The 458,570-nt window shown below is 56.1% G+C and carries 409 protein-coding genes, 13 tRNA genes, 3 other RNA genes and 4 pseudogenes (2 of these 429 cut by a window edge); 252 read left to right on the top strand and 177 right to left on the bottom strand.

The features are described 5' to 3' along the window. On the top strand, nt 1–153 hold the 3' portion of the coding sequence (gene upp, locus EBA31_RS19230; RefSeq protein ID WP_122079990.1) for a uracil phosphoribosyltransferase. The gene continues 474 nt to the left of window position 1, outside the view; only the last 153 of its 627 coding nucleotides appear in the window; the start codon falls outside the window, past its left edge; its stop codon occupies nt 151–153. 209 nt (nt 154–362) lie between these two features. Further along, the gene (uraA, locus tag EBA31_RS19225) at nt 363–1,652 is read left to right on the top strand and encodes a uracil permease (RefSeq protein WP_122079989.1); all 1,290 of its coding nucleotides are present in this window, start codon (nt 363–365) and stop codon (nt 1,650–1,652) included. 51 nt (nt 1,653–1,703) lie between these two features. Here uraA and EBA31_RS19220 read toward each other — a convergent pair whose 3' ends face one another. The 3 genes from EBA31_RS19220 to EBA31_RS26850 form a co-directional block, all read right to left on the bottom strand. Then, entirely contained in the window at nt 1,704–1,952 is a 249-nt protein-coding gene (locus tag EBA31_RS19220; protein WP_002487967.1) for a GlsB/YeaQ/YmgE family stress response membrane protein, read from the bottom strand. Between the two features lie 28 nt (nt 1,953–1,980). Beyond that, nucleotides 1,981–2,496: an E3 ubiquitin--protein ligase gene (locus EBA31_RS19215; RefSeq protein ID WP_122079988.1), complete on the bottom strand. Its 516-nt coding sequence runs from the start codon at nt 2,494–2,496 to the stop codon at nt 1,981–1,983. A gap of 109 nt (nt 2,497–2,605) precedes the next feature. Then, nucleotides 2,606–2,755 carry a hypothetical protein gene (locus EBA31_RS26850; protein ID WP_153263174.1) on the bottom strand — a complete coding sequence of 50 codons (150 nt, stop codon included), beginning with the start codon at nt 2,753–2,755 and terminating at the stop codon, nt 2,606–2,608. Between EBA31_RS26850 and hda the strand changes: the two genes are divergently transcribed. After that, nucleotides 2,725–3,426 (top strand): DnaA inactivator Hda, encoded by a 702-nt coding sequence (gene hda / locus EBA31_RS19210; protein ID WP_044554653.1) that lies wholly within the window; start codon nt 2,725–2,727, stop codon nt 3,424–3,426. The two genes, EBA31_RS26850 and hda, sit on opposite strands and share 31 nt — an antisense overlap. A 42-nt stretch (nt 3,427–3,468) precedes the next feature. Here hda and arsC read toward each other — a convergent pair whose 3' ends face one another. Both arsC and EBA31_RS19200 read right to left on the bottom strand, forming a co-directional pair. After that, nucleotides 3,469–3,822, bottom strand: coding sequence for an arsenate reductase (glutaredoxin) (gene arsC / locus EBA31_RS19205; RefSeq protein WP_116690000.1), 354 nt, complete (start codon nt 3,820–3,822; stop codon nt 3,469–3,471). A 22-nt stretch (nt 3,823–3,844) separates the two neighbouring features. Continuing rightward, nucleotides 3,845–5,314 (bottom strand): M48 family metallopeptidase, encoded by a 1,470-nt coding sequence (locus EBA31_RS19200; protein ID WP_020828065.1) that lies wholly within the window; start codon nt 5,312–5,314, stop codon nt 3,845–3,847. 384 nt (nt 5,315–5,698) lie between these two features. Between EBA31_RS19200 and EBA31_RS19190 the strand changes: the two genes are divergently transcribed. Beyond that, on the top strand, nt 5,699–6,241 hold the full coding sequence (locus EBA31_RS19190) for an Rrf2 family transcriptional regulator (RefSeq protein ID WP_041415582.1): 543 nt from the start codon (nt 5,699–5,701) through the stop codon (nt 6,239–6,241). Nucleotides 6,242–6,387: 146 nt separating this feature from the next. Next, a complete protein-coding gene (locus tag EBA31_RS19185) occupies nt 6,388–7,596 on the top strand; it encodes an NAD(P)/FAD-dependent oxidoreductase (protein WP_122079987.1) in 1,209 nt (402 codons plus the stop codon). Nucleotides 7,597–7,702: 106 nt separating this feature from the next. Here EBA31_RS19185 and EBA31_RS19180 read toward each other — a convergent pair whose 3' ends face one another. Then, the gene (locus EBA31_RS19180) at nt 7,703–7,909 is read right to left on the bottom strand and encodes a DUF2767 family protein (RefSeq protein WP_020828062.1); all 207 of its coding nucleotides are present in this window, start codon (nt 7,907–7,909) and stop codon (nt 7,703–7,705) included. 29 nt (nt 7,910–7,938) lie between these two features. Then, nucleotides 7,939–8,394, bottom strand: a complete 456-nt coding sequence (locus tag EBA31_RS19175; RefSeq protein WP_020828061.1) for an Lrp/AsnC family transcriptional regulator — start codon at nt 8,392–8,394, stop codon at nt 7,939–7,941. A gap of 200 nt (nt 8,395–8,594) precedes the next feature. Between EBA31_RS19175 and EBA31_RS19170 the strand changes: the two genes are divergently transcribed. After that, entirely contained in the window at nt 8,595–9,212 is a 618-nt protein-coding gene (locus EBA31_RS19170; protein ID WP_122080662.1) for a LysE family translocator, read from the top strand. A 60-nt stretch (nt 9,213–9,272) separates the two neighbouring features. Here the strand turns inward: EBA31_RS19170 and EBA31_RS19165 are convergent, their stop codons facing one another. Next, a complete protein-coding gene (locus tag EBA31_RS19165) occupies nt 9,273–9,701 on the bottom strand; it encodes a molybdopterin-binding protein (protein ID WP_122079986.1) in 429 nt (142 codons plus the stop codon). Between the two features lie 352 nt (nt 9,702–10,053). Here EBA31_RS19165 and EBA31_RS19160 point away from each other — a divergent pair, with 352 nt between their 5' ends. The 3 genes from EBA31_RS19160 to EBA31_RS19150 all read left to right on the top strand — a co-directional run bounded on the left by EBA31_RS19160 (nt 10,054) and on the right by EBA31_RS19150 (nt 14,725). Then, the gene (locus tag EBA31_RS19160; protein ID WP_122079985.1) at nt 10,054–11,139 is read left to right on the top strand and encodes a YncE family protein; all 1,086 of its coding nucleotides are present in this window, start codon (nt 10,054–10,056) and stop codon (nt 11,137–11,139) included. A 59-nt stretch (nt 11,140–11,198) separates the two neighbouring features. Beyond that, nucleotides 11,199–13,397 carry a TonB-dependent siderophore receptor gene (locus EBA31_RS19155; RefSeq protein ID WP_115058303.1) on the top strand — a complete coding sequence of 733 codons (2,199 nt, stop codon included), beginning with the start codon at nt 11,199–11,201 and terminating at the stop codon, nt 13,395–13,397. Nucleotides 13,398–13,654: 257 nt separating this feature from the next. Next, nucleotides 13,655–14,725 (top strand): AI-2E family transporter, encoded by a 1,071-nt coding sequence (locus EBA31_RS19150; protein ID WP_020828056.1) that lies wholly within the window; start codon nt 13,655–13,657, stop codon nt 14,723–14,725. 43 nt (nt 14,726–14,768) lie between these two features. On the opposite strand, the gene bcp is transcribed toward EBA31_RS19150, so the two are convergent. After that, complete coding sequence (bcp, locus tag EBA31_RS19145; protein ID WP_020828055.1) at nt 14,769–15,233, bottom strand: thioredoxin-dependent thiol peroxidase; 465 nt, start codon at nt 15,231–15,233, stop codon at nt 14,769–14,771. A 2-nt stretch (nt 15,234–15,235) separates the two neighbouring features. After that, nucleotides 15,236–15,841 (bottom strand): glycine cleavage system transcriptional repressor, encoded by a 606-nt coding sequence (locus tag EBA31_RS19140; RefSeq protein WP_197022814.1) that lies wholly within the window; start codon nt 15,839–15,841, stop codon nt 15,236–15,238. 110 nt (nt 15,842–15,951) lie between these two features. On the opposite strand from EBA31_RS19140, the gene dapA reads away from it, so the two are divergent. The 6 genes from dapA to ypfH all read left to right on the top strand — a co-directional run bounded on the left by dapA (nt 15,952) and on the right by ypfH (nt 23,041). Then, nucleotides 15,952–16,833 (top strand): 4-hydroxy-tetrahydrodipicolinate synthase, encoded by an 882-nt coding sequence (gene dapA / locus EBA31_RS19135; RefSeq protein ID WP_020828053.1) that lies wholly within the window; start codon nt 15,952–15,954, stop codon nt 16,831–16,833. A gap of 16 nt (nt 16,834–16,849) precedes the next feature. Next, nucleotides 16,850–17,902, top strand: a complete 1,053-nt coding sequence (gene bamC / locus EBA31_RS19130) for an outer membrane protein assembly factor BamC (RefSeq protein ID WP_020828052.1) — start codon at nt 16,850–16,852, stop codon at nt 17,900–17,902. Between the two features lie 249 nt (nt 17,903–18,151). Continuing rightward, on the top strand, nt 18,152–18,865 hold the full coding sequence (gene purC / locus EBA31_RS19125; protein ID WP_122079984.1) for a phosphoribosylaminoimidazolesuccinocarboxamide synthase: 714 nt from the start codon (nt 18,152–18,154) through the stop codon (nt 18,863–18,865). A gap of 435 nt (nt 18,866–19,300) precedes the next feature. Next, a complete protein-coding gene (locus EBA31_RS19120; RefSeq protein ID WP_115058306.1) occupies nt 19,301–20,167 on the top strand; it encodes a neutral zinc metallopeptidase in 867 nt (288 codons plus the stop codon). 54 nt (nt 20,168–20,221) lie between these two features. Beyond that, nucleotides 20,222–22,234, top strand: a complete 2,013-nt coding sequence (locus tag EBA31_RS19115) for a tRNA(Met) cytidine acetyltransferase TmcA (protein WP_122079983.1) — start codon at nt 20,222–20,224, stop codon at nt 22,232–22,234. 117 nt (nt 22,235–22,351) lie between these two features. Continuing rightward, a complete protein-coding gene (gene ypfH, locus EBA31_RS19110; protein ID WP_020828049.1) occupies nt 22,352–23,041 on the top strand; it encodes an esterase in 690 nt (229 codons plus the stop codon). Nucleotides 23,042–23,069: 28 nt separating this feature from the next. Here the strand turns inward: ypfH and EBA31_RS19105 are convergent, their stop codons facing one another. From EBA31_RS19105 to EBA31_RS19090, 4 genes are read right to left on the bottom strand one after another with little or no spacing between them, the layout of a single operon-like run. Further along, nucleotides 23,070–23,255, bottom strand: a complete 186-nt coding sequence (locus EBA31_RS19105; protein WP_020828048.1) for a YpfN family protein — start codon at nt 23,253–23,255, stop codon at nt 23,070–23,072. Between the two features lie 2 nt (nt 23,256–23,257). Further along, a complete protein-coding gene (locus EBA31_RS19100) occupies nt 23,258–23,932 on the bottom strand; it encodes a M15 family metallopeptidase (RefSeq protein WP_122079982.1) in 675 nt (224 codons plus the stop codon). Further along, the gene (gene dapE / locus EBA31_RS19095; protein WP_122079981.1) at nt 23,929–25,056 is read right to left on the bottom strand and encodes a succinyl-diaminopimelate desuccinylase; all 1,128 of its coding nucleotides are present in this window, start codon (nt 25,054–25,056) and stop codon (nt 23,929–23,931) included. The genes EBA31_RS19100 and dapE overlap by 4 nt, the downstream gene beginning before the upstream one ends. Then, a complete protein-coding gene (locus EBA31_RS19090) occupies nt 25,053–25,418 on the bottom strand; it encodes an ArsC family reductase (protein ID WP_046374994.1) in 366 nt (121 codons plus the stop codon). Before EBA31_RS19090 ends, dapE begins: the two co-directional genes overlap by 4 nt. Before the next feature lie 231 nt (nt 25,419–25,649). Here EBA31_RS19090 and EBA31_RS19085 point away from each other — a divergent pair, with 231 nt between their 5' ends. Further along, a complete protein-coding gene (locus EBA31_RS19085) occupies nt 25,650–26,075 on the top strand; it encodes a GNAT family N-acetyltransferase (protein ID WP_122080661.1) in 426 nt (141 codons plus the stop codon). 91 nt (nt 26,076–26,166) lie between these two features. On the opposite strand, the gene EBA31_RS19080 is transcribed toward EBA31_RS19085, so the two are convergent. The 5 genes from EBA31_RS19080 to EBA31_RS19060 all read right to left on the bottom strand — a co-directional run bounded on the left by EBA31_RS19080 (nt 26,167) and on the right by EBA31_RS19060 (nt 30,810). Next, nucleotides 26,167–26,484, bottom strand: coding sequence for a chorismate mutase (locus EBA31_RS19080; protein WP_122079980.1), 318 nt, complete (start codon nt 26,482–26,484; stop codon nt 26,167–26,169). 11 nt (nt 26,485–26,495) lie between these two features. Next, the gene (locus tag EBA31_RS19075) at nt 26,496–26,936 is read right to left on the bottom strand and encodes a GNAT family N-acetyltransferase (protein ID WP_122079979.1); all 441 of its coding nucleotides are present in this window, start codon (nt 26,934–26,936) and stop codon (nt 26,496–26,498) included. Nucleotides 26,937–26,945: 9 nt separating this feature from the next. Then, entirely contained in the window at nt 26,946–27,425 is a 480-nt protein-coding gene (locus EBA31_RS19070; protein WP_020828041.1) for a tetratricopeptide repeat protein, read from the bottom strand. Nucleotides 27,426–27,558: 133 nt separating this feature from the next. Further along, complete coding sequence (locus EBA31_RS19065; RefSeq protein ID WP_122079978.1) at nt 27,559–29,730, bottom strand: TonB-dependent siderophore receptor; 2,172 nt, start codon at nt 29,728–29,730, stop codon at nt 27,559–27,561. Nucleotides 29,731–29,739: 9 nt separating this feature from the next. Beyond that, nucleotides 29,740–30,810, bottom strand: a complete 1,071-nt coding sequence (locus EBA31_RS19060) for a YncE family protein (RefSeq protein ID WP_122079977.1) — start codon at nt 30,808–30,810, stop codon at nt 29,740–29,742. 393 nt (nt 30,811–31,203) lie between these two features. On the opposite strand from EBA31_RS19060, the gene EBA31_RS19055 reads away from it, so the two are divergent. Both EBA31_RS19055 and ypfM read left to right on the top strand, forming a co-directional pair. Then, complete coding sequence (locus EBA31_RS19055) at nt 31,204–33,243, top strand: TonB-dependent receptor domain-containing protein (protein ID WP_122079976.1); 2,040 nt, start codon at nt 31,204–31,206, stop codon at nt 33,241–33,243. A 238-nt stretch (nt 33,244–33,481) separates the two neighbouring features. After that, the gene (gene ypfM / locus EBA31_RS27210; RefSeq protein WP_100396732.1) at nt 33,482–33,541 is read left to right on the top strand and encodes a protein YpfM; all 60 of its coding nucleotides are present in this window, start codon (nt 33,482–33,484) and stop codon (nt 33,539–33,541) included. Between the two features lie 269 nt (nt 33,542–33,810). Here ypfM and acrD read toward each other — a convergent pair whose 3' ends face one another. Continuing rightward, nucleotides 33,811–36,924 carry a multidrug efflux RND transporter permease AcrD gene (gene acrD, locus EBA31_RS19040; protein WP_020828037.1) on the bottom strand — a complete coding sequence of 1,038 codons (3,114 nt, stop codon included), beginning with the start codon at nt 36,922–36,924 and terminating at the stop codon, nt 33,811–33,813. Nucleotides 36,925–37,204: 280 nt separating this feature from the next. Between acrD and EBA31_RS19035 the strand changes: the two genes are divergently transcribed. Further along, nucleotides 37,205–37,483, top strand: a complete 279-nt coding sequence (locus EBA31_RS19035; RefSeq protein ID WP_020828036.1) for a helix-turn-helix domain-containing protein — start codon at nt 37,205–37,207, stop codon at nt 37,481–37,483. A 26-nt stretch (nt 37,484–37,509) separates the two neighbouring features. On the opposite strand, the gene narL is transcribed toward EBA31_RS19035, so the two are convergent. Both narL and narQ read right to left on the bottom strand, forming a co-directional pair. Further along, entirely contained in the window at nt 37,510–38,142 is a 633-nt protein-coding gene (gene narL, locus EBA31_RS19030) for a two-component system response regulator NarL (RefSeq protein ID WP_020828035.1), read from the bottom strand. A 161-nt stretch (nt 38,143–38,303) separates the two neighbouring features. Then, nucleotides 38,304–39,986: a nitrate/nitrite two-component system sensor histidine kinase NarQ gene (narQ, locus tag EBA31_RS19025; RefSeq protein ID WP_122079975.1), complete on the bottom strand. Its 1,683-nt coding sequence runs from the start codon at nt 39,984–39,986 to the stop codon at nt 38,304–38,306. 401 nt (nt 39,987–40,387) lie between these two features. Here narQ and napF point away from each other — a divergent pair, with 401 nt between their 5' ends. From napF to nudK, 6 genes are all read left to right on the top strand, one after another. Next, nucleotides 40,388–40,888, top strand: a complete 501-nt coding sequence (napF, locus tag EBA31_RS19020; protein ID WP_020828033.1) for a ferredoxin-type protein NapF — start codon at nt 40,388–40,390, stop codon at nt 40,886–40,888. Beyond that, complete coding sequence (gene napD / locus EBA31_RS19015) at nt 40,878–41,144, top strand: chaperone NapD (protein WP_020828032.1); 267 nt, start codon at nt 40,878–40,880, stop codon at nt 41,142–41,144. Before napF ends, napD begins: the two co-directional genes overlap by 11 nt. Continuing rightward, nucleotides 41,141–43,627 carry a nitrate reductase catalytic subunit NapA gene (gene napA, locus EBA31_RS19010; RefSeq protein WP_122079974.1) on the top strand — a complete coding sequence of 829 codons (2,487 nt, stop codon included), beginning with the start codon at nt 41,141–41,143 and terminating at the stop codon, nt 43,625–43,627. Before napD ends, napA begins: the two co-directional genes overlap by 4 nt. A gap of 54 nt (nt 43,628–43,681) precedes the next feature. Further along, nucleotides 43,682–44,131, top strand: a complete 450-nt coding sequence (napB, locus tag EBA31_RS19005; protein WP_041414810.1) for a nitrate reductase cytochrome c-type subunit — start codon at nt 43,682–43,684, stop codon at nt 44,129–44,131. Nucleotides 44,132–44,142: 11 nt separating this feature from the next. Continuing rightward, on the top strand, nt 44,143–44,760 hold the full coding sequence (gene napC, locus EBA31_RS19000) for a cytochrome c-type protein NapC (protein ID WP_020828029.1): 618 nt from the start codon (nt 44,143–44,145) through the stop codon (nt 44,758–44,760). Nucleotides 44,761–44,891: 131 nt separating this feature from the next. Continuing rightward, nucleotides 44,892–45,467, top strand: a complete 576-nt coding sequence (nudK, locus tag EBA31_RS18995; RefSeq protein WP_046372968.1) for a GDP-mannose pyrophosphatase NudK — start codon at nt 44,892–44,894, stop codon at nt 45,465–45,467. 48 nt (nt 45,468–45,515) lie between these two features. Here the strand turns inward: nudK and EBA31_RS18990 are convergent, their stop codons facing one another. From EBA31_RS18990 to EBA31_RS18970, 5 genes are all read right to left on the bottom strand, one after another. Then, entirely contained in the window at nt 45,516–45,938 is a 423-nt protein-coding gene (locus tag EBA31_RS18990) for a helix-turn-helix domain-containing protein (RefSeq protein ID WP_122079973.1), read from the bottom strand. 114 nt (nt 45,939–46,052) lie between these two features. Continuing rightward, nucleotides 46,053–46,601: an urease accessory protein UreE gene (gene ureE, locus EBA31_RS18985; protein ID WP_122079972.1), complete on the bottom strand. Its 549-nt coding sequence runs from the start codon at nt 46,599–46,601 to the stop codon at nt 46,053–46,055. 775 nt (nt 46,602–47,376) lie between these two features. Beyond that, entirely contained in the window at nt 47,377–49,371 is a 1,995-nt protein-coding gene (gene tkt, locus EBA31_RS18980; protein ID WP_122079971.1) for a transketolase, read from the bottom strand. A 17-nt stretch (nt 49,372–49,388) separates the two neighbouring features. Next, complete coding sequence (gene tal / locus EBA31_RS18975) at nt 49,389–50,339, bottom strand: transaldolase (protein WP_046372969.1); 951 nt, start codon at nt 50,337–50,339, stop codon at nt 49,389–49,391. 295 nt (nt 50,340–50,634) lie between these two features. Continuing rightward, nucleotides 50,635–51,228: a lytic polysaccharide monooxygenase gene (locus EBA31_RS18970; RefSeq protein WP_020828023.1), complete on the bottom strand. Its 594-nt coding sequence runs from the start codon at nt 51,226–51,228 to the stop codon at nt 50,635–50,637. A 405-nt stretch (nt 51,229–51,633) separates the two neighbouring features. Between EBA31_RS18970 and EBA31_RS18965 the strand changes: the two genes are divergently transcribed. Further along, nucleotides 51,634–52,575 carry a LysR family transcriptional regulator gene (locus tag EBA31_RS18965; protein WP_020828022.1) on the top strand — a complete coding sequence of 314 codons (942 nt, stop codon included), beginning with the start codon at nt 51,634–51,636 and terminating at the stop codon, nt 52,573–52,575. 96 nt (nt 52,576–52,671) lie between these two features. Here the strand turns inward: EBA31_RS18965 and EBA31_RS18960 are convergent, their stop codons facing one another. Next, the gene (locus EBA31_RS18960; RefSeq protein WP_115058347.1) at nt 52,672–54,171 is read right to left on the bottom strand and encodes a glycosyl hydrolase family 18 protein; all 1,500 of its coding nucleotides are present in this window, start codon (nt 54,169–54,171) and stop codon (nt 52,672–52,674) included. 296 nt (nt 54,172–54,467) lie between these two features. Between EBA31_RS18960 and EBA31_RS18955 the strand changes: the two genes are divergently transcribed. The 5 genes from EBA31_RS18955 (at nt 54,468) to maeB (ending at nt 58,330) form a co-directional block, all read left to right on the top strand. Next, a complete protein-coding gene (locus EBA31_RS18955) occupies nt 54,468–54,794 on the top strand; it encodes a phage holin, lambda family (protein ID WP_020828020.1) in 327 nt (108 codons plus the stop codon). Beyond that, nucleotides 54,784–55,185 (top strand): M15 family metallopeptidase, encoded by a 402-nt coding sequence (locus EBA31_RS18950; RefSeq protein WP_122079970.1) that lies wholly within the window; start codon nt 54,784–54,786, stop codon nt 55,183–55,185. The genes EBA31_RS18955 and EBA31_RS18950 overlap by 11 nt, the downstream gene beginning before the upstream one ends. Further along, a complete protein-coding gene (locus tag EBA31_RS18945; protein ID WP_122079969.1) occupies nt 55,182–55,565 on the top strand; it encodes a DUF2570 family protein in 384 nt (127 codons plus the stop codon). The genes EBA31_RS18950 and EBA31_RS18945 overlap by 4 nt, the downstream gene beginning before the upstream one ends. Further along, a complete protein-coding gene (locus EBA31_RS26845; protein ID WP_162302858.1) occupies nt 55,555–55,719 on the top strand; it encodes a hypothetical protein in 165 nt (54 codons plus the stop codon). Before EBA31_RS18945 ends, EBA31_RS26845 begins: the two co-directional genes overlap by 11 nt. Before the next feature lie 331 nt (nt 55,720–56,050). Beyond that, nucleotides 56,051–58,330: an NADP-dependent oxaloacetate-decarboxylating malate dehydrogenase gene (gene maeB / locus EBA31_RS18940; RefSeq protein ID WP_020828015.1), complete on the top strand. Its 2,280-nt coding sequence runs from the start codon at nt 56,051–56,053 to the stop codon at nt 58,328–58,330. Nucleotides 58,331–58,378: 48 nt separating this feature from the next. On the opposite strand, the gene mmuM is transcribed toward maeB, so the two are convergent. Both mmuM and mmuP read right to left on the bottom strand, forming a co-directional pair. After that, nucleotides 58,379–59,317: a homocysteine S-methyltransferase gene (mmuM, locus tag EBA31_RS18935; protein WP_122079968.1), complete on the bottom strand. Its 939-nt coding sequence runs from the start codon at nt 59,315–59,317 to the stop codon at nt 58,379–58,381. Then, nucleotides 59,307–60,716, bottom strand: coding sequence for an S-methylmethionine permease (gene mmuP, locus EBA31_RS18930; protein WP_122079967.1), 1,410 nt, complete (start codon nt 60,714–60,716; stop codon nt 59,307–59,309). Before mmuP ends, mmuM begins: the two co-directional genes overlap by 11 nt. A gap of 194 nt (nt 60,717–60,910) precedes the next feature. Between mmuP and EBA31_RS18925 the strand changes: the two genes are divergently transcribed. The 4 genes from EBA31_RS18925 to EBA31_RS18910 all read left to right on the top strand — a co-directional run bounded on the left by EBA31_RS18925 (nt 60,911) and on the right by EBA31_RS18910 (nt 67,235). Further along, nucleotides 60,911–61,750 (top strand): ChaN family lipoprotein, encoded by an 840-nt coding sequence (locus EBA31_RS18925; protein ID WP_122079966.1) that lies wholly within the window; start codon nt 60,911–60,913, stop codon nt 61,748–61,750. A 102-nt stretch (nt 61,751–61,852) separates the two neighbouring features. Next, nucleotides 61,853–62,653 carry an energy transducer TonB gene (locus tag EBA31_RS18920; RefSeq protein ID WP_048760984.1) on the top strand — a complete coding sequence of 267 codons (801 nt, stop codon included), beginning with the start codon at nt 61,853–61,855 and terminating at the stop codon, nt 62,651–62,653. A 77-nt stretch (nt 62,654–62,730) separates the two neighbouring features. Further along, nucleotides 62,731–64,863 (top strand): S9 family peptidase, encoded by a 2,133-nt coding sequence (locus tag EBA31_RS18915; RefSeq protein WP_122079965.1) that lies wholly within the window; start codon nt 62,731–62,733, stop codon nt 64,861–64,863. Between the two features lie 131 nt (nt 64,864–64,994). Continuing rightward, nucleotides 64,995–67,235: a TonB-dependent receptor domain-containing protein gene (locus tag EBA31_RS18910; RefSeq protein WP_122079964.1), complete on the top strand. Its 2,241-nt coding sequence runs from the start codon at nt 64,995–64,997 to the stop codon at nt 67,233–67,235. Nucleotides 67,236–67,252: 17 nt separating this feature from the next. Here EBA31_RS18910 and EBA31_RS18905 read toward each other — a convergent pair whose 3' ends face one another. From EBA31_RS18905 to amiA, 3 genes are all read right to left on the bottom strand, one after another. Next, nucleotides 67,253–67,708 (bottom strand): YaiI/YqxD family protein, encoded by a 456-nt coding sequence (locus tag EBA31_RS18905; RefSeq protein ID WP_020828008.1) that lies wholly within the window; start codon nt 67,706–67,708, stop codon nt 67,253–67,255. Further along, nucleotides 67,708–68,628 carry an oxygen-dependent coproporphyrinogen oxidase gene (hemF, locus tag EBA31_RS18900; RefSeq protein WP_122079963.1) on the bottom strand — a complete coding sequence of 307 codons (921 nt, stop codon included), beginning with the start codon at nt 68,626–68,628 and terminating at the stop codon, nt 67,708–67,710. The genes EBA31_RS18905 and hemF overlap by 1 nt, the downstream gene beginning before the upstream one ends. A gap of 69 nt (nt 68,629–68,697) precedes the next feature. Then, nucleotides 68,698–69,585 (bottom strand): N-acetylmuramoyl-L-alanine amidase AmiA, encoded by an 888-nt coding sequence (amiA, locus tag EBA31_RS18895; RefSeq protein ID WP_020828006.1) that lies wholly within the window; start codon nt 69,583–69,585, stop codon nt 68,698–68,700. Nucleotides 69,586–69,790: 205 nt separating this feature from the next. Here amiA and EBA31_RS18890 point away from each other — a divergent pair, with 205 nt between their 5' ends. Then, nucleotides 69,791–70,216: a GNAT family acetyltransferase gene (locus EBA31_RS18890; RefSeq protein WP_020828005.1), complete on the top strand. Its 426-nt coding sequence runs from the start codon at nt 69,791–69,793 to the stop codon at nt 70,214–70,216. A 42-nt stretch (nt 70,217–70,258) separates the two neighbouring features. On the opposite strand, the gene EBA31_RS18885 is transcribed toward EBA31_RS18890, so the two are convergent. Continuing rightward, nucleotides 70,259–70,657 carry a YgiW/YdeI family stress tolerance OB fold protein gene (locus EBA31_RS18885; RefSeq protein ID WP_020828004.1) on the bottom strand — a complete coding sequence of 133 codons (399 nt, stop codon included), beginning with the start codon at nt 70,655–70,657 and terminating at the stop codon, nt 70,259–70,261. Nucleotides 70,658–70,828: 171 nt separating this feature from the next. Between EBA31_RS18885 and EBA31_RS18880 the strand changes: the two genes are divergently transcribed. From EBA31_RS18880 to cysM, 8 genes are all read left to right on the top strand, one after another. Next, nucleotides 70,829–71,293, top strand: coding sequence for a DUF2919 domain-containing protein (locus EBA31_RS18880; protein ID WP_122080660.1), 465 nt, complete (start codon nt 70,829–70,831; stop codon nt 71,291–71,293). Between the two features lie 156 nt (nt 71,294–71,449). After that, complete coding sequence (locus tag EBA31_RS18875) at nt 71,450–72,034, top strand: RpoE-regulated lipoprotein (RefSeq protein WP_122079962.1); 585 nt, start codon at nt 71,450–71,452, stop codon at nt 72,032–72,034. Nucleotides 72,035–72,271: 237 nt separating this feature from the next. Continuing rightward, nucleotides 72,272–73,171 carry a Dyp-type peroxidase gene (locus EBA31_RS18870; protein ID WP_115058356.1) on the top strand — a complete coding sequence of 300 codons (900 nt, stop codon included), beginning with the start codon at nt 72,272–72,274 and terminating at the stop codon, nt 73,169–73,171. Between the two features lie 200 nt (nt 73,172–73,371). Next, the gene (locus EBA31_RS18865) at nt 73,372–74,394 is read left to right on the top strand and encodes a sulfate ABC transporter substrate-binding protein (RefSeq protein ID WP_020828000.1); all 1,023 of its coding nucleotides are present in this window, start codon (nt 73,372–73,374) and stop codon (nt 74,392–74,394) included. Next, on the top strand, nt 74,394–75,224 hold the full coding sequence (cysT, locus tag EBA31_RS18860) for a sulfate/thiosulfate ABC transporter permease CysT (protein WP_020827999.1): 831 nt from the start codon (nt 74,394–74,396) through the stop codon (nt 75,222–75,224). Before EBA31_RS18865 ends, cysT begins: the two co-directional genes overlap by 1 nt. Beyond that, the gene (gene cysW / locus EBA31_RS18855; protein ID WP_044552778.1) at nt 75,224–76,099 is read left to right on the top strand and encodes a sulfate/thiosulfate ABC transporter permease CysW; all 876 of its coding nucleotides are present in this window, start codon (nt 75,224–75,226) and stop codon (nt 76,097–76,099) included. The genes cysT and cysW overlap by 1 nt, the downstream gene beginning before the upstream one ends. Further along, entirely contained in the window at nt 76,089–77,177 is a 1,089-nt protein-coding gene (cysA, locus tag EBA31_RS18850; protein WP_122079961.1) for a sulfate/thiosulfate ABC transporter ATP-binding protein CysA, read from the top strand. The genes cysW and cysA overlap by 11 nt, the downstream gene beginning before the upstream one ends. 84 nt (nt 77,178–77,261) lie before the next feature. Further along, on the top strand, nt 77,262–78,143 hold the full coding sequence (cysM, locus tag EBA31_RS18845; protein WP_020827996.1) for a cysteine synthase CysM: 882 nt from the start codon (nt 77,262–77,264) through the stop codon (nt 78,141–78,143). A gap of 3 nt (nt 78,144–78,146) precedes the next feature. On the opposite strand, the gene EBA31_RS18840 is transcribed toward cysM, so the two are convergent. Continuing rightward, a complete protein-coding gene (locus tag EBA31_RS18840; RefSeq protein ID WP_122080659.1) occupies nt 78,147–80,099 on the bottom strand; it encodes a MacB family efflux pump subunit in 1,953 nt (650 codons plus the stop codon). 2 nt (nt 80,100–80,101) lie between these two features. Next, entirely contained in the window at nt 80,102–81,295 is a 1,194-nt protein-coding gene (locus EBA31_RS18835) for an efflux RND transporter periplasmic adaptor subunit (RefSeq protein ID WP_122079960.1), read from the bottom strand. Nucleotides 81,296–81,469: 174 nt separating this feature from the next. On the opposite strand from EBA31_RS18835, the gene EBA31_RS18830 reads away from it, so the two are divergent. Both EBA31_RS18830 and EBA31_RS18825 read left to right on the top strand, forming a co-directional pair. Further along, the gene (locus EBA31_RS18830) at nt 81,470–82,150 is read left to right on the top strand and encodes a response regulator transcription factor (RefSeq protein ID WP_020827993.1); all 681 of its coding nucleotides are present in this window, start codon (nt 81,470–81,472) and stop codon (nt 82,148–82,150) included. 5 nt (nt 82,151–82,155) lie between these two features. Next, the gene (locus EBA31_RS18825; RefSeq protein WP_041415561.1) at nt 82,156–83,472 is read left to right on the top strand and encodes an ATP-binding protein; all 1,317 of its coding nucleotides are present in this window, start codon (nt 82,156–82,158) and stop codon (nt 83,470–83,472) included. Nucleotides 83,473–83,736: 264 nt separating this feature from the next. Here the strand turns inward: EBA31_RS18825 and crr are convergent, their stop codons facing one another. Genes crr through ptsH form a run of 3 tightly spaced genes read right to left on the bottom strand, consistent with a single transcriptional unit; the run spans nt 83,737 to nt 86,327 of the window. Further along, nucleotides 83,737–84,246 (bottom strand): PTS glucose transporter subunit IIA, encoded by a 510-nt coding sequence (crr, locus tag EBA31_RS18820; protein ID WP_012146162.1) that lies wholly within the window; start codon nt 84,244–84,246, stop codon nt 83,737–83,739. 49 nt (nt 84,247–84,295) lie between these two features. Further along, on the bottom strand, nt 84,296–86,023 hold the full coding sequence (ptsI, locus tag EBA31_RS18815) for a phosphoenolpyruvate-protein phosphotransferase PtsI (RefSeq protein WP_020827991.1): 1,728 nt from the start codon (nt 86,021–86,023) through the stop codon (nt 84,296–84,298). Between the two features lie 46 nt (nt 86,024–86,069). Continuing rightward, nucleotides 86,070–86,327, bottom strand: a complete 258-nt coding sequence (gene ptsH / locus EBA31_RS18810) for a phosphocarrier protein Hpr (protein WP_004936458.1) — start codon at nt 86,325–86,327, stop codon at nt 86,070–86,072. A 107-nt stretch (nt 86,328–86,434) separates the two neighbouring features. On the opposite strand from ptsH, the gene EBA31_RS26840 reads away from it, so the two are divergent. Then, nucleotides 86,435–86,584, top strand: a complete 150-nt coding sequence (locus EBA31_RS26840; protein ID WP_020827990.1) for a hypothetical protein — start codon at nt 86,435–86,437, stop codon at nt 86,582–86,584. Between the two features lie 138 nt (nt 86,585–86,722). On the opposite strand, the gene cysK is transcribed toward EBA31_RS26840, so the two are convergent. Then, the gene (gene cysK / locus EBA31_RS18805; protein WP_044552772.1) at nt 86,723–87,691 is read right to left on the bottom strand and encodes a cysteine synthase A; all 969 of its coding nucleotides are present in this window, start codon (nt 87,689–87,691) and stop codon (nt 86,723–86,725) included. A gap of 184 nt (nt 87,692–87,875) precedes the next feature. Continuing rightward, the gene (cysZ, locus tag EBA31_RS18800) at nt 87,876–88,637 is read right to left on the bottom strand and encodes a sulfate transporter CysZ (protein WP_020827988.1); all 762 of its coding nucleotides are present in this window, start codon (nt 88,635–88,637) and stop codon (nt 87,876–87,878) included. 221 nt (nt 88,638–88,858) lie between these two features. On the opposite strand from cysZ, the gene zipA reads away from it, so the two are divergent. The 3 genes from zipA (at nt 88,859) to EBA31_RS18785 (ending at nt 92,172) form a co-directional block, all read left to right on the top strand. Continuing rightward, complete coding sequence (gene zipA, locus EBA31_RS18795) at nt 88,859–89,857, top strand: cell division protein ZipA (protein ID WP_020827987.1); 999 nt, start codon at nt 88,859–88,861, stop codon at nt 89,855–89,857. Between the two features lie 78 nt (nt 89,858–89,935). Then, complete coding sequence (gene ligA, locus EBA31_RS18790) at nt 89,936–91,957, top strand: NAD-dependent DNA ligase LigA (protein ID WP_122079959.1); 2,022 nt, start codon at nt 89,936–89,938, stop codon at nt 91,955–91,957. Further along, entirely contained in the window at nt 91,957–92,172 is a 216-nt protein-coding gene (locus EBA31_RS18785) for a DUF3820 family protein (RefSeq protein WP_020827985.1), read from the top strand. The genes ligA and EBA31_RS18785 overlap by 1 nt, the downstream gene beginning before the upstream one ends. A 34-nt stretch (nt 92,173–92,206) precedes the next feature. Here EBA31_RS18785 and EBA31_RS18780 read toward each other — a convergent pair whose 3' ends face one another. Further along, on the bottom strand, nt 92,207–93,199 hold the full coding sequence (locus EBA31_RS18780; protein WP_122079958.1) for a bile acid:sodium symporter family protein: 993 nt from the start codon (nt 93,197–93,199) through the stop codon (nt 92,207–92,209). A 96-nt stretch (nt 93,200–93,295) separates the two neighbouring features. On the opposite strand from EBA31_RS18780, the gene EBA31_RS18775 reads away from it, so the two are divergent. Continuing rightward, nucleotides 93,296–94,216: a LysR family transcriptional regulator gene (locus tag EBA31_RS18775; protein ID WP_122079957.1), complete on the top strand. Its 921-nt coding sequence runs from the start codon at nt 93,296–93,298 to the stop codon at nt 94,214–94,216. Between the two features lies 1 nt (nt 94,217). On the opposite strand, the gene EBA31_RS18770 is transcribed toward EBA31_RS18775, so the two are convergent. Continuing rightward, nucleotides 94,218–94,694: a FlxA-like family protein gene (locus tag EBA31_RS18770; protein ID WP_020827982.1), complete on the bottom strand. Its 477-nt coding sequence runs from the start codon at nt 94,692–94,694 to the stop codon at nt 94,218–94,220. A 59-nt stretch (nt 94,695–94,753) separates the two neighbouring features. Then, nucleotides 94,754–95,302 (bottom strand): nucleotidyltransferase family protein, encoded by a 549-nt coding sequence (locus EBA31_RS18765; RefSeq protein WP_122079956.1) that lies wholly within the window; start codon nt 95,300–95,302, stop codon nt 94,754–94,756. 212 nt (nt 95,303–95,514) lie between these two features. On the opposite strand from EBA31_RS18765, the gene EBA31_RS18760 reads away from it, so the two are divergent. Together EBA31_RS18760 and eutC are read left to right on the top strand one after the other, a co-directional pair. Next, nucleotides 95,515–96,900, top strand: coding sequence for an ethanolamine ammonia-lyase subunit EutB (locus EBA31_RS18760; RefSeq protein WP_122079955.1), 1,386 nt, complete (start codon nt 95,515–95,517; stop codon nt 96,898–96,900). Further along, nucleotides 96,897–97,688 carry an ethanolamine ammonia-lyase subunit EutC gene (gene eutC / locus EBA31_RS18755; protein WP_020827979.1) on the top strand — a complete coding sequence of 264 codons (792 nt, stop codon included), beginning with the start codon at nt 96,897–96,899 and terminating at the stop codon, nt 97,686–97,688. Before EBA31_RS18760 ends, eutC begins: the two co-directional genes overlap by 4 nt. On the opposite strand, the gene EBA31_RS18750 is transcribed toward eutC, so the two are convergent. Then, a complete protein-coding gene (locus EBA31_RS18750; RefSeq protein ID WP_020827978.1) occupies nt 97,667–98,569 on the bottom strand; it encodes a LysR family transcriptional regulator in 903 nt (300 codons plus the stop codon). The two genes, eutC and EBA31_RS18750, sit on opposite strands and share 22 nt — an antisense overlap. Before the next feature lie 437 nt (nt 98,570–99,006). Between EBA31_RS18750 and budA the strand changes: the two genes are divergently transcribed. The 3 genes from budA (at nt 99,007) to EBA31_RS18735 (ending at nt 103,246) form a co-directional block, all read left to right on the top strand. Next, nucleotides 99,007–99,786: an acetolactate decarboxylase gene (gene budA / locus EBA31_RS18745; protein WP_122079954.1), complete on the top strand. Its 780-nt coding sequence runs from the start codon at nt 99,007–99,009 to the stop codon at nt 99,784–99,786. 39 nt (nt 99,787–99,825) lie between these two features. After that, nucleotides 99,826–101,511 (top strand): acetolactate synthase AlsS, encoded by a 1,686-nt coding sequence (gene alsS / locus EBA31_RS18740; protein WP_020827976.1) that lies wholly within the window; start codon nt 99,826–99,828, stop codon nt 101,509–101,511. A gap of 139 nt (nt 101,512–101,650) precedes the next feature. Beyond that, a complete protein-coding gene (locus EBA31_RS18735) occupies nt 101,651–103,246 on the top strand; it encodes an ABC transporter substrate-binding protein (RefSeq protein ID WP_046372995.1) in 1,596 nt (531 codons plus the stop codon). Between the two features lie 181 nt (nt 103,247–103,427). Here EBA31_RS18735 and EBA31_RS18730 read toward each other — a convergent pair whose 3' ends face one another. Next, nucleotides 103,428–105,707, bottom strand: coding sequence for a TonB-dependent siderophore receptor (locus tag EBA31_RS18730; RefSeq protein WP_122079953.1), 2,280 nt, complete (start codon nt 105,705–105,707; stop codon nt 103,428–103,430). A 319-nt stretch (nt 105,708–106,026) separates the two neighbouring features. Between EBA31_RS18730 and fes the strand changes: the two genes are divergently transcribed. The 3 genes from fes to EBA31_RS18715 are packed head-to-tail and all read left to right on the top strand — an operon-like array spanning nt 106,027 to nt 111,555. Further along, nucleotides 106,027–107,397, top strand: a complete 1,371-nt coding sequence (gene fes / locus EBA31_RS18725) for an enterochelin esterase (protein ID WP_122079952.1) — start codon at nt 106,027–106,029, stop codon at nt 107,395–107,397. Next, nucleotides 107,372–107,578 (top strand): MbtH family NRPS accessory protein, encoded by a 207-nt coding sequence (locus EBA31_RS18720; protein WP_020827972.1) that lies wholly within the window; start codon nt 107,372–107,374, stop codon nt 107,576–107,578. The genes fes and EBA31_RS18720 overlap by 26 nt, the downstream gene beginning before the upstream one ends. A gap of 32 nt (nt 107,579–107,610) precedes the next feature. After that, nucleotides 107,611–111,555, top strand: a complete 3,945-nt coding sequence (locus tag EBA31_RS18715; RefSeq protein ID WP_122079951.1) for an enterobactin synthase subunit F — start codon at nt 107,611–107,613, stop codon at nt 111,553–111,555. Nucleotides 111,556–111,632: 77 nt separating this feature from the next. Here the strand turns inward: EBA31_RS18715 and EBA31_RS18710 are convergent, their stop codons facing one another. The 3 genes from EBA31_RS18710 to fepD are packed head-to-tail and all read right to left on the bottom strand — an operon-like array spanning nt 111,633 to nt 114,528. Further along, the gene (locus EBA31_RS18710; RefSeq protein ID WP_020827970.1) at nt 111,633–112,433 is read right to left on the bottom strand and encodes an ATP-binding cassette domain-containing protein; all 801 of its coding nucleotides are present in this window, start codon (nt 112,431–112,433) and stop codon (nt 111,633–111,635) included. Beyond that, a complete protein-coding gene (gene fepG, locus EBA31_RS18705) occupies nt 112,430–113,455 on the bottom strand; it encodes an iron-enterobactin ABC transporter permease (protein ID WP_020827969.1) in 1,026 nt (341 codons plus the stop codon). Before fepG ends, EBA31_RS18710 begins: the two co-directional genes overlap by 4 nt. Then, nucleotides 113,455–114,528, bottom strand: coding sequence for a Fe(3+)-siderophore ABC transporter permease (gene fepD, locus EBA31_RS18700; protein WP_122079950.1), 1,074 nt, complete (start codon nt 114,526–114,528; stop codon nt 113,455–113,457). Before fepD ends, fepG begins: the two co-directional genes overlap by 1 nt. A gap of 134 nt (nt 114,529–114,662) precedes the next feature. Between fepD and entS the strand changes: the two genes are divergently transcribed. Then, nucleotides 114,663–115,931, top strand: a complete 1,269-nt coding sequence (entS, locus tag EBA31_RS18695) for an enterobactin transporter EntS (protein WP_020827967.1) — start codon at nt 114,663–114,665, stop codon at nt 115,929–115,931. On the opposite strand, the gene fepB is transcribed toward entS, so the two are convergent. Continuing rightward, nucleotides 115,918–116,877 carry a Fe2+-enterobactin ABC transporter substrate-binding protein gene (gene fepB / locus EBA31_RS18690; protein ID WP_020827966.1) on the bottom strand — a complete coding sequence of 320 codons (960 nt, stop codon included), beginning with the start codon at nt 116,875–116,877 and terminating at the stop codon, nt 115,918–115,920. The two genes, entS and fepB, sit on opposite strands and share 14 nt — an antisense overlap. Nucleotides 116,878–117,075: 198 nt before the next feature. Between fepB and EBA31_RS18685 the strand changes: the two genes are divergently transcribed. The 4 genes from EBA31_RS18685 to dhbA are packed head-to-tail and all read left to right on the top strand — an operon-like array spanning nt 117,076 to nt 121,537. Beyond that, nucleotides 117,076–118,284, top strand: coding sequence for an isochorismate synthase (locus EBA31_RS18685; protein ID WP_122079949.1), 1,209 nt, complete (start codon nt 117,076–117,078; stop codon nt 118,282–118,284). A gap of 8 nt (nt 118,285–118,292) precedes the next feature. Next, nucleotides 118,293–119,921, top strand: coding sequence for a (2,3-dihydroxybenzoyl)adenylate synthase (locus EBA31_RS18680; protein ID WP_122079948.1), 1,629 nt, complete (start codon nt 118,293–118,295; stop codon nt 119,919–119,921). 3 nt (nt 119,922–119,924) lie between these two features. Then, nucleotides 119,925–120,779, top strand: coding sequence for an isochorismatase (locus tag EBA31_RS18675; protein WP_020827963.1), 855 nt, complete (start codon nt 119,925–119,927; stop codon nt 120,777–120,779). Continuing rightward, a complete protein-coding gene (dhbA, locus tag EBA31_RS18670) occupies nt 120,779–121,537 on the top strand; it encodes a 2,3-dihydro-2,3-dihydroxybenzoate dehydrogenase (RefSeq protein ID WP_020827962.1) in 759 nt (252 codons plus the stop codon). Before EBA31_RS18675 ends, dhbA begins: the two co-directional genes overlap by 1 nt. Before the next feature lie 169 nt (nt 121,538–121,706). Here dhbA and EBA31_RS18665 read toward each other — a convergent pair. From EBA31_RS18665 to EBA31_RS18635, 7 genes are all read right to left on the bottom strand, one after another. Beyond that, nucleotides 121,707–121,832, bottom strand: a non-coding RNA gene (locus tag EBA31_RS18665) — RtT sRNA. A 74-nt stretch (nt 121,833–121,906) separates the two neighbouring features. After that, a non-coding RNA gene (locus tag EBA31_RS18660) (RtT sRNA) lies at nt 121,907–122,032 on the bottom strand. Nucleotides 122,033–122,105: 73 nt separating this feature from the next. Then, nucleotides 122,106–122,231: non-coding RNA, RtT sRNA (locus EBA31_RS18655), on the bottom strand. A gap of 74 nt (nt 122,232–122,305) precedes the next feature. Then, nucleotides 122,306–122,381 (bottom strand) — tRNA-Lys (locus EBA31_RS18650). A gap of 7 nt (nt 122,382–122,388) precedes the next feature. Further along, nucleotides 122,389–122,464 (bottom strand) — tRNA-Val (locus EBA31_RS18645). 39 nt (nt 122,465–122,503) lie between these two features. Beyond that, a tRNA-Val gene (locus EBA31_RS18640) sits at nt 122,504–122,579 on the bottom strand. Nucleotides 122,580–122,619: 40 nt separating this feature from the next. Continuing rightward, nucleotides 122,620–122,695: transfer RNA gene (locus EBA31_RS18635), tRNA-Val, on the bottom strand. 292 nt (nt 122,696–122,987) lie between these two features. Between EBA31_RS18635 and gltX the strand changes: the two genes are divergently transcribed. Continuing rightward, complete coding sequence (gene gltX / locus EBA31_RS18630; RefSeq protein ID WP_020827961.1) at nt 122,988–124,403, top strand: glutamate--tRNA ligase; 1,416 nt, start codon at nt 122,988–122,990, stop codon at nt 124,401–124,403. A gap of 66 nt (nt 124,404–124,469) precedes the next feature. Here the strand turns inward: gltX and EBA31_RS18625 are convergent, their stop codons facing one another. Beyond that, complete coding sequence (locus EBA31_RS18625) at nt 124,470–125,255, bottom strand: formate/nitrite transporter family protein (protein WP_020827960.1); 786 nt, start codon at nt 125,253–125,255, stop codon at nt 124,470–124,472. Between the two features lie 307 nt (nt 125,256–125,562). On the opposite strand from EBA31_RS18625, the gene EBA31_RS18620 reads away from it, so the two are divergent. Together EBA31_RS18620 and EBA31_RS18615 are read left to right on the top strand one after the other, a co-directional pair. Then, nucleotides 125,563–125,638: transfer RNA gene (locus tag EBA31_RS18620), tRNA-Ala, on the top strand. 60 nt (nt 125,639–125,698) lie between these two features. Continuing rightward, a tRNA-Ala gene (locus tag EBA31_RS18615) sits at nt 125,699–125,774 on the top strand. 155 nt (nt 125,775–125,929) lie between these two features. On the opposite strand, the gene EBA31_RS18610 is transcribed toward EBA31_RS18615, so the two are convergent. After that, entirely contained in the window at nt 125,930–127,117 is a 1,188-nt protein-coding gene (locus EBA31_RS18610; RefSeq protein WP_020827959.1) for a NupC/NupG family nucleoside CNT transporter, read from the bottom strand. Nucleotides 127,118–127,494: 377 nt separating this feature from the next. Here EBA31_RS18610 and EBA31_RS18605 point away from each other — a divergent pair, with 377 nt between their 5' ends. After that, on the top strand, nt 127,495–128,727 hold the full coding sequence (locus EBA31_RS18605) for an Nramp family divalent metal transporter (RefSeq protein WP_122079947.1): 1,233 nt from the start codon (nt 127,495–127,497) through the stop codon (nt 128,725–128,727). Between the two features lie 135 nt (nt 128,728–128,862). On the opposite strand, the gene EBA31_RS18600 is transcribed toward EBA31_RS18605, so the two are convergent. Then, nucleotides 128,863–129,264, bottom strand: a complete 402-nt coding sequence (locus EBA31_RS18600; protein ID WP_122079946.1) for a DUF2502 domain-containing protein — start codon at nt 129,262–129,264, stop codon at nt 128,863–128,865. A 230-nt stretch (nt 129,265–129,494) separates the two neighbouring features. Then, nucleotides 129,495–130,484 carry an L-glyceraldehyde 3-phosphate reductase gene (mgrA, locus tag EBA31_RS18595; RefSeq protein WP_046373005.1) on the bottom strand — a complete coding sequence of 330 codons (990 nt, stop codon included), beginning with the start codon at nt 130,482–130,484 and terminating at the stop codon, nt 129,495–129,497. Nucleotides 130,485–130,729: 245 nt separating this feature from the next. Between mgrA and EBA31_RS18590 the strand changes: the two genes are divergently transcribed. Continuing rightward, nucleotides 130,730–132,391 carry an alpha-keto acid decarboxylase family protein gene (locus EBA31_RS18590; RefSeq protein ID WP_122079945.1) on the top strand — a complete coding sequence of 554 codons (1,662 nt, stop codon included), beginning with the start codon at nt 130,730–130,732 and terminating at the stop codon, nt 132,389–132,391. Between the two features lie 5 nt (nt 132,392–132,396). Here EBA31_RS18590 and EBA31_RS18585 read toward each other — a convergent pair whose 3' ends face one another. Further along, a complete protein-coding gene (locus EBA31_RS18585; protein WP_020827954.1) occupies nt 132,397–133,257 on the bottom strand; it encodes a LysR family transcriptional regulator in 861 nt (286 codons plus the stop codon). 157 nt (nt 133,258–133,414) lie between these two features. Here EBA31_RS18585 and EBA31_RS18580 point away from each other — a divergent pair, with 157 nt between their 5' ends. Both EBA31_RS18580 and EBA31_RS18575 read left to right on the top strand, forming a co-directional pair. Next, nucleotides 133,415–133,867 (top strand): multidrug/biocide efflux PACE transporter, encoded by a 453-nt coding sequence (locus EBA31_RS18580; RefSeq protein ID WP_122079944.1) that lies wholly within the window; start codon nt 133,415–133,417, stop codon nt 133,865–133,867. Between the two features lie 67 nt (nt 133,868–133,934). Further along, nucleotides 133,935–134,627 (top strand): aspartate/glutamate racemase family protein, encoded by a 693-nt coding sequence (locus tag EBA31_RS18575; RefSeq protein WP_122079943.1) that lies wholly within the window; start codon nt 133,935–133,937, stop codon nt 134,625–134,627. Here the strand turns inward: EBA31_RS18575 and EBA31_RS18570 are convergent. Then, nucleotides 134,624–135,877 (bottom strand): ion channel protein, encoded by a 1,254-nt coding sequence (locus EBA31_RS18570; protein ID WP_122079942.1) that lies wholly within the window; start codon nt 135,875–135,877, stop codon nt 134,624–134,626. The two genes, EBA31_RS18575 and EBA31_RS18570, sit on opposite strands and share 4 nt — an antisense overlap. 342 nt (nt 135,878–136,219) lie before the next feature. Between EBA31_RS18570 and glk the strand changes: the two genes are divergently transcribed. Continuing rightward, nucleotides 136,220–137,185, top strand: a complete 966-nt coding sequence (gene glk, locus EBA31_RS18565) for a glucokinase (protein WP_122080658.1) — start codon at nt 136,220–136,222, stop codon at nt 137,183–137,185. A 66-nt stretch (nt 137,186–137,251) separates the two neighbouring features. Here glk and EBA31_RS18560 read toward each other — a convergent pair whose 3' ends face one another. Then, entirely contained in the window at nt 137,252–138,478 is a 1,227-nt protein-coding gene (locus EBA31_RS18560) for an OFA family MFS transporter (RefSeq protein WP_122079941.1), read from the bottom strand. 397 nt (nt 138,479–138,875) lie between these two features. Between EBA31_RS18560 and EBA31_RS18555 the strand changes: the two genes are divergently transcribed. Continuing rightward, a complete protein-coding gene (locus tag EBA31_RS18555) occupies nt 138,876–139,208 on the top strand; it encodes a DUF2502 domain-containing protein (RefSeq protein WP_122079940.1) in 333 nt (110 codons plus the stop codon). Between the two features lie 10 nt (nt 139,209–139,218). Here EBA31_RS18555 and EBA31_RS18550 read toward each other — a convergent pair whose 3' ends face one another. The 3 genes from EBA31_RS18550 to EBA31_RS18540 form a co-directional block, all read right to left on the bottom strand. Continuing rightward, complete coding sequence (locus EBA31_RS18550) at nt 139,219–139,953, bottom strand: LytTR family DNA-binding domain-containing protein (RefSeq protein ID WP_020827947.1); 735 nt, start codon at nt 139,951–139,953, stop codon at nt 139,219–139,221. Continuing rightward, entirely contained in the window at nt 139,950–141,641 is a 1,692-nt protein-coding gene (locus tag EBA31_RS18545; protein WP_041415550.1) for a sensor histidine kinase, read from the bottom strand. Before EBA31_RS18545 ends, EBA31_RS18550 begins: the two co-directional genes overlap by 4 nt. A 108-nt stretch (nt 141,642–141,749) precedes the next feature. Further along, nucleotides 141,750–142,994 (bottom strand): DUF1479 domain-containing protein, encoded by a 1,245-nt coding sequence (locus EBA31_RS18540; protein WP_122079939.1) that lies wholly within the window; start codon nt 142,992–142,994, stop codon nt 141,750–141,752. Nucleotides 142,995–143,163: 169 nt separating this feature from the next. Between EBA31_RS18540 and EBA31_RS18535 the strand changes: the two genes are divergently transcribed. The 3 genes from EBA31_RS18535 to EBA31_RS18525 all read left to right on the top strand — a co-directional run bounded on the left by EBA31_RS18535 (nt 143,164) and on the right by EBA31_RS18525 (nt 145,698). Beyond that, complete coding sequence (locus tag EBA31_RS18535) at nt 143,164–143,703, top strand: GNAT family N-acetyltransferase (RefSeq protein ID WP_046373010.1); 540 nt, start codon at nt 143,164–143,166, stop codon at nt 143,701–143,703. Nucleotides 143,704–143,824: 121 nt separating this feature from the next. Then, complete coding sequence (alaC, locus tag EBA31_RS18530; protein ID WP_020827943.1) at nt 143,825–145,063, top strand: alanine transaminase; 1,239 nt, start codon at nt 143,825–143,827, stop codon at nt 145,061–145,063. Between the two features lie 110 nt (nt 145,064–145,173). After that, a complete protein-coding gene (locus tag EBA31_RS18525) occupies nt 145,174–145,698 on the top strand; it encodes a cytochrome b (RefSeq protein WP_020827942.1) in 525 nt (174 codons plus the stop codon). A 67-nt stretch (nt 145,699–145,765) separates the two neighbouring features. Here the strand turns inward: EBA31_RS18525 and ypdK are convergent, their stop codons facing one another. After that, the gene (gene ypdK, locus EBA31_RS18520; RefSeq protein WP_104410986.1) at nt 145,766–145,840 is read right to left on the bottom strand and encodes a membrane protein YpdK; all 75 of its coding nucleotides are present in this window, start codon (nt 145,838–145,840) and stop codon (nt 145,766–145,768) included. Nucleotides 145,841–146,206: 366 nt separating this feature from the next. On the opposite strand from ypdK, the gene EBA31_RS18515 reads away from it, so the two are divergent. Continuing rightward, nucleotides 146,207–146,971 (top strand): CDP-diacylglycerol diphosphatase, encoded by a 765-nt coding sequence (locus EBA31_RS18515; RefSeq protein ID WP_122079938.1) that lies wholly within the window; start codon nt 146,207–146,209, stop codon nt 146,969–146,971. Between the two features lie 347 nt (nt 146,972–147,318). On the opposite strand, the gene EBA31_RS18510 is transcribed toward EBA31_RS18515, so the two are convergent. Further along, complete coding sequence (locus EBA31_RS18510; RefSeq protein WP_048762964.1) at nt 147,319–147,759, bottom strand: antitoxin HicB; 441 nt, start codon at nt 147,757–147,759, stop codon at nt 147,319–147,321. A gap of 74 nt (nt 147,760–147,833) precedes the next feature. Further along, nucleotides 147,834–148,274, bottom strand: a complete 441-nt coding sequence (locus EBA31_RS18505; protein ID WP_048762965.1) for a hypothetical protein — start codon at nt 148,272–148,274, stop codon at nt 147,834–147,836. Nucleotides 148,275–148,567: 293 nt separating this feature from the next. Here EBA31_RS18505 and mltB point away from each other — a divergent pair, with 293 nt between their 5' ends. Then, nucleotides 148,568–149,653, top strand: a complete 1,086-nt coding sequence (mltB, locus tag EBA31_RS18500) for a lytic murein transglycosylase B (RefSeq protein WP_115058383.1) — start codon at nt 148,568–148,570, stop codon at nt 149,651–149,653. Nucleotides 149,654–149,856: 203 nt separating this feature from the next. Here mltB and EBA31_RS18495 read toward each other — a convergent pair whose 3' ends face one another. Then, the gene (locus tag EBA31_RS18495; RefSeq protein ID WP_122079937.1) at nt 149,857–151,008 is read right to left on the bottom strand and encodes a porin; all 1,152 of its coding nucleotides are present in this window, start codon (nt 151,006–151,008) and stop codon (nt 149,857–149,859) included. Nucleotides 151,009–151,429: 421 nt separating this feature from the next. Between EBA31_RS18495 and EBA31_RS18490 the strand changes: the two genes are divergently transcribed. The 3 genes from EBA31_RS18490 (at nt 151,430) to EBA31_RS18480 (ending at nt 153,040) form a co-directional block, all read left to right on the top strand. After that, on the top strand, nt 151,430–151,720 hold the full coding sequence (locus EBA31_RS18490) for a hypothetical protein (protein WP_122079936.1): 291 nt from the start codon (nt 151,430–151,432) through the stop codon (nt 151,718–151,720). Nucleotides 151,721–151,813: 93 nt separating this feature from the next. Next, nucleotides 151,814–152,737: a DMT family transporter gene (locus EBA31_RS18485; RefSeq protein ID WP_122079935.1), complete on the top strand. Its 924-nt coding sequence runs from the start codon at nt 151,814–151,816 to the stop codon at nt 152,735–152,737. A gap of 3 nt (nt 152,738–152,740) precedes the next feature. Beyond that, nucleotides 152,741–153,040 carry a hypothetical protein gene (locus EBA31_RS18480; RefSeq protein ID WP_020827934.1) on the top strand — a complete coding sequence of 100 codons (300 nt, stop codon included), beginning with the start codon at nt 152,741–152,743 and terminating at the stop codon, nt 153,038–153,040. Nucleotides 153,041–153,068: 28 nt separating this feature from the next. On the opposite strand, the gene dsdC is transcribed toward EBA31_RS18480, so the two are convergent. From dsdC to EBA31_RS18460, 4 genes are all read right to left on the bottom strand, one after another. Further along, nucleotides 153,069–153,998 (bottom strand): DNA-binding transcriptional regulator DsdC, encoded by a 930-nt coding sequence (dsdC, locus tag EBA31_RS18475; RefSeq protein WP_048762970.1) that lies wholly within the window; start codon nt 153,996–153,998, stop codon nt 153,069–153,071. A 246-nt stretch (nt 153,999–154,244) separates the two neighbouring features. Next, on the bottom strand, nt 154,245–154,784 hold the full coding sequence (locus tag EBA31_RS18470; RefSeq protein ID WP_020827932.1) for a DUF2058 domain-containing protein: 540 nt from the start codon (nt 154,782–154,784) through the stop codon (nt 154,245–154,247). Nucleotides 154,785–154,985: 201 nt separating this feature from the next. Next, nucleotides 154,986–155,060, bottom strand: a tRNA-Arg gene (locus EBA31_RS18465). Between the two features lie 129 nt (nt 155,061–155,189). Continuing rightward, a complete protein-coding gene (locus tag EBA31_RS18460) occupies nt 155,190–156,119 on the bottom strand; it encodes a formate/nitrite transporter family protein (protein WP_020827927.1) in 930 nt (309 codons plus the stop codon). Between the two features lie 251 nt (nt 156,120–156,370). Between EBA31_RS18460 and ccmA the strand changes: the two genes are divergently transcribed. From ccmA to mlaA, 10 genes are all read left to right on the top strand, one after another. Next, entirely contained in the window at nt 156,371–157,003 is a 633-nt protein-coding gene (ccmA, locus tag EBA31_RS18455) for a cytochrome c biogenesis heme-transporting ATPase CcmA (protein WP_122079934.1), read from the top strand. After that, entirely contained in the window at nt 157,003–157,662 is a 660-nt protein-coding gene (ccmB, locus tag EBA31_RS18450; protein WP_122079933.1) for a heme exporter protein CcmB, read from the top strand. The genes ccmA and ccmB overlap by 1 nt, the downstream gene beginning before the upstream one ends. A 118-nt stretch (nt 157,663–157,780) precedes the next feature. Then, nucleotides 157,781–158,518, top strand: a complete 738-nt coding sequence (locus EBA31_RS18445) for a heme ABC transporter permease (RefSeq protein WP_020827924.1) — start codon at nt 157,781–157,783, stop codon at nt 158,516–158,518. Further along, nucleotides 158,515–158,751, top strand: a complete 237-nt coding sequence (ccmD, locus tag EBA31_RS18440; RefSeq protein ID WP_020827923.1) for a heme exporter protein CcmD — start codon at nt 158,515–158,517, stop codon at nt 158,749–158,751. The genes EBA31_RS18445 and ccmD overlap by 4 nt, the downstream gene beginning before the upstream one ends. Further along, the gene (ccmE, locus tag EBA31_RS18435) at nt 158,748–159,242 is read left to right on the top strand and encodes a cytochrome c maturation protein CcmE (RefSeq protein WP_122079932.1); all 495 of its coding nucleotides are present in this window, start codon (nt 158,748–158,750) and stop codon (nt 159,240–159,242) included. The genes ccmD and ccmE overlap by 4 nt, the downstream gene beginning before the upstream one ends. After that, entirely contained in the window at nt 159,239–161,209 is a 1,971-nt protein-coding gene (locus EBA31_RS18430; protein ID WP_020827922.1) for a heme lyase CcmF/NrfE family subunit, read from the top strand. The genes ccmE and EBA31_RS18430 overlap by 4 nt, the downstream gene beginning before the upstream one ends. After that, nucleotides 161,206–161,757, top strand: coding sequence for a DsbE family thiol:disulfide interchange protein (locus EBA31_RS18425; protein ID WP_020827921.1), 552 nt, complete (start codon nt 161,206–161,208; stop codon nt 161,755–161,757). Before EBA31_RS18430 ends, EBA31_RS18425 begins: the two co-directional genes overlap by 4 nt. Then, complete coding sequence (locus EBA31_RS18420; RefSeq protein ID WP_020827920.1) at nt 161,754–162,227, top strand: cytochrome c-type biogenesis protein; 474 nt, start codon at nt 161,754–161,756, stop codon at nt 162,225–162,227. The genes EBA31_RS18425 and EBA31_RS18420 overlap by 4 nt, the downstream gene beginning before the upstream one ends. Then, a complete protein-coding gene (ccmI, locus tag EBA31_RS18415; protein WP_048762972.1) occupies nt 162,227–163,438 on the top strand; it encodes a c-type cytochrome biogenesis protein CcmI in 1,212 nt (403 codons plus the stop codon). The genes EBA31_RS18420 and ccmI overlap by 1 nt, the downstream gene beginning before the upstream one ends. A 35-nt stretch (nt 163,439–163,473) precedes the next feature. Continuing rightward, nucleotides 163,474–164,232 carry a phospholipid-binding lipoprotein MlaA gene (gene mlaA / locus EBA31_RS18410; RefSeq protein WP_020827918.1) on the top strand — a complete coding sequence of 253 codons (759 nt, stop codon included), beginning with the start codon at nt 163,474–163,476 and terminating at the stop codon, nt 164,230–164,232. Nucleotides 164,233–164,349: 117 nt separating this feature from the next. Here the strand turns inward: mlaA and fadL are convergent, their stop codons facing one another. Next, on the bottom strand, nt 164,350–165,672 hold the full coding sequence (fadL, locus tag EBA31_RS18405) for a long-chain fatty acid transporter FadL (protein ID WP_122079931.1): 1,323 nt from the start codon (nt 165,670–165,672) through the stop codon (nt 164,350–164,352). Between the two features lie 405 nt (nt 165,673–166,077). Here fadL and EBA31_RS18400 point away from each other — a divergent pair, with 405 nt between their 5' ends. The 4 genes from EBA31_RS18400 to sixA all read left to right on the top strand — a co-directional run bounded on the left by EBA31_RS18400 (nt 166,078) and on the right by sixA (nt 170,931). Next, nucleotides 166,078–166,374: a YfcZ/YiiS family protein gene (locus tag EBA31_RS18400; RefSeq protein WP_020827916.1), complete on the top strand. Its 297-nt coding sequence runs from the start codon at nt 166,078–166,080 to the stop codon at nt 166,372–166,374. Nucleotides 166,375–166,567: 193 nt separating this feature from the next. Beyond that, nucleotides 166,568–167,878, top strand: a complete 1,311-nt coding sequence (gene fadI, locus EBA31_RS18395) for an acetyl-CoA C-acyltransferase FadI (protein ID WP_122079930.1) — start codon at nt 166,568–166,570, stop codon at nt 167,876–167,878. Then, nucleotides 167,878–170,043, top strand: coding sequence for a fatty acid oxidation complex subunit alpha FadJ (gene fadJ, locus EBA31_RS18390; protein ID WP_048762974.1), 2,166 nt, complete (start codon nt 167,878–167,880; stop codon nt 170,041–170,043). The genes fadI and fadJ overlap by 1 nt, the downstream gene beginning before the upstream one ends. A 405-nt stretch (nt 170,044–170,448) precedes the next feature. After that, on the top strand, nt 170,449–170,931 hold the full coding sequence (gene sixA, locus EBA31_RS18385) for a phosphohistidine phosphatase SixA (RefSeq protein ID WP_041414795.1): 483 nt from the start codon (nt 170,449–170,451) through the stop codon (nt 170,929–170,931). 66 nt (nt 170,932–170,997) lie between these two features. On the opposite strand, the gene smrB is transcribed toward sixA, so the two are convergent. Further along, nucleotides 170,998–171,528 (bottom strand): endonuclease SmrB, encoded by a 531-nt coding sequence (gene smrB, locus EBA31_RS18380; RefSeq protein WP_122080657.1) that lies wholly within the window; start codon nt 171,526–171,528, stop codon nt 170,998–171,000. 170 nt (nt 171,529–171,698) lie between these two features. Between smrB and prmB the strand changes: the two genes are divergently transcribed. The 6 genes from prmB (at nt 171,699) to EBA31_RS18350 (ending at nt 176,732) form a co-directional block, all read left to right on the top strand. Beyond that, nucleotides 171,699–172,631, top strand: a complete 933-nt coding sequence (prmB, locus tag EBA31_RS18375) for a 50S ribosomal protein L3 N(5)-glutamine methyltransferase (RefSeq protein ID WP_041415542.1) — start codon at nt 171,699–171,701, stop codon at nt 172,629–172,631. A gap of 62 nt (nt 172,632–172,693) precedes the next feature. Further along, complete coding sequence (gene aroC / locus EBA31_RS18370) at nt 172,694–173,779, top strand: chorismate synthase (RefSeq protein WP_020827910.1); 1,086 nt, start codon at nt 172,694–172,696, stop codon at nt 173,777–173,779. A 5-nt stretch (nt 173,780–173,784) separates the two neighbouring features. Then, a complete protein-coding gene (gene mepA, locus EBA31_RS18365; protein WP_044552709.1) occupies nt 173,785–174,612 on the top strand; it encodes a penicillin-insensitive murein endopeptidase in 828 nt (275 codons plus the stop codon). A 128-nt stretch (nt 174,613–174,740) separates the two neighbouring features. Then, on the top strand, nt 174,741–175,541 hold the full coding sequence (locus tag EBA31_RS18360; RefSeq protein ID WP_046373022.1) for a sulfite exporter TauE/SafE family protein: 801 nt from the start codon (nt 174,741–174,743) through the stop codon (nt 175,539–175,541). 66 nt (nt 175,542–175,607) lie between these two features. Next, on the top strand, nt 175,608–176,165 hold the full coding sequence (locus tag EBA31_RS18355; RefSeq protein ID WP_122079929.1) for an elongation factor P hydroxylase: 558 nt from the start codon (nt 175,608–175,610) through the stop codon (nt 176,163–176,165). 285 nt (nt 176,166–176,450) lie between these two features. After that, nucleotides 176,451–176,732: a YfcL family protein gene (locus tag EBA31_RS18350; protein ID WP_020827906.1), complete on the top strand. Its 282-nt coding sequence runs from the start codon at nt 176,451–176,453 to the stop codon at nt 176,730–176,732. Between the two features lie 46 nt (nt 176,733–176,778). Here EBA31_RS18350 and mnmC read toward each other — a convergent pair whose 3' ends face one another. Then, nucleotides 176,779–178,803, bottom strand: coding sequence for a bifunctional tRNA (5-methylaminomethyl-2-thiouridine)(34)-methyltransferase MnmD/FAD-dependent 5-carboxymethylaminomethyl-2-thiouridine(34) oxidoreductase MnmC (mnmC, locus tag EBA31_RS18345; protein WP_122079928.1), 2,025 nt, complete (start codon nt 178,801–178,803; stop codon nt 176,779–176,781). A 170-nt stretch (nt 178,804–178,973) separates the two neighbouring features. On the opposite strand from mnmC, the gene fabB reads away from it, so the two are divergent. The 7 genes and pseudogenes from fabB to EBA31_RS18310 all read left to right on the top strand — a co-directional run bounded on the left by fabB (nt 178,974) and on the right by EBA31_RS18310 (nt 187,474). Beyond that, the gene (gene fabB, locus EBA31_RS18340; protein WP_020827904.1) at nt 178,974–180,188 is read left to right on the top strand and encodes a beta-ketoacyl-ACP synthase I; all 1,215 of its coding nucleotides are present in this window, start codon (nt 178,974–178,976) and stop codon (nt 180,186–180,188) included. Between the two features lie 210 nt (nt 180,189–180,398). Beyond that, entirely contained in the window at nt 180,399–180,620 is a 222-nt protein-coding gene (locus tag EBA31_RS18335; RefSeq protein WP_020827903.1) for a membrane protein, read from the top strand. Between the two features lie 204 nt (nt 180,621–180,824). Continuing rightward, nucleotides 180,825–181,248: pseudogene (locus EBA31_RS27265) on the top strand (hypothetical protein). A gap of 68 nt (nt 181,249–181,316) precedes the next feature. Further along, nucleotides 181,317–181,640 (top strand): copper-binding protein, encoded by a 324-nt coding sequence (locus tag EBA31_RS18325; RefSeq protein ID WP_020827901.1) that lies wholly within the window; start codon nt 181,317–181,319, stop codon nt 181,638–181,640. A gap of 10 nt (nt 181,641–181,650) precedes the next feature. Continuing rightward, entirely contained in the window at nt 181,651–182,910 is a 1,260-nt protein-coding gene (locus EBA31_RS18320) for a TolC family protein (RefSeq protein WP_122079927.1), read from the top strand. Beyond that, nucleotides 182,907–184,358 carry an efflux RND transporter periplasmic adaptor subunit gene (locus EBA31_RS18315; protein ID WP_122079926.1) on the top strand — a complete coding sequence of 484 codons (1,452 nt, stop codon included), beginning with the start codon at nt 182,907–182,909 and terminating at the stop codon, nt 184,356–184,358. Before EBA31_RS18320 ends, EBA31_RS18315 begins: the two co-directional genes overlap by 4 nt. Further along, nucleotides 184,355–187,474, top strand: a complete 3,120-nt coding sequence (locus tag EBA31_RS18310; protein ID WP_122079925.1) for an efflux RND transporter permease subunit — start codon at nt 184,355–184,357, stop codon at nt 187,472–187,474. The genes EBA31_RS18315 and EBA31_RS18310 overlap by 4 nt, the downstream gene beginning before the upstream one ends. Before the next feature lie 46 nt (nt 187,475–187,520). Here EBA31_RS18310 and apbE read toward each other — a convergent pair whose 3' ends face one another. After that, complete coding sequence (gene apbE, locus EBA31_RS18305; protein WP_122079924.1) at nt 187,521–188,552, bottom strand: FAD:protein FMN transferase ApbE; 1,032 nt, start codon at nt 188,550–188,552, stop codon at nt 187,521–187,523. A gap of 157 nt (nt 188,553–188,709) precedes the next feature. On the opposite strand from apbE, the gene EBA31_RS18300 reads away from it, so the two are divergent. Further along, nucleotides 188,710–189,822, top strand: a complete 1,113-nt coding sequence (locus tag EBA31_RS18300; protein WP_046373030.1) for an SLC13 family permease — start codon at nt 188,710–188,712, stop codon at nt 189,820–189,822. A gap of 43 nt (nt 189,823–189,865) precedes the next feature. Here EBA31_RS18300 and pepT read toward each other — a convergent pair whose 3' ends face one another. After that, nucleotides 189,866–191,098, bottom strand: a complete 1,233-nt coding sequence (gene pepT / locus EBA31_RS18295) for a peptidase T (RefSeq protein ID WP_122079923.1) — start codon at nt 191,096–191,098, stop codon at nt 189,866–189,868. A 214-nt stretch (nt 191,099–191,312) separates the two neighbouring features. On the opposite strand from pepT, the gene EBA31_RS18290 reads away from it, so the two are divergent. Next, the gene (locus EBA31_RS18290; RefSeq protein WP_020827894.1) at nt 191,313–192,209 is read left to right on the top strand and encodes an endonuclease/exonuclease/phosphatase family protein; all 897 of its coding nucleotides are present in this window, start codon (nt 191,313–191,315) and stop codon (nt 192,207–192,209) included. Nucleotides 192,210–192,242: 33 nt separating this feature from the next. On the opposite strand, the gene EBA31_RS18285 is transcribed toward EBA31_RS18290, so the two are convergent. Further along, nucleotides 192,243–193,676, bottom strand: a complete 1,434-nt coding sequence (locus EBA31_RS18285) for a PLP-dependent aminotransferase family protein (RefSeq protein WP_369982343.1) — start codon at nt 193,674–193,676, stop codon at nt 192,243–192,245. Between the two features lie 93 nt (nt 193,677–193,769). Between EBA31_RS18285 and EBA31_RS18280 the strand changes: the two genes are divergently transcribed. After that, a complete protein-coding gene (locus EBA31_RS18280; RefSeq protein WP_122079921.1) occupies nt 193,770–194,225 on the top strand; it encodes a rhodanese-like domain-containing protein in 456 nt (151 codons plus the stop codon). Nucleotides 194,226–194,320: 95 nt separating this feature from the next. Here EBA31_RS18280 and flk read toward each other — a convergent pair whose 3' ends face one another. Then, nucleotides 194,321–195,349, bottom strand: a complete 1,029-nt coding sequence (gene flk / locus EBA31_RS18275) for a flagella biosynthesis regulator Flk (RefSeq protein WP_046373034.1) — start codon at nt 195,347–195,349, stop codon at nt 194,321–194,323. 305 nt (nt 195,350–195,654) lie between these two features. Here flk and EBA31_RS18270 point away from each other — a divergent pair, with 305 nt between their 5' ends. The 4 genes from EBA31_RS18270 to EBA31_RS18255 are packed head-to-tail and all read left to right on the top strand — an operon-like array spanning nt 195,655 to nt 199,312. Next, a complete protein-coding gene (locus EBA31_RS18270; protein WP_046373035.1) occupies nt 195,655–196,020 on the top strand; it encodes a hypothetical protein in 366 nt (121 codons plus the stop codon). A 49-nt stretch (nt 196,021–196,069) separates the two neighbouring features. After that, nucleotides 196,070–198,106, top strand: coding sequence for a protein-disulfide reductase DsbD (locus tag EBA31_RS18265; RefSeq protein WP_122079920.1), 2,037 nt, complete (start codon nt 196,070–196,072; stop codon nt 198,104–198,106). Further along, the gene (locus EBA31_RS18260) at nt 198,103–198,819 is read left to right on the top strand and encodes a DsbA family protein (protein ID WP_116690054.1); all 717 of its coding nucleotides are present in this window, start codon (nt 198,103–198,105) and stop codon (nt 198,817–198,819) included. Before EBA31_RS18265 ends, EBA31_RS18260 begins: the two co-directional genes overlap by 4 nt. Then, entirely contained in the window at nt 198,812–199,312 is a 501-nt protein-coding gene (locus EBA31_RS18255; protein WP_020827888.1) for a protein disulfide oxidoreductase, read from the top strand. The genes EBA31_RS18260 and EBA31_RS18255 overlap by 8 nt, the downstream gene beginning before the upstream one ends. A gap of 8 nt (nt 199,313–199,320) precedes the next feature. On the opposite strand, the gene EBA31_RS18250 is transcribed toward EBA31_RS18255, so the two are convergent. Then, nucleotides 199,321–200,778, bottom strand: coding sequence for a PLP-dependent aminotransferase family protein (locus EBA31_RS18250; RefSeq protein ID WP_122080656.1), 1,458 nt, complete (start codon nt 200,776–200,778; stop codon nt 199,321–199,323). 169 nt (nt 200,779–200,947) lie between these two features. Between EBA31_RS18250 and EBA31_RS18245 the strand changes: the two genes are divergently transcribed. Together EBA31_RS18245 and EBA31_RS18240 are read left to right on the top strand one after the other, a co-directional pair. After that, complete coding sequence (locus EBA31_RS18245; protein WP_122079919.1) at nt 200,948–201,943, top strand: DMT family transporter; 996 nt, start codon at nt 200,948–200,950, stop codon at nt 201,941–201,943. Between the two features lie 155 nt (nt 201,944–202,098). Further along, the gene (locus EBA31_RS18240; protein WP_122079918.1) at nt 202,099–202,728 is read left to right on the top strand and encodes a CatB-related O-acetyltransferase; all 630 of its coding nucleotides are present in this window, start codon (nt 202,099–202,101) and stop codon (nt 202,726–202,728) included. Between the two features lie 35 nt (nt 202,729–202,763). On the opposite strand, the gene EBA31_RS18235 is transcribed toward EBA31_RS18240, so the two are convergent. From EBA31_RS18235 to EBA31_RS18225, 3 genes are read right to left on the bottom strand one after another with little or no spacing between them, the layout of a single operon-like run. After that, nucleotides 202,764–204,281, bottom strand: a complete 1,518-nt coding sequence (locus tag EBA31_RS18235) for a tripartite tricarboxylate transporter permease (protein WP_020827884.1) — start codon at nt 204,279–204,281, stop codon at nt 202,764–202,766. An 11-nt stretch (nt 204,282–204,292) separates the two neighbouring features. Further along, the gene (locus EBA31_RS18230) at nt 204,293–204,724 is read right to left on the bottom strand and encodes a tripartite tricarboxylate transporter TctB family protein (RefSeq protein WP_122079917.1); all 432 of its coding nucleotides are present in this window, start codon (nt 204,722–204,724) and stop codon (nt 204,293–204,295) included. Between the two features lie 13 nt (nt 204,725–204,737). Beyond that, nucleotides 204,738–205,718, bottom strand: coding sequence for a tripartite tricarboxylate transporter substrate binding protein (locus EBA31_RS18225; protein ID WP_020827882.1), 981 nt, complete (start codon nt 205,716–205,718; stop codon nt 204,738–204,740). 299 nt (nt 205,719–206,017) lie between these two features. Between EBA31_RS18225 and EBA31_RS18220 the strand changes: the two genes are divergently transcribed. The 3 genes from EBA31_RS18220 to EBA31_RS18210 all read left to right on the top strand — a co-directional run bounded on the left by EBA31_RS18220 (nt 206,018) and on the right by EBA31_RS18210 (nt 208,643). Then, nucleotides 206,018–206,344 carry a hypothetical protein gene (locus tag EBA31_RS18220; protein WP_122079916.1) on the top strand — a complete coding sequence of 109 codons (327 nt, stop codon included), beginning with the start codon at nt 206,018–206,020 and terminating at the stop codon, nt 206,342–206,344. 219 nt (nt 206,345–206,563) lie between these two features. Further along, nucleotides 206,564–207,238: a transcriptional regulator TctD gene (gene tctD / locus EBA31_RS18215; RefSeq protein ID WP_122079915.1), complete on the top strand. Its 675-nt coding sequence runs from the start codon at nt 206,564–206,566 to the stop codon at nt 207,236–207,238. Next, nucleotides 207,225–208,643 carry a sensor histidine kinase gene (locus EBA31_RS18210; RefSeq protein WP_122079914.1) on the top strand — a complete coding sequence of 473 codons (1,419 nt, stop codon included), beginning with the start codon at nt 207,225–207,227 and terminating at the stop codon, nt 208,641–208,643. Before tctD ends, EBA31_RS18210 begins: the two co-directional genes overlap by 14 nt. On the opposite strand, the gene EBA31_RS18205 is transcribed toward EBA31_RS18210, so the two are convergent. After that, nucleotides 208,640–209,542 carry a DMT family transporter gene (locus tag EBA31_RS18205; RefSeq protein ID WP_122079913.1) on the bottom strand — a complete coding sequence of 301 codons (903 nt, stop codon included), beginning with the start codon at nt 209,540–209,542 and terminating at the stop codon, nt 208,640–208,642. The genes EBA31_RS18210 and EBA31_RS18205 overlap by 4 nt on opposite strands. Before the next feature lie 116 nt (nt 209,543–209,658). Here EBA31_RS18205 and EBA31_RS18200 point away from each other — a divergent pair, with 116 nt between their 5' ends. The 15 genes from EBA31_RS18200 to hisP all read left to right on the top strand — a co-directional run bounded on the left by EBA31_RS18200 (nt 209,659) and on the right by hisP (nt 224,095). Further along, entirely contained in the window at nt 209,659–210,432 is a 774-nt protein-coding gene (locus EBA31_RS18200; protein WP_122079912.1) for a helix-turn-helix transcriptional regulator, read from the top strand. A gap of 177 nt (nt 210,433–210,609) precedes the next feature. After that, complete coding sequence (gene pdxB / locus EBA31_RS18195; protein ID WP_046373046.1) at nt 210,610–211,731, top strand: 4-phosphoerythronate dehydrogenase PdxB; 1,122 nt, start codon at nt 210,610–210,612, stop codon at nt 211,729–211,731. An 89-nt stretch (nt 211,732–211,820) separates the two neighbouring features. Then, on the top strand, nt 211,821–212,831 hold the full coding sequence (locus EBA31_RS18190; protein WP_122079911.1) for an aspartate-semialdehyde dehydrogenase: 1,011 nt from the start codon (nt 211,821–211,823) through the stop codon (nt 212,829–212,831). After that, nucleotides 212,831–213,652, top strand: a complete 822-nt coding sequence (truA, locus tag EBA31_RS18185) for a tRNA pseudouridine(38-40) synthase TruA (protein ID WP_020827874.1) — start codon at nt 212,831–212,833, stop codon at nt 213,650–213,652. Before EBA31_RS18190 ends, truA begins: the two co-directional genes overlap by 1 nt. 75 nt (nt 213,653–213,727) lie before the next feature. Beyond that, nucleotides 213,728–214,390 (top strand): DedA family protein, encoded by a 663-nt coding sequence (locus EBA31_RS18180; RefSeq protein WP_020827873.1) that lies wholly within the window; start codon nt 213,728–213,730, stop codon nt 214,388–214,390. A 233-nt stretch (nt 214,391–214,623) separates the two neighbouring features. Next, nucleotides 214,624–215,532 (top strand): acetyl-CoA carboxylase, carboxyltransferase subunit beta, encoded by a 909-nt coding sequence (gene accD / locus EBA31_RS18175; protein ID WP_020827872.1) that lies wholly within the window; start codon nt 214,624–214,626, stop codon nt 215,530–215,532. Nucleotides 215,533–215,739: 207 nt separating this feature from the next. Then, nucleotides 215,740–217,005, top strand: a complete 1,266-nt coding sequence (gene folC, locus EBA31_RS18170) for a bifunctional tetrahydrofolate synthase/dihydrofolate synthase (RefSeq protein WP_020827871.1) — start codon at nt 215,740–215,742, stop codon at nt 217,003–217,005. Next, a complete protein-coding gene (gene dedD, locus EBA31_RS18165) occupies nt 217,006–217,770 on the top strand; it encodes a cell division protein DedD (protein ID WP_122079910.1) in 765 nt (254 codons plus the stop codon). 231 nt (nt 217,771–218,001) lie between these two features. Next, nucleotides 218,002–218,502 carry a colicin V production protein gene (gene cvpA, locus EBA31_RS18160; RefSeq protein ID WP_020827869.1) on the top strand — a complete coding sequence of 167 codons (501 nt, stop codon included), beginning with the start codon at nt 218,002–218,004 and terminating at the stop codon, nt 218,500–218,502. A 21-nt stretch (nt 218,503–218,523) separates the two neighbouring features. Then, nucleotides 218,524–220,041: an amidophosphoribosyltransferase gene (purF, locus tag EBA31_RS18155; protein ID WP_020827868.1), complete on the top strand. Its 1,518-nt coding sequence runs from the start codon at nt 218,524–218,526 to the stop codon at nt 220,039–220,041. 131 nt (nt 220,042–220,172) lie between these two features. Continuing rightward, nucleotides 220,173–220,745, top strand: coding sequence for a UbiX family flavin prenyltransferase (locus EBA31_RS18150; protein WP_020827867.1), 573 nt, complete (start codon nt 220,173–220,175; stop codon nt 220,743–220,745). Nucleotides 220,746–221,047: 302 nt separating this feature from the next. Then, nucleotides 221,048–221,830, top strand: a complete 783-nt coding sequence (gene hisJ, locus EBA31_RS18145; RefSeq protein WP_020827866.1) for a histidine ABC transporter substrate-binding protein HisJ — start codon at nt 221,048–221,050, stop codon at nt 221,828–221,830. A gap of 85 nt (nt 221,831–221,915) precedes the next feature. Beyond that, nucleotides 221,916–222,602: a histidine ABC transporter permease HisQ gene (locus EBA31_RS18140; protein WP_020827865.1), complete on the top strand. Its 687-nt coding sequence runs from the start codon at nt 221,916–221,918 to the stop codon at nt 222,600–222,602. Further along, nucleotides 222,599–223,303 carry an ABC transporter permease gene (locus EBA31_RS18135; RefSeq protein WP_020827864.1) on the top strand — a complete coding sequence of 235 codons (705 nt, stop codon included), beginning with the start codon at nt 222,599–222,601 and terminating at the stop codon, nt 223,301–223,303. Before EBA31_RS18140 ends, EBA31_RS18135 begins: the two co-directional genes overlap by 4 nt. A gap of 18 nt (nt 223,304–223,321) precedes the next feature. Next, nucleotides 223,322–224,095: a histidine ABC transporter ATP-binding protein HisP gene (gene hisP / locus EBA31_RS18130; RefSeq protein ID WP_020827863.1), complete on the top strand. Its 774-nt coding sequence runs from the start codon at nt 223,322–223,324 to the stop codon at nt 224,093–224,095. 41 nt (nt 224,096–224,136) lie between these two features. Here the strand turns inward: hisP and EBA31_RS18125 are convergent, their stop codons facing one another. From EBA31_RS18125 to yfcG, 3 genes are all read right to left on the bottom strand, one after another. Continuing rightward, a complete protein-coding gene (locus EBA31_RS18125; protein ID WP_122079909.1) occupies nt 224,137–225,051 on the bottom strand; it encodes a TIGR01777 family oxidoreductase in 915 nt (304 codons plus the stop codon). A 28-nt stretch (nt 225,052–225,079) separates the two neighbouring features. Then, on the bottom strand, nt 225,080–225,451 hold the full coding sequence (folX, locus tag EBA31_RS18120; RefSeq protein ID WP_012146035.1) for a dihydroneopterin triphosphate 2'-epimerase: 372 nt from the start codon (nt 225,449–225,451) through the stop codon (nt 225,080–225,082). Nucleotides 225,452–225,555: 104 nt separating this feature from the next. Then, nucleotides 225,556–226,185 (bottom strand): GSH-dependent disulfide bond oxidoreductase, encoded by a 630-nt coding sequence (yfcG, locus tag EBA31_RS18115; protein WP_020827861.1) that lies wholly within the window; start codon nt 226,183–226,185, stop codon nt 225,556–225,558. 259 nt (nt 226,186–226,444) lie between these two features. Between yfcG and yfcE the strand changes: the two genes are divergently transcribed. Further along, on the top strand, nt 226,445–226,996 hold the full coding sequence (gene yfcE, locus EBA31_RS18110; RefSeq protein ID WP_020827860.1) for a phosphodiesterase: 552 nt from the start codon (nt 226,445–226,447) through the stop codon (nt 226,994–226,996). A 90-nt stretch (nt 226,997–227,086) separates the two neighbouring features. Further along, nucleotides 227,087–227,644: an NUDIX hydrolase YfcD gene (yfcD, locus tag EBA31_RS18105; RefSeq protein ID WP_020827859.1), complete on the top strand. Its 558-nt coding sequence runs from the start codon at nt 227,087–227,089 to the stop codon at nt 227,642–227,644. A gap of 66 nt (nt 227,645–227,710) precedes the next feature. Here the strand turns inward: yfcD and pta are convergent, their stop codons facing one another. Further along, nucleotides 227,711–229,873: a phosphate acetyltransferase gene (gene pta, locus EBA31_RS18100; RefSeq protein WP_122080655.1), complete on the bottom strand. Its 2,163-nt coding sequence runs from the start codon at nt 229,871–229,873 to the stop codon at nt 227,711–227,713. Nucleotides 229,874–229,947: 74 nt separating this feature from the next. After that, nucleotides 229,948–231,150: an acetate kinase gene (ackA, locus tag EBA31_RS18095; protein ID WP_020827857.1), complete on the bottom strand. Its 1,203-nt coding sequence runs from the start codon at nt 231,148–231,150 to the stop codon at nt 229,948–229,950. 354 nt (nt 231,151–231,504) lie between these two features. Between ackA and yfbV the strand changes: the two genes are divergently transcribed. From yfbV to EBA31_RS18075, 4 genes are all read left to right on the top strand, one after another. Then, a complete protein-coding gene (gene yfbV / locus EBA31_RS18090) occupies nt 231,505–231,960 on the top strand; it encodes a terminus macrodomain insulation protein YfbV (RefSeq protein ID WP_020827856.1) in 456 nt (151 codons plus the stop codon). A gap of 146 nt (nt 231,961–232,106) precedes the next feature. Next, the gene (locus tag EBA31_RS18085) at nt 232,107–232,601 is read left to right on the top strand and encodes a YfbU family protein (RefSeq protein WP_020827855.1); all 495 of its coding nucleotides are present in this window, start codon (nt 232,107–232,109) and stop codon (nt 232,599–232,601) included. 16 nt (nt 232,602–232,617) lie between these two features. Continuing rightward, nucleotides 232,618–233,274, top strand: a complete 657-nt coding sequence (locus EBA31_RS18080) for a sugar phosphatase (protein ID WP_046373051.1) — start codon at nt 232,618–232,620, stop codon at nt 233,272–233,274. A 97-nt stretch (nt 233,275–233,371) separates the two neighbouring features. Next, a complete protein-coding gene (locus EBA31_RS18075; protein WP_232807826.1) occupies nt 233,372–235,204 on the top strand; it encodes an SLC13 family permease in 1,833 nt (610 codons plus the stop codon). 26 nt (nt 235,205–235,230) lie between these two features. Here EBA31_RS18075 and yfbR read toward each other — a convergent pair whose 3' ends face one another. Both yfbR and EBA31_RS18065 read right to left on the bottom strand, forming a co-directional pair. Then, nucleotides 235,231–235,830 carry a 5'-deoxynucleotidase gene (gene yfbR / locus EBA31_RS18070; protein WP_115058411.1) on the bottom strand — a complete coding sequence of 200 codons (600 nt, stop codon included), beginning with the start codon at nt 235,828–235,830 and terminating at the stop codon, nt 235,231–235,233. A gap of 117 nt (nt 235,831–235,947) precedes the next feature. Then, a complete protein-coding gene (locus tag EBA31_RS18065) occupies nt 235,948–237,162 on the bottom strand; it encodes a pyridoxal phosphate-dependent aminotransferase (protein WP_020827851.1) in 1,215 nt (404 codons plus the stop codon). Between the two features lie 858 nt (nt 237,163–238,020). On the opposite strand from EBA31_RS18065, the gene lrhA reads away from it, so the two are divergent. The 14 genes from lrhA (at nt 238,021) to nuoN (ending at nt 254,759) form a co-directional block, all read left to right on the top strand. Further along, nucleotides 238,021–238,956, top strand: coding sequence for a transcriptional regulator LrhA (gene lrhA / locus EBA31_RS18060; RefSeq protein WP_122079907.1), 936 nt, complete (start codon nt 238,021–238,023; stop codon nt 238,954–238,956). A gap of 711 nt (nt 238,957–239,667) precedes the next feature. Further along, complete coding sequence (locus EBA31_RS18055; protein WP_020827849.1) at nt 239,668–240,105, top strand: NADH-quinone oxidoreductase subunit A; 438 nt, start codon at nt 239,668–239,670, stop codon at nt 240,103–240,105. Between the two features lie 23 nt (nt 240,106–240,128). Further along, entirely contained in the window at nt 240,129–240,803 is a 675-nt protein-coding gene (locus EBA31_RS18050) for an NADH-quinone oxidoreductase subunit B family protein (protein ID WP_012146021.1), read from the top strand. A 96-nt stretch (nt 240,804–240,899) separates the two neighbouring features. Then, nucleotides 240,900–242,696: an NADH-quinone oxidoreductase subunit C/D gene (gene nuoC / locus EBA31_RS18045; protein ID WP_020827848.1), complete on the top strand. Its 1,797-nt coding sequence runs from the start codon at nt 240,900–240,902 to the stop codon at nt 242,694–242,696. Between the two features lie 2 nt (nt 242,697–242,698). After that, the gene (gene nuoE, locus EBA31_RS18040) at nt 242,699–243,250 is read left to right on the top strand and encodes an NADH-quinone oxidoreductase subunit NuoE (protein WP_104410952.1); all 552 of its coding nucleotides are present in this window, start codon (nt 242,699–242,701) and stop codon (nt 243,248–243,250) included. Next, nucleotides 243,247–244,599 (top strand): NADH-quinone oxidoreductase subunit NuoF, encoded by a 1,353-nt coding sequence (gene nuoF, locus EBA31_RS18035; protein ID WP_020827846.1) that lies wholly within the window; start codon nt 243,247–243,249, stop codon nt 244,597–244,599. Before nuoE ends, nuoF begins: the two co-directional genes overlap by 4 nt. A 79-nt stretch (nt 244,600–244,678) precedes the next feature. Continuing rightward, nucleotides 244,679–247,417, top strand: coding sequence for an NADH-quinone oxidoreductase subunit NuoG (nuoG, locus tag EBA31_RS18030; protein WP_041415534.1), 2,739 nt, complete (start codon nt 244,679–244,681; stop codon nt 247,415–247,417). Further along, nucleotides 247,414–248,391 carry an NADH-quinone oxidoreductase subunit NuoH gene (nuoH, locus tag EBA31_RS18025; RefSeq protein WP_020827844.1) on the top strand — a complete coding sequence of 326 codons (978 nt, stop codon included), beginning with the start codon at nt 247,414–247,416 and terminating at the stop codon, nt 248,389–248,391. Before nuoG ends, nuoH begins: the two co-directional genes overlap by 4 nt. Nucleotides 248,392–248,405: 14 nt before the next feature. Next, nucleotides 248,406–248,948 (top strand): NADH-quinone oxidoreductase subunit NuoI, encoded by a 543-nt coding sequence (gene nuoI / locus EBA31_RS18020; RefSeq protein ID WP_004947256.1) that lies wholly within the window; start codon nt 248,406–248,408, stop codon nt 248,946–248,948. 13 nt (nt 248,949–248,961) lie between these two features. After that, entirely contained in the window at nt 248,962–249,522 is a 561-nt protein-coding gene (gene nuoJ, locus EBA31_RS18015; protein WP_020827843.1) for an NADH-quinone oxidoreductase subunit J, read from the top strand. Next, complete coding sequence (nuoK, locus tag EBA31_RS18010) at nt 249,519–249,821, top strand: NADH-quinone oxidoreductase subunit NuoK (protein WP_012146014.1); 303 nt, start codon at nt 249,519–249,521, stop codon at nt 249,819–249,821. Before nuoJ ends, nuoK begins: the two co-directional genes overlap by 4 nt. Beyond that, the gene (nuoL, locus tag EBA31_RS18005) at nt 249,818–251,665 is read left to right on the top strand and encodes an NADH-quinone oxidoreductase subunit L (RefSeq protein ID WP_020827842.1); all 1,848 of its coding nucleotides are present in this window, start codon (nt 249,818–249,820) and stop codon (nt 251,663–251,665) included. The genes nuoK and nuoL overlap by 4 nt, the downstream gene beginning before the upstream one ends. A gap of 100 nt (nt 251,666–251,765) precedes the next feature. Next, a complete protein-coding gene (gene nuoM, locus EBA31_RS18000) occupies nt 251,766–253,295 on the top strand; it encodes an NADH-quinone oxidoreductase subunit M (RefSeq protein WP_122079906.1) in 1,530 nt (509 codons plus the stop codon). 6 nt (nt 253,296–253,301) lie between these two features. Then, nucleotides 253,302–254,759 carry an NADH-quinone oxidoreductase subunit NuoN gene (nuoN, locus tag EBA31_RS17995; RefSeq protein ID WP_044552632.1) on the top strand — a complete coding sequence of 486 codons (1,458 nt, stop codon included), beginning with the start codon at nt 253,302–253,304 and terminating at the stop codon, nt 254,757–254,759. Nucleotides 254,760–254,821: 62 nt separating this feature from the next. On the opposite strand, the gene EBA31_RS17990 is transcribed toward nuoN, so the two are convergent. The 3 genes from EBA31_RS17990 to EBA31_RS17980 all read right to left on the bottom strand — a co-directional run bounded on the left by EBA31_RS17990 (nt 254,822) and on the right by EBA31_RS17980 (nt 256,491). Continuing rightward, a complete protein-coding gene (locus EBA31_RS17990) occupies nt 254,822–255,187 on the bottom strand; it encodes a helix-turn-helix domain-containing protein (RefSeq protein WP_122079905.1) in 366 nt (121 codons plus the stop codon). 39 nt (nt 255,188–255,226) lie between these two features. Then, nucleotides 255,227–255,487, bottom strand: a complete 261-nt coding sequence (locus EBA31_RS17985; protein WP_041415532.1) for a type II toxin-antitoxin system RelE/ParE family toxin — start codon at nt 255,485–255,487, stop codon at nt 255,227–255,229. 128 nt (nt 255,488–255,615) lie between these two features. Then, nucleotides 255,616–256,491, bottom strand: coding sequence for a LysR family transcriptional regulator (locus EBA31_RS17980; RefSeq protein ID WP_020827837.1), 876 nt, complete (start codon nt 256,489–256,491; stop codon nt 255,616–255,618). A gap of 338 nt (nt 256,492–256,829) precedes the next feature. On the opposite strand from EBA31_RS17980, the gene EBA31_RS17975 reads away from it, so the two are divergent. The 5 genes from EBA31_RS17975 (at nt 256,830) to EBA31_RS17955 (ending at nt 262,327) form a co-directional block, all read left to right on the top strand. Continuing rightward, the gene (locus EBA31_RS17975; protein WP_122079904.1) at nt 256,830–258,659 is read left to right on the top strand and encodes a thiamine pyrophosphate-binding protein; all 1,830 of its coding nucleotides are present in this window, start codon (nt 256,830–256,832) and stop codon (nt 258,657–258,659) included. Between the two features lie 90 nt (nt 258,660–258,749). Beyond that, complete coding sequence (locus EBA31_RS17970; protein WP_046373055.1) at nt 258,750–259,175, top strand: cupin domain-containing protein; 426 nt, start codon at nt 258,750–258,752, stop codon at nt 259,173–259,175. Between the two features lie 112 nt (nt 259,176–259,287). Next, nucleotides 259,288–260,151 (top strand): DMT family transporter, encoded by an 864-nt coding sequence (locus tag EBA31_RS17965; RefSeq protein ID WP_046373056.1) that lies wholly within the window; start codon nt 259,288–259,290, stop codon nt 260,149–260,151. A 170-nt stretch (nt 260,152–260,321) separates the two neighbouring features. Continuing rightward, nucleotides 260,322–261,566, top strand: coding sequence for an MFS transporter (locus EBA31_RS17960; RefSeq protein ID WP_020827832.1), 1,245 nt, complete (start codon nt 260,322–260,324; stop codon nt 261,564–261,566). Nucleotides 261,567–261,832: 266 nt separating this feature from the next. Continuing rightward, nucleotides 261,833–262,327, top strand: a complete 495-nt coding sequence (locus EBA31_RS17955) for a DUF1097 domain-containing protein (RefSeq protein ID WP_020827831.1) — start codon at nt 261,833–261,835, stop codon at nt 262,325–262,327. Between the two features lies 1 nt (nt 262,328). On the opposite strand, the gene EBA31_RS17950 is transcribed toward EBA31_RS17955, so the two are convergent. Beyond that, complete coding sequence (locus EBA31_RS17950) at nt 262,329–263,312, bottom strand: LacI family DNA-binding transcriptional regulator (protein ID WP_020827830.1); 984 nt, start codon at nt 263,310–263,312, stop codon at nt 262,329–262,331. 269 nt (nt 263,313–263,581) lie between these two features. On the opposite strand from EBA31_RS17950, the gene idnO reads away from it, so the two are divergent. The 3 genes from idnO (at nt 263,582) to elaB (ending at nt 265,800) form a co-directional block, all read left to right on the top strand. Next, nucleotides 263,582–264,346, top strand: coding sequence for a gluconate 5-dehydrogenase (gene idnO / locus EBA31_RS17945; RefSeq protein ID WP_122079903.1), 765 nt, complete (start codon nt 263,582–263,584; stop codon nt 264,344–264,346). A gap of 24 nt (nt 264,347–264,370) precedes the next feature. Then, nucleotides 264,371–265,402: an L-idonate 5-dehydrogenase gene (gene idnD, locus EBA31_RS17940; RefSeq protein WP_048763018.1), complete on the top strand. Its 1,032-nt coding sequence runs from the start codon at nt 264,371–264,373 to the stop codon at nt 265,400–265,402. Nucleotides 265,403–265,488: 86 nt separating this feature from the next. Next, on the top strand, nt 265,489–265,800 hold the full coding sequence (elaB, locus tag EBA31_RS17935; RefSeq protein WP_020827827.1) for a stress response protein ElaB: 312 nt from the start codon (nt 265,489–265,491) through the stop codon (nt 265,798–265,800). Nucleotides 265,801–265,843: 43 nt separating this feature from the next. Here elaB and EBA31_RS17930 read toward each other — a convergent pair whose 3' ends face one another. Continuing rightward, nucleotides 265,844–274,486 (bottom strand): GH36-type glycosyl hydrolase domain-containing protein, encoded by an 8,643-nt coding sequence (locus tag EBA31_RS17930; RefSeq protein ID WP_122079902.1) that lies wholly within the window; start codon nt 274,484–274,486, stop codon nt 265,844–265,846. Between the two features lie 287 nt (nt 274,487–274,773). Here EBA31_RS17930 and menF point away from each other — a divergent pair, with 287 nt between their 5' ends. From menF to menE, 6 genes are all read left to right on the top strand, one after another. Further along, a complete protein-coding gene (gene menF / locus EBA31_RS17925) occupies nt 274,774–276,066 on the top strand; it encodes an isochorismate synthase MenF (protein WP_122079901.1) in 1,293 nt (430 codons plus the stop codon). Nucleotides 276,067–276,317: 251 nt separating this feature from the next. Continuing rightward, nucleotides 276,318–277,991 carry a 2-succinyl-5-enolpyruvyl-6-hydroxy-3-cyclohexene-1-carboxylic-acid synthase gene (gene menD / locus EBA31_RS17920; RefSeq protein ID WP_122079900.1) on the top strand — a complete coding sequence of 558 codons (1,674 nt, stop codon included), beginning with the start codon at nt 276,318–276,320 and terminating at the stop codon, nt 277,989–277,991. Next, nucleotides 277,991–278,758: a 2-succinyl-6-hydroxy-2,4-cyclohexadiene-1-carboxylate synthase gene (gene menH / locus EBA31_RS17915; protein ID WP_122079899.1), complete on the top strand. Its 768-nt coding sequence runs from the start codon at nt 277,991–277,993 to the stop codon at nt 278,756–278,758. Before menD ends, menH begins: the two co-directional genes overlap by 1 nt. Nucleotides 278,759–278,769: 11 nt before the next feature. Further along, complete coding sequence (gene menB, locus EBA31_RS17910) at nt 278,770–279,627, top strand: 1,4-dihydroxy-2-naphthoyl-CoA synthase (protein ID WP_020827822.1); 858 nt, start codon at nt 278,770–278,772, stop codon at nt 279,625–279,627. Between the two features lie 11 nt (nt 279,628–279,638). After that, on the top strand, nt 279,639–280,610 hold the full coding sequence (menC, locus tag EBA31_RS17905) for an o-succinylbenzoate synthase (protein WP_122080654.1): 972 nt from the start codon (nt 279,639–279,641) through the stop codon (nt 280,608–280,610). Next, nucleotides 280,598–281,983, top strand: coding sequence for an o-succinylbenzoate--CoA ligase (gene menE / locus EBA31_RS17900; RefSeq protein WP_122079898.1), 1,386 nt, complete (start codon nt 280,598–280,600; stop codon nt 281,981–281,983). The genes menC and menE overlap by 13 nt, the downstream gene beginning before the upstream one ends. A 180-nt stretch (nt 281,984–282,163) precedes the next feature. Here menE and katA read toward each other — a convergent pair whose 3' ends face one another. Beyond that, entirely contained in the window at nt 282,164–283,600 is a 1,437-nt protein-coding gene (gene katA, locus EBA31_RS17895) for a catalase KatA (protein ID WP_122079897.1), read from the bottom strand. A 334-nt stretch (nt 283,601–283,934) separates the two neighbouring features. On the opposite strand from katA, the gene EBA31_RS17890 reads away from it, so the two are divergent. After that, complete coding sequence (locus EBA31_RS17890) at nt 283,935–284,477, top strand: YfaZ family outer membrane protein (protein ID WP_044552602.1); 543 nt, start codon at nt 283,935–283,937, stop codon at nt 284,475–284,477. 50 nt (nt 284,478–284,527) lie between these two features. Here the strand turns inward: EBA31_RS17890 and tyrP are convergent, their stop codons facing one another. Beyond that, complete coding sequence (gene tyrP, locus EBA31_RS17885; protein ID WP_041414776.1) at nt 284,528–285,736, bottom strand: tyrosine transporter TyrP; 1,209 nt, start codon at nt 285,734–285,736, stop codon at nt 284,528–284,530. Nucleotides 285,737–285,980: 244 nt separating this feature from the next. On the opposite strand from tyrP, the gene EBA31_RS17880 reads away from it, so the two are divergent. After that, nucleotides 285,981–287,177 carry a nicotinamide mononucleotide deamidase-related protein YfaY gene (locus tag EBA31_RS17880; RefSeq protein ID WP_122079896.1) on the top strand — a complete coding sequence of 399 codons (1,197 nt, stop codon included), beginning with the start codon at nt 285,981–285,983 and terminating at the stop codon, nt 287,175–287,177. A 228-nt stretch (nt 287,178–287,405) separates the two neighbouring features. Next, nucleotides 287,406–287,558, top strand: a complete 153-nt coding sequence (locus EBA31_RS27205; protein ID WP_122079895.1) for a Hok/Gef family protein — start codon at nt 287,406–287,408, stop codon at nt 287,556–287,558. Between the two features lie 62 nt (nt 287,559–287,620). Here EBA31_RS27205 and yfaE read toward each other — a convergent pair whose 3' ends face one another. From yfaE to EBA31_RS17830, 9 genes are all read right to left on the bottom strand, one after another. After that, nucleotides 287,621–287,881, bottom strand: a complete 261-nt coding sequence (yfaE, locus tag EBA31_RS17870) for a class I ribonucleotide reductase maintenance protein YfaE (RefSeq protein WP_048759285.1) — start codon at nt 287,879–287,881, stop codon at nt 287,621–287,623. Between the two features lie 3 nt (nt 287,882–287,884). Further along, entirely contained in the window at nt 287,885–289,015 is a 1,131-nt protein-coding gene (nrdB, locus tag EBA31_RS17865) for a class Ia ribonucleoside-diphosphate reductase subunit beta (RefSeq protein WP_020827814.1), read from the bottom strand. 68 nt (nt 289,016–289,083) lie between these two features. After that, nucleotides 289,084–291,372 (bottom strand): class 1a ribonucleoside-diphosphate reductase subunit alpha, encoded by a 2,289-nt coding sequence (nrdA, locus tag EBA31_RS17860; protein ID WP_020827813.1) that lies wholly within the window; start codon nt 291,370–291,372, stop codon nt 289,084–289,086. Nucleotides 291,373–291,979: 607 nt separating this feature from the next. Next, the gene (locus tag EBA31_RS17855) at nt 291,980–293,209 is read right to left on the bottom strand and encodes a UxaA family hydrolase (RefSeq protein ID WP_122079894.1); all 1,230 of its coding nucleotides are present in this window, start codon (nt 293,207–293,209) and stop codon (nt 291,980–291,982) included. Continuing rightward, nucleotides 293,202–293,528, bottom strand: a complete 327-nt coding sequence (locus EBA31_RS17850; protein ID WP_020827811.1) for a UxaA family hydrolase — start codon at nt 293,526–293,528, stop codon at nt 293,202–293,204. Before EBA31_RS17850 ends, EBA31_RS17855 begins: the two co-directional genes overlap by 8 nt. 73 nt (nt 293,529–293,601) lie before the next feature. Further along, the gene (locus tag EBA31_RS17845) at nt 293,602–294,363 is read right to left on the bottom strand and encodes an SDR family NAD(P)-dependent oxidoreductase (RefSeq protein ID WP_020827810.1); all 762 of its coding nucleotides are present in this window, start codon (nt 294,361–294,363) and stop codon (nt 293,602–293,604) included. A gap of 25 nt (nt 294,364–294,388) precedes the next feature. Continuing rightward, nucleotides 294,389–295,402, bottom strand: coding sequence for a zinc-binding alcohol dehydrogenase family protein (locus EBA31_RS17840; protein ID WP_122079892.1), 1,014 nt, complete (start codon nt 295,400–295,402; stop codon nt 294,389–294,391). A 2-nt stretch (nt 295,403–295,404) separates the two neighbouring features. Next, nucleotides 295,405–296,709, bottom strand: coding sequence for an MFS transporter (locus EBA31_RS17835; protein WP_122079891.1), 1,305 nt, complete (start codon nt 296,707–296,709; stop codon nt 295,405–295,407). 70 nt (nt 296,710–296,779) lie between these two features. Beyond that, entirely contained in the window at nt 296,780–297,466 is a 687-nt protein-coding gene (locus EBA31_RS17830) for an RraA family protein (RefSeq protein ID WP_046373070.1), read from the bottom strand. 288 nt (nt 297,467–297,754) lie between these two features. On the opposite strand from EBA31_RS17830, the gene EBA31_RS17825 reads away from it, so the two are divergent. Beyond that, entirely contained in the window at nt 297,755–298,483 is a 729-nt protein-coding gene (locus EBA31_RS17825; protein ID WP_122079890.1) for a FadR/GntR family transcriptional regulator, read from the top strand. Between the two features lie 60 nt (nt 298,484–298,543). Here EBA31_RS17825 and ubiG read toward each other — a convergent pair whose 3' ends face one another. Further along, nucleotides 298,544–299,269 (bottom strand): bifunctional 2-polyprenyl-6-hydroxyphenol methylase/3-demethylubiquinol 3-O-methyltransferase UbiG, encoded by a 726-nt coding sequence (gene ubiG, locus EBA31_RS17820; protein WP_115058429.1) that lies wholly within the window; start codon nt 299,267–299,269, stop codon nt 298,544–298,546. 212 nt (nt 299,270–299,481) lie between these two features. Between ubiG and gyrA the strand changes: the two genes are divergently transcribed. After that, entirely contained in the window at nt 299,482–302,133 is a 2,652-nt protein-coding gene (gene gyrA / locus EBA31_RS17815) for a DNA topoisomerase (ATP-hydrolyzing) subunit A (RefSeq protein WP_122079889.1), read from the top strand. A gap of 164 nt (nt 302,134–302,297) precedes the next feature. Then, complete coding sequence (gene rcsC, locus EBA31_RS17810; protein ID WP_122079888.1) at nt 302,298–305,168, top strand: two-component system sensor histidine kinase RcsC; 2,871 nt, start codon at nt 302,298–302,300, stop codon at nt 305,166–305,168. A gap of 50 nt (nt 305,169–305,218) precedes the next feature. On the opposite strand, the gene rcsB is transcribed toward rcsC, so the two are convergent. The 4 genes from rcsB to EBA31_RS17790 are packed head-to-tail and all read right to left on the bottom strand — an operon-like array spanning nt 305,219 to nt 310,199. Beyond that, complete coding sequence (gene rcsB, locus EBA31_RS17805; protein ID WP_004947156.1) at nt 305,219–305,869, bottom strand: response regulator transcription factor RcsB; 651 nt, start codon at nt 305,867–305,869, stop codon at nt 305,219–305,221. Continuing rightward, a complete protein-coding gene (gene rcsD, locus EBA31_RS17800; RefSeq protein ID WP_122079887.1) occupies nt 305,862–308,564 on the bottom strand; it encodes a phosphotransferase RcsD in 2,703 nt (900 codons plus the stop codon). Before rcsD ends, rcsB begins: the two co-directional genes overlap by 8 nt. A 21-nt stretch (nt 308,565–308,585) precedes the next feature. After that, nucleotides 308,586–309,740, bottom strand: a complete 1,155-nt coding sequence (locus tag EBA31_RS17795) for an MFS transporter (protein ID WP_122079886.1) — start codon at nt 309,738–309,740, stop codon at nt 308,586–308,588. Nucleotides 309,741–309,794: 54 nt separating this feature from the next. Continuing rightward, nucleotides 309,795–310,199, bottom strand: a complete 405-nt coding sequence (locus EBA31_RS17790) for a DUF4186 domain-containing protein (protein ID WP_122079885.1) — start codon at nt 310,197–310,199, stop codon at nt 309,795–309,797. A 721-nt stretch (nt 310,200–310,920) separates the two neighbouring features. On the opposite strand from EBA31_RS17790, the gene ompC reads away from it, so the two are divergent. Further along, nucleotides 310,921–312,051, top strand: a complete 1,131-nt coding sequence (gene ompC, locus EBA31_RS17785) for a porin OmpC (RefSeq protein ID WP_122079884.1) — start codon at nt 310,921–310,923, stop codon at nt 312,049–312,051. 153 nt (nt 312,052–312,204) lie between these two features. Beyond that, nucleotides 312,205–312,620: pseudogene (locus EBA31_RS27260) on the top strand (VOC family protein). On the opposite strand, the gene EBA31_RS17775 reads toward EBA31_RS27260, so the two are convergent. Then, nucleotides 312,614–313,192 (bottom strand): TetR/AcrR family transcriptional regulator, encoded by a 579-nt coding sequence (locus EBA31_RS17775; protein ID WP_122079883.1) that lies wholly within the window; start codon nt 313,190–313,192, stop codon nt 312,614–312,616. The pseudogene EBA31_RS27260 and the gene EBA31_RS17775 overlap by 7 nt on opposite strands. A gap of 129 nt (nt 313,193–313,321) precedes the next feature. On the opposite strand from EBA31_RS17775, the gene EBA31_RS17770 reads away from it, so the two are divergent. Then, the gene (locus EBA31_RS17770; RefSeq protein WP_122079882.1) at nt 313,322–313,771 is read left to right on the top strand and encodes a nuclear transport factor 2 family protein; all 450 of its coding nucleotides are present in this window, start codon (nt 313,322–313,324) and stop codon (nt 313,769–313,771) included. 6 nt (nt 313,772–313,777) lie between these two features. Here EBA31_RS17770 and EBA31_RS17765 read toward each other — a convergent pair whose 3' ends face one another. Next, nucleotides 313,778–314,680, bottom strand: coding sequence for a LysR family transcriptional regulator (locus EBA31_RS17765; RefSeq protein WP_122079881.1), 903 nt, complete (start codon nt 314,678–314,680; stop codon nt 313,778–313,780). 79 nt (nt 314,681–314,759) lie between these two features. On the opposite strand from EBA31_RS17765, the gene blaSPR reads away from it, so the two are divergent. Beyond that, nucleotides 314,760–315,656, top strand: a complete 897-nt coding sequence (gene blaSPR / locus EBA31_RS17760; protein WP_122079880.1) for an SPR family subclass B3 metallo-beta-lactamase — start codon at nt 314,760–314,762, stop codon at nt 315,654–315,656. Between the two features lie 60 nt (nt 315,657–315,716). On the opposite strand, the gene EBA31_RS17755 is transcribed toward blaSPR, so the two are convergent. After that, complete coding sequence (locus tag EBA31_RS17755; RefSeq protein WP_170868533.1) at nt 315,717–316,157, bottom strand: DUF2946 domain-containing protein; 441 nt, start codon at nt 316,155–316,157, stop codon at nt 315,717–315,719. Between the two features lie 168 nt (nt 316,158–316,325). Between EBA31_RS17755 and EBA31_RS17750 the strand changes: the two genes are divergently transcribed. The 4 genes from EBA31_RS17750 (at nt 316,326) to EBA31_RS17735 (ending at nt 318,455) form a co-directional block, all read left to right on the top strand. Next, on the top strand, nt 316,326–317,732 hold the full coding sequence (locus tag EBA31_RS17750) for a PepSY domain-containing protein (RefSeq protein WP_122079879.1): 1,407 nt from the start codon (nt 316,326–316,328) through the stop codon (nt 317,730–317,732). Between the two features lie 67 nt (nt 317,733–317,799). After that, entirely contained in the window at nt 317,800–318,129 is a 330-nt protein-coding gene (gene osmE / locus EBA31_RS17745) for an osmotically-inducible lipoprotein OsmE (protein ID WP_041414766.1), read from the top strand. A gap of 156 nt (nt 318,130–318,285) precedes the next feature. Next, nucleotides 318,286–318,373, top strand: a tRNA-Ser gene (locus tag EBA31_RS17740). A 6-nt stretch (nt 318,374–318,379) separates the two neighbouring features. Further along, nucleotides 318,380–318,455: transfer RNA gene (locus EBA31_RS17735), tRNA-Thr, on the top strand. Nucleotides 318,456–318,638: 183 nt separating this feature from the next. Here EBA31_RS17735 and EBA31_RS17730 read toward each other — a convergent pair. The 4 genes from EBA31_RS17730 to EBA31_RS17715 all read right to left on the bottom strand — a co-directional run bounded on the left by EBA31_RS17730 (nt 318,639) and on the right by EBA31_RS17715 (nt 322,191). Continuing rightward, a complete protein-coding gene (locus tag EBA31_RS17730) occupies nt 318,639–319,796 on the bottom strand; it encodes an acyltransferase (protein WP_122079878.1) in 1,158 nt (385 codons plus the stop codon). Nucleotides 319,797–320,017: 221 nt separating this feature from the next. Continuing rightward, nucleotides 320,018–320,094 (bottom strand) — tRNA-Pro (locus EBA31_RS17725). A gap of 78 nt (nt 320,095–320,172) precedes the next feature. Further along, a complete protein-coding gene (yejM, locus tag EBA31_RS17720) occupies nt 320,173–321,954 on the bottom strand; it encodes an LPS biosynthesis-modulating metalloenzyme YejM (protein WP_122079877.1) in 1,782 nt (593 codons plus the stop codon). Nucleotides 321,955–321,963: 9 nt separating this feature from the next. Then, a complete protein-coding gene (locus EBA31_RS17715) occupies nt 321,964–322,191 on the bottom strand; it encodes a YejL family protein (RefSeq protein ID WP_020827787.1) in 228 nt (75 codons plus the stop codon). A 304-nt stretch (nt 322,192–322,495) separates the two neighbouring features. Between EBA31_RS17715 and yejK the strand changes: the two genes are divergently transcribed. Next, nucleotides 322,496–323,506 carry a nucleoid-associated protein YejK gene (gene yejK / locus EBA31_RS17710; protein ID WP_044552555.1) on the top strand — a complete coding sequence of 337 codons (1,011 nt, stop codon included), beginning with the start codon at nt 322,496–322,498 and terminating at the stop codon, nt 323,504–323,506. An 84-nt stretch (nt 323,507–323,590) separates the two neighbouring features. On the opposite strand, the gene rplY is transcribed toward yejK, so the two are convergent. Together rplY and EBA31_RS17700 are read right to left on the bottom strand one after the other, a co-directional pair. Continuing rightward, nucleotides 323,591–323,875, bottom strand: coding sequence for a 50S ribosomal protein L25 (rplY, locus tag EBA31_RS17705; protein ID WP_020827785.1), 285 nt, complete (start codon nt 323,873–323,875; stop codon nt 323,591–323,593). Nucleotides 323,876–324,037: 162 nt separating this feature from the next. After that, nucleotides 324,038–325,795, bottom strand: coding sequence for a DEAD/DEAH box helicase (locus EBA31_RS17700; RefSeq protein WP_122079876.1), 1,758 nt, complete (start codon nt 325,793–325,795; stop codon nt 324,038–324,040). A 309-nt stretch (nt 325,796–326,104) separates the two neighbouring features. On the opposite strand from EBA31_RS17700, the gene rsuA reads away from it, so the two are divergent. The 3 genes from rsuA to EBA31_RS17685 all read left to right on the top strand — a co-directional run bounded on the left by rsuA (nt 326,105) and on the right by EBA31_RS17685 (nt 329,014). Further along, complete coding sequence (rsuA, locus tag EBA31_RS17695) at nt 326,105–326,818, top strand: 16S rRNA pseudouridine(516) synthase RsuA (protein ID WP_020827783.1); 714 nt, start codon at nt 326,105–326,107, stop codon at nt 326,816–326,818. Between the two features lie 39 nt (nt 326,819–326,857). Next, complete coding sequence (locus EBA31_RS17690; RefSeq protein WP_115060986.1) at nt 326,858–328,066, top strand: Bcr/CflA family multidrug efflux MFS transporter; 1,209 nt, start codon at nt 326,858–326,860, stop codon at nt 328,064–328,066. Between the two features lie 603 nt (nt 328,067–328,669). After that, entirely contained in the window at nt 328,670–329,014 is a 345-nt protein-coding gene (locus EBA31_RS17685) for a YejG family protein (RefSeq protein WP_048759243.1), read from the top strand. Between the two features lie 9 nt (nt 329,015–329,023). Here EBA31_RS17685 and yejF read toward each other — a convergent pair whose 3' ends face one another. The 8 genes from yejF to EBA31_RS17645 form a co-directional block, all read right to left on the bottom strand. Beyond that, complete coding sequence (gene yejF, locus EBA31_RS17680; protein WP_122079875.1) at nt 329,024–330,616, bottom strand: microcin C ABC transporter ATP-binding protein YejF; 1,593 nt, start codon at nt 330,614–330,616, stop codon at nt 329,024–329,026. Nucleotide 330,617: 1 nt separating this feature from the next. Further along, nucleotides 330,618–331,643, bottom strand: a complete 1,026-nt coding sequence (locus EBA31_RS17675; protein ID WP_020827779.1) for an ABC transporter permease — start codon at nt 331,641–331,643, stop codon at nt 330,618–330,620. Further along, the gene (locus EBA31_RS17670; protein ID WP_122079874.1) at nt 331,640–332,734 is read right to left on the bottom strand and encodes a microcin C ABC transporter permease YejB; all 1,095 of its coding nucleotides are present in this window, start codon (nt 332,732–332,734) and stop codon (nt 331,640–331,642) included. The genes EBA31_RS17675 and EBA31_RS17670 overlap by 4 nt, the downstream gene beginning before the upstream one ends. 10 nt (nt 332,735–332,744) lie before the next feature. Continuing rightward, nucleotides 332,745–334,553 carry an extracellular solute-binding protein gene (locus EBA31_RS17665; protein ID WP_122079873.1) on the bottom strand — a complete coding sequence of 603 codons (1,809 nt, stop codon included), beginning with the start codon at nt 334,551–334,553 and terminating at the stop codon, nt 332,745–332,747. Nucleotides 334,554–334,642: 89 nt separating this feature from the next. Continuing rightward, nucleotides 334,643–336,229 carry a cyclic di-GMP phosphodiesterase gene (locus EBA31_RS17660; RefSeq protein WP_122079872.1) on the bottom strand — a complete coding sequence of 529 codons (1,587 nt, stop codon included), beginning with the start codon at nt 336,227–336,229 and terminating at the stop codon, nt 334,643–334,645. 344 nt (nt 336,230–336,573) lie between these two features. After that, nucleotides 336,574–337,149: a bifunctional murein DD-endopeptidase/murein LD-carboxypeptidase gene (gene mepS, locus EBA31_RS17655; RefSeq protein ID WP_041414762.1), complete on the bottom strand. Its 576-nt coding sequence runs from the start codon at nt 337,147–337,149 to the stop codon at nt 336,574–336,576. A 415-nt stretch (nt 337,150–337,564) separates the two neighbouring features. Continuing rightward, the gene (locus tag EBA31_RS17650) at nt 337,565–338,269 is read right to left on the bottom strand and encodes a phosphatase PAP2 family protein (RefSeq protein WP_122079871.1); all 705 of its coding nucleotides are present in this window, start codon (nt 338,267–338,269) and stop codon (nt 337,565–337,567) included. A 52-nt stretch (nt 338,270–338,321) separates the two neighbouring features. Then, the gene (locus EBA31_RS17645; RefSeq protein ID WP_020827773.1) at nt 338,322–339,296 is read right to left on the bottom strand and encodes a GTP-binding protein; all 975 of its coding nucleotides are present in this window, start codon (nt 339,294–339,296) and stop codon (nt 338,322–338,324) included. 317 nt (nt 339,297–339,613) lie between these two features. On the opposite strand from EBA31_RS17645, the gene EBA31_RS17640 reads away from it, so the two are divergent. Next, nucleotides 339,614–339,922 (top strand): type 1 fimbrial protein, encoded by a 309-nt coding sequence (locus EBA31_RS17640; protein WP_041414761.1) that lies wholly within the window; start codon nt 339,614–339,616, stop codon nt 339,920–339,922. Nucleotides 339,923–339,988: 66 nt separating this feature from the next. Here the strand turns inward: EBA31_RS17640 and EBA31_RS17635 are convergent. Then, nucleotides 339,989–341,469: pseudogene (locus EBA31_RS17635) on the bottom strand (mannitol dehydrogenase family protein). Nucleotides 341,470–341,803: 334 nt separating this feature from the next. Between EBA31_RS17635 and uxuA the strand changes: the two are divergent. Further along, nucleotides 341,804–342,994, top strand: coding sequence for a mannonate dehydratase (gene uxuA / locus EBA31_RS17630; protein ID WP_020827770.1), 1,191 nt, complete (start codon nt 341,804–341,806; stop codon nt 342,992–342,994). Between the two features lie 38 nt (nt 342,995–343,032). Here the strand turns inward: uxuA and yeiP are convergent, their stop codons facing one another. After that, a complete protein-coding gene (gene yeiP / locus EBA31_RS17625) occupies nt 343,033–343,605 on the bottom strand; it encodes an elongation factor P-like protein YeiP (RefSeq protein ID WP_020827769.1) in 573 nt (190 codons plus the stop codon). 282 nt (nt 343,606–343,887) lie between these two features. After that, nucleotides 343,888–345,132 (bottom strand): tryptophan permease, encoded by a 1,245-nt coding sequence (mtr, locus tag EBA31_RS17620; RefSeq protein ID WP_020827768.1) that lies wholly within the window; start codon nt 345,130–345,132, stop codon nt 343,888–343,890. 284 nt (nt 345,133–345,416) lie between these two features. Between mtr and EBA31_RS17615 the strand changes: the two genes are divergently transcribed. Then, complete coding sequence (locus EBA31_RS17615; RefSeq protein ID WP_044552526.1) at nt 345,417–345,671, top strand: YkgJ family cysteine cluster protein; 255 nt, start codon at nt 345,417–345,419, stop codon at nt 345,669–345,671. Here EBA31_RS17615 and EBA31_RS17610 read toward each other — a convergent pair. The 4 genes from EBA31_RS17610 to EBA31_RS17595 all read right to left on the bottom strand — a co-directional run bounded on the left by EBA31_RS17610 (nt 345,668) and on the right by EBA31_RS17595 (nt 351,346). Beyond that, nucleotides 345,668–346,846 carry a sugar efflux transporter gene (locus EBA31_RS17610; RefSeq protein WP_115060988.1) on the bottom strand — a complete coding sequence of 393 codons (1,179 nt, stop codon included), beginning with the start codon at nt 346,844–346,846 and terminating at the stop codon, nt 345,668–345,670. The two genes, EBA31_RS17615 and EBA31_RS17610, sit on opposite strands and share 4 nt — an antisense overlap. Before the next feature lie 164 nt (nt 346,847–347,010). Then, on the bottom strand, nt 347,011–349,491 hold the full coding sequence (gene torA / locus EBA31_RS17605; protein ID WP_020827765.1) for a trimethylamine-N-oxide reductase TorA: 2,481 nt from the start codon (nt 349,489–349,491) through the stop codon (nt 347,011–347,013). 12 nt (nt 349,492–349,503) lie between these two features. Beyond that, nucleotides 349,504–350,664 (bottom strand): NapC/NirT family cytochrome c, encoded by a 1,161-nt coding sequence (locus EBA31_RS17600; protein ID WP_020827764.1) that lies wholly within the window; start codon nt 350,662–350,664, stop codon nt 349,504–349,506. A gap of 259 nt (nt 350,665–350,923) precedes the next feature. Next, the gene (locus EBA31_RS17595) at nt 350,924–351,346 is read right to left on the bottom strand and encodes an NUDIX hydrolase (protein ID WP_122079870.1); all 423 of its coding nucleotides are present in this window, start codon (nt 351,344–351,346) and stop codon (nt 350,924–350,926) included. A gap of 247 nt (nt 351,347–351,593) precedes the next feature. On the opposite strand from EBA31_RS17595, the gene fruB reads away from it, so the two are divergent. The 3 genes from fruB to fruA are packed head-to-tail and all read left to right on the top strand — an operon-like array spanning nt 351,594 to nt 355,368. Then, complete coding sequence (gene fruB, locus EBA31_RS17590; protein WP_122079869.1) at nt 351,594–352,727, top strand: fused PTS fructose transporter subunit IIA/HPr protein; 1,134 nt, start codon at nt 351,594–351,596, stop codon at nt 352,725–352,727. Further along, a complete protein-coding gene (gene fruK / locus EBA31_RS17585) occupies nt 352,724–353,665 on the top strand; it encodes a 1-phosphofructokinase (RefSeq protein ID WP_012145945.1) in 942 nt (313 codons plus the stop codon). Before fruB ends, fruK begins: the two co-directional genes overlap by 4 nt. 11 nt (nt 353,666–353,676) lie before the next feature. Beyond that, nucleotides 353,677–355,368 carry a PTS fructose transporter subunit IIBC gene (gene fruA, locus EBA31_RS17580; RefSeq protein WP_122079868.1) on the top strand — a complete coding sequence of 564 codons (1,692 nt, stop codon included), beginning with the start codon at nt 353,677–353,679 and terminating at the stop codon, nt 355,366–355,368. 55 nt (nt 355,369–355,423) lie between these two features. Here the strand turns inward: fruA and nfo are convergent, their stop codons facing one another. Together nfo and EBA31_RS17570 are read right to left on the bottom strand one after the other, a co-directional pair. Next, on the bottom strand, nt 355,424–356,263 hold the full coding sequence (nfo, locus tag EBA31_RS17575) for a deoxyribonuclease IV (RefSeq protein WP_020827759.1): 840 nt from the start codon (nt 356,261–356,263) through the stop codon (nt 355,424–355,426). A 103-nt stretch (nt 356,264–356,366) separates the two neighbouring features. Next, nucleotides 356,367–357,455, bottom strand: coding sequence for a YeiH family protein (locus EBA31_RS17570; protein ID WP_020827758.1), 1,089 nt, complete (start codon nt 357,453–357,455; stop codon nt 356,367–356,369). Between the two features lie 261 nt (nt 357,456–357,716). On the opposite strand from EBA31_RS17570, the gene yieE reads away from it, so the two are divergent. Both yieE and EBA31_RS17560 read left to right on the top strand, forming a co-directional pair. Beyond that, entirely contained in the window at nt 357,717–358,589 is an 873-nt protein-coding gene (gene yieE / locus EBA31_RS17565; protein ID WP_041415520.1) for a DNA-binding transcriptional regulator YeiE, read from the top strand. 200 nt (nt 358,590–358,789) lie between these two features. After that, the gene (locus EBA31_RS17560; RefSeq protein WP_041414759.1) at nt 358,790–360,268 is read left to right on the top strand and encodes an amino acid permease; all 1,479 of its coding nucleotides are present in this window, start codon (nt 358,790–358,792) and stop codon (nt 360,266–360,268) included. Nucleotides 360,269–360,323: 55 nt separating this feature from the next. Here EBA31_RS17560 and EBA31_RS17555 read toward each other — a convergent pair whose 3' ends face one another. Then, nucleotides 360,324–361,421, bottom strand: coding sequence for a diguanylate cyclase domain-containing protein (locus EBA31_RS17555; RefSeq protein WP_122079867.1), 1,098 nt, complete (start codon nt 361,419–361,421; stop codon nt 360,324–360,326). Nucleotides 361,422–361,773: 352 nt separating this feature from the next. On the opposite strand from EBA31_RS17555, the gene EBA31_RS17550 reads away from it, so the two are divergent. Both EBA31_RS17550 and EBA31_RS17545 read left to right on the top strand, forming a co-directional pair. After that, the gene (locus EBA31_RS17550; RefSeq protein ID WP_020827754.1) at nt 361,774–362,856 is read left to right on the top strand and encodes an iron ABC transporter permease; all 1,083 of its coding nucleotides are present in this window, start codon (nt 361,774–361,776) and stop codon (nt 362,854–362,856) included. Then, complete coding sequence (locus EBA31_RS17545) at nt 362,853–363,641, top strand: ABC transporter ATP-binding protein (protein ID WP_020827753.1); 789 nt, start codon at nt 362,853–362,855, stop codon at nt 363,639–363,641. Before EBA31_RS17550 ends, EBA31_RS17545 begins: the two co-directional genes overlap by 4 nt. 50 nt (nt 363,642–363,691) lie before the next feature. Here EBA31_RS17545 and EBA31_RS17540 read toward each other — a convergent pair whose 3' ends face one another. From EBA31_RS17540 to puuR, 6 genes are all read right to left on the bottom strand, one after another. Continuing rightward, complete coding sequence (locus EBA31_RS17540) at nt 363,692–364,639, bottom strand: siderophore ABC transporter substrate-binding protein (protein WP_122079866.1); 948 nt, start codon at nt 364,637–364,639, stop codon at nt 363,692–363,694. Nucleotides 364,640–364,697: 58 nt separating this feature from the next. Next, nucleotides 364,698–366,692 (bottom strand): ligand-gated channel protein, encoded by a 1,995-nt coding sequence (locus tag EBA31_RS17535; protein WP_020827751.1) that lies wholly within the window; start codon nt 366,690–366,692, stop codon nt 364,698–364,700. Between the two features lie 245 nt (nt 366,693–366,937). Continuing rightward, nucleotides 366,938–367,933: an ABC transporter permease gene (locus EBA31_RS17530; protein WP_020827750.1), complete on the bottom strand. Its 996-nt coding sequence runs from the start codon at nt 367,931–367,933 to the stop codon at nt 366,938–366,940. Further along, complete coding sequence (locus EBA31_RS17525) at nt 367,930–369,441, bottom strand: sugar ABC transporter ATP-binding protein (protein WP_122079865.1); 1,512 nt, start codon at nt 369,439–369,441, stop codon at nt 367,930–367,932. The genes EBA31_RS17530 and EBA31_RS17525 overlap by 4 nt, the downstream gene beginning before the upstream one ends. A 121-nt stretch (nt 369,442–369,562) precedes the next feature. Continuing rightward, nucleotides 369,563–370,843 (bottom strand): FAD-binding oxidoreductase, encoded by a 1,281-nt coding sequence (locus EBA31_RS17520; protein WP_122079864.1) that lies wholly within the window; start codon nt 370,841–370,843, stop codon nt 369,563–369,565. Between the two features lie 20 nt (nt 370,844–370,863). Next, nucleotides 370,864–371,421 (bottom strand): HTH-type transcriptional regulator PuuR, encoded by a 558-nt coding sequence (gene puuR / locus EBA31_RS17515; protein WP_020827747.1) that lies wholly within the window; start codon nt 371,419–371,421, stop codon nt 370,864–370,866. 394 nt (nt 371,422–371,815) lie between these two features. Between puuR and EBA31_RS17510 the strand changes: the two genes are divergently transcribed. Beyond that, on the top strand, nt 371,816–373,234 hold the full coding sequence (locus EBA31_RS17510) for a glutamine synthetase family protein (RefSeq protein WP_020827746.1): 1,419 nt from the start codon (nt 371,816–371,818) through the stop codon (nt 373,232–373,234). Nucleotides 373,235–373,767: 533 nt separating this feature from the next. After that, nucleotides 373,768–375,135 (top strand): APC family permease, encoded by a 1,368-nt coding sequence (locus tag EBA31_RS17500; RefSeq protein ID WP_020827745.1) that lies wholly within the window; start codon nt 373,768–373,770, stop codon nt 375,133–375,135. Nucleotides 375,136–375,188: 53 nt separating this feature from the next. Here the strand turns inward: EBA31_RS17500 and sbcB are convergent, their stop codons facing one another. The 3 genes from sbcB to EBA31_RS17485 form a co-directional block, all read right to left on the bottom strand. Continuing rightward, the gene (sbcB, locus tag EBA31_RS17495) at nt 375,189–376,616 is read right to left on the bottom strand and encodes an exodeoxyribonuclease I (protein ID WP_122079863.1); all 1,428 of its coding nucleotides are present in this window, start codon (nt 376,614–376,616) and stop codon (nt 375,189–375,191) included. A 100-nt stretch (nt 376,617–376,716) separates the two neighbouring features. Continuing rightward, nucleotides 376,717–376,911: a DNA polymerase III subunit theta gene (locus EBA31_RS17490; RefSeq protein ID WP_046373098.1), complete on the bottom strand. Its 195-nt coding sequence runs from the start codon at nt 376,909–376,911 to the stop codon at nt 376,717–376,719. A gap of 76 nt (nt 376,912–376,987) precedes the next feature. Then, on the bottom strand, nt 376,988–377,197 hold the full coding sequence (locus tag EBA31_RS17485) for a hypothetical protein (protein WP_122079862.1): 210 nt from the start codon (nt 377,195–377,197) through the stop codon (nt 376,988–376,990). Nucleotides 377,198–377,455: 258 nt separating this feature from the next. Here EBA31_RS17485 and EBA31_RS17480 point away from each other — a divergent pair, with 258 nt between their 5' ends. Next, the gene (locus EBA31_RS17480) at nt 377,456–378,565 is read left to right on the top strand and encodes an SDR family oxidoreductase (RefSeq protein ID WP_122080653.1); all 1,110 of its coding nucleotides are present in this window, start codon (nt 377,456–377,458) and stop codon (nt 378,563–378,565) included. Nucleotides 378,566–378,605: 40 nt separating this feature from the next. Here EBA31_RS17480 and EBA31_RS17475 read toward each other — a convergent pair whose 3' ends face one another. Continuing rightward, a complete protein-coding gene (locus EBA31_RS17475) occupies nt 378,606–379,352 on the bottom strand; it encodes an XRE family transcriptional regulator (protein WP_122079861.1) in 747 nt (248 codons plus the stop codon). Between the two features lie 214 nt (nt 379,353–379,566). Here EBA31_RS17475 and EBA31_RS17470 point away from each other — a divergent pair, with 214 nt between their 5' ends. The 3 genes from EBA31_RS17470 (at nt 379,567) to tmaR (ending at nt 381,980) form a co-directional block, all read left to right on the top strand. Next, nucleotides 379,567–380,334, top strand: a complete 768-nt coding sequence (locus EBA31_RS17470) for an N-acetylmuramoyl-L-alanine amidase (protein ID WP_122079860.1) — start codon at nt 379,567–379,569, stop codon at nt 380,332–380,334. Nucleotides 380,335–380,433: 99 nt separating this feature from the next. Further along, nucleotides 380,434–381,501 (top strand): FUSC family protein, encoded by a 1,068-nt coding sequence (locus tag EBA31_RS17465; RefSeq protein ID WP_020827738.1) that lies wholly within the window; start codon nt 380,434–380,436, stop codon nt 381,499–381,501. 161 nt (nt 381,502–381,662) lie between these two features. After that, the gene (gene tmaR, locus EBA31_RS17460; RefSeq protein ID WP_020827737.1) at nt 381,663–381,980 is read left to right on the top strand and encodes a PTS system regulator TmaR; all 318 of its coding nucleotides are present in this window, start codon (nt 381,663–381,665) and stop codon (nt 381,978–381,980) included. A gap of 69 nt (nt 381,981–382,049) precedes the next feature. Here tmaR and EBA31_RS17455 read toward each other — a convergent pair whose 3' ends face one another. Both EBA31_RS17455 and EBA31_RS17450 read right to left on the bottom strand, forming a co-directional pair. Continuing rightward, entirely contained in the window at nt 382,050–382,838 is a 789-nt protein-coding gene (locus EBA31_RS17455; protein ID WP_122079859.1) for an ABC transporter substrate-binding protein, read from the bottom strand. Between the two features lie 35 nt (nt 382,839–382,873). After that, a complete protein-coding gene (locus EBA31_RS17450) occupies nt 382,874–384,043 on the bottom strand; it encodes a M20 aminoacylase family protein (protein WP_122079858.1) in 1,170 nt (389 codons plus the stop codon). A gap of 139 nt (nt 384,044–384,182) precedes the next feature. Here EBA31_RS17450 and EBA31_RS17445 point away from each other — a divergent pair, with 139 nt between their 5' ends. The 11 genes and pseudogenes from EBA31_RS17445 to EBA31_RS27255 form a co-directional block, all read left to right on the top strand. After that, nucleotides 384,183–385,136 (top strand): LysR family transcriptional regulator, encoded by a 954-nt coding sequence (locus tag EBA31_RS17445; protein WP_122079857.1) that lies wholly within the window; start codon nt 384,183–384,185, stop codon nt 385,134–385,136. 215 nt (nt 385,137–385,351) lie between these two features. Next, on the top strand, nt 385,352–386,143 hold the full coding sequence (locus EBA31_RS17440; protein WP_122079856.1) for a PhzF family phenazine biosynthesis protein: 792 nt from the start codon (nt 385,352–385,354) through the stop codon (nt 386,141–386,143). A 609-nt stretch (nt 386,144–386,752) separates the two neighbouring features. Continuing rightward, on the top strand, nt 386,753–387,610 hold the full coding sequence (locus tag EBA31_RS17435; RefSeq protein WP_046373103.1) for a DeoR/GlpR family DNA-binding transcription regulator: 858 nt from the start codon (nt 386,753–386,755) through the stop codon (nt 387,608–387,610). A gap of 18 nt (nt 387,611–387,628) precedes the next feature. Further along, nucleotides 387,629–388,615 (top strand): substrate-binding domain-containing protein, encoded by a 987-nt coding sequence (locus EBA31_RS17430; RefSeq protein WP_244995323.1) that lies wholly within the window; start codon nt 387,629–387,631, stop codon nt 388,613–388,615. 2 nt (nt 388,616–388,617) lie between these two features. After that, nucleotides 388,618–390,150: a sugar ABC transporter ATP-binding protein gene (locus EBA31_RS17425; protein WP_122079855.1), complete on the top strand. Its 1,533-nt coding sequence runs from the start codon at nt 388,618–388,620 to the stop codon at nt 390,148–390,150. Next, entirely contained in the window at nt 390,143–391,132 is a 990-nt protein-coding gene (locus tag EBA31_RS17420; protein ID WP_122079854.1) for an ABC transporter permease, read from the top strand. The genes EBA31_RS17425 and EBA31_RS17420 overlap by 8 nt, the downstream gene beginning before the upstream one ends. An 11-nt stretch (nt 391,133–391,143) precedes the next feature. After that, nucleotides 391,144–392,214, top strand: a complete 1,071-nt coding sequence (locus EBA31_RS17415) for an ABC transporter permease (RefSeq protein ID WP_115058460.1) — start codon at nt 391,144–391,146, stop codon at nt 392,212–392,214. A 32-nt stretch (nt 392,215–392,246) separates the two neighbouring features. Next, nucleotides 392,247–392,927 (top strand): D-allulose 6-phosphate 3-epimerase, encoded by a 681-nt coding sequence (alsE, locus tag EBA31_RS17410; protein ID WP_046373107.1) that lies wholly within the window; start codon nt 392,247–392,249, stop codon nt 392,925–392,927. 15 nt (nt 392,928–392,942) lie between these two features. Then, nucleotides 392,943–393,887: an allose kinase gene (alsK, locus tag EBA31_RS17405; protein WP_122079853.1), complete on the top strand. Its 945-nt coding sequence runs from the start codon at nt 392,943–392,945 to the stop codon at nt 393,885–393,887. After that, entirely contained in the window at nt 393,884–394,810 is a 927-nt protein-coding gene (gene rbsK, locus EBA31_RS17400) for a ribokinase (protein WP_122079852.1), read from the top strand. The genes alsK and rbsK overlap by 4 nt, the downstream gene beginning before the upstream one ends. A gap of 133 nt (nt 394,811–394,943) precedes the next feature. Then, nucleotides 394,944–395,032 (top strand): annotated as a pseudogene (locus EBA31_RS27255) (type II toxin-antitoxin system PemK/MazF family toxin); the annotation flags it as partial. Between the two features lie 154 nt (nt 395,033–395,186). Here EBA31_RS27255 and EBA31_RS17395 read toward each other — a convergent pair. Continuing rightward, nucleotides 395,187–395,262 (bottom strand) — tRNA-Asn (locus tag EBA31_RS17395). Between the two features lie 490 nt (nt 395,263–395,752). Between EBA31_RS17395 and EBA31_RS17390 the strand changes: the two genes are divergently transcribed. The 5 genes from EBA31_RS17390 (at nt 395,753) to EBA31_RS17370 (ending at nt 400,899) form a co-directional block, all read left to right on the top strand. Beyond that, nucleotides 395,753–396,871 carry a branched-chain amino acid ABC transporter substrate-binding protein gene (locus tag EBA31_RS17390; protein WP_020827729.1) on the top strand — a complete coding sequence of 373 codons (1,119 nt, stop codon included), beginning with the start codon at nt 395,753–395,755 and terminating at the stop codon, nt 396,869–396,871. A gap of 230 nt (nt 396,872–397,101) precedes the next feature. After that, nucleotides 397,102–398,016 carry a branched-chain amino acid ABC transporter permease gene (locus EBA31_RS17385; protein ID WP_020827728.1) on the top strand — a complete coding sequence of 305 codons (915 nt, stop codon included), beginning with the start codon at nt 397,102–397,104 and terminating at the stop codon, nt 398,014–398,016. Between the two features lie 11 nt (nt 398,017–398,027). Then, complete coding sequence (gene livM / locus EBA31_RS17380; protein ID WP_020827727.1) at nt 398,028–399,314, top strand: high-affinity branched-chain amino acid ABC transporter permease LivM; 1,287 nt, start codon at nt 398,028–398,030, stop codon at nt 399,312–399,314. Beyond that, nucleotides 399,311–400,186: an ABC transporter ATP-binding protein gene (locus EBA31_RS17375; RefSeq protein ID WP_044552471.1), complete on the top strand. Its 876-nt coding sequence runs from the start codon at nt 399,311–399,313 to the stop codon at nt 400,184–400,186. Before livM ends, EBA31_RS17375 begins: the two co-directional genes overlap by 4 nt. Continuing rightward, on the top strand, nt 400,183–400,899 hold the full coding sequence (locus EBA31_RS17370; protein WP_020827725.1) for an ABC transporter ATP-binding protein: 717 nt from the start codon (nt 400,183–400,185) through the stop codon (nt 400,897–400,899). Before EBA31_RS17375 ends, EBA31_RS17370 begins: the two co-directional genes overlap by 4 nt. On the opposite strand, the gene EBA31_RS17365 is transcribed toward EBA31_RS17370, so the two are convergent. Both EBA31_RS17365 and EBA31_RS17360 read right to left on the bottom strand, forming a co-directional pair. Then, on the bottom strand, nt 400,896–401,582 hold the full coding sequence (locus EBA31_RS17365; protein ID WP_020827724.1) for an aspartyl/asparaginyl beta-hydroxylase domain-containing protein: 687 nt from the start codon (nt 401,580–401,582) through the stop codon (nt 400,896–400,898). The genes EBA31_RS17370 and EBA31_RS17365 overlap by 4 nt on opposite strands. Before the next feature lie 37 nt (nt 401,583–401,619). Then, nucleotides 401,620–402,654 carry a LacI family DNA-binding transcriptional regulator gene (locus tag EBA31_RS17360; protein ID WP_122079851.1) on the bottom strand — a complete coding sequence of 345 codons (1,035 nt, stop codon included), beginning with the start codon at nt 402,652–402,654 and terminating at the stop codon, nt 401,620–401,622. A gap of 321 nt (nt 402,655–402,975) precedes the next feature. Between EBA31_RS17360 and EBA31_RS17355 the strand changes: the two genes are divergently transcribed. From EBA31_RS17355 to EBA31_RS17340, 4 genes are all read left to right on the top strand, one after another. Then, nucleotides 402,976–404,154, top strand: a complete 1,179-nt coding sequence (locus EBA31_RS17355) for a Gfo/Idh/MocA family protein (RefSeq protein WP_122079850.1) — start codon at nt 402,976–402,978, stop codon at nt 404,152–404,154. Nucleotides 404,155–404,177: 23 nt separating this feature from the next. Beyond that, on the top strand, nt 404,178–405,119 hold the full coding sequence (locus EBA31_RS17350; protein WP_122079849.1) for a sugar phosphate isomerase/epimerase: 942 nt from the start codon (nt 404,178–404,180) through the stop codon (nt 405,117–405,119). A 161-nt stretch (nt 405,120–405,280) separates the two neighbouring features. Beyond that, nucleotides 405,281–406,471: a sugar transporter gene (locus EBA31_RS17345; protein WP_122079848.1), complete on the top strand. Its 1,191-nt coding sequence runs from the start codon at nt 405,281–405,283 to the stop codon at nt 406,469–406,471. A 191-nt stretch (nt 406,472–406,662) separates the two neighbouring features. After that, nucleotides 406,663–408,084, top strand: a complete 1,422-nt coding sequence (locus EBA31_RS17340) for an MFS transporter (RefSeq protein WP_238387476.1) — start codon at nt 406,663–406,665, stop codon at nt 408,082–408,084. A gap of 130 nt (nt 408,085–408,214) precedes the next feature. Here the strand turns inward: EBA31_RS17340 and katG are convergent, their stop codons facing one another. The 7 genes from katG to dpiA form a co-directional block, all read right to left on the bottom strand. Then, entirely contained in the window at nt 408,215–410,413 is a 2,199-nt protein-coding gene (gene katG, locus EBA31_RS17335; protein ID WP_122079847.1) for a catalase/peroxidase HPI, read from the bottom strand. 909 nt (nt 410,414–411,322) lie between these two features. Then, nucleotides 411,323–411,973, bottom strand: a complete 651-nt coding sequence (locus tag EBA31_RS17330) for a hypothetical protein (protein WP_162302905.1) — start codon at nt 411,971–411,973, stop codon at nt 411,323–411,325. 28 nt (nt 411,974–412,001) lie between these two features. Next, nucleotides 412,002–413,405 carry an AAA family ATPase gene (locus EBA31_RS17325; RefSeq protein WP_122079845.1) on the bottom strand — a complete coding sequence of 468 codons (1,404 nt, stop codon included), beginning with the start codon at nt 413,403–413,405 and terminating at the stop codon, nt 412,002–412,004. A 384-nt stretch (nt 413,406–413,789) separates the two neighbouring features. After that, the gene (locus EBA31_RS17320; protein ID WP_122079844.1) at nt 413,790–415,103 is read right to left on the bottom strand and encodes a hypothetical protein; all 1,314 of its coding nucleotides are present in this window, start codon (nt 415,101–415,103) and stop codon (nt 413,790–413,792) included. 373 nt (nt 415,104–415,476) lie between these two features. Then, nucleotides 415,477–415,552, bottom strand: a tRNA-Asn gene (locus tag EBA31_RS17315). Nucleotides 415,553–415,665: 113 nt separating this feature from the next. Beyond that, complete coding sequence (locus tag EBA31_RS17310) at nt 415,666–418,755, bottom strand: beta-galactosidase (RefSeq protein WP_122079843.1); 3,090 nt, start codon at nt 418,753–418,755, stop codon at nt 415,666–415,668. A gap of 113 nt (nt 418,756–418,868) precedes the next feature. Continuing rightward, a complete protein-coding gene (dpiA, locus tag EBA31_RS17305; RefSeq protein WP_122079842.1) occupies nt 418,869–419,555 on the bottom strand; it encodes a two-component response regulator DpiA in 687 nt (228 codons plus the stop codon). 331 nt (nt 419,556–419,886) lie between these two features. Here dpiA and citC point away from each other — a divergent pair, with 331 nt between their 5' ends. The 9 genes from citC (at nt 419,887) to EBA31_RS17260 (ending at nt 428,814) form a co-directional block, all read left to right on the top strand. Next, nucleotides 419,887–420,960, top strand: a complete 1,074-nt coding sequence (gene citC, locus EBA31_RS17300; RefSeq protein ID WP_122079841.1) for a [citrate (pro-3S)-lyase] ligase — start codon at nt 419,887–419,889, stop codon at nt 420,958–420,960. Beyond that, entirely contained in the window at nt 420,957–421,265 is a 309-nt protein-coding gene (citD, locus tag EBA31_RS17295; RefSeq protein ID WP_044552444.1) for a citrate lyase acyl carrier protein, read from the top strand. The genes citC and citD overlap by 4 nt, the downstream gene beginning before the upstream one ends. Beyond that, complete coding sequence (gene citE, locus EBA31_RS17290) at nt 421,249–422,169, top strand: citrate (pro-3S)-lyase subunit beta (RefSeq protein WP_020827712.1); 921 nt, start codon at nt 421,249–421,251, stop codon at nt 422,167–422,169. The genes citD and citE overlap by 17 nt, the downstream gene beginning before the upstream one ends. Further along, entirely contained in the window at nt 422,169–423,674 is a 1,506-nt protein-coding gene (citF, locus tag EBA31_RS17285) for a citrate lyase subunit alpha (protein ID WP_044552441.1), read from the top strand. Before citE ends, citF begins: the two co-directional genes overlap by 1 nt. 4 nt (nt 423,675–423,678) lie before the next feature. Then, entirely contained in the window at nt 423,679–424,227 is a 549-nt protein-coding gene (gene citX, locus EBA31_RS17280) for a citrate lyase holo-[acyl-carrier protein] synthase (RefSeq protein WP_020827710.1), read from the top strand. Continuing rightward, nucleotides 424,208–425,131: a triphosphoribosyl-dephospho-CoA synthase CitG gene (gene citG / locus EBA31_RS17275; protein ID WP_122080651.1), complete on the top strand. Its 924-nt coding sequence runs from the start codon at nt 424,208–424,210 to the stop codon at nt 425,129–425,131. Before citX ends, citG begins: the two co-directional genes overlap by 20 nt. A 39-nt stretch (nt 425,132–425,170) precedes the next feature. Next, entirely contained in the window at nt 425,171–426,634 is a 1,464-nt protein-coding gene (locus EBA31_RS17270; protein ID WP_020827708.1) for an anion permease, read from the top strand. A 150-nt stretch (nt 426,635–426,784) separates the two neighbouring features. After that, nucleotides 426,785–428,014 (top strand): bifunctional glucose-1-phosphatase/inositol phosphatase, encoded by a 1,230-nt coding sequence (gene agp / locus EBA31_RS17265; RefSeq protein ID WP_122079840.1) that lies wholly within the window; start codon nt 426,785–426,787, stop codon nt 428,012–428,014. Nucleotides 428,015–428,118: 104 nt separating this feature from the next. Beyond that, nucleotides 428,119–428,814: a 4'-phosphopantetheinyl transferase gene (locus EBA31_RS17260; RefSeq protein ID WP_122079839.1), complete on the top strand. Its 696-nt coding sequence runs from the start codon at nt 428,119–428,121 to the stop codon at nt 428,812–428,814. Nucleotides 428,815–428,851: 37 nt separating this feature from the next. Here EBA31_RS17260 and rarD read toward each other — a convergent pair whose 3' ends face one another. Further along, nucleotides 428,852–429,745, bottom strand: a complete 894-nt coding sequence (gene rarD, locus EBA31_RS17255) for an EamA family transporter RarD (protein WP_122079838.1) — start codon at nt 429,743–429,745, stop codon at nt 428,852–428,854. Between the two features lie 139 nt (nt 429,746–429,884). Between rarD and alkB the strand changes: the two genes are divergently transcribed. Then, a complete protein-coding gene (alkB, locus tag EBA31_RS17250; RefSeq protein ID WP_020827704.1) occupies nt 429,885–430,532 on the top strand; it encodes a DNA oxidative demethylase AlkB in 648 nt (215 codons plus the stop codon). Here alkB and EBA31_RS17245 read toward each other — a convergent pair. Continuing rightward, nucleotides 430,515–431,450, bottom strand: a complete 936-nt coding sequence (locus tag EBA31_RS17245; protein WP_201896224.1) for a LysR family transcriptional regulator — start codon at nt 431,448–431,450, stop codon at nt 430,515–430,517. The genes alkB and EBA31_RS17245 overlap by 18 nt on opposite strands. 84 nt (nt 431,451–431,534) lie before the next feature. On the opposite strand from EBA31_RS17245, the gene EBA31_RS17240 reads away from it, so the two are divergent. Further along, nucleotides 431,535–432,164, top strand: coding sequence for a serine-tRNA(Ala) deacylase AlaX (locus EBA31_RS17240; RefSeq protein ID WP_020827702.1), 630 nt, complete (start codon nt 431,535–431,537; stop codon nt 432,162–432,164). A gap of 16 nt (nt 432,165–432,180) precedes the next feature. Here the strand turns inward: EBA31_RS17240 and EBA31_RS17235 are convergent, their stop codons facing one another. Then, nucleotides 432,181–432,429 (bottom strand): hypothetical protein, encoded by a 249-nt coding sequence (locus tag EBA31_RS17235; protein WP_122079836.1) that lies wholly within the window; start codon nt 432,427–432,429, stop codon nt 432,181–432,183. A gap of 175 nt (nt 432,430–432,604) precedes the next feature. On the opposite strand from EBA31_RS17235, the gene EBA31_RS17230 reads away from it, so the two are divergent. The 8 genes from EBA31_RS17230 to EBA31_RS17195 all read left to right on the top strand — a co-directional run bounded on the left by EBA31_RS17230 (nt 432,605) and on the right by EBA31_RS17195 (nt 442,216). Beyond that, a complete protein-coding gene (locus EBA31_RS17230) occupies nt 432,605–434,230 on the top strand; it encodes a TIGR04028 family ABC transporter substrate-binding protein (protein ID WP_041414747.1) in 1,626 nt (541 codons plus the stop codon). A 10-nt stretch (nt 434,231–434,240) separates the two neighbouring features. Beyond that, nucleotides 434,241–435,185: an ABC transporter permease gene (locus tag EBA31_RS17225; RefSeq protein ID WP_122079835.1), complete on the top strand. Its 945-nt coding sequence runs from the start codon at nt 434,241–434,243 to the stop codon at nt 435,183–435,185. After that, entirely contained in the window at nt 435,182–436,072 is an 891-nt protein-coding gene (locus EBA31_RS17220; protein ID WP_115058480.1) for an ABC transporter permease, read from the top strand. The genes EBA31_RS17225 and EBA31_RS17220 overlap by 4 nt, the downstream gene beginning before the upstream one ends. Then, entirely contained in the window at nt 436,069–437,745 is a 1,677-nt protein-coding gene (locus EBA31_RS17215; protein ID WP_122079834.1) for an ABC transporter ATP-binding protein, read from the top strand. The genes EBA31_RS17220 and EBA31_RS17215 overlap by 4 nt, the downstream gene beginning before the upstream one ends. Continuing rightward, nucleotides 437,735–438,781, top strand: coding sequence for a putative FMN-dependent luciferase-like monooxygenase (locus EBA31_RS17210; RefSeq protein WP_122079833.1), 1,047 nt, complete (start codon nt 437,735–437,737; stop codon nt 438,779–438,781). Before EBA31_RS17215 ends, EBA31_RS17210 begins: the two co-directional genes overlap by 11 nt. Then, the gene (locus EBA31_RS17205; RefSeq protein ID WP_122079832.1) at nt 438,778–439,896 is read left to right on the top strand and encodes an alkylhydroperoxidase domain protein; all 1,119 of its coding nucleotides are present in this window, start codon (nt 438,778–438,780) and stop codon (nt 439,894–439,896) included. Before EBA31_RS17210 ends, EBA31_RS17205 begins: the two co-directional genes overlap by 4 nt. A 258-nt stretch (nt 439,897–440,154) precedes the next feature. Then, on the top strand, nt 440,155–441,063 hold the full coding sequence (locus EBA31_RS17200) for a sugar glycosyltransferase (RefSeq protein ID WP_122079831.1): 909 nt from the start codon (nt 440,155–440,157) through the stop codon (nt 441,061–441,063). Then, the gene (locus EBA31_RS17195; protein WP_122079830.1) at nt 441,041–442,216 is read left to right on the top strand and encodes an O-antigen ligase; all 1,176 of its coding nucleotides are present in this window, start codon (nt 441,041–441,043) and stop codon (nt 442,214–442,216) included. The genes EBA31_RS17200 and EBA31_RS17195 overlap by 23 nt, the downstream gene beginning before the upstream one ends. On the opposite strand, the gene EBA31_RS17190 is transcribed toward EBA31_RS17195, so the two are convergent. Both EBA31_RS17190 and EBA31_RS17185 read right to left on the bottom strand, forming a co-directional pair. Continuing rightward, nucleotides 442,197–443,303, bottom strand: coding sequence for a glycosyltransferase family 9 protein (locus EBA31_RS17190; protein WP_122079829.1), 1,107 nt, complete (start codon nt 443,301–443,303; stop codon nt 442,197–442,199). The two genes, EBA31_RS17195 and EBA31_RS17190, sit on opposite strands and share 20 nt — an antisense overlap. A gap of 146 nt (nt 443,304–443,449) precedes the next feature. Continuing rightward, entirely contained in the window at nt 443,450–444,085 is a 636-nt protein-coding gene (locus EBA31_RS17185) for a flavodoxin family protein (protein ID WP_122079828.1), read from the bottom strand. Between the two features lie 121 nt (nt 444,086–444,206). On the opposite strand from EBA31_RS17185, the gene EBA31_RS17180 reads away from it, so the two are divergent. From EBA31_RS17180 to EBA31_RS17170, 3 genes are all read left to right on the top strand, one after another. Next, nucleotides 444,207–445,088, top strand: a complete 882-nt coding sequence (locus EBA31_RS17180) for a LysR substrate-binding domain-containing protein (RefSeq protein ID WP_122079827.1) — start codon at nt 444,207–444,209, stop codon at nt 445,086–445,088. An 87-nt stretch (nt 445,089–445,175) separates the two neighbouring features. Next, nucleotides 445,176–445,763 (top strand): nitroreductase family protein, encoded by a 588-nt coding sequence (locus EBA31_RS17175; protein WP_122079826.1) that lies wholly within the window; start codon nt 445,176–445,178, stop codon nt 445,761–445,763. A gap of 156 nt (nt 445,764–445,919) precedes the next feature. Then, nucleotides 445,920–446,207 (top strand): DUF2623 family protein, encoded by a 288-nt coding sequence (locus tag EBA31_RS17170; RefSeq protein ID WP_122079825.1) that lies wholly within the window; start codon nt 445,920–445,922, stop codon nt 446,205–446,207. 33 nt (nt 446,208–446,240) lie between these two features. Here the strand turns inward: EBA31_RS17170 and EBA31_RS17165 are convergent, their stop codons facing one another. Further along, entirely contained in the window at nt 446,241–446,810 is a 570-nt protein-coding gene (locus EBA31_RS17165) for an XRE family transcriptional regulator (RefSeq protein WP_116690177.1), read from the bottom strand. 39 nt (nt 446,811–446,849) lie between these two features. Here EBA31_RS17165 and EBA31_RS17160 point away from each other — a divergent pair, with 39 nt between their 5' ends. Both EBA31_RS17160 and EBA31_RS17155 read left to right on the top strand, forming a co-directional pair. Next, nucleotides 446,850–447,368 carry a GNAT family N-acetyltransferase gene (locus EBA31_RS17160; RefSeq protein ID WP_122079824.1) on the top strand — a complete coding sequence of 173 codons (519 nt, stop codon included), beginning with the start codon at nt 446,850–446,852 and terminating at the stop codon, nt 447,366–447,368. A gap of 25 nt (nt 447,369–447,393) precedes the next feature. Continuing rightward, the gene (locus EBA31_RS17155) at nt 447,394–447,837 is read left to right on the top strand and encodes a DMT family transporter (protein ID WP_048762557.1); all 444 of its coding nucleotides are present in this window, start codon (nt 447,394–447,396) and stop codon (nt 447,835–447,837) included. 53 nt (nt 447,838–447,890) lie between these two features. On the opposite strand, the gene EBA31_RS17150 is transcribed toward EBA31_RS17155, so the two are convergent. Both EBA31_RS17150 and EBA31_RS17145 read right to left on the bottom strand, forming a co-directional pair. After that, complete coding sequence (locus tag EBA31_RS17150; protein ID WP_238387513.1) at nt 447,891–450,020, bottom strand: TonB-dependent siderophore receptor; 2,130 nt, start codon at nt 450,018–450,020, stop codon at nt 447,891–447,893. A gap of 337 nt (nt 450,021–450,357) precedes the next feature. Continuing rightward, nucleotides 450,358–451,245, bottom strand: coding sequence for an SDR family oxidoreductase (locus EBA31_RS17145; protein ID WP_122079822.1), 888 nt, complete (start codon nt 451,243–451,245; stop codon nt 450,358–450,360). 144 nt (nt 451,246–451,389) lie between these two features. Between EBA31_RS17145 and EBA31_RS17140 the strand changes: the two genes are divergently transcribed. Then, on the top strand, nt 451,390–452,322 hold the full coding sequence (locus tag EBA31_RS17140; protein WP_122079821.1) for a LysR family transcriptional regulator: 933 nt from the start codon (nt 451,390–451,392) through the stop codon (nt 452,320–452,322). A 33-nt stretch (nt 452,323–452,355) separates the two neighbouring features. Here the strand turns inward: EBA31_RS17140 and EBA31_RS17135 are convergent, their stop codons facing one another. From EBA31_RS17135 to EBA31_RS17120, 3 genes are all read right to left on the bottom strand, one after another. Beyond that, nucleotides 452,356–452,955 carry a hypothetical protein gene (locus EBA31_RS17135; RefSeq protein WP_046373148.1) on the bottom strand — a complete coding sequence of 200 codons (600 nt, stop codon included), beginning with the start codon at nt 452,953–452,955 and terminating at the stop codon, nt 452,356–452,358. Between the two features lie 592 nt (nt 452,956–453,547). Continuing rightward, nucleotides 453,548–454,579, bottom strand: coding sequence for a methionine synthase (locus tag EBA31_RS17125; protein ID WP_122079819.1), 1,032 nt, complete (start codon nt 454,577–454,579; stop codon nt 453,548–453,550). A gap of 27 nt (nt 454,580–454,606) precedes the next feature. Next, the gene (locus EBA31_RS17120; protein WP_122080650.1) at nt 454,607–455,584 is read right to left on the bottom strand and encodes a DUF1852 domain-containing protein; all 978 of its coding nucleotides are present in this window, start codon (nt 455,582–455,584) and stop codon (nt 454,607–454,609) included. Between the two features lie 167 nt (nt 455,585–455,751). On the opposite strand from EBA31_RS17120, the gene EBA31_RS17115 reads away from it, so the two are divergent. The 3 genes from EBA31_RS17115 to EBA31_RS17100 all read left to right on the top strand — a co-directional run bounded on the left by EBA31_RS17115 (nt 455,752) and on the right by EBA31_RS17100 (nt 456,742). Then, nucleotides 455,752–455,955 (top strand): hypothetical protein, encoded by a 204-nt coding sequence (locus EBA31_RS17115; RefSeq protein WP_122079818.1) that lies wholly within the window; start codon nt 455,752–455,754, stop codon nt 455,953–455,955. A gap of 196 nt (nt 455,956–456,151) precedes the next feature. After that, nucleotides 456,152–456,409: an antitoxin gene (locus tag EBA31_RS17105; protein ID WP_122079817.1), complete on the top strand. Its 258-nt coding sequence runs from the start codon at nt 456,152–456,154 to the stop codon at nt 456,407–456,409. Then, nucleotides 456,410–456,742 (top strand): type II toxin-antitoxin system PemK/MazF family toxin, encoded by a 333-nt coding sequence (locus EBA31_RS17100; RefSeq protein ID WP_122079816.1) that lies wholly within the window; start codon nt 456,410–456,412, stop codon nt 456,740–456,742. 69 nt (nt 456,743–456,811) lie between these two features. Here EBA31_RS17100 and EBA31_RS17095 read toward each other — a convergent pair. Next, a tRNA-Asn gene (locus EBA31_RS17095) sits at nt 456,812–456,887 on the bottom strand. A gap of 347 nt (nt 456,888–457,234) precedes the next feature. Between EBA31_RS17095 and nac the strand changes: the two genes are divergently transcribed. Further along, complete coding sequence (gene nac / locus EBA31_RS17090) at nt 457,235–458,158, top strand: nitrogen assimilation transcriptional regulator NAC (RefSeq protein WP_122079815.1); 924 nt, start codon at nt 457,235–457,237, stop codon at nt 458,156–458,158. A gap of 1 nt (nt 458,159) precedes the next feature. Here nac and EBA31_RS17085 read toward each other — a convergent pair whose 3' ends face one another. Continuing rightward, nucleotides 458,160–458,570: the final stretch of a heavy metal sensor histidine kinase gene (locus EBA31_RS17085; RefSeq protein ID WP_122079814.1), read on the bottom strand. The gene runs 1,047 nt beyond the window's last position; 411 of the gene's 1,458 nt are visible here — the last part of the coding sequence; its start codon lies off the right edge, out of view — the gene reads right to left on this strand; the stop codon is at nt 458,160–458,162.

Here is a 458,570-nt window from a genome sequence, read left to right as displayed (position 1 = left end):
CTGGTTGCCGCGCCGGAAGGGATCGCCGCGCTGGAGAAAGCGCACCCGGACGTCGAGCTGTATTCGGCCTCCATCGATCAATGCCTGAACGAGAAGGGCTACATCGTACCGGGCCTGGGTGATGCGGGCGACAAGATATTTGGTACCAAATAAACAAAAATAAAGCCGACTGATGAGTCGGCTTTTTAATGCTCGTCGTCTTTCAAGCTACAGCGTTGTTGTCTGCGGGCGCTAACCCCAGTCACTTATTATAAATAAGCTCCTGGGGATTAATGCCCTTGCCGCCTAGCTGTAATTTGAAATCCATTGAGCATATATCATTAGACTTACACAACTGATAACGACCCAGAGGAAAAACATCCATGACCCGTCGCGTGATAGGCGTAAGCGAACGCCCGCCGCTACTCCAGACTATTCCGCTCAGCTTCCAACACCTGTTCGCCATGTTTGGCGCGACCGTGCTGGTGCCTATTTTGTTCAAGATTAACCCGGCGACGGTGTTGCTGTTTAACGGCGTCGGAACCTTGCTGTACTTGTTTATCTGCAAGGGCAAGATCCCGGCCTATCTCGGCTCCAGCTTTGCGTTCATTTCCCCGGTGCTGCTGCTGTTGCCGTTGGGTTATGAAGTGGCGTTGGGCGGTTTTATCATGTGCGGGGTGCTGTTTTGCCTGGTCGCGTTGCTGGTTAAAAAAGCCGGTACCGGCTGGCTGGACGTCATTTTCCCTCCGGCGGCGATGGGGGCGATTGTGGCGGTCATCGGCCTGGAATTGGCCGGTGTGGCGGCGAACATGGCGGGCTTGTTGCCGGCTGACGGCGTCAGCGCAGACACCACTACCATCACTATCTCGCTGGTGACGCTGGGTGTGACCATCCTGGGTTCCGTGCTGTTCCGCGGTTTTCTGGCGATTATCCCGATCCTGATCGGTGTGCTGGTAGGGTATGCGCTGTCGTTCTTTATGGGCGTGGTGGATCTGACCCCGATCCGCGAGGCGCACTGGTTCGCGCTGCCGACGTTCTACACCCCGCGTTTTGAATGGTTCGCCATCTTCACCATCCTGCCGGCGGCGCTGGTGGTGATCGCCGAGCACGTCGGCCACTTGGTGGTGACTGCGAATATCGTCAAAAAAGACCTGCTCCGTGACCCTGGCCTGCACCGTTCAATGTTCGCTAATGGCATATCGACGGTGATTTCAGGCTTCTTCGGCTCCACGCCAAACACCACCTACGGTGAGAATATCGGCGTGATGGCTATCACCAAGGTATACAGCACCTGGGTGATCGGCGGCGCGGCGGTTCTGGCCATTCTGCTGTCCTGCGTCGGTAAACTGGCGGCGGCTATCCAGGCGGTACCGGTGCCGGTGATGGGCGGGGTCTCTTTGCTGCTGTATGGGGTGATCGGCGCGTCAGGTATTCGTGTGCTGATTGAATCCAAAGTGGATTACAACAAGGCGCAAAACCTGATCCTGACCTCGGTGATCCTGATTATCGGCGTCAGCGGGGCCAAGGTGCACATCGGTGCTGCCGAATTGAAAGGCATGGCGCTGGCGACCATCGTCGGCATCGGCCTCAGCCTGCTGTTTAAGGTCATCAGCCTGTACCGCAAGGAAGAGGAAGTGACTGAAGCGCCGGACGAGTCGGCCGAACAGAAGTAGTAAGGAAAACGGGCAGCCAATGGGCTGCCCGTTTTGTTGATGCGCAATAAATTAACTGCGGATTTTACGGTATACAAACAGCACCACGATGGCACCAATCACCGCCACCACGAAGCTGCCGAAGTTGAAACCGTCAACTCTGCCGTAGCCAAAGAAGGTGCTGATATAGCCCCCAACCACGGCACCGACGATACCCAGGACAACAGTCAGAATAAAACCGCCGCCGTCTTTGCCTGGCATAATCCACTTGGCTAAAATACCGGCGATCAGACCGAAGATAATCCAGGAAATAATCCCCATTTACTGCTCCTTTCTTTATTGCTAAGTATTATTGCTGTGCGGCCGGCGGGGTATTTTCTTTCCCTGCTGCGTCGGCATCACTTTTTAATTCTTCCGCTTTATTTTCTGCGCTGTTTTTAATCGCTTCGGTTTTCGCTTTGGCTTGCTCGGTCAAATCATTGGCACCATTAATGGCATCGTTCTTAATGGTTTTAGCCTGATCGACCAACTGCTGGCTTTGCTTGCTGGCATCCTCTTTGATGGCGTCAGCCTTGGCTTTCGCATCATTGGTGATGACATCAGCCTGCTTGGCGGCATCGTCTTTGATTGCCGAAGCCTTGTCTTTCAATTGGTCGGCCTGAGTGGTGGCCTCTTTCTTGATGTCCTTGGCCACTGCGGCGGCTTTATCGGTCAGATCGTCCGCTTTTTTCTGTGCGGCATCTTTCATCTGCTCAGCGCTGTCTTTGGCTTTTTCAAGATTGGCGTCGACTTTGGATGAGTCATCACAGCCGGCAAGCAATAGCCCAATGATTGAGGCCAAAAGCACTTTATTCCATACTTTCATTGTCTATATCCTTGTAGAAACCTTGTTTAAGGAGATTGCGTTTCGCCCCTCTATACTAGGATAACTCTTGGATAAAATACAAATTTCACCGGTGAAAGTCGTTGGCAATTTAATCTTGCTGCTGAGCGTTGTTCACTATTACGCCATAAAATCCTGCCGGTTCAACAGAGCCCGTTTTCTGTGGTAGACTTACCGCGTTTTCCTGCCAGTTTTGGTTGAGGTGCTTTTCTGAATACGCCGGCACAGCTTTCACTGCCACTTTATCTTCCCGATGATGAGACTTTCGCCAGTTTTTATCCGGGGGAGAACCCATCCCTATTGAGCGCGATCCAGTCCGCCGTTCGTCAGGAACATGGCAGCTATATCTATTTCTGGTCACGCGAGGGCGGTGGGCGCAGTCATCTGTTGCATGCGGCCTGTGCGGAGCTTTCGCAGCGCGGTGAAGCCGTGGGCTATGTGCCGCTGGATAAGCGAGCCTATTTCGTGCCGGAAGTCTTGGACGGGATGGAGCAGCTGGCGCTGGTGTGCATCGACAATATCGAATGCATTGCCGGTGACGAAGAGTGGGAAATGGCGATCTTTAATCTCTACAACCGCATTCTGGAAACCGGCCGCACGCGCCTGTTCATTACCGGCGATCGCCCACCACGCCAATTGAATCTGAACCTGCCGGACCTGGCTTCGCGCCTGGACTGGGGGCAAATCTACAAGTTACAGCCGCTGTCGGATGAAGAAAAACTGCTGGCCCTGCAACTGCGCGGCAAATTGCGCGGCTTTGAGCTGCCGGAAGACGTCGGTCGTTTCCTGCTGAAGCGGCTGGATCGCGAAATGCGCACCTTATTTATGACCCTGGATCAACTCGACCACGCCTCGATCACCGCCCAACGCAAGCTGACCATCCCGTTTGTGAAAGAGATCCTCGGGCTGTAGCAGAGCCATTTCGGGCACTCTAAACGAGCGCCCTGGCTAAACTCACAAAATCTCCAGCACCTGTTCCGGTGGCCGACCGATGCGTGCCTGGGTGCCTTTGACCACGATGGGACGCTCAATCAGCTTTGGATTGTCTACCATCGCCTGCAACAGTTGGGCTTCGCTCAGGCTTTCATCCGCCAGCTTCAATGCCTTGTACAGATCTTCTTTTTTGCGCATTAACTCGCGTGCGGAATTGAAACCCAGTTCTTTCAGCAGTTTCTTCAGTTGGTCTACCGACGGCGGCGTTTCCAGATACAGCACCACGTCGGGCGTCACGCCATGCTGTTCCAACAGCGCCAGGGTTTCACGGCTCTTGGAGCAGCGTGGGTTGTGGTAAATAGTGACGTTTTTCATTTAACTTCATCCTTTATGAAAATCAGCTGCGCTGGTACTGGCGGAAACGCTGTTGCAACTGGCGCAGTTGGTCGATGCGCGCATCATAACGCGCCTGTTTCAGGCTGCCGAGTTTTTGCAGTGAACTGGCATTGCTGAGCAAGCCAATAGCCTGATCGAGACGGCCGGTCAGGGCCAGACTTTCGGCACGGGCGGAAAGCTCTTCATCGCGCAGCCCCTGTGCGGCGCTGGCCTGTGCCAGCAGATCCCAGGCGTTGGGATCGTCCGGATGGGCGAAGGTATAACGGTTGAGAATTTTTGACGCCTGCGCCGGTTGGTTACCTTCCACGTAGGCGTTGGCCAGGTTGAGCTGCAGCACCGGGTTGTTGCTTTGAGCGGCATTGGCGGCCTGCAGACGGGCAATCGCCTGCGGCGCACGTTTCTGACCGAGGTCGATATCGGTCATCAGATCGATCAGCCAGACGTTTTTCGGATCTTGCGTCAGCAGTGGCTGAATGATGTTACGGGCATCGTCATACTTTTTGGCCTCGTAGAACAAAATGGCGCGGCCATATTTGGCTGCCGTCTGCTCGCGTACGTTACCTTTGCTGTAAGTATCGAGCAGCTCTTCACGCAGGCCGTACCCCTCTGAGCTGTACATACCAAGCGAACGCACCTTGGCCATCAGATAATCCTGCGTCGATTGCACCAGGTGCTTGGGCATCTGGTTGGCGCGGTTGCGCGCATCGGACAGGCGGCTGTCGGGCAGGGGGTGGGTCAACAGCATTTCCGGCGGTTTGGAGGCGTAGCGTGACTGATCGGACAGCTTTTGCAAAAAGTCGGGCATGGCTTCAGGATCGAACCCGGCGCGTTGCAGCACTTGAATGCCAATACGATCGGCTTCCTGTTCGTTCGATTGGGTAAAGCTGATCATGCCTTGCTGGGTGCCGGCCAGAGTGCCGCTCAACGCCGCCATCCCCATGGTCGGGTTGGCCATCGCCAGCAGGATGGAGCCAAGGGCGCCTACCCAGGTCAGCGGGGCGTTGCGTTGCTGGTCTTCCATCGCTCGCGCCAGGTGGCGTTGAGTCACGTGCGAGATTTCGTGTGCCAGTACCGAGGCGAGTTGGCTTTCGTTGTCGGTTTCGCGGAACAGGGCTGAGTGCAACACCACGTTACCGCCAAAGAAGGCGAAGGCGTTGATCTCGTCGTTGCGCACCAGATAAAAATGAAACGGCGTGCGTACCGAATAGGCGCTCGCCACCAATCGGTTACCCAATTGGTTAATATATTGTGTGAGTAGGGGATCGTTGATCAGGGGCGCGCTGGCGCGAAGCTGACGCACGTAAAAATCACCCATCGCCATTTCCTGGCCAATACTCAGGGTGCCACCCGCAGAGGTGCCCATATCCGGCAGTTGATCCTGGGTTTCCGCCTGCACCGGCGCCAGCGCCGTGGCGTTGAGTGTGCCGAGCAACAGTACTGCAATCGCTGTTTTGGTCAACCGGGTGGTCATAGTCAGGCCTTTCCCTTAAATAGTCATCTCTAAGACGTCAGCATCACACAAGAGTTCTTCTTCCTTGCCGGACTCGCCAAAACAATCAGTGCGAAAGCGTGTTGGCTCACAAAAATGCACGCATTGCGGCGCCCTGTCGGCAGATAACATCATAGTCAGCCGGCAGCGACAAGGAAACTTCTGTTCGGCAATAATCAGACAGAATTGTTTGATTTTTCATTTCTGAATCTTCCCTTGATGATCAACGTCCTTGGGCCTCGTCGATGCCGCTTTTTCGCCACTCATAAAAACAAAGACAATGTTTGTCCGTGTTTTAATTGACAGAATAAACGTGGACTAATATAGTCTGCGTTATTGAATTCAAGAGTGCGGCGCAAACCCAATATGGCTTACATCACTACCAGCGTTGAATACGGCATCCACTGCTTGCTTTGGTTGGTCGGCGAGGATCAACGCGCGTTAAGCAGTCGCGATCTCGCGGAACTGCAGGGAATTTCACCCAGTTTCCTGGCCAAGATTTTCCCCAAGCTGGAGAAGGCGGGGATCGTCGCCGCCAGCGAAGGCGTGCGCGGTGGGTATCGGTTGGCCCGTCCGGCAGAGGAGATCACTTTCCTGGAGATTATCGATGCCATTGAAGGACACAAGCCGTTGTTCGATTGTCAGGAAGTCCGCGGTCGCTGCGCGGTATTCGATGATAACCCGCCTGACTGGGCCATATCAGGCAAGTGTGCGATCCATGCGGTGATGCTGCAGGCCGAAAAGGCCATGCGCGATGCGCTGGCGCTACAAACACTGGGCACTGTCGCTTCTCGTTTTGGGCGCAAGGCGCCGGAAGGGTTCTTTGGCGAGGTCAATATCTGGCTTGATGAACGCCTGAGCGAGCGTACGACTCGCAGCGGCAAGCCCCCTCGCGCCAAACCGCAATAACGCCCCCGTCATTTTTCTGATGCTTTTTACCCGCCTGTGTGCCACAGGCGGTCACCCTTCTGCACCCTTTTTCAGGGGGGCAGCGGTAAAACTCGCCTGAAAAATACGTCAGGCGCTCGACAACAGGTATTTGAAGGAGTCATTCCATGACGCAGAAAATAGTGATCGCCGGTTCTGGTTTTGCCGGGTTTTGGGCCGCTGTCTCCGCCATGCGAGCCGTAGCGCTTGCCGGTAAGGAACAGAGCGTTGAAGTGACGATGGTTTCGCCGACCCCGAACGTCACCATCCGGCCTAGATTGTACGAAGCCGTACTGGAAAATATGAGCCCGGACATTTCGGCACAGCTCGCTGCGATTGGCGTTCGTCATTTGGCCGGTCTGGTTGAGCAGATAGACGGCGAAAACAAGACGCTGGTGGTGGAGAGCGCCGAAGGGAAAAAACTTCAGTTGGCGTATGACCGGCTGGTACTGGCAACCGGCAGCAAACTGTTCGTGCCTGCGGTCGCCGGTTTTGCCGAGCATGGTTTTAATGTCGATACGCTGCAAAGCGCGCAACGGCTGGATGCCCATTTAAAAGCGTTGGCGACTCAACCTGAGACCCCGGCACGCAATACCGTGGTGGTGGTCGGTGGTGGGCTTACCGGGCTGGAAAGTGCTGCTGAAATGCCGATGCGCTTACGTGCCATTTTGGGCAACCAAGCCGATATTCGCGTGGTGATTGTCGATACGGCGGCCGAAGTTGGCGCCGGCATGGGGGCTGAACCTGCCGTGGTGATCCGCCAGGCACTGGAAGAATGTGGCGTTGAGTCTCGAGCCGGGGTTCGCGTTACGGCTATTGAAGCAGGCAGTGTGACTTTGTCGAGCGGTGAGCGCATCGCCACCGATACGGTGATTCTGGCCGCCGGGGTACGGGCGCATCCATTAGTTGAGCAAATCCCGGGTGAGCGCGACAGTGCCGGACGTATTGTCGGTGATGCCTTCCTGCACGCGCCTGCGGCGGACGGCGTGTTTGTTAGCGGGGACACGGTCAAGGCAGCGACCGACGAGCTGGGCAATCACAACCTGATGACATGCCAGCATGCGATGAGTCTGGGCCGTGTAGCGGGCCATAATGCCGCAGCGGAACTGGTAGGTTTGCCGCTGCACCCTTACAGCCAGCCAAAGTATGTGACCTGCCTTGATCTTGGAGCCTGGGGGGCGCTCTACACCGAAGGTTGGGATCGTCAGGTGCGCTTTACGCGTGAAGAGGGCAAAAAGATCAAACAGGAAATCAATACGCAGTGGATTTATCCACCGGCAGCGGATCGGCAGGCGTTGTTCGCCGTTGCCAATCCCGACTACGTGATTGTGCCCTGAATACCCTATGGGAGCGGAGACGCTCCCATTTTTTTCACCAGAACGGCAGCCCAGAGCGCGGTAATGACCCTGGTAACGCCCGTAAAAGCAAGGTAACCGGCGCTACTTATCGCTCCAGCCACTCAATCGCCAATTCGCGCGCTTCATCCAAATTGACATCACGACCTTCGCGGGTGATCGCCGTTTTAAGCTCATTGATCACGTCCGCTTTTTGCGTTTCATGCTCTTCATTGGCCAACGCCAGAAAGGCATCGCCTACCACCGTGCATATGCCGATGTACAAGGCCTTTGAGTCCTCGAAACCACTGTTCATAACTGTATCCTTCTGGATTTGATTGTGATCTACAACGGCAGAAAGGGCCGATCCTGCACCACGCTTTTCATCACCAGCGTGGAGGTCAGGCGTTGAACGCCGGGCAGGGCGGAAAGCTGTTCGTCGTAAAGCCGCTGAAAAGCCGGTAAATCGCGGGCGATGACATGCAACAGGTAGTCGGGATCGCCGAACAATCGCTGCGCCTGGATAACCTGGGGAATATCCACCATGGCGTTTTCGAAGGCTTCAACAGCCTGGCGATCCCCTTCCCGCATGGTGACGAAAACCAGCGCGGAAAAGTTAAAGCCCAGACTGCCGGGATCGAGGTGAGCACGATAGCCTCTGATCACGCCAGATTGTTCCAACGCTCGCACCCTGCGGTGGCAGGGGGAAACGCTCAGCCCAATTCGGTCAGCCAGGTCGGTAACAGAAAGACGCCCATCAAACTGAAGTTCAGCAAGGATTTTGCGGTCAATCTTGTCCATTTGGAAAAATTTCCCTCAATTTGCGATTTATAAGCAAATAATTGAAACCACATTCTAACAACTTGGGGATATTCTTTTCAATAATTGAACAACTTTGGACATAAATGGCTTTTGGCCTGTTAACGCTGTCCAGCGGAGGAACGCGAAGTGATGAAATGGATAAGCCAGACTGCCGGGTGTCGGTGGCGGGGACGATATTTATGACGCTCGCCATTTTTGCGGCTTTCTGGGCCGTTTCGATTCTGTTCGTTATCACGCCGGGGTTGGACTGGGCGTACATCATCTCGGCCGGCATCCGCGGGCGGGTGGTGGTGCCTGCGGTAGTAGGGTTGCTGTGTGGGCACCTTATCGCTATAGCGATCGTGGCGGCAGGCGTGGGCGCTTTGGTGACAGGCAGTCCTATGGCCCTCACGGCGCTCACCCTGCTGGGGGCCGGCTACCTGTTGTGGATTGGCATTAACATGCTGCGCCATCCCCCGACGCCGAGCGCCGGCGATGCGCAGGCGTCCGACTCCTGGCTGCGTTGGGCCTGCAAGGGCATTTGCGTCAGCGGCCTGAACCCCAAGGTATTCCTGCTATTTTTGGCTTTACTGCCTCAGTTCACCGATGCGGGTGCCAGTTGGTCGATCCCCAACCAAATTCTCGCGCTTGGCTTGTTGCATCTGATCAGCTGTGGGGTGGTTTATTTGATCGTGGGGTATGGCTCGCAGTCGGTACTGCAGACGCGCCCGCAGGCTGCACGGGTTGTCAGCCGTTTTTCCGGCGCGGCCATGGTGTTGATCGCCGTCGGGCTGCTTGTCGAGCAGGGGATAAAGTAATGTCTCAGGCAGTTGCCTCACTAAAAAGCCCGCCGATGCGGGCTTGAAAGGGTTTGGAAACTACGCCCTGACGGCAAGCAGCACGGAGGAGGCTTTGACCAGAGCGATGACACGGGCCCCGTTCTTCAGCGCCATCTCCTGCAGGCTTTCATTGGTGATCACCGAGGTCAGTTTGAAACCGGCATCCGTTTTAATGTGCACGGTGCTGTTCACAGCCCCTTGCTCCACTGCACTGACTTCCCCGGCGAATTGATTGCGGGCGGAGAAACGCAGTCCGCAGTCTTCCGAAGCCAAAATAACCCAGGGGGCCTTAATCAGCGCCACCGCTTCCTTACCGGCGACCAGGCCAAGCGACTGCTGGCTTTGTACCGTCACAATAGCGACTAACTTCTCGCCGCCCGGCAAAGTGATTTCCACCTCGTCATTTACGGCGCCTTTAGCGACGGCAGACACGGTGCCGGATAACTGGTTACGGGCTGAAACTGACATAAATTCTCCTTGGTCAGACATGAGGATGAGATGGCCTTACAGCATGACCACTTCCCGCCGCGTTTGCCAATGTCGCGAGATAATTCTGTGAGCGGCGGAGGGCATTCGCAGCACGACGTTTTCCCACGTTCAAGATGACCAATTACATTTGCTCGCCAAAAAAGTAATGAGTATGATTATTATTCTCTTTGTTATTCGCAGCCAAGGCGGTCCAGCCGCCTGCGATAAAGTGAACCCCCATTCACAAGGAAACATTGAGACGTACGGTGGGGCTCATTTCTCCTGTTGAGAAAGCCAAAAATAATCCGCAAGAGCCTCCACTCAATCAGTTTATATGGTCAAGGATTTCCTGATGAAGATGAAAGTTTCTGCGCTCGCCGTGGTGATGACCCTGGCGCTGAGCGGTTGCGTCGCCCCTAAGCAACACGCGGCTTCTCCAATTGCCCAACCTGTCGCTGCGGCGGCTCAATCTGCCGACAACGTGGTTAGACGCGATCTGGCGGATGGCCTGTATGAGATGGCGCTGACGCCGGCGGGCGATGCCTTGTACGTGGCCAGTTCCGAAGGCTTTAAAGATGTGCAGGGCGGGGTGGTTTATAAGCTGGATGCGAAAACGCTGAAAACGCTCGGCGCTACCCACACCGATCTGAAAAACTTCGCCATGCAGATCTCCCCGGATGGCAAAACCCTTTATGTCACTAACTCCCTGGACGGCGGCATCAGCGCGATCACTACCGCCGACGGCAAAGTGAAAGGCCGCTTGCTGTTTAGCGAACGCAACGAGAAAGGGCTGCCGTATGGCGCGCGTCAAATTCTGCTGCACAAAGATACGCTGTACGTAGGTGCTGTGGCTGACCCGGCGTTGATTTGGGTGGTGGACGCCAACACGCTGAAATTAAAAGCGCGGATCAAAAACACCGGCAAATGGATGACCGGCCTGCATTACTCGGAACAAACCCAGCGTTTGTACGCCGCGAACGGCAGCGGTGAAATTCTGGTCATCAACCCGAAAAACAACCGAATCGAAAAACGCTGGAAGCCACTGGGCGAGAAGTCGGCGCTGCTGCTTAACCTGGCGGAAGACAGCGAAACCGGGCGCCTGTTTGTGACCGACAATTCCAAAGCCAAAACCACGCTGGTGCTGGATATTCATAGTGGAAAACTGCTCAAGCAGCTGGATGTCGGCGACTCTCTGGCAGTGCTGTTCAATGCCAAACGCAATGAAATCTACCTCTCGCAGCGTGAGTCAGGCAAGGTGCTGAGCCTCAATGCCACAACCTATGCCGTGAAACAGAGCTGGGCGGTAACGCCAAATCCAAACAGCCTGCAGCTTTCGGCCGACGGCCAGGTGCTGTTTGTCACCGTCAAGCAACCCTTTAATAAGGATCACTCTACTCAGGGGCCGGACAGCGTCGTTCGCATTGATTTAAATAAATAAGCTCTATCGGCCCGGTAACGGGCCATTTTGTTCCACTTCTCCTCATACATGAGTGAATTATGCACAACACCAGTTCAACATCATTTCCGCAACGCCTGACGTTATTGGCGCTGGCCATCGGTGCGGTAAGCCAGGGCGCGCTGGCCGCTCCGGCAGAAAGCAGCAAAAAAAATCAGGAAGAAACCCTGGTGGTTCAGGCCACCAAAGAGAGCGATTTTAAAGCCGGCGGCGAAGATCTGGTTCCCGCTTATCTCGACGGACAAATCGCGCATGGCGGACGTCTGGGGATGCTGGGCGAACAAAAAGCCATGGACGTACCTTTTAACGTGGTCGGCTACACCGCAAAGCTGGTGCAGGATCAACAGGCGAAAACCATTGCCGATGTCATCAGCAATGACGCAGGCGTTCAGGCGGTGCAGGGCTACGGCAACTTCGCCGAAACCTACCGCATTCGCGGCTTCCAGTTGGATGGTGAGGACATGACCATGGGCGGCCTGTCGGGCGTGGTGCCGCGTCAGGTGATGGATACCCAAATGCTGGAGCGCGTGGAGGTGTTCAAAGGCGCTAACGCCTTGCTGAACGGCGTAGCCACCAGTGGGGTGGGCGGTATGATTAACCTCGAACCCAAACGTGCGGAAGAGACGCCTACCACGCAGGTGGGCATCGATTACACCTCTGACTCTCAGGTCGGCGGCAAGCTGGATGTAGGCCGTCGCTTCGGTGACGACAACCAGTTTGGCGCGCGGGTGAACCTGGTACACCGCGAAGGTGAAGCTGCCGTCAACGACGACAAACGCCGTACCACGCTGGCCTCGGTGGGACTGGATTACCGTGGCGATCGCTTCCGCACTTCGCTGGATTTCGGCTACCAGAAGAAGACCTTCCACGGTGGAACTATGGGGGTCAACATCAGCGGCGTCGACTTTATTCCAGCCGTGCCGGATCCGACCAAAAACTACAGCCAGAAATGGGGCTACAGCGATATCGAAAACGAATTCGGTATGGTGAAGGCGGAATACGACCTCACTCAACGCTGGAAAATTTATACCGGGTTGGGCGCGCAGCATGCTCATGAAACCGGGCTCTACAGCGCACCCAAGCTGATCAATGCCAATGGCGACGCCACGGTAGGGCGTCTGGACACCAACCGCATTATCGATGCGTTCAGCGGCATGGCCGGGGTCAGCGGCGAATTCAATACCTGGGATGTCTCGCACAAGGTGAACCTGGGTTATTCTGCGCAAATCAAACGCGACAAAACCGCCTGGCGCATGTCGGCCAACAACCCGACCACCAATATTTATGACAATCACGATGTGGCGGTGCCGGATAACGCTTACTTTGGCGGCAACTATTCCGATCCGTTAACCACCGCCCGTAATCGCACCCAGGGCTGGCTGTTCAGCGATACTTTGGGGTTCTTTAGCGATCGGGTGCTGTTTACCGCAGCGGCGCGCCATCAGAAAGTGGTGGTGCGCAACTACAGCAACGCGACCGGCCTGGAGGATACTTCATCCCGTTATACCCAAAGCCGCTGGATGCCGACCTTTGGTCTGGTCTACAAGCCGTGGGAAGAAGTGTCGCTCTACGCCAACCACACCGAAGCTCTGCAGCCGGGGAGCAACGCGCCGAAGGAAGCCACGAACTTTGGCCAGAGCACTGGTATTGCCCGTTCCAAACAAAATGAAGTGGGGGTGAAGGTCGATTTCGAGCGCGTGGGCGGTTCGTTGGCGCTGTTTGAAATCAAGAAGCCTTCAGCCATGCTCAACAGCGAGAATTATTATGCGCTGGATGGCGAGCAACGTAACCGCGGCGTGGAACTGAACGTGTTCGGTGAGCCGATGCTCGGGCTGCGCCTTAACGGCAGCACCACCTGGCTGTCGCCTGAGCTGACCAAAACCAAAAATGGCACCAACGACGGCAAGGATGCTATCGGCGTTTCGAATTTCTATATGGTGATGGGCGCCGAGTATGACATCCAACCGGTTGAAGGCCTGACTGCGACCGCCAGGGTTCGCCATACCGGCTCGCAGTTTGCCGATGCGGCGAACACCAAGAAACTCGACAGTTACACCACGCTGGATCTCGGTGTGCGTTACCGGATGCGCATGAACGCGGATCAAAACACCCTGGTTTGGCGCGTTGGCGTGGATAACGTCACCAACGAGAAGTATTGGTCCAGCGTGGAGAGCAACGGCACCTATATCTTCCAGGGGCAATCGCGCACCCTTAAAGCCTCGCTGACTTACGACTTCTGATCTTCTCAGGCCTGATGGCATAGCGGCGGTTTGACTCACCGTTAAACCGCCGCGACTTTCCCCGCGGTAAATCTATCGTTTTCTTTCCCCCGGTCTGTGCCGACAATCGCTGGATGGCAAAGGGGCGGCATGGTACAACCATACGCTGAATGCCCGGCCTTCAGCCTTTCCTCTTTTTGGCTGGCCAGCGTAGGGTCAATAATACTTATTACAGGAACAGCAATGCCTGCCAGTCAAACCTCTAGGAGCCCTCTCTGATGCTGGAGATGTTATTACAGTGGTACCGCCGCCGCTTCACCGATCCGCAGGCCATCGCGCTGTTGGTGATCCTGCTCGCCGGGTTCCTCATTCTCTATTTTCTGCATGGTATTCTGACCCCGCTGCTGGTGGCCATCGTGCTGGCGTATCTGCTGGAGTGGCCAACCGCGCGGTTGCAGCGCATCGGCTGTTCGCGAAACTGGGCGGCAAGCATGGTGATGATCCTGTTTGCCGGTATCGCGATGCTGCTGGTCTTCGTGGTGGCGCCGACCGCCTGGCAACAGGGCATCAACCTGATGACCGATCTGCCGGGCATGCTCAACCAGTTCTATAACTTCGCCGCGACGCTGCCGAAGCGTTACCCGGCGCTGGTAGATGCCGGCATCATCGACATGATGGCGGAGAATCTGCGCGGACGCCTGTCGGGCATGGGTGAGTCGGTGGTGAAATTCTCGCTGGCGTCGCTGGTGGGCCTGCTGACGCTGGCGATTTATCTGATCCTGGTCCCGATGATGATGTTCTTCCTGTTGAAGGACAAGGAACAGATGCTCAATGCCGTGCGCCGGGTACTGCCACGCAACCGTGGGCTGGCCGGGCAGGTGTGGATCGAAATGAACCAGCAGATCACCAACTATATTCGCGGCAAGGTGCTGGAGATGGTGATCGTCGGGGTGGCGACCTATCTGGTGTTCGCGGTTCTCGATATGCGCTATTCGCTGCTGCTGGCGGTGCTGGTCGGTTTTTCGGTGCTGATCCCCTATATCGGTGCGGTTCTGGTGACCATTCCGGTGGTGGTGGTGGCGATGTTCCAATGGGGTGTCGGCGCCGATTTCTGGACGCTGATCGTCGCCTATCTGGTGGTGCAGGGGCTGGATGGCAACCTGCTGGTGCCGATTCTGTTCTCTGAGGCGGTCAACCTGCATCCGCTGGTGATCATTCTGTCGGTGATTATCTTTGGCGGGCTGTGGGGTTTCTGGGGCGTGTTCTTCGCTATCCCGCTGGCAACCTTGGTGAAGGCGGTGATCCATGCCTGGCCGGACGAACTGCGGGTAGAAACGGAACAGGAATAAGCGTGGATAACGAAGCGCAGCAGGTCGCTGCGCTTCGTGAGGATTATTGTTTCAGGTAATCCAGAACGATGTCGTGATGATTGGTGGTCTTGAAATCATCAAACACTTTTTCAACCTTGCCTTTGGCGTCGATCAGGAAGCTGATGCGGTGGATGCCGTCATAGGTTTTCCCCATGAAGGTTTTCTCACCCCAAACGCCGAACTGCTGTGCCACCTGATGATCCTCATCAGACAACAACGTGAAGTTTAACAACTCTTTCTCGGCAAAACGCGACAGTTTCTCTGGTTTATCCGTGCTGATGCCCAGAACTTCGACACCCGCTTTTTTCAAGTCATCCATGTTATCCCGCAAACCGCAGGCCTGTACGGTACAGCCCGGCGTCATCGCCTTGGGATAAAAATAAACAAGCACTCGCTGTCCCTGGAAGTCGGCCAAATTAATTTCCTCACCGTCCTGGTCAGGCAAACTAAACTTCGGCGCTGTGTCACCGGCTTTCAATGGGCTCATCACTACTCTCCATCTTTCTCATCATGCTGTGGATAGTTCACAACGCTAATACTGCCTTGTGCTTTCAATTCTGTACATAGGCGATGAAAGGCTTGTTCAATATTTGAGGCATCCTGATTGCCGGGGCTGTGCGCGGTGATCTGGATATACAGCTGCGGCGGCAGGTCGCCTTCCGCAGGCTGGGTGCGCGATACCAGCTCGGCAATGTTCATCTGGCTGGAGTCGAACAAATCGGTAAAGCGTTCGATGATGTGCGGCGAGTCTTTCACCTCCACCTGCACCCACACCGTGGCCGGCATCGGTGGCCTTTCGTGCGAGTTGGTGCGCTTCATCACAATCAGCAGCTCCAGCTCCGCGCCTTTTTGCGGCAGGGTAGATTCGATCAGGGTAATGGCGTTCCAACTGCCGGAAAGCAGCATGATGAAAGTGAACTCTTCACCCAGCATGGCCAGACGGCTATCTTCGATATTGCACCCGCAGCTGCTGACGTGGCGGGTGATGGCATTGACGATTCCGGGGCGATCGGCGCCGAGCGCGGTAATCACGAGATAGTGTTCATCTGGCTTAGGCAAAATGGAGCTTCCTGTCGTGCTCAATGGGGTTACCATGGTAAACATAAAAAAAACCGCCTGCCAAGCGCTTACAACGCCGTTGTTTGCTTGCTTTTGGATAGGCAGCAAAAGTACCATGAGTGACTTGTTTGTGGAGGGGACGGCCAATGTTTACGGGAAGTATTGTTGCACTGGTTACGCCGATGGACGACACAGGTGCTGTCGATCGCGCGAGCCTAAAAAAATTGATTGATTATCATGTAGCCAGTGGAACTGCGGCCATCGTTTCCGTAGGGACTACCGGCGAGTCCGCAACGCTTGCCCATGACGAGCACGTTGACGTGGTATTGCAGACGCTGGAACTGGCCGCAGGCCGTATTCCGGTGATCGCCGGTACCGGCGCCAACGCCACCGCCGAAGCCATTTCGCTGACCCAGCGCTTTGAAAATACCGGCGTAGTGGGTTGCCTGACGGTCACGCCTTACTACAACAAACCGACTCAGGAAGGGCTGTACCAGCACTTCAAGGCGATTGCCGAAAGCACCGCACTGCCGCAGATCCTCTATAACGTGCCTTCGCGCACCGGGTGTGACATGCTGCCGCCGGTGATTGCGCGTTTGGCAAAAATTAAGAATATTGTTGCTGTTAAAGAGGCAACAGGGAACTTAAGTCGTGTAAGTCAGATCCAAGTGCTGGTTGATGATGAAGATTTCATTTTGCTGAGCGGCGATGACGCCAGCGGTCTGGACTTCATGCAACTGGGCGGCAAAGGGGTGATTTCCGTGACGGCCAACGTGGCGGCGCGTGAAATGGCGCAGCTTTGCGCGCTGGCAGCACAGGGCGACTTTGCTGAAGCACGCCGCTTAAATCAGCGCTTGATGCCGTTGCATCAGGATTTGTTTGTAGAAGCAAACCCAATTCCGGTGAAATGGGCCTGTAAGGCATTGGGATTGATGGCAACCGATACGATGCGTCTGCCTATGACGCCGTTGACCGACGCTGCCCGTCCGGTAGTGGAACGCGCGTTGAAAAGCGCCGGTTTGCTGTAACTCTAAGGGAAATTTGATGGTTTATTCATTGCAAAAGTCGACGGTAGCAAAAGTCGTGGGTATTTCGCTGGTTATGATGCTGGCCGCCTGCACCACCGATCAGCGTTACAAACGCCAGGTGAGCGGCGATGAGTCTTACCTCGATGCGTCGGTGCTCAAGCCACTGAACGCACCAGCCGGTATGATCCTGCCGGTGCAAAGCGGTAATTATGATGTTCCGGCCACCACGCTGAAAGGCGGCGTCGGCAAGCAACTGGATATTCGTCCGCCGGTGCAGCCACTGGCATTGCTGAGCGGTTCACGCGCGCAATATGCCGGCGACAGCGGTACGCTGCTGTTGGAAAACAACCCGCAGAACCAGAACCTGTGGTCGCGCGTTGTCAGCATGCTGCAGACGAAAAATATCGCAATCGCCTCACGTCAGGACGCCGGTCAGACGCTGACCACCGACTGGGTGAAGTGGAACCGTCTGGATGAAGACAACCAGTACGAAGGCCGCTACCAGATCAGCGTACAGCAGCAGGGTTACCAGCAGGCGCTGACGGTAAAAACCGTGGGCCTGCAGCAGCAGGGTAAAACCGAACAGATTACCGACCCGTCAGAAGTGCAGCGCTACAACGGCATGATGATGAACACCATCGTTGAAGGCCTGGACAAGCAGGACAACCTGGCAAGCAGCCAGACGGCCAACCGCTTCGGCGCGCTGGACGTGCAGAGCAGCGCCGATGACACCGGCCTGCCGATGCTGGTAGTGCGCGGCCCTTACACCGTGGTGTGGGATCGCCTGCCTGCGGCGTTGGAGAAACTGGGGATGAAAGTGGGTGACCGCAGCCGTCCGCAGGGCACCGTCGCCGTCACCTACAAATCCCTGAGCGGTAGCGATTGGGATGCGTTGGGCGCCAAGGATCCTGAACTGAAAGAGGGCGATTACAAACTGCAGGTCGGGGATTTGAACAACCGCACCAGCCTGCAATTTATCGATCCTAAAGGGAAGCCATTGACCCAGTCGCAAAACGACGGCTTGGTGGCGGCCTTCCAGGCAGCATTCAGTAAAACCAGCGTTAACTGATTGAAAAGGGGCTACGGCCCCTTTTTCTTTGAACAATACGGTATCGTTTGCGTCGCAGTTTTGGCACAATATACCCATCATTTTTGAAGCTACAACCGTGTTGGCTACGTGCACTCGCCCTGTCACTTACTTGAGTAAGCTCGCGGGGAGTTCCGCACCTGCCGCCTTGCTGTAACTCCAATTATTTTGGGTATATCACGCCTGTGTGTTAAAGCATTTTTAAAACAATTCTTTATTGGAGTATGTAAGATGCAAAAGCTAGCTGAGTTGTATCGCGGAAAGGCAAAAACCGTCTACACCACCGAAAACCCTGATTTGCTGGTGTTGGAGTTCCGCAACGATACGTCAGCACTGGATGGTCAGCGCATTGAGCAGTTCGATCGCAAAGGCATGGTGAACAACAAGTTTAACCATTTCATTATGAGCAAACTGGAAGAGGCCGGCATCCCGACACAAATGGAACGCCTGCTGTCAGACAACGAAGTGCTGGTGAAGAAGCTGGACATGGTGCCGGTCGAATGCGTGATCCGCAACCGCGCTGCCGGTTCACTGGTGAAGCGTCTGGGCATCGAAGAAGGCCTGGTACTGAACCCGCCGCTGTTCGACCTGTTCCTGAAAAACGATGCCATGCACGATCCGATGGTCAACGAATCCTACTGTGAAACCTTCGGCTGGGTGAACAAAGAGCACCTGGCGCGTATGCGCGAGCTGAGCTACAAGGCAAACGACGTGCTGAGCAAGCTGTTTGACGACGCGGGCCTGATCCTGGTCGACTTCAAGCTGGAGTTCGGCCTGTTCAACGGTGAAGTGGTGCTGGGCGATGAGTTCTCGCCGGACGGCAGCCGCCTGTGGGATAAAAACACCCTGGAGAAGATGGATAAAGACCGCTTCCGCCAGAGCCTGGGTGGCCTGATCGAAGCCTACGAAGAAGTGGCCCGCCGCATCGGCGTCAAGCTCGACTAAGCGTTGTCGCGCTCTACGGGGTCATCCGGCCCCGTCAGATTTTGACAAAGGGGGATAAAGCGTGGTTTTTCCCCCTTTGTGTTATCAGCCGAAAATCAATAAATTGATTTTCCAGATTTATTTTCAAAACCTTTAGCGCCTGCCGCCAAACATTCTCTGTTTGTCAGCAGTCTCACGGAGCCATTCGGCCCGTTAACTTCCCGCAATATTTCTCTCTGACTGCATTTCCGGAAAAATTCTACATTTCCTCCGCTGCTCAGCACTTATAATGATAATACCCGGCATACTTGAAGCTGCATCTGTGTTGGCTGCACTCGTTCACCCGAATCACTTACTTAAGTAAGTTCATCGGGATTCACTCATTTGCCGCCTTGATGCAACTCCAATTATTTTGGGTATTGCGTACAATGACAAAAACCTATCTGGAGTTTATTTATGCGTTGGCAAGGGCGTCGGGAAAGTGACAATGTTGAGGATCGTCGCGGGCAGTCTTCAGGTCTGGGTGGCGGCGGTGGCGGTTTTCGTGTTCCTCGCGGCAAAGGCGGTATCGCCATTCTGGTGGTGGTGTTGGTGGCCGGCTATTACGGCATCGATCTCTCGCCGCTGTTGAACGGTGGGGACGTGAGCCCGCAAACTCAGCAACAAAGCGCCAACATCAGTCCAAAAGACGATGAACTGGCTAAATTTACCTCGGTGGTGCTGGCGTCTACCGAAGATAACTGGAAAGAAGTTTTCCAGCGTATGGGCAAAACCTATCAGCCGCCCAAACTGGTGATGTATCGTGGCGTAACGCGCACCAGTTGCGGTACCGGCCAGGCGGCGATGGGGCCGTTCTATTGCCCGGGTGACAAAACGGTGTATATCGACCTGTCGTTCTATCAGGATATGAAAACCAAGCTGGGTGCCGGCGGTGACTTTGCCCAGGCCTACGTAGTGGCGCACGAAGTCGGCCACCATGTGCAGAACCTGCTGGGTATCGAGCCGAAAGTGCGCCAAATGCAGCAGGGTGCCAGCCAGGCGGAAGTGAACCGCCTGTCGGTGAAAATGGAACTGCAGGCAGACTGCTTTGCCGGCGTATGGGGCAAATACGCCGAGAAACAGCAGATGTTGGAAGAGGGCGACTTGCAGGCGGCATTGAACGCCGCGCAGGCGATCGGCGACGACCGTTTGCAGCAGCAAGGGCAGGGACGGGTGGTGCCGGACAGCTTCACCCACGGTACTTCGCAGCAGCGCTACACCTGGTTTAAACAGGGCTTCGACAGCGGCGATCCGAACACCTGCAATACCTTCGCATCCCGTTAACATGCCATGCCGGAGCCTGACTCCGGCATTTTTTTCAGGTCTGGATCCACGGTTATGTTACTGGCAATGCAACAACTTATGCAGCAGCAGGGCATCAGGCGCCTGCTGGTGATCAGTGGCGAGCCGCAATGGTGTCGCCAGCAGGCGCTACAACTGGCGAGTACCCTGCCGGGTGACTGGCCGTGGGTAGGGGAAAATCCGCCGCCGGGCCTGCAGGCATTGGCGAGCGGTGCGGTGCGGACGCTGCTGGGGCAAGAGCGCCTGCACGCGGTGTTTGATGCGACGAAAGGGCTGGACGTTGAAGCTCTGGCCGCGCTGTCGGGTACGCTGCGGGCCGGCAGTTGGCTGCTGTTGCTGACGCCGCCGTGGCAGCATTGGCCTCAGCAACCGGATGACGACAGCCTGCGCTGGAGCGATTGCCCACAACCGATCACCACCCCAAATTTTATTCATCATCTGCAGCGGCATCTGACGGCGGACAGCGAAGTCACCGTCTGGCGGCAGGGTGAGGCGCTGACGCTGGCGCCATTGCCGCTGCGTCCGCAGTGGCAGGCACCAGACGGCCAACCCACCGCCGAGCAGCAGCGGCTGCTGGCGCAATTACTGAGCGCGGCGTCGGGCATTTGGGTTTTGACCGCCGCACGCGGTCGCGGCAAGTCAACGGTAGCGGGGATGCTGGTGGCGAACACCTCGCAGACCTGCTGGTTGGTTGGACCGAGCCGCGCCGCCACCGAAGTCGCCGCCGAATGGGCGCAGGGACGTGCGCAATTCTGGGCACCGGATGCGCTGTTGGCCCATTGCCGCGAACAGGACGTCAGCGACGTTGGGTGGTTGCTGGTGGACGAAGCGGCGGCGATACCTGGCCCGCTGTTGCAGCAGTTGGTGAGCTATTTCCCGCGCGTTTTGCTGACCACTACGGTGCAGGGTTATGAAGGCACCGGCCGGGGTTTTTTACTGAAATTCTGCGCCGGACTGCCTGCGTTCCAGCCATTGGGGTTAGATCAACCGATGCGTTGGGCGCAGGGCGATGCGCTGGAGCGCATTATAGATAACGCGCTGCTGTTTAACGAGCAACCCTGCTGGCAGGTAACGGATAAGCCGGTGAGCATCAGCGGGGCTGAGCAAACCAAGCTGTGCGCCGATCCACAAAGGTTAGCGCGTTTTTACGCTTTGTTGAGCAGTGCTCATTACCGTACTTCACCACTGGATTTACGGCGGTTGATGGATGCGCCGGGCATGCACTTTGGTTTGGCTCAGGTAGACGATGAGGTTGTCGGCGCCCTGTGGCTGGTGGAAGAAGGCGGGCTGAGCGCCGAACTGGCACACGAAGTCTGGGCCGGTCGACGGCGTCCCCGTGGCAACCTGGTGGCACAATCGCTGGCGGCGCACGGGGGCCAGTGGTGGGCACCTACGCTACGTTCGCGGCGCATCACCCGCATTGCGGTGTTACCCGCACTGCGTCAACAGGGCATTGCCCGCGATCTCATTGCTCAGCAGCGCCAGCAAGCACAGGGGCTGGATTATCTCTCGGTCAGCTTTGGCTATACCGAGCCGCTGTGGCGTTTCTGGCAATCTTGCGGTTTTGAACTGGCTCGCATCGGCAGCAAGACAGAGGCCAGCAGTGGTTGTTACACCGCGATGGCGATCCTGCCGCTGAGCGAACAGGGCGAGGCGTTGCGCCATGCCGCCCATAAACACCTGGCACGTGACTGGCGCTGGTTGCAGCCGCGCATTGATCTGCAAATAGAGATCCCCGGAGACGACGGCGATACGCAGCTCGGGGAGGACGACTGGCGTGAGCTGGCAGGATTTGCCTTCGCGCATCGGCCGCTGGAGGCCAGCCTCGGGGCACTGCAACGCTTACTGTTGGCCAGTACGCTATCATTGCCCGCACTGCGGATGCATCTGCAGCAGTCGCTGGCGCCGGCAGTCTGCGTGGAACGGCTAGGGTTTAGCGGGCAGAAAGCCTTGCTGCGCCGCTGGCGACACGAGGCAGGACTGGCGCTCGAACAGCTGGATGCGCAGCACGGTCTGCGCTGGAAAGCGTGGGCCCAGTCGTTGCAATAAATTGAAGATGTTGCTCAATAAAACCCGATTTTCCTGATTTCTCAGCGGCGTATAGTAGCTGGCAGAAACCGGGGCATCTGGCGCCGGACAGGATCTTAATCACACGAGGAGTCACCGATGAAACATGAGCATTTCGTTGTCCAGAGCCCGGCAACACCGGCTGCGCAGCTGATCCTGCTGTTTCACGGTGTCGGCGATACCCCGGTGGCAATGGGGGAAATTGGCCGTTATTTCGCTAAAGAATTCCCGCAGGCGCTGGTGGTCAGCGTGGGTGGCCCCTCTGCTTTTGGTAACGGCAGCGGCCGCCAGTGGTTTTCAGTGCAGGACGTCACCGAAGAAAATCGCGTTGAGCGCATTGCCGAAGTGATGCCACTGTTTATTGAAACCGTGCGTTACTGGCAGCAACACAGCGGCGTGAATGACGCCGGCACGGCGTTGGTGGGCTTCTCTCAGGGGTCTATCATGGCGCTGGAAGCCCTGAAGGCGGAGCCTAAATTGGCCGGCCGCGTGGTGGCTTTCAGCGGGCGCTTTGCCAGTCTGCCCGACCAGGCGTTCGGTGACAGCGTGGTGCATTTGATCCACGGTGAGCAGGATGCGGTGATTTCGGTGCAACATGCCCAGGCGGCGGCGGAAAGGCTGCAGGCCAACGGCGTCGATTTTACGCTGGACGTGGAAGAGGGCGTGGGGCATGCCATCAATCAAGACATGATGGACAGCGCGCTTGAACGGCTGCATTACTACGTGCCGCAGCGCTACTGGGAAGAGGCAATGTTCGGCAAGCGCGGCGACTTGATCGCCTTTAAATAAGCTTCAGGGCGCATAATGCGCCCTGATGTCATTTTTTCTTCGGCCAGTCGTCTTCGTCATCCCACTCGGCGTTGTTATCGCGGTGCGGCGGCAGCTTCGGCTTATCGGCCAGATAGCCTTTCACGTCGACGCGGCGTAGTTCTTTGATCCCGCTGATGATCATCCCTACTAGAATCAGCAGGATAATCCACCAGTAGTCAGCTAACCATTCCATATTCACTCCTTTCCTTCAGCGCGTATAAAACGCGAAAATATCGCTGGCAGATGGGCTTCAAGCCATTGAGCACCGGCAATATCCTTATCTTTCCAGGCCGCCAACAGCAGCGCAGGCGTCAGCAGATGTTCGGCTTCCTGCGCCAGCGGGCGGTAGCTCAGGTGCCAGGGCTCCACCGCCACGCCGTCGCCGCCTTTGGTGAACGGACGATAAAAGCCAAATTCGGCCATGTGTTCCGTCATCCACTGATTGAGCGGGTAAAAGTAACCGCCTTGTTCGTATTCCCACGGTTCCAGCTGCAGCTTTTGCCCTTCGGGCAACAGTGTGGGGTCATAGACATCCAGGTCGCTGCCCCAGTGGTGGCGGCTGGCGCCCGGCAAGGCCGACCAACGCAGGATCGCTTCGCAGCGCTCGGCAGCAGACAGCGGCGTGATGTCGATCGGTCGGCTGTCCTTATCTAATACTGGTCGCTCGCCGCAGAATTTTCCATTCCAGATCGCCTGTTGCCGTTCAAAATCGCGAAATGTGCTGGCGGGTTGCAGATTGAACCCGGCGGCGTGCGCCGCTTGCTGCATGGCGAGAAACGCGGCCACTGCGGCAGGCTGCATGCGGTGGTTACCGCTTAGCGGCGCCAGATGGTCGGTCGAGCGCCCAGTCAGCATTTCTGGCGTGATCATGCGATCAATTGCTCCATGATGCGCTGATACATGCGGCTCAGCAGTTGCAGATCGGCCGCGTGGACGCATTCGTTAACCTTATGGATGGTGGCGTTTACCGGGCCCAACTCAACCACTTGCGCCCCCATCTGGGCGATGAAGCGACCGTCTGAAGTCCCGCCGGTGGTCAGCAACTGCGGCGTCAGCTCAGAATAATGTTCGACGGCATTAACCACCGCATCCACCAATGCGCCGCGCGCAGTGAGGAACGGCTGACCAGACAGACGCCATTCGATGCTGTAGTTCAGTTGATGACGCTCGAGCAGCTCTTCCACGCGTTGTTTGATCGTCGCATCGGTCGATTCGGTACTGAAACGGAAGTTGAACTGGACGAACATCTCACCGGGGATCACGTTGTTGCTGCCGGTACCGGCCTGCACGTTGGCGATCTGCATGCTGGTCGGCGGGAAGAATTCATTGCCGCGATCCCATTCTATCGCCACCAGCTCATTAAGCGCCGGCATGGCGCGATGTACCGGGTTATCCGCCAGGTGCGGGTAGGCGACGTGGCCCTGAATGCCGTGGATGTGCAGGTTTGCGGTGATAGAGCCACGACGGCCGTTTTTCACCACGTCACCAACGCGTTCGGTACTGGACGGCTCGCCGACCAGGCAGTAATCCAGACGCTCGTTGCGTGCCATCAGGGCTTCGACCACTTTCACCGTGCCGTGGGTTGCGCTGGCCTCTTCATCGGAGGTGATCAGGAATGCCAGGCGCCCCTGATGGTGCGGATTGGCGGCCACAAAGCGCTCGGCCGCCACTACCATGGCTGCCAACGAACCTTTCATGTCCGCCGCGCCACGGCCATACAGCATGCCGTCGCGGATGGTCGGTTCAAACGGCGGGTTGTCCCAGCGTTTTTCATCGCCGGTCGGCACCACGTCGGTGTGGCCGGCAAATGCCAGGGTTTGCCCCTCGCCACGCCAGGCCCAAAAATTCAGGGTATCACCGAAAGGCATAGGCTCAGCGGTAAAGCCGATGGCCTCAAGACGTTCAATCATCAACGCCTGACAGCCTTCGTCGTGCGGGCTGAGGGAAGGACGTTTGATCAGCTGTTGGGCCAGTTCGATTACCGGGCAAGTCATGCTGCCACCTCGGAAATAAATTGCTGATAGCTGTCGGCGTTGAAACCGAGCAGAGCATGCCCCTTGCCGTCGCTCAGCAGCGGGCGCTTGATGATGGCCGGCTGGGCCAGCATCAGTTCGATGGCCGCATCGGCATTATCGCAGGCGTTGCGCTGTGCTTCGTCCAGTTTGCGCCAGGTGGTGCCACGGGTATTCAGCAGCGGTTCCCAGCCCAAAAGTTCGACAAAACCACGCAGCTGCTGTTCGTCCAGCCCGTCGGCGCGGTAGTCGTGAAAGTGATAAGCCACGCCCTGTTCTTCCAGCCAGCGGCGTGCTTTTTTGATGGTGTCACAATTTTTGATGCCGTACATGGTTAACGTCATGGAGTAAGAACCTTCTCTGCAACCCACACCGGCGCGTGTGGCCGGTGGTAAACCGCCGGGGGCGGTGAAATGAAAACCAGCGACCAGCATGCCGAAAAATGGCGGGGAGTTCCACCGTCCAATGGCCTGAAAGCCGGGGAAAAGCTGAAAAAAAACGGCGCGCATTTATTGCGGCGGATTTTGCTAATCTTAGTGCGCTATTCAGTCACCCTACATAAGAAGAAGATGAGCATGGAAAAATACCTGATTGAAGTTGCCGAAAATGCGACGGAAGAAATAGAAGCCCTGATCGAAGCCGGGCTGAATCAATATAACGACGAGATAACCGGCACCAACGATCGTCGCCCGTTGGCGGTGGTGGTGCGAGATCCGGCCAGCGGTGAAGTGTTGGGCGGCATCAGCGGACGTTCATCGTTGGGCATGCTGTTTGTGGATCTGTTTCATTTGCCAAAATCGCTGCGCGGATCGGGGTTGGGCAGCGAACTGCTGCGCCGTTTCGAGCTGGAAGGGCGGCGCAGAGGCTGTGTTTCCGCCGTGCTGTACACCATCAGCTTTCAGGCGCCGAAGTTTTATGAATTGAACGGCTGGACGCGCTTTGGCGAGGTACCCTGTCTGCCGGCGGGCACCAGCCGCGTTTTCATGATGAAGACGCTGTAGCTTAGCGGACCGTTACTCGTCTCTGACCTGTCGCAACTTATAACCCAGGTTCTTTTTCACCATCGGCCATTCGTGGTCGATGATGGAGATTCTATTCACTTTGGGTCTTGGACCAATGCTTCATCTCTTCGCTGATAAAGTAATTGACCAAATCGCGATACATTTTTTCTATAACTTCCGGGCTCAAACCTTGCTCTTCGGCCCAGGCCCGTCTTTGCAATAACATGGTTTCAAAACGTGCTTTGGCCCGCACCGCATCTGGGCTGGTTTTGAATTTTGCCGCCGCCCTTACATAGGCGAAACGTTGTGCGATCAGCGTGATAATATTTTCATCCAGCAGGTCTATTTCTGCGCGGATCTCATCCATGTCTGCACAATCTTGTGCGGCTCGCTTGTTTTCTATGATCAAAGGGACATTCCTTAAAGAGGGGTGCGCAGGTAACCATTCTGCTCCAGGCGTTCCAAAGCCGCGCTGTCCGCATAGACCATGCCGGTGGTCAGCTCGCGGAAGCGGTATTTTTTGTAGAATGCCAGCTTGTCGGGAACCGAGTAGATAAACACTTTGCCGAGCGGCGCCAAATCCTGCATCACCCGATCCATCAGCTGTCGCCCCAGTCCCAGCCCCTGAAAGTCCGGATGGATTGCCACGTCGGCCAGATAGGCTACTGAGGTCATGTCGCTGATGGCGTGGGCGGTGGCCATCAATCGGCCATCGCGATAGCCCCAGTAGCAAAATTGGCTGTGTTGGTAAACGCGCTGCAGCACCTGCGGGTCACGCTGGCCCAGCCCTGCAGTTTCCAACAGCGCGGCCAATTGCGACCAGTCGACGCCATAGCGATTTGGATCGGTGACAATTTCCATGTTTTCCTCCTAGCCGATACGGTCCAGATCGGCAGCGTATTGGCGAATGGCGCGCTGATAACTGCTGATGTCGCTGTGTGAGGAGGTTTCCGCTAACAGCACCAACAAATCGGCCACCGCCTGTTTGGTTTCACCCAGGTTGTACAGCGTCATGGCGCGAAACAGGGTGATCTCTTTGGCCTCGGGAAATTCGGCCAACCCCTGGTCGAAGGTGGCCAGCGATTGCTGATACAGGCCAAGCGCCCGATAGGTGCTGCCCAGGCCAAGCCAGGCTTCCTGTCGCTGCGGAGCCGGTAAATTGCGTGCCAGCGCAGCCTGGTAGCAGGGAATTGCCTGTTGCTCGAATCCTTGCACGTCGTACAGACAGGCTAATTGGTAGTGCAGCACCGCGTCTTCCGGTTGTTGCAGCAACTGCTGCTGCGCCAGTTCGGTGGCGTCTTGATAACGGCCCAGCTCTTTCAGTTGTTCGATGGTCAGCGTAGGGGACATGACATGGCCTCAGAGAAATGGGGGTTTTTTATACCTTTGGCACGCTACTACGGAAGAATTCATCATACAAGGGATATAGCGGTTAGAAATAAATCGGCCCCGTTATCCGGGGCCGTTTAATACTGTAGGGCGATCAGAACTCGTGCTTCAGCGTCACCATAACGTTACGTGGCTCGCCATAGTTGCGGGTGCTGTAGAAATTCACCTGCGAGTAGTATTTCTCGTCGAATACGTTGTTCAGGTTCAACTGCACCGAGGTTTGCGGCGTCAGCTTGTAACGCGCCATCGCATCGACCAGCACGTAGGACCCTTGCTCGGCTTTGCGCTCGATAAATTCACCGTTGCTGGCGCCCTGGACGTTGGCATAAACATTACTCTGCCAGCGTGCGCCACCGCCCAGCGTCAGATCGCGCAGCGCACCCGTCAACTGATAGGTGGTGAACAGAGTGATGCGGGTGCGGGGCTGCTCGGTGTTGAGATCAACCTTATCCTTGTCCTTCAAGGAGAAATGGGTGATGCCCAACTGGGCATTCCAGCCCTGCGCCAGTTCACCGCTCAGCTCGAACTCCACCCCTTTGCTGGTTGCGCCCTGACTCTCATGATAGGTCTGTTGCAGCGCGTTGATGTTTTCCGGATTTTCATCCAGTACGCCCAGATTATCCTGAGTAATGCGGAACGCCGACAGCGAAACGTTGAGACGCTCATCCAGCAGCGCGGCCTTGATGCCCACCTCTTTGTTGACCCCTTCGATCGGCGCCAGATAGTGGCCGCTGCTGTCGAGATAGTTCTGGTCCTTGAAGATGTCGGTGTAGCTGGCATAGGCAGAGACCTGATCGGTCAGCTTATACACCGCCCCCAGGAACGGAGTCACTTTGTTCGCCGTGGTGGTGGTGGTGTTTTTAAAGCTGTTGAAGCGGGCACCGAGCACCAGATCCAGTTGATCCGTCACCGAGAAGTCGGCGCTGCTGTAAATCCCGATTTGCCGCGTACGGAAATCCTGCTGCGGCATTTTGTCTGACCACGCAGGTTCACCCAGGCCGCCGTTCCAGTCCTTCAGGCTGCCGCTAAACAGCTGTGTGGTACTGGCACTGCGATAGGTGCTGTAGCTGTGTTGCCAGGCGGAGGAACTGCCCACCACAAACTTGTGGGTGCGGCCCAGCAGTGGAAAGTCCCCGTTCAGCTTCAGGTCTACCGCGTGCTGATCCCGATAGCCTTCATAGCGCCCGGCGTAAGGGGTTGAAGGCTTCACCGCCCAGGTGTCCGGGTCGATCAGGCCGCCGAGGCTCATCGCCATTTTGGCATCGAAGGCCTGACGGTTGTGGGTGTAGTTGGCTACGCCTTTCCAGTCGTTAGCGAACTGGTGTTCCAGCGTGGCGAACTGGGTGCTGAGGGTGGTGTCCCAGCTTGACCAGTCAGAAGCCCCGCTGTAGTGGCGATCCCAGTTGATCTCGCTGCCGTCGCTGAACCAGCCGGTCGGCAGCGCGCCGCCCCAGGTGGAAGCTTTTGGCCGGTTTTGCTGATAGTCAGCCCCCAGACGCAGCAGGGTGGCGCTGGTCAGGTCAGCTTCCAACGTCCCGTAGACCGTCCCTTTGCGTTCTTGATGGCGATCCATGAAAGAGTGGCTGCGTTCACCGGAGGCAGCGACGCGCACCCTGACGGTACCTTCATCATTGAGCGGGGTACCGGCATCGATCGTGGTGCGATAGTGATCCCAGGAACCGGCCGAAAGCTCGGTACGGGCAAAAGGAGAAAGGCTGGAGGCTTTTTTCCTGACCAGATTGATCGCAGCGCCCGGGTTTCCGACGCCGTTCAACAATCCTGCCGCACCCCTGACGATCTCCACGTGATCGAGCGTGATCGAGTCAATTTCGGATTCCCCGCCGGAATAGCCCGAGTCAAAGAAAGTAGGGATACCATCGTATTGATAGCTGTCCACGCTGAAACCACGGTAGTTGAACGAAGAACGTTCACTATCGTAATTGCTTTCACTGACGCCGGTAGACCAGCGAAGAATTTCCTTCAGCGAGTTGGCGTTGAGATCGTCAATCAATTGGCGCGAGATCACCGAAACCGACTGTGGCGTATCCTTAATGCTCAACGGCAACCCGGTTGCCGTGGTCATCTGTTTGGTGGTGTAGGAGCCGGTATTCTCGGTGCTGCCGTCATCGCTGAAGGGGGACGCGACCACCTCCAGGGTTTCTTCTTTTTGGCTGTGGGCGGTCTGCTCGGTGCCTGCCGCCTGCGCCATCATCACCGGGACGCACAACAGTGCGCTGCCGGAGAGGCGAATCATAAAACTAGCCATGGAGATGCCTCACAATCCGCCAAGATCAATCTTGATCAGGTAATCCTGTTTTTTCTCCATCTCTTCCTTGGACTGCTTGATGCTGGCGAACAGCTGCTGGCCGTCGGAAGAAAGCGCCAGGCTGTTAGGCAATGCATGGGTAGTGATGCTGTTTTTCACCTGATAGCTGTTGCTGTCGACGATGCTGATGCGTTTGGCTTCACGGTGAGTGATATAGATCTCGCTGCGCAGCGGGTTAAATAGCACCGCCAGAGAATTGATTACGTCAATCTGGTGCAGGATTTTCCCGCTGTTGACGTCCACGACCAGTACGTTTGGCAGATCCGGATCGGTGATAAACGCACGACCGGTTTTGCTGTCCAGAGCGATATTGAGGAAGAAGTGTTTCTTGGTCGGTTCGACCACCACGCGTTTGAGGATCTTATGGCTGGTGGCGTCCAGCGTAATCAGTTCGCCACGGCCGTTAACGCAATAGATATGGCCGCGTTCGCTGTCCAGCGCAATGCCGGTCGGGTATTCACCCATGATGCCCAGCGTGGCAATTTTTTCCCGCTTGGCGGTATCAATGACCCACAGCACGCCTTTTTGCGCCGTGCCGGAAACATAAAGGCGCTGATTTTTCTTATCGAGCAGCAGTTCGCGCGTCGGGACAAACTGATCGTCTTTCACGCTTTCATTGAGTTGAATAGTCGCGAGTTCTTTACCTGTCTGGGTATCGATCACCGTGACTGAGCCGTCGACGGTGTTGCCGATGTACAACAGATGGCGCTGCTCATCCAATGCGGTGGCGAAGGCCCGTCGCTTAGTGACGATATTGGCGTCGGTGGCCAGCGTGGCGGGATTGACTCTAAAGACGATACCGCCGTTTTTTTCTTTGGCGAAGGAAGGCGTAGAGGCGGCAAACAGGGTGTTGCTGGTGCCATCAAAAGCCAGTTCATACAGGCCGTGCCCGACCGGTTTGGTTTGAAATTGACTCTCGGGAAGGTCAGCGGCCAGCGTTGAACAAGACAACAGCAGCACGGCAGACGCCAGGGCGCTGAGGGAGAAACCTTTGCCTGAAGTGGACAGGTGCATCTTCATATACATTCCTTTACATCAGTTTACGATTCGCCGATGCTAATGATATTGATTATTAATATCAATATCATTTAATTAATCATATGAGGATATGGTTGTTTAGCATTGAAATATAATGAGTTATTAAATATCCCTTATAAAATCATGTTATTGAATGGCGATGTTTCCGGTATGTTTAAACTATGTAATGATTTTCATTTCGTTTTAATGTCTGAAAATATCCGCTATATTCGCCCGGCGACTGTTAAGAAGTGTAAATAAAAAATCATAACGACAGATCGTTATGGCGACGCTGGTGGTGGCATTGATGCGTACTGCGTTTTATTGCGTCAGCCGTTTTGGGAAGGCTTTGTGGGCGACAACACCCACCGGAAACAGGCTTTATTAGGAAAGGAAATGATCAATCAACCCTCCATGGGAAAGGGCTCCCGCATCGCCACGGCCATAGCGCTGGCTTTGATGTGCGCACCCCAGGTTTACGCACAGGAAGGCGGGACAGAAAAAGACAAGGATGCCTTGCAAGAGGATCAGGTCGTGGTGACCGCCTCCGGGTTCAAGCAGAACAAAAAATATGCTCCCGCCAGTATCTCCGTCATCGATAAAAAGACCTTCGAAAAGCAGAACAGCCGGGATGTCGCCGAAGCGGTGCAGGATGTCTCCGGGGTGTTCGTCAGCAACGGGGCCGGGAGCGAAGTGACCGGCGATGTGATGATCCGCGGCATGGACTCGAGTTACACCTCGTTCATGGTCAACAGCATCAAACAAAATACCGGCGAGTCGCGCCCGTATGGTCAGAATATCGGTACCGAAGCCGGTTTTTTACCGCCGCTGGCGGCCATCGACCGCATTGAAGTGATCCGTGGCCCTATGTCATCGTTATACGGTTCCGACTCCATTGGCGGCGTGGTCAACGTGATCACCAAAAAGCCGTTTGGCGTACGGGAGTGGATTGGCTCGATTGCCGGCAACAGCTTCCTGCAACAGCATCAGGACTTCGGTAACACCCAACAAGCCAATCTGTTTTTGATGGGGCCCTTGGTTCCCGATGTACTGGGCCTCAGCCTGTCGGCGGACTACCTCGATCGCCGTGAAGATGAAAAACCTAACGCCTTCAGCAAAAACAACAAGAAGTCGCTCGACATGACGCTCGGCTTTGCCGCCAATGAAACTAACCTGTTCGATCTGAACCTGGCCAAAGGAGAGAAAAAACGCAGCCGTTCTGCCAAAGGCGGCGGTACGCCGTGGGGCTGGGACTTCGACCGCGATGCTCTGAGCCTGACTCATTCAGGTTGGTACGCGGATGACAGTGTCGCCACCACCAGTTATTTCCAGTACGAGAAAGGCGAATCGGTATATCGCTCCGTCAGCCTGGCCCCGCAGCATATCCAGACTGAAAATTATGTGCTGAATAGCCAGGCTAAACTGAGTTTGGGGGAACATAACCTGACCGTCGGTGCCAATTACAGCCGCGAAACGCTCAATGACGATTTCTACGCCGACAGTAAAAAAGCGCCGGGGATCGATCCGGTAACCAAAATTTCGCGTGATGGGTGGGCACTGTTTGCCGAAGGGCAGTGGAATATCGATGACTTTTCGCTGACAACCTCGGCGCGTATGGACAGGGACAACTACTTCGGCACCCACATCAGCCCGAAACTCTACGGCAACTGGATTTTAGACGAAGCCTGGGCGCTGAAGGGCGGTATCTCTTCCGGCTATAAAAAACCTTCGCTGCGGGAAAACTCGGATCAATTCATTACGCCGCGTGGCAGCAACCCGCCTTATCCCTATCTGTCGGTGGGCAACAGCGAGCTGAAGCCGGAAACCAGCGTGAATACCGAGCTGGGCCTGTACTGGAACAACAACCGTGATTTATCCCTCGACGCCACGGTGTTTTATACCGACTTCAAGGACAAAATCGCAGAAGTTAACATCTGCGAGGCGAGTGAGAATCACCCTTGCGTGGTTAACGGCTATAACGCCGATTCCATTGATAAATATTTCAATATCGGCAAGGCCAATGTCTACGGTGTGGAGCTCAATGCCGATTGGCAGGCGACCGACAGTTTGAACCTCAGCGCAAACTATACGTTTAACAAGAGTGAACAGAAAAACGGCATCAACAAGGGTTATGCGCTGAATGACTTCCCGAAACACATGGCCAACTTATCCGCCAAGTGGGCCGCAGCTTCGGTATTGGACGTTTGGTCCAAGGTCAATTATCGCAGCCGCAACGAGGATACCGGTAATCATACCCGCTATAGCGCTTATGCCTTGTTGGATGCCGGCGTGATTTATCGCCTGGATAAGCACACTCAGGTGATGGCCGGCGTGTATAACATCTTGGATACGGCCCCTAAACGCACCACCAATTGGGGCGCTTATCCGCAGCTTGAAGGCCGTCACTACAACCTTGGCCTGCGCGTTGATTTCTAAATCTCGCTGAGTTAAAGCTCCGGCCGCCAGCCAATGGCGGTCGGTTTAGATCTTTTATCTATCTCATTTGCTGGATTGATATCGGAAGGGAATAGCCGCAGTTCTTGCTCGATAAGATAAGTACGAAAATGTGCACTGTCCCCTGTTTTCGCGGGTGGCATCGTTCCCGAGGTGCTTCACTTGCTCAAAAAACAAGCGTAGAATTCGCTTCGTCTATTAATTGAGGTTGTGAATTATTATGGTTGATCGTGAGTTGGGAAACTGGAAAGACTTCATCGATGAGATGTTAGGTAACTGACACTGCGGTAAAGTTGATAGCAAGGTTGGTTTATTGGTTGGTCATTGAAACACCTTGGGATCGAGCCTCGGGTTCGAAATAAAGCAGCATCGGTTACCCGACGCTGCTTTTTTATGTCCGTTATTCCCCTGCGTCTTCCGTTGTAGTGGCTAAATACCCGTCATACTTAAAGCTGCATCTTTGTTGGCTTTCCTCACTCACCCCAGTCACTTACTAGTGTAAGCTCCTGGGGATTCGCTGCGTTGCCGCCTCGATGCAACTCCAATTATTTAGGGTATAGGTTGCTTGCCTGGGAAACGGCGGCGTACCAGCACGAAGAATAATGGCACGAAGAAAATCGCCAGCAGGGTAGCGGAAATCATGCCGCCCATCACCCCGGTGCCCACCGCATGTTGGCTGCCGGAGCCGGCGCCGCTGCTGATGGTCATCGGCAGTACGCCGAAGATAAAGGCCAGCGAGGTCATCAAAATCGGCCGCAGGCGCATGCGCGAGGCTTCCAGCGTGGCTGACATCAGATCCTGCCCTTTTTGATTCAGCTCGTTGGCGAATTCGACGATCAGAATGGCGTTTTTCGCCGACAGCCCGATAATGGTCAGCATCCCCACCTGGAAGTAAACGTCATTTTCCAACCCACGCAGCCAGGTGGCGGCAACGGCACCAATCAGGCCGAGCGGCACCACCAGCATCACCGAGAACGGAATCGACCAGCTTTCATAAAGCGCTGCCAGGCACAGGAACACCACCAGCAGTGAAATGGCGTACAGCGCCGGCGCTTGCGAACCGGAAAGGCGTTCCTGGTAGGACATGGCGGTCCATTCCAGACCGAAGCCGGTCGGTAACTGGCTGACGATTTTCTCCATTTCCGCCATCGCGGTACCGCTACTGACGCCCTCAGCCGCTTCGCCGACAATCTCCAACGCCGAGTTGCCGTTATAGCGTTCCAGACGCGGCGAGCCGTATTCCCAATGCGAGGTGGCGAAGGCGGTGAACGGCACCATGCCGCCTGCGCTGTTACGCACGTACCATTTGTCGATATCGCCGGGCAGCATGCGGAACGGTGCGGCAGCCTGCACATACACCTTCTTCACCCGGCCGCGATCGACAAAGTCGTTGACGTAGGTGGAACCCCAGGCGGTCGACAGCGTGTTGTTGATGTCATCGATGGAGACGCCCAGCGCCTGCGCCTTGCGTTGGTCGATATCGATTTGCAACTGCGGGCTGTCATCCAGGCCATTGTGACGCACTCGTGAAAGCAGGGGATTGGCCGCAGCCAGTTGCAGCAGCTGATCGCGTGCCGCCATCAGTTTGTCGTGCCCCAGGCCTGCGTGATCTTCCAGTTCCATATCGAAACCGGATGAGTTGCCCAGGCCGGTGATGGCCGGCGGGCTGCTGGCTATCACCCGAGCCTCGTTAATCTTATTAAACTCATGAGTCGCGCGATCGATGATATCGAAAGAGCTGTTGGCACCTGAGGTGCGCAACTCCCAGTCTTTCAAACGAATAAACATACGCGCCACGTTCTGTCCGTTACCGCCCGGCCCGGCACCGATGGTGGAGAACACCGACAGCACATCTTCTTTTTCTTTGGTCAGGAAGTAGTTTTCCACCTTTTCCACGACCTTGGTGGTTTGCTGCAGGGTCGATCCTGGCGGCAGCTGCACCTGAACGGTGAATACGCCACGGTCCTCCTGAGGCAGGAAGGAGGTCGGCAGCTTGATGAACAGCAGCGCCATCCCGCCGAGCAGCAACACGTAAATCAGCATATAACGCAGGCTGGAATGGAGCACCCGTGCCACACCACGCTCGTAGCGGTCGGCGTTGCGGTTGAACATGCGGTTGAACCAGCCGAAGAAGCCGCGCTTGCCGTGATGGTGGCCTTTGGCAATGGGTTTGAGCAGGGTGGCGCACAGGGCAGGGGTCAGGATCATCGCCACCAGCACCGACAGCACCATGGCGGAAACGATGGTGATGGAGAACTGGCGGTAAATGGCGCCGGTAGTGCCGCCGAAGAACGCCATCGGGATAAATACCGCCGACAGCACCATGGCGATACCGACCAACGCACTCTGGATTTGCCCCATGGATTTGCGCGTAGCTTCCCGTGGCGGCAAGCCTTCTTCGCTCATCACGCGTTCGACGTTTTCCACCACCACGATGGCGTCATCCACCAGCAGCCCGATGGCCAGCACCATGGCGAACATGGTCAGGGTGTTGATACTGAATCCGCAGGCGGAAAGGATGGCAAAGGTGCCCATCAGCACCACCGGCACGGCGATGGTGGGGATCAGCGTGGCGCGGAAATTCTGCAGGAACAGGTACATCACCAGGAACACCAATACAATGGCTTCCAGCAGGGTTTTCACCACGTCTTTGATTGAGGCCTTAACGAACGGGGTGGTTTCATAGGCGACTTTCGCCTCCAGCCCGTGCGGGAAATACTGCGACAGTTCGGCAATCTTGTCTTTCACCAACTGATCGGTTTGCAGCTCGTTGGCCCCGGACGCCAGCTTGATGTTCATGCCGGCGGCCTGCATACCGTTATAGCGGCTGAGGTAATCGTAGTTTTCGCCACCCAGTTCGATGGTGGAAACATCGCCCAGCGTCACCAGTGAGCCGTCCTGATTGACCCGCAGGGTGATTTGCTTGAATTGTTCTGGCGTTTGCAACTGCGATTGCGCGTTAATGGTGGCGTTGAGCGCCTGCTTGTCGACCGACGGCGTACCGCCAAGCTGTCCGACCGCCACCTGCGCATTCTGCGATTGGATCGCGCTGACCACGTCCTGGGTGGTGAGCTGGTAGCTGTTGAGCTTGTTGGGATCGAGCCAGATGCGCATGGCGTATTGCGAGCCGTAGACGTCCATGCTGCCCACGCCGTTGATACGGCTGAGCGGATCCTGCAGGTTGGAAACGATGTAATCGGCAATGTCCTGCTTGTCCATGCTGCCGTCGGTGGAGACGAAGGCCACCATCATCAGCGTGGTATCGCCGGATTTCGACACCGTCACGCCCTGGGTCTGCACCGCCTGCGGCAGCCGTTTGATAGCCGCCTGCAGCTGGTTTTGCACCTGCTGCATCGCCTCGTTAGGATCGGTGCCGGCCTCAAAGGTCAGCGTGACCGTAGCCCGGCCTGTATTGGTGCTCTGTGACGACATATACATCATGTTGTCCAGGCCGGTCATGTTCTGTTCGATAATTTGGGTGACGGTGTTTTCCAGCGTTTGCGCCGAGGCGCCAGGGTAGTTGGCGCTGATGCGAACGTTTGGCGGCGCGAGGTTAGGGTACTGTTCCACCGGTAATGAAAAAATCGCCAAGGCGCCGGTCAGGCAAAGAATAATTGCCAGAACCCAGGCGAAAATCGGGCGATCAATAAAAAAATTGGCCATGCAGCGCGAACCTCGTTGTGACTTGTTCTATCTTTAAGACGCATCAGAATTGCGTTTATCAGCGGCTGGGAAGGATTCCGGCGCTTATGCACTTTACTCGGGAAGTGGGAGTAAAGCGTGGAGAAAAAAAGGAGATAATGTAAATAACGGTAGGATAAACGCGCAATATTGCCATCATTGCCGTTAAAAACGTCATTAAGACAATTTTATTGCAATCAAGGACCTGACCGCTGGGGTTCCCGCGACGTCATCAGGACTCACCTTAAAGCAGGAGCAAGGCATGGAAATTAACCCGGTATTTGCCCGTCGTCTTTATCTGTGCTGGTTAATCAGCCACAGCGAACGGCCAAACGTCCCGCGGCTGATGGAATTGACCGGCTGGCCGCGTCGCACCCTGCAAGACGTGTTGAAAGCCTTGCCGGGCTTGGGAGTGGCATTGCAGTTTGTTCAGCAGGGCGTGCGCAATAACGACGGTTTTTACCAGTTGGAAAGCTGGGGGCCGATCAACAAGAGCTGGGTTCACCAGCATCATCAGGCGCTGCTTGCCGCCATCGAATAAACCCTCCCCGGCGCGCCGGGGAAGCCTTATTGACTCCGGTGTTCCAGATACATCACCGTCGCGGCCACGCGTGAACGCACGTCCAGTTTGCGCAGCATGTTACGGATATGCACCTTCACCGTCTCTTCAGAAATATGCAGTTGCGCCGCCACCTGTTTATTGGACAGGCCACGCGCCACTTCCTGCAAGACGTCCAGCTCGCGTTCGGTCAGCTCGGCAAAGGGATTATGTTGTTCACTGCGGGATAACAGGTAGTCCGCCACCGCGTCGCTGATCACGTTTTGTCCTTCCGCCGCTGAGCGAATATGCTCCAGCAGCTGTTCAGGTTCGCTGTCTTTCAGCAGGTAGCCGTCGGCTCCCGCGTCAATCAGCGCATAAACGTCGTTGCGCGAGTCTGATACCGTCAGCACGATGATCCGCGCATCGACGCCTTCATTGCGCAGCGCTTTCAGCGTGTCCAGGCCGGATAGACCTTTCATATTCAGATCGAGCAGGATCACGTCCGGAGCCTGCTGCAGCGCGAAAGTAATGGCTTCGTTGCCGTTGCTGGCTTCGGCGACCACGTTGAACAGCGGATCCAGCCCCAACAGCTGCTTGATGCCTCGGCGCATCAGCGGGTGGTCGTCGACGATCATCACTCGGTAATTCTTCATCACCATGAAATATGCTCCCTGTAGCGAGTAAAGCCACTCAAACGCGCTGTCCAGCACGCTTCACAGTGGGACTGACTCTTATAAAATAGTGGCAATTGGCGCCACAAACATCCTGAAATGACCGTCGGACATCGTTAAACCGTAACGAAGGGTGAACGGCCGTGGTTTTATGGCGGAAATGTCAGGCGGACTTCCGTGCCGTCTGGCTCACCCCGCTGGATGCGCAGCGTTCCCCCCAGCCGCGCGGCGCGTTCGCTCATGATGGTCAGCCCGTAGTGACCTTCAGGTTCATTCAGGCTGGCAATACCGCAGCCATCGTCAGCGATGCTGATCCTGTTGTCACCCTCGGCCGTGACCTCACAGCGAATCACGATCTCCCGTGCATCGGCATGTTTGATGGCGTTGAGCACCGCTTCACGCACAATTTGCAGCGCATGTACCTGCTGCTGAGCGTTAAGCGCCTGGGAAGAAAGCCGACAGTGTAACTGAATCCGCGCTGTGGTAAGAACCTTTAATGGCGCCAACAATTGGTTCAATGCGGTGTTCAAGTCGGCTTCCTGAATGTTCAGGCGGAAGGTGGTCAATAGCTCGCGCAGCTGGCGATAAGCATCGGCCAGAGCCCGATCAAAATCGGCGATAATCTCTTGTGCGTCGGGGGTGCTGTCCGCCAACGTGCGCTTGAGCAAAGTGAGCTGAATACGTAAAAACGACAGGGCCTGCGCCAGAGAGTCGTGCAGTTCCCGGGCGATAGTGGCGCGCTCTTCCATCAACAGGAATTGCATGTGCTGTTTCTGCGCACGGTTAAAATAAACCCCGCGGCTGAGCATGTTGGCCACGCTCTGCATCAGGTGCGGATGCGGCGGGTGTTCCTGATATTGCCAGCTCAGTTCCCCCAGAGGTTTGTCGCCCTGGATGATGGTCAGCGATTGCCAGTCCAGCGTCGACGAAGGGAGACCGCTGTGCAACTGCCATTCGCTGAGGCTGTCCGCCACTTTTAAGCGGATGCAGTGCAAATCTTCACTTTGACGCACGATATGCAGGATTTTCTCAAAAGCCTGCTGATCTATCTGCCGCACGCTCAGCGCCTGCGAGCAGTTGTACAGCACCTCCAGCGTCTTGTTCGCCTGCTGCAGGCGCTGGGTTTTCACCTGCACTTTCTGTTCCAGCGACTGGTAAAGTTTGGCCAGATCGCCGGACATGGCGGTAAAGGCCTGCGACAGCACGCCCAGCTCGTTCGGCAGTGCGGTATCCAGCGGGAGATGGTTAAAGTCGCGCTGTTGCACACGCTGGCTGGCGTCTACCAGATGCTTGAGCGGCGCCACTACCTGACGGCGCATAAAGCGGATGCAAAACAGCACCAGACCGATGATGGCGATATAGCCCACGACGCTAATGGTGGCCACGATGGTCAGTTTCAACTCGGAATAACGCTGCAGCGCTAACACGAAATGGTCAATCTGGTTCACATAGCCGGCGATATTGGTCTGATAATCGGCCGACTGACCGGCCTGGATTTGCTGTGCCAGTGGTTGCCAGGCGTGCTGCAGCGACAGGTATTTTTCCCGCACGTCTGCAGGCACGTAAAAACGATCGAGCTTTTGCAATGCCGGGGCCTGCAGAGACTGCTGATACTGCAGCAGGTGTTGTTCCAGCTCCGGGGCGGAGCGGGTGAGATCATAGGCCAGCCGGTAGCTCTGCATGCGCAGTGAACCGGCGATGTTGACCGCTTCGGCATCGCGCAGGCTGTCCGCGACGGTGGTCAGCGCCAACCCGGTAGAGAGCACGGACAGAATCACAATGCAAAACAGCGCCTTGGCCAGGCTGCTGGTCACTGAACGTTTAACAAGCAATCCTTCATCCTTCTCTTGCAGGCAATGGGCATTGCCGGGTTTCATTCGAAAGCAAAATTATAACTTTTGCAACTAAAATGCGCGGCATTGTGCGCCAGGTCGTTCGTCGCAGCGGTAAGCACCTACGTTATATAATCAACTAGATAGCGTTTGACGGCAGATCGGGGACGAAAACCCCGCGACCCCCATTAATAGATTGATCTGGCGCAAGCTACCCCCGTATTTACCCCTTTAGGGGGATTATATACCCCCCGCGCTCCTCTTATCTTACCCCCGTCTTTCTCAGGGGTTTATGCCTGTCAGCATGATGAAACCCACTGGGCACAGCAGCAATAATAACAATACAAAAACAGGTTCTATTTACACGCGATGCCGTGTTTGCAATGTCAAGGATAACCAGCATGACCATATTGTCGCGACGCAAACTGCTCGGAGGACAATGGCGTCAGCCAACCGCTGCGATCCGTCCCCCGTGGTCGCGGCAAGGATCCCTTTTTATTACCGATTGCACCCGCTGTCAGGCCTGCGTTCGCGCCTGTGAAACCGGGGTGCTCATCAGCGGCAGCGGCGGTTTTCCCGAAATTGATTTCCAACGCGCGGAATGCACGTTTTGCGGGCGTTGTGCGCAGGCCTGCGCGGAACCCGTGTTTCGTCCACTGACGGAAACCCCCTGGCGACAACACGCGGTATTCGGTACTGCCTGCCTGGCACAGCGGGGCGTGGAGTGCCGCAGCTGCCAGGACAGCTGCGAGCCCCAGGCGATCCGCTTTCGGCCCCGCTTGGGCGAAATGGCGCAGCCGGTATTGGATGCGGCAGCCTGCAACGGCTGCGGCGCCTGTGTCGCCGGTTGCCCGACCGGCGCCGTCACCTTAACCCAGAGCGAAAATAATAATGATGAATAGCGAATGGCATGTCAGCGGTCTGGTCGTGCAGGCGAGACCGGAAAGCTTTCCCCAACTCGTCACGGCCTTGCTGGCGATCGCTGACACGGAAATTCCGGCGCAGGATCAGCAGAACGGCAAGCTGGTGGTAGTGATGCAAGCGGCATGCTCTCAAGGGCTGCTGGAAAAAATTGAGTCGGTGCGCAATCTGGATGGCGTGCTGGCGGTATCGCTGGTTTATCACCAGCAGGACACTCAAGGTGAGGTAACGCCATGAAACTCAGTCGTCGAGACTTCATGAAAGCTAATGCCGCGGTAGCCGCTGCGGCCGCCGCCGGGCTGACTATTCCCACGGTGGCACAGGCGGTGGCGGGCAGTGCTGACGCTATCAAATGGGACAAAGCGCCATGCCGTTTCTGCGGCACCGGCTGCGGGGTGCTGGTCGGCACTCAGAATGGCCGTATTGTTGCCTCGCAGGGCGATCCGGACGCGGCGGTCAACCGTGGGTTGAGCTGCATCAAAGGCTATTTCCTGCCAAAAATCATGTACGGCAAAGACCGTCTGACTCAGCCGCTGCTGCGCATGAAAGACGGCCAGTACCATAAAGAAGGCGAATTTACCCCGGTCAGCTGGCAGCAGGCTTTCGACGTCATGGCCGACAAGTTCAAGCAGGCTTTGAAAGAGAAAGGCCCAGAGGCGGTCGGTATGTTCGGCTCCGGCCAGTGGACGGTGTGGGAAGGCTACGCTGCCGCCAAGTTGCTCAAGGCCGGGCTGCGTTCCAATAACCTGGATCCTAACGCACGTCACTGCATGGCGTCGGCGGTGGTGGGCTTTATGCGTACCTTCGGCATGGACGAACCTATGGGCTGCTATGACGATATCGAGCAGGCCGACGCCTTTGTGCTGTGGGGCTCCAACATGGCGGAGATGCACCCGATCCTGTGGTCGCGCATTACCGACCGTCGCCTGAGCAACCAGCACGTCAATGTCTCGGTGTTGTCCACCTTTGAGCACCGCAGTTTCGAACTGGCGGACAACGGCATGGTGTTCACGCCGCAGACCGATTTGGCGATCATGAACTATATCGCCAACTACATCATTCAAAACAACGCGGTGGATCAGGACTTCCTGAATCGGCACGTCAACTTCCGCCGCGGTGCGACGGATATCGGCTACGGCTTGCGCCCGACGCATCCGCTGGAGAAAAAAGCGAAAAACCCGGGTTCAGATGCCTCCGAGCCGATGAGTTTCGAAGAGTACAAAGCCTTCGTGGCGGAATACACGCTGGAAAAAACGGCCCAAATGAGCGGCGTGCCGGAAGACCAGTTGGAAGCGCTGGCGAAGCTGTATGCCGACCCGAACATCAAGGTGGTGTCGTACTGGACCATGGGCTTCAACCAGCATACGCGCGGCGTGTGGGCCAATAACCTGTGCTACAACCTGCATTTGCTGACCGGCAAGATCTCCAAGCCCGGCTGCGGGCCGTTCTCCCTGACCGGCCAGCCTTCTGCGTGCGGAACCGCACGTGAGGTCGGGACTTTCTCTCACCGTCTGCCGGCTGACATGGTGGTCACCAATGAGAAACACCGCCAAATCGCCGAACAGAAATGGCTACTGCCGGCCGGCACCATCCCGGCGAAAGTCGGTTTGCATGCGGTGGCGCAAGACCGTGCGCTGAAAGACGGCAAGCTGAACGCCTACTGGGTGATGTGTAACAACAACATGCAGGCCGGGCCGAACATCAATGAAGAAAGGATGCCGGGCTGGCGCGATCCGCGCAACTTCGTGGTGGTGTCCGATCCCTATCCGACCGTCAGCGCATTAGCCGCCGATCTGATCCTGCCGACTGCCATGTGGGTGGAGAAAGAGGGCGCCTATGGCAATGCGGAGCGTCGTACTCAGTTCTGGCGTCAGCAGGTGAAAGCGCCGGGCGAGGCAAAATCCGATCTGTGGCAACTGGTGGAGTTCTCCAAACGCTTCAAGGTTGAGGAAGTGTGGCCGGCCGATCTGCTGGCGCAAAAGCCGGAATATCGCGGCAAAACGTTGTACGACGTGCTGTTCGCCAACGGCCAGGTCAATAAGTACCCGCTGTCGGAAATCCCGGCGGACCAGCTCAACGATGAAGCGCGGGAAGTCGGCTTCTATCTGCAGAAAGGGTTGTTTGAGGAGTATGCCGGTTTCGGGCGTGGCCACGGTCACGATTTGGCGCCGTTCGACAGTTACCACCAGGCACGCGGTCTGCGTTGGCCGGTGGTGGACGGCAAAGAAACGCTGTGGCGCTACCGCGAAGGAACGGATCCGTATGTGAAGGCGGGCGAAGCGGTGCGTTTCTACGGTAAACCCGACGGCAAGGCGGTGATCTTTGCGCTGCCGTTTGAACCGGCGGCGGAAAGCCCGGACGGCGAATACGATCTTTGGCTTTCCACCGGTCGGGTGCTGGAGCATTGGCACACCGGCACCATGACCCGACGGGTACCGGAGCTGCATCGCGCCTTCCCGCAGGCGGTGTTGTTTATCCATCCGCTGGATGCCAAAAGCCGTGGCCTGCGTCGTGGTGACAAGGTCAAGATGCTGTCGCGCCGCGGTGAGGTGATCAGTTCTGTCGAAACTCGTGGCCGTAACCGCCCGCCAAGAGGGCTGGTGTACATGCCGTTCTTCGATGCGGCGCAGTTGGTGAACAACCTGACGCTGGACGCCACCGATCCGCTTTCTAAAGAAGTCGACTTCAAGAAATGCGCCGTGAAGTTGCAGAAGGTGTGAGGCTGACGAATTGCGAATGAAGACCCCATTTTATTACCCGGGAGCCAAATAAAAATGAAAAGCCCTGTTATGAAAAAGACGCTTGCCCTGTGGGTGACCTTATTGTCGCTGGCGTTCGCCGGCCTGGCGTTTGCCGCGGGTGATGTTGATCTCAGCAAGTCTCCCGAAGTGTCCGCCTCGGTCGGCGGGCCGATTTCGATGCCGAAACAGCAGGAACGGATGGCGCTGAACTATGTCAATCAGCCGCCGATGATCCCGCACAGCGTTGACGGTTACCAGATCAGCAAGAACACCAACCGTTGCCTGCAGTGCCACGGGGTGGAGCATTACCGCACCACCGGCGCACCGCGCATCAGCCCGACGCACTTTATGGACCGGGACGGCAAGGTGCTGAGCGATGTCGCGCCACGTCGCTACTTCTGCCTGCAGTGCCACGTACCGCAAACCGACGCGGCGCCGATTGTCGGCAATGATTTCCAGCCCATGCCGGGCTTTGGGCGCTAAGCGGGGGAGCTATGAGCGAACGCAAACACACCACGACTGAGAAAAAGCCCGGCCTGCTGTTACGTTTATGGCGCTGGTGGCGCAGGCCAAGCCGCCTGGCGTTGGGCACGCTGTTGCTGCTGGGCTTTGGCGCCGGGATCATCTTCTGGGGCGGCTTCAATACCGGCATGGAGGCGGCGAATACCGAGCAGTTCTGTATCGGCTGCCATGAAATGCGTGAAAACGTCTACGAGGAGTACATGGGCACGGTTCATTACAACAACCGCAGCGGCGTGCGTGCGACCTGCCCGGATTGCCATGTGCCTCATGAATGGGCGCCGAAAATGCTGCGCAAGATAAAGGCCAGCAAGGAGCTGTACGCCAAGGCGTTCGGCCTGATCGACACGCCGCAGAAGTTTGACCAGCATCGGCTGGCGATGGCGAGCAACGAATGGGCGCGAATGAAGGCCAACGATTCTCAGGAGTGCCGTAACTGCCACAACTTCGAGTATATGGACTTCACCGCACAGAAAACCGTGGCGGCGAAGATGCACGACAAGGCGGTAACGGAAGGCAAGACCTGCATCGATTGCCACAAGGGGATTGCGCACAAGCTGCCGGACATGCGCGACGTTCCTAACGGGTTCTAAATCTTTTGCGGTCAAATGCCCCGTAGCGCTCCATGAGCCGCGGGGCTTTTTTGTTGCAAATCCATTGCCCCTTCGGCGCTTAATCGCGGTATCATTTTTGCGTTTCAGCTAACGGGAAAGAAGAAGGGTTCATGTCGGCGAAAATTGAGAATGTGAAGAAAGAGCTGCTTTCTGATAACTGGTATGTGCTGCACAAATATACTTTTGATCTCAAGCGTAAGGATGGCGGCTCCGTTCAGCAGATGCGCGAAGTCTACGATCGTGGCAATGGCGCCACCATTTTGTTGTACAACCGTGCCAAAGGGACCGTGGTGCTGACCAATCAGTTCCGCATGCCGACCTATGTGAACGGCAACGACAGCGGCATGCTGTTAGAGGCCTGTGCCGGCTTGTTGGATGCCGATTCTCCAGAGCAATGCGCCCGTCGCGAAGCGGTAGAAGAAACCGGTTTTCAGGTCGGTGACGTGCAGAAGATTTTCGAAGCCTATATGTCGCCAGGCGGCGTAACCGAAATCGTCCATTTCTTTATTGCCGAGTACCATGACGACGAGCGCAATGCGGCCGGCGGCGGTATCGAAGACGAAGATATTGAGGTAGTAGAAATGCCCTTTACCGAAGCGGTGGCGATGATTGCCGACGGCCGTATTAAAGACGGCAAAACCATCATGCTGCTGCAGTACCTGCAAATTCATCGGATCATGGGCTGAGACCTGCTGGTCATCTCGCCGGTGAACGGCGAGATGACCCCACGTTCGCTAACTATGCTTGTGGGCGTTAGGTGGGCCCGTCGGTATTTTTTGTGGCATCGTCGGCATGTATAAGGAATGGCAGAGCCGCTTATTGTTCAATTGCTTGCTTCTCCTCAGCTCGCCTGGCGTGGTCTTTAGCTGTTTTTTGAATATTCGGGTAAAAACCTGCTGAGAGTCAAAGCCATAGTCTAGTGCGATATCCATGATTTTTCTGTCGGTGAACCTCAGGGCGATCGCCGCCTCGGTGACTCGTCGCATTCTGATATATTGGGCAATGGTCAGTCCGGCATGCAATTTGAAAAGCCGCTGAATATGGAATCTGCTGTAGCCGGATTTCTTGGCAATGGTCTCTATATCCAGCTCTGCGCCCAAATTGCTTTCTATCCATTTAAGCATGTCATTAATAAAAATCTGCATATTAATTGCCATGGAAAACTCCTTTTATCGCATCGGCTTTTTGGGGTGTTCATACTCTGTTGCTTGGGTGAATGGCCTCTGATTTATAAAAAGAATGCTGACAGCGAGCGGGGTAGGTTACTGGTGTCATGCATGGCTAGAGGGAAAGATACCGTCGAACAGCAGATCGATTTCATTGGGGGTTAACAAGGATGAAATATCGGCGCCGTTGACATACCAATAGGACAGCGAGTGGAAACTGTTTTCTTTGAACAGGGCGTCCAACGTGCTGGTCGCGATGGTGATCGGGACGTAAACCAGGTTGTTCTTTATCATGGCGTGCAGCTTATGCTGCCCCAAAATCAAACCCAGTTTGAACGTATAGTGAATAATGGCGTCTGCATTGATGCAGAGCAGGCGCTGCAGGTTAATTACCATAATGTCATGCGAGATAACCTTCACGATAACGGCGTTTTTCGTCTCTTCATCCCAGATTAAAATGTCGCCATCCGCCAGTGAGCTGTTGGGCGGCATAAACACGGCCAGCCTCAGCCCATCATGGGTGGATTGTTGATGACATTCCTTTTCCAACTGCGCAGCGTCCAAAATAAGGTAGTCTGGTGAGGTTCCGCTGATCTTGTCTTGCCACTCTTTGTGCTGATTTATGTTTCCAAGTGTTTCGCTGATAATAATCATGGAGTCTCCCTCATGTTGGATGTAAATATCCCTATTTCATTTGTTGGCTGATTCTAAATGCGGAAGGAAACATTTTTTGTCTTATGATTTTTTATTTTATTCCTTTGTGGTTTTAAAATAGGAATGAAAATTACACGCTATAATCGTATCGTTCAATCTATTAATTTTTATTTTTTGATCGGTCAAATCTATCGGTGCTATCGATCGAAAAATAACTATCAATAGTTACAACCTATTGAATTATGATGTGTTTATTTTTAAGTTATTGATTTTTTTCTGCATTTTAACTTTATTGTTTGAGTGTGTGCGAATTATCCTAAGGAATACAGACTCATTGGTTATATGAGATGTTTACCAATATTCCGTTTTGCAATAAAAATAATGGCACTAAAAATCAATAAATATCTCAGAAATTGATTTCTTAATAAAACTATCGCGGGAGTTATTTTGTTTTAATTATGCCATTGTGATGGGGTGGGCGCCGTTTAAAATAAAGTAAGGGTATAAGCTACCCGATTATGATTAACTCAATCGAGGGTGGGGAATATAGAATTTAAAGCGCGTATCTGCCCAAATGAAAAAGCCCGGCAAGATGCCGGGCTCAGATTGATGACAAAGTCCTTTGCAGTTAAAAATTCCGATCTGGGGACGAATAAAAACAAAGAATTATGTCTTCAGATTTACCCCAAACAGCCGAAAACCACGTTTTTTGGCTGTTTGTCATTAGACTAGCCCGGCAAGGTGCCGGGCCTGGGGTAATGCGACGCGAGATGCCTTATTTCAGCAGTGCCTGCGCCTTGGCCACCACGTTATCCACGGTGAAGCCGAACTCTTTGAACAGTTGCTCTGCCGGTGCCGACTCACCAAAGGTGGTCATGCCCACGATAGCGCCGTTCAGGCCCACGTACTTGTACCAGTAGTCCGCGATACCCGCTTCCACCGCCACGCGGGCAGCGACCGCCGCCGGCAGCACGGATTCACGGTAAGCCGCATCCTGCTTGTCGAAGGCGTCGGTAGACGGCATCGAGACCACGCGCACCTTGGTGCCCGCCGCGCTCAGCTTGTCTGCCGCTTCCACGGTGATGCCCACTTCCGAACCGGTGGCAATCAGGATGACGTCCGGCGTACCGGCACAGTCCTTCAGCACGTAGCCGCCGCGGTAAACGTTGGCCAGCTGCTCCGCGGTACGCGGCTGCTGGGTCAGGTTCTGACGCGAGAAAATCAGCGTGGTCGGGCCGTCATTGCGCTCGATGCCGTACTGCCAGGCAATCGCCGATTCCACCTGGTCACACGGACGCCAGGTGCTCATGTTCGGGGTCACGCGCAGGCTGGCAATCTGCTCAACCGGCTGGTGCGTCGGGCCGTCTTCGCCCAGACCGATGGAGTCGTGGGTATAAACGAACACGTTGCGGATTTTCATCAGCGCCGCCATGCGCACCGCGTTACGGGCGTATTCCACGAACATCAGGAAGGTCGCGGAGTACGGCAGGAAGCCGCCGTGCAGCGCGATGCCGTTGGTGATGGCGGTCATGCCGAACTCGCGCACGCCGTAGTGGATGTAGTTACCCGCCGGGTCAACGTTCAGCGCTTTCGAGCCGGACCACATGGTCAGGTTGCTTGGCGCCAGGTCAGCGGAGCCGCCGAGGAACTCAGGCAGCACCTTGCCGAAGGCTTCCAGCGCGTTCTGCGAGGCCTTGCGGCTGGCGATGTTGGCCGGGTTGGCCTGCAGCTGCTCGACGAAGGCTTTGGCGTCGGCTTTCCAGTTGGCCGGCAGTTCGCCGTTCATGCGGCGTTTGAACTCGGCAGCCAGTTCCGGGAAGGCCTTGGCGTAGGCGGCGAACTTGTCGTTCCAGGCCGCTTCTTTCGCCTTGCCGGCTTCTTTGGCATCCCACTGGGCATAGATGTCCTGCGGGATTTCGAAGGCGGCGTATTTCCAGCCCAGGGCTTCGCGGGTGGCGGCCACTTCGGCGGCGCCCAGCGCAGCACCGTGCACGTCGTGGGTCCCGGCCTTGTTCGGGGAGCCGAAGCCAATCACGGTTTTGCACATCAGCAGGGACGGCTTGTCGGTGACCTTGCGGGCTTCTTCAATCGCGGCCTTGATGGCATCCGGGTTGTGGCCGTCCACGTGACGCACCACGTGCCAGCCGTAGGCTTCAAAGCGCTCGGCGGTGTTGTCGGTGAACCAGCCTTCCACGTGACCGTCGATGGAGATGCCGTTGTCATCGTAGAACGCAGTCAGTTTGCCGAGCTTGAGGGTACCGGCCAGGGAACAGACTTCGTGAGAGATGCCTTCCATCATGCAGCCGTCGCCCATAAAGGCGTAGGTGTGGTGGTCGACCACGTCATGGCCCGGGCGGTTGAACTGCGCGGCCAGGGTGCGTTCGGCAATGGCGAAGCCGACGGCGTTGGCGATGCCCTGGCCCAGTGGGCCGGTGGTGGTTTCCACGCCTGGGGTGTAGCCGTATTCCGGGTGGCCCGGGGTTTTGGAGTGCAGCTGGCGGAAGTTTTCCAGCTCGCTCATCGGCAGGTCGTAGCCGGTGAGGTGCAGCAGGCTGTAAATCAGCATGGAGCCATGGCCGTTGGAGAGGACGAAGCGGTCACGGTCAGCCCAGTGCGGGTTGGTCGGGTTGTGGTTCAGGTAGTCACGCCACAGGACTTCGGCGATGTCCGCCATGCCCATAGGTGCACCCGGGTGGCCGGAATTTGCTTTTTGTACGGCGTCCATGCTGAGTGCGCGGATGGCGTTGGCAAGCTCTTTACGAGAGGACATGTTTTACTCCAGAGTGATTACAGTTCAGCGGACAGCATGTCTTCCAGCTTTTGCTGGTCAACGGCGAACAGACGAATACCTTCGGCCAGTTTTTCAACGGCCATGGCGTCCTGATTATGCAGCCAGCGGAATTCGGCTTCGGCCAGCGGGGCGGGTTGGTGGAAGGCTTCGGTGGATGGCGTCAGTTTGCGTTCTACCGGTTGCTCGCTTTGTTTGAGCTGCTCCAGCAGGTTCGGCGCAATAGTCAGACGATCGCAACCGGCCAAAGCCAGGATCTGCTCAACCTTGCGGAAGCTGGCACCCATAATCACGGTCTGATAGCGGTGCTGTTTGTAGTATTCATAAATGTTGCGCACCGATTTGACGCCCGGATCCTGCTCGGCGTCATAGTCTGCAGCAGGCTGTTTGGCCTGATACCAGTCATAGATACGCCCCACGAACGGGGAAATCAGGAACACGCCGGCTTCGGCACAGGCTCGGGCCTGGGCAAAAGAGAACAGCAGCGTCAGGTTGGTGTTGATGCCTTCTTTTTCCAGTTCTTCGGCGGCTTTGATGCCTTCCCAGGTGGAGGCCAGCTTGATCAGAATACGCGACTTATCAATACCCTGTTCCTGATACATGCCGATCAGCTTACGCGCCTTGGCCACGCACATGCCGCGATCGAAGGACAGGCGTGCGTCCACTTCGGTGGAAATGCGGCCCGGCACGCTTTTGAGAATTTCGACGCCGATGTTCACCGCCAGTTTGTCGCTGGCGTTGATCAGTTGGGTTTCTTTATTGCCACCTTGCTGGCGGGCATAGTTCAGAGCTTCGATGATCAGTGGCTTATATTGAGGCAGCGCAGCGGCTTTCAGAATCAATGAAGGGTTAGTGGTGGCATCCTGCGGTTCGAACTGGCGGATGGATTCGATATCGCCGCTGTCGGCTACCACCGTGGTGAGCTGCTTGAGTGCGTCTAATTGGTTCATTAATAAGCTCCTTGACCAAACGTCAATGTAGGGAAATGAGAACGTTTTTCATCGTAGGCTGAACACACTGCATCAGAAGCCCGATGATTAAAATGCGCTTTTTCTGATTGTTGCGATGGATAAGAACAATGGATCCCGAAACGAGCCAGGTAGGGCGCGGTTTTGCAGCCGCTTACCGCACCTGCGAAGGCGGTATCAGTATGGGCTGACCGAGGGGAAAAAGATGTGGCATAGCGCACTCGTAATAAAAAAGGGTTCAGCACCTGGCTGAACCCTGTGGTATTTCCCTTCCTTATTATTTGGTCAAGTTAACGTCAATCGCCTGATAGAAGGCATTGGTCGTATCTGCTACATCCCACACGGCGAGGATGACGTGCGAACCGCTACGGTCTGCAGGTATGTTGCACTGGTGGGTGACCTGCGCGGCTGGAATCGCACCGCCGTCGTTCTGTTGACAGAACGGCGTCAGGTCAAAGGACGCACGGGTCAGTGGCTGCGACGCATCCCAGTTCGGCTTGGTAATGAAATAACGCCAGCTGGTGGTGCTGTGGCGAGCGGTCAGTCTCCAGGTGAAGGAGTTGGCGCCGGTGTGCAGATTGATCTTGTTCCAACGGGTTGGCGTTTGCTGATCCAGTTCGAAGAAGGTGGATTTGTCGGCGCTGGCGATATGCCCGTCAGCCGGACCCGCCTGTGGGAAGCCTTTCAAGCCTTCAACGCTCTGTGGTTCATATTGCACACTGCCGCATTGGGTATTGAGCTGCAATTTGCACTGATAGGAGCGGCTGGCCGGCGTTTCGACGTAACCGTGGGCGGCGGCCTGTTGTGATACGCCGAACAACGCGGCGCTCAGCAGGCCAAGGGACATAAGGGTACGGGAAGTATTGTTCATAAGTCACTCCTGACGGAAGTTGTATTGTAAGTTGGGTTTATTTTCACCGACAAAAAGAGAGGTTATTAAAAAATTAAAAACATCATTCTTGGCGGCTTGTTTTATTTTTACCCTTAGACTCAGCTGTCAGGGTGGAATGTTTTATAGGCTATTAACTAAAATTATTATGATGATTGTCTTTTATTTCTTGATTGAATTTATTTAAACGCTGCTGTCTAAAAAAACGGCGTCATGATGAATTTTATTTAAAGTGTTGATGAATAGTCTTTCAGATGACGTGCTGCAATATAGAGTATATTGCTTGTGGTTTTGCTTACTCTTGTGTGACTTGAACGACTTTTACGCGCCAACCACTTGGGAATTTAGTGTCATTTTTTTCTTATTTTATGTCAAAGAGGAATTTGTATGACTAGATTATCCCTGGATGCGATTAAAATAATCAGCACCATCAAAAGTACCGGCTCTTTCTCAATGGCGGCGGAGGCGTTGCATAAAACCCCTTCGGCAATATCTTACCGGGTTTCCAATATAGAAAGTAAACTCTGCGTGAAACTTTTTCATCGTAATGGCCCGATGATTACCCTGACGGATGAAGGGGAATTCCTGCTGCAGGAAGGTGGCTGGATTTTAAATGCGGTACAGGATCTGGAAAGTAGGGTAAGAAACATCCCAAAGTTCGATAATAATATCCGCATCGTGGTTGATAATTTCTTTCCGCTGGAAACGCTCACCCAGGATATCCGCGACTATATCCAGCACAGCCCAAACGCCAACATATCCGTGCAGCGTGAAGCGTTGAATGGCACCTGGGATGCGTTGAAGAACAACCGGGCGGATTTGATTATTGCCATCGGCCAGATCCCGGACAGCGTGCAGGCCAAGACGCTGATGCTCGGCAAGCTGAATTTTGTGCTGTGCGTTTCTCCTTCTCATCCCTTTGCGGCGCAGAAAAAGCCGGTGGATAAAAACCAGCGGCTGAACGATATCGTGGTGGGCATTGCCGACAGCAGCCACGAGCTGCCCAAGCGTAACCATGGCGCCATGCCGTTGCAGCGCCAACTGATGGTATGCGACGTCGAGAGCAAATTGGCGCTGTTGAAGCGGGGTATTGGGCACGGCTTCTTGCCGCCGGCGCTGATAGAAAAAGAGCTGGCCAGCGGCGAGTTGGTGACGGTACCGGTCGATATGCAAAAAGGCGATGAAATGATTTGGCTGGCCTGGCATCCGGCCAGCAAAGGGGCCGGTTTTAGCTGGTGGCATGAGCGGCTGACGCGCAAAAGCGACGTCTTCAGTCTGCTGGGGCGGGAAGTAATACGTGATGGGGGTTATCCTTGGTGTAACAACTGAGGGAGTGACCACGAAGGGATGCGAAAATTAAACGTTTAAAGCAGTAAAAACCCCGTCGCCATCAGCCCCGGGGTTTTTTTATGTCGTCGCTGACCGTTACGCCACGCGCCCCACTTTCAGCCAGGCGGTATCGGAACCCGGCACGGCAGTGATATAGCCCCACTTGGCCTGCCAGACATAGCCCTGATACGACACCAATGCTCCCTGGTTATAGGTGGTACCGGCAACGTAGGCCGGGGCGCTCATGATTGGCAGATTACCTGGGCCAACGCCGGTATAGCGCAAGCCGGTGCCCATATCCAACTGGCTGTCGTCATAGTCCGGTGCGTTGAAGTAACGGTCGAGTGAGGCCAACAGATCGCCATTGCGGTTGTCCTGGCCCAGGTGCCAGAACATCACGCCGCCCAGTTGCTGCTGTTTGATGTACTTCGCCTTGTACTTGAAGCTTTCGGCATCGTCATAGGTGACGAACAGGCCATTGGCCGCGTGGTACAGATACGGCGTTTTGGTTTTATCGTTCCACAGGCGCTGATAGCCGTAGTTGCCCAACAGCATTTGCTCCAGCTGGCGGTAAGAGGCGATGCGCGGATCCTTGTCGCGGACGCACTCTTCACAGCCGACTAACCAGTAATCGGTGCCAGGGAAGGGATCTTCCCCCGGCGTGCTGTGGCTGCTGTACTGGCCGCCGTTAGTGGCGCTGACGCCTTTGAACGCCCGGCCGTAGAACGGCACGCCCATGACGATTTTGCTGCTCGGCACGCCTTCCAGCATCAGATGTTGCTGTACGGCGGCGTCTACCGTCAGGCTGAACGGGCTGGGGAAGGCGCGAGTCAGCTCTTCCCAGCTCCAGCCGAGATTGGCTTCACGCAGCGCGTTATAGAAGGTTGGCCCGGCGCTGTCGCCAAACAAGCCTGCCTGATGGTTGGTGATTTTTTCCCATGGACCGGCCAGATCGTAGGTCATCAGGTTGATGTAATCGAGTGAGGCGACGATCTGCGGCAGCTTGCTGTAGTAGCGCGACAGGAAGAACGCGCCACCTGCACCGGCGATGGTCAGTTGGTAAGGCAGCGCCTGACGGCCGTCGGCCTGGGTTTGCTGATTGAGCAGGGTGCGGATTTCCTGCAGCGCGGCGACAAAACCGTCGACCTCGCTGCTCTGCGGGTATTCCCAGTCAATGTCTACGCCGTCAAAGCCATAGTCTTTCATGATGCGGACGCAGGATTGCGCAAATTTGGTGCGTGCCGCCGGGGTTTTGACCGCGTTGACATAGTTGGCATGGGACACCCCCAGATCGTTGGAGTAATACCAGCCGCCGATGGAGAACATGATGCGCAGATTCGGGTTATGCGCCTTCAGCGCAGTCAAACGGCTAACCACATCACGCGCCTTGGCGTCATTGGTTTCCGGATCCCAGGCACACTCCAGATTGCTGTTAATGTCGAGGAACGAGAAATTAATGTGGGTCAGTTGCCTGGCCTTGGCCGGTGTAATATTGGACACCGGGAAAGGTACGATTGAAGTATCGGACTCGGTATAGTGATTAATTTGGTTAGTAGGAATGAAATAATAACCAATAACGGCTTTACGTTCTGACATGGTATTTCTCCAGAGTTAAGGTTTTTGTCATTGAGAGTGAATCTCCCGCCGCTATTAATGTTTATTTATCGGATAAAGAGAAGTCGAAATAAATCACAATAAAGATGAATTTTTTATCGGCTTGCCAAGTTATTTGGCAGGGCGGTGTTGTGCCATGGGTGAGCATGAATGAATTTGACTTTAGAGGCTGTATTTATTCATTTGCTTTGTTATAGCATCCTTAACTAGATTCTGATGGTACCGATATTCCACCGGCCGTGATTGGCGTTTAATTAAAATAAAATAGGAGTGTAGCTATGTCCAGCTTAGAGCCAGACGCTGTTGGCTTAATTATCCAGCGAGCATGTGAATATCTTCAGCCGGTGATGAATGCCATTTTGGCAGGGCTCATGGCGCTATTGCACGGGGCTTATCGCAATGTCGGTATGCGGCGCCGTTTATTAAATGCAGGCATGTGCGCGTTATTGGCCTGGACGGTGCGCGACGCTTTGGCGCTGACCGGGCTGGAATTAAAGTGGGCGAACCTTGCCAGCGTGCTGATTGGTTTTCTTGGGGCTGATTATATCAGCGCATTAATTAAAAGATTTATTGGCAAAAAAACGGGGTTTAAAGATGATAAATGAAATTGAAGACATTCGTTTTACCGCACGCAGCGAGACCAATTTAATGGACGTGCATCCGGATCTGGTGCGGGTGATGCGGCTGGCGCTGCATTATTCTCTGGTGCCTTTTTCCATCACCGAAGGGCGCCGCAGCATGGCGCGTCAGCGTGACCTGGTGCGGGGTGGGCAAAGCCAGACGCTGAAAAGCCGCCATTTGACCGGCCACGCGGTGGACGTGGTGGCTATGCCGGCAGGCGTGGTGTCCTGGGAGTGGGACTATTATGCGCAAATCGCGGTGGCGGTCCGTCGTGCCGCGCGAGAGTGTGCGGTTGCCGTTGAGTGGGGCGGGGAATGGAAGACGCTGAAGGACGGGCCGCACTTCCAGCTTTCCTTTAAGGATTACCCGGCATGAGCGGTTGGCTGAGCTGGCTGGCGCAGGGCGGATTGCTGCTGTTGTTGTTGGTAGCCATCTGCCTTGGCGGCTACAGCTCGCTGTTGTCGCACCGGCTGGAGCTGGCGCGGCAGCAGGCGTTAGAGCAGCAAAAGACCCTGGCGCAGCAGGCGGGGTTGATTGCCACGCTGCAAACTCAGGATGCACAGAATCGTGCGCTGATGGCGGCTCAGCAGCAACAGGAGCAGCAGTTGCGGCAGCAAAGCGATGTTTATCAGAGGAAATACCGTGAAGCGATTAAAAATGACGCCTGCGCTGGGCAGCCTATGCCTGGCGCTGTTATTGAGCTCCTGCGCCCAACAGCCGCAGCCGGCAGTGCCGGTGGTACTGTTGCCCCCTGAAACGGTGTTTATTCCGTGCGAGCAGCCGCAACTGCTGGGCAATACCTGGGGCGATGCGTTGAGTTATACCCTGGCGCTACAAACCTCGTTACAAATCTGCGCAGGCCGGGTGGCCACGCTGAATGCCTGGCGCGCCCAACTGCCAGCGCACTGATGGCAGTGTTTTTCTTCTTCGTCCTGTGGTACTTCTTTTTTTACTTTTATAAAACTATTTCGATCAAGGTTTTGGCCCGCTTCAAAGTTTGTGACGTTTCTCTCACTATACTACAAGGCTGCGTCCTGCCATTGTAGGTGAGCGCCAGCCCTTCGGGCCGCGCCCCAAAAAACCGTACTTAGCGTTGTCGGGTTTGAACATAGGCACGTTATGTCCAGCATCCTCCGCCTTGATTACGGGCTTTTGGGTCTGCGACGCTGGCACGAACAATGGCAGGACACAGCTTAATAGCCTTACCTCAACATAAAAGCAAAAAGCATAGGAACCTACAATGGACGAACAGCTCAAACAGAGTGCGCTTGATTTCCACCAATATCCGGTCCCAGGGAAGATCCAGGTATCCCCCACCAAGCCGCTGGCAACGCAACGCGATCTGGCGCTGGCCTATTCGCCGGGCGTCGCGGCACCTTGTCTGGAAATTGCTGCCGATCCGCTGGCGGCCTACAAATATACCGCGCGCGGCAACCTGGTGGCGGTCATTTCCAACGGCACGGCCGTGCTGGGCCTGGGCAATATCGGTGCGCTGGCCGGTAAACCAGTGATGGAAGGGAAGGGCGTCCTGTTCAAGAAATTTTCCGGTATCGACGTGTTTGATATCGAAGTCGATGAGCTAAACCCTGACAAGCTGATCGACATCATTGCCGCGCTGGAGCCGACCTTCGGCGGCATTAACCTGGAAGACATCAAAGCGCCGGAGTGTTTCTACATCGAGCAGAAACTGCGCGAGCGTATGAAGATCCCGGTGTTCCACGACGATCAGCACGGTACCGCGATCATCACGACCGCCGCAGTGTTGAACGGCCTGCGGGTAGTGAAAAAGAATATTTCCGACGTGCGGCTGGTGGTTTCCGGAGCCGGCGCCGCGTCGATCGCCTGCCTGAACCTGCTGGTGGCCCTGGGGCTGCGCCAGCAGAACATTACCGTCTGCGACTCCAAAGGGGTTATCTACAAAGGTCGTGACGCCAATATGGAGCAGACCAAGGCGGCTTATGCGATTGAAGATAACGGCCAGCGTACGCTGGGTGACGCTATCCCTAACGCCGACATCTTCCTCGGTTGTTCCGGCCCGGGTGTCTTGACTCAGGATATGGTGAAAACCATGGCCAGGGATCCGTTGATCATGGCGCTGGCCAATCCGGAACCGGAAATCCTGCCGCCGCTGGCGAAAGCCGTGCGCCCGGACGCCATTATCTGTACCGGCCGCTCCGATTACCCGAACCAGGTAAACAACGTGCTGTGCTTCCCATTCATCTTCCGCGGTGCGCTGGACGTGGGGGCGACCACCATTAACGAAGAGATGAAGCTGGCCTGCGTGCATGCGATTGCCGATCTGGCGCTGGCAGAGCAAAGCGACGTGGTGGCGTCGGCCTATGGTGATCAGGATCTGTCATTTGGCCCTGAATACATCATTCCCAAACCTTTCGATCCGCGCCTGATTGTTAAAATCGCTCCGGCAGTGGCCAAGGCGGCGATGGAGTCTGGCGTGGCGACGCGGCCGATCGAAGACTTTGATGCCTATGTCGAAAAGCTGTCTGAATTCGTTTACAAAACCAACCTGTTCATGAAACCGATCTTTGCCCAGGCGAAGAAGGAAATGAAGCGGGTGGTGATGGCGGAAGGCGAAGAAGAAAGGGTACTGCACGCTACTCAGGAGTTGGTGTCGCAAGGCTTGGCCTATCCGATTCTGGTGGGGCGCCCGAGCGTGATCGAAATGCGGCTGAAAAAACTCGGTCTGCAGCTGACGCCGGGTAAAGACTTTGAAGTGGTGAACAACGAGTCCGATCCGCGTTTCAATGAATACTGGGGCGAGTACTACCAGATCATGAAACGCCGCGGCGTTTCGCAGGAGCAGGCGCGCCGTGCGGTGATCGGCAACCCGACGCTGATTGCCGCCATCATGCTGCATCGTGGCGAGGCGGATGCGATGATCTGCGGCACCATCGGCAGCTATCACGAGCATTACGACGTGGTTGAAAAAGTATTTGGCTTCCGTGAGGGCGCCCATGTCGCCGGGGCGATGAATGCGCTGCTGCTGCCAAGCGGCAACACCTTTATCGCCGACACCTATGTCAATGACGATCCGACGCCGGAGCAACTGGCGGAAATCACCCTGATGGCGGCGGAAACCGTGCGTCGTTTCGGCATTGAGCCGAAGGTCGCGTTGCTGTCCCATTCCAGCTTTGGTTCTTCCGATAACCCGGCAGCCTGCAAGATGCGTAAAACGCTCGAGTTGGTGAATCAGATGGCGCCGGAGCTGGAAATCGACGGCGAGATGCACGGCGATGCCGCGTTGGTTGAGAGCATTCGTAATGATCTGATGCCGGACAGCCCGCTGAAAGGCTCGGCCAATGTGCTGATTATGCCGAACATGGAAGCGGCGCGTATCAGCTACAACCTGCTGCGTGTGTCGTCTTCGGAAGGGGTTACCGTGGGGCCGGTGCTGATGGGAGTAGCGAAACCGGTACACATCCTGACGCCAATCGCCTCGGTGCGCCGCATCGTCAACATGGTGGCGCTGGCGGTTGTGGAAGCGCAGACCGAACCGTTATAAGCCTTCGGCATTAAACCGCCCCCTGACGCCTTGGCGCAGGGGGCTTTTTTATGCCTTGCAGAGTGCCGCGATCTGGCGAATATCCTTTGGCGTAGTCCGGCAGCAGCCGCCGATCAGCCGTGCGCCGATGCGTTGCCATTCTCCTACCTGATCAATCAGGCTGCCGTGCTCGCCGCCGCAGGCGTGCCAGGTTTTGCTCACCGCGTCGTAATGTTCGCCGGAGTTAGGATAGACCAACAGCGGTTTATCGGTCAGCACGGCAAATTGGCGCAGCGCCGGAGCTACATTTTCCAGCGCAATGCAGTTGATGCCAATCGCCAACGCCTGCGGATTGCCGTGCAGCGCTGCCAGCACCTGCGTCAGCGGCGTGCCGTCGCTGAGGTGTTGGCTGTCGCGCAGGGTGAAGGCGAACCAGGCGCCGAGCGTCGGGAATTCTTGCAACAGCGTGAGCAACGCCTGCAGCTCGGTGAACGAGGGCAGGGTTTCACAGGCCAACAGATCTACGCCGGCTTCGGCCAACGAACGGATGCGTGGGCGGTGGAAGGCGATCATTTCCTCCTGCGGTAATGCGTAATCGCCGCGATATTCAGAGCCGTCGGCCAGATAAGCGCCATAGGGGCCGACCGAGCCGGCGATCGGCAAGGGGGTTGCCTGCGGGTGCTGAGCCAGAAAGTCGCTGCGCGCCTGTTGCGCCAGGTGCACGCTTTTGGCGATCAGCGCCAGTGACTGCTCGTAATCCAGCCCCCGGCGCAAAAAGCCCTGTGGCGTGGCCTGATAGCTGGCGGTGATGGCGCACTGCGCCCCCGCGTTGAAATAGTCGAGATGAACCTGATAAATCAGCTCGGGGTTTTCGATCAGCACCTTGGCCGACCACAGGGGATCACTGAGGTCACAGCCGCGAGCCTCCAGTTCGGTCGCCAGTGCGCCGTCAAGGATCAGCGTGTTGTGGGTAGCCAACAGCGTGGCGACGGGGTTGTTAACCGACATGATTTTCTCCCAAAGATGTTTTTTGCCCGTTGCGGCGGGTCAGATAATAGGCGGCGTAGCACAGTGCGACGAACGGCAGCCCGCAGTAAAGCGCGATGCGCTGCTCCGGATCGAACGCCAGTCCGACACAGGCCAGCAGGCACAGGGAAAAACCGACGATCGGCGTTAACGGATAGCCCGGCGCGCGGTATTTCAGGCCGGCGATCGGCTGGCCGCTGCGCAGATAGTGGCGGCGGAAAGCGTAGTGGGAGGCGCAGATGCTCAACCAAACTGCCACCACGGCAAAGCCGGAAATGGCCGACAGGGCAACAAACACCGTGTCCGGCGCAATCACGCTGGTTAACAGCGCCAGTACGCCGCCAAGCATGCTGAAGGTCAGCGCATTGATCGGAATGCCGCGTTTATTGACGCGAGAAAAATAGGCCGGCAGGGTGCGCTGGTTGGCCAGCGACCACAGCATGCGGCCCGAAGCGTACAGGCCTGAGTTGGCGGCCGACAGGATGGCGGTCAGGATGACGAAATTAAAGATATCGGCGGCATAGGGCACGCCGATGCGTTCAAACACCAACACAAACGGGCTTTTGACAATCCCGGCCTGATCCATCGGGATCAGCGCAGCCAGAATAAACACCGTGCCGACAAAGAACAGCATCAGGCGGATCACCGTGGTGCGTATCGCCCAGGGCACCACCTTTTCCGGATTTTCGGTTTCGCCTGCGGCAATGCCGATAAGCTCCGTGCCGGAGAAAGCGAAGTTGACCGCCACCATCGTCATCAGGATCGGCAGGGTGCCGTTGGGCAGCCAGCCGGAGGCGGTCAGGTTATGCAGAAAGGGAGCCGGGGTGCCGTCTTTCATCGGCAGCAGGCCAAACATGGCTGCTCCGCCGAGGATGATAAACGCCAAAATAGTGATCACCTTGATCAACGAGAACCAGAATTCGCTCTCCGCGAAGAAGCGAGTGGTGACTACGTTGAGCAGGAAAATGGCCGCGCAGAAAATTAAACACCACAGCCAAACCGGTGACTGTGGGAACCAATACTGCATGCAGAAACCGGCGGCGGTCAGGCTGGAACCGAGTGCGACGGTCCAGGTGAGCCAATAGAGCCAGGCCACGGTATAACCGGTCGCCGGACCAAGATAGCGGGAGGCATAAACATGGAAGGCGCCGGTTTCCGGCATCGCCACCGAAAGCTCGCCCAGGCACAGCATGACCAGATAGACCACCAGTGCGCCAATCAGATAGGCCAGCAGGGTACCCAGGGCGCCGGTGGTGGAAATGATATAGCCGGTGTTGAAAAACAGCCCGGTACCGATCACGCCACCCAGCGACAGCATCACCAGGTGCCGGGCCTTCATGGTGCGTTTGAATTGCCCTTCGGCGGGGACAGGTGAGTGCATGGTGTTTTACCCGTATAGACGTCTAAGCTGCTAAATGGCTATTGGTTATACCTGCAATACTTCATGAAATCAATGCGTGGTCAGAGATCCTAAAGTAAAAAAATAGTTATCGATGTCGCAGGAAAGGGGGTTGTCTATATGCAAATGATAATTATTATCTATAATGTCGCCACTTTTTATGACAGGGCAGCATCATGAGACTTTTGATTTTATTGGCCGCGCTGGCGCTCGCCGCCTGTAGCCAAACCCCGGTTTCCTCGCCAAAAACTACCCTTGATAGTTTGGGCAAAATTACGGATTTGCGCAGTGGAGAAAGCCTGTCACCTGACCAGCTTCTGGCCCGTTTGGCCGCTCAACCGCGGGTCATTGTCGGCGAAAAACACGATAACCCCTATCACCATCAGATTGAGCTGTGGCTAGTGCAAAACCTACCGCAGCAGCGTCCCCAGGGTAGCGTGCTGATGGAAATGATTAACCCGAATCAGCAAGACAAGGTTAACCAGGTGAAACAGTGGCTGCAGGGGGACCCCAGCGTTCGCGACGGACGCGTAGCGGAGTTGATCGGCTGGCAGTCGGGGTGGAAATGGTCGCTGTACGGCGATGTGGTAATGGCGGCGATGCGTGCACCCTATCCGCTGTGGTCGGCTAATCTGGATCGCGATGAAATCATGGCTTTTTATCAGCAGCCAAGTTTCCCGCAGGGCCAACTGTCGGTCCGTCCGGTGGTGCAGAAAGCGCTGGAGGAAACTATCCGCACTTCGCACGGCGGCAAGATTGAACCTCAACAATTGCATGCGATGCTGGCGATCCAACAGCAGCGTGACCGCCGCATGGCCGAACGCCTGCTGGCCGCGCCCACTCCCGCGCTGTTGATTGCCGGTGGCTACCATGCCGCCAAATCCGTAGGAGTGCCACTGCACGTGCAGGATTTGCAACCGGCTGCGTTGCCAACGGTACTGATGCTGGCGGAACCCGGGGTACAGGTCGACAAACAGTTGGCCGATTACCTGTGGATCACCCCGGCCGTAAAATGAATCTGTTAAGGCAGTGAAAAGGACTGTTAATAATAATTACAAATGATTATCATTAGCAAATGTGATCTGCAATCATTCGCAATTAAGTAATCTAATGTCCCTATGCTAAGTCAGTCTTTCTCTTTTTCGGCCCCTGCGATGCCGCAACCGCGCTGGGCGCGCGGTTTTGTGTGCGCTATCGCGGCACATGTGGCGCTGGTACTGTTGTTTTACTGGCCGCCACGCTCGCTGCCGCCGATGCAATTGCCGCCTCCGGCGGTAATGATGAGCTGGGCCGCGCAGATTGAAGCGCCGGAAAGTCCCAAACCCTTACCGCTAGGCGTACAGCAGGCGCAGTCGTCTGCTGCACAACCGGCTGAACAGCAAGAACAACCCGACTTACCAAAGCTGGCAAGGGCTGAAAAAACCAAGATTGCCGTGGCCGAAAAGAAGCGAACTGAACAGCGGCCGCCGCAGAAAACTCAGCCGAAGCCCGAGGAGCAGGCAAAAGAGACCAAACACGCTGCGGCCTCCAGCGCCGCGGCACCGAAAGCGTTGAATGTTGCCCGGCAGGCGGCGGCACCGCTGAACAGTGATTCCGCCAGTCAACTGCAGGCCAAGCTGTCGTGGGAAAGTCAGGTTAAGGGGCTGCTGAACCGCATCAAACGCTATCCGTCGGATGCACAGCGCCGCCGCCGTACAGGCATGCCGCAGGTGGTCTTTACGGTGGATGCGCAGGGCCGGGTGTCTGATTTGAGATTGCAGGCGTCGTCAGGTACTGCCTCGCTGGATCGGGAGGCACTGGCGGTGGTGACTCGGGCGCAGCCTTTGCCGCAGCCGCCGGTGGAGATGCTTCAGCAGGACAAGGTTCGGGTGACGATGCCCATCGATTTTAATCTGGCGGCGTTGCACGCCGTCCAATAGTTTATGCCGACGGCAGCGGCCTTTTGTTTGCTGAAACAAAAGCAGGCGTTGCCGATGTCAAACCATCGTGAGGGACTATGAAATATCCACTTTTGCCGGGCCGTTGTTGGCGTGCGGCAACCTCTGTCGTGATCTCATTAAGCTTAATGGGCCAGGCCGTTCAGGCGGCACCGCAGGCTCCCAGCGCGGAAATCATCCCAAAAAAGTTGACCGCCCAGGGTGAAACCCGGGTAGATGATTACTATTGGTTGCGCGACGACAGCCGCCAGAATAAAAAGATGCTGGATTATTTGACGGCGGAAAACCGTTATACCGAACAGATGATGCAGCCGTACAAAAAACTGCGCGATACGCTGTACCAGGAAATGCTCGGCCGCATGAGCCCGGAAGATCGCTCGGTACCTTATCAACTGAACGGCTACCGCTATCAGGAAAGCTATGCGGCGGGCAAGGATTTTGCCCTGTACCAGCGTCAGGCCCTTACCGCCGATGCGCCATGGCAAACCTTGCTGGATGCCAACCAGCGCGCGACAGGGCAGGCTTATTACCGTGTTGGCGGTCTGGAGATAAGCCAGGACAATCAGCGGATGGCGATCGCCGAAGATTATCAGGGGCGCAGGCAGTACCGTATTTCGTTGCGTAATGTCGACAGCGAGAAATGGGCCGCGGAAGTGATTGAAAACACCTCTGGCGACATGGTGTGGGCCAACGATGGCAAGACGCTGTTTTATATTCGCAACCATCCGCAAACGCTGTTGCCGTACCAGGTTTATCGCCATCAGTTCGGTACGCCGGTCGCGGACGATAAACTGGTGTATCAGGAAGATGACGCGGCGTTTTATCTGAGCCTGGCCCATTCCTCCTCCCGCGACTACCTCATTATTACCATCAGCGGCAACACTACCTCTGAGGCGCGGCTGATCGATGCCAACCAACCGCTGAAAGCGCCGGTGCTGTTTGCCGCCCGTCGGAACGGCCATGAATATTACCTCGACCATTATCGCGGCGAGTTCTATTTACGCTCCAATCACCAAAGCCCGCATTTTGGTCTCTATCACACCGCGGCGCTCGATAAACCGTGGCAGACGCTGATTGCACCGCAGGAAAAGCGCGAGGTCGAAGGTTTCACCTTATTCCGCGACTGGCTGGTGGTGAAAGAGCGTGGCGATGGCCTGGTACAGCTACGGCAAATCAGTTGGGACGGCAAAACCCAGCGCAGCATTCCGTTCGATGACGCCAGCTACATGGCCTGGCTGGGCTATAACCCCGATCCGGACAATCAGCACCTGCGCTACGGCTATTCGGCGATGACCACGCCGACCAGCACCTACGAATGGGATCTTGATAAAGGCACTCGTACCCTGTTGAAACAGCAGGAAGTGAAAGGGGTTGATCCCAGCCAGTACCACAGCGAACGAGTGTGGATCAGCGCGCGTGACGGTGTGAAGGTACCCGTCTCGCTGGTCTACAACCGTGCGATGTTCAAACCGGGGCACAGCCCGCTGCTGGTGTACGGCTATGGCGCCTATGGCATGAGTATGGATCCGGCCTTCAGCGCCAACCGCATCAGTTTACTGGATCGCGGTTTTGTTTATGCGCTGATCCACGTGCGTGGCGGCGGTGAATTGGGGCAGAACTGGTATCAGCAGGGCAAACTGAGCCATAAACCCAACACCTTCAGCGACTTTATCGATGCAACCCAGGCGTTAATCAAACAGGGTTACGGCCAGCCGGGGCGTATCTATGCCATGGGGGGCAGCGCCGGCGGCTTGCTGATGGGCGCGGTGATCAATCAGGCGCCGCAGCTGTATAACGCGGTGGTGGCGCAGGTGCCTTTCGTGGATGTTTTGACCACCATGCTCGACGACAGCATTCCACTGACCGTCGGCGAATATGAAGAGTGGGGTAACCCAAATCAACCAGAAGCCTATGCGCTGATGAAGTCTTATAGCCCCTACGACAACGTACGCAAGCAGGCGTACCCGAACCTGTTGGTGACCAGCGGCCTGTATGATTCGCAGGTGCAATATTGGGAACCGGCAAAATGGGTGGCCAAACTGCGTCGCTTTAAACAGGGCGATTCGCTGCTGCTGCTGGCCACCGATATGACGGCCGGACACGGCGGCAAATCGGGCCGACTGACGCGGCTGGAAAATAGCGCCTTGGAATACAGCTTTATTTTGGCGGTGGATCAGAAAACGCGGAAATAACCCTTCTGGCCGCCAGGAAATAACCTGGCGGCTTATTAAAACGATAAAGCGTTAATTTTACCGTCGATTTCGGCGGGCTTTGTGCTGGGCATTGTCGGCCATAACATCTTTTTGGTCATTTCTGGGGATCTATGAAAATTAAATTACTGGTAAGCCTGATCGGTGCGGGAATAGCGCTGAGCGGGACGGCGACGGCTGCGCAAGACGGGGCAGACAATGGCAAGGGCAACGTGGTGTTTAGCCCGTTGAACGTTTCGGCTGCGACAGAAAGCGACCGTAGCGAAAAGGAGGCGTTAGAAAAACCGGGTGCCTTCAGCTCACGAGGAGAAAATAAGAATCTCGAATCGGTAGACAGCATTTTGCGCAGCATGCCGGGCACCTATACCCAAATCGATCCGGGCCAGGGATCGGTTAGCGTCAATATCCGCGGCATGAGCGGCTTTGGCCGCGTTAATACCATGGTGGACGGTATTACCCAGAACTACTACGGCAGTTCGCCGAGCGATGCAGCCCATGGCGGGTTACCCACCAGCCAGTTCGGTGCGCTGATCGACCCCAATTTTATCGTCGGCGTTGATGTAGCGCGCGGCAATGCGACGGGCTCCGCCGGAGTGAATGCGTTGGCAGGCAGCGCCAACTTCCGCACCCTGGGTGTGGATGACGTGGTGTTTTCCGATAATCCCTTTGGCGTGCGCACCAAATTTTCCGTGGGCAATAACGGCATTGGCCGCAGCGGCATGATTGCCGTGGGCGGGAAAACCGGCGCCTTTGGTGAAGGCGGCAGCCTGGGCGCGATGGCAGCCATCAGCGGCAGTTCCATCACGTCTAATTACAAAAACGGCTCCGGTTTTGACAGTGAAGAGTTTAACGTTGATAAAACTTATCGACAGAACCCTAAATCCCAGTTATTCAAAGTCGATATTAAGCCAGACGCTTTTAATAGTATCGAACTGTCGGCCAGGACCTACCAGAATAAAATAACCCGCCGTCATATCGACAGTAATGACTTCTATATTAAATATCACTATGCGCCTTTCTCCGAGCTGATTGATTTTAATCTGACAGCCAGTACCAGCCGCGGTGAGCAGAAATTCATGTCTGACAATATGGCAGGGTTTAGCGACAGCAAGGCGAAAAATATCTCGGACGCGCTGGACGTCAATAACACCAGCCGTTTCAGCCTGCAGGAGGTCGATTTTGCCTTCAGCTATGGTGGCAAGCTGATCCGTAACGAATACAAGAAGCACGCATCCGGGCTGGTAACCGACGATAACCAGGCGGAAAGTTCGCCGGTGGGGATCGCGGGTAAACAAAATATCGCCAGCCTTTACAGCGGGCTGCAGCTTAACTACGGCATCTGGCAGAGCAACTTTGATCTGAACTACAGTTCCTATGATATTTCCGGTTATAAACCTGCCTGTGATGAGCGCGTGGCCTGCTTCCCGCAGGGGGCCAGCAATATCAATTTGAAAGAGCACGGTTTTAATCCGTCGGTGCTGTTATCGGCGCAGGTGACGCCATGGTTGCAGCCGTTTGTCAGCTACAGCAAGTCGATGCGCGGGCCGAATATTCAGGAGGTGTTCTTCGCCAACAGCGGCGGGCAGTCGATGAACCCGTTCCTGAAGGGCGAAACCGCTGAAACCTACCAGGCCGGCTTCAACGCCAATGCTCATGACCTGTTGTTCAAGCAGGACAGCTTCCAGCTGAAGGCGGTGTATTTTGAATCAAAGATCAAAAATTACATTTCCAGCCAAAACTACATGGTGTGCAGCAATCGTCGCAAGTGCAACCGAGCTCAGTCGACGCAGGAAGAGTGGGATAACGCCAATGAGAATGTCTTGATGACCATGTACAGCAATGCTTATGAGCCGGTCAGAATGCGTGGGGTGGAAGTAGAGGCAATGTATGATGCCGGTTTCGCCTACACCAAACTTTCCCTGAGCAAAGAGCACACCAGCCAACCGACCAATCAGGCCAGCAACGAATTCGGTGCCGGTGACATCAGCGAACTGCCGGAATTTTATTTCACGTTAGATTCTGGGGTTCGTTTGCTGGACGAGAAACTGACGCTGGGCGGATTGGTCAAATACACGGGTAAAGCGGTTCGCCTGTCGCCAAATTCGGATCGGGACGAAAATGAGCAATTGCTGAAAGAGCCTGCGCCGCACATCCCGACGATTATCGATCTGTACAGCACCTATCAGTTCAACCGTAACCTGCTGTTGAAATTCAGCGTGCAGAACCTGATGGACAGAGACTATTCCGATGCGTTGAACAAGATGAACTCGATGCCGTCCCAGGGACAGGACTTCACACCGACCAACACCGCCCGCGGCCGAACCTATATCTTCGGCGGGGAGGTGCGATTCTAAGCGGAGTACGGGCGCAATCACTGCGCCCGTTTTGCCTGCTGCAACCACTTGTCCAGCTCGTTGGCGAACTGCTGACGGTCGCGCTGGTTCAGCGTATTCGGGCCACCGGTCTGGATACCGCTGGAGCGCAGGGTGTCCATAAAGTCGCGCATGTTCAGGCGCTCACGAATGGTGTCTGGCGTATAGCGTTCCCCGCGCGGATTCAGCGCCACCGCGCCTTTTTCGATCACCTCGGCAGCCAGCGGGATATCGGCGGTGATCACCAGATCGCCTTTCTCGCAGCGGCGCACGATTTCGTTATCCGCCACGTCAAAACCGGCCGCCACCTGCAGAGTGTGGATATGCCTGGAAGGCGGCGTTCTCAGCGGTTGGTTGGCGACCAGCGTTACCGACATGGCGGTACGATCCGCCGCGCGAAACAGCACTTCTTTGATCACGTTGGGACAGGCGTCCGCATCGACCCAAATCTGCATTATTCCGGCTCCTTCAACCAATCGCGCACCGGCAGGAAATCACGGTAAAGGGCCGCTTCCGGGCTGTCTTCCGCCGGTTGATAGTTGTATTCCCAGCGTACCAGCGGCGGCATCGACATCAGGATGGATTCGGTACGTCCGCCGGTTTGCAAGCCAAACAGCGTGCCGCGATCCCAGACTAAATTGAACTCGACGTAGCGGCCACGGCGATACAGCTGGAACTGACGTTGGTTATCGCCCCAACTCAGCGCCTTGCGTTTTTCCACGATCGGCAAATAGGCATCGAGGAAGCCTTCGCCCACCGCTTGGGTAAACGCGAAACAGGTAGCGAAGTCGGGCGTGTTGAGATCGTCAAAGAACAGGCCGCCGATGCCGCGCGCTTCGTTGCGGTGCTTGATAAAGAAATAGTCATCGCACCACTTTTTGTATTTGGGATACACCTGCTCGCCGAAGGGGGCGCACAGCTGTTCGGCGGTGCGGTGCCAATGAATGGCATCTTCTTCAAAGCCGTAGAAGGGGGTCAGATCAAAGCCGCCGCCAAACCACCACACCGGTTCTTCGCCCGGCTTTTCCGCAATGAAAAACCGCACGTTGGCGTGGCTGGTCGGGATATAAGGGCTGCGCGGGTGGATCACCAACGACACGCCCATCGCCTGGAAGCTGCGGCCGGCCAACTCGGGGCGGTGCGCGGTAGCGGAGGTGGGCAGGGTGGCACCTGAGACGTGTGAGAAGTTGACGCCCGCTTGTTCGAACACCGCGCCGTCGGTCAATACCCGGCTGCGGCCACCGCCGCCTTCTTCCCGCGTCCAGCGGTCCTCGTTGAAAACGGCGCCGCCGTCGGCCTGAGCCAGCTGCGTGCAGATGCGGTCCTGCAGTGCCAGCAGGAAGGATTTTACTTCTGCGATGGTCGATAAACTCATACGGATTAATTCACAGCGTCTGACTGAACAAGCCGCAGAGTATACCTTTATTCACCGTGGCTGGCAGTATCAGCCGGGTTTTCGTTGGTGTGAATCGTAATAGCTGAAGAAACTGATCACGCCGTCGGCGATGGCGCGGGCGATTTTCTCGCGGAATGCGGTGGTGCCAAGCAGGCGTTCTTCCGCCGGATTGGTGATAAACGAGGTTTCGACCAGTACCGACGGAATCGACGGGGATTTCAGCACCGCGAACGCCGCTTGTTCGGTGCTGTTGCTGTGCAGATGATGCACCGGGCGGATCTGGCCGAGCACGTGGCGGCCGAGCGTCAGGCTGTTGTTGATGGTATCGGTTTGCACCAGGTCGAACAGCACCTGCTGCAGATAGTTGTCCTGATTTTTGTATTTGCCACCGGCCACGTCATCGGCAGCATTTTCGCGGTTGGACAGATAACGCGCCATGGCGCTGCTGGCACCGCGATTGGATAGGGCAAACACCGAGGCGCCGGAGGCTTCCGGGCTGGTAAAACCGTCGGCATGGATAGAGATAAACAGATCGGCCTGATGCTGGTGGGCAATCTCCACCCGCTGAAACAGGGGGATAAACTCGTCTTCTTCCCGCGTCAGGCGCACTTCAACGTGTTCCTGTTCGTGCAGAATGCGACGCACATGGTTGGCAATCTCCAGCACCACGTGTTTTTCCTGCGAACCTTCTCTGCCGACGGCGCCCGAATCGATGCCGCCGTGACCGGGGTCGATCATCACCAGCCTTTTGCTGCCGCTGGGTTTGGGCGCAGTTTTAGCGTGTTGCTTGCGCAGCATGCCGCCGGTTTCGGCTTGGGCCGTTTGGCTCTTGCTGCCGAGCAGCACCAGCGCCAGACCAGAAAGCAGTAATTGACGTCGCGTGGGAGAAACGGGGAGCGGTTTAAAATTGAGGAAGGGTTTAACCTGCTTTTTCATAACGCTACGCTCCATCGACAAATTCTATTTTGCGACGTTATATCGTATTGATAATCATTAATCGACCGGATAACTATGTCCATTTATTACGCGAGTTACCGGGGATTTCTGCATTATTGCCCGGGGAAATCGCAGTTTGATATTGCGTAAGTGAATAATCCCGCGATAATCAGATAAACATCTTAATTAACAGCGGCGAACATCGATGGAAATTCGCGTATTTCGACAAGACGACTTTGAAGAAGTCATTACCCTGTGGGAGCGCTGCGATCTGCTGCGGCCGTGGAACGATCCTGAGATGGATATTGAGCGCAAACTGAATCACGATCCGGATCTGTTTCTGGTCGCGGAAGTGGGCGGGGAAGTCGTGGGGTCGGTGATGGGGGGATACGACGGTCATCGTGGCTCGGCGTATTATCTCGGGGTGCATCCGGATTATCGCGGACGCGGTATCGCCAATGCGTTGATCAGCCGGTTAGAAAAAAAATTGATCGCGCGCGGTTGCCCGAAGATCCAACTGATGGTGCGGGAAGATAACGACACGGTGATCGAGATGTACGAGAAACTCGGTTACGAGATCCAGAGCATTACCAGCCTGGGCAAGCGGCTGATCGAAGATCAGGAATATTGAGCGATATTTTGGGCGGTGAGGCTTCACCGCCCAAACTGCGCGTTAGGGCAGTTTTTTGATGGTTTTCACGTCGACTTCCACGTTGCTCCAGTCTTTATCCACTTTCCCTTCCAACTGCACTTTATCTTTCGGGGTGATGGTCTGACCGTTCCAGCGTTTTTTGTCGATCTCGACCGTCAGCGTGCCGCTGGCGTCGCGGAAGGTATAGGTCTCGTCGCCGACGCGTTGCTCAATGTTGCCTTGCAGCATCACCCAGGTGTCATCACTCATTGATTTGACCTTGTCGACGGTGGTCAACGCGGCGCTAGGGCCGGAAAATCCGCCTTGCTGCGTGTTTTGGGTGTGCGTTTGCGGTGCTGCAGGATCGAGGAACCCGCCTTGCTGAGCCAGAACCGGTGCGCTACACAGAGCAATTAATGCTGCCAGGGTATATTTTTTCATCTTAAGCTTCCTTATCTCAATCTAGAATCAAAGCCCTGCCAATCAGGACTGCTGGTTTGATGGGGTTAAGTAAAGCATGAAAATCTTAAGGGGTTCTTAAGCGCGCGCATTGAAAACAATAAACACGGCACCCATTTGAAAAATCATCATGATATTGGCAAGGAATCGATGTTGAAGCCACTCCCACCCCGTTTTTCCCCCGACGATTACGATCAGCACGGTGCGTTGCGTTTGCCGCTGTGGTTTTGGGGCGTACTGATTTTACAGGCCCGCACCTGGATCCTGTTTGTGATGGCCGGGGTTTCGCGCCAGCAGGGGGAAGGCCTGCTATCGCTGTTTTACCCGGACACCCAATGGTTCTGGTATGGCATCGTGCTGGGGCTGCCGGCGGCGTTGGCATTTTTGATTGCTCCGCGTCGTCACCAGTGGCCACGGCTATGGCGTGCCTGGCGCTGGGTATTGATTGCTTCGCTGCTGGCAGCGCTGGGCGGTTCCCTGTTTAGCCTGTGGCAGCAAGACGACAATCCTTCGGCGTTGGACATCGTGCTGGCGTTGCTCGATGCGTTGGCGCTGGCTTACTTGCTGCTGAGTACGCGTCTTAAAGCCTGTTTCGTGGTACAGGATGAGGCGGGTTAATTGCCGCACAGTGCGGCACTTTTCTCATTTTCCGCACTCCAAGCTCGCAACCGATGGCGATGCGTGGACAGTTGTGAGAGGCTGACACGCAACAAAACGCCAAGTGCGGCAGGGCAGAGCAGGCTGTGCCCCGTCATTGATGTTAAGGAGCTAAAAATGAATGTTCGCCCACTGTTGTTAGGGCTTCCGCTGTTACTGACCGGCTGTTCGACGATGTCCAATTTCTCTTGGTCCAGCCTGTCGCCATTTAACTGGTTTGGCAGCAGCCTCGAAGTCAGCGCCAAGGGCGTTGGCGACCTCAACGCCGGTACCCCGATGTCGGAAAGCGCCATTAACGATGGGTTGAACGGCGATTACCGCCTGCGCGGTGGCATGGCCACCAGCCAGGGCAAGATAGTTTCCTACTATCAGGCGATGGACGGCAACGACGTGAAGCTGGTGATCACCGGGGAACCCAAGGGCCACGTGCAGCGCGTGGACGTGATGGACGGCAAAGTCGCGACCGAGTGGGGCAGCAAGCTCGGCACGCCGTTCAGTGACCTGTACAGCAAGGCGTTCGGTGCCTGTAAACCGGCCGACGGCGACGATGCCGGCAAGGTCGAGTGCGTCGCACAGCAGAGCAAGTACGTCACCTATATCTTCGACGGCAAGTGGGCCGGCCCGCAAGATATCATCCCACCGGATGACACGCTGAAAAGCTGGACGGTCAGCAAGATCATCTGGCACGCCAAACCGCAATAAAGCTTCCCCCCTGGGCGCCCGATCCGCGGCGCCCCTGATTTATCTGGTTTCCATCCCCGCTGAACGTTAAATCACCGCTACCTTTGGGCAAGATTGCCCGGTTATGGGTAACCCTAATTTCTTTGCGCTGATGCAAGGCAATCCCATTTTCATCGGGTATGATACTGCGCATTCGTAACAGGAAACCCATGGACAAACAGCTGCCTGTTACTCGATTTCGATTTGAGGATAACGATAATGACCCAGGTTCAGAGCGGTATTTTACTGGAACACTGCCGCTTCGCCATTTTTATGGAAGCCACCGTGCAGGGCGAATTCGCCGATTTACGTCAGGGCTGCAAGCAGTTTTGCCAGACGTTGACCGAGCTGCAACAGCAGTTTCCCGATGCGCATTTGGGCGCGGTGATCGCCTTTGGCTATGACGTCTGGCACGACCTTTCCAGCGGTCAGGGCGCAAAAGAGCTGAAGCCATTCACCCCGTTGGGCAAAGGGTTGGCCCCGGCCACCCAGCGCGATCTGTTGATCCACATCCAATCCCTGCGTCATGACGTTAACTTTACGCTGGCGCAGGCGGCGCTGGCAGCGTTCGGCAACGCCATCAAGATTGAAGAAGAAACCCACGGATTCCGCTGGGTGGAAGAGCGCGATCTGAGCGGCTTTATCGACGGCACTGAAAACCCGCAGGGCGATAAACGTCCTGAAGTGGCGGTCATCGCCGAAGGTGAAGAAGACGCAGGTGGCAGCTATGTGCTGGTGCAGCGTTATGAACACAACCTGCGTCAGTGGCAGCGCTTTACCACCGAGCAGCAGGAGCAGATTATCGGCCGCACCAAGCACGACAGCGAAGAATTGCCGCCGGAGCAGCGTCCTGACACCTCGCATGTCAGCCGTGTCGATCTGAAAGAAGACGGTAAAGGCCTGAAGATTTTGCGTCAGAGTCTGCCTTACGGTACTGCCAGCGGTAAACACGGGCTATATTTCATCGCCTATTGCGCCCGCCTGCATAACATCGAAAAACAACTGCTGAGCATGTTTGGCGATTTGGACGGCAAACGTGATGCGATGCTGCGTTTTAGCCGTGCGGTGACCGGCAGCTATTACTTTGCGCCTTCGTTGACGCGCCTGCTGTCGCTTTAACCTTTCCTCCGGGGTCGGCCATGCCGGCTCCGGATTAACTTCCTCCTCTGCCACGCCGCTCTGCCCCTGCCTTATAGCGTTTGATGCTTGAAAATCACTAAACGGTATATAAAAGCGTTACAGCTCCGCACCTAGTTATAAATACACTGGTCAACATCAGGGCGAAAGCCCGGCGGATTGATTCAGCTATAAGGTGCACAATGAAACAAACACGGGTTAAAAATTTCATGCTGAAAGGATGGTTGGCGGCGGCGCTGTTAGCCAGCGGTACCGTTTCGGCCGCTGAGCTGCTGAACAGCTCCTATGACGTTTCCCGTGAATTGTTTACCGCGCTGAACCCGGGTTTTGAACAGCAGTGGAACCAGCAGCATCCGGGCGACAAGCTGACCATCAAACAATCTCACGCAGGCTCTTCCAAGCAGGCGCTGGCCATATTGCAGGGGTTACGTGCCGACGTCGTGACCTACAACCAGGTGACCGACGTGCAGATCCTGCACGATCGCGGCCAACTTATTCCGGCTGACTGGCAGGCTCGCTTACCGAACAACAGCTCACCTTTCTATTCCACCATGGCTTTCCTGGTGCGCAAGGACAACCCAAAAGGCATCCATAGCTGGAACGATTTGGTGCGCGACGATGTGAAGCTGGTGTTTCCGAACCCGAAAACCTCCGGCAACGGCCGTTATACCTATCTGGCTGCCTGGGGAGCCGCCAGCCAGGCTGACGGCAACGATCAGGCCAAAACCCGTGCCTTTATGACCCGTTTCCTGAAAAACGTGCTGGTGTTTGATACCGGCGGTCGCGGTGCGACCACTACCTTTGTGGAACGCGGCCTGGGTGATGTGCTGATCAGTTTTGAGTCGGAAGTGAACAATATCCGCAAGCAGTATGGCGAAGACAAGTATCAGGTGATCGTGCCGCCGGTCGATATTCTGGCGGAGTTCCCGGTCGCCTGGGTCGACAAAAACGTGGAAAGAAACGGTACTGAACAGGCCGCCAAAGATTATTTGAATTACCTCTACAGCCCGGCTGCGCAGCAGGTGATCACCAGCTTCTACTATCGCGTGTATGACAAGCAGGCGATGGCGGCCGCGAAGGGCCAGTTCCCGCAGACCAAACTGTTCCGTGTAGAAGATCAGTTTGGTGGCTGGCCACAGGTGATGAAGACGCACTTTTCTACCGGTGGCGAGTTGGATCAACTGTTAGCGGCAGGGCATAAGTAATGTTGTTGTCCAGCAAACGGGTTCTGCCTGGGTTTGGTCTCAGTCTGGGAAGCAGCCTGTTTTACACTTGCCTGATCCTGCTGCTGCCGCTCAGCGCACTGGTGATGCAGCTGGCGCAGATGAGCCTGGCGCAATATTGGGAAGTGGTTTCCAACCCGCAGGTGGTTGCCGCCTATAAGGTCACGTTGCTGGCGGCGGGCGTCGCCAGCTTGTTCAACGCGGTGTTCGGCATGCTGATGGCCTGGATCCTGACTCGCTATCGTTTCCCCGGGCGCACGCTGCTGGACGGCCTGATCGACCTGCCGTTTGCGCTGCCGACGGCGGTGGCCGGTTTGACGCTGGCGGGGCTGTTTTCCACCACCGGGTGGTATGGCCAATGGTTGGCGCATTTTGACATCAAGGTGACGTTCACCTGGCTCGGCATCGCGGTGGCGATGGCATTCACCAGTTTGCCCTTCGTGGTGCGTACCGTTCAGCCGGTGCTGGAAGAGCTGGGGCCCGAATACGAAGAGGCCGCAGAGACCCTGGGTGCGACCCGCTGGCAGAGCTTTCGCCGCGTGGTAATGCCGGAGCTGGCCCCGGCGCTGCTGGCCGGCACGGCCATTTCCTTTACCCGCAGCCTGGGTGAATTCGGCGCGGTGATTTTCATCGCCGGCAACATCGCCTGGAAGACGGAAGTGACCTCGCTGATGATTTTCGTTCGCCTGCAGGAGTTCGATTATCCGGCGGCCAGTGCGATTGCCTCGGTGATCCTGGCGGCTTCGCTGCTGTTGCTGTTCAGCATTAACGTTCTGCAAAGCCGCTTTGGCCGACGCATCGGGGGGCACTGATGGCGGATATCTCTGAGTTCAACGGCGTCGAACGCCCGCGCGTCAATTGGGGCAAGTGGACGCTGATCGGTATCGGCGTGCTGTTTTCGGTATTGCTGTTGGTGGTGCCGATCATTTCGATTTTCGCCGAAGCCTTTTCCAAGGGCGCCGGCGCGATGTGGAGCAATCTGGTCGATCGCGACATGTTGCACGCTATCTGGCTGACGGTGCTGATTGCCCTGATTACCGTGCCGTTCAACCTGGTGTTCGGCACCTTGCTGGCCTGGTTGGTGACGCGGTTCACTTTCCCGGGCCGCCAGCTGCTGCTGACGCTGATCGACATTCCGTTTGCCGTGTCACCGGTGGTGGCGGGGCTGATTTACCTGCTGTTTTACGGCAGCAATGGCCTGCTGGGCGGTTGGCTGGATGCGCACAATATCCAGATCATGTTCTCTTGGCCGGGCATGGTGTTGGTGACCATTTTCGTGACCTGTCCGTTCGTGGTGCGTGAGCTGGTGCCGATGATGCTCAGCCAAGGCAGCCAGGAAGACGAGGCCGCCATTTTACTGGGCGCTTCCGGCTGGCAGATGTTCCGCCGGGTGACGTTGCCGAACATTCGCTGGGCGCTGTTGTACGGCGTGGTGCTGACCAATGCGCGCGCCATTGGCGAATTCGGCGCGGTCTCGGTGGTGTCCGGTTCTATTCGCGGCGAGACCTTTAGCCTGCCGCTGCAGGTCGAGTTATTGCAACAGGATTACAACACTGTTGGCTCCTTTACCGCCGCCGGGTTACTGACCCTGATGGCGATAGTGACCCTATTTTTGAAGAGTGGCCTGCAATGGCGTCTGGAACGTCAGAATGCACGTCTCGAGCGGGAGGAAAATCATGAGCATTGAGATTAACGGTATCAACAAGTTTTTCGGTCGTACCAAGGTATTGAACGATATCTCGCTCGATATTGCCTCCGGTGAGATGGTGGCGTTGTTGGGGCCGTCGGGTTCCGGCAAAACCACGCTGCTGCGCATTATCGCCGGGCTGGAAAGCCAGAGCGGCGGCAAGCTGGGCTTCCACGGCACCGACGTCAGCCATGTGCATGCCCGCGATCGCCGGGTGGGTTTCGTGTTCCAGCATTATGCGCTGTTCCGCCATATGACCGTGTTCGACAATATTGCCTTTGGCCTGAGCGTGCTGCCGCGTCGTGAACGTCCGAATGCCGCGGCAATCAAACAAAAAGTGACCCAGCTGCTGGAGATGGTGCAGCTTGGCCATTTGGCCAACCGCTATCCCTCACAGCTTTCCGGCGGCCAGAAGCAACGCGTAGCTTTGGCTCGTGCACTGGCGGTAGAGCCGCAGATTCTGCTGCTGGACGAACCTTTTGGTGCGCTGGATGCCCAGGTGCGTAAAGAACTGCGCCGTTGGTTGCGTCAGTTGCATGAAGAGCTGAAGTTTACCAGCGTGTTCGTCACCCACGATCAGGAAGAGGCGATGGAAGTGGCCGACCGCATCGTGGTGATGAGCCAGGGCAATATTGAGCAGGTAGGTTCGCCGGAAGAAATTGTCCGCGAACCGGCCAGCCGCTTTGTGCTGGAGTTCATGGGCGAAGTGAACCGCCTGAGCGGCGAAATCCGCGGCTCGCAACTGTTCGTCGGCGCGCACCAGTGGCCGCTGTCGTTCCAGCCGATGCATCAGGGCAGCGTGGATCTGTTCCTGCGGCCTTGGGAGATGGAAGTGGGCACCGAGAGCAGCGAACGCTGCCCGTTGCCGGTGCAGGTGCTGGAGGTTAGCCCGCGTGGCCACTTCTGGCAGATGACCGTTCAGCCGATCGGTTGGCACCAGGAACCTATCAGCGTGGTGTTGCCTGACGGCAACGAGCCGCCGGTTCGCGGTGGCCGTTATTACGTCGGCAGCCTGAATGCGCGCCTGTACGCTGGCGATCGGCTGCTACAACCTGTTGCGTTAGCTAAAAGCGCCTGATAGTTTTTACCTCCCAACATCATTTTAAAGGCAACCCTGGGGTTGCCTTTTTACATTACGCACTTCAACACACAGGCAAAGCACGTGACAACGCTCGAACAATGCATCGGCAATACCCCGCTGGTAAAATTACAACGTCTGGCCGCAGGACTGGGCAGCGAGGTTTGGGTCAAGCTGGAAGGCAATAATCCGGCGGGCTCGGTGAAGGACCGCGCCGCGCTGGCGATGATCCAGCAGGCGGAATTGCGCGGTGAGATAAAACCCGGTGACCGGCTGATTGAGGCCACCAGCGGCAATACCGGCATTGCGCTGGCGATGATCGCGGCGTTGAAAGGCTACGCTTTGACGCTGCTGATGCCGGAAAACATGAGTCTGGAACGCCAGGCGGCGATGCGCGCCTACGGGGCCGAGCTGATCCTGGTCAGCCGGGAAGTGGGCATGGAAGGGGCGCGTGACCTGGCGTTGGACATGCAGAATCAGGGGCAGGGCAAGGTGCTGGATCAGTTCAACAATCTGGACAATCCCTACGCCCACTTCACCACCACCGGCCCGGAAATCTGGCAGCAGAGCCAGCAGCGGGTCACCCATTTCGTCTCCAGCATGGGCACCACCGGCACCATTACCGGCGTGGGCGGCTACCTGAAGAGCCAAAATCCGCAGGTGCAGATCATTGGCCTGCAACCGGCGGAAGGCAGCAATATTCCCGGTATTCGCCGCTGGGCACCGGCCTATCTGCCGGGCATTTTCCGCCCGGACCTGGTGGATCAGGTGTTGGATATCGAGCAAACCGACGCCGAGCAGACCATGCGTCAGTTGGCGCAGCGCGAAGGCATTTTCTGCGGTGTCAGCTCCGGCGGTGCGGTGGCCGGTGCGTTGCGGATCGCAGCGGCGAACCCGGGCAGCGTGATTGTGGCGATCATTTGCGATCGCGGCGATCGCTACCTCTCCACCGGCGTTTTCGGTTGAGGGTTACTCCCTTTCCAACGCATGTATCGGATCCATCCCGGCAGCGCGTCTTGCCGGGAAGAAGCCAAAAATCACCCCGATCAGCGTCGAACAGATAAACGCGGCGACAATGGACTCGGTGGAATACACCATCGTGAAATTGTCGCTGAATTGACTGAACACCACGCCAATCCCCAGCGACAGCAGAACCCCCAATGTGCCGCCCAGCAGGCACACCAGTACCGCCTCAATTAAAAATTGTTGCATGATGTCGCTGGCGCGGGCACCGACCGCCATACGCACGCCGATTTCTCGGGTGCGTTCGGTCACCGACACCAGCATGATATTCATTACCCCAATGCCACCCACCACCAGAGAAATCAATGCGATCATCGACACCAGCAGCGTCAGGGTGGCGGTGGTTTTCTCAATGGTTTGGCGAATGCTGTCGGTATTCATCACAAAGAAGTCCTTGCCGCCATGGCGCTGGCTCAGCAGACGGGTGACGCCGTCTTCGGCGCTGGTGAGATCGATATCGTCGTTCACCCGCACGGTGATGCTTTTCAGGTAGCTCTGGCCCAGCATGCGTTTCATGGCGGTGGTGTAGGGGATCCAGACGTTCAGATTCTCGTCGCTGCCGAAACCGCTCTGTTTTTTGGCGGCGACGCCGATAATGCGACACGGCAGCGAGCCGAGCAGGATCACTTCGCCAAGCGGGTTGACGCCGTGAGGAAACAGTTTGTTGCGGGTGTTTTCGTCAATCACCGCTTCCTGCATCAACTGATCGACGCTATGGCGGTTAAACGCCATGCCGCTGTCGATGCTGTAACCGCGCACCAGAAAATACTGCTCACCGACGCCATTGACCGTGCCGCTGACCGACTGATTGCCATAGCGGAAGGTGGTGCTGCTTGAAACGGTCGGCGTGACGCTGTGCACGTAGCCCTGCTGCGCCAGCGCATCTGCGTCGGTGGCCCGCAGCGTCTGTACTGCAGCAGAACGCATATCGCCGAAATCTTTGCCCGGATAGACCTCCAGCGTGCTGGTGCCCATGGCGTTGATGTTGGCCAGCACCTGCTGCTGAGAGCCTTTGCCCAGCGCCACCACCGATACCACCGAGGCGATGCCGATGATAATGCCGAGCATGGTCAGTAGGGTGCGCAGGCGTTGGGAGGCCATCGCCAGCAGTGCCATTTTGAATGCTTCGTACAGGCGATCGCGTTGCGATTGCCAGCGGCTGACGGCGTTATCCAGCGCTATCGGTAGGCGTGCCACGGTGTGGGCCGTTGTTTTCCGTCGGTCGGCGACAATCTCGCCGTCACTAAGCTCAATGATGCGCTGAGCATGTTCGGCAACTTGCATATCGTGAGTGACAATCACCACCGTATGGCCGCGAGCGTGCAAGTCTTTCAGGATGCTCATCACTTCTTGCCCGCTGTGGCTGTCCAGCGCGCCGGTGGGTTCGTCTGCCAAGATTACCTCGCCACCGTTCATCAATGCGCGAGCGATACTGACGCGTTGCTGCTGGCCACCGGAGAGCTGGCTGGGACGATAATTCAACCGTTGCGCCAGGCCGAGCCTTTGCAGCAGATCGGCGGCGCGTTGTTGGCGTGCGCTGCGGGCATGGCCGGCATACACCGCAGGGACTTCCACGTTGCCTTGGGCGCTAAGATCCCCCAGTAAATGATAGCGTTGGAAGATAAAGCCGAAATGTTCGCGGCGCAGTTCGGCCAGGCTGTCGCGATCCAGCTGTGCGGTACTGCGGCCGGCCACCTGATAATCCCCGTCGCTTGGGCGATCGAGGCAGCCGAGAATGTTCATCAAGGTTGATTTACCCGAGCCGGAGGCGCCCACGATCGCCACCATCTCGCCTTGGGCAATGCTGAGATTGATCTCCTTGAGCACGGTGACGTTTTGGTCACCGGCCTGAAAACGGCGGCTGATACCGTGCAGTTGCAGTAGGGGTTGTGAGGCCATCATCACATCCCCATCGGTGGCGGGCCCATACGACGGGCGGGGCTTTGGCTCGTGGCATTGGCCTGGCTGACGATCACTTTCTCACCGGCCAACACGCCGCTGATAATCTGTGCGTCGACGTTGTTATTGATACCGACCTTGACCGGACGGCGGGCGATATTGCCCTGCTTATCCACCACCTGTACCCAGTCGCCTTCCAGCGCGGTAGCCGGGATCACCACCGCATTTTCCGCTTTGGCCAACACGATATACACCTGCGCAGTCATTGAAATGCGCAGCGCGCCGTCCGGGTTTGCCACATCAAACAGGCCGTTGTAGTAAATCGCGGTGCTGGAGCTGGACGTGCTGCTGGACGTGCTGGTGCTGGTCGAAGTAGTTTCGTCGTTGATCGAGTCTGGTGCCGGCTCTATGGCCCGCAGCTGGGTGCTATAACGCTTGCCCGGTTCGCCGAGGATGGTGAAATAGACCGGCATGCCGGTTTTCACCTTGACCACATCGGCTTCGGAAATTTGCGCTTCGACAGTCATGGTCGCCAACTGAGCGACTTTGACGATGGTGGGGGCGCTTTGGACTGCGTTCACCGTTTGGCCTTCTTCTACCGGTAACGCGACGATGGTGCCGTCGATCGGCGAGGTGATTTTGGTGTAACCGAGGTTAACCTGCGCGGTGTTGACCGCGATTTGCGCCTGAATGATCTGCGCATCCAGCGCGTTGATATCGGCGCGGGTGGCAATCAACGTGGCCTGAGCGCTGTCCAAATCTGCGCGGACCCCGACGCCACGCGCCACTATGGCCTGCTGACGCTGATAAACCAGCTGATTGTTGTGCAGCGCCGCCATTTTGGACGCGCGCTGTGCCTGAACGTTCTTCAATGCCGCTTCCGCGTCCCTCAGGGCGTTCTGCTGGGTTAAGTCATCAATCTCAGCCACTCGCTGGCCTTTATGCACTTTGTCGCCCAGCGCCACGTACAGGGCCTTAATCTGGCCCGATACCTGAGCGCCGACGCTAACCTGTTTTTGCGCTTCTATCGTACCGTCGGCCAGCACCGTTTGTTCCAGGTCACGGGTTTGTGCTACCGCAGTGATATACCGGGGCGTTTCTGTAGCGTCGTGGGATCGGAAGTAGAGAAATAGGGCGATAGCGGCCACAATAACAGTGGGCGGCAGATAGCGTTTTAAGCGTTGAAACGATGGCATGAGGAGAAGCTTCCCTGGCATAAAGCGTGGCGAAAATCTGTTGGCACTAATTTAACGCGCCGTCGGCCGGGCTGCGGTTAAGTGGCATTCAGGAATATGTAAGGATTGAGTAAAACCGGCTGCGAAGCAGGCAAATAGGCGTGAAAATGACGAAAATCCGCGAAGGAGTAAGGCATGAAAATTTTATTGGTCGATGATGACCTCGAACTCGGCACCATGCTGAGTGAATATCTGACTGGCGAAGGTTTCAATGCCACGCTGGTGCTGACCGGCAAAGCAGGCGTGGAAGGCGCGCTGTCTGGCGATTACACCGCAATGATCCTCGACATCATGCTGCCGGACATGAGCGGCATCGACGTGCTGCGCGACGTGCGTAAAAAGAGCCGCATGCCAATCATTATGCTGACGGCCAAAGGCGACAATATCGACCGGGTCATCGGGTTGGAGATGGGGGCCGACGACTACATGCCCAAGCCATGCTATCCCCGTGAGCTGGTGGCACGCCTGCGTGCGGTGCTGCGTCGTTTCGACGAGCGCCCGGAAGAAGTGGACGACGAAATTGCCATTAACTTCGGTGAGCTGACCCTCAACCCATCGACCCGCAGCAGCGAATGGCGCGGTAAACCTTTCGATCTGACCGCTTCCGAATTCAACTTGCTGGAGCTGTTGCTGCGCGCGCCTGAACGCGTGGTATCAAAAGACGAGCTATCGGAAAAAGGGTTGGGGCGCCCGCGCGAAGCCTATGACCGCAGCGTTGACGTTCACATCAGCAATATTCGCCAGAAGTTGGGGGCGTTGACGGATAACGCGCTCAGCATTGAAACGGTGCGCAGCATCGGCTACCGCATTCGGTAATGGCCATGCGCGGAAGACTATTCTGGAAAATCCTGCTCGGCTTCTGGCTGACCTTTATCATCATGACCCAGGCGCTGTGGGTCGCTTTTTCTTTGTATGGCGATCGCTATGAGCCGCCGGAAAACGCGATGGCCCGGCGTGCGGTTACGCTGCAACTGACTTCGGCCGCCACCCAATTGCGCGAGGGCGGACTGCCGGCATTGAATGCCATGCTGAAAGACTGGTCGGATGATGACCGGCGCTTGCTGTCCGTAACGCCGATGGCGCAGCCACCTGCAGCGGAGGAACCGGTATTTGAGGGACGCCGCAGGTTAAAAGAGGTGACTGCATGGGTGAAAGATTCGGGTGGCACGGGCTATCTGTTGAGTTACGACATGCGGGCCCTGCGGGAAGAATATAGCCCGAACCGGCGTCCGCACGTGTTCAATATCCCTATGCCGATGCTTTGGGTGGGGGGGCTGGCGGGGCTGCTGTTCAGTACGGTGCTGGCCTGGAACCTGACCCGGCCGATGCGTAAGCTGCGCGATGGTTTTGACCGCGTAGCTCAGGGCGACTTATCGGTGCGTTTGTTCCCGGCGATGCGCCGGCGGCATGATGAACTGTCCGAGGTAGCGCGCGATTTTGACAGCATGGCCGAACGGCTGGAGCTGTTGGTCAGCGCTCGCGAACAGTTGTTGCACGACGTTTCGCACGAGCTTCGTTCACCGTTGGCCCGGTTGCAGTTGGCCATTGGCCTGGCGCGGCAAAATGCAGGCAACGTCGAGAACTCGCTGCAACGTATTGAGCATGAAGCGGGGCGGCTGGATAAAATGATTGGCGAACTATTGGCGCTGTCACGTGCCGAGAGCAACAGTCTGCCGGACGAAGAGTATTTCGATCTGTACGGGCTGGTGGATGCGGTAGTGAGCGACGCGCGTTACGAAGCGCAAATCCCTGGCGTCGAGATTGTGCTGCAGGCCAGTTCGGACGTGGAGTACACCGTTAAGGGCAATGCCGAGCTGATGCGGCGCGCGGTGGATAATATCGTGCGCAACGCGTTACGTTTCTCCAGCCATGGTCAGCGGGTGACGGTGGTGTTGACGCGAATCGACCAACTGTTCCAAATAGAGGTCAGCGATCAGGGGCCTGGGGTAGAAGAGTCGAAGCTTTCCAGCATCTTTGATCCGTTCGTCAGGGTAAAATCGTCGATGTCGGGCAAGGGTTACGGACTGGGACTGGCGATCACCCGCAAGGTGGTGCTGGCACATGGCGGACAGGTTGAGGCGCGCAACGGCGAACAGGAAGGGTTGGTGATTACTCTGCGCATTCCGCGTTGGCAGTAATAACACCCTTCGCCTTTCGGACCGCCGCGTTGTTGGTTGGCTGCTCGTGCGCACACCAGTCACTTACTTGAGTAAGCTCCTGGGGCTTCACCCGCTTGCCGCCTGGCTGCAATTCGAAATTCGTTGGGTATTCTCAGTTGTACAATAGGCGTTATCGGTGCAGGCAGCTTGAAAATGCCTCGGAGTGTACGTGCAGTACATACTGATTCAGCCTGGTGACATAAAAAAACGGCGCCAAGGGCGCCGTTCTTATTTCATTCGCAATTACTTCTTGATGCGGATGATTGGGGTCTCACCAACGGTTACGTTACCGGTCAGTTTGATCAGCTCTTTGATCTCGTCCATGTTGGAGATAACCACCGGCGTCAGGATAGACTTGGCTTTCTCTTCCAGCAGGGCCAGGTTGAACTCGATAACGACGTCACCTTTCTTGACGCGCTGGCCTTCTTCAGCGATGCGTTTGAAGCCTTCGCCTTTCAGTTCAACGGTGTCGATACCGAAGTGGACAAACAGCTCGATGCCGCTGTCGGATTCGATAGAGAAAGCATGGTTGGTTTCGAAAATTTTACCGATAGTACCGTCAACCGGGGCAACCATTTTGTTGCCGGTAGGTTTGATGGCAATACCGTCGCCAACGATTTTTTCAGCAAATACTACGTCAGGCACATCTTCGATATTAACGATTTCGCCAGAAAGTGGAGCTACGATCTCGATAGTGCCCGTGTCTTTCTTGTCATCAGAAACCAGAGATTTCAGTTTATCGAACAAACCCATGATCTTCTCCTAAGCATTAAATTGGGCGGCGTTCCAGTGTCGTGGAAGTTTAGCAGAGCGTCTTTTCTTCGATGAATTTATTCACGCAATTCATCAGATCTTGCGCCGTTGGCTGTGCCAAGGCTTGCGCTGCCAACGCCTTCACATCTTCGAAATTAGTATTACGAATAATTTTCTTGATGCGCGGGATTGAAATCGCACTCATGCTGAACTCATCCAGCCCCATGCCCAATAACAACAGTGTAGCACGCTCATCGCCAGCCAGTTCACCGCACATACCGGTCCACTTGCCTTCTGCATGAGATGCATCAATAACCTGTTTGATCAGGCCAAGCACTGATGGGGACATCGGGTTATAGAGATGAGAAATCAGCTCATTGCCGCGATCTACCGCCAGAGTATACTGGGTTAGATCGTTTGTCCCAATACTAAAGAAGTCGACTTCTTTCGCCAGGTGATGAGCAATCACTGCCGCGGCCGGTGTTTCCACCATTACGCCCACTTCAATGGTCTCGTCAAAGGCCTTGGATTCTTCACGCAGCTGCGCCTTCAGCGTCTCGATTTCACCTTTCAGATCGCGGACTTCCTCCACGGAAATGATCATCGGGAACATGATGCGCAGTTTGCCGAACGCGGAAGCGCGCAGGATGGCGCGCAGTTGCGCGTGCAGGATTTCTCTGCGGTCCATGGCGATACGAATCGCGCGCCAGCCGAGGAACGGGTTCTCTTCTTTCGGCAGGTTCATGTACGGCAGGTCTTTGTCGCCGCCGATGTCCATGGTACGGACGATCACGGCCTGTGAGCCCATGGCTTCCGCAACGGCTTTGTAAGCCTGGAACTGCTCGTCTTCAGTCGGCAGTGAATCGCGGTCCATGAACAGGAATTCGGTACGATACAGGCCAACACCTTCTGCGCCGTTGCGCTCTGCACCGGCGACGTCGCGCACGGTACCGATGTTGGCACAGACTTCAACCTGATGACCGTCCAGCGTAATCGCCGGCAGATCTTTCAGCTTGGCCAGATCGTTTTTCTCGGTGACGTACTGGTTCTGTTCGGCTTTCAGCTGATCGATAACGTCAGCGGTCGGGTTAACGTAAATTTTGTTGTTAACCGCATCCAGAATCAGATAGTCGTCGTTCTTCACCTGCTTGGTCACGTCGCTGGTGCCTACGATTGCCGGCAATTCCAGGGAGCGAGCCATGATGGAGGTGTGGGAAGTCCGGCCGCCGAGATCGGTAATGAAGCCCAGCACTTTGTCCAGGTTCAACTGTGCGGTCTCAGACGGGGTCAAATCGGTAGCGACCAGGATAACTTCGTCCTGGATGGCGCTCAGATCGACGATAGCCAGGCCCAGAATATTCTGCAGCAGGCGTTTACCGATGTCGCGTACGTCGGCCGCACGCTCTTTCAGGTATTCATCGTCAAGTTCTTCCAGTGCTTTCGCCTGGCCTTCGATGATGGTGTAGGCCGCAGCGTCTGCAGAAGCCAACTCATCTTTGATTAGGGCTATGATTTCCTGCTCAAGCTCTTCGTCTTCCAACAGCATGATGTGGCCTTCGAAGATAGCTTCTTTCTCTTCGCCGAAGGTTTCGCCAGCTTTGGTCTTGATCGCTTCCAACTGCTCGGACGCTTTGGCGCGGCCGGCAAGAAAACGTGAGACTTCCTGCTCTACATCATCTGCAGAGATTTTCTTCCGGTTGATGACAATTTCATCTTCTTTCAGTAGGAGAGCCTTACCAAAAGCGATACCCGGTGATACTAAAATGCCTGAAATCATAACCCTACCTTACTCTTGACTGGTGTTAACTAAGAAGACGGGCCGATTACTCAAGCTCTGCCATCAGTTTTACCAAGTGCTCAACGGCTTTCTGCTCGTCTTCACCTTCAGCGGAGATGGTCACTACGGTCCCTTGAGTCAGCCCCAGAGTTTGCAGTTTGAACAGGCTTTTGGCGCTGGCGCTTTTCCCGTTAGAGGTCACGGTGATGTCAGAAGTGAAGCCTTTGGCTTCTTTAACGAACTGAGCGGCAGGGCGAGTGTGCAGACCATTCGGAGCGGTAATAGTAACTTCTTGCTGGAACATTGATGTTTCCCCAACTTATTGGTGTGTCGTGGAGCTAAAGTTTAGCCCAAGGGTATGACTTTAGCTTGTCTGGTTAGCGCCTGACTATGGTACAGGGGCGAGCATTGATGCAACAGAAAACGACGAGTTTGGCACTTCAGATCAAAAAATTTGGCTTCCGCCGTCGTTTCAATCCGCGCTTCATTATGCCGTGTTTAACGCATCAGCGACAAATGAGTAAATCGATTCAGCCTAAACAAGAAATGAAGGGCGATTAATTTTGCGCATCGAAATAATGCACCGTTAAATACTAAAGCTGACGGGTAAAATCAATCTTTGACTGCTATAAACTTTGATCCAGCCCACAAAAAAGCACCCCGAAAGGTGCTTTTTTAGCGATTTATGCGCGGCTGGCACTACTGTTGCAATTCTTGCTCGGTGAACAAATCGGCGAACAGGGCGGTGCTCAAATAACGTTCGCCGGAAGACGGCAAAATCACCACGATGGTTTTGTCGGCGAACGCCGGTTCTTCGGCCAATTTCACCGCTGCGGCTACCGCGGCACCGGAGGAAATGCCCGCCAGGATGCCTTCTTCGTCCATCAGGCGGCGCGCCATGCTGATGGCCTCGTCGTTGGTGATTTGTTCCACGCGGTCCACCAGATCGAGATCCAGGTTACCGGGGATAAAGCCTGCGCCGATGCCCTGAATTTTGTGCGGGCCCGGTTTGATTTCTTCACCCGCCAGCGCCTGGGTGATGACCGGTGAATCGGTTGGCTCCACCGCCACGGTGGTGATCGCCTTGCCCTTGGTGTTTTTGATGTAGCGGCTGACACCGGTCAGCGTGCCGCCGGTACCGACGCCGGAGATGAATACGTCAACTTCGCCATCGGTGTCGTCCCAGATTTCCGGGCCGGTAGTTTGTTCGTGGATCGCCGGGTTAGCCGGGTTGCTGAACTGCTGCAGGATGATGTAGCGGTTCGGATCGGTGGCGACGATTTCTTCCGCCTTGGCGATCGCGCCCTTCATGCCTTTTGCGCCTTCGGTCAGCACCAGGTTGGCGCCCAGCGCTTTAAGCAGCTTGCGGCGTTCGATGCTCATGGTTTCCGGCATGGTCAGCGTCAGCTTGTAGCCACGCGCCGCGGCGACGAACGCCAGCGCGATGCCGGTGTTGCCGCTGGTCGGCTCCACCAGTTCTTTACCGGCGACCAAAATGCCACGTTTTTCTGCGTCCCAAATCATATTGGCACCGATGCGGCATTTAACGCTAAAGCTGGGGTTGCGTGATTCAACCTTGGCCAGAATGCGTCCGTTGCCGATACGGTTCAGACGAACCAGCGGCGTATGGCCGATTGTTAATGAGTTGTCTTCATATATCTTGCTCATAGCCCGTCCTTTAACTCTATGAAAAATGTGGGGAACGTCGAAAGCATACGCTAACAGTACCGGCAGGGAAGTAAAGAATTGGTATATCTATATGTTATTAGGAAATAAGTTTTAAGCACAAGGATAAGGGCGCAAATTGCGCGCCCTGTCGAAGAATTAATCGTAATGCGGCCAATAAAACGGCTCAGGAACGGACGAATTGTGGGCGATAACGATCGACCCACATGGCGGTGGCACCGCACACCGCGACCGGCAGGATCACCAGGTTAAGGATGGGGATCATGGTGAACAGGCTGACCATGGCGCCAAACTGCAGGTTGTCGGTTTTATGCTGGCGCAGCGCGCGACGCATATCGGCAAAGCTTACCTTATGGTTATCGAACGGGTAGTCGCAATACTGGATGGCCAACATCCAGGCGCTGAACAGGAACCACAGCACCGGCGCCACCGTTTGGCCGATGCCCGGGATGAAATAGAGTATCAACAGCACCAGCGCGCGCGGCAGGTAGTAGGCCAGCTTGCGCCATTCGCGCGCCATAATGCGCGGCAGATCTTTCACAATGCCAAAAATGCCGGTATCCGGCAGCGGTTTGCCGGTCAGGCTGCCTTCCAACTGTTCGGCCAGCAAGCCACAGAACGGGGCGGCAATCAGGTTGGTAATGGTGCTGAACAGATAGCTGAACACCAACAGGACGGAGATCACCGCCAGCGGCCACAAAACGTAGCTTAGCCACTGCAGCCAGGTCGGCACATGGCTCATCATGCTGGGGATCCAGTCACCAAGCTGACTGAACAGCCACCAGAAGGCGGATCCCATCAACAGCACGTTGACCAGTAACGGCAAGACGACATAGCGTTTAATCCCCGGGCGCGAAATCAGGCGCCAGCCTTCGGCAAAATAATGAAGGCCGCTGGTGGAGTGAGAAGGTGACTGCGAATAGGACATATCTTAAGTTATCTCTTTGTCTGAACAGGCATCGCTATCATATCGGGATGATTTTCTACTGGCTAGGGTGACATTGGCTGAAAAAACAGCAAAAAAAGGCAGAATAATCATCTTTATTGGCATAAAGTTCAGCACGGACTTGCACTTGTGTGCTTGGGCAAATAGAGTTAAAGAGTGAATGTTTGCCGCGGTGGCAATGTATTGGAACAACAGAGATAGCAATGATGCAGGATTTGCGTCTGATATTAATCGTTGTTGGCGCGATCGCCATAATAGCGTTGTTATTGCACGGTCTTTGGACCAGTCGTAAGGAACGCTCATCGCTTTTTCGCGATCGCCCAGCCAAACGTTCCAAAAAGGAACGTGAACAATCCCCGATCGACGATCTCGATGAAGGCGTGGGAGAGGTGCGTGTACGCTCCGCTCACCCGCAAGATGAGCCGTCCTTTGGTCATTTTGATGCCGCTCGCGAAGAACCCGTGGTTGCGCCCAAGCCCGCTCCGGCGGCTGAGCCAGCACCGCGTGCCGTTCAACCGGCTGCTCATCAGTCTCCGCCACCGCTGTCTCAGCGACCGGATTATGATGACATCCTGCTGGACAACTACGCGCAGGATGAAGACGACGAGCCGCAGCAGCCTGCGCCGCGCCGTGAACCGCGCGTTGACGATCTGCCGCCAGTGGCGCATGCAGCGGAGCCGGCGTTCCACGCCGAACCTGCTCATCAGCCACAGCCGGAAGAGAAGCCAGCGGTGGTGCACGAGCCTCAGCCTGCACCTGCTGCCGTCAAACCGGCAAAACTGAAAGAAACCGTACTGGTGCTGCACGTTACCGCACATCAGGGTGGCGTGATCGGCGGCGAAGTTCTGCTGCAGAGCGTGCTGCAGGCGGGCTTCCAGTTTGGCGAAATGGGCATCTTCCATCGCCATATCAGCCCTGCGGGCAGCGGTCCTGTGCTGTTTAGCCTGGCGAATATGGTTAAACCAGGGTCCTTTGATCCTGAGATGATGTCCGATTTCTCGACGCCGGGCGTATCGATGTTCATGATGGTGCCGTCGTATGGCGACGCTAATCAGAACTTCAAGCTGATGCTGCAGTCGGCACAGCGGATCGCCGACGACGTGGGTGGTGTGGTGCTGGACGACGAGCGCCGCATGATGACCCCGCAGAAGCTGGAAACCTACAAAGCGCGCATTCGTGAAGTGTTGGATAACAACGACTAAACGGCTGCTACGCGCACTGAACATCCGTAACAACAAAGCCCCCGCGTGCCGGGGGTTTTTTATCTTTGATGGTGAGCCATGGAATCGATAATCCAACAAATCAATCAACTACGAGCCTCACTGCGCCATCACGAATATCAATATCATGTGCTGGACGCGCCGGAAGTGCCGGATGCGGAATACGATCGCCTGATGCGTGAACTGCGCGAGCTGGAAAGCGCACATCCTGAGTTGATCACCGCCGACTCGCCCAGCCAGCGCGTGGGCGCGGCCCCTTTGGCGGCGTTCGATCAGGTACGCCATGAAGTGCCGATGCTGTCATTGGACAACGTTTTTGACGAAGAGAGCTTCCTGGCGTTCTACAAGCGGGTGCAGGATCGCCTGAAGAGCAGCGAGCCGCTGACCTTCTGCTGTGAACTGAAACTGGACGGCCTGGCGGTCAGTTTGCTGTACGAAGACGGCGAACTGGTGCGCGCTGCCACGCGCGGCGACGGCACCACCGGTGAAAACATTACCTCCAACGTGCGTACCATCCGCGCCATTCCGCTGCGTCTGACCGGTGACAACATCCCGCGTCGGGTGGAAGTGCGTGGCGAAGTCTTTATGACGCAGGCCGGTTTCGAGCAGATGAACGAAGAGGCGCGTCGAAAAGACGGCAAAATCTTTGCCAATCCGCGTAACGCCGCCGCCGGGTCGATCCGTCAGCTTGATCCGCGCATCACCGCCAAGCGTCCACTGACCTTCTTCTGCTATGGCGTTGGCCTGCTGGAAGGGGGCGAGTTGCCGCGCAGCCACTGGCAGCGGCTGATGCAGTTCAAAGCGTGGGGCTTGCCGGTTAGCGATCGCGCCAAATGTTGTACCGGCAGTGACGAGGTATTGGCATTCTATCGTCAGGTTGAGCAAGACCGTGCGCAGCTCGGCTTTGATATCGACGGCGTGGTGGTGAAGATCGACGATATCGATCTGCAAGAAACGCTCGGCTTTGTGGCGCGTGCGCCACGTTGGGCAACGGCGTTCAAATTCCCGGCGCAGGAACAGATTACCCTGGTGCGCGAGGTGGAATTCCAGGTTGGTCGTACCGGGGCTATTACCCCCGTGGCGCGCCTGGAGCCGGTGCTGGTTGCCGGGGTGATTGTCAGCAACGCCACGCTGCACAACGCCGACGAAATTGAGCGTTTGGGCCTGCGCATTGGCGACACGGTGATCGTGCGCCGCGCGGGTGACGTGATCCCGCAGGTGGTTGGGGTGATGACCGATCGCCGCCCTGCAGACGCGCGTGAAGTTGTATTCCCGCAACACTGCCCGGTATGCGGTTCCGATGTCGAAAGAGTCGAAGGCGAAGCGGTGGCACGCTGCACCGGCGGGCTGATTTGCGCCGCGCAGCGTAAAGAAGCACTGAAGCATTTCGTTTCCCGCAGAGCGTTGGACGTCGACGGCATGGGCGACAAAATCATCGAACAGCTGGTGGAAAAAGAGTACGTCAAGAATCCGGCCGATCTGTTCCGCCTGTCCGCCGGCATTCTCACCGGGTTGGATCGCATGGGGCCGAAATCAGCGCAGAATCTGGTCAACGCGCTGGAGAAGTCCAAGCAAACCACCTTCGCCCGCTTCCTGTACGCGTTGGGCATCCGTGAGGTCGGTGAAGCCACGGCCGCCAATCTGGCCGCGCATTTTGGCACGCTGGAGAAGCTGTTTGCGGCTGATATCGAGGCTTTGAAAGAAGTGCCTGACGTCGGTGAAGTGGTAGCGAAACACACGCGGCATTTCCTGGACGAGGAGCTTAACCAGAAGGTTATCAATGAACTGATCAGCGACGAAATAGGCATCAACTGGCCGGCGCCGGTGGTGATAGTGGCGGACGAAATCGACAGCCCGTTTGCCGGTAAAACCGTGGTGCTGACGGGCTCATTGAGCCAGCTTTCACGCGATGAGGCCAAAGATCGCCTGACGGCGTTGGGCGCCAAGGTCAGCGGCAGCGTCTCGAAGAAAACCGATTTGGTGATTGCCGGGGAAGCCGCCGGTTCCAAGCTGGTGAAGGCGCAAGAACTGGGCATTGCGGTGATCGACGAGGCGGAAATGATCCGCCTGTTGGGTGCCTGATGGAAAAAGAAAACCTGCTGGAAATCGCCAACACCGTGATGCCGTTCGGCAAATACCAGGGGCGGGTGCTGATTGACCTGCCTGAGGAGTATCTGCTGTGGTTTGCTCGCAAGGGGGAGTTCCCGAACGGCAAACTCGGCATGCTGATGGAAATGACGCTGGCGATTAAAATCGAAGGGCTCGACCATCTGGTCAAGCCGCTGAAGAAAAGTTGAGTAGTCGGGCGCGGCAACCGTCGCGCCCGTTTGATTATCCCCGCGCCGTTTCGGCGTTTGGCACCGCCTGTTTTTTCTGCTGTTTCTTTTGATAGCGCCGCGCCAGCACGGCGCAGGTCATCAGCTGTACCTGGTGGAACACCATCAGCGGCAGCACCATAATCCCCACGGTAGCGGCCGGGAACAGGATATTGGCCATCGGGATACCGTTCGCCAGGCTTTTCTTCGAGCCGCAGAACACGATGGTGATCTCATCGGCTTTACTAAAGCCCAGCCAGCGCGCCATGTAAGTGTTCACCACCAGCACGATCGTCAGCAGCACCAGGCTGCCGACGATGATAAACACCAGCGAACCAAACCCGACCTGATGCCAGATACCGTGGGTGACGGCTTCGCTGAAGGCCGCGTAAACCACCAACAGGATCGAAGTCTGATCGGTCTTGCCGATCAGCTTGCGGTTGCGTTCAATCCATTTACCAATCAGCGGGCGCGACAGGTGACCGGCCACAAAGGGCACTAACAGCTGCAGGACGATGGAACCCACCTGCTGCAGGCTGCCGGTTTCACCGTGAACGTTCATCAGCAGCCCCACCAGCAGCGGCGAAACGAAAATCCCCAGCAGGCTTGACGCTGAAGCGCTGCATACCGCCGCCGCCACGTTGCCGCCTGCCAGCGAAGTAAAGGCGATGGCCGATTGCACAGTGGCGGGCAGAATGCACAGATAAATAAAGCCGGAATACAGCTCCGGGCTGACGTTGACCGGCGACCACCATTTAAACAGCACGCCCAGCGCCGGGAAAATAATGAAGGTGCTGAACATCACCCACAGATGCAGCCGCCAGTTGTTGCTGCCAGCCAGAATGGCTTCGCGCGACAGCTTGGCGCCGTGCATAAAGAACAGCAGGGCGATGGCGGCGATGGTCAGTGCATTCAGCCAGCCGACGAACTCGCCGCGCGCAGGCAGGAACGAAGCCAGCAGCACGGTGGCGATCAACGTCAGGGTAAAGCGATCGGGCAAGAATCTCATGGCGGCGTACTCGGATGAAAAATCAATGCGCCCATTGTCGCGCGGAGGGATATAATAATTAAATTGATTTATTTAATTCATTTATGAATAAAAAACATGAATTACTCGATTAAGCAGCTCAAGGTGTTTGTCGCCATTGCCCGCCACCGCAGTTTCAGCCGGGCCGGTGAGGCCATTGGTCTGACGCAGTCGGCGGTCAGCCACAGCGTGAAAGAGCTGGAAGCGGAGGTCGGCGTTCGCCTGCTCGATCGCACCACTCGCGAAGTGGTGCTGACCGACGCCGGACAGCGGTTGGCCAACCGCGTTGAGCGCTTGCTGGATGAGCTGCAGTCGTCATTGCTGGATGCGCGCAGCTTCGGCGTGCAGCGCAGCGGTACGGTACGGGTGGCGTCCAGCCAAACCATCTCCGCACACCTGATGCCGCAGTGCATTGCGGCAGGGGAAAAGCAGTATCCGGATATTCGCATTATGCTGCGCGATCAGGCACAGCAACAGGTCCTGCACAGCATTCGCAACGCCGAAGTGGATTTTGGCATCGTGGTGGATCCGGTCCAGGCGGTGGATCTGGACTGCGAACCCATCCTGCACGAGCCCTTCCTGCTGCTGTGCCGTAACGATCACCCCTTCGCCGGGCTGGCCGAGGTGCACTGGTCGGCGCTGAACGGCAGTCGTCTGGTATTGCAGGACTATGCGTCCGGTAGCCGGCCGCTGATTGACAGCGCGTTGCGCCAGCAAGGCGTGGAAGCGCAGGTGGTACAAGAGATAGGCCACCCGGCAACGTTGTTCCCGATGGTGGCGGCAGGTATCGGTATCAGTATTTTTCCTGCGCTGGCGTTACCGCTGCCGGAAGGGGGGCAATTAAAGGTGCGTCGGCTGATGCCGGAAATCAACCGCGCGCTGATGCTGGTGCGGCGTAAAAACCGTTCGCTGACACCCGCGGCGGAAGCCATCTGGCAAGTGGTTGGCCAACAGGCGGCATTGTTGCAGCAGCAACGCCGACAACAGGCGGACTACTGAGTCAGATATACACGTCCACGGCGTTGGCCGCCGTCGGGCGGTTGATGCCATCGCCCTTGGCAGGGACAATGCTCTCATTGGCCTTGGCCATCTGCTCGGCCTGCTGTTTTTCCATCTCTTCTTTTTGAATCCGCGCGATCTCGGCCTGCAACATCTTGATCTGCGCCTGGATCAGCTGTTTCTGTTTTTCGATCTCTTTGGGATCGCTGTCCGAATCTTTCAGATCCACCAGTTTTTGTTGCAGAGCCTGAATCTGTTTGTTCAGCACTTTGATGCGCGCTGAAGCGCTGCTGTCGGAAACGCTAACCCGGTCGCTCCCGCCCGCCGCTTTGGTTTCATTAGACTTGTCGCCTTCAGGTTGCTGATGTACCGGCTTGGCCATCAGCACCTGGCCTGTATTACCGGGGGCGCTAAAAACGTTGCTGACGCCGGGTACGGTATTTTTCACCGGAACAATCATGGTGATGCTGGTCGACATAATGCTCTCCCTGAGTCTTGATATGGCTACTCAGGGTATCGGCAGCCTGGGGAAAAACTTTACCCGCGAATTTGCCGCAGGCGCGGCCAGCGTTGTAACCAGCCCTTGCCGGCAACCCGCTGTTCATAGGCATCGAGGTCGCCGTTTTTGGCATTGAAGGTAATAGTGTCGGCAAACAGCCCCTCGAGACCGAACGGCGCGACCAGCGTAATGCTGTCATCTGCATTCAGGCGTGCACCCACGGCTGTTTCCACCTCGGTCCAAAAGCTGATGGCGTCTTCGCTATTGCGATAAGGGGCTCGACCGCTACGCAAATGCATACGCGCCTGGTTTTTCACCGACCAGGGCTGTGGCAGCCACTCTTGCAGCCGCGTTTCCAGCATGTGGTCACGTTCCGCTTCCGGGCGCTGTGGGTCGAAATGGATCACGTCGATATCGTTGAGCGGCGTTGGCGTAGCGTAACCGTGGCGCTGATCCCACACCAGATTGCGCACAAAACCGGCCCCCAGGCACCAGTCATTCAGCCCGAGTCGTCGCGCGGTGCGCAATGCCATCATTCTTTCGTTATCTTGCTGTAACCATTGGATAATTTTCTGCTGCAGACTCATTACCGCTCCTTAGTTGCGGCTACTGTAACCCGAAGCGACCGCAGGCGGAATGCCGTGCATGATTTTAGTGCACGCCACTGCAGCGTGGATAGCCCGAGATATGGGGACAATAGGCTGATTTCCGGCAAAAAATAATTTCACACGCCCACTGACTACACTTGGTACAGGGTTTGCAACTTCCACCGACCATTCAGGGCAGAACAGGGGGCGCTATGTATCAGGCCACGCTTAGCCGGCGCAGCTACCGCTTCAACGATTTACGCCAGTTGCTGGCCAAGGCATCACCGGCACGTTCCGGCGATTATCTGGCTGAGGTGGCGGCGGACAGCGCAGAAGAACGCATGGCGGCGCGCATCGCGTTGGCGGATGTGCCGCTGAAAACCTTTCTTCAGCAACTGCTGGTGCCTTATGAACATGACGAGGTCACACGGCTGATTGTCGATAGCCACGATGCGTTGGCCTTTGTGCCGATATCGCACCTGACGGTGGGGGATTTCCGCGATTGGCTCTTGAGCGAGCAGGCGGACAGCGCGATGTTGGCACGGGTAGCTGCAGGCATTACGCCGGAAATGGCGGCGGCAGTGAGTAAATTGATGCGCAATCAGGATCTGATCCTGGTGGCGAAGAAGTGCCGGGTCATCACGCGTTTTCGCAATACCCTCGGCCTGCCGGGGCGACTCAGCGTGCGGTTGCAACCGAATCATCCTACCGACAGTCTGCAGGGCATCGCCGCCAGCATGCTCGACGGCCTGTTGTATGGTTGCGGGGATGCGGTCGTCGGCATCAATCCGGCCAGCGACAGCCTGCCGCTGCTGGAAAAGCTCAACTACATGCTGGACGACGTGATCCAGCGCTTCGCCATTCCGACGCAATCCTGCGTGCTGACCCATGTGACCAATACGCTGCGGTTGATGGAGCGTGGCGTCCCTGTGGATTTGGTGTTCCAGTCGATCGCGGGTACCGAAGCGGCCAATCAGGGGTTCGGCATCAATCTGGCGCTGCTGGCGGAAGCGCAGCAGGCGGCACTGAGCCTTAACCGCGGCACCTTGGGCAATAACGTGATGTATTTCGAAACCGGGCAGGGCAGCTGTTTGTCGTCCAACGCACATCATGGCGTCGATCAGCAAACCTGCGAAGCGCGTGCCTATGCGGTGGCGCGTCATTTCTCCCCGTTGTTGATCAACACCGTGGTCGGCTTTATCGGCCCGGAATATCTGTACGATGGTAAACAAATTATCCGCGCCGGCTTGGAGGATCATTTTTGCGGCAAGCTACTTGGTCTGCCGCTAGGGTGCGACGTGTGCTACACCAATCATGCGGAGGCGGATCAGGACGACATGGACACGCTGCTGACGCTGTTGGCCACCGCCGGGCTGACTTTCCTGATTGGCGTGCCGGGTGCCGACGACATCATGCTCAATTATCAAAGCACCTCATTCCACGACGCGCTCTATATCCGCGAGCTGCTGGGGTTGAAACACGCACCGGAGTTTGCCGACTGGCTGACTAAAATGCAGATTACCGACGAACGGGGTCAACTGCGCGATACCGCCGCCAATCACCCTTTGCTACTGGCCTTGCAGGGAGAGAGACGATGAGCAAACCGGTGCACGTTAACCGTTGGGACGCGCTGCGCGCCTTTACCGATGCGCGCATTGCATTGGGGCGTACCGGTTCCAGCCTGCCTACGGCGGAGTTGCTTAAATTCGGTCTGGCGCATGCGCAGGCGCGTGATGCGGTACATCAGCCGTTTGATAGCGATACGCTGGCCGGGACATTGCAGGAGCAAGGTTGGCAAACCCTGACGGTGCACAGTCAGGCCGCCGATCGCACCGCCTATCTCCGTCGGCCGGACCTCGGGCGGCGTTTGGCTCCTGACAGCCGCAGCCTGCTGCTGGGCCTGCCGGAAAAACCGGCCGATCTGCTGCTGGTGGTGGCGGACGGTTTATCCTCCAAGGCGGTGCACCGTCAGGCGCTACCGTTGTTGCAGGCGCTGCGACCTTATCTCGATGGACTGGGGCTTTCGGTTGCCCCTGTGGTATTGGCACACCAATCGCGGGTCGCGCTGGGGGATGATATCGGCGAGTGTTTGCAGGCCAGAGCGGTGGCGATGTTGATCGGCGAGCGGCCGGGCTTATCGTCGCCGGACAGCCTCGGTATTTACCTTACCTGGGGGCCGAACACCCGGCGGCGCGAGTCGGAGCGCAACTGCATCTCCAACGTGCGTCCGGAAGGGCTGGATTATCCGCAGGCGGCGTTCAAACTGGCCTGGCTGCTGGAGCAGGCTTTCCAGCGTCGGCTGACCGGGGTGGAGCTGAAAGATGAAAGCGACAACCCGGCGCTGCAGGGACAGGTTTCCCCGCGTTACTCCCAGCTCGGTGGCTGACCGATGCTTTGTTTTAGCAGGGTAATAAACAGGTTCAGCCGCGCGGATACCTTCGCCACCGGCCGTAACAGGTAAATGCCCTGTTGCTCCTGGCGCGGGTCTTCCAACACCTGCAGCAAGCGGCCGGCCTGAATATCCGGCCCGACCACCCAGTTGGGCAAAAAGGTGAGCCCCAACCCCAGCAGCGCCGCCTGGCGTTGAGCGGTAAAGTCGTCACAGCGCAGCACCATGCTGCAGCGGCTCATCAGAGGAACGCTGAGGATTTGCGCCCAACAGGCCGGTTGTTGCTTATGGTAGCGGGCAATCAGTCGATGCTGCGGCAATGCATTGAGGTCGGCCGGCTGTCCGTAACGGGCGATATAATCAGGGCTGGCGCACATCACCCAGCGCTGGGTCGCGATGCGGCTGGCGTACAGCCCGCTGTCTTTTTGCTCGCCGATACGAATGGCGGCATCCAACAGTTCCTGGGTCGGATCGGTTTGGCGTTCGGTCAAATCCAGGTCGACAAACAGTTGCGGATAGCGCTCGGCCAGCGTCGGCAACAGCGGCAGGATATAGGTTTTGCCGAAGGTGGGCAGACAGCTGATACGCAGCGTGCCTTGCGGCATATCGTTCCACGAAGCCAGTTCGGCACGGATGTCGGTGATATCCGTCAGCAGCGTGCTTGCTCGCGCCTGCAGCCTTTCGCCCGCATCCGTCAGCATCAAACCCCGCGTAGAGCGGATAAACAGCGTGGCGTCCAGCGCGTTTTCCAGCGCATCAATGTGGCGTACCAGCGAAGAAGGCACCATTCCCAGCTTGCGAGCGGCGGCGGAGAAGCTGCCCAACAGGGCCACCTCGAGAAATATCGGCAGATGTTCAACATAGCGGGCGTCATTCATCTTTGCATTATATGCAAAAGCGTTTCTTATGAATACCAGGTTCTCCGTCCGTCGCAATGCGGCTACTCTTTTTTCGGGCTTACGGAAAACGAAGGCGTGTCGTGAACCCCACCGCACAGAGAGAAAATGCATAAAACTCGCGGTTTTTAGAACTTTAAATACAGAATTTCCCCCAGGTTCCAGCGTGTGCCTGCGGTATTGATGATGACTTCAACACCAGATTAACCGTTCAAATTGATGACCTGTTTACCAACAATGATTAGTGAATCTAAACCGTTGTTGACATTGGGCATCGCCGGCCTGCCGTGCCGGTTTTTTTGTCGCCGTTGGCTGAATCGTTCCAACTGAACGCGTTGCCGGCGACATCTTTGTTCACCTACGGGTGGGCATTTTTGAACGCGCGGAGCATTTCACTCCGCGCTGGTGGAGGAGTAGTTATGAACGAAGAGCATGGGTGTTCCTGCGCGCAGCATTTGGCGCAAGGGTTTGCCAGGCAGTCGCTGAGCGTTGGGGAGGGCGAGATCTATCAAATCTCGCTGATGAGCGCACTGATCAGCGGCGTTTACGAAGGGGAGGTCACCATTGCCGAATTGCTCAAGCACGGCAACTTTGGCCTGGGAACGTTCAATCACCTCGACGGCGAACTGATCGCCTTCGACCAGGAAATTCACCAGTTGCGCGCCGACGGCAGCGCACGACCGGCCAGTTTGCAGCAGAAAACCCCGTTTGCTGTTGTCACCTTTTTCCAACCTAGCGTCACCCAACACTTCGACAGTCCGATCACCAAGGCGCAGTTGCACCAGTGTATCGATGAGCAGGTGGCTTCGCCTAACCTGTTCTGCGCGCTGCGCGTCGACGGTGAATTCAGCCATGTGGAAACCCGCACCGTGCCGCGTCAGGAGCGGCCTTATCGTCCGATGCTGGAGGCGATAGAAGAGCAGCCGACCTTTGCCTTCCATCGACGTCAGGGCACCCTGGTTGGCTTCCGTTCGCCTGATTATATGCAGGGCGTTGGCGTGGCCGGTTATCACGAGCACTTTGTCACCGACGATCGCAACGGTGGCGGTCACGTGCTGGATTACCAACTTGACCACGGCCGCCTGCAATTTGGCGTGATCACCCGTCTCAATCTTCAATTGCCGCATGATGCGGATTTTCTGCGCGCCGACCTCTGTCCCGAGGATTTGGATAGCGCAATTCGTTCTGCCGAGGGTTAATTCCGCGACAGTCCTGGGTGTATTTTCAGGAGGTATTCCATGAACAAGGCAAAAACAGACAATAACTGGGCATGTGGCGCAGATTTGGTGGTGAAAAATCTGGAGGCGCAGGGGGTTAAACACGTATTCGGTATTCCGGGCGCCAAGATTGACCGGGTATTCGATTCGCTGGAAGACGCGCCGTCGATAGAAACGGTGGTGGTGCGCCACGAGGCCAACGCGGCGTTTATGGCGGCGGCGGTGGGGCGTTTGACCGGCAAGGCCGGGGTGGCGTTGGTGACCTCCGGGCCGGGCAGTTCCAATTTGATCACCGGGCTGGCGACCGCCACCTCGGAAGGGGATGCGGTCGTGGCGTTCGGCGGGGCGGTGAAGCGTGCCGACAACCTCAAACAGACCCACCAGAGCATGGATACCGTCAGTATGTTTCGGCCAGTGACCAAGTATTGTGCCGAAGTGCATGCCGGTTCGGCGATTTCTGAAGTGATTGCCAACGCTTTCCGCCACGCCGAATTCGGCCGTCCTGGGGCGTCTTTTGTCAGCCTGCCGATGGACATCGTCAATGAGCCGGTCAGCGCCCCGGTGCTGGCGGGATGTCGGTTGCCGCGAATGGGGGCCGCCGCTGCCGAGGATATTCGCGCCGCGGTTAAGCTGATCCAACAGGCGAAGTGCCCGGTGTTGTTGCTGGGGCTGCAGGCCAGCCGCCCGGAAAATAGCGAGGCGGTGCGCCAACTGCTGCATCGCACCCATATGCCGGTAGTGGGGACCTACCAGGCGGCAGGGGTGATCGACGTTAATCACTTTGCACGCTTTGCCGGCCGCGTCGGTTTGTTCAACAACCAACCGGCCGACCAGCTGCTGCAGAAAGCCGATTTGGTGGTCAGCGTCGGCTATGGCCCGATCGAATACGATCCCTGCATGTGGAACAGCCAGGGGCGATTGAAACTGGTGCATATCGACGTGCTGCCAGCGGACATCGATACCTGCTATCGTCCGGACGTCGAGCTGGTGGGCAATATCAGCGCCACGCTCGACATGATGACCGAAGCCTTTAACAGCGTGGTGAGCGTGCCGGCCGAAGTGGAATCGATCCTCAGCGATCTTGGTCGCCAGCGTACCGAACTGGCGGAACGTGCCGCACGGCGCGGCGGTATGCCAATCCACCCGCTGCGTATCGTCAAAGAGCTGCAGGATATTGTCAGCGACGACGTGACGTTGTGTGTGGACATGGGCAGTTTCCACATTTGGATTGCGCGTTACCTTTACAGCTTCCGTGCGCGCCAACTGCTGATTTCCAACGGCCAGCAGACCATGGGGGTGGCGCTGCCGTGGGCCATCGGCGCGGCGCTGGTGCGGCCGGGCGACAAAGTGGTGTCGATTTCCGGCGACGGCGGTTTTATGCAGTCGAGCATGGAACTGGAAACCGCCGTGCGGCTGAAAAATAACATCGTGCACGTAATTTGGGTGGATAACGCCTACAACATGGTGGAAATGCAGGAGGTGAACAAATACCGTCGCAAATCCGGGGTGGAATTCGGCCCTATCGATTTTAAAGCCTATGCCGAGGCGTGCGGGGCGGTCGGGTTTGCGGTGCAGTCGGTGGATGACCTGCGGCCCATGTTACGCAAGGCGATGGAAATCCAGGGGCCGGTCGTGGTGGCCATTCCGGTCGATTACGCCGACAACTACAAATTGATGGCGCAGATGAACTTCAGCCAGATGATTTAATTTCATCAGGCGTAAAAACCACGGGGAATGCCGTACGCGGCGCTCCCCGTTTTTTATGCCTAAAATTTGTTCTTTACATCCCTAACTTCATGATTTATTGGTATCCATCGAGTCTATTTTCTATACCGGGGATGGCAGGATGAAAACAAAAACACTCACAATGACGCTGGGATTATTGGCTTTGGCAGTGATGGGCGGTGCGCGCGCCAGTACGCTGGTTTATTGTTCCGAAAGCTCACCGGAAGGGTTTAACCCGCAGCTGTTTACCTCGGGCCCGACGGTGGACGCCAGTTCGGCGACGATCTACAACCGATTGGTGGACTTCAAAACCGGCACCGTTGAGCTGCAGCCCAGCCTGGCCGAAAGCTGGCAGGTGAGCGAAGACGGCAAAAATTACACTTTTCACCTGCGCAAGGGGGTGAAATTCCAGAGCAATAAATACTTTACCCCCACCCGCGATTTCAACGCCGACGACGTCATCTTCTCCTTCATGCGGCAAAAAGACGCCAATAACCCTTATCACAAGGTTTCCAACGGCGCTTACACCAACTTTGAGTCGATGGAGTTCGGCACGTTGATCAACAACATTGTCAAAGTGGACGATAACACCGTGCGCTTTGAACTTTCACGTGCCGAAGCGCCATTCGTGGCCGATCTCGGCATGTATTTCGCCACCATTCTCTCCGCCGAATATGCCGATGCGATGCTAAAGGCCGGTACCCCGCAGCGGGTGGACAACGACCCGATCGGCACCGGTCCCTTCCAGTTGGTGCAGTACCAGAAGGATGCGAAGATCCTCTATAAGGCGTTCGACCACTATTGGGAAGGCAAACCCAAGGTTGACCGTCTGGTGTTCTCAATTACCCCGGATGCGGCGGTGCGTTATGCCAAGCTGCAAAAAAATGAGTGCCAGGTCATGCCGTTTCCTAACCCGGCGGATCTGACACGCATGCGTCAGGATCCCAATATCCAGGTCATGGAGAAGTCCGGTCTGAATATCGGTTTCCTGGCGTTCAATACCCAGAAAAAACCGCTGGATAACGTCAAGGTGCGGCAGGCGCTGGCGCTGGCGGTGAACAAACCAGCGATCCTCGAAGCGGTGTTCCACGGCGCGGGCCAGCCGGCGAAGAACCTGTTGCCGCCGACCCAGTGGGGCAGCAATGACAAGATTGAGGATTACCCGTATTCCCCGGAGAAAGCCAAAAAGTTACTGCAAGAGGCAGGGCTGGGGCAGGGCTTTGCGATAGATCTGTGGGCGATGCCGGTACAGCGGCCCTACAACCCGAATGCCAAGCGCATGGCGGAGATGATCCAGTCCGACTGGGCGAAGATTGGCGTGAAGGCCAAAATTGTCACCTTCGAGTGGGGCGAATATCTGCAGCGGATAAAAAATGGCGAGCATCAAACGGCATTGATGGGCTGGACTACGGCCAATGGCGATCCGGATAACTTCTTTGGCCCGTTGTTTACCTGCGTATCGGCCAACGGCGGTTCGAACTCAGCCAAGTGGTGCTATCCGCCGTTCGACAAGTTGATTTCGCAAGCGCGTGAGGAAAACGATCACGCCAAGCGGGTGGCAATGTATGAACAGGCACAGGTGATGATGCATGATCAGATGCCGGCGTTGATGATTGCCCATTCGACCATTTTTGAACCGGTGCGCAAAGAGGTGAAAGGCTACGAGATCGATCCCTTCGGCAAACACATCTTCAAACAGGTTTCGCTGGAGAAATAATAAAAAAGGGGCTGCATGGCAGCCCCTTAGGTCGTTGGCAATCGGCTCTGCTTTTTTATGGTAGGGGCGCTGCATGCAGCGCCCAGTTGCATAAACACTGCATTTAATCGGGTCGAACATGTTCGACCCCTACCGGTTTAGCCCCTTAGTGGGGGTTAGCAGTCTTGATTAAGCCGGCCGTTTAGAAATGGGTATTCACGCTCATATAGTAAGTACGGCCCGGTTCGTTGTAGGTGGCGGCACCTGCACCGGCAATGTTAATGGCACCGGTGGTTGGGTCACCCACGTTCTGCGAGTTACCTTCGCGGAACTGACGTTTGTCGAACAGGTTGTCGATACCCGCCGTCAGGCTGATGTTTTTGGTCACATCATAGGTCGCGCTGGCACCTACCACGGCGTAAGGGCTGACTTCCTTGGTTTCGGTACCGCTGACCGGTTTACCCTGGTAGTTGTACTTCTTCGGTTTCTGACGGCCGTACCAGGTCAGGGTCGATTGCATCGACAGATCCTGGGTCGCCTGCCAGCTCAGCGTCGAGTTGATGGTGAACTTGGGGATCACCGACAGGTAGTCGCCGGTGCTCTTGTTCTTGTTCTCGATCATATAGGTGGCGTTGTTGCTCCAGGAGACGGTTTCGCTGACCGGCACGTTCAACGTGCCTTCCAGGCCCTGGACTACCGCTTTCGGCACGTTTTCCCATTGGTACACGGCTGTGCCGGTGCTGCTGGTGCCGATACGGCTATTACCCGCTTCGATTTTATTGTGGTAATCGTTGCGGAAATAAGTCACGCCGGCCAGCCAGCCTTCATTGTGGAATTCCAACCCGACTTCTTTATTGACGCTGGTTTCTGCCTTCAGGTCGTCGTTACCCAGCAGGTAGCAGCCATTTTTGACATCGCTGGACGAACACCCCTGACCTTTGCTGTACAGCAAATAGTTCTGGTTGGTCTGGTACAGGTTAGGTGCTTTGTAGGCGCGGGCGATGCCCATTTTCAGGGTGAAGTTGTCGCCCAGTTCCTGTGACAGGTTCAGCGACGGGCTCCAGTTGTTACCGGCTTCGGAGTGCAGATCGTAACGCAGGCCCGGCGTCAGCATGGTGCTGTCGGTCAGCTCCATGTTGTCTTCGGCAAACAGCGAGAAGATATGGGCGGATGCGTAAGGGCTACGAGTACCGCTACCTTGACCGGGAATGGTGCCCCCCATCATCGTTTGGCTGGTGGATGAACCGTCCTTCATGCGTTGCTGGTTCCATTCGGTACCCAGGGTGGCGGTTTGCGTCACGCCCAGTTCAAATGGCACGCTGACTTCGCTGTGCGCCAGGAAATCGTCCAGCTTGGTGGTGCCGAAGCCTTCGTTTTTAGCGTCGAAGATACCTTCGGTACCGCCGGCCAACCCTTCGTTCAGGCGGGTATTGCGAGTGCGCTCGAACTGAACGTAGTTGTTGGTGCTGACGCCATTGTCCCAGGCACCGCGGTGGTTAAGGCCGAAGGTCTCGCGATAGATACGGTTGGTTTCTTTGCCGTAGTTGCTCTGTACCAGCGCATTGGTGTTGGTGTTCTGAGTGTCACCGGCGTACAGGTTGCCCTGACGGCCATAGGAATATTCAAACTCCAGCGACTGCAGGTGCGCGAAGTCCCAGTGCAGCAAGGCGTCGATATTTTTATCTACCACCCCTTCACGGCCGGAAGGAATGCTGCTGGCGTAGGCACCCACTCGCTCGGATTTATGCGATTCGTTAATGTCCCAGGCATCGGCCTGAGTTTTGCTGTAACCCCCGAACAGGCGGAAGCTCAACTGGTCGGTCAGCGGGCCGGACAGGCTGAAGTCGGTACGCTTGGTGGAGCCTTCCTGCTTGTGCTCCGGCACGTCGAAATAGGTGTTCAGCGAGCCGTGCAGCTCTTTGGTGTTCTTCTTGGTGATGATGTTGACCACGCCGCCGGCGGCGCCGTTACCGTAACGGGCTGCCGCGGGGCCGCGCAGCACTTCGATACGTTCAATCATTTCTGGCGGGACCCAGGCGGTATCGCCGCGGGTATCACGCTCACCGCGCCAGCCCTGACGCACCGAGTTGCGGCTGCTGGCCGGTTTGCCGTCAATCAGGATCAGGGTATTTTCCGGGCCCATGCCGCGGATATCGATCTGGCGGTTGTTGCCGCGCTGGCCGCTGGTGGAGTTACCGGTCAGGTTAACGCCGGGCATGGTGCGGATCAGCTCGCTGATATCACGGGCAGGTGGGCGCTTTTTGATTTCGTCGGCGGTAATGGTAGAAACCCCAGGTGCCTGCAGGTTTTGCTTGGCGGCAGTGACAACAATAGTGTCCTCGGCGGCTTCTTTTTTACTTTTGGCGACCTTGTCTGTTTCTGGGCTGGTGTCGGTTTGCTGTGCGGCGTGTGCAAAAGCGGACGCGCCTAACCCTAACCCGATGAGTGTGGCTAAGGAATAACGTGATAATTTGCTGTTCATCTGAGAGTTCCTACCTTGCTGCCTTTCTCCGGGCACCGAAGCAGTAGCTCTCCGGCTATGAGAAGGGCGGTTGTAGTTTTTTGTTTTCGGAAAGAGAAACCCAATCGGCCAAGACGCAGCGGCCACGACATTGGATTCAGCGCTTAAATTCGGCATCCGTCCCTGTTGAAGAATACCTGCCCTGTTTACGAGCCTACACACACTATTGCAAACGCAAATAATTATCAATAGTATTCGACTTACCGTTTTCTTGGGCAGCGCCTCGCGCCGCGAAATTACCGGCTTTCCTGAAGCTGCCAGCTAAATAGTGAATAGGCGTTTGAAAACAAAATCCGAGTCAGAAAGCAGCAGATTATTATCAAGCAAGCACGCCGGGCGCCATGGATGGTGGCTGAATATCGCCAAACGCGGCACGCCGCTGGTGGAGCTGCAAGGGGATGGACGCGGGAAGGTCACCTTTTTATGGCGTGACCCCCAGGGATGTGAACTCACTTCCGCCTATCGACGCGTCTGGATCCACATCAATTGTCTGACCGACCATCATCAGTCGTCGCCGCCGCAGAGCCTGCAACGGCTGGAAGGGACCGACGTTTGGTACTGGCAGACCGAGCTCAGCGCCGACTGGCGCGGCAGCTACTGCTTTATCCCCTGTATGGACGACCGACCACTGGCCCCCAGTGATGAGGATGCGCACGTTAATATGCATTCGGTCCGCCATTGGTGGCATCAGGTGTTTGCCGGTGCGACCCAAGACCTGCTGAATCCCCATCGTTCCTGGGCCGGTGTCGGCGGCCATGTATTGTCAGGTCTGCATATGCCGGAAGCGCTGCCGCAACCGGCCTGGCAGGATTTCGATCGCTATGCGGTCGCCAGCGGGCGTTGTACTCCAGCACCCCCGGCGAAACTGCAGCGCCACAGCTGGCACAGCGAGCGTCTGGGCAATACCCGTAACGTCTGGGTTTACACCACCGGCGAAGGCGATCCAACACAACGTCCGCTGGCGATATTGCTGGACGGTCAATTCTGGGCGAGCAACATGCCGGTCTGGGATCCGTTGATGCAGTTGACCCGCGAGGGCAAGCTGCCGGAAGCGGTTTATCTGTTGATTGACATTATCGATCTTAAACACCGCTCCCAGGAGCTGGCCTGCAATGCAGATTTCTGGCTGGCGGTACAAGAAGAATTGCTGCCGCAGGTCGCCGAATGGGCGCCGTACCAGCGCGATCCTGCCCGTACTCTGGTGTGCGGCCAAAGTTTTGGCGGCTTGTCATCGCTGTATGCCGGGCTGCACTGGCCGCAGAGCTTCGGCGGGGTGATTTGCCAGTCCAGCTCTTTCTGGTGGCCACGTCGCGACATGTATCAGCTTGCGGAAATCCCGGCCGATGCCGGTTGGTTACTGCATCAGGTTGAGCAGGGCGTTGGCAAAGGCAAGCTGAAGGTGTTTATGGAAGCCGGCGTGCATGAAAAAGTGGCGCGCCGGGTCAACGATCGGATGGCGGACTTGCTGCGTGATGCCGGTCACCGGGTGCAATACCGGGTGGTAGCCGGGGGACACGATCATTTGTGCTGGCGTGGCGGCCTGATAGACGGTCTGCAGGCACTGTGGGCGGACCAATCTTCTGTCCCCTCGATCACGCTAACCTTCACTGCCCAAGGAGTCCGCGATGGAAACTCTGAACCCGTTCGATGACGAGCAACAAAGCTGCCTGATTGTGCAGAATGATGAATTGCAATACAGCCTGTGGCCAGACTTTAGCGCAGTGCCGGCGGGGTGGACGCCGGTGTTTGGCCCGGCGGCGCGTCCGCTGTGCGTGATTTGGCTGGAACAGCATTGGCAGGATATGCGGCCCGCCTCGCTGCGTAAGGCGTGATGGCGCCAATACCGATAACAGGAGTCAGTACCTTGTCAGACCTGAATTTATTACCGACCGAATGGCCGTTCGCCACTGAACTGCCGTTGGTCGCCGCGCAACCCGGGATCTGGGTTGCCGATCAGATTTCACCGCATGCCAACGCCTATGCGGTTTCCCACTATATTGAGCTGAATGGCCCGTTGGATCAGGCGTGCCTGTTGCGTGCGATTGAGCAGGGGCTGTCGGAAGTAGATACCCTGCAGTTCCGCTTTGAAGAGCGTGACGGGGTGCCGATGCAGTGGCATGACCCCGAGCTGGCGATCCTGCCGGTAGAATACATCGATCTCAGCGAATCTCCCGATGCCGCTGCAGCGGCGCGTGCCCTCATGCAGTTGGATATGTCCGGTGATTTGCGCATCGGTAGCGGCAATGCGTTATATCGTCATATGCTGATCCGCCTGTCGGAACAGCGCTGGTTTTGGTATCAGCGTTATCATCATATTCTGGTAGATGGCTTCAGTTTTACCGCCATTGCCCGCAGAATCGCCCATATTTATACCCGGACGTTGCACAATGAACGGCCGGATCCGACGCCCTTCAGCGCATTCAGCGAAGTGGTCGAGGAATATCAGCGTTATGCGCAATCATCCACCTCTCAGCGCGACGCTGCCTTCTGGTTGAACAAGGCGCAGCAATTGCCGACGCCTGCCACCCTTTGCCCGCAACCGTTGGCCGGGCAGACGCCAACCACCCGTATTCACCGCTTGTCACAGCTGTGCGATCGACAAGATTTCACGCAGTTGGTGAACGCCGGTCAGCAGCAGTTCAGCGTGGCAGATATGGCACTGGCGCTGGTTGCGTTGTGGGTTTCACGCCTGAGCGGACATGCCAGCTTCAGCGCCGGTTTTATCTTTATGCGCCGTACCGGTTCGGCCGCGCTCTGTGCCAACGGACCGGTGATTAACGTCTTGCCGATCGAAATGCATCTCGACCCTCAGGCTACGCTGAGCGAGGTCGCCGGTAATATTGGTCGTGAGTTAAAAACCGTTCGCCGCCATCAGCGCTACGAGGCGGAGCAGGTGCAGCGCGATCTGGGGCGAATTGGCGATACCCAACCGCTGTACGGCACGGTATTCAACTTTAAGATGTTCGATTTCCAGTTGGACTTCGGCGGTATCGAAGGCATCACCCATGAGCTGGCTTCCGGGCCGGTCCGTGATCTGGAGATCGCGTTGTACCTCGACGAGGCCGGTACGCTGAAGGTCGATCTGTTGGCTAATGCCGAACGTTATCAGCGTGATGAGCTGGCGGCGCATCTGCAACGCCTGCCTCTGTTGTTGTGTCAGTTTGCCGCACAGCCCCAGATGCCGATTGGCGATGCCGATTTGCTCACCGAGCAAGACCGCCAACTGTTGGCCCGGGTTAATGACACGGCACATCCGGTGAAGGCGCAAACCCTCAGCGGGCTGCTGGCGGAGCAGGCGCAGAAAACCCCTGACGCCCCGGCGCTGGCCGATGCGCAGTACCAATTTACCTATCGCGAAACTCGTGAACAGGTTGTCGCGCTGGCGCGTCAGTTGACGGAGCAGGGCGTACAACCGGGTGATATCGTCGCCGTTGCCTTACCGCGCTCGGTCTTTTTGTCTCTGGCGTTAATGGCCATCGTCGAAGCCGGGGCGGCCTATTTGCCGCTGGATACCGGTTATCCTGACGAGCGTCTTGGCATGATGCTGGAGGACGCTGCGCCGCGCCTGATTATCACCGAACCGACCCAGCAGGCACGTTTTGCCGGCAAGGGTGAGATCTTGCTGTATGACGCGCCGTTGCCGATAGACAGCGCAGCCAATGTCACGCTGAATGGACCGACGCCGCATCACCCGGCCTACATTATCTTTACCTCCGGCTCGACCGGGCGACCGAAAGGCGTGTTGGTGGGGCATCAGGCGATCGTCAACCGGTTGCTGTGGATGCAACATCAGTATCCTATGGCGGCAGGCGATGTGGTGCTGCAGAAAACGCCTTGCAGTTTTGACGTTTCGGTATGGGAATTCTTCTGGCCGCTGATAGTGGGGGCCCAGTTAGTGATGGCCCCGCCTGAAGCGCATCGCGATCCGGAACAGTTGCTCCAGCTGATTGATCAACATCGTGTCACCACCATGCACTTTGTCCCTTCGATGCTGGCGGCCTTCGTCAGCGCGTTGGATAGCCCGCAGGCGGTGGCGTGTTGTGCGCCGTTACGCCAGGTATTTTGCAGTGGTGAAGCCTTGCCAGCGGAACTGTGCCGCCTGTGGCAAAGCCGCACTGCGGTGCCGTTGCATAACCTGTACGGGCCGACCGAAGCGGCGGTGGACGTCAGCTGGCATCCGGCCTGGGGCGAAGCCTTGGCTGCCGTCACTGGCGCCAATGTGCCGATTGGTTTACCGGTTTGGAACACCGGTTTACGCATCCTCGATACGCGCCTGCGGCCAGTGCCGCCGGGCGTCGCCGGTGATTTGTATCTTACCGGTGTGCAACTGGCGCACGGCTATCTGGGGCGACCGGAACTGACCGCCAGCCGCTTTGTAGCCGATCCTGACGGCGATGGCGGGCGGATGTATCGCACGGGTGACGTCGCCCGTTGGCTGCCGGGAGGCGAGGTGGAATACCTTGGCCGCAGTGACGATCAGTTAAAAATACGTGGGCAACGCATTGAATTGAGTGAAATCGATCATGCTTTGCTGTCGCTGCCGGGGATTAAACAGGCGGTGACTCACGCGCTGGTGCTGGAAAATACGCCAACCGATCCTGGCGGCGGCGATGCCCGTCAACTGGTGGGCTATCTGGTGGCGCAGCCCGGCGTGCGCCTTGATCTGGACGCGCTCCGCGCAGCGTTGGCCGATCGCCTGCCGCCGCATATGGTGCCGGTGGCGCTGGTCGAGATGGATACTCTGCCGCTGAGCGCCAATGGCAAGCTGGATCGTAAAGCGTTGCCGCAACCGCAGGGCGCAGCCCGCGCGGCAGGGCGTGAGCCGCAAGCGGGGCTGGAGACTGCGATCGCTGCGGTGTTCGCCCGCCTGCTGCAACGCGAAACCGTGTTTGCCGACGATGACTTCTTTGCCCTCGGCGGGCACTCGCTGTTGGCGATGCGTTTGGCGGCGGAGCTGCGGCGTGAGCTGGGCAAAGCGGTATCGGTAGGGCAGGTGATGGTGGCTTCCCGCGTGGAACAACTGGCGCAGCTGTTGGCCGAGGAACGCACCCAGGAAGAAGCTGACAAAACCGGTTTTGACCGCGTTCTGCCACTGCGCACCACCGAAGGACCAACGCTGTTCTGCTTGCATCCGGCGTCCGGCTTCTCATGGCAGTTCAGCGTATTGCCGCGCTATATCGATCAGCACTGGTCGCTGGTGGGCATTCAGTCACCACGGCCGGATGGCCCGTTGGCGCTGAGCGAAAATATGGACCAGGTATGCGACGCGCATCTGGAGACGGTGTTGCAAGTGCAACCGCACGGCCCGTATCACTTTATCGGTTACTCGCTGGGGGGCACTCTGGCACAAGGTATTGCCGCGCGCTTACAGGCAAGGGGCGAAGAAGTGGCTTTCCTTGGGCTGCTGGATACCTATCCGCCGGAAACGCAAAACTGGGACGTGATGTTGGATGACAACGTGTTGAAAGAAGTTCAGCGCGAACGTCAGCAGTTCCTGGCGGTGTCTGAAGATGCGCTGGATCCGGCATTAGGCGAAACCCGCGTAGCCATGTTCGATAATATCGAAGCCAACTATGCCGATTCGGTTCGTCTGCTTTCAGCCACCCATACGGCGAACTTCAAAGGACAAGCGACGCTGTTTGTCGCGCGCCAGACGTTGCAGGAAGGGATGGATGTTCAACAGACCTGGTCGCAATATGTGGACGCGCTACAGGTTCATGAACTGGATTGTGCGCACGTGGATATCGTTTCACCAACGTCGTTCAAGGTATTAGGACCGTTGTTGAACCGCATACTTCGCGCTTTATAATACCCAGTGATGGTAGGGGACGAATATATTCGTCCCGATTAACGCGGGCCCAGCATGCTGGGCCCCTACAATCTCGATTACTTACCCAGCGGTACCACCAACGGCGTGTGCGAGACGGGATCGTCAATGATCATGCAGCGCAGACCGTAGACCTTTTCGATCAATTCCGGCGTCACAATATCCTTCGGTGCACCCTCGGCGACCACTTTACCGTCGCGCATGGCAATCAGATGCGTGGCGTAACGGCAGGCATGGTTGAGATCGTGCAGCACCACCACCAGCGTATGGCCATTTTCACGGTTTAACTGGCGCATCAGTTCCAGCAAGTCGATCTGATGGCTGATATCCAGCCAGGTGGTCGGCTCATCCAACAGCAGCAACGGCGTTTGCTGCGCCAATACCATGGCAATCCAGACCCGCTGACGTTGTCCGCCGGAAAGCGTATCAACCGGCTGTTCAGCCAGTTCAAACACGCCGGTGGAGCGCATGGCCTGTTCGACCGCCTGCTGGTCTTCTTCACGCCAGCGGCTGAACAGGCGCTGATGCGGATAGCGACCGCGTGCCACCAGATCAAACACGGTAATGTCACCCGGTGCGGTCGAGCTTTGTGGCAACAGCCCCAACTGGCGAGCCACCTCTTTGGTGGCATAGTCGCTAATGTGTTTGCCGTTGAGCCAGATGGCACCGGCCTGCGGCTGCATCAGGCGGCTAAGAGTGCGCAGCAAGGTCGATTTACCGCAGGCATTCGGCCCGATAATGACCGTCAGTTCACCGTGCGGAATAGAAACGGAAAGGTCGCGCGCGACGATTTTTTTGTCATAGCCGAGCGTCAGGTTTTCGGCGCGTAACGGCGCGGGCTGTAAGAGTTCAGCATTCATTTTTTTCGTGACTCACGGATTAATAGCCAAATCAGATAAATGCCGCCCAGGCTGACGGTCAATACCCCGACCGGCAACTGATAAGGCATAAACAGGCGTTGCGCCGCGACATCGGCGAGCAGCAGCAACAGGGCCCCCGTCAGGGCTGTCAGCAAAAGGACGCTGCGGTTGGCGCACAGGCGTCGCGCAATCTGGGGGGCCACCAGCGCAATAAAGGAGATCGGCCCGGCGACGGCGGTGGCGGCGGCAGTCAGGGTAACGCCGACCAATAACAGCAGCACGCGTGAGCGCTCCACCGGCACACCGAGTGCGCAGGCGGTGTCATCGCCCATCTCCAGCAGCCGCATGCGGCGGGCCAGCATCAACAGCAGCAGGCAGCACAGCGCAATCACCGCCAGCACCGGCAAACTTTTCGCCCAGGTCACGCCGTTGAGCGAACCGGCGCTCCACAGTCCGGCGGTCATGGCGGACTCCAGCGAAGCGCTGATGATCAGCCAGGTATTGCCAGCCACCAGCAGGGCGCGAACGGCAATACCGACGATAATCAAACGGAATGACTCGACGCCGTTGCGCCATGCCAGCAGATAAATCAGCGCGGCGGTTAGCAAGCCACCGGCCAGTGCCCCGGAGGTGATGCCGAGAATGCCGCCGTTAAACAGCACTATCGCCACCAGTACGCCGCTGTAAGCGCCGGTATTAAAACCGATGACGTCCGGGCTGCCGAGCGGGTTACGCAGCAGCGATTGGAAGATGGCGCCGCTGATACCGAGCGCGGCACCCAACAACAGCGCCATTATCACGCGAGGCAAACGCCACTGGGTAACGATCACCGCCAGGTTGGCTGGGCCTTCACCGCGTAAGGCGTCGATCACCTGCAGAGCGCTGAGCGACAAAGCGCCGGAACCCAGGGCATAAATCGCCAGTGCCAGAGCGGCAAGCAATAGCAGCAGTGCGGTTAGCGCCGGGCGCGACAAGGCGCGCATTTTGTGGTTGGCCATCAGACGGGCTGCGGACATCGACATTAGCGCTGCCTCCTGAACATATGGCGTTGACGCACCAGCATGATCAGCAGCGGTGCGCCAATAAGCGCGGTGACGATGGAAACGCGCAGTTCACCGGCGACCAGGAAGCGGCCGATCAGATCGGCGCTCAGCAGCAGGATAGGGGTCAATACCAAGGTCCACGGCAGCATCCAGTGCAACTCGGAGCCGGCCAGTCGCCGGGCAATGTGCGGCATCATCAGTCCGACAAAGGCTATCGGACCAACGGCGGCGGTGGCGCCACCGCACAGCAATGTGATCGCCAGCAACCCCAGCAACTGGGTGCGGACGATGCCGGTGCCCAGCGCGGTGGCTAACTCATTGCCCATACTCAGGCTGTTCAGCGATTTGCTCATCCACAGCGTGATTGCTGTGCCCAGCAGGATCGGCAGGGCAACGGTGCGCACCACCTGCATATTTTGAATATCCAGCGAACCGGCCTGCCAAAAACGCAGCTGATCGAAGACCAGCGGGTTCAACAGGGAAATGCCGGATGTCATGCCTTCCAGCACCGCCGCCAGCGCGACGCCGGCCAGCGTCAGGCGAACCGGGTTCAGGCTGCTGCCACCCAATGCGCCGATCAGCGCCACCAGCAGGGCGGCAAACATTGCGCCGGCAAAGGCGAACCACAGATATTCGCCGACGTGAGCGGCACCAAAGAAAGTGATGCCCAATACCACGGCAAACCCCGCGCCGGCGTTAACGCCGAGAATGCCGGGGTCGGCCAGCGGATTGCGGGTGAGGGTTTGCATCAGCACGCCGGACAGGCCAAGGGCGATACCCGCCAGCACGCCGATCAGCGTGCGCGGCAGCCTGGCGTTGGTAATGATGGTGCAGTCGGCGCCGCTACATTGGCCGTTGAGCGCCTGGATAACCGTGTCGAAGGGGATAGATTTGGCACCGAGCGACAGGCTGAGCAGCATGACGACCAACAGGGCGCAAACGGCAATCAGCAAGCCAAGCAGCTTGCGACGAAATGAGCGGGGAGTGCCACCCGCAAGACGGTCCCTGGACAGCGGAATGGACGGTGTGCAATTGCGTGTAATCCGTAACATAACAATCCATTATTTGATTGAATATGAATGATATTTATTATCATTATTGATTGTTTTCATCTATGGTACCATGAGTCCCTTCGCTATTGCAGCACAGACGCTGCCCCTTTTCTTTAGTTGTGGTGAGAAAGCTAATGAGTAAGCCCTCTATTTTGCTTGATTTTGGCCTGCTTAAGACCAATAGCGCCTTTCGCGCTGTGTTCTGCGCGCGTTTTATTTCCATTCTGGCGCTCGGGCTGATGGCCATTGCCATCCCGGTGCAGATCCAGGCCCTGACCGGGTCGACGCTGCTGGTCGGGTTGTCCGTGACGCTGGCCGGCAGCGGCATGTTTGCCGGTTTGCTGATGGGGGGCGTACTGGCTGACCGCTACGAGCGCCGCCGTCTGATCCTCTTTGCCCGTTCCACCTGCGGTATTGGGTTTATCGGTCTTTGTTTAAATGCCGCTTTACCTGCGCCGTCATTAACGCTGATTTATCTGCTGGCGGTTTGGGACGGGTTCTTCGGGGCGGTAGGCGTGACGGCGTTGCTGGCGGCGACACCTGCGCTGGTTGGGCGTGAAAATATCGTTCAGGCCGGTGCCATCAGCATGCTGACGGTGCGTTTTGGCTCCATTCTTTCCCCGGCGATCGGCGGGTTGGTGATTGCCAACGCCGGCGTGACCTGGAACTACGCTTTGGCGGCCTTCGGCACCTTGCTGACGTTGATCCCTTTATTGCAGCTGCCGCAGCTGTTGCCGCCACCTCAGCCACGCGAGCATCCGTTGCGCGCACTGGCCGGGGGTTTTGGCTTCCTGTTTCGTAACCGGGTGATTGGCATGGTGGCGCTGATCGGCGCGTTGCTGACCATGGCCAGCGCGGTGCGAGTGCTGTACCCGGCGATGTCCGGCATGTGGCAGGTCAGTGCGGCGCAGCTGGGCTTTATGTATTCCGCCGTGCCGCTGGGCGCGGCAATTGGCGCCTTTACCAGTGGCCGGGTGGCGCACGTGGCGCGGCCGGGCTGGATGATGCTGATGACGGCGATTGGCGCGTTTGTCGCTATCGGCCTGTTCGGCCTGATGCCCTGGTACGGTCTGGCACTGTTCTTCCTGGTGGTGTTTGGCTACCTGAGCGCACTGAACTCATTACTGCAGTACGGGCTGATTCAGAACCTGACGCCGGATGCTTTCCTGGGGCGCATTAATGGCCTGTGGACGGCGCAAAACGTGGTGGGGGACGCATTGGGTGCCCTGCTGCTGGGGGCGATGGGGGCGTTTATGTTGCCGGCCATGACTTCAACCAGCTTCGGTTTTGGCGTGGCGGTACTGGGTGTAGTGCTGGCGTTCGCGATGAAAGGTCTGCGTCAGGTGAGCCTTGGCGGGCAGGAAAGCGATCTCCAGCCCGCCGCGGGATCTACTGAGAAATAAACTGTTTTTCCAACAGCGTCAGCAGGTTGCTGGCGCTGTAGTAGTCCAGTCGGAAGGTGTCATTGCCCAGCGCATAAACCCGCTTATGCTGCACCGCCGGCAGGTGAGCGAGAAAAGGATTGGCCATCAGCCGCTGCGCATCGCTTTCGTTGTTGGCAAACAGCATCAGCGTCTGGCCGTTCAGTCCTTCCGCCAGGTTTTCCCCGGCGAGCTGAATGATGTCCTTACGCATACCCATGCTGCGGCTGTTGTTCAGCTTGTCAGACGGAACCGCCAGGGTGAAACCCAGCTGCTTGAGCATTTGCCCCTGGGAAGATTCGGCGGTCCACAGGTTGGCTGACTTGCCGTCGGCGCTGAAGACCAGAGCGGAGGTCGGTTGTTCCGGCAGCGTCATACGTTGTTTGAGTGACTTTTCCCGGCTATCGAAATCATCAACGATTTTTTGCGCCTTGGCTTCGTGCCCGGTGGCCTGGCCCAGCTCTATCGCCAGCGCCTGCCAGCTTTTGTCGTCGTAATTGACCACCAGCACCGGGGCAATGGCGGACAGCTGATCGTACAGGCGTACGGCGGAGTCGGCGCCGGTAGCGGAGATGATGATCAGGTCGGGCGCTTCACCGGCAATGGCTTCTGCGTTGGGTTCGCCAATGTACAGGCGCTTTACGCCGCGCTGCGTTGCGATAGCGCTCCATTGGTGGAAGAAACCTTGTGAGTCCGCCAGACGGCTGCCGGGCGTGGTGGCGCCGCTGGCGATCACTGGCGCATCAATCGCCAGCAGGGTGCCGGTGACGGTTACGCTGGTGGAAACGATGCGGGTAGGGGGCTGCTGCAGGGTGACTACGCCGTGTGAAGTTTCGATTTTACGCGGCCAACCGGCCTCTGTGGCATGGGCTGCACCCATGGCTAACATGCCAAACAGTGCGAAGCCGAAGAACAGGTTCTTCTTCATAAAGCATTCCTTAGAATTTAAATAGTAATACTTATCATTTATATAATTAAAACTGCTGGTTTTATAGCACGATAATGAATAGAAGAACTGTTTACATTTATTGACATAGCATATTCACGAGGGTAATTTAACGCGATTCAATACAAATGATAATCATTATTATACAGGTTATTGTTCATGATACGAAAGGGAGAACCGATGAGCGTGACAGTACAGGGTACCGGGCAGAAGAAGCCGCACAGCAAGGAGAGCGAGTCGTCCGTAGCAGGCGTGTCGCCGACCTCCGGCTTTTTCTTTACCTCTCCTTTCCGTAGCCTGAGCACCCAGGGCTGCTTCGCCAAAATCACGCTGCCGGCCCAGGGCGGGGATCGGCTTAACGGCGAGTTCCAGCAGGCGGTACGGCATGCTTTTGCCGAAGCCAAACTGGCGGGGGTGAAAAACCCGGTCCTGTGCGGCGCGATCCCGTTCGATACTCATCAACCCTCTGCGCTTTTTATTCCCCAGCACACCCAGTGGTTTGAGCGCGATGCCTTTTTGGCTGGCGTAACCTCACCACAGGAAGCCCTGCCGGAAATTATCAGCCAAAATGAAGTGCCGGCACAACAGCCTTTCATGCAGATGGTGGCAGATGCGGTGGAAGCAACCCGTGGTGACCAACTGGATAAAGTGGTGCTGTCACGCCTGCTGGAGATTGAAACACGCGAACCGGTAGACAGTCAGGCATTGATGGCGCGTATCATCGCGCAAAACCCGCATGGCTTCCATTTCCATGTGCCGTTGGAACAGGGAGCATTGCTTGGCGCCAGCCCTGAACTGCTGCTGCGTAAATCCGGCGCACAATTTTATTCCAACCCGCTGGCAGGCTCCGCCCGTCGTGACGCCGACCCGCAGCGGGATCGTGAAGTCAGCCAACAGCTGTTGGTTTCCGAGAAAGATCTCTACGAGCACCAGTTTGTTACCGAAGGTATGCGGCAGGTGCTGGCCGATCGCTGCAGTTATTTGAATATCCCCACCTCGCCTGAATTATTGAGCACCACCACGCTGTGGCACTTGTCTACACCAATCGACGGCGAGGCCGCCAGCCGGGCGGAAAACGCGTTGTCGTTGGCCTGCCTGCTGCATCCGACACCGGCGCTGTGCGGTACGCCAACGGCGCTGGCGCATCAGGTGATCAAGCAACTGGAGCCTTTTGATCGCGGCCTGTTTGGCGGCATCGTCGGCTGGTGTGATGCCGAAGGCAACGGGGAGTGGGTAGTGACCATCCGCTGTGGCACGGTGCAGGGCAACCAGGTGCGACTCTTTGCCGGAGCCGGCATTGTGCAAGACTCTTCGCCGGAATCTGAATGGCACGAAACCGGCACCAAACTCAGTACCATTTCGCGGGCGTTTGGCCTGAACCAAGGATAGACATTTCCATGAGCATTGCTTTTACTCCCTGGCCTGAGGCATTAGCCCGTCGCTATCGCGAACGGGGATATTGGACCGACCGGCCATTGACCGACATCATCACCCGCCAGGCTAAAAATGACGCCATCGCGCTGATCGACCCGCAACGCAGCCTGAGCTATCGCCAGCTTAATCAACTCTCCGATCGGCTGGCTGCGGCCTTGCTGCGTCGGGGCATACACAGCGGCGATACCGCGCTGGTGCAGTTGGGTAACGTGGTCGAGTTCTACGTGACTTTCTTTGCGCTGTTGAAAATTGGCGTGGTGCCGGTGAATGCGCTGTTTAGCCACCAACGCAATGAGCTGAACGCCTATGCGGCGCAGATCAAACCGGCGTTGCTGATTGCCGATCGTCAGCATGGCCTGTTCGGTAACGACGAATTCCTGACGACGTTTCGCGCTGAACATCCTTCATTGCGCCTGGTCGCTTTGCGCAGTGAGGAACAGGGTGAGCAGTCGCTGGCGAGCTGGCTGGAAGAGGATTGCGGCGATTTCGTGGCTGCGCCAACCGCGGCCGATCAGGTAGCGTTCTTCCAACTTTCCGGTGGCAGTACCGGCACGCCGAAGCTGATCCCACGTACCCACAACGACTACTACTACAGCATTCGCCGCAGCGTGGAGATTTGTCATTTTGATGACGAAACCCGTTATCTGTGCGCACTGCCGGTAGCACACAACTATCCGATGAGCTCGCCTGGCGTGTTGGGCGTGTTTTACGGTGGTGGGCTGGTGGTGTTCGCCAGCGATCCGGATGCCGGGCAATGCTTCCGTTTGATCGACCAGCATCAGATTAACGTGACGGCGCTGGTGCCGCCGGCGGTAACGCTGTGGCTGCAGGCCATTGAGGAATGGGGCGGTTGCCAGCAGTTGACCAGCCTGAAGCTGCTGCAGGTGGGCGGAGCCAAGCTGGGGGAAACCCTGGCCGCGCGCATTCCGGCCGAAATCGGCTGTCAGCTGCAGCAGGTGTTCGGCATGGCGGAAGGCCTGGTGAACTACACCCGGCTGGACGATGACGAGCAGCATATTTTGACTACTCAGGGCTGCCCGATGTCGCCGGATGACGAACTTTGGGTGGCCGATGACGACGGTAATCCGCTGCCTGTCGGCGAGACCGGGCGTCTGATGACCCGTGGCCCCTACACCTTCCGCGGTTATTACCAAAGCCCGGAACATAATGCCTCCGCCTTCGATAAAGACGGTTTCTACTGCTCCGGCGACTTGATTAGCCTGACTGAAGACGGCTACGTGAAGGTTGAAGGGCGGCAGAAAGACCAAATCAACCGCGGTGGGGAGAAGATTGCCGCCGAGGAGATCGAAAACCTGTTGCTGCGTCACCCGGAAGTGATCAATGCGGCGTTGGTTTCGATGCCGGACGAGTTGATGGGCGAAAAAAGCTGCGCCTATATTATCGCCACCAGCCCATTGAAACCGGTCGTTTTGCGTCGCCATTTACGCGCCGAGGGCGTGGCCGAATTCAAATTACCCGACCGCTTTATACAGGTTGAGACGCTGCCGCTCACCCCGGTTGGCAAAGTGGATAAAAAACTGTTGCGCCAACGCCTGGAGGCGCAACAACTGACTCAGGTCCAGGGAGAATAAGTCATGGCCATTCCAAAACTTAATGATTACGCGTTGCCGACTCAGGCTGAACTGCCGACCAACAAAGTGAGCTGGACGGTGGAACCGCAGCGCGCTGCACTGTTGATCCACGACATGCAGCAGTATTTTCTGAATTTCTGGGGTGAAGACAGCCCGTTGATCAAACAGGTAGTGGAGAACATCGCCAACCTGCGCCGCTACTGCAAATCTCAGGGCATCCCGGTGTTTTACACCGCGCAGCCTAATCAGCAGAGCGATGAAGATCGGGCGTTGCTCAATGATATGTGGGGGCCTGGATTGAACAAGCACCCGGAGCAACAGGCGGTGGTCGCCGCGCTGGCGCCGGAAGAAGACGACACTGTGCTGGTGAAATGGCGTTACAGCGCCTTCCACCGTTCACCGCTGCAGGAAATTCTGCAGGAGTCAGGCCGCGATCAGCTGATCATCTGTGGTGTTTACGCCCATATCGGCTGCATGACCACGGCGATCGATGCCTTTATGCGTAACATTCAGCCGTTTATGGTTGCTGATGGTCTGGCCGACTTCTCCCGCGAAGAGCACCTGATGGCGCTGCGTTACACGGCCGGCCGCTGTGGCCGCGTGGTTACCACCGCTGAACTGCTGCCAGGGATCACCAGCAAAGCGGCGTTGCGTCAGCAAATCATGCCTTTCCTCGACGAAGACAGCGAAGACATGGGTGACGACGAGAACCTGATCGACTACGGTCTGGATTCAGTGCGGATCATGGAGCTGGCGGCGCGCTGGCGTAAGATCCGCGGCGATATCGATTTTATCGCCCTGGCCAAGAACCCGACCATTGATGGTTGGTGGGCGCTGTTGTCAGAGGGGAAAGCCTGATGAGTCAACAGGGCGATTTTGCCGGCAAACGGGTCTGGGTTACCGGCGCGGGCGCCGGGATTGGCCTGGAGACCGCATTGGCGTTTGTGCGGGCCGGTGCCGAGGTAATTGGTTTCGATAAGCATTTTGGCGAACCGGAATACGCGTTTCGCACCGAAGTGCTGGATATCGCCGACAGCGATGCGGTAGATGCCCTGTGCGGGCGTTTGCTGGCTGAGCAGGGTGAGTTGGACGTGTTGGTCAACGGCGCCGGTATTCTGCGCATGGGGCTGGCGGACGAAACCAGCACCGCAGACTGGCTGGCCTGCCTGGCGGTTAATGCCGGGGGTGCATTCAATATGTTCCGCCATGCCCTGCCGGTATTCCGTCGCCAGAGACGCGGCGCTATTGTCAGCGTGGCATCCAATGCGGCGCATGTGCCGCGTGTTGGCATGGCGGCCTATTGCGCTTCCAAAGCGGCGTTGCGTAGCCTGTGCCAAACCGTGGGGTTGGAAATGGCGCCTTATGGCGTACGTTGCAACCTGGTTTCGCCCGGCTCGACCAATACCCCGATGCAGCGCGGCATGTGGCAGGACGAAACGGGAGAACAGAACACCATCAACGGTTTCCCGGAACAGTTCAAGCTGGGTATTCCGCTGGGTAAAATTGCCCAGCCGCAGGAAATCGCCGATGCCATTTTGTTCCTGGCTTCCGATCGCGCCAGCCATATCACCATGCAGGATATCGTGATTGACGGCGGGGCGACGCTGGCGGCCTGATAATCCGCTCGACAACGCCAGGATAGCCCAAGGGCGCTGCTTGCAGCGCCTTTTCTATTGGCGGCGCAGGGGCATGATTATTTTCAGGGGCAGGGCGGACGTGGTGAGGCTTATAGAGATTATCAGGGCGCAGATGCGAAAAAAGCGCCTAAAGGCGCTTTTTCTGTATTGGTGGGTCGTGCAGGATTGACTCGGCCTTGGGCCTCGCCCTGCGGGCAACGCTGTGCGTTGTCGTCTCGCTTCGCTCGGCTCGAACCTGAACGCAGGTTCTCATCCAGCACGACACGGAAAAATATGTGATCAAGAAGTTTGCGGGAATTAAGGTGGTACAGATGCGAAAAAAGCGCCAAAAGGCGCTTTTTTCTGTATTGGTGGGTCGTGCAGGATTGACTCGGCCTTGGGCCTCGCCCTGCGGGCAACGCTGTGCGTTGTCGTCTCGCTTCGCTCGGCTCGAACCTGAACGCAGGTTCTCATCCAGCACGACACGGAAAAATATGTGATCAAGAAGTTTGCGGGAATAAGGTGGCGCAGATGCGAAAAAAGCGCCAAAAGGCGCTTTTTTCTGTATTGGTGGGTCGTGCAGGATTGACTCGGCCTCTGGCCTCGCCCTGCGGGCAACGCTGTGCGTTGTCGTCTCGCTTCGCTCGGCTCGAACCTGCACGCAGGTTCTCATCCAGCACGACACGGCGGAGTATGTGATCAAGGAGTTTGCGGGAATAAGGTGGCGCAGATGCGAAAAAAAGCGCCTAAAGGCGCTTTTTTCTGTATTGGTGGGTCGTGCAGGATTCGAACCTGCGACCAATTGATTAAAAGTCAACTGCTCTACCAACTGAGCTAACGACCCGCAGAAGTGGTGGGTGATGACGGGCTCGAACCGCCGACCCCCTCCGTGTAAAGGAGATGCTCTACCAACTGAGCTAATCACCCACTTCAGGACTTCCAGGTACTGCTAAACAAGAGAATGAGTGGTGGGTGATGACGGGCTCGAACCGCCGACCCCCTCCGTGTAAAGGAGATGCTCTACCAACTGAGCTAATCACCCTCATTCTTCTCATTTCTTACTGCTTTACTGCTCAACAAGATGGTGGGCGATGACGGGCTCGAACCGCCGACCCCCTCCGTGTAAAGGAGATGCTCTACCAACTGAGCTAATCGCCCCGTCTTGTTGGAGTCGCATTATAGGGATAGTTGAAAGTGAGTCAACGGTTTTTAAAATGATTTCAATCGTTCGCCGCAAATTTAAACAGGATGCGATATTTATCGCCAGCAATGCTGATTCTTTGCACATTGTTATGCGAAAAGCGCCGCAGAGATGATGAAAGCTGATGCAGCAATATCGTGTCAGCGTTGAGGAATTAGCGCGTGGTGATACAATGTCGGCCACTTTTTTAAATTCCGAGCAATCGTCGGCAACCGCTGACATGCGTTGCGTAATAAGGCAGTGAACCCAATGAAAATCAAAACCCGTTTTGCACCGAGCCCAACCGGCTATCTTCACGTCGGTGGCGCCCGTACTGCGCTTTACTCCTGGCTATTCACTCGCCATGCGGGCGGTGAGTTCGTTCTGCGTATCGAAGATACCGATTTGGAACGCTCGACCCAGGATGCGATCGACGCAATTATGGATGGCATGAACTGGTTAAACCTGGATTGGGACGAAGGCCCGTACTTCCAGACCAAGCGTTTTGACCGTTATAACGCGGTGATTGACGACATGCTGGTGCAGGGAACTGCTTATAAATGCTATTGCTCGAAGGAACGTCTGGAAGCGCTGCGCGAAAAGCAGATGGAAAACGGTGAAAAACCGCGTTACGACGGCCACTGCCGCGACAGCCAATGCAGCCATACTGACGACGAGCCGCACGTGGTGCGTTTCCGTAACCCACAGGAAGGCTCGGTAATCTTCGATGACAAGATCCGTGGTCCGATCGAATTCAGCAACCAGGAACTGGATGATCTGATCATTCGTCGTACCGACGGTGCGCCGACCTATAACTTCTGCGTGGTGATCGACGACTGGGATATGGAGATCACCCACGTGATCCGCGGTGAAGACCACATCAACAACACCCCGCGCCAGATCAACATCCTGAAAGCGCTGGGCGCACCGGTACCGGAATACGCCCACGTTTCGATGATCCTCGGTGACGACGGTAAAAAGCTGTCTAAACGTCACGGTGCCGTGGGCGTGATGCAGTATCGCGATGACGGTTATCTGCCGCAGGCGTTGCTGAACTATTTGGTGCGTCTGGGTTGGTCACATGGCGATCAGGAAATCTTCTCTATTGATGAGATGAAAGAGTTCTTCACGCTGGAAGCGATCAACAAATCCGCCAGCGCCTTCAATACCGAAAAGCTGCAGTGGTTGAACCATCATTACATTAACCATATGCCGGCCGAAGAAGTTGCCGTGTATCTGGCGTGGCACGTGGAGCAACTGGGCATTGAAACCCGCAACGGTCCAGAGCTGAAAGATATCGTTAAGCTGCTGGGCGAGCGCTGCAAAACGTTGAAGGAAATGGCAGAGTCTTGCCGTTACTTCTACGAAGACTTCAGCGAGTTCGACGCTGATGCTGCGAAAAAACACCTGCGCCCGGTTGCTCGCCAGCCGCTGGAAGCGGTACGCGCCAAATTGGCGGCCATTACCGCCTGGACGCCGGAAAACGTGCATGATGCCATTCAGGGCACGGCTGATGAGCTGGGCGTCGGTATGGGCAAGGTAGGTATGCCGCTGCGCGTAGCGGTCACCGGTGCCGGTCAGTCACCAGGCATGGATGTGACCGTGCATGCCATCGGTCAGGCGCGTTCTTTACAGCGTATCGATCTGGCATTGGCTTATATCGCCGGGCGTGAAGCTCAGGCCTGATAGTTTCTGAGCCTATAATGAAAAAGCCCCGTGGAGCAATCCCGGGGCTTTTTTTGTCGCTGTCGATCAGGCCTGTTCAGCGGCCGGCACGGTGGGGCGGTAGGCGAGGAAGTACATCAGGCCGACGAAACCGGCGCCGCCCAGCGCGTTACCGAGAAACACGGCCGTGAAATTGGGCAGGTATTGGCTCCAACTTAAACCACCGGCAAAAATGGCCGCCGGGATAATAAACATGTTCGCCACCACGTGCTGGAAGCCGATGGCGACAAACGCCATCACCGGGAACCACATGCCAATCACTTTGCCCGGCACATCCTTGCTGGCAAAGGCCAGCCACACCGCCAGGCACACCAACCAATTGCAGCCTACGCCGGATATAAAGGCGTGCAGGAAGTCGGCATCTACCTTGGCTTGTGCAATGGACAGGGTTTTGTGCAGGAAGGCGCCTTCGGTCAGGCCAAGCAGGTGGCCAAAGAAATAGGCGACGGCCAGGCTACCGGCGAAGTTGGCCAGGGTGACCCAGAACCAGTTACGCACGACAGCAAGCAGCGAAATTTGGCGAGCAAACCAGGCTATCGGCAGGGTCATCATATTACCGGTCAGCAGCTCGCCGCCGGCCAGAATCGTCAGGATAAGCCCTATCGGGAAGACGGCAGCGCCCAGCAATGCGCCGAAGGAGCCCCATTCGGCCGGCAGGGTGCCGATCACGTGGATATCCAACAGGAAGCCGGTCGCGATAAAGGCACCGGCGAGAAAGCCCAGAATGAGCAGGTTGGCGAGCGACGCCCGGCTTTTGTTTACGCCGGCCTGAATGGCTAACGCAGCGATTTCTTTTGGTGAATGCAACGACATAACTGACTCGGTTTATTGTTGTGGGATTTAAGACGCGGGGAAGTCTATGCCTGTGGGCGAGATGACTCAAGGGTATTTCGCTAACATTCCGTTAATTAAAAATCAACACAATGGATAAGGTTTTTTGTTTTTTGTGAAGTCAGGCGACGATGGCTGATTTTTGTCCGTCATGGCGATTTTTTAGCGTGAAACGCGCTGATTTGGCGGCTTTTTCAGCGCTTGATCGACTAATTCAATTTAGCCGTTGACAGTTTTTCAGGGGTTTCATATTATGCGCCCCGTTCACAGGATTTCGTGATTGTGGATTGGGGCTATAGCTCAGCTGGGAGAGCGCTTGCATGGCATGCAAGAGGTCGACGGTTCGATCCCGTCTAGCTCCACCAACCTTTATCTCAGAAGGGTTGGGGAATACCGTAACGCCGGTTAAAGCGTACCACTTTTGTGGGGCTATAGCTCAGCTGGGAGAGCGCTTGCATGGCATGCAAGAGGTCGACGGTTCGATCCCGTCTAGCTCCACCACCATTTAAAAAGCCGACCTTAGGGTCGGCTTTTTGCTTTCTGTCTTTTCCCATACTGAATCGCCGTAACGCCTCCTGTTTTGCCTGCAGTTACAGAAGAATTACAGGCAATAAAAAAGGCCGCCGAAGCGACCTTTGCATGACTGTCTTTTAAGCTTAGCCCAGAACCAGGCCTGCGATCGACGCAGACAGGATGCTGACCAGCGTAGAACCGTAAACCAGCTTCAGACCAAAGCGGGAAACCACGTTGCCCTGGTGCTCGTTCAGCCCTTTAATCGCACCGGCTACGATGCCGATGGAAGAGAAGTTGGCGAAGGAAACCAGGAACACCGACAGGATACCCAGGCTGCGCGGAGAGAGTTCAGCAGAAACCTTCTGCAGCTCCATCATCGCCACGAATTCGTTGGAAACCAGCTTGGTCGCCATGATGCTGCCAACCTGCAACGCTTCGTGTTTAGGAATACCCATAATCCAAGCGAATGGATAGAAGAAGTAGCCCAGGATTTCCTGGAAGCTCAGGCCGAAGATGGCGCTGAACAGGCCGTTGAGCGCGGCGATCAGGGCAATAAAGCCGATCAGCATCGCAGCAACGATAATCGCGACTTTGAAACCCGCCAGGATGTATTCGCCCAGCATTTCGAAGAAGCTCTGGCCTTCGTGCAGGTTGCCCAGATGCAGCTCTTCTTCTTTACTGGTGTCATAAGGGTTGACCAATGACAGCACGATAAAGGTGCTGAACATGTTCAGTACCAGCGCCGCCACCACAAACTTGGCGTCCAGCATGGTCATGTAAGCGCCAACGATGGACATGGAAACCGTGGACATCGCGGTTGCCGCCATGGTGTACATGCGCTTTTCTGACATCTTGCCCAGAATATCTTTATAGGCGATGAAGTTTTCAGACTGGCCCAGGATCAGCGAGCTGACGGCGTTGAAGGACTCCAGCTTGCCCATACCGTTTACTTTTGACAGCACGGTACCAATAATGCGGATGATAAACGGCAGTACTTTAATGTATTGCAGAATACCGATCAGCGCAGAGATAAAGACGATTGGGCACAGTACCTTCAGGAAGAAGAAGGCCAGACCTTTGTCGCCCATACCGCCGAATACAAAATCAGTCCCTTGCCCAGCAAACCCGAGCAGCTTGTCAAACAGCGCGGCAAATCCTTTTACAAAGCCTAAACCCGCTTCCGAATGCAGGAAAAAATAGGCCAGCAGTACTTCAATAACCAACAGTTGAATAACATAGCGAATGCGGATGCTTTTACGATCGCGACACACTAAAAGTGCCAGGATCGCGACGACCACTAACGCCAACGCAAAGTGCGCAATATGGGACATGTTTGCTCCAAACTTGAGGCAGGCTGAATTTCGGATGTCATTTTATGTAACGCCACGTTTAAAAACGAGAGCTCTATTGCAAATATGGAAAATCATAGGGGGAAACATCTTAAACTTGTACGGTAAAGCATAAAAAATCAAGAGGTTAATCAATCCATATGAAATTCATATTCTTGCGCTAAATGGATCATCCAAAGGATTTTTCCCAGATAGAACTTCGTTCAGTGCGGTAAATGTTCACTTACCCGCCAAATCCTTCGTTAAACCCGTGGTTATTTTCTATCGCAGAGATAAGCATTACCGCTCTAAATGCACTTGATAATTATTATCATTTACATAAGATAACCACAGGCTTAATAGAAGTAAGGGTTCAGAACATGCTGAACAGTGATGTGGTTGAAACCACCAGTCGTCCTGCCAGGAAGATCAAACTTTCCTTGATGGGCCCCGCATTCATAGCGGCTATCGGCTATATCGATCCCGGTAATTTTGCCACCAACATCCAGGCAGGCGCTTCCTTTGGCTACACCCTGTTGTGGGTGGTGGTGTGGGCCAACGTCATGGCGATGTTGATCCAGCTGTTGTCCGCAAAACTCGGTATTGCCACCGGTAAAAATCTGGCAGAGCACATTCGCGATCGTTTCCCGCGTCCGGCGGTTTGGGCCTATTGGGTTCAGGCGGAAATCATTGCCATGGCCACAGATTTGGCCGAGTTTATTGGTGCAGCGATTGGCTTCAAACTGCTGCTGGGCGTCACGCTGCTGCAAGGGGCGATCCTGACCGGTATCGCCACGTTCCTTATCCTGATGCTGCAAAAACGCGGGCAGAAACCGCTGGAAATGGTGATCGGCGGTTTGCTGCTGTTTGTTGCCGCAGCTTATATGGTGGAATTGGTATTTTCACAACCGCAGTTGGAGCCTTTGTTGAAAGGCATGGCGATACCGGACCTGCCGAACGGCGACGCGGTATTTTTGGCTGCCGGGGTGCTCGGCGCCACCATCATGCCGCACGTGATTTATCTGCATTCGTCATTAACCCAGACCGGCGGTGAGCATTCAAAAGCCGATCGCTACGCGGCCACCAAGTTTGACGTCGCCATTGCCATGACCATAGCCGGTTTTGTTAACCTGGCGATGATGGCTACCGCCGCTGCGGCCTTCCATTTTAACGGCCACAGCGGCATTGCCGATCTCGATCAGGCTTATCTGACGCTGCAGCCGCTATTGGGTCAGGCGGCAGCGACCATCTTCGGACTGAGTCTGGTCGCTGCCGGATTATCTTCCACCGTGGTGGGGACGCTGGCAGGGCAGGTTGTGATGCAGGGATTTGTACACTTTTATATTCCGCTGTGGGTGCGCCGGGTGGTCACCATGCTGCCGTCGTTTATCGTCATTATGATGGGCATGGACGCTACGCGTATTCTGGTACTGAGCCAGGTGCTGCTGAGTTTCGGTATTGCGCTGGCGCTGGTGCCGCTGTTGTCGTTCACCGGCAACCGCGAGCTGATGGGGGAGATGGTCAACAGCCGCAGCATACAGGCGATAGGGAAAGTGATCGTGCTGGTGGTGGTTGGGCTGAACGGCTACCTGCTGGTCAGCAGCCTTCTCTGAGCGGATACCAAACGAAGGGCCGACATTGAGTCTAATGTGGTTCACTAAAGCTCAATATCAGCGGAAACCCGGGTCGCCCCGGGTTTCTCGCTCTGTTAAATGAGGGGTATTAGGCGGGCTGACGGCCTTTGGCCGTCAATCATCGTGGTCATGGTGGCGATGATCGCGATCTTCATGACGTCGGCCTTTCCCGTGATGCTTCTCATGGTGCTTATAATAGTGCTTATCGTATTTACGATAGCGCCCTTCATGATAGTAATAATTCTTGCGCCAGTAATTGTTGTCGCGCCAGCGATAACCATCCCAGTTGTAGCCCCGACGATTGCGTTCACCCAGGTACCGACCCTGATGGCCCTGCCACCAGTCGCGGTCGCGCCAGTCATAACCGTCCCAGTAACGGCCGCGATTGTCTTGCTCACCGATACGTAATGAGACGCCCGGCATCAGATCGATACTCAGCCCTTCCGCCTGCGCTGGCTGGATGGCAGGCAGCGTTGACACCACCAACAGAGCGGCCAATAACAGAGGTTTAAACATGAATGCTCCTTTCCGCCGTAGCGGCTTGGCCGGTTTTACAATTAATGAAGCGCGTTCATCAGTTTATAAAACAGCCTTATAGTTTTACCTGCAATATCGGCATATTAGCCTTTGTGGATAGGGTTGAATCTTAGCGGCATTCTTAAAAACGGGGCAGGGAGAGTGATTTAAGATTTGTCTGGCGCGGCAGGCGTTATCGCCGGCGATAAACCGGCGATAATTGTAAGCGATTACATTAATATTTGCTCGATCTGCTTAATTTCATCATCGCTAAAGGTGCGGTTAGCCAACATGCCTACGGCGTCTTCAATTTGGCTGGTCTTGCTGGCGCCAATCAGTGCCGAAGTGACGCGATCGCCACGCAATACCCAGGCCAGCGCCATTTGCGACAGCTTCTGTCCGCGCTGCTGCGCCAGTGCATTAAGTCGACGAATTTTTCCCAGTTTATCCTCGGTGAGCTGATCGGGTTGCAGGAACTGGCTGCCGCTGGCAGCGCGTGAATCCTGGGGAATGCCCTGCAGATAACGATCGGTCAACAGGCCGCCGGCCAGCGGTGAGAAGGCGATAGAACCCACACCGTGTTCTTCCAGCGTATCCAACAATTCTGGCTCCACCCAACGTTCGAACATGGAGTATTTCGGCTGATGGATCACGCAGGGCGTGCCGAGCTGCTGCAGAATGCTGAACGCCTGGCGCGCACGGTCGGCAGGGTAGTTGGACAACCCGACGTAAAGCGCCTTGCCCTGTCGTACCAGCAAATCCAGGGCGGCCATGGTTTCTTCCAGCGGCGTATCCGGATCCGGTCGATGGTGATAGAAGATATCCACGTATTCCAGCCCCATACGCTGCAGGCTTTGATTCAGGCTGGCGACCAGGTACTTTTTCGATCCCCAATCCCCATAAGGCCCGGGCCACATGGTGTAACCGGCCTTTGACGAGATGATCAGTTCATCGCGCCAGGACTTCAAATCCGCCTTGAGAATGCGACCGAAGTTTTCCTCGGCGGAGCCGGGCGGCGGGCCATAATTGTTGGCCAGATCGAAATGGGTAATGCCGAGATCAAACGCGCAGTGGATCAGCTTGCGAGCATTGTCATACAGCGTGACGTCACCAAAGTTATGCCATAAGCCAAGTGAAATGGCTGGGAGCTTTAGCCCGCTGCGGCCGCAGCGACGGTATTCCATACTTTGATAACGTGAAGAATCAGCCTGGTAGAGCATACGAACCCTTTTCAGCGGAGGTGAAATGAATTTTAGTGTATGCGCTTTCACCGCATTTGTCAGAGGCTGCGATCACGCTAAACAGCCTGTATATCAACATGGCTTATCAGAGCGGCCCAATGCCAGCCAATGGGGCAGGGATGTAACGCAGGGTTTCCAGTTACCTTTCAGACATAAAGTTCGAAATTTATACAACATCTTCGATACTTAATACTGAAAATCCTAACCCTTGGCAGGTGATGATCATGAATAAGAACTATACGGTGGCTGATTACCTACTCGATCGTTTAGCTCAGATCGGCATCCGGCACTTCTTTGGCGTGCCTGGTGACTATAACCTGCAGTTTCTTGATCACGTGATCGATCACCCGCAAATCACCTGGGTAGGGTGCGCCAATGAACTTAATGCCGCCTATGCTGCTGACGGTTACGCGCGTTGTAAACCAGCCGCCGCCTTGTTGACGACTTTTGGCGTAGGTGAACTGAGCGCAGTCAACGGTATTGCCGGCAGCTATGCCGAATACCTGCCGGTGATCCACGTGGTGGGCGCACCGGCTCTGCGTGCGCAACGGGCTGGTGAATTGTTGCATCACTCCCTGGGCGACGGGGATTTTGGTCACTTCGCCCGCATGGCGAAAGAGGTGACCGTGGCTCAGGCCAGCCTCACCGCCGATAACGCCGAAGGGGAAATAGATCGCCTGCTGACTACCGCGCTGTTCGAGCGTCGTCCGGTCTATCTGCTGCTGCCGAGCGACGTGGCTGAAGCGCCGCTGGTGTCAAAGCCTGCCCCGTTAATGCTACGACAGGCCAATCTTTCACCGGCATCACTGCAGGCCTTTATCGCCGCCGCACGGGAATTGCTGTTACCGGCCCGGCGGGTTTCCCTGTTGGCCGATTTCCTGGCCGAACGCTTCGGTGCTGAAAAGGTGCTGGAGCAGTGGATGAATGAGGTGGATATGCCGCATTCAACCTTGCTGCTTGGCAAGAGCGTATTGGACGAAACTCATGCCTGTTTCACCGGGACCTACGTCGGTGCGGCTAGCGAGCCACAGGTAAAACAGCTGATTGAGAACGCCGACGTGATCATTAATGTTGGCGTACGTTTTACCGATACCATTACCGCCGGATTCAGTCAGCACCTTCCTGCCGAGAAATGTATTGATCTTCAGCCCTTTGAAGCGCGTGTGGGGCAGCAGGTATTCAGTCAAATCCCGATGCGTGACGCGGTTATCGCGTTACACCAGTTAACGTTGTCGCTGGCCAACCAATGGCAACGGTCTGAGATTAAACGTTCAGCGTTGCCGGATCCGAACGGCAGTGGTCTGGATCAGCACGGTTTCTGGCAACAGATACAGGGCTTTTTGCGGCCGGGCGATATCCTGCTCGCCGAGCAGGGGTCTGCCTGTTTTGGCGCGGCATCGCTAAGCTTGCCACAAGGCTGCCGTTTCATCGTCCAGTCGCTGTGGGGATCTATCGGTTACACGCTGCCGGCGGCGTTCGGTGCACAGACGGCGGAGCCGGAGCGGCGAGTGGTGCTGCTGATTGGCGACGGTTCAGCACAGCTGACGGTGCAGGAATTGGGATCGATGTTGCGCGATGGGCTAAAGCCGGTGATCTTCCTGCTGAATAATGACGGATACACCATTGAACGGGCAATCCACGGCCCGAACCAGCGTTATAACGACATCGCTCATTGGAACTGGACCCAACTGCCGCAGGCGTTAGGTGCTGAACGTCAAGTGAAAGCGTTACGCGTTAGCGAACCGGAACAGCTGCGCCAGGCGCTGAGCGAAGTGGCCGACAGCCCACAGCTGGCCTTTGTCGAAGTGGTGCTGCCGAAGATGGACATTCCCGAACTGCTGCAAACGATCTCAAGTGCCCTTCAGTCACGTAACGCGGCGGCCTGAACCTGTTAGCTTTCCAAAAGCCGCTCCAGCATCCAGTACCCCGCCGGTCCCGGCGGGGTCAGCTTAGACCAAACCGCATCCACCGATATCAGCTTGGGCCAGCCGCGCGGACGCAGTTCGGTGAGCCTGTTGTGACCGTATTGCTGCACCAGCCAGCGGGGCAGTACCGCCCAGCCAAACCCTTGTTCCGCCATTTCCAGCAACAGCAGATAGCTGGGGGCTGACCATACCAGCCCGCCAGAGCGGGCGGTTTCGGCACCGGTATAGGTGTTCAGGATAAGTTGCCGCGTGCTGGACAGTTGTTCAGGCGTGGGCGAGGCAGTTTGCGCCATCGGGTGCGAATGTGCGACGAACAGCCCCATTTCGGTTTGCTCCGGCAGCCGGGCAAAGGCGATGTCTGGCGGATACTGTTTTTGCACCTCAACCATGCCCAGGTGCGCGCGACCGATTTGCAGCAGGTCAATCACGTCACCTTCTTCAGCGATCATCCACTCCAGTTCGATATCCTGATAACGCTGCTCGAACTGCTGCATCAGCCGGTCATGGTGTTTCGGCTGATAGGTATCGGAAAACACTACGCTTAAGCGCGGCTCTATATTGTCCGCCAGCCGAATGCTCAGAGCATCCAACCGTTCGCTGGCCGCAAGAATTTCCTGTACATGGCCCAGCACTTTCCGCCCAGCGGCTGTCAGTACCGGCTGGCGTGCCTGGCGATCGAACAGGATCAAACCCAGATCGGCCTCAAGGTTGGCGATGGCGGTACTGATGGTTGACTGGCTTTTACGCAGCTTACGGGCCGCGGCGGAAAAAGAGCCCAGGGCGGCGGCTTCAACGAAGGCCAGCAAAGCTTCGGGGGAGTAACGCATGATGTATCTACTTTATAGATGGAACCCATCTTTAATCTACTCAAAAACTCGATGATAATCACCTGGTTTTCATAGGAGGCGAATAAATTCGCTCCTGGTAACACGGGCGCGGCTTGCAGCGCCCCTACAAATTTATAAGGTAAAAAACAGGTGATGTATGCAACTGCAAAACAAGTCTTTCATTGAACGTATCGTCCACGCCGTCGGTTTTGAGGCTATCGCAGTGATGATTTGCGCCCCGCTGGGCGCCTGGCTGCTCAACCGTTCGATGGTGCAGATCGGTGCGTTGGCGGTGATGTTATCCACCGTCGCCATGGTTTGGAACATGGTTTATAACACGGTATTTGACCGCCTGTGGCCGGTGAGCCGTGTGGCACGTAATCTTAAAGTGCGGGTGTTTCACGCGCTGGGCTTTGAGGCCGGTTTTGTGCTGATCGGCGTGCCGATTGCCGCCTGGATGCTGAGCATTTCTTTCGTTCAGGCCTTTATGCTGGAGATCGGTTTCTTCCTGTTCTTCCGGCCGTACACCATGCTCTATAACTGGGTGTACGACACGCTGCGTCAGCGCTGGTTCGAGGCGCGCCAGCCGGTGAATTCCGGCGCGAAATAAGCCGTCGTATCCGCCGTGATTCTGAGGTAATGTCGAAGAATTACGGCGATGAAAACGAGGAGCAATGATGAAAGTGCTGGGACTGCTGGGCGGTATGAGCTGGGAATCGACCATTCCTTATTACCGCACGATCAATGAACAGGTTAAGCAACGGCTGGGCGGTCTGCATTCCGCTAAAATCGTGCTCTACAGCGTCGACTTTCACGAGGTGGAACGCCTGCAGCATCAGGGCGACTGGGACGGTGCCGGGCGCTTGTTGGCTGATGCGGCGACCTCATTACGCGCCGCCGGTGCGCAGGCCATCGTCATTTGCACCAACACCATGCACAAGGTGGCGGATGCGGTCGAGCAGGCCAGCGGTTTACCGCTGATCCACATCGCCGACGCCACCGCGCTGCAGGTGCGCCAACAGGATATTCGTCGCGTTGGGCTGCTCGGTACGCGCTTTACCATGGAGCAGGAGTTCTACCGTGGGCGACTGCAGGAAAAGCACGGTATCGAGGTGATCACTCCCGTAGCCGCCGATCGTGACATTGTGCACCGCATTATTTATGAAGAACTGTGCCTGGGTAAAATCCGCGATGCGTCGCGCGACGAGTATCGCCGCATTATCGGTGATCTGGAGCAGCAGGGGGCTCAGGGCATTATTTTCGGCTGTACCGAAATTGGCCTGCTGGTCAGCGCGCAAGATGCGTCAGTGCCGGTATTCGACACCACCGAAATCCATGCGCGCGCCGCAGCGGAATTCGCGCTGGCTTAATCTTCGCGCGGGGGAAGCTGTTTGCCCTTGCCCACCAGCATCAGCGGTTTGCCCGCCAGCACCAGCCAGGCGGGCAGCATCACGATGCACAGCACCGGCAGCAGATGCAGCTCCGGCACCACCGCAACGGCCATAAACAGGCTGAGCCAGCCGTCACGCGTGACCACCAGTACCAACCCCATAATGGCGCAGGAAACGGTAATGGCTGCCGGCACGGCTGGCACGTGCTGATGCAGCATCAGCCCCAAGGCTACGCCGACAAACACCGCCGGGAAGATGCGCCCGCCGCGAAAGCCACTGGCAGCGGCAATCACCAGCGCCGCCAGTTTAGTCAGCGTAATCAGCATCAGTTCCGTGACGGAGAAATTCTCACCGATGGCTAACTGCTTCATTTCGTCCAGCCCTTTGAACAGCGTGATTTCACCGCCGATCAGCGCCAGCAGGCCGAGCACAAAGCCGCCTAACCCCAGCATCAGCACCGGATTCTTAATCGAATGAAATAGGCGATGAATGTGCGGAAAACTCCACACGGCTACCATACCCAGCGCGATAGCGATCAGGGCGACAACCGAGCCGCTGAAAATATCTGCCAGCCGGGTCGCGGCATAGGCATCAATTTGCAGTGAGAAATTCGGGGTGAAAAATAGCTGGGTGGTGACCGCTCCCGCCGCTGCCGCCATCAGCGGGGCAAATAGCCTGTCCCACAAGGGAACGTCATTATTGCCCGCCAGGGTTTGCGAAAAGATCAGCGCCGCGGCGACCGGGGTGCCAAACAGCGCGCCGATGGTGCCGGCCGCCGCGAGAATAATCCAGTCCATACGCGGCACTTTCGGCAGCAAACGCGAACCTGCCGCCGCCACCAGCGCAATATTGATGGCGGTGATCGGATTTTCTGGCCCCAAACTGACGCCGCCCGCCAGGCCAATAATCAACGCCAGCCCCAGCCCAGGCACCGCAGAAAGCGGCAACGGCATACCGATCAAAGACTCGGTCGCCGGATCCGGCCCTGCATGGCCGGGGAGAAAACGGATAATCAGCCCGACGGCGACGCCGGTGAGCGTTAACATGCCCACCAGCCACCAGGGGGAGTGAGTGTCGATATTCAACGCTGCGGGAACATTGACCCAGAGCAGCCGTTGCAGAGCCTCGGCGAACTTCATCACCAGAATGAGCACCAAACTTGAGGCAGAACCGATAATGAGAGCAGGCAGAGCGAAGGCCAACATGGCATTGGCGCGCGGGTGCAACATGCGGGGATCCCTTGTCAATGGCCCTCTGGCTGGCAGGGCGAACGGGTGATTGGGTTATAGCGCTAGCTTGCCAGACAATCGACACGCTGGCACGCAAAGAAATTTCCGGCTGGGCCAGGTCCACAGCGGAGTAATAGTGCCTACGAGTTATGACGGTTAACAGCCACTGCGCGACGTTTTTTGCCGCAATTTGTTTCAAATCGCCTTGAAGCCGCCAGGCTGAAACGTTTTTTGTGATCTGGATCGCTAATGGACGGCAGCGCGGAGGATGGTGATTGTTGTTTTTGCGGCGGGATTTTACAGTGTGGGCAGCTTTCTATTATTCATTTTGCGGAGAAGATACTGATGACCTATGCCCTCGTAGGTGATGTAGGCGGCACCAATGCCCGCCTGGCGTTGTGCACTGTGGCGACGGGTGAAATTACCCAGGCGAAAACCTATTCCGGCCTGGAGTTTGACAGTCTGGAGGCGGTGATCCGCCAATATTTGCAAGAGCATGATATTCAGGTGCAGGACGCCTGTATCGCGATTGCCTGCCCGGTCACCGAAGACTGGGTTGCCATGACCAATCACACCTGGGCGTTTTCGATTAAAGAGATGAAGGCCAACCTGGGGCTGAGCCATCTGGAAGTGATTAATGACTTCACCGCCGTGTCGATGGCGATCCCGATGCTGTCAGAAGACGACGTGTTGCAGTTCGGCGGCGGCAACGCGCAAAAAGACAAACCTATTGCGGTATACGGTGCCGGGACTGGCCTGGGGGTGGCGCATCTGGTGCACGTTAACCGCCGCTGGGTGAGCCTGCCGGGCGAGGGCGGTCACGTGGACTTTGCGCCGAACAGCGAAGAAGAGGACATCATTCTGGAGGTGTTGCGCGCCGAAGTGGGTCATGTCTCCGCCGAACGCGTCCTGTCCGGTCCCGGCCTGGTCAATCTTTACCGCGCTATCGTCAAGTCGGATAACCGGCTGCCGGAAAAGCTGGAGCCGAAGGACATTACCGAGCGCGCATTGGCCGACAGCTGCATCGATTGCCGCCGTGCCCTGTCGCTGTTTTGCGTAATTTTGGGCCGTTTCGGCGGCAATCTGGCGTTGAACCTGGGGACCTTTGGCGGCGTTTACATCGCCGGGGGCATTGTGCCGCGCTTTATGGAATTCTTTAAAGCTTCCGGTTTCCGTGCGGCGTTCGAGGATAAAGGACGTTTCAAAGATTATGTACGTGAGATCCCGGTATTCATGATCACCCATGGCCAACCGGGCTTGCTGGGTGCCGGTGCCCACCTGCGCCAGACGCTGGGGATGCATCTGTAACCTGACGCAGCGATAAAAAAAGGGGCGCAACCCAGTGGGTTGCGCCCCTTTTTGCCGTCTAAGCTATCAGGCTTTAGCCAGATGTGCCGGCTCGAATGCTTCTTCTTCCTGCGCTACCGCTTTCGGTGCCTTGATGAACAAGGTGATAATCAGGGAAGCGATGGACAGCACGCCAATCACCATAAAGGTCGCGTGGAAGCCGCCGAAGTATTTGGCGACAAATGACCCCGCCAGCGCGCCCAAACCGAAGCCTTGATAGATGATGCCGTAGTTTTTGCTGTGGTTTTTCAGGCCGAAGAAGTCACCGACAATCGCTGGGAACACGGTGATGTTGCCCCCGAAGCAGAAGGCGACTGCGCCGACGCAGATAAAGAACAGTGTGTGATTCAGGGTGAGGAAGCTCAGCGCCACAATCGCCAGCACGGTAACCAGCATGGTGAAGCTGATGACGCGCATGCGGCCCACTTTGTCAGACAGCGTGCCCAGAATGATGCGGCCTGCGGTGTTAAAGATAGCGACGGCGGACACGGTGTTGGCGGCGGTCGCCAGGTCCATTCCGGCCAGTTGCACGCCCATGTCTTTGACGATACCGATCAGGTAGAGACCACTCATGCAGGCAGCGAAGAAAATCATGAACAGCAGGTAGGCTTCTTTGGTCGCCAGCATCTGGCGTACGCTGAAGTCGTTGCCCAGGTTACCCGCGCTCTGCTGTGCGGATTTGCTTGCCAGTACGGGTTCTTTCAGCAGCAGGGAGCCCAGAACAATCAGCGCCATAACAATGGCACCCCAGTAGAAGAAGGCACTGGAGACGCCCACGTCGGCAATCAGCGCGGCGTTGACGTATTTGAACAACAGGCTGCCGCTACCAAAAGCCCCCACAGAGATACCCGAGATCAAGCCTTTGTTGGCCGGGAACCATTTGATCAGGTTGGACAGGGTAGAGATATAGGCGATACCTACCGCGAAACCGACTACCACGCCGGCCAGCAGGTAAATCATGTCCAGCGAGCTGACGTAAGCGCTGGCAATCAGCCCCAGACCTACCAGGATACCGGAGAACAGCGTCAGGTTACGGATGCCGAAGCGTTCCTGCAGTTTGCCGGCAAACAGGGTGGCGAAGGCCAGGAAGAAGCTGGTGATGGAGAAGGTGGTGGCGACGTCACCGAGGCCCCAGTGGAACTTGTCGACCAGCGGCTGGTTGAACAGGCTCCAGGTATAGATAGTGCCGAGACCCATCTGGCAGATGATGGTGCCCAGAACGATTAAGCTGCGATTTACCGGTTTAGTGTTCATGGCCGGTCTCCTTCCTGTGTGTGTATTGCCGGGCGGTCAGCCGTTGGCGAGAATTTGCGGTAGCGTCTGTAGCCCCGCGGTATGGGCATATTATATGGCTGGTAGTACCACTCGGCGGCGGATCGGGAATGAGTTGCACAAGGGAAGGAATGAAATGCATCTGGCAGCGCATGAGTTGCCGTTTTAGGGGGTAAAAGGGGATGAAATGCAGCTGATGCCACGTGATCTACATCAAGAATATCAGCGATTTATTGTAAATCATCGGTGCAAGATTGTGGGTAAATTGTGAAGGATGTGTGCGAAAGGCGTAAATGGGCACTGTTCCTATAGAGCGGCGGCGGGCACAGGCCTATGTTAGCGGTGAACGGACGGGTTCCGCTTTGCAGGAGTCGTTAAGATGAAAAAAACAGTGTTGTTACTGGCCGCACTGCTATCGCTGCCGTTAGTGAGCCATGCGGACGTGTCCATCGGTGTGAATGTGCCGGGGCTTTCGTTGCATATCGGCGATCGCGATAATCGCGGTCACTATTGGGACGGCGGTCGCTGGCGCGATCCACGCTGGTGGGCTGAACATCGTGGCTATGAACGTCCGCGTGGCTATTACTATGGCCCACCACCGCGGGTGATCTATTACGGTCCGCCACGGCGCGAATGGCGCGAACGCCCACATTACCGCATGCCGCCTCCGCCACCGCCAGGTTATTACTACGGGCCGGGGCCACGCTGGTAGCCGCTGGCGATTACAGGCGCATCAGCTTGCGAAACTCTTTGACCTTGCTGCGGCTGACCGGCACTTCAAAATCGAGGTCGCTCAACCGCAGAATATAGGTGTTATTGAACCAAGGGACGATCTCGCGAATTTTTGACAGATTGACGCAGTAGGAACGGTGGCAGCGGAAGAAATGCTCCTCGGGCAGGCGGCCGTAAAATTCGGTGATGTTCATCGGCATCACAAACTCTTCGCGCCGGGTGTAAACCCGCGTCACTTTCTCATCGGCGGCGGCATAGTAAATGTCGTTGATGTCGGTAACGATAATCCGCTCGTCTTTGATCAGGTTAATGCTGTGGCTGCTGCGGTTCGGTGCGCTGGCCTGTTCCGGCAGGTTGGCCGGGCGGTTATGCAGCGCCTCCAGCTTTTGCAGCATGGTGACGATGCGTGCCTCGTGATAGGGCTTGAGGATGTAGTCAAACGCTTCGATTTCGAACGCTTCCACCGCATGTTCTTTATAGGCGGTGATAAACACTATCGAAGGCCGGTGCGCAAATTTGCTGATGTTTTGCGCCAGCAGTACGCCGTCCAATGACGGAATATTGATGTCGAGGAAAATGGCGTCGACCTGGTGGTTTTGCAGGTATTTCAGCACGTCCAGCCCGTCATCGAAGGTGGCTTCGATGACGATATTGCTGTGTTTCTTGATCAGATAACTGAGCTCCTCCTGAGCGAGAAACTCGTCTTCGACAATGATGGCTTTCATGATGGCTCTCCGGCTGGCAGCGCGCTGTTATCCACCGGCAGTTTGCCGCCGTTTTTGCTGATGTAAAAGGCAATCTCGGTGCCGGGTTCCAGACGGCGAATTCGCAACCCTTCGCCGTACAGCAGGGAGACGCGATGATGCACGTTCAGCAGGCCGATATTGTGCCCAGGCATCTCATTGCGGGCGACGCGTTCGATGACCTGCGGGTCGATACCGTGACCGGTATCTTTGACCGAAATCCTGACTCGATCGCCCTGATCTTTCACCGCAATCACCACTACCCCTTTGCCCTTGCACGGTTGAATGCCGTGCACAATGGCGTTCTCGACCAGCGGCTGGATCAGCAGGCTGGGAATACGCACCGAGATGTCGTCATCGATATCATAGATCACCGTCAGCTTGGCGCCGAAACGCGCCTGTTCGATGGCGATGTAATCCTGAATTTGATGCAGTTCCTTGCGGATGTCGATCAACTCGTCGTTCAGCTCCAAATTATAACGCAGGTAGCGCGACAGGTTGATAATCAGCTGACGAGCGGTGTCCGGATTGATGCGGATCGAGGACGAAATGGCATTCAGGGCGTTGAACAGGAAATGAGGATTAATCTTGCTCTGCAGGGCGCGCATTTCCGCCTTGTCCGCCATTTGACGCAGATGCTCAATACGCGAGACCTCCATTTGGGTGGAGATGATCTGCGACAGACCGACCGCCATCACCTTCAGCGTATTGGTGATCTGGTGGGCGTGGCAGTAGTAAATTTTCAGCGCGCCGGTCACTTCTCCCTTTTCCCACAGTGGGATCACCAACTGCGAGTGGATCTGCGGCGTGGCCGGGTTTTCCAGGTTATTTTTGATGATGATCTTGCCGTGCCGGATGCTTTCGCGGGTGACGCGACTCAGCCCTTCACGCCCAATGGGGTATGCCTCTTCGCCCACGCCGACGTAGGCCAGCACCTGGTGGGTATCCGTGATGGCCACCGCATCGGCCTGAATGTCATGGCGAATGATGTCGCAAATGGTGGCCAGCGTTTCGCTGTTGATATTACGGAAATAGGGCAGCGTTTTGCGGGCAATATCCAGCGCCAGCTTGGCTTGCCGCGCGGCAATCACTTCTTTTTCGTCTTCCACGCTCTGCACCAGCAGCACGATCAGGCCGATGCACACCGTGCCGAGGATCATCGGCAGGGCGATTTTGGAGACAATATCCAGCCCCAGCTCGGTCGGCTTGGCCCACAGCACAATCAACAGCATGGTCAGGCATTCGCACAGCATGCCGCCGACTATCCCGGCGCGCCAACGCTGCTCTTTCTTCACCTTCAGGTTGATATAGCCGGCGCTGATACCGGCAATGATGCTGGTGATCAGACAGGGAACCGAGGTGATACCGTCGATATCAATCAGGTAGCGGTGCACCCCGGCGATAATCCCCGTGACTATCCCTACCCAGGGGCCGAACAGGATGCCGCCGGCCATGATGGCGATCACCCGCACGTTGACCAGCGAGCCTTCCACGTTGACGCCTGAATAGGTGCTGAACAGCGCAAACAGCGAGAAAATGGCGGTGACCATGCCCAGTTCAAGCGGCGTATGGTCCTCTTTTTGCAGCAACTGGCGGAACAACCGGGTGCGGGTGAGGAAAAACAGGCAGATCAGCATCAGCGCTGCGCGATCGAATACCGCTAACAGCATTTCAAAAAAAGGGTGCACGACGGGCTCTCGCTGCGGCGGAAAGATAGGGCGGAGTATATCACAGCGGATTGGCCCCGTGGCGGCCGGCGGCGCACCACGGGGACGCGGTTATTTGATGCCTAACTGTTCTTTGCCGAGTGGGGTCAGCAGGTCGACCGTGGCGCGCCCGTCGAAATCCACCTCGAAATCATCGGGGGCGAAGTCCGGCGGTGTTTTGCCGCTCATAAAACTGGGCAGTTGGCGTTGCAGGTAAGCGTCGTTCTTCTCGCAGCCCGGTGCGGCGGCGATGTACATCACGTTGCTGTCGAACTCGCCGTTATGCTCGTTTTCCACCGCATGGATCACGTCGCAGTGCCAGAACACCGTGTCGCCCGGTTCCAAATCGGGAATAGGGGAAACCCCACTTAATAAAAGGGGATGCCATTTTTCGGAGATCGACAGCGCTCGGCCTGGTGCGGCATCGCACAGATCGTCATCCGCGACGTCATCCTGCAGCGCACGCAGCAACACGTAGGCCATGGCGTTGGCAATCGGCACCAGGTTCAGCGTGCCGGCGTGGGTGCGCTGCGGCGTTAATGCTGTCCAGCCCTGGAAGGTGCGGAACATCGAACATACCGCCGGTGACGCGATTTCACGTACTTCGGTGCGACCATCGGCGGCAAAGGGATCGTAAGCCTGCCAGTTGCCAGAGAACACGTGACGATAGACGTAACGGAAATTCTCATCCAGCCAGCGTTCGATGGTGCCGCTGTCGACGTGCGGCGACAGGCCGAGCGAAGAGGAGTTTGGCGGACGGCGGCGGGTGCGATCGGCATAGGTGGTAACGCGCGTCGGGTCAAAGTGCTGTTTGCCGTTACTCTCGGTTTCCCACAGGCTGTTGAGGAACACCTGCACAGCGTGCATGCGCGCGTCCTGACGCGCTTCCACCTGCGGTTTTGACCAGTAAATACCGTAGATTTGCGGTTTGCTGGCGGCCAGTTTACCGAAGTAGTTATCTTCGGCAGCGCCTTTCAGGCGTTCAACGAAGTTGTTGCGCTCAAGGTAGTTGCCAACTTCCCGGTTCCAGGCTTCGGCTTTATCGCGAGGAAACACGCCGCGGATGGCGCAGGCACCACGCTGTTTGATCAAGGCTTTTTGCTGCTCGCTGACGCGTTGCTGCAGAATATCTTCGGCATCAATTTGCGGCACCGGGTTCTGACCGGCGGCCAGTTCCTGGCGAATTTGTTCAACCTGCTGGCGGATGTTGTCTTCCAGCGCCAGAAAGGTTTCGCGATAATTTGGCAAAGCCTGTCGCAATTGCCTTTTAACGGCGGTAATGGCGCTGGGAATATCGTCAATCAGTAAGGAAGCCATGGTGTTCTCCTCGCGCTGCCGCTGGGCAACGACGGACGGTTGTAGGGGACCGGGTAAGGCGTTATGGTTTTGTTGTTTTGACGTTAATGATTATCTGAATTTAATAGAGGAAAATAAAGGGATATCTTTCATTCGTAACTTCCTCATTTTCGTTTTTCGGAGATTTTAGATGAAACTGGTCACTGAACGTTTGACCCTGCAGTCGATAACGGCCAACGATTGGCCGCTGTTTCTGCGCTTGTATCAGGATCCCGAGGTGATTCGTTATATCGCCGATCCGCTCAGTGAAGCAGAAATTCGCACGCGCTTTGAAGCCAGACTCCCCGTCTGGGACAAATATGGGGAGCAGTGGTTGTGCCTGGTAATGCGAGAAAAGGCCAGTGGAGAAGTGGTAGGGATGACCGGTTTTCGTCCGCAGTGGTTACCTTACCAGCAGGCGGAAGTGGGCTATGGCAGTTTGCCGTCCGGGCAGGGCAAGGGCTACGGCAAGGAGTCGCTGCGGGCGGTGCTGGATTTCGGTTTCAACGCCTGCGATTTTCATAAGCTGACGGCCACCGTGACCGAAGGTAATATCGCCTCGCGCCGACTGCTGGAGTCATGCGGTTTCTTGCTGGAGGGGACGTTGCGCGATAACTACCGGCTGGCGGGGCAATGGCGCGATGACTGGCAGTTCGGGCTGTTGGCGAGCGAGTTCAGGGCCGGTAAATAAAAATATTGCGCGAGGTATCGACAAGCCTGCCGGGGCTGAGATATGTTCAATATCCGGTCAATCGACAGATTGGCCAGCGTCGCTCGGATGGTCCGGGCGCTAACGTCACTTTGAGGTCCCTATGGCTGATAATAGTCCGCAACGCCGTTTCACGCGTATTGAACGTCTCCCCCCTTACGTATTCAACATCACCGCCGAACTCAAGATGGCTGCACGCCGTCGCGGCGAGGATATTATCGATTTCAGCATGGGCAACCCCGACGGGCCGACGCCGCCGCACATTGTGGAAAAACTCTGCACCGTTGCGCAGCGTGACGACACCCACGGCTATTCTACCTCGCGCGGTATCCCGCGTTTGCGCCGTGCGATTTCACGCTGGTATGCCGACCGCTACCAGGTGGAGATCGATCCCGAAACTGAAGCCATTGTCACCATTGGTTCGAAAGAAGGCCTGGCGCACCTGATGCTGGCGACGCTCGATCATGGCGATACCGTGCTGGTGCCGAACCCGAGTTACCCGATCCATATTTACGGTGCGGTAATCGCCGGCGCGCAGGTGCGTTCTGTGCCGCTGGTGGACGGCGTGGATTTCTTTGGTGAGCTGGAGCGCGCCATTCGTGAAACCATTCCGCGTCCGAAAATGATGATCCTCGGCTTCCCGTCGAACCCTACCGCCCAGTGCGTTGAGCTGGACTTCTTCGAACGCGTGGTGGCGCTGGCCAAGCAATACGACGTGCTGGTGATCCACGATCTGGCTTACGCCGACATCGTTTATGACGGCTGGAAAGCGCCGTCGATCATGCAGGTGCCGGGTGCCAAAGATATCGCGGTAGAATTTTTCACCCTGTCGAAAAGCTACAACATGGCGGGTTGGCGCATCGGCTTTATGGTCGGCAACCCGGAGCTGGTCAACGCACTGTCACGCATCAAGAGCTATCACGACTACGGGACGTTCACCCCGCTGCAGGTCGCCGCGATTGCTGCGCTGGAAGGCGACCAGCAATGCGTGCTGGATATTGCAGAACAGTATCGCCAGCGCCGTAACGTGCTGGTCAAAGGGCTGCATGAGGCGGGCTGGATGGTGGAAAATCCGAAAGCTTCGATGTACGTTTGGGCCAAAATCCCCGAGCCTTATGCGCATCTCGGTTCGCTGGAGTTTGCCAAACGCCTGTTGGCGGAGGCCAAGGTCTGCGTATCGCCAGGCATCGGCTTTGGCGATTATGGCGACACCCACGTGCGTTTTGCATTGATTGAAAATCAGGATCGTATCCGCCAGGCGGTTCGCGGTATCAAAGCGATGTTCCGTGCTGACGGGCTGATCAAGCCGGCCAAGAGCAGCACCCCGGCTGCGACCAAGTAATGCCTTCAGGCCGGTGCATTCGCGCCGGCTTTTTTCTTCCCGCTAAGGTTTTCTTCATTATTTACCCACTATGATCCAATAAGATTTTCTTTATTTATTTGGAAGCCTGTATGGGTAATCGTTACGCAAAATCGCAAATTGTATTGCACTGGCTGACGCTGCTGATGGTGATCCTCACCTACGCGGCGATGCTGCTGAAGAACTCGGTACCGGATGATCTGGCGTCGCTGGTAAAAAATCTGCATTTTAACTTTGGCCTGGCGGTCTTTTTGCTGATGTTCATCCGGCTGGGATTACGTCGGCGTTATGCTACGCCGGCAACCACACCGCCGCTGGAAGAGTGGCAGGAATGGGGTGCCAAAATCTTTCATGCGTTGCTCTATCTGCTGTTTCTAACGTTGCCGGTGTTGGGCGTACTGACGCTGGCTTACGGGGGAAAGGAGTGGGTTTTGCTGGGCTGGCAGGTCCCGCAGTTTGTTACGCCAGATCCGTGGTTGCGCCGGATAATCAAAAGTACGCATGAGACCCTGGCCAATACCGGTTACTTTATTATTGGCGCGCATGCGTTGGCGGCGCTGTACCATCACTATCTGCGTAAGGACGATACCTTGCGCCGCATGATGCCGGGGAAATAGCCGGGGAGCAGAAACAACAAAGGGGCGCTGGTGCGCCCCTTTATCTAAATTCCCGGTCATGCCTTGGTTATGCAACCATCAGCATAAAGGTGCCAATCCATGTCACCAACATGAATGAAACGCCCATAACAAAATATTTCACTGAACAACTCCCGTTTGGAGTCCCTCGCAAGCCAATGATCCCGATTGTTGTGCTGAGTGTTTTGTGGGTAGTCCAGGGCTAATAGGCGGATCCTTCAAAAGGAAGAACAACGTCCTCGGCCACGGATTACCCGGTCGTCGTGCTTCATAGTCCTTGAGGTAAAACATGAACCACGACAGGATCGGCGCTAATGTACTCCCATTGCCAGCCTGATTACAATACTGTGTTTTTGATCACATTTTTTGGCGATTTCTTAACCAGCGCTAACTGTTTTTAAACGATTTTTGTTTCTAACCATGGGATGTATTTTTACGGAGGCAAAATGATATCCTGAGGCATGCGGTTTTTAAAAAGAGATGATTTAACATGTTGATATTAAAAAAAATATATTATCTTTGTCCATTGTTCTTGCTGTTCACACCCTTACCTTCGTTTGCCAGTAATGCACTATGGCGGGTGGTTAACAATCTTTGTGTTTTTAATTATCAGCAGCTTGGCTCAGTTTTCCCCTGCGAGAAAGTTTATTTAGATGAAGGGCGGGCGAAAGGCTATGCGATAGTTCGCGATCTTGAAACCCGTTATCATTATTTACTGGTTCCAACATTAAAATTAAAAGGCGTCGAAAGCCCAGAATTGCTATTGCCCGCCACACCAAACTATTTTTCTCTTGCTTGGCAAAATCGTCACGTGCTGGATCATGTTTATGGTAAGCCGCTACCGCGTAATGCTTATGCCTTGACTATAAACTCTCAGAAAGGTCGCACACAGGGGCAGTTGCATATTCATATTGCGTGCCTTAAACCGCATATTCGACGTAGTATCGACAGACAACTTCCAAGCATAGGGGATGATTGGACGGAGCTTTCTGATAATCTGGTTGGGCAACATTATCAGGGGAAACGTATCAGGCAAGAAGACTTGGTGGGGATTTATCCTTTTATGCAAATTGGTAATCAGTTGGCCAAAAACAGTGGTGAAATGAGAAAATTTGGTGTTGCCGTTATACCCGTGACGTTCGAAAATAAGCAACAAGGCTTTGTTTTATTGGCGGACGAAGCCGGGCGAGTAAAAAACAATACCGGACATACTGAGAACCTCCTTGATTTTACTTGTAGAGGTTTTGCCAGGTAGATGCGCGCTCAAGCCGTGTCAGCCGGGCCGGATGTGACGATAAAACAAAAAATCTTTTTATCTCACCGGTTCATGAATTTCTTCTTTTGCGGTTAATCAGAGGATTAGCCCGCTGACGCGGGCCTTATAATTATGCTTGCTGTGATGTTATGAAAAGGGATCAGGCGACGGCGTTGGCGCCGGTCAGCAGGATGACCCAGAAGACAAGGCACGACAGCAGAATAACGGTCCAGATATTGCGGCGACTCCACTCCATTTTTAGCCTTCACTTTTTGCTTTTGGTGATTCGGTAACGAACACATCGGCGAAAAGTGAAGAATATTTAGCCCCCGACAAAAATATTTGTCTTAACCCCGACGAACTTCTGCTACCGAGGTCTGGACTTCATAGCCCAACAGGTAAAGCGCCTGTTCCAGCGCTTCCACCTTTGAGGCATAGGCCACATCCAGCAGGCGATCCATCTGGCCGGCGTTAAAGCCCATTTTGCGCGCCAGATCGGCTTTGGAGGTGGCACCGGCCAGCATAATGTTATGCAGTTCGAGTTTTAGCTTCACCAACACCGGCAGGTGGATAGCCAATTCATCCGGCAGAGCAGGGGAAGGGGCAGGCACCGTACGGCCTTCTTCCATTTCCATGGCGATGGCAAGCAGCAGGCTTTCCTGCGCTTCCAGCTCGATATCTTCACGTTTATAGCAGGCGGCCTGCTGTTCAGGAAAATCGCGAAAGTGAATCTGCCAGGCGTCGCTTTCGTTATCGAAGGCGTAATGGGCGGGGTAGTGGCAAGACATGGCATTTCCTGTTTGGGCCGGGAGAGATGTGGCATTGTGACCGCTTGCCCCGCAGATAGCCAGCGGCGACGCGCCTAACCGGCCTTACGTGCCAGGAACCCTGAGGGCAGCAGCAGTGCGCACAGCAGCCCTAACAGGCTTATCAGGATCAGCCAGCGTTCGACAGGGCCGGGATGGTAGTTATTCACCACGCTAAGTCCATACAGTATCAGGGCAAGCGGCCAACCGAGCGTGCCGATGTCGTTGAACCGAAAGGCGGTTCGGGCGACAAACCACAGGGTTAACCCTATCCAGCCCAGCGACCACAGCATTATGCACAGCAGGTAGACGAACACCGCAAAAAACTCGCCGATGTCGCTGTGTGCGTAGACACGAAACCGATTTTCATCCAGATAGGGCGACAGATAGGACAACAAGATCAGGCCAGCGGCGAAAATAAGCATGGAGAAAAGGTAGGTGCGGCGAGTAATACATTTTTTAAAGGTGTTTTTAGCGATCTGTCCGAGAGAATCCAAAATTACACTCCGTTGTATCATTCATTGCCGACGGGAAGAGCCGCTAAAAAAGCAGCGTAGGGAGGCTTTGCGTCGAGTCAAAATGAGAGTTTATCTCATTTAATCAAGGTTTAGGTTTTTGTCTGTATCGCGGACCTACCCTAAGTGGTGCTTTGTTTCTGTGCTTTGCATCACATTTCGAAAATACTTCGACTTGTTGCTCTGTGATGAGCGACATAATCCAGTTTGTTCGCACCCGACAATGGATTAACATAACCCACACTTATCACTGGCCTGGCTTATATGGATATCCGATGCGTCATTTAGTTGTTCTTCTCCCTCTGCTTACCTTACTCACTGCCTGTAGCAGCGGGCCGAAGTCGACCCCGGCCGTGCCTCAGGACAACGCCGTAAAAGGAGGATTCCTGTTGACGCCGGCGCATTCCGGTCAGCCGTTGGGCGGCGATTTCGCCAATAACCCGAACACCGCCCGCTTTATCGATAAAATGGTGCGGGAGCACGGTTTCGATCGCCAGCAACTGCATGACGTATTGGCGCAGGCCCGTAGGCTGGATTCCGTGCTGCGGCTGATGGATCGTCAGGCGCCGACGCCAAGCACCCAGGGACCGACCGGGCCAAACGGCTCCTGGTTGCGTTATCGTAATAAATTCATCACCCCGGACAACGTGCAAAACGGCGTGCAGTTCTGGAATCAGTACCAGGACGCGTTGCAGCGTGCCTATCAGGTTTACGGCGTGCCGCCGGAGATCATTGTCGGCATTATCGGCGTTGAAACCCGTTGGGGCCGCGTGATGGGTAAAACCCGCATTATCGATGCGCTGGCGACGCTGGCCTTCGACTATCCGCGTCGCGCCGACTACTTTGCCGGCGAGCTGGAAACCTTCTTGCTGATGTCGCGCACCGAAGGGGATGACCCGCTGGAGCTGCGAGGTTCATTCGCCGGGGCAATGGGTTACGGTCAGTTTATGCCGTCTTCATTCAAGAGCTATGCGGTTGACTTCAACGGTGACGGCCACATCAACCTGTGGGATCCGGTGGATGCCATCGGCAGCGTTGCCAACTACTTTAAAGCACACGGTTGGGCCAAGGGCGAACCCGTGGCAGTACAGGCAAATGGCCAGGCGCCAGGGTTGGAAAATGGGTTTAAAACCCGCTATTCCGTCGCCAGTCTGGCGGAGGCCGGGTTGAGCCCGCAGGGATCGCTGGGCGACAATCAGGAAGCCAGCCTGCTGCGTCTGGATGTTGGCACCGGTTATCAGTATTGGTACGGCCTGCCAAACTTCTACACCATCACTCGCTACAACCACAGCACCCATTATGCGATGGCGGTTTGGCAGTTGGGTGAAGCGGTGGGCCGGTCGGCACGCGGCGGATTCTGATGCCGGATCAGCAATGAAAAAGGCCGCATAAGCGGCCTTAGTTAGATGACAAACACCCGAAAAGCGTGGTTTTCGGGTGTTTGGGGAAACCCTGAAGACCGAATCCTTTGTTTCTATGAGCGCACAAAACATAACGTTTAAGTGCAGAGGATTTTGTCAGCAGTCAGAGGCCGCATAAGCGGCCTTTTTTATGTCGGTGACAATCAGAAATCGTAGCGCAAACGCACCAGCGTCATATCGCCGAGGTTGTCGGTGCTGGACGTCAGCACATGTTCCACGTCGACGCGGAAGCCGTAATCAAACTGCACCGTCACGCCAAGACCGTTATCGATACGCTGATAGTTGCGGCCGGTTACGTACTCAAGACGGTCGCCCATAAAGTACGGCATCACGGATTTCACCGCATATTGGCCTACCGGTACGGTATAACCCGCCAGATATTCAATCCCCCAGGCGTCGCCGGCGAAGTAGTCGTTAACGTTGGCTTTTTTGGTGGTCAGGAAGTTGTTGTACCAACCGCCGCCAAAGGTCAGGGTCCAGTTATCCGGCTTCCAGCTGATCGCCGTACCGACGATGTTCTGATCGTAATCTTTCGAGCCGCTGGTGGAAGGATTACGCATCTCGGCGCGGGTATAGTTCCACGCAGTACCCCAGGTCAGGTCCGGTGTCAGGTGGTAGTCCACGCCCAGTGAGCCGCCGCCCTGACGCTTGTAGCGCAGACCGTTGCCCGGCAAATATTCGCCATCGCTGAACAGGTAAGAGGCATACACATCGGCATCGCCGAAGCTGTTTTTGTACTTCAGCATCTTGCGCGAACGGTAAGAGCCGTCGTAGTCGCCGTTGATGCCGTTGCCGGGTGCCTGGGCCAGCATGTCGTAGTCCCAGATATCGGTTTTGGCACCGACCACGTCGTAGTAAATGCTGTTTTGCTGGCCGAAGGTCAGTTGCCCCCAGGTTTTGCTTTTCAGACCGGTGTACAGCATACGGCGGCTGGTGTCGTTGGCGCCGTCGGCGTAGTGGTTATCCCAGTTGAACAGCGCGGGAATATTGACCCCCAGCTCGTAATAGCTGATCCAGCTAATGTCATCGAACAGGTAGTAATCGGCGGCAAAGCGGAAGCGGGTGCCGCCGTCGAAACCGTTACGTTTGTAAGATCCTTTATCGCCATCACCGGTCATGTTGTTGAACTGTGGGCGGATGCTGCCGCCAACGGTAAAGTTAAGACGGCTCAACGGATCGCCGGCCTGCGGATCCTGCTTCAACAAAGTGATTTCAGCCTGGGCAGCGAAAGAAGCACTGCCAACGACCAGTCCCAGAGCAACAGCCTGAGTTAATGCGCGCAATTTGTGTGTCATTTTTTATCCCTGTTTGTGGATTGCCAATCTCACCGAAACCCTTTGGCATCAGCGAATTGCTCAGGATGATTTCTGAGCGTTTTCATTGTTTTTTGGCGTGAGTAAAGCGGAACGCATATGTAACACAATGTGCGTCACAAAAAGTTACTTTTCTTGCTAATTATTTGGTTTGTTTTTAATCGACTCGTTGCGACAGGAGTGGCGGATCGTGCGAAAAGTGCTCACTTGAGAGGGGGAGGGCGACGTCAACCTTCGGATGAATTCATCTAACACAAAGCTCTATATTTATCACTTGTCAGAGAATGGCATATGCCGTGTAATTTCATCGTAACGAAATATATTTAAATGAATTTTCCGCCTTGTTATTTAACACGGGAAATTTACAAGTCAGATGAAATTGATAAGGGTTGTGGAGGTTATTATGAAAGGATATTTCATGCTGTTAATCGGGCTTTTCTCAATGCCGTTAATGGCGGCTGAATCGCATGTTTGTCAGTCAAAATCTTATGATTATGCCAGTATCGGTGAGATGCGGTTGAGTGATGATACCTTGTTTAACTGTCGCGGCGTCGGCCGTATGACTATTCCGGATTTAGCTAAGCGAGGGTGGAAGGTCATTCATGTTGCGCAACAAACTGAATATACCGGGGATACTGACAGCGACAGTGAAGTGATTAAAATGTACCAGGAAATATTGATTTATAAAGAATAGTTTTTTCTCTTCCCCTCGATATTATTTTTATCACCTGATTATTCGTGGTGAGGGAGACGTGCATTTATAACTCAGCGGTTTGCGGGAGGCTAGATGAGTGCCAGAAATAATATAGACGGCAAAGCCGGCGCCGCCATGGTGATGATATGCGCCATATGGGGGCTGCAGCAGGTGGCGATCAAGGCAGCCGAGCCGGATATTTCCGCCGTGCTGCAAATTGCCATCCGATCAGGGATTGCCGCTTTGGCAGTCTATCTCTTGGCGCGTTTTAAAGGCGAAAAGTTTTTATTCGATCCCCGCACGCTGTTAGCCGGTTTCGGCGTTGGGCTGTCGTTCGCGCTGGAGTTCTTTTTCGTTTCTGAAGGTTTGCGCTATACCAGCGCCTCGCACATGGCGGTCTTTCTGTACACTGCCCCTCTTTTTTCTGCCATCGGACTGCATTTTCTCATCAGGCACGAGCGTTTGTCGGCTGTACAGTGGGCCGGTATTGCCATCGCTTTCGGCGGTGTGGTGCTTGCGATTTCCGCTATGGGCGAGAGCTCTGGGGGCGTGAATCAGCTGCGTGGGGATATTTATGGCTTATTAGCGGGGTTATCCTGGGGCGGCTCTACAATCCTTATTCGAACAACCGGTTTGGCGAATTGCTCGTCAAAACAGACGCTGCTGTTCCAACTGACGGGCGCCTGCATTGTGCTATCCCTGCTGGCGATGACGATGCAGGACGTACATTTCACGCTGAGTTCCGTGGCCTGGAGCAGTTTGGTATTTCAAACGGTTATCGTCTCATTTATCAGTTATTTAATTTGGTTCTCCCTGCTGCGTCATTACCAGGCTTCTTCGCTGGGTATCCTGACGTTTATGACGCCTATTTTTGGCATTCTTGCCGGCGTGGTGATCTTGGGAGAACCGCTGCAGATCGAGTTCGTCTTGGGTTCAGTGCTGATCGTTTTGGGGCTTATTGTCGTGAGCTGCTCATATTTGTTTTATTTTACCAGAAGGATTGCACCAAAAATATAAACTATGGACGTTGATATTCATACCTATCAGATAAACTGTGAAAGCCAATTCATTATTACCGTACAAGTGTCAAAATATGCCTGGGGTTATCCTTTGATCACCTTAAGCGATAATGGTGATTTCTTTGTGGTGAAAAATACGAAACGGGGGAAATTATCAAACCAAACTCCGGTTGAAATAATAAACTTTGCTAATAACTATGCTGTGGTGTGGGATAACAGCCGCAAGCATATTTATTATTCAAAGGCCGGACGATTGTACAGCTGTGCGCTTGAGTTTTCGTATACTCCGAAAAAATGGTGATCATTTCGATCTTTTCGCCTTTGGCCCCTCAGACCAGAGGGGTTATTTTCATCATCCATTCTTTGAATGCGATAATCTTAGGCCACTGACGCCCAGAGAGCGTCGACATAAAATAGCTGTGTTCGCAGGGCAAGATCATGTCGGTAAACGGGATAATCAGTTCGCCGCTTTTGATCCAGTCCTGCACCAGATTGAGTCGCCCCATCGCCACGCCAAGATGCTGAGTTGCCGCCAACACCGCCAGGTCCGAACGGTCGAACTCCATGCTTTTGGCGTCGGTATCCAGGCCCAAATCAAAATGCTGTGACCAGATCTGCCACTCGTCTTCACCGGAGTTGTATCGGTCATGCAATAGAGTGCAGTCTGCCAGGTTCTCAGGCGCATTATAAAGGTTATGCGTTTTGGCGTATTTCTCCGTGCAGATTGGAACCATGGACTCCCGCATAAAGATTTCGTCCAGCTGTTTATCCGATGGTGGACGGCCAAAATACATGGCTAAATCCACGCCCCGATTGGCCAAATTGATATTTTCCTGCCCGGTGAGAATGTTTAAATGAATGGTCGGATGCAGAGCAATAAAATCGCCGATGCGGGGTATCAGCAAACACTGGACCAGAGAGGGGTGAGAATAAATGGTCAGGCTGCCCGTCAGCTCGCGGTTTTTGATATCCAGGATTTCCTGTGTCAGGGCATCGAAGGAATGATTTAACGCCCATTGCATTCTCTCGCCATCCGGCGTTAACGTAATTCTGCGGTGGAATCGTTGAAATAAAAGAAACCCCAGCTCTTTTTCCAGCAGGTTAATTCTGTGGCTTACGGCGCTGGGAGTAATAGACAGTTCTTCTGCCGCCAGTGAAAAAGATAAATGACGGGCGACGCATTCAAAAGTATGCAGACGAGAAAATTGATAGCTGGTCAGCGGGTTTGCTCGTCGTGAATATTTTTTGTTGGGAAACATGCTATTACTCCATCCGGATCATTTGCCAATATTAACATTTTAACGGAGGGAACTAAAATACGATTTTAAGTTTTTTAATGCTGTAGGTGTGACCGTTTAATTTGTCAGTTTAAGCGTGATGAAAATATTTTTTAGCCTGTGGATACTAATCACTGATTTGCAGTAAGTGATCTTTTCGTGGTGCGGCAGGAATACGGATTTTTGATGTTAGGGCAAGAGGGAGAGTCCGTTGCCCTAAAGTTCTGATTACCACATCAAATCATCAGGGACGACAAAATCGGCATAAGGATCTTCTTCGTCTTTAGCTTCCTGGCTGAGTTCAGCGCTCAGTACAATATAGCTTGCGTCGCGCTGTGCAATTTTATTAGCCACGACCGCAGGGATAATAGCATATTCACCCTCAGGGTTATTATCACTAACCAGCCGTGCAATGGCGAGACGCCCATTAATTAACTGAGATTGAGTCAGTTTATCCACGCGTACATTTTTAATTAAATTGTTGTCTGTGAAGTTATAACTAATGTCACCATTTGAAATGACGATCCTGTTCATTTCAATCAGCTGCTTTACCTGAGCTTTATATTCTTTAGATAAAGCGGCCTGCTTTTGCTGTTCACTCAGCTGTTTATCGCGCTCTATTTGCGCCTTTTTATTGATTTCAACGGCTTCTCTTGCCTCGCGAGCCTGAACGCGTGATTTTTTCGTGGTTCTTTGTACTTTCTCCAGCTTTTTACTGCTTACTAATCCCGCTTTGAGCATCTGCTCTTGTAATGTCAGCTTTGTCATGTTCGTTTCTAAAATCGATCAAATAGTATCTGAGATTATACCTTTAATATTCGACGTTGTGCCAGATTGTGGGCGAGAGGATGCATCATGCTGATAAAACGGGGTTCATTGACCAAATTTGAAGTTCGATAAATCACTCAGGATTGGAGGGGGCGTACGTCGTGGGTTAGTGGGTGCGGTAGAGGTGAGTATATAAATTTATGGTGTCCCCGACTGGAATCGAACCAGTAACTAGCCCTTAGGAGGGGCTTGTTATATCCGTTTAACTACGGGGACGCTGCGGGCCGGCAACCTAGGCTGCCGGGGCAGTATACCTTTTTTTACCCGCAGAATAAGCGCTTAGCGGTGCGTTTGCTCATTCCCTCGCCAATATGCGGTGATTTTCGCGCGCTGCGCTGATCGCGATCACGGTTTTCTCGCCTTGCCGGTTTGTTTTTCCGCCGCCAGCCGCTCTGCCTTGTTTTTGTCGCTCATGTCGTTGCGGATCTGCGCATGGCTGATTAAGGCAAAGATAAAGGTGCCGCCAATAATGTTGCCGGCCAGCGTTGGAATAGCGAACGGGTAGATAAAATCATGCCAGGGAATGACGCCGCTAAACACCAGATAAAGGATCTCTACCGATCCCACCACGATGTGGGTCAGATCGCAGATCGCCACCAGGTAGGTCATCAATACAATCACCCAAATCTTGGCGGCCCCGGCGGAAGGGAACATCCACACCATGGTGGCGATGATCCAGCCCGCCAGAATGCCGTTGGCAAACATTTCGGACGGCGAGTTTTTCATCACTTCTTCCGACAGGCTAACGAAGGCGCTGCGGGTGTTCTCGTCGAAAATCGGCATGTGGATAAACGCCAGTGACGCCAGCCCGGTCCCCACAAGGTTCCCCAGCAGCACTACGCCCCACAGGCGAAACAGGAGCAGGAGGTTTCTCGGCGTCGGTTTTTGCATGATCGGCAGTACCGCGGTGACGGTATTTTCGGTAAACAGCTGTTGGCGGGCCATGATCACGATGATAAAGCCAAAGGTGTAGCCGATATTTTCGATAAAGAAGCGGCTGGGATCGTCCGGCAGGCGGGCGTGGAAGATGCCTTTCGCCATCAGGGAAGCCCCCATCGACAGCCCGGCGGCCACCGCTGACCACAGTAGCGCCAGCCAGTCGCGCTCCAGCTCTTTTTCGCCTTCCATGCGGATCAGCTCATGCACCGCCGCTGCGCGCGAGGGCAGGTTCTCTTCCTTTACCTCAATTTCGCTCTTGCCCTGTTCATGCTCTTTGCTTTCTACCTGCAGGCTATTTTCCTGCTCTGCATCCGGGCGCTGCTGCTGATTGGTCATTATCCGTTATCTCCATCAAAGACTGTCAGGGTCATGATTAAGCGTAGTTGGCTCAGGGACGCTGTGAAAGCGATGTGGCAAATTGCAGAAAAAAGTAACAAGAGTTTAACGTTGCCGGGTTTTTCTACGCATTTTTGATCTGGGGCGCAATATTACCCCTATTGGAGTAGTTGAGTGACCGGCTGCGGGCTACGAGCCACAGATGGCTTATGCTATGATCGCTATCCCAAAGAAAAATATGAGTTCTCCCGATGCTGGAAGCTAAAAATCTGAGTTGCGTCCGTGATGAACGCACCCTGTTTAGCGCGTTAAGCTTTACGGTAAAACCGGGCGACATTATTCAGGTAGAAGGGCCGAACGGCGCGGGAAAAACCAGCCTGCTGCGCATTCTGGCGGGCCTGGCAAGACCGGAAAGCGGAGAAATCTGCTGGCACGGGCAAAATACGTTGCGTCATCGCGAACGTTATTATCAGGATTTGTTATTCCTCGGCCATCAGCCGGGGATTAAAACCATGTTGACGCCCTTTGAGAACCTGCAGTTTTACCAGGCGGTGCGCGGTGCGCCCGATCGTCAGGCCATTTGGCAGGCGCTGGAGCAGGTCGGTCTGGTGGGTTATGAGGATTTACCGGTGGCGCAGCTTTCCGCCGGTCAACAGCGGCGTGTGGCGTTGGCGCGGTTGTGGCTCAGCAGTAGCCCGCTGTGGATCCTGGATGAGCCGCTGACGGCGATAGACAAGCAGGGTGTGGCTGAATTAATAAGCCTTTTTGAGCAACATGCTCAGCAGGGCGGCATGGTATTGTTGACTACGCATCAGGATTTGGCCGGCGCAACGCAGGCGGTAGGGAAAATAAGCCTGACGGAAAACCGCGTGGAGACTCTTTAATGTTTTTGACTGTATTGCGCCGTGAGCTGAAGATTGCCTTTCGCAAAGGGTCGGAAATCGTTAATCCGTTGTGGTTCTTCCAGATCGTTATCACGCTGTTTCCGTTAGGGATTGGGCCAGAACCGCAATTGCTGGCGCGTATATCGCCGGGGATTATCTGGGTGGCGGCGCTGCTGGCGGCCCTGCTGTCGCTGGAGCGTTTGTTTCGCGATGATTTCCTCGACGGCTCGCTGGAACAACTGTTGTTATTGCCAACGCCGCTGCCGATGACGGTGTTAGGCAAAGTGTGTGCTCACTGGGTATTAACAGGCTTACCCCTGTTGATCCTGTCGCCGCTGGTGGCGCTGCTGCTGTCGTTGGACACTCACACCTGGCTGGCGGTGGCGTTTACGCTGTTGCTGGGTACGCCGACGCTGAGCCTGATTGGCGCTATCGGCGTGGCGCTGACCGTCGGGTTGCGCAAGGGGGGCGTGCTGCTGAGCCTGCTGGTGCTGCCGCTGTATATCCCGGTGCTGATATTTTCTACCGCCGCTATCGACGCCGCCTCTATGGGCATGCCGATAGACGGTTACCTGGCGATACTGGGCGCGATGCTGGCGGGAAGCATAACGCTGGCGCCTTTCGCCACCGCAGCGGCGCTGCGAGTGAGCGTGCACTAGCTAACTTATTGAAACGCGGGTTAACGCCATCAAGAGCGTGTTCCACCGCACAAGCAATTTTCGTCGCCCCGGTAAACGGGGCGGCCACCGTATAAATTTACCGTGAGCAATGACGACAATGTGGAAATGGTTACATCAGTTTGCCCAGCCTGAACGGCTGTATCACGTCTGTGGCCGCTTTATCCCCTGGCTGGGACTGGCCGGAGCGGCTTGCCTGTTGCTGGGCTGGGTCTGGGGATTCGGTTTCGCACCCAAGGATTACCAGCAGGGCGATAGCTTCCGCATCATGTATATCCATGTGCCGGCGGCGATGTGGTCGATGGGGATCTATGGCTCAATGGCGGTAGCGGCGTTTATCGGCCTGGTGTGGCAGATGAAAATGTCCGATACCGTGGTGGCGGCTATGGCACCGGTCGGCGCGGTGTTTACCTTTATTGCGCTGGTCACCGGCTCCGCCTGGGGCAAGCCGATGTGGGGCACCTGGTGGGTGTGGGACGCCCGCCTGACGTCTGAACTGGTGTTGCTGTTTCTTTATATTGGCATTATTGCGCTGTACAACGCCTTTGAGGACCGCCGCCTGGCGGGCCGCGCCGCCGGCATTCTGGTGCTGGTCGGGGTGGTGAACATCCCGATCATTCACTTCTCGGTCGAATGGTGGAACACGCTGCATCAGGGTTCCACCAATATGCAACAGAGCATCGCGCCAAGCATGCGCACCCCGCTGCGTTGGGCAATACTCGGTTACCTGCTGTTTTTCATCACTCTCACCTTGCTGCGCTTGCGCAATCTGATTTTGTCTCAGGAACGCCAGCGCCCTTGGGTGGCAGGGCTGGTTAACAAGGAGCGTCAACCATGAATGCAGCCTTTACTTCCTGGCAGGCGTTTTTCGCCATGGGCGGCTATGCCTTCTACGTTTGGTTGGCGGTAGCCGTAACCCTGCTCTCGTTGCTGGGGCTGGTGGCCCACACTTTCTGGCAGCGCCGGCAATTGCTGGATGAGATTGGACGCCGTCAGGCACGCGAAAGACGTATTCGTCATTCGCAGCAGTCGAAACAAAAAACCGCTAACCCGCGGGAGAAATCATTGTGAATCCTCGTCGTAAAAGTCGCCTGTATTTGGCGATCGTAGTGCTGATCGGCGTTGCGCTGACCGCGACCCTGATGCTGTATGCGCTGCGTTCCAACATCGATCTGTTTTATACCCCAAGCGAAATTCTGCAGGGCAAGGGCGAAAATCATGAGAAACCGGAGGTGGGCCAGCGCCTGCGCATCGGTGGCATGGTGATGCCTGGTTCGGTAAAGCGCGCTCAGAAAACGCTGCAGGTCAGTTTCAAAGTTTATGATGCACGCGGTGCAATCGACGTCACTTACACCGGCATTCTGCCGGATCTGTTCCGTGAGGGGCAGGGCGTGGTGGCACAGGGCGTGCTGGGCGAAGGCAACGTGGTGAATGCGCGTGAAGTGCTGGCGAAACACGATGAAAAATACACGCCGCCGGAAGTGGCCGACGCGATGAAAGAAAACCATAAGGGACCGGCTTCGGCCTACGCCACCCCGCAGAACGAGGGCGCTAAATCATGATGCCGGAAACGGGAAGTTTTCTGCTATGCCTGGCGCTGGCGATTTCGCTGCTGCTGAGCATTTACCCGCAGTGGGGCGCGGCGCGTCAGGACCGTCGCATGATGGCGGTGGCGCGCCCGCTGACCTACGGCATGTTTGCGGCTATCGCCCTGGCGTTCATCTGTCTGGTGCACGCCTTTGTCGTTAATGACTTTACCGTGGCCTATGTGGCCGCCAACTCCAACACCCAACTGCCGGTGTATTACCGTATTGCCGCCACCTGGGGCGCCCACGAGGGATCGCTGCTGCTGTGGGTGCTGTTGCTGAGCTGCTGGTCGCTGGCGGTGGCGCTGTGCAGCCGTTCGATGCCGCAAGATGCCGTGGCGCGCGTATTGTCGGTGATGGGCATGATCACGGCAGGTTTCCTGCTGTTTATCATCATGACCTCCAACCCCTTCACCCGTACGCTGCCGAACTTCCCGATCGACGGTAGCGACCTTAACCCGCTGCTGCAGGATATCGGCCTGATTTTCCATCCGCCGCTGCTGTATATGGGGTATGTCGGTTTCTCGGTGGCCTTTGCTTTCGCCATCGCTTCACTGATGGCCGGTCGCCTGGATACGGCCTGGGCACGCTGGTCGCGCCCTTGGACCACGGCCGCCTGGGTGTTCCTCACCATGGGCATCGTGCTGGGCTCCGCCTGGGCCTATTATGAACTGGGCTGGGGCGGCTGGTGGTTCTGGGATCCGGTCGAGAACGCTTCATTTATGCCGTGGCTGGCCGGTACCGCGCTGATGCACTCGTTGGCGGTGACCGAGAAACGCGGCACTTTCAAAGCCTGGACGGTATTGCTGGCGATTACCGCCTTCTCATTGTGCCTGCTGGGCACCTTCCTGGTGCGCTCCGGGGTGCTGGTTTCAGTGCACTCCTTTGCTTCCGACCCGGCACGCGGCATGTTTATCCTTGCTTATCTGGTGATCGTGATAGGCGGTTCTCTGCTGCTGTATGCGGTCAAGGGCGGGCAAGTACGCAGCCGGGTGCAGCATGAAACCTTCTCGCGTGAAACCTTCTTGCTGGGCAATAACGTACTGCTGATCGCCGCCATGTTGGTGGTGCTGTTGGGGACGCTGCTGCCGCTGGTGCACAAGCAGTTGGGCCTGGGCAGCATTTCTATCGGCGAACCGTTCTTCAATACCATGTTCACCTGGCTGATGGCGCCGATGGCGTTACTGATGGGGATTGGCCCGTTGGTGCGCTGGCGCCGCGACGAGCCGACCAAGCTGTGGCGTCGCCTGAGCGTGGCGCTGGTGATTACGCTGGTGCTGTCGATCCTGCTGCCGTGGCTGTTGCAAGACAGCATCGCCGGCATGACGGTGGTGGGGCTGATCATGGCCGTTTGGGTGATAATCCTGACGCTGATGGAACTGCACGAACGTGCAACGCATCGCCACGGTTTCTGGCGTGGGCTGAGCCATCTTTCCCGCAGCCACTGGGGGATGGTGCTGGGTCACCTTGGCGTGGCGGTAACGGTAATCGGCATTGCCTTCAGCCAAAACTACAGTGTGGAACGTGATGTCCGCATGAAAGCCGGCGACAGCGTGGATATCCATAACTATCACTTTGTGTTCCGTGACGTGCACGATATTCGTGGGCCGAACTACAGCGGCGGCGTCGGCATTATCGATGTCACGCGCAACGGCAAACCGGAAGCGACGTTGCACGCGGAAAAACGCTATTACAGCGTGGCGCGCAGCATGATGACCGAAGCGGCGATTGACGGCGGCTTCAGCCGCGACCTGTACGCTGCGCTGGGCGAAGAGCTGGACGACGGCTCTTGGGCAGTGCGGTTGTACTACAAACCTTTCGTACGCTGGATCTGGTTCGGCGGGGTGTTTATGGCGCTGGGCGGTATCCTGTGCATACTCGATCCGCGCTATCGGATGAGCAAAAAACTCAAGCGTGAAGGCAAGCTGGAGGAGCAGGCATGAACCGTAAGTTGCTGTTTATCCCATTAATCCTGTTCCTGCTGCTGGTGGCGGCGTTTATGGTGCAGCTGACGCGCAACGCCGGTGGCGAAGACCCGACCATGCTGGAATCGGCGTTGATCGGCAAGCCGGTGCCGGCTTTCAAACTGGAATCCCTCGACCAGCCTGGCAAAACTTATGACCAGGCGGTGCTGCGCAATGGCAAACCCATGCTGCTGAACGTCTGGGCGACCTGGTGCCCAACGTGCCGCGCCGAACATCAATACCTCAATACGCTGGCCGCGCGCGGTATCCGCGTGGTGGGGCTGAACTATAAAGACGATCGCGGCAAAGCGGTGACCTGGCTGAACTCGCTGGGCAACCCGTACGCGCTCAGCCTGTACGACGGCGACGGCATGCTGGGGCTGGATTTGGGCGTGTACGGCGCACCGGAAACCTTCCTGATCGACGGGCAGGGCATTATCCGCTACCGCCACGCCGGAGACATGAACGAGCGCGTTTGGCAGCAGGAAGTGCTGCCGCTGTACAAAAAATATGGGGGTGAGGCATGAGGCTGCTGACCCTGATATTTGCCGCGTTACTGAGTTGGAGCGCCGCGGCGGCTATCGACACTTATCGGTTCAATTCGGTCGAGCAGGAACAGCAATACCGGGAGCTGACCGAACAGCTGCGCTGCCCGAAATGCCAGAACAACAGCATCGCCGACTCTAACGCCATCATAGCGGCCGATATGCGTACCAAGGTGTACGAGTTGATGATGCAGGGGCAGAACAAGCAGCAGATTATCGACTATATGGTGGCGCGCTACGGTAATTTCGTCACCTACGAACCGCCGGTGACCCCGGCGACGCTGATCCTGTGGGTAGGCCCGTTGCTGTTTGTGTTGATCGGCGGTGCGGTAGTGATACTGCGCACTCGCCACCGTCGTACCGGTGCCGTTAACGCTAACGATGAATTCTCCGAGCAGGAGCAACAGCGTCTGGCGGCGCTGCTGAAAGAGACTGACAGGAAGAAACCCTAATGGCTTTTTGGCTGATTATTATTGTCCTGCTGGTGGGCGCTGCGGCGTTGCTGGTGGTACCGGCGATGCGCCACAGCGGTAAAAGCACCGCTGCGAGCCGCGATACGCTGAACAAGGCGTTTTATCAGGATCGTCTGCATGAGCTGGAGCAGGACGAACAGCAGGGCGTGGTTGCTGAGCGCCCTGAACTGGTGAAAGAGCTGCAGCAAAACCTGCTCAATGACATCCCCGGCCAGCAGGATACGCAGGAGAAACCCATTAACCGCTGGGCATTGGTGCCTGGGGTTGCCTTGCTGGTGGTGGTCACCCTTGGCTTTTATCTGAAAACCGGTGGGTTGGCGCAGGTATTGGACTGGCAACAGGTCGAGGCGCAAATGCCGGATCTGCGCGCGCGCGTCGCTAATGAGCGCGCCCAACCGTTGAGCATGGAAGAGATTGCTCGCCTCGGGCTGGGGCTGCGTACCGCGCTGCAGCAGGACGATCGCAATATCAACGACTGGATGATGCTGGGTCGCGTGGGGATGGCGCTGAATAACGCCACCACCGCCACTCAGGCATTTGCTCATGCTTATCAACTTGATCCGAATAGTCTGGAAGTCCGCCTCGGCTACGCGGAAGTCTTGACGCGCTCTAACGATCCGGAGGATAACAAGCAGGCCACTCAGATGCTGCGCAAGATGATCGCCGAAGATCACACCAATATGCGCGTGCTGAGCCTGCTGGCGTTCAACGCTTTCGAACAGGGGGATTTCAAGCAGGCGATTGGCGCCTGGCAGGTTATGCTGAAGCTGTTGCCAGCCAATGATCAACGCGCCGAAGTGATAAAGCGCAGCATTGAACAAGCAAAAACACAGGCGGGCGAAGAAACTGTTAAACTTGGCATTAACGTGACGTTATCGCCACAGGCGACGAACGCTTTGCCACAGCAGGGGACGCTGGTAATTTCAGTGACCGATGGCACCAATCCAGTGCCGGTTGCGGTAAAACAACTGCCCTTAAGCCGTTTCCCGCTGTCATTTTCTCTGGATGACAGCAACGCCATGATGCCTGAACGCCTGCTTTCGGCTCAGCATCAGGTCAAGGTGCGGGTGCGAATTTCTCAGGATGGTCTGGCCACGCCACAGGCGGGTGATTGGTTCGGCGAGAGTGCGCTGCAGAATTTCAGCGGTAAAGAGCAGATTGACGTTCAGATAAACAAACAGGTCCCTTAAATAAAAAGACCGAACGTGTTTTTATGGAGAAAAATATGAACTTTCGCCTGACTGGGCTGGCTTTCACAACGGTGTTATTGGTGGGCTGTGCCAGCGCGCCACAAGATGAACCACAAGGGCGATCCGATCCTCTGGAAGGATTTAACCGGACGATGTTCAACTTCAACTATAACGTCCTGGATCCGTATGTACTTCGCCCGGTGGCCGTGGCCTGGCGCAACTACCTGCCCATGCCGGCGCGTAATGGGATAAGCAACTTTACGTCTAACCTGGAAGAACCGGCCAGCATGGTCAACTCCTTCCTGAAAGGCGACCCCTATAAGGGGATGATCCACTTTAACCGTTTCTTCCTCAACACCCTTCTGGGGATGGGCGGTCTGATCGACGTGGCCGGGATGGCTAACCCGAAACTGGCTCGCGAAGAGCCTAACCGTTTCGGCAGCACCCTGGGGCATTATGGCGTCGGCTACGGTCCTTACGTGATGCTGCCGGGCTACGGCAGTTTCACCCTGCGTGAAGAGGGCGGTGACTGGGCGGATACGGTCTATCCGGTGCTGAGCTACCTGACCTTCTGGATGTCGGCGGGCAAATGGGTGGTTGAAGGGATTGAAACCCGTGCCGAGCTGTTGGATTCCGACGGCCTGCTGCGCAACTCTTCCGATCCGTACCTGATGGTGCGCGAAGCCTACTTCCAGCGTAACGACTTCCTGGCGAACGGCGGCTCGCTGAAACCTGAGATCAACCCGAACGCTCAGGCGATTCAGGGCGATCTGGACGAGATCGACTCGCAGTAATCTCGCTTGGCGAAGAGAAAGAACCCGCTTTGATGGCGGGTTTTTTTTATGCTTTGAGATCGGCGGGCACAAAAAAGCGCCCTAAGAAGGGCGCTCCTGGCTTCGTTATCGAAAAGATTAGAAGCGGTAGTTGAAGTTGGCGCCGTACAGCCAGGCCTTGCCCACGGATTCGAAGGTATATGGACCTTCTTTGATGGTGACTTTCTGGCCGTGCATGTAGGAAACACCGACGTCAACAGAGGCGTCTTTGTTGAATGCGTAGCTGGTACCTGCGCTCAACCAGAAGCGGTCCTGATCCGGGATAGAGATAGAACGGTTCTGGGCCGGCACCGGGCTGTCATCGAAGGCGATACCGGTACGGAAGGTCCAGTTATCGTCGTAGAAGTAGGTAGTACCCAGTGCGATGCGGTAAGCGTCTTTAAAGCCTTCGTGCTTCTCAAACAGGGTTTGACCGTTGTTGCCGGTAGCTTTCAGCTCCTGGAACTGGCTCCAGCTGGTGTAAGCCAGGCTGTAGTGGATAGCCCACTGCGGTGCAACCTTGTTGTAACCCGAGATTTCCCACATTTCCGGCAGGTTCAGATCCAGAGAGCCTGGGATGGTGGTGCCGTCGGTGCCCATAGGCAGGCCGAGAGCGCCAAGGAGCGGGTTATAGGCGGATGGCAGGCTGCTCTTGTAGTCGCCGTCAAACTTGATTTTGACTTCGGAACGGTAGGTGAAACCGTAACGGTTGTTTTCGTCCACTTCGTACAGAATGCCGGCGTTCCAGCCAAAGCCCCATTTGTCACCCTTCAGGTGAGAAATTTGAGTATCCGCCGGGATCTGTGAGACCGGGCCGGCCAATTGAGGTGGCAACTGGCCAGAACCTGCGATCAACTTCGGCAATTCACCAGCATAACGCTCGAGCTTGGCTTTGGCGTAAACCGCGTCAAAGCCCAGGCCGAAGCTGAATTGTTGGTTCAGACGGTAAGCACCGCTCAGGTTCAGGTTAAGTGTGGTCAGGTCAGTTTTACCGCCGTAAGCCCCTGCGGTGTAACCGTCGTTGAATTCTGTCGCCAGGCCGTAGTTGCTGGTGACCGAGCCGCCTACGGCAAACTGATCGTTAATCGGTTGAACATAATGCAGGTTTGGCACCCAGGCGGTAGGGGCGATGTTCTTGGAGTCGAGGCTGGCACCGGAAGGTGACTTGCCGGAGATGTCTACATCCGGATCGATAAACACCGCACCGAAGGAAAGTTCCGGGCGGGTATACATCATCAGCAGGGCCGGGTTGCGGCTGGCGGAAGCTGCAGTATCCGCCATGGCGCCCTCGCCAGAATACGAACGTCCTAAACCAGCTGATGAAAACTCATTCAGCTGGAATCCTGCGGCAGACACGTTTGAAGAAATAATTGCCACTGCAGCTGCGAGAGCTGATTTAGTAAATAGGTTTTTCTGGCTCATGACCAAAACCTCATTATGTGTTTATTATTTAAACTATGTTACTCAAAGTAACAAGGAGCGCGGGATTGTAGGGTCCGTTATCATTCAGACAAATCAGACCAGTGGCTGAATTATAGGTCCGACCTGTGAAAATGTTGCAACAATGTTTTTGAGATATTTCCAAATTGATATCAAAAAGGAGATCTGCATAACAAAAAACCAGCGATGCATAACAATATTCTTACCATTCCTTAGCAGACGTCGATTTTCATTTGTGATTTCCATCACTTAAAACACCTATAAAAAGTAAGTGCTAGTGATCGGTTTCATCGCAGAGTAAAATAAACGCAGAATCTTGTGTCTTTGCGCCAGTAGCTAAATGGCAATTTGGACTCGCGTAACGGCGGTCCCTGAGGAGAATGAATCATGTCCAATCCAATTAATAAATGTAGTGCCCAGGAAACTGCCGCCTGTTGCTGTGTTGATGTCGGTACCGTGATGGACAATACCGATTGCACCGCCTCCTACAGCCAGGTGTTTGCCAATCAGCAGGATGCAGAAAAAATGTTGGCCACGCTGACCGAAAAAGCCCGCGGTGTGGAATCCGACCCTTGCGACATCAGCAGTAGCATTAAACCGGTTGACGGTGGCGTGGAACTGGTGGCTGATTTCACCTTCGCCTGCCAGGCAGAAACCCTGATTTTCCAACTCGGCCTGCGTTAATCACGGCTTTAAAACGGTGCGGGGTCATCCCGCGCCGCTCGCTTCCTCCTCAATCCCCCTCTAGAAAGTTGCTCCTGCTCTCAGTTTTCACTTCTGCCGGTTTGCCAAATGTAAACATTTGGTTAACAATGACCCCATCAGGTCAGACCTCTTCTTGACCGTTGCGCTGGCGTTATTTTCTTCAGGAGCGTTTATGAGTAAGGCACTGCCGTTGGTGACCCGTCACGGTGACCGTATTGCGATTGTAAATGGACTGCGGACCCCCTTTGCCAAACAGGCGACCGCTTATCACGGCATTCCAGCGGTGGATCTGGGGAAAACGGCGGTAAGTGAACTGTTAGCCCGCAGCGGTATCGATCCGGCGCTGATTGAACAACTGGTATTCGGCCAGGTGGTGCAAATGCCTGAGGCGCCGAATATTGCGCGTGAAATCGTGCTCGGTACCGGCATGAGCGTGCATACCGATGCTTATAGCGTGTCGCGTGCCTGCGCTACCAGCTTCCAGGCGATTGCCAACGTGGCGGAAAGCATCATGGCAGGCAGCATCAGTATCGGCATCGCCGGTGGTGCTGACTCTTCTTCCGTTTTGCCTATCGGCGTCAGTAAAGCGTTGGCGCGCACGCTGGTGGACGTCAACAAAGCCCGTACCCTGTCGCAGCGTCTCAAGCTGTTTAGCCGACTGAAGTTCCGTGACCTGATGCCGGTGCCGCCGGCAGTGGCGGAATATTCCACAGGGCTGCGCATGGGCGATACCGCAGAGCAAATGGCGAAAAGCCACGGCATCACCCGGGAAGAGCAGGATGCGCTGGCGCACCGCTCTCACCAACTGGCTGCCAAAGCCTGGGAGCAGGGGCTGCTGCGCGACGAGGTGATGACGGCCTATGTGCCGCCATACCGTACGCAAATCACCGAAGACAACAACGTCCGCAAAGATTCCAGCCTGGCGTCCTACGCAAAGCTGAAACCGGCATTCGATCGCAAGCACGGCAGCGTTACCGCAGCCAACAGTACGCCGTTGACCGACGGTGCGGCAGCGGTGCTGATGATGAGTGAGTCGCGAGCGAAAGAGTTGGGGTTGCAACCGCTGGGTTATCTGCGCAGCTTTGCCTTCTCCGCCATCGATGTGTGGGAAGATATGCTGCTCGGGCCGTCTTACGCTACGCCGCTGGCGCTGGATCGCGCCGGCATCGGCCTGGCCGACCTGACCCTCATTGACATGCATGAAGCTTTTGCTGCCCAGACCCTGGCGAACCTGAAAATGTTTGCCAGCGACGAATTTGCTCAGAGAAAGCTGGGCCGCAGCCGGGCGATTGGCGAAGTGGACATGGAAAAATTCAACGTATTGGGTGGCTCAATTGCTTATGGTCACCCATTTGCCGCTACCGGCGCGCGCATGATCACCCAAACGTTGCACGAGCTGAAGCGTCGTGGCGGCGGACTGGGGCTGACGACCGCCTGCGCAGCCGGAGGGTTAGGGGCCGCAATGATCGTAGAGGTGGAATAATGAGCTTTGAAAACGCATTGCATGAACAGCGGGCCAAACCCTCGGCCTTTCAACTGACCCTTCGTCCGGACAACATTGGTGTGATCACCATCGATGTTCCGGGGGAGAAGGTAAACACCCTGAAGGCCGAGTTTGTCGAGCAGGTCAACGACGTACTGATCCGCGCGCAGCAGCATCCGGCGCTGGAAGGGCTGGTGATTATCTCCGGCAAGCCGGATTCGTTTATTGCCGGGGCGGATATCAGCATGATTGCCGCCTGTACCACTGCCAAAGAGGCCGAAGCGCTGGCGAAAAAAGGCCAAAGTACGCTGGCACAGATTGCCGCATTCCAGGTCCCTGTGGTGGCGGCTATTCACGGCGCCTGCTTAGGCGGTGGGCTGGAGCTGGCGTTGGCGTGCCACAGTCGCGTTTGTTCTCTGGATGACAAAACCGCACTCGGCCTGCCGGAAGTGCAGCTAGGTTTGCTGCCGGGTTCCGGCGGCACCCAGCGTTTGCCGCGGTTGATTGGTGCCAGCAAGGCGTTGGACATGATCCTGACCGGCAAACACATTCGGGCGCGTCAGGCGTTGCGCATGGGGTTGGTGGACGATGCCGTGCCCCAGTCAATTTTATTGCAGGCTGCCGTCGAACGGGTCAAGCAAGGCTGGCAAAGCCGGCGCGAATTGCCGTGGCAGGAGCGTTTGCTCAACGGCCCGCTAGGTAAAAGCCTGCTGTTCAGCATTGTGCGCAAGAAAACGCTGGAGAAAACGCACGGCAATTATCCTGCCGCAGAACGCATTATTCAGGTGGTGCGTACCGGTCTGGATCACGGCAGCGCCAGCGGTTATGAAGCCGAGGCGCGGGCGTTTGGCGAATTGGCCATGACCCCTCAGTCCGCCGCGTTGCGCAGCCTGTTCTTTGCCTCTACCTCCTTGAAGAAAGAACGCGGTGGCAATGCACAACCTCATGAACTGCACCGTATCGGCATTCTGGGTGGCGGCTTGATGGGCGGCGGTATCGCCTGTGTGACCGCCACGCGGGGTGGTTTGCCAGTGCGGATTAAAGACGTTAACGAAACGGGTATTAACCACGCGTTAAAATACAGTTGGGACGTGCTCGGCAAGCGGGTACGAAGTAAACGCATGCGCCCGGCGGAACGGCAAAAACAGATGATGCTGATCTCCGGTTCGACCGATTACACCGGTTTTGAACGGGTGGACGTGGTGATTGAGGCGGTGTTCGAAGACCTGGCGCTGAAGCAGCAGATGGTGGCCGAGATAGAACAGCACGCGGCGCCGCACACCATCTTTGCCTCCAATACCTCATCGCTGCCGATTGGCCAGATTGCCGCCAAGGCGCAGCGCCCTGAGCAGGTGATCGGCCTGCATTATTTCAGCCCGGTGGATAAAATGCCGTTGGTTGAGGTGATCCCGCACGCTACCACCAGCGAAGAAACCATTGCCACCACCGTGGCGCTGGCGCACAAGCAGGGCAAAACGGCGATCGTGGTGGCCGACCGCGCCGGTTTCTACGTTAACCGTATTCTGGCTCCTTATATAAATGAAGCGACTCGTTGCCTGCTGGAAGGCGAACCGATTGAAGCGCTGGACAAGGCGCTGGTGGATTTCGGTTTCCCGGTTGGGCCGATAACTCTGCTGGATGAAGTGGGCATCGACGTCGGTACCAAGATTATCCCGGTGCTGGTAGAGCAGTTAGGGCCGCGCTTTGCCGCTCCAGCCGCCTTCGAGGCGGTGTTGAAAGACGGACGCAAAGGGCGCAAAAACGGCCGTGGTTTTTATCTCTACCCCAGTGAAGGCCAGCAGCGTCAGCGGAGCAAGCGCGCTGATACCTCGGTCTATCTTTTGCTGGGCATCACGCCGAAGTCGCATTTACAACCGGCCGTCATCGCTCAGCGTTGCGTAATGATGATGCTCAATGAAGCCGCACGTTGTCTGGATGAAGGCGTGATCCGCAGCGCGCGCGACGGCGATATCGGCGCGGTGTTCGGCATTGGTTTTCCTCCATTCCTCGGCGGGCCTTTCCGCTATATGGATCAGTTGGGGGCCGATAAGGTGGTTAAAACGCTGGAGTACCTGCAGCGGCAGCACGGTGAATATTTTGCGCCTTGCGAACGCCTGCAGCGCATGGCTCAGCAGGGTGAACGCTTCTATCCGCAGGGGACCTGAGCGGCGCGGCGACGTGATTTGTACTAGAGTAGGATCAAGGTTGCATGTGATCACTATCACTCCTTGCAATACCGGTATTCCCTGACCCTATACAGGGAGATAGGGACGAGGTAACGTAGCCTGATGGCGGTGAAAGGCTGGCCGCCATCAATAAAATTCATGATGAGAAGGTTAAAATTTAACCCGTTGAATTGGTTGTTATGTGAGCGCTGAATTCCCGTTAAGGCGCCATTGATGTAAAAAACAGCATTTTCTTTACGTGAACTTTCAGGCAAAATGCCCGGCCGCCATAAAGAGACGGCGCGTTATCGTTTCAAAGCGTTTGCTTTGGGGTTGTAAAACTCGGCGATACAGCACGCTCGGCGTTTCTGTATAGCGTTATTTTGTCAACAACAGCGGTGCAATATGCAAGTTTTGATTATGCGTCACGGAGAGGCGGCACTTGATGCGGCCAGCGATTCGGTAAGACCTCTTACTGTTTGTGGCCGTGATGAGTCACGTCAGATGGCGGCCTGGTTAAATACCAAGTCTGTGGATATTGAACGCGTGCTGGTCAGCCCGTACCTGCGGGCAGAGCAGACGCTGGCTACGGTTCGCGAAGCCTTGACCCTGCCGGCAAGCGAAGAAGTGCTGCCTGAGCTGACGCCGGGCGGGGATGCCAGCCTGGTCGGCAGCTACCTGCAGGCGCTGGCGCAGCAGGGGGTTCACGCGGTGCTGATCGTCTCCCACTTACCGCTGGTGGGTTACCTGGTGGCGGAACTCTGTCCGGGCGAATGCCCGCCGATGTTCGCGACCTCGGCAATTGCCAATGTCGATTTGGCCGCCGACGGCAGCTACGGTAAATTTGAGTGGCAGGTGAGTCCATCGCAGGTGATGGCTAAAGTATAAGGCACCCCAGGGCGGGGCCAAAACGAAAGGGCGATGTCAAACATCGCCCTTTGTCATTTCTGCCGTTCACTCATCCAGTTCGACCAGCAGTAAAATCGCCGCGCTGCCACCCCATTCTTTGGGCGCCTGGTGAAACACCAGCACGTCAGGGTGCTGCGCCAACCATAGCGGCGTCTGCTGTTTGAGAATGTGCTTGCCGTGACCGTGCATCACGCAGGCGCAGTGCACGTGTTCGCGCTTGCAGGCGGCGATGAGCGCCCCCAGCTCTTGCTTGGCCTGCATCTGGGTCAGGCCATGAAGATCGAGAAACAGCTCCGGTGAATAATCGCCGCGACGCAGCTTTTTCAGTTCAAAGGCACTGTAACCGGGGCGCACATAGCGCGTCGGGCCTTCCTCTTCCAACTGTGGCTGGTATTCATCCGAGAAATAATAACTGGCGTCTACCTGTTCCTGCAGCAGGCGCTGTGGAGCAATTTTTTTGGTGACAGGCTTGGGTTTACGGTGGACGATGGTGTCCTGACGCAGCTTTTTTGCGTCTACTACCGACTCTCTGAAGAGCTGCAATTCATCTTTGCTCAGAGGGTGCTTGTTCTTCATTTGGAATTCACCGGAAATCATTTATCGCGATAGTTTACCTTGTCGCGGGTCTCTGTCGACGCAAAATTCACGCCAGAATGAAAAGCGCAAGGGGTTAGCGTGATTTGTCGCGGGCTTCATGGCAAACTATGCGGCTAAATCATGAATCACAGTGCCTGCCGGAGGGCAAATTGGACAAAATTTTCGTCGAGGAAGCAGTGAACGAACTGCACACCATTCAAGATATGCTGCGCTGGACGGTCAGCCGTTTTAACGCCGCTGATATCTACTATGGTCACGGAACCGATAATCCGTGGGACGAAGCGGTGCAATTGGTGCTGCCAAGCCTGTTCCTGCCGCTGGATATTCCAGAGGACATGCACACCGCCCGTTTGACCTCCAGCGAGCGCCACCGCATCGTTGAGCGCGTGATCCGCCGCGTCAACGAACGTGTCCCGGTAGCCTATCTGACCAATAAAGCCTGGTTCTGCGATCTGGAATTCTACGTTGATGAGCGTGTGCTGGTTCCGCGTTCCCCGATTGGCGAACTGATCAACGATCGCTTCAGCGCCCTGATCCCGCACCCGCCGCGCCATATTCTCGACATGTGTACCGGCAGCGGCTGTATCGCCATTGCCTGCAGCTACGCTTTCCCGGAAGCGGAAGTTGACGCGGTCGATATCTCCAGCGACGTACTGGCGGTGACCGAGCGCAATATTCAGGCGCTCGGCGTTGAACAACAGGTGATCCCGATCCGTTCCGATCTGTTCCGCGATGTTCCCGCGATCCAGTACGATCTGATCGTCACCAATCCGCCGTACGTGGATGCGGAAGACATGTCCGATCTGCCGCAGGAATTCCGCTTTGAGCCAGAGTTGGGCCTGGCGGCCGGCAGCGATGGCCTGAAGCTGGTGCGCCGTATTCTGGCCTGCGCACCGGACTACCTGAGCGACGACGGCGTGCTGATTTGTGAAGTGGGTAACAGCATGGTACATCTGATGGAACAGTATCCGGATATTCCGTTCACCTGGCTGGAGTTTGAAAACGGCGGTGACGGCGTGTTCATGCTGACCAAGCAGCAACTGGTGGATTGCAAAGAGCACTTCAGCCTCTACCGCAGCTAAGCATTCTTCGGGCCTGCTTTGGCGGGCCCCACAAAGATAATAATTAAGGGTAAGGAGCCGCGATGGCAGGAAACAGTATTGGGCAGATTTTCCGCGTCACCACATTTGGTGAATCTCACGGTGTGGCGCTGGGATGTATCGTAGACGGTGTACCGCCGGGTATCCCGCTTACCGAAGCCGATCTGCAGCACGACCTGGACCGTCGCCGTCCAGGCACCTCTCGCTATACCACTCAACGTCGCGAACCGGATCAGGTACGTATTCTTTCCGGCGTGTTTGAAGGTGTGACCACCGGCACCAGCATTGGGCTGATGATAGAAAACACTGACCAGCGTTCACAAGATTACGGCGCTATCAAAGACGTGTTCCGTCCGGGGCATGCGGATTACACCTACGAGCAAAAATACGGCGTGCGCGATTATCGCGGCGGTGGTCGTTCTTCAGCTCGTGAAACCGCCATGCGCGTTGCGGCAGGGGCTATTGCCAAGAAATACTTGCTGCAGAAATATGGCGTACAGGTGCGCGGTTATCTGGCGCAGATCGGCGACGTGGTCTGCGAGCTGAAAGATTGGGAACAGGTTGAACAGAACCCATTCTTCTGCCCGGATCCCGATAAGCTGGAAGCCCTGGATGAACTGATGCGTGCGCTGAAGAAAGAGGGCGACTCCATTGGCGCCAAGGTCAGCGTGATTGCCGAAAACGTGCCGGTTGGCCTCGGTGAGCCGGTGTTTGACCGCCTCGACGCGGATCTGGCCCATGCGTTGATGAGCATCAATGCGGTGAAAGGCGTCGAAATCGGCGACGGTTTCGCGGTGGTCAACAAGCGCGGCAGCGAAAACCGTGATGAGATCACTCCGGAAGGCTTCCAGAGCAACCATGCAGGTGGCATTCTCGGTGGCATCAGCAGCGGTCAGCCGGTCATTGCTCACCTGGCGCTGAAACCTACTTCCAGCATTATGGTGCCGGGCAGAACCATTAACCGTCAGGGCGAAGCGGTGGAGATGGTCACCCGTGGCCGTCACGATCCTTGCGTAGGCATCCGTGCGGTGCCGATTGCCGAAGCGATGATGGCGATTGTGCTGATGGATCACCTGCTGCGCCAGCGTGCGCAAAACGGTGATGTGGTCTCTAACGTTCCACGCTGGTAATTCCCATGAAAAACTGGATGTTGGGCATCCTTGCCCTGATGGCTTCGGGCTCCGCCCTGGCGCTGACGCCGTGGCAGAAGATCGACCACCCGGTGGCCGGCGCGCCGCAGGCAGTGGGCGGTTTTGCCAATGGTTGCATTATCGGCGCTCAGCCGTTACCGCTGAACTCACCTGATTATCAGGTGATGCGGCCCGATCAACGCCGTTACTTCGGCCACCCGGATCTGCTGGCATTTATCCAGCGTCTGAGCAGCAAAGCCAGCCAAAGAAATCTGGGCACGGTGCTGATCGGCGATATGGCGATGCCGGCCGGTGGGCGCTTTAGCAGCGGCCATGCCAGCCATCAGTCCGGGCTTGATGTCGACATCTGGTTACAGTTGCCGCGCCAGCGTTGGAGTGCGCAGCAGTTGCTGAAGCCGCAGCCGATCGATCTGGTTTCCAGCGACGGCAAGCAGGTGGTTGCTCGCCAGTGGCAGCCGCAGATTGAATCGCTGATCAAAGCGGCGGCACAGGATCAGGAAGTGACGCGCATCTTCGTTAACCCGGCGATCAAGCAGCGTCTGTGTCTGGATGCCGGTGCCGATCGCGACTGGCTGCACAAGGTGCGCCCGTGGTTTGGTCATCGTGCCCACATGCACGTGCGTCTGCGCTGCCCGGCAGGCAGCCTGGAATGTAAAGAACAGGATACGCCGCCGCCGGGCGACGGTTGCGGTGCCGAGCTGGCAAGCTGGTTCGTGCCGCATCAGCCGAGCGCCAAACCGGGTAAACCGGTGCCGCCGCCGTTACCGCCGACCTGTCAGGCTTTGCTGGATAACCATTTCGCTGCGGAATAATATACCCAAAGTAATTGGAGTTGCATCAAGGCGGTAAGGGAAGGAATCCCGATGAGCTTACACGAGTAAGTGATTCGGGTGAGTGAGTGCAATCAACACAGATGCAGCTTCAAGTAAGAGGGGTATAAATGGACTGGTTCGTCGTAGGCCCCGAGATGCTCGGGGTTTTGTTTGTGGTGGCGTTACTCGCAGGCTTTATCGACTCTATCGCCGGCGGCGGCGGGCTGTTAACCGTACCGGCACTGCTGGCGGTGGGGGTTCCCCCGGCGCAGGCGCTGGCGACCAACAAGCTGCAGTCGGTGGGCGGTTCCCTCTCCGCCAGTCTGTATTTTATCCGCCGACGAGCGGTCGATCTCAACGATCAGAAGCTGACCATTTTGCTGGCCCTGATCGGTTCCGTTGCCGGGGCTGTGCTGGTGCAGCACATGCGCGCCGATCTGCTGCGGCAAATGCTGCCGTTATTGGTGATCGGCATCGGCCTATACTTCCTGCTGACGCCGCGTTTGGGGGAAAACGATCGGCAGCGCCGTTTGAGCGCCTTGCCGTTCGGGCTGGTGGCCGGTGGCTGCGTCGGTTTTTACGATGGCTTCTTTGGGCCCGGTGCCGGTTCCTTCTATGCGCTGGCCTACGTGACGCTGTGCGGTTTTAACCTGGCCAAATCCACCGCGCACGCCAAGGTGCTGAACTTCACTTCCAACTTTGGCAGCCTGGTGTTGTTTATCATTGGCGGCAAAGTGCTGTGGGGTATTGGCCTGGTGATGCTGGTTGGGCAGGTGCTCGGTGCGCGCCTCGGGGCTCACATGGTGATGACCCGCGGGCAAAAGCTGATCCGACCGATGATCGTCATCGTTTCTCTGGTGATGAGCTGCAAGCTCTTGTACGACAACCACGGCGCTGAAATTCAGCAGTGGCTGGCCCTGCATTTTTAGCATGCTAAAAGAGCGGTAAAATGAAATAATTACCTCTTTATTTTTGTGGTTATTGGATTTTTATTTATGTCAGACACACAGGCTACCCATCAATATGAGCAACTGATTGAAATTTTTAATCAGTGCTTCAGCGATGAATACAACACGCGACTGGTCAAAGGCGACGATGAACCGATCTATTTGCCGGCCGACGATCAGCTGCCGTATAGCAGGATCGTTTTTGCTCATGGCTATTACGCCAGCGGCATGCATGAAATCTCGCACTGGTGCATCGCCGGCGAACAGCGCCGCAAGTTGGTAGATTTCGGTTACTGGTACTGCCCGGACGGACGAGACGCACAGACGCAAAGTGAATTTGAAGCGGTGGAAATTAAACCGCAATCTTTGGAATGGATGTTCTGCGTCGCCGCCGGTTTCCCGTTCAACGTCAGTTGCGACAACCTCAACGGTGACTGCGAGCCGGATCGCATTGCCTTCCAGCGCAAGGTGCGCGAACGGGTGCTGCTGTTGTTGGAGCAGGGAATACCCACAAGACCTGCACGCTTTATTCAGGCGTTACAATCGTTTTACAATACGCCACCGCTGGCGGCGGAGCATTTTCCCTATCCGGAAGATCTCAACTGACTATACCCTAAATACTTGGAGTTGCATCGCGGCGGCAAGCCTGCGAGTCCCTGGGAGCATAGTCCACTATGTGACCGGGGCGAGTCGGCGCAGCCAACAAAGAAGCAGCTTCAAGTATGACGGGTATATATGTTTAACTGAAAATAGATACTCAATAGCTTTCAAGCTGTAGCTAGGCGGCAAGCAAACAAATCCCCAGGAGCTTACTCAGGTAAGTGACTGGGGTGCGTGAACGCAGCCAACAACGCTAGAGTTTGAAAGATGAAGGGTATGAGAGGAAATTTGATGATCGCAGAATTCGAAGCGCGCATTTTGGCGCTGATTGATGACATGGTAGAGCACGCCAGCGATGATGAACTGTTTGCCGGTGGCTACCTGCGCGGTCATCTGACGTTGGCGGTTGCCGAGGTCGAAGAGCTGGGTGAACACTCCGCTGAAGCGCTGAAGGCGCAGGTGGAGGGCAGCCTGCATAAAGCCATTGCCGCCGGTGAACTGTCACCACCGGATCAGGCACTGGTGTATGGCATGTGGGAAACGCTGTACAAAACGGCATTGCCTACCGCCTGATAGTGCTTCTGCAGGGCGCTGTCGCCGGCGCCCTGCGTGATTTTTCTTACGCTACCGCACGTCCCTTCAGTAATTTCCTTACCCACATTCTATTCGGGTTCAACGCCGCTAACAGGTCTGCGTCGCCCGGCAAAGGTTCGCCAAATAGCTGCGCCGCCAAAATCTCTGCCGCCAGCGGGGCCGAGCACAACCCACGAGAGCCTAACCCGCCAATCATGAACAGATTGGGGTAGCTCGGCGCATTGGCGATAGCTTCACCGCGTTGGTGTTGACGTTGCAAATCCTGGTACTGCGTTAGCGTGGCCTGGTAGTCGGGTACTGCACCTACCATTGGCAGGTGATCGCGAGTGGCGCTGCGTACGCCGCAGCGCGCCTGGCGGTCGCTGACGTCCACCTCCAGCGGCCAGGTTTGATCCGGCAGGCAACGCAGCAGGCGAGCCCGATTTTCCTGCTGCTCTTCTTCGCGGTATTCGGTGGCGGTCTCGCCGCGCTGGTAACTGGCGCCGATACAGTGCTGCTGATTATTGGCATTCACCGGCGTCAGGTAACCGTCGTAACACAGCACCTGCTTCAATGCACTCAGCTGCGGCGTGGTAGGAATATGGGATACCTGACCGCGCACCGCATAAACCGGCAGCGCTTCACTTTGCGTCAGTTCGGACAACCGATGGCCGTTGGCCAGAATCACCGTCGCATGCTGCCGAATTTCACCCTGGCTAAAGCTGAGTTGCCAACCTGCTTCTTGGACGGTCAGAGCGCTGAGCGTAGCGTCATAATGGCAGCGCATCCCTTGACGTTGCGCCAGCGCAATCGCACTGCGCGTCAGCTCGGCCGGACACAGCCAGCCACCCTGCGGGTAGTTAATGCCGCCAAAACCGCTGTCGACGCCGCACAAGGCGCTGAGCGTAGCGCGGTCGGCCGGCATGGCGAGCGCCTGCGGCCATTCAACCGCCAGCATCTTGGCAATTTTCCCGGCGCTCTTCTCGTCAAAGGCCAGTTGGCTCACACCGCACCACTGATGGTCGAACTCCACGCCCTGTCGCACCAGTGCATCGTACTGACGACGGGCAAACGGAAACGCGGCGCTGAAGAAATTTTCCAGCGCATCGGCTCGGCCGTTCAACAAAGGGTAGAGTGCGCCCTGACGGTTGCCTGATGCCCCTTCGCCCGGCTGCGGATCTGCGCAGTACAGCGTGACTTTTGCGCCGCGTCGCAACAGGGCGAGGGCGGTTAGCGCGCTGGCGACGCCGCCGCCAATGATGGCGATATCATCGGTATTCTCCGCCACCGGGCGTATCAGCCAGGGAGCAGGGTGAGCGACGGCCGGCGCATCGGCAGGCAACTCGCCGGTCAGCATCTCTCGCTTCTGGCCGAAGCCTTTGGTTTTGATGACATCAAACCCGGCCTGCTGCAAGCCGCGACGCACGAAGCCTGCGGCGGTAAAGGTGGCAAGGCTGCCGCCCGGCCGGGCAAAGCGCGCCATGGCGGTGAACAGCTGCTCCGTCCACATATCCGGGTTCTTTGCCGGGGCGAAGCCATCGAGGAACCAGGCGTCGATTTGACGGTTCATGCTGGCGTCGAAGTGAGGCAGCAACGCGTTCACGTCGCCAAACCACAGATCGAGCGTGATGCGCCCTTCGGCCAGCAGCAGGCGGTGGCAGCCCGGCAGCGGCAACGGCCATTGAGCGCGTAATTCATCGGCATATGGCGCCAGTTCCGGCCAGCGGGCATGCGCCGCCGCCAAATCGGCCTGCAGCAGCGGGAATTTTTCAAAGCTGATAAAGTGCAGGCGCTGAAGCGGGGCGTCCGGCATCGCCGTGCGGAAACCGGCAAAGGCCTGCCACAGCGTCAAAAAGTTAAGCCCGGTGCCGAAGCCGGTTTCCGCCACGATAAACAGCGGGCGAGGGTGGTCGGCAAAACGTTGCGGCAGTCGGTTGCCCATGAGAAACACATAGCGGGTTTCTTCCAGCCCATCCTGATTGGAAAAGTAGACGTCATCAAACTGTTTCGAAACAGGTGTACCCTGTTCATTCCAGGATAACGCTGCGGTTTGGATCGGGGCGTGGCTCACGGTTAGTTGCTCGTAACTCAAGGGGTGACGGGATTCTAACGGCGCTGGCGCTATGGCGCAAACTGGATAAGAATAAAGCTGAAAAACGCTGATCGGACTTGTTCGGCGTACATCTGTACGCTAAAGTGCGATGCAAAATCCCGAATGTAAAATTGTGGAAGAGGTATTGAATGAAACGTGCAGTGATTACTGGCCTGGGAATCGTCTCCAGCATTGGTAACAACCAGCAGGAGGTCCTGGCGAGCCTGCAGGAAGGACGTTCTGGGATCACTTTCTCCCAGGAGCTGAAAGATTCCGGCATGCGTAGTCACGTATGGGGCGATGTTAAACTGGACACTACGGGTCTGATTGACCGTAAAGTGATGCGCTTTATGAGCGACGCGTCCGTTTATGCCTATCTTTCCATGGAAGAAGCCATCAAGGACTCAGGTCTGGCTGCCGATCAGGTTTCCAACGATCGCACCGGTCTGGTTGTTGGCTCAGGTGGTGGTTCTCCGCGCAACCAGGTTGCCGGATCCGATGGCATGCGTGCCAAAGGCCTGCGCGGCGTGGGTCCGTACATGGTGACCAAGGCTATGGCTTCAGGCGTTTCCGCTTGCCTGGCAACCCCGTTCAAAATTCGTGGCGTTAACTATTCCATCAGCTCTGCCTGCGCAACCTCTGCACACTGCATTGGTCACGCGGTTGAACTGATCCAACTGGGCAAGCAGGACGTGGTCTTTGCCGGCGGCGGCGAAGAGCTGTGCTGGGAAATGGCCTGTGAGTTCGATGCGATGGGCGCACTGTCCACCAGCTACAACGACACCCCTGAAAAAGCTTCTCGTACTTACGACTCTGCCCGTGACGGTTTCGTCATCGCCGGCGGCGGCGGTATGGTGGTGGTTGAAGAGCTGGAACACGCTTTGGCGCGTGGTGCGCACATCTATGCTGAAATCATCGGCTACGGTGCGACCTCCGACGGTGCCGACATGGTGGCTCCATCAGGTGAAGGCGCGGTGCGCTGCATGAAGATGGCGCTGCAGGGCGTTGATACCCCAATCGACTACATGAACGTTCACGGCACCTCCACGCCGGTGGGCGACGTGAAAGAGCTGGGTGCCATTCGCGAAGTGTTTGGCGACAACACCCCGGCAATCTCTTCCACCAAGGCCATGACCGGTCACTCACTGGGTGCCGCGGGCGTGCAGGAAGCGATCTACAGCCTGCTGATGGTTGAGCACGGCTTTATCGCGCCGAGCATCAACATCGATAACCTGGATGAGAAAGCCGCTGGCATGAACATCGTGACTGAGCCAACTCAACGCGAGTTGACCACCGTGATGTCCAACAGCTTCGGTTTCGGCGGCACCAACGCCACGCTGGTGATGCGCAAGCTGCAGAAGTAATTCCGACCTCAAGGTTCAGGATCAAGCCCGCATTTTTGCGGGCTTTTTAATGCCTGCAATCCCTGCCGACGGGCCGCTAGGAGTTATCCCAAATTACATCTCCTGACGGATCATTAACGCTTTGTTCAGCCTTTTGCGCATACAATGGCTCAATAGCGCGAATATCACTCGGCGTAGCGTTTCAGAGTGATCGAACATTGAGGCAAGAGTATGAAAAAGTTAATTGCGGTTGGATTGCTGTCGGTCATTCTGGCTGGGTGCGCGACCGATTCCCCTTGTGTCCCGGTCTATGACGACCAGGGTCGTCTGGTGCACACCAATACCTGCATGAAAGGCACCACGCAGGACAACTGGGAAACCGCTGGCGCCATCGCCGGTGGAGCGGCGGCAGTTGCCGGTCTGACGCTGGGTATTATCGCGTTGACCAAATAACCTTCCGTCGGAGAGTCTCCCGGTTTAAAAGCCCAGCATCTGCTGGGCTTTTTGTTTGGGTAATCCGCCGCCAGTTGATTGAAGTCATGGCATTTATATTACCGGCCCACAGATGGGCAGTTCTTTGTCAGCGGATGTAAATTCCATTCCTGCGCCCGGTCCGGGTCGATATACTCCCGCTATCTCCCACTCTGGAACGATCTGATGTCGGCTTTGGCGTCCATCTCCTTATCCATGCACCGCCTGCGCTTTGCTAAAAAGCGGGCCTGCGCATGGTTATTGGTCGTCAGCTGGCTGTTGTTGAATACTCAACTGGCGTTGGCCAGCCACAACTGCAACCTGCAGTTCAGCGGTGAAGCGCCGATGGCTCAGCATATGCATGCATATGCAAAACAGCGTGCCGTCGCAGCAGCAGATGCAGACCCAAGAGCCGCTGTGTGAGAAACACTGCGTTCCGGAGTCAGCCCAACAGGATCACAGCAACCTGACGTTGGCTGCGCTGCCCACCAGCAGCGAATTGGCCGTTATTACGCCTTTCCCGTCTCGTTCAGTCCCCTCCAATACCTGGCAAACGCCCCCGATAACAGGTCCGCCGGCAGAGATCGTTTTCTGCCGGTTCCGTGAATAGTTCTGACAACCGCTTTGCCGTCCCCGACGGTTTTCCGCGTTTGTTAACTATTTTATGGAGTACCCGTTATGCGTAATGTATTTGCTGCCGTAGTGATCGCCCTGTTTTTCTCCTTTAGCGCCAGCGCTGCCGATATGGCAATGCAGGATCCTGCCGCAAGAACTGCCGTTGAAATCCACAGCCAGGGCGTCGTCAAAAGCTGGGATGAGCGAAAGGTGTCTATCGCGCACCAGGCCATTCCTGCACTCAGTTGGCCGCCAATGACCATGAGCTTCCTGCTCCCTTCATCGCCTTCATTCGCCGTCTTGCCGGTGGGTACCGAGGTTGATTTCAGCTTCCTGCCGATCGACGGCGGTTATCAGCTGATCGCCATCGCCGCTGCTCGACCATAACGGAGGCGTTATGACCATTATCCTTTCTCACCCTTGGCGGGTGGGCTGGCTGCTGCTTGCCTGTTGGGCACCGGCCACCCTGGCGGCGGATCTGACGCTGCAACAGTCATTGACGGCGGCCGAAGGTTATTCGGCGGAGCTATCCGCCAATCGGCATCAGGTTGACGCCTTGCAGAACATGGCGGATTCGGCAATGCAGTTGCCCGATCCCAAACTGAAGTTCGGCATTGAAAACGTGCCGGTGCAGGGGGGCAACGCTCGGCGTTTTACCCGCGAAGGCATGACCATGGGACGAATCGGCATCATGCAGGATTACGTCAGCAGCACCAAACGTCAGCGTAAAGCGGACACCCTGCGCGCCGAAGCCAGCCAGACGGATGCGGGCAGCGCCACCATTCGCGCTCGCCTTCAACAGCAAACCGCACAGGCCTGGCTGGCGCTGGCGCTGAGTCGGCAAACCCTGCGGGATGCCTCAGCCCTGGTGACGGAGAGTGAACGCCAGATTGCCACTCAGCATGCTGCGGTAGCCGGCGGGGGAACCCCAGCGAGTGGAGTGCTGGATGCCAGGCTGACGCTGCTAAGCATGCAGGATCGCATCAGCGAGGCGCAGCGTGATGTTGCTGTCGCGCAGGCGCGTCTGACGCAGTTGACCGGCCTGTCTGCGACGGATACCGCCGGGGCCATGCCGCGCTTTGAACGTTTACCGGCGGACAGCGAAGTATTGCGGCAGGCCATCAGGCAACACCCCGAGGTGTTGCAGGCCAGCCGTGAGGCGGACGTCGCCAAGGCGCGTTCGGCGCAATCAGAGGTGGCGGCGATACCGGACGTCGGCGTCGAGGTGTATTACGGCAAACGGGCCGACGAGTACGAGGATTTGGCCGGGGTGATGTTTACCGTCGATCTGCCGTTGTTCCGCTCGCAGCGGCAGGATAAGGACTATGCCGCTGATGTTTCCCGCAGCATGGAGGCCAACGATCGGCTCACGTTGTTGATACGTGATCATCAGGCACAGCTCGATACGCTGTTGGCGCAATATCAGGCGGCTCAGGCGCAGTGGCAACGCCAACAGGAGCAGGCTATTCCCCTGCAACAACAGCGGGTCACTTTGCTGTTAGCGCAGTACCGCAGCGGTAAAAGCGATTTGTCGGCGGTACTGGAAGCTCGGCGGGCGCTGCTCGACAGTCGCCTCAGCGCCGGCAAGGCCGCCAGGGAACTGGCACAGATTTGGGCCGCCATTCGCTATCTTACCCCTCAGGAATCAATGCAATGAAAATACAATTCAAGCTGGCGCTGTTAGCGGCGCTGATTGGCACTGGGCTGGCGGGATACTGGTTTGGCGCAGCGGGGGAAGCGCCTGCGCCGGCCATCAAGAGTGGGCGGCAGGTGCTTTATTGGTACGATCCGATGATGCCGGGGCAGCGTTTTGACCAACCGGGTAAATCGCCCTTTATGGATATGCAACTGGTGCCGCGCTATGCCGATGAGGCTGAGCCGGAAGGGGGCGTGACCATCAGCGCCCGGCAACAGCAGAACCTGGGCGTTCGCACCGAAGCTGCACAATTGCGCCAACTGGAGCCACAACTGAACGCTTTCGGCAGCGTCGCCACCGATGAACGCGGGGTTCAGATTGTCGCCGCCCGCGCCAACGGACTGGTGGAAAAACTCTACGTGCGTGCCAGTCAGCAACAGGTGAAAAAGGGCGAAGCCCTGGCGCAGCTGTGGATCCCCGACTGGAGTGCGGCACAGCAGGAATATCTGGCGATACGCAAACTGGGCGATAGCGCACTGACCGCCGCTGCACGTCAGCGGTTGCAGTTGCTGTTTATGCCCGAGGCGGTGATCCGGCAGGTGGAACGTTCAGGTAAACCCGAACCGCGGGTGCAGATAGCGGCACCGGAAAATGGTTTTGTGAATAAGCTGAGCGTGCTCGAAGGCGCTCAGGTGACGGCCGCGCAGGGGCTGTTTGAACTAGCCAGCCTCGATCCGGTGTGGATCGTTGCCGATTATCCGCAGGCGCAGGCCGGATTGTTGAAAGTGGGCGATAAGGTGCAGGCCGCTTCCGCCAGTTGGCCTGGTGAACGATTTGAAGGCGAGGTGAGCGAACTGCTGGCCAATGTCGATCCGCTGACCCGAACCTTCAAAGCGCGCATCCTGTTGAAAAACCCTCAACAAAAGCTTCGACCGGGCATGTATCTGCAACTGACATTGTCGCGCAGCAACCTCGGCCAACCGGTGTTGGCGATACCGCAGGAGGCGCTGATCGACAGCGGCGATCGCAATAGGGTGTTGATCGCCGAAGGCAATGGGCACTTCACGCCGGTTGACGTGGTGGCCGGTCGTGCGCAGGACGGCTGGGTAGAAATCAAACGTGGGCTGAATGCTGGGCAAAGGGTAGTGACCTCCGGCCAATTCCTGATTGATTCCGAGGCCAGCATGCGCAGTGCCTTGCCACAAATGGCGGCGCAAATCGAGGTGAAACAATACCAGGCCGAGGGGGTGGTGGATGCCGTGAACGAGAGCACCATCACGCTGTCCCACGGCCCCGTGCCGGAGCTGCAGTGGCCGGCAATGACCATGGATTTTGCCCTGCCGCCAGGGGGAATACCTGTCGGTATCAAACCCGGTGATAGCGTAAAAATCCACTTTAGCGTTGATGAACAAGGTTCACATATCAGCCAAATCGTGCCGACAAGCGCTGAACATGGGGGCCACTTATGATTGCTTTCGTGATCCGCTGGTCGCTGCGCAACCGGCTCTTGGTGCTGCTGGCTTCGTTGCTGTTGGCCGGTTGGGGGATCTGGGCATTGCAGAAAGCGCCGCTGGATGCGCTGCCGGACCTGTCCGACGTACAGGTGATTGTCCGTGCCACCTATCCGGGCAAGGCACCGCAGGTGATTGAAGATCAGGTGACCTATCCGCTGACCACCACGTTGCTCTCGGTGCCGGGGGCCAAAACGGTACGGGGTTTTTCCATGTTTGGCGACGCCTACGTTTACGTGTTGTTCGAGGACGGCACCGATTTGTACTGGGCGCGTTCGCGGGTGCTGGAGGCGCTCAGCCAGGTGCAATCCTCACTGCCGCCGCAGGTGAAGGTGGCACTGGGGCCGGACGCCACCGGCGTCGGCTGGGTGTACGAGTATGCCCTGGTGGATAAAAGCGGCAAGCGCAGCCTGGCCGACCTGCGCGCGCTACAAGACTGGACGCTGAAGTTTGAACTGAAAACCCTCCCCAACGTGGCGGAAGTGGCCAGCGTGGGCGGCATGGTACGCCAATATCAGGTGGTGCTGGATCCACCCAGCCTGCGCGCGCTGAACATCACCCATCAACAGGTAGTCAGTGCCATTCAGGATGCCAACCAGGAAGGCGGGGGGGCGCTGCTGGAAATGGGGGAGGCGGAGTATATGGTTCGCACCTCGGGCTACCTGAAAAAACTCAGCGATTTTGCCAACGTGGTGATCACCGTGCGTGACGGTGTGCCGATCCTGCTGTCGCAAGTGGCAACACTGCGCGAAGGGCCGGAGATCCGCCGGGGCGTGGCGGAGCTGAACGGCGAGGGCGAAGTGGCGGGCGGCATCGTCGTGATGCGCTACGGCAAAAATGCCCTGGAAACCATCAACGCGCTGAAGGTCAAGCTGCAGGAGGTTCAGCAGACCCTGCCGCCGGGTGTGGAAATTGTGACCGTGTACGACCGCTCCCAACTGATTGAGCATGCTATTGAAACCCTGTCCCACAAGCTCCTGGAGGAGTTTATCGTAGTGGCTTTGGTGTGCACGCTGTTCCTGTTCCATTTTCGTTCGGCGCTGGTGGCGATGATCACGCTGCCGCTCGGCATTCTTGGCGCCTTTGTGGTGATGCATTACCAGGGCGTAAACGCCAATATCATGTCGCTGGGGGGAATCGCCATCGCCATTGGCGCCATGGTGGATGCGGCCATCGTCATGATTGAGAACATGCATAAGGTGCTGGAGCAGTGGCGGCAACGCCATCCCGGACTGCAGCCGACGTCGACGGATTATTGGCGCATTTCAGAGCAGGCGGCGGTGGAGGTGGGGCCGGCGCTGTTTTGCAGTTTGCTGATTATCACGCTGTCCTTCATTCCGGTGTTCACCCTGCAGGCGCAGGAAGGCCGGATGTTCTCCCCGCTGGCCTACACCAAAACCTACGCCATGGCGGTGGCGGCCGGTCTGGGCATTACGCTGGTGCCGGTGCTGATGGGCTACTTTATCCGCGGCCGCATTCCCGACGAACATGCCAATCCGATCAACCGCTGGCTGATCCGCCTGTATCAGCCGGTGCTGGCGTCGGTGTTGGCACGGCCAAAAACCACGCTGGGGATTTCGTGCCTGCTGTTGCTGTTAACCGCCTATCCGCTTAGCCGGTTGGGCAGCGAATTTATGCCGCAGCTCGACGAAGGTGACCTGTTGTATATGCCTTCCTCGCTGCCGGGGATGTCTGCGCGCGAGGCCAGCAGGCTACTGCAACTGACCGACAGGTTGATCAAAACCGTGCCGGAGGTAGCGACGGTGTTCGGTAAGGCCGGCAGGGCGGAAAGCGCTACCGATCCCGCGCCGCTGACCATGCTGGAAACCACCATTCGTTTCAAACCGCGTGACCAGTGGCGACCGGGCATGACCATGGACAAGCTGGTGGCGGAACTGGATGCGGTGGTCAAGGTGCCGGGTATTGCCAACGTCTGGGTTCCGCCGATCCGCAATCGGCTGGACATGTTGGCCACCGGAATCAAAAGTCCGGTGGGCATCAAGGTGAACGGCAATAACATGGCCGATATCGAACGGATTTCCGGGCAGATTGAGCAGGTGGTGAAGCAGGTGCCGGGCGTCACTTCGGCGCTGGCAGAACGCATCACCGGCGGCCGCTACGTGGATATCGATATCGACCGTCAGCGGGCTGCGCGCTACGGCGTTTCGGTGAAAGAGCTGCAATCCATGGTGGCGACGCTGGTGGGCGGCGAAAACATTGGCGAAACCGTTGAGGGCCGGGCGCGTTACCCGATCAATGTGCGTTATCCGCGTGAGGTGCGTGATTCGGTACAGCAGTTGCAGGCGTTACCGGTACTGACCGCCAGCGGTGGCCAGGTGCCGCTGTCAATGCTGGCGGATATTCGGATTAGCGAAGGGCCACCGATGCTGAAAAGTGAAAACGCGCGGCTCTCCAACTGGATTTATGTCGATCTGCGCGGGCGCGATCTCAAATCGGCGGTGGAAGAGATGCAGCAGGCCGTCGCGCAGCAGGTCAAGCTGCCGGCCGGGGTGTCGTTGAGCTGGTCCGGGCAGTTTGAATATCTTGAACGTGCCAGCGCTCAGTTGAAAATCGTACTGCCGGTAACATTGGCAATCATTTTCGTGCTGCTGTTTGTCACCTTCAGCAGCGTGCGTGATGCGTTGTTGATCATGGCGACGCTGCCGTTTGCGCTGATCGGCGGGGTGTGGCTGCTCTATCTGCTGAACTACAACCTGTCGGTGGCCGGGGCAGTTGGCTTTATCGCGCTGGCGGGTGTGGCGGCGGAATTCGGCGTGATAATGGTGCTGTACTTGAACCATGCGTTGGAAAAACATCGCCAGCCGGGGCAGCCGCTCACGCAAAAACAGCTGATGGATGCCATCACCGAGGGGGCGGTATTGCGGGTGCGACCAAAAGTGATGACCGTTGCCACCATTATGGCCGGGCTATTGCCGATCATGTGGGGTAACGGTGCCGGTTCTGAGGTAATGCGGCGCATTGCGGCACCGATGATTGGCGGCATGCTCAGTGCACCGCTGTTGTCGATGTTGGTGGTTCCTGTGGTTTACCTGTTACTGCACCGAAAAGGATAAGCAAGCGGGGCGCAGTGCACCGCGCCCCGTCTTTACCGCACAGAAACTATTTCACCAGAAACGCCTTGAACTGCGGCGTCATTACGGCGCTGAACCCATCATCGGTTTTGCTGATCAGGTAGACCGCCAAGCCTTTTTCTTCCGCCAGTTTGAGCGCTTTTTCCGTCCCCAACACCATCAACCCGGTATCCCAACCGTCGGCTTCCAGCGCGGTGGGCGCTATCACCGTAGCGGAGACCAGGCGATGAGTAATCGGCTTGCCGGTTGTGGGATCGATCACGTGCGAATAGCGCTGCCCGTCCTGTTCAAAATAGTTGCGGTAGCTGCCGGCGGTGCTGATGCCGTAGCCCTGCAAATCAACCAGCGCCTGAACCGCATTTTCGCGGTCGGTCGGTTTTTGGATCGCAACGCGCCAGGGTTTGCCCTGCCCGTTAACGCCGCGCGAGGAAACCGCACCGCCGACAGACACCAGATAATGGGTGATACCATTACGGGCCATCAGCTGCACCAACTGATCGACGCCATAGCCTTCGCCCAACGTCGAGAGATCAACATACATCCCGGGTAAGTCCTTTTGCAGCCATTCGCCACGGCTGTCGCTGAGTAGCTTGAGGTGCTGCAGGCCAATATTTTTTTGTGCCGCCTCTATTTGCTGTTGGCTCGGTACCTTGACCACACGCTTGTCTGGGCCAAAGCCCCATAAATTCACCAGCGGACCCACGGTGATATTCATCGCGCCCTGAGTGTCGCGGCCAATGCGCTGAGCCATCAGGATAATATCCGCCATTCCGCGCGGGATCGGCTGTGGCTCGGTACTCTGGGATTGATTAAAACGCGAAAGCACAGAATCATTGCGATAGGTGGAGATATCGTCATTGGCGCGTTCCAGCACGGCGTCAATCTGCTGTTGCAACTGCTGTTTATTGACCGCCACGTCACCGCTGACCTTGACGCTGTAGAAGGTGCCCATGGTTTTGCCTTCAATGTCGATCTGCGGGCGGGTATCCGGGTCATTACAGGCAGTCAGTAAGCCGATGGTCACACTCAGCAACAGCCCTTTGGCAAAAACGTTAGCCATGAAAACATCCTTTGAAACAGTGAAAGGCGCTACAAATAAAGTAAAGCGCGGCAAATGAAAAGCAGTTAACGGTAAAAGAGCATTTTGCTGGCGTTGCCGCCGTGCTTGGGCTAACGTCTGGTTCCTGATCCCTGGTTGTTTTTTTGAAGCGCTCAACATGAGTTCAAACGCCGTTTCCCGGCTGATTCAGCCGTTCCTGAAAGATCGTTTTTTGCATATTTTGCTGTTAGTCGGCGTACTGATGGCGGCCTTTAATCCGCAACAGCTGCCTGCGTTAAACAGTTTTATCGACTGGCGTACCATCATTACGCTGCTTGGATTGATGTTACTCACCAAGGGCGTCGAGGTCAGCGGTTATTTCGATTTTGTTGGCCGCAAAATCATCAATACGCTGCACAGCGAGCGGCGATTGGCGCTGTTTCTGGTGTTTTCCGCCGCGTTGCTGTCGTCGTTCCTGACCAACGACGTGGCGTTGTTTATCGTCATTCCGCTGACCATCACGTTGAAAAAACTGTCGTCGTTACCGATTGGCCGGTTGATTATCTTCCAGGCGCTGGCGGTCAATGCCGGTTCATTGCTGACGCCGATTGGCAACCCGCAAAACATTCTGCTGTGGAGCAAGTCTTCACTCTCTTTCCTGGGGTTCATTGGCCAAATGGCACCGTTTGGCGTGGTGATGCTGGTCAGTTTGCTGCTGCTGACCGGGTTCTGCTTCCCGGCGCGGGATATCGTTAAAGCGCCGCACACCGAAGGTTATCCGTATCAGCTACGCCTGTTGCTGAGCTGTGTGGCGCTGTACGTGATTTTTCTGCTGTGTCTGGATCTTGATCTGCCGCTGTATGGCCTGTTGGCGGTGTTCGTCGGTTTTTTGCTGCTGGCGCGTCGGGTATTGCTGCAGATCGACTGGAGCCTGATTTTCGTCTTTATCGCCATGTTCATCGATGTGGGGCTGTTTACCCGCTTGCAGGCGATCCAGCCTTGGTTTGCCGATATCGCTACGCTGGGTAACGGGGGCATTTACGCTTTGGGGATTGGCCTGTCGCAGGTGATCAGCAACGTGCCGGCGACCATTTTAATGCTCAACTACGTGCCTTCCAGCCAACTGCTGGCCTATGCGGTCAACGCCGGTGGCTTTGGGCTGGCGATCGGTTCGCTGGCGAACCTGATTGCGCTGCGTATGGCGGACGAGCGCAAAATTTGGCTGAAATTTCATTACTTTTCGTTGCCGTTACTGGTCTGGGCCGGCTTGCTTGGCTGGCTGTTGGCTTAAGCGCGGTATTTTCCTGCCATACCGCGCTTGTTAACTATGGCGTCTAACCGCGTGCCGCCAGCAAGCAGATGCTGCGAGTCACCTGATAGGATTTCACAAAGGCGCTGATCGGCAGAAACTCAAAGCGCGAATGGAAATTGTGCGCGCCGGTGAAGTAGTTCGGCGTCAGCAGCCCACGGCTGGAGAGTGCGGCGCCGTCGGTGCCGCCACGCATCGGGATCACCTTGGGGGGAATGCCGTGGGCGGCCAGGGCACCGAAAATCAGCTCAATGGCTCGCTGGTCTTCCCCGATAGAGTTGCTGATATTGCTGTAGATATCCGTCACCTTGCAGCTGACCTTGGCGCGCGGGTAGTTTGCCGCCACCTGTCGCACCACTTCCTGAATGCGCTCTTTACGCGCATTGAACCCGGCCAGGTCAAAATCGCGGATCGACACTTTCAACGTAGCGAGGTTGGCATTGGCGGTCAGATCGTTGAACCAGAAGTAGCCTTCACGCCCCTCGGTATGTTCCGGCGTGTCCTTGATGTCGAATTGGTTGATGATGTCGTTGGCGATGCGAATCGGGTTGATCAGCACGTTCTTCGCCGACATGGGGTGCGCGGTGACCCCTTCGATACGGATCTCCGCACCTGCGGCATTGAAGTTCTCATACACCACTTCCCCCAACTCGCAGCAGTCGATGGTATAGGCAAAATCCACCTCGAAACGCGCCAGATCCAGCGCTTTGGCGCCGCGCAGGCCAATTTCCTCATCCGGGACAAAGGCCACCACAATGTCGCCGTGGCGATCGGAGGCGCTCAGGTTGGCCAGCAGGGTCATGACCACCGTGACCGCCGCTTTGTTATCGGCGCCGAGCACGCTGGTGCCGTCGCTGAAAATAATTTCTTCATTCGGATAGGCCAGGATCTCCGGATGTTCGGCGGTGCGCAGCCAGATATCGTGTTCGGCATTCAGGCACAGATCCTGGCCGGTAAAGCGCAGGCGCTGCGGGTGAATATGGGCCGACAGGCCAACGTCAACGGTATCGATATGGGTGATAAAGCCGATACGCGGAGCGCCTGGCTGATTGCCGGGTTTGCGGGCGGTCACGGTAGCGTGCTCGTCGATTTGCACGTCTTGCATGCCTAGCTGGCGCAGTTCGGCCGCCAGCAGCTTGGCCATATCATGTTGGCCCGGCGTGCTGGGCAGGGTGGTTGCGGCGGCGTCGCTCTGGCTGGTCACCGCCAGATAGCGGAAGAAACGTTCGGTGAGCTGTTCGGCAATGGCGCTGGTCATGCGGGTTCCTCTCGATAAGCGGTCTAACGGTTTTAAAGCTAAATCAGCCGGTTGTCCAATGGTGCAATGCTTTCGCTGCCGGAATGCGAGATGCCGCGCAGAATAAAAAAATAGCGGCACAACTAGGAAATAGTCTCGGGTAACTGCGGCAAAATCGTTGTTAGCTGTGGGGGAACGGGTGCCCCCAAATAATAGGATCGTTAAAGGAGAATACATGCGCTCACGTCATGCTTTACTTATCACTTTGTTATCCCTGGGAATATCGCATACGGCCTGGTCATCCACCGATGGTGGCCATGCCAACAGCAACGCCAATAGCCGTGAAGTGGCCAGCGCGCTCGGCGGCCTGAAAAACAAAACCTATAGCCTGGAGCAGGCACCGAAGATCCGCGTAGCCAGCTTCAATATCGCCGCCGGCAAGGTCAGCGACATGACCGCAATCGCCAAAGCGATCAAGGCGATGAATGTCGATGTGGTGGCGCTGCAGGAGGTGGACAAACTGACCGGCCGCAGCGGCAAGCTCGATCAGGCGGAGGAACTGGCCAAACTGACCGGTATGCACGTCGCGTTCGGCCGCGCGATTGATTTTGACGGCGGCGAATATGGGCTGGCGTTCCTATCGAAATATCCGCTGCATGACAGCAAAATTTACCCGTTGCCTTCCGGTCAGCGCGAACAGCGAATTGCATTCAGCGCCCAGACCGACGTGCCCGAGTTCCCGGCGCCGATTACCCTGATCAATACCCATCTGGACACCAAGGAAGATCCGGCGATGCGGCTGGATCAGGTGCGCGAACTGAATGACCGCACGATTGAAATGCGCGGTATCAAGCTGTTGTTCGGCGATATGAACGACGTGCCGGGTAGCGTCACCTGGACTGAGCTGAGCCGCTATTGGAACGATATCATGCCCAAGCAGCAGGATGGCCGCAGCTGGCCGGCGGAAAACGCCGAAATCAAGGTCGATTATATCTTTAGCGGCAATGCCCAGCGCTGGCATCTGGACAGCCTGACGGTGCCGAACGCCAGCGGCGATTGGAACGGCATTCACTGGCCGGCGGTCAGCGATCACCTGCCGTTGGTGGCCGAGCTGCGGTTGACCGAGCAGTAACCTGACTCGGGGCAGCCAAGCGCCCCCGCAAGGTCAAGCAGGCGAGATCCGCGTCAACCGCTCGACGGCGGCGCGGATCTCGCCCGGAGTCAGGGCGGAAAAGCCCAGCAGCCAGCCGTCGCGCCGCAGGCTCGGGGTTTGGTACTGTGCCGTCAATCCGGGCGTGACTACGCCCAGGCGCTGCGCCTGCTGAGTCAGGGCGCTCTCCTGCCCGGGCGGCAGCCAAACGCTGAGCTGCAAGCCGCCCCCTGCCGGTTGCGGGGTGGCGAAATGCCCAAGCTTTTCCTGCACCTCCGCCAGTAACAGGTCACGACGGCTGCGGTACAGCTGGCGCATATAGCGGATATGGGCGGCAAAGTGCCCCTGCTGGATAAATTCGGCGGTCACCGCCTGCATCAATTGGGCGCTGTGGCCGTCGTATACCGTGCGTGCTGTGGTAAAAGGCTCCACCAACGCCGGTGGCAACACCAAATAAGCCAGCCGCAGGGAAGGAAACAGCGCCTTGGAAAAGGTGCCCAGATAAAGCACGTTGCCGTGCCGATCCAATCCCTGCATCGCCGGCATCGGCTGGCCTTCATAGTGAAACTCGCTGTCGTAATCATCTTCAATAATCCAGGCCCGCTGCCGTTGTGCCAGCGCCAGCAGCTCGAGCCTGCGTGGCAGGCTGAGTGCTACGCCGGTGGGGTATTGATGCGAGGGCGTCAGGTAAATCAGTCGAGGTGCAGGCAGGTGTTCATCGGGCATCAGTCCGGCGTCGTCCACCTTGACCGGGACAAGTTCGGCTCCGACGCTGCTAAAGGCGTTTCTGGCACCGCGATAACCGGGGTCTTCCATCCACACTTTGTCACCGCTATCCAACAGCAGGGTGGCAATCAGCTGCAGGGCCTGCTGCGAACTGGTCAGCACCACGACCTGCTGCGCATCGCAGTTAACGCCGCGCGTCTGGCTGACATAGCCGGCAATGGCTTCGCGTAGCGGAAAGTAGCCCTGAGGATCGCCATAGCGCATCAGAGCTTCCCCACGCAGACGCAGTTGTTGAGCGGTGAGCTGTTTCCACAGTTTTAGCGGGAAAGCACGTAAATCCGGCGAACCGGCAGCGAAGGGCAGAGGCTGCAGTGGATCGTGGCAGCCGCCGGTTTGCGCGATCTGCGTGCCGCGCAGCGAAAGGCGGGGTTCGCCGCTGACTTTGGCGGCGGATGGTGACTTGACGATGTTGATCGCCACGAAGGTGCCTTGACCAACGCGGCGCTGCAGATAGCCTTCGGCTTCCAACTGGGCATAGGCTGCTTCGGTGGTTACGCGCGAGACGCCCAAATCTTCAGCCAGGACCCGCGATGAGGGCAAGCGTTGCCCAGGGCCAAGAGCCCCATGATGAATAGCCCGGCGCAGCGTGCTGCAGACGCGTTCACGCAAGGTGCCACCGGCGTGTTCCGGTTGATGAAACAGAGTGGGCAGTGCGTTAGCCATAATGGGACTTATCCATGGGCGAAAATGGGTATCAAGCATAAGACCAAAATCAGGCAATATTGTCATCAGTCTTTCTCTACAGGAGTGAATTCCATGGCGGTATCTTCATTGGTTTTGGCTTTTCCACCGGGCAGCGCGGCCCAGAGCCTGGATTATCTGGCCGCAAAGCTGAGTTATTACGCGGATGCGTGGGACGTGGCGGAGGATCTGCGCAACGGGGTCAGTGAGATCCTGGTGATCGATACCCGTGCAGAGGCGCTCTATGCGGCCGGGCATATTCCCGGCGCTATCAGTTTGCCGCACCGCTTGATGGACGAGGCGGGCACGGCGCATCTGGATCGCGACAAGGTTTACGTCACTTATTGTGATGGCATCGGCTGCAACGGTTCGACCAAAGGGGCTTACAAACTGGCTCAACAGGGGCTGCGGGTGAAAGAACTGATTGGTGGATTGGACTTCTGGATACGTGATGGTCATCCCGTTGCCACCGGTGAACAGCCGGGCTCGCTGGTGGGAAGTGCCAGTGGAGAGGACTGTGGCTGCGCCTGACGTTGGCCGGAGTTACCGCGAAGTTAACATCAGCATTCGAGTCTGGCCCTGGACAGGGCATCCACAGGCCAGAAATCGTTTGGGAAGGGAAAGCGTTAAAACACCAGCGCCAATACCAGAGCTAGCACCAAAATGAACAGGATAAGCGTCACCGCCGGTTTGCTCAGCGCTTTTTGTAGCGGCTGGGGCAGGGCGGCAATCAGCGGATTGAGCAGCGGTTGCGGCTCGGTAGCGTTGCCGATGATCGGCTGAGCATGACCGGCTTTTTCCAGACGACGTGCAAATAGCTGGTTGATGACGTCGCTCATCTGCGGGTGGGTCAAGGGGGCGCTGGCATTGCAGTTGAAGCGGGACTGGCAGTAGTCATTCAACTGCTGCTGCTCCTGCGCATCCGCCGGCTGTTTGAGCACGGCGAGCAGGTTGTTCAGCGTCGGCGCAGTTTGTGGACTCAGCGCGACCTTCACCTGCAAAAACTGGTTCAGCAGTTGGAAGTGGCGCGCCGGGAGCGGATCGTTGGTTTTAACCCCGGTCAGATCAAACAGCGTTTGCCAGATCTTGGCCGGCGACTCGCCGGTGGCGGCACTGAGCTTGGTGACCTGCTGCTGCAGGCTTTGATGCTCGGCGGGCAGCAGCGGGCGATCGCTGGTGGCAGTTTGCTGCGGGTGAGGGATCGTCAGGCTGCCGGTCTGTAACAGGTTCAGTACCTGCTGCAACTGCGAGTGGCTCAACTGGCTCAGTACCGTGTGGCCAAACTGCTGGCGAATGAAATCACTCACCGCCTGGCGGTTATTGCCCTGCGGCAACAGTTCGGTAAGCTGCTGCATCAGTTGGCGACTGGCATGGTTTTGCTGTACCTGCGTCAGACGGTTTTGCAGCAGTTGCTCGGCCGGCTGAAAATGACGCGCCAGCAGTTCACTGCTGTTGTCTGTCTGCAGATCGTGACGCAGCGTGACCCAAATCTCTGCGGATTTGGCCGGGCTTAGCGCCATGATTTTGACCACCAGCTTCTCCAGCGTCGTACGCTGCGCCGGGGAGAGCGGGCTATCGTCTGTGGGGGTGGTTTTGCCCGGGGTTGAAGGACGATCGCTGGCGATCGGGGTGCCCGGTCCACTCAAAGGTTGCATATCACCTGTCCTTCGCTGTGTATCCCCCAGTTTAGCTGGCGTTGCCGCGGTGTGGTCTGCGCAATCTCACTCGAAACACTTACCTGAGTAAGCTCATCGAGACTCGCTTGCTTGCCGCCTTGCCGCAACACCCATGACTTTGGGGAAAGAATAATCGTCGTACCCGGCGAAAAGCGCAGGTGTGCGCCTATGATACCCGTAAATGCCCGCCATCAATACCGTCGTAAGACATTTCTTTACAGGCAAAACATTGCTAAACGCGCCTGCGCCGCTAAGATAAGCGCAGACTTGGAATTGAGGGCGGCATGGTTAAACAGCAGCGGATTGCGAAATGGTTTTTATGCCTGGCTTGCCTGGTGGTGCTGACTTGCATGACTCAGCGCATGGCGAGCCTGCATGCGTTGCAGCAAGCGATGGGGATTCCTGCTGCCAGCGCTGCGCCATCCGCCGGCGACGATGCCGCCGAACTGCAGCCTACCCCCTGTGAACTGAGCGCTAAATCCTTATTGGCCTCACCGCCGGTGATGTTTGAAACCGTACTGCTCGGGCTTGGCCTGCTGCTGGCGCTGTTGGCGCCTACCGTGGCTGCGCGTTTGCGCATTCCCCCTCCCAGAGTGATATCCCCTCCCACCCTCAGGGTGCATCTCCGATTATGCGTCTTCCGTGAATGAGTTAATCGCCCGTTTGTTTTGGTGATTGTCTTATTTATGGAGAAAAAACATGTTGAATATCATCAGGTCGACGTTTGTCTGCCTGTTAATGCTGTGGCTGCCCGCTTTGCAGGCGGCGGACAGCGGCTGGTTGCAAAGCCCGACCAACGATCATGCCAAGGTGCGACTCCGCGCTGACACCTCGCAGCCAGGAGAAACCCGGCTGCTGTTGGCTATTGAGCTGCAAAAAGGCTGGAAAACCTACTGGCGTTCGCCGGGGGAAGGTGGCATTGCGCCGGCAATAACCTGGCAAGGCAATCCGCCTCCGGTGACCTGGTATTGGCCTACGCCGCAGCGTTTTGAGGTGGCCGGCATTTCCACGCAGGGCTACCACGATCGGGTAGAGCTGCCGATGGTGATGAAAGGAACGGCACCGCGCCAGTTAGCGGGGACGCTGACGCTGTCCACCTGCAGCAACGTCTGTATTTTGACCGACTATCCGTTCAGTCTGGATCTTGCCGCGCCGTCTGACGCGCAGTTTGACCATGACTTTGCCCAGGCGATGGGCCAGGTGCCGATCGCCGAGGGCCTGGTGGAGAGCATCAAGGCCGGTTATCTCAATGGCGAATTACAGATCAGCGCCGAGCGAGCCGCCGGTTGGCAACAGCCGGAGCTGTTCTTCGACACCTTGGAGGACGCAGACCTCGGCAAGCCACGGGTCAGTAGCGAAGGTTCACTGATGACCGCGCGGGTACCGGTCAGCGATGGCTGGGGTGACAGCGCCCCGGATCTGCGCGGTAAAACCCTGACGTTGGTAATCGGCGACGGCGGCATGGCGCAGCAGGTGACGCTGCCGATTGGCGGGCCGCTGACGCTGCCGAGCGCCGCCAGTTTCACTCTGTGGCAAGCGGTGCTGATGGCGTTGGCGGGGGGCCTGATCCTCAACCTGATGCCCTGTGTGCTGCCGGTTCTGGGCATCAAACTGGGATCGATTTTGCAGGTGGAGCAGCGCGACCGCCACAGCATTCGGCTGCAGTTCCTTGCGTCCTCGTTTGGCATTGTGGCGTCCTTTATGGCGCTGGCGTTGCTGATGACGCTGCTGCGCTTGAGCAATCAGGCGCTGGGCTGGGGTATTCAGTTCCAAAACCCGTGGTTTATCGGCTTTATGGTGCTGGTGACGTTCCTGTTCAGCGCCAACCTGTTTGGCCTGTTCCATTTGCAGCTGTCCTCCTCCCTTAATACCAAATTGGCGACCCATAACGGCCGTGGCCTGAGCGGGCATTTCTGGCAGGGCGCATTTGCCACCTTGCTGGCGACGCCCTGTTCGGCTCCCTTCCTGGGCACTGCCGTGGCCTTTGCACTGGCTGCGCCGCTGCCGGTGCTGTGGGGCATGTTTGTCGCCTTGGGTATCGGCATGAGCCTGCCCTGGCTGCTGATCGCCGCATGGCCTGCTTTAGCGCTGCGCCTGCCGCGTCCGGGGCGTTGGATGAACACTTTACGGTGGGCCATGGGGCTGCTGATGCTGGCTTCTTCACTGTGGCTGCTGAGCCTGATGGTCAATCATATTGGCACCTTGCCGACGCTGGCATTGGGCGGTATCGCACTGTTGGCCTTGTTGTTGGCGGTAGGCTGGCAACATGGGGTTCGTCTGGCGGCCAAGCTGGCGGCCGGCACGCTGGTGCTGGTCGGCGTGGTGTTATTGGCCGGTTCGCTGACCGCCGGGCTGTGGCGTCAGCCGCTGCACGACAATGTCACCTGGCAACCGCTAAGTGAACAGGCGATCGCCCAGGCACTCGCCCAGAACAAACGGGTGTTTGTCGACGTCACCGCAGACTGGTGCGTAACCTGTAAAGCCAACAAATTCAACGTGCTGTTGCGTGAAGACGTGCAAAAAGCGCTGAGTGCCGGGGACGTTGTCGCCCTGCGAGGAGACTGGAGCCGTCCTTCGGCCGAGATTAGCGCTTTCCTGCAAAAACGCGGCAGCGTTGCCGTGCCTTTTAACCAGATTTATGGCCCCGGCAGCCCTGATGGCGTGGTGTTATCCCCGCTGTTGACCCGCGATGCCGTCTTGCAAACCCTGTCCGCCGCCAAAGGAAATTCACAATGAAAAAATTACTGATGTTACTGATGCTGATGGTTACTCCGGTCTGGGCTGCGGCTCCTTTTACCCCGGAACAAGAGGTGCGGATTAAAGAGCTGATCCGCGAAACGCTGGTGTCGAACCCGGATATTCTGGCGCAGGCGGTGGATGCCTGGCAGCAACAGACCGCCGGTCAGCAAATCAGCCAGGCGATCAAGCAAAATGCCAAAACCCTATACGAAGATCCGGCCAGCCCACGTTTGGGAGCGGCCAACGCCAAACTGACGCTGGTGGCCTTTACCGATTACAACTGCCCGTACTGCAAGCGTTTTGACCCGATGCTGGAAAAAATCGTCAAACAGTATCCTGATGTGGCGCTGGTGGTAAAACTGCTGCCGTTCAAAGGAGAGAGCTCCGTCAGTTCTGCACGCGTGGCGCTGACGACCTGGCAGCAACACCCGGACCAATTCTGGGCGCTGCATCAGCGGCTGATGGCGAAAAAAGGCTTCCATGACACGGCCAGCATCGCTGCCGCACAGCAGAAAACCGGGGTGAAAGCCGTTGCACCAAGCGAACAGAGCATGACCACCTTGCGCACCAATATGGCATTGGCGGAGCAGCTTGGAGTACAAGGAACGCCGGCCACCCTGATCGGCGATCAAATGCTGCCAGGCGCGGTGTCGTATGAGGATCTGGAGGCGGTAGTGAAACAACAGCTTGCGAAGGTTAACAATGGCTAAGCTGCGGCGTTGGGGCCGCGAACTGCTGATCCTGTTGCTGATTGTGCTGGCGGTTGCGTTCGGAATGGACTGGTTACGCGCGCCGCAGCCACCGGCGGCGTTCGATTCGCAACCGTTGACGACGTTGAACGGTGAACAAGTCTCGCTGGCGCAGCTCAGCCAGGACAAGCCGCTGCTGGTTTATTTCTGGGCCAGCTGGTGCGGGGTTTGCCGGTTTACCACGCCGTATGTTGCCAGACTGGTCGGCGAGGGCGGCAACGTATTGACCGTGGCGCTGCGTTCCGGCGACGATCGTCAGGTGGAACAGTGGCTGGCGGGCAAGCGTGTGACGTTGCCGGTGGTTAACGATCCCCGTGGCGAGCTGTCGGCGCAGTGGCAGATCGGCGTCACGCCAACCTTGGTGGTCATTTCACAGGGCAAGGTGGTGCAAAGCACCACCGGCTGGACCAGCTATTGGGGAATGAAGCTGCGGCTATGGTGGGCCGGCCTCTGAACCGCGGCCTATTCTGAAGTGATGACCTCATTAATCGCCCGGCACAGTCGGGCGATACCTTCCTCTATCTGCGGCGGCGTATTGGCGGCGAAATTCAATCGCAGGCCATGTGCGCCTTGCTGTTCTTCGGCATAAAAGCACTCCCCTCGCGCAAAGGTTACGCCGTGTCGCCAGGCCAGCGGCATCAGTGCCTCGGTGCTGACGGCGGCAGGCAGCGTCAGCCAGATAAACAGTCCACCCTCCGGCGTTTCAAACTGACAGCCGGGCGGCAGTTGCTGCTGCAAGGCTGCCACCATCACGTCTCTGTGCTGGCGATATAACCGCCCGGCGCGCCGCAGTTGCTTGTCGTAACGACCGATAGTGACGAATGCGTCCAGTGCCCGTTGGATCAGGTTGGAGCTGGTAAAACTGTCGACGTGTTTCAGACGAGCCAGTCGCTGATAGTGTTCGCTGTCCGCCACCAGGTAACCGATGCGCATGCTGGGCAGCAGCATTTTTGAAAAGGTACTGACGTAAATCACCGCCCCCGGCTGCGCCAGCGATCGCAGCGACGGCAGCTGTTTGCCGTTGTAGCGCAGATCGCCGACAAAATCGTCTTCCAATATCACTACACCGGCCTGCTGGGCCAGTGCCAGCAGGCGTCGACGGCGCGCTTCACTCATGCAGCGGCCGGTGGGGTTATGAAAATTGGGAATGGTGTAAATCAACTTCGGTTGGTGTTTTTCGATCAGTGCGGGCAGCTGTTCAACCAACATGCCGTGCCGGTCGCTGGCGACGGTGACGATATTGATGCGGTGCTGGCGCAGCAGCCCCAGCGCTTCGGCGTAGGTCGGTTGTTCGACAATCACCGTGTCGCCCGGCTCCAGCAGGCTTTGCACTATCAGGCTGATGGCGTGTTGCGAACCGTTGGTGATCAGCAGTTGCTCTGCATGGGTCGGAATACCCTGAGCGGTGAGGATCCGCCCCAGGGTATCGCGCAGCGGGTAATAGCCGCAGTATTCGCCATAGCTGAAGGCTTCTTCCGCATGGCGGCTGAGTACCGACAGCAATATCTTGCGGAACTCCTCCTGCGGAAAGACTTTCGGGCTGCCGACGCCGGCGGCAAAGTTGATGATGTTGTCCGGCAACGGCGTATCGGGGTAGCCATCCAGCCGAGAGGTCAGGGTAGTGAAACGCTCCGCCGGGAAGGGCGCATCGCTTGTTGGGCGTGGCTGGGCTGGCTGGATCAGCGGGTGCAAGACATAGGCACCGCTGCCGCGCCGCTGGTGCAAAAAACCTTTTGCCGCCAGTTCGGCATAGGCGTTTTCCACCGTCAACCGGCTGACCGCCAGCTTGGCGGCAAGCGTGCGCGTGGAGGGCAGCTTATCGCCGTCGACAAATGCGCCGCTGAGGATCGCCCGCCGCAGCGCTTCCTCAATTTGCAGATATAAAGGAATGTTTTGCTGACGGTCTAAGGGAATATGCATGCAAAATTGGCCCGGTTGACGGTGATGTTTTTTACTATACCCCATAGTTACAGGGCTTCAAGAGGATAAAAGTGGCCTATATAACATCGGGGGAAAGTGGCTCTGGCGGTAAAGTTACGCGGCGTTAGAATCTCGCCTGAGTCCACTATTGCCGTTTTTTGAGGGTGTCATGTCATTACCATCGGGTATCTCAGCCAGGCCGGTTTTCCCGGGGGCGCACATTTTACAGGGCAGCAGTCAGGGGTATGTGATTGCTATCATCAGCGCCATGTTGCTGGCCTTTACCGCCATTATTATCCGCGTGCTGACGGAGTATTATCACCTGCCGACCTTTGTGCTGGCTTTTTGGCGCGCGGCGCTGGTTGCTCTGGTGCTGTTGCCGGTACTGCTGCTGTTCAAACCCGAATGGGCGCGTTTACAGCGCGCGCAGATCCCCTTTTATGCCTGCTATGGTCTGCTGCTGGCAGTGTTCAACAGCCTGTGGACGCTGTCGGTGGCGCTGAACGGTGCGTCGGTGGCGACTATCCTGACCTACTGCTCGGTCGGTTTTACCGTGTTTCTCGGCTGGATGATGTACAGCGAGCGCCTGAGCCTGCGTCAGTTGGTGGTGATTGTGGTCAGCCTGGGCGGCTGTTTTCTGGTCAGCAACGGCGACAGCTTGGGCAACAGCCATTTTAACCTGTTGGGGCTGGTGGTGGGCATGCTGTCCGGCATCGGATACACCCTCTATACGCTGGGTGGGCGGGTCGCGACCGAACGGCGTTACCCGGTGTGGAACACCATCCTGTACGTGTTTGGCTTTTCGGCTGTTTATCAATGGTTGTTCAATGCCGCGCTGACCTTTTACCCACTGGAGGCGTTCCACGGCATGACGGGGTCATTGTGGTTCCTGTCCCAAGGCGTTCAGGGTATCGAGTGGGGGGGCTGGTGGTTGCTGCTGACCCTGGCTGCCGGCCCAACGCTGTTGGGGTTCGGCCTGTACAACATCAGTTTGAAAAGCTTGCCGCTGGCGGTGGCAAACCTGATTTTGTCGCTGGAACTGGTGTTCACGGCAGCGATCGCTTACTTCCTGCTGGGGGAAAGCATGAATCAGTTACAGCTGCTGGGCAGTGCGTTGGTGATGGGCGGGGTGCTGATGCTGAAGAGCAAGACGGCTGCGACGTGATTTGTTAACATTAGGGCCGGATGTGGAGGCAACAATGACCAATAACCCAAGATTAAAACGGGCGTTAATCGCTTAAAGCGGCAGTGTTTTACGACCAAAAAACACTGCCACAGACATTTGGCTGTGGCTCTTGCAATGAATATAGAGAAAGCGCCATGACTGAAAAACACTGGTCAAAAACAGAACTGTTACACCAAACGGTGACCAACCCCAATATTATCGTCAAAGGGACTCACAGCTATTACAGCGACTACCTGGATGACGGCTTTGAGCGCTCCGTGGTGCGTTATTTGCACGGCGACGAGGTCAGCCAACAGTGGCAGCCGCTAGGAACGATAGATCAATTGCTGATCGGCGATTATGTCTGCATTGCCGCCGAGGCGGTGATCCTGATGGGGGGCAACCATACCCATCGTGCCGATTGGTTCTGCCTGTATCCGATGATGGAAAGCATTCTGGCTTCCTATCAGCCGAAGGGCGATACCCGGTTGGGGGACGGCTGCTGGATAGGCATGCGGGCGATGCTGATGCCGGGCGTGACGATTGGGGAAGGAGCGATAGTCGCCGCCGGTAGCGTTGTGACGAAGGATGTTGAGCCTTACACCCTGGTGGGGGGCAATCCGGCGCGACCAATAAGACTGCGCTTTGCTCCGCAGATCGTAGCCAGGTTACTCGCTTTGCGTATTTATGATCTGTCGGCCGAGGATTTTGCTCAGGTGCAGCCTTTGCTGGCCAATGACGATATTGCGGACCTTGAACGGGCGATAAGCGAAATTAAACGTTAAATGAAAAGGGCGGAGTTAATACTCCGCCCTTTTGCTTATTCGGCCTTGGCCGCTTCCGCCGTCAGGCGGCGTTTGCGTATTCTGCGCAACAGCAGCGGCAGCACCAGCACGGATACCGCCAGCACCAGCAGCGTTTGCGCGATGCCACTACCCCACAGGATGCTGAACTCACCGTTGCTGATCGACAGCGCGCGGCGCAGGTTTTGCTCCAGCATTTCTCCCAGAACGAAGCCCAGGATCAGCGGTGACATCGGGAAGTGCATTTTCCTCAGTATGTAACCAAACACCCCCAGCCCGACCATTAACAGCAGGTCAAAGGTGGTACTGTGTACCGCGTAAACGCCGACCGCCGACACCGCGGCAATCGCCGGTACCAGGAACCACAAAGGGATGGTCAGCATGCGGGTAAACAGGCCCACCAACGGCAGGTTCATGATCAGCAGGATCACGTTGGCAATCAGCAGCGCGGCAATCAGCCCCCAGACAATATCCGGCTGTTCGGTGAACATTGCCGGACCTGGCGTGATGTTGTACAGCGTCAACGCTCCCATCATTACCGCGGTGGTGCCGGAACCCGGTACGCCCAGCGTCAGCATCGGAATGAACGAACCGCAGGCCGAGGCGTTATTGGCCGCTTCGGGCGCAGCAACGCCGCGGATATCCCCTTTGCCGAAGGTTTCGCTGTTGCCGCTGATTTTCTTTTCGGTCATGTAGGTGAGGGCGCTGGCGATGGTGGCCCCGGCACCCGGCAGAATGCCGACGAAGAAACCGATCACCGAAGAACGCAGCGTGGGGCCCACGCACTCGGCGGCCTCTTTACGGTTAAACAGCAGGCGGCCGGTCTTACGCACCAGCTTTTGCCCGGCGCTGGTGCTTTCGAGCATCAGCAAGATTTCACTGACCGAGAACAGGCCAATCACCACCACGATAAATTGCACGCCATCGGAGAGGTGGACGCTGTCGAAGGTGAAACGATAAACGCCGGTATTGGCGTCCACCCCGACCGTTGCAAGCCCCAGACCAATCAGCGCCGCCAGCAGCGATTTCAACGGGTTTTGGCTCATCATGCTGCCCAGGCAGGCGATAGCGAATACCATCAGGGCGAAATATTCTGCCGGACCAAATGCCAGTGACCAACGGGCCAGCAGCGGGGCAAACAGAATGATCCCGCCGATGGCAATCATCGAACCGACAAAGGAGCTGACCGCCGAAATCGACAGCGCGACGCCGGCACGGCCTTGTTGTGCCATGGGGTAACCGTCCAGTGCGGTCATGATCGCAGCGGCGTCTCCCGGTACGTTAAGCAATATCGAGGAAATGCGGCCGCCGTACTCGCAGCCGATATACACCGTCGCCAGCAAGATCAGTGCCGACTCGGCCGGTAATTTGAGGGCAAACGCCAGCGGCAGCAGGATCGCCACGCCGTTGATCGGCCCCAGACCCGGCAGCAGGCCGACAATGGTGCCGACGAAGCAGCCGATCAGGGCGATAATCAGGTTCTGGGGCACCAGCGCCACCTCGAACCCTTGAGACAAATACATCCAGGTTTCCATCATCGCCCCCGTTAACTCAGCCAAACGCCGTGTGGCAGTGTCACATCAAGTAAGCGGTCAAAGGCGTAATAGAGCGCAACGCCCATGATCGCGCCAGACACCAACGCCGCTATCAGGCTGGCCTGGAACAGCAGGCCAATGCTGAAGGTCAGCAGTGCGGTTGCCAGCGGAAAGCCCAGCCACTCGAAGCCCCAGGCGTACAGCACCAGCGTGATCACCAGCACCAGCAGACGTTGCATCACCTTGTTATGCGGCCATTCAACGGCCTGCGGTTTGTTCAACAGCAGCAGCGCCGCACACAGCGCCATCAGGCTGAGGATAGCCAGTGGGAAGGGCCGCGGACCCAGTGGTTCGTAGCTGTATTCACTCTGGATACCCCAGCCGATAAACAGGCCGCCGATACACAGCAGCAGCCAGAACCCGGCAAAAATGCGATCGCTCATGGTATGCCCCCGGTTATTTTGCCAGGCCGAAAACTTTGGCCTGTTCACGGTACTGATTGACCTGGTTTTTCACGTAGGCGTCCAATTCCTTGCCGGTCAGGTCGAATTCAAACAGGCCGCGCAGATCGCGCTGTTGCTTGAATTCCTCGGTCGCCATCATTTTCTTGAAGGTATCGAGCCACCACTGGTACTCCTCTTCCGTGACCTTCGGGCCAACGTAGAAGCCGCGAATGATCGGCCAGACCAGATTGAACCCTTGCTCTTTGGCGGTCGGAACATCGGCTAACTGACCCGGCAGGCGCTGTTCGGAATACACCGCCAGCACGCGAATTTTGTCGCCCTGCAGGTAAGGCACCATTTCGCTCAAATCGCCGGAAACTGCCTGAATGTGGTTGCCGAGCAGGGCGGTAACCGGCTCGCCGCCGCCTTCGAACGCCACGTAACGCATCTTGTGCGGATCGACGCCGACTTCACGTGCCAGCAGGGCGGTTTTCATCCAGTCCTGGCTACCGATCGAAGCGCCTGCGCCGAACACCACGCTGTTGGGATCTTTTTGGAAGGCGTTCATCAGGTCTTTCAGGGTTTTGTACGGTGAGTCGGCACGCACGGCGATCATGCCGTAGTCGGTGCCGACAGCGGCCAACCATTTGACGTCATCGACGTTGTAACGGCCGAATTTTCCCTGTGACAAATTCAGCAGCGAACCGCCGGAGAAGGCGACTACCGTGCCGAATTCCGCCGGGCGCTGAGCCACGATGGCGTTGTAAGCCACCGCGCCGACGCCGCCGGGCATATAGGTCACGCGCATCGGTTTGTCGATGGCTTTGGTTTCTTGCAGCGAGACCTGGATCAGCTTGCAGGTCAGGTCAAATCCCCCGCCAGGCTTGGCAGGAGCGATGCATTCGGTGCGTTTCGGCGCTTCCAGGGCAAAAGCCTGATGGGTGGCCAGCAGCAGAGCGGTAGCGGTCAGTGTGCGGGTGATTATTTTTTTCATTGCTTTCCCCAAGGTATTTTTCAGTCGGTGTGGATCCCCGCCGATACGGGTTGCTGGATTGTTAAATCAACAACCTTTCATTTACCTTTCAACCGAGGGAAAAGTTTCCGGGATGTGATACGTGTCTCCTGTTAGCGAGAATTACACGACTGACCATCGTCCTGATTGCCCGCCGGTTAACACATGCGATGAAGGAATAACAGCGCGTAAACCTCGCGTAAAGCCTGCGTAATATCAGTTTTATCGGTTTCGTCTTGCGATAAAATGCCGAAAAATAAAATGAATGAAGGTGCATTATTATGTTTTCATTAGGGAAGTTATTCGGCAGCAAGGACGGCAATAAAGTGAGTGCCATCAAGATGTTGCCCGCGGCTTATGCCGAGGCTGTTGGGAAAGAAGGCCATTGTCGTGTTAAGCGCCTGCGAGCAGATATCGGCGTTTTTGAACTGCATTTTTCGAATGACAAAGGTGAAAAATACGCTTGCCACATGACGGCCTGTATCACCGGTATTGATCTGGTCTTCGCCGCCAACAACCGCTCGGTGCTGGTGTCTCCGCCGTTTACCCCCGCCAAGTTGAAACCGGTATTGGAAATCGCCCTGGCCGACTGCGAAATCGCAATGTAGTGGCTGACTAACCGAATTAGCCCTGTTGCCGACGGCTCAGGGGTTATTCCGTGTCGCATTTGTGTTCCAGCTCCCAAAACGGAATGGGAGCAACCCTTCTATCACTGCGTCTTCCGTGCCATCCTGCTGTTATAAAGATGTTAATTGACAATAAGTCGGATGCTGACGTCATCGCTCAGCATTCGGCCTGCGGGCATAGAAAATCAATGGAATGGAAACATGCGTCTGTTATTGGTTGAGGATCATCCCGAGTTATCCCACTGGCTGCAAAAGGCGTTAACCGGCGTCGGTTTTGCCGTCGACGTCGCGCCGGACGGGCTGGCGGCCGATCATTTGCTGTTAAACGAATCCTATGCGCTGGTGGTGCTGGACGTGGCGTTACCGCGGCTGAACGGGCTGGATCTGCTGGCCCGTCTGCGCAAGCGAGGACAGGACTTGCCGGTGCTGTTGCTGACGGCCAGAACCGACGTTGCCGATCGGGTTAAAGGGCTGAACCTGGGGGCAGACGATTATCTCACCAAGCCTTTCGAACTGGATGAGTTGGAGGCGCGCATTCGCGCGTTGCTGCGCCGCAGCGTTGGTGTGACCCAGCAGGCGCTGAAATATGGCGCGCTGACCTATCTCGATGAAGGCTATTTTCAGCTGGACGACAAACCGCTGCAATTGACGCCGCGTGAGTTGGCGGTGCTGACCGCGTTGATTCACCGCCGTGGCCGGCCGGTGGCCAAACAGCAGTTATTTGAACAGGTGTTTACTTTGGCCGACGAGGCCAATCCGGAAAGCATTGAACTCTATGTCCACCGGCTGCGAAAAAAACTGCAGGGCAGCAACGTGGCGATTATCACTCTGCGCGGTCTGGGCTACAGCCTGGAGCTTTGCAATGAGGTGGTTTAACGCGCCGCAATCGCTATTTTATCAACTGCTGTTGTTCTTTGGCCTGCCGCTGCTGGTGTTAGGCGGTATCTCGATTTATACCCACTACTTCAGCGCGATGAATGCCGCTACGCTGGCTTACGATCGCACGTTGCTGGCGTCAGCGCGTACCGTGGCGGAACGGCTGGTGGTGCGAAATGGCCGGCTTGAGGTGGATGTGCCCTACGTGGTGCTCGACAGCTTTGAGCGCAACATGAACGATCAGCTTTACTACGAAGTGATCTCCCCGCAGGGCGTAAGTATCTCCGGCTATGACGATTTGCCGACGATGCCGCCGCATATTTTGCGCTCAAGCCTGTACCCGGCGCTGGTGCATTTCTATGACGCCGAATATCGCGGGCGGCCGATCCGCGTCGCTGCCCTGTACCAGCCGGTCAACGAATCCGGAGTGATGGGCATGGCCACCATTCTGGTGGCGGAAACCCTGGAGTCGCGCCGCTATCTGGCAAGGCAGATGATGCTTTCCGCTTTGCTCAGCCAGGGAACCGTGGTTGTGCTGACCATGATCCTGGCCTTTGCGTTGCTCAAGCGGGTGCTTAAGCCGATGCGCAAGCTTTCCGGCATTATGCTGCGGCGTGACCCGGGTGAGCTGACGCCGTTGCCGATGGTATTGCCCTGGTCGGAAATGCAGCCGCTGTTGCTGGCATTCAACCGCTATATTGAACGGCTGCGGGTGATGGTGGCACGACAGGAACGTTTTAGCGCCGACGCTTCACATCAGCTGCGCACGCCGTTAACCGTATTGAAAACCCAGGTGGGGGTGGCGCTGGCCAGCGATAAGCCGGAGCAGTGGCGGGAAAGCTTGCTTGCCATGAGCGCGACGCTGGATAACACCGTGGCGCTGACCGATCGCCTGCTCTATCTCTCACGGCTCAAAGCTCATGAGCATCACGCCGATCGCCAACTGCAGCCGGTAAACCTGGCGCAGGTGCTGCGCGATGCCTGTTTTTCACGTTTACCCCAGGCCCGCAGCAAGCGCATCGATTTGGGGTACGAGGGAGAATCGGTTTGTTGGGTCGGCGGAGAAACGCTGTTGCTAACCGAACTGTGCGCCAACTTGCTGGATAACGCACTGAAATATACGCCGCATCAGGGCACGGTCACCGCACGTTTAACCCTGGACAAGCAGGCCGGGGAGGGAATATTGGAAATTGAAGACAGCGGCCCGGGCATTGCCCAACAGGATACCGCGCAGGCGCTGCAGCCGTTTCATCGGTTGGATAACGTGGGTGATCAACCCGGTGCAGGGCTGGGACTGGCGCTGGTCAGCGATATCACCCGTTATCACGGCACCCGCCCGGAGCTGTTGACCTCGGCCACGCTGGGTGGCCTGCTGGTGCGGGTGCGTTTTCAATTGTTATCTTAGCTCTGACACTCCGCGGCTTGTTTGGCCTTGCGCCCCAGCGGCGTGCGCAGACGCTGCGACAGGATCACGCCCAGCAGGGTAATGCCGCCGCCGATCAGATGGTAGCTGTGCAGATGTTCATGCAGGAACAGCACCGCAATGATGGCGGTAAATACCGGTGCCAGGTTCATAAAGATCGACGCGGTATTGGCCCCCAGACGCATAACGCCGTGGATCCACAGATAAGGTGCGACAATCGAGGCCGGAATGCCGGCAAACAGCACCAGCGGGATGTTTTGGCTGGTCAGAGACACGTCTTGTGCCATCAGGAAGTTCGGCAGTAACAACACCACGCCGAACAGGATCTGCACATACAACGACTGCCAGTTCGGCAGGGCAATCGCCCAACGTTTGGTCAGCACGCCGTACAGCGCATAAGAGGCGGTGGCGGCGAACATCATCAATTCCCCCTTGCCGATGCCGTGCTGCAGCAACTCACCCGGGTTACCGGCACTCACCAGCCAGATCAAGCCGCCCAAAGACAACAGGCTGCCGATGGCAATACCTATCGTGGGAGCGACCCGCAACAGCACGATGCTGATCAGAATGGTCAGTAATGGGATCAGTGAGACAATAATGCCCATAAACAGCGCGCTGACGCTGTGCGCCGCGTAATAGGCCAGACTCTGATACAGCACCATGCCCAGCATGCCGAGAACCAGCAATTTCCACCAGTTGGCGCGTATCGCCGACCAATGGCGGATCACGCCGGGCAGCACGAACGGCGTCAGGGTGATCAGCGCCAGCAACCAGCGGTAGAAGGAGATCGCGGCCGGATCGATAGCGGTGGCCGAGAGCTTGCTGACCACGGCGTTGATTGACCAAATCAGAACCGCCAGCAAAGGGAAGAGCATATTCATGATAATTATTCTCATTAACGACTAACATGCTGGCTAGTTTACTCGTGTCCGGTTTATTATATATAGCGATATTCAGACAAATTTTCTGCCAAACAAGACAGTAACGGGGCGAAACCATGCCAGAAATCCGCCATTATCCCGAAGCGCTGATCCCGGCGCCGCGGCCGGTGCAGTTCCGCTGCGAAGAGTTCAATGCTCGTACCGAGTTCCAGCCACATCGTCATAGCTGGGGACAGTTGATGTGGGTAAAAGCTGGCGTCATGGTGCTGCGTATCGGCGGCCAGCGCTTTTTGGCACCGCCGGAATTTGTGTTGTGGGCGCCGGCGGAGATTGAACACTCCTGCTATAACCAGCGCTTGGCGCAGTGTCGCATGGTGGATATTGCGCTGCCGCTGTGCGCCGGTTTGCCGGAAGAACCTTGTCTGGTCAGCGTTAGCCCGATTTTCCGCGCCATTGCCGAAGATTTTTACGCTCGCAAACAATACATCCCGCAAAGCAAACAGGATTTACGCCTGTGCCGCGCGTTGATCGACCAACTGCATGTCTCACCGGTGCAGCAAACTTATCTGCCGACCTCCGAAGACAAATTTTTGGCACCGGTGTTGGAAGCCCTGGAGCACTGTCCGTCGGACAATACCTCGCTCGCCATCTGGGCCACTCGGGTCTACACCACTGAACGCACGCTGTCGCGCCGCTGCCAGCAGGACTTGGGGATGTCGTTTAGCGAATGGCGCCAGCGCCTGCGTTTTTTGCATGCCGTTTCGCTGTTGGAGCAGGGTAAAACCGTACAAGAGGTTGCGCTGGAAGTAGGCTATAGCTCTGCGTCTGCGTTTATCGTCATGTTTCAGCAAATCGCCGGCACCACCCCCGAGCGCTTTCGCCGGGCATGATTCAGTGGCACACTATTTCCCAGATAACTCTTCATACTTGACGCCGCCTCTGCGTTGGCTGCGAGCACTCACCCCAGTCACTTATTTGAGTAAGCTTCTGGGGACTCCTGCTCTTACCGCCTTGATGCAGCGCTAATTATTTTGGGTATAAATAGCCGTAAACCGTCGGAGCAACAAGTGAAAATCCTGGTTGATGAAAATATGCCGTACGCGACTGAATTGTTTAGTCGCTTGGGGAACGTACAGGCCGTGCCTGGCCGCCCAATTCCGAGTGATGCGTTGGCGGATGCCGATGCGTTGATGGTGCGCTCGGTGACCAAAGTGAATGAAGCGCTGCTGGCCGGCACCCGCATTGGTTTTGTCGGCACCGCGACAGCCGGCACCGATCACGTAGACGACGCCTGGCTGCAACAGCAGGGCATAGGTTTTTCTGCGGCACCGGGGTGCAACGCCATTGCCGTGGTGGAATATGTCTTCTCCGCGCTGATGTTGCTGGCTGAGCGTGACGGTTTTCACCTGCGCGATAAAACCGTCGGCATTATCGGCGTCGGCAACGTAGGTTCACGGCTGGATGCCCGTTTGAAAGCCCTGGGCGTGCGTACCTTACTGTGCGATCCGCCGCGTGCCGATCGTGGTGACAGCGGCGAGTTCTGGCCATTGGAGAAGCTGGTGGCGGAAGCTGACGTGCTGACCTTCCATACGCCGCTCAATAAATCCGGCCCTTATCATTCATTGCACCTGGCGGATGCCGAACTGCTGGCGGCACTGCCGGACAATCGCATTCTGATCAACGCTTGCCGCGGTCCGGTAGTCGACAACGCGGCGCTGTTGCAGGCGCTGGAAAAAGGCAAAAAGCTGAGCACGGTGCTGGACGTGTGGGAACCTGAGCCGGAGCTGTCTCTGCCGCTGCTGGCGCGGGTCGATATCGGTACCGCGCATATCGCCGGTTACACGCTGGAGGGCAAGGCGCGCGGCACGACGCAGGTCTTCGAGGCCTTCAGCCGCCACCTGGGACAGCCGCAGCAGATCGAACTGGCCTCATTGTTGCCGGTGCCCGAGTTCAGCCAGATCCAGCTCAATGGGCCACTGGACGAAGGCAAATTAAAACGATTGATGCACTTGGTGTATGATGTGCGCCGCGACGACGCGCCACTGCGTAAAGTGGCCGGGCAACCGGGCGAGTTTGATCGTCTGCGCAAACATTATCAGGAGCGCCGTGAATGGTCTTCATTACGCGTCCAGTGTGATGATAGCGCCAGTGCGGAGCTGCTGCACAAGCTGGGCTTTTCGATCGCGTAAGGCTTTCTTAAGCCACAGTGACTAATTTTGTTATCAGGGCGGCGAATCAGTCGCCCATCTGCATTTGAAAAATACTCTGGAGAAACCCAATGTCTGACGGCTGGAATATCGCTCTGCTTGGCGCCACTGGCGCGGTAGGTGAAGCGTTGCTGGAATTGTTACAGGAACGCCAGTTCCCGGTGGGCGAACTCTATCCTTTGGCCAGCGAACGCAGTGCCGGTGCCACGGTGCGCTTCAATGGCAAATCGGTTCTGGTGCAAAAAGCGGAAGAATTCGACTGGTCACAGGCCCAATTGGCGTTCTTCGTCGCCGGTAGCGAAGCCTCGGCCCGCTATGCGGAAGAAGCCGGCAATATGGGCTGCCTGGTGATCGACACCAGTGGTCTGTTTGCGCTGGAGCCGGACATTCCGCTGGTGGTACCGGGGGTTAACCCGCAGGTGCTGGCGGATTACCGTAATCGTAATATCGTCGCCGTGGCCGACAGCATGGTCAGCCAACTGCTGACGGCCATCAAACCTTTGACCGAACAGGCCGGGCTTTCCCGTCTGCACGTCACCACCCTGATGTCGGTCTCTGCCCGCGGAAAAGTGGCAGTAGACGATTTGGCCGGTCAGAGTGCGCGCCTGCTGAACGGCATTCCGGCCGAGCCGGGCGTGTTTGCCAAGCAGCTGGCGTTCAACCTGCTGCCGTTGATGACCGACGAGCAGGGCAGCGTGCGCGAAGAACGGTTGATCGTCGACCAGGTGCGTAAAGTGCTGCAGGACGAAGGGCTGCCGATCTCGGTGAGCTGCGTGCAGTCGCCGGTGTTTTACGGCCATGCGCAGGTGGTGCATCTGGAAGCGCTGCGCCCAATTTCTGCGGAAGAAGCGCGCAGCGAGCTGGAGCAGGTAGACGATATCCAACTGAGCGAAGAAGACGACTATCCGACTCAGGTCACGGAAGCTTCCGGCAGCGATGCGCTGAGCCTGGGTTGCTTGCGCAATGACTACGGCATTCCTGAAATTCTGCAGTTCTGGTCGGTCGCCGACAACGTACGCTTCGGCGGCGCGCTGATGGCTATCGAAACCGCAGAGCGTCTGGTGCAGGAGCAGATGTACTGATGTCAGAGGTTGTTTTGCCCACCCAGCCGACACTGAAAATCGCGCTGGGGATTGAATATGACGGCAGCCGTTATTATGGCTGGCAGCGTCAGCAGGAAGTGGCCAGCGTGCAGGCCTGTCTGGAACAGGCCTTGAGCAAGGTGGCCAACGCGCCGATCAACGTGCTGTGCGCCGGACGTACCGACGCCGGGGTGCACGCTACCGGTCAGGTGGTGCATTTTGAAACCACCGCGCAGCGCAAGGACGCCGCCTGGACGATGGGGGTCAACACCCATCTGCCGCCGGATATCGCCGTGCGCTGGGTAACCGGCGTGCCTGAAGATTTCCATGCGCGTTTCAGCGCCACCGCGCGCCGTTACCGCTACATTATTTATAATCACCGCTACCGCCCAGCGGTATTGCAGCAGGGGATGACCCATTTTTATCACCCGCTGGATGCCGACCGGATGGAAAGGGCGGCGCAGGCGCTGCTGGGCGAGAACGACTTTACGTCGTTTCGCGCCGTGCAATGCCAGTCGCGTACTCCCTGGCGTAACGTAAAACACGTTAAGGTTACGCGCCACGGTGAATATATTGTGGTAGATATCAAGGCGAATGCCTTTGTGCATCATATGGTTCGCAACATTGTCGGTAGCCTGATGGAAATTGGCTGCGGCAATCAGGACGAGAACTGGATGGCCGAGTTGCTGGCGCTGAAGGATCGCAATCTGGCTGCGGCTACGGCGCGGGCCGAAGGGTTATACCTGGTGAGCGTTGATTATCCTGAGCACTTTGCTTTACCCCGGCCACCGATGGGGCCACTGTTTTTACCCGACGATTAAACGCCGGCGCGACTGACGCGTTGCTCCCTTGTGTACCTGCCGGGTGGGTGAGACACCCGGTCAAAGAGAGAACCTATGGACATCATCAAGTTTGTGATTGATTTTATTCTGCATATTGACGTGCATCTGGCCGAGCTGGTGGCGCAATACGGTATGTGGGTGTACGGTATTTTGTTCCTGATCCTGTTTTGCGAAACCGGCCTGGTGGTGACGCCTTTCCTGCCGGGGGATTCTCTGCTGTTTGTTGCAGGGGCGCTGGCGGCATTGCCGACCAACGATCTGAATGTGCACACCATGGTGGCGTTGATGATCGGCGCGGCGATACTCGGGGATGCGGTGAACTACACTATTGGGCGGTTGTTCGGGGAAAAGCTGTTCAGTAACCCGAATTCGAAAATCTTCCGCCGCAGCTACCTGGATAAAACCCACCAGTTTTATGAAAAACACGGCGGGAAGACGATCATTCTGGCGCGATTTGTGCCGATCGTGCGTACTTTTGCGCCGTTCGTTGCCGGTATGGGGCATATGTCCTATCGCCATTTTGCTGCCTACAACGTGATTGGCGCACTGGTTTGGGTGCTGCTGTTCACCTATGCTGGTTACCTTTTCGGCGACTTGCCGATCGTGCAGGAAAACCTGAAACTGTTGATCGTGGCTATCATCATTGTTTCAATTCTGCCGGGCATCATTGAAATTTGGCGCCATAAGCGCGCGGCTGCCCGCCAGCAAAAACAGTAAAAACATCGCTCAACCTGTCGGTTCGACCAGTTTTTTATCCACAGTGTCGGGCCGATATGGTTTAATGAGCGACATTTATGGTCTGTTCCTGTTAACAACCTTGAAACCAGTGCCTCTGTCGCGCGCTTGTCGCGTTTTGCTCGGGCACTTTTTCATTGGGTCTGTTTTCGGGGGGATTGTTAAAGCATGAACTGCGGACTGGCGTCTGCCAGGTTCAAACAGAAAGGTCATCGATGAGCTGGATTGAACGAATTCTTAACAAGAGCAATATTACCCAAACCCGTAAGGCGAGTATTCCTGAAGGGGTTTGGACCAAATGCGATAGCTGCGGCCAGGTTCTCTACCGCGCCGAGCTGGAGCGTAATCTGGAAGTGTGCCCGAAATGCGACCACCACATGCGCATGACTGCGCGTATGCGTCTGCATACCCTGCTTGATGAAGGCAGTGAAGTGGAGCTGGGCAGCGAACTGGAGCCGAAAGACGTTCTGAAGTTCAAGGATTCCAAGAAGTATAAGGACCGCCTGGTTGCCGCGCAGAAAGCGACCGGTGAAAAAGATGCATTGGTGGTGATGAAAGGCACGCTGTACGGTATGCCGATCGTTGCCGCTTCATTCGAATTCGCCTTCATCGGCGGTTCCATGTCGTCCGTGGTCGGCGCGCGTTTTGTTCGTGCGGTTGAGCAGGCGCTGGAAGACAACTGTCCGCTGGTGTGTTTCTCTGCCAGTGGCGGCGCCCGTATGCAAGAAGCGCTGATGTCGCTGATGCAGATGGCGAAAACCAGCGCAGCGTTGGCAAAATTGCAGGAACGCGGTCTGCCGTACATTTCGGTGCTGACCGACCCGACCATGGGGGGCGTTTCCGCCAGTCTGGCCATGCTGGGCGATATCAATATCGCCGAGCCGAAGGCGCTGATCGGCTTTGCCGGCCCACGCGTCATCGAGCAGACGGTGCGTGAAAAACTGCCGCCGGGCTTCCAGCGCAGTGAGTTCCTGATTGAGAAAGGCGCGATCGACATGATCGTGCGTCGCCCGGAAATGCGCCAGACCTTGGCGAGTATCCTTTCCAAGCTGACCAACCAGCCGCAGCCGCATTTCGATGAGGTAGCGCCGGTGGCCGGGCAGGAAAGTCAGGCCGACGCCTGAGGCTGATAAGTCACCCGCGCGGCGCAGGTCTCGCGGGTTTCAACCGTCATTTTGTGGCTAAGTGACGGTTGAAATACCCTTGTAGATTGAGCGTAGCGGTCCATTCCGACGCTTGGAAGACAACGGGTATCATGCAGAGCATCGCCTTTACCGCGGTGAGGGTGGTGCCCTGATGGATTAATGAACCCAAGTTCAGTGACGGGACTCATGCAAAACCACCAAATTCCCCAAGCCACGTCGCCATTGAGCTCGTGGCTTTTCTATCTTGAGCGTCTGCACAGCCAGGCGATCGAACTCGGCCTGGAACGCGTACAGCGCGTTGCAGCGCATCTTGATTTACTCACCCCTGCACCGACGGTGTTCACCGTTGCCGGTACCAACGGCAAAGGCACCACTTGCCGCACCCTGGAAGCCATTTTGATGGCGGCCGGTCTGCGCGTCGGCGTTTATAGCTCGCCGCACCTGGTGCGCTACACCGAGCGTGTGCGCATTCAAGGCGATGAGCTGAGCGAGGCCGAACACAGCCGTTCGTTTGCCGCCATTGAAGCGGGCCGGGGCGAAACCTCACTGACTTACTTCGAATTTGGCACCCTGTCGGCGTTGCAGCTGTTCAAACAGGCTAAGCTTGACGTGGTGATCCTGGAAGTGGGCCTGGGCGGCCGCCTGGACGCAACCAATATCGTCGATCCGAGCGTGGCGGTGGTAACCAGCATCGCGCTGGATCATACCGACTGGCTGGGCAGCGATCGCGAAAGCATTGGCCGCGAAAAGGCCGGTATTTTCCGTGGTGGTAAACCTGCGGTGGTGGGGGAACCGGATATGCCGGCGACCATTCAGCAGGTGGCGGATACGCTGGGGGCGCAGCTGTATCGTCGCGGCGACGCCTGGACCTTCAGCGAACAGGGCGAACGCTGGCAGTGGGAGGGCGGTGGCACCTTGCTGACCGACTTGCCGATGCCAAATGTGCCGCTGGCGAATGCCGCGACGGCGTTGGCGGCGCTGCATTTTTCTGCGCTGGAAATCGATGAACGTGCGATCTTCGCCGGTCTACAGCAGGCGACGTTGCCTGGGCGCTTCCAGATTGTGCGCCGCGATCCGATGTTGATCCTCGATGTCGCGCATAACCCGCACGCAGCCGGTTATCTGGCCGGGCGTCTGGCGACGTTGCCGCGCAATGGCGGTAAAGTGCGCGCGGTGGTGGGCATGCTGTCGGACAAAGACATCGCCGGTACGCTGGCCTGTCTGAGTGAGCAGGTCGATGAGTGGTATTGTGCGCCGTTGGAAGGGCCGCGCGGTGCCAGCGCCGAGCAGTTGGCGCAACATTTGACGGAACCGCGGCAGTTCGCCGATGTCGAAACTGCCTGGCGTCAGGCTATGCAGGACGCTGATATTCAGGATATTGTGATCGTCTGTGGATCGTTCCACACCGTTGCACAGGTAATGGCGGCGTTAGACGAGATGCGGGGAGTGTGAGTGGCAAGTAAATTTCAAAACCGATTGGTCGGTACCGTCATTTTGGTTGCGCTGGGGGTGATTATCCTGCCAGGGCTGCTGGACGGTAAAAAGAAGCATTATGAGGACGAGTTCGCCGCCATCCCTTTGGTGCCGAAGGCCGGTGATGTGGAAGAAAACGACGTGGTGCCGCCGGTAAGCCAGACGCTGCCGGCCCAACCGCCGGAAGGCGCGGGCGCGATGGTGGAGCAGCAGGCTGCCAATGAAGCGGCGACGCAACAGGCCATCCGCCAGCCGGCTCAGCAGCCGACCCAGGTTACGCCGCCGCCGGTTGAAACCCGACCGGTACAGCAGCCGAAACCGAAACCGGTTGAAGCCAAGCCGGTGGAAGTGAAACCGAAACCGGTGCAGCAGCCGAAACCGGTGGAAGTGAAGCCGGTGGTGAAACCCGAACCTAAGCCAGAGCCGAAACCGGAGCCTACGCCGACACCGAAGCCTGAACCTGCACCCGTGCAGAAACCGGCGGAAGAGAAAGCGCCGGCAGGGCAGGCATATGTGGTGCAGCTCGGGGCGTTGAAGAACGCCGCCAAGGTTAATGAGGTGGTGGCGTCGCTGAGGCTGTCCGGCTATCGTGCCTTTACCGTGCCGTCAACGCCGGTACAGGGGCAGATCACCCGGATTTATGTCGGGCCAGACGCCTCGAAACAGAAACTGCAGTCTTCGCTGCCCGCGCTGAATTCTATCAGCGGCTTGAGCGGTCAGGTGAAGCCGTACGGCGTACGTTAAGCGCAGGGGGCACAGCATGCTGTGCCCCGGAACCGAAAGATGACGGTATAATCATTAAAAAAACTGTGCCTTTCGTAGCTGAAATGGCCTATGTAGGCGCGGCGATTGGGAATTTTTTATCGCCGCTTTTTATTTGTAACGTGGTAGGAAAACCCCTACGCAAACGTTTTCTTTTTCTGTTAGAATTCGCCGCGAATTGGATGCAGGGGCGATTCATCATTGGAATAGTTCATGGTCTGGATTGATTACGTCATTATAGCGGTGATTGGATTTTCGGCTCTGGTTAGCCTGATCCGAGGGTTTGTTCGCGAAGCATTGTCACTTGTGACATGGGGATGTGCGTTTTTTGTTGCCAGCCATTTCTACTCTTACCTTGCGGTCTACTTCACTCGTTTTGAAGATGAACTGGTGCGAAACGGCATCGCGATTGCCATCTTGTTTATCGCGACCCTGATCGTAGGAGCTATTGTTAACTATGTGATTAGCTCACTGGTAGAGAAAACCGGGTTATCAGGCACCGACCGGGTACTGGGCGTCTGTTTCGGCGCACTGCGCGGCGTGTTAATCGTTTCGGCGATACTGTTTTTCCTGGATACCTTTACCGGCTTTTCGCAAAGCGCAGACTGGAAACAGTCGCAGCTTATTCCCCAGTTCAGTTACATCATCAGGTGGTTCTTTGACTACCTGCAGAGCACGTCGAGTTTCTTACCGACCCATTTACCGGGGCGGTAGCGCTGATGAGGAAAAGACAACATGTGCGGTATTGTCGGTATCGCCGGTTTTATGCCGGTAAACCAGTCGATTTATGATGCGTTGACGGTGCTACAGCACCGTGGCCAGGATGCCGCAGGCATCGTCACCATCGATGCCCATAACGGGTTCCGTCTGCGTAAGGCAAACGGTCTGGTGAAGGATGTGTTCGAGGCACGCCATATGCAGCGCTTGCAGGGCAACATGGGTATTGGCCATGTGCGCTACCCGACGGCTGGCAGCTCCAGTGCCTCAGAGGCTCAACCTTTCTATGTAAACTCACCGTTCGGCATTACGCTGGCACACAACGGCAACCTGACCAACGCCCATGAACTGCGTCAAACGCTGTTTGAAAGCGGTCGCCGCCATGTCAACACCACCTCCGATTCCGAGATTTTGCTGAACGTGCTGGCCAGCGAGCTGGACCGTTTCCAACACTATCCGCTGGAGTCCGACAACGTATTCACCGCCGTTGCCGCCATGCATCAGCAGCTGCGCGGCGCTTACGCCTGCGTCGCGATGATCATCGGCCATGGCCTGCTGGCGTTCCGTGACCCTAACGGCATCCGCCCGCTGGTGATTGGCAAACGCACGCTTGAAGACGGCCGCAACGAGTATATGGTGGCTTCCGAGAGCGTGGCGTTGGATACGTTGGGCTTCGAGTTCCTGCGCGATGTGGCGCCTGGGGAAGCGGTGTACATCACCGACAAGGGCCAACTGTTCACTCGTCAGTGTGCAGAGAACCCAAAAACCAACCCGTGCCTGTTCGAATACGTTTACTTCGCCCGTCCAGACTCCTTTATGGACAAGATTTCGGTCTACAGCGCCCGCGTGCGCATGGGGCAGAAGCTGGGTGAGAAAATTGCCCGCGAATGGGAAGATTTGGACATCGACGTGGTGATCCCGATCCCGGAAACCTCCTGTGATATCGCGTTGGAAATCGCCCGTATCCTGGACAAACCGTATCGTCAGGGCTTTGTGAAGAACCGCTACGTCGGCCGCACCTTCATCATGCCGGGTCAGCAGGCGCGTCGCCAATCGGTACGCCGCAAGCTGAATGCCAACCGCGCCGAATTCCGCGACAAGAACGTGCTGTTGGTGGACGACTCCATCGTGCGCGGTACCACGTCTGAACAGATCGTGGAAATGGCGCGCGACGCCGGGGCGAAACGTGTTTATCTGGCTTCCGCAGCGCCGGAGATTCGTTTCCCCAACGTGTACGGCATCGACATGCCAAGCGCCAACGAACTGATTGCCCACGGCCGTGAAGTGGATGAAATCCGCCAGATCATCGGCGCCGACGGTTTGATCTTCCAGAATCTGGACGATCTGATTGAAGCGGTGCGTGAAGAGAACCCGGACATCAGCCAGTTCGAATGCTCGGTATTCAACGGTATCTACGTCACCAAAGACGTCGACCAGAGCTACCTCGAGTATCTGGAATCGCTGCGCAATGACGACGCCAAAGAAATGCGTAGCCAGACCGAAGCGGAAAATCTGGAAATGCACAACGAAGGCTAAGCCTTCGCACTGACCAAAATGGTGCACCGCGGCGGTCGCTGCGGTGCATTATTCCCGCCTGACTTGCTTATATAGCGCCATTGCGGCAAAGTCTGCCTGATCCTATTTTTTCCGTGGCAGAGGCCAGCTTTATGAAACGAATCATCATCGGTATTTCCGGCGCCAGCGGCGCTATCTACGGCGTGCGCCTGCTGCAGGTATTGCGTGACGTCGCAGAGGTGGAAACCCATTTGGTGATGAGTAATGCAGCGCGACAAACGCTGTCGCTGGAAACCGCGCTCAGCCTGCGCGAAGTGCAGGCGCTGGCCGATGTGGTACATGACTCGCGCGATATTGGCGCCAGCATCTCTTCCGGATCGTTCAAAACTATCGGGATGGTGATTTTACCTTGCTCAATCAAAACGTTGTCCGGTATCGCCAACAGCTACAGCGATGGTCTGCTGACGCGCGCCGCTGACGTGGTGCTGAAAGAGCGTCGCCGGCTGGTGCTGTGCGTGCGTGAAACTCCGCTGCACGTGGGCCACCTGCGCCTGATGACTCAAGCGGCAGAAATGGGAGCCGTCATTATGCCGCCGGTGCCGGCGTTTTATCACCGCCCCGAAAGCGTAGAAGACATCATCGACCAAACGGTGAACCGGGTGGTCGATCAGTTCGATATTGAATTACCCAAAGATTTATTTTCCCGCTGGCAAGGTGCCAATTAACAAATTTCTCTCCAATTTGGCACATTTGTGCAACACCGCACTGAATTAGGGCGGCACCTGCACCATAATGATCCCACTTCATCACGTTCACTGTTTCAAGGCGCTGGTATTTCTCCATTGCCCGTGGCGCGGCCCAGCCAGGCCGATTTAATTTTGCGGTTATCGTCCCAGGAAACAGTTTTGTGAAGGTCGGAGCCGTTCCCTCCGCCGACAGCAACCAATGTGGCACGATTACTGCAAATTGATTTGGTGGAAAAATAATGCCCGCAGTGGCATCGAAAAAATCAATTTGAGGGTAATTTATGAAAAAGCTGGTTAAGGTTCTTCCTTTAGTCTTGGCTTTAAGCGCGGCAAGCAGCGCATTTGCCGCCGTACCATCGACCTTGAAGATAGGTACCGATCCGACCTATGCACCCTTTGAGTCCAAAAATGCCAAAGGTGAGCTGGTCGGCTTTGATATCGATCTGGCCAAAGAGCTGTGCAAACGCATAAATACCCAATGTACCTTTGTGGAAAGCGATTTTGACGCGCTGATCCCTTCCCTGAAGGCGAAGAAAATTGACGCCATCATCTCTTCTTTGTCGATCACCGAAAAACGCCAGCAGGAAATTGCCTTTACCGACAAGCTGTATGCCGCTAACGCCCGCCTGATCGCGCCGAAAGGGTCGAAACTGTTGCCTACCGTGGATGCGCTGAAAGGCAAGAGCGTCGGCGTGCTGCAGGGCACCACCCAGGAAGCCTATGCCAACGCCATGTGGCAGCCGAAGGGCATCACCGTTGTGCCTTATCAGAACCAGGATTTGGTCTACGCCGACCTGGCATCCGGCCGTATCGATGCCGCCTTCCAGGATGAAGTCGCAGGGAGTGATGGCTTCCTGAAACAGCCTCCAGGCAAGGATTACGCTTTCGCCGGTGAATCGGTGAAGGATGACAAATTCTTTGGCGTAGGCACCGGCATGGGCCTGCGCAAGACCGATACCGAGCTCAAGGCGGCGCTGGATAAGGCCTTTGCCGAAATGCGCAAAGACGGCACCTACGACAAGTTTGCGAAGAAATACTTCGACTTTGACGTCTACGGCGGTTAATGCCGCATACCCTTCCATGTTGTGACTACGGGGCCGGTCTGCCGGCCCCGATGGTTCGGGATCCTATGACGACAGGGTGAAGTAAATGCTGCAAGGCTACTCCCAATTGATATTTGAGGGCGCTCTGGTGACGCTGGAGCTGGCCCTCAGTTCCGTACTGCTGGCGGTGGTGATTGGTTTGATCGGCGCCGGTGGCAAGCTTTCCCATAACCGCCTGCTTTCCACGCTGTTTGGCGCTTATACCACGCTGATCCGTGGCGTACCCGATCTGGTACTGATGCTGCTGATTTTCTACGGCCTGCAAATTGCACTTAACAACATCACCGAACTGCTTGGTTTTTCGCAAATCGATATTGATCCGCTCAGCGCGGGGATCATCACCCTTGGGTTTATCTACGGTGCCTATTTCACTGAGACTTTCCGTGGGGCCTTTTTGGCGGTGCCGAAAGGGCAGATAGAAGCGGCCACCGCCTACGGTTTTTCCGGTTCGCAAATATTCCGCCGCATTCTGTTCCCTGCCATGATGCGTTTTGCCCTGCCTGGCATCGGCAATAACTGGCAGGTGATCCTCAAGGCGACGGCGCTGGTGTCGATTCTGGGCCTGAACGACGTGGTGAAGGCCACCCAGTTGGCCGGTAAAGGCACCTATCAGCCGTTCTTTTTCGCGATCGTGGCCGGGGTGGTTTATCTGGTCTTCACCACCGTGTCCAATGGCGTGCTGTTGTGGCTTGAACGGCGTTATTCCCTCGGCGTCCGGAGGGCTGAGCTATGATCGAAATTTTGCAACAGTATTGGCAGTCGTTGTTGTGGAGCGACGGTTATCGCTTTACCGGCGTGGCGGTCACGCTGTGGTTGCTGATCTCCTCGGTGGTGATGGGCGGTTTGCTGGCGATCCCGATGGCGGTGGCGCGCGTTTCCTCCATCAGCTGGGTGCGCTTCCCGGTATGGCTGTATACCTACATATTCCGCGGCACGCCGTTGTATGTGCAATTGCTGGTGTTCTACTCCGGCATGTACAGCCTGGAAATCGTGCGTGGTACGGACTTCCTCAACGCCTTCTTCCGCAGCGGGCTCAACTGCACCATTTTGGCGCTGACGCTGAACACCTGCGCCTATACCACCGAAATCTTCGCCGGGGCTATTCGCGCGGTACCGCACGGTGAAATCGAGGCAGCCAATGCCTATGGTTTCTCACGCTTTAAAATGTATCGCTGCATCATTTTACCTTCCGCGCTGCGCACCGCGTTGCCTGCCTACAGTAACGAAGTGATCCTGATGTTGCACTCTACCGCGCTGGCGTTTACCGCCACCGTGCCGGATCTGCTGAAGATAGCGCGAGACATCAATGCGGCGACCTATCAACCGTTTTATGCCTTCGGCATTGCGGCGGTACTGTATCTGATCATCTCCTACGGGTTAATCAGCCTGTTCCGCAAGGCGGAAAAGCGCTGGATGGCACACGTTAATCACTGATAATGACGGGAACACACTATGTCTGAGAATAAATTAGCCGTCACCGAACTGCATAAGCGCTATGGCGAACACGAAGTGTTGAAAGGCGTATCGCTGGCGGCCAACGCAGGGGATGTGATTAGCATCATCGGTTCTTCCGGGTCCGGTAAAAGTACCTTTTTACGCTGCATTAACTTCCTGGAAAAGCCGAGTGAAGGATCCATTAGCCTGAACAATGAAGATATTCGCATGGTGCGCGACAAGGACGGGCAGCTTAAGGTGTTCGACAAGAAACAGCTGCAGCTGCTGCGTACTCGCCTGACCATGGTGTTCCAGCACTTCAACCTGTGGAGCCACATGACGGTGCTGGAGAACGTGATGGAAGCACCGGTGCAGGTACTGGGGTTGAGCAAGACCGAGGCGCGTGAGCGCGCGATACGCTATCTGGATAAGGTCGGCATCGATGAACGTGCCCGTGGCAAATACCCGGTGCACCTGTCCGGCGGGCAGCAGCAGCGCGTGTCGATCGCCCGGGCATTGGCGATGGAGCCGGAAGTTTTGCTGTTTGATGAACCGACGTCGGCGCTGGATCCGGAACTGGTAGGGGAAGTGCTGCGCATCATGCAAAAGCTGGCGGAAGAGGGAAAAACCATGGTGGTGGTGACGCACGAGATGGAGTTTGCTCGCCACGTGTCCAGCCACGTGATTTTCCTGCACAAAGGGCTGATCGAAGAGCAGGGGCCACCGGCCGAACTGTTTGGCAATCCGAAAAGCCCGCGTTTGCAGCAGTTTCTTTCCGGCGCATTAAAATAATCGATTGTCGGGGCCGGATTTTTCTGGCCCCGATAACTTCCTCAGCGGACTGGGTCCCGCTGATTGATCACATCATCCAGCGCCTGCTCCAGCTCCAGAAAGCGGAAGCTGAAGCCTGCCTCTTCCAGCCGTTTCGGCACCGCACGTTGCCCACCCAAGACCAACACTGCCGCTTCCCCCATCAATAAATGCATGGCGAATGCCGGTACGCGCAAAAATGCCGGTCGATCGAGCACGTTGGCCAACTGAGCGGCAAACTGCTCGTTGTGGACCGGGTAGGGGGCAACCATATTGAAAGGGCCTTGCAGGGTCTGGTGATCCAGCAAATAGATAATGCCATTGACCATGTCGTCCAGGTGGATCCACGGCAGGTATTGACGGCCACTGCCGATGGGCCCGCCCAGACCGAAGCGGAACGGCGGCAACATCTTCGCCAGCGCGCCGCCTTTTGCCGCCAGCACTACGCCGGTGCGCAGCAGACAGACGCGGGTGGCATCGCTTTGCGCCTGCAACGCCAACGATTCCCAACGTTGACACAGTTGATGGGTGAACTCGTCATGCGGCGCTTCGTCTTCGGTGACCACCGCCTGGCCCTGATCGCCGTAATAACCGGTCGCGGAACCGGAAATCAGCACGCTGGGCGGGTTGCTGCCGGCGTTAATCAATTTCACCAACTGCTCGGTCAGATCCCAACGGCTGTGGCACAGGCGTTCTTTCTGCGCCTTACTCCAGCGCTTGTCGGCGATCGGCTCGCCGGCCAGGTTGATCACGGCGTCAAAGCCATCGAGCGAAGGCTGATCCTGCAACGTTGACCAGTAGCTGACCTGTTCACCGAAGCGCTCACGAGCGCGGGGCACGTTACGGCTCAGCACCGTGACTTGGTGAGAAAGGCCCAACAGCCGCCGCGTCAGGCTGCTCCCTATCAATCCTGTGGCGCCGGTGATCAGGATCCGCATGGTCGATTCTCCCTGAAACAGGTGGTTTTCAGGCCCGGCGATAGCTCATGGTCATCGAAACCGAGTCGGCGTAGCGCAGGGCCAGTAGTTTATCTATCTCTACTTCAGCATAGGTTACCCAGGCATGTTGTTTCACGATATCGAGCACATCCTGAGTTAATTTTTCCAGCAGGGCGAAGCGGTTATCTTCCACATGGCGGATGATGGCTTTGGTGATGGTGCGGTAATTGAGCGCGTCGTCGATATTTTCACTGTCGCGCGCTTTATCCGCCGGGTAGTGGATCACTACGTTAATCAGGATGTCCTGACGATTGTTAATTTCTTCTTCCTTGATACCGATGAAAGTACGCAACCGCAGGTTTTTTATACGAATAATGGCGTCGGGTTGACTGAATGACATCAGAAGATCTCCACAGGTCTGATTATTGCCGCTCAGAATACACGGAAAGTAAGGAAAAGATAACGAGCTAAAGGAAACTCCCCGCGGGTCGGGGAGCGGGAAATTTAGCCCTGTTCGGCCAGCTTGTAGGCGCGTGCGGTAGCGGGACGGTTGCTGATGCGTTCAAACCAGTTGCGTACCGCCGGGTAATCCGCCAGATCGATGCGCTGGCGTGGGTGAGACACCACCCAGGGGTAAGTCGCAATATCAGCGATGCTGTAGTTGTCGCCGCCCAGGTACGGGTGCTTTTGCAGCTCGGCTTCCAACACGGCATACAGACGCTTGGTTTCCAGATGGTAGCGTTCGATGGCGTAGGGCACCGGCTGCGGCGCGTAATGGTTAAAGTGATGGTTTTGCCCGAGCATCGGCCCAAAGCCCGCGACTTGCCAGAACAGCCACTGTAGCGTAGCGGCACGCTCGCGCAGGCCTTTGCTCAGCAATTTGCCGGTTTTCTCCGCCAGATACAGCAGGATTTCGCCGGATTCGAACAGGCTGATCGGCGCACCGCCATCAACCGGCTGCTGGTCGACGATGGCCGGAATTTTGTTGTTGGGTGAAATGCTCAGAAAATCCGGCTTGAACTGGTCGCCGGCGCTGATATTTACGCGATGGATACGGTAGGGTAAGCCAACCTCCTCCAGAAACAGGGTAATTTTGTGACCATTGGGAGTAGGCGCGTAATACAGGTCAATCATGTTGCCTCCTGCGGTAAGGTGATCTGTAAGTCATTACACGTTGTTGCGGTCTTCGCCGCGCACAAAGGTATATCAGAGATCTTTCTATAGGGTTACCCACAATAGCAGCTAAGAATAGCAGGCTATGTGAGATTCGTCTGATGCTATCTCTACAACATGCATCACAATTCCGGGTCTTCAGGAATCGCTTCCTCGGCAGCCTTGCCGTCGCTGGCCACTGCGATAAAATAGCCGTTATTTCCCTGCCAAAGGAAAGGTTATGAAGCTGATATTCGCCTCCGATATACACGGTTCGCTACCCGCCACCGAAAGCGTGCTGGAACGTTTTGAGCAAAGCGGTGCCGACTGGCTGATCCTGCTGGGTGATTTGCTGAATCACGGGCCGCGAAATGCGTTGCCAGCGGGCTATCAACCGGCGCAGGTTGCTGAACAATTGAATCGCTATAGCGACAAGATCATCGCCGTTCGCGGCAACTGTGACAGTGAAGTTGATCAGATGTTATTGTCATTTCCCATCACCGCGTCTTGGCAGCAGGTGCTATTGCAAAAAAGACGATTGTTTTTAACCCACGGACACCTTTATCATCCCTCCGCACTGCCGCCGTTATCTGCCGGTGATGTGCTGGTCTATGGGCACAGCCATTTACCGCAGGCGGAACGGCAGGGCGAAATTTACTGCTTTAATCCAGGATCGGTCAGCATTCCGAAAGGGGGCTTTCCCGCCAGCTATGGCATACTGGAGGACGGCATTTTAAGTGTGGTCACTTTGGACGGCGGCAAGGCTGTTGCAGAGGTGGCATTAACGCACTAATTTATACACACACAATAAAAATCTTTGAAAAACACTCATTGATTAACCAGTGCGCGGGATGCATCGCGCCAAAATAGAAGGTTTTAGAGGATGGCGGAACAGGGTCAGGCTGCAGATACCGAGTGGGTTGATATCGTCAACGAGCAAAATGAAGTGATTGCTCAATCCAGTCGCCAACAGATGCGTGCTCAACGGCTGCGTCATCGTGCTACCTATATTGTGGTGCATGATGGAATGGGAAAAATTCTGGTGCAGCGTCGCACCGACATTAAAGATTTCTATCCGGGTTGGCTGGACGCCACTGCCGGTGGCGTAGTGCAAAGCGGGGAGAACGTGCTTGACTCCGCTCGCCGCGAGGCGGAAGAGGAACTGGGCATTGCCGGCGTGCCTTTTGCCGAGCACGGGCTGTTCTACTTTGAAGAAGAGCAGTGCCGGGTGTGGGGTGCGCTGTTCAGCTGTGTCTCGCATGGCCCCTTTGCACTGCAGGAAGAAGAAGTGGTTGAGGTTAGCTGGCTGACGCCGGAAGAAATCACCGCCCGCTGCGACGAATTCACGCCGGACTCGTTAAAAGCGCTGTCGCTGTGGCTGACGCGCAACAACGAACAGGCCTATGGCAAGCCGTTGCGCGATAGCGATGAAAATGCCTGATGCGTTCGCGCAAATAAAAAAACCGGTCAATTGACCGGTTTTTTTTATCTGATAATTAGGGGATTATCAGGCTTTGGCTGCTGCTGCATCAGCCTGGGAAGACTGAATGGCGGTCAGGGCGACGGTATAAACGATGTCGTCTACCAGTGCGCCACGTGACAGGTCGTTCACCGGCTTGCGCATGCCTTGCAGCATTGGCCCGATGGACACCAGGTCAGCAGAACGCTGTACCGCTTTGTAGGTGGTGTTACCGGTGTTCAGATCCGGGAAGATGAACACGGTAGCCTGGCCTGCAACCGGAGAGTTTGGCGCTTTGGACTTGGCGACGTCGGCCATGATGGCGGCGTCGTACTGCAGTGGGCCGTCGATGATCAGGTCAGGACGTTTTTCCTGCGCCAGACGGGTCGCTTCACGCACTTTCTCAACGTCGCTACCCGCGCCGGAGTTACCGGTGGAGTAGGAGATCATGGCAACGCGTGGTTCGATACCGAAGGCCGCAGCGGAGTCTGCCGACTGGATCGCGATTTCAGACAGCTGTTCAGCGGTTGGGTCCGGGTTGATCGCACAGTCGCCGTATACCAGAACCTGGTCAGGCAGCAGCATGAAGAACACGGAGGACACCAGCGAGCTGCCCGGTGCCGTTTTGATCAGCTGCAGCGGTGGACGGATGGTGTTGGCGGTGGTGTGAACCGCGCCTGAAACCAGGCCGTCGACTTCGCCTTTCTCCAGCATCAGGGTGCCAAGAACCACGTTATCTTCCAGTTGCTCGCGCGCAACCACTTCGGTCATGCCCTTGCTCTTACGCAGCTCAACCAGACGTGGAACGTACTGCTCGCGCACGGCGACCGGATCAACAATCTCGATGCCTTTGCCGAGCTCAACGCCCTGCGCAGCGGCAACGCGCTGGATCTCTTCCGGGTTGCCCAGCAGCACGCACTCAGCGATACCACGTTCGGCGCAGATGGCCGCCGCTTTCACGGTACGCGGCTCGTCGCCTTCCGGCAGCACGATGCGTTTGCCGGCTTTACGTGCCAGCTCGGTCAGCTCATAGCGGAACGCCGGTGGAGACAGGCGACGCGAACGCTCGGAGGTCGCAGTCAGTGACTCGATCCATTCGGCGTTGATGTGGCTGGCCACGTAGTTCTGCACTTTCTCGATGCGCTGGTGGTCGTCCGCCGGCACTTCGAGGTTGAAGCTTTGCAGGCTCAGCGAGGTCTGCCAGGTGTTGGTTTCGACCATAAAGACCGGCAGGCCGGTTTGGAACGCACGTTCACACAGCTTTCTGATTGGCTCGTCGATAGCGTAGCCGCCGGTCAGCAGCACTGCGCCGATTTCCACGCCGTTCATCGCGGCCAGACAGGCAGAAACCAGCACGTCAGGACGGTCTGCCGAGGTGACCAGCAGTGAACCCGGACGGAAGTGTTCCAGCATGTGCGGAATGCTGCGCGCACAGAAGGTTACAGACTTCACGCGACGGGTCATGATGTCGCCTTCATTGACCACGGTGGCCTTCAGGTGACGGGCCATGTCGATAGCGCGGGTCGCGATCAGGTCGAAGCTCCACGGCACGCAGCCCAGCACCGGCAGCGGGCTGTTGGCGAACAGTTGCGCCGGGTCAACGTTGGTTACGCTGGCTTTGGTGGAGTCGTCGAAGATCTCGGACAGGTCAGGACGGGTGCGGCCCTGCTCGTCAACCGGGGCGTTCAGCTTGTTGATGATCACGCCGGTGATGTTTTTGTTCTTGCTGCCGCCGAAGCTGCTGCGAGCCAGCTCGATGCGCTCTTTCAACTGAGCCGGGGAATCATTGCCCAGTGCCAGTACAAAAACGATTTCCGCATTCAGGGTCTTGGCGATTTCATAGTTGAGCGCGTTGGCGAACTGGTGTTTACGGGTCGGCACCAGGCCTTCGATCAGCACCACTTCCGCGTCTTTGGTGTTCTCGTGATAGCGCGCCACGATCTCTTCCATCAGCACGTCTTGCTGGTTGGAGCTCAGCAGGCCTTCAACGTAGCTCATGCGCAGCGGTTCGGCCGCCGTGATGGTGGAGTTGCTGCTGCGGATGATGGTGGTGGTCTGGTCGAGCGAGTCGCCGCCGGTGCGTGGTTGAGCGATAGGTTTGAACACGCTCAGGCTAACGCCTTTTTGCTCCATGGAGCGGATGACACCCAGGCTGACGCTGGTCAGGCCGACGCTGGTGCCGGTGGGGATCAACATAATTGTACGTGACACAGAATAGTCCTCTTCACGAATTAACATGAGGCTAAAACAGCACCGTCAGCCTGGGCTGACGGTGTCGGAGAGCGTTACGCGGTCAGACGGGATGCGTCTTGCGCGATGACCAACTCTTCGTTGGTCGGGATAACCAGCGCCAGGCGGCTGCCGTCTTTGGTGATGGCGCCGGATTTACCGAAGCGAGCGGCCATGTTGCGTTCGTGGTCAATCTCGAAGCCCAGCAGGCCCAGTTTGTCCAGGGTCAGCTCACGCACCATACCGGCGTTTTCGCCGATGCCGCCGGTGAAGATCACCGCGTCCAGACGGCCGTCCATCAGTGCGCTGTAAGCGCCGATGTACTTGGCCAGACGGTGGCAGAATACGTCCATAGCGCGTTTTGCATCGGCTTTGGTTGCGTAGTTGTCTTCAACGTAACGGCAGTCGCTGGTGACTTCGGTCAGGCCCAGCAGGCCGGATTCTTTGGTCAGCATTTTGTTGATTTGATCAACGCTCATGCCCAGAGAGTCGTGCAGGTGGAAGATGATCGCCGGATCGATGTCACCGCTGCGGGTGCCCATGACCAGGCCTTCCAGCGGGGTCAGACCCATAGAGGTGTCAACGCATTTGCCGTTGCGCACTGCGGTTACGGAACCGCCGTTGCCCAGGTGGCAGGTGATCAGGTTAACTTCTTCAACCGGCTTGTTCAGCACTTTCGCAGCTTCTTGAGTTACGTAGAAGTGGCTGGTGCCGTGTGCGCCATAGCGACGAACGCTGTGGTCGCGGTACAGGCTGTACGGCAGGGCGTACAGGTAGGATTCTTCCGGCATGGTCTGGTGGAACGCGGTGTCGAACACGGCAACGTTTTTATCCGCCAGTTTAGGGAAGGATTTCAATGCCTCAGCGATACCGATCAGGTGCGCTGGGTTATGCAGTGGTGCAAATGGCACCGAATCTTTGATACCCTGCAAGACTTCGTCATTGATTACGGCAGAAGAAGTGAACTTCTCGCCGCCGTGCACAATGCGGTGACCGATAGCGGTCAGCTGTGCAGAAAGCTCCGGTTTTTGTGCCAGAATAGTATTAACAATGTAGTTCAGTGCTTCGCTGTGCGCAGCGCCGGCACCCAGAGCCGCTTCGTGTTTGGCGCCGTCCATCTTCCACTTGAGGCGAGCCTCAGGCAGGTGGAAACATTCGGCCAGGCCGGAGAGGTGTTCTTCACCGTTGACAGCATCGATGATAGCGAACTTCAGGGAAGAACTGCCGCAGTTCAGGACCAGTACTAGCTTACTCGACATGGAAGTACCTACTTAAATAGTTCGTGTTGTTAAAGGAAATACCAAAACACGTGGTGAATTAATCGTCAATCAGACAACAAGCGTAGCGCATAATGCCGTTGACATTTATGATTAACATCATGTGAATTGCACAAACCACATGACGATGAAAAAACCGATGATTTCTCTGCGGTTTAAATAATCTTGATTTTTATAGGGCTAAAAGTTGACAGAATTATTGTCATCTTCTACCGGCCAAAAGGCCGGCCTAGGATACCGATAGCCCGAGGCAAACACAAAATAAATTTAAAGCTTCAAATTTTTTAGTATGTGTTGGCCGTGTCCTTATTTTTCTTTGTGACGTTGAGGTACGCGATGACGAGCAAACCGTCCGGTTCCGTAAGCTGGTTTCAGGTCTTCCAGCGCGGGCAGCATTACATGAAAACCTGGCCGTCAGACAAACGTCTGGCTCCGGTCTTTCCGGAGAATCGCGTTGCGAGTGCCACCCGCTTTGCCGTCCGCTTTATGCCGCCGCTGGCGGTGTTTACCCTGACCTGGCAGATTGCCCTGGGGGGCCAACTGGGCCCGGCGATCGCCACCGCACTGTTTGCCTGCAGCATGCCGATGCAGGGTCTGTGGTGGTTGGGCCGTCGTTCGGTTACCCCGTTGCCGCCCACGCTGCTGCAGTGGTTCCATGAGGTACGCAACAAGCTGACGGAAGCCGGTCAGGCCGTCGCGCCGGTAGAAGGCACGCCAACCTACCAGTCGCTGGCAGACCTGCTGAAGCGCGCCTTCAAGCAGTTGGATAAAACCTTCCTGGATGACCTTTAACACTAAAAATGGCCGTATTGATGGCGGCCATTTTAGCGTTCTGGCCAATAACCCCCGTTCAAATCAAAGAACCGGCGAGTTGTGATTTCCTGTGATATTGCGCTGTGCGATGCTTTCGCCATGAGTAATTTATCGAGGAAATTATAATGGAAATGACCCACGCCCAACGCCTGATCCTGTCGAACCAATACAAGATGATGACCCTGCTGGACCCGGATAACGCCGAACGTTACCGTCGCTTGCAGACCATTATCGAACGCGGTTTTGGCCTGCAGATGCGCGAGCTGGATCGCGACTTCGGCGAAATGAGCGAAGACGTGTGCCGCACCATTATCAACGTGATGGAAATGCACCACGCGCTGCAGGTTTCCTGGGACAATCTGAAAGACAAACAAGGTATTGAAGCCCGCCGCCTGGCGTTTCTCGGCTTTGACGCCGCGACCGAGGCGCGCCATCTGAGCTACGTGCGTTTCCTGGTTAACACCGAGGGGCGCTATACTCATTTCGATTCCGGCAGCCACGGCTTCAACGCCCAAACCAAAATGTGGGAAAAGTACCAGCGTATGCTGGCTATCTGGCTATCATGCCCACGCCAGTATCACTTGAGCGCCGTTGAGATAGCGCAAATTATCAATGCATGATTAAAAGAGGTTTCCTGTGGAGTGTAAGGGTTTTCTGTTCGATCTTGATGGGACGTTGGTGGATTCATTGCCTGCGGTAGAGCGCGCCTGGGTTAACTGGGCCAAACGCCGCGGCGTTGATCCGCAGGACGTGCTGGATTTTATCCACGGTAAACAGGCCATTACCTCGTTGCGTCATTTTATGCCGGGTGAAAGCGAGGCGGCGATCCAGCAGGAGTTTCTGCTGCTGGAACAGGTGGAAGCGCAGGACACCGAGGGCGTTACCGCACTGCCCGGCGCCGCTGCCTTGCTGGCACGCTTGAATCAACTCGACATTCCCTGGGCGATCGTCACTTCCGGCTCGATCCCGGTAGCTACCGCTCGGCGGAACGCCGGTGGCCTACCACAGCCGGAGGTTTTCATTACTGCCGAGCAGGTGAAAAAGGGCAAGCCGCAGCCGGATGCGTATCTGCTGGGGGCTGAGCGCCTGGGGTTGGCACCGCAAGATTGTGTGGTGGTGGAAGACGCCGCTGCCGGCATTCTTTCCGGGTTGGCCGCAGGCTGCCAGGTGATTGCCGTCAATGCTCCTGCCGATGCACCAAAGTTGGATCAGGTCGATCTGCTGCTGTCATCGCTTGAGCAGATCGCCGTGAGCAAAACGGAGCAGGGCGCCGCGATTAACCTGGTGGCGTAACGCGTTATCTTCACCCAAATTGATTAGACCCCGCACCCGCGGGGTTTTTTTATGCTAATTTTTAAGCCCTTGGATATCTCTGCCGGGTGAGGCCGTTTTGAACAGCGAATTACTGTGGGTACTGAGTTTACTGTTGATTGCCATTGTGTTGTTTACCACCAATAAACTGCGTATGGACGTAGTGGCGTTGCTGGTGATCATCGCCTTTGTGCTGAGCGGTACCCTGACCCTACCGGAGGCCACGGTCGGGTTCAGCGACCCCAACGTGATCCTGATTGCTGCGCTGTTCGTGATTGGTGAAGGGCTGGTGCGTACCGGGGTGGCTTATCAGGTGGGAGACTGGCTGGTGAAGGTCGCCGGCAGTAGCGAAACCAAAATGCTGATGTTGTTGATGGTCACCGTCGCCGGCCTGGGGGCATTCATGAGCTCGACCGGCGTGGTGGCAATTTTTATCCCGGTAGTGCTCAGCGTGGCGGCGCGAATGAAAATCGCCCCGGGAAGGTTGATGATGCCGCTGAGCTTTGCCGGCCTGATCAGCGGCATGATGACCCTGGTGGCGACCCCGCCGAACATGGTGGTAAACAGCGAGCTGGTGCGCGAAGGCATCAGCGGTTTTGGCTTCTTCGGCGTGACGCCGGTAGGCCTGGCGGTGCTGGTGTTGGGCGTGGGCTATATGCTGGTGGCTCGCCGTTGGCTGGGTAATGAAGACGGCGATAAGACGCGCGAAACCTGGCAGCGACGCACCTTCCGCGATCTGATCCGTGACTACAAGCTGACCGGCCGGGCGCGTCGGCTGGCGCTGCGCAGCGGTTCGCCGCTGGTGGGACATTCCCTTGACGAGCTGCACCTGCGTGCTCGCTACGGCGCCAATGTGGTGGGCATTGAACGTTGGAAGCGCTTTCGGCGGGTAATGGTCAGCGCATCCGGCAGCACCGAGCTGCGCGAAGGCGATGTGCTGCTGCTCGACATGTCGGACAGCCAGGTCGATTTACGGGAATTCTGCAGTGAGCAGCAACTGGAACCCATGGTTCTGCGCGGCGACTATTTTTCCGAGCAGTCGCGCAACGTCGGTATGGCGGAAGTGTCGCTGATTCCTGACTCGACGTTGTTGGGCAAAAGCCTGCGCGAATCCGCCTTTCGCAGCCGTTACGATCTGAACGTGGTGGGGATCCGCCGCAATGGCGAAACCCTGGCGGGCAAGCTGGTGGATGAGCCCCTGGCGTTGGGCGACATTCTGTTGGTGATTGGCGACTGGAAGGCGATTCGCCAACTGCAGGCCAAAACCCACGATTTTATCGTGCTCAATCTGCCCGCCGAGGTCGACGAGGTTGCGCCGGCCATCACCCAGGCGCCGCACGCATTATTCTGTCTGGCGTTGATGGTGGCGATGATGCTGACCGACGAGATCCCCAATCCGATCGCCGCATTGATTGCCTGCCTGCTGATGGGTAAGTTCCGCTGTATCGACATGGAAAGTGCCTACAAATCGATCCACTGGCCGAGCATTATTTTGATTGTCGGCATGATGCCCTTTGCTCAGGCATTGCAGAAGACTGGCGGGGTGGATTTGATCGTGCGCGGGTTAATGGACGTTGCCGGCGGTGCCGGGCCAAGGGTGATGCTGGTGTGCCTGTTTGTTCTGTGCGCCACGATTGGGTTGTTTATCTCCAATACGGCAACCGCGGTGTTGATGGCGCCGATCGCCATTGCCGCCGCCCGCGAAATGGGGGTGTCACCGTACCCGTTTGCCATGATTATCGCCATTGCCGCTTCGGCGGCCTTTATGACGCCGGTTTCTTCCCCGGTGAACACGTTGGTGTTGGGGCCAGGGAATTATAAGTTCGGTGATTTTGTGCGTATGGGCGTGCCGTTCACGCTGTTGGTGATGCTGGTTAGCGTGATTATCGTGCCCTGGCTGTATGCTTTTTAACGGCGCAGCGGGCTGCGCCATAAGATTTACAGGGAGGAGTCGAGGCTGATTTCGTCCAGCGACAGGCTGAAGCTGGGAATAAACACGTTCATGAAATAGTCCATTTCCGGGCTGCTGCGCTGCTGCAAGGTCTTGTCCAATCGCGCTTTCGCCAGCTTGAATTCGTTATTGCCGGCAGACAGCTCCTCCAGACACTTCAGGTAGGCGCACAGCGCATCGGCCTGCTTCACCACCAACTTTTCGTCCTCGGTGTAATAGTGCTCGTCGAGAATCGAGCGGAAATCGTTGCGCAATTCGGTCGGGATCATATCCAGCAGTTTCTGCTGGGCGATCTTTTCGATCTTCTTGTACTCGTGGGCGATCTGCGGATTGTAGTATTTGATCGGCGTCGGCATATCGCCGGTGATCACTTCACTGGCATCGTGGTACATCGCCAGCAGGGCGACACGCTCGGCGCTCAGGTTGCCATTGAACTTCCGGTTCTTGATCACCGCCAGCGCATGGGCGACAAATGCCACCTGCAGGCTGTGCTCGGAAACGTTCTCGGTACGTACATTGCGCATCAGCGGCCAGCGGTTAATCAGTTTCAAACGTGACAGATGGGCAAAAAAGTGGCTCTGGCTCATGGTGCTCTCTTATACAACGGCAAGTGAGGGTTCCATTGTGAGCAGTGATGGCGGGTTATGCAACTCAGGCAGTGCGGTGATGGGGGAGAAGGGCGCAGCAGGCTGCGCCCATCATGACTATTGACGATAGCCTTCCAGGAAGCGGCCCAGTTTGCCGACCGCCATTTCCAGTTCATCTACGCGCGGCAGCGTAACGATGCGCACATGATCCGGGTACGGCCAGTTGAAGGCGCTGCCCTGCACCAGCAGCACTTTTTCCTGCAGCAGCAGATCCAGCACCAATTTCTGATCGTCGTGAATATTAAAACGTTTGGCATCGATGCGTGGGAACATATACAGCGCGCCCTGAGGTTTCACGCAGGAAACCCCCGGGATTTCGTTCAACAGTTCCCAGGTGCGATTACGCTGTTCATACAGACGGCCGCCGGGTTGAATAAATTCGCTGATGCTTTGGTAACCGCCCAGTGCGGTTTGAATAGCGTGCTGCATCGGTACGTTAGCGCACAGACGCATCGACGCCAGCATTTCCAGGCCTTCGATATAGCCTTTGGCGTGTTTTTTCGGCCCGTTCAGCACCATCCAACCCTGACGGAAACCCGCCACACGGTAAGTTTTGGACAATCCGTTAAAGGTGACGGTCAGCAGGTCCGGTGCCAGCGCGGCGATCGAATGGTGTTCGGCTTCGTCATACAGAATTTTGTCGTAAATCTCATCGGAGAAGATGATCAGGTTGTGCTGACGGGCGATCTCGACGATCTGCTCCAGCAAGGCCTTGCTGTACACCGCACCGGTTGGGTTGTTCGGGTTGATGATCACGATGCCGCGGGTGCGTGGAGTGATCTTGCTGATGATGTCATCCAGATCCGGGAACCAGCCGGCTTGCTCATCGCACAGATAATGCACTGCTTTACCGCCGGACAGCGAAACTGCCGCGGTCCACAGTGGGTAATCCGGCGCCGGCACCAGCATTTCGTCGCCGCTATTGAGCAGCGCCTGCATGGATTGCACGATCAGCTCGGAAACCCCGTTGCCAATGTAGATATCCTCAACGGTCACGTCGCGTATGTTGCGGGCCTGGTAGTGCTGCATGATCGCTTTACGCGCCGAGAAGAGCCCTTTGGAATCAGAATACCCTTGCGCCGTGGGCAAATTGCGGATCACGTCGACCAGGATTTCATCAGGGGCATCGAAACCGAATGGGGCTGGGTTGCCGATGTTCAGTTTCAGGACTTTATTGCCTTCTTCTTCAAGACGTTTAGCTTCTTTGAGCACCGGGCCACGAATGTCATAGCAGACGTTGTCCAGTTTGCTGGATTTCTCAATGGGGGACATAAAAAGTTGAGCCTTTTGCTGGGATGGGGGCGTTCCTACCGTGGAATGCCGCAACCTGCCCAATGTACTCCTGGCGCGGGCGCTTTTGAAGGGCCATGCACGCCTTTGGTGCAAACGAAGGGGGTAACGCAGGAACCCAGGTGAGATAAGCAATGTTAAAGTGTTTTGGTGGGTTTTAGTGCTGCATTTTATTTTGAAATTGGTATTTAATTCTGTCTTTGTGGTGGTGTACAGTCATAATTACCCGGTATCATCCCCGTAACGGAACGGGACCCGACAAACGGGTTATCCGGCCAAAGATTAAAGAAGTTAAAATGTAAAGAAATGATAATGCCAGAGTAGTCTGATAGCGGGATGTCAATCGGCGATCCAAACTGAAAGACAAGGATGAATTACATTAGCCGTATTTCAGTTTCTATCTTAAGCGCTGTTTAAGTAGTTATTTCTGATTTATTCACGCAATAAATGTTACTGATTGAATTTATTAAAGTCATGAAAAAATGAACCAGACGTTACGCTGCGAACTACGGATTTTTCTGTGCAGAAAACGGCGCTGAGGCCAGTCTGGACGCGGGAGTTATGCAGCACGATTGGTGTGGAAATCTCACGCGTTGAATGAGTAAAATATTTAACCCGGTAAAAATGAAACACTTTCACCACTTATAAAGTACGGCATTTCTATAAGCATTCACGATAGATCACATTTTAAAAGGCGATAGAGGTAACGAAATAAAAGTAATTTTTTTGCCCTCCACTTATGAGTGGGGTACTGTCATGTCTGGCATCGTCCTTTAACGATGTCTTAGAAACACACCAGGGTAGTTTGTAAATTAGAATTCAAAAAGTGAAGAAAACACTATGACAACTGCAAATCGTCCGATACTCAATCTCGACCTCGATCTGCTAAGAACCTTTGTAGCTGTTGCTGATTTGAATACTTTTGCGGCGGCGGCAGTCGCCGTTTGTCGCACTCAATCAGCCGTCAGCCAACAAATGCAGCGGTTAGAGCAACTGGTTGGCAAAGAGTTGTTTGCCCGACATGGGCGCAATAAATTACTGACCGAACACGGTATTCAGCTTCTCGGCTACGCCAGGAAAATCCTGCGCTTCAATGACGAAGCCTGTACTTCGTTGATGTACAACAATATAAAGGGTGTTCTGACTATTGGCGCTTCCGACGATACCGCCGATACCATCCTGCCTTTCTTGCTTAACCGCGTCACGTCGGTGTACCCAAAACTGGCGATTGATGTCCGGGTGAAACCCAGCTCGTTCATGGTCGACATGCTGGAAAGCGGCGAAGTCGATCTGGCCATCACCACTATAGCTGCCGCAGATCGTCCGCACATTGTGCTGCGTACTTCGCCAACCCTGTGGTATTGCGCGGCCGATTACTATTTCCAGGCCGGTGAGCCGATCCCGTTGGTGGTGATGGACGATCCAAGTCCGTTCCGCGCGATGGCGATCAAACACCTGGACGACGCTGGGATCCCATGGCGGATCGCCTATGTGGCTTCGACGCTTTCCGCCGTTCGCGCTGCCTGCAAGGCCGGTCTGGGTATTACCGTTCGTCCTATCGAAATGATGAGTCCGGACCTGCGTGTGCTTGGTGCAACCGAGGGGTTACCCGCGTTGCCTGATACTCAATACAGCCTGTGCAAGGATCCTCAGTGCGGTAATGAGCTGGCGATGGCGATATTCAGCGCCATGCAAAACGGCAACGACAGCTACAGCTTCAATGGACCTGGGGCATCGTTGCAAGATGATGCTTGTTTGGTTGATGATGAAGAATAACGCCGAAACGCGTTAAAACGGGATGATAAAACCTCTGCTTCGGCGGAGGTTTTTTTTGGCCAAAATTCGGTAAAAGTTTTATTTATATCGAGTTCGTTTGATTCAGATATCGAAGTGGGTATTTATTTAAGTTTTTCTGGGTAATGAGAACGGTTATCAGACGAAAAAAATGACTTTCGCTGTTTTTTTGAACGATTAATTTCACCGCTAAAGACCTGGAATAGATAGGGTTATTTTGATAGCGTGTCACGGCGATTTTTACCGCAAGAATTGACAAAATTTATTAAAGGGCCACACTTTTTTTGAGGTTTTATGCTGAAAACGTGTCCTGGATCAAAAAAATACCCCTAGGTAGTGAGTGGAAGAACAGGAGATTCCTGAGACAATGGTATAGTAAAACTGAAATGTGCATGTTGGTTTATATCTATCTGTTTCTACACGGCAATTAACTGACACGATTTAGCCTAAGCCAGGCGCATCAAATGTTAATTAAATGATACGTATGTAAACTAGTGTGTAGATACTTTTGTCAAAGTTGACAAAAGGTTATAGAAAGGAGTAAAAAGCCCACAGTAAAACGCTGCCTAACTCGCTGTAAAAGCAGTTTGTTTGTGTGGTTTATTTATCCTTCCCTTAAATCGATGTGGTGCACTAACTGCCAGATACAAGAGCAGAGCGATCGACGCCACTTTTGATGAGTAAGCATAGAGTATGTCAACAACCACTGAAGTTATCGCTCATCACTGGGCGTTCGCCGTATTTTTTGTCGTGGCTATCGGGCTTTGCGGTTTAATGCTGCTGGGCGCGTTCTTCCTGGGTGGGAGAGCCCGTGCGCGTGCCAAACATACCCCGTTTGAATCAGGCATCGACTCGGTCGGCACGGCGCGTATGCGTCTGTCCGCCAAGTTCTACCTGGTTGCCATGTTCTTCGTTATTTTCGATGTTGAAGCCTTGTACCTGTACGCCTGGTCGGTCTCCATTCGCGAGAGCGGTTGGGTTGGCTTCATCGAAGCCGCCATTTTCATTTTGGTGCTATTGGCCGGTCTGTTTTATCTGGTGCGTATCGGCGCATTGGACTGGACACCGTCGCGTTCCAAACGTCTGAGTAAACCAGGCACGATCACTAACACCAACAGTCATCCGCAGTAGTCGGTAAAAAACGAGGCATTAAGATGGACTATACGCTCACCCGCATAGACCCGAACGGTGAGAACGACCGTTACCCCCTGCAAAAACAGGAGGTCGTCGCCGATCCCCTGGATCAACAGGTTCACCGCACGGTTTACATGGGTAAACTCGAACATGCATTGCATGACATGGTGAACTGGGGGCGTAAAAACTCTATTTGGCCCTATAACTTTGGCCTTTCGTGCTGTTACGTGGAGATGGTGACGTCGTTTACCGCCGTTCACGACGTGGCTCGTTTTGGTGCCGAAGTATTGCGTGCTTCGCCGCGTCAGGCTGACCTGATGGTCGTAGCCGGTACCTGCTTTACCAAGATGGCCCCGGTTATTCAGCGCCTGTATGAACAGATGCTGGAGCCAAAGTGGGTGATCTCCATGGGCGCCTGTGCCAACTCCGGCGGCATGTACGATATCTATTCCGTCGTGCAGGGCGTGGACAAATTCTTGCCGGTCGATGTGTATATCCCGGGTTGTCCACCGCGTCCAGAAGCTTACATGCAGGCGCTGATGCTGCTGCAGGAATCGATTGGCAAAGAACGCCGTCCGCTGTCCTGGGTTGTTGGCGATCAGGGCGTTTACCGCGCCAATATGCAGTCTGAAAGAGAGCGTAAACACGGCGAGCGTATCGCGGTGACCAACCTTCGGACGCCTGACGAGATTTAAGACGTTCATTTAACGTCCATCTTAGTGCGCTATTGGTTAACACAGCGAAAAGTGAACTTGCGGCGAAATAACCCTTTAGTGTGGTGAAAAAAAATTATGACAGATTCAACGACGCACGACGCCTTGCCGGCCTGGCAGACCCGAGATCACCTCGACGATCCGGTGATTGGCGAACTGCGCAACCGTTTTGGGCCGGAAGCCTTCACTGTTCAGCCCTCCCGTACCGGAATGCCCGTGGTATGGGTCAAGCCTGACCAGTTACTGGAAGTAATGACGTTTTTGAGAAAACAGCCGAAGCCTTACGTCATGCTGTTCGATCTGCATGGCGTGGACGAGCGTCTTCGCACCCACCGCGACGGTTTGCCGGCCGCGGATTTTTCTGTTTTCTACCATCTGATTTCTATCGAACGCAACCGCGATATCATGCTGAAAGTGGCGCTGTCTGAAAAAGACCTGCACGTGCCCACAGCAACCAAGGTTTTCCCTAATGCCAACTGGTATGAGCGCGAAACCTGGGAAATGTTCGGTATTACCTTCGACGGCCACCCGCACCTGACGCGCATCATGATGCCGCAAACCTGGGAAGGCCACCCGCTGCGTAAGGATTATCCGGCGCGCGCCACCGAGTTCGATCCCTTTGTGTTGACCAAACAGAAAGAAGATCTGGAAATGGAAGCGCTGACCTTCAAGCCGGAAGACTGGGGCATGAAGCGTGGCACCGAGAACGAGGACTTCATGTTCCTCAACCTTGGCCCGAACCACCCATCAGCGCACGGTGCATTTCGTATCATTCTGCAACTGGATGGCGAAGAGATCGTCGACTGCGTTCCGGATATCGGTTACCACCACCGTGGCGCCGAGAAAATGGGCGAGCGTCAGTCCTGGCACAGCTACATTCCGTACACCGACCGTATCGAGTACCTCGGCGGCTGCGTGAACGAAATGCCTTACGTGTTGGCGGTTGAAAAGCTGGCCGGTATCAAGGTGCCGGAGCGCGTTGACACTATCCGCGTGATGTTGTCCGAACTGTTCCGCATCAACAGCCACCTGCTATACATCAGCACGTTCATTCAAGACGTCGGCGCCATGACCCCGGTGTTCTTCGCCTTTACCGACCGTCAGAAAATCTACGATCTGGTGGAAGCGATCACCGGTTTCCGTATGCACCCGGCCTGGTTCCGTATTGGCGGTGTTGCACACGATCTGCCGCGCGGTTGGGATCGTCTGCTGCGTGAATTCCTGGAGTGGATGCCAAAACGCCTGGACTCCTACGTCAAGGCTGCGCTGAAGAACAGTATCCTGAAAGGCCGTTCCGTGGGTGTTGCATCCTACAATGCCAAAGAGGCATTGGAGTGGGGCGTGACCGGCGCCGGCCTGCGTGCTACCGGTATCGAGTTCGACGTGCGCAAATGGCGTCCGTATTCCGGCTATGAGAATTTCGACTTCGAAATCCCGGTCGGCGACGGCAACAGCGACTGCTACACCCGCGTGATGCTGAAGGTAGAAGAGCTGCGCCAGAGCCTGCGCATCCTTGAGCAGTGCCTGAACAACATGCCGGAAGGCCCGTTCAAGGCCGATCACCCGCTGACCACGCCGCCGCCGAAAGAGCGTACGCTGCAGCACATTGAAACGCTGATCACCCACTTCCTGCAGGTTTCCTGGGGCCCGGTGATGCCAGCCAACGAATCATTCCAGATGATTGAAGCCACCAAAGGGATCAACAGCTACTACCTGACCAGCGACGGCAGCACCATGAGCTACCGCACCCGGGTACGTACGCCAAGCTTCGCGCACCTGCAGCAAATCCCAGCGGTAATCCGTGGCAGCCTGGTCTCCGACCTGATCGTCTATCTGGGTAGTATCGATTTTGTAATGTCAGATGTGGACCGCTAACTATGCATGATCAAAAAGACAATCACGCGAATAACGAAGCGCTTGAACCCATCAATGCGGCCGCTCCTCAGAGCGGCGTTGATGCATTTGAGCTGAGCGCGGAAGAACGTGATGCGATCGAGCACGAAAAGCACCATTACGAGGATCCACGCGCCGCCTCAATCGAAGCACTGAAAATTGTGCAGAAGCAGCGCGGCTGGGTTCCGGACGGTGCGATTTATGCCATCGCGGAAGTGCTGGGCATTCCTGCCAGCGACGTAGAAGGCGTGGCCACGTTCTACAGCCAGATTTTCCGTCAGCCAGTAGGACGTCACGTGATCCGTTATTGTGACAGCGTTGTTTGTCACATCACCGGTTACCAGGGCATTCAGGCCGCCATCGAGAAGAAGCTGAGCATCAAACCGGGTCAAACCACCTTTGATGGTCGCTTCACTCTGCTGCCAACCTGCTGTCTGGGCAACTGCGATAAAGGGCCGACCATGATGATTGATGAGGACACTCACAGTCAGCTGAAGCCTGAAGATATCGAGACGCTACTGGAGCAGTATCAATGATTAAAGACATTGTACGCACTCCCGAAATGCACCCGCTGACCTGGCGACTGCGCGATGACAAACAGCCGGTCTGGCTGGATGAATACCGCAGCAAAAACGGCTATGCGGGCGCCGAAAAGGCCATTAAAGGCCTGGCTCCGGACGAGATCGTCAACCTGGTGAAAGACGCCGGGTTGAAAGGCCGCGGCGGCGCAGGTTTCTCCACCGGTCTGAAGTGGAGCCTGATGCCGAAAGACGAATCCATGAACATCCGTTACCTGCTGTGTAACGCCGATGAAATGGAGCCGGGCACCTATAAAGACCGCTTGCTGATGGAACAGATGCCGCACCTGTTGGTGGAAGGCATGCTGATCTCGGCTTTCGCGCTGAAGGCTTACCGCGGCTATATCTTCCTGCGCGGTGAGTACATCGAAGCGGCGGTGCATTTGCGCCGTGCGATTGCCGAAGCTACCGAAGCCGGGTATCTGGGCAAGAACATCATGGGCAGCGGTTTCGACTTCGAGCTGATTGTTCATACCGGTGCCGGTCGCTACATCTGCGGCGAAGAAACCGCGCTGATTAACTCGCTGGAAGGCCGCCGCGCCAACCCGCGCTCCAAGCCACCATTCCCGGCTTCCTCCGGCGTATGGGGCAAACCGACCTGCGTTAACAACGTAGAAACCCTGTGTAACGTGCCGGCCATTCTGGCGAACGGCATTGACTGGTACAAGGGGATCTCCGCCGGCAAAAGTAACGACGCCGGGACCAAACTGATGGGCTTCTCCGGCCGGGTGAAAAACCCAGGCGTTTGGGAGCTGCCGTTTGGTACCACCGCACGTGAAATTCTGGAAGATTACGCCGGTGGCATGCGTGACGGACTGCGTTTCAAAGCCTGGCAGCCAGGTGGTGCAGGGACCGACTTCCTGACTGCCGATCATCTCGATCTGCCGATGGACTTCGAGAACATCGGTAAAGCCGGCAGCCGTCTTGGCACCGCGCTGGCGATGGCGGTGGACCACGAAATCGGTATGGTTCCGTTGGTGCGCAACCTGGAAGAGTTCTTCGCTCGCGAGTCCTGCGGTTGGTGTACGCCATGCCGTGACGGCCTGCCGTGGAGCGTGAAGATCCTGCGTGCGTTGGAAAATGGCCAAGGGCAGCCGGGGGATATCGAAACCCTCGAGCAGCTGTGCCGTTCCCTCGGCCCGGGCAAAACCTTCTGCGCCCACGCGCCAGGTGCCGTAGAGCCACTGCAAAGCGCAATTAAATATTTCCGTGAAGAGTTCGAAGCGGGCATCGCCGTGAAGCATTTCAGTAACGCGCATGCGATTGGCGGCATTCAGCCGAACAACCTGCTGAAGCAACGCTGGTAAGCCGACTCGCCCCGACGACACGGCCAGAATTTTTGATTAACGCCTGCCGCAAGGCAGGCCACTTGGAAGCATGCTGACTATGGCTACGATTCATGTAGACGGCAAAGAATACGACGTAGATGGAGCTGACAACCTGTTGCAGGCTTGTCTCTCTCTCGGCCTCGATATTCCTTACTTTTGCTGGCATCCGGCGCTGGGAAGCGTCGGCGCTTGCCGCCAATGTGCGGTAAAGCAATACCAAAACGCGGAAGATACGCGTGGCCGTTTGGTGATGTCTTGTATGACACCGGCATCCGATGGAACCTTTATTTCCATCGACGATGCCGAAGCCAAACAGTTCCGTGAAAGCGTGGTTGAGTGGTTGATGACCAACCACCCGCACGACTGTCCGGTATGTGAAGAAGGCGGTAACTGTCACCTGCAGGATATGACAGTAATGACCGGCCACAGCTTCCGTAAATACCGCTTCAGCAAGCGTACCCACAACAACCAGGAACTGGGGCCGTTTATCTCGCATGAGATGAACCGCTGCATCGCCTGCTACCGTTGTGTGCGCTATTACAAGGATTATGCGGACGGCACCGACTTCGGTGTGTACGGCGCGCACGATAACGTCTACTTCGGTCGTGTTGAGAGCGGCACGCTGGAAAGCGAGTTCTCCGGCAACCTGGTAGAAGTGTGCCCGACCGGCGTGTTCACCGACAAAACCCACTCCGAGCGTTATAACCGTAAGTGGGACATGCAGTTTGCGCCAAGCATTTGCCAGCAGTGCAGCATCGGCTGTAACACCAGCCCGGGCGAGCGCTATGGTGAATTGCGTCGCATCGAAAACCGCTATAACGGCAGCGTGAACCACTACTTCCTGTGCGACCGCGGCCGCTTCGGTTATGGCTACGTGAACCAGAAAGATCGTCCACGTCAGCCACAGCAGCTGCGCGGCAACGACTGGATCACCCTGAACGCCGAACAGGCTATGCAGGGCGCGGCGGACATCCTGCGTCAGGCGAAGAAAACCATCGGTATCGGCTCACCCCGCGCCAGTCTGGAAAGCAACTTCGCACTGCGTGAACTGGTCGGTGCCGAGAATTTCTACACCGGTATTTCACAGGCGGAACAGGGTCGTCTGAACCTGATGCTGAACGTGCTGCAAAACAGCGGCGTTCACACGCCTGCGCTGCGCGAAATTGAAGGCTACGACGCGGTATTGGTGCTGGGTGAAGATCTGACCCAGACCGGCGCACGTATTGCTTTGTCGGTACGTCAGGCGGTGAAGGGCAAGGCTCGCGCCATGGCTGCAGCCCAGCGCGTTGCCGACTGGCAGATTGCCGCGATACAAAACATTGGTCAGCATGCCAAGTACCCACTGTTCGTCACCAACGTGGACAACACCCGTCTGGACGACATCGCTGCGTGGAACTACCGTGCACCGGTGGATGAGCAAGCGCGTCTCGGCTTCGCCATCGCCCACGGGCTTGATAATGCGGCACCGGCGGTCAACGATTTGGCTGACGGCCTGAACAAGAAAGTCGATATCATCGTGCAGGCGCTGACCGACGCACGTAAACCGCTGATCGTCACCGGTAGCAACGCCGGCAGCGAAGCCATCATCGAAGCGGCGGCCAACATCGCCAAAGCGCTGAAGGATCGCGGCTCTGATGTGGGTATCACCTTCGTGGCCAGCGCGGCCAACAGCATCGGTTTGTCGATGATTGGCGGTGGTTCGCTCGATCAGGCGCTGTCGCAGCTGGAAAACGGTGAAGCAGACACCGCTATCGTGATGGAAAACGATCTCTACCGGCATGCGCAGGCGGCAAAAGTGGACGCCGCGTTGGCCAAGGTCAGCAACCTGATCGTGGTTGATCATCAGCGCACCGCGATCATGGATCGGGCCAACCTGATCCTGTCGGCGGCCAGCTTTGCAGAAAGCGACGGTACCCTGGTCAACCAGGAGGGTCGCGCACAGCGTTTCTTCCAGGTTTACGATCCGGCCTACTACGACGACGCGAAAAAAGACGTTTACACCGTAATGCTGGAAAGCTGGCGTTGGATGCACTCGCTGCATTCCACCTATACCAGCCGTCACGTGGACTGGACGCAGCTCGATCACGTTATCGAAGCCTGTGTTACCGCGTTGCCGCAGCTGCAGGGCATTGTGGACGCGGCACCGGACGCAAGTTTCCGCATCCGAGGTCAAAAATTGGCACGTTCGCCACATCGTTCCAGTGGTCGTACGGCTATGCGCGCCAACATCAGCGTGCACGAGCCGCGTCAGCCGCAGGATAAAGACACCATGTTCGCCTTCTCGATGGAAGGGAACAACAGCCCGCTGGCCGATCGTCAGCAGATCCCGTTCGCCTGGGCACCAGGTTGGAACTCACCGCAGGCATGGAACAAGTTCCAGGCCGAAGTGGGCGGCAAGCTGCGCCATGGCGATCCGGGCGTGCGTCTGATCGAAGCAGGGGAGGGCAAGCTGGATTACTTCACCCAGGTGCCTGCCGCCTTTGATCATGAGCAAGGCTGGCGTGTCGCGCCTTATTACCACCTGTTCGGCAGTGATGAAATGTCACAGCGTTCCGGCGTGATCCAGCAGCGTATGCCAGAGGCCTACGTGATGGTGAACCCGGCGGATGCCGCTACGCTTGGCGTGAATGCCGGTGCGCTGGTGGAGTTCAGCTGTGCGGGCCAGACGCTGCGTCTGCCGGTGCGCCTGAGTGAAACGCTGACCCAGGGCCAGGTGGGCTTACCGCTCGGCTTGCCAGGGATCCCGCCGGTATTGGTGGGTGCGACGGTTGAAAATCTGCGGGAGGCAACACGATGAGCTGGTTTACCCCTGAGGTGATCGACATTCTGATCTCCGTGCTTAAAGCGGTAGTGATCCTGCTGGTCGTCGTCACCTGCGGTGCTTTCATGAGCTTCGGCGAACGTCGCCTGCTCGGCCTGTTCCAGAACCGTTACGGACCAAACCGTGTCGGCTGGGGCGGTTCGCTGCAGCTGGTCGCCGACATGATCAAAATGTTCTTCAAGGAAGACTGGGTTCCGAAATTCTCCGACCGGGTGATCTTCACCCTGGCGCCGATGATCGCCTTCACTTCCCTGTTGCTGGCATTTGCCATCGTCCCGGTCAGTCCGACCTGGGCGGTGTCCGACCTCAACATCGGTATTTTGTTCTTCCTGATGATGGCCGGCCTGGCGGTATACGCCGTGCTGTTTGCCGGCTGGTCGAGCAACAACAAATACTCGCTGTTGGGGGCGATGCGTGCTTCTGCGCAAACCCTGAGCTACGAAGTGTTCATCGGCCTGTCGCTGATGGGCGTGGTGGCGCAGGCGGACTCCTTCAACATGCAGACCATTGTTGAATCTCAGGCGCATCTGTGGAACGTCATCCCGCAATTCTTCGGTTTCGTGACCTTTGCGATTGCCGGCGTTGCGGTGTGTCACCGTCACCCGTTTGACCAACCGGAAGCCGAGCAGGAACTGGCCGACGGTTACCACATTGAATACTCCGGCATGAAGTTCGGTCTGTTCTTCGTGGGTGAGTACATCGGTATCGTCACCGTTTCTGCCCTGATTGTGACGTTGTTCTTCGGTGGCTGGCAGGGTCCATTCCTGCCGCCATTCATCTGGTTCGCGCTGAAAACGGCTTTCTTCATGATGATGTTCATTCTGATTCGTGCTGCTCTGCCACGTCCGCGCTATGACCAGGTAATGGCCTTCGGCTGGAAAGTGTGTCTGCCGCTGACGCTGCTGAACCTGCTGGCAACTGCCGCAGTCATTTTGTACAACGCTCAATAAGGGGTGAATAAACCATGACATTGAAAGAGTTATTGGTTGGTTTCGGCACCCAGGTGCGCAGCATTTGGATGATAGGCCTGCATGCCTTCGCCAAGCGCGAAACCCAGATGTATCCGGAAGAACCGGTTTACCTGCCGCCGCGTTACCGTGGCCGTATCGTGCTGACGCGCGATCCGGACGGTGAAGAGCGTTGCGTAGCCTGTAACCTGTGTGCGGTTGCCTGCCCGGTGGGCTGTATCTCGCTGCAAAAAGCAGAACAGAAAGATGGCCGTTGGTATCCGGAGTTCTTCCGCATCAACTTCTCGCGCTGCATTTTCTGCGGCCTGTGCGAAGAAGCTTGCCCAACTACCGCGATCCAGCTGACGCCGGATTTCGAAATGGGTGAGTTCAAACGCCAGGACCTGGTGTACGAAAAAGAAGATCTGTTGATCTCGGGGCCGGGTAAATATCCGGAATATAACTTCTACCGGATGGCCGGTATGGCGATTGACGGCAAAGCCAAGGGCGAAGCCGAAAACGAAGCCAAACCGATCGACGTCAAAGGTCTGTTGCCTTAAGGAGCCAGCAAGCATGGAAATTGCCTTTTATCTGGCAGGTTTGATTGCGGTGATCGCGACCATTCGCGTGATCTCGCATACCAACCCTGTGCATGCGTTGCTGTATCTGATCGTCTCGCTGTTGGCGATCTCTGCAGTCTTCTTCTCACTCGGCGCGTACTTCGCAGCGGCGTTGGAGATCATCGTTTACGCCGGTGCCATCATGGTGCTGTTCGTGTTCGTGGTCATGATGTTGAACCTCGGCAGCGCGGTACAAAAGCAAGAGCGCGACTGGCTGAAGCCGTCGGTATGGATCGGTCCGGGCCTGCTGTCGTTGCTGCTGCTGGCGGTGCTGATTTTCGCGATTCGCAGCGTGTCCGATCAGGGCATCAGCGGTGAGATGGTAGACGCCAAAGCCGTGGGGATCAGCCTGTTCGGTCCTTACGTGTTGGCGGTTGAGCTGGCTTCAATGCTGCTGTTGGCAGGTCTGGTTGTTGCCTTCCACATTGGCCGTGAGCACAAACCGGGTGAGGTGTTGAGCAACGCGCCGGTCGGTGGCGAAATGGCGAGAAGAAAATCGGAGGAGCAAGCATGATCCCTCTTCAACATGGCCTGATTCTGGCGGCGATCCTGTTCGTCCTGGGTCTGACCGGGTTGCTGGTTCGTCGTAATCTGCTGTTTATGCTGATCAGTCTGGAAGTGATGATCAACGCCGCAGCATTGGCGTTTATCGTGGCGGGTAGTTACTGGGGCCAACCGGATGGGCAGGTGATGTACATCCTGGCGATCAGTTTGGCGGCAGCCGAGGCCAGTATCGGTCTGGCGTTGCTGCTGCAGCTCTACCGTCGCCGTCATACCCTGAATATTGATACTGTCAGTGAGATGCGCGGATGAACCTATTATATTTAACTATTCTGCTACCGCTGATCGGGTTCCTGCTGTTGGCCTTTTCACGAGGCCGCTGGTCTGAGAACGTCTCGGCAACCATTGGCGTAGGCTCTATCGGCCTGGCTGCGTTGGTCACGGTGCATGTGGCGATGGATTTCTTCGCCCAGAAAGCGACGGGCGTGCAGTTGTTTGAGCAGAGCCTGTGGAACTGGATGACCGTCGGTAACTTTAATATCGGTGTGACTCTGACGCTGGACGGCCTGTCGTTGACCATGTTGTCCGTGGTTACCGGCGTGGGCTTCTTCATCCACATGTTCGCGTCCTGGTACATGCGCGGTGAAGAGGGCTACTCGCGCTTCTTCGCTTACACCAACCTGTTTATCGCCAGCATGGTGGTATTGGTACTGGCAGACAACCTGTTGCTGATGTACCTGGGCTGGGAAGGCGTGGGCCTGTGCAGCTACCTGCTGATCGGCTTCTACTACAAGGATCCGGCCAACGGTGCGGCGGCGATGAAAGCTTTCATCGTGACCCGCGTCGGCGACGTGTTCCTGGCGTTCGCGCTGTTCATCCTCTACAACGAGCTGGGCACGCTGAACATCCGCGAACTGATGATCCTGGCACCGCAAAAACTGGCGGTCGGCGATACGGCGATCACCTGGGCTACCCTGATGTTGCTGGGCGGCGCGGTCGGTAAATCAGCGCAGCTGCCGTTGCAGACCTGGCTGGCAGACGCCATGGCGGGTCCAACCCCGGTTTCCGCACTGATCCACGCGGCGACCATGGTGACCGCGGGCGTTTACCTGATTGCCCGTACGCACGGCCTGTTCCTGATGGCGCCGGAAGTGTTGCATCTGGTGGGCATTATCGGGGCAGTGACCCTGGTGCTGGCCGGCTTTGCCGCGCTGGTACAGACTGACATCAAACGCGTACTTGCCTACTCTACCATGAGCCAGATTGGTTACATGTTCCTGGCGTTGGGTGTGCAGGCGTGGGATGCAGCAATCTTCCATCTGATGACCCATGCGTTCTTCAAGGCGCTGCTGTTCCTCTCCTCCGGTTCAGTGATCCTGGCTTGCCATCACGAGCAGAACATCTTCAAGATGGGCGGCCTGCGCAAGAGCATTCCACTGGTTTACGTCTGCTTCCTGGTGGGGGGCGCTGCGCTGTCGGCACTGCCGCTGATCACCGCAGGCTTCTTCAGTAAGGATGAGATCCTGGCGGGTGCGATGGCCAACGGTCACATCAACCTGATGATTGCCGGCCTGGTCGGTGCGTTCATGACCTCGCTGTACACCTTCCGTATGATTTTCATCGTGTTCCATGGCGAAGAGAAAATCAAAGCGCATGCCGGTAAAGGCATCACTCACCATCTGCCGCTGTTGGTTCTGCTGGTGCTGTCCACCTTCGTTGGCGCGATGATTGTTCCGCCACTGCAGGGCGTGCTGCCAGATACCACCGAGCTGGCGCACGGTAGCGTGCTGCAGCTGGAGATTACCTCCGGCGTAGTGGCTATTGTTGGCATCCTGTTAGCGGCGGCGCTGTGGCTGGGCAAACGTACCCTGGTTACCCGCATCGCCAATAGCGCACCGGGACGTTTCTTCTCTACCTGGTGGTTCCATGCCTGGGGCTTCGACTGGCTGTACGACAAAGTATTCGTCAAGCCGTACCTGGGTATTGCGAAGTTGCTGCAACGTGATCCGCTGAACTCGATGATGAACTTGCCGGCCATTTTCTCCCGCTGGGGGAACCGTGGTCTGACAGTGAGCGAGAACGGTCAGGTGCGTTGGTATATAGCGTCTATGGGTGTGGGTGCAGTGGTCGTATTGGCTCTGTTGATTTTGGTTTAATTGAATAATTTAAACAGACGCATTTTTCGGGCGTAGCGCTCTGCAGGGCAGGCGCTACGTACAAAGTTTGAAATTATTCGTATAAGGGACACAAAACGCCATGCTATTACCTTGGCTAATTCTTATCCCCTTTATTGGCGGTCTGCTGTGCTGGCAGTTTGAGCGCTTCGGTACTAAGGTGCCGCGCTGGATTGCGTTGATCGCAATGGGGCTGACATTGGCGCTTTCTCTGCATCTGTGGATGCAGGGCGGCTACACGTTGACTACGCCGAAAGGCATACCGCAGTGGCAGTCTGAATTCCTGCTGCCGTGGATCCCACGCTTTGGCATTTCCATCCACCTGGCGCTGGACGGACTTTCACTGCTGATGGTAGTGCTGACCGGCCTGCTGGGCGTGTTGGCTATCCTCTGTTCCTGGCGTGAAATCCAGAAATACCAGGGCTTCTTCCACCTGAACCTGCTGTGGATCCTGGGTGGGGTTATCGGCGTGTTCCTCGCCATCGACATGTTCCTGTTCTTCTTCTTCTGGGAAATGATGTTGGTGCCGATGTACTTCCTGATCGCACTCTGGGGTCATAAGGCGTCGGACGGGAAAACCCGTATCACTGCGGCTACCAAGTTCTTCATCTATACCCAGGCCAGCGGTCTGGTGATGCTGATTGCCATTATGGGCCTGGTGTTTGTGCATTATAACGCGACCGGCGTGTGGACCTTCGATTACGAAGACCTGCTGCAAACGCCAATGTCGCACAACGTGCAATACCTGTTGATGCTGGGCTTCTTCATTGCCTTCGCGGTGAAAATGCCGGTGGTGCCGTTGCACGGCTGGTTGCCGGATGCGCACAGCCAGGCTCCTACCGCAGGTTCTGTCGACCTGGCGGGGATCTTGCTGAAGACCGCGGCCTATGGCCTGTTGCGCTTCAGCCTGCCGCTGTTCCCGGAAGCTTCGCATGAGTTCGCGCCAATCGCCATGTGGCTGGGTGTTATCGGTATCTTCTACGGCGCCTGGATGGCGTTTGCGCAGACCGATATCAAGCGTCTGATCGCTTACACCTCGGTTTCCCATATGGGCTTCGTCCTGATCGCCATCTACACCGGCAGCCAACTGGCTTACCAGGGGGCAGTGATCCAGATGATTGCACACGGCCTGTCTGCGGCCGGTATGTTCATCATCTGTGGCCAGTTGTACGAACGTCTGCACACTCGCGACATGCGTGAAATGGGCGGCCTGTGGGGGCGTATCAAATACATCCCTGCGCTGTCGCTGTTCTTCGCGGTGGCTACGTTGGGGATGCCGGGTACCGGTAACTTCGTCGGTGAATTCATGATCCTGTTCGGCAGCTATCAGGTTGTGCCGGTGATCACCGTGATTTCTACCTTCGGTCTGGTGTTTGCTTCGGTTTACTCGTTGATCATGATGCAGCGTGCCTACTACGGCAAAGCCAAGTCTGACCAACCTTTGCCGGGCATGACCGCGCGTGAGCTGTTCATCATTCTGCTGTTGGTGGTGTTGCTGGTTCTGTTGGGGGTCTACCCACAACCGATTCTGGACACTTCTAATGCGGCGATGAGCAACGTGCAACACTGGTTTGGTTCGTCAGTTTCAGCAATTTCAACAACAAGGCCGTAATTCGCCATGACAATAACTCCTCAACAACTGATCGCACTGTTGCCGCTGTTGATCGTCGGATTGACGGTGGTGGTTGTGATGCTAGGCATTGCGTGGCGACGCGACCACTTTATCAACGCCACCCTGACCGTGATCGGTCTAAACCTGGCGCTGCTTTCGCTGTACTTTGTCGGCCAGGCAGGCCCAATGGACGTCACCCCGCTGCTGCGGGTTGACGGCTACTCGATGTTCTATACCGGGCTGGTGATACTGGCGAGTCTGGCGACCTGTACCTTTGCCTATCCGTGGCTGGTCGGCTACCCGGACAACCGCGAAGAGTTCTACCTGCTGGTGCTGATTGCTACCCTGGGTGGCATTCTGCTGGCGAGCGCCAACCATCTGGCCTCGCTGTTCCTCGGTATTGAACTGATCTCGCTGCCGCTGTTTGGTCTGGTGGGCTACGCCTACCGCCAGAAGCGACCGCTGGAAGCGGCCATCAAGTACATGCTGCTGTCCGCCGCGGCGTCGTCCTTCCTGCTGTTCGGTATGGCGCTGCTGTATGCGGAGTCCGGTGACCTGTCGCTGGCCGGCCTGGGCAAGAGCCTGCAAGAAAACATGATGCACCAGCCGCTGATCCTGGCCGGTATGGGCATGATGATTGTCGGTCTGGGCTTCAAGCTGTCGCTGGTGCCGTTCCAACTGTGGACGCCGGATGTGTATCAGGGGGCGCCTGCGCCGGTTTCAACCTTCCTGGCCACCGCCAGCAAGATTGCTATCTTTGCGGTCGTTATGCGTCTGTTCCTGTATGCGCCTGCTGCCGACAACGAAGCGCTGCGCATGGTGCTGTCGATCATTGCCGTTTGTTCGATTCTGTTCGGCAACCTGATGGCCATCAGCCAGACCAACATCAAGCGTCTGCTGGGTTACTCGTCGATTGCCCACCTGGGTTATCTGCTGGTGGCGCTGATTGCGGTGCAAACCCACCAGCTGTCGCTGGAAACCGCCGGGGTTTACCTGGCCGGTTACCTGTTCAGCAGCCTGGGCGCGTTCGGCGTGGTCAGCCTGATGTCCAGCCCGTACCGTGGCCCGGATGCAGATTCACTGTTCTCCTATCGCGGTCTGTTCTGGCATAAGCCCATTCTGTCCGCCGTCATGACGGTGATGATGCTGTCACTGGCCGGTATCCCGATGACCCTGGGCTTTATCGGTAAGTTCTTCGTGATCGCAATGGGCGTCAGCGCTCACCTGTGGTGGTTGACCGGCGCCGTGGTGCTGGGTAGCGCCATTGGTTTGTACTACTACCTGCGCGTCACCGTCAGCCTGTTCCTCAGCGCGCCGGAAGCGCTGCAGCGCGATACCCCAAATAACTGGGCGTTGACCGCAGGCGGCGTAGTGGTGCTGATCTCCGCCGCGTTGGTGCTGCTGCTGGGTGTTTATCCGCAGCCGCTGATTACGCTGGTACAGATGGCACAACCGATGTTCTGATGGGCATCAGGGCAGTAAAAAAGGTCGCTTCGGCGACCTTTTTTTATGGCGTGGGGAACGGATTAGAGCATCATCTGCGACGGGCTACAGTGGTATAACTCTGCCAGTTTTTCCCGGGTTTTTTTTTGCGGTTTAGAGTCAATGGCTTCCCACTGAGAAACGGCAGATTGGGTAGTCCCCAGTCTTGTCGCCACATCGTACTGCGAGAAGCCGCGGAAAATTCGCCATGCGGCTATCAGACTGATGTTCTGATCCAACATGATGGAGACCACTTCATGAGGAACAGTTTCATCATCGTGCGCATCGCTATGATAGGGAACAGACTCATAGTCATCTTGCCGGCCTACCAGCTTTTTATATTCATCGAGAGGCAATATCACGTACAGCGGCTTGCCTGATTCATCATGGATATATTGTAACTTCGCCATCTGGCATACCTCGGATTATAAATTTCAGCTCAACGCGGTTTAGTAAGTTGTCGACGTTCTACGCTTCACTTGTTGGATCAGACAGACAATAGGTTCACCATCACTCATCTCAAAAATAATGCGATAGCTGCCGACGCGCAGGCGAAATTGGCTGTCAGCACCATGCAATTTTTTGATATCCAGTCTGACGGCCGGGAACGCGCTTAACAGCCCGACCTTGTCTCTAATGGCTGAGCGATCCTGAGTCGGTAGCGTCATCAATTGTTTAACTGCTTTGCGCGACCAGTTAACCTTTGCCATCATTCCCTCGACTGTGGGGGCACGTCCTGTGCGTTGATTAGATAATAAGCTTTTTATCTAATCATGACAATGTGGTGAAACGGGATAATAGGGGCAGGGTAAGTCACCCTGACCCCTGAGTAGGGGGTTCAGCCGGGATTATTTGTAAATGAGGTTTCCAGCGCCTGAACTACGGCACGCACCCTGGCGGCACGCTGCAGGTCAGGATGCAGCACCAGCCAGATATCTACCCAGTCTTTGTTTTCCGGGAAAATTCGCACCAGGTCCGGGTCCTTATCCGCCAGGAACGAGGACAGCAGGCCAATCCCCAACCCATTGCGCGTTGCAGAGCGCAGCAGCAACTGCGAATTGCACTGCAGCACCACGTTAGGATCGATCAGCGTTTCGCCACAGAAGTTGTTCCAGTGACGGGGCACCAGTTCTCGCGGGAACATCAGCAGGTCATGACCCCGCAGATGGTCGCCCTTGGTCGGCATGCCGTGTTTGTCGAGATAGTCCTGCGTCGCATACAGCCCCATTTCGATGGTGGCCATGCGTTTGATAATCAGCTCATCGGATTCGGGACGGGCGCCGCGGATCGCCAGATCTGCGCCACGGTACGAAATATCAGAGATATTGACCGCCGTCAGCATGGTGACGGTGATTAACGGGTATTGCTCTCGCAGCGCCTTCAGCGCCGGGATGACAAAAGCCTCGGCCATGGTATCGGTGGTGGCGATGCGTACGTTACCGCACAGGCTGTCGTCGCCACTGGTGGCTTTGCGGCCAATCGCCTGCACCGAGTTCTCCATGTTCATGACGTCCGCCAGCATTTCTTCTCCCAACGGACTGAGGGAGAACGATTTTGGCGTACGGATAAACAGTTTGGATCCCAGGCTCTCTTCAAAAGCGGTAATACGCCGCCCGACGGTGGCTTGGTCGACGTGTAGTTCATTGGCGGCTTTTCGTAAAGTGCCGCAGCGTGCGACCGCCAGGAAGAAGCGTGCATCATCCCAATTCATCATGCCATTTCCTTTGTGCAGGCTTATCGGTCTTGTCTGTGTTCATTATTGCGCAACCGTACCGGCTCTGGTTTTGGCTGCAAATGAGGCCCACGTATCATAATTATTAATTATGTTTCAGGATATGAATAAATGCATCAACGTGAAGCAGTTTTGCATCTTTATTTTTACCCGACAATCTTTATGCTTATCAACGTTTATGCTGTGATCTGGCGCACATTTTGTGCCAATGTTACCCTGAACGCGTAAGCAGACGCGCATGAGAGCCTGTCTCTGTGGGCTAATCGCCTGGTGGGATCGACTCTGAATCTAGGTTGGCCCACCACGACTGGACATTGAAAATGGAGTCTCACGCAGAGAAGTTATACACCCCCGTAGCACTGGCAACTGCGGACGGTGTCAGAGTTATTGCAACCCCCGGTGCGAAAGCGGCAACGCAAAGCAACGCTGATGCGATTATCCAGAGTCTCGAAGCTCGCGGCATTCAGCACATATTCCTGGTACCCGGCAAGCTGGTGTACCCATTGATAAAATCCATTGAACATTCAGGCATTGCCGGCATCGTCGGCGCCCATGAAACCGCCTGCGGTTTTATGGCGGACGGTTATGCTCGCGCCAGCCGCAAGTTTGGCGTTTGTCTGGGCATCTCCGGTCCCGGCACCATGAATTTCCTGCCGGCGATGGCGGCGGCACAGGCCGACAAAATTCCGGTGTTGTATCTGGCCGGCGGCATTGCCACTTATCATGAGGCGCAGGGTGCCTTCCAGGACGGCAGCAATAGTGGCATCGATGAGCTGACTATCGTCAAACCGCTGCTTTCCGCTGCGATAGAAGTGAAAAATAATCTCACGTTGCAGCACGAGCTGCGGCGCAGTCTGTCCTGCCTGAACACTCAGCGAAAAGGTCGCACCTATCTCAGCGTGCCGGTCGATATGCAAAAGAAAGAGGTGGCCGGCGGTCATGAAGTTAGCCCGCCACGCACGCCCCAGTGTCGAGAGGCCGCGATCGACCCACAGGCATTGGATCAGGTGCTGGATGACTATCTGCTGCGCGGGCTGAACGTCGCCTGCCTGGTGGGTAACCGCATGAATAATCCGCTGGATGCGGCCCTGTTGCTGCGCCTGGCGGAGAAATACCGTCTGCCGGTTGCCACTACGCTGTCCGGCAAGGGCGCGTTTCCCGAAGGGCACGAGCTGGCGCTGGGGTTGTACGGTTTTGCCGGTCATACCCGGGCGGTGGAAACCATCAATGGCGATGAAGTGGATGTGCTGCTGGTGCTGGGTTGCGATCTGAGCCAACGCGATAGCCTGAACTGGAATCCGCGACTGCACGGCACCAAAACGTTGGTGGTGATTGACGAGGATTTCGATAAGGTCAGCTCGCATTATCAACCGGATATGCAGATTTTCTCCAGCCTGACCGGCTCGTTGCACCACCTGCTGGATGCGGTCAGCGACGATGACGCGCACCTGAACAGCATTAAGCGCTTGCGTAACGGCTGGCTTGAGCAGGTGGGTCAACTGCCGCTAGAGCAGCAACGGCCCGATTTGCAGGTGCGTCTTGCCGAGGGTGAGGCCAACATGTACCCCGGCGACGCCATCAAACGCATCCGCAGCCGTATGAATCAGGACACCAACGTGGTGGTCGATTCCGGCGCACACCGTATCTTTATGGCGCACCACTGGCAGGCCAGCGGCCGGGGCGATTACCATACCTCAAGCTCTCTGGCGCCGATGGGCTGGGCGATTTGTGCCGGCATTGGCATCAAACTGGCAGCGCCGCACCGCGACTGCGTGGTGGTTACCGGCGACGGCTGCATGCTGATGCACGGCATCGAGATCCAGACGGCCGCCCGTTATCAGGTCAAAATGACCTTTGTGGTGATGAACAACTGCGCTCACGGAGCGATGCACATCGACACCCTGCAAAACCGTGGGGTATCTGCGGACTATACCGCGTTGCCGAACCATGACTGGAAGGCCTTCGCCAACAGCCTGGGGGTTGCCTCCGCCAAAGCGGCGACGCTGGAGGAACTGGACGAAGCGCTGACCGCCGCGGCTGAGCATGAGGGGCCTTTCCTGATAGAAGTGTTGGTAGGAAATCATGTGGCGCCTAATCGATACTATGCCGAGAGCATCGTAGAATACGAGCAGCGTATCAAAGGCTTGTAAAGGCGTAACCCCAGATTCCTGGAGTCGTCATTCATTGTCCTTTGTATCACGCCATTCTATTTTGTTCACCGTAGTCATGGAGCGATAACAATGTATAAACTGACACTTCTGGCATTAATGATGGCATTTCAAGGCGCTGCACAGGCCGCAGAGGATCACGGCGAAGGCATAAACAAAGAAACCTTGCTGAAAACCGAAACCTCATGGGAGGGGACGCCGTACCAGCATTATCCGGCAGGCGCTCCGCAGATCACCATGTTGAAGGTCACGGTGGAACCGAACAAGGTGCTCGCCTGGCATACTCACCCGTGCATCAGCGCGGTGTATATGACTGGGGGCAGCGTTTCGCTGACGGTCAAGAAAACCGGCGTGAAACACACCTTTAAGCAGGGCGACTCCTTTACCGACACGGTAGATATCGTTCACCAAGGGGTTTCTGGTGATAAAGGCGCGGAGATGCTGGTATTCTTCGCCTGCGCTGATAATAAACCGCTGACGGTGAAAGCTGCCGAATAATATCCCCGCCGTTTTTCAAGCTGCGGCGCTGTTGACTGCATTAGCCGTAGGGGGCGAATCAATTCGCCCCGTTTTATTTTGTCGCCCGTTGGGGTGATATACCGAGGAAATCATGGTTGCTTTGTGGATGGTCGTCGCCAGCGGGTTCTTTGCGTTGATGGGGGCCAGCATCAAACTGGCTTCGGCCAAGGTCGGTTTTTTCGACATCATTTTTTACCGCTCTGTGATTAACGTCCTGATCGTTGCCGCGCTGATCCATGTGAAAAATCTCGGTTTCCGCACCCAGCATTTGGGGTTGCACATGAAACGCGCCGCCATTGGCAATGCGGCGATGTACTGCGGTTTCTACTCACTAATCCATCTGCCGATCGCCACGGCCACCACGTTGGGCTACACCAATCCTATCTTTCAGTCGGCGATTGCCTTTGTCACTAGCAAAGGTCAACTGACCGGCAAGCTGCTGTTCTCGGTACTGCTGGGTTTTATCGGCATTCTGGTGCTGCTGCGCCCCGATACGCCGAACGGCGAGTATGCCGCGACCCTGATTGGCCTGCTTTCCGGCCTGCTGACCGCGCTGGCCTATTTTAACGTCGGTAAGCTGGTGCGCAGTGGCGAACCCGAACTGCGAGTGGTGTTTTACTTCTCGTTGGTGGGCACCCTGGTGGGCGGCATGATGACCACTGTGGTGGGGTTTACCGCGTTGGACAGCGCCATGATGCTGTGCGTTTGCGCCATCGGTGTGTTCGGCAGCCTGGGGCAAATCACCATGACCCGCGCCTACGGCAGCGGCAATGCGGTGATTGTCAGTATTCTTTCCTATAGCACCATCATTTTCTCCACGCTGCTCGGCTATCTGTTGTTTGGCGAGAAGCTGTCCTACATTGCTGCGGGCGGCATGGCGCTGATTATTTTCTCCGGTGCGTTGGCGATAGTGAAACGCGCTCCGGCAAAAACCTCGAAGGCAGCGGCGGTGTAAAGAGCACGGCATTAAGCGCTGGCGGGCGTCAGCGCAAATGCATTAATGAATCACTATGATGCATTCTTGGCTATTTTGACCGTTATACCCGAAAGGTATGATAAACGCGTTTCCTGAGGAGTTTGGTTTTCAGGGTTAGGTGTTTATCCAGATTGTTTCGGGAGAGAAAAATGTCTGAAGGTGTGGCTGTTGATGAAGCCGCTAAAGCGAAGTCGGGTGAGTCGCATTTTGCCATCCTGCTGTTTTTAGCCCTGGCATTAATGTCCGCATTGCTGAACAGCAGTGCGCCGACACCGCTTTACCCGCTTTATCAACATGAGTTGGCGCTAAGCTCGGTTAGCCTGACCGTCATTTATGGCGCCTATGCCGCCGGCGTGCTGATTTCGCTGTTCGGCGTAGGCAACATGGCCGGCAAGGTCAAAGATCTGCGCAGCATGATTGTACCGGCGCTGCTGGTGGTGTTGGCCGGGGCCTTGCTGTTTTCGATGGCCGATTCGTTTTTGATGATGTTTATGGCGCGTCTGCTGGCCGGGATCGGCACCGGGGCTTTGACCGGTGCGGCTAACATTGCGCTGGTGCGTTTTGGGCCGAAGGACGGCGGTAAAAATGCGGCGCTGATTGCCACGCTGTCATTCACCACCGGTCTGGCTTTGGGGCCGATTTTCAGCGGCGTGGCGCTGCAAACCGGGTTCCACACGACTTCGCTGCCGTTCATTATCATCATGGCGGTGGCGGCAGTTGCCGCACTGGGCGTGATGCTGAAATGGCCGGTTGAAGCCGTTGTTGTACCCCTCAGTGGGGCACCGGCAGCAGAAGCCGCGGCAGAAAAAAGTTCGTTGGCGGATGGCCTGCGCGCTACCGGAGGCAAGTTCTTCCTGTGTGCCGGCGCGTTGTTCATCTGCTGGGCAGTGGCTGCCAGTATTCTGGCGATTGGGCCAAGCGTATCGGAAAAGCTGCTGGGCATGCACAGCCGGGGCGTTTACGGCTATGTGATTGCGGTTTATCTGGTGATTGCCGGTATTAGCCAGATCCTGAGCCGTCGCGTTAATGCGCGCCATTCGCTGATGTTTGGCTGTCTGGCGCAGGCGCTGTCAGTGGTGGTGTTCGCCGAGGCGATTCAGATCCACTCGCTGGCTCTGGCCAGTGCCGGTATGGTGATTGCCGGTTACGCCTACGGGGCGATTTTTGTCGGCAGTGCCACCTTGGTGAACCTGATTTCACCGAAGGCCAGCCATGCGAGACTGATTTCACTGTTTTACGTAATCGCCTATATCGCCAACTGGGTTCCGATCCTGCTGGGGGCGGTTATCGACCATGCCAGCCTGCATCTGGCGGTCAATCTGTTATTTCTGGTCAGTGCCGTGGTTTGCTTATCTTTGAGCTTCATGGTGACCCGCGCGGGCTTCCCGCGCTGATACCCGCCGAGTTTCAGGTTGTCCGTCGGCAACGTGAAATTCGCAGGGTAGCTGAACAACGATTTTAGCCACGCAAGGTGGCGAACGATTTCCCTGGTGTTGTTGTGTGTCATTTCCAGCGTGCTAGTCACGCTGGTTTTTTTTTGTGACAAATTCCTCAATTCTGCAATTTCAGTATTTCTCATTACAAAATTTTTGTGATTTACATCACTTGAATTTGCCGATTTTCGCGTAAACTGCGCGCTTTCTTTGCTGCGGGTCAGTTTATGAACGTTCTTTTTGCCATTGCTGTGACTACCGGGATCCTCTCCGGCGTGTGGGGATGGGTGGCTGTTAGCCTGGGGCTGATCAGTTGGGCCGGTTTCCTGGGCTGTACGGCCTATTTTGCTTGCCCGCAGGGGGGGCTGAAAGGGTTGTTGATCAGCACGCTGACCTGCTGCAGCGGGGTATTTTGGGCGATGGCGATCATTCACGGCAGTGAGCTGGCGCCCGGCTGGAGCCTGCTCGGTTATCTGCTGACCGGCGCGGTGGCTTTTCTGATGTGCATTCAGGCAAAGCAGCAGTGGCTGGGTTTTGTGCCCGGCACCTTTATCGGCGCTTGCGCCACCTTCGCCGGCGGCGGCAATTGGTCTCTGGTGACCCTTTCCCTGTTGGTGGGATTAGTGTTTGGCTACGCGATGAAAAACAGCGGCCTGTGGCTGGCGGCGCGCAGCGAAAAACCGAAACCGGCGGCCGCTGTTACCGAACATGTTAACCGCTGAGTTAAATGGTGCCGCCGAGTGAGATGCGGTAGTGCAGATCAACGCGCTCAATGCACGGCACCCCTTTAATGCGTTTCAACAAGATCTCTGTGGCCACCTTGCCGATATCAAACCTGGGTGTAATAACGCTGGCGATGCCCGGCGTGGTGGCTTTGCCGATATCCAGGCCGTGAAATCCCGACAAAGCGATATCCTGCGGAACCCGCAGCCCCAGCCGCAGACACTCCTGTAAGACCCCAACGGCCAGATCGTCATTGGTGCATAAGATACCGTCCAAATCCGGGTAAAGCTGCCGTGCCATGGCCAGCATGTCGGAGCCGACCGTCACCGACGAAACACGGTGCGGTGTGATTTGGCGCGGTGTCAGGCCCTGTTTTTCCATCGCCCGGCAGTAGCCCTGAAAACGTTTGGTGTCGCGCGCATCGGACATGGCGCCAAAATAAACCACCTGACGTTTACCGCTGGCGAGCAGCGCTTCGGTCATGTCGTAACCCGCCTGGAAGTTATCGAACCCCACGGCGATCCTTCCTTCCGGACCTTCCAGATCCATCACCTGCGCCACCGGGATTTTGGCGGCCGTCAGGTACTTTTCCGCCCGCAGAGTATGCTCCGAATCCGTCAGGATCAGCCCGGCAATCGGGTAAGCCAGCAGTTGGACGATATGCTCTTCTTCGCGCTGCCGACTGTAGTCATAGTTCACTACCAGCGTTTGGTAGCCCTGTTCCAGAGTGATGGATTCGATTCCGGCCAGCAGATCGGCGAAAATTTGGTTATTGAACGAGGGGATCAAAACGCCAATGCGCGGCTTTTGCGTTGAGCGTGCTTCATCGCCGTCGGTAAAGTTAACTTCCTTCATCACCTGGGCAATTTTCTCGGCGGTTTCGGCCGCCACCTTTTCCGGCGTTCGCAGATAGCGGCTGACGGTCATTTTGGTCACGCCGGCGAGCAGCGCAATATCTTGCAGCGTGACGCGTTGGTTCTTCATTCTGAGGCCTTAACAGGGTGGGGCGGCGAAATCGCGAATAACGCCATGTTAACAAATCGATTTAGTGATAACAATCGACGACATAAAGTATAAAAATCTTATTTTTCAATGAAATGTGTTGAGTTTATTTCCCGCGAGATTGCGTGGCTTCACGTTAAAGGTAACAGGTTTTAGTAACACTGTTTTAAGTGATCGTCATCACGTTTTTGCCGGCGGCGATCCGCTGAGATAGGCACCTGTCTTATCTGAATGACACTGCCGGGGACGTTATGAACAACTTATTTTCACTGGATAATAAAAAAGTACTGATTACCGGCGCTTCTCGGGGCATTGGTTTTCTGCTGGCGCGTGGGCTGGCGGAGTACGGCGCTCACATATTGGTCAATGCGACCACCGAAGAAAACGCCCAGCGAGCCGTTGAAGCACTGCGCCGTGAGGGCTTCCGCGCCGATGCAGCGGCCTTTGATGTCACTAACTCTCAGGCCATTCATGCCGCTATTGAGAAAATTGAGGCGCAAAGCGGTGGGATCGATGTGTTGATTAACAACGCGGGCATACAGCGTCGCCACCCGTTTACCGAATTCCCGGAAAAAGACTGGGACGACATTATTGCCGTCAACCAGAAGGCGGTATTTATGGTGTCACAAGCCGTAGCCCGCCATATGGTGCAGCGTCAAAGCGGTAAAATCATCAATATCGGCTCGATGCAGAGCGAACTGGGCCGCGACACCATCACCCCCTATTCCGCTTCCAAAGGGGCGGTGAAAATGCTCACGCGCGGCATGTGCGTAGAGCTGGCGCGCTACAACATTCAGGTCAATGGTATTGCCCCGGGCTACTTCAAAACCGAAATGACTCAGGCACTGGCGGACAACCAAGAGTTTACCGCCTGGCTGACCAAGCGTACCCCGGCTGCCCGTTGGGGCGATCCGCAGGAGTTGATTGGCGCGGCGGTGTTCCTGTCGTCCAAAGCCTCTGATTTTGTCAATGGTCACCTGCTGTTTGTCGATGGCGGAATGTCGGCCGCGGTATAGCCGCCTGCTTATGAGAATATGATGATGAAAATTCAAACCCAATCCTGCGTGGTCAACGGCAAATATGACGTGGCGGTAGTGGAGCAGGAGGTTGAGTACCAGGGCCACGGCACGCTGGTGAAAATCACCCGTGGTGGCATCTGCGGATCAGACCTGCATTATTATCAGGAGGGTAAAGTCGGCAGTTTTCAGGTGCGTCAGCCGATGGTGCTGGGCCATGAGGTGATCGGCGAAGTGGTCGCCAGCGACACGGCTCGTCTGCCCGTGGGCCAGAAAGTGGCGTTAAACCCCAGCAAGCCTTGCGGGCAGTGTAAGTATTGCCTGGCGGATCAACAAAACCAATGTACTCAAATGCGCTTTTTCGGCAGCGCGATGTACTTCCCACATGTTGACGGCGCTTTTACCCAGTACAAGGTGGTTGATAGCGCGCAATGCATTGCGTTCGACGCCAACTGCGACGAGAAGGTGATGGTTTTTGCCGAGCCGCTGGCGGTGGCGATACATGCCGCCAGGCAGCCCGGTGAAGTGAAAGGGAAAAAGGTATTTGTGTCCGGCGTCGGCCCGATAGGCTGCCTGCTGGTGGCGGCGCTGAAGGCGTTGGGCGCCGACGAAATTGTCTGCGCCGATCTCAGCCCGCGTTGCCTGGATATCGCCGGAGAGATGGGGGCATCCCGCTGTCTGCACGCCGGCAATGACGATTTCAGCAGCTATCAGCAGGAAAAAGGGTACTTCGATATCGCTTTTGAAGTCTCCGGCCATCCACTGTCGTTGCAGCGTTGTCTGGAGGTCACCCGCGCCAAGGGGACGGTGGTGCAAGTCGGTATGGGAAGCAGCTTCCCGGATTTCCCGCTGATGCTGTTGATCGCCAAAGAGCTGAATCTGCTGGGATCCTTCCGGTTTGTTGAAGAGTTCGCCCTGGCGGTGACGTGGCTGGCCGAGGGAACAGTCAATCCGCTGCCGCTGCTGTCCGCCGAGTTTGACAATCGTCAACTGGCTGAGGCGCTGACGTTTGCCGGCGACAAGAGCCGGGCCGCCAAAGTCCAACTGGTGTTCTGATTTTAGCCATCAGTCTGATGGCGGGGATCGGCGATCCTTGTCTATAGTTAAGGGCCGTTTCATTTTTTAAACACGGAGAACTTACCATGGCGAGAAATACGGATGCGGATCAAACCACGCTCGATGACGATCTGAGAATGCTGAGCGACACGCTGGAAGAAGTGTTGAAGTACTCCGGCGATCGGGCCGATCAGGCCTATATCGATATCAAAGCTCATGCCGAAGAGGCATTGAGTGAGGTCAAGTCGCGGTTGGCTGACACCACCGAGTCCTACTATGCGCGCGCCAAGGACGCCGTTTGCCGAACCGACGGATACGTGCGTGAAAACCCCTGGTGCAGCGTAGGGATTGGCGCAACGGTTGGCCTGGTACTGGGCTTGTTGCTGGCGCGTAAATAACGGCCTGTAGACGTTGGGCGCGGCACCCGCCGCGCCCCGATATTTACTGCCCCAATGTCACTTCCACCTGATGGATTTTGCCATCGTCTACCAGTGTTATCACGGCTTCCGACTGTTTTTCACCGTCGACGCTGACCTGCGCCGCGCCTTGCCCCTGACGAACAACCAACCGATATTCGCTGCTACCCTCCCGGTAGTTAAGCGTCACCTGTGGCCAGTCCGCCGGCAGGCGGGTGTTGACGCTCAGCCGATCGCCATGGCGTTTCAGACCCAGCAGTGATTCGAGGATCAGCCGATACATCCAACCGGCAGAGCCGGTATACCAGCTCCAGCCGCCGCGACCGACGTGTGGCGCCACCGCGTAAATATCGGCGGTAACCACATACGGCTCGACCTTGTAGCGTTCCGCCGCGGTACTGTCCAGGCTGTGGTTGATCGGATTGATCAGCGCCATCAGTTCCCAGGCGCGCTCGATATTGCCCATTTCGGCGAAGGCCATCACCGCCCACACCGCGCCATGGGTATATTGTCCGCCGTTTTCCCGCACGCCGGGCAGATAGCCGCGGATATAGCCCGGATTCGGGCCGTTGCCGTCAAAAGGCGGCGTCAGCAGTTTGATCAGGCCGGCCTGGTTGTCGACCAGGTGTTTATCCAGCGACTGCATGGCTTGCAGGCTGCGCGGCTCATCACCGGCACCGGACAGCACTGACCAACTTTGGGCAATGGCGTCAATACGGCACTCCGCCGACTGATGAGAGCCCAGCGGTTCCCCGCTGTCGAAATAGCCCCGACGGTACCATTCGCCGTCCCAGGCATGGTCACGCAGATTATTGCGCAGCGTATCGGCCTGTTGGCGGCACAGCGTCGCCAGTTCGTCGTCATGACGCATGGTTGCCAACTTGCCGTAACGCTGCAGGATATGGAACAGGAAGAAGCCAAGCCAGACGCTCTCGCCACGCCCCTCCAGGCCCACCATATTCATGCCGTCGTTCCAGTCACCGGCTCCCATCAGCGGCAGACCGTGTTCGCCGAAGTTCAATCCGTGTTTTAACGCCCGGACGCCATGCTGATACAAGGTTTCTTGCGTTACGCTCTGCGCCGGTTGTTCATAGGAAGACTCCTCGCCGGGTGCCAGTTTGCGCGCCTCCAGATAGCCCACCTGTTCATCCAGGATGCTCTGATCGTCGGTGGCGTCCAGATAGTGGCAAATGGCCAGCGGCAACCACAAATAGTCATCCGAACAGCGGGTGCGCACGCCGTTGCCCTGCGGCGGATGCCACCAGTGTTGCACGTCGCCTTCGACGAACTGGCGCGAAGCGCACAGCAGGATCTGTTCCCGCAGCCGTTCCGGGGCGGCGTGAGTCAGTGCCAAAGTATCCTGCAGTTGATCGCGGAAGCCAAAGGCACCGCCGGATTGGTAGTAACCGCTGCGCGCCTGAATACGGCAGGCAAGGGTCTGGTACAGCAGCCAGCCATTGGCCAGCAAATCGACGGCCGGTTGCGGCGTCCCTATCTGCACTTTGTTGAGAATACCGTCCCAGTGCGCAGCCACCTGTTGCAACTCATCCTGCAGGTTGTCCTCCTGGAGGTATTTGTGCAGCAGCGCTTCGGCTTCTTCGGCGTTTTGCCCCAACCCGAGGGCGAACACAAAGCTGCGTTGATCGCCGTCGATCAGGCTGATGGCCGACTGCACCGCGCCGCACGGATCCATACCGGCGCCGACTTTGTCAGACAGGCGCCGCAGTTTTAGCACCGCCGGATTGGTCAGCGAACCATTACGACCGATAAATTCACGCCGATCGCCAGTGAGCGAACAATGCGCCCCCGAGACGCCGAAGAACGCGGTGCGATCCGATCCGTTGCCCCCATAGTGGTTGGTCGCCAGGATACCGCAGCCGTTTTCAGACGAAGCCGCCTGGGTGACGATATGCATGGCCGACTTTTGCCGCAGATCGCCGAGGATAAACTCCACATAACCGGTAGCCGAGAGCTTGCGGGTGCGTCCTGAGGTGTTGGTCAGCGTCAGCAGGAACAGTTTTACCGGGGCATCTTTGGCCACCAGCAGGGTGAACTGGCTGTCGATGCCGCTTTCGCGGTGATCGAAAACGCTGTAGCCGAAACCGTGACGGGTCAGGTAATGGCCTCGGCCCCGGGCAGGCAGCGGGGTTGGCGACCAGAAATGGCCGCTCTCTTCGTCGCGCAGGTAGAAAGCTTCGCCGCTGCGGTCACAGATGGGATCGTTGTCCCAAGGCGTGAGACGGTATTCGTGGGCGTTTTCGTACCAGGTGTAGGCCTGGCCGCTTTCCGAAACCACCGAGCCGAACATCGGGTTGGCCATCACGTTCGACCAGGGCGCCGGGGTGATCTTGCTTTCGTTCATCGCAATCACATATTCGCGGCCATTCTCCGAGAAGCCGCCGAGGCCGTTATAGAACTGCAGCGCGGCAATGTCGGGCAACTGCGGCGAATGCAGGTTGCGCGGCAAATTATCCACCGTCGCCAGTTTCGACGAGGCGGTCACCGGCGACAGCGGTTGCTGCAGGATCTGTGGCAACTGCAGGCGCTGGTTGAGCTGCTCGGTTAAACCGCCGCGTCGATCGTCGAGGTAAATACGCGCGACGCTGAGCAGCAGACGATGATCTTCCGGTGACATATGTTCGCTGGTGCGTACGAAGATGCCGCCCGGCTTATCGGTTTGGGTCGATTCCATGCCGGCGGCGATCAGGCCCATGATCTGGTTTTGCAGATCCTGACGGTAGCCGCCGATATCTTCATTGAGGATCACCAGATCCACCTGCAACCCTTTCAGACGCCAGTAGTTGTGCGCCTGGATCAGTTGCCGAACCAGCTCGATGTTTTCGCCGTCGGTCACGGTCAACAGCACAATCGGCAGATCACCGGAGATTGAATATCCCCACAGACCAGACTGACCACGGCGGTTGTTAATGATTTCGCTGCTGGCGGCGCGCATTTCCTGCGCCGGGAAGACCACCGCGCTGGCCAGACGATTGAACAGGTTGGCGTCATCCTCATTGGCGTTCAGTTGACGCAGTACCACCTGGCTGTGCGACCAGGCCAGTTCAAACACCCGGTCTGCCAAATGGCGATCGCGGTATTTTTCCAGCATCGCCAGGCTGCTGGCGCGGTCTTCACTGACGCCATAGAAGATATCCAGTGTGAGCGGTACATTTGGTTCCAGCACCACGCGCTGACGGATAGCGATGATCGGATCAATGACCGGTCCGGCGCTGTTGCTTAGCGGGGTATTTTGATACAGCGCCTGCGGATTGGCCGGGGTGCGGCCGCGGCCGATAAATTTGGCGCGATCGGTTTCGAACGACGTCTGGCTGGTGCGGCCTTGCACCGTCATCATGTGCAGTAACCACGGGCATTTTTCTTTCGGTTCGCGCGGGCGGCGGTGGCACAAAATGGCGTCTTGATCCGGCAACAGTTCGGTTTGTACGAACAGGTTGCTGAACGCCGGGTGGGCCAGATCATTGCCGGCCGGTGCCAGCACCACTTCTGCATAGCTGGTGATTTCGATGGTGCGCGGTTGCTTGCTGCGGTTGACCAACGTCACGCGGCGCAGCTCAATATCATCTTCCGGCGATACCACCACCTGCGTTTTCACCGACAGCGACCCCTGCTGACGCTGGAACTCGGCCCCGGCGTCGTTGAACACGGCGCTGTACCCCTTGGCGGCACCACCGATCGGCTGCCAGGTATTACTCCAGACCTCACCGGTTTGCGGGTCGCGCAGGTAACAGAAAGCGCCCCAATTATCGCAGGTGGCGTCTTCGCGCCAGCGGGTCAAGGCCAGATTCTGCCAGCGGCTGTAGCTGCCGCCGGCCTGGGTGAGCATCAGGTGATAGTTGGCGTTGGACAGCAACTGCACTTCGGGGATCGGGGAGTCCACACGGTTGAACTCGCGTGCGGCGAAGCTGGCCGGGGTGATAGTCCCCTCGTGGGTTTCGAAATGGCGACGGGTGCTGTACAGCTCGACCGCATCCGGCACCCGTTCCTGCAGCAACAGCCGCGCTGACTGGAACGCCGGATACTCAGCGAAGCGCGCTACCATAGGCGCATCCAGCAACAGATGCGACAGGGCAAGGAAGCTCATGCCCTGGTGGTGCGCCATATAGGAACGGATGATGACATACAGTTGCCCCCGGCTTAGGCGAGCGGTGGTGTAATCCAGCGCTTCGTAGAAACCGTAGCGGCCTTTGGCCCCATTTTTCTCCAACGTAACCAGGTTATTGCAGGCGGCGTCCGGATCGACAATCAGCGCCATCACCGTGGCATAAGGCGCCACCACCATATCGTCACCCAGCCCGCGTCTCAGGCCCAGACCCGGAACGCCAAAGGCGTGATACTGATAGTTTTGGTCGGCGTCGAAACCGAAATAGCCGGATTCGGAAATGCCCCAGGGAACGCCGCGTTCCTTACCCCAGGCAATCTGCCGCTCCACCGCCGCATGGCACATCTGCACCAGCAGTGAATCAGGGTAGGCAGGCATCACCAACTGTGGCATCAGGTACTCAAACATCGACCCACTCCACGACATCAGCGCGGGTTCGTGGTCGATCACGGTGAACAGGCGGCCAAGTGCAAACCAGCTGCGCTGCGGCACCTGATTGGTGGCGATGGCGACGTAGTTGGTTAAACGAATCTCGGAGGCCAGCAGGTCGTATTTACTGCTGTCCATCTTGTTTTGATCGCAGTTAAAGCCAACGGTCAGCAAATGGGTTGATTCGTCATACAGGAAGTTGAAATCCATTTGCGCCATTTTTTCCAACCGCTGCTGCAGGCTTTGCAACTGCGTAAGACGTTCCTGCGCCAGCGCACCCGCCGCGCTCAGCTGATTTTGCTGTTCCGGTGACAGCGTCAACTGGCCAGGCGGGTTAGCCAGCCAGTGCAGGCTGGGCACCTGCTCCAGTTCGGGCATGCCGTCACTCAGCCAGCCGAACCACTGCGCCCATTCGGCACACAGTTCGTTAAGCTGCTGGTGCAAGGCTCCGGCCCAGCGTTTGGTTTCCTCATCATGATTTAGCGCCGGTTCCTGCAGCCCGTTGCTGTAGTTGCGCATGGCATTCAGTTCCGCCAGCAGGGCTGCCGGATGGCTGTGGTGGGCCTGCTCCCAATGGTTGCGCAGCTTCGACAGGTTTTTCGGTGCGGCGTCGCCCCAGTGCTGTTCCAGCAGTTGCAGGCTGTCACCAAGACCGGTCAGCACCCGCAGCGGATCTATGGCCGGCTGGTGGGCCAGTGCCGGCAAGCCGGCGCTGAGTGTCAGCAGGTGACCGGCCAGGTTACCGCTGTCGACGCTGGAGATATAACGCGGGTTCAGCGGCTCCAGGGTGCGGGTGTCGTACCAGTTGTACAAATGGCCACGATAGTGTTCCAGCCGATCCAGAGTGTTGAGCGTCAGTTCGATGCGCCGCAGCGCGTCGCTGAGCGTCAGATAGCCGAAGTCATAGGCGGTGAGGTTGGCCAATAACGACAGCCCGATATTGGTCGGTGAGGTACGGTGCGCCACCACCGGCTCCGGTATTTCCTGGTAGTTATCCGGCGGCAGCCAGTTTTCCTGCTGGTTGACGAAGGTATTGAAGAAGTCCCAGGTTTGGCGGCTGGTGTGGCGCAGAAAGCGCCGTTGTTCATCGTTGATGGCGGTTTTGCTGCGCTGTGGCTCCTGGCTGAGGTAGTACAGCAGGAACGGCGACAGGATCCACAGAGTGGCGAACGGCAATGTGATAATCAGCGCCATTGGATTATGCAGAAAACTGAACAACAGCAGCGCGGCACCGGCGACCGGGTTGATCCACATCGCGCGATAGAAGTTTTCCAGCGTGACCTGCTGGCGAGCCTTGGATTGATCGTAGCTGGTCCACTCTTGCAGATTTCGCTTGCTAATCAACAGCCGCCACAGGGTCACGGCAATCGCTTTCAGGCTGTACAGCGCTTCATGCGGCAAAGTCGCCAGCCGCAGTCCGATTTGTGCCAGGCGATGCAGCGAACCGTTTAACGCCAACAGCAGATGTTGCAAGACGGGCCTGCGCGGCGGTTTACGCAGGATGTCCTGCACCAACGCCAACAGGGTCGGTAGCAGCAGGATAAGGGCGAACACCCCGAGCCAGTAACGGGTGTTTGGCAGCCAGACAAAACCGCAAAACAGTAACAGCAACAGGCTGGGTGAGGTCAGGCTGCGGCGCAGGTTATCGAACAACTTCCAGCGCGACAGGGTGCTCAGCGGATTGGCGGTGCGGGTACCGTCCTCGGTTTTCACCCGTGGCAGAAGCCAGTTGAGCAATTGCCAGTCGCCGCGGATCCAGCGCGTGCGGCGCGCGACGTCCACCAGATAATTGCTGGGATATTGCTCGTACAGCAGCACGTCGCTCAGCAGGCCGGAGCGGGCGTAACAGCCCTCCAGCAGATCGTGGCTCAGTACCAGGTTCGCCGGGCAGGTGCCTTTCAGGCTGTGGGAGAACACGTCCACGTCGTAAATGCCTTTGCCGATAAACGAGCCTTCGCCAAACAGATCCTGATAGATGTCCGAGGCCATCAGCGTATAGGGGTCATTACCCGGCGTGCTGCTGCACAGGGCGGCATAACGGCCCTGGCCGTAGCTGGGGATTTCTTCGGCCATGCGTGGTTGCAGGATGGCATAACCTTCAACCACCCGTTGCTGGCGCGCATCGTATTGAGGTTGATTGAGCGGGTGCGCCATCGCGGCGATCAGCTGATGGGCGCTTTCGCGCGGCAGGACGGTATCGCTGTCGAGCGTAATGACATACTTGACGTTTTTCAGCACCTCCAGCCCATCGCCAATCTGCGTGCAGAAGGCGTTACCTCGGTTGCGCAGCCAGTCGTTCAGCGCGTTCAGTTTGCCGCGTTTTCGTTCCAACCCCATCCATACTCCCTGTTTTTCATTCCATTCGCGGTCGCGGTGAAACAGGAAAAAGTGGCTGGGCCCTTCGCAGGGATAGCGTCCGTTCAATGCTTCCATCTGTCGGCAGGCGTAATCCAGCAGGGCTGCGTCGTCCGCATGCCGTTGTTGGGGCGCATCGTTGAAGTCGGTGAGCAGGGCAAAGTGCAAATGTTTCATCGCGTTGCCCAGATAACAAACCTCAAGCGCATTGATCAGTTTATCGACGTCGCTTTTGCTGTCGATTAACGTCGGGATCGCTACCAGGGTGCGGAATTCAGCGGGAATACCGCAGGAGAAATCCAACCGCGGCAAGGGTTGCGGCGTGCGACTGCGGGTAGTGACCTCGCTGAGTAAATTGAGCACGAACTGGCTGACCACGATAGCCATGGGGAAGAACAGCAACACCAGTCCCCAACTGATGCCGGTGCTGTATGCGTGACGCAGCAGTTCCGCGCAAAATGCGGTGGTGATCAGGCTTAGGCTGCCGAGCCAGGAAAGCAACGGTGCCTGATTCAATGCATGGCGCAGCCGGGTAATTTTACCGAGCCGCACTTCCAATTGCTGCTCAAGTTCGGGGCGACCATCGTCAACCAGGTAGTAACCGATGTGGTTGCGGCGTGGATCGCTCGACGGGTCTTCAGCCGCTACGCGCGCCATATTAAGCACGTGTTGAGCGACCTGCACTTCATTACGTGGACAGTGGCGCGCCAGCATTTCGATCACGTGGCGGTAGTTGTCGCGGGTCGTGAAGTGCATCAAAGGGTAAACACCGGCGGGATCTTCACGCAGGGTCTGTTCGACCTGGCTCATGGTTTCGACAAATTCTGCCCAATCCATTTCGCTTAGCTGGCGCAGGCCGGAGATGCTGTTGCTGACCGACAGCTGGCTGACGGCCAGTTGCTGGTTAAAGCGGTGGATCAATTCATCTGAGGTCAGGCTGACTTCCGCCAGACGCTGCTCTACCCAGGTGAGTGGTAGCGCCAGCATGGTACCGTGCCCCTGCAGACGGCGCACCAGCTCGGCAACAAAGGCGCTGGTGCGTGGGGGATTGGATCGCGCCATATCGGCGATCACCACGATCAGGTTGGCGGGATCGTTTTCCGCCGACTCCAGCATTTTCGTCACCCAGCTGTCGGCCAGATTGCGTTCCTGCTGGGCCTGCGCGACTTCCACGCTGACGCGGCGCAGGTTTTCGATCAACGCCAGGCGCAGCATGCCGGGCAGCGCCCAGAGTTCGCCGAGCGTCAGATTGACTTCTTTTTGATAGGCGGCGATATACCGCGTGAGGCTTTCGGCGTCCCAGTGGCCGTCACCGTGCGCGATGGCTTCGGCAGCCACGTCATAGATCCGCGGACAGTTATGTGGCGGCGCCAGCTGCGGCAGACCGCGACCGAAGGTTTTCGGCAAGTGGTGGCGCACAACGCGGATTTGTTCTTCAATCAGATAGTAATTGTCCAGCAGCCATTCGCCGGCGGGAGTCATGCTGGCTTTCTTGCCGTTGCTGAGCTGGTGGCAGCTTTCCGCCAAAATGCGTTCGTTGTCGTCCAGACGCTTCAGCAGGTAGTAGGGCGTTTTGCGCGTTGCCAGCTTATGGGAACGCGCCAGGCGTTGCCCGTAACGCTCCATTTGATCGACAGAAAACAGTTCTGCCTTAATGGCACCGCCGCTGTTGTCAGGAGCGTCTTTTTGACGCCGCAGCGGCAATGATTTAATTTTCGAATTTTTACGTTGTTTTTTTAACCAATTGATTAGTATTTCTTTCACACAAAAGCTCCTTACATCTGACCCAAAGGACAGCCGGTGAAACCGCTGGGAGAGCGTGAACATCCTGTTTTTAGCGCCAGTAAGATCTGGCGTGGGTTCACAGCAGGCAGGAACATGCTTTCTCAGTATAGTCGTACAATGCATTCTTGGCCGCTTTTTGAGCTGATTGTTTAATTTTAATAAACAATTTGCGGGCCCTGCCGTTGGCGTTATGACGCTATTTTTCCGCCGTTGATCCTTGATTTACCGTATAATTCCCTACATTAAGTTTGGTTATTGAGGTGGCCGTGGAACAACTTTCGGCATTGCTGCGGCGATTACGCCGGCAGTTTGAACAACATTTTCCCGTGGCGGGCGGCTTCCGCCAGCTTGCACTTCCCGTTCCCGCGCCGTTGACCACCCCCTTGCTGGCATGGTTAGCGGCACAGCCGACATTCCCTCAGTTTTACTGGCATCATCGCGACGGACATGAAGAGGCCGCGGCCTGCGGTGCTCTGCGCCTGTTTACCCAACCGGAACAAGCACAGGCATTTCTCAAGGCGCATGAAGGTGCGCGTGTGTGGGGGCTGAACGCCTTCGATGGCACGGCGCATTTATTTTTGCCACGCCTGGAAATTTTGACCCGCGAGGGTGAAACACAATTAATGCTGAATCTGTTTTCTGAAAGTTCGCTACGCGACGATGCGATCGTCGCCGAGTGCTGGCTGGAAAATAGCGTGGCTGCACGGCCTATGGCGCCATTAAAGGCGAAAGTGAGAAAGGTGCAGCATCAACCGGAACGTGCCGGGTGGGAAACCATGTTGCACGAAGCGCTGAAGGCGATAGATCGGCAACAGATGGAGAAGGTGGTGTTGGCGCGCAGTACGCTACTGACGCTGGATGGCCCGCTGTTTGCGCCGGCGATGATGGAAGCCAGCCGCAGAGTGAACCACCGATGTTACCACTATATGCTGCGATTTGATGCAGATTCCGCCTTTCTCGGTTCCAGCCCGGAAAGGCTGTATCTACGCAAGGGGCGTCAACTGCTGACGGAAGCTCTGGCGGGCACCGTGGCTAATCACCCCGAACACCAACAGGCTCAGGCCCTGGCGCAATGGCTGCTGCAGGATGGCAAGAACCGGCGTGAAAATCTGCTGGTGGTGGACGACATCTGCCAGCGCCTGCAAGGGGGAGCTAATGCCGTGGATGTGTTGCCGCCGGAAGTGGTGCGTTTGCGTAAGGTGCAGCACCTGCGGCGCCGTATTGAAGGCCGGCTGAAACGTGAGGACGATGCCGATTGCTTGCATCGGTTACAGCCTACGGCGGCGGTCGCCGGCTTGCCGCGTCAGGCAGCACGCGAATTTATCCTGCAGCATGAACCCTTCTCCCGCGGCTGGTACGCCGGTTCTGCCGGCTATTTGTCCGCGTCCCGCAGCGAGTTTTGCGTATCGCTACGCTGCGCGCAGTTAGACGGCGACCGATTACGGCTGTACGCCGGGGCCGGTATCGTGAGCGGTTCCGACGCCGCCGAAGAGTGGCTGGAGATCGAAAACAAGGCCGCCGGGTTACTGACGTTGTTACAGCCAGACGCTTTGCCCTGAATTTCCCTGCTTGGGTTACGGATTTATTGAGAGAACGGCGCGGTGAGTGTAAACTGCGTGTGATTTTTATGTTTATTTTTTGTTCTAAATCAATTGATTGTCTACCATAAAGTCACCGGGATGTACGGCGTTTTTGCGCTGGCGCAAAAGTCGTAAAGATAACTACTCATATAATGCAGAACATCATTTTGGCATGCCGCCGATCGGCGGGTGCCAGAGGCAGATTCTGTTAACCGACTTGTGAGCGAACTATGTCGACAAGTGTTTTTAATCGCCGGTGGGCGGCGTTGCTGTTGGAAGCGCTGGCTCGCCATGGAGTGCGGCATGTTTGTATCGCTCCGGGATCGCGCTCTACGCCTTTGACGCTGGCTGCGGCGGCCAACAAGTCTTTTATCTGCCATACCCATTTTGACGAGCGCGGGCTGGGCCATTTGGCGCTTGGCCTGGCGAAGGCGTCACGGGAGCCGGTGGCGGTCATCGTCACTTCCGGCACCGCGGCCGCCAACCTGTACCCTTCCTTGATCGAAGCCGGGCTGACTGGCGAACGGCTGGTGTTTCTCACTGCCGATCGTCCACCTGAGCTGATCAACTGCGGTGCCAATCAGGCCATCCGCCAAAACGGCCTGTATGCCAGCCATCCATCTTTGAGTCTCGATCTGCCGCGCCCGACGCCGGATATTTCCGCCAGTTGGCTGGTTTCCACCCTCGACAGCGCCATGGCACGTTTGCATCACGGCGCGCTGCATATTAACTGCCCCTTTGCCGAACCGCTGTACGGCGGCGATGAGCAGCAGTACGACGATTGGTCCGCGACGCTTGGCGACTGGTGGCAAGGCAGCCAGCCCTGGCTGCGCGAAATGGATCCGCACGTGGTGCTCAAACAGCCAGACTGGTTCTTCTGGCGGCAAAAACGGGGCGTGGTAGTGGCAGGCCGCATGAGTGCGGAGGAGGGTGAGCAGGTGGCGCAATGGGCCGCCATGCTCGGCTGGCCATTGATAGGCGACGTCTTGTCTCAGACCGGGCAACCGCTGCCCTGTGCCGATTTATGGTTGGCTCAGCCGCAGGCGCAAAAACGGCTGGCGGATGCGCAACTGGTGGTGCAGTTCGGCAGCAGCCTGACCGGTAAACGCCTGCTGCAGTGGCAGGAGCAGTGCCAGCCGCAGGAATATTGGTTGATCGACGATTTACCGGGGCGACTCGACCCGGCGCACCACCGGGGGCGGCGCATTCGTTCCAGCGTGGCGCAGTGGCTTGAGTTGCATCCGGCCCAGCCTCGCACCCCTTGGGCGGGTGAACTGACGCAGCTGGCGGATAACGCGCTGGACGCAGTCTCGGGCCACCTGGTCAACCGCTTTGGCGAGGCGCAGTTGGCGCACCGCCTGCCGGAGCTGCTACCGGAAAACGGCCAGCTGTTTCTGGGCAACAGCCTGATCGTACGCTTGATTGATGCCTTGACCCGCTTGCCGGCGGGTTATCCGGTGTTCAGCAATCGCGGTGCCAGCGGCATCGACGGCCTGATCTCTACCGCCGCAGGCGTGCAGCGGGCCACCGCCAAACCAACGCTGGCGGTGGTGGGAGATCTTTCCGCCCTGTATGACCTGAACGCGCTGGCGCTGCTGCGTCAATGCTCTGCGCCAACGGTGCTGATCGTGGTCAATAATAATGGCGGCCAGATTTTTTCATTGCTGCCAACGCCGGAAGAAGACCGGCAGCGTTTCTACTGCATGCCGCAGGACGTGGAGTTCAGCCATGCCGCAGCGATGTTCCAACTCGCTTACGCCCGCCCGGAAAACTGGGGACAGTTGCTGCAGGCGGTGGAACAGGGGTGGCGCCACAGCGGTGCCACGCTGATTGAGCTGCAGGTGCCGCCGAGCGATGGTGCACAGACGTTGCAGCATCTGGTGCAACAGATGGCGGAGCAATAATGCTGGCGACAAAAGTCTTGCAACAGGGCGAAGCCGATCGGCCCTGGTTAATCTGGCTGCATGGCCTGTTGGGCAACAACAATGAATGGCGGGTGATCGCCTCCCGCTGCCCGGAGTGGCCGTCGCTGGCGATCGACCTGCCGGGCCACGGCGATTCCGTTGCGGTGACCTGCAGCAGCTTTGACGATATCAGCACGCAAATCAGCAGCACCTTGCAGATGCACGGTATCGAACGCTATTGGCTGGTGGGCTATTCATTGGGTGGGCGCATAGCCATGTACCACGCCTGCTGCGGCGACACTACCGGCCTGCAAGGGGTGATTATTGAAGGCGGAAATCCCGGACTGGCCGATCCGGCCCTGCGTGCTCAACGTCTGACGCACGATGCGGCCTGGGCGGAACGTTTCCGCCACGACCCCATTGAACAGGTGCTGGCGGATTGGTACCAGCAGCCGGTCTTCGCCAATCTCAGCGCGGTGCACCGCGATGCGCTGATCGGTGCCCGCAAGGACAATTCCGGCGCGGCAGTGGCGGACATGCTGGAAGCCACTTCGCTGGGCAAACAGCCCTGTCTGGTGCCGCAATTGCAACAGCTGGCGATACCGCTGGTGGTGTTGTGCGGTGCCGACGATCACAAATTTCAGCAGTTGGCGCGTGACGCCGGGTTGCCGTTACGCATCGTGCCGCAGGCCGGGCATAACTCGCACCTGGCCAACCCGCAGGATTTCGTCGCCGAACTGCGCACTTTTCTCGTTAACCCTGGTTAAAGGAACAGAACATGCTCTATCCGAATGAAGAACAGCTGTACGCCGCCATCGAGTGGCAGGATTGCTCAGGCGATTTCGAAGATATCCTCTACCACAAGTCCAGCGACGGCATCGCTAAAATCACCATTAACCGTCCGCAGGTGCGTAATGCCTTCCGGCCGCACACGGTGAAAGAGATGATCGAAGCGCTGTCCAATGCCCGCTACGACGACGGCATCGGCACCATTATTCTCACCGGCGCCGGCGACAAAGCCTTCTGCTCCGGTGGCGATCAGAAAGTGCGCGGCGACTACGGCGGTTATCAGGATGAAAGCGGCGTGCACCATCTGAACGTGCTCGACTTCCAGCGCCAGATCCGCACCTGCCCGAAACCCGTGGTGGCGATGGTTGCCGGCTATTCGATCGGCGGCGGTCACGTATTGCATATGATGTGCGACCTGACCATCGCGGCGGATAACGCCATCTTCGGCCAGACCGGGCCGAAAGTGGGGTCGTTCGACGGCGGTTGGGGCGCTTCTTACATGGCACGTATCGTCGGCCAGAAGAAAGCGCGCGAGATCTGGTTCCTGTGCCGTCAGTATGATGCCGCCGCCGCGCTGGACATGGGCCTGGTCAACACCGTGGTGCCCTTGGCTAGCCTGGAAAAAGAAACCGTACGCTGGTGTCGTGAAATGCTGCAAAACAGCCCGATGGCGCTGCGCTGCCTGAAAGCGGCCCTGAATGCTGACTGCGACGGTCAGGCCGGTCTGCAGGAGCTGGCGGGTAACGCCACCATGCTGTTCTACATGACTGACGAAGGTCAGGAAGGGCGCAACGCGTTCAACGAAAAACGCCAGCCGGACTTCAGCAAATTCAAGCGTAATCCGTAATGAATGCTCCGATCCGTAACGCCGCCGTTTACCGTTACAGCCTGCCGATGGAGGCTGGCGTGGTGCTGCGCAACCAGCGGCTGAAAACCCGCGATGGTTTGCTGATCCATCTGCAGCAGGGCGGGCAGGAAGGCTGGGGTGAGATAGCGCCGCTGCCGGAGTTCAGCCAGGAAACGCTGGCGCAGGCCGAGCAGGCTGCGCTGCGTTGGGTACAGGACTGGCAAGGCGGGACCTTGCCGTCAGACAGCCCGTTGCCTTCAGTAGCGTTCGGCACCAGCTGCGCGTTGGCGGAATTGGAACAGCGGTTGCCGCTGCAGGCAGATTATCGCAAAGCGCCGCTGTGTACCGGCGATCCTGACGAGCTGTTCGCGGTATTGACCGCGCTGCCGGGAGAGAAAGTTGCCAAGGTGAAGGTTGGGCTGTATGAAGCGGTGCGCGACGGCATGATAGTCAACGTCTTGCTGGAAGCCCTGCCCGATTTGCGTCTGCGGCTGGACGCCAACCGCAGTTGGACTCGTGCCAAGGCGGACGGGTTCGCTAAATACGTGGCACCGGCGCTGCGTGAACGCATTGCTTTCCTTGAAGAGCCTTGCAAAACCCGTGATGAATCGCGGGATTTCGCGCTGGCGACCGGCATTGCTATCGCCTGGGACGAAAGCGTGCGTGAGGCAGATTTTGTGGTGCAGGCCGAACCGGGCGTGGCGGCGATCGTCATTAAACCAACTTTGACCGGCAGTCTGGTTCGTTGCCGTACCCTGGTGGAGCAGGCCCATGCGGCGGGGTTAACGGCGGTGATCAGCTCCAGCATCGAATCGAGCCTGGGGTTGACGCAACTGGCACGCATCGCGCACTGGCTGACGCCGAATACCGTACCTGGACTGGACACGCTGGATCTGATGCAGGCGCAGCTGCTACGCCCCTGGCCGGACAGCGAACTGCGGCTATTGGATACATCAGCGCTGGAGTGTTTATGGCGCAGCTAAAAGACTGGCCGTGGCGGCAGTGGGCGCAGCGACGGCCACAGGCGACGGCGGTAACGGTGGGGCACCAGCCGGTGAGTTGGCTGGTGTTGCGCCGTCAGGTGGATAGGCTGGCGGCAGATTTTCAGCATCAGGGCGTCGAGCCCGGCTGTGGCGTGGCGTTATGCGGCAAGAACAGCTACCCGCTGCTGTTGGCTTATTTGGCGCTGTTGCAGTGCGGTGCGCGGCTGCTGCCGTTGAATCCGGCGCTGCCCGCGGCCCAGTTGGTGACGTTGCTGCCTGATCTGGATATTGATTTTGCTTTCAGTCCGGACCGGTTACCGACCTTACCGGCCACGGTCATCCCTTTAACCCCTCCCTCTACCGAGTCTCGCTGGCTGAATCCACCGCGTTGGGATGCGCAACGGCTGGCGACGCTGACCTTGACCTCTGGCTCCAGCGGCAGACCGAAGGCCGCTGCGCACAGCTATGCCGCGCATCTGGCCAGCGCCGAAGGGGTACTGCGGCTGATGGACTTCCAACCTCAAGACCGCTGGCTACTGTCTTTACCGCTGTTTCACGTTTCCGGCCAGGGCATTGTCTGGCGCTGGCTGGCGGCGGGGGCCGGACTGGTGGTGCGTGATATGCATCCTCTGGCTGACGCATTGGCAGGATGTACCCATGCCTCGCTGGTGCCGACACAGCTTTGGCGTTTGCTGGCGCAGCCGCTGGCGGCGCTGACGTTGAAGAAAGTGCTGCTGGGGGGCGCGATGATCCCGCCAGAGCTGACCGCGCAGGCGGAGGCGGCAGGCATTCGCTGTTGGTGCGGCTACGGCCTGACCGAACTGGCTTCCACGGTGTGTGCCAAGCGCGCTGACGGGCTGCCAGGCGTTGGGCTGCCATTGGCTGGTCGGGAAGTTAAGCTGGTGAATGAGGAAGTGTGGATCCGTGCGCTGAGTCTGGCGTTGGGATATTGGCAACGCGGTGCGTTGCTGCCGCTCGTCGATGATCAAGGCTGGTTTCATACCCGCGATCGCGGCGTCATGGAACAGGGTGAGCTGCGGATCATTGGCCGGTTGGATAACCTGTTTTTCAGCGGTGGGGAAGGCATTCAGCCGGAGGATATCGAACGCGTGCTGGCGGCTCACTCGCAGATCTTGCAGGTGGTGGTGGTGCCGGTGGATGACGCCGAGTTTGGCCAACGACCGGTGGCAGTGATCGACAGTGGGGTACCGCTTTTGCTGGAAGATCTGCTGGCGTGGTCGCAGGATCGTCTGGTGAATTTCCAACGGCCGGTTGCTTTGTTGGCGATGCCCGCCGAGTTGAAAACCGGGGGGATCAAGATCTCCCGCCGTCAACTGCAGCAATGGGTGGCTGAACAGCTATCCCATCGATAAAAAAGGCCGCCCAAAGGCGGCCTCAGAACTGCTGACAAACCTGCGAAACGGCTAAACCGGTAGGGGTCGAACATGTTCGACCCGATTTAACCCATTGATTATGCTATTGAGCGCAGCATGCAGCGCCCCTACCATTAAACAACAGAGCACTTTGTCAACGGCTTCGGTGACTGCCGACGGTTATTTCAGGCCCAGCGCTTTGGCTACGCCAGCGCCGTAATCCGGATGCACTTGGGTGAACAAATCGACCTGACGGCGCTGGATCTGTTCCGGCACCTGCGACAGCTCACCGGCGATACGGGTGAACATACGCTGATGTTCTTCCGCGCTCAACAGGTTGAACAGCGCGCGCGGCTGGCTGAAGTAATCCCCGTCTTCACGGTGATTCCAGTGGTCGGCGGCTCCTTCAATGCTCAATGGTGGCTCTCTAAAGTCTGGTTGCTCCTGGAACAGGCCAAAGCTGTTTGGCTCGTAGGTGGCACCGTTACCGCTGTTGCCGTCCACGCGCATTGCGCCGTCGCGGTGGTAGTTGTGGAACGGGCATTTTGCACCGTTAACCGGGATTTGATGATGGTTAACGCCCAGACGGTAGCGGTGGGCATCCCCGTAAGAGAACAGGCGACCCTGCAGCATTTTATCCGGTGAGAAGCTGACCCCAGGCACTACGTTGGCTGGGTTCAACGCCACTTGTTCCACTTCCGCGAAGTAGTTTTCCGGGTTGCGGTGCAGCTCGAAGAAGCCAACGTCGATTAACGGGTAATCGCCGTGCGGCCATACCTTGGTCAGATCGAAGGGGTTGTAAGGCGTCTGCGAGGCTTCGTGTTCTGGCATGATCTGAATCTGCAGTTTCCAGCGCGGGTAATCACCCCGTTCGATGGCTTCATACAAATCGCGCTGTGAGCTTTCACGGTCTTTGGCAATGATCGCCTCGGCTTCGTCATCCATCAGGTTTTCAATGCCTTGTTCGCAGCGGAAGTGGAACTTAACCCAGAAGCGCTCGTTGTTGGCATTGATAAAGCTGAAGGTGTGGCTGCCGAAGCCGTGCATATGGCGGTAGGATCTCGGAATGCCGCGGTCGCTGAAGTCAATGGTCAACTGGTGCAGGCTTTCCGGCGACAGCGAGAAGAAATCCCATTTATAAGTCGGGTTGCGCAGATTGGTACGCGGATCGCGTTTGACCACGTGGTTAAGATCGGGGAATTTCAGCGGGTCGCGCAGGTAGAACACCGGGGTGTCGTTACCCACCAGGTCCCAATTGCCTTCCTCGGTATAGAACTTCATCGCAAAACCGCGAATGTCGCGTTCGGCGTCGGCGGCCCCGCGCTCACCGGCTACGGTGGAGAAGCGGATAAACATGTCAGTTTGCTTGCCGATTTCAGAGAAGATTTTTGCGCGGGTGTACTGGGTAATATCGTGGGTGACGGTAAAAGTGCCGTAGGCGCCGGATCCTTTGGCGTGCATGCGGCGCTCGGGGATCACTTCACGGTCGAAGTGAGCCAGCTTTTCCAGGAACCACACGTCCTGCAGCAGCATCGGGCCGCGTTTACCTGCGGTGATCACGTTATTATTATCGACAACCGGGGCCCCGGCTGCGGTGGTCAGTCCTTTCTTGCTCATCACTTGCTCCTTATCGTATTGCAATTGAGTGAAGACTCGGGCGACTCAAGCTTTCATCATAATCCGCCAGGGCGTTCTCACCCTGACACTAATCAATGCCACTACTAGTTGTAGACCTATTGAACGGACTCGGCAAATAGGTCTGGGTTATCGTTGCTATTGCCGGCCGGGAGGACGCTTTTACTTGCAAAACTTTACATTCTTTTGATTACAGAAGAATTTTTTCGCTTTTATCCCTTAAGGACTGGTTGTGGTTTGGTATAGACTCGTGACGGTATTATTACGGGTTAATTCATATCATTCTTAATGGATGAAGTAGCAAGAGGGATAGACGATGAAAAAGACTTTGGTCGCCTGCGCGGCAAGCATGCTGTTTATGACCGGCGCGGCGAACGCTCTCAGCCTGTCGGGTGAAGCCGGCAAGCATTACACCAATCTCGGCTTCGGCCAGGATACCGGCACCTCCGGCCTGGGGTTAACGGGTAACTGGGCCCGCAGCGATCATAACGGTAACGTTGGCAGCCTGGGGCTGAACTTCGGCTTGCCGCTGGGTCCGTTGACCGCAACGGTGGGCGGCAAGGCGCTGTATCTGAGTCCGAAGGACGGTAAGAGCGGTGGCGCTTTGGCGCTGGGCGGCGGTCTGGACTGGGCTATCAGCCGTTCCTTCAGCCTGCATGGCGAAGGCTATTTCGCACCTGAGTCGCTGACCAGTGGCGTGAAAGCATACAGTGAGGCCAGCGGCGGCCTGCGCTGGAATGTTTTCCGCCCGCTTAGCGTAGATGTGGGTTACCGCTATATTCAGATGCAGGGTAAGGACGGGCGTCGCGACAATACGTTGGCCGATGGCCCTTATGTCGGCGTGGGTCTGAGCTTCTGATAAAAACAACGAAGGGGCCAATTGGCCCCTTCGTCTGATCGAAAAATCTACTAGCCGACGGCCGGCAGGATCCCGCTGGCGATACCCACCTGAATGGCAATCACCGTCACCCCGCAGACAAACACCACCGCCAGTGCTGGGGTGCCACCCCAGACACGGTATTTGGCCTGGTGCTGTTGACGCGTTTTCCACACCAGCATTGACGGCAGCAGCAACGCCAAAACTGCCAGCGCGATAGCGGCAAAGCCCAGTGCCAGTACAAAACCACGCGGGTAGAACAACGCGAAAGCCAGCGGCGGCAAGAAGGTGATGGCACCGGTCTGCAGACGGCCGCGTACGTTATCCTGGCGCTTGAACAAATCGGCCAGGAAATCAAACAGCCCGAGCGCCACCCCGAGGAATGAGGTCGCCAGCGCCAGATCGGCAAACAAATGCACCGCCAATTCAACATGTGGGGAAGCCACAACGTCGCGCACCGCCTGCAACAGGCCGTTCAGACCGGCTTGCTGTGCCAGGATACCGACGAAAGTGGTGGAGCTGATGCTGCCGAGCGTGGCCAACTGCCAGAAAATATAGGCTATCAGCGGAATGGCGCTGCCAATAATGAACACCCAACGCAGTTTGCGGATGTTGCCGCCCATGTAGTTCACGATGCTTGGCACGCTGCCGTGAAAGCCGAACGACGTGAAGATCACCGGGATAGCCGACAGCGCCAGCCCTTGCTCCAGCGGAAGCGTCATCAGGTTGGTCTGATGGATATTGGGCAGCATCAGGCCCAGCATGACAATCAGAAACACCACTTTGGCGCTGAACAGAATACGGTTAAACAGATCGACCGAATGTGTGCCGATGCAGACTACGCCGCCGGCCACCAGAGTAAACAGCAATACACCGAGCGTGGTGGGGAAGTCCTGCGACGTCCACTGACTGATGCTGGCCGCCAGCAATTCACCGGCGCCGCTGATATAGGCGGCAGTCAGGGCATACATCAAAAACATCATGCTGAAGCTGGTCAGCCATTGGCCGCCGCCGCCAAGGTAGCGTTTTGCCAGGGTACCGAGGCCGGTATCCGCCTGTTCATGTTGATAGACTTCGACCAGCAGCAGCGCGGTATAACACATCAACAGCCACAGTCCGACTAACAGAGCCAGGGTGACGCCGAAGCCTACACCGGCGGCTGCTAACGGCATCGCCAGCATCCCTGCGCCGATGGTGGTTCCTGCTACGATAAATACACTGCCAAGCGTGCGATTTTTCACGTTTTTCTCTATCAACCAAAGATTTTGGAAAATTATAGGTAACTGATTCTAAGTGCGGCAGGATAGTTGATGGAATATTTCGTGTCAAACGGGCGTTACGGGGTGTGTTAACTTATGTTTACGATATTGCGGGCTGCGCTATACCGCATAAAAGTGCCTTTGGCTGAAATTAACCGGTGGTGCCTAGTGAAAACTTATTTACAGGCTTCTATAGTGGAAAGATCGGAAAATGTGGGAGAGATCAATGTTAAGGGTGGAGATGCTCAGCACCGGTGATGAGGTGCTACACGGGCAAATTATAGATACCAACGCCGCCTGGCTGGCAGACTATCTGTTCCAGCAAGGCATGCCGATGAGCGGCCGTGAAACGGTGGGGGACAGTCTCTCCTCTCTGATCGAAACATTACAGGAACGCAGTCATATCGCCGATGTGCTGATCGTTAACGGCGGCCTGGGGCCGACCAGTGACGATCTCAGTGCTCAGGCGGCTGCGACTGCCTGCGGCGTCGAGCTGGTTGAGCATGCTGAATGGATGGCGCGTATCGAAGCTTATTTTGCCGAACGCGGCAGGCCGATGGCGGCCTCAAACCGCAAGCAGGCGCAGATCCCCGCTAACGCAGAGATGCTCGATAACCCGGTTGGCACCGCCTGTGGTTTTGCCTTGCAGCTGAACCGCTGCATGATGTTTTTCACACCTGGCGTGCCTTCCGAATTCAAAGTGATGGTCGAACAGCAAATTGTGCCCCGCCTGCGTCAGCGCTTTACCTTGCCGGCGCCACCGCTGTGCCTGCGGTTGACCACTTTTGGCACCTCGGAAAGCGATCTGGCCGCCGAGCTGGACAGCATGCTGCTGCCGCCGGATGTGGTGTTGGGCTATCGTTCCTCCAGCCCGATCATTGAACTGAAGCTGACCGGCCCGGTTGCCCAGCGTGCGGCGATGGAGCAGGCGTGGGAGCGGGTTCGTCAGGTTGCGGGTGATAACACCCTGTTTGAAGGGACTCTTGGGCTGCCGGCAGTGCTGACACAGCGGTTAAATCAGCAAGGGCTGAAGCTGGCGCTGAGCGAACAGTTCAGCGCCGGGCTGATCAATCTGCAACTGCAAAGCGAAGGGGCGCCGTTGGCCGGTGGCGAATTGTTACCGTCGCACTGCGTGGAAACGCTGGAAACCACGTTGGCGCGCGCTCGTTCGTTGGCGGAATTGACCGGGGCGCAGCTGGCATTGGCAGTCAGTGCCATGAGCAGCGATCGGGTGAGCATTGGGTTGCATACGCCGAAAGGCAGTATCGGACAGACGGTACGCTATCGGGCGGCGCGGCACAGCCTGCGGTTACGGCAAGAGTCAGTGGCGATGCTGGCGCTAGACATGCTGCGGCGATGGCTGAACGGCGGGCCGGTATGCGGCAGGAATGCCTGGCTGGAAACGCTGGAGATTATTGAATAGAGAAGGCTTGATGGCAGTGATATATCCCTTATTAATCATAATATTATAAGGGGTTATCGCGCTGGGTTCAGGCTGTTACAATCGCTGCGGGTGCTTGAGACTGTTCGTCTTGAGCATTGTGTGGCAAGGCGGATAGATGAAAGCCCCAAACTGACTATCAATCAGAATGGGGCTGCACATACCGCCTAGACACCGGTATGGTAGCCCCTTCACAGCAAGGAGGCAAGCATGCAGTTAAAGCATGTGTTTCACTCGTTAGCCGTTGTATGTATTACGATTTTGGTATTTATCTGGATGATAAGAGACTCACTGTGTGAGCTGAAGATCTATCAGGAAAGTATCACGATACTGATCAGGCTGGCTTGTGATGTGAAGCGGTAAATCATAGGGCGGGGGTAACCCCGCCTTCTGGTCTCCAGGCAGGGTTTCAGGCACCCAACCTTTTAGATTTCCAACTCGATATCCGTCAGCGGCATGCAACAGCAAGGCAGGATTTCACCCTGGTTGATAAACGCCAATGGCTGTTGGCGGTAGGTCACTTCACCTTTTACCAGCTTCAGGCGGCAGGCGCCGCAGTAGCCGGAACGGCACTGATACTCCACCTCAACGTCGTGCAATTCGAGCACGTCGAGCAGGCAATTTTCACTTTTGGGGCAGGCAAGCTGCGTACCCGTGGTACGCAGCGTCACGATTGATGATGCCATCGCTTAGAGTTCGAAGTCGCTCAGGTCGTCGGCATGGACTTCCGAGTCGATCTGCCCTACCAGGTAGGAGCTGACTTCCACTTCCTGTGGTGCAACCTGCACGTTGTCGGAGACCAACCAGGCGTTAATCCATGGGATTGGGTTAGAGCGGGTGGCGAACGGCAGGCCAAGGCCCACTGCCTGCATGCGGATATTGGTGATGTATTCCACGTACTGGCACAGAATGTCTTTGTTCAGGCCGATCATCGAGCCGTCACGGAACAGGTATTCCGCCCACTCTTTTTCCTGCTCGGCCGCCAACACGAACAGATCGTAGCACTGTTGCTGACACTCAACGGCGATTTCTGCCATTTCCGGGTCATCGGCACCGGAGCGCATCAGGTTCAGCATGTGCTGGGTACCGGTCAGATGCAGCGCTTCGTCACGGGCGATCAGCTTGATGATTTTGGCGTTGCCTTCCATCAGCTCGCGTTCCGCAAAGGCAAATGAACAGGCGAAGCTAACGTAGAAGCGGATGGCTTCCAGCGCGTTAACGCTCATCAGGCACAGATACAGCTGTTTTTTCAGCGCGCGCAGGCTAACGGTAACGGTGTTGCCGTTGACCTGATGCGTGCCTTCACCCAGCAGATGGTAATAGCCGGTCATCTCGATCAGATCGTCGTAGTAGCCGGAAATGTCCTTCGCACGCTTGAGGATCTCTTCGTTGGTGACGATATCGTCAAACACCAGCGCCGGATCGTTAACGATATTACGGATGATATGGGTGTAAGAACGTGAGTGGATGGTCTCAGAGAATGACCAGGTTTCCACCCAGGTTTCCAATTCCGGGATCGAGATCAGCGGCAGCAGCGCCACGTTCGGGCTGCGGCCCTGAATCGAATCCAGCAGCGTCTGGTATTTCAGGTTGCTGATGAAAATGTGTTTTTCATGTTCCGGCAACGCCTGATAGTCGATACGGTCGCGGGAAACGTCAACCTCTTCCGGGCGCCAGAAGAAGGACAGTTGTTTCTCAATCAGTTTTTCGAAAATTTCATGTTTTTGCTGATCGAAACGCGCAACGTTAACCGACTGGCCGAAAAACATCGGTTCCAGCAACTGGTTGTTTTTATTCTGAGAAAATGTGGTGTAAGCCATAAGCCTGAGTCCATCGTATCGTGGCTAAATGAAGGGGCCGGAAGAGTTCCGGCCCGCTGTTTCAAACTTTAGATCTTGCAGGCGCCGCTTTCGCAGTCATCATCGCCGCCCTTGGCCGGCAACAAATCTTCCTGGACGTCTTCCGCGCCGTCGCGGGTGTTCTGGTAGTACAGCGTCTTGACACCAAACTTGTAGGTGGTGAGCAGGTCTTTCAACAGCTGCTTCATTGGCACCTTGCCGCCCGGGAAACGGGTTGGGTCATAGTTGGTGTTGGCAGAGATCGACTGGTCGATAAACTTCTGCATCAGACCGACCAGTTGCAGGTAGCCGTCGTTGTTCGGCATTTCCCACAGCAGCTCGTAGTCGTTTTTCAGACGTTCGTACTCCGGCACCACCTGGCGCAGGATGCCGTCTTTCGACGCTTTGATGCTGATGTGACCACGTGGCGGCTCAATGCCGTTGGTGGCGTTGGAAATCTGCGAAGAGGTTTCCGAAGGCATCAGCGCCGACAGGGTCGAGTTGCGCAGACCGGTTTCCTTGATCTCTTTACGCAGGGTTTCCCAGTCGTAGTGCAGCGGCTCCTGGCAGATGACATCCAGATCTTTCTTGTAGGTGTCGATCGGCAGGATCCCCTGCGAATAGGTGGTTTCATTGAACCACGGGCAAGCCCCTTGTTCCTGAGCCAGACGGTTCGAGGCCTTCAGCAGGTAATACTGGATAGCTTCGAATGTCTTGTGAGTCAGGTTGTTGGCACTGCCATCGGAATAACGCACGCCGTTTTTCGCCAGATAGTAAGCGTAGTTAATCACGCCGATACCCAAGGTGCGACGACCCATGGCGCCACGGTGTGCGGCTTTGATTGGGTAGTCCTGGTAATCCAGCAGGGCGTCCAATGCGCGCACTGCCAGGGTAGCCAGCTCTTCCAAATCGTCCAGGCTTTCGATGGCGCCCAGGTTAAAGGCGGACAGCGTACACAGGGCGATTTCGCCGTTTTCGTCGTTGACGTCGTCCAGCGGTTTGGTCGGCAGGGCAATTTCCAGGCACAGGTTAGACTGGCGCACCGGCGCGATCTGCGGATCAAACGGGCTATGGGTGTTGCAGTGGTCAACGTTCTGGATGTAGATACGGCCGGTAGAGGCGCGTTCCTGCATCATCAGCGAGAACAGTTCGACCGCTTTCACGCGTTTCTGGCGAATGCTGTCGTCTTGCTCGTACTTGGTATACAGACGTTCGAACTCGTCCTGGTCGGCGAAGAATGCGTCATACAGGCCCGGGACGTCAGAAGGACTGAACAGGGTGATGTCCTGGCCCTTGATCAGGCGCTGGTACATCAGGCGGTTCAACTGCACGCCGTAGTCCATGTGACGAACGCGGTTGCCTTCAACACCACGGTTGTTTTTCAGCACCAGCAGGCTTTCAACTTCCAGATGCCACATCGGGTAGAACAGCGTCGCTGCACCACCGCGTACGCCGCCCTGAGAACAGGACTTCACCGCGGTCTGGAAGTGTTTGTAGAACGGGATGCAGCCAGTATGGAAGGCTTCACCACCACGGATCGGGCTGCCCAGCGCACGGATACGACCGGCGTTGATACCGATGCCGGCGCGTTGCGAAACGTATTTCACAATGGCGCTGGAAGTGGCGTTGATGGAATCCAGGCTGTCGCCGCACTCGATCAGCACGCAAGAGCTGAACTGGCGGGTAGGGGTGCGCACGCCGGACATGATTGGCGTAGGCAGTGAGATTTTGAAGGTGGAGATCGCGTCGTAGAAACGTTTAATGTAGTCCAGACGGGTCTCACGCGGGTAGTTGGAGAACAGGCACGCGGCCACCAGGATATACAAGAACTGCGCGCTCTCGTAGATCTCGCCGCTGACGCGGTTCTGCACCAGATACTTCCCTTCCAGCTGCTTAACGGCCGCGTAGGAGAAGTTCATATCACGCCAGTGATCGATAAAGGAGTCCATCTGCTCGAACTCTTCAGTGCTGTAGTCTTCCAGCAGATGCTTATCGTACTTGCCCATTTCTACCATGCGCGTCACGTGAGCGAGCAGCTTTGGCGGCTCGAACTGACCGTAAGCTTTTTTACGCAGATGGAAGATGGCCAGGCGCGCGGCCAGATACTGGTAATCCGGCGCGTCGCGCGAGATCAGATCGGCTGCTGCTTTGATAATGGTTTCATGAATATCAGCAGTTTTGATGCCGTCATAAAACTGAATATGGGAACGCAACTCTACTTGAGAAACGGAGACGTTGTTTAACCCTTCCGCGGCCCAGTCGATGACACGGTGGATTTTGTCGAGGTTGATGCGCTCTTTACGCCCATCGCGTTTAGTAACAAGCAGACTTTGGTTCATGTGGTGTTTTACCTGTCCGTATGGTGCCCCTAAGCAGAAGTGTAGTAGCTCTGCTCAGTATGTAAACACTATATATAGGGGGTGTATGTCGGTGAGGTAACAAGATAGTGAGAAAACAGGGCGTTTGCAAGTGAACAAAAGTGGCCTAATTTGTGGATAACTTGGGGGTGAAATGTGACTTGTCTTTCGCAGTGCGCGCTGTGACTGGTGCGACAAGCTTGTCAATAAGCGGGATAAGATTTTCCCTATAATCAGAAAAACGTGATCGTTTGCCGCTTTATTAAACGTTAGAAAAAAACGGCATATTGTTAGCCATCAAAGTTCTAAAAATTCATAAACAAGAAGAACACTGGGCTGGCGCAATCTTTTGTCCAATGTCTGCCTGTGTGATTCCACGTAGCTACTTTACCCCAAAATGAGGGCTGCCATTAACCACGGTTTCTCGTCCGTGGGATGGGGCGATGGATATCAGACCAGAGATCGCGGGCTCCAGCCCTTGCTTTCGCAATAGAGCGTTTGCGCCACAAGAGGTTTACGGGAGCTTTCATGTCGCCTCACTCCCGTAAATTGATCATTTTTAGGTATCGACTGACGGCGGTTGATACGGCTAGCTTTCGCATCGCGTGGGGATCAGCACCTCTTTGCTTTGATATTTATAAGGAATAAAATATTCTTTATGACCCTGTTCCTCACTTTTGCTTTTTTGCCCGGCTGCAATCGCCACCATCAATTGGGCGATTTCCAGAGAAAGCTGTTGTTGCGATATGGCCCCGCTTAGCAGCCGACCGGCATCCACATCCATATCATCAATCATGTTTTCAAACGTTTGGCTGTTGCCGGTGATTTTTATCACGGGGGCAACCACGGAGCCCACTACGCTGCCGCGACCGGTGACAAAAAAGATAATATGGCTACCGCAGGAGATAAGATCCATCAGCCCTTCATTATCATTAGGGTTAGTGATGCCAAATTGCATCCAGTGAGGATCTGGCGTGCTATCAAGTAACCATAGGCCTTTTCGCTGGGGACAACCGCTGACTTTAAGCACCCCTTGGATGGGGCGAGAGCCGCTCTTTATTACGGCACCCATGCTTTTTTCTTCGATTGTGGATAGTCCACCGGCAAAGTTTCCTGGACTGACCGAGTATTGCCTAACCGATTTGCAGTAATCGAGCGCCTTATTGTAGGTGGCAACGATTTCATCCTTAGCGCTTTCGGTTGCCGCGCGCTGGGACAAAATATCAATCAAGCCTATGGCTTCCACGATCTCTTCAAAAATTGCCGTCCCGCCCGCATCGACCAACCAATCAAAAAAGTTGCCCACCGCCACATTGCCCGCCAGCCCGCTGGTATAGTCGCTGCCCCCACACTCACTGCCGATAATCAAGTCTGCAAAGCCCATTGGCACTCGGCTGGTGAGTGTTAATTCTGTCTGCATTCTCCTGACATGCTCAACGCCTAACTCCACGCTGCCTTTTGTGCCGCCGGTTTGCTGAATATAGAACCAGGCCGTCGGCTTTCCTTCTTCTTTTGCGATATTGCTAAGCCACTCTGGCTGGATGTACTCACACCCTAACCCTACGGCAAGGACACCACCGACATTAGGATGGCGAATTAATGAGATCAGCATTCTTACGGCGTACTCATTGTCGGTACAACCGGAAAACCCAACCGCTTCAACTTCGGCGTCATTCACTTTTTCGGTTATCTTATCGGCCACAAAATGGGCGCATTCCACGGTGTAAATAACCAATATTTTATTGCGGATCCCCTTGGTGCCGTTCTGGCGCTGGTAACCTGACCACGTCACCGATTTCAGGCTTTCTAACTTATTCATATTTGACATCCTTAGGGGCACCGGTCACCAGATCCAGATGGGATGAGCGTTCGTCATAGTTGCTATGCATAACGTGCAGGTGAACCCAATCGCCGGTTTTTATCGCTTGGGTCGCACTGCCTATGTTGATGCCGTATTTAATGATGGGGTCGCCCATGGAAATGGGGCATAACGCTATTTTATGGCCGATATTGATATTCTCATTGGCGATGACGGTGTCATTCCCACAGCCGCGAACCGAGACTTTGCCGGTTTGTATGGGCGTTAGCGCCGTAGCGACATTATCAACGTCATTAATCTTGTATGCGACTTGCTCCATAATAGCCCTCCTGATCTTATTATTTAGACTGGATATTCAGTGCTATCACCAAGCAATAGCACTGGCTAATCAATCAGAAACCAATCAGAGCGCCACCATCAACCACCAGAACCTGACCGCTGATAAAGGCGGCTGCCTCTGAAGCCAAATAAGTAGCTGCCCAGCCAATGTCTTCTGGCTTGCCGAATTTCTTCATCGGGGTTCGTCCGAGAATTTTATTGCGGCGCTCATCATCTCCTTCAATGGCCTTCCGCAGCATGGGCGTGTCGATCCAGCCCGGGGCGATGCCGTTGACGCGTATGCCTGCCCCAGCCAGTTCGGTGGTCAGCGCGCGGATAAGCCCCAGGTAGGCCGATTTCGCCGCCGCATAGCCGGCGACATAGGGCTGTCCGAGAAATGACGTCATGGAGGCGGTAAACAGAACGCTGGCATTGCCATGCTGCTTCATGTGCGGGACTAACGCTTTGGTCAAGGCAAACGCTGCGACAACGTGAACATCAAGAACGGATTCAAAATCCTCAACGCTCATCTCCTCGATGGGCTTTTTGCAATGGTTGCCCGCGTTGTTGACCAGGATGTCGATCTGCCCAACCTGGTCGAGCAAACCGTTCACCCATGCCTGGGTTTTGGTGGTTTCACTGACGTTAAATTGACTGTAGGTTGCCATAGGACCGAGATTTTCAGCAGCCTGCTGAGCGAGTGGGCCATTGAGGTCGGCTATGATGACTTTTGCGCCACTGGCCACCATGCATTCAGCCATTGCGTAACCCAAGCCGCTGGCCGCGCCAGTAATTAATGCCGTTTTACCTTCGAGTGAAAATGCATTTTTTAACATAGTTATAATCTCTGATTAATTGCGGTTAAAAGGCGATAAGTATTTTGGTCACGGCACCAGGATCGGCTGTCCACGCCATAAAGGCTTCACCTGCCTGGTCGAGCGGGTAATGAGTGGTGATAATTGAATGCAGGGGATAGCGCTGTTGTTCCATCAAGGCCAGTACGGCGCGAAAATCTGCCACCGTGGCGTTTCGTGAGCCGCGGATATCCACCTCTTTCAGCAAAAAAAGCGCGCTGTTGTAGTTAACCGGTTTTTTTGCGTAGCCGACGTAAACGATGCGGCCAGAAAAGGCGACCAGTTCGAGAGATTGCTCGATTGAAGAGGTTTGCCCGGCGGCCTCAATGACCAATGCCGGGCCACGGCCTTCGTCGATCCTGCCCAGCTCGTCGGCGAGGTCGACCTTTGCCCCATTGAGGAATGAGCAAGCGCCGCAGGCCAGAGCCACGGCCTGTTTGCGATCGTCTATGTCTATGGCGATCACTCGTGCTCCCATTGCTGCGGCGGCGGCTATGGCCCCCAGACCAATGACACCGCAACCTATCACGGCCACCCATTCTCCAACCTGAATGGCACCACGACGGGCGGCGTGCAGCCCAACGGCCAGAGGTTCAACCAGAGCCAGTTCATCAAAGCTCAGGGCATTGCAAACAAGAATTTTATTCGCTGGGATAACCAGCCTTTGCGCCATACCACCCTGACGCTGGACGCCGAGCGTTTGATTGTGCTTACAAGCGTTCGGCCTGCCAGCAAGGCAACTGCTGCAAACCCCGCATTCTGTGCAAGGCAAGACCACCACACGATCGCCCGCTTTGGCCGTCGTGACATTGCACCCTGTGCGGATAACTTCGCCGCTAATTTCATGGCCTGGGATGCAAGGGTAGACAACCAGGGGGTTAAACCCACGGTAGGTATTTAAATCGGAGCCGCAGAGGCCGACGCGCTGAACATCAATAAGAACATCATTATCACCGCATACGGCCTCAGGGATATCGACGAACTCGGTATGGGAATTTTTATCAATGGTTAATGCTTTCATTATTATTGTTTCCTCAGGTTTGTTAAGGTGTCCGTGAGAGGTTGTGCTTTTTTATTTGAATTAATGGGTTTGACAAATAACGCTACGCTTAATGCGCCGAAAATACCTACGACACCGGCTAATACGAAGGCTGAAATAAAACTGCCACCGCTGTATTGAACAATAAAACCGGTCAGAATAGGGGCGATCATGCCTGAAGTATTCGCCAGCAGGTGAACAAAGCCGCCCACGCCACCCACTTTATCTGCGGAAATACTGTCGGAAATAATAGACCAGGGCGATGATGCTGCCAGATACATAAAGAATATGCCGAAGGACATCATAATGACGGCAAAGGTCACGGAGTCGACGATCCCGGCAATACAGATGCATACAGACGAGGCAATTAAACCGACAACAATAAGCAGCTTTCTGGAAAAAAGTAATCTTCCGCTTTTCTTGTAAATATAATCGGAGACAGCGCCTCCCATGACCATGCCCACACTGCCAAGTAACCACGGAATCGAGGAGGCAATGCTCATTTCAGCAATGTTCAGCCCTTTTGCCATTGAGAGGTAGCTGGGAAACCAGGTCAGGAAGAAATAAAGAATATAGTTGATGGCAAAGAACGCCATGCCGGTCGCCAAAACCAGTGGCTGTGTCAGATAAAAGCGAAACGGCAGCTTGGTCTGGGTATCATGGTTTACCGGCGCATTGTGCAGAGCCGTTTCAAACTCTTCAATTTCAATAGGTTGGGTTTTCGGGTGATCTTTAGGGTGGTCAGTAAAGTTTTTCAGCCAGAAGAAGGTCCACACAAAGCCAAGTGACATGAGGATGATAAAGGCCACTCGCCAGTTCCACATAATGATCAGGAATCCAACGATGGGGCCCGCGATAGCCCCTCCAAGTGGGTTGCCTGCATTGGCAATACCAATGGCGCGTGCGCGCTGGTGAATCGGGATCCAGTGGGTGATGACCTTATTGATGTTGGTGCTGACCGGGCCTTCGCTCATCCCAAAAATGACTCTAATAATAAATAGGATGATGTAGCTGAAAGCGACCCCTGTCAGACCACAGAATAACGACCAGGTAAGCATGGCAATGGCCATCACTTTGCGCGGGCCGTAAATGTCAGACAGGTACCCCCCGACGAAGTTAAATAAGGCATAGCCGAAAAAGAAGCTGCTCAGCATTACACCAATTTCAGCAGGAGAGAGTTGTAGATAATCTTTTATATAGGGCATGGCAACAGAAAATGCAGCCCGATCCAGGTAGTTAATAATGCTGGCTATAAACAAGAGTGTTATTATTTTATTTCTCTGTTTCATGATTGCATACTCATATTGTATGACTAAATATAAACCCACCTTGCCAATCAATATTATGGGCTTGGTGAAATCACATTACGCCAAAGGTTTCGAATGCCTCTACCGTGCTCATGCCATTGCTGATGGCCGTCCTGACGCGATTCTCTGTGGAGACTTTTTCTAATGCCAAACTAATGGCGTCACGTTCAACTTCTTGCGGGATGATTAATACACCATCGCGATCGCCATAGACGATATCGCCTGGGTGTACCCTTATTCCGTTAAATTCAATAGGAACGCGATAATCGATCACCTTTCCTCTGGGGCCTTGATCTTGTGCATAAGTGCCGTGCGAGAAAGTGGGGAAATTTAATTCCAGAATTTCATTGCTGTCGCGTACATAACCATCAAGCACGGCGCCAGCCGCTTTCAGATGACGAGCCCGGGTTGACATCAGGCCGCCCCAAAGCGCGTAACGCAGAGAACTTCCCGTGGCGATGTACACCTCGTCTTCTTTCAACGAGTCCAGTGCTTCAAACATTAACCCAAAAGGCTGTTGGGTGATTTCGTTATGCCCAGAGCTGGATTTGAGCTCGTAGACATCGGCTTCGAGCACCGGCATCGCTCTGCCGGCAACCACCATATTCATCTGAAGCGGTTTAATGGAGGGGGCAAAAAACTGATGTAAAAATCCCATAGTATCAAGAATATCCCCCACAACGGCGGGGAACAGCTTGGTGCGCATCAGTTGGAACAGCTCTTTATCATTCGACCACATTTTTTTCTCCTGAAAAGACAATTTCTATTTGGCCTCAAGAGCAGGCACGAGTGTTTGCACAGGAAAAATTACGCGCAACCTATCAACCTGTCAAACAGGTTGATAGGGATGATTTTATATATGATATTAAGCTCACATTTTTAGTAAAATGGCGGCGAGAACCGCCCGGAAGGGGCCGTTGATGGTGTTGAATTGTGGTGGTGGTCTGAGAGAAGAAAATATCGTGATGTTTTCTGCTTTGTTCTTCATCCAGTACATTTGAAGTTGTAAATTTTGGAGTCGTTTAAAATGGATACAAAGATGCCGATTCAGAGCCACACATTGTCCTCGCAAATCAAGCATTACGTGCTGGATATGATAAGCCAGCAACAGTTGACGCCGGGGATGGCGGTTCCAAGCGAAGTAAAATTAATTGAGGAACTGGGTGTCAGTCGAGGGGTGATCCGTGAGGCATACCGTTCGTTGTCAGCACTGGGGATCCTGGAGATAAAAAGCGGTAAAGTCCCGCGGGTGAAAGCGTTCGACAGCAGCGTGCTTGAGCTTATTTTTGGCTTTGCCATCGCTTCAAACCAGGTGTCGGTCTCCCAGATTCTGAGCGTGCGCCAGTGGCTTGAAATCGGCAGTGCCGGCATGGCGGCGACCAACGGCAATGAGGAGGATTTTCGCCAACTGCAAGATGAGATGAAGCAGATTGAGGCGTGCATCTTTGACGCTGAAAAATTTATTCAGCATGACATTAACTTCCATCTCATTATTGCCAGGGCATCTCGCAACCCTCTGTCCGCTATTTTATTGCAATCCCTGCATGAACAACTCAGACGTTCTATCCATGCCGGTCTCGAAGCGCAAAGTGGAACCGACGCCGAAAGAAAACAGATTGTCTCTTTGCATCAGGATATTTGCGATTGCGTTTGCGCCAAGGACGCGGAAGGAGCCATGAAAGCGATGACGAACCATTTTAATACGGCGGTCAACTCTTTGATTGAAAAGGGCGAGAAGGCCAATGACGGGGCCTGAAGAAGGGCATTTATTTTTGTGCGGCGAGCGCTTAAATACTCACCGCATTTGAGAGCGGCATCAGCCTTCGTGTTGAGTATGTACCATGTAGTTCACATCAACGTTGCCGCCCAGCTTGAAGTGGTCGGTGATCGGGTTGTAATGCAGGCCAATCATGTGTTTTTCGCGCAGCGGCGTGTGGTCGATCCAGCCGATCAGTTCAGAAGGGCGGATGAACTTCTTATGGTCGTGGGTACCCTGAGGGACCATCTTCAGAATATATTCCGCACCTATGACCGCCATCAGCCAGGCCTTGGTGTTGCGGTTGATGGTGGAGAAGAACACATGACCACCCGGTTTGACCAGGTGAGCGCAGGCGCGCACCACCGAAGCCGGATCGGGAACGTGCTCCAGCATTTCCATGCAGGTCACGACGTCGTATTTTTGCGGGTTGGCCTGGGCGTGGCTCTCTACCGTTTCCTGCACGTAATTCACATTCATGCCGGTTTCCAGCGCGTGTAATCGGGCCACTTGCAATGGCTCGGCGCCCATGTCCAAACCGGTCACTTTGGCACCTTCACGCGCCATGCTTTCCGCCAGAATGCCGCCACCGCAGCCCACGTCGAGGACGGTTTTATCAAAAATGCCGCCTGAACGTTGCAGGATATAATTCAGACGCAGCGGGTTGATACGGTGCAGCGGTTTGAACTCACCTTCCAAATCCCACCAGCGAGAGGCCACGGCCTCGAACTTGGCGATTTCCTGATGGTCTACGTTTTGCGCTTGGCTGGATGATTCTGCATTCATGGGCGTATTTGGCTCCTGGTTCTCGTTGCGCGGATTATACATGTTCCGGCGCAGCGCCGTCTGCGCCGATGCATTTTTAGCGCACATATATGCACAATTTCAGTGAATCGGCGGCGGTTATTTTCCCGTAAAGCGTGCTTTGTGATATAGTTTTACACCTTTGCCACTATGGCAGCGGGCAGATGAATCATTAGTAGAGGGATAGCAGCTCCATGAGCGACCTTGCCAGAGAAATCACACCGGTAAACATCGAAGACGAGTTGAAAAACTCGTATCTGGACTACGCGATGTCCGTAATTGTCGGACGTGCGCTGCCAGATGTTCGTGATGGACTGAAGCCGGTACACCGCCGCGTTTTGTACGCGATGAACGTACTGGGTAACGACTGGAATAAACCATACAAGAAATCGGCCCGTGTCGTCGGGGACGTCATCGGTAAATATCACCCACACGGTGACAGCGCGGTTTACGACACCATCGTGCGTATGGCTCAACCTTTCTCACTGCGCTATATGCTGGTGGACGGTCAGGGTAACTTCGGTTCCGTCGACGGCGACTCCGCCGCGGCAATGCGTTATACCGAAGTGCGCATGTCAAAAATTGCTCACGAACTGCTGGCGGATCTGGAAAAAGAAACCGTCGACTTCGTGCCTAACTACGATGGCACCGAGCAGATCCCAGCCGTCATGCCAACCAAGATCCCGAACCTGCTGGTTAACGGCTCGTCGGGTATTGCCGTGGGTATGGCCACCAACATTCCGCCGCATAACCTGTCAGAGGTTATCAACGGCTGTCTGGCCTACATCGATGATGAAAACATCAGCATCGAAGGCCTGATGGAACACATCCCGGGGCCGGACTTCCCGACTGCGGCGATCATCAACGGTCGCCGCGGTATCGAAGAGGCCTACCGCACCGGGCGCGGCAAGATCTATCTGCGCGCACGCGCTGAAGTGGAAGCCGATGCCAAGACCGGGCGCGAAACCATTATTGTTCACGAGATCCCGTATCAGGTGAACAAGGCGCGTCTGATCGAGAAGATCGCCGAGCTGGTTAAAGAAAAGCGCGTGGAAGGCATCAGCGCACTGCGCGACGAGTCCGACAAAGACGGTATGCGTATCGTGGTTGAGATCAAACGCGATGCGGTTGGCGAAGTGGTACTGAACAACCTGTACTCACTGACGCAATTGCAGGTCACCTTCGGCATCAACATGGTGGCATTGCACCAGGGCCAGCCGAAGTTGCTGAACCTGAAAGACATTTTGCAGGCGTTTGTTCGTCACCGCCGTGAAGTGGTCACCCGTCGTACCATCTTTGAACTGCGTAAAGCTCGCGATCGCGCCCACATTCTGGAAGCCTTAGCTATCGCTCTGGCCAACATCGATCCGATCATCGAACTGATCCGTCGTGCGCCAACCCCTGCGGAAGCGAAAGCCGGTTTGGTCGCTCAGGCGTGGGATCTGGGTAATGTAGGTGCCATGCTGGAACGCGCGGGTGATGACGCGGCTCGCCCTGAGTGGCTGGAGCCGGAGTTCGGTATCCGTGACGGCAAATATTACCTGACTGAGCAGCAAGCTCAGGCGATTTTGGATCTGCGCCTGCAGAAACTGACCGGCCTGGAGCATGAAAAGCTGCTGGACGAGTATAAAGAGCTGCTGACCGCCATTGCCGAGCTGATCTTTATTCTGGAAAACCCAGACCGCCTGATGGAAGTGATCCGCGAAGAGCTGGTCGCAATTAAAGAGCAGTACAACGACGGCCGCCGTACCGAGATCACCGCCAACACGTCCGATATCAATATCGAAGACCTGATCAACCAGGAAGACGTGGTAGTTACGCTGTCGCACCAGGGCTATGTGAAGTATCAGCCATTGAGCGACTATGAAGCGCAACGCCGCGGCGGTAAGGGCAAGTCTGCTGCACGTATTAAAGAAGAAGACTTTATCGATCGTCTGTTGGTGGCTAACACCCACGATACGATCCTGTGCTTCTCCAGCCGTGGCCGCCTGTACTGGATGAAGGTGTATCAACTGCCTGAAGCCAGCCGTGGCGCACGTGGTCGTCCAATCGTCAACTTATTGCCGCTGGAGGCCAATGAGCGTATCACCGCCATTCTGCCGGTGCGCGAGTATGAAGAAGGGCGTCATGTGTTCATGGCAACCGCTAGCGGCACCGTGAAGAAAACCGCGTTGACCGACTTTAGCCGCCCACGCAGCGCCGGCATCATCGCCGTTAACCTCAATGAGGGTGACGAGCTGATTGGTGTTGACCTGACCGACGGCAGTAACGAAGTCATGCTGTTCTCCGCCAACGGTAAAGTGGTTCGCTTCCCGGAAACGCAGGTGCGTTCAATGGGCCGTACGGCTACCGGCGTGCGCGGTATCAACCTGGGTGAAGGCGACAGCGTTATCTCCCTGATTGTGCCTCGCGGTGAAGGCGATATTCTGACCGTTACCCAGAACGGCTACGGTAAGCGTACTGCGGTCACCGAATACCCGACCAAGTCACGTGCCACCCAAGGGGTTATCTCCATCAAGGTGAGCGAGCGTAATGGTCAGGTAGTGGGTGCGGTGCAGGTGGATACCACCGATCAGATCATGATGATCACCGATGCCGGTACGCTGGTGCGTACTCGCGTTTCGGAAGTCAGCGTGGTTGGCCGTAATACCCAGGGTGTTACGCTGATCCGTACTGCGGAAGATGAGAATGTCGTCGGCCTGCAGCGCGTTGCCGAACCGGTAGAAGACGAAGAACTGGATAGTCTGGAAGCCGGCGCAGAAGCCGTAGAAGAAGACGCTACGCCGCTGGACGAAGGCGACGACGATTCTGAAGCGGTAGACGACGCGGAAGATGACAACGCCTAAGCCATAGTGGGCGACTAACGCCACTATTGCACTGAGAAATACAGGGCCTGGCAGCGATGCTAGGCCCTTTTTCAGTTATATGGTTTAATTAGCGAACTCAAGCCAACAGCTCCCGGCTCTGCTATGAACGCGCTGGTCACCACTCACATTTGTATGGTATCCGATTGAAATATTTAGCCTCTTTTCGCACCACGTTAAAGATTTCCCGCTATCTGTTCCGGGTGCTGGCGATAATGCTGTGGTCGTTGGGGGCGTTGCTCACCACTTTCTATATCCTGAATATCCTGCATCAGAAAGAGTCTGACATTCGGCAGGACTACAATCTGAATTTTGATCAGGCGCAGGGCTACATCCGCCATTCGGCCGATATCATTCGTGATATCAAATATATGGCAGAAAACCGCCTCAATGGCTCGGTCAGCAGCCTGGACATGTTCAGCGGCATCTTTCCCGGCAAGAGCAGCCCGCCAGAGTTTTTCCCGCTCTATCCGGAGTCCAACTGTTCACTTAATAGCACTTACCGCAGCTCGCTCAATTCGCTGAGCGGGTTGATCCAGTATTGGAAAGAGAATTTTGTCGCGGCCTACGATCTCAACCGGGTGTTTTTTATCGGCGGGGATAGCCTGTGCATGGCGGAGTTCGGCGGCAGCAGCGGCGTAGCCAACCGCTCAGATGCGCTGAAAACGCTGCATGAGCGCATCCTTAAATATCGCAACGCCAAGAACCAGGATAAAGACAATAACCTGTACTGGATCAGCCCAAGCCAGCAGCGGCCGGATGTCGGCTATCTGTATGTACTGACGCCAATCTATATTGGCTCCAAGCTGGAAGCGTTGCTGGGCATTGAGCAGACTATACGTCTGGAAGACTTCGTGACTACCGGCAACCTGCCGATCGCCGTCACCCTGCTGGATGAGAACAACGAACCGATACTGCAGCTGGCGGATGGTGAGCGCAATGCGCAAGCGCCCGACAGTTATCCGCTGGAACAAGCCTACTTTGGTTACGTCGATAATTACCGCGACCTGATCATGAAAAAGGCGTTGCCGCCATCCTCGCTCAGCATCGTGTATGCGGTGCCGGTGAAGACGGTGGTTGAGCGCTTCAAAATGCTGATCCTCAATGCGGTGCTGCTGAATCTGCTGTCCGCCATCGTGCTGTTCACCCTGGCCTGGCTGTTTGAACGCAAAATGTTCCTGCCGGCAGAGGATAACGCCTTCCGGCTGGAAGAACATGAGCAGTTTAACCGTAAAATTGTCGCCTCGGCGCCGGTGGGCATCTGTATTCTGCGCATCAGCGACGGCACCAATATCCTCAGTAACGAACTGGCGCACAATTACATCAACTTACTGACCCACGAAGACCGTGACCGCATTACGCGTATCATCTGCGAACAGCAGGTGAATTTTGTCGATGTGATGACCAGCAATAACAATAACCTGCAGATCAGCTTCGTTCATTCTCGCTATCGTAATGAGGATGTGGCGATTTGTGTGCTGGTGGATGTCAGCGCCCGCGTGAAAATGGAAGAATCGCTGCAAGAGATGGCCGCCGCCGCGGAACAGGCCAGCCAATCGAAATCGATGTTCCTGGCGACCGTTAGCCATGAGCTGCGTACGCCGCTGTACGGCATTATCGGCAACCTCGATTTGCTGCAGACCAAGGCGTTACCGCAGGGCGTTGATCGACTGGTCAATGCGATGAACAACTCTTCCGGGCTGCTGCTGAAGATCATCAGCGATATTCTGGACTTCTCGAAAATTGAATCCGAGCAGTTGAAGATTGAACCGCGGGAGTTCTCCTGTCTGGAGGTAATTACCCACATCGCCGGCAACTACTTACCGCTGGTGGTGAAGAAGCGGTTGGGGCTGTACTGCTTTATCGAGCAAAACGTGCCTGAGCGCATTTCCGGCGATCCGGTACGGTTGCAGCAGGTGTTGTCCAACTTGTTGAACAACGCCATTAAGTTCACCGATACCGGCTGCATCATCCTGCAGGTCTGCACCCGCGGCAATTATCTGGAATTCAGCGTTCGTGACACCGGCGTTGGTATCCCGGAGAAAGAAATTACCCGCCTGTTTGACCCGTTCTTCCAGGTGGGCAGCGGTGTGCAGCGCCATTTCCAGGGTACCGGGCTGGGGCTGGCGATTTGCGAGAAGCTGATCAACATGATGGACGGCGACATTGCCGTTGAATCCGAACCGGGATTAGGCAGCCTGTTCACCATCCGTATTCCTCTGTTTAGCGCCCAGTTCCCGATCCCGCAGCCGAGCGATACCTGGCAGGGCAAAACGCTGTGGCTGGATATTCGCAACCAGCGGCTGGAAAGTTATCTGATGGAGATCCTGGGCGGCTATGGTGCGACGGTATTACGCTATCAGGGGCAGGACACCGCTGAAGGCGAGGTGATGCTAAGCGATCACCCGTTGAGGGTCAGCACGCCGCTGCTGGCGCAGATCCAATTTTCTATCGAGCACATCGGCCCATCGCAGGAAACACGCCCGGGTTACTGGATGCACAGCACCTCGACGCCGCGCGAAACCCTCATACTGCTCAACCGACTGTTTGGCACCCGGGATGAGAGTGGCAGTGGCCTGATGCAATTGCCGGTGCCAACCAAGGCCAGCCAGGTCGACAACGGTGATATTCATTTATTGGTGGTGGACGACCATCCGATCAACCGCCGGTTGCTGTCCGATCAGCTTAGCTCGCTGGGTTACCTGGTGGTGACCGCCAATGATGGGCTCGACGCGCTGGACGTGCTGAGTCGCAATACCGTTGATATCGTGCTGACCGACGTCAATATGCCGAACATGGATGGCTATCACCTGACCCAGCGCCTGCGTGAATTGCAGTTTACTTCCCCGGTGATCGGGGTTACGGCGAATGCCCTGGCGGAAGAGAAGCAGCGCTGTATTGAGGCCGGCATGGATAATTGCCTGTCGAAACCGGTAACGCTGGAAACGCTGGAGCAAACATTGGCCTATTACAGCCAGCAGGTGCGCCACGTACGCGCCGAGTCAGAAGAGGCCTAAAAGCAAAAGGGCGCAGCAAAATGCCACGCCCTTGTTAACTACCGTGTTCTTTATTCTTTGTCCAGCGGTGCCATGCTGACGGAAGAGAGGTAGTTGAGCAGCGCAATATCGTTCTCGACACCCAGCTTCATCATCGCCGATTTCTTCTGGCTGCTGATGGTTTTGATGCTGCGGTTGAGTTTCTTGGCGATTTCGGTCACCAGGAAACCTTCGGCGAACAGACGCAGTACTTCGCTCTCTTTTGGCGACAGGCGCTTGTCACCGTAGCCGCTGGCGCTGATCCTCTCCAACAGCTTGGAGACGCTTTCCGGCGTGAACTTCTTGCCTTTTTGCAGTGCGGCCAGCGCTTTCGGCAGGTCGGTAGGCGCGCCCTGTTTCAGTACGATACCTTCGATATCCAGATCCAACACGGCGCTCAGAATGGCCGGGTTGTTGTTCATGGTCAGAACGATGATCGACAACTGCGGATAATGGCGTTTGATGTATTTGATCAGCGTAATGCCGTCGCCATATTTATCGCCCGGCATTGAAAGGTCGGTGATCAGTACGTTGGCGTCCAGCTTGGACAGATTGTTGATCAGTGCTGTTGAGTCTTCAAACTCCCCAACGACATTCACCCATTCAATTTGCTCAAGTGACTTCCGGATGCCAAACAGTACGATAGGATGGTCATCAGCAATAATTACGTTCAGGTTATTCATGTTGTTGGCTACCTTGCTCCAGCAGTCTGCTGACGAAAAAATCAATCTGACTGATGTTATTCTCGATCTTGAGCGCATCACCGTCTGCGATGTGCTGTTCTAACGATTCACACAGTTGCTTGCCGGGAAGCAGATTTAACATGGCAAACACGCCTTTCAGGCGGTGTGCTGTCTGTGACAGAGCATTGAAATCACTGCTGCCCGCCTCAGTATACAGTTTTTTGATATCGTCGGGTACTGTATCAACAAACAGGCCATAGTAATCACTTGATTTCAATTGTTTTTCATAGAGTTGGATATCATCGGCGGTCAGCGAAAGCGGACTTTCCGGCTGTTCCAACGCGGCCATTTGCTGCTCAATCAGCATCAGCACGGCGTCTATCATTGCGCCACTCAGGTTATAGTTTACCCGAATATACCGTTTTTCAAGCTGTTGCCATCCGGCCTCATCGCTGGTCAGCAGCAGGGTATAATCGTCAGCCCTTTGCGGGTTGTCGGTCAGTAGAACGTCGTAGTCGCGGTTAACCTGGCGTTCATCGGCAATGATGCAGCTCGCGCCATAGGCGTGCAGCAGATGGGTCACAATGCCGCGCACCTCTTCAGAAGTGATGTCCAACAGCGCGGTCACGCCATCGAGCAGTTTTTCCTGCGCTTCCGTCTCCTTTTTCTCCATTTCCATCGGTACGCGAATGGTGTAGCGGGTGCCGATGTCGACCTTGCTGCGAATATCCAACTGGCCGTTGAGTTTTTTGCATAGCTGGTTGCACAAGAAGAAGGTCAGGCCGGAACCATGATTAAAACGATCCACCAGCGTCTGGCTGAGGAACGGATAGTTGAGGTTACTGATTTCCTCGTTGGAAATACCCGAGCCGGTATCATTGATGTGGAACACCAGGCGATCGGGGTGCTCGGGTTCATGATCAACCACCAGAGAAATCTTGCCGCAGGCGGTAGTGATAATCGCGTAATGCACCAGCAGCGAGATCACCTTGCGTAGCGCGTTAGCGTCACCGATATATTGCTGCTCGACATCAAGCTGGAAATGATTGAAAAGCGACAGTCCTTTTTGATTGATGGAAGGCAGGGCTTCACGCAGTAATTCATCTATCAGGGCCAAAGGGCTGAAAGGGTGGCGCGAAGGTTGCCAGTCCTGAGTTTCCAGCCGGGTGAGCAGGGTGATGTTTTCAATCAAGCCCAGCACCGAGGATGACTGTGCGGTCAACTCTGTTAGCAGCGCTTGCTGTTGTTCTTCATCCGGTTGCGTACGCAGGCGATCGGCCAGATCGTGCATTTGGCGCACCGGTTGGTTCAGTTCGATCCCCAGATTGTGCAGCATCAGTTTGCGTGCCTGTACATTTTTGTCGTACTCGCGCTGTGCCTGCTGCAACCGCTTGTTGACCATGACTTCCTTGTCCTGATCGTTTAACAGGAACAGGTAAGTTTCCGCTGAGAGCTGGCTGCGGAAAATGCGAATTTCATACACCTCATTGTTGACCGTCGCTTGAATCACCCCGTGGTGCTGTTCGGCCATATGGGCAATTTTTTGTAGGCTCAGGTGAGGCAGCAGATGTTGGGCAATCTTATTGCTGGCGATCACCGTATTGCTGGCAAAGTTGTACACCAGCAGGCCGGAAGGCAGGCTGGCGATAATCTCTTGATTCAGCGCGCGTTCGGCCTCCAGTTCAACCGCCATGTTCTCGCTAGGGCGAATGTATTGTCGACGAATAAAGTAGATGCCTGCCAGCGACAGCGCCAACAGCAACAGATTGATGGCGATTAACCAGATATTGTTACGCAGCAGGTCGATCGCCAGGCTGATGGCGGAAACCCGATAAACCACTTTCAGCGGTGCGTTAGGCAGGGAGGCCGTGAAGTCGACCCAGTTGCCGCTCATCGTTATACCGGCGTTGGGGGTGCCTTCAATCGGTAGAGTTCCATCGTCCAGATTGCTGTTATCGGGCAGCAGCATAAAGTTGGCACGCGCCATATTAATCGGGATGATATCGTTAATCGGCAAATCGAAGGCGATCACCGTGGCCAGATGCCCCGGTTGATTGAAGGTCGTACGGATTGAAAACGAATAGGCGTTTTGGAAACGTTGCTTGCGTAAGGCGGAAAAGCTTTCGCGCTCGTCGAGCATGTTCGCCTGTTGCAGCATTTCGGCGCGACGATCTTCCGCCGACGTCGTCAGGTAGTTTTCCTTGAAGCGAGAGGCCAACTCTTTTAACGGCTGAGTGGTGATCAGACTCAGGCTGTTGTCCTGACCATTAAGGTAATACATGGCGTAATTTTCGGTCTTGGCACCCCAGCGGGCATCCAGATAGTCCGAAATATTGGCGATCATCGCCAATGTCCCTTCTTCATGGCTGCCAAAAATGACCGCGTCGGTTTTCTTATGCGGTTTTTCCAGGTAGTAAACGTCCGGCCGCAGTCGGGTTTCCTGCAGGCTGGGATCGACGTTCAGGGAGGCCGCATTGCCGAATTTATCGTAGATCTGATAGGTGACGTAGCGATAGTTGTCGATGCGCTTTTGCAGCCCATTGGCGATGCTGTTCAGCGCATATTTTTTCTCCGCCAGCCAGGCGTTGGTATAGTTGTAGCCGTACAGGCCAATGGCAATTGTCAGCAGCACGGCAAATAGCAGGAAGCAGCGGGTAATATTGCTTGAGCTAATGGTCAGTTGTTTGTTTTGCATAGTTGGCTGCGCATTCCTGAATCAACGGGTTATCGCCCGGGCGCTGGCGGTAACAGCCAGGAGTAAGACGGCAACGCAGGCAAAGGCGACCGTCAGGCTGGAGAACTGGGCGATAAAGCCGATTAACGCCGGCCCGGCGAGAATACCGGCATAGCCTACGGTAGTCACTGAGGCGATAGCCAGATTGGCCGGCATATCATGTTGATTGCCTGCGGCACTGAACAGGATCGGCACCACGTTAGAGGCACCCAACCCTACCAGCATAAACCCGATCAACGAGACCATGGCATTATCGAACACAATCGCCATGCTCAGACCGATAGCGGCACACAGGCTGCCGAGCAGCAAGACCTTATATCTGCCCAGGGCGTTGACGATGCGGTCACCGTTCAACCTGCCGAGGGTCATGGTGATGGAGAACAACGCATAGCCTAATCCGGCCTGGCTGTGGTCAACCCCACGCAGGGTAGTGAGGAACAGGGCGCTCCAGTCGAGCATCGACCCTTCCGCCAGGAACATGATAAAGCACAGAATGCCGATAAACATGACCCAACCGCGTGGCACGACGAACATCGGTCCACCTTCTTCACCGCCGCTTTCGCGCAGTAAATTGCGGCTGGCTACGGTTAGCAACGCCGCGATGGTCAATACTGTGACACAGGTCGCCAACAGAGGGGAGAGTCCCAGCCACAACATGATGCTAACGCCCCCGGCGCCGGCAATGCCGCCAACGCTGAAGAAACCATGAAAGCCCGACATCATTGCCTTGCCGCTGGCACGCTCGACCACCACGGCCTGTATATTCATTGCCACATCGATCATGCCAATTGCTGCGCCAAACAGCAGCAGTGCCAACGCCATGCCCAGGGTGGTATTCATCAGCACCAGCAGCGGTAAATCGATGCAAAGCGCCAAACCAGCAAGCAAGATCACCGGCCGACAGCCCAATCTGCCGGTCAGAAAACCGGTGAGCGGCATCGCCAGCATCGAACCCGCACCAATGCACAGCAGCAACAGACCGAGAGAGCCATCATCAATGCCGATGCGCGCTTTGGCGAAGGGAACCAGGGGCGCCCAGGCGGCCATGCCGAACCCGGCGACAAAAAAGGCCAGCCGCGTGGCGATCTGAGCCGGTACCCCGGGTTTTTGCTGTTCATTGCATAAGGTGGATGTCATGTGGGCTTTGGGATCTATTGTGGAAGAGGGACTGAAAGTTATGGAATGTTTTTATCACAATCCGCGATCCGGGTCGAAAGGAATTGCGCCGTCATTGGCCTTCGGTGCTGCGCGACGTTCCAGCCACAGGCCAATGACCTGCACAATATACTGCTTTTGCTGTTCGCTCAGTGCTTGCCCTTGCGGAATGTTATGCCACTTGGCCAGGCAACCACGACAACAGGTCGCGGTGGCGTGCTGGGCGACAAACACCGGATGGCCGCGCATGGGGGTCTGCTTGCCGTCATTGTTCGGAAAAGGCGCAGCCAACCGTTGATCGATAAAATCTCGTGCATGGCTGAGGATCAGCGGCAAGCCTTTGGTTTCAAAATAAAGCTGGTCTTTGGGATTCAGACGAAATTTGGCGCGGAAAGGGGAGCTTTGTAGCCGACGCCATAGCGCTTCGGGTTGAAATAGCATGGTTCATCTTCTTCGGGGCATTTTGTGCAGGTTATCAAAATAGCAACCGTGCGACCAATGTTGTCGGTTCAAAACCCTGCAGCACGAAGCGAAAGTTATTTAAGCAATAAAATGCTTTCCAAATTAGTGCGCTTAATAAGTAGTCTAAAACAGAAGAAAAGATTAGCTATTAGTGCGGAAGTTAATTGGGGGGATAATATCTTCAAGTGATTATTTTTTGGCATAAAGTGCGAATTAAGATGAAATGTGAGCTAAGTATGAGGCAATAAAAAACCGGCCATAAGCCGGTTGAAGTGTACAGAATGTACAAAAAATTATCTTACAGATAATGAAGGTAATAATGAAAATAATGATGATAGCGGGATTATTATAACGTCAGCGTTATGGGATTCTTTTGGCACAATGTGCTTATTGATAGTGACTTTTGTATGGCTATCTTTTTTTTCTTAAGTTTTTGTATAACTACATGATTTTATATCTATAAGTGTGTTTTTTGTCATTGCGTGCCTTATTTTTTATGTCTGTAATGTTTTGTGGAAGTTCGCTCAATTTTACATTTGGAAACCTTTAATAATCACACTGAAACACTATCGGATACTTGGTATCATTTTCTTTCTGGATTAATATTACCCTTGTTACCAGAATGGTAATGCACAGTCGTGCTAATAATGCTCAAAAGGGCAGTGGCCATAGCTCGACATAATAAACGAGGATAATAACAATGAAACTTCGAGTTCTTTCTCTGATCGTCCCCGCACTGCTGGTTGCAGGCACCGCAGGTGCGGCGGAAATCTACAACAAAGACGGCAATAAACTGGATCTGTACGGCAAGATCAATGGTCTTCACTATTTCTCTGACAACAATGGCTCCGATGGCGACATGTCTTATATGCGTTTCGGCCTGCGTGGCGAAACACAAATCAGCGACCAGTTGACCGGTTTTGGTCAATGGGAATATCAGGCAAACCTCAACCATGCTGAAAGCCAAGACAACAAGAACTTTACCCGTTACGGCTTTGCCGGCCTGAAGTTTGGCGATTACGGTTCATTTGACTACGGCCGTAACACCGGCGTGCTGTATGACGTTGCCGCTTATACCGACTTGCAGCCAGAGTTCGATGGCTCCACTTACGGTGCCGACCAATTCATGTTCCAACGTTCCAGCGGTTTGGCAACTTACCGTAACACCGACTTCTTCGGTCTGGTTGACGGCCTGAACTTTGCTCTGCAGTACCAGGGTAAAAACGGCAGCGGCGAAGAGTCTAACAACGGCCGTGAAGTTCTCAATCAGAACGGCGACGGCTACGGCATGTCGGTGAACTACGACATCGGCTATGGCATCAGCGCTGCAGGTGCCTTCTTTAGTTCCAAACGTACCAGCGAGCAAAACGGCGGTGGCGCATACAGTGGCATCATGGGCCGTGGTGACCGTGCAGAAGGTTATTCTGGCGGTCTGAAATATGACGCCAACGACGCTTACCTGGCCGTGATGTTCACCCAGTCTTACAATGCCGCACGCTTTGGCTCTACCAGCAGCGATGCTTACGGTTATGCCAACAAGGCGCAAAGTATCGAAGCTTACGCACACTACCAGTTTGACTTCGGTCTGCGTCCATTCGTTGGTTATAACCAAACCAAAGGTAAAAACCTGGGTCTGGCCGCTAACGGCAAGGATTACGGCGACGAAGATCTGGTCAAATTTGTGGATCTGGGTGCGACCTACTTCTTCAACAAAAACATGTCCACCTACGTTGACTACAAAATCAACCTGTTGGACGACAACGACTTCACCAAGTCTGCCGGTATCAACACCGACAACGTGGTTGCCGTGGGCCTGGTTTACCAGTTCTAAGCAACAGAGTGTGAGTGTCACCACGCGGCCTTCGGGCCGCGTTTTTTTTGCCTGCGGTTTGGCACGAATTGGCATGAATGAGGCACGGATTGCCATTCTGAGATCCTGCGGCTTACCTAAACTTTCTACACAGAGATAAATCAGGAGGTTAGCATGGAACTCAGCATAAATCGGGTGGTTGAAACCGTACTGTACGTCAAAGATATCGAACGCGCCGCTGCATTCTATCAGCAGGTTTTAAAACTGCCGGTGATGGTGGCGAACGAGCGTTTCCGCGCTTACAACGTCGGTGAACAAAGCGTGTTGCTGTTGTTTATCGAAGGGGACTCGCTGAAAGGCGCGCATTATCCAGAAGGGTATATCCCCCGCATGACGGCAGCGGGCCACTGCATATCGGGTTAGCGGTGGCGAAAGAACAGTTGCCGCATTGGGAGCAACATCTGACGACTCAGGGGATCGAGATAGAAGGGCGGATGAGCTGGGATCACGGCGGTGAGAGCATCTACTTCCGCGATCCCGACGGTCATCTGATGGAGCTGGTGACGCCGGGGATTTGGGCCAATTACTGATGATGCCAAACTTCGGCTAAGGCCTTCAGCGTTTCCCTCAACAGCAATAAGGCATTCTGCGGTTGCTGCTCTATTTGCACCTTGACGATCGCCCCGTCAATCAGCATCGCCAGCATCTCTGCCCGTTGTTCTCGTTCCGGGCCAAGGGGCAGATAGCGAGCGATCTCTTCGGCCATTTGCTGCTTGTGTCGGCGGGCGATGTCCAGGCTTTCCGGCAACATATCCGCCAGTTCAACCGCCGTATTGATAAAAGCGCAGCCGCGGTAGTGCGGATCGCTAAACCATTCCTCAAGACAAGGCACCAAGGCAGGTAAGACATCCCCGAACTGCTCGACATACTGTGCCAGTGACTGACTGAACCAGCTCAACCATTGCTCATGGCGGTAAGCCAGAAACGCCTCAATCAACTCGTTTTTGCTGGGGAAATGGCGATAAAAGGTCACTTTTGCTACGCCAGATTCGCTAATGATGCGATCGATACCGGTCGCGCGTACTCCATCGCGGTAAAACAGATCGTGGGCTGTCAGCAGGATACGCTGGCGCGGGGGAAGAACCTGAGGGGGAGCGGACATTGAAATATCTCCTGAGCATTGATTTCAATGATTGTAGACAACTCTGTCTACATGCGCTAGCTTAATGACGTAGACAAACTTGTCTACATCAATTTAACCTCCGAGGTAAGCTATGAGCATTAAACCCCCTTGCCGCCCTTTACCCGTGAATCGGCGATTGAGAAAGTCCGTTTGGCGGAAGATGCCTGGAACAGCCGCGATCCGGAAAGGGTAGCACAGGTCTATTCGGTCGATACCCATTGGCGTAATCGCGCTGAGTTTGTTGATGGCCGTGAGGCTGTCTGTGCTTTTTTGCAACGCAAGTGGGCAAAGGAATTGGAATATCGGCTGATCAAAGAATTATGGGCATTTGACGGGGCGCGCATCGCAGTGCGTTTTGCTTACGAATGGCGTGATGACTCCGGCAACTGGTACCGCAGTTTTGGTAACGAGAACTGGGAGTTCAATACGGATGGCCAGATGATCAACAGACACGCCTGCATCAACGATATGCCGATCCGCGAGCAGGATCGGCAATTCCACTGGCCGCTCGGTCGCCGCCCGGATGATATTGCGGCCCTGAGCGAGTTTGGCTTCTGATTACCGTTAGTGATAATAGGGTTTGAGTTCCGCATGGAGAGTGGAGATCAGCCGTTTTTTCCACTCGATTTCACCCTGGCGATAGTGTGAAAACAGATAACCAATCGCCAGATCGTCCAGGATCGGCAGGGCGTACAGTCCCTGCTTGTCCTGCTGTGCGTTGAACCAGGGTTGCGGAACTACCGCCATCAGTGGCGCTGCGCGCAGTACCGGTGGCAACTGCGCGTAATCGGCACAGCTGAGCTGGATCCTGCGTTGTAAACCCTGGCGTTCCAACTGACGGTCAAGTTCGTTCTCTGCCTGTGGCCAGGGATGGCAGTAATAGTGCGGGTAGTCTGCCAGTTCACCAAATGTCAGCCCGCTTTTGTGACCTAATATCTGGCGCAACGGCGATCCGAATACCGCCACCAGGCGGGTGCTGCCAATAAGCTCATAACGCAGCGCGCTGGTGCGCTGTTGGTGATCGCCAACGGCAATCACCATATCTACCGCGCCTTCCAGCAGCTCAGTGCGCCATGAACGTCGCTCAAAGTTTTGGCAGCGGATATCGGCATTGGCAAGCGTGCTTTTCTGCGCCAGCAACGGCAATAAAATCGGATGCAGTGCCGGCGGCACAACCAGGGTGAAATGCCGTGGCGCGTCCGGCACATGGCCGAATAATTCACTGTCCAGCGAAGAGAACAAGGGCGTTAGCGTTTCTTTAAGCGACAGGGCAAACAGCGTCGGCACCTGGCGATGCCCTTCCCGCCGGAACAGAGGCTCATCCAGCACCTCACGCAAGCGGGCCAGGGCGTGACTGACGGCAGAAGTGCTGATACCGAGCTTATCCGCCGTTTTCTGGCTGGATCCGGTGCTGGTCAACAGGTAGAGCACTTTCAGCAGGTTCATGTCCATTTGCAGGATGTTCATTAATAGCCTTTTAAATTGAATACGCTTCAATATTAGGCTGAGTATACTTCAGCCCTGTTTTTCCCCGTAGAGCTGAAACATGAAAAAAAACATGGGTTATCTGATGGCTATGACATTCTCACTGTGCTTTAACGCTCAGGCACAGCTCGATCCTGCGCAACCGTTGTCCAGTGCGCCGCCCTATTCACTGTTTGAGCAATGGGCGCAGCCGGTGGCGCCATTCCAGATTTTCCCTCAGCTGTATTATGTCGGCACACGCAACCTTTCATCCGTGCTGTTCAGCACGCCGGAAGGATTGATTCTTATTGACGCGGGGTTGGATGCCAGTGCCCCGGTGATAAAATCCCATATTGAGGCATTGGGTTTCAACATCAAGGACTTGCGATTCATTCTTAACAGTCACGCACGTCTCGATCAGGCTGGAGGCATCGCTCGTTTGAAAGCCTGGAGCGGGGCGAAAGTGGTTGCCAGCGCCGCCAATGCCCAACAGTTGGCACGGGGAGGAAAACAGGATTTTGCCTTGGGAGATGCACTTGGTTTCCCTCCGGTGAAGGTCGACATTATCGTCGGGCAAGGGGATAGCGTTACTTTGGGCGGGCTGAAATTTACGGCGTTAATGACGCCGGGGCATTTGCCTGGCGCCACTTCATGGACGACCACGCTGCGGCAGAGTGGGAAAACCTATCGGCTGGTCTATGCCGACAGTTTGGCAACCCCGGACTACTATCTGGTCGATAACAAAAACTACCCGAGTCTGGTGCAGGACATCCGCAGCAGCTTTAGGCTTTTGGCCCAGCAGCACGCGGATATTTTTATCGCCAATAAGGGAACGCGCTTCGATCTGGAAAATAAAATGGCGCGACTTCAGGCTGGCGATCGGGATGCTTTTGTCGATCGGCTGGGGTTACAGCAATATGTGCAACAGTCTCAACGGGCTTTTGAGACGCAGTTAAAACAGCAGCAAAGTAAAGATTAAGTTATCTTTCTATTTTATTTTGGCGCAATTAACCCTACCCAATAAAATAAGGCATGTGGTTTAGATATATTTAATAAAATTAATGAGGATGAAAGGTGGTGCCCGGGTTTGATAAGGCGGAAAGGCAGAGGGGATAATAATGTGAAAAAGATTTTGAATAAGGGATGGCGCGCGTTGAATATTGATCGCCGGGAGTGCTGACGGCAAAATGACCAGTGGCGGGCTATGATGAAACAGGCTGCAGTAGCCACAGAAGTTAAAACAGTCGCCGGTGCTCATGTCCGCCATGTTGTGCCCTGCCAGCGGGCTATCGGCGAGTTTCTGGCTCATCATTGTCCTGTGTCCAGCATGCTCCGCACTCATGGGCATGCCAGTCATCTCGCTGTTATCCATGCTATTTTTTGCAAGATGGGTGGAAATTGATGGCGCGATGAATATCATCAACATAGCGAACAGGCCCAGCCAGGCCAGCGTGCGCATATGTTGAATTGACAGTTTCACCAGGAGCGTCCTTGCAGGGTTAAAGCGTAAAGGAATGACAATGTCAGCAGTTGTTCCACTATTGTAACATTGATGAGAATTAAGCTAAACAGAGAAGAAATCTGTTTGTTAAATGAGTTTAATTCGGGTAGATTCCGGGTAATTCCATTTGACCACGGATGACTTATCATGTCTGAACGCAATATTGCGTTGCCTGCTGCTGCGCAGAATATTAACCCGCAGGTGACTACTCGCAGTTGGTTTATTCCGTTGGCTATGCGGATTCATTTTTATATTGGTTTTTTTGTTGGGCCGTTTTTACTTATTGCGGCATTGAGTGGCATATTTTATGCCTTGACGCCGCAAATTGAATCACGGCTTTATGCCCCGCAGTTGTATAACGAAAGTACCGGTCCGGCACTGCCGTTAAAACAGCAGATTATGGCCGCTCAGGCGATAGCGCCATCAAAAGCTTCTCTGTCGGCAGTGCGTCCTTCTCCGGCGGAGGGCGAGAATACCCGGGTACTGTTTAACGTCGCAGGGCTTCAGGCTTCGGAACGTTTGGCGGTGTTTGTTGATCCGGTTACGGCGCAGACGCACGGCGTAATGACGGTTTATGGTACCAGCGGCGTATTGCCGTTGCGCACCTGGCTGGACCAATTTCACCGCAGTCTGTTGCTGGGGGATGTAGGGCGCAATTACAGCGAGTTGGCAGCCTCCTGGCTATGGATTGCCGCGCTGGGGGGGCTGATCCTCTGGGGGGCGCGCAGGCGTAAGAAGGTAACGCGTCAGCGTGGTGGTTTACGCAGGTTACATGAAAAAAGTGGCGTACTGCTGCTGGTCGGCCTGCTGTTCTTTTCTGCCACCGGGCTGACCTGGTCACAGTGGGCCGGGGAGAACATCAGCGTGCTGCGCCAGCAATTCGGCTGGTCGACGCCCTCGCTGTCTACGGCGATCAACGGGCAGGACGCTGTGCCTGCCGGCGATCATGCGGAACACCATGAGCATATGATGGTCAGGGCGGAACCGCCTCAGGATGGCGCCATGTATGACAGGGCCCTGGTCGGTGCACGGCAGGCCGGTATCGACGCCGCCAGGGTTGAAATCAAGCAGCCGGCGATGGCGGGGCAGGCCTGGACGGTCATGGAGATCGATCGCCGTTGGCCGACGCAGGTTGATGCTGTTGCTATCGATCCCGTAACCCTGGCCATTACCGATCGCGTCAGTTTTGAACAATACCCGCTCGCGGCAAAATTAACGCGCTGGGGAATCGATTTGCATATGGGCGTCCTGTTTGGCCTGGTCAATGAGCTGGTGCTGGTGGTCTTTGCCGCCGGGTTGGTGGCGATGGTGGTGATGGGGTACCTGATGTGGTGGCGAGGTCGGCCAACGCGAGTAGTACGTAAACCTGCCCGTTCCCCCTTTATGTTGCTGCGCAAAACGCCAAAAGGGCCGCTGTTGCTGATTGTCTGCCTGACGCTGCTGCTGGGCTTTTGTTTACCGGTGATGGGCGTCAGTTTACTGATGTTTCTGCTGTGTGATTTGCTGTGGTATCTGGCTACGCGGCGGCGTAAACCGCGCCTATCGACAAAGTGAAATTTGTAGAAAAGCCTTTCCTCTTCTAGACTTAGAGTACAACAAACGTACTCCAAGAGGACAAGTCATGACGAACAAGCTGATTTTAGCCGTTTGCACAGCAGCGACATTTTCTATTCTTGCCGGCTGTACGGCTTATGACAGGGCCGCCAGTTACGTTCAGGAGCCTGTGGTCAGTGATGTCAAAGTAGGGATGACCAAACAGCAGGTTCGTGCCATTGCCGGTCCACCGTCAACCACGGCGACTTTGGTTCACGCACAGGGGACTTGCGATACCTATGCGGTAGCGCCGCGTGACGGGAAAGTACAAACCTATTTTGTTAGCTACAGCGATACCGGACATGTGATGAACAAAGGCTATCAGACCTGTTCTGATTACGACTCACAGCCTAAATAATCCCCGATTAAGTGAGCAATCCAGCCCCGCTTTTGCGGGGTTTTTCATTTTTTAACCGTTAGCGGCTTGAAGTTTAAGCAAACGCACTTTTTCCTGCATTTTTTTTCATGAAACGATAGACATTTCATAACGGTAGCGCTAATATCTGCGCCCATTGGAAGGATGGCCGAGTGGTTTAAGGCAACGGTCTTGAAAACCGTCGAGTGTAACAGCTCCCAGAGTTCGAATCTCTGTCCTTCCGCCAAATTTAGCCGGCTTAGCTCAGTAGGTAGAGCAACTGACTTGTAATCAGTAGGTCACCAGTTCGATTCCGGTAGCCGGCACCATATAAGCAGTACCGACGCTCAAAGCGTCTACGGACCCCAGTAATCTTCGCGATTGCTGGGGTTTTTCGTTTTGGCTCGCCGATGTACATCTGCATATGTGTTATGTCAGTTTTACTGATAACAATAAAAAACCCGGCACAAACGGCCGGGTTTACGTTTTTGTACCAACTGATTTTTTCGGGTTCAGTCAGTGACTACTGAGCCACGATTCTTGGCTTCACCGCGGCTAATCAAGCTCTTACCCAGTTTAATTCCAGGCTTCTCGATAAACTTATACAGCAGCGATGCGATCCCATAAGTGAGAGGGAGGATAATAGCGGAGGCGGCGATAAATCGTACGGCAGAGGGCCAGCCAGCAAATTGGGTGTTTGACAGCAGGAAAGCGACGACTGGAAGTACGATTAACAAGTGCAGCAAATACACGGAGTAGGAAACATCTCCCATGTATACGCTGAATTTGTTCGTTAGTATCCAGCGTGGGAGGCGTAATACGCTTGTCCACGTGCTCTCCTCGTTTCGAGGCCAAAGGATGGTTGCCATCATTAAAATCATACCGATTTCGGCTAGGAAACGCATCTTGTTGAAAGTGTCCTGCATATAAACGCTGATGCAAGCTGAAGCCAATGCAAAAACTACGTATTTGAGTTTCTTAGCGCGAATAGCTTCTGAAATAAACATGCCAGCAATGAACAGATGCAGTTTTATCAGAATCATTGATGGCATCGGGAACGCAGAAAAGTAGCCGGGTAACAGCTGCTTGGCAACAACACACAACATAATGATTGCTAAGCAGGCTCGGGCAAAGCCCAATCTCATCACTGCTAGCATAATGAAGGGAAACAGGAAATAAAACTGCATTTCCAGGCCGATACTCCAGTCAGGTAGCACGGTATTAAATGAGAAACTTGGCAGGAAACCAAACAAAAACGTGACATGGGTGAATACGTTCAAGAATGATGCGTCACTGTAGCGCGAACTGTTGGTTTGAGTTTCACTGTAAAAATGACCAATAATCTCGCGTGCCTCACCGAAATAGCTGCCAAAGCAAATGGCTACGATCAAAAGCACGTAGTAAAGCGGGGCGATACGAAAAAAGCGGCGCAGCCAAAACTTCTTAAAGGTTGCACTGTCGGTCCACGGCTCTTTCTCCTTCCGCTCTACATAATTTTTTGCCATCAGGAACCCAGAAAGCAATATAAACAGGTCTACGCCGATTCCAGGATCGGAAAGGATTGGAAAGTGATAACTGGCTAAAATGCAAATATGACCTAAAACGACCCAGAGGGAGGCTAGACCGCGTAATCCCTCCAGTTCTTGTGACCATTTTTTAACTGATTGCATTGGCGAGCCTCGCTGAACGGTATTTCATTAGCAGTTATCCGTATGCAGGTGAATTTTGTTGGTTTTTCAGTATAGCAGGCCGATCTAGAATGGTTACTGGGGGAAATCTGAATGTGAGTTTGAGCATCTCTTTCAGATTGAAGAATTTTATTACAAGAGAAACGCAGAGGTTTGAGACATAAAAAAACCAACCGCAAAGGGTTGGTTTCTCTAAGGATTTCTGGTCGGCATGAGAGGATTCGAACCTCCGACCCCCGACACCCCATGACGGTGCGCTACCAAGCTGCGCTACATGCCGACGCTGTGGGAAATAATACTACCCTTTCCCAATCTCAAAGCAAGAGCGAATTCGCCTGACTGCTTGTATTTTAAGCGATTAGTTGGCGATAAAGCGCTTCACGTCGGTCAATACCTGCAGCAACAGAGCGAGCTGTGGTTTTTCGTCTTTGATCTCTTTGTCGTTTTTATCGTACGCATGGTAATTGCCGCTGCTGTCCAACATCAGGGTTTGCGTTGGCGTGGTGATCACCAACAGGCTGTTATCACCGGTAGCCACCCAGTTGTTTCTGCGTTGGGCCGTAAACAGGTCTTCACCCTGCGAGTAGTCTTTCGGGGACGTTTTTACGTGCAGCAAACGCTGCATTAGCGTACGCATTACGTCGTTGTGACCGGTCAGTTTATTGATGGTCTGCGCTGGCGTACCCGGCCAGTGGATAATCAACGGCACCTGTAGCTGCTGTTGGCTGAAACTGCGGCCTGCGCCCCAGTAACCTTTACCGGTGTCGTTAAATTCAACGCCGTGCTCTGCGGTGATCACCACCACGGTTTTATCCAGTACGCCACGCTCTTTGAGCGTGTTGAGCACCTGGGCAATCTGCGCATCCACATCCTGCGCGCCGGCCCGGTAGCGCTGAATAAAGTCAGCCGGGGCAGGGGTTTTCTCATTGGCTGCCGGTTCTGCACCGCGGAAGTTGATGTAAGAGAACCACGGAGCGTTGCTGTTTTGATCGGCCAACCAGCGCTGCCACTGCTGTGTGGTCACCGCATCATTTTGCTGGACAGGTGCCGGCAGCGTGAAATCGGTCAACAGCGCCTGGCGATACAGGCTGGCGTTAAAGCCGTCGGATGAGAACAAACCAAATTGATAACCCTGGGCGCTTAGCGCACTGATCAGAGCGGAAGGTTTGCGCGCGGCAAGAATGCTGTCCAGATAGGTCGGCGAAATGCCGTAGAACAGGCCAAACAGGCCGGTATCTGCATGATTGCCAGAGCTGTAGTGATCGCTAAAGCGAATGTTTTCCTGGGCGAAGCGGCTGAGGGCAGGCATATCCTGCTTCATATCCTGTTGACGTACGCCGTCTACCACGATCATCAGCAGGTTATAACCGCTGCCTTTGTCGTCGTAGCTGAGGTCGTTAAGAGGATATTCCACCGCAACGGCTTCCGGATTCCCTTGCTGCACCAGCCGACGTTCATATTCTTGCGAATCGAGCAGGCCGTGTTTCTCAAGGAATTTACGCGCGGTCATTGGATACGACAGCGGCAGGTTCGCCCGCTGCATGGTGATCGGGCGATAGAAATTGGCATCGGCCCAGATATAAATCAGGTGCGAGGCAAAGAAGGCGCTGATAAACAGCACCGCCAGAGGCTTGCCGAAACGTTGGCGGTTCAGGCTGCGCAGCTTTTGCCAGCTCCAGGTGCCAAACAGCATCTCCACCAGGAAGATCACCGGCACACAGATAAACATCAGCTGCCAGTCGCGCGCCAGCTCACTTTGATCCGGGTTGACCACCAGCTCCCACACCACCGGATTAAGGTGAAGGTGGAAATGCGTAAAGACCTCGCTGTCGACCAGCAACAGCGTCAGGCCGGTGGTGGCCAGCGCGGCGGAGATAAATCGCAACAGCCGCTGCGACATCACCACAAAGGTGAGCGGGAAAATAACCAGCAGGTAGCCGGCGAAAACGATAAAGCTGAAATGCCCCAGTAAGCTGACCAGGGCATAAACCCGGCCCAACAGGGAAGAGGGCCAGTCAGTGACAAACAGGTAGCGGCTACCCAGCCCGAGGGCGAGCAGGATATTGAATAAGGCGAACCAGTGCCCCCAGCTGATCATCTGGGAGACTTTTTCACGATAACGCTGACGGTTTGTCACCATAAGTATTTATTAATGCGCTTTATCTTCACGAATAGAAGCTTGCAGGGCTTCTGCAAACGATCTTGCCAACGTTTTCCGCTGAACTGGAGCAACGCTGGTATTGATCAAATTAGTCACCATGTTGCCCAGCACCATCAAAGACAGATCGGTGGGAGTATGGTGTTTTTCCAGAACATTAACCAGCTCGGAGAGCAGTTGTTCGACGTGTTCGTCACTGTAACGGGATGATTGTGGCATAAAAATTGCGCTCAAAGCCTGACAAAGTCCCATATCTTACCGTATAGGACAGTGATTTTCTGCTCTTTTATCGATTCCCTTTGTCTTTCAAACCCTAGCGTGGCGAGAGGAGCCTGCGGGCCATATCAATGATTCTGCGCGACTTGCGGGGCGTAGCCTGAAATCCTCCGCTGATTTCGGGTATTTGCCTGCCTTATAGTTGGTAGGAATTTATTGATCTCCGGCGGGATGTGCACCGCTTTAAAGTTGCAGCGCGGGGGCCTTCAGTGTTTGAATACGCGCTAAAAGAACAGGAGGATTTACCATGAGTCTGGATATCGACCAGATTGCTCTGCACCAGTTGATCAAACGTGACGAACAAACGCTGGACGTGGTGCTGCGCGATACTCTGCTGCCCACCAATGCGGCGGTAGAAGAGATGATGGAAGAGCTGCATCGTGTCTACAGCGCCAAGAGCAAGGCTTACGGCCTGTTCAACGAGGGCAGTGAACTGGCGGAAGCGCTGCGCACCTGCCGTAAGGAAGATAAGGACTTTCTGGCTTTCAGCCGTGCAGCGACCGGCCGTCTGCGCGATGAGCTGGCCAAATATCCGTTTGCCGAAGGTGGCGTGGTGCTGTTTGGCCAGTACCGCTATTTGGCGGCGGAGTATTTATTGATTGCGGTCCTCAACAGCCGCAACAGTTCGCGCGTTAACGAAGAACTGGATATCAACACCACCCATTATCTGGACATCAACCACGCCGACATCGTCGCGCGTATCGATCTGACCGAGTGGGAAACCAATCCGGAATCGACCCGTTACCTGACCTTCCTGCGTGGACGTGTGGGCCGTAAGGTTTCCGATTTCTTTATGGACTTCCTGGCGGCGGCGGAAGGGCTGGACACCAAGGCTCAGAACCGCGGCTTGCTGCAGGCGGTTGACGATTATTGCGCTGATGCGCAGCTGGACAAAAATGAGCGCCAGTCGGTGCGCCAGCAGGTTTACAGCTATTGCAACGAACAGCTGCAGGCCGGTGAAGAGATCGAGCTTCAGGAGCTGTCGAAAGAGATAGCGCCGGTGGGCGAGAAAGATTTTCTGCAGTTTTCCAGCGAGCAGGGCTATCAGTTGGAAGACAGCTTCCCGGCCGATCGCGGTACGCTGCGTCAGTTAACCAAGTTTGCCGGCAGCGGCGGCGGTATCAGCATGAACTTTGACGCCATGCTGCTGGGGGAACGTGTATTCTGGGATGCGGCGACCGACACGCTAACCATTAAAGGCACGCCGCCGAACCTGCGCGATCAGTTGCAACGTCGTTTGGGCGGCGGCAACAAATAATTTCGCCGGATCGCAGACAATAAAAAACGCCGCAATTGCGGCGTTTTCTACTTCGGCGTCCCGAAAAGCTCGAATACGTTGCGATTACGCGCGAACGAAGTCGATGTGGGTCAGCTTCGGCTTGAACGGGTGACGCTGTACAGCCTGAACTTTAACTTTGGTTTCTTTACCGTCGATAACCAGAGTTACAGCTTCGCTGTAGAATTCTGCTTTAGCTTCCATGTTCTTAACAGAATCATGGTCCAGCTCGATGGAAACTGGAGCTTCTTCGCCACCGTAAACGATAGCTGGGAATTTATTTGCTGCACGCAGGCGGCGGCTCGCACCCTTACCCTGGTCTTTACGTACTTCTACATTGATAGTGAACATTGTTTTTTCTCTTAAAAGAAAATTTACCCTGCTACAGGCGACCCAGTAGCAAGTTCGATAACCTGCTTTAGCACCGGGCGAACCCAGGCAAAGCGGGCGGCATTTTAACGGAAAGCCGCCCACAGGGCAATGGAAACCTGCCTGATTTGCAAGGGGCAAAGATCAGTACAGCTCATTGGCGCGGCGGAAGCGTCCTTGATAATCGAACACTTTTTCTCGTACCTGCCAGAATTGCCCGCGTTTGCGCGCCACAACAAAATCCGGATGACGCAGCAGCGCTTGCTGGGCCAGCACGTCGGCGGCATTTTGCCAAGCGAACGGCACCCCAGGCGCACGCTGATGTGGGCGCAGGAACAGCATGTCGAAGGCTTTGCGCTGAGCCGGCGTTTGCAAACGAAAACGTTCGCTGGTGCTGGTGCCATCTTCGTCGTAATAGATCGCCTTTAGCCACTCGCCTTTTTCATCGCGGCCGCTTTGCAACTCCATGCCGCCACAGCGTAATACCAGAGCGTCTTTCAGCTTCAGCGCCGCCTTCAGCATATCGTCGGGATCGACCAGCACCTCCTGACACTGATGGCAGCGGCGGGCGGCAATGTCGTTCTCCGCACCGCAGTGCGGGCAGCTTTTGAAACGAAAACGGTAATCGCACTGCTCGCGATGGCCTTCATCGTCCTCCAGCCAACCCTGACAACGGCGACCGTAATGTTCGATGATATCGCCATTCTCGGTGCACTTGCCCCAGAACAGGTTGGCGAAGCCGCAGCCGGGACAAAATACCTGCACCGGTTGGCTATCGCTGTGCGGCTTGCTGACCCCCACCTCCGGCGTGAACAGGTCGTGCGGGTTCCCGGCGTAGTCGAGGATCAGACAATCCTCTTTGCCGGGGGCCAGCCGCAGCCCGCGGCCGACGATTTGTTGATATAGGCTAACGGACTCTGTTGGGCGCAGGATGGCGATCAGATCAACATGCGGTGCATCAAAACCGGTGGTCAGTACCGCCACATTCACCAGATAGCGCAATTGCTGCTGTTTGAACGCTTCAATCAGGGCATCACGCTCGGCGGCAGGGGTTTCTGCGCTGACCAACGCGGCCTCGCCTGACGGCAACAGACCGTGAACTTCACGGGCGTGCTCAACGGTGGAGGCGAAAATCATCACCCCCTTACGCGTTTCGGCGTATTCCACGATTTGGCTGATGATATGCGGAGTGATGCGATTTTGCTGCTTCAGTTCGCGGTTCAGGTCCACCTCGCTGAACAGGCCGTTGCTTCTGGCCTCCAGACGGCTGAAGTCATACTGCACAATCGGCATGTCCAGCCGTTCCGGCGGCACCAAATAGCCGTTCTTGATCATGTAACGCAGCGGCAGCTCATAAATGCAGTCGCGGAACAGGCTGCTGGCATCGCCGCGGGTAAAACCGTGATAGTGATACTGATAAATCCAGCCTTTTCCCAACCGGTACGGGGTGGCAGTCAGTCCCAGCAGCCGCAGCTGTGGGTTGGTTTTCTGCAGATGCTGAATAATCTGTTGGTACTGGCTTTCGTCGTCGTCACTGATGCGGTGGCATTCGTCGATGATCAGCAGGGAAAATGCGCCGTCGAACAGCGACAGATTGCGCGCCACCGATTGAACGCTGCCAAATACCACCTTACCGGCGCTGTCTTTTTGCTGCAGACCGGCGGCAAAGATATCCGCCTCCAGTCCGTAAGCGCGATATTTGGCGTGGTTTTGCGCCACCAGTTCTTTCACGTGGGCCAACACCAGGACCCTGCCGCGCGCGCGCTTCGCCAGCTCGGCGATCACCAGGCTTTTACCGGCGCCGGTCGGCAGCACAATCAGCGCCGGCTGCGGGTGCTGACGGAAATGTTTAATGGTGGCTTCGACCGCTTCCAGTTGGTAGGGGCGCAGAGTAAAGGCCATAAATTAACGCCGTGGATTGAGAAGGGCCATCGGGAACAGGTTTTGTAACATCTGAACCCACAAAAACAGTGACATTCTACTCCCCTGATGGCTAAAAAATTTCTATTATTATGCCTTCTGAGCGCGCGCGGTGCGAGAAGCGTGGAAATTACCTCTGTCAGGGGGCCGTTTCCGCCGCTATACTCGTGTGACAGTAATCGCTGTTCCCCCCTCTTCGAACCTGCCCTGTTGCACCTGGTGCAACGGTGGGTGTCATATTTTAGCAATACGATCAATGCGATCATAACAACGACAGGCAAAGCAGATTCAATGCGACTGGACAAGTTTTTATCTCAGCAGTTAGGTGTTAGCCGTGCGCTGGTAGCGCGTGAACTTCGGGCCAAACGCGTCACCGTCGACGGTGAAGTGGTTAAGAGCGGAGCCCTGAAACTGACCCCGGAGCAGGTGGTGGCGTTTGACGGCAACCCGCTGCAGCAGCTCACGGGCCCGCGCTACTTTATGCTCAATAAACCGCAGGGTTACGTGTGTTCTACGGACGATCCCGATCATCCGACGGTGCTGTATTTCCTCGATGAGCCGGTTGCCTATAAGCTGCACGCCGCCGGTCGTCTGGACATCGATACCACCGGCTTGGTGCTGATGACCGACGACGGTCAATGGTCGCATCGCATCACCTCACCGAAACACCACTGTGAGAAAACCTATCTGGTGACGCTGGAGCATCCGCTGGCGGAAGACACCGCGCAGCGCTTTGCCGAAGGCGTGCAATTACATAACGAAAAAGATCTGACCCGTCCTGCGCAACTGGAAAAGATAGAAGACAACCTGGTGCGTTTGACCATCAGCGAAGGGCGTTATCACCAGGTGAAACGCATGTTTGCGGCGGTCGGCAACCGGGTTATTGAACTGCACCGCGAACGTATCGGTGCCATCGTGATGGATGAGGATCTGGCCGAGGGCGAATACCGTCCGCTGACCGAAGAAGAGATTGCCAGCGTGGGCGCACCGCACCTGCAGGATTAATTCATTACTCTACTACGGCTGATGAAGGAGTCGTTGAACGTGCAACAGAACCGGTCATCTCACCTCGGTTTGATTTTTATTCTGGGCCTGCTTTCCATGCTGATGCCATTGGCTATCGACATGTATTTGCCCAGTATGCCGGTGATTGCCAAACAGTTCGGCGTCGAGGCGGGCAGCGTGCAGATGACGCTCAGCGCCTATATGCTCGGCTTTGCTTTGGGGCAGCTGTTCTACGGGCCAATGTCAGACAGTATCGGCCGCAAGCCGGTGATCCTGTGGGGAACGCTGATCTTCGCGATTGCCGGCGGCGCCTGTGCGATGGCGCAGTCGATCGACCAGTTGATCAACCTGCGTTTCCTGCACGGGCTGTCTGCGGCGGCGGCGAGCGTGGTGATTAACGCCCTGATGCGCGATATGTTCACCAAGGACGAATTCTCACGCATGATGTCGTTTGTCATCCTGGTGATGACCATCGCCCCTTTGCTGGCGCCGATGATCGGCGGTGCGCTGCTGCTGTGGTTCAGTTGGCATGCGATTTTCTGGACCATGGGCGCGGCGGCGCTGATCGGTTCGTTGCTGGTGGCGTTCTTTATCAAGGAGACGCTGCCGAAGGAGCGACGGCAGAAATTTCATCTGCGAACCACGCTGGGCAACTTCGCTTCATTGTTCCGGCACAAGCGGGTGCTGAGCTACATGCTGGCCAGCGCCTTCTCGTTTGCCGGCATGTTCTCGTTCCTCAGCGCCGGGCCGTTTGTGTATATCGAGCTTAATCACGTATCGCCGCAGCATTTTGGTTACTATTTTGCGCTGAACATTGTGTTTTTGTTCCTGACAACGTTGGTCAACAGCCGCAATGTGCGGCGGCTGGGGGCGATCAAAATGTTCCGTTTGGGCCTGTTTGTTCAATTGGCGATGGGGTTGTGGTTACTGGCGGTTAGCGCAATCGGCCTCGGCTTCTGGGCGTTGGTGCTGGGCGTGGCGGTGTATCTGGGTTGTATCGCCATGATTTCGTCAAACGCCATGGCAGTGATCCTGGACGATTTCCCGCATATGGCGGGCACCGCGTCCTCTCTGGCCGGTACGCTACGTTTCAGTATTGGTGCGCTGGTGGGCGCGGTACTGGCGATGGCGCCCGGCAAGAGCGCCTGGCCGATGGTCTCGTCGATGGCGTTGTGCAGTATCGTTGCGGTACTGTTCTATTTATACGCCAGCCGGCCGCGCCATAAAGCCTCACCGAATACGCCGTAGTTCTCCTCCCTGACTCAGGCTCAACGTTACGTTTGGGCCTGAGTGGGTTGCACCTTCCGTTTTGCCTCCCTGAGCTTCAATGACGTCAGTCGGTTTATTGCTAAGCATCCATACGCCAATCAACTGGTTGCCGTTTATGCTGTGTGCTTTTTGTTAAATAAATTGCTCTGTCTGTGGCAAGCGGCGATGGGTATTTACACTCCGGGTTTTGAAGGGAAATCGGCGGGTGTTTAGGTTAGGGTCATTGATAATCAAGGCATTAACTTAAGGTTGAGCTCGGCGTCAAGAAGTTAAATGTTTCCACAATGTAAAATTATAAAGAGCGAAAAGTAACCGCATTGAGAGAAAAAAGAGTTGAGATTGCGGCGGGAAAGGGTTACATATAACGCAAAAATGCGAGCTGAGTCGCAAAATGCTGTGAAACGACAACGCAGAGTGTCTGAAAAACGGCCGGACATCAGTAAGCGCAGGGGTAAGTTAACTGTCTGTGACATTATTTACATTTAAATAACATTCATGGGCAGCAGAGTCGGGACGCAGCGGCTATAACTTAGTTACCCTGTCAGGTTAAAAGCGTTTCATTTTTCAAACTAGGGATTTCATGTGGAAAGTATCCAACTTTCGGTAGTGCATCGCTTGCCGCAAAGTTATCGTTGGCTATCAGGCTCTACCGGCGTCAAGGTCGAACCGATTCCGATCAGCGGAATAGACGAAGATAACAACCTGATTGGCCTGAAACTGCTCAGCCATGAAGGGGCTGACGCCTGGCAGGTCATGCAGCAGCTTAATCTGTCTTTGCAGGAGATTCAGGTCGACTGCGCCATCGTGGAGTGGGAAGGGGAGCCTTGCCTGTTTGTGCAACGCTGTGACGAAAGCACCACCCTGTGTCGGCTCAAAAACGTTGGTGCCGCTATCGCCGAACCCATGAGTGCGCAATATCCTTTCTGACTCCCGCCGCTAGTCCGCCAACTGCAACAGCTGCTGCGTATAAGCGGCGGCGGGCGAGTTAAAGATCGTCTGACAATCGCCTTGCTCAACCACCTCTCCCTGTCGCAATACAATGACCTGATGACACAGCGAACGCACTACCTGCAAATCGTGGCTGATAAACAGATAGGCCAGCCGGTGGCGTTGTTGCAGTGATTTCAGCAACGTCAGGATTTGCGCCTGCACCGATTTGTCCAGCGACGAGGTTGGCTCATCCAGGATCAGCAACTGCGGTTGTAAAATCAGCGCACGTGCGATGGCGATACGTTGGCGTTGGCCGCCGGAAAACTCGGTTGGGTAACGGTGGCGCAAAGCAGGATCCAATCCCACTTCTTGCAACACCTCAATCACCCGCTGTTCTCGCTGCTCGGCACTCAGTTTCTGGTGTACTTCCAGACCTTCGGCAATAATTTGCAGCACGTTCAGCCGAGGGTTCAGCGCCGAGAAAGGATCCTGGAACACAATCTGCATCTGACTGCGGTACGGCAGCATTTGCTTCATGCTGAACTGGTGCAGTGGCTGGCCGTTAAACCACATGGCGCCTTTGGCACTCAGCAGACGTAATAGCGCCAGCCCGGTGGTGCTTTTCCCCGAACCAGATTCTCCTACCAGCCCAACGCTTTCCCCGGCCTTCAGCTCAAAACTCAAATCCTTCAGTGCATAATGATGACCGACCGTGCGGCGCAGCAAACCGCGCTTGATTGGGAAGCTGACCTGCAGGTTTTCCACCTTCAGCAGCGGAGCGGCATCCGCCGGCAATGGCAGCGGATCGCCCACGTTCTCCGCCGCCAGCAATTGCTGGGTGTAAGGATGCTGCGGCTGGCTAAACAGGCGGACACGGTCGTTCTGCTCAACGCATTGGCCCTGGCGCATCACCGCCACGTTGTCCGCCAGGCGACGCACAATATTCAGGTTGTGGGTTATAAACAGCAGCCCCATGCCCATTTCCTGCTTCAGCTCCTTCAGCAGCAGCAGAATTTGCGCCTGGATAGTCACATCAAGCGCGGTGGTGGGTTCATCCGCGATCAGCAATTTGGGCTGGGTCAGCACCGCCATGGCGATCATCACCCGCTGCCGCTCGCCGCCGGAAAGCTGATGCGGATAGTCTTTCAACCGTCCTTTGGCATTGCGGATACCGACGCGATCCAGGCATTGGATGATCTCGCCGCGTGCGACGTCGCGCCGCATGCCGCGATGCAGCGCCAGCACTTCGGCCAGCTGTTTTTCAATGGTGTGCAGCGGATTGAGCGACACCATCGGCTCCTGGAAAATCATCGAAATCTGGTTGCCGCGCACCTTGCGTAGCTCGCCCTCTGGCGCATGCAGCAGCGAATTGCCGTTGAACTGGATATCGCCGGCGGTATAGACCACCGGAGGCGAGGGCAGCAGGCGCAATACCGACAGCGCAGTGACGCTTTTGCCTGAACCGGACTCACCCACCAACGCCAGCGTCTCTGCCTTTTCGATCTGCAGCGAAAGGCCGTTGACCACCGGGTTCAATACCTCTCCCTGACGAAAAGCCACGCCGAGATCCTGAATTGAAAGCAGAGGAGTGCTAGCCATATTAATGCGCCTTGCTGGGGTCAAAGGCGTCGCGTACCGCTTCGCCGATAAAGATGAGTAAAGACAGCAGCACCGCCAGCACCAGGAAAGCGGTGATGCCGAGCCACGGCGCCTGAAGGTTGTTCTTGCCCTGTAGCAACAGTTCGCCGAGCGACGGGGAACCTATCGGCAGGCCGAAGCCGAGGAAGTCGAGCGAGGTCAGGGTCGTGATGGAGCCGCACAGAATAAACGGCAAGAAAGTCAGCATCGCCACCATCGCATTGGGCAGCATATGGCGATACATAATGACCCGATCCTGCACCCCCATGGCGCGTGCGGCGCGGATATAGTCGTAGTTGCGGGTACGCAAGAACTCGGCGCGCACCACGCCCACCAGGCTCATCCAGCCGAATAAAATGGTGATGCCGAGCAGCCACCAGAAATTGGGTTGTACGATGCTCGACAACAAAATGATCAAAAACAGCGTCGGCATGCCCGACCACACCTCGATAAAGCGCTGGCCCCACAGGTCTATGCGCCCGCCGTAGTAGCCCTGTACGGCACCGACGCAAACGCCAATCACGCTGGAGAACAGCGTCAACGCCAGCCCGAACAGCATCGAAATACGAAAGCCATACAGCACGCGGGCCAGCACGTCGCTGCCGTTGCCGTCGGTGCCCAACAGATTGTGGCGTGAAGGCGCGGAGGGGAAGGGCACTTCGGTAGCGAAATTGATGGTGTCATAACTGAAACGGATCGGCGGCCAAACCGCCCAGCCGTGGCTGTCGATCTGTTTTTTTACGAAGGGGTCCTGATAGTCGGTGGCGGTGTTCAGCTCGCCGCCGAAGGTGGTCTCGCTGTAGTCGATGATGAACGGCAGATACAGGCGCCCTTCGTAGCGCACCAGCAGTGGTCTGTCGTTGGCGATCAGGTTGGCCCCCAGGCTGAGGACAAACAGCACCAGAAAAATCCACAGCGACCAGTAGCCGCGGCGGTTGCTGCGAAAACGTGCCCAGCGCGCCTGGTTAATTGGGCTTAAGCGGCTCATTGGCGGGCCTCGAAATCAATACGCGGATCGACCAGGGTATAGGTGATATCGCTGAGAATATTCAACAGCAGGCCAATCAGCGTGAAGATATACAGCGTGCCGAACATCACCGGATAATCGCGCTGCAGCGTGGCGTCATAGCCCAACAGGCCCAGCCCGTTAAGCGAGAACATCACCTCGATCAGTAAAGAACCGGTGAAAAACATGCTGACAAAGGTCGCCGGGAAGCCGGCGATCACCAGCAGCATGGCATTGCGAAACACGTGGCGATAAAGGATTTTGTTCTCGTCCAACCCTTTGGCGCGGGCGGTAACCACGTACTGTTTGCGGATCTCGTCGAGGAACGAATTTTTGGTCAGCATGGTCAGGGTGGCGAAACCGCCAATCACCGTCGCCAGAACGGGCAGGGTGATATGCCACAGGTAGTCGGTGATTTTGCTGTACCACGGCAGGGTATCGAAATTGCTGGAAACCAGACCACGCAGCGGGAACCAGTCGAGATAGCTGCCACCGGCGAACAGCACAATCATCAGAATGGCGAACAGAAAAGCGGGAATGGCGTAACCGATGATAATCAGGGTGCTGCTCCAGATGTCGAAGGCGCTGCCGTTATGTACGGCTTTGCGGATCCCCAGCGGGATCGACACCAGGTAAATGATCAGCGTACTCCACAGCCCCAGCGTAATGGAGACTGGCAGGCTATGACCGACCAGCTGCATTACCGACGCGCCGCGGAACAGGCTGTCGCCGAAGTCGAGGCGCATGTAATTCCACAACATGGTGAAATAGCGCTCGTGCAGCGGCTTGTCGAAGCCATAGCGTTTGGTGATTTCGGCGATCACTTCCGGATCCAACCCGCGGGAGCCGCGGTATTGACTGTCCGTGGCACTGGCAACGCCGGTGCGCGCATGCCCCAGGCCGTCGCCTGTTCCGCCGCCGCCGAAGCCGCTGCTCTGGCCCATTTCGATAGTGGCGATGGCCTGATCGACCGGGCCACCGGGCGCAATTTGCACGATAAAAAAGTTAATGGTGATGATCGCCCACAGGGTGGGGATAATCAGCAGCAGTCTGCGAATTAAATAAGCCGCCATCGCAGATTCCTTATTGTTGTTGAGTCGGCAAACGCGCCGCCTTATTGACGTCAAACCACCAGTTATCGAAGCCGATCACATAGGCCGGGCGGATAGGCGGCGTGGAGAATTTGTCCCAGTACGCGTAGCGATCGTGATTGGAATACCACATCGGCAGCATGTACCTGTTCCAGGTCAGTACCCGATCCAACGCCCGGCCCAGCGGCAGCAGGGCTTTCTCGTCGCCCTGGTGCGCGGCGATCTGCCTGACCAGGCTGTCGACGGCCGGATCGGTGACGCCGGGGGTATTCCAACTGGAGTTGATGTATTTGGAATCCCAAAGCGTCTCAAGGCTGGAGCTTGGGAAGGGCATAGCCAAATAGACCGTCGGCATCATGTCGAAATCACCGTCTCGCATACGCTTAGTGAACTGGGATATGTCGATCTCACGGATCTGCATATCAATGCCCAGCCGTTTCAGGTTGTGCTGGAACGGCAATACGTACTGGAAGTTGCTGCCGCTCAGCAGCATCAGTTCGAAGCTGAAGGGTTGGCCGGTTTTGCTGTTCACCAACCGCTGGTTTTTCACTTCCCAGCCGGCCTGGTTCAGCAACTGCGTGGCTTTCAGCAGGTTCTGGCGATCGTTGCCGCTGCCGTCGGAGGACGGTGGCTGGTAGATACTGGTGAAGACTTCCGCCGGTACCTTGCCCTTCAGCGGTGCCAGCAGCGCCAATTCAGCCGCGTCAGGATAACCGCTGGCGGCGTAAGGCGTATTTTGGAAATAGCTGTTGGTGCGTTGATAGGCATTGTAATACAGCGCCTTGTTCATCCAGTCAAAATCAAACGCCAGCGTGATCGCCTCGCGAACCTTGGGGTCGGCAAACAGCGGGCGTCTCATGTTGAAGGCCATCCAGCGGGTATTTTGCGCCGACTGGTTGGTTTCGTCCTGTTTGATTATATAGTTGCGGGCGAAATTGCCCCCCTGGTACTGGGTTGCCCAGTTTTTTGGCGAGCCTTCAATGCGGAAGTCATAGGCACCGGCCTTAAAGGCTTCCAGCGCAACTTTATCGTCCAGGTAGTAGTCGTAGCGGATGCTGTCGAAGTTAAAACGGCCACGGTTAACCGGCAGGTTAGCCGCCCAATAATCTCGCACGCGCTGATAGGTAATATATTGGCCTAGCCGGTAGCTGGCAATCTTGTACGGCCCGCTGCTGAGCGGCGGCGTGCTCAGGGGTTCATTCAATTTGTGATCTTTCCAGAAGCTTTGCGGCAATATGGGGAGACTAAACAGCCCCAGCAGTTTGTCTTTATCCGGCTGCGGGAATTCGATACGAACCGTCAGACGTGAGATAGCCTTTACCGTAATACCTTTGTAAGCGACGCGAAACTGCGGTACGCCCTCGGTCATAAACTTGTTAAAGGTGAAGGCCACGTCGGCGGCGGTGATGGGCGTGCTATCGTAGAAGCGGGCGCGGGCGTTGATATCGATCTCTACCCAGCGCATGTCGGCCGGGAAGCGGGCAGATTCGGCAATCAGCGGGTAGTAGCTGCCTATTTCATCGTCCGAGGTAGTAAACAGAGAGTCATACAATGCGTCGGTGCGTTCGCCGGGCACGCCGCGGGGGGCGTAGCGGTTGAAGTTATCATAGGTGCCGATCGCTGCCAGCCGCACATCGCCACCTTTGGGCGCCGCCGGGTTAACGTAGTCGTAATGGCTAAAATCGGTGGAGTACTTGGGCTCACCGAGCTGGGCGAAAGCATAGCTTTCATTGAGGGTTTCAGCCTGCAGACCGAAACTCAGTGCTGAGAGCACCAGGGCAGCAAAAACGCGCACGGACATCTTGACGGTAAGCTCCTGCTGTAAAGTCAATTAAGCCTGCGGCCAGCATAACATTTGCCGCCGCGCCGCAGGGTAAAGAAGTTAAAAGATCAGCCCTTTAGCGCCTGATGATCCATCACGGTATGGGCATTGCAGAAGGCCACGAAGTTGTCGATGCTCAGTGGTCTGCTGTAATAATATCCCTGCATGAAATTCACGTCCTGTTCCTGCAGAAAGCTCACCTGTTCTGCGGTTTCTACGCCTTCCGCTACGGTTTGCATTTTCAGCTTTTTCGCCAGCGAAATCACCGCGTCCAGGACCGGGGCGGTGACCGTGTCCTGGCCGATAGAGTTAACGAAACCACGATCTATTTTCAGATAATCCATGCTAAAGCGTTCCAGATAGATCAGCGCGCTGTGGCCGGTACCGAAATCATCAATGGCGATCTCGATGCCCTGCTGGTGCAGCCAGTCGAACTCTGCCAGCGCATTGCCTTCTTCCACCATGCCGCGCTCGGTAATCTCAAAGACCAACGTAAAGTAATCGCCCGGCAGTTGCGCCAGCAATTCATACACGTCGTGATGGAAGGAGGGGGCGCTAAGATGGGAAGGGGAGATGTTCAGACCGAGCTTGGCCCCCTGCGGTAGCGCCGTCGCCAGCTTGGGTGCATCTTCGGCAATCAGGCGGAACAGATGGCGCGTTAGCGGCACAATCAGCCCTTCGCTTTCAGCATAGGGAATAAACAGATCCGGCGGGATGCGGCCTTCAATCGGATGCTGCCAGCGGATCAAGGCTTCCAGCCCGCCGATAGTGCCGCTTTGGGTATGGAACACCGGCTGATATTCGATAAAGAATTCGTTGCGCTTGATACCGCGCATCAGGGCGCGTTCCGGGCTCTGGCGCAGCAACAGCATGTAATAGCAGAGCACGCCGATCATTAATGACAGTACCAGGCTGCCCATCAGGGTCAGGCGGATATCGTTGGGCGTCAACTTTTGGTTATAAAACAGAATGGTCATCGGCGTGCCGGCGATAGAGATGCGATCGGCTTTCTCGTTCGGTAACTGGTTCACCGGCATTAAATTCGGACTAAAGCTGGTCAGCGCACGATCGCCCAGGATAATAGCAATCGCCGGTGCCCGCTCCGGGCGAGAGGTAAACAACTGATAGGGCATAAGCGCGATATCCAGCGTCGCCAGCACACCGGTGTCTTCTTTTCCAGGGTGACGTAACCAGACGGCTACTGCCGGTTTCCCCGGTACCAGCGGCGTTCCCTGCTGCAATTTGAGATCCAACGACTGATGCGGGTCAATCTCCGGATAGATGTTTTTCAGCGCCAGCATCATTTCGCCGGTGGCCGAAGAGCAATAGGCAAAGCCATTTTTTACCAGCATAAAAGTGCGTACGCCGGAATGGAAAGCAGCCTGGTAAGTAATATCCGGTTGGCTGGCAGAACAGGGGCGGTCAATCAGCGGCATTAACTGCTGCATGATGGTTGTCAGATCATTAAGCGTATCGGCTGTGAATTTTTGTGTGCGTTGCTCGACCCGATGTTGATATTGCGTGCGCTGGTGGTCAATCAGAGAGAGTGTAATCGCCATGAACAGGATAAAAAAGACCAGGGCTACGATGGCGCTTTTAGCCAAACTGCGTCGTCTGTGAGAGACGTGGCGTGCAAATGCCCTTTTCAAGCCCATAAACCTGCCCCCTGAGCACGGCGTATCAATTTGTTTTTGTTATAGAGTGACTGCGTAATATATCCCAACGGCGCTGTTGCAGTCATTATTCATCGATTATTTAACGGTTGTTAATCGTTTAAATCAGGCATGACTACCATTATCCCATTTGACGATAATAGGTGAGTTTTTCATCGGTGCGTAGTTTCCTACAAATAATATCGCGAAATACTGGGGTAGGGGCAAAGCGCTGCGAACGGATAATAAGATCTCAATCCGGAGCAGACAGCGGTGCAAAAAAAACGCTGCCCGAAGGCAGCGTTCTATCGCTCGTTTGGTATTCAGGACAATCAGGTCATGCGCCGTCAGCTGCTGGTAAGCACCCGGCGGGCTTCGCGATAACGTTTATTCCAGTAGTTATCGCTCAGTTTCGAAATCATCACGCCGTTGCTGGTAGAGGCATGAACGAATTGATCGTTACCTAAATAGATGCCGACGTGGCGCCCGGTTGAACCGGCGCGGAACAGCACCAGATCGCCAGGACGCAGTTTAGTGCGCAAGATTTTCTTGCCCATGTCTTCCTGTTCGTAGGTCGAACGCGGTAAGTCCATGCCAAACTGTTCGCGGAAAGTACGCTGTACAAACGCCGAGCAATCGATGCCGCGCTTGGTTTCACCGCCTAAACGGTAGCGAACGCCTTTCCAGTCTGCATACTGATCCATAATCTTTGACTTGACGTCAACGTTACGGACCATTGCTTCGAATTCATCCTGAGAGGCTTGCAGTAAAAGACCGTCTTTGTCATTAACTGCACGCATCTCAGTTTGTGCGTTATTCAAGTTCGAAGTGTGAGTCGTGCTGCACGCGGAGAGCATTACCGCTGCGGCAATTGCAGGTACTACCCGCAAAAAATATCTCAGAAACGGTTGAGATTTGACCATTGTTATTGTTTTCCCTTGAAGTCCTTAACGACGTCAGTCGCTACCTGAAAAATGCCAAACGGAACGAGACTAATCTGCAGCTGTTTTAACGACAATCAGTTACCTCTGAAAACGTGCTGGAACGCACATTTTTAGTGGAGTTGAAGCTGAGTCAGGTTAAACCAGGCACAAACGCATCCGAGATTACCGTAACGAATTGGGGATTGCGAGCCTTTTTCCACCCTTTTTTATATGAATTTGTGATGTAACATAATGTAAATCTTCATATAAAAAACGCTGATTGTCCGTTGTGATGGTTTTGCGTGAAATCAGGTGGCGAAAGCGTTAACGCGCTGATGGGGAAATAAACGAAATGCGGTGGGGAAATAATCAGGAGGCCGGCGGGCCTCCTGGGGATCATAACCAATAGTTATGACTATGCTGGACGGTGTTTACCGGGTAGCAGGCGATTCAGACCCCGGATCAGCACATCGCTAAACGGCGTCATCAGACACCAGCTGGCGCCAACCAGCACCACCGACAGCGAGCCGACGGCAATATCGGTAAACCAGTGGGCACCAATCATCACGCGCGGCAATGAAAATACCACCGTAATCAGCAGCGCGACGGCGAACGCGCGACGGTTGAAGTAACGCAACATAAAGCAGGAAAATATCATCAGCATCATGCCGTGATCGCCGGGGAAGCTGTCGCCTGAAGCGTCTTTAGTCGGAATACCGGTCAGTTCGCTGACGCGGTTAATATTCTCAAAGCTCAGCGACGGGCTAGGGTGTTTGACCGGCAGCAAATGCCCTAGCTGGTTCAGCACCACGGCGGTCAGCAGCATAACAACGCCGGTAATCAACAAGCGGCGACGGCCGGCGCCATCCTGCTGCAGGTAAAAGCACAGGTACAACAACCCCATGGCCAGCAGCGAAATGACGTCAAAGGCGCGGTTATTGGTGATAGCCACCAGATGCAGAAAACCGGGATCGGTAGCCAGATGACGATTAAAGAAGAAGAAAATTTCCGAATCCAGAGTAAACCAATAACCGTGATTCGCCGGCAGGAACCAGGACAAGAACAGCACAATGCCCAATATATTTAAGAAAATGATGAGGGGTAAGTTGCGGCGAGTCATGGCATAACCTGTAGTCTGTCTAAAGAGTAAAAGGGCATTAACGGTAAAGATCTCAACTTAAACGAATACTAAACAGCTTGGATTGCAACGCGTTCCAGTCCGCATTCTCGCTGTGAATCAGTTCAATTCGGCTGTCCAGCGGTGTAACAGGGCGCGTTTCGATATTGAGATCTTGCCCCTGACGGTTGATTAAAAGTGTACCTTCAGCAATACGTACCACACCTTTGGCGCGTTCGACCGGCGCCAGACGTATCCACTCCATAATGCCAACGGTGTCGAACACCGTATCGGCGTCAAAAATCCAACCACAGCTGTTAAAACCCTGGCCCTGGTTGAGCGCTCGACGCCAGCGGGAAGTTTCCGGCAGTCGCAATGCGGCCAGGCCCTGCGTTTTGGCATGACTATGATGATGTTGTGCATCGGGTAATTCTGTACGATTAGTGCGAGGCTGGTCGAGCCACGCGACATCGGCCTGACCGCGTTCAATATGATAAAGCGGACGCTGGTGGCCATCCTGTTCCATCCATTGCTGCAGGGCCATCAGATCTTGCGGCTGATAGGTGTCGCTTTTGCTGGCCAGAATAATGTCGGCGGCCGCCAGTTGATCGCGGAAGTTTTCGTTGTCGCGGTAGCGCGGTTCGCTGAGTTGGCGTGCATCCAACAGGCACAGCGTGGCTTGCAGATCGATCCAACCGGCGTAACTGTCTTGCGTCAGCAATGACAGGATCTGTTTCGGATGACCGAGCCCGGTGGGTTCGATCAGCAAGCGATCAGGCTTGTTTTGTTGCAGCAACATGTTCAGCCCGACCTGCATCGGCAGCCCGTTCACGCAACACATGCAGCCGCCAGGGATCTCCTTCAACACTGCGCCGCTGTCAGCCAGCAGCGCGCCGTCGATGCCAATTTCACCGAACTCATTCACCAGCACCGCCCAGCGTTCATGTTCCGGCTTGTTAGCCAGCAAATGGCGGATGGTGGTGGTTTTGCCGCTGCCGAGAAAACCGGTGATCAGGTTAGTTTTAGTCATTAATTATTCCTGATGTTAATGAATTTAAGGGCAATAGATTGGCCATTCTACTTCACCAGGCAGGATGGCGCTGCTCTCCCTGCGTTAAGTCACAAATCCGACAGATTGAGATACGTCATTTTAAAGCAACAAAATGGCGATCATCATTAGGAAAAATCCCAGCAAAAACCGGATATTACCTAAGGGAAATAGTTGTTAGTAGCTTGTTTTAACTTTGTTAATTGCCCGATTACCCGCCAAATAAATGCCCTTACCTTGCGATTATTCCTAAGAAGATCCTCTATGTTTAAATTGGCTTAACAAAAAATGAGGTTGCCATGAATGTCTTTCGGTTATTTTTGATCGCAGGAATGTTGTTTTCATGGACGGCAGTAAGTCATGCAGGAACCACTGGCGGAGTTATTCGTTTTGTCGGATCTATTGTGGAAAGCCCCTGTACGGTGAAAGTTACCGCTTCAACGGCCAATACGCAATGTTACCGAAATGGGCAGCACTATCAAGACCAACAGGCCCTGTCGAAATTTGATGCTACACGCAAAGAACTGCCGCTGAATTTAGGTTCGACCGAAATGAAGTGGGTGGATCAACAGAAAAAACTTGCAGTGATGACGGTAGTTTATCGTTAAGTCGTTCGGCGATGCCGGATGATATCCGGCATCGTCATTTTCCCCGTTTTACTTCTTGTTCAATGGCTAAGCCAACTGAGTCGACACCCAGTTTTGCACCGTTTGATGCGCACCGCGATCGCGTAATGACAAGTAGGCGCGGGTGACCGCCGTGACAAATTCCTCGTTGGCCGCCAACTGCTCACCAAAAATAGCCGTTAGACCCAACAGGCCTTTTACCCGTTGTTCATCATCCGGCGTTGAAGTCACTGTCTGTTGCAGCGTAGCCAATAACGGATCGCGAATGTCTATTGGCTGCCCGGCATCATCCACGCCGCCGACATAGCGCATCCAGCCCCCCACCCCGAGAGCCAGACCGGCATAGCTGCCGCCATGCTGCAGATGCCAACGCACCGAGTCCAGCATACGCTGCGGTAATTTTTGCGTGCCGTCCATGGCGATTTGCCAGGTACGGTGTTGTAACGCCGGGTTGCTGTAGCGCTCAATCAGCTGTGCTGCATAGGCGGGCAAATCGATGCCGCTAACGTTCAGCGTCGGCGCCTGTTCGGCTAGCATCAGGTGGAGTGCGGCGCGGCGATAAGACTCATCGCACATACAGTCGTTGATGTACTGATAGCCCCAAGATACCCGAGATAGGCCAGGAAAGAGTGGCTGCCGTTCAGCATGCGCAGTTTCATCTGCTCAAAAGGCAGCACGTCATTGACCAACTGCGCACCGGCCCGTTCCCAGGCTGGGCGGCCGGCGACAAAGTTATCCTCAACGACCCACTGGATAAAGGGTTCGCAGGCGATGGCGCATTCATCACGAACGCCGCCGAGTGCCTCGGCCACTTCATCCAGCGTCTCTGGCGTAGCGGCGGGAACGATACGGTCTACCATGGTGCTGGGGAAGCTCACCTCGCGGGCAATCCAGTCGGCCAGCGCGCCGTCGCGCGCTTCGGCCAAACCGACGATCGCGTTACGCAGCACGTGGCCGTTTTCCGGGATGTTGTCGCAAGAGAGCAGGGTAAAGGCGGGCAGCCCACGTTCCAGACGCAGGCGCAGCGCTTCCACCAGGATCCCCGGCACGGTGGAAGGCTCGCCGGGATTCGCCAGATCGGCGCGGATCGCCTGATGTTGAAGATCCAGTTTTCCGCTGCCGGGTTCAATGCAATAGCCTTTTTCGGTAATGGTCATCGAGACAATCGCCACCTGTGGCTCTGCCAGCTTTTCCAATACGGCGCCAATCCCTTCCAGCTTGCGGTGTACGCTCTCATGCACCGCACCGATCACGATAGCCTGATTACTCGCCGCGCCTTTTTCCAGCACGCTGTAAAGATGGTCCTGCTGGCGCAGCGTCCGGAACAAATTATCACCGCCGAACAGGCTGATTTCGCAGATCCCCCAGTCGCCGCCCTGACGATTCAACAATCGATCGGTCAGTAGCGCCTGGTGGGCGCGGTGAAAGGCGCCAAATCCAATGTGCACCATGCGGCTCTGTAATGCGCTGCGATCGTAACCTGGCTGCTGGACGGCATCCGGAAGCGGCGTGTTGGCGATAGTCTTCATGCAAAGCTCCAAGGCTGAGTAGATGTGTTGGCGGTTAACTTTAAAAGTTGTCAGACCAGTTTTTTGTGCAGAATACGGCGCTCTTTCTGCCGGGGCTGCACGAATTTTCTGCCGCCAGTGTAAGGCTGTAAGCGCACTAATTACATGCGCGCGTGCAAAATAAGCCAGATCCGTGAAGTGGATCAACCAATCACGGTTTCACTTTTGACAGCAATTGGCGAAAGAGTAAGGTGAAAGATAACCGATATCTATTTTATTTTGGTATAACAAGATGGCCGGGCAGGGCGATCTTTATCACTTCCGCGATACTGGGCAATTTTTACAAGGATAAATAATGGAACAAACATGGCGTTGGTATGGGCCGAACGATCCGGTCTCTCTTGATGATGTGCGCCAGGCCGGCGCCACTGGCGTCGTCACCGCCTTGCACCATATCCCGAATGGCGAGGTGTGGCCGGTCGAAGAGATCAAGGCCCGTCAGGCCCTATTGGCGGAGAAAGGCTTGGTGTGGTCGGTAGTGGAAAGTATCCCGGTGCATGAGGAGATCAAAACCCACAGCGGCCATTACCGGCAGCATATCGCTAACTATCAGCAATCGCTGCGTAACCTCGCGGCCTGCGGCATCGACACCGTGTGCTACAACTTTATGCCAATCCTGGACTGGACGCGCACCGATCTGGAGTATTTACTGCCGGACGGGTCGAAAGCGTTGCGTTTCGATCAGACCGCCTTCGCGGCTTTTGATCTGCATATCCTGCAACGCGCTGGCGCAGAGCAGGATTACACGCCGCAAGAACAGGAGCAGGCTGCAACCTATTTTTCCGCGATGAACGAGGCGGAGGTTGCCAAGCTAACCGGCAATATTATCGCCGGATTACCGGGGGCCGAAGAGGGCTATACCCTCGATCAATTCCGCGCCCGCCTGGCGGAGTACGATGGGATCGACAAGGCGCAGCTGCGAGAGAATATGGCGGTGTTCCTGCGCGCCATTGTGCCGGTGGCGGAGGAGGTTGGCGTGCGTTTGGCGGTGCATCCGGACGATCCGCCGCGGCCGATTTTGGGGTTGCCGCGCATCGTCTCTACCATTGAAGATATGCAGTGGTTCAAGCAAACGGTCGACAGCCGGTATAACGGCTTCACCATGTGTACCGGCTCTTACGGCGTACGGGCGGATAACGATCTGGTGCGGATGATCGAAACCTTCGGCGATCGCATCCACTTCACCCATTTACGTGCTACCTGTCGCGAAGAAAACCCGAAAAGTTTCCACGAGGGTGCGCATCTGCAAGGCGACGTGGACATGGTGGCGGTGATCGAGGCGATCCTCACTGAGGAGCAACGACGCCATCAGGCAGGCGATCGCCGGCCGATCCCGATGCGTCCCGACCATGGACACCAGATGCTGGACGATCTGAAGAAAAAAACCAACCCGGGCTACTCGGCGATTGGTCGTTTGAAGGGGTTGGCGGAACTGCGCGGGGTGGAGCTGGCGCTTAAACGCCGCTTCTTCCCGGATTTGCCCTAAGCCATTAAAAAGGGGCCATACAGGCCCCAGAATATCGACTAGTCAGCGCGACTCATGTAGCGGCGCTCGGCAATATGAATGCGGATTTTGTCACCGGCACTGAGGTATTCCGGTACCTGAATGGTCAGGCCGGTCGCCATGGTGGCCGGCTTGTTGCGGGCACTGGCAGAGGCACCTTTGATGCCCGGGGCGGTGTCGACAATTTCCATATCCACGGTCTGCGGCAGTTCCAGCGCCAACACCTGGCCATCCAGGGTCAGTACCTGCATGCCCGGCAGACCGCCTTCAGGAATAAACAGCAGTTCATCTTCGATCTGGTCTTTCTTAAAGATATACGGGGTGTAATCCTCGTCATCCATAAATACGTATTCTTCGCCGTCGATATAAGAGAAGTTCACCTTGCGGCGTGACAGGCTAATGGTGTCCAGAATATCGTCGCCCTTGAAGCGCTCTTCAACCTTCAGCCCGGTGCGGACGTCGGAGAAGCGCATTTTGTACAAGGTGCTGGCGCCGCGCGCGCTTGGGCTTTGCACATCAATGTCTTTCACCAGCAGCAGTTTGCCGTTGTAGTTGATCGCCATGCCGCGCTTAATTTCGTTAGCTTTTGCCATATAAAATAACCTGCAATGAAGAGTATTTGGGAAGTTGCGACAAGTTACTCGCGCCGCTGATTTCAGGCAAGCAGATCGAGCAAAAACAGTGACAGAAAAAAGGGACGGCGGCCGCCATCCCCTCAAATTGCTGACAACGTCCTTTGCAGTTAAAAGTTCTGTTCTGGGGGCAAATAAAAACAAAGGATGGTGTCTTCTGATTTACCTCAAACATCCGAAAACCACGTTTTTCGGGTGTTTCTCATCAGACTAAGGGGACGGCTGGCGCCATCCCCTACGGTATTACTGGAACACCGGTAACAGACCCAGCAATGCCAACACGTGCGCGACGGCGTTGATCACCCCGAACAGAATGATGAACAGGATCATGCCGTAGCCACCGGGAGCGCGATATTGCGCTTCGGTAAAGCGGCGGCGGCTGGCACGCGCCATCATGGCCGGCACTATTACCGCCCAAACGGTGGCGGCCAGGCCGGCGAAGCCGATGGCGTAAAGGAAGCCGTTCGGGAACAGCAGGGCGGCAATGGTCGGCGGCGCGAAGGTCACCAGCGCGGTTTTGCTGCGTCCGACGGTGTCATCGCTGAATTTGAAGAAGTCTGCCAGGTAATCGAACAACCCCAGCGACACCCCCAGGAATGAGCTCGCCAGCGCCATATAAGAGAAGGCGTTCAGTAGCTGGCCGACGGTCTGGCTGCTGGAAACGTTGCCCATCTGCTTGAGCAGGCTGCCAATGTTGCCGCCTTCGGCAATCACCTGTTTGAAGGCATCGCGGGCGATGTTGCCCTGAATCACATACTGCCACAGGATATAGATCGCCAGCGCCAGCAGGGTGCCGTACACCAGGCTGCGCACGACTGCGCCGCTGTCTTTGTGGTAGTACTTCACCAGTCCCGGCACGTTGCCGTGGTATCCGAAGGAGGTCAGCAGATAAGGCAGCGCCGCCAGGGCGTAAGGCAGATAGCTGGCCTGGTCGTCACCGCGGTTGAACAGTACTGCCGGCTGCACATGCGTGAACATGTCGCCCACCGACATCACAAAGGTGATCACCATACCGCCGATCAGGATCGTGCTCAGGCGATCAACGGCGCGGGTGGATAGCCACACGATAAACGCCACCACCACGGCAAACACCAACCCGGCGGTGGACTGCCCGACGCCGACGATACCTTCCAGCGTGTGGGCGATAATAGAGCCACCGGCGGAGATATAGGCATAGGTGAGGATGTACAGGACAAAGGCGATGGAAATACCGTTAATGGCGTTCCAGCCTTTACCCAGCAGATCTTTGACGATGGTGTGGAAGCTGGCGCCGCTTGGGTAGTGCAGGGCGGCCTCCAGGATCATCAGGCCGGAAATCAGCATGCAGGCCCAGGTATAAACCAGCAGCGCGACGGAGCCGCTGAACCACACGCCAGAAGTGACGATGGGAATGGAGAACATGCCAGCGCCGACGGCGGTGCCTGCAATGATCATCGCGCCGCCAAGCACTGAAGGGCGGGAAAGCTTCTGGATGGTGTCCGCGGACATTTTTGCTCCTGATTGGCCTCGTCGGCCGTGGATTCTTTTGTACTAGCTCAATGGTACATGTGCGGTTGACGCATGTAAAGCCGCTAATACGCTTGTTTCATGCATTAATTGGCGGAGGAAGGGGAGCTTATGGCAATTTGCGGGCGGGTGAGAAAACGGGGCGATTCACGATTTAAAACGCGAGATGTAAAGATTCGCGCGCCAACACGGATTATGCTGGCGGCCGATGAGCGCGACTGATATTGTCGCGCTTCAATTCCGCCAGCCCACCGGGAGACTCGCTGATGGACTGTCGTACCGACTGTGGCGCCTGTTGTATTGCGCCTTCAATATCCAGCCCGATCCCCGGCATGCCTAACGGCAAGCCCGCCAACACCCGCTGCATTCATCTGAGCGAGCAGCTGCGTTGTGGCCTGTTTCATTCACCGCTGCGGCCCAAGGTCTGCGGCAGCCTGCAGGCCAGCCGCGAAATGTGCCATGACCACCGCGACCAGGCATTGGTCTATCTGATCAAGCTGGAAGCGGATACTGCACCTTAAGCGTCTTTCAGTTTCCACAGGCACAGCACCGCGCCGACCACCATCGCCAACGCGGAATAAAACACCGCGTGATAGTTCCAGACCTCCGCCACCACGCCGGCGATTGAACCGGCAAAAATCCAGCCCACGCGCGTAGTGTTGGTAAACAAAGTGGTTGCTGCCCCAGCCTGACCGGGCATCAAATCTTGAAAATAGAGCATACCAATGCCTGCCAGCACGCCAATAAACGCCGCGTTGAGCAATTGCAGGGCAATCAGTTGCCAGGTGCCGGTGATAAACAGTAACCCGAAGTAAAACAGCAGGCCCGCCGCCACCGCGCAACGCATCAGGAAACGTTTACCGAAGCGCTTCGCTACCATGCCGGCCAGCAACATGGTCGGTATCTCCAGCCCGGCCGCCGTCCCCATCAATATTCCGGCCAACCTTTCCGGCAGTTGCAGCTCATGCACCATATACAGCGGCATATTGATTAAATACATGCTGTTGGCGGTCCACATAAAGGTGCAGGCTAAAAACAGCAGCAGCGTATCGCGGCGATTTTTCCGCGGAGCTTCCAGCGTGGTGCTGGAAGCCACCGGCGTTTTACGCATCGACGGCAGCATTTTCCACACCAGCACGCCACACAGGATAAACGCTGCGGCGGCGGCCAGATACATCACCTTAAAACCGAATCCCAATGCCAGCGCGAAGGCGATAGGCGGCCCAATAACCCAGGCGAGAGAAACCTGAGCCCGCAGAATAGAGCTGAACATTACCGCTTCGCGGCCGGTGCGGTCGGCGTGTTCGCGCGCCAGAGCGAACATCTGCGGGTTGGCGGTCGAGCCGAAGCTGGTCAGCATTACGCCGACTGCCAGCAACAGATAATAATTACGGTTCCAGGCGAACAGTACGCAGCCCAGTGCCCCTAACATGCAGCAGAGGAAGATCAGCGTTTTGCGATCCCCTTTTTGATCCGAACGTCGAGCGAGAAACTGGCTGACCAGGATGCCGATCACCGCGCTGCCGGTGAAAAATAACCCAACCATGGAAGGGCGCACCTTTACCTCGGTTGCCAGGAACAGGCTCAGCGTCGGGGTTTGTAACGCACCGGCAATCCCGGTGAGGAACGCCACCACTAAAAAGGCCAGCGAAGTCAGATCGGGCGAGCGTCGCGTTACCGCAGTTGAAGTAGGCATAGAGGTCAGCAAATAGCCGTAAATGAGGGAGTCGCGCGCATAATACGCCTGTTTAAAAAGAACAAAAACCGGTTTCATTCTGCTTAATGGTAAAAAGTTCTTTCCTGCATAAGGCTAAAAAAAGGGCGATGTCACCATCGCCCTGGGTATGACAAACTTCGACGTTAGGCGCCAGCCGGCACGTCGTGCGCGGTGTTTTTCAGCACCTCGCCCTGATACTTCTCGATCTGCAACTGTGCCATTTGCCCGCAGTTACCCTGAGCCAGGCTGGAGGAGCCGACGTCGAAGGTCAGGCAGTTGACGTTGCCGTTCTTGCACAGCGAACCCGGCTGTGACGGATCGGCCGGATCGAACCAGGCACCTTCGCTGATGCGCACCACGCCAGGGCGCACGTCTTCGCTCACTACCGCACCCACCAGGATCTGGCCGCGATCGTTAAAGGCCCGCACCAGATCGCCATTGGCAATGCCGCGTGACTGGGCGTCCTGCGGGTGGATCACAATCGCTTCCCGATCGGCTACCGCGTATTTCTTGCGCAGTGGCGTGTTGTCGAGCTGCGAATGCAGGCGGTTGATCGGGTGCGCGGTGTTCAGCGACAGCGGGTATTTCACCGCTTCCGGGCCGCGATACCATTCATGCGGTGGCATCCAGGTCGGAATACCTGGGCAATCCTGATACTTCATTTTTGCAATGGCGTCGGAGTAGATCTCGATTTTACCGGATGGCGTCCCCAGTGGATTGAGCAGCGGGTTTTCGCGATAGTCGGCGAAACGCACCCATTGGGTATTGGCCTCCGGCACCGGGAAGCGCACGTAATTGTTGGACTCCCAGAACATGTCGAACGGTGGCAGGGCTACCCGGGCTGCACGTGCCTGAGTTTTCATGTCATCGTACATGCCTTTCAGCCATTGAGTTTCATCTTTGCCTTCGGTAAAGGCGTCCTGCACCCCCAGCTTGGCGGCCATGGCCGCGAAAATATCGAAATCGCTGCGTGATTCATGCTGCGGCGCGACGCACTGATGCATCGGGAACACATACAGCTGTGAGTAATCGCCGCCCATTTCGAGATCGTTGCGTTCGTAGCTGGTGGTGGCCGGCAGAACGATATCGGCATGCTTGGCGGTGGCAGTCCAATAAGGCTCGTTCACCACGATGGTGTCCGGCCGCTGCCAGGCCTTGACCAGATTGTTGGTGTCCTGATGCTGGTGGAAGGTGTTGCCGCCCGCCACATACACCATTTTCACCTCGGGGTAGGTGACCTGTGCGCCGTTGAAATTAATTGTCTTGCCCGGGTTGGTCAGGCATTCGGCGATGCGCGCCACCGGGATCGGTGCCGGTGAGTTCTTCGGTGCGTTACCGGCAGAGATACCGGAAATAATGCCGCCTTTCGCCGTCGGGCTGCCGCCGGAGGAGTAGTGATAGCTGAAGCCGAAGCCGCCGCCCGGCAGGCCAATCTGGCCGAGCATCGCCGCCACGGTAACCAATAGCCAATGCTGCTGTTCGCCATGATGCTGGCGTTGGATCCCCCAGCCGCCCATGATCATGGTGCGATTTTTCGCCATGTCGCGTGCTAACTGACGCAGCACGTCAGCATCGACGCCGCACACATCGGCCGCCCATTCGGCAGTTTTCGGCGTACCGTCGGTTTCACCCAACAGATAAGCCTGGAACTTGTCGAAACCGGCGGTGTAGGTTTTCAGGAAGTCCGGGTTATGCAGCTTCTCGGTCAGCAGCGTGTGGGCGATGCCGATCAGCATGGCGCCGTCGGTATAAGGACGCGGAGCGATCCACTGAGCATCGACGAATTTGGCGCTGTCGTTGTGTACCGGATCAATGCTGATCACTCGGGTGCCTTTCTTCTTCAGCGCCTCAAAGCCCGTCTGGCCGTAGTGGTCCGGGACGTTCCAGCTGTTTTTCAGCGTGATCATCGGGTTACAGCCCCACAGCACCACCAGTTGGCTGTTTTCAATCACGTTCGGCCAGGCGGTCTGCTGTTCGTAAACCTCCATGGAGCCCACCACGTGCGACATGATCACCTGCGCGGCACCGGTGGAGTAGTCGCCCGCGTAACCAAGGAAGCCGCCGGTCAGGTTCATCAGGCGTTGCAGCAGCGTGCGGCTGTTATGCAGCATCCCGACGCTTTTCCAGCCATAAGAACCGGCATAAATGGACTGCGGGCCATGGTCTTTCTGCAAGCGGGTGATCTCACCACAGACCAAATCAATCGCCTTGTCCCAACTGACGCGTACCCACTCGTCACGACCACGCAGTTCGGTACGGCTGCCAGGGCCGCCTTCCAGCCAACTTTTGCGCACCATCGGGTATTTGATACGGTTTTCGGCGTGCACCTGATAGGGCGCCATGGTGATCAGTTCATTCGGATAAGGATCGTCTTTGACCGGCTGCACGCCGACCATTTTACCGTCCTGGACGATGGCTTCGAAGGCGCCCCAGTGCGCGCCGGTCAAAATGCCTTTTTGTGCCTGACGCAACACGACGAATTGCGGCAGCGCCTGGCTGATGGCCTGGGCCAACGCTGACTTGGGCCACAGGCCCGCCAGTAGCGGTGCTGCGGCCAGCGCGGTCGCGCCAGTCAGGAAGCGGCGGCGGCTCATTTTTAACGCTTGTTGTTGATATTTGCTCATTTCGCTTCTCCCTTAAAGCTTGGCTGGTGCGGCTGGCTGCATGTCACTGGCGTGTTTCTGCACGTACTGTGTCAGAACGCGCAGCTGTTCCTGCGTCAGCGAAGTGCGTGGAGCCATACCTTTAATTACGCCGATCCACTGGTTGGCGTTGAAGCGATCGAGGGCTGTGAGGCCGTGACAACCGGTGCAGTTGGCCGACATCATATCTGCCGTGTAGCGCCAGATCTTTTGCTGATCGTCGATCAGTTGTTTGCGTGGCAGCCAAACTTGCAGAGAAACCTGATGCCATACCAGACCGGTTTCGGCATCGGTCATGGTGGTGCCGGTTTTCAGCAGTTTGCGAGCGTCTTCACCCAGCAGCACGCTGAGGATGCGCTTGCCCTGCGCGGCGTAGAACACTTCAGCGACACCGTCTTGCTGCCAGCCGGTGACGTTGGCCAGCACTTTGTCGCCTTCCTGTTTCACCACCTGCACTTCGGTGGATGGCATCAGGTTGCCGGCATTGTGGCTGTCGTCCGGTTTGAGGAAGAAGGGTTCTGTGGCAATGGTGTACAACGTGGTGGCGGTTGGCGAGGTTTCAGCGGCGGCTTTCGCCAACTCGGCGGCACCAGCCTGGGCTGCACCGCTCATGTCCGGCAGGATATGCGCGACCCCTTTATGGCAGTCGATACAGGTTTCACCCTGTTTGATGGCCACCGGATGTTGGATACGCGCTTCAGGCCGTTGGGCGGTGATGTCCATTGCGTCAAAGCTGTGGCAAGAGCGGCAGGTGGCGGAGTCGTTTTCTTTGAGCGTTTTCCAGACCGACTGCGCCATGGCCAGCTTGTGCGCCTCGTATTTCTCAGGCGTATCGATGGTGCCCACCATCTCGCCATAAATGTCTTTTACCGCGCGGATTTTGGTCCACAGGTAGTCGAGGGGCTCATGGGGAACGTGACAGTCGGCACATTCAGCGCGAATGCCCTTGGTATTTTGGAAGTGAACGCTGCCCTGATATTCGGCTAGCGGTTGTTGCATTGTGTGGCAGGAGACGCAGAAGGCGGTGTCGCTGGTTTTATGGAATACGGTGGCGGTACCCGCCAATAATGCTGCCCCGAGGATAATTCCGAGCAGCAAAATCCACAGCCATCCCCAGCGGTGCTTTTTTATCAAGCCAGTGAGTTTATTGGTCATATTGAATCCGCTTATAATTATGAAATACCAAGGAAAACCTTGCCAAAAAAAAGTGCCGGACGAGCGCCGACATACCTGAGGAAGTATAGGTACTATTGGTAAAGTCATCTAATACTATAGGGGTATTTTTAGAAGAAAAATGGTCGTTCGGGGGATTTTTCAGCGTTATATTCTGGGTTATATAACGCATTTTTCATGTGGATTTATCAGACTATGAGCGAGATCACGGAAGGGAGAGAGAAACCGTGATTGAAAACAGCTATTTTGCCGGTAGGTAAGTTTGGCCCGTCAGCCACAGATGAATGGCATTACGGCTGGCTTCAAAATGCGGTTCAGGTAATGCCTCCGGCAGGCACCAGCGCCATTCGGCACATTTTTCCGGCTCTTTCAGCTCGGCTTCCCCGCCAGGATGGGGCGTCAGCAAACAGATGGAAACCGTATGCTTTCCCTCGGCGCGCCAGGTTTGCAGATTATTGCTGATGCCGACAAAGCTCGGTGGTGCGATGATCAGCCCGGTTTCTTCGGCGATCTCACGCTGTGCGCACTGTTCAAAGGTTTCGCCGGCATCCAGATGCCCGCCGGGGATGGACCAGAAGGGGGCGTGCTTGCCGCAGCGTTTGCCCAGCAAAATTTCCCCTTGTTCATTGACAATGATTACGCCTACGCCCGCCACTACAGTCATGTTTCCCTCCGTCAGCAAAATTTCAGCACAGTATGTCATTTTAGCGCTGCAACGGGTAACCCTTCTGGAAAAGTGTGCGTAAGGTCAAAAATCTATCACGTCAAAATTGAGAAAACTTGCTTTCGTTCATGGGGCCTTACACACTCCTTGAAACGTTTCAGCGTTATGGGCGCGATAATGTCGTACCGGTAACGCTCCTTTTTCCCAACGAAGCTGAAACGATTCAATTCAGCAGGAGAGGAGAATCATGTTCCAGTTGTCACAGCAAGATATTCACCTGGGTGCTACCGCGAGTAACAAACAGGAAGCCATCCGTCAGGTGGCTGCCGCACTGACCGAGGCCGGCTGCGTCAGCGCGCCTTACGTGGACGGCATGTTGCAGCGTGAGCTGCAAACTTCCACTTATCTTGGGAACGGTATCGCCATCCCGCATGGCACTACCGATACCCGCGATCTGGTGCTGAACACCGGCGTGCAGGTGTTTCAGTTCCCTCAGGGTATCGAGTGGGGCGAAGGCCAAACTGCTTACGTAGTGATCGGCATTGCCGCACGTTCCGATGAACACCTGGCGCTGTTGCGTCAGTTGACCCACGTTCTGAGCGACGACAGCGTAGCCGAACAGCTGGCGAAAACCACCTCGGCAGAAGAGTTACGCAGCTTGTTGATGGGCGAAAAGCTGACGGCGGAATTCAAGTTCGACGCTTCCTTGATTGCGCTAGACGTGGCCGCCGACAGCCTGATGACGCTGCAGGCGCTGAATGCGGGCCGCCTGCAGAAAATTGGTGCGGTTAACGCTCAATTCGTCAGCGACGTCATCACCCGCAAGCCGCTGAATCTGGGGCAGGGCATTTGGCTGAGCGACAGCACCGAAGGCAACTTGGCTAGCGCGGCTACGGTAAGCCGTCCGGCGCAGCCGTTTGACGAAGAGGGCGAGCAGGTTGCGCTGTTGCTGACGCTGTCGGTGGCTGACCAGCAGCCGCTGGCGGTGCTGAATTACCTCAGCGATCTGCTGTTGGCGAACAAAGCTGAACGCTTGCTGAACGCGGATGCCGTCACCCTGTTGGCATTACTGACCAGTGAGGTGGAAGAAGAAAACACCACGCTGAGCGCTGAGTACGTGATCCGTAACGAACACGGCCTGCATGCCCGTCCGGGCACGGCACTGGTCAATGTGATCAAGCAATTCAGCAGTGAAATTACCGTCACTAACCTGGATGGCAGTGGCAAACCGGCCAACGGACGTAGCCTGATGAAGGTGGTGGCGTTGGGCGTGAAAAAAGGACATCACCTGCGTTTTACCGCCAAAGGTGAAGATGCTGAAACGGCGCTGAAGGCGATCGGTGAAGCGATTAACGAAGGACTGGGCGAGGGCGCAGCATGAGCAGAAGAGTAGCAACAATTACCTTGAATCCGGCTTACGATCTGGTGGGCTTTTGCCCGGAGATCGAGCGCGGTGAAGTGAACCTGGTCAAAACCGCCGGCCTTCACGCCGCCGGGAAAGGCATCAACGTCGCCAAGGTGCTGAAGGATCTGGGTATTGATGTGACGGTGGGCGGATTCCTGGGAAAAGACAACCAGGACGGTTTCCAACTGCTGTTCAGCGATCTGGGCATTGCCAACCGCTTCCAGGTGGTGCCGGGACGCACCCGTATTAACGTCAAACTGACCGAAAAAGACGGTGAAGTCACCGATTTCAATTTCTCCGGTTTTGAAGTCAGCGGGCAGGACTGGGAACGTTTCGTGACCGATTCCCTGAGCTGGCTGGGCCAGTTCGACATGGTCGCGGTCAGCGGCAGCCTGCCGGCGGGGGTCGATCCCGACGCTTTCACCGACTGGATGATCCGTTTGCGCGCCCAGTGCCCGTGCATCATTTTCGACAGCAGCCGTGAAGCCCTGGTTGCCGGCTTGAAAGCGGCGCCGTGGTTGGTGAAACCGAATCGCCGCGAGCTGGAAATTTGGGCCGGGCGTCCGTTGCCGCAGCTGGCTGACGTGGTCGAAGCGGCGCATGCGCTGCGCGATCAGGGCATTGCCCACGTGGTTATCTCCCTCGGTGCCGAAGGCGCGCTGTGGGTCAACGCGTCCGGCGCCTGGATTGCCAAGCCACCGGCCTGCGAAGTGGTCAGCACCGTGGGTGCCGGCGACTCGATGGTCGGCGGCCTGATTTACGGCCTGCTGATGCGTGAATCCAGTGAACACACTTTGCGTTTGGCCACCGCCGTGGCTGCGCTGGCGGTAAGCCAGAGCAACGTTGGCGTGACCGACCGTCCACAGCTGGCCGCGATGATGGCGCGTGTCGATCTGAAACCTTTTAATCAATAGCAGGAGGCAGAATGAAAACACTGCTGATGATAGACAATTCGCTGGGGCAGGCACGTAGTCACCTGGCGAAACGCATGCTTGGCGCTGCTGCGGTGAAAACCGGCCTGACGTTGGTTGAGTCAGCCGCCGACGCTGAACTGGTGGTGGTGGCAGGGCAAACTTTACCTGCTGACGCCGCGCTGAACGGCAAACGGGTTTATGTGGGTGACGTGGCGCATGCGGTGCGTGAGCCGGAAGCCTTCCTGGCGCAGGCGATAGCCGAAGCGAAAGCCTATCAGGCACCGACCGCGGCAGCCGTCGAACCGGCTAAAGCCGCCGGTCAAAAACGTATCGTGGCGATCACTGCATGCCCTACCGGCGTGGCCCATACCTTTATGGCGGCCGAAGCCATTGAAAGCGAAGCCAAAAAGCGTGGCTGGTGGGTGAAAGTTGAAACCCGCGGCTCCGTCGGCGCCGGCAATGCCATTACGCCAGAAGAAGTGGCGGCGGCCGACCTGGTGATCGTGGCGGCGGACATTGAAGTGGATCTGGATAAGTTTGCCGGCAAGCCGATGTACCGTACCTCTACCGGCCTGGCGCTGAAAAAAACGGCGCAGGAACTGGACAAGGCGCAGGCCGAAGCCGAGATTTTCCAACCGCAAAAAAGCGGTGCGACGGCCACCGCCGGTAAGAAGAAAGAGAGCGCCGGCCCGTATCGTCACCTGTTGACCGGCGTGTCTTACATGCTGCCGATGGTGGTGGCGGGTGGTTTGTGTATCGCACTGTCGTTCGTGTTCGGTATCAAGGCATTCGAAGTCAAGGGCACGCTGGCAGCGGCGTTGATGCAGATCGGCGGCGGCTCAGCCTTTGCGCTGATGGTGCCGGTATTGGCCGGTTTTATTGCCTTCTCGATCGCTGACCGTCCGGGCCTGACGCCAGGGTTAATTGGCGGCATGCTGGCCGTCAGCACCGGCGCCGGTTTCCTCGGCGGTATCATTGCCGGTTTCCTGGCGGGCTATGTGGCCAAATTTATCAGCACCAAACTGCGTCTGCCGCAGAGTATGGAAGCGCTGAAGCCGATCCTGATCATTCCCTTGGTCGCCAGCCTGATTGTCGGCTTGATCATGATTTTCATCGTCGGTACGCCGGTAGCGAAAATTATGGAAGGCCTGACTCACTGGCTGCAATCACTGGGTACCGCCAATGCGGTACTGCTGGGGGCGATCCTCGGTGCCATGATGTGTACCGATATGGGTGGTCCGGTTAACAAGGCGGCCTACGCTTTTGGTGTGGCGCTGCTGAGCTCGTCGGTATATGCCCCTATGGCGGCCATTATGGCGGCCGGTATGGTGCCACCGCTGGCGATGGGGCTGGCAACATTACTGGCGCGTCGCAAGTTCGAGAAGTCCGAGCAGGAAGGCGGTAAAGCAGCGCTGGTGTTGGGCCTGTGCTTTATCTCCGAAGGCGCCATTCCGTTCGCCGCCCGTGATCCGATGCGCGTGTTGCCATGCTGCATCGCGGGCGGCGCATTGACCGGCGCACTGTCGATGGCATTCGGCGCCAAGCTGATGGCACCGCACGGTGGGTTGTTCGTTCTGCTGATCCCTGGCGCTATCACACCGGTGTTGTTGTATCTGGTGGCGATCGTTGCCGGTACGCTGTTGGCGGGGGTGTCTTACGCACTGCTGAAACGCGCTGAAGTCCCTGCGGCTACGGTAGCGTAACGCTGGCGCAGGCAATAAAAAACCGGAGCTCAGGCTCCGGTTTTTTATCTGGCAATTACTGCTGCGCCTTCAGCCAGGCGATCTCTTCCGCCCAGATATCCGGGTTTACGGTTTCCAGGATCAGCGGGATATTGTTGAAACGATCGTCACGCATGATATAGCTGAATACTGTTTTACCGATATTGCCTTCACCCAGGCTGTGGTGACGGTCGACGCGGCTGCCAAACTCGCTCTTGGCGTCGTTCAGGTGCATGCCGCGCAGGTACTTGAACCCCACGATGTCGCCGAGCTCTTTAAACGTCTGCTCGCAGGTTTCTTCGGTACGCAGATCGTAACCGGCGGCAAAGGCGTGACAGGTATCGATGCAAACGCCGACGCGGCTCTTGTCTTCCACGCCATCGATAATCGCCGCCAAATGTTCAAATTTGAAGCCCAGATTGCTGCCCTGACCGGCGGTGTTTTCGATAACCGCCGTCACGCCCTCGGTCTTGTCCAGCACCATGTTGATGGATTCAGCGATGCGTGCCAGGCATTTGTCTTCCTCAATTTGCAACAGGTGGCTGCCGGGGTGGAAGTTCAGCAGGGTCAGCCCCAGTTGTTCGCAGCGCTGCATTTCATCAAGAAAGGCTTCGCGGGATTTTTCCAACGCCTCGGTCACCGGGTGGCCAAGGTTAATCAGATAGCTGTCGTGCGGCAGGATTTGCCCTGGGCCGTAGCCGTACTGCGCACAGGCGCTTTTAAACTTATCGATCACGTCGGCAGGCAGCGGGGCGGCCTTCCATTGACGCTGATTTTTAGTGAACAGGGCGAATGCGGTCGCCTCCAATTCGTGCGCGCGGATAACCGCCTGATCCACGCCGCCTGACGCGCTGACATGTGCACCGACAAACTTCATTTTCATTCTCCTGTGTAATCGGCGTCATTATGGCATTGATAGCGGAAGGATTGAATGGCAGGAAAAGCGCAGGCCCGCGGTTACGGGCCTGAAGGGAAGCAAATCAGATAAAATACTGCACCAGAAGGTTAATGGCGCCGCCGCCAACAATCAGCCAAACGAACAGCAGCGTGGCGAGCAGGATTGGTTTAACCCCGGCCTGGCGCACCGCGCTGATGTGGGTGGTCAACCCCAGTGCCGCCATGGCCATCGCCAGCATCCAGGTATCGGCGGTAATCAGGTGTTTTACCAGTGCCGCAGGGATCAGGTCGAATGAGTTCAACCCGGCAACGGCGATAAACAGCACCGCAAACCACGGAATGGTTATCGCGGATTTTTCCGCCTGGCTACCGGTGCTTCCTGCGCTACGGCTGCGGCTGATGTAGCCTGAGAGCAGCAGCAGGAAAGGGGCCAGCATCATGACGCGGATCATTTTGGCGATGACCGCGGCGTTTTCAGCATCCGGCCCGATAGCGTGCCCGGCAGCGACCACCTGCGCCACTTCATGAATGGTTGAACCGGTAAAGATGCCGAAACTTTCCTGATTAAACGGTAGCCACTGGAAATGCTCGTTCAACTGATACAGCCACGGATAAGCGAAGATCGCCAGCGTACCGAAGACCACCACGGTACTTACCGCCACCGCCACCTTGTTGGAGTCGGCTTTCAACACCGGCTCGGTCGCCATCACGGCCGCCGCGCCGCAAATGCTGCTGCCGGCGCCGATCAGCATCGCGGTCTGGCTGTCGATACCGAACACTTTTTTACCCAGCCAGCAGGCGAGCAGGAAAGTGGTGCTCAGGGTCAATGCATCAATGATGATGCCGGTGGTGCCTACGTCAGCAATTTGCTGAAACGTCAGGCGAAAACCGTAAAGGATAATGCCCAGACGCAATAAACGCTGTTTGGCGAGCTGAACACCGCCGTGGCAGCTCGGCTGTAGCCAGGGATACAGCGTATTGCCGACTAAAATACCGAGCAAAATCGCCAGCGTCAGCGCGCCCAGTCCCAGCCCGGCTACCCAGGGAATATCACCTACCCAGACCGCCAGCGCAGTGATGGCACCGGTTAGCAGCAGCCCCGGCACCAGCCGAGGTAGACCGAATAGCGGAAATTGCCGCGTTGGAAAATCGTGTGTGGTATTGGTCGCCATAAGTCAGCCCTTGTCATCAAATCCTTGAGCCAAAGACTACGTGCTGGCGACATAAAAGAGAAATTGATTATATATTTATAACCTATCTGAATAAGTGGTTAGTCTGCAGCCTGAAGCATGAGTGGCCCCCATGTCGATTTCTGCAAACGTGATAACCTTAGTGTTATTCACCCTGTGCGTTGCTGCCGGCCAGTGGCGCAGATTTAGCATTAGTTTCAGTGGCTTTACTGACAGGCCGCTTTTTTGTATATCGAGAAGTTTATGCATATCACCTTACGTCAATTGGAAGTTTTTACCGAAGTGCTGAAAAGCGGTTCGACCACGCAGGCCTCGGTAGTTCTGGCGTTATCGCAATCGGCAGTCAGTGCGGCGCTGGCCGACCTCGAAGGGCAGCTGGGCGTGCAGTTGTTCGATCGTGTCGGTAAACGTCTGGTCATCAATGAGCATGGGCGGCTGCTGTACCCGAAGGCGCTGGCGTTGCTGGAGCAGGCCGGAGAGATTGAGCAACTCTTCCGTCATGACGGTGGTGCGCTGCGTATAGCGGCCAGCAGTACCATCGGCAACTATATGTTGCCGGAGATGATTGCCCGTTATCGGCAAGATTTTCCCGCCACGCCGCTGGAGCTCAATGTGGGAAACAGTCAGGACGTGATTGTCGCGGTCGCAGATTTTAGGGTCGATTTAGGCCTGATCGAAGGCCCTTGCCATATGCCAGAGCTGGTCACCCAGCCGTGGCTGGAGGATGAGCTGGTGGTGTTCGCTGCACCGGACAATCCGCTGGCGGGCCAGCCTTTAACCTTGGCGATGTTGGCGAATGCGCCGTGGATCCTGCGCGAACGGGGCTCGGGCACGCGTGAAGTGTTGGATCATCTGTTACTGGCGCATCTGCCGCACTTTCAGCTGGTGATGGAGCTGGGGAACTCGGAAGCGATCAAACATGCGGTTCGCCACGGCATTGGTATCAGTTGCCTGTCGCGGCGGGTGATAGGCGAACAGTTAGCCAGCGGCGCGCTGGTGGAACTGCAGCTGCCGTTGCCGCCCTTGATGCGAACGCTTTATCTGATCCATCACCGGCAAAAGCACATCTCCAATGCCCTGCAGCGTTTTCTCAGCTACTGCACGCTTGCGTCCTGAAAATGCCTCCGTAAGCAGAAACGAAGCATAAAAATCTGCACCCTGTCACATTAATGACAGTAAGTAAGGCCTAGAGGGCCGTTGCTAATAATTAGCCCTGAATTATGAAGCTATCTTATATCAGTGCAATGTTACTAGTTCGCCGGCGGGTATTTGTTACAATCCGCCCTTATTTTTTTTGACCAGCAGATAGGGTAAGAATGGCTCAGCAGGATATAAAAACATCGGGGCAACCAGCACCCGGATTGCGGCGCGAGCTGAAAGCGCGGCACTTAACCATGATTGCTATTGGTGGTTCTATCGGCACCGGTCTGTTTGTCGCCTCTGGGGCGACCGTTTCGCAGGCAGGCCCAGGCGGGGCATTGCTGTCTTATGCGTTGATCGGGTTGATGGTGTACTTCTTGATGACCAGCCTGGGTGAACTGGCAGCCTTTATGCCGGTGTCCGGTTCTTTCTCCACCTACGGCGCCAAATATGTGGAAGAAGGCTTTGGCTTCGCGCTGGGTTGGAACTACTGGTACAACTGGGCGGTGACCATCGCCGTTGACCTGGTAGCGTCGCAGTTGGTCATGACCTATTGGTTCCCGGATACTCCGGGTTGGATCTGGAGCGCGCTGTTCCTGTGCCTGATGTTCCTGTTGAACTACATTTCGGTTAAGGGTTTCGGCGAAGCAGAATACTGGTTCTCACTGATCAAAGTGACCACTGTCATCATCTTTATCGCCATTGGCGTGCTGATGATTTTCGGCATCCTCAAAGGGGGCGAGCACGCGGGGTGGCAGAACTGGACCATCGGCGACGCACCGTTTGCCGGAGGGTTCTCGGCGATGATAGGCGTGGCGATGATTGTCGGCTTCTCGTTCCAGGGTACCGAGCTTATCGGCATCGCGGCCGGCGAATCTGAAAATCCGGGCAAAAATATCCCGCGCGCGGTGCGTCAGGTGTTCTGGCGTATCCTGCTGTTCTATATCTTCGCGATCCTGATTATCAGCCTGATTATTCCTTATACCGATCCGAGCCTGCTGCGCAATGATGTGAAAGACATCAGCGTCAGCCCGTTCACCCTGGTGTTCCAGCATGCCGGTTTGCTGTCGGCGGCGGCGGTGATGAACGCGGTGATCCTGACGGCGGTATTGTCTGCCGGTAACTCCGGGATGTACGCCTCAACCCGTATGCTGTTTACTCTGGCGTCGGAAGGCAAAGCGCCGCGTATCTTCGCCAAACTGTCGAAGGGCGGGGTGCCACGTAATGCATTGTATGCGACGACCGTGGTTGCGGGCCTGTGCTTCCTGAGTTCGATGTTCGGCAACCAGTCGGTTTACCTGTGGCTGCTGAACACCTCGGGTATGACCGGCTTTATTGCCTGGTTGGGGATTGCTATCAGCCATTACCGCTTCCGTCGTGGCTATATGATCCAGGGGCATGACCTGAACGACTTACCTTACCGTTCCGGCTTCTTCCCGCTGGGCCCGATCTTTGCCTTTGTGCTGTGCCTGATCATCACGTTGGGTCAGAACTATCAGGCATTCCTGCAAGATCGAATCGACTGGTACGGCGTGACCGCGACCTACATCGGCATTCCGCTGTTCCTGATCATTTGGTTCGGTTACAAGCTGACGCGCGGCACCCGTGTCGTGAAGTACAGCGAAATGGAATTCCCGAAAATGGACGTGAATTAACGTCTTGTATGAAACGCGGCGGGAGCCCGCCGCGTTATCCTTATCCCCTGACTAGCTATTCCTTCCCTTTTACCGTCAGCGCCCGCTGCGCCGCGGCCATCAAACTGTCAACCGATTGATAATCCTGGGTTAACGCCAATACGCCGGTATTGAGCTGCAGCGATACCTCACCGAATGCGCCAAAAGCGTAGGGGGCTTCCAGTGCCGGAATGAAGCGTGCCAAAAATTCACCTTCGGAACCGTAAGGCAGGTCGTGAACCAGGATCAGAAACTGGCCGCCGGTATAGCGGCAGACAAAATCACTGGGGCGCACCAACATTTTCAGGCGTTCGCCGATGGTGCGCAGCACGTCATCGCCGATCTGCACGCCGTGGCTCTGATACAACGCCGCCAGCGGGGTAAAGTCGAAAATAAACAGATGGGAAAGCGGATGCACCGTTGCCGAAGGACGACAAATATCCTGCATCACGGCTTCACCCCCTGCACGGTTGAGGAAACCGGTCAAATGATCCTGATGGGCGGCTTGCTGTTTTTCCGCGCTCAGGGTGACGCGCTCAGCGAGCTGACGATGATAAGACGTGGTTAACCCATGGGCCAACACTAGCCACAGCGGGATGATATCCGCCAATAAAAACAGGTTTTGCACGCGTGACAGCGGCGCGGCCAGTAAATAGGGCAGCGTCAGCACCATGATTTCCAGCAGGGCAAAACGCGGTGCTGCGGCATGGCGTTGCATCAGCCAGAAGGCCAGTCCGGTAATCAGCAAGCCGGCAAACAAGATGAGCACCATGCGGCCAGAAAGCATGGCCATCAGGGCGACAGCGCCCACCAGTGAGCACCACAGCAGTACCGTCACCAGCATCGCGTTGGGCCAACGGAGCGGGTTGGCTCGCGCCAGCCACCAACGTCCGCCGGTCAGCAACAACAGCAGCAGCAACAGACCCACGCCGATCGCCTTGTGGCTCAGCCAGATATAGCCCAGCAGCAGCAGCGCCACCCCGGCGGCATTCAACCATGGCGTGGCGGGAGAAGGCACCAAGGTAAGCCGCATCTGGCGTTGTAATTTGGCGTCATCAGCCAGCCGTGGGCTTTGCACCAGCCAGTGCAGCAGGGCGGGTTTTTTAGGCGTTAACGCAGGTGTTCGACTTCTCATTGCAGCCTCTTTGATAAGGGTCCCGAAAATCGGCCCTAAATATCCGGCCCGGCGCGGGCGCCAGTGACCAGTCAGGATTTGGATTCTATGTGGTTTTATTGCAATTTGTCACAGCTGTGCAGAGTGGGGCGATATTTTCGGAATTGTTAACCCTGGGCACTGCGGCGAGGGTATGGCAAGGGGGCGGTTAATAACGTTATAAAATAAAGTGTTACATCTTTATATGGCAGGTAATAGCTATTGATATGATTGATAAGTATTATCGTTTGCTTTATTGTTAGCGGCTGCTTATTCCGTTCAGGCGGCCGTTTCCGCGCCGCTGTGGTCATTGTCGTAACAGGTATCCGAAATAATGAGCGTATCCACCGATCCTATGCCTGACGCCAAGGGTAAACCCGACGTCAACGCCATGGGGCGTTATCACCATATTCTCCGCCACCGTTTATTGATGATGGGGGTGTTGGCACTGGCGATTATGGGTTCGCTGCTGCTGGATTTTACCATGGGCCCATCCGGGCTCTCTTTGTCTTCCCTGTGGCAAACCCTGATTGATCCTGCGGCGGCCGACGCCGGCACGCGGGTTATCGTCTGGGATATCCGCCTGCCTTACGCCTTGATGGCGGTGGTGGTGGGCTTTGCGCTTGGCCTGGCCGGTGCAGAAATGCAGACCATCCTCAATAACCCACTGGCCAGTCCCTTTACCCTCGGTGTCTCTTCTGCCGCGGCTTTCGGTGCGGCGCTGGCTATCGTGTTGGGGATTGGCGTTCCGGGCATCCCCGATCAATGGTTTATTTCCGCTAACGCGTTTATTTTCGCCCTGTTCGCCGCATTGATGTTGGACGGCATTACGCGTTGGACACGGGTGGCCACCTCTGGCGTGGTGCTGTTTGGCATCGCGCTGGTGTTCACCTTTAACGCCCTGGTTTCCATGATGCAGTTTATTGCCAGCGAAGACACGCTGCAGGGGCTGGTGTTCTGGACTATGGGCAGCCTGGCGCGGGCTTCGTGGGACAAACTGGGCATTTTGCTCGGCGTATTCGTCGTGCTGCTGCCATTGTCGATGATGAGCTCGTGGAAGTTGACCGCGCTGCGCTTGGGGGAAGATCGGGCGGTGAGTTTCGGTATCGACGTGCGCCGTCTGCGCCTGACGACCCTGTTGCGCATCAGCATTCTTTCCGCGCTGGCGGTGGCCTTTGTTGGGCCTATCGGTTTTATTGGGCTGGTGGCGCCACACATCGCCCGAATGATCTTCGGTGAAGATCACCGTTTCTATCTGCCGGCCAGTGCGTTGATTGGCGCGCTGGTACTGTCGATGGCCTCCGTGGCGTCGAAAAACCTGATCCCGGGCATTATCATTCCGGTGGGCATCGTTACCTCGCTGGTGGGCGTGCCATTCTTCCTGAGCATTATTCTGCGTCATCGGGGGAATGTATGAATCAGGGATTGCGTATTGAAGGCTTCTCCGCTGGCTACCCCAAGCGTCAGGTTATCAGCAACCTGGCGGTTCCGATGCTGCCGCGCGGGCAAATCACCGTGCTGCTGGGGCCGAACGGCAGCGGTAAGTCAACGCTGCTGCGCTCGCTGGCGGGTTTAAACCCTGCACAGGGGAAATTGTGGCTGGACGACATCGATTTGATGCAGATGCCATTCGCCCGCCGTGCGGAGAAGGTGGTGTATCTGCCACAGTCATTGCCAGCCGGTGTGCATCTGCACGTGCTGGAATCGATCATCGTGGCGCAACGCGCTTCGGGCGGCCGCAGCAATGCCGGCAGCGAGGCTGAGGTGATGGCGCTGCTGGAACAGCTTGGCATTGCCCACCTGGCGCTGAGCTATCTCGATCAGCTTTCCGGCGGACAGAAACAGTTGGTGGGGTTGGCGCAGTCGCTGATCCGTCAGCCTTCGTTGCTGCTGCTGGATGAACCGCTGAGCGCGCTCGATCTTAACTATCAGTTCCACGTGATGGATTTGGTACGCAAAGAGACGCGCAAACGCAATATCATCACGGTGGTGGTGGTGCATGACATCAATATAGCGCTGCGTCATGGCGATCACGTGCTGATGCTGCAGGATGGCGAATTGATTGCCGACGGTGCGCCGGAAGAGGTGATCACGCCGCAGAGTCTGGCACGGGTGTATGGCGTTCGTGGGCGCATTGAGCGTTGCTCGCAGGGAACGCCGCAGGTGCTGATTGACGGATTGGTGAACCAACCGTCGATTTGATCCCTGGTGGATAGCAAAAAACCCGGCACTTCACAGCGCCGGGTTTTTTATTACTTCTTGTTCAGCGCCTCGGCGACGCGTTCGACGATATGCTGGCTGGTGATGATGCCGCCGGAAAGATAGACCTCAGCCGCCGGCAGATAAACCACCTGACCTTTCTTGACCGCTACGGTATTTTTCAACGCCGTGGTGGTGAGGATCTTCTGCGGAGCTACCGCGTTCGGACGACCGGTGGCTGCATCGCGATCGATAATGAACAGCCAGTCCGGGTTCAACTGTGCCACTTGTTCTGGGGTGAGTTTATTGCCACGGACATCGGCGTTGTCGCTCTGCAGCGCAGACTGGAACCCGAGGGCGTCATAGGTAAAGCTGAAACGGCTCTTGGGCGCGTAGGCGCTGATTTTCCCGCCGGAGAACAGCACCACCAGGCCACGCCCGGCTTTGGCCACCTGCGGTTTGATCGCCGCAATCTCGGCGTCCAGTTTGTCTACTGCAGCCTGAGCCTGCGGCTGTTTATCGAATAGCTCACCCAGTTGCAGGGTGCGTTGTTTCAGGCTGCCCAGTTGATCCTGCGGATCGATTGCCATATTTAACGTCGGCGCAATGCCGCTGAGTTCGGCATAGGCCTTGGAGGAACGACCGGCGATCAGGATCAGATCCGGTTTGGCAGCGCGCAGCGTGGCCATATCCGGCTCAAACAGGGTCCCGGCATTGAGGTATTTGGCATTTTGGTACTGTTTCAGGCTGTCCGGCAGCATGGTGCGGTTGCCCGGCAGTGCCAGCGGCTCTACGCCCAGCAACTGCAATGTTTCCAGCGAAGCATAGTCCAGCACCACTACGCGCTGTGGGTGCTTTTTCACTTCGGTGGTGCCGTTCAGATGTTGAAAACTGACGGTCGCAGGGGCATCCGCGGCCGGTGTGCGAACCTTGCCGTTACAGCCGGCCAGCGCGATACAGGCCAGCAGGGCGAGAACCATAGGGGAGCGGCGTAATGTCATTGTGGCTTCCTTGGGTGAGAGAAATAAAAAGGGCGCGCAGCGCGCGCCCAAAGTGGCATCAGAAGTTGTAGGTCATGCCGACGGTGTAACGGCGGCCATCCAGCACGGTATTGTAGTTATCGTAATCGACGGTCTTGTCGAGGATGTTGTAAACCCCGCCGGTCACCATCAGATTTTTATTCGCCTGGTAGCTCAGGCCGGCGTCAACAAAGGTATAAGACGGCGTGCTCTTGGCCATCGAAGAACGGCTCATGTAGTCCGAAGTCTTGCTGCGGAAGTTAACGCGCGACCACAGGCTGACGTCATGCGTGGCCTGCCAGTCCAGGACGCTGTTAACCATATGCTTCGGCATTTGGTTCAGCGGTTTGCCCTGGAAATCCCCGCTCTTCTGTTCGGAGGTGGTGTAGGTATAGTTGGTGGTCAACTGCCAATCTTTGGTGATTTCCCAACCGAAAGTGGCTTCTACGCCGCGCATATTGGCTTTATCGACGTTGGTGCGGTCGCTGATAAAGTAATACGGCGTATTGCCGATCATGCACTGCGCGTCACCGTCGCCGCTGTCACAGCGACGCACTTCGGTGATTTTGTCTTTGAAGTCGGTGTTAAACAGGGTAACGCTGGCGTTCAGACCTTGCAGGTTATCCCACATCACGCCGATCTCTTCGCTCAGGCTCTTCTCTGGTTTCAGATCCGGGTTACCGATAATGATTGAAGTGCGGCCACCGCCGGTGATTTGCCCCCAGCCGGCAGAGGATTGGCGCAGATCCGGCGAGCGATAGCCCGCGGAGACGCCGCCTTTCAACGTAAATTGCTCGGTCAGGTGCCAGACGCCATACATGCGCGGCGTCCAGTGGTTGCCGTAGTTCTGGTCCTGATCCATACGGATACCGCTGGTCAGGCTGAAGTCGTTGGTCATCGCCCATTCGTCTTCGGCAAACAGCGCCCAGCTCCAGCGCGTCAGCTGGTTCAGCTTATCGGCTGCGGCTAACTGATTACCGCCATCACTCAATTTTTCGTAACGGTACTGGCCGCCCAGGTTCAGCATATGGCTGCCGAGATCAAACTGGGTTTGCGTATTGAAGATGGTGTTGTACATCTTCATATCGCGGCCCGGGTTGTTGGTCTCTTCGCGCTGAATATAACTGGTGGTGTTGCCGAAGTCGTAATAACCGTTGTGGGTTACCGCGTAGTTGGTACGGGTGTACAGGCTGTCGCTGGCACTGTTCGGCGTACACTTTTTGTTGCGGCAGTTTTCGGTCGCCATGGATTTGCCCGGCGTACTGTTTCGATCCTGCAAAGAGCGGCCGATTTCGAAATCGAAGTCGTTCTGTTCGTTTGGCGTCAGGCTGAATACCGCGGTGCCGCTGCGCATGCGCTGTTCATTGAAGCCGTTGAGGATTTGGTCCTCGGCGCGGCGCGACAGCAGGCCGTTGACCCGCAGGCCCAGCAGGCCTTCAATCAGCGGGCCGGAAGCGTAGGCGTTGGTCTGGAAAATATCGCCGGAATTGCTGTTTTCCTGGAAGGTGGCGTCACCGTGCAGTGAACCTTTCCATGCCTGAGTAGTGGAGGTTTTACGGGTGATGACGTTGATTACGCCGCCCATGGCGTCGGAGCCGTACAGCGAAGACATCGGGCCGCGTACCACTTCGATGCGTTCAATCGCTTCCAGCGGCGGCAGCCAGCCTTGCTCAATGCCTGCGTTGTCGCTGTTCGGGCGGGTGCCGCGGGTGTCTACGCGTTTGCCGTCGACCAGGATCAAGGTGTATTTGGAGGACATGCCGCGGATGCTGATATCGCTGCTGCTGCCACCGCCGGTAACAACGACGCCCGGCACGTCTTTCAACGCATCGGTAATATCGCGGTAGGCTTTGTCTTCAATTTGCTGACGTGGGATGACCGAAATGGACGCCGGGGAGTCCTGGATTTTCTGCTGGAAACCGGAAGCGGTTACCACCATGGTGTCCTGAGCGTCTGGTTGCGCAGCGACGGCGCCGGCGCTGGTCAATGTAGCAATGATCAATGCGGTTAATTTGTTATAACGTGGCTTTTCCATGAGGCAAACCTTTCCTGGTCTGATGTAAATCGACAAAGTGTCGTTTTAACGTGTTGAATAATAATTAGAAACTTGCCCCGTCATTGCGGGATTCGCCGTTTCGTCAGGCTATTGTAAGGATTTTCGACAAAATGTAAACGCAAATGATAATTCGTATCATTTGTATGTGTTTAGGCAGGGGGAATCATTAACCGTATGAATACAAGGGAAAAAGGGCGCAGCAGAATCTGCGCCGAGAGAGGGTGTCAGCGTTTCTGGATGTAGGTGATTGCCAGCGCCAGGGCCAACACCAAACCTTTGATAATGTCCATGGCATAGTAGGGAACGGAGAGCATCACCAGGCCGTTTTGCAACACGCCGAGGATCACCGCGCCCACCAGCGTGCCGAGCGCGTTGGGCTTGCCGGAGCCGGCCAGCGAGAAACCAATGTAAGCGGCAGCGACCGCATCCATCAGATAACCGCCACCGGCGTTCACCTGCGAAGAGCCGATACGTGACGCCAGTAATATGCCGCCAAGCGAGGCCAGAAGGGCAGAGATAACATAGGCGGCAACCCTGTAACGTACTGTGCGAATACCCGACAGGCGCGCGGCTTCCGGATTACCGCCAATGGCATACATGCGGCGGCCATGTTTGGTCAGCGACAGGAAAAGCTGCACCACTACCGTGACTGCCAGCATGATCAACACGATCACCGGCACCTGGCCCAGTGAGGAAAAGACCTCCGGGATCAGGCCTTCGGCCATATCGCCGTTCGGCAGCAGCATATTCTGGGTGATTGATCCGCCGTAGCTGTAGGTCATCGCCACGCCCTGGATCACAAACAGGCTGGCCAGCGTCGCCAGCATATCGGGGATTTTCAACACCACGATCAGGAATGCATTGAACAGGCCGACCAGGGTACAAATCAGTAACGTCAGCACAATCGCACCGGTGGTGCCGAAGCCGTACCAGACGAACAGCGAAACCACCAGGGCGTTGGCCAGTGAAGCGGTGGAACCAACGGAAAGATCGAAACCGCCGACCGACAGCGATATCGATACTCCGATGGCGATGACAGTGACGATGGCAATCGAACGCAGAATATTGATGATGTTGTTCGGATCGAGGAAGTTGTCCGACGCTATCCCGAACAGGGCAATCAGCGCGACAACGGTGAGTAACATCCCCCATTTGTAGAGAAACTCAAACAGCTGATGGCGCCAGGGTTGCGCAGTTTGCAGGGACAATTCTTTACTCACGCTGGGGTTCCTCCGGTGGAATACAGTAATAGGGTTTCTTCATCAATGTCGGCGGCATTCAGTTCCGCGACGACCCGGCCATCCCACAGCACACAGATGCGATCGCACAGGCCGACCAGCTCCGAGAACTCGCCGGAAGCATAAATAATGCCTTTGCCGTTGCGTGCCAGGCCGTCGATCAGGGTGAACAGCTCTTGTTTGGCCTTGATGTCCACACCTTTGGTTGGTTCGTCGAAAATCAGTACGCTAGCGTCGCCGCGCAGCCATTTGCCAATCGCCACCTTTTGCTGATTGCCACCGGAAAGCCGCGCCAGCTTCTGCTGCGGGCCGGAGGCGCGAATATTCAGGCGCTGCATGATGTCGCGCGCCCAACGCAGTTCCTGGCGGCGGCTGAATAGGCTCCAGCGGGAAAAGCTGTCGTCGGCGCTGACGCTCAGGTTCATCGGAATAGCTTCGTCGATAAAAATGCCTTCTTTACGCCGCTCTTCCGGCACCAGCGCCAGCCCTTGCTCGACGCTAAGATGTGGAGCGCGGGGGGCCCAGGGTTTCCCCAGCAGTTCACCCCGTTCAATTCGCGCCGGTGAGGCGCCAAATAACGCCTTGCACAGTTCGGTTTTCCCCGCGCCGGCCAGCCCGGCGATGCCAAGAATTTCCCCCTGATGCAGTTGCAGGCTGACGTCGCGCAGCTTATGGCGATCGTGCAGGCCTTCCACCCGTAGCAGCGGGCGAGAACCGTGCGGTGGGCGTGGGGGCGGGAAAATATCGTCCAGCCGGTGACCGAGCATTTTCTCGACGATCTGCTCGCCGGTCAGGCCCTGCATGGCATCCTCACTAACGTGACGGCCATCGCGCAGCACCGTCAGGCGGTCGCAAATTTCACTCAATTCGTGGATACGGTGGGAAATAAACACCACGCCGATACCTTCGGACTGCAGGCGGCGCACCACGCGAAACAGGCGTTCGCTTTCGGCGCGATCGAGCGGGGCGGTGGGTTCATCGAGCACCAGAAAACGACAGCGGTGGGAGAGCGCGCGTGCCAGCAGCACCTGCTGTTTTTCCGCCAGGGTGCACTCCGACAAACGCTGGCGCAGGTTAATAGTCAAATCCAGCTGAGTCAGTAGCTGCGACGCCTGGCGGTACAGTTGCGCCCAGTTAAGCAGATGGCCCGGTTCGTTCAGCCAATCGAGCATGATGTTTTCCGCCACGGATAGCGTGGGGATCAACGCCACGTCCACTTCCTGCTGCACCACGTGGATGCCGTGTTGCCGGGCCTGCAGCGGGGAATGAATATCCACTTGCTGGCCGTCGATAAAAATCTCGCCGCGATAATGGTCGTGCGCGCCGGAAAGGATCGCCATCAAGGTGGATTTTCCTGCCCCGTTGGCCCCGACCAATGCGTGTGTTGAGCCTCCTTGCAGGGTGAAATCGACGTTTTGCAGGGCATTGAAGCCGGCAAAGGCGATCGAGATATTGCGCATCTCGAGGCGTGAGGGCGTAGGGGTTGGCATAGTGTAATTAAAGACGTTTAGGTGTTTAGATGGCTAAAGTAAGTCTTTTGTAACACAGATTGCGTATTTCGCAACAAACTAAAAGGCATAACTGAGATGAAAAAATTCCTGGCGGATGACGCTAGAACCCCAGGCGGTCGCGCAACGCATAATAGGCCGCTCCCAGGGCGGTGAAAGGCACACGCAGCTGGCGGCCCCCAAAGAAGGGCAGGTGTGGCAAGCGAGCGAAGGCGTCAAAACGTTCGGCATCACCGCGCAGCACTTCGGCGATCAGCTTGCCGGCCAAATGAGTGCAGGTGACGCCGTGGCCGCTGTCGCCCTGCATATAATAGACATTGTTTTCCAGGCGACCGAATTGCGGCATGCGCGAGAGCGTCAGCAGAAAGTTGCCGCTCCAGCGGTAATCAATGCGCACCTGTTTCAGCTGCGGGAAGGTTTTCAGCATTTTGGGCAGGATCAGCGGATCGATATCGGCGGGATCGCGAGCGCCATATACCACGCCGCCGCCATACAGCAGCCGGTTGTCGGCGGTCAGACGAAAGTAGTCCAGCAGGTAATTGCAGTCTTCGACGCAGAAATTATTGGGCAGCAGCGACAGCGCCATATCTTTGGATAACGGTTCGGTGGCGAGAATTTGCGAGCCGCAGGGCATGCTCAACCGGCTGAGCCGCGGTTCAAGCCGATCGCCAAGGTAGGCGTTGCCGGCAACGATCACAAAGTTGGCGCTGACCGAGCCTTGGGCGGTGTGTACCTTTGCCGGTTCCGCGTAATCAATGCGCGTGGCGGCTGACTGTTCGAACAGCCGCCCACCGTGACGGCGCACCGCGTCGGCTTCGCCCAGCGCCAGATTGAGCGGGTGCAAATGGCCGCCGTTGCGGTCCAGCAAACCGCCGACGTAACGATCGCTGGCGATCTCGCGGCGGATAGCCTGCCGATCCAGCCATTCCAATTGGTCATTGCCATAGCGCCGCCAGCGGGCCTGTTGCCGCTGCAGCGCGTGGCTTTGTTTAGGGTTCAAAGCGGCGAAGATGCCGCCGGGCCGGTAGTCACAGGCGATGGCGTATTGATCGATGCGCTTGCGGATAATCTCTGCGCCTTCGAACATCATGCTGCCGAGCATGGCGGCGGTGTCAGCGCCATAACGCGCTTCAATGACGTCGATATCGCGGCTGTAAGAGTTGACTACCTGCCCGCCGTTGCGGCCGCTGGCACCCCAGCCGATTCGCGCGGCCTCCAATACCACCACGTCATAACCGGCCTCGACCAGATGCAACGCCGACGACAGGCCGGTGAAGCCGCCGCCAATAATGCAGACGTCGCAGCGGATATCCTCGTTCAGCGCCGGGTAGGGCGCGAACGTGTTGGCGGTGGCGGCATAATAACTGGCAACGTGTTCCGTCATGGGGCCTCCGCCGAACAAGGTCAGAAGGTAGTCGGGGTATGTGCGCTGACGATGCGGCAGACGCGCGCCGAGGTATTGCTGAAGCTGTGTGGAATGCCGGTGTTGATGGCATAGCTTTGACCGGCGGTCAGGCAATGGGTCTGGCCGTTGATCGTCAGCATGATCTCGCCTTCCAGCAGGGTGCCGATCTCCTCGCCCTGGTGCTTTATTTTTTCGCCGGTGGTGGTGCCGGGCTGATAGGTTTCCAGCATCATCGCCAGATTGCGCGTTGGACTGCCGTTATGCACCAGCTTCATCGACACCCCCTGGCTGCCTATCTCAATCAGATCCTCGGCTTCTATGACCACTTTGGGCTCATTGGCGGCTTCAGGTTCGGCAAAGAAGGCAGACAGCGAAAGCCCATAAACTTTCAGCAGCTTTTGCAGCGTACTGATAGCCGGACTGACTTTGTCCTGTTCGATGGTGCTGATTGCGCTGTGGGTTAACCCGGACAGTTCGGCGACCCGGCGCTGCGACAAACCCAATTGCAGACGGATCTGTGACAGGCGCTTACCCGGCGCCAAGCTGACTTCGCTCATAGCGGTACTTCCTTCTGGTAGGGACGACAGGCAGAAATGAATATGGGTATCAGGTGCCTGCCTGAGTGATATCGGCACAGCATGATATCGGTAGTTGTGTCGGAATTGGAAAATATATTGCCCATGACCACCCCCGTTCTGGCGGACGAAATTCTGCACGTAAAAAGAGTGTTAACGCCTTTTCGGTCAATATTTTATCAATTTAGCAGCCGGTGGCGAATAATCAAACAGGATTGTAACATTTGCAAACTATTTGTGTTAAGGCTATGTTTCATATTATGGATGTTATTTTGAGCGCCCGCTGTGGCGCAGTCTACAGAGAAATCAGACCATGTGTTGAACCTATCGGCAGGCGGACGCAGCAGCGTTCTCAAAGCATAATGGCGGGTGATGTATGCAAACCAATATCGCAGCAGTTGAAAATTTTGCACAGCATAATGAAGAGAGGCGAAGTAGCGCGTTCCAACGTGAAGTTGCTCACTATTTGGAACGCCATCCCTCAACGCAGTATATCGACATCCTTCTCACTGACCTGAATGGTTCCTTCCGCGGTAAACGAATTCCCGTCTCCGGACTGAAAAAATTGGAAAAAGGCTGCTACTTCCCCGCCTCGGTATTCGCTATGGATATTTTGGGCAACGTGGTGGAAGAGGCGGGCCTGGGTCAGGAACTGGGCGAACCGGACCGCGTGTGTATGCCGGTGGCAGGAACGCTGACGCCGTCAGCGGCGGATCCGGACAATATCGGTCAGGTGTTGCTGACCATGCTGGATGAAGATGGTACTCCCTTTGACGTTGAACCCCGTAATGTCCTGAATCGAGTTTGGCAGGCATTGCGCCAGCGCGGCATGTTCCCGGTGGTAGCGGTAGAGTTGGAGTTCTATCTCATTGATCGACAGCGAGACTCTGAGGGGTATTTGCAACCGCCCTGTGCGCCCGGCACCCAGGAGCGCAATATGCAGAGCCAGGTTTACTCGCTGGACAATCTGAATCATTTTGCCGAAGTACTCAACGACATCGACACCCTGGCGCAGATGCAGGGCTTACCGGCGGACGGTGCGGTGGCGGAAGCGTCACCCGGCCAGTTCGAGGTAAATCTGCAGCATACCGATAACGTGCTGCTGGCCTGCGATCACGCGCTGTCGTTGAAACGCCTGGTAAGGCTGGTGGCGGAAAATCATCACCTGCACGCCACCTTTATGGCAAAGCCCTATGAGGAATACGCCGGTAGCGGCATGCATGTGCATATCAGCATGCTGGACGGCAACGGCAATAATCTGTTCGTGCAACCCGATGGCGAAGACTCGGCGCTGTTGCACCGTGCGCTGGCGGGGATGATCACCCTGATGCCGGCCTCGATGGCGCTGCTGGCTCCCAATGTGAATGCCTTTCGCCGCTTCCAGCCGGGCATGTATGTACCCACTCAGGCGTCCTGGGGGCACAACAATCGCACCGTGGCGCTGCGCATTCCCTGCGGCGAGCCGGAGAATCATCGCGTGGAATACCGCGTAGCGGGGGCAGATGCCAACCCTTATCTGGTGGTGGCGGCGATCCTGTCAGGCATACTTTACGGACTGGACAATGAATTGCCATTGCCTGAGCCGGTGACCGGTAATGGTCTTGAACAAGAAGGGGTGCCGTTCCCCATTCGCCAAAGCGACGCGCTGTACGAGTTTGAGCATCAGCAAGCCTTGACGCAGTATCTGGGCGAACGTTTTGCCCACGTTTACCATGCCTGCAAGATGGATGAACTGATGCAATTTGAGCGTCTGGTGACTGAAACCGAGATTGATTGGATGTTGAAAAATGCCTGAAGGGGCGTAAAATGTGTGGCATTAACTTGATGTGCGATAGAACGATAGCGGATTAATTCACCTGTAAGGGTTGTTTTCCGAACGATCGCGAAAAGAATTTGTTTAAGAAGCCTTCCTGATCTTGTCATCAGGAGGGTTTTTGGTGCAAAATATCCCTAATGCAGATAGCCGACGTTTTAACGCGTCGGTTATTTTTTTTGCATTTATGTTCTACAAACTGTGCGTTTCATACACCAAGCGAGGCCGGACACCGATCCGGATAGATAAATAGTTTCGTGCGCGATCAAACAAAACTTTATGGTCGTGACTCATGAGGATAAGAAAGATGGGGCAATTTTTCACTTTAGCACCGGTGCCCGCCGGTTTCCGCTGCGGTCGCAGCGATTATGGAGCAGCCAAGGCAGCCTTGACTCGTTATCCAGCTTCCAATCCCCTTCTTTTTGAATTCAGTCGCAAGTTGCGAAGTTTCCCCGCAACCTTAAGTCTTGGCGTGTCTATATTCCGCAAGGCAGAAGGTAAGGGGGGGCTGCGCAATGTCCGATAACATCATCAGCGCCGCACCGGCTCAACGCGCACAGCTGCGTAAAACCCTGACTTTAGTTCCGGTAGTGATGATGGGCCTGGCTTACCTGCAGCCAATGACCATCTTCGATACCTTTGGCATCGTCTCCGGCCTGACCGATGGTCACGTCGCGACGGCGTACGCCTTTGCTCTGCTGGCGGTTCTGTTTACCGCATTGAGCTACGGCAAACTGGTACGGAAATTCCCGTCCGCCGGTTCTGCTTATACCTATGCCCAGAAGGCCATCAGCCCGCACGTCGGCTTTATGGTGGGCTGGTCATCACTGCTGGACTACCTGTTCATGCCGATGATCAACATTCTGTTGGCAAAAATTTACCTGGAAGCCATCTTCCCGGGCGTGCCTTCGTGGATCTTCGTGGCAGCGCTGGTCGGGCTGATGACGATTTTCAACCTGCGCGGCATTAAGCTGGTAGCAAACCTGAACTCCATTATCGTGGTGGTGCAGGTGGCGATCATGATCGTGTTCCTGTTCCTGGTAGTGAATGGCATTTCGCATGGCGAAGGTGCAGGCACGCTGATCAGCAGCCGCCCGTTCTGGTCTGAGAATGCGCACGTGGTGCCGATGATTACCGGCGCGACCATCTTGTGCTTCTCGTTCCTCGGTTTTGACGGCATCAGTTCGCTGTCTGAGGAAACCAAAGATGCAGAGAATGTGATCCCGAAAGCTATCTTCCTGACGGCATTGATCGGCGGCATCATCTTTATCGTGGTGTCTTACTTCGTGCAGCTGTACTTCCCGGACATCTCGCGCTTCAAAGATCCTGATGCGTCCCAGCCGGAAATCATGCTGTACGTGGCCGGTAAGTTCTTCCAGTCGGTGATCCTGGTGTTCTCCTGCGTAACCGTACTGGCTTCAGGCATGGCGTCGCACGCCGGTGTTTCACGCCTGATGTACGTGATGGGCCGTGATGGCGTATTCCCGGAGCGCTTCTTTGGTTATGTGCATCCGAAATGGCGTACTCCAGCGCTGAACGTACTGTTGGTTGGCGTGATTGCGCTGTCTGCGGTGTCGTTTGACCTGGTGACTGCGACGGCGTTGATTAACTTCGGTGCGCTGGTGGCGTTCACCTTCGTGAACCTGTCGGTTATCTCGCAGTTCTATATCCGCGACAAGTTGAACCGTACCGTTAAAGATACCTTCAACTACCTGATCCTGCCGGTATTAGGGGCGCTAACTGTTGGCGCACTGTGGATCAATCTGGAAGCCAGCTCAATGACGTTGGGTCTGGTATGGGCGGCGATTGGTCTGATTTATCTGGCCTTCGTGACGCGCAGCTTCCGTCTGCCGGTACCGCAGGCTAGCGAAGACGTGGCTTAAGCTTTTATCGCTAAGCATTAAAAAGGGCGCCTTGGCGCCCTTTATTGTTTTTGTTACCCCACCAACTCTTTGCCGTATTCAAACAGCGCTTTCAACAGCGCGGTCTTTTCTTTATCGCCTTCATGCAGGTTATACAACGACTCCAGTTGCAGCACGTAGCTCTGCACTCGCTCGGCGCTTAATACTTCCTGGCGGTGCTGTAACCAGCGGCGTTGCTCGGCGTCGTCCAGCGTATTGGGGTAGTTGCGGGCACGAAAACGGAACAACAGCTCCTTCATGCGCCCATCGCTGAAAGTCAGATCCAGTGCCGGCAGGTTCTGCGGCTTGGTTTGCTGGATGATTTTCATCGCAGCCTTGTCGGCATCGCTGAAGAAACCGTCATACAGCCGGGCGTCGACGTCGTCAGAGCCTTTGAAAGGTTCGGCTTCGGCGAACAACGCCACCACTTTTTCGCGCACCTCCGGATGCTGGCGCAGCAACTGCAAGTTTTGCAGGCAGGCCTGACGGTCGATCCCCAGTCGCTCGGCGTTTTCCGGCAACAAGGTCTTGGCCGGCGCCAATACCGGGCACTTGTTGATATGCACCAGTTTGATCGGTACCGGCGATTGTCCGGGTGCCAGATCTTCCCGGCGGGTATACAGCCGTTCGCGCAGTTCATCGGCGCTCAACGTCAGTAATGGCGTCATGTCACCGGCTAAATCGCACATGATGACGGCGTTTTTGTTGTCCGGGTGCCAGGCCAGCGGCGATACCCAACTGGTGTTGCCGCGCGCGGCGCCGAACATGCCGGAAACGTGCACCAATGGCGTCATCTCTGCGATGTCGATCAGGGCGTTCAGCTTATGCTTATTGCGGTGTTGCAGCAGGAAATCAAACAGTCGTGGTTGTGCCTGCTTGACCAGTTTGGCCATGGCGATAGTGGCGTAAACGTCCGACATGGCGTCATGGGCATGCTCATGCTCGACGCCGTTGGCACGAGTCAGGTGTTCCAGCCGGAAACTGGGGAAGCCCTCTTCGTTTTCTGGCCACACGATGCCGTCCGGGCGCAGCGCATAGCAGGCGCGCATCACATCGAGCAGATCCCAACGCGAATTACCGTTCTGCCAGCTGTAGGCGTAGGGATCATAGAAGCTGCGGTAGAAAATATTACGGCTGACTTCGTCATCGAAGCGGATGTTGTTGTAACCGAGAATGCAGGTGCCAGGCACGCTGAACGCCTGATGGATCTGGCGTGCAAATTCGGCCTCGTTGACGCCTTTGGCCAGCGCCAGTTGCGGCGTGATACCGGTGATCATCACCGCTTCAGGATCGGGCAAGTAGTCATCGGCCGGGGTGCAGTAGATGACCAACGGCTCTTCGATAATGTTGAAATCCATATCGGTACGCACACCGGCAAACTGCGCCGGGCGGTCCAGGGAGGGACTTTTGCCGAAGGTCTCATAATCGTGAATATAAAATGTGGCCGGTGCCTTGCTGCTCAAATTCGCATCTCTCAGGTGGCGTAGGAAATATTGCTCTATTGTAACGGCGAGATGTGCGATGCCAAGCAGTCGTTAGCGTTAATCGCCGAAATGCGCGGGATTACGCATTGCGATAGTAGTTCAGGCGCAGACGAAAGTAGGGGCGTAAATAATCGGGCACTTGTTCTTCGGCACTGGCACCGTTGTTGTTGGTGCTGATGCCATAACGTTCGTTATAAATAACGCTGAGAGCGAGTAAATCGGCTTCAATCTTTTCACGTTCTGCTTGCGGTAAGCTATCCAGCTTTCGCCCCATACGATTCTCCCTGTGATTGTAAGGGCATCATAGGATCGTTAACCTGACTTGTCCCTACCCCATTCAGGGGGGAGGCTCATGAAGTGTGTGAGCGTGCCTGCAGGGGCTGGCCTGATGCCGCAGTCCCCTGATAATGCTGAGAGTATTTGGCCGTATATTCCTGCTGATTTTGCATTTGTGCGCGATCAAAGGCTTTATGGGCTGATAACACACCACCAATCACCGCCAGCCAGAAAAGGCTGCACAGGACCAGGACGCCCAACCAGACTTTTTGGTTATAGCTCATAAAAAACTCCGGATGATAAAAGGGAATAACATTTACCAGAGAATTAAATCAGAGTTTATATCAATGCTTTGTCAACGGCGGTGTTTATTATGGTTGTTTTCTTATTAATGTGTTACCAAATGCCGCAGCCATGTTTCAAAACATTCCTTAAGATAATATTAAGAAAAGATAAGTTTGTGCCACTGAGTTTTATTTAATATCCGTTTAATTATCCCCACATACAATCAGCAGCATTCAATACCAATGTGGGTGCACATTATGAAAACTCTGCTGTTAACCGGCGCTACCGGCTTTCTCGGTGGTGCAGTGCTTGAGAAATTACTGAAAGAAAATCAGGCGATTAACTATCTTCTGTTAGTGCGGGCTGATAATGCACAGCAGGGGCTAGACCGTATTCGGATGAATATGGGGAAGTTTAATATTGAAGCCGAACTATTTTCTAAAATCACGATAGAAAATATATTGTTGGGGGATCTGAGTGAGCCAGCTGACTTTTTAGCAGACACAAGGATTAACAATGTAACGCACGTTATTAATTGTGCCGCCGTAGCCTCTTTCGGTAATAACCCCCTTATTTGGAAGGTTAACGTGGAAGGCACTTTGGCATTCGCCAAAAGAATGGCGCAGGTGTCTGGATTAAAACGTTTCCTGCATGTGGGGACGGCAATGTCTTGCGCGCCGGAACCCGGTTCACTGGTAGCGGAAAGCGGTGAATTTGAAGAAACGGCCGAGCATTTGGTGGAATATACCCGCTCCAAATCCACCATCGAGCAGCTCATGCGTCAACATTGCCCGCAGCTACCGCTGGTGATTGCGCGTCCTTCGATCGTGGTAGGGCATACTCGCCTGGGCTGTCAGCCTTCCAGCAGTATTTTCTGGGTGTTCAGCATGGCGCTGATGCTGCGTAAGTTTATGTGCTCGCTGCAGGACAATATCGATGTGATCCCGGTTGATTACTGTGCTGATGCGATGGTGATGCTGTTGAACAGCGAAACGCTGGATAACGACGTTTATCATATCTCCGCCGGTGAAGAGAGCAGCGTTAGCTTCGCGGATATCGATCGCGCCATTGCCGCTGCGCTGGAGAAGCCTCCGCTCGGCGATCACTATGCGCAGGTCAGTTATGAAGCCCTGTTGAAAATGCGCAAGCAGCTCAAAGATATTTTCGGGCCATGTAATGAACGCCTGATGCTGAAAGCGATGCGCCTGTATGGATCTTTTGCCATGCTCAACGTGCGGTTCAGCAATGACAAAATCCTTAAGCTGGGCATGCCGAAACCGCCGCGTTTTACCGACTATATCGCCTGTTGCGTGCAGTCGACCCGGGGCCTGTCCATTCAGCAGCAGATGGTGGTGGATTTCAAATAACAGCACGGCGCCGGTTAGCGGCGCCTGCTGCATCCTCGCATTACCAGGACGAAGACGACCAGAAAACGCGCCCCAGCACCACCAGTTGGTCTTTACGCTGCGGGTAGGTCAGGTGTTCGTCCTGGTATTCTTCCCGGTTCAACGAACGAATGGTGACGCCACCGTCGGGCTGTTCGATCAGCACTTTTACCCGCAGCAGGTTACCGTGGCGAATCGCGTAGGTTTTCCCTTCGCGGATGCGAGTATCATCGGTATTGATCCCCACCACGTCGCCGTCTTGCAGCCGGGGCTCCATGCTGGATCCTGAAATGCGGATGATCCGCGCGGCATTCACCGCCACCCCCATCTTATGCAGATAGTAGCGGCGGAAAATCAGCGAAAACTCCTCACGATCGACGATTTCATAACAGCCATCACCGGCCGAAAAATTGATATCCAGCAGGGGAATTTCCACAAACTCTTCCTTGTCCTGTTCGGTATCTTCCCACACCACCGGCTTGAGGCGGGCAGGTTGAAAATCCGACTCTGCCGCCACGTTATCGAACGGGCGCACCAATTCTTTTTCATGGAACACGTCGAACCAGCCCTTGGGCAGGTTTAGTTTGGCCTCGATCCGCCTGGCGAGATTATCGCCCAGGTTACGGGAGGACTTTTCACCGCTGATTTGGCTCAACGTGGGCGAAGAGGACTCAACCAGCACCGCAAAATCATTCTGGTTGATACCCTGCCGGGCGTAGCTGGCCATCAGCTCGCGCAAATTATTGCGTCTTATTTCTTTGGTTTCCATGGCCGGATGATCGCATTCTTTAGCAAAAAGGTAAATATCGTTTTTGCTAAATTTAGCTTGCTTTAAATTTAGCAATTAGCTAAATATTGACGAGTGGACAAGGTCCATGAAGGAATTGTAGGGCGCTGCAAGTTGCGCCAGTATGAACCGGGGCGAATACTCTTGCCCTTTACAGTGGTTGGATCACACGTGTTTAACTCACAAGGAATCTACGATGTTCAGTATGGATTACAACAGCTACCGTTCGGTAGCCAGCTTCGGCCACCGAGTGCGCTTTTTGGTGCTGCACTATACCGCGCAGAATTTTGCCGACTCGGTGCAGTCATTGACCGGCAAGTCGGTCAGCGCCCATTATCTGGTGCCGGATCCCGAAGATCCAACCTATAAGGCGGCAGGCTTTAGCGGCGTAAGGATTTTCAATCTGGTCGATGAAGTCGAGCGGGCCTGGCACGCCGGCACCAGCCAGTGGGGCAATCGTTCGAACCTCAACGATACCGCGATTGGCATTGAGATCGTCAATCTGGCGAGCGGCGATGGCGAGGACATCACTTTCCCACCGTTTAACCCGCAGCAGATCGCGGCAGTAACTCAATTGACGCAAAATATTCTGCAGCGCTATCCGGATATCACGCCGATTAACGTAGTGGCACATTCCGATATTGCACCGGGCCGCAAAAGCGATCCCGGCCCGCAATTTCCTTGGCATCAGCTGTACCAGGCCGGTGTCGGTGCCTGGCATGACGACGCGGTGAAGCAGCGTTATCAGCATGAGTATCAATGCCAGGGGGTACCCGCACAGCAAGATTTACTGGCGCTATTTGCCAGGTACGGGTACGACACCTCGGCGGCGACCAATGCAGAGGGTTACCGCCAGCTGGTTCGCGCCTTCCAACTGCATTTCCGTCAACGGCAGTATGACGGTGTGATGGATGCCGAAACCGCCGCCATTTTACGCGCGCTGGTGGATAAATATGCCGCTTAAGGCTTGAGCGCGGATGAGGGACGCCTTATCCGCCTTTTCTCCCAACCCTTTCCTCCGCTAAACTGATGCTCTTTCTCGCCACTGATAACGGGATGCATCGTGCGCCTCGACAGAAAAATATCCTCGTTCGAACGTCTGACCTATCGCCATTACCGCATTGTGCACGGCGTGCGCATTGGGCTGGCGTTTATCCTGACCTTTATGCTGATCCGCCTGCTCGAAGTGCCGGAAGGCACCTGGCCACTGATTACGCTGGTGGTGGTGATGGGGCCGATCTCGTTCTGGGGCAATGTGCTGCAACGGGCGTTGCAGCGTATCGCAGGTACGGTATTTGGCGCCGCCTCGGGGCTGATTGCCCTGTATCTCGAGCTTTACTCATTGCCGCTGATGCTGGTGTGGTGCGGGGTGGTGATGTTTTTCTGTGGCTATCTGACGCTCGGTAAGCGGCCCTACATGGCGCTGCTGGTGGGGATCACGCTGGCGGTGGTTTGCGGTGCGGGGGCCGGTGATATGCATACCGCACTGTGGCGCAGCGGTGACGTAATTTTTGGTTCGCTGTTGGCGTTGCTGTTCACCAGCATTTATCCGCAACGTGCTTATATTTTGTGGCGTATGGAGATGGCGGATTGCCTGGAAAACGTCAGCAAGATCTACGGCGCTTACCTGTCACCAAATATGATAGAACGGCCGCGGCTGGAGCCACAGCTGAAAGACCTGCTCAATAAGGTCGTTAAATTACGCGGCCTGATTGTCCCCAGCAGCAAAGAGACCCACATCCCCAAAGCGGTTTTCGAGGCGGTGCAGACGCTGAGCCGCAACCTGGTTTGTACGCTGGAATTGCTGGCCGACGCTTATTGGGCCTCGCGCGAAACCCACTTTATTATGCTGAATGCCAAAACGCTGCGCAGTGCGCAACTGCTAACGCTGAATTCGCTGCAGTCGCTGGCAGTAACGATGCGTGACGGCCCGCAGACACAGTTGTCGGCTGAAGCGGGGCAACTGAGCGAAATTGCCGCCGAATTGAAAACCCTGATGCAGGAGGCCAGCTTCAGTCAGCACGGCGAAGCGCCAATTTATGGCTACGTATGGTTGAGCATGGAACTGACGCAACAGTTGGAGGAACTGGGCGATCTGCTCAAGGTGTGTACCGCCAGCGGGCGTGAATAGGGGGTCAGATCATGAAGCGGGCGCTTCGGGTTTTTGTCATGACGTCAAAGTGAGTAAGATAGGGCGATGAGTGTTGTGCCTGACCGCCACAAACCTGTATCTTGGTACCATTGTGGCCGTAAGCAAATGAATCTGTGTATTACTAAAGCAAGGGTATGAAGATGGATAATGCAAATAAGCCGAGTTTCCAGGACGTTCTGGAGTTTGTGCGTATGTTCCGACGTAAAAATAAGCTGCAGCGTGAAATTGTCGACAACGAGAAGAAAGTTCGTGATAACCAAAAACGCGTGCTGCTGCTCGATAACCTGAGCGAGTACATCAAGCCGGGCATGAGCATTGAAGACGTTCAGGGCATCATTGCCAATATGCGCAGCGACTATGAAGATCGCGTTGATGATTACATCATCAAAAATGCCGATTTGTCCAAAGAACGCCGCGAACTGTCCAAAAAGCTGAAGGCTATGGGCGAAGTGAAGTAACCGTTTTTATCGGGTCAGGCATTCGCCTGGCCCTTTTATTGTTTTCCCTGTATCCCCAGTCCAGCCCCTTTAGTGGCCTGCGCCGAACACGTCAAAATCAAAGTATTTATCGTTCACCTTCTTGTAGGTGCCGTTGGCGATGATCGCCTGCAGCGCAGCATTGAACGCGTTACGCAGGGCGATATCCTCTTTACGCAGCCCAATGCCGTCACCGATACCGAAATATTTGCTGTCACTGAGTTCGGCACCGATAAAGGCAAAGTCTTTTCCTGCTGGGGTGTGGAAAAACTCACTGGCACTGACGCTGGCCAGCAACGAAGCATCTAAGCGGCCGTTGATCAAATCCTCATTGGCTTCCTGCTGGCTCTGGTAGGACAACACGTTAACGCCGGCCGGCCGCCACAGGGCGTTGGCATAGGTTTCCTGACTGGATCCCTGCTGCACGCCAATGGATTTGCCTTTCAGCGAAGCCGCCGTGGGTTGCAGGTTGCTGCCTTTACGGGCCACTAATCGTGCTGGCGCATTGGACACCTTGTCCGAGAAGGCGATCTGCGCCTGGCGCTGCGGCGTAATGGTCATCGACGAGGCAATCGCATCAAATTTTTTCGCCAGCAACCCCGGGATCATTCCGTCCCAACTGCTCTCAACCCAAACGCATTTGGCCTGCATTTGATCGCACATTGCCTGTGCAATATCGACCCCAAATCCTGTCAACGCCCCCTGTGGCGTTTTAAATTCCAGCGGTGGATAGGTCGGATCCACGCCGAGTTTAATTACTTTTCCGCTGAATTCCCCAGCAGAAACGGCGAAACTTAACGCCAGCGGCAGCAGGAGAACCAGGCTAATCTTTGTTTTCATTTTATGTTCCTCGGCGTAATGGTGTGCAAAAGGGATCAAGCCAAAAAGCGCTCAACCAGCTTGACCCAGTAAGTGGCGCCAATCGGCAGGCACTCGTCGTTAAAATCGTAACCGGCGTTATGTAGCGAATTGCCGGGCGTACTTTCCCCATTGCCGATCGAGATATAGCTGCCGGGGCATTTTTCCAACATAAATGCGAAGTCTTCGCTGGCGGTAAAGGGGCGCAGAGACGGGATCAACTGCTGTTCACCCGCCCAGTCCAATGCCACCGTGCGTGCCAGCTCAGTTTCCGCCACGTGATTTACCAAAACCGGATAACCCTGTTGGTAATCAATGTCCGCCCGAGCACCAAAACTGGCGGCTTGCGCTTCTACCAGCGCCTTAATGCGGTTTTCCAGCCGTTGGCGAACGCCCGCATCCAGTGCGCGTACGCTTAGCGTCATGGTTGCTGTGGCAGGGATCACGTTGGCGGCACGGCCTGCCTGGATCGCGCCAACCGTCACGATTGCCGTTTCCTGCGGATCGATATTTCTGGAGACGATGGTTTGCAGACTCATCACAATAGCGGCGCAAACCACCACCGGATCGACCGTGTGCTGCGGCACCGCGCCGTGGCCGCCGTGACCGTGCAGGGTAATATTGACCGTATCGGCCGAACACATGAAAGCGCCGCTGGCAAAGCCCAACAGGCCGACCCGAAAGCCGGGTACGTTGTGCATGGCGAACACCGCATCACAGGGAAACCGTTCGAACAAGCCGTCTTCAATCATCACTCTGGCGCCGCCGCCGCCTTCTTCCGCCGGCTGAAAAATCAGATGCAGAGTCCCGGTAAAATCAGAGTGTTGCGCCAGATAACGCGCCGCTGCCAGCAGCATAGTGGTGTGGCCATCATGACCGCAGGCATGCATCACGCCGCGGTGGGTGCTGGTGTAGCTTAATCCGCTGGTTTCTTCAATCGGCAATGCATCCATATCGGCACGCAAACCCAGTGATCTTCCCGAGCCTCGCCGCAAGGTGGCGACAACGCCTGTTTGCCCCAATTCCCGAGTAACCTGATAGCCCCAGTTGGACAGCAGTTTTGCGACCAACTCGCCGGTGGCAAACTCGTTGAACCCCAATTCGGGGTGAGCATGAATATGGCGGCGGATAGCGACCATTTCATGCTTAACTGCCGCTATTTCAGGTAAGATAAGCGGATTATTCATCGCGATATCCTGATTGAATATTCGATTTCCGACGTTCGATAAGCGGAAAACAAGATACTCCCGACACTAGCAAACAACCCGTTGGTCGGGGAGCCGCCGTTCGGTTATGCTGACAACAATAGGTTGTCATGGGGGCATCATGAAACTGCATCAGTTACAGGCATTGGTGGCCAGCGCTGACGGCGGCAGTATCCGCGCCGCCGCGAGGCAATTGGGGCTTTCACAGGCAGCGGTTACGCGCGCTTTGCGTGAACTGGAGCAACAACAGGAACTGCCGTTGCTGCTTCGCTCTCCGAGCGGGCTGGGGTTTACGCCGTACGGGAAAACGCTGTTGGCGCATGCCCGGTTGGTGCTGAATCAGCTGGAACAGGCTAATAATGAAATGGCGGGGTTACGCGGGTTAGCGCAAGAGCAGGTGAAAGCGGCCATTACGCCGTGGTTGATGTTGACGGTGTTGCCGACGGCGGTGTTGGCCTTTCGCAAAAAGATGCCCAAGGTGAAACTGGAACTGTTTGAAAGCCTGATGGCCAACGCGCAATCACAACTGCGTGAGGGCACGATGGATTTTGCCATCACGCCGCTTCCGGTTTCGATGGCACCGCAGGAGTTTCATTGCGAACCCTTGCTTGATTATGAAACGGCGGTGATGGTGCGGCAGGGGCATTCGTTGAGCCAAAGCACCTCGATTCACCAGTTGCTGGAGCAGGATTGGGTGCTGAACTACACACCGGAAAATCATGACGATTTAATTCATCAACTGTTCAGCCGCCACGGCGCTCACCTCGATCCGAATCGTATTATTCATGCGCATTCCCTTGGCATGCTGCAGGCGATGGTGGAGTCGGCGGACATGTGTACCTGGTGTCCGGCGCCGTTGGTCGGCCTGCCGCAGTTTGCCGGGCGTTTGCAGCCGTTGGCGCTGCGGGAAAGTTGCGAACCGGCACGGCTGAATATCGTGACTCGGCGCAACAGCATTCTCAGCACTGCCGCTCATGCGCTGATAGATAACCTGATTCGCACTCTGCGCCAGCACGCCCGCTCCGCACGACAGGAGGACCGACTGATTTATGATCGGGTGCGGCTGTTGATTTAGGAATAGGGAGCAGTAGGAGCGGGTTGGAGGGGCGGCTATTCAGGGCGTGAAGCAGACGTCTTCATATCGCAAGAAAACGCTATACCGTATTCAGTGTTAGTAAGACGCTATCTTCATTTTTCGGGGGGATGTGGATACATGAAAAATACGAAATTGCATGTTGTCGTGGCGTGGTAGAGTGTGGGCTGCCCGAAGATCGATTAGAGATTTACGCCATGCAACAAATTGATTTTTACATGATAGATGCCTTTAGCAACACGACTTTTGGCGGTAATGCTGCAGCGGTATGCCCGTTAACAGAATGGTTGCCTGATGAGACATTATTGAAAATGGCCCAGCAGCATAACCAGTCAGAAACAGCATTCTTTGTCGCAAATGATACTGGCTTTGAGTTGCGATGGTTTACCTCCCTGGCTGAAATAAATCTGTGTGGGCATGCCACACTGGCAGCTGCGCACGTTATCTTTGAACATCTTGATTACCCAGGTTCGACTATTCATTTTGCTACCCGATTTGTTGGCCCGCTGACGGTGGTGCGCAACGATAAATGGCTGACGCTCGATTTTCCTGCATGGGAAACCAAGCCTGTCATGCCACCGGCATTATTGCTGGACACGTTGGGCATCACAGAATGCAAAGAAGTGCGCGTGGCGCGTGATTACCTGGTAGTAATGGAGAATCGGCAGCAGGTCGAAACTGTACGCCCGAATATCAATGGCATGCTTCCCCTGGGAAAAATGGTGTGTATAACGGCTGCAGGTGACGATGAATACGATTTTGTTAGCCGTTTCTTCTGCCCAGGCGAAGCCGTAGCGGAAGACCCTGTTACAGGTTCGGCGCATAGCATGCTCATTCCTTACTGGGCTGAAAAACTGAATAAAACGCAGATGTTGGCGCATCAGGGATTAGAGCGTGGCGGGGATTTACGCTGCCAGCTAGTGGGCGATCGCGTTTACATCGGCGGACAGGCAACAACCTATTTGATAGGCAAAGTGCTGTTGCGCTAGACCGGCTGGAATGCTGCTCAAAATATAAGGTCTGCTGTTTTCTATAACTGCCTACGGCAGCTCAGCCCCAGAAGCTGCCACAACTAACTTCATAGTGCATCCATCCTCAGGGCACAGGCCAATGGACTTACTCATGATAAGAATATTTATTCTGATGTTAATGGCAGCAGCTGCCGTCGGTTGTGCAACTCTGACGGGCAATCACCATCAGCCCTGAGGGGATTATCTGTAGAGTGTTATTGAACCACTGAAACTCGAGGCGTGATATCCGCTATCGAGCAGTACGCCGACTTCTGAAGACGCCATCCGGCGTCTTTTTTATCGCCAAACGGTCAAATCCTCATAAACGGTCATTCGTGGTCATCGCAGGCCGCGAGGAATTGTGACCGTTTGCAAAGCTGTCACTGTCCTGTTGCAAGGCAAATGACGATTTAATGCAGTTCTCGCCACAGCTCCAAACTTTAACATTTCATCTTTTCTCACCTTTTCGTGACAACTATCACGGGGCGAGGGTGGCAAAAAATACACAGGGCCGCCTTTGAGGCATTGCGCATTCCGTGAACGTCCGGCTGCGTATCCTATTTGACATCGGGAAAGAGGAATCACCACATGCTGCCAATAGAGCGACATCGTTATATCACCGAAATTCTCAGCCAGCGCGGACGCATCCTGGTGCAGGAAGTGGCGCAGTTATGCCGTATCTCGCTGGAAACGGCGCGGCGGGATTTGGCGCTGCTGGAAAAGCGCGGCGTGCTATTACGCAGCCATGGCGGTGCGGTGTTTATGGAACATTCGACGGCAGAAAAAACGTATGTACCGTCGCAGATTGAACAGGGGGAATCGTTTCGCGATCGCAGTAATCAGTCGCCGGACAGCAAAACTCGCATCGCCAAACGGGCATTGCAGTTCATTAATACCGGTGATTGCCTGCTGCTCGACAGCAGTTCCAGCAGTTGGTTTCTGGCCCGCCAGTTGCCCGACATTCAGTTGGTGGTGCTGACCAACTCGGTGCACATCATTCAGACGTTGGCAGTGAAGGCCAATGTACGCGTCATCGGGCTGGGCGGCGAATACTCGGCGAAATATGAAGATTTCGTTGGCGTGCTGGCCGAGCAAATGCTGAAAGAGTTCGTTATCAACAAACTGTTTTTCTCCTGTCATGGCATCTGCCACGAAGGCGGTATCCGTGAAAGCAACGAACATCACGCACGGCTGAAACAGCAAATGCTGCTTTCCTCCGAGCACAAAATTTTGTTGGCTGACTCCAGCAAATTCGGCCGCCGCTCTTTTGCGCGGATCTGCCACTACCGGGAAATCGACACACTTATAACAGACCATCTGGAAGATGAAGAATTCCGCCAGGAACTGGCCTGGAGCAACGTTAACGTTATTGAAGTTTCGCCGTCACCCCTACAGAAAAAAACTAAAAACAGCCGCAACGGCCCGTTGGCTGCGGCACATAACTGACCTCCCAGGAGAGTAAACATGATCAAGAAATCCGTTCTTGCCTGCCTGTTCGCGACAGCCATGTTGTCCCTGTCGGCACACGCCGCCGACAAAATCCGCATGGGCGTGGTGGTGAAAGTCGGCGGTAACGCCTGGTTCAACGCGATGGAAGCCGGTATCAAAAGTGAAGCGGCCAAACGTGGGATCGACGCATGGCAGGTCGGGCCGACCAGCGCGGATCCGGCATTGCAGGTGCGTGCGATTGAAGATCTGATCGCGCAAAAAGTGGATGTGATCGGCGTGGTACCTAACGACGCCCGCGTGCTGGAGCCAGTACTGAAACGTGCCCACGATGCAGGGATAAAAGTCATCGTGCATGAATCGCCGGATCAAAAATATGCCGACTGGGATTTCGAAATGGTCGATGCCACCCAGCACGGTATCAATCATATGGTCGCGCTGGCGCAGTGCATGAAAGAGAAGGGCGATTACGCGGTGTACGTCGGCAGTTTGACCGTTCCGCTGCATCAGAAATGGGCCGATGCCGCCATCAATTATCAGAAAGAGCACTACCCGGATATGCATCTGGTCGGCGATAAATTTGGTGTGGGTGAGTCACTCGATGACAGCATCCGCACCACCAACGACCTGATGTCCAAAGACGCTAACCTGAAAGGTATTCTGGCGATCGGTTCTCAGGGGCCGATTGGCGCTGGCCGCGCAGTGCTTAACCGTGGCAAAACTGACGACGTTTGCGTCTTCGGGCCGTTCAGTCCGGGTCAGGGCGCAAGTCTGGTCAAAGCCGGGGCGATCAAAGGGGGTTTTATTTGGAATCCGATGGTGGCTGGAGAAGTCTTCGTGCGCATCGCCGAGAAACTGGAGAAAGGTGAGAAAATTACCGACGGCATGAGCATTGAAGGTATGGGCAAAGTGAAAGTGGATGAAGCAACCCGCACTATTCTGGGCAACGAAACCGAAAGTCTGGATAAAGCCAACCTGCCGAAACTGGTCAAAATGGGGCTGTAATCATGGCAATCTCCGAGATCGTTCAAACAGATAACGCGCCGCTGATTGATGTGCAAAACCTGTCGGTGACCTTTGGTGGACAGCGTGCGCTCAACGACATTTCCCTGCGGCTGATGCAGGGCGAAGTTCACTGCCTGGCGGGCACCAACGGCTGCGGGAAAAGTACGTTGATCAAAGTGATCTCGGGGGTTTATCAGCCGGACAACGGTTGCCAGATCACGCTCAGCTCGCCGTCGCAGGGCAGCCAGAGTTTCGGCAAGCTGTCACCGGATCAGGCACGGCAGTTTGGTGTGCAGGTGATTTATCAGGACCTGTCGCTGTTCCCGAACCTCAGCGTGTTCGAGAATATCGCCTTCGACCACAACTTACGGGGGTTGATGGGCTGGTACCGCCCGTCACGTCTGCGGGAAACCGCGCAGCGCATTCTGACTGAACTGAATTACACGCTGGATCTCGACAGCAAAGTCTCGGCGTTGCCGATTGCCCAGCGTCAGCAGGTGGCGATTTGCCGGGCGTTGGTGGCCGATGCGCGCTTAGTGATTATGGATGAGCCGACCGCCTCGCTGACCCGCACCGAAGTGAATCAGCTGCTGCGCACCGTGCACTATCTGAAAAGCAAAGGCATCAGCGTGGTGTTCGTCAGCCATCGCCTCGATGAGGTGCTGGAGATTTCCGACAGCGTGACGGTTATACGCGACGGCAAAAAAGTCGGCACGTTCCCGGCGTCTGAAGTCAGCAGCGAATACCTGACCGAACTGATGACCGGGCTGAAACTCGATTACCGCCTGAAAGCCGCCAACATGAATGACGAACGCATCATGCTGGAAACCGACAAACTCACCCGTGCGGGCCAGTATCACGACGTCAGTTTTAAACTGCACGCCGGAGAAGTGCTGGGGCTCTGCGGATTGCTCGGTAGCGGTCGTACTGAACTGGCGCTCAGCCTGTTTGGCATGACCAAACCGGACAGCGGAAAAATCTACCTCGACAGTAAACCGGTGCGCTTTCGCAGCCACGAAGACGCGATCAAATCCGGCGTCGGTTACGTCTCGGAAGATCGCCTGACGCTTGGTCTGGTTCAGCAACAGTCGGTCGGTGACAACACTGTGCTGGCGATCATGGATCAGTTGCGTAATCGTTTTCACCTGATCGACGAATACCGCAAAAACAAAATCATCCATCAGTGGATCGAAAAACTCGGCGTCAAAGTCGCCAATCCGGACCAGGCGATTTCCACGCTTTCCGGTGGCAATCAGCAAAAGATCGTGCTCGCGAAATGGGTACTAACGCAGCCGAAAATCCTGATCCTCGATTCGCCGACGGTTGGCGTCGATGTCGGCGCGAAAGCCAGTATTTATCAGCTGATCCAACAGATGGCAGAAGAGGGGATTTCCATCCTGCTGATTTCCGACGAAGTGCCGGAAGTCTATTTCAACTGCGATCGCGTGCTGCATTTCAGTGACGGCACGGTGGTCGGCGAATATCTGCCGGGCGCGATCACCCAGCAACAACTTGCGGAGGCGGTCAATGCTTAAGCTCAGCCGGTTACGCCCGTCCAGCAACGAAGGCTATTTAGCCTGGGTATTGCTAGTGGTGATCGTCACCTTTTCCTTACTCACCAACCAGTTTCTGACCTTGCAGAACTTGCTGGATCTGACCGAAAGCTACGCGGTCAGCGGCATCTTCTCCCTCGGCCTGTTTATGGTGCTGGTCACCGGCGGTATCGATATTTCGTTCGCCGCTGTGGCTTCTGTCGTGCAGTACCTCATCGCTACGCTGGCGATCCACTACGGCCTGAGCAGCCCGACCGGCAGCATTTTATTGGCGGTCGCCATCGGCACGGTGCTAGGGATGATCAACGCGATTCTGATCTACTGCCTGCGCATCGTGTCGATCATCGTCACCATCAGTATGCAATCACTGCTGTTTGGCATGCTGATGTGGCTGACCAACGGCACCAGTTTATACGACCTGCCGGACTGGCTGACGACGCCGATTCGCGTGCTGCCGTTCAGCGTCGGCGAGCAGCATTACCAGATTGGTTTGCCAGTGGTGGTCATGCTGGCGGTCGCCGGACTGAGCTGGATCCTGCTCAACAAAACCCATCTCGGACGCCAGCTGTTTGCCGTCGGAGGTGATCAGGAATCCGCGCGACGTATCGGTATCCGCGTCGGGCTGCTGCATCTGTTTGCCTACGGATATCTCGGCGCGATGGCGGCGATTGGCGGGTTGGTGCAGGTGTATCGCGTCGGTGAAGTGGTGCCGAATGCGCTGGTCGGCGGCGAGCTTGATGTGCTGGCGGCGGCGGTGCTCGGCGGTGCCAGTCTCAACGGCGGCAAAGGCAGCGTGGTCGGCACACTGATGGGCGTGTTCCTGATTGGCGTGATGAAAAACGGCCTCAACCTGATCGGCGTTTCCAGTTACTTCATGAACATCGTCATCGGTGCGGTGATCGTCGTAGCCATTACCGTCACCCATTATAAGAAACGCAAAGAAACCGAAGTCGGCTTCGCCTGAGGAAAACCGCTATGTTCGAGAAAAGTAAAAATATCAGTTTTAAAGCCAAAACAGATAATCGGCAGCGGTTGAAAATTGACAACACCACGTTCGGATTATCGCTGTTATTGCTGGTGGTGATTACCGGCTTCAGCCTGGCGATGCCGGGGCGTTTCTTCAATGATTCTACCTTTATGAGCGTGGCCTTCCAGTTGCCGGAGTTGGGGTTGCTTACGCTGGCGATGTTTATTCCCATTCTCAGCGGCGGACTGAACTTGTGCATTATCGCTACCGCTAACCTGACCAGTCTGCTGATGGCGTGGGTATTTCTCACCTGTCTGCCACCCGATGCCGGAATGGTGATGCAAGCGGTCTGGCTGACACTGGCGCTGGTCGGCGCAATGATCCTGGCGCTGGTAATTGGCATGCTGACCGGTGCGCTGGTGGCGTATGTCGGCGCGCATCCGATTTTGGTGACTCTGGCAACCATGACCATGGTGAACGGAGTCGGGATTTACCTTTCGCGCGGCGCGGCTATCAGCGGTATGCCGGATATCGTGCGCTTTATCGGTGCGGAAACCCTGCTCGGTGTGCCCGTCCCGCTGATTATCTTTTTGCTGACTGCGGTCCTGGTCGCGGTGTTTTTAGAACGCACCCGTCTCGGTAAATACGTCTACATGAGCGGCAGCAACATCAACGCTACTCATTTCAGCGGTGTCAATACGCACCGCGTACTGATCGCCATCTACGTGATTTCCAGCATGTTATGCGTGATTGCCGGGCTGATTATGATGGCGCGCTTCAACTCGGCACGCATGGGTTACGGTGATTCGTATCTGCTGCTGACGGTTCTTGCCATCATTCTCGGCGGTACCGATCCGAACGGTGGTTTCGGTAAAGTGGCAGGCGTGGTGCTCTCGCTGATTGTCCTTCAAGTGATTTCCACCGGCCTGAACCTGATGAACGTCAGCCCGCATTTCAGCCTGGCGATGTGGGGTGCGGTATTGATTGTGGTACTGGCGGTGAAATTCTTCCGCAGCCGTTATCTGCAAAAAAGGGCGGGGAGAATGAGCGCCGCCAAAGCGCGTGCGGCTCAATCTTAATTTGAAAATTGCTTCTGACTTAGGAAAACATCATGGAATACAAAATTTCTCCGTCGCTGATGTGCATGAGCCTGATCGACATTAAACAGCAACTCGAAGTGTTGAACCGCCGCGCGGACATGCTGCACATCGACATCATGGACGGCCATTACGTTAAAAATATTACGCTGTCGCCGTTCTTTATCGAGCAGATCCGTCCGTACACACCGCTTGTTCTGGACGTGCATATGATGGTGGAAAATCCGGCGGACTTTATCGAGCCGATTGCCAAAGCCGGCGCTGATTTTATCTGCCCTCACGCCGAAACCATTAACCGCGACGCGTTTCGCATCATTAATCAGATCCGCTCGCTGGGGAAAAAAGTCGGCGTAGTGCTCAACCCTGCGACGCCGGTGGAGTACATCCAGCACTATATTCATCTGCTGGATAAAATTACCGTGATGACCGTGGACCCGGGCTATGCCGGTCAGCCGTTCATTCCTGAAATGCTTGGGAAAATCGCTCAGCTGCGAGACCTCAAACAGCAAAAAGGCTACCGTTATCTGATCGAAATCGACGGCTCCTGCAACCTGCGTACCTATCAGGATCTGATGGGGGCTGGCGCGGAAGTATTGATCGTCGGCAGTTCCGGCCTGTTCACGCTGGACAGCGATCTGGATGTTGCCTGGGACAAAATGCTCGATCAGATGCGTCAGGCGCGTCACGCAGCCTGAGGGCAGGAGAGCCGTATGCCGCACTTTCTTGGAGTCGATGTTGGGGGCACCAATACCCGTTTAATGCTGATGGACAGCCAGCGCAATTTTCGCGGCTATCACAAAACCCCGACCCAAAGTTGGGCGGGACAGTCTGATCCGTTACAGGGGCTGAAAAACCTGATCACGGCATATTTGCAGGAGCAAGATCCGCATCATCAGGTGTCGCAGGTGATGCTCGGAATGCCGGGCATACTTTCGCGTGACCGCCAGATCGTATTGTCGCTGCCGTTTATCCCCGCGCTGGATAACCAGCCGGTGGCGGCACTGCTTTCAGCACGTTTGCATCTACCGGTAGCGATGGATAAAGACGTTAACCATCTGATGTGGTGGGATTTAACGCAGCAGAGTGCGCTGCCGGATATCGCCGTCGGGCTTTATCTTGGCACCGGGATGGGCAACAGTTTGTGGATCAACGGCGATTTTTACCACGGCGCGCACGGCGGTGCAGGCGAGATCGGGCACATTCCTCTGGCGGGAAATCCGCTGCCCTGTCCGTGCGGTAAAGCCGGCTGCGTCGAGACGGTGACTTCGGGTAACTGGCTGACCGGCTGGGCGCGGCAACACGCGCCACAGACGCCGTTCGCCGAACTGTTTGTACATCATGCCGGGCACGTCGATTTAATCGAATTTGTAGCACGACTGGCGCGCACCGTGGCCAGCGAAATGAACATTCTTGATCCCGAGTATTTAGTGTTGGGCGGCGGCGTGCTGGCGATGGAGAACTTCCCGCTGGCCGAACTCGAACAGCAGTTACGCAGCCATTTACGCAGTCCGTTTCCGGCTGCCAGCCTGACAATCCATTTCAGCGCCGTCACCGACGAGACCGGGTGTCGTGGCGCGTGTTTAGCCGCACAGCGCATTTTTCCGCCGCAGCCAGCCTTGGCCGGCGGAACATTTTCCTTCAGGAGAGAGGCATGAACAAAGGCAAGGTGTGCGTATTTGGTTCTTTCAACCTCGATATTGTCGCAGGCATGGCTCGTTTCCCCCAACCGGGAGAATCCCTGATTGCCCGCAACAGCATGATGGGGGCGGGCGGCAAAGGAGCGAACCAGGCCGTAGCTGCGCTGCGAGCTGGTGCGCGAGTGCATTACATCGGCAAAGTCGGCCGCGATGATTTCGGCATGTTTGCCCGCCGGCACCTCGAGAGCGCTGGTTTTGATGCCGTCACATTGTTTTCCACCAGTGAATGCCCTACTGGCAATGCGTTGATTTATGTCGCCGGGGCCGAGGCTGAAAACATGATTGCGGTAGATCCCGGCGCGAACCTGACGGTTACCGACGAAGAAGTCGAACAGTGCCGTCCTGCGGTGGCGGCAGCAGATATCCTGCTGACCCAGTTGGAAAATAACCTGCCGGCAATCGAAAAACTGATCGCTATTGCGAAAGACAACGGAACCTACATCATTCTCAATCCTGCACCGTACCAGCCGGTTTCCGAGCGTTTACTGAAACAGGTAGATTTGCTTACGCCAAACGCCACCGAATGCACGCTGCTAAGTGGTATTGAAGTCCATGACATTCCCTCCGCCCAGCGTGCTGCTCATGTGCTGCATGCCAAAGGAATTCAGGCGCTGATAATTACCCTCGGCACTCGGGGTTCGCTGCTTTCGGTGAAGGGGGAAACGCAACTGATCGCCGCCTGCCCGGCCGCGCCGGTCGATACCACCGGCGCAGGTGACGCCTTCAACGGTGCACTGGCCTCACAGCTTGCTGCTGGCCTCACCCTTTCAGAGGCCGCGCAGTTTGCCTCCGCCTATGCGTCCATATGCGTCGAACGCGCAGGCGCAGCGGCTTCAATGCCGAACTATGAAGAGGCTAAGGAAAGAATGGGGAGAAGGTAGTTTAGCGCCTTCTCGCAGAGGGTTTCAGACGGCTTTGCCTTATGCTTTCTGCTCACAACGAGGGAAGGCTGGAATATTATCGTGGCAAGAAGTTGCTGCTTTTGTTGTTTGTAAAAGGGCATTTTCACTAGCCATGGGAGCCCGGAGCAGTAAGCGACTGGAACTATACCTGACGCTGTTGTGAATGAAGTGCTGGCCAGACTGGAGGCCATTCTGAGCTGATGCGAGGATGCGACTGATAAATGTCCGGCGTAAGTTCCGTATCATTATCTGATGGCGCAGCGCTTATTGGACCTACAGCTTATGTAATTCACACTATCAGAATGCCTGAAAGCAAAACGCCCGCTTAAGTTTCCTTAAGCGGGCGTCTTTAATATGGCTCCTCTGACTGGACTCGAACCAGTGACATACGGATTAACAGTCCGCCGTTCTACCGACTGAACTACAGAGGAATCGTGTGAACGGGGCGAATAATAGCGGGGTGGTGCGGCTTTGTCAAAGCACTAAACTGCGAAAAAAGTGCGTTTGCTGTCGGAATGAACATGTTGCGTTGTTTTTCGGCATTTATCCCCCCTGTCAGCTCTGATTATCACTGTAAAACCCCTGGCGTGATGTTGCACCGGCCTTTGCACATTTACGGTGCGAAGGATCTCGCGGTTGATTTGCATGTGGCCAACATCGCCGAGAAGTTTTTTCGCACAATTGCCGCCAGAGCCCCCCACAGAGCCACCTGAGCGCAGCGATCCCCACGCATTTTCCCTCTGATATGTAGGATGAATAAACAGAAAATATGTATTGGCCGTCACAATGGCTGGATTTTTGCTTGCTTAAATTCGGGTAATGCGACTGCGCTCTCGCGCAAATTATTTTCCCCGTCTACACATAAAGTGACTGCTCCACGCCTCTGGGCGTTTCGCTAAAACAGTGCTGAGGAATACAACAATGTCATCGAAATTGATTAAAAGTCCGCTCGCTGCTCTGCTTATCGGTTGTTTAGGTTCTGCTTTTTATGCTCAGGCCGATATCGTTATCGGCGTCGCCGGGCCGTTCTCCGGGCCGAATGCGACCTATGGCGATCAGTACTGGCGTGGTGCCTCGCAGGCGGCAGCGGATATCAACGCCGCCGGTGGGATTAAAGGGGAAAAAATTAAGCTGGTGCAGGGGGATGACGCCTGTGAACCCAAACAGGCGGTTTCGGTCGCCAACCGCCTGGTCGATCAGGACAAGGTCGCAGCGGTGGTGGGACACTTCTGCTCATCCTCCACCATGCCGGCCTCCGAGGTGTATGACGAAGCCGGTATTATCGCCATCACCCCTGGCTCTACCAACCCGCAGATCACCGAGCGCGGCATGACCAACATGTTCCGCATGTGCGGCCGTGACGATCAGCAAGGGGTGATCGCCACCAATTACATGCTGAATACCCTGAAGGCCAAGCGCATTGCGGTGATCCACGACAAGGATACCTACGGCCAGGGGCTGGCGGATGCCGCCAGGGCGGAAATGAACAAGCGCGGCGTGAAAGAGGTGCTGTATGAAGGGCTGTCGCGCGGTGAAAAAGACTTTAACGCGCTGGTGACCAAAATTGCCTCGGTTAAACCCGACGTGGTCTATTTTGGCGGCTGCCACCCAGAAGCCGGACCATTGGTGCGCCAGATGCGTGAGCAGGGCGTCACCGCCAAGTTCTTCTCCGGCGACTGTATCGTGACCGAAGAGCTGGTGACTGCTGCCGGCGGGCCGCAGTACACCAACGGCGTGCTGATGACCTTCGGTAACGATCCGCGCCAAATCCCGGAAGGCAAGGCGGTGATCGCCAAATTCCGCGCCAGCGGTTTCGAGCCGGAAGGTTATACCCTCTACTCCTACGCCTCTATTCAGGCGATCGCCGCGGCCTTTAACGCCACCGGCGGCAAAGACAGCGCCAAGGCCAGCGAATGGCTGAAATCTCATGATGTGGATACCGTGATGGGCAAAAAGGCCTGGGATAAGAAAGGTGACCTGAAGGTATCGGATTACGTGGTCTATCAGTGGGACGACAAAGGCAAATATCACCAACTCTAAACAATCCTCGGCGTCTTTCAAGCCGCAGCGTTGTTGGCTGCCTACGTTCACCCCAGTCACTTAGTGGACCTAAGCTCCTGGGGATTCACGTACTTGCCGCCTGGCTGCAGTTTGAAATCCATTGAGGATTAACCAGCAAGCGGATCCGCATGTGCTGCGGATCCGCGCCGATTCTTCCCTTGGGCCGCGCCTGCTGTTGCTTGCGGTCCCACCAGGCGAGACTGCTCATTATGGACGTTTTCTTTCTGCAACAATTGATCAACGGCCTGACGCTCGGCGCAGTTTATGGCCTGATCGCCATCGGCTACACCATGGTTTACGGCATTATCGGCATGATCAACTTCGCCCACGGCGAGGTGTATATGATCTCCGCCTACCTGTGCGCCATCGGGCTGGCGCTGCTGTCGTTCTTCGGCCTGCAGTCGTTCCCGCTGCTGATCCTCGGTACGCTGGTGTTTACCATCGTGATCACCGGCGTGTATGGCTGGGTGATCGAACGTATCGCCTACAAACCCTTGCGTAACTCTACCCGTTTAGCCCCCTTGATCTCCGCAATCGGCATGTCGTTGATCCTGCAAAACTACGCGCAAATCAGCCAGGGACCACGCCAGCAAGGGATCCCAACCCTGCTGGATGGAGTGTTCCGCCTCAACTTTGACGGCGGGGTGATTCAAATCACCTACACCAAGGTGTTTATCCTGTTCGCGTCGCTGCTGGGCATGGCGATCCTCACTTACATCATTCAACACACCCGGCTGGGGCGCATTTGTCGCGCCACTCAGCAAGACCGCAAAATGGCGTCAATTCTCGGCATCAACACCGATAGGGTCATTTCCCTGGTGTTCGTGATCGGCGCCGCCATGGCCGGCCTGGCGGGGGTGTTGATCACCATGAACTACGGCACCTTCGATTTCTACGTCGGCTTTATCATCGGCATCAAAGCCTTTACCGCCGCGGTATTGGGCGGCATAGGGTCGTTACCCGGCGCGATGCTGGGCGGCCTGCTGCTGGGCGTGGCGGAGGCGCAGTTCGCCGGCATGGTGAACTCGGATTACAAAGACGTGTTCTCCTTCGGTTTGCTGGTGGTGATCCTGATTTTCCGCCCTCAGGGCCTGCTCGGACGGCCAATGGTCGCTAAGGTTTGAGGGGAAAACTTATGTCGCACTCTGAGGTTCACCCAGGACTGAACGTTAAGCGCAGCCTGCTGGACGCCGTATTGGCCGGGCTGATTGCCCTGATCGTGTTTGGGCCGATCGTCGGCATCGTTCTTAACGGTTACAGCTTTAACTTCGAGCCGCACCGTCTGGTGTGGATTATCGCGGTGGTGATGGCCGGGCGGCTGTTACTGAGCCTGTTTCTGCAAACTGCACCGGGCCGTAAATTACTGACGCGTTTTGACGGCGGTAACGACGGGGTGTATGTCCGGCCGATCGGCGCCAGGACCAGCCTGCGCTGGATTATTCCGTTAATGGCGGTCATCGCGCTGCTGTTTCCGTTTGTCGCCACCAAATACCTGCTGACGGTGGCGATACTGGGGCTGATTTACGTGTTGCTCGGGCTGGGCTTGAACATCGTTGTCGGGCTCGCCGGGCTGCTCGATCTGGGCTACGTGGCGTTCTACGCCATTGGTGCTTATGGGCTGGCGCTGGGCTACCAGTATCTCGGCCTCGGGTTCTGGGCGATGCTGCCATTGGGGGCGCTGATGGCGGCGCTGGCCGGCGCGCTGCTGGGGTTCCCGGTGTTGCGTATGCACGGCGACTATCTGGCGATCGTCACGCTGGGGTTTGGCGAGATCATCCGGCTGGTGCTGAACAACTGGATGTCGCTGACCGGCGGGCCGAATGGCGTCTCGGTCCCGGCGCCGACGATTTTTGGCCTGGAGTTTGGCCGACGCGCGAAGGACGGCGGCGTGCCGATTCATGAATTCCTTGGCATCACTTATAACCCTAACCTGAAATTTATCTTTATCTATGCGGTGCTGTTCCTGGTGGTGCTGCTGGTGCTGTACATCAAGCACCGGTTGACGCGCATGCCGATCGGCCGCGCCTGGGAAGCCTTGCGCGAGGATGAAATCGCCTGTCGGTCGCTCGGCTTAAACCACGTGTTGGTCAAGCTGTCGGCCTTTATGATGGGCGCGTCCACCGCCGGGCTGGCCGGGGTATTTTTCGCCACCTATCAGGGGTTCGTCAACCCCACCTCGTTTACCTTCTTCGAATCGGCGTTGATCCTGGCGATCGTGGTGCTGGGCGGGATGGGATCGACCATTGGCGTGGTGCTGGCGGCGTTCGTGCTCACGGTGGCGCCGGAACTGTTGCGCAGCTTCGCCGAGTACCGCGTGCTGTTGTTTGGCGTGCTGATGGTGGCGATGATGATTTGGCGACCGCGTGGGCTGGTACGGATCAGCCGAACCAGCTTTGCGCCGCGCAAGGGGGTGGCGCCATGAGCGACGCAATCTTGCAGGTTGAGCATCTGATGATGCATTTTGGCGGCATCAAGGCGCTCAACGACGTGAATCTGGCGGTCGAACGCGGCTCGATCACCGCGTTGATCGGCCCCAACGGCGCCGGCAAAACCACGGTGTTCAACTGCCTGACCGGCTTTTACCGCGCCACCGGCGGCGCCATCCTGCTTAACACCCACAAACGGCCAACCGACGTGATCCAGGTGCTGGGGCAGAAGTTTCGCGCCGGCGACTGGGTAAACCCGAAGCGGTTGGGATCGCGCCTGTACTACAAAATGTTCGGCGGGACCCATCTGGTCAATCGTGCCGGGCTGGCTCGCACCTTCCAGAACATCCGTTTGTTTCGCGAAATGTCGGTGGTGGAGAATCTGCTGGTGGCGCAGCACATGCTCAGCAACCGTAATCTGGTCGCCGGGGTGCTCAATACGCCGGGCTATCGCCGGGCGGAAAGCCAGGCGCTGGATCGCGCTTTTTACTGGCTGGAAGTGGTGGAGCTGGTGGACTGCGCCAATCGGCTGGCGGGGGAGATGTCGTACGGCCAGCAGCGGCGGCTGGAGATCGCCCGGGCGATGTGCACCACGCCGGAGATGATCTGCCTTGACGAACCCGCCGCCGGGCTGAACCCGGTGGAGACGGCGACCCTGAGCCGCATTATCCGTTTCCTGCGTCAGCACCACGGCATCACGGTGCTGCTGATCGAGCACGATATGGGCATGGTGATGGAAATTTCCGATCGGGTGATTGTGCTGGACCATGGCGATGTGATCGCCGAAGGCACGCCAAAAGAAATACAGCATAACGACACGGTGATCGCCGCTTACCTTGGCGCGGATGAAGAGGAGCTGGCGGGATGAGCAATGTGATGTTGGAATTTCGCAATGTGGACGTGTTTTACGGCCCGATCCAGGCGTTGCAGCAGGTCTCGTTACAGGTCAATGAAGGGGAAACGGTGGCGTTGATTGGCGCCAACGGCGCGGGCAAGTCCACGCTGCTGATGTCGATCTTCGGCCAACCGCGCATCAGCGGCGGGCAGATCCTGTTTCGCGGAGAGGATATCAGCCAGCGTTCTACTCATTACGTTGCCAGCAGCGGTATCGCCCAGGCGCCGGAGGGGCGACGGATCTTTCCGGACATGAGCGTGGAGGAAAACCTGCTGATGGGCACCATCACTGTCGGCAATCGCTATGTGGATGAAGACCTGCAGCGCATGTTCGAGTTGTTTCCACGCCTGAAGGAGCGGCGCAACCAGCGGGCGATGACCATGTCCGGCGGCGAACAGCAGATGCTGGCGATTGCCCGAGCCTTGATGAGCCGCCCGAAGCTGCTGTTGTTGGATGAGCCGAGCCTGGGGCTGGCACCGATTATCGTCAAACAGATCTTCAGCATTCTGCGCGAATTGACCCGTGGCGGCATGACGCTGTTCCTGGTGGAGCAGAACGCCAACCATGCGCTCAAGCTGTCCGATCGCGGTTATGTGATGGTCAACGGCCAAATCCGGCTGACCGGCAGCGGCGCGGAGCTGTTAAGCAATCAGGAGGTGAGGAAGGCTTATCTGGGCGGCGCTTAAAACTGGCGCTGGATCACACGCACGTTCAGCCGTACCAGAGCGATGATGCCACTGGACAAGATCCGCAGGCCGCGTGGCAAATCGCGGCGGCGGATATCCAGCAACAACACGGTGCGCACCTGGTCGCTGTCGTTCCACACTTCGTGTTCGAAGGTGTCGTCCCACAGCATAAATTCCCCCTCGTTCAGCCGGTACTCCCGCCCGTCGACTTTCAACACCGCAGCGGGTTCACCGTCGGCGCGTTTGGGCATCGACAACACCAGATAGCCGCGCAGAATGCCGCGGAATGGGCCACGGTGCGCGGGCACCTGTTTGCCGGGTGCCAGGAACGACAATGAGGCTGAAAGCACGTCCGGGGAAGAGGCGATCAATTGTGCAAGCTGCGGGCAACGGGCGAGGTTGCGCGCTATCGGCTGCCCATAGGCCTGCATGATAAACATCCGCCAGTCGCGAGCGTCGTTGGCGGAGATCGACGCCTGTTCGCTCATGATCTCGTGAAAACGTGGGATATTACGCAGATCTTGCGCTACGGTCAGCGCTTCCTCGCGTATCTGCTGCCAGTGAGCGGTAAAGCGTTGGGCGTCGGGAAACAGCCGGTTGCTGTCGAGGACCGGTGAACTGCTGATGCGGCGATCGTAAATACGGCGAAGAGCAAGCACAGACCAATCGTAGATAGCTGACATAGTGACCTCAATAGCAGTGAGCCGATTTCTCGCCGTCTTAGGGTTGTTTTAGATGTGATTGCCGGACGATCAATTCGCCGGTATACAGCCGTTGTCCGCCGGGTTCGAAGGCCTGCGTCAGGCAGTGAATGCCATCGGCTATCAGCTGCTGCATCGGCTGGCGGTAAGTGGTTAGCTGGTAGCTGGGGGAGGCCGCCAGCTCAATGTCGTCAAAGCCCACCACGGCAATCGGCGCACAGCCCGGCGTGGCGCGTATGGCATCGATAACGCCAACCGCCAGAATGTCGTTCTCGCAAAAAATGGCGTCTATCCGTTGCTCTGCCGGGGTGGCGGCCAGGTAGGTCGAAAAGGCCTCCATCCCGCAAAGACGCTGGTAGTGCGGAGCCTGCAGCACCATGTTGACCTCACGCTGCTGTTGCGCCAGCGCGGCACGGAAACCGTCCAGGCGGCGCAACTGGGTAGATTCGCTGATTGGCCCCGCCAGATAGCCCATACGCGGGTAATCTTGCTGGAGCAGCAACTCGCCGATATCGAACCCAGCCTGATAACCGTGGGTCGCCAGCACCTGGATATAGGGGCTTTCACTGTAGCGATACAGCACTACCAGCGGAATACGGTGAATGTCCTGCGCCAGGCTGATCAGCCGGTCATTGAGCAGCGTGCCGAGGAACAGCAGCCCGTCCACCTGCATTTGGTCCGCCAGCGTCAGCACCGACTCGTAATCGTGCTCAGAGGTGATATTGAGCAGCAACGCCATATAACCGCGGCTTTGCAACTGCCGGGTCACTTCATCCAGCAGCGTAAAGATATGCGGGTTTTTCAGTTCGTCCGCCACCAGCCCGATGATGCGGGTACTCTTTTTCGACAGGCTGCGCGCCAGCAGGTTAGGGCGATAACCCAATTCACGCGCTGCGGTTTGAACCCGTTGCATGGCCTGCGGTGAGATCGACGCGCCGTCGGTAAAGGCACGCGATACCGTCCATTTAGACACGCCGGCGCGGGCGGCCACATCGCTGGCCGTCGCCTTGCGTGCTGCGGGCGCCGGGGTAGAGCCGGGTTTCTTCGCCATCATCTTTCGCTCGTGATGAAAAAACGGTATGGGTTCAACAGATTAGCACAGCGTGGTCGAATGCGGGAGTTGCCGACGCCGGCGCGAGGATCCTGCGGGCCATCGGCACAACGCAGCGGATCTTTTTAGCGGTATTTTGTGATCCTGATCGGCAGATTTATTATGGCGCATTTGACTTATTTTTAACCCTCTCCAATAGTCCATCGCAAGTGGCATTTGTTGAGCGGTCAAGTTGCTACCTAATTTTGCACCCGGGTGCAGTTAAAATTTGCACCCGGGTGCAATGCGACGAAAACAGTGAAATCTAAGGTTTCGGGAGCAACTATGCTAAATGGCGAAAGAAAAACGGCGCGCCCTCTGCGCTGGGCAATGGTCGGCGGCGGGCGGTTGGGGCAGGTGGGCTACAAGCATCGCTGCGGGGCGCTACGGGATAATACCGCTTTTGAGCTGGTGGCCGGCGCGTTTGATATCGTGCCGGATCGCGGCCGCGAGTTCGGTGTGAACCTGGGGGTAGCGGCCGACCGCTGCTATGAAGATTACCGTACGTTGTTCGCTCAAGAGGCGCTGCGTGAGGACGGCATTGAAGTGGTGTCGGTAGCGACGCCGAACGGCACGCATTACGAAATTACCCGCGCGGCGCTGCAGGCCGGGTTGCACGTCATCTGCGAGAAACCGCTGTTTTTCACCAGCCAGGAAGCCTATGAAATTAAAGCGCTGGCGGCGGAAAAAAACCTGATCGTCGGCGTGACTTACGGTTTCTCCGGCCACCCGCTGCTGCTGCAAATGCGCGCGATGATCGCCAACGGCCAGATTGGCGAAGTACGGATGGTGGATCTGCAATATACCCACGGTTTTAATGCCACGGACGAAGTGGATCGCCTCAGCGAAGCGCAGAAATGGCGCATTGACCCCAAGATCTCCGGCCCGAGCTTTGTGCTGGGGGATATTTCCACCCACACCTACTACCTCTCCCAATTGGTCATGCCGCAGATGCAGATCCGCGAGCTGCTCTGCGATAGGCAAAGTTTTATTCCCTCGCGTGCGCCGCTGGAAGACAACGCGCTGGTGATGATGCGCTATGAAAGCGGCGCGGTAGGGCGGATGTGGGCTTCATCGGTGAATGCCGGCGCGATGAGCAGCCAGCGCATTCGCATCGTGGGGTCGAAGGCCAGCCTGGAGTGGAGCGACATCAACCCCAGCGAGCTGCGCTACGAGGTGCAGGGGCAGCCAAACCAGACGCTGTATCGCGGCATGGCGTATCTGGACGATACCTGCAACGCCTGGGAACGGCTGGGGGCTTTGCATACCGAAGGCCTGACCGAATCCTGGGCCAACATCTACCTGAAATTTGCTCTGGCTATCGACGCCACTCGCCGCGGCGATCGGCAGGCGCTGGCGCAACTGGTGTATCCGGATATCGACGCCGGGATCGAGGGCGTGCGCTGGATTGAAAACTGCGTGCGTTCCGCCAACCAGGGCGCCCGTTGGGTGGCCTTTGAATAAACCTATTTACCCGGAGCAAGAGCATGAAACTTTCTTTTTGTACCGATAGCCTGGGCCACCTGCCGTTTGAAGCCATGCTGGATCGCCTGGGCGAACTGGGGGTGTTTGGCGTGGAAATGACCACCGGCGGCTGGTCTTCGGCACCGCATCTGGACACCGTGGCGCTGTTACAGGACGCGGGCAAGCGGCGGCGGCTGATGGCGGCGCTGGAAAGCCGCGGCATGAAAATTGCGGCGCTGAACGTTTCCGGTAATCCGCTGGAGCCAGGCGTGCTGGGCGAAAAACACCGCCATGAGACCGACAACACGCTGGCGCTGGCCGCCGGCCTGGGGGTGAAAAAAATCGTTATGATGAGCGGATTGCCGCCTGCGGCGCCCGGCGACAGCATCCCTAACTGGATCACCTATACCGTCAGTTGGCCGCCGACGCTGAAAAACTGCCTGGACTACCAGTGGAACGAGGTGGCGATCCCGTATTGGCAGAAGCTGGTAGATAAGGCGCAGGCGTTCGGCATAGAGAAGTTCGCGCTGGAAAATTTCAGCTCGATGCTGGTGTGGAACCCGGACACGCTGTTCAGGCTGCGCGACGCGGTGGGGCCGATGGTGGGCTTGAACCTCGATCCCAGCCATCTGATCTGGATGGGGGCCGATCCGATTGCCGTCGCACGGCGCCTGGGGGACGCAATCCACCACGTGCACGGCAAAGATGTGCGGCTGGAAAGGGGGATAGTGGCGGTCAACGGGCTGCTGGAAACACGGCCGGTGGAACAGGTTGCACAACGTGCCTGGAACTATGTGGCCGTCGGGTGCGGGCAGGATTTGCAGTGGTGGAAGGAATTCTTCTCGGTGGTACGCATGATGGGTTACAACGACTGGGTCTCGCTGGAGATGGAAGATCTGACCATGTCGGTCGATGCCGGTATTCATACCTCGGTTGAGGCGTTACAACGCTGCATCAGCCAATAACGCCTGTTTATTTCTGCCAAAGGCCTGCAGGTTTGCAGGCCTTTGCGCGGCAAAAGACTGTCGAAAAAAACAGGCCAATAAAAGTGTGATCTATATCGCATTTACCCCGGCAGTTGGTTAAAATATCGCTACTTCCCGCACCTGTCCGGATCCCGTTTAACATGGAACAAACCCAGGTATCTCGCTCAACCGCCTGGTTGCGCGTGGTCATCCTTGCCGTCTCGGCCTTTATCTTCAATACCACCGAATTTATTCCGGTGGGGTTGCTGAGCGACATCGCCAAAAGTTTCTCAATGCAAACCGAGCAAGTGGGTTTGATCATCACCATTTACGCCTGGATTGTCGCCTCCGCCTCTCTGGTGTGTATGCTGCTCACCAGCAAAATTGAACGGCGCAAGCTGCTGATCGGGGTGTTCATACTGTTTATCGCCAGCCATGTGCTGACCGCCGTGGCCTGGAACTTCACCACGCTGGTGATTTCCCGTGCCGGCGTGGCGCTGGCCCACGCGGTATTCTGGTCGATCACCGCCTCGCTGGCGATCCGGGTCGCCCCGGCGGGCAAAAAGGCACAGGCGCTGAGCCTGCTGGCGGGCGGCACCGCGCTGGCGATGGTGCTCGGCCTGCCGCTGGGCCGCGTGATTGGTCAGATCCTCGGCTGGCGCATGACCTTTATCGGCATTGCGGTTTGTGCCACCCTGGTGCTGGTGCTGCTGTGGCGTCTGCTGCCGGTGCTGAAAAGCGAGCATTCCGGCTCACTGTCCAGCGTGCCGATGCTGTTTAAGCGTCCGGCGCTGGTCAGCCTGTATATGCTGACCATCATCGTGGTGACGGCGAATTTCACCGCCTACAGCTATATCGAACCCTTTATTCAGACCGTGGCCGGGCTGTCGGAAAACTTCACCACGCTGATGCTGTTGCTGTTCGGTGCCGCCGGTATCATTGGCAGCCTGCTGTTTAGCCGCTTCAGCGAACGTTTCCCGTCGGGCTTTTTCATCGGCGCCATCGCGCTGTTGATGCTGAGCCTGCTGCTGCTGTTGCCGGCCTCCGGCAATGAAAATCACCTGACGCTGCTGTTTGCGGTGTGGGGTATGGCCATCATGGCGATTGGCCTGTCGATGCAGGCCAAGGTGTTGAACCTGGCGCCGGACGCCACCGACGTGGCGATGTCGATCTACTCCGGGTTGTACAACTTCGGTATCGGCGGCGGCGCGCTGCTGGGTAACCAGGTCAGCCGGCATCTGGGCATGGGCAACATCGGCTTTGTCGCTGCGCCGTTGGCGCTGATCGCCCTCGGTTGGTGTGTGCTGAACTTTTACCGCAGCGAACGCCTGCAACACCACCACATCCGCTAAACCCCTGCACACCGACAGCGGGCCAGCGACTCGCTGTCGGGCATTGCCACCCCGGTTAAATTTTCTCTCAGCAAAACAGATTGCTGCAGATTTTTATGCTTATATTTTTTTCATAGTCTGCTAATTAAATATTTAACTCCGACGCCGAGCCGATAGCATAGAAAATTATCGATTATGTTATGGCGAGGTTAATGGTGAGTGAGTCTTTGGTTGCGGGAAGCGTGGGGGCGGCCCAGTCGCCGATCCATGAACGGGATCTGTCGGCAAGAATTGATGCATTGCCTACCTCCGCCGGTCTTTGGCGGTTCATTGCCTTGCTGGCGTTGGGCGGTTTTTTTGAACTCTACGATCTGTTCCAGACCGGCTATATCAGCACCGGCTTAATCGCCGAAGGCATCTTCCATACCGGTGCGCAGGGCGTGTTCGGCGTCTCCGACCAGGCGGCATTCGCCTCCGCCACATTCCTTGGCCTGTTTATCGGCGCCAGCCTGCTCAGCCCCTATGCCGACCGCTTTGGCCGCCGCACCACCTTTATGTTCGCACTGGCCTGGTATGGCATCTTTTCGCTGTGTCTGGCTTTTCAACATCAGGCCGAATGGGTGATCTTCCTGCGCTTTTTGGTCGGCGTCGGCTTGGGCATCGAGCTGGTGACGATCGATACTTACCTGACCGAATGGGTGCCGGCACATCTGCGCACCCGGGCGTTTGCCTTCTCTTTCTTCATCCAGTTTCTTTCCGTGCCGACGGTGGCGTTAATGTCGTGGTGGCTGGTGCCGCAAACCATCCTGGGCCTGAGCGGCTGGCGTTACGTGGTGATCGCCGGTGCGGTGGCTTCGCTGGTGATCTGGCTGGTGCGTAAAGGCCTGCCGGAATCGCCGCGCTGGCTGGCACAGCAGCGGCGCTACCCGGAGGTCCGGCAGGTGATGCAGGCGATGGAACGGCGCTGCGGCGTCACCCATACGGCGGATTTCCCCGCGCATGACGCGCAAGCACACAGCGAAATGCCGGCGCAGGGGAGCTTTAAGGATATCTGGTCGCCGCGTTACCGCAGTCGCACCCTGATGCTGGTGGTGATGAACTTCTTCCAGGCCATTGGATTCTTTGGCTTTGGCAACTGGCTGCCCGCTCTGCTGGCCGGAAAGGGGGCCTCCATCACCCACAGCCTGCTGTATTCTTTCTTTATTACCCTGGCTTACCCGCTGGGATCGCTGCTGTGCAGCCGCTATGCCGACAAGATGGAAAACAAGTGGCAGATTGTACTTTCCTGCCTGGTGACGGTGATCTTCGGCTCGCTGTTTGCCCTGCAAAACAACCCCGTCTGGCTGATCCTTTGCGGTTTCTTCATCACCTGGTCCAATGCCTGGCTGACCTATAGCTACCATTCTTATCAATCGGAAGTGTTCCCGACTTATATACGCGCCCGCGCTGTCGGCTTCTGCTATTCGTTCAGCCGACTGTCGACGGTATTCAGCAGCCTGATCATCGGCATCATTCTGCAATACGGCGGCTCGGTGGGGGTTATCGCGTTTATCGTGGCCAGCATGCTGATTGTGATGGTGGTGATCGGCGTGTTTGGCCCGAAAACGCGCGGCATCGATCTGGAAAATATTTGAGTACTACTCGCGTGAGATCCTGTGAAATAAAAAGCCCGCTTAAGCTGACCTAAGCGGGCTTTCAGGCTACTGACAAAGCCTTCACTGGTGTTTAGCGTAGGGGCGCTGCATGCTGCGCCCGTTATATCTCTTAGGCGAGATCAAAACGATCGAGGTTCATCACCTTAGTCCAGGCGGCGACAAAGTCGCGTACGAAGCTGCCCTGGGCGTCTGAGCTGCCGTAGACTTCCGACAAAGCCCGTAGCTGAGAGTGCGAACCGAAGATCAGATCGGCACGCGTCGCCGTCCATTTGAGCGCACCCGTTTGGCTGTCGCGCCCTTCAAACACGCCGTCTTCGTTGGCCGCTTTCCAGGTGGTGCCCATATCCAGCAAATTGACGAAGAAGTCGTTGGTCAGCGCCTGCGGGCGTTGGGTCAACACGCCATGCTGGCTTTGACCGACGTTAGCGTTCAGCACCCGCAACCCGCCCACCAATACCGCCATTTCCGGCGCGGTCAGCGTCAACAGCTGGGCTTTATCAACCAACAGCGCCTCGGCCGGCACGCTGAATTGCTGCTTCAGGTAGTTGCGGAAGCCATCGGCCACCGGTTCCATCGCTTCGAAGGATTCGACGTCGGTCTGCTCCTGCGTTGCGTCCATGCGGCCCGGCGTGAAGGGAACGCTCATCGGGTGCCCGGCGCTGATCGCCGCCTTCTCAATGCCTGTCGCACCGGCCAGCACGATCACGTCTGCCAGCGAAACGCGTTTGTTACCTGACTGCGCCTGGTTAAAGGCCTGCTGAATACCTTCCAGCGTGGCCAGGGTTTGTGCCAGCTGAGCAGGCTCGTTCACCGCCCAATCTTTTTGTGGCGCCAGACGAATGCGCGCCCCGTTGGCCCCGCCGCGTTTGTCGGAACCGCGGAAGCTGGAGGCGGATGCCCAGGCGGTGGAAACCAGCACCGACACCGGCAGGCCGGAGGCCAGGATCCGGGTTTTGAGATCGGCGATATCCTGATCGTTAATCAACTCATGATCGACCGCCGGGATCGGATCCTGCCAAATCAGCTCTTCGGCCGGCACTTCCGGGCCGAGATAGCGAGCGCGTGGCCCCATATCGCGATGGGTCAGTTTGTACCAGGCACGGGCGAAGGCATCGGCAAGCTGGTCAGGATGTTCATAGAAACGACGTGAGATCTTTTCATAGGCCGGATCGAAACGCAGCGACAGGTCAGTCGTCAGCATGGTCGGGCGCTGCTTTTTGTTGGGATCGAAGGCATCGGGAATGGTTTCGCCGACGTCTTTGGCCACCCACTGGTGCGCCCCGGCCGGGCTTTGCGTCAGCTCCCACTCGTATTCGAACAGGTGCCGGAAGAAGTCGTGGTTCCACTGGGTCGGGGTGGTAGTCCAGGTGACTTCCAAACCGCTGGTGATGGCGTCTTTGCCCTTGCCGGTACCGAAGCTGCTATGCCAGCCGAGGCCCTGTAGCTCAAGGCCTGCACTTTCCGGATCGTCACCAACGTGCGACGCCGGGCCCGCGCCGTGGGTCTTGCCGAAGGTGTGGCCGCCGGCAATCAGCGCCACGGTTTCTTCGTCGTTCATCGCCATGCGGGCGAAGGTTTCGCGGATGTCGCGTGCCGCAGCGACCGGATCAGGGTTACCGTCCGGCCCTTCCGGGTTCACGTAGATCAGGCCCATTTGCACTGCGGCCAATGGGTCTTCAAGGTCGCGATCGCCCGAGTAGCGGCTGTTCTGACCGCCGCTCAGTTCCAGCCAGATCTTTTCCGAGCCCCAGTAAACATCATCCGGTTCCCAGGTGTCGGCGCGGCCGCCCGCGTAGCCAAAGGTTTTAAAGCCCATGGATTCAAGCGCCACGTTGCCGGTCAGGATAATCAGGTCGGCCCAGGAAATTTTACGGCCGTATTTTTGCTTAATCGGCCACAGCAGGCGACGGGCCTTATCGAGGCTCACGTTGTCGGGCCAACTGTTGAGCGGCGCAAAACGCTGCTGGCCTTCACCCGCACCGCCGCGACCGTCGCCGATGCGGTAGGTCCCGGCGCTGTGCCAGGCCATACGGATAAACAGGCCGCCATAGTGGCCAAAGTCCGCCGGCCACCACTCCTGCGAGTCGGTCATCAGGGCGTGCAGGTCTTGTTTCACCGCCGCCAGATCAAGGCTGTTGAAGGCTTTGGCGTAGTCGAAGTCCGGGTCCATCGGGTTGGAGAGGGGGGAGTGTTGGTGCAGCGGCTTCAGGCTAAGTTGGTTGGGCCACCAGTCTTGATTCGAAGGGCCGCGGCGCGGTGCATTCAGTTTACCGCCGCCCGAAAAGGGGCATTTGCTTTCAGTTGTCATGTTGCGCTCTCTGCTTCGTAGGTTGCTCGCCAGGCCCGAAAAATCTGATGCCTGAGGGAGCCGTTAGCTTGCTGTCGCGGGCGAAAGCCCACATCGGGTGTTGCGCTAAGGGTTTATCTAATCAACTGATTTAGAAAAATAAAAAATGAGCTCTCATCGTCAGGCTCGCAGCGGGGAGCCTACCGACACTCAGCATTAAGCGTAGTCAGTAGATGCAGATAGATAAAATAGGAATAGTTGAATGTTGTGATAGTTTTTAGCTATTGAATTTTGTTTTATTGATAGGGGTGCTAAGGGGAGGGAAGCAAGGCGTTGCGTTAATTACGTTAATAAAGAGGATTTCTTGATTAATGCTTCTTTGGTGGGAGGTTATAAAATGGTATCTCTGAGAGGAAATAATTTATCCAATATTAAATTAATAATAAGCTAATTAATTTTTGTTGTGCTGGTAGAGGGGTTATTAATCAAATTATGGGGATTCGGTAGCGGTTTGGTAAGATGATAGGTCTGTTTTGTGCCAAAAGCGGAAGTTGAAGCTGGCAAAAGCTCAACGGCAATGCCATCAACTTTTGGCTTAGCAAGTGAGGAAGTCTGACCGCTCTCAGTATGCGCTGATCGAAGCATGCAGCAGCGGGTCAACGGCGGCGACTATTGGGATCGGACTGCGCAGCGACGGTGCGAGCGCAGTTGAGGGATAGCTGGACTTGGTCAATTAGGCGTTGAGGGGGGGCGAGCTCGTCAAGTTCAGAAGCCAGTACACTCTGGTTTAGTAAAACTAATAATGACCAATAACAAAAAACTTCTTAATGGATAAAAAACATAGTTCATCATGCACCCCCTTAATAAATTCATTGGGAATCGTATTAAGGAGAGTGCGTTTTCTCGAGTATTAAATGAAAAATTAAATAATCAATTTGAAGCCACCCTACCAGAAAGCCCAATAGAATCCGTTATCCTTTCGCTCAAAGATCTTCCCGAGTTATTTCCCGTAAGAAATTCAACTAGAATATCTCCAAGCCTAGCCCTTATTTGCGCGGGGGAATTTAATCTAAAAACCTCTTCGGTTTTAATTGCTTTGGATTTATCAATGTTAATGAACTCAATTACACCGGTATTTTCATTTAGAAAGAAGTGCTCATCAATATTATCAAAGTATGGGTGTATGATAGTGCTACCAATTCTAAGAATAGACTCGCCATTGTTTATTCCGTAATCATTTTCTCCTTTAACACCTAATCCATTACATAGACAGCAAGATAAAACAAGGTTATTCATTTCGAATACGAACTTCTCATAATTCCCATGTTCAGCTCCTTTAGGATAAAAGTGGTCTATATGAACATTTGAATTTTCATTTTTTAAATGTGAAAAATGAATCCCACAGTAAAAACAGTGATTTTCTTGATATCCCTTCAAAGCAGTTTTGATTTTTTTCTTAAGTGCTTCCCTTGCTTTTATATCACCGCGAATAAAAGTGTTTAACTCAGAGGCAGTAGATTTCCATGACTTAGCACCTAATAGATTACACTTATTTGCAAGTGCGACTTCACTTCCAGTCAAGATAAACGCCTGTGATGGTTTAACGAATTTATAAAGTCTCATTTTCAACCTTCGATAAAAAAATCTCGGATTGAACAATAAACTTACTTAATGGATCCGCATCGGGAAGCTTGTATTGAGATAGCCGTAATACTGCCTCACGTAATTTATTTATGTTTTCTGATGTTTGCGTCCAGTTGCTCATGGATGAAGCTACAAATTTTACATCATAATCGAATGATTGATTGTTTTTATTCAAAACGCCAAAAACACTATATAGAATCATGTCTGCGGACCATCCAGATGGTGATCCATCGAGTGAACTGAAAAATATCTGCCCATTAATTTTATTTTTTCTAGCAACAATGACATCAGAGTTTTTCAAGGGTAACGTCGTAACAATTAAGTGTGAGTGCGTAGCTACAACAACATGGCAGTTATTAAATTGAGATATCATTTTATTTAATACTGACATGTAATTTATTTGCCAACTCGGATGTAAACTAATTTCTGGCTCATCAATTAAAATTAAAGAGCTGTTTTCAAGCTCTGCCATTAATGTAATGATGCTCTTTAATAAATGAAACTGCCCTGAACTCAAATGTTGAAACTTTATATTTCCACCGGGAGAGAAATCAGTTAAGGTTATCAGTCTCGATTTAAGAACGTAATCTACTTCATGTGCATTTTTCGGAAGGCCAACTTTGAGCATTTCATCGAGGTCAAAATTAATGCTGATATTTTTTTCAGTATCTTTGAATGTTTTATTTATTTTTCTCAAGACATCATTCTTAAGTATTACGTCATTTTGCATTTTAATTAAAGTTGATGGTGCAAACCTATTTGATATTTTGAAACTATCAACCATGTCTTTGACTATTGTACTTAAAGTTAAAACTGATTTTTGACGAGAATTTTCAAAAAGTTCCTCAACACCTCTGGATTGTGAAAAGTCGAATTTATAATTTAATGGAAGGCCAAGGTCATTAATTATTTCTTTAAAAATTCTCAACCTAGATGGATTTGCACAAATCTTCACCATGCAATGAAATAATTCATCTCTCATCTTACCTGTAAAAGCATTATTGCTTGCAGTTCTAATCCCAAGATATCGGTAAAAACCTTTATTTTTTTCTTCTGCATCTTTATTTAAAAATGGGAACTTATCATTCAAACTAAATGATGAGGCTATTAATTTTTCGGGCCATTTGGTGTTTTTATCAATGGGTGTGTCTATTCTAACAAACTTACTAATGGCTTTACCTTTTGACTGCTCTCGAAGTCTAAAATATTCAACAATTTCCTTTAGAAATTCGCTTTTCCCTGTTCCATTTTCTCCAATGAGTAAAGTAATGAAATTACTTCCCTCAGTTCTTCTCTTGTTTTTGAGTCTTACTTCTGAATTATTGAATATTGCATGTGCGGAAAAATTTATGGTTTTAATGTACGACATATCTCTATCCCTTGAATTCTTCACTATGAACACATCATATGTAAACTTCTGTCGCGCCGCAACTGCGGCTTGACTTCTGGCGACAGCTCACAAAGTCGAGCTTTGCACGCTGCCGTCCAGCTTAAAGATACTTCTTAAATGATGCGGTCAGTGCCATTCCCAGCATCGGTGCCAGAGGCGTACAAAAAATCTCCGATGGTAATAACTGTTATAGGCGTTACTTGCCACATTCTGTTGAGAAATAGTTAAAATTGATTTGAAATTCACCATGAAGTCAATTAGCTTAACTTCCGCTTTTCGCTCAGAGCGGACCTTCTGCCCAGTGAGCTAGTCCGCTACGTGCCAGCAGCGGACGTTAGTCAGATAAGTTTTAAAACAGATCGATTAGTCATATTCATCCAAAGTTCCATTGACTTCCCCTTGTTCAATCGAACTAAGCCCAAACTTTCCAACTAATACTTCACATTGCATAATAACTGAAATAGTCATAGTCCGGCCATCAACCCCGTCTTCCTTATAATGGTGGCCACTTGCATTTGCAGATAATTCAGCATGAAAACCATTATCAAAATCAAAGTGCTCAAGCTTAATATCTTCTACAAATTCAAAGATCGTATCTGATTCTGCAATGGCGCCTGAAGTCCCATTATCATCAAATATATCGTATGAATTATTTTCAAATTCATCCTTGCATTCTTCGGCAAGACTGTCACCAGTAATTAATTTGAAAGGTACACCGTCAAAAAGCATTTCAAAATGATTAAAGACAACGTCTGCTGAAAAATCTTCATTATCTGAATTCTCATCTAATACAATCTGCTCAAGACGTTTAGCCAACTCATCATCATAATAAACGTATTTAACCTTCCCTAAGGTTTCATTATTAAATCTTTTATCATTTAGAAGTGCTTCAAAACTTTCATAACCAAAAAGCGCAGCCACAATAGAACCTAATGCGTGTAGAGAAATATTTATATTATCTTCATTTAAACTTTCTTCTATTTTCAATAATAGAAAATACGTAGATGGGAATCGATTAGAAGCGTGAGTAGCCCTAGCTGTCGCACTATCACTTTCGAATCTTATTTTTTCTAACTCTGTTTGTTTGTCCTTTTTTTCTAGTTCTAATTTCAATAATTTTGCTTTGCTTTCTGCTTCTTGTGTTTTCGCTTCTTGTTCTTTGGCTTTTTCTTTCGCTTCTAAAGCTTTTGAATCTAAACGAGAACTCCTTTGTCTCAGATGTTCCAGTATCTCATTTCGCTTATCAATATCTTGTTGAACCAACTGCTCAAGAAATTGTTTGTTTGGATTGGCTTTTAGTTTCTCCTTGTTGAGATTTTTTTGTTGGTTAATCTTAATTAACTCTCTATCAACAGCCTGTTTATGCAGTTTTTCATTAGCCCAGTGTTGAAGAAAATTCATGGACATTGATACCCATGGAAACAGAAACAAATAAAACAATGTAATAGATAGCGGGATTAAAAGCACATAATTCCATCCCCACATCGGTGTTTCATAAAGATAGTTATAAAAGATTACGATACGTTCATTAACTTTCCCCTCTCCCCAGAAAAGTCGGGATAAGTGATTCCAATTACATACCAGCCAAGAGATTATAAACGTGCCAATAAATGGATCGTTTATTCTTGTCTTCGCATTCCCAGCTATTGAAGCACAAATATCATCTATGATTTTCATCTTTTTCCAAAAAAATGATTAGTAAACGATTAGTCGTAATCCAGCAGAGGCCTAATAACTCTCACTATAATAAGTTTCATCAAGCTCAAACCTTATAGATATCATGGTAGCTTGTTTCTCGTTCAACTTCATCATTTTTGCCTATGTTTGATGGATAAATGTTAGACTATTCGAACAGCACTACCAAATATATAGTAAAAATATAATAGCTAGTATCATGAGTAGTAGAAAGACACAGGATGGAACCGTTTAACCAGATAGACTAGGGTCTAATTCATCCACAGTGTATGTCAGCTTTTCGCTCATAGCCGCCGATCAGAAAAAACAAAAGCAAAAAGCCCGCTCAGGTTTACCTGAGCGGGCTTCTCTAATATGGCTCCTCTGACTGGACTCGAACCAGTGACATACGGATTAACAGTCCGCCGTTCTACCGACTGAACTACAGAGGAATCGTGTGAACGGCCGGAATCATAACGGGGTGTTGGCAGCATGTCAAAGGCGGATTACGCATTCTGTGACTGTTTGCTTACAGAATGCGCAACCCGTTGACGTTTTGGCAGATTTAGCCCAGTTCCGCGCGTTTTAACCGCAGCTGATAGTGGTAATGGCTGCGGCTGAGCAGGTAGTCCGCATTGACGCTTGGGCTCCAGGAATCGTCGCCGCCGACCCCCATATGGAAGCCGTCCAGGTTGAGCCAGGTACCGGCTTCCGGCTGCAACAGGTGTTGGTGGCTACAGTCCATCAGCTGACGCAGGCCGTAGCGGCTGAGTGAAAAGTGGAACTGCCCGTCGACGTGCCAGTCGCCGTACTGCAACTGGCGGGTGTCGCAGCGCAGGCCGTTTTCGCCGGGGAAGATATACGGCGTGTGCAGTTCTTCCAGCGGTCGTTGCCAGCGCCCGAATTGCGCGGCAAGGCGACGGTCCGGATAGTTTTCATGCGGCCCCAGGCCCAGCCATTGTGCCTGCGGATGGGTGTCCGCCAGTTGGCAGGTCAGGCCGATACGCGCCGGTGGCGGCAGGCTGGCGGCGATTGCGACGTCAACGCTGACGCTGACCGCGCCCTGGCTGTCGAACAACCACTGTTTGCGGCTGCATAACAGCGTTTCCCCATCTACCCCGAACCGGTGCTCGCTCACCACCCTTACGCCGTCGCTCAGCAGATCGGCCTGCAGCAGCACGCAGTGCTCTTCCAGCCGGTACATGCCGGCCAGCTTCCAGCGTTCGACCCAGGCATTGGGATCGATACGTTCCACTTCGCTGATGCCAATGTCGTTATCCAACGGCGCACGGATAAAGTTATCTTGCAGCGGCGTCAGCAGCAGCGCTTCGCCATCTTGCCACCATTGGCTCAGGAGGCCATTTTCGCGGGTAAACTGCCAGCGTTGCTCGCCATGGCTGATCTCAATCGTCCGCTCATTCTGGTTCAGCTGTGGGGCAAGGCCTTTCGTTGCCGGCGGCGCCAAATGCAGCGTGCGCGGTACCGGCCATTGATCCCAGGCGCAGCGATGGTTGGCTTCGGACCAGTCGGTGGCCTTGGGCTGCACCACCGCCACATTCAGCCACAGCTCGCCGGGCTGATGAAGTATCGGCAAGCGGTCGAGCAGGTGGAAGCTGGCGCTGCCCTGCGGTGGTAGCGCGAGGTCAAAGCTGCCGCTGGCGCGTTCTACGCCGTCCAGCTCCAGCCGCCAGTCCAGCCGTTCGTTATCGCTATGGCGGAACAGGTACTCGCTGCTGACGGTCAACGTCAGCGTTGTGGCATCAAAGGCAAATTGGAAAAACTGCTGGGCGCGTTGCGCCTCGAACAGCGCCGGGTGTGGCGTGCGATCGGGGAACACCAGGCCGTTAAGGCAGAATTGCCGATCGTTAGGCGTGTCGCCGAAGTCGCCGCCGTACGCCCAGAACTCATCTCCGTTGTCATCGCGGCGGGTGAGTGCCTGATCGACCCAGTCCCAGACGAAGCCACCTTGCAGGCGCGGATACTGGCGGAAGGCCTGCCAATAACGGTCAAAACCGCCGAAGCTGTTGCCCATCGCGTGAGCGTATTCGCACAGGATCAGCGGTCGCTGTTCATCCGGCAGGCCGATCCACTTCTTGATCGACCACTTGGGCACGGCAGGGAACGGCTGATCCTGATCCACCCGGGCGTACATCGGGCAGATAATGTCGGTCGCGGCGCTGTTGGCGCCGCCGCCTTCATACTGCACCGGGCGGGTAGGGTCCTGGCTTTTCACCCATCGATAAAGCGCATCGTGATTGCAGCCGTGGCCGGATTCGTTGCCCAGCGACCAGATAATAATGCAGGGATGGTTGCGATCCCGCTGCACCATGCGCGTCACGCGCTCGCTCATCGCCGGTAGCCACAGCGGATCGTCGGAAAGCCGGTTCATCGGCTGCATGCCGTGGGTTTCAATATTGGCTTCGTCGACCACGTACAGCCCGTAGCGGTCGCACAGCCGGTACCACAGCGGGTGATTCGGGTAGTGGGAGCAGCGCACCGCATTGAAGTTGTGCTGTTTCATCAACAGAATGTCGTGGCGCATCGTGGCTTCATCCATCACCTGACCGTGCTGTGGGTGATGTTCATGCCGGTTGGTACCGCGGATCAGCAGCGGCTGGCCGTTCAGCTTCAGCAACCCGTTGCTGATTTCGACCTGACGGAAGCCAACGTCATAGGCTTCCACCTCAATAATTTCTCCGTCTGGCGCCAACAGTGCCAGCGTGGCCCGGTACAGCGTTGGGGTTTCAGCACTCCACAATGCAGGCTGTTCCACCGGCAGGCGCAGCGTTGTGCGGTCATCATAGGCACCGCGCTCGTCGATAATTTCGCTGCCGAGCGCCTGGATTTTTTCGCCAATCAACTGGCCATCGCGCCACAGCTGCAGTTGCACCCGGTGCTGCGTCGGTCGATTGACGTGCGCTTCCACCACCAGTTCGCCACGGCGGAAGCCGTCGTAAAGCGGAGTTGTGATGCGGATATCGCTCAGGTGGGTGGCGGGTTTATGCAGCAGGCTGACGTCGCGGAAAATCCCGCTCATGCGCCACATATCCTGATCTTCCAGATAGCTGCCATCGCACCAGCGCAGCACCATCACCGCCAGTCGGTTTTCACCGGCCTGCAGCCAGGGGCTGAGGTCAAATTCGGCGGGCAGGCGGCTGTCTTGCGAATAGCCGACCCAATGGCCGTTGCACCACAGGTAAAACGCCGAGTTGACGCCGTCAAAGATAATGCGCGTCTGCCCCTCGGCCAGCCAGGCGGGATCGACGGTGAACTGGCGGGAATAGCAACCGGTCGGGTTTTCTTCCGGCACCAGCGGCGGGTTGACCGGGATCGGGTAGCGGACGTTGGTGTAGATCGGCGCGTCATAACCGGCAAGTTGCCAGTTGGACGGCACCGCCAGCCGGTCGGCATCGGGCAGGTCTTGCCGCAGCCAGGCTTCGGGCACCGCCTGCGGGCTGCGGTAATAGCTGAACTGCCAGTGGCCGTTTAACGTTTTCTGGCTGCTGCTGGGGCTGTCGTCACGTGCCGCGTTCAGATCGCGCCAGCTCGCAAAAGGCGGATGCGCAGCCAGCCGCTGATAATGGGTGCAGGCCGGATTTTGCCAGTCCCGGCGGGCAATAAGGTCTTTCAGGGAAGGAGAGGGCAGAGCACTCATCGGCGATCGTCCTGTCGGCAGAGTAGAGGGGCATCATGCCGAATAAGATGCTGAGGAGAACCCAAAAAGTAAAGCGGTTACATTCAAGCTTGCAGGGGCGATCAAATAACCGCTTATTCTGGCCGAGCAGGCCGGTAAATCCGCTGCGGACGGCCTACCTTGCCGTAAATGATTTCGGCGCGCAGCTGCTGGGCGGCGGTACAAAACTCCAGATAACGGCGTGCCGTGGTGCGGCTTAACCCCATCTGTTGCGCAACGCTTTCAGCGGTGTGGCTGGCCGAGGGCTGTTCGAACAGGCCGCGTATTTTAACCAGCGTCAGCTCATCGATGCCTGCCGGCAATGTCGCCATAGGCTCGCCGCGGGCGTAGGTATTGAACATCTGATCAATGCGGCGCTGGTTAAGGTGTGCCTTATCCTTCAGCGCCTGGTGCCGCTGGCTGAAACGCAATAGCGTGTGGGCCAGCCGATCATAGGCCAGCGGTTTGATCAGGTAATCGAACACCCCGTAGCGCAGGGCTTCGGCCACGGTATCCATGTCGCTGGCGGCGGTGATAAAGACGATACCGCCGGCATAACCGCTCAGCGTCAGTTCGCGCAGCAGCTCAATGCCCTGGCCGTCGGGCAGGAAGTTATCCAGCAGGATCAGATCCGGCTTGAAGCGCTCGACCATGGTACGGGCCTGCGCCAGGGTACCCGCCAACCAGATTTGTCGGCAGCCGCCGTTTTGCCGGATAAATTCCGCGTGCATTTCTGCCAGCGGCGTTTCGTCTTCGACGATCAGTATATTCAGCCATTCCATAGTGAATCCCGTCTCCCCGTCGTCTTGCAGATTGCGATCAATATGCTACGAAAATGTAAGTTAATTGCCGCGTAAAATAAAGATTATCTCAATAATAAACACCATAAAAATAATTAAGTAAATAAAGAACATTAAATAACTTATTAACCGAAAGGGGTTTGTGAAATAGGTCAATAATTCGCTATTTTTTTCTGTTTACCATTGTTTCATTAGATGTCCTTGGTGGATTTATCTCCATGGTTTTTAAGGTTTTAATTCCAGTGATAAATGTTAACCGACACTCTTTTTTGTATTTATTTTGTTATTTAATAGTTAACCCAGAGAGCGTGTTATGTTGGGCGACACCCTATTTAATCGAGTCAAAAGGTCCGATCATAAAAGTATCGCGCAGATTAATGCTTTCCTGCGCAGTAACGATCTGAATATTGACACCACGGTTGAAATATTTATTACCGTGACGCAAAACGATAAGTTGGTCGCCTGCGGCGGCATTGCCGACAATATTATCAAATGCGTCGCCATCAGCCCGCAAATGCGCGGCGAAGGTTTGGGGCTGACGTTGGCAACGGAGCTGGTGAATCTGGCTTATGAACGCCATCACACCCAGCTGTTTATCTACACCAAAATCCAAAATGAGCCGCTGTTCCAGCAATGCGGTTTCTACCCCATCGCCCGGGTGCCGGGCATCGTGGTGCTGATGGAAAACAGCCCGTGCCGGCTTAAACGCTATGCCGCTCAGTTAGCGGGCCAGCGCCGGCCGGGCACCACCATCGGCAGTATCGTGATGAACGCCAACCCCTTTACCCGCGGCCACCAATACCTGGTGCGCCAGGCCGCTGCGCAATGCGACTGGCTGCACCTGTTTTTGGTCAAGGAAAATACCTCGCGCTTCAGCTATGAAGATCGGCGGCGGCTGGTGCTGGCGGGCACCGCAGATATTCCTAACCTGACGGTGCACGAAGGGTCGCAATACGTCATTTCACGCGCCACCTTCCCCTGTTACTTCATTAAAGATCAAGGTATTGCCGACGACTGCTACACCGAAATCGATCTGAAGATCTTCCGCCAGTATCTGGCGCCCGCGTTGGGCATTACCCACCGCTTCGTCGGCAACGAGCCTTTCTGCGCGGTCACCGCCAAGTACAACCGCGATATGCGTTATTGGCTGGAAACCCCGGCGCTGCCCAGCCCGCCGATCGCGCTGGTGGAAATCGAGCGTTTGCAATATCAGGGCACGGCGATCTCCGCCTCCTGGGTGCGCAAGCTGCTGGCCGCCGGTGACTTTCACGCCGCCGCGCCGCTGGTGCCGCCGGACACCCTGTATTACCTACAAGATTTGCAAACGCAGCGCCGGGCCAAGCCGGCGACACCCCCCTTTGAATCCGCACAATCAGGTGAAAGATGAAAATTATCCGAGAAGCAATGGCCGGCACGCTGGAATCCAGCGATGTCATGGTGCGCATCGCCCCCGCCGAGGGGCCGGAACACGATCTGCTGATCGCCAGCAGCGTAGAGAAACAGTTCGGCGAAGCGATCCGCCAAACGTTGCTGGAGGTGCTGCAACGTTATCAGGTGGAGCCGGTGCAGGTGATGGTGGACGACAAAGGCGCGCTCGACTGCGTGCTGCGGGCCCGGCTGGAAACCGCGCTGATGCGCGCCAGCGACAATGGCCTACTGCCATGGGGGACGCGTCATGAAAACGCTGAATAAACACCGTCTGCGCCGCAGCATGCTGTTCGTGCCCGGTGCCAATGCGGCCATGGTGAGCAACGCCTTTATCTATCAGGCCGATGCGCTGATGTTCGATCTGGAAGACTCGGTGATCCTGCGCGAAAAAGACGCCGCGCGGCGACTGGTGTATCACGCGTTGCAACACCCGCTGTATCAGGAAGTGGAAACCATCGTGCGCGTCAACGCACTGGATTCCGCCTACGGGCTGGCGGATCTGCAGGCAGTAGTGCGCGGCGGGGCGGATATCGTGCGCCTGCCGAAAACCGACAGCGCGCAGGACGTGGTGGATATGGATCGCGAAATTGCCGCCATCGAAGCCGACTGCGGGCGCCCGGTGGGCAGTACCGGCCTGCTGGCGGCGATTGAGTCGGCGGCGGGGATCACCCAGGCGGTCGCCATCGCCCATGCCTCACCGCGTTTGATCGGCATCGCGCTCGGCGCGGAAGACTACGTGCGCAACCTGCGTACCGAACGTTCGCCGGAGGGCATTGAGCTGCTTTTTGCGCGTTGCTCGATATTACAGGCGGCGCGGGCCGCGGGCATTCAGGCGTTCGACACCGTGTATTCCGACGCCAATAACGAAACCGGCTTTCTGCAGGAAGCGGCGCTGATCAAACAGCTTGGCTTCGACGGCAAATCCCTGATTAACCCACGGCAAATCGAACTGCTGCACAACCTGTATGCGCCAACCGCCAAAGAAGTGGCTCACGCCCAGCGGGTGGTGGATGCCGCGGCGGCGGCGGAGCAGGAAGGGCGCGGGGTAGTGTCGCTCAACGGCAAGATGGTCGACAGCCCGGTGATTGAACGCGCGCGGCTGGTATTGCAACGCGCAGCGCTTTCCGGCATCCGCGAAGCGTCGGTTCAGCACGGAGAGGAAGCATAATGAAACGCCAACAACGACTGATGACCCTGAACAACCTGGCGGACCTGCGCTGCTATCAGGATGCCTCCAAGGCCAACCTGCAGGCGCGCAAGCCGCGCGATATCAAACGCTGCGACACGCTGGAACAGGCGGTACGCCGCAGCGGTTTGCAGGACGGAATGACCATCTCTTTCCACCACGCGTTTCGCGGCGGCGATCTGGCGCTGAATCAGGTGATGGAAACGCTGGCGGCGATGGGGTTCCGCAACCTGACGCTGGCCTCCAGCTCGCTGAGCGAATGCCATGCGCCGCTGGTCGGCCATATCCGCAACGGGGTGGTGAGCCGCATTTACACCTCCGGCCTGCGCGGCCCGCTGGCGGATGCCATCTCACGCGGCCTGCTGGCCGAACCGGTACAAATTCACTCCCACGGTGGCCGCGTCAACCTGATCGAGTCCGGTGAACTGGCGATAGACGTCGCTTTCCTCGGGGTTCCGGCCTGCGACGAATTCGGCAATGCCAACGGCTACAGCGGCGAAGCCTGCTGCGGTTCGTTGGGCTACGCCAAAGTGGATGCCGATACCGCAGGCACCGTGGTGTTGCTGACCGAAGCGATCCTGCCTTATCCGCATCATCCGGCCAGCCTGGCGCAGGATCGGGTCGATCTGATCGTTCAACTCGAGCGAGTGGGGGACGCCGACAAGATCGGTGCCGATGCCACCCGCATGACCTCCAACCCGCGTGAATTACTGATTGCCCGCCGCGCTGCCGAAGTGATTGCCGGTTCCGGCTTCTTTACCGAAGGATTCTCGCTGCAAACCGGCACCGGCGGGGCTTCGTTGGCGGTGACGCGTTTTCTGGAAGACAAAATGCGCGCGCGTGGCGTTCGCGCCGGTTTCGCCCTCGGCGGCATTACCTCAACCATGGTGGATCTGCATGAAAAAGGGCTGATTGCTCGCCTGCTGGACGTGCAGAGTTTTGACCGCGCGGCGGCGATGTCGTTGGCGCGCAATCCCAATCACATTGAAATCAGCGCCAATCAGTATGCCAACTTCAGTTCGAAGGGCGCTTCGGTCGACCGGCTTGACGTGGTGGTGCTAAGCGCGCTGGAGATCGATACCGGCTTCAACGTCAACGTGCTGACCGGTTCCGACGGCGTGCTGCGCGGGGCTTCTGGCGGTCACTGCGACACCGCCGCGGCGGCACGGTTGGCGATCATCGTCGCACCGCTGGTGCGCGGGCGCATTCCAACGCTGGTCGAGCAGGTGACCACCTGCGTCACGCCGGGCTCCAGCATCGACATTTTGGTTACCGATCACGGTATTGCCGTTAACCCGGCGCGGCCGGAGTTGGCGCAGCGGCTGCAAGAGGCCGGGCTGCCGGTGGTTGGCATCGACTGGCTACGCCAGCGTGCGCTGTTGCTGACCGGCGAACCGCAGCCGATCGCCTTCACCGACAAAGTGGTGGCGGTCGTGCGTTATCGCGACGGTTCGGTGATCGACGTGGTGCATCAGGTGGCGGAGTAACGTGATGACCTGCGTCCCTCCTGAACTGGCCGCCAACCGCGCCGTCAGCCTGCCGGAACTGCTGACCAGCCGCGAGTGCCGCCAGGCACGGCAGCAGGCGTGGCAGGCTCAGCACGCTTCCACGCTGCTGGTGCTGACGCTGGTGGTGCCCGGTGCGGTAAAAGACAGTGCCCTGACCCGCAACATCTTCAACCTCGGCTGGCAGGCGCTGCAGCAAATGGGGCGTGAGCAAAACTGGCACTGCCTGCAGGCGGAAGCGCTGGCGCTTTCCACCGGTTGCGAAGGGTTTATGGCGCTGCAGGCCGATGCCCAACGGGTGAAAGACTGCGCCATGCAGTTGGAGGTTCAGCAGCCGATAGGTCGGCTGTGGGATATCGACGTGCTGGATCCCGAGGGCCGTATTTTATCGCGCCGCGATCTGGGGCTGGCGGAGCGCCGCTGCCTGCTGTGCAGCCAGCCGGCCAAAATCTGCGCCCGTCAGCGGCGACACAGCAGCGAACAGCTGCTGCAGGAAATGGAAAGGATGCTCAATGATGCGCTCTCAACCCGTTGAACTCGCCCGGTGTAGCCCATCGGCGCCGGTCAGTGGCTTTGCCCATGCCGCCTACCGCGCCCTGTTGGTCGAAGTGAACCTGACGCCCAAACCGGGGCTGGTGGATCGCCACAACAACGGTGCCCACCGGGACATGAACATCGGCCATTTTTACCGCAGCGCCCGCGCTATCGGCATCTGGCTGCCGCGCTTTGTCCGCCAGGGGCAGGAAGACGCCCGTTGCCCGGCTGCCGAGCAGTTGGTCAGGCTGCGTCCGCTGGGGCTGGCCTGCGAAAACCACATGTTCCAGGCCACCGGTGGCGTCAACACCCATAAAGGCAGCGTATTTTCCCTCGGCCTGTTGTGCACCGCTTTCGGCCGCCTGTCCCAGAGGCCGCAGCCTATTGACGCCGCCACGCTGTGCGCCGAAGTGGCGTCGATGTGTCGTGGGCTGGTGGCACGCGAGCTGCAACAGCGCAATGCGTTGCAGACCGCCGGCCAAAGGCTGTTTGCCCAACACGGCCTGAGCGGCGCGCGCGGCGAGGCAGAGTCCGGCTTCGAGCGGGTGATTAACGGTGCGCTGCCGCTGTACCTGCAACGGCTGAACGACGGGTGCGATGAGCAAACGGCGCTGATGGACAGCCTGCTGTGGCTAATGGCCAACAACGATGACACCAACGTCGCCTCACGCGGCGGTCTCGAAGGCCTGCGTTGGTTGCAGCGGCGTGCCGGCGAACTGCTGGCGCAGGGGGGAGCCCAGGGCAAGCAGGGCATAGCACGCCTGCGGCAATTCGACGTCGAGTGCATTCACCGCAATCTCAGCCCAGGCGGCAGTGCCGATCTGTTGATCGTCACCTGGCTGCTGGCGCAATTACCGAATTCCACTAAGCCCGCCGCCTTTCAAGCCACAACTTGGAATCCCTAGGGCATAGCTAAAAAAATAACCCGTCTTCAGGAGAAACTTATGTCCGAAACCAAGGAAAAAATCTGGAAAGCGCTGGCGCCGCTGTTGGTGCTGGCGATCCTGCTCTGGATACCCACGCCCGACGGCATGCCGCCGCAGGCCTGGCGCTACTTCGCCATTTTTGTGGCGATGATTGTCGGCATGATCCTGGAGCCGATCCCGGCGACGGCGATCAGCTTTATCGCCGTGACCCTCAGCGTGCTGAGCGCCAACTGGGTGCTGTTCGGGGCGCAGGAATTAGCGGAGCCGGGCTTCAAGGCCGGTAAAGAGGCGCTGAAATGGGGGCTGGCCGGATTCTCCAGCACCACCGTCTGGCTGGTGTTCGGCGCATTTATCTTTGCGCTCGGCTACGAAGCCACCGGGCTGGGGCGACGCATTGCGCTGTTTTTGGTGAAGTTTATGGGCAAGCGTACCCTGACGCTCGGTTATGCGGTGGTGATCATCGATATCCTGCTGGCACCTTTTACTCCGTCCAACACCGCCCGTACCGGCGGCACCGTGTTCCCGGTGGTGAAAAACCTGCCGCCGCTGTTTGATTCCTTCCCCAACGATCCCTCCTCACGGCGCATCGGCGGTTACCTGATGTGGATGATGGTGGTCGGGACCAGCATCAGCTCCTCGATGTTCGTCACCGGCGCCGCGCCTAACGTGCTGGGTATCGAGTTCGTCAGCAAAATCGCCGGCGTGCATATCAGCTGGATGCAGTGGTTCCTGGCCTTCCTGCCGGTCGGCCTGCTGCTGCTGGTGATTGCGCCGTTGATTTCCTATTACCTGTACAAACCGGGCGTTACGCACAGCAGCGAAGTCGCTTCCTGGGCCAATAGCGCGCTGGGGGAAATGGGCAAGCTGACGCGCAAGGAGTACACGCTGATTGGCCTGGTGCTGCTCAGCCTGTGTCTGTGGGTGTTTGGCGGCAAGATATTGGATGCCACCACGGTCTGTTTGTTGGCGGTATCGCTGATGCTGGCCTTGCACGTAGTGTCGTGGAAGGACATCACTAAATATTCCAGCGCCTGGAACACCTTGGTGAACCTGGCGACGCTGGTGGTGATGGCCAACGGCCTGACGCGCTCCGGTTTTATCGACTGGTTCGCGCTGACCATGAGCACCCATCTGGACGGATTCTCGCCGGATATGACGGTCGTGGCGCTGGTCCTGGTGTTCTACTTCGCTCACTACCTGTTCGCCAGCCTGTCGGCGCACACGGCAACCCTGCTGCCGGTGATCCTTGCCGTCGGTAAAGGCCTGCCGGGCGTGCCTATGGAGCAGCTGTCGATGCTGCTGGTGCTGTCGATCGGCATCATGGGCGTGCTGACGCCGTACGCCACCGGTCCTGGGGTTATCATTTACGGCTGTGGCTACGTGAAGTCGAAAGACTACTGGCGGATGGGCGGTATTCTGGGCGTGGTGTACATCGCCGCGCTGTTGTTGATCGGCTGGCCGATCATGCGTTTGTGGATGTGAGTTTCTAAATTATCGGCGGCCCTCGGCGAAGGGCCGCTGAGCAGACCTTTCCCTGTGATGCTCATCACACACTTTCGGCGTTAACCTCTCCATGATAGCGAAGCAATAGCTAACACATTAAAAATAATCACAATCCTGGAGCCTCTGCGGATGAAAAGAAAAACTTTATTGCTGTGCTTGCCGTTATTTATGACCGGGACTGCCTTGGCGGAAACCAACGACTATCAATTGGATCAGGTGCTGGTGATGAGCCGCCATAACCTGCGTGCGCCGCTGGCCAACAACGGCAGCGTATTGGCGCAGTCCACCCCTAAAGCCTGGCCGGCCTGGGACACGCCGGGTGGTCTGCTGACCACCAAGGGCGGGGTGCTGGAAGTGTATATGGGCCACTACTTCAATGCGTGGCTCAAGCAAACCGGAGTATTGCCGCAGGAAGGCTGCCCGACCGCCGGCAGCGTTTACGTCTATGCCAACAGTTTGCAACGCACGGTGGCGACCGCGCAGTTCTTTACCAACGGTGCTTTCCCCGGTTGTGACGTCAGCGTGCATCATCAAGACAAAATGGGGGAGATGGATCCCACCTTCAACCCGATCATCACTGACAACAGCGAACCTTTCAATCAGCAGGCACTGGGGGCAATGAACGCCGAACTGGCCTCGTTGAAGCTGGACGCCTCCTACAAGCAATTAGAAAAAATCATCGATTACAAAGATTCCAGCGCCTGTAAAACCGACAAGCACTGCGATCTGACCAAAGAAGCCAGCAAAATGAGCGCAGTGCCGGGCAAAGAGCCGGGTGTGGCCGGGCCGCTGCGGGTAGGGAACTCGCTGGTGGACGCCTTTATGCTGCAATATTACGAAGGCTTCCCAATGAAGGACGTGGCCTGGGGCAAAATCACCACGCCACAGCAGTGGAAACAGTTGGCGCAGTTGAAGGACGGCTATCAGGACTCGCTGTTTACCTCGCCGGTGGTGGCGCAAAACGTGGCCAAACCGCTGCTGACGTATATCAACGGCGCATTGATTGGCGAGCGCAAGCCGGATTCGCCGAAGGTAACGGTGCTGGTGGGGCACGACTCCAACATTGCCTCCCTGCTGTCGGCGATGGAGTTCAAGCCGTACCAACTGCCGCATCAATATGAGAAAACGCCGATTGGCGGCAAGCTGGTGTTCCAGCGCTGGCACGATAAGAAAAACGATCGCGATTTGCTGAAAATCGAGTACGTGTATCAATCCACCGACCAGTTGCGCAATGCCACTCCGCTGACGCTGAAAACCCCGCCACAGCGCGTGACGATGGCGTTAAAAGGCTGCCCAATCGATAAGCAGGGCTACTGCGCCTGGAGCGACTTCGAAAAAACCATGAAAGGGATTCTGTAATCCCGTCGTGCCTCTCCTTCGGTAACGGGGGAGAGGAATAATCATTGTTGCTCAGGAGCTCGGCGTCTAAAATTAGCGTTCTGCACACCCAATATGGACAACCCGTGTTCTCTTCTTTTATCCCCACCTTTGAACGGTTGAACCTGGACGATTACCCGGGGCAGGTTGCCCGTTGCCGCTTTTCTGTGGCGCACTACCAGGATGATTGTTTCGCTGCCATTGGCATGGCGCTCCCCGAACATCTGGCGCGTGCGGTGCCAAAGCGGCGGGCGGAATATCTGGCCGGGCGTTATCTGGCGCGGACCTTGTTGGCACCGCTGGGTTTTGCGGATTTCACGCTGTTGCGCGGCGAAGACCGGGCACCGCAGTGGCCGCCGGGTATCGCCGGTGCGCTCAGCCACAATGCGGGCACAGCGCTTTGCGCGGTGCATCCGGAACCCGGGTTGGGCGGCGTGGGGCTGGACGTTGAAACGCTCATTCCCGCCGCGCGTGCGGAGGAGCTGCAGCGAGCGATCGTTAGCGAGGCGGAATCTGCCCAACTGCGCACTCATTCACAGCCATTTAACCACCTGCTGACCTTGGCCTTTTCCGCCAAAGAGAGCCTGTTCAAAGCGCTATATCCGCAGGTGCGCTGCTATTTTGACTTTCTCGACGCACGCCTGGTCACGCTGGATACGCAACGACAGACGTTCGAATTGGAACTGCTCAAAACCCTTACGCCGCAGTGCCATGCAGGTCGCCGTTTCTGCGGCCGTTACTGGCAGCAAGGTGACGATGTCACAACTTTTATTTATTTATAAATCAAACAAATAAAGCCAAAGATTCGGCGTTGCACTGTCACATTTTCCGGTGGATTCGCCTGCGACGCAGCAGGTGGCTGGCCCCTTCCGACACCAACAGCAGCACCGCCAGCCAGATAGGAATATAGGTCAGCCATTCATCCCGGCCGATGCTCTCGCCAAGCAGCAAGGCCACCACCACCAACAGCACCGGCTCCACATAGCTCAGCAGGCCGAACAGGCTGAACGGCAGCAGACGGCTGGCCAGGATATAGCACACCAGCGCAGCGGCGCTGATCACCCCCAACAGCGGGATTTGCCAATAAAGTGCCGGGCTGATGCTCAACGCCGCCAGTGGCCCGTTGCCCCCGAAAGCGAACCAGGCGGCGACCGGCAGCATCAGCGTTAGCTCACACCACAAGCCACCCAGGTTGTCGGTGCCGAAACGGCGACGCAGGATAAAGTACACCGGGTAGCCCAGCGCCACCAGCAAGGTGGTCCAGGACACACCGCCGACCTGATACAACTCGTTGCCGACGCCGATAATGGCGCAGCTGACCGCCAGTTTTTGCAGCAGCGAAAGGCGATCGCGGAAGATCAGGCGTCCTGCCAGCACCATGGTCAGCGGCAGCAGGAAATAGCCGAGCGATACCTCCAACGCCTTGCCGTGCAGCGGTGCCCAGAGAAACAGCCAGAGTTGAACCCCCAGCAGCGCCGAACTCAGCGGCAGAAACAGCAGGCGGCGCGGCCGCTGTTTTATCCAACTCAAGGTCTCGCTGACCTTGCGCCAGTCGGCGGAAAGCACCATAAACAGCGTCAAAAACGGCACCGTCAGCAGGGTACGCCAGCCAAAGACTTGCTCACCGTCAAGCGGGGTCAGGGTAGAGGTGTAGTAATACATCACGCCGAACAATACCGAGGCGATGACGGAAAGAACGATCCCTTTAATCACATGCGATCCTGAAAAGTTATTGATTTTATTGCCGGTACTCTAGAGAAGTTTAGCGCTAACAACAATGCGGCGCATCAGGCTGGACAATCGCCAACGGCAAGTTAAAATAAACACTGTGTATTAATACAGGTGTTTTGTCATGACCCTCGATCTTTTTGAAGACTCCGTGCCGCCGCCGTGGCGGGAACAGATTGCGCCAGGCGCGGTGGTGATGCACGGTTTTGTGCGCGATCACGGCCCAGAACTGCTGGCGGCGGTGCATGGGGTGATTGCTCAGGTGCCCTGGCGGCACATGACTACGCCGGGCGGTCATGTGATGTCGGTGGCGATGAGCTGGTGCGGCAACGGCTGGAGCAGCGACAGCCGCGGTTACCGCTATTCGGAGCGCGATTCGCGCAGCGGCAAACGTTGGCCGCCGATCCCGGATATCCTGATGGCGCTGGCGGATGAAGCGGCACAGCAGGCGGGCTTTGCCCCGTTTGTACCGGATTCCTGCCTGATGAACCGCTACGATCCGGGCAGCAAGCTGTCATTGCATCAGGACAAAGACGAGCATGATTTCGGTTCGCCGATCGTTTCCGTTTCCCTCGGGCTGCCGGCGGTATTCCAGTTCGGCGGCATGCAACGTAGCGATCGGGCCCAGCGCATTCCTTTGGCGCACGGCGACGTGGTGGTGTGGGGCGGCCCGTCGCGGCTGTGTTTTCACGGCATTATGCCGATCAAGGAAGGCTACCATTCGCTGGTGGGGCCGCACCGTATCAATATCACCTTACGCAAGGCGCTTTAGCTGCGGCTCTTTCGCCAGGCAGGCCACCAGATAGTCGATAAACACCCGCAGCTTGGGCGGCAGGTACTGATTGGGGGCATACAGCAACCACAGCCCGCCGTGGTAGCTGCTGAGGAAATCCCATTGCGGCAGCACCTGCACCACTTCGCCGTCGTCCAGCGCCTGACGGGCGGTAAAGTACGGCAGGCTGCCAATGCCAATGTGCTGTTTCACCGCATCCAGCCGCACGCCGGTATGGTTGGCGGCGTAGCGCCCACGTACGTTGACCGTCACCGTTTTCCCGGCCTGGCGGAATTTCCAACGGGCGTCGTTCGGCGTTTCACCCAGATAAATGCAGCTGTGCTGCGCCAAATCCTGCGGATGCTGCGGCGTTCCCTGCTGTGCCAGATAAGCCGGTGTGGCGCACAGCAGGTGGTCGATGGTCATCAGTTGGCGGCCAATCAGCCCAGGGGAAGGGCGTTCGGTGATGCGCAGCGCCAGATCGACCCGATCATCAATCAAATCCATATAGCGGTCTTCCAGCCGCAGGCGAACGTCTACTTTGGGATAGCGGCGTAAAAACGCCGGTATGTGCGGGTGCAGCACATAACGCCCCACCGCCTTGGGCACGCTGACGCTGACCAAGCCTTCAGGCTCTACTGCACCGCGCCCGCTGAACTCCATCACAGAGTGCGCGGCGTCCAGCATGCTGCGGCAGCGTTGAAATACTTCTTCGCCCTGTTCGCTTAGCCGCAATTTGCGCGTGGTGCGGTGTAGCAGTTGCAATGCTAACGCCTGTTCCAGTTTAGCCACGCTGCGGCTGGCGGCAGAGGGGGATGTGCCCAGTCGACGGGCGGCGGCGGAAAAACTGCCGCTCTCGACCACCTGGACAAACACGGCCATTTCGGCCAGCAGCGAATGAGAGAGATTTGTGCTCACAGCGCAAAGGTCCATTGTGTTATTGACGGATTATCCTTTGATTATGGCATGAATATAATGGGCTCTCTAATCAGGAGAAAAACCATGACCGAACGGCTTTATTATTACAGCGACGAATTACAGGGCGCAGCGCAGGTGCTGGCCTGTACCCCGATGGAAGAGGGTGGATACGCGATAGAGCTGGACGCCACATTGTTTCACCCGCAGGGCGGCGGACAACCGGCCGACGGCGGTAAGCTTGGCGGCATCCCGGTGCTACGCGTGGCGCAGCAGGGCGACAAGGTGCTGCATTTCACCGCCGAACCGTTGGCCGCAGGGCCGGTGAGCGTGCAGATTGATGGCGAACAGCGGCGGTTGCATACCCGTTGGCACTCCGCCGGGCATCTGATCGGCTGGCTGGGGGAAACCCGCGGCTGGCAACCGGTGAAGGCGCACCACTGGCCGGGCGAAGGGCGGATCACTTTCACACCGGGCGCGGAGCCACAAACGCTGGATCAGGATTTTCTTCAGGCGGAGCTGGCAAGGCTGATTGCGGCAGACCTTCCGCGCAGACAGGTGGCGGTTGACGGCCTGCGGCAGGTGGGATTTGGCGAACTGCCGACCTATGGCTGCGGTGGCACCCATGTGCCCTCGCTGGCGGAGCTGGGCGCGGTAAACATCACGGCGCTCAAAGTGAAAAAAGGCCAGTTGATTGTGCAGTACGCGCTAGATTAAAACGTCGTCCGGGTGGCTATTTCGCCGGCCCGGCCTGCCGCAGCATGGTGCAGAACGCGCACTGGCATCCCGCCTGCGGCAGCGCCGCGCAGGTACCGATATTGACCGCCTGCGCGTCCATCGCGTGAAAACCGTAAAACATATTCTCCAGGCTGTTTTCCGCTGCGCGCGCCTGTTCAGGCCGTGGCTCGGGCACCTTGGACTGAAACGCGGCGGCCCGACCGGCCAACAGGCCAAGGAACAACAGCGAAAGATGAATTTTCATTTTCGTCTCCACGATGTGATTTCTGATACGTTATAACAAAACACCCATTCTGCCAACCGTCGCTGCCTTGTGCATTTTCCGCCATAGGTTAGCGAAATTAGTTCGTTCAACTCCCCGCCGATTTGGTTTGTTATCTAATCCATAACATTCCGAAATAAAGAAGGCGTGGCACACTATGTTTAAGTTCTCTTTCAATAGATTAACCAGCGGAATAACAGTGGCATTGGGCTTGACTGTGGCGGCTACTCCGGCGCTGGCGTCGGTGCAGGGCGGCACGCTGATCTACCTGGAACAGCAGGCGCACACCAACCTTTATCCGCCTTCCGGCGGCTTCTACCCCAACGGCGGCATCCTCAACCAGATCACCGACAAGCTGACCTACCAGAACCCAAAAACGCTGGAGATTGAGCCGTGGATCGCCGAATCCTGGAGCAGTAACGCCGACAAAACCGAATACACCTTCAAGCTCCGGCCGGGCGTGACCTTCTCGGACGGTACGCCGCTGGACGCCAACGCGGTGGCGAAGAACTTCGATACCTATGGCCTGGGCAACAAAGAGAAACGTCTGCCGGTCTCCGAGGTGATCAATAACTATGACCACAGTGAAGTGATCGATCCCTTGACCGTGAAGTTCTACTTCAAGCGCTCTTCGCCGGGTTTCCTGCAGGGTACTGCCACCATAGGGTCAGGGCTGGTTTCTCTCAGCACCTTAAACCGTAATTATGACGAATTGGGTGACGCGCGCCATATCATCGGCTCCGGCCCATTCGTGGTCAGTGCCGAAACGCTGGGGCGCGAAGTGGATCTCAGCGTGCGCAAAGATTACCGCTGGGGCCCGGCCAGGCTGACGCAGCAGGGGCGCGCCAATCTGGACGGTATCAAGGTGATCGTGACCGGCGAAGACAGCGTACGTATTGGCGCATTGCAGGCCGGGCAGGCGGACTTTATTCGGCAGATCCAGGCCTATGACGAGAAACAAACCCAGGATCAGGGTTTCACTATCTACGCCGCCCCAACGCGCGGCGTCAATGACAGCGTGGCCTTCCGGCCGGACAACCCGTTGGTGAGCGACCTGCGCGTGCGTCAGGCATTGCTGCACGCCACCGACAGCAAGCAGATCGTCGAGACGCTGTTCTCCGTTAACTATCCGCAGGCCAAATCGGTGATTGCTTCTTCCGCCGCCGGTTTTGTCGACCTTTCCGCCAAACTGAAATTCGACCCGGCGCTGGCTAACCGCCTGCTGGATGAAGCGGGCTGGAAAAAGGGCGGCGATGGTCTGCGTGAGAAGGACGGCAAAAAACTGTTGCTGAACGTTTATGAATCGCTGCCGCAACCGCAGAACAAGGCGGTGCTGCAGCTGGTTTCGCAGCAGTGGGGCAAAGTTGGCGCGCGCTTGAACATTCTGGCAGGCGACGCCGGCAGCAAGGTGGCGGATAACCTGGATCCGCAGAAAACCCCGGCGGCGGTGGTGGAAGTAGGACGGGCCGATCCGGATGTGATTAAAAGTCAGTTCTACCCGACCAACCGCGATGCGCTGTTACAGCAAGGCGGGACCGGCAAAAACAGCGCATTTAAAGATGACAAGCTGAACGCGCTGCTGCTGGGCATCGCCTCAGAGGTGGATGCCCAAAAACGCCTGCAGATTGCCGGCGAGGCGCAAAACTACCTGCTCGATCAGGCCTACGTGATCCCGTTCTTCGAAGAGCCGCAGGTGTTTGCCGGAGCGCCTTATCTCAAGGGCGTAAGTTTTGAAGCGGTCGGCCGCCCGAGTTTCTACGGCGCCTGGCTGGAAAAACGCTGAGGAGGCCATGATGAGCCGATATCTGGCACGGCGTATCGGGCAGGCGCTGCTGGTGCTGTGGGCGACCTTTAGCCTGTCGTTTATCTTACTGCAGGTGCTGCCGGGTGATGCCATTCTGATTAAGTTTCAGAACCCGGACATGGGCCTCAGCCCGGCGCAGATCGCCGATATGCGCGCGGCCTATGGCGCCGATGTGTCGCTGTGGCAGCAGTATCTGCATGCGCTGGGCAACGTGCTGCGCGGGGACCTCGGCTATTCCATTCAGGCCGGCGTGCCGGTGACGGAGCTGTTGGCCACCAACTTGCCCGCCACGTTGCAACTGGCGCTATTGGGGTTTTCGCTGGCGCTGATTCTGGCGTTGGCGTTGGCCTTTATCTCCAATTTGACCCGCTTTGGCTGGCTGAGGTCATTGCTGCAGTCGCTGCCATCGCTGTTTGTCTCGGTGCCGACTTTCTGGTTGGGCATTGTGCTGATCCAGCTGTTTTCTTTTCGGCTCAAGCTGATCCCGGTGATCAATCCGGAAGAGTGGGAAGGGCTGATCCTGCCGATTGTGACGCTGGCAATACCGATTTCCGCCCCGCTGGCGCAGATCCTGATCCGCAGTATCGACCAGGTACAAACCCAACCCTTTGTCGCCGTGGCCCGTGCCAAAGGCGCCAGCCGCAGCCGGGTGCTGTGGCGGCACGTGGCCCGTAACGCCATGCTGCCGGTGCTGACCATCGCCGGTATTTTACTCGGCGAACTGATCGCCGGCGCCTTGATCACCGAAACCGTGTTTGGCCGCAGCGGGCTGGGGCAACTCACCTTGCAGGCGGTACTGAATCAGGACGTCGCGGTGCTGCAAGCGATCGTGGTGATTTCCGCCGCCGCTTTCGTCACCCTCAATCTGCTGGTGGATCTGCTGTTCCCGCTGCTGGATCCGCGATTGAAAACCCATACAGGAGCCGCCGTATGAGCAGTATCTCGTTTGAGAAATCCAGCGTGCCGGAGCGCGATCTGGGCGCGGTGGAAAGCGAAGGCACTTTGCCAACGCACCGTCCGCGCCGCCGTCGTGTACCGCTGACGCTGTTGCTGGCCTGGGCGGTGATTGCCATTGCGGTGCTGTGGGCGCTGGCACCGCAGCTGTTCACGGCCTACAGCGGCACCGAAGGCATTGCCGGGGCGCAGCGTTTGGCACCGGGGGGCGAACATTGGTTGGGCACCGATCAACTGGGGCGCGACCTCTATGCGCGCATTGTTTATGGCGCTTCGCAGACGCTGTCCGCCGCGCTGGTGGCGGTCGCTTTAGGCCTGCTGTTGGGCACCGCGCTGGGGCTGATTGCCGGAGCGGTGGGCGGCATCGCGGATGACGCGGTGATGCGCCTTGTCGACGTGTTGCTGTCGATTCCCGGTCTGCTGCTGTCGTTGAGCATCATTATTTTGCTGGGCTTCGGCACGGTAAATGCCGCCATCGCGGTGGGGATTACCTCGGTAGCGAACTTTGCCCGCCTGGCACGCGCCGAGGTGGTGCGGGTACGCCACAGCGATTACGTCGAGGCGGCCTATGGCAGCGGCGGTACCTTCTGGGCGGTGCTGTGGCGGCACATTTTGCCGAACTCGTTAACCTCGGTAATTGCCTTCTCGGCATTGCAGTTTGGCAGCGCGATTCTGGCGATTGCCACCTTGAGCTTCCTGGGTTACGGCACGCCACCGCCGACGCCAGAGTGGGGGCTGCTGATCGCCGAAGGGCGCAACTATATTTCCACCGCCTGGTGGCTAACCACCTTCCCGGGGCTGGCGGTCGTGGCGGTGGTTCTGGCGGCCAACCGCATCAGCCGCGCATTGGGGAGAACGCCAGTATGAGTATTCAGAGCGCATTACAACGGGCGAGCGCCACACCACCGGTACTGGAGCTGGAACAGGTTTCGATCGCCTATCAGGGCGCGGCTGGCAATCAGCGGGTGGTGCATCAGGTGTCGTTTGCCATTCAGCCTGGGGAAGTGGTGGCGCTGGTCGGCGAGTCCGGTTCCGGCAAAACCACCACCGCGCAGGCAATCATTGGTTTGCTGACGGAAAACGGTCGCCTGGAGCAGGGGGCAATACGGCTGAACGGCACCGACATCAGCCACTGGTCATCAAAGCGTCTGGATGCGGTACGCGGGGCGCAAATCAGTTTGATCCCACAAGATCCTTCCAGCTCACTCAATCCGGTGAAAACCATTGGCGATCAGGTGGCAGAGATCATCAACATTCACCGTCGGCTGCCGCGCAAGCAGCTGCAGCAGCGGGTGGTGGCGTTGTTGACCCGCGTCGGTTTGACGCATCCGGAGCTGCGGGCGCGTCAGTATCCGCACGAGCTTTCCGGCGGCATGAAACAGCGGGTGTTGATCGCCATTGCCATTGCGCTGCAACCGGCGTTGATTATCGCCGATGAGCCGACCAGTGCGCTGGATGTCACGGTGCAAAAACGCATTCTCGATCTGATCGACGAACTGCGGCAGGAGTTTGGCACTGCGGTGCTGCTGGTGACCCACGATCTGGCGGTGGCGGCGGAACGCGCCGATCGGCTGCTGGTATTTCGCCATGGCCGGGTACAGGAGCAGGGAGTGACTGCCGAGGTGCTGCGCGCCCCCGCCAGCGACTATACCCGCCGGCTGTTTGCTGACGTGCCCTCATTGAGCCGTGCAGTGGTGCCGCAACCCGGTCACCGCACGCAGGAGCTGGCGATCCAGGTCAATGGGCTGGTGAAAGATTTCCCCCTGGCCGGTAGCGGTGGCAAAACTTATCGGGCGCTGGACCAGGTGTCGTTCAGCGTGCCTGGCGGCACTACCCATGCGCTGGTGGGGGAGTCCGGCTCCGGTAAAACCACATTGGCGCGCTGCCTGCTCGGTTTCCAACGGCCGGACGCCGGGCAAATCATTATCGACGGCGTCGACTTTACGCGCTTGAAGGGCGAGTCATTGCGCCAGTTCCGCCGCCGCATTCAGCTGGTGTATCAGAACCCATTCGGTTCGCTCGATCCGTCCCAGACGTTGTATCAGGTGATTGAAGAGCCGCTGCTGAATTTCGAGCCGCTGACCCAGGCCGAGCGCTATCGCCGGGTGCGAGATTTGTTTGAACGCGTGGCGCTACCGAACGAATTGCTGAGCCGTAAACCACGCGAACTTTCCGGTGGCCAGCGACAGCGGGTGGCGATCGCCCGGGCGCTGGTGCTGCAGCCGCGGGTACTGGTGCTGGATGAAGCCACTTCGGCATTGGATGTCACGGTTCAGGCGCAGATCCTGCGGTTGCTGCAGGATTTGCAGCAGGAGTTGGGGCTGACCTATTTGTTTATCTCACACGACCTGGCCACGGTAAGGCAGATCTCCCACAGCGTTTCGGTGTTGCACCGCGGCGTGCAGGTGGACAGCGGGGCGACCGATGAGCTGTTCGCCATGCCGGGCAGCGATTACACACGCCAGTTGATTGAGGCCATTCCCGGCCGTCAGTTTTATGCCGAACAGCCCCAGATTGAGGATGCATTCTATGAGCAGTAAAAGACTCGGTTTTTTCACCCGGCTGCTGGATCAGGGCAGCGCGCAGCAGCGTTACCGGCTGGCGACCGAACAGATCGTGCATGCCGAACGGGCCGGCTTTGACAGCGCCTGGGTGGCGCAGCACCATTTTCATGAGGATGAGGGCGGCCTGCCTTCGCCGCTGGTATTTCTGGCGCAGGTGGCGGCGCGAACCCGCCATATCCGGCTCGGCACCGGGGTGATCACGCTGCCGATGGAGTCCGCGATTCGGGTGGCCGAAGACACTGCGGTGTTGGATCTGCTGTCCGACGGCAGGCTGGAAGTCGGCATCGCTGCCGGCGGCACGCCTTCTTCGTTCAGCGCCTTCGGTTTCGACGCCGCACAGCGTCACGCGGTGTTTGCCGACAATTTCAGTACCCTGCTGCGAGCCTGGCGCGGTGAGGACCTGGGTGGCGAAGATAACCGCCTGTATCCGGCGGCACCGCAGTTGGCCGAGCGGGTCTGGCAGGCGACCTTCTCGGTGGAAGGCGGCGAGCGCGCCGGGCGGGCCGGGGACGGCCTGATGCTGTCGCGTACCCAGCCGCGCCCGGCAGATGCGCCGGATTTGCCGCTGGACGAATTGCAAAACCCGATTATCGACGCCTATCTGGCGGCGCTGCCGCCCGGCATTGCGCCGCGCATTATGGGGTCGCGCACCGCGCTGGTGACCGACCATGGCCAACAGGCGCGGGACTTTGCCGCCAAAGGGTTGAGCCGAGGGCTTGAGCGCCTGCGCGCCAGTGGCCACCGGCCGTCCGACGAGTCGCTTGATGGGCTGATCCGCGCTTTTGACGTGCACCTTGGCACCCCGGAGCAGGTGATTGCTTCATTGCAAAAAGACAGCGCGCTGGCGCGAGTGACCGATTTGGCATTCCAGGTGCACTCTATCGATCCGCCGCACGCCACCATCCTGCGTTCTATTGAGTTGATCGCCCGCCACGTTGCCCCGGAGCTGGGCTGGCAACGCCGCAATCCCGCATCCGTCTCCTACGAACATCACGCTGAGGAAAAGGTATGACTGCAACATTGCTCCCTAAAGATTTGCTGGCTGAGCTGGCAGAGATCGCCCCCAATTCTGCATTGGCTCAGGCCAGAGCTACCCGACAAGCGGCGACAGATGCGATTCAGGCCAGCTATCTGGCGCTGTTCTCACCCGCTGATGCCGGCGATTTCCCCGTAGTGCAACGGTTGCAGCTCGCGCAGCGCATCAGCGAATGGCATGCGGACAAGCTGCTTGCTGCACACTACGGTACCTTGTTGCAGCAGGAGGGGGGCGTTCAGCCTGGCCCGCATTTGCAGGCAGCGTTCGATCACGCCGAAAGACTGGCGTTCAAACCCGCCAGCGCCGACGCGCAGCATTTGCAGGCATTGCAACAGGCCGGCTGGACGCTGGACGCTATCGTCACCCTGTCGCAGCTGATCGCCTTTGTTAGTTTCCAGAGCCGCTTGCTGACGGGTTATCGGCAGCTTGAAGGAAAACCACTCGAAAGCTCCGGCGGAGCACCCGTCAGGGCTGGCGGGTGGCGTACCGAATCCGTGACTCTTGGCGGCCGCCACGCACCACCGGTGTTTACCCGCCAAGAACTGGGTTGGGAGCCCTGGATTGCTGCCAAGCCGCTGGCAGAGTTTGATGAGCAAGGCCAGGCGCTTTTGACGCGCTTCGGGCACAGCGACTCGGATTATTTCCGCCTGCTGGCGCGTAACCATCCGGTGCTGGAGCAGAGAACGTTGGCGGATCGCGCCATTTTCTACACGCCGGGTGGGTTGGAACGTAAGGATCGCGAGCTGGCGGCAACGGTGGCCAGTAAGGTGAATGGCTGCATCTATTGCGCTTCGGTGCATGCCCGCAAGGCGGCGCAGTTGTCCAAGCAAACGGATGAGGTACAGCGGCTGCTGGATGTGGCCCCGGGCGGCATTTTGAGCGAGGGGCAAGGGGAGCCGTGGCGGACTCAGATAGACTTCGCCGCTGCGCTGTCCGCCACGCCGCCACAGGTCAATGCCGGGCATCTGGCGGCATTGCGCGAGCAAGGGTTGGACGAACTGGCGTTGCTGGATCTGGTGCAATCGACCGCGTTCTTCGCCTGGGCCAATCGGCTGATGCTGACGCTCGGCGAGCCTTTCGACGATCTATAAACAACCTTCAGCACAATCCACGTTAATGGGGCGAAAGTATTCGCCCCTAGGCAATTAAAGAATAATTATTACCGTTCCCTACAGGTTTTTAACTCGGTTAACAAATCCACACACCTCTTTTCGTTAACATTACGAAGAATTCAAAATGCAATAATTGCCCATGTTCATTAATGCTCAGATACTCAGCCCTACAATAAATCTAATGCGGTCAGGACAGTTTTGTTCGGCGCAAATACATTTTTACAGGGCAGGGATACGATGGGCAGTTTTCTTAAGCAGGTGTATCGTTATTCTCATTCACGGCCTTATCGGCACAATGAAAATCTCTGGCCCTACGTAAAAATCGAACGTGCAGACAGCGGCGAGATTGCCGAATTACATTATAAAAAGCAGACTGTTCCTATAGTGACGCTGTCAGCTGTTAAAGACAGCTGCAAGGGGCCCATATTATTGACCGCTACGGGGCCGTCGGTGAACGCCATTCGCTTTAGTGAACTGCCTGAGATGCCGGCCATCGGGGTCAATGGGGCTTTTAGTCTGAGCCAAAAGGTTAACTTTCGGTTTTATGTGATTGTCGATATGGGGTTTATCGATCGGCGGCCGGATATTATCGAAAACATTATTCAGGCGCCGGATTTAATCCTTTTTACCACGGTTCACGGCGTGGCGAAAATTATTGATTGCTTCACCCTGGCAGGCGTCAAATGCCGGTTTTCAGTGGTTGAGGACGCGAGCTGCAAAATTTACAGCCCCCAAATTCCTCTCTCGGCATTGTGGGACCATTATCACAAAGACCGCAGCGTTTTTTTCTCGCCTGGCAACAAAACCATCGCCTTCAGCCACGATATTCGACACGGAGTTTTTGATGCCGGCACGGTAGTGTATTGGGCTTTTCAGATCATTGCCTTTCTTGGGTTTAAACAGCTATTTATTGCCGGGCTGGATATGAATAATTTTAATTTGCCGCGTTTTTATGAAACTCATGAAAATAAGTTGCCGACATTTTTGCCGGAGAAGGTCGATGACCTGATTATTCCGGCATTTAGCCATGCCGGTGAGAGAATGAAGATGAGAAAAATGGTGATTAGAAACTTTTCATTAAACAGCGCAATAGATACCGGTATTTTTGAAAAGGTTGATAGTAATGATTTTTTCAAAAATAATTGAGTTCACCGAACGACTCTCTTTTTACGCCATGCTGGCCTTTTCTTTTTTTAGCGCCATTTTTTGCGGTTTTACCCGGGTCAATAATTTATTCCACATCGCGGCATTCTTTTTTCTGCTGACGCTGGCCACACGCCCCGGAGTTCGCTCGGCCTGGCTTAACCGGCGTGCCGCAAGCGCGGGAATGGCGCTGGCAGCCTGCTTTCTTGCCTATTATGCCGTCAGCAATCTTTGGGGCGGCACGCCGGATGATACGGCATCTACCCTGACGCACGGCGTTTATATCCTGCTCTATCTGGCCTTGCTGGTCACCGTATTGGAAAGTCCGGAGCGCAACCTGCTGCTTTGCGCCGTGATCGCCGGCATCACGCTGCTGTGTTTGTATCTGGCGTGCGTTGATTTCCGCGAAATTTATTCTCTCCGAGAAACTTCCGGAGCCAACCCTGGCCCGCGCAACGTGATCGACCTGGCCGGCTATGCGGCGTTGGGCATCATTCTAAGCCTGATGGTGTTCCGTGATACCGGGAAGAAAAGGGCGCTGTCAGCGATCCCGCCGTTGTTCGCTTTTATGGTGTTCACCCAAAGTCGCGGCCCCCTGATGGCCTTATTGGCGGCGTTGGCGTTAACCACCTCCTATCTGGCGCTGAATAAAAAATCGCTGCTGGCCATTGCGGCCGCGGTGTTATTTGCCGTGGGTGCAGTGCTGTTTTCACCAATCGGTGAAATGTTGATTACGCGTTTTGAAGAGCTGTATCAACAGAGCTTTGTGCGGATGAGCATCTGGCGGCACAGCCTGTTGCTGGTCGAACAGGCACCGTTCTTTGGCTATGGCTTTGATAAGCAGCTGACCTTTACCAATTACACCGGCGAGTTTATTCATACTACCCATAGCCTGTATTTGGGAGCGTTGCTCAAAGGCGGGTTGGTGGGGTTTTGCCTGTTTGCCGCTTTATTGACGTTTGGCGCACAGCTAGCCGTGCGTCATCTCCGGGCCGGTCGCCGCCTGGAAGCGGCTTTGTACCTGTTTATGCTGATTTTCTACTGTTCACAGGGCATGTTTGTCATCGCGAACCCGGCCGAGTTTTGGTACCTGTTTTGGTTCCCGCTGGCGATGGTCTTTGCCCAGCCTCCGCTGATTAGCCCACCGGCGCGCTAATTCTCAGCGCGTTCGTCACTTTTTCAAACACCTCATTTTCAGTGATGATGCTGAGCGGCTGTTGGCGTTGCGCGGCATTGAGCTTTTGTTCATCCACCGGGACGTACATCACCTGATGCAATTCACTGTTTTGATAGGGGCCGGTGTGCTGTGGATTGGCGGTAACAAACAGGCTGACGGTCGGTGTTTTCAGGGCGATGGCCAGGTGCAGTGGGCCGGTGTCGCCGGTGACCAGCACCTGCATGTTCGACATCACCGCCAGCAGTTGCGGCAGGGTGGTTTTGCCAATATGGCTGACCACGCGCAACTGCTCGGCTGCCGTCAGCCCCGCCATAAACGCCCGTTCAATAGACAGTTCTTTGGGGCTGCCGATTAATTCAATCTGGTGGTGCGGCGAAGATGCCAGCAGCAGTTTCGCCAGACGAATAAACTGCGCGACCGGCCAGCAGCGCAGCGTTTCAGAAGCGCCCATTTGCAAGCCGATCGAAATTTTTCCTGCGGCTTTAGCCACTGGCGAAAACTCGACAGGAATAAACATCTCGGTGTTGTCGCTTTGGCAGCCCAACTGAGCCACCAGATCCAGCTTGCGTTGAATCAGATGGCCGCCGGTGCTGCGGCTCACGCCACACAGCCAGGGCTCCATGCCGGTGGCTTTATTACCGTAAGCGTCTTTGAAGACATATTGGCAACCGGCAGTAATGGCGACCATCACATCATAAGGGGATTTGGAGTGCAGGATAATCGCCAACTGAGGCCGGTGTTGGCGCAGTTGGCGAATAACACCGAGCATGTCTTTCGCTTTATGATCCCAATAAATGACCTGATTAAAGCAACGGCTGGTCGCGACCAACTGTTTGTTCTTGTGGCTGGAAATCAGGGTGATGTTTGCCGCCGGGTAGCGTTCACGCACCGCTCGGATCGCCGGCGTGTTAAACATCAGATCGCCGAGGGCGCTGGTGGAAAAAATCACGATGCGTTCAAAAACCTGCTCAGGCTGAAAATGGGCCTTATCCTTAAAGTTGCCACCCAGCCGGGTATACATCCGCAGGCCAAGGTTGGCCGCCGCTATTTTCCACTGTTTTGACATCTTGTTCCGCTTTGGGTTAATGGGAATGCCGATTTGAACTTTGGCATCATATGACGTTTGTTCGGGTGGGCCAATGGGCGGCAATATCTTGCTACATATGCTTGCGCAACCTTGATAAAGGGGCAGCAGGCTGCCCCTTGGCGGCGTCAGTTTTGCCAAACCTGCGGGCTGCGCGGTGTATCCATTCGGTAGTCTGAATAGGGACGAGTGAAGATCTCGCGCCCCAACTCGCGGGCGGCCTGCAATGGGTTACGCGGATCGCGGCTGATTTCGCCCCGGCTGTTGCCCGCCCCCTGAACCAGCCCGACGAATTCGGAATGCGAATAGCGGCTGAACTCCTGAATTTGATGCACAATCCCCATCGCGGCACCGGGATAGGTTTCCTCCGAGGCCACCGCCAGCCCGATGCGTTTGCCGCTCATACGCCGATGCACCTGTTCCGCATCGAGGTAGGCGCTGGAGTAGTAGCTGAAAGAGCGGTCGAAAAAGGCCTTGGTTTGCGCCGACATGCCATACCAGTAAAGCGGGGTGCAGAACACCGCCGCGTCCGCCGGCAGAAAATGCTCCAGGAACAGTTCACCATAGCGGTCAGCAGGCGGAGCGGCGTGGCGCTCGTCCACCAAAAAACCGCTGATGTAATCGTCTAAGAAAAACAGGCTGGCGTCGGTGCCGGCCTCGGCGGCACCCGCCATAATGGCCTGGGCCAGGGCGGCACTGTTGCCGTCACGGCGTGGGCTGCCAACCAGGACGATAAGTCGCTTCGGCTGATGAGATGAATTCATGTCACTCTCCATTACTTGATCGTGGAATACGAGTGTCAATTTACGGTGCTTGCAGCGCGAGAGACAAATGACGGCTATTCTATCTGGGTGAGTTAAATTCATCTTAACGAGGCCGTACACCATGTTCGCCACGCTACCGGTTACCGCATTGCGCACTTTCGAATCCGCCGCCCGACTGCGTAGTTTTAAACAGGCGGCTTTGGAGTTGGCGGTGACGCCGACGGCGGTGTCGCATCAGATTAAAGCGCTTGAGCAGCAGCTGGGCTTTGCATTATTTGACCGAATACCGCGGGGGGTACAGCTGACGCCAAAGGGCGAGCGTTTGTTCGCCGGAGTACACGGCGCCTTGCTCGATGTGGCAACGGTGCTGGATGCCCTGCGACCGACGCCCAGTGCGGGGTCGCTGTGCGTTTCCGTTACCCATTCCTTCGCGGCGCTGTGGTTGGTGCCGCGCCTGGGGCGTTTTTATCAGGCCTATCCGCACTATTTGGTTCGTCTGGAAGCCTGCGCTGAGGTGATTGACCTGCAGCAGGACGCCAGCGTGGACATCGCCATCCGCTACAGCCGCGCAAATTACCCGCAGTTGCATCAGGCGGCGCGGCTGGAAGAAAGTTTTGGCGTTTACGGCGCTCCAGGACTCTGCGCGGCAGAGCAACCCACGCCAGCGCTGATCACCGTTCGCTGGCGTGATTCCACCCTGTATGAAACCGGCTGGCGCGACTGGTGTCGGGCCGCCGGAGTTGACTGGTGGCAGCGGCACACGACGCAGCGGGCTTATGACGAAGAGCATTATGCGTTGCAGGCGGCGGTGGCCGGGCAAGGGCTGGTGCTGGCCAGCTCGGTCATGGTGTCCGATCAGGTGCGCAATGGCCTGTTGGTGCCTTACCGGCCGGAAATTCGCGTGCCGGGGGCGGCCTACACCGCACTGTGCGTCCCCGGGCGTGAACGGCACCCGCCGGTGCGCGCATTTCTCGACTGGCTACAGCAGGAGCTTGGCGGCTGATGAAGAGCACAAAATAAAAGTTTTTCTGGCGTGCGGCATGGGAATATTGGATAAATTTGGTATTCCATTCCCATGAGAGAGATGTCCATGAGCCAGGCAAGAGTTTCCGATCATCCGATTGATGCGCAGTTTATTGAACGCTGGTCGCAGCGCGCGCTGGCGAATGATCCTATCGACGATACGACCCTGTTGAGCTTCTTCGAAGCGGCACGCTGGTCGCCTTCGGCGTATAACATCCAGCCGTGGCGCTTCGCTTATAGCAAGCACGGTTCGGCCAGTTGGGACAGCTACCTGGACTTCCTGATTGAATTCAACCGCGGCTGGGCGCAGCACGCTTCGGCGCTGGTGGTGATCATTTCGAAAACGACCAGCCTGAACGGCGAGAAGGAAGTGGATAACCCAAGCCATTCCTTTGATACCGGTGCTGCCTGGGCCAATCTGGCGCTGCAGGCGCATCTGAAAGGCTGGCTGACCCACTGCATGGGCGGCGTTCACCACGATAAAATCAAGGCTGCGCTCAACCTGCCGGATAACTATCAGGTGCATGGCATGGTGGCGATCGGCAAGGCGGGCGACAAATCCCTGCTGCCTGAATTCCTGCAGCAAAAAGAGATCCCTTCAGGGCGTTTGCCGCTGGAGCAGACGGTGGTGGAAGGGCTGAACTTTACCCTGTAATCGCTTTTTCTGAGACTGATCGGCCCGCAGGGTTCCCTCTGCGGGCTTTTTTATTGCCTTGCGTAGATGAGGTAAAACTTTGTGAGTATGTCCATGAGTGCGATGATCGCTATATAATATTTTATATAGCGATTGTTGAAAATTAGGGGAGGGTACATGGACAATCACTTCGGTAAGGGGCTGATGGCCGGGTTAGCCGCGCGGGACGCCAAGCCTGCTGCGCAACTGTCCCGTTTCTGTTGTGACTACAAACGTGGCTTTGTATTGGGCTATGCGCACCACCTGGCGGAAAGCCTGGGTGACGAAAATCAGGTTGCGTTCGAGGCCGGCTTGCTCTGCCGGGCTTACGATCTTAACGGCGAGATGATGAGTGAGTTCTTCACCGGCGGCAGCAACCGCCTGGCCGAAAAGTTTTTCTGCGCGGGGTACAACCGGGAAGGATAACCTTAAGCGCCGCCACGCTTTGGCCTGAGCGACTCAGGCCTTGTTCATCACCACCACCAAATAGATGCAGAGTTCAGCGCTTTCATTCTTGAACACGCAGTCGGTCGGTGGGCCAAGTTCCAGGCAATCGCCCTGGTCCATTTCATGGCGGGTTTCGCCTTCCTGAAACACCAGCGAGCCGGACAAAACCCAGATCAATTGCCGCATAAAGGCATAGGCCGAAGCCGGCATGGGGATCGCGGCCCCGGCGGGCAGTTCAATGCGCACCAGATCGAGCGGCATATCCGACTGCGGCGACACATGGCGACGCACGTAGCCGCTGTCGGGATCGACCCACAGCGGTTGGTCCTGCTTACGCATCAGCCGGCCTTCCTGCGTTTCCGCCCGGGCGATCAGTTTGGACATGCTCAGACCGAATGCGCCGGAAAGCCGCCCCAGCAACATCGCCGTTGGGCTACTGTCGCCGCGTTCAATTTTGTGCACCATCGCGCGTGAAACGCCGGCCCGTTCCGCCAGATCGGACAGCGACCAATGGCGTGCCTCACGTTCGATGCGGATCCTCGCGCCGATGCGCTGATTTAGGTTGTCTAATTTATTATCCATATCGTAGTATGATAGTAGACGGTCAACCAAGAGGTCAACATGCTTATCCGTAACGCGACTATAACCGATAGCGCAGGCATTGCCGCTATCTATAACGACGCCGTGCTGAACACCACGGCAATCTGGAATGAACTTAGCGTCGACGAGGCAAACCGCGCCGCGTGGATAACAGAACGGCAGGGAATGGGCTACCCGGTGCTGGTGGCGATTGACGCAGCGGGTGAGGTGATGGGCTATGCCTCATTTGGCGATTGGCGGGCGTGGGACGGCTATCGACACACCGTCGAGCATTCGGTGTATGTTCGGCGAGACAGCCGCGGCGGCGGGGTAGGTAAAACGCTGTTGATTGCGCTGATTGAGCAGGCGCGGGCGATCGGCAAACACGTGATGGTGGCGGGGATTGAATCCGGCAACCACGCGTCTGTGCAATTGCACATTAATCTGGGCTTCGAAATGGTAGGTCGCATGAGCGAAGTGGGTGCCAAGTTTGGCAAGTGGCTGGATTTGACCTTCCTGCAGCTGAAGCTCGACGACGCCAGCACCCCACCGAAGCGCTAATGGCACAGCGAAAACCGAGATCTCTATGAATATCATGCTATTGCTGCTGGTTGCGGCCGGGGTCAGCCTGGTCATTCAGAACCTGTTGATGGTGCGCATTACAGAGAGCGTGTCGACGGTGCTGATTACGCTGGTGATCAACTCCAGTGTTGGCCTGGTGTTGTTGATGGGCCTGCTGTTTGCCAAAAACGGTGTCACGGCTCTGGCCGAAGTCACGGGTTCCCTACGGTTGTGGATGTTGTTGCCTGGCTTGTTGGGATCGTTTTTTGTGTTTTCCGGCATTTTGGGTTACCAGAAGCTGGGGGCGGCAACCACCATTGCCGTACTGGTTGCCAGCCAGTTGGTGGCGGGATTGATGGCCGATATTTATAAGGCCGGGCCGGCGGCAATGCGTGAAAATTTGCCCGCGCTGCTGGGGGCCGTGTTGCTGGTGATTGGTGCTTTTCTGGTGGCCAGAAGAAGTTTTTAACGCCTAAAGAGCCCGCCCGGTTTCCCCCCGAACGGGCCTGCTTATTTATTCGATCAGAATGACAGGGTCATACCGGCGTAATACGCGCGCCCAGGTTCGTTGTAAGTTGATGCCCCTTGGTTCTCGCGGTACAGGTGTTTATCGAACAGGTTACTGATACCGGCATTCAGGCGCAGATCCTTGGTCAGATCGTAATTCACGCCAATCGCAGCCACGGTGTAAGCTCCCACTTCATTGGTCGCCAGCGAACCGACTTCATTACGTATCTCGGCATATTCGCGGGGTTTCTGACGACCATAGAATGTCCAGGTGAGGTTGGTCGAGAGTTTGTCGGTTACCTGATAATCCAGCATGGTGTTAACGGTGTATTTCGGGATCACGGAAAGCGGGTTCCCGGTATCCTTATTTTCCGATGTGATCATATAGGTGGCGTTGGTACGCCAGTTCAGCCGATCTTTCACTACCGGGATCACCAGGTTGCCTTCTAGCCCTTCCACCACCGCCTTGCCGCCATTTTCCCAACGCAGAATGTTGTAGCCGTTAGAGGCGTAGCCCACCAGATCGGTCCCGGAAACGATTTTATTTTTATAATCGTTACGGAAATAGGTAATACCGGCGTTGAACCCTTCATAGGTGAACTCCAGGCCGACCTCTTTGTTGATGCTGACTTCCGGATCCAAGTCGGCATTGCCCATCAGGTAGCAGCTCCCCGTCGCAATGTTGTCCGGGCAGCCGTTGCCGCGGGTGGCCAGCAGGTAGCCTTCGCTGGACTGATACAGGTTTGGGGCTTTGAAGACGCGGGCGATCCCGGCTTTCAGTTTGAAATGGTCGCCAAGTTCCTGCGAGGCATTCAGGCTTGGGCTCCAGTTGCTGCCGAATTTGCTGTGATAATCAAAACGCATGCCGGGGATCAGCAGGGTGCCGGGCAAGACTTCGATATTATCTTCGAAGTACAGGGCGCTGAGTTCTGCGCTGTTTTTGGCGCTGCGTCCGGAAGGATCGCCGGTGATATCGCCGATGGTGACGCCGCTGGCATCGGTGACCTGCATAGAGGCCGGATCGTCGAGCTGCTCACGGTTCCACTCGGCCCCCAGGGTCATGGTTTGTTCGAACCACAGGTTGAGCGGCAGCGTCACTTCACCGGTGGTTCTGACATTTTTCAGCCGACTGGTGTTGAATTGGTCGCTATTGATCATCCCTTCGACACGCCCGGTAGAGCCTTCCTGAAGACGGGTATTGTTGGTTTTTTCGTAGTAAACGCCGACGCGTGACTGGCCCCAATCCCAGATGCCGTTATGGGTGATGCCGTAAGTCTGGCGATACAGGCGGTTGGTTTCTTGTCCGTACAGCGACGAAACCAGATCGTTCGGGCTGAGATTACCGTTGCTGTACTGGGTATCACCGGCATAGATATTGCCTTGGCGGCTGTAGCCCAGCTCAAAATCGAGGATCTGCGTCGGGGTCATTTTCCACGAGAACAGGGCGTTGACGTCTTTGTTGCGTACGCCTTCGCTACCGGCAGCATAGGATCCGTTTTGCGCGGTGTTGATATCCGCCGCATCGGCGTCGGTCTTGTTAAAGTTGCCGTACAGGCGCATGGTGAGCGCGTCGCCGGCCAACGGGCCGCTGAGGCTAAAGTTGGTGCGTTTCGTTGCGCCTTCCTTGTCGTTTTCAGGCTGATTGGTAAACAGCGACAGGCTGCCATGCCAGTCATTGGTGGGGCGTTTGGTGATGATATTAATCACACCGCCGGCGGCACCGGAACCGTAACGCGCCGCCGCAGGCCCACGCAGCACTTCGATGCGCTCAACCATTTCCGCCGGCACCCAGTTGGTATCGCCGCGGGTGTCCCTTTCGCCGCGCCAGCTGTAGCGAACCGAATTGCGCGACGTGGTGGGGACGCCGTCGATTAAAATCAGCGTGTTTTCCGGCCCCATGCCGCGTATATCGATCTGACGGTTATTGCCACGGCTGCCGCTGGCGCTGTTGCCGGTCAGGTTCACGCCGGGCATTTTGCGGATGATGTCGGATAAATCGTTGACCGGCGGATCCTTGGCGATGTCCTCGGCGGTAATAATGGAAACGCCAGGCTGCTGTTTTAATTGTTCTTCCGCCGGCGCCAAAACTACCATTTCCTCACTTTCCGCTGCCAAATCATCGGCAGCATAGCCGCTCCCGCTAATTAATCCCGCCAGCAAAATCGCTCCCGCTAATTAATCCCGCCAGCAAAATCGCGCCTGGTTTCAATTTGAAAGAGTGTGTGTAAATCATGCATCTTATCCCTGAAAGTATGTGCAAATATTATTGAATAATTATGATAACGATAACTATTCTCATTTATTGTAAGGAAAGTGCAAATTCACAATATCTCCACAATGTCGTTTCGGGCGGGGTGTGTTTTTATCTGATTGATAAATTTATATTTAAAAAATTTTTCTGATGGTGAGCCTAAGTGGCGCAGGGCAGATGTAAAGCTAAAGCCCGCCTGGTTTTCCCCAAACGGGCCAGATAAAAAAGGAATTAATAGGCGAAAGCGGCCCGGTGTTTGCGGATAAACTCTGGCCAACGAACCGGCTCTTTGCCGGCAATTGTCGGGAAGTTGTCAAAGGTTTCTTCAACGCCGGGAATATCGCGTTCGGCAATGCGGCGCAGATTGTCGCCAACGCAGTTCATATAAGCCATCTCGGCGCCAGATTGCCGCATGTTCTCCAGGAAAATCCGGTAATCGAGCGCTTCATAGCGAAATGGCTGGCCCAGTATTTCCGTCAACATGGCCGCAATCTCGCCATAGGATTTGGCGTCATAACCCAGTCGATAGGTTTTGCCCGCATGCTGTTCAGGGTGCAGCAGTGAACAGGCTGCCGCCAGCGCGACGTCTTCGCCGTCGACCCAACTGAAGGGAGCATCACCGGTGTATTGCTGAATGACGCCGTTGACCACCGCGGGAATGCCACCGTAGCCGATCAGATTTTGCATAAAGCACTCCGGCCGCAAATGCGTAAAGCTGAAACCTGATGCCTCAATATAACGTTCGATCAATTGATGCCAGGCCCAGTGAGCAATGGTGGTGTCGTCGCGGCCACAAGCACCGAGGTGCACAATATGCTGCACCCCGGCCTGTTTCGCCTTATCGAGAAACACCTTGCTCTGGCGCAGCATGTCGACGGTATAGCCGGTCGCCAGAAAGGCGCGGTCAATACCCTGCAGCGCCGGCGCCAGCGTTTCTTCTTGATCAAAATCCATAATGACGGTGTTGATGCCCTGAGCGGTAAAAGGCTCGGCTTTTTTCGGGGAGCGTACCGCCGCCACCAGGGCAATGGTGGTGTCTGCCTGCAGGTTACGCAAAGTATCGCCGCCTATCTGGCCGGTGGCGCCGGTAATCAGCACCCTTGGTTTGTTTATGCTCATCAATAAACTCTTGTCATGGTCTGTGGTTGAATCGGGCCTGGCCCTGAGGATGTATTACCAGATCGAGTTTACGGGGAATAAATTTCCTATTTAGGCTATAAATTACCGAGTTTATGGAATTAAATTCATTAATGGTGACGGACTATGTTTTCTTCCGAACGACTCAAAGGTATCGATCTGTTTGTCTGCGTAGCCGATCTGGGCAGCTTTACGGCCGCCGCAGAACGCCTGAATTTGACCGGTTCCGCCATCAGCAAAGGCATTGCCCGTCTTGAAAGCCGGCTGCAGGTTCGCTTGTTTAACCGGACCACGCGGCGTCTCTCACTGACCGACGCGGGGGAAACCTTTTACCGCACCTGCACCAGCGTATTGGGCGAGCTGGAAGAGGCGGAGCTTGCCATGCAGGCCGAAAATGCCGAGCCACGGGGAAGGGTGCGTATCGATCTTCCTGCCGCCTATGGTCGTCTGCATGCTTTACCGGTGATCCTCAAGCTAATTGAGCATCATCCGCTGTTAATGCCGCATATTTCGTTTTCCGACCGCTTTGTCGATCCTGTGATAGAGGGGATCGATATTATTGTGCGTATCGGCGGCGCGGATATTTGGCCGAATACTTTAGGACACTGTTATCTGGGGGCGCAGCGGCATATTTTTTGCGCTTCACCGGCCTATGTGAAAAAGCGCGGCGTGCCGAACAACGAACAGGATTTGGATAATCACAGCTGCGTGGTTTACGGCGAAGGCAACGGTATGCTCACCCCCTGGCATTTTGCCGGCGTGCAGGCGAATAACAGCGAGAAAAGGGTGTTACCGGCGCGGGTGGCTATCGGCGATGCAGAAGGGCAGCTTACCGCCGTTTTGGCCGGGCACGGCATAGCGCAGTTGCCTACCTGGTTGGTGAAACGGCAGCTTGCAGAGGGTTCGCTGGTGGAGGTATTGCCTCATCTGGCAACCGATGGATTACCGATTAATCTGGCCTGGCTCAAGAGCCGGCAGGCGCTGCCGAAAGTTCGCGCGTTATTGAAGATCCTGACTGACAATCTGGGGCCAGATGGCAGCATGACCGAGCGCGCCTGAGGGGCGTTAGGCACTCAGCGACAGAAAAAAGTCTCAGGAAATGGCGGCGGCGAGGTTGCGCAATTCCGGCAACACGCCCAGGTTTTTCTCCTGCACGATATCCTGACAAACTTTCAGGATCACCGCTTTGACTACGTCGGAGCTTCGCATCAGGTTCTGTTGTTCCATTAGGCTATTGACTTCAGCCAGCTGTTTTTTAGTGACTTTCATCGACAGCCGTTTGGATGCCTTGGCATTTGCCAGCTCGCTGCCTAACAGCGCTTTCAGTCCTTCCTGATGATAGTAGCCGGTGGTCAGCGCATGAAGGTAATACAGGATCAGCGTCTTATGAAAATCTTCGCCCAGTGAAGCATCTATTTTCTGCGTGGCGACGTTAAGAATATCGAGATAGTGCGCCGGAACCCGGACTTCCAGCGCCGACTTGCTTTGTTCAAACTCGCTTTTAATTTGCGGTGTGGATTGAGCAGGGACACTGACCACGGCGTCGCATTGGTTACAGACCGCGGCCAGAATATTCTTTACCGTGCCACGCCGATCGCTGAAGTCCACATCGCGTAAACGATAAGTCGCGATAGATTTCCCGCAGTGGTGACACAGAACGGCACGCGTATCGCCTTCTTTAACAATTTTCACTTTGAACTCCTTGTCGATTTATTGGTGCACGCTGATAAAGATGACGTCGGGTTCCATAAAATAAAATTTTACGTACCAGCAGCAACCGGACTTCCAGGGTTGAAGAATGTGAACGTCAGTAGCGGCATCCTGATGATGTGGACGGCACTGATATGCGTCTCCGGAAGTTTTCCTGATAAGTTCGATTACCTCGTTTTTATCAACCTGACCAGTGGCGAACAGATTCTTGACATCGATGTTGCCACGTACCTCATGGTCATACGCACCTTGCTGAAGACAGCGTATAGCGAGCTTTTTTACGTCCCTGAATCCCATCTTATCTCCGTATACTGTACGAAATTTGGCGTACGCACAAGGTGTCTGAAAAATTTCATAGCACTTACTCTACTGGCGATAGTGAGGGTGAAGTTAAGTGATGAACGTGTGTCGCGTGGAGAAAAGACTAAAAGGCGCAGCACTGCGCAAACCGATGCAACGTGTAGCAACGTTGGCGGAAAAAATGCGAGAAGCCCGCTCAAGTTTCCCTGAGCGGGCTCAAATAGGGTTTACCACTTCGCACATTTATCCGCCGAAAGCAGGATATTGGGCGAAGTTACTTTGCTGAAAGCTCTCTGCGGATGATCTCTGCACCTGCGCTTAAGGCATTGAGTTTGCCTGTGGCTACCCGACGCGATAAAGGCGCCATGCCGCAGTTGGTCGAAGGGTAGAGTTTGTCGGCATCGACAAACTGAAGGGCCTTCCGCAATGTATTGGCCACTTCCTCCGGGGTTTCTATGGTGTTGGTCGCCACGTCAATGGCCCCGACCATCACTTTTTTACCGCGGATCAGTTCAAGCAGATCCATAGGAACATGCGAGTTATGACATTCCAGCGAGATGATATCGATATTCGAAGTTTGCAGTTTGGGGAACGCTTCTTCGTATTGTCTCCACTCTGATCCCAGCGTCTTCTTCCAATCCGTATTGGCCTTGATGCCATAGCCGTAGCAGATATGTACCGCCGTTTCACATTTAAGCCCTTCAATGGCTCTTTCCAGTGCGGCGATCCCCCAATCATTCACCTCATCAAAAAAAACGTTAAAGGCGGGTTCATCAAACTGGATAATATCGACGCCCGCAGCCTCTAATTCTTTGGCTTCCTGATTGAGGATCTTGGCAAATTCCCAGGCCAGTTTTTCGCGGCTCTTATAGTGGTTATCATAAAGCGTATCGATCATGGTCATCGGGCCTGGCAGGGCCCATTTGATGGGTTGCTTGGTCAGCTGACGTAAAAACTTGGCATCTTCCACAAAAACGGGTTTTTGTCGCGCCACAGCACCAACCACGGTTGGTACGCTCGCATCGTAGCGATTACGGATTTTAACCACCTCGCGCTTCTCGAAATCAACGCCGCTCAGGTGTTCGATAAACGTAGTGACAAAGTGTTGGCGCGTTTGCTCGCCATCGCTGACAATATCAATGCCTGCACGCAGTTGATCATCCAGGGACAAGCGCAGGGCATCTTGTTTTCCCTCAATTAATTCCTCATCTTGCAGTTTCCACGGTGACCAAAGTGTCTCTGGTTGTGCAAGCCAGGAAGGTTTCGGCAAACTGCCAGCAGTAGAAGTTGGGAGCAAAATTTTCATAATAAATGACCTTTTATTTTCGATTAATCAAAGAGCGTAGTGAGCAGACCATTGCTCAAGAATATTCTTGTAGGGTTTGATGAAATGCTCTTCAGTAAATTTCCCCTGCTCAATAGCCAACTGGCTGCGTTCTTCTCGGTCATAAACAATTTTTGTCAATGAATGATCCTGCTGATTCAGGCTTGGCTGATAATATTGCCCTGCGGCAGAGTTCGCATTGTAAATCTCAGGCCGATAAATTTTTTGGAAAGTCTCCATCGTGCTGATGGTACTGATAAGCTCAATATCAGTGTAATCACTGAGCAAATCGCCGGAGAAATAAAAGGCCAAAGGCGCAACGCTATTTTTCGGCATAAAGTAGCGAACCTGTAATCCCATTTTTTCGAAATACTTCTCAGTCAAAGAGGAGTCATTTTGCTGATATTCTATGCCCAATACAGGGTGTTGGTTACCCGTCCGCTGATAAGTGTCTTTACTTGAGACGCTTAAGCAGATGACCGGTGACTTTTTAAAATTCTGTTTGTACTCCGTTGAGTTGACGAAATACTTAAATATGTTGCCGTGCAGGTCGCCAAAATCATCTGGTATGCTAAACCCAGATTGGTTTTTGTTGTGTTCCAGCAGCAATACACTGAAGTCATAATCTCGCACATAAGAAGAGAAATTATTCCCGACAATGCCTTCAATCCGCTGGTGAGTTTTTTTATCAATAATGTTGGTTTTTAATATTTCAATCACTGGGAAGGTATTGCCATTGCCTTCAACACTCATCTCGACAGAAATAATTTCAAGCTCGACAGAGTAACGATCGCCTTTTGGGTTGTCCCAATGCGCTAACGTATTGAAACGATTATCAATCATTACCAATGTGTTGCGCAGATTCTCCTGGCGATTTTTCCCTCTGGCCAAATTGGCAAAATTGGTGGTAATACGCGTATTCTCAGAGGGGTTATAATCCTCATCGAAAAGGCTGCGCTTAATCGTAAATGTAAAGTCTCTGCTCATCGCGATGTTGCACCCTAAGTTCTGAGATGAAAACTGAATTCGCTTCTTGATTTCGTAGAAGTTACTGGTTTGTTCACTCATCAGTCTTCATGTTGTCAATAAGTTAATGCTGCATATTTTATGCCAGAGCCATCGGATGAGTGAAAGCGACTAAATTTCATTACCACATGAGCTATCTTCATGATCTGACAGCGGCGGGTATCGGCAGAGTTGCCAACCCCCTGGGCTTACCGATCCGCAGCGGCATCCTGCGGGCAGAAACGGGCAACAGAACAGGCCAATGGGAAGGGGATAAAGACGAGGTGGGGGGGCTGATTGCCGAAGCGCTCGATATCGCACCAGAGCAAATCAGGCCTTCGCGTTATAGCTGAGATATTCCCGGCGCAGCCTGATCTGGAATCTGCGCCGCATTTTGTTTATCCGATTTGTCATAATCCTTTGAGCCGTAAGAATAGTTTTCTATCGTATGCCTCGTTACGTTAAGGAAAACGCCCTATGAATCTGACTAAAAATCGTGCACCACCCGCCGTTGATGTTATATTAAAATATAATATCCGGAGGTGCTTTATGTATACAACTCGCCTGAAAAAGGTTGGCGGATCCGTCATGCTGGCGGTTCCTCCTGCGGTGCTGAAAACGCTGGCGCTGTCGGCGGACAGTGAGGTTGGCATGACCATTGATAATGGCTGCCTGATTATTGAACCCCAGAAACGGCCCCGCTATTCGCTTGAGGAACTGCTGGCGCAGTGCGACCCGCATGTTGAAATAAGCGAGGAAGATCGGGAATGGATTGATGCGCCGGCTGTGGGTAAGGAGATCTTGTAAATGGACAGAGGCGAAATCTGGCTCGTTTCACTTGATCCGACTGCCGGGCATGAGCAAAGCGGAAGCCGACCGGTCCTCATCGTATCGAAGGCATCGTTTAACAAGTTCACCCGGTTACCCGTTATTGTTCCTGTGACCAGCGGCGGAAACTTTGCCCGCATGGCGGGGTTTACCGTATCACTGGATGGCGCAGGGACGAAAACAACGGGTGTTATTCGTTGCGACCAGCCCAGAACCATTGATATGGGGGCTCGTAGCGGCAAACGACTGGAACGTCTACCTGACAGTATCATGAACGAGGTGCTGGGCAGGCTGGAAGCTATTCTGACCTGAAGTTTTTAATTAAATTGAAAAAAAAAGCAAAACGCCCGCTTAAGTTTCCTTAAGCGGGCGTCTTTAATATGGCTCCTCTGACTGGACTCGAACCAGTGACATACGGATTAACAGTCCGCCGTTCTACCGACTGAACTACAGAGGAATCGTGTGAACGGGGCGAATAATAGCGGGGTGATGCGGGCTTGTAAAGCCTGAAAACGCCTTGCCGTTTCGTTTGCTGCAAGATTATTCAACCTGCTGCTTTTTATGGCTTTTATTGATGCTCTGCTGCGCAATGGTTCAGGAGCGGCCATGAGCTGCACTCCGCGTGCTTCACGCTGGTGCAAACCTTCTCCGTTCTGGGTCGTCCAACGCAGGGAGGTATTGAGCACCAGCATCATTTTTTCTTGTTTTTCCGGCAATTAGTTAACGGCTTCTCTTATTTCGTCGGTCTGGCCCGGATCTTGCTGCCGTTCTGTCAACGCAGTTCAGCGGCATGACGGAGGCAATATGAATTTCAGACGTCTGAAGTATTTTGTGAAAATCGTCGATATCGGCAGCCTGACCCAGGCGGCGGAGGTGCTGCATATTGCGCAGCCGGCGCTCAGCCAGCAGTTGGCCACCCTGGAAGGGGAACTGAAACAGCAACTGCTGATCCGCACCAAGCGCGGCGTGATGCCGACCGAGGCCGGAAACATCCTGTATGCCCATGCCCAGACCATTTTGCGCCAGTGCGAACAGGCGCAGAGCGCGGTCAACAGCGCCGGCCAGGCGATGAGCGGTCAGGTGTCCATCGGGCTGGCGCCGGGTAGCCTGGCATCACAGTTGGCGCTGCCGCTGTTGCAGGCGGTACGCGATCAGCATCCGGGTATCTTACTCAGTTTGAATGAGAACATCGGCTCTACGCTCGCCGGACAGGTTGCCGGTCAAAGTCTGGATATGGCGGTGATCTACGGTGCCAAAATGCCTGCGGGCCTTCAGGCCACCGCGCTGATGCGAGAAGATCTCTATCTGGTGGCGACGCGTGCGGTGCCGAACCCGGGTAACAGCGTTGATCTGCTGGACGTTGCGCGCCTGAATCTGTTCCTGCCGCGCGAAGGTGATGTGGTACGCACCCAGGTGGATGAAGCCATGGCGGTGCGCAAGCTGGCCGCTAATGTGATTGGTGAAATCGAGTCCTCCAGCACCTTGAGCGCGGCCATCGCCAGCGGCCTGGGGGCCACCATTTTACCCGAGTCGGTGGCGCGGGCGATGATTGGACCGGCCAAGGCCTGGATGGCTCGAATCAACGCTCCGTCGCTTAGCGTGCCGCTGTCGCTGTGCATTTCCGCACAGCACTCCCTGTCGGCGCCGGCGTTGGTGGTGAAAGAGATCCTGCTGTCGATCGCCGCCAGCCGCAGTCAGGAAAAACGCGTGTTGGCGTTGGTACAATAAATCACGACAGGCTTTCCCGCTTAACCTCGGCGATGGCGGGAGCCGCCGGCAGCGGTTTTGGCGCCGGTGGCGTCAGGTTTTCCTCTGGCCGCGACAGCGCCAGCGAGAAACCGAAGGTGTTGACGCCGTCGAGACTGTGGACGAAGGCCTCCCCCTGGTGCATCAGCGCAATAGCGCGGACGATGGACAGCCCCAGACCGTGGTGCATGTCACTGCGAACGCGCGAAGAGTCGACGCGGTAGAAGCGTTCAAACAGCCGGCTCAGGTGCTCGGGGGCGATGGTTTCGCCCTGGTTGGCAACGGCGACGACGGCAAATCCCCGCTGCTCCTGCAGCAGTACCGAAACGGCGCTGCCCGCGACGGCGTGGCGCGCACTGTTTTCAAGCAGGTTAGCCAGCGCACGATGGAACAG

It is taken from the genome of Serratia sp. P2ACOL2 (assembly GCF_003691565.1).
Taxonomy (GTDB): domain Bacteria; phylum Pseudomonadota; class Gammaproteobacteria; order Enterobacterales; family Enterobacteriaceae; genus Serratia; species Serratia liquefaciens.
Note: the sequence above shows the minus strand (reverse complement) of the source record. Positions and strands in the feature narration are given on the sequence as shown.

Bases quoted from the DNA above. Each gene is read 5' to 3' on its own strand.
- uraA (WP_122079989.1), top strand. From the start codon at position 363: ATGACCCGTCGCGTGATAGGCGTAAGCGAACGCCCGCCGCTACTCCAG.
- EBA31_RS19220 (WP_002487967.1), bottom strand. From the start codon at position 1,952: ATGGGGATTATTTCCTGGATTATCTTCGGTCTGATCGCCGGTATTTTA.
- EBA31_RS19215 (WP_122079988.1), bottom strand. From the start codon at position 2,496: ATGAAAGTATGGAATAAAGTGCTTTTGGCCTCAATCATTGGGCTATTG.
- arsC (WP_116690000.1), bottom strand. From the start codon at position 3,822: ATGAAAAACGTCACTATTTACCACAACCCACGCTGCTCCAAGAGCCGT.
- EBA31_RS19200 (WP_020828065.1), bottom strand. From the start codon at position 5,314: ATGACCACCCGGTTGACCAAAACAGCGATTGCAGTACTGTTGCTCGGC.
- EBA31_RS19190 (WP_041415582.1), top strand. From the start codon at position 5,699: ATGGCTTACATCACTACCAGCGTTGAATACGGCATCCACTGCTTGCTT.
- EBA31_RS19185 (WP_122079987.1), top strand. From the start codon at position 6,388: ATGACGCAGAAAATAGTGATCGCCGGTTCTGGTTTTGCCGGGTTTTGG.
- EBA31_RS19180 (WP_020828062.1), bottom strand. From the start codon at position 7,909: ATGAACAGTGGTTTCGAGGACTCAAAGGCCTTGTACATCGGCATATGC.
- EBA31_RS19175 (WP_020828061.1), bottom strand. From the start codon at position 8,394: ATGGACAAGATTGACCGCAAAATCCTTGCTGAACTTCAGTTTGATGGG.
- EBA31_RS19170 (WP_122080662.1), top strand. From the start codon at position 8,595: ATGACGCTCGCCATTTTTGCGGCTTTCTGGGCCGTTTCGATTCTGTTC.
- EBA31_RS19165 (WP_122079986.1), bottom strand. From the start codon at position 9,701: ATGTCAGTTTCAGCCCGTAACCAGTTATCCGGCACCGTGTCTGCCGTC.
- EBA31_RS19160 (WP_122079985.1), top strand. From the start codon at position 10,054: ATGAAGATGAAAGTTTCTGCGCTCGCCGTGGTGATGACCCTGGCGCTG.
- EBA31_RS19155 (WP_115058303.1), top strand. From the start codon at position 11,199: ATGCACAACACCAGTTCAACATCATTTCCGCAACGCCTGACGTTATTG.
- EBA31_RS19150 (WP_020828056.1), top strand. From the start codon at position 13,655: ATGCTGGAGATGTTATTACAGTGGTACCGCCGCCGCTTCACCGATCCG.
- bcp (WP_020828055.1), bottom strand. From the start codon at position 15,233: ATGAGCCCATTGAAAGCCGGTGACACAGCGCCGAAGTTTAGTTTGCCT.
- EBA31_RS19140 (WP_197022814.1), bottom strand. From the start codon at position 15,841: ATGGTAACCCCATTGAGCACGACAGGAAGCTCCATTTTGCCTAAGCCA.
- dapA (WP_020828053.1), top strand. From the start codon at position 15,952: ATGTTTACGGGAAGTATTGTTGCACTGGTTACGCCGATGGACGACACA.
- bamC (WP_020828052.1), top strand. From the start codon at position 16,850: ATGGTTTATTCATTGCAAAAGTCGACGGTAGCAAAAGTCGTGGGTATT.
- purC (WP_122079984.1), top strand. From the start codon at position 18,152: ATGCAAAAGCTAGCTGAGTTGTATCGCGGAAAGGCAAAAACCGTCTAC.
- EBA31_RS19120 (WP_115058306.1), top strand. From the start codon at position 19,301: ATGCGTTGGCAAGGGCGTCGGGAAAGTGACAATGTTGAGGATCGTCGC.
- EBA31_RS19115 (WP_122079983.1), top strand. From the start codon at position 20,222: ATGTTACTGGCAATGCAACAACTTATGCAGCAGCAGGGCATCAGGCGC.
- ypfH (WP_020828049.1), top strand. From the start codon at position 22,352: ATGAAACATGAGCATTTCGTTGTCCAGAGCCCGGCAACACCGGCTGCG.
- EBA31_RS19105 (WP_020828048.1), bottom strand. From the start codon at position 23,255: ATGGAATGGTTAGCTGACTACTGGTGGATTATCCTGCTGATTCTAGTA.
- EBA31_RS19100 (WP_122079982.1), bottom strand. From the start codon at position 23,932: ATGATCACGCCAGAAATGCTGACTGGGCGCTCGACCGACCATCTGGCG.
- dapE (WP_122079981.1), bottom strand. From the start codon at position 25,056: ATGACTTGCCCGGTAATCGAACTGGCCCAACAGCTGATCAAACGTCCT.
- EBA31_RS19090 (WP_046374994.1), bottom strand. From the start codon at position 25,418: ATGACGTTAACCATGTACGGCATCAAAAATTGTGACACCATCAAAAAA.
- EBA31_RS19085 (WP_122080661.1), top strand. From the start codon at position 25,650: ATGGAAAAATACCTGATTGAAGTTGCCGAAAATGCGACGGAAGAAATA.
- EBA31_RS19075 (WP_122079979.1), bottom strand. From the start codon at position 26,936: ATGGAAATTGTCACCGATCCAAATCGCTATGGCGTCGACTGGTCGCAA.
- EBA31_RS19070 (WP_020828041.1), bottom strand. From the start codon at position 27,425: ATGTCCCCTACGCTGACCATCGAACAACTGAAAGAGCTGGGCCGTTAT.
- EBA31_RS19065 (WP_122079978.1), bottom strand. From the start codon at position 29,730: ATGGCTAGTTTTATGATTCGCCTCTCCGGCAGCGCACTGTTGTGCGTC.
- EBA31_RS19060 (WP_122079977.1), bottom strand. From the start codon at position 30,810: ATGAAGATGCACCTGTCCACTTCAGGCAAAGGTTTCTCCCTCAGCGCC.
- EBA31_RS19055 (WP_122079976.1), top strand. From the start codon at position 31,204: ATGATCAATCAACCCTCCATGGGAAAGGGCTCCCGCATCGCCACGGCC.
- acrD (WP_020828037.1), bottom strand. From the start codon at position 36,924: ATGGCCAATTTTTTTATTGATCGCCCGATTTTCGCCTGGGTTCTGGCA.
- EBA31_RS19035 (WP_020828036.1), top strand. From the start codon at position 37,205: ATGGAAATTAACCCGGTATTTGCCCGTCGTCTTTATCTGTGCTGGTTA.
- narL (WP_020828035.1), bottom strand. From the start codon at position 38,142: ATGGTGATGAAGAATTACCGAGTGATGATCGTCGACGACCACCCGCTG.
- napF (WP_020828033.1), top strand. From the start codon at position 40,388: ATGACCATATTGTCGCGACGCAAACTGCTCGGAGGACAATGGCGTCAG.
- napD (WP_020828032.1), top strand. From the start codon at position 40,878: ATGATGAATAGCGAATGGCATGTCAGCGGTCTGGTCGTGCAGGCGAGA.
- napA (WP_122079974.1), top strand. From the start codon at position 41,141: ATGAAACTCAGTCGTCGAGACTTCATGAAAGCTAATGCCGCGGTAGCC.
- napB (WP_041414810.1), top strand. From the start codon at position 43,682: ATGAAAAGCCCTGTTATGAAAAAGACGCTTGCCCTGTGGGTGACCTTA.
- napC (WP_020828029.1), top strand. From the start codon at position 44,143: ATGAGCGAACGCAAACACACCACGACTGAGAAAAAGCCCGGCCTGCTG.
- nudK (WP_046372968.1), top strand. From the start codon at position 44,892: ATGTCGGCGAAAATTGAGAATGTGAAGAAAGAGCTGCTTTCTGATAAC.
- EBA31_RS18990 (WP_122079973.1), bottom strand. From the start codon at position 45,938: ATGGCAATTAATATGCAGATTTTTATTAATGACATGCTTAAATGGATA.
- ureE (WP_122079972.1), bottom strand. From the start codon at position 46,601: ATGATTATTATCAGCGAAACACTTGGAAACATAAATCAGCACAAAGAG.
- tkt (WP_122079971.1), bottom strand. From the start codon at position 49,371: ATGTCCTCTCGTAAAGAGCTTGCCAACGCCATCCGCGCACTCAGCATG.
- tal (WP_046372969.1), bottom strand. From the start codon at position 50,339: ATGAACCAATTAGACGCACTCAAGCAGCTCACCACGGTGGTAGCCGAC.
- EBA31_RS18970 (WP_020828023.1), bottom strand. From the start codon at position 51,228: ATGAACAATACTTCCCGTACCCTTATGTCCCTTGGCCTGCTGAGCGCC.
- EBA31_RS18965 (WP_020828022.1), top strand. From the start codon at position 51,634: ATGACTAGATTATCCCTGGATGCGATTAAAATAATCAGCACCATCAAA.
- EBA31_RS18960 (WP_115058347.1), bottom strand. From the start codon at position 54,171: ATGTCAGAACGTAAAGCCGTTATTGGTTATTATTTCATTCCTACTAAC.
- EBA31_RS18955 (WP_020828020.1), top strand. From the start codon at position 54,468: ATGTCCAGCTTAGAGCCAGACGCTGTTGGCTTAATTATCCAGCGAGCA.
- EBA31_RS18950 (WP_122079970.1), top strand. From the start codon at position 54,784: ATGATAAATGAAATTGAAGACATTCGTTTTACCGCACGCAGCGAGACC.
- EBA31_RS18945 (WP_122079969.1), top strand. From the start codon at position 55,182: ATGAGCGGTTGGCTGAGCTGGCTGGCGCAGGGCGGATTGCTGCTGTTG.
- maeB (WP_020828015.1), top strand. From the start codon at position 56,051: ATGGACGAACAGCTCAAACAGAGTGCGCTTGATTTCCACCAATATCCG.
- mmuM (WP_122079968.1), bottom strand. From the start codon at position 59,317: ATGTCGGTTAACAACCCCGTCGCCACGCTGTTGGCTACCCACAACACG.
- mmuP (WP_122079967.1), bottom strand. From the start codon at position 60,716: ATGCACTCACCTGTCCCCGCCGAAGGGCAATTCAAACGCACCATGAAG.
- EBA31_RS18925 (WP_122079966.1), top strand. From the start codon at position 60,911: ATGAGACTTTTGATTTTATTGGCCGCGCTGGCGCTCGCCGCCTGTAGC.
- EBA31_RS18920 (WP_048760984.1), top strand. From the start codon at position 61,853: ATGCTAAGTCAGTCTTTCTCTTTTTCGGCCCCTGCGATGCCGCAACCG.
- EBA31_RS18915 (WP_122079965.1), top strand. From the start codon at position 62,731: ATGAAATATCCACTTTTGCCGGGCCGTTGTTGGCGTGCGGCAACCTCT.
- EBA31_RS18910 (WP_122079964.1), top strand. From the start codon at position 64,995: ATGAAAATTAAATTACTGGTAAGCCTGATCGGTGCGGGAATAGCGCTG.
- EBA31_RS18905 (WP_020828008.1), bottom strand. From the start codon at position 67,708: ATGCAGATTTGGGTCGATGCGGACGCCTGTCCCAACGTGATCAAAGAA.
- hemF (WP_122079963.1), bottom strand. From the start codon at position 68,628: ATGAGTTTATCGACCATCGCAGAAGTAAAATCCTTCCTGCTGGCACTG.
- amiA (WP_020828006.1), bottom strand. From the start codon at position 69,585: ATGAAAAAGCAGGTTAAACCCTTCCTCAATTTTAAACCGCTCCCCGTT.
- EBA31_RS18890 (WP_020828005.1), top strand. From the start codon at position 69,791: ATGGAAATTCGCGTATTTCGACAAGACGACTTTGAAGAAGTCATTACC.
- EBA31_RS18885 (WP_020828004.1), bottom strand. From the start codon at position 70,657: ATGAAAAAATATACCCTGGCAGCATTAATTGCTCTGTGTAGCGCACCG.
- EBA31_RS18875 (WP_122079962.1), top strand. From the start codon at position 71,450: ATGAATGTTCGCCCACTGTTGTTAGGGCTTCCGCTGTTACTGACCGGC.
- EBA31_RS18870 (WP_115058356.1), top strand. From the start codon at position 72,272: ATGACCCAGGTTCAGAGCGGTATTTTACTGGAACACTGCCGCTTCGCC.
- EBA31_RS18865 (WP_020828000.1), top strand. From the start codon at position 73,372: ATGAAACAAACACGGGTTAAAAATTTCATGCTGAAAGGATGGTTGGCG.
- cysT (WP_020827999.1), top strand. From the start codon at position 74,394: ATGTTGTTGTCCAGCAAACGGGTTCTGCCTGGGTTTGGTCTCAGTCTG.
- cysW (WP_044552778.1), top strand. From the start codon at position 75,224: ATGGCGGATATCTCTGAGTTCAACGGCGTCGAACGCCCGCGCGTCAAT.
- cysA (WP_122079961.1), top strand. From the start codon at position 76,089: ATGAGCATTGAGATTAACGGTATCAACAAGTTTTTCGGTCGTACCAAG.
- EBA31_RS18840 (WP_122080659.1), bottom strand. From the start codon at position 80,099: ATGGCCTCACAACCCCTACTGCAACTGCACGGTATCAGCCGCCGTTTT.
- EBA31_RS18835 (WP_122079960.1), bottom strand. From the start codon at position 81,295: ATGCCATCGTTTCAACGCTTAAAACGCTATCTGCCGCCCACTGTTATT.
- EBA31_RS18830 (WP_020827993.1), top strand. From the start codon at position 81,470: ATGAAAATTTTATTGGTCGATGATGACCTCGAACTCGGCACCATGCTG.
- EBA31_RS18825 (WP_041415561.1), top strand. From the start codon at position 82,156: ATGCGCGGAAGACTATTCTGGAAAATCCTGCTCGGCTTCTGGCTGACC.
- crr (WP_012146162.1), bottom strand. From the start codon at position 84,246: ATGGGTTTGTTCGATAAACTGAAATCTCTGGTTTCTGATGACAAGAAA.
- ptsI (WP_020827991.1), bottom strand. From the start codon at position 86,023: ATGATTTCAGGCATTTTAGTATCACCGGGTATCGCTTTTGGTAAGGCT.
- ptsH (WP_004936458.1), bottom strand. From the start codon at position 86,327: ATGTTCCAGCAAGAAGTTACTATTACCGCTCCGAATGGTCTGCACACT.
- EBA31_RS26840 (WP_020827990.1), top strand. From the start codon at position 86,435: ATGCAACAGAAAACGACGAGTTTGGCACTTCAGATCAAAAAATTTGGC.
- cysK (WP_044552772.1), bottom strand. From the start codon at position 87,691: ATGAGCAAGATATATGAAGACAACTCATTAACAATCGGCCATACGCCG.
- cysZ (WP_020827988.1), bottom strand. From the start codon at position 88,637: ATGTCCTATTCGCAGTCACCTTCTCACTCCACCAGCGGCCTTCATTAT.
- zipA (WP_020827987.1), top strand. From the start codon at position 88,859: ATGATGCAGGATTTGCGTCTGATATTAATCGTTGTTGGCGCGATCGCC.
- ligA (WP_122079959.1), top strand. From the start codon at position 89,936: ATGGAATCGATAATCCAACAAATCAATCAACTACGAGCCTCACTGCGC.
- EBA31_RS18785 (WP_020827985.1), top strand. From the start codon at position 91,957: ATGGAAAAAGAAAACCTGCTGGAAATCGCCAACACCGTGATGCCGTTC.
- EBA31_RS18780 (WP_122079958.1), bottom strand. From the start codon at position 93,199: ATGAGATTCTTGCCCGATCGCTTTACCCTGACGTTGATCGCCACCGTG.
- EBA31_RS18775 (WP_122079957.1), top strand. From the start codon at position 93,296: ATGAATTACTCGATTAAGCAGCTCAAGGTGTTTGTCGCCATTGCCCGC.
- EBA31_RS18770 (WP_020827982.1), bottom strand. From the start codon at position 94,694: ATGTCGACCAGCATCACCATGATTGTTCCGGTGAAAAATACCGTACCC.
- EBA31_RS18765 (WP_122079956.1), bottom strand. From the start codon at position 95,302: ATGAGTCTGCAGCAGAAAATTATCCAATGGTTACAGCAAGATAACGAA.
- EBA31_RS18760 (WP_122079955.1), top strand. From the start codon at position 95,515: ATGTATCAGGCCACGCTTAGCCGGCGCAGCTACCGCTTCAACGATTTA.
- eutC (WP_020827979.1), top strand. From the start codon at position 96,897: ATGAGCAAACCGGTGCACGTTAACCGTTGGGACGCGCTGCGCGCCTTT.
- EBA31_RS18750 (WP_020827978.1), bottom strand. From the start codon at position 98,569: ATGAATGACGCCCGCTATGTTGAACATCTGCCGATATTTCTCGAGGTG.
- budA (WP_122079954.1), top strand. From the start codon at position 99,007: ATGAACGAAGAGCATGGGTGTTCCTGCGCGCAGCATTTGGCGCAAGGG.
- alsS (WP_020827976.1), top strand. From the start codon at position 99,826: ATGAACAAGGCAAAAACAGACAATAACTGGGCATGTGGCGCAGATTTG.
- EBA31_RS18735 (WP_046372995.1), top strand. From the start codon at position 101,651: ATGAAAACAAAAACACTCACAATGACGCTGGGATTATTGGCTTTGGCA.
- EBA31_RS18730 (WP_122079953.1), bottom strand. From the start codon at position 105,707: ATGAACAGCAAATTATCACGTTATTCCTTAGCCACACTCATCGGGTTA.
- EBA31_RS18720 (WP_020827972.1), top strand. From the start codon at position 107,372: ATGGAAACTCTGAACCCGTTCGATGACGAGCAACAAAGCTGCCTGATT.
- EBA31_RS18710 (WP_020827970.1), bottom strand. From the start codon at position 112,433: ATGAATGCTGAACTCTTACAGCCCGCGCCGTTACGCGCCGAAAACCTG.
- fepG (WP_020827969.1), bottom strand. From the start codon at position 113,455: ATGTCGATGTCCGCAGCCCGTCTGATGGCCAACCACAAAATGCGCGCC.
- fepD (WP_122079950.1), bottom strand. From the start codon at position 114,528: ATGTTACGGATTACACGCAATTGCACACCGTCCATTCCGCTGTCCAGG.
- entS (WP_020827967.1), top strand. From the start codon at position 114,663: ATGAGTAAGCCCTCTATTTTGCTTGATTTTGGCCTGCTTAAGACCAAT.
- fepB (WP_020827966.1), bottom strand. From the start codon at position 116,877: ATGAAGAAGAACCTGTTCTTCGGCTTCGCACTGTTTGGCATGTTAGCC.
- EBA31_RS18685 (WP_122079949.1), top strand. From the start codon at position 117,076: ATGAGCGTGACAGTACAGGGTACCGGGCAGAAGAAGCCGCACAGCAAG.
- EBA31_RS18680 (WP_122079948.1), top strand. From the start codon at position 118,293: ATGAGCATTGCTTTTACTCCCTGGCCTGAGGCATTAGCCCGTCGCTAT.
- EBA31_RS18675 (WP_020827963.1), top strand. From the start codon at position 119,925: ATGGCCATTCCAAAACTTAATGATTACGCGTTGCCGACTCAGGCTGAA.
- dhbA (WP_020827962.1), top strand. From the start codon at position 120,779: ATGAGTCAACAGGGCGATTTTGCCGGCAAACGGGTCTGGGTTACCGGC.
- gltX (WP_020827961.1), top strand. From the start codon at position 122,988: ATGAAAATCAAAACCCGTTTTGCACCGAGCCCAACCGGCTATCTTCAC.
- EBA31_RS18625 (WP_020827960.1), bottom strand. From the start codon at position 125,255: ATGTCGTTGCATTCACCAAAAGAAATCGCTGCGTTAGCCATTCAGGCC.
- EBA31_RS18610 (WP_020827959.1), bottom strand. From the start codon at position 127,117: ATGTCCCATATTGCGCACTTTGCGTTGGCGTTAGTGGTCGTCGCGATC.
- EBA31_RS18605 (WP_122079947.1), top strand. From the start codon at position 127,495: ATGCTGAACAGTGATGTGGTTGAAACCACCAGTCGTCCTGCCAGGAAG.
- EBA31_RS18600 (WP_122079946.1), bottom strand. From the start codon at position 129,264: ATGTTTAAACCTCTGTTATTGGCCGCTCTGTTGGTGGTGTCAACGCTG.
- mgrA (WP_046373005.1), bottom strand. From the start codon at position 130,484: ATGCTCTACCAGGCTGATTCTTCACGTTATCAAAGTATGGAATACCGT.
- EBA31_RS18590 (WP_122079945.1), top strand. From the start codon at position 130,730: ATGAATAAGAACTATACGGTGGCTGATTACCTACTCGATCGTTTAGCT.
- EBA31_RS18585 (WP_020827954.1), bottom strand. From the start codon at position 133,257: ATGCGTTACTCCCCCGAAGCTTTGCTGGCCTTCGTTGAAGCCGCCGCC.
- EBA31_RS18580 (WP_122079944.1), top strand. From the start codon at position 133,415: ATGCAACTGCAAAACAAGTCTTTCATTGAACGTATCGTCCACGCCGTC.
- EBA31_RS18575 (WP_122079943.1), top strand. From the start codon at position 133,935: ATGAAAGTGCTGGGACTGCTGGGCGGTATGAGCTGGGAATCGACCATT.
- EBA31_RS18570 (WP_122079942.1), bottom strand. From the start codon at position 135,877: ATGTTGCACCCGCGCGCCAATGCCATGTTGGCCTTCGCTCTGCCTGCT.
- EBA31_RS18560 (WP_122079941.1), bottom strand. From the start codon at position 138,478: ATGAACACTAAACCGGTAAATCGCAGCTTAATCGTTCTGGGCACCATC.
- EBA31_RS18555 (WP_122079940.1), top strand. From the start codon at position 138,876: ATGAAAAAAACAGTGTTGTTACTGGCCGCACTGCTATCGCTGCCGTTA.
- EBA31_RS18550 (WP_020827947.1), bottom strand. From the start codon at position 139,953: ATGAAAGCCATCATTGTCGAAGACGAGTTTCTCGCTCAGGAGGAGCTC.
- EBA31_RS18545 (WP_041415550.1), bottom strand. From the start codon at position 141,641: ATGCTGTTAGCGGTATTCGATCGCGCAGCGCTGATGCTGATCTGCCTG.
- EBA31_RS18540 (WP_122079939.1), bottom strand. From the start codon at position 142,994: ATGGCTTCCTTACTGATTGACGATATTCCCAGCGCCATTACCGCCGTT.
- EBA31_RS18535 (WP_046373010.1), top strand. From the start codon at position 143,164: ATGAAACTGGTCACTGAACGTTTGACCCTGCAGTCGATAACGGCCAAC.
- alaC (WP_020827943.1), top strand. From the start codon at position 143,825: ATGGCTGATAATAGTCCGCAACGCCGTTTCACGCGTATTGAACGTCTC.
- EBA31_RS18525 (WP_020827942.1), top strand. From the start codon at position 145,174: ATGGGTAATCGTTACGCAAAATCGCAAATTGTATTGCACTGGCTGACG.
- EBA31_RS18515 (WP_122079938.1), top strand. From the start codon at position 146,207: ATGTTGATATTAAAAAAAATATATTATCTTTGTCCATTGTTCTTGCTG.
- EBA31_RS18510 (WP_048762964.1), bottom strand. From the start codon at position 147,759: ATGTCTTGCCACTACCCCGCCCATTACGCCTTCGATAACGAAAGCGAC.
- mltB (WP_115058383.1), top strand. From the start codon at position 148,568: ATGCGTCATTTAGTTGTTCTTCTCCCTCTGCTTACCTTACTCACTGCC.
- EBA31_RS18495 (WP_122079937.1), bottom strand. From the start codon at position 151,008: ATGACACACAAATTGCGCGCATTAACTCAGGCTGTTGCTCTGGGACTG.
- EBA31_RS18490 (WP_122079936.1), top strand. From the start codon at position 151,430: ATGAAAGGATATTTCATGCTGTTAATCGGGCTTTTCTCAATGCCGTTA.
- EBA31_RS18485 (WP_122079935.1), top strand. From the start codon at position 151,814: ATGAGTGCCAGAAATAATATAGACGGCAAAGCCGGCGCCGCCATGGTG.
- EBA31_RS18480 (WP_020827934.1), top strand. From the start codon at position 152,741: ATGGACGTTGATATTCATACCTATCAGATAAACTGTGAAAGCCAATTC.
- dsdC (WP_048762970.1), bottom strand. From the start codon at position 153,998: ATGTTTCCCAACAAAAAATATTCACGACGAGCAAACCCGCTGACCAGC.
- EBA31_RS18470 (WP_020827932.1), bottom strand. From the start codon at position 154,784: ATGACAAAGCTGACATTACAAGAGCAGATGCTCAAAGCGGGATTAGTA.
- EBA31_RS18460 (WP_020827927.1), bottom strand. From the start codon at position 156,119: ATGACCAATCAGCAGCAGCGCCCGGATGCAGAGCAGGAAAATAGCCTG.
- ccmA (WP_122079934.1), top strand. From the start codon at position 156,371: ATGCTGGAAGCTAAAAATCTGAGTTGCGTCCGTGATGAACGCACCCTG.
- ccmB (WP_122079933.1), top strand. From the start codon at position 157,003: ATGTTTTTGACTGTATTGCGCCGTGAGCTGAAGATTGCCTTTCGCAAA.
- EBA31_RS18445 (WP_020827924.1), top strand. From the start codon at position 157,781: ATGTGGAAATGGTTACATCAGTTTGCCCAGCCTGAACGGCTGTATCAC.
- ccmD (WP_020827923.1), top strand. From the start codon at position 158,515: ATGAATGCAGCCTTTACTTCCTGGCAGGCGTTTTTCGCCATGGGCGGC.
- EBA31_RS18430 (WP_020827922.1), top strand. From the start codon at position 159,239: ATGATGCCGGAAACGGGAAGTTTTCTGCTATGCCTGGCGCTGGCGATT.
- EBA31_RS18425 (WP_020827921.1), top strand. From the start codon at position 161,206: ATGAACCGTAAGTTGCTGTTTATCCCATTAATCCTGTTCCTGCTGCTG.
- EBA31_RS18420 (WP_020827920.1), top strand. From the start codon at position 161,754: ATGAGGCTGCTGACCCTGATATTTGCCGCGTTACTGAGTTGGAGCGCC.
- ccmI (WP_048762972.1), top strand. From the start codon at position 162,227: ATGGCTTTTTGGCTGATTATTATTGTCCTGCTGGTGGGCGCTGCGGCG.
- mlaA (WP_020827918.1), top strand. From the start codon at position 163,474: ATGAACTTTCGCCTGACTGGGCTGGCTTTCACAACGGTGTTATTGGTG.
- fadL (WP_122079931.1), bottom strand. From the start codon at position 165,672: ATGAGCCAGAAAAACCTATTTACTAAATCAGCTCTCGCAGCTGCAGTG.
- EBA31_RS18400 (WP_020827916.1), top strand. From the start codon at position 166,078: ATGTCCAATCCAATTAATAAATGTAGTGCCCAGGAAACTGCCGCCTGT.
- fadI (WP_122079930.1), top strand. From the start codon at position 166,568: ATGAGTAAGGCACTGCCGTTGGTGACCCGTCACGGTGACCGTATTGCG.
- fadJ (WP_048762974.1), top strand. From the start codon at position 167,878: ATGAGCTTTGAAAACGCATTGCATGAACAGCGGGCCAAACCCTCGGCC.
- sixA (WP_041414795.1), top strand. From the start codon at position 170,449: ATGCAAGTTTTGATTATGCGTCACGGAGAGGCGGCACTTGATGCGGCC.
- smrB (WP_122080657.1), bottom strand. From the start codon at position 171,528: ATGAAGAACAAGCACCCTCTGAGCAAAGATGAATTGCAGCTCTTCAGA.
- aroC (WP_020827910.1), top strand. From the start codon at position 172,694: ATGGCAGGAAACAGTATTGGGCAGATTTTCCGCGTCACCACATTTGGT.
- mepA (WP_044552709.1), top strand. From the start codon at position 173,785: ATGAAAAACTGGATGTTGGGCATCCTTGCCCTGATGGCTTCGGGCTCC.
- EBA31_RS18360 (WP_046373022.1), top strand. From the start codon at position 174,741: ATGGACTGGTTCGTCGTAGGCCCCGAGATGCTCGGGGTTTTGTTTGTG.
- EBA31_RS18355 (WP_122079929.1), top strand. From the start codon at position 175,608: ATGTCAGACACACAGGCTACCCATCAATATGAGCAACTGATTGAAATT.
- EBA31_RS18350 (WP_020827906.1), top strand. From the start codon at position 176,451: ATGATCGCAGAATTCGAAGCGCGCATTTTGGCGCTGATTGATGACATG.
- fabB (WP_020827904.1), top strand. From the start codon at position 178,974: ATGAAACGTGCAGTGATTACTGGCCTGGGAATCGTCTCCAGCATTGGT.
- EBA31_RS18335 (WP_020827903.1), top strand. From the start codon at position 180,399: ATGAAAAAGTTAATTGCGGTTGGATTGCTGTCGGTCATTCTGGCTGGG.
- EBA31_RS18325 (WP_020827901.1), top strand. From the start codon at position 181,317: ATGCGTAATGTATTTGCTGCCGTAGTGATCGCCCTGTTTTTCTCCTTT.
- EBA31_RS18320 (WP_122079927.1), top strand. From the start codon at position 181,651: ATGACCATTATCCTTTCTCACCCTTGGCGGGTGGGCTGGCTGCTGCTT.
- EBA31_RS18315 (WP_122079926.1), top strand. From the start codon at position 182,907: ATGAAAATACAATTCAAGCTGGCGCTGTTAGCGGCGCTGATTGGCACT.
- EBA31_RS18310 (WP_122079925.1), top strand. From the start codon at position 184,355: ATGATTGCTTTCGTGATCCGCTGGTCGCTGCGCAACCGGCTCTTGGTG.
- apbE (WP_122079924.1), bottom strand. From the start codon at position 188,552: ATGGCTAACGTTTTTGCCAAAGGGCTGTTGCTGAGTGTGACCATCGGC.
- EBA31_RS18300 (WP_046373030.1), top strand. From the start codon at position 188,710: ATGAGTTCAAACGCCGTTTCCCGGCTGATTCAGCCGTTCCTGAAAGAT.
- pepT (WP_122079923.1), bottom strand. From the start codon at position 191,098: ATGACCAGCGCCATTGCCGAACAGCTCACCGAACGTTTCTTCCGCTAT.
- EBA31_RS18290 (WP_020827894.1), top strand. From the start codon at position 191,313: ATGCGCTCACGTCATGCTTTACTTATCACTTTGTTATCCCTGGGAATA.
- EBA31_RS18285 (WP_369982343.1), bottom strand. From the start codon at position 193,676: ATGGCTAACGCACTGCCCACTCTGTTTCATCAACCGGAACACGCCGGT.
- EBA31_RS18280 (WP_122079921.1), top strand. From the start codon at position 193,770: ATGGCGGTATCTTCATTGGTTTTGGCTTTTCCACCGGGCAGCGCGGCC.
- flk (WP_046373034.1), bottom strand. From the start codon at position 195,349: ATGCAACCTTTGAGTGGACCGGGCACCCCGATCGCCAGCGATCGTCCT.
- EBA31_RS18270 (WP_046373035.1), top strand. From the start codon at position 195,655: ATGGTTAAACAGCAGCGGATTGCGAAATGGTTTTTATGCCTGGCTTGC.
- EBA31_RS18265 (WP_122079920.1), top strand. From the start codon at position 196,070: ATGTTGAATATCATCAGGTCGACGTTTGTCTGCCTGTTAATGCTGTGG.
- EBA31_RS18260 (WP_116690054.1), top strand. From the start codon at position 198,103: ATGAAAAAATTACTGATGTTACTGATGCTGATGGTTACTCCGGTCTGG.
- EBA31_RS18255 (WP_020827888.1), top strand. From the start codon at position 198,812: ATGGCTAAGCTGCGGCGTTGGGGCCGCGAACTGCTGATCCTGTTGCTG.
- EBA31_RS18250 (WP_122080656.1), bottom strand. From the start codon at position 200,778: ATGCATATTCCCTTAGACCGTCAGCAAAACATTCCTTTATATCTGCAA.
- EBA31_RS18245 (WP_122079919.1), top strand. From the start codon at position 200,948: ATGTCATTACCATCGGGTATCTCAGCCAGGCCGGTTTTCCCGGGGGCG.
- EBA31_RS18240 (WP_122079918.1), top strand. From the start codon at position 202,099: ATGACTGAAAAACACTGGTCAAAAACAGAACTGTTACACCAAACGGTG.
- EBA31_RS18235 (WP_020827884.1), bottom strand. From the start codon at position 204,281: ATGGAAACCTGGATGTATTTGTCTCAAGGGTTCGAGGTGGCGCTGGTG.
- EBA31_RS18230 (WP_122079917.1), bottom strand. From the start codon at position 204,724: ATGAGCGATCGCATTTTTGCCGGGTTCTGGCTGCTGCTGTGTATCGGC.
- EBA31_RS18225 (WP_020827882.1), bottom strand. From the start codon at position 205,718: ATGAAAAAAATAATCACCCGCACACTGACCGCTACCGCTCTGCTGCTG.
- EBA31_RS18220 (WP_122079916.1), top strand. From the start codon at position 206,018: ATGTTTTCATTAGGGAAGTTATTCGGCAGCAAGGACGGCAATAAAGTG.
- tctD (WP_122079915.1), top strand. From the start codon at position 206,564: ATGCGTCTGTTATTGGTTGAGGATCATCCCGAGTTATCCCACTGGCTG.
- EBA31_RS18210 (WP_122079914.1), top strand. From the start codon at position 207,225: ATGAGGTGGTTTAACGCGCCGCAATCGCTATTTTATCAACTGCTGTTG.
- EBA31_RS18205 (WP_122079913.1), bottom strand. From the start codon at position 209,542: ATGAATATGCTCTTCCCTTTGCTGGCGGTTCTGATTTGGTCAATCAAC.
- EBA31_RS18200 (WP_122079912.1), top strand. From the start codon at position 209,659: ATGCCAGAAATCCGCCATTATCCCGAAGCGCTGATCCCGGCGCCGCGG.
- EBA31_RS18190 (WP_122079911.1), top strand. From the start codon at position 211,821: ATGTCTGACGGCTGGAATATCGCTCTGCTTGGCGCCACTGGCGCGGTA.
- truA (WP_020827874.1), top strand. From the start codon at position 212,831: ATGTCAGAGGTTGTTTTGCCCACCCAGCCGACACTGAAAATCGCGCTG.
- EBA31_RS18180 (WP_020827873.1), top strand. From the start codon at position 213,728: ATGGACATCATCAAGTTTGTGATTGATTTTATTCTGCATATTGACGTG.
- accD (WP_020827872.1), top strand. From the start codon at position 214,624: ATGAGCTGGATTGAACGAATTCTTAACAAGAGCAATATTACCCAAACC.
- folC (WP_020827871.1), top strand. From the start codon at position 215,740: ATGCAAAACCACCAAATTCCCCAAGCCACGTCGCCATTGAGCTCGTGG.
- cvpA (WP_020827869.1), top strand. From the start codon at position 218,002: ATGGTCTGGATTGATTACGTCATTATAGCGGTGATTGGATTTTCGGCT.
- purF (WP_020827868.1), top strand. From the start codon at position 218,524: ATGTGCGGTATTGTCGGTATCGCCGGTTTTATGCCGGTAAACCAGTCG.
- EBA31_RS18150 (WP_020827867.1), top strand. From the start codon at position 220,173: ATGAAACGAATCATCATCGGTATTTCCGGCGCCAGCGGCGCTATCTAC.
- hisJ (WP_020827866.1), top strand. From the start codon at position 221,048: ATGAAAAAGCTGGTTAAGGTTCTTCCTTTAGTCTTGGCTTTAAGCGCG.
- EBA31_RS18140 (WP_020827865.1), top strand. From the start codon at position 221,916: ATGCTGCAAGGCTACTCCCAATTGATATTTGAGGGCGCTCTGGTGACG.
- EBA31_RS18135 (WP_020827864.1), top strand. From the start codon at position 222,599: ATGATCGAAATTTTGCAACAGTATTGGCAGTCGTTGTTGTGGAGCGAC.
- hisP (WP_020827863.1), top strand. From the start codon at position 223,322: ATGTCTGAGAATAAATTAGCCGTCACCGAACTGCATAAGCGCTATGGC.
- EBA31_RS18125 (WP_122079909.1), bottom strand. From the start codon at position 225,051: ATGCGGATCCTGATCACCGGCGCCACAGGATTGATAGGGAGCAGCCTG.
- folX (WP_012146035.1), bottom strand. From the start codon at position 225,451: ATGTCATTCAGTCAACCCGACGCCATTATTCGTATAAAAAACCTGCGG.
- yfcG (WP_020827861.1), bottom strand. From the start codon at position 226,185: ATGATTGACCTGTATTACGCGCCTACTCCCAATGGTCACAAAATTACC.
- yfcE (WP_020827860.1), top strand. From the start codon at position 226,445: ATGAAGCTGATATTCGCCTCCGATATACACGGTTCGCTACCCGCCACC.
- yfcD (WP_020827859.1), top strand. From the start codon at position 227,087: ATGGCGGAACAGGGTCAGGCTGCAGATACCGAGTGGGTTGATATCGTC.
- ackA (WP_020827857.1), bottom strand. From the start codon at position 231,150: ATGTCGAGTAAGCTAGTACTGGTCCTGAACTGCGGCAGTTCTTCCCTG.
- yfbV (WP_020827856.1), top strand. From the start codon at position 231,505: ATGACGAGCAAACCGTCCGGTTCCGTAAGCTGGTTTCAGGTCTTCCAG.
- EBA31_RS18085 (WP_020827855.1), top strand. From the start codon at position 232,107: ATGGAAATGACCCACGCCCAACGCCTGATCCTGTCGAACCAATACAAG.
- yfbR (WP_115058411.1), bottom strand. From the start codon at position 235,830: ATGAGCCAGAGCCACTTTTTTGCCCATCTGTCACGTTTGAAACTGATT.
- EBA31_RS18065 (WP_020827851.1), bottom strand. From the start codon at position 237,162: ATGTCCCCCATTGAGAAATCCAGCAAACTGGACAACGTCTGCTATGAC.
- lrhA (WP_122079907.1), top strand. From the start codon at position 238,021: ATGACAACTGCAAATCGTCCGATACTCAATCTCGACCTCGATCTGCTA.
- EBA31_RS18055 (WP_020827849.1), top strand. From the start codon at position 239,668: ATGTCAACAACCACTGAAGTTATCGCTCATCACTGGGCGTTCGCCGTA.
- EBA31_RS18050 (WP_012146021.1), top strand. From the start codon at position 240,129: ATGGACTATACGCTCACCCGCATAGACCCGAACGGTGAGAACGACCGT.
- nuoC (WP_020827848.1), top strand. From the start codon at position 240,900: ATGACAGATTCAACGACGCACGACGCCTTGCCGGCCTGGCAGACCCGA.
- nuoE (WP_104410952.1), top strand. From the start codon at position 242,699: ATGCATGATCAAAAAGACAATCACGCGAATAACGAAGCGCTTGAACCC.
- nuoF (WP_020827846.1), top strand. From the start codon at position 243,247: ATGATTAAAGACATTGTACGCACTCCCGAAATGCACCCGCTGACCTGG.
- nuoG (WP_041415534.1), top strand. From the start codon at position 244,679: ATGGCTACGATTCATGTAGACGGCAAAGAATACGACGTAGATGGAGCT.
- nuoH (WP_020827844.1), top strand. From the start codon at position 247,414: ATGAGCTGGTTTACCCCTGAGGTGATCGACATTCTGATCTCCGTGCTT.
- nuoI (WP_004947256.1), top strand. From the start codon at position 248,406: ATGACATTGAAAGAGTTATTGGTTGGTTTCGGCACCCAGGTGCGCAGC.
- nuoJ (WP_020827843.1), top strand. From the start codon at position 248,962: ATGGAAATTGCCTTTTATCTGGCAGGTTTGATTGCGGTGATCGCGACC.
- nuoK (WP_012146014.1), top strand. From the start codon at position 249,519: ATGATCCCTCTTCAACATGGCCTGATTCTGGCGGCGATCCTGTTCGTC.
- nuoL (WP_020827842.1), top strand. From the start codon at position 249,818: ATGAACCTATTATATTTAACTATTCTGCTACCGCTGATCGGGTTCCTG.
- nuoM (WP_122079906.1), top strand. From the start codon at position 251,766: ATGCTATTACCTTGGCTAATTCTTATCCCCTTTATTGGCGGTCTGCTG.
- nuoN (WP_044552632.1), top strand. From the start codon at position 253,302: ATGACAATAACTCCTCAACAACTGATCGCACTGTTGCCGCTGTTGATC.
- EBA31_RS17990 (WP_122079905.1), bottom strand. From the start codon at position 255,187: ATGGCGAAGTTACAATATATCCATGATGAATCAGGCAAGCCGCTGTAC.
- EBA31_RS17985 (WP_041415532.1), bottom strand. From the start codon at position 255,487: ATGGCAAAGGTTAACTGGTCGCGCAAAGCAGTTAAACAATTGATGACG.
- EBA31_RS17980 (WP_020827837.1), bottom strand. From the start codon at position 256,491: ATGATGAATTGGGATGATGCACGCTTCTTCCTGGCGGTCGCACGCTGC.
- EBA31_RS17975 (WP_122079904.1), top strand. From the start codon at position 256,830: ATGGAGTCTCACGCAGAGAAGTTATACACCCCCGTAGCACTGGCAACT.
- EBA31_RS17970 (WP_046373055.1), top strand. From the start codon at position 258,750: ATGTATAAACTGACACTTCTGGCATTAATGATGGCATTTCAAGGCGCT.
- EBA31_RS17965 (WP_046373056.1), top strand. From the start codon at position 259,288: ATGGTTGCTTTGTGGATGGTCGTCGCCAGCGGGTTCTTTGCGTTGATG.
- EBA31_RS17960 (WP_020827832.1), top strand. From the start codon at position 260,322: ATGTCTGAAGGTGTGGCTGTTGATGAAGCCGCTAAAGCGAAGTCGGGT.
- EBA31_RS17955 (WP_020827831.1), top strand. From the start codon at position 261,833: ATGAACGTTCTTTTTGCCATTGCTGTGACTACCGGGATCCTCTCCGGC.
- EBA31_RS17950 (WP_020827830.1), bottom strand. From the start codon at position 263,312: ATGAAGAACCAACGCGTCACGCTGCAAGATATTGCGCTGCTCGCCGGC.
- idnO (WP_122079903.1), top strand. From the start codon at position 263,582: ATGAACAACTTATTTTCACTGGATAATAAAAAAGTACTGATTACCGGC.
- idnD (WP_048763018.1), top strand. From the start codon at position 264,371: ATGAAAATTCAAACCCAATCCTGCGTGGTCAACGGCAAATATGACGTG.
- elaB (WP_020827827.1), top strand. From the start codon at position 265,489: ATGGCGAGAAATACGGATGCGGATCAAACCACGCTCGATGACGATCTG.
- menD (WP_122079900.1), top strand. From the start codon at position 276,318: ATGTCGACAAGTGTTTTTAATCGCCGGTGGGCGGCGTTGCTGTTGGAA.
- menH (WP_122079899.1), top strand. From the start codon at position 277,991: ATGCTGGCGACAAAAGTCTTGCAACAGGGCGAAGCCGATCGGCCCTGG.
- menB (WP_020827822.1), top strand. From the start codon at position 278,770: ATGCTCTATCCGAATGAAGAACAGCTGTACGCCGCCATCGAGTGGCAG.
- menE (WP_122079898.1), top strand. From the start codon at position 280,598: ATGGCGCAGCTAAAAGACTGGCCGTGGCGGCAGTGGGCGCAGCGACGG.
- katA (WP_122079897.1), bottom strand. From the start codon at position 283,600: ATGAGCAAGAAAGGACTGACCACCGCAGCCGGGGCCCCGGTTGTCGAT.
- EBA31_RS17890 (WP_044552602.1), top strand. From the start codon at position 283,935: ATGAAAAAGACTTTGGTCGCCTGCGCGGCAAGCATGCTGTTTATGACC.
- EBA31_RS17880 (WP_122079896.1), top strand. From the start codon at position 285,981: ATGTTAAGGGTGGAGATGCTCAGCACCGGTGATGAGGTGCTACACGGG.
- EBA31_RS27205 (WP_122079895.1), top strand. From the start codon at position 287,406: ATGCAGTTAAAGCATGTGTTTCACTCGTTAGCCGTTGTATGTATTACG.
- yfaE (WP_048759285.1), bottom strand. From the start codon at position 287,881: ATGGCATCATCAATCGTGACGCTGCGTACCACGGGTACGCAGCTTGCC.
- nrdB (WP_020827814.1), bottom strand. From the start codon at position 289,015: ATGGCTTACACCACATTTTCTCAGAATAAAAACAACCAGTTGCTGGAA.
- nrdA (WP_020827813.1), bottom strand. From the start codon at position 291,372: ATGAACCAAAGTCTGCTTGTTACTAAACGCGATGGGCGTAAAGAGCGC.
- EBA31_RS17855 (WP_122079894.1), bottom strand. From the start codon at position 293,209: ATGAATAAGTTAGAAAGCCTGAAATCGGTGACGTGGTCAGGTTACCAG.
- EBA31_RS17850 (WP_020827811.1), bottom strand. From the start codon at position 293,528: ATGGAGCAAGTCGCATACAAGATTAATGACGTTGATAATGTCGCTACG.
- EBA31_RS17845 (WP_020827810.1), bottom strand. From the start codon at position 294,363: ATGTTAAAAAATGCATTTTCACTCGAAGGTAAAACGGCATTAATTACT.
- EBA31_RS17840 (WP_122079892.1), bottom strand. From the start codon at position 295,402: ATGAAAGCATTAACCATTGATAAAAATTCCCATACCGAGTTCGTCGAT.
- EBA31_RS17835 (WP_122079891.1), bottom strand. From the start codon at position 296,709: ATGAAACAGAGAAATAAAATAATAACACTCTTGTTTATAGCCAGCATT.
- EBA31_RS17830 (WP_046373070.1), bottom strand. From the start codon at position 297,466: ATGTGGTCGAATGATAAAGAGCTGTTCCAACTGATGCGCACCAAGCTG.
- EBA31_RS17825 (WP_122079890.1), top strand. From the start codon at position 297,755: ATGGATACAAAGATGCCGATTCAGAGCCACACATTGTCCTCGCAAATC.
- ubiG (WP_115058429.1), bottom strand. From the start codon at position 299,269: ATGAATGCAGAATCATCCAGCCAAGCGCAAAACGTAGACCATCAGGAA.
- gyrA (WP_122079889.1), top strand. From the start codon at position 299,482: ATGAGCGACCTTGCCAGAGAAATCACACCGGTAAACATCGAAGACGAG.
- rcsB (WP_004947156.1), bottom strand. From the start codon at position 305,869: ATGAATAACCTGAACGTAATTATTGCTGATGACCATCCTATCGTACTG.
- rcsD (WP_122079887.1), bottom strand. From the start codon at position 308,564: ATGCAAAACAAACAACTGACCATTAGCTCAAGCAATATTACCCGCTGC.
- EBA31_RS17795 (WP_122079886.1), bottom strand. From the start codon at position 309,740: ATGACATCCACCTTATGCAATGAACAGCAAAAACCCGGGGTACCGGCT.
- EBA31_RS17790 (WP_122079885.1), bottom strand. From the start codon at position 310,199: ATGCTATTTCAACCCGAAGCGCTATGGCGTCGGCTACAAAGCTCCCCT.
- ompC (WP_122079884.1), top strand. From the start codon at position 310,921: ATGAAACTTCGAGTTCTTTCTCTGATCGTCCCCGCACTGCTGGTTGCA.
- EBA31_RS17775 (WP_122079883.1), bottom strand. From the start codon at position 313,192: ATGTCCGCTCCCCCTCAGGTTCTTCCCCCGCGCCAGCGTATCCTGCTG.
- EBA31_RS17765 (WP_122079881.1), bottom strand. From the start codon at position 314,680: ATGAACATCCTGCAAATGGACATGAACCTGCTGAAAGTGCTCTACCTG.
- blaSPR (WP_122079880.1), top strand. From the start codon at position 314,760: ATGAAAAAAAACATGGGTTATCTGATGGCTATGACATTCTCACTGTGC.
- EBA31_RS17750 (WP_122079879.1), top strand. From the start codon at position 316,326: ATGTCTGAACGCAATATTGCGTTGCCTGCTGCTGCGCAGAATATTAAC.
- osmE (WP_041414766.1), top strand. From the start codon at position 317,800: ATGACGAACAAGCTGATTTTAGCCGTTTGCACAGCAGCGACATTTTCT.
- EBA31_RS17730 (WP_122079878.1), bottom strand. From the start codon at position 319,796: ATGCAATCAGTTAAAAAATGGTCACAAGAACTGGAGGGATTACGCGGT.
- yejM (WP_122079877.1), bottom strand. From the start codon at position 321,954: ATGGTGACAAACCGTCAGCGTTATCGTGAAAAAGTCTCCCAGATGATC.
- EBA31_RS17715 (WP_020827787.1), bottom strand. From the start codon at position 322,191: ATGCCACAATCATCCCGTTACAGTGACGAACACGTCGAACAACTGCTC.
- yejK (WP_044552555.1), top strand. From the start codon at position 322,496: ATGAGTCTGGATATCGACCAGATTGCTCTGCACCAGTTGATCAAACGT.
- rplY (WP_020827785.1), bottom strand. From the start codon at position 323,875: ATGTTCACTATCAATGTAGAAGTACGTAAAGACCAGGGTAAGGGTGCG.
- EBA31_RS17700 (WP_122079876.1), bottom strand. From the start codon at position 325,795: ATGGCCTTTACTCTGCGCCCCTACCAACTGGAAGCGGTCGAAGCCACC.
- rsuA (WP_020827783.1), top strand. From the start codon at position 326,105: ATGCGACTGGACAAGTTTTTATCTCAGCAGTTAGGTGTTAGCCGTGCG.
- yejF (WP_122079875.1), bottom strand. From the start codon at position 330,616: ATGGCTAGCACTCCTCTGCTTTCAATTCAGGATCTCGGCGTGGCTTTT.
- EBA31_RS17675 (WP_020827779.1), bottom strand. From the start codon at position 331,643: ATGAGCCGCTTAAGCCCAATTAACCAGGCGCGCTGGGCACGTTTTCGC.
- EBA31_RS17670 (WP_122079874.1), bottom strand. From the start codon at position 332,734: ATGGCGGCTTATTTAATTCGCAGACTGCTGCTGATTATCCCCACCCTG.
- EBA31_RS17665 (WP_122079873.1), bottom strand. From the start codon at position 334,553: ATGTCCGTGCGCGTTTTTGCTGCCCTGGTGCTCTCAGCACTGAGTTTC.
- EBA31_RS17660 (WP_122079872.1), bottom strand. From the start codon at position 336,229: ATGGGCTTGAAAAGGGCATTTGCACGCCACGTCTCTCACAGACGACGC.
- mepS (WP_041414762.1), bottom strand. From the start codon at position 337,149: ATGGTCAAATCTCAACCGTTTCTGAGATATTTTTTGCGGGTAGTACCT.
- EBA31_RS17650 (WP_122079871.1), bottom strand. From the start codon at position 338,269: ATGACTCGCCGCAACTTACCCCTCATCATTTTCTTAAATATATTGGGC.
- EBA31_RS17645 (WP_020827773.1), bottom strand. From the start codon at position 339,296: ATGACTAAAACTAACCTGATCACCGGTTTTCTCGGCAGCGGCAAAACC.
- EBA31_RS17640 (WP_041414761.1), top strand. From the start codon at position 339,614: ATGAATGTCTTTCGGTTATTTTTGATCGCAGGAATGTTGTTTTCATGG.
- uxuA (WP_020827770.1), top strand. From the start codon at position 341,804: ATGGAACAAACATGGCGTTGGTATGGGCCGAACGATCCGGTCTCTCTT.
- yeiP (WP_020827769.1), bottom strand. From the start codon at position 343,605: ATGGCAAAAGCTAACGAAATTAAGCGCGGCATGGCGATCAACTACAAC.
- mtr (WP_020827768.1), bottom strand. From the start codon at position 345,132: ATGTCCGCGGACACCATCCAGAAGCTTTCCCGCCCTTCAGTGCTTGGC.
- EBA31_RS17615 (WP_044552526.1), top strand. From the start codon at position 345,417: ATGGACTGTCGTACCGACTGTGGCGCCTGTTGTATTGCGCCTTCAATA.
- EBA31_RS17610 (WP_115060988.1), bottom strand. From the start codon at position 346,846: ATGCCTACTTCAACTGCGGTAACGCGACGCTCGCCCGATCTGACTTCG.
- torA (WP_020827765.1), bottom strand. From the start codon at position 349,491: ATGAGCAAATATCAACAACAAGCGTTAAAAATGAGCCGCCGCCGCTTC.
- EBA31_RS17600 (WP_020827764.1), bottom strand. From the start codon at position 350,664: ATGACCAATAAACTCACTGGCTTGATAAAAAAGCACCGCTGGGGATGG.
- EBA31_RS17595 (WP_122079870.1), bottom strand. From the start codon at position 351,346: ATGACTGTAGTGGCGGGCGTAGGCGTAATCATTGTCAATGAACAAGGG.
- fruB (WP_122079869.1), top strand. From the start codon at position 351,594: ATGTTCCAGTTGTCACAGCAAGATATTCACCTGGGTGCTACCGCGAGT.
- fruK (WP_012145945.1), top strand. From the start codon at position 352,724: ATGAGCAGAAGAGTAGCAACAATTACCTTGAATCCGGCTTACGATCTG.
- fruA (WP_122079868.1), top strand. From the start codon at position 353,677: ATGAAAACACTGCTGATGATAGACAATTCGCTGGGGCAGGCACGTAGT.
- nfo (WP_020827759.1), bottom strand. From the start codon at position 356,263: ATGAAGTTTGTCGGTGCACATGTCAGCGCGTCAGGCGGCGTGGATCAG.
- EBA31_RS17570 (WP_020827758.1), bottom strand. From the start codon at position 357,455: ATGGCGACCAATACCACACACGATTTTCCAACGCGGCAATTTCCGCTA.
- yieE (WP_041415520.1), top strand. From the start codon at position 357,717: ATGCATATCACCTTACGTCAATTGGAAGTTTTTACCGAAGTGCTGAAA.
- EBA31_RS17560 (WP_041414759.1), top strand. From the start codon at position 358,790: ATGGCTCAGCAGGATATAAAAACATCGGGGCAACCAGCACCCGGATTG.
- EBA31_RS17555 (WP_122079867.1), bottom strand. From the start codon at position 361,421: ATGAGAAGTCGAACACCTGCGTTAACGCCTAAAAAACCCGCCCTGCTG.
- EBA31_RS17550 (WP_020827754.1), top strand. From the start codon at position 361,774: ATGAGCGTATCCACCGATCCTATGCCTGACGCCAAGGGTAAACCCGAC.
- EBA31_RS17545 (WP_020827753.1), top strand. From the start codon at position 362,853: ATGAATCAGGGATTGCGTATTGAAGGCTTCTCCGCTGGCTACCCCAAG.
- EBA31_RS17540 (WP_122079866.1), bottom strand. From the start codon at position 364,639: ATGACATTACGCCGCTCCCCTATGGTTCTCGCCCTGCTGGCCTGTATC.
- EBA31_RS17535 (WP_020827751.1), bottom strand. From the start codon at position 366,692: ATGGAAAAGCCACGTTATAACAAATTAACCGCATTGATCATTGCTACA.
- EBA31_RS17525 (WP_122079865.1), bottom strand. From the start codon at position 369,441: ATGCCAACCCCTACGCCCTCACGCCTCGAGATGCGCAATATCTCGATC.
- EBA31_RS17520 (WP_122079864.1), bottom strand. From the start codon at position 370,843: ATGACGGAACACGTTGCCAGTTATTATGCCGCCACCGCCAACACGTTC.
- puuR (WP_020827747.1), bottom strand. From the start codon at position 371,421: ATGAGCGAAGTCAGCTTGGCGCCGGGTAAGCGCCTGTCACAGATCCGT.
- EBA31_RS17510 (WP_020827746.1), top strand. From the start codon at position 371,816: ATGCAAACCAATATCGCAGCAGTTGAAAATTTTGCACAGCATAATGAA.
- EBA31_RS17500 (WP_020827745.1), top strand. From the start codon at position 373,768: ATGTCCGATAACATCATCAGCGCCGCACCGGCTCAACGCGCACAGCTG.
- EBA31_RS17490 (WP_046373098.1), bottom strand. From the start codon at position 376,911: ATGGGGCGAAAGCTGGATAGCTTACCGCAAGCAGAACGTGAAAAGATT.
- EBA31_RS17485 (WP_122079862.1), bottom strand. From the start codon at position 377,197: ATGAGCTATAACCAAAAAGTCTGGTTGGGCGTCCTGGTCCTGTGCAGC.
- EBA31_RS17480 (WP_122080653.1), top strand. From the start codon at position 377,456: ATGAAAACTCTGCTGTTAACCGGCGCTACCGGCTTTCTCGGTGGTGCA.
- EBA31_RS17475 (WP_122079861.1), bottom strand. From the start codon at position 379,352: ATGGAAACCAAAGAAATAAGACGCAATAATTTGCGCGAGCTGATGGCC.
- EBA31_RS17470 (WP_122079860.1), top strand. From the start codon at position 379,567: ATGTTCAGTATGGATTACAACAGCTACCGTTCGGTAGCCAGCTTCGGC.
- tmaR (WP_020827737.1), top strand. From the start codon at position 381,663: ATGGATAATGCAAATAAGCCGAGTTTCCAGGACGTTCTGGAGTTTGTG.
- EBA31_RS17455 (WP_122079859.1), bottom strand. From the start codon at position 382,838: ATGAAAACAAAGATTAGCCTGGTTCTCCTGCTGCCGCTGGCGTTAAGT.
- EBA31_RS17450 (WP_122079858.1), bottom strand. From the start codon at position 384,043: ATGAATAATCCGCTTATCTTACCTGAAATAGCGGCAGTTAAGCATGAA.
- EBA31_RS17445 (WP_122079857.1), top strand. From the start codon at position 384,183: ATGAAACTGCATCAGTTACAGGCATTGGTGGCCAGCGCTGACGGCGGC.
- EBA31_RS17440 (WP_122079856.1), top strand. From the start codon at position 385,352: ATGCAACAAATTGATTTTTACATGATAGATGCCTTTAGCAACACGACT.
- EBA31_RS17435 (WP_046373103.1), top strand. From the start codon at position 386,753: ATGCTGCCAATAGAGCGACATCGTTATATCACCGAAATTCTCAGCCAG.
- EBA31_RS17430 (WP_244995323.1), top strand. From the start codon at position 387,629: ATGATCAAGAAATCCGTTCTTGCCTGCCTGTTCGCGACAGCCATGTTG.
- EBA31_RS17425 (WP_122079855.1), top strand. From the start codon at position 388,618: ATGGCAATCTCCGAGATCGTTCAAACAGATAACGCGCCGCTGATTGAT.
- EBA31_RS17420 (WP_122079854.1), top strand. From the start codon at position 390,143: ATGCTTAAGCTCAGCCGGTTACGCCCGTCCAGCAACGAAGGCTATTTA.
- EBA31_RS17415 (WP_115058460.1), top strand. From the start codon at position 391,144: ATGTTCGAGAAAAGTAAAAATATCAGTTTTAAAGCCAAAACAGATAAT.
- alsE (WP_046373107.1), top strand. From the start codon at position 392,247: ATGGAATACAAAATTTCTCCGTCGCTGATGTGCATGAGCCTGATCGAC.
- alsK (WP_122079853.1), top strand. From the start codon at position 392,943: ATGCCGCACTTTCTTGGAGTCGATGTTGGGGGCACCAATACCCGTTTA.
- rbsK (WP_122079852.1), top strand. From the start codon at position 393,884: ATGAACAAAGGCAAGGTGTGCGTATTTGGTTCTTTCAACCTCGATATT.
- EBA31_RS17390 (WP_020827729.1), top strand. From the start codon at position 395,753: ATGTCATCGAAATTGATTAAAAGTCCGCTCGCTGCTCTGCTTATCGGT.
- EBA31_RS17385 (WP_020827728.1), top strand. From the start codon at position 397,102: ATGGACGTTTTCTTTCTGCAACAATTGATCAACGGCCTGACGCTCGGC.
- livM (WP_020827727.1), top strand. From the start codon at position 398,028: ATGTCGCACTCTGAGGTTCACCCAGGACTGAACGTTAAGCGCAGCCTG.
- EBA31_RS17375 (WP_044552471.1), top strand. From the start codon at position 399,311: ATGAGCGACGCAATCTTGCAGGTTGAGCATCTGATGATGCATTTTGGC.
- EBA31_RS17370 (WP_020827725.1), top strand. From the start codon at position 400,183: ATGAGCAATGTGATGTTGGAATTTCGCAATGTGGACGTGTTTTACGGC.
- EBA31_RS17365 (WP_020827724.1), bottom strand. From the start codon at position 401,582: ATGTCAGCTATCTACGATTGGTCTGTGCTTGCTCTTCGCCGTATTTAC.
- EBA31_RS17360 (WP_122079851.1), bottom strand. From the start codon at position 402,654: ATGATGGCGAAGAAACCCGGCTCTACCCCGGCGCCCGCAGCACGCAAG.
- EBA31_RS17355 (WP_122079850.1), top strand. From the start codon at position 402,976: ATGCTAAATGGCGAAAGAAAAACGGCGCGCCCTCTGCGCTGGGCAATG.
- EBA31_RS17350 (WP_122079849.1), top strand. From the start codon at position 404,178: ATGAAACTTTCTTTTTGTACCGATAGCCTGGGCCACCTGCCGTTTGAA.
- EBA31_RS17345 (WP_122079848.1), top strand. From the start codon at position 405,281: ATGGAACAAACCCAGGTATCTCGCTCAACCGCCTGGTTGCGCGTGGTC.
- EBA31_RS17340 (WP_238387476.1), top strand. From the start codon at position 406,663: ATGGTGAGTGAGTCTTTGGTTGCGGGAAGCGTGGGGGCGGCCCAGTCG.
- katG (WP_122079847.1), bottom strand. From the start codon at position 410,413: ATGACAACTGAAAGCAAATGCCCCTTTTCGGGCGGCGGTAAACTGAAT.
- EBA31_RS17325 (WP_122079845.1), bottom strand. From the start codon at position 413,405: ATGTCGTACATTAAAACCATAAATTTTTCCGCACATGCAATATTCAAT.
- EBA31_RS17320 (WP_122079844.1), bottom strand. From the start codon at position 415,103: ATGAAAATCATAGATGATATTTGTGCTTCAATAGCTGGGAATGCGAAG.
- EBA31_RS17310 (WP_122079843.1), bottom strand. From the start codon at position 418,755: ATGAGTGCTCTGCCCTCTCCTTCCCTGAAAGACCTTATTGCCCGCCGG.
- dpiA (WP_122079842.1), bottom strand. From the start codon at position 419,555: ATGGAATGGCTGAATATACTGATCGTCGAAGACGAAACGCCGCTGGCA.
- citC (WP_122079841.1), top strand. From the start codon at position 419,887: ATGTTGGGCGACACCCTATTTAATCGAGTCAAAAGGTCCGATCATAAA.
- citD (WP_044552444.1), top strand. From the start codon at position 420,957: ATGAAAATTATCCGAGAAGCAATGGCCGGCACGCTGGAATCCAGCGAT.
- citE (WP_020827712.1), top strand. From the start codon at position 421,249: ATGAAAACGCTGAATAAACACCGTCTGCGCCGCAGCATGCTGTTCGTG.
- citF (WP_044552441.1), top strand. From the start codon at position 422,169: ATGAAACGCCAACAACGACTGATGACCCTGAACAACCTGGCGGACCTG.
- citX (WP_020827710.1), top strand. From the start codon at position 423,679: ATGACCTGCGTCCCTCCTGAACTGGCCGCCAACCGCGCCGTCAGCCTG.
- citG (WP_122080651.1), top strand. From the start codon at position 424,208: ATGCGCTCTCAACCCGTTGAACTCGCCCGGTGTAGCCCATCGGCGCCG.
- EBA31_RS17270 (WP_020827708.1), top strand. From the start codon at position 425,171: ATGTCCGAAACCAAGGAAAAAATCTGGAAAGCGCTGGCGCCGCTGTTG.
- agp (WP_122079840.1), top strand. From the start codon at position 426,785: ATGAAAAGAAAAACTTTATTGCTGTGCTTGCCGTTATTTATGACCGGG.
- alkB (WP_020827704.1), top strand. From the start codon at position 429,885: ATGACCCTCGATCTTTTTGAAGACTCCGTGCCGCCGCCGTGGCGGGAA.
- EBA31_RS17240 (WP_020827702.1), top strand. From the start codon at position 431,535: ATGACCGAACGGCTTTATTATTACAGCGACGAATTACAGGGCGCAGCG.
- EBA31_RS17235 (WP_122079836.1), bottom strand. From the start codon at position 432,429: ATGAAAATTCATCTTTCGCTGTTGTTCCTTGGCCTGTTGGCCGGTCGG.
- EBA31_RS17230 (WP_041414747.1), top strand. From the start codon at position 432,605: ATGTTTAAGTTCTCTTTCAATAGATTAACCAGCGGAATAACAGTGGCA.
- EBA31_RS17225 (WP_122079835.1), top strand. From the start codon at position 434,241: ATGAGCCGATATCTGGCACGGCGTATCGGGCAGGCGCTGCTGGTGCTG.
- EBA31_RS17220 (WP_115058480.1), top strand. From the start codon at position 435,182: ATGAGCAGTATCTCGTTTGAGAAATCCAGCGTGCCGGAGCGCGATCTG.
- EBA31_RS17215 (WP_122079834.1), top strand. From the start codon at position 436,069: ATGAGTATTCAGAGCGCATTACAACGGGCGAGCGCCACACCACCGGTA.
- EBA31_RS17210 (WP_122079833.1), top strand. From the start codon at position 437,735: ATGAGCAGTAAAAGACTCGGTTTTTTCACCCGGCTGCTGGATCAGGGC.
- EBA31_RS17205 (WP_122079832.1), top strand. From the start codon at position 438,778: ATGACTGCAACATTGCTCCCTAAAGATTTGCTGGCTGAGCTGGCAGAG.
- EBA31_RS17200 (WP_122079831.1), top strand. From the start codon at position 440,155: ATGGGCAGTTTTCTTAAGCAGGTGTATCGTTATTCTCATTCACGGCCT.
- EBA31_RS17195 (WP_122079830.1), top strand. From the start codon at position 441,041: ATGATTTTTTCAAAAATAATTGAGTTCACCGAACGACTCTCTTTTTAC.
- EBA31_RS17190 (WP_122079829.1), bottom strand. From the start codon at position 443,303: ATGTCAAAACAGTGGAAAATAGCGGCGGCCAACCTTGGCCTGCGGATG.
- EBA31_RS17185 (WP_122079828.1), bottom strand. From the start codon at position 444,085: ATGAATTCATCTCATCAGCCGAAGCGACTTATCGTCCTGGTTGGCAGC.
- EBA31_RS17180 (WP_122079827.1), top strand. From the start codon at position 444,207: ATGTTCGCCACGCTACCGGTTACCGCATTGCGCACTTTCGAATCCGCC.
- EBA31_RS17175 (WP_122079826.1), top strand. From the start codon at position 445,176: ATGAGCCAGGCAAGAGTTTCCGATCATCCGATTGATGCGCAGTTTATT.
- EBA31_RS17170 (WP_122079825.1), top strand. From the start codon at position 445,920: ATGGACAATCACTTCGGTAAGGGGCTGATGGCCGGGTTAGCCGCGCGG.
- EBA31_RS17165 (WP_116690177.1), bottom strand. From the start codon at position 446,810: ATGGATAATAAATTAGACAACCTAAATCAGCGCATCGGCGCGAGGATC.
- EBA31_RS17160 (WP_122079824.1), top strand. From the start codon at position 446,850: ATGCTTATCCGTAACGCGACTATAACCGATAGCGCAGGCATTGCCGCT.
- EBA31_RS17155 (WP_048762557.1), top strand. From the start codon at position 447,394: ATGAATATCATGCTATTGCTGCTGGTTGCGGCCGGGGTCAGCCTGGTC.
- EBA31_RS17145 (WP_122079822.1), bottom strand. From the start codon at position 451,245: ATGAGCATAAACAAACCAAGGGTGCTGATTACCGGCGCCACCGGCCAG.
- EBA31_RS17140 (WP_122079821.1), top strand. From the start codon at position 451,390: ATGTTTTCTTCCGAACGACTCAAAGGTATCGATCTGTTTGTCTGCGTA.
- EBA31_RS17125 (WP_122079819.1), bottom strand. From the start codon at position 454,579: ATGAAAATTTTGCTCCCAACTTCTACTGCTGGCAGTTTGCCGAAACCT.
- EBA31_RS17120 (WP_122080650.1), bottom strand. From the start codon at position 455,584: ATGAGCAGAGACTTTACATTTACGATTAAGCGCAGCCTTTTCGATGAG.
- EBA31_RS17115 (WP_122079818.1), top strand. From the start codon at position 455,752: ATGAGCTATCTTCATGATCTGACAGCGGCGGGTATCGGCAGAGTTGCC.
- EBA31_RS17105 (WP_122079817.1), top strand. From the start codon at position 456,152: ATGTATACAACTCGCCTGAAAAAGGTTGGCGGATCCGTCATGCTGGCG.
- EBA31_RS17100 (WP_122079816.1), top strand. From the start codon at position 456,410: ATGGACAGAGGCGAAATCTGGCTCGTTTCACTTGATCCGACTGCCGGG.
- nac (WP_122079815.1), top strand. From the start codon at position 457,235: ATGAATTTCAGACGTCTGAAGTATTTTGTGAAAATCGTCGATATCGGC.